Origin of the sequence: Streptomyces sp. ME19-01-6 (assembly GCF_033793745.1) — a bacterium.
Taxonomy (GTDB): Bacteria; Actinomycetota; Actinomycetes; order Streptomycetales; family Streptomycetaceae; genus Streptomyces.
This window is the reverse complement of record NZ_JARAXF010000001.1, coordinates 54,029-514,286: the sequence shown is the minus strand read 5'-3', so window position 1 is coordinate 514,286 and position 460,258 is coordinate 54,029. Positions and strand designations below refer to the sequence as shown.

Sequence of the window (460,258 nt, the reverse complement as noted above, 5' to 3'; positions counted from 1 at the left end):
CGCATGGAGCCGCCCCGGTGCGCGGTGCGCTGCCGGGGCGGCGTGGGGTGCTGAGGTGGCGATCAGTCGGATGGAGGCTTGGCCTCAAGGCGGGCCACGAGGCCACGTATCTCGACGGCATTGGCCGCCTCGGGGTGCCCGGCCTGCCGAAGCCCTATGACGAGGAACATGAGGGCCAACTCGTCAATGTCCATCTCTGCGGTCAGCTTCTCGAAGCTCAAGTGCCGGAGCTCGGTGGGGCGGTGTACATAGCCGACGCGCAGGGTTTGCTCGATTTCCTCGAGCGTGGCTGCTGTCTGTTCTTCAGTGAGATTGAGGAGGGAGGTCCAGGCACTGAGTGTGGTGTCGTCTACCGGGAACTTCACGGTGCAGTTGGCCTTTCAGAGTCGGCTGCCCCGACCCGCGGAGGGCGGTCCGGGTACGGAGGCGGTCAGGAGGGGAAGGGCTTGTCCCGGTAGTCGGGGTGGCAGGCGGCCCACAGCCCGCCGGGCAGCGGCACGGTGATGACGCCCCATCCAGCCCAGCGAAGAACGGCGAGGTAGCCGAGGTGGCCGCCGGCGAAGCCGCTGCGACCTTCGGCGTCTGGGTCCGGCTGGATGAAAACCCAGCCGGACATGTCGCCCCATGCGGGGTCGACCTGGAAGCCGGGCTTGAGTTCGCGGACACCGTCGATGTGGATGGGTGGCAGGTCGGCGGCCATGAGGATGCGGATGGCGTGCTGCACGTACTCGTGGCGGTGGAACTGCGGCGGCGTGCCGATACCTTCGCGAATCAGGGACTGGTGCGCGGTTGCGCCAACACTGGCCCTGTAGACGTCCATAAGCAGGTGGGCGTCTTCGATGCGGCCTGCGAAGCGCATAGCCAGGTTGGCAACGACCGCAACAGCGTGCTGGTCCCGGTTGATGAGGCGCTGGAACTGCTCGTCGGTCAGATGGCTGAAGTGGCTGGGCCGAATCGAGGCGTGGTTCCGCGCGGCGACGCGGAGCGCCCGGGCGACGTGATCGGGCTCGACGCCGATCAGGCCCGAGAGAACTTGCACTCCTCGGCTGTAGGTCATGGTGGTGGTCTCCAAGAGGACGCTTGCGCGTATGAATGCGCCCCCGGCGTTGAGCCGGGGGCGGAGAGTGTGTCCTTTCCGTTTCAGGATTTCGCGAATTCCTTACTTATATTTTAGTGGCAAATACCACTAAAGCAAGTTTCCTCAAATTGAGGCGCCCCTGTTTACGGAAATTCCAATTCCCTAATCCATGACGGCCGAGACGAGACCCTGAAGCGAATTGTGACCCCTGATGAGTTCCGGGGTGCTCAACGCTTGGCCTCCGCCGCAGCGGCAAGGTGCTTGGCGATCAGTCGGTCGGCCTCAACCGTCGCGTCCGCTTTCAGCGCCGCTACCCACTCACCGAAGTAGCTCTCGGCCGGCCCCCACAGGTACCAGCCGCTGTCGGGGCATCCGTCTTTCGGGTTCTTCTTCCGGTAGGCCAGCTCCCACCAGCCGTCGCGCCAGCGCCATAGATGGCGCGGCTTGGCATCGGGTAGCCAACCCGCCCGCTCAAGCAAGTTCTGGAAGCGTGCGAGGTCGACGCGCATCAGGGCGTAGTCACGTAGGACATCGTGACCTCGCAAGGTCACGAGCCCGCTCTGCGCGTCCGGCTGCCCATGTCGAGCACGCAGTTTGCGTTTCAGCTGGGCTACCTCGCCTGCGCGTTCCTCGGCGCGCTCACGCGCCGAGCGCCACGCCAGGAGGAGACGCCGCTTCCCGGTGAGCGCGACAGCAAGCTCCCAGCGCACCTCGTCGCGCTGGCGTGCCACGCGACGTAGGACAGCGGCGGCGCCGGAAGCGGTGTGCTGCTCAAGCCACCGCGCCGTGGCCTCTATCTCGGTTCCCACAGGATCGTTCATCTTGGTTCCTTCGACAGTGCCGCCCCGGCGCGTGCCGGGGCGGCGACGGAGTGCGCGGCGGTTACCGGCGGGGCGCCTTAGGGGCCTTCTGGATGCAATTGCCGGAGGCCGGAAGGTCCCGTTCTCCGGCGACCAATGCCTTGAACCGCGCACCAGCACGGAAGGCCGGCACGCGAGTGGCGGGCACCCGCGCCGGGCCGCCGGTTTGCGGGTTGCGGGCGAGGCGAGCCGGACGAACGACGGGCCTGATGCTGCCGAATCCGGTGATGGAAACAGTGTCTCCGTCGACGACAGCGCGCACCATGGCATCGAATACGGCATCCACTGCAATCGCGGCGTTCTTCTTCCCGCCGGTCTTGTCAGCAATGGCCTCGACGAGCTGAGCCTTGTTCATAGAGTTCCCTTTCGCTTCCTACGTCAGGACTGGGCCGTCTGGCTCGCGCGGATGCCGGGCTGGCGCGCCACGCGGCGGGGAGAGGCATGAGGCCCACACACCGATCGCCGTCAGGCTTGCTGTCGCCGCGCACGTCACGTCCACACCCAGTGGCCACTAGATAGTAATTCATAAATGTCATCTATCTTCAGATGTGCCGCATCACGGGGTCGCGCGTGAGGCGCCCCCCTACCCGGAGAACCACTGCCAGAGGCAGGGCAACACCGGACCGGTCGGCGGAGACCACGATCGGCTCCTCCTCCGGGGCGGGCCAAGCAGCAACCCTCCACGCCATCCCCCACTGATCCACATAGCTGGCCCCAACCTCGTACGGGATGCCCTCGTAGAGGAACCGCCGCGTGCGCAGCGATGTCTGCCAGCCATCCACCACCTCGGCCGGACAACCGAGGTGAGGCAGTTGCAGGCCGATGAAGTCCGGGCCCGCGGTGACGATGAACGCCGCTACTCCGGCGGCGGGCCACACTTCGATGTCCTTGCCTGCGTGCTCCCACAGGGCGAGGTCCCGGGAGCTCATCCGTACGGCCCGGCTCGGAGCGTGGGGCTGGGGAACTTCCGCCAGCAGCACCTCCCGCCAGGGCAGTTCAGCCATGTGGGAGGCCACTGGCACGGTCGCGCGCGCTGCACCTTCGGTGAAGTGCAGCAGAGGGCGGCCGCCGTCCAGGGTGTGCTGGACATGGACCTCGTCGGAGGCAGCCAACCAGGCACGCAGAGCGTCGACGTCGGCGTGGGCGACCGGTGCAGACCAGTGCGTCGTGTTCTCGATACGCGTTCGTGCAACGGCTATGGTCCGCTCTCCGGCCACAACGACATGCAGCCAACCGCGGGTGCAGTCGAGGAGGACCATGTCGACCTGATCCAGGTCGGGCAGGCAGGCGGACAGAGTCGACCGATGGGGGACGACCTTGTCGAGGATGGCGGACAGGGCGTCCGCCTTGACAGTGAACATCTTTCTCCTTGGGGAGGTTGAAGGGGTGCTTACTGGCCGGATGCTCGCTTGCGCTCGCGTCGGCGAGCCTGGGCACGCCGTCCGGCTTCCCGGCACAGAGTGCAGGCCGTCTCCCCGCGCCGGTTGTGGGCGCGGGCTCCGGCCTCGGTGCCGTGGGTGATGGGGGCAGCGCCCTCCTTGAGTTCGTCGCGGTTGGCGCCCTGACAGGTGGCACGGACCTGACCGTTGAACCACAGGCGTCCGCCGCAGATGCCGTCGAACAGGGAGTGGCGCGGCAGTACCAGGGCAATGCACCGTGCTCTGAAGGGGCACGCCCGGCAGACCGTCAGTAGTTTGCGGGTCTGCGGCGTTCTGAGAGAGTCCGCAGTCGCGTTGTCGGGCGAAAAGCGCATGTCCCCGGCGCACGGTGCCTCGCTGACCCATTCAGTGCCGCTCATTCGATGCTTGCGTGGGTGACTACGCGACGGGCGGCAGCCGCATTAGACGCACAAGATGGCCGGGGGTGCTGTCGTAAGGGTGCGTGTAGAGGTCGTCGATCGGCATGAGATGACGCTCGGCCAGGGCCGGTACTGCAAAGATCTGAGCGACCAAGCGCCTTAGGACCTCCTCGCACTCGGGCGTCCAACGGCGTCGCCTGGTGCGGTTCTCGGTGCCATCGTCGGAGATTCCTTCAACGACCTCGAGGATGCGCCCCCCGGCGGGGCGCCCGTCAACAATCAGCGCGGTCGCCTCCGGGTGGTGCTCGCGTACCAGCTGGGCGATGCGCGCGGCGCGGTCGGGCGGGGGTAGCTCCAACAGCCAGCTGTTGCCGTCGCTCACACCGTCGCGGCGCACCATGGCCCAAGCCGGAGAGCGGGTCGGGGCCAGCGCGGTCTCCACGTCCCGTTTGATCTGGTCGGCGAGCTCGGCGAGCGGGTGCCCCTCGTCCCTGCCGCCCCACAGCCAGGGACAGGCGCCGAGCGGGCTGGGCTGTCCCCCGAGCACGCCGAGGAGGTCCAGCGTCCGGCTGTTGCCGTAGTACGCGAAGTTGACGTAGGCGGCCTCCGGGCAAGTGCGGCGAATACTGGCGGCGATGTGGTCGAGGACCGCGAGGCAGTGCGCCCTCTCGATACGTCGGCGCTGAGTGGCCAATTCTTTACGCTGTTGGAAGAGCATCGCCAGGTGGCTGGCCGGGGCAGTGTCCATGGGTTGAGTCCTTTCTTCTTCGGGGTCAGGCCAGGACGGGCTTGAGGCGTTCGCCGACCCATCGCGCAACGTTGACGCTCACGGCGTTGCCCGCCTGATGGGTCTGGGCGGCTTTGGAACCGACAACCTGGTACGTCTCGGGAAACCGCTGTGCCGACAACTGCTCGCGCGGTTGGAGCATGCGGAAGTAGCAGTCCTCGATAGCGGGCGCGGTGCGCACCACGGCCGCCGAGTCGCGGGTGGCGAGAGTGTGCAGGGGTTCGGCCGCGGTCTTGGGCGCGGCCTTGCGGTATGGGATGACGAGCGTGTTGCGGGCCCGGTCGCGGGCCACGCCATCGGGCACCACCAGGCCGTGATGGCGGGCGGTGCTCAGCGTGCTGAGCGGGGTGTCCACTGGCGCGGCGTCGCAGTTGCGGCGGAACTCCACGATGAAGGGCGCCGGATCGACCGTGACAAGAGCTTCGCTTTCACGTGTCGTACGGGTGCGCATGGGCACGTCGACCGAGGCCGGGGTGTCGTTCCATGAACCGCCGACGGGCACCAGCAGGGCTTCGCCAAGCTTCGCGGTGCGCGTAGGTAGCGGCCTCGCGTGCGGGGCGAAGGCTCTGTCTCCGCCGTCCTTGCCATGGGTGAGGGTGACGACGCTGGGCTCGAAGGGGAACTTCTCCAGTCCCGCTTCGATCCGCCGCATCGTGTTCGGTACCAACGGCTTGGTGCGGTCGCCGATGCGTTGGCCGATGTCGCCCCACATGATCACGTCGGATGCTGGGCGCACGTACGGCTCGACCAAGGCATGGCGGCAGCGGGTATTGGGGCAACGGTAGTCGTACTGGGAGCCGTACTTGCCGACGCGGACCTTTGGATTGCGCCAACTCTGCCGAGCCTTCACGTCCTGGCCGCATTCGAAGCAATACGCGAGCGGGCGCGGCGCGAGATCGGGACGGCGGACAGTGGTGAGCGTGAAGACGATGTATACGCGGTCGCGCCATTGCGGCGCGTACAGGTTGGTCTCGGAACCGATGTGGGCAGAGGACACGGAGACGATCTGGGCGCGGTAGCCCAGCTTCTTCATGGCCCGGATCCACTCCGGGAACAAGATCCAGTCGGTGACGAACTCGGTGACGTTCTCGACGACCACACAGGGGAACCGTTTGGCCTCAGCAGCACGGAGCACGCACCATGCGGTGACGCGGGTCAGCTCGAACGCCTCCGGCGGAAGTTCTCTCCACTGCTCCTCTTCCTCGAAGAGGGCTTCCTGCGCCGGGTCGGGCTGGCGCTTCTTCCCGCCGGCGGGGCTGATCTCGGTGCAGATGACGGAGGCCCACAGGATGAGGGCTTGCGGCAGCCAACGCATGGGGTAGTTGCGTATGTCGGCGCAGCGCCCCGTAGCGCCCGGGTGGTTGAGCTCAAAGGTGTCGATCGCTGTTTGCCAGTGGTTGATGCCGAGAATGGGATCGAATCCGGCTTCCTCCAGGCCGGTCGCGTCTCCGCCTGCTCCGCAGAGCAGGGATATCGCGCGGGACAAAGGGATGGTCTCCAAGGGGCGGGGCCGCCCGGCCCGGAGGTTGGGCCGGGCAGCCGTGATCAGGACTGATCGGGGGTGCGTCGCGCGCGACGGTGGCGACTGTCCTCGATCCCCAGGGCGATGAACGCCGCGACACCGAGGAAACAGAGAATCGGCAGCCAGATCACCGGACCACGCCCCTGACAGGGCGCGGCGCGCGGCGCGACGGGTCAGCCATCACTGGGCGTGACGCGGACGGTGGTGATGTGGCCGTCCTTCTCGAAGAGCGCCAGCGGGTAGCCATCCTGTTCAGGCTCTTCCCAGACGCACCGATAGCCCTCGTTGGCGACCATTCGCCGCGACCACTCGAAGTAGCGGGCGATGGCCGTCCCCGCCGCCTCGTAGCCTGCGGTCTGGTTGTGGTTCACGCCGTGAGGCGTTGTGTGCGTGGACGACACGACCAGCTGCCTGGCGGATTTCGGGGCGTCCAACTCATCGATTCGCGCGAACATCGGGATGAGGCTGACTCCGTGGTGCGCCTGTGGGCCATCTGGAGTGGAGTCGTACAGCGCGGTGAGTCGCGCGGGGTCCTCGATGTTCTGCCGCGCTACGTGCCACCCGGTCACCTCGCTGGGATCGACGGGCAGAGCGTGTTCGGCGGCGATGATCAACTCAGTGCCGTCACCGAGGTCGGCGCGGACGTGGAAGTTGCCGCCGCTCAGTTCGACGTCGGTAATCCAGCCGAAGTGGCGCAGCGGTGAAATCACGTGGCGATAGCCATGGAACAGCTTGAGCCACAGCGGGTTGGTCCGGTCTTCGTGGTCGGGCAGTGCCGCGACAGTCATTTCTGTCTCCAAGAGGGGAAGGTGACATTCTTTTCAACAATGTCACCTATATTTAGAGGTGTGTTTAGTTCGTGGCGGGCAGCTCATGGGAGGCGAGAACCTGCACCACCCACATCTGGCCGCCGCGCGTGACGGCGCACCCGACGGGGCGACCCTGGTGCTGGAGGACGAAGGCCGCCCCTTGCCCGCGTTCGCTGATCGAGCGGGAAAGTTCGCGCACTTCGACGGCTGCGCACTCGATGGAGCAGAACAGCCCCTTGCCGAGGATGGGCGTGGCAAGCGGGCCGTGGATAACTTCGGCCACCACAAGGTAGGCGGCGGGGTCGACAGTCGAGGTGGTCATTCATTCTCCAAGGGGATCCGGCTCGAAGTTTGGATTGGCTTATATCTTATTAGCGTTCACGTGGGCGTCAATGTCGGCGATCCATGAACTCGCTTATTTGCTGCCGGAGTTCCTACGGGATGCTCGGCCCATGCGAGCCAGGTCGCGCGTACGCTGCCGCGCCATCTCGAGCGCCTGCGGGTCCGTCTCAGCCACACGGCGCTGCTGCTCGGCAAAGAACCCCCTAAGCCACTCCCGCTGCGAGGCTCGTTCGTTCTCGGCAGCCTTGCGCCGCGCCTGCTCCCGAACGGCACGCGAGTTCGTCCCGCAGCCCCGGCAGTTGCCAGCGGGCCGCGGATGGCGTGGGCAACCACTCGGTGGCTGCCCCTCGGCATCTCCGTCCGACTCCCCCTCTACGTGGGCACCGGGGGTAGGGGGAACAGGAAGGGGTGAGGAAGGAGGGGGAAGAGAAGGGGTTTCCGTAGGGGAACCTACGCGGTTTCCCTGGGGGAACCTGCCGGGTTCCCCCGCGGCAACCCTCTCCCATGCGCCTCCAGGGTTCCCTTCCGGCAACCCACTCTCGAAAGCGACTGCCAGGGCCGCACGGATCTCCTCGCGAGCGACGACGTCGTCCTGGGTACGCGCAGTTGTCGATGGCTTTCGGCGCGTCACCTTCCTGGCCAGCCGCGGATTCTTCGGCGCACGCTGCGCCAAACGGCGCCGCTCGATCAGTTCCTCTGTCGAGGGAATCGGCGGCACCCCATGCGGGAAGACCCGGTACTCGGCGCGGCGTCCGACCCTGCCGATTTCGACTCGCTCGACCAGGCCGAGGCCAACCAGCTCCGTGACGACCGTGATGACCTGCTTGTCGCCCACCCCGGACCAGGCCATCATTCGCTCAAGGCCTGGCCTGGCCAACCGCGTCTGATCGTCGGCAGAGTCCGCGATCTTCATCAGGACGAGCTTCTGCGTCTTGTTGATCACCTCCTTAGGCAGATAGGCCGCCGCCACCATCAGCTGGATGCTCACCGGCACCTCTCCATTACGTCCGGCTCGAGGTGCGCCGAGGTAGGGGCAGGACCAGCAGCGGACCTGCCCCTCCTGGGGGCGCGGGTCAGGGCTTCTTGTGAAGGGTGACGTTGATGCCCACCGAGGTGCGCCGATCATGGTCGAGCCGTGTGGGCACGGGAATGTCCGCCGCCTTGAGCTGTGCCTTCATCACCGCCACATCGGGCGCCATCGGCACCGGCAGTCCAGCCCGCTTGAAGAGGGCAACCATGGCGTCCGCGTCGTCAACCTTGGTCGGGTTGCCGCCGCTCCAGGACAGCACGTTCTCGCCGTACGCACCGGGCTCCGAGCCGTCGAGCTCGGCACGCAACACCTTCATCCGGTCCTTGAGTGGCTTGATCTGCTCGGACAGCTCGACGTACTCGGCCAGTGCCTTCCCCCGCTCGGCATCGTCGTGGATGAGGATGCTCTGCGGGCGCCGGCCGACGACGGTGGGGCCCCAACAGGCCGTCTTGAAGGAGCACTTGTCACAGACAGCGGACAGGCCCGGGCCGGGAAAGGTACGCGGCAGGTCCTCGGGCGTCTCTGCCGCGCGAACCTGTTGGACCCACCAGCGCGCGCCTCGGGCACGCTCGGCGTTGAAGGGCATCTCCTGTACGTGGTCATCGCCCGAGTCACGGTTTATGAACCGGAACCGGATGCGACCGACTGGAAGCGGGCCGATCCGGGCGAGCTGACGCTGTCCGTCGATGTCGGCGAACCCCTCAGTGCGCAACAGGTCCGCGTACAGGAGGGCTTGGCGGATCTCGGCGTCGCTGGCGCCGTATCGTCGGATGGAGTCCCACTGGAAGGTGCTCTTGGTCTTGATGTCCTCCACAGTGGTCACGTCGGCCGGCAGGCTGGGGCGCAACCGCTTCGGCAGGCGGGAGGCCGTGTGGCGGTCGAGCTGGACCGCGTCGATGTGGCCTCGGATGGTGTCGTCCTCGACACGGCGCTCGATGATCCAGCCGTACTCTTCGCGGGCTGCCTCCAGCATCCCGGCGTGCAGGAAGGTGCCGAGGATCGCCTTACGCTTCTCGCCGGTGTCAGTGGGGGTGCGGCCATGCAGGAGGTACCCGGCGCGCCGCGCACATACGGTGTCACTCGCGCCGATCTTGGTTTGCAGGGACCGTGGACGACGTGCGTCGGCCGCGTGGGCTGCGGGCCACAGGCTGACGGGCCGATCGGCCGTGATGGTCATGTGATCTCCAGGAAGGCAGGGTGCTGCCCGGCTCGGCGGGTGGCACCCGAGCGGATGGGAACAGGTCAGGAGGTGGCGCCGCTCTTGGCGGCAGCGGTTCGCTTCCGCGGGGCCGCACGCTTGCGGGCGGGCTGGCCCTCGTCAGCGCCCGCGCCCTGCTCCCGTTCCACTGCCGCCTTGGGCTGGGCGGCCTTCGCGCGTTTCCGCGGCGTCGTCTTGGCATCCTTCCGGGGCTTCCCGTTCTCGGATGCGTCGGCGTTGGCCTCGTCGCCGTCGCCCTCGTCCTGCTCGTGCCCCGTCAGGCCAGCGGCGGCGCGCAGCCGCTGCGTGGCTTCCTCGGCCTCGCCAGCGACCACTTCTGCGTCGGCCTGAGCCATCTCCTCGTCTGCGTACACGCCGGACAGGTCCTGTGGGGCGGCCATCCGCAGGGCACCAGCCTCAGCGCACTTGCGCAGCATGTGGGCAGGCATCTGGCGCCACATCTTGGCGACGACGTACTTGCTCTGCTTGGCGTCCCAGTACTCCGGGGCGAACTCGTCCCAGCGCGCGATGAGGGGGAAACGGCTGGTGCCCCGGAGCACGGTGACCTTGATGGCCGCCGGAGACCCGGGCGCCAGCCAGACCTCGTGCGCTTTGCCCTCAGCGTCGTAGTAGACGGTGTCCTCGTAGGAGATTCGCTCTCCAGTCCGCTCCGCCGCGCGGTGGGCGATCGTGCGGAAGCCGTCGATGCCGGTCTGGATGGTCCAGTTGACCGGGTTCTCGTCGCGGTCCTCGCCCCGGTTCTTGCGCCCGATCATGTAGATCTGGCGGGCAAACGGGTCGAGGCCGGACCTCACGCAGTAGTGGAAGAACACGGCCAACTGCGCGCGTGGCGCCTGCTGGAGGCCAGGGCTGATCAACGCGAGCGCGGCCACCTGGCGTGCGTCGAACTCCACTTGGTCGGCTCGAAGCACAATGGCGCTTTGGGTGACTGTGCGTTCTGGCGGTGTCTCGGCGCTGGCGGGTGCCAGGGCCGCTGATGTGGTGTCGCCGCCCTGTTGCTCGGTCGGTTGGTTCATTGGTCGTTCTCCAAGAGGTTCGGTTCAGTCGGCCCGCAGGGCGCGGACCTTGAACGCGGGCGCCCACTCGGGGTGGCGCTCGATAAGCAGCCGGGCGTACCTGCTGCGGAAGTTGTTGTTTAGCCGGAATTCGTCGCCTTCGGTGGCTGTGGCGTAGCGCCAGCGCAGGACCTCGAAGAGCATCCCGATGCCGACGCGGGTAGCGCCGCGCTTGAGGTAGTCAGCCGTCAGGCTCTCCAAGGCCCGGAGAACCCATGGGTTGAGCTGATGGAACGCCTCGAACTGCGCCTGGATCGTGCCCGCTTCCCCGTCAGGCTGCCGCACGGTGTGGATCACCAGGCCCGGAATCTCGTCCTGGACGTCTTCCATCCTCACCTCCCTGGTGACTGATTCCAAGAATGTCACCTATCTTGAAGGCTTGGCGCGAGCTAATCAACCCCAGCCACGACAGCCCGACTTCACGCCATCGCGATCAGGTCGAGCTCACGCGACCCGGCCGCTCCGCCCACGTACGCTCGACCTCCCCATTGGCACGAGAGACGTCCGCGAGCATCCGGACAGCAAGGTTGTGATCCGGGTTCTCCAGCACGTAGCGCGACAGGACCGACTCCATGAGTGCGATTTCACTTGGCCTCATGACCGCGACGCCGTCACCGGCGGGCGTATGGACGATCTGCATTCATGCCTCCGTTGCGAATCAATGGCATCCAAACGAGCTACTTATATCTTATTAGCATTTCGATTCGATGTACAGTGTTCCCACAGGTCAGAGGCCCTTTGCTACATGCCGTCCTCGCGTCAAAACCTTCGATCCGGGGCCGTCGTACGTACCGTTGCGCAGAGCGGCAATCACGGCCTCGTCGGTCTCCCAAGGCAGGCTGCGGGCACTCTCGCGGAGGGCAGACACCGCATCGAGAACCGTGTCCAGCAGCCAGAGCGGGGACCCGGACAGCAACCAGTCTCGGTGCGGGAAGCGTCCGGTGGCGATTGTCGTGGCGAGGTTGCCCTGCGCCGGCAGGTGGAAGATCTGGATGATCTCCTGCTGGCCCACGATCGGCGGCAACTCGTCGCCAAGGTTCGCCTCCCAGCCCTCGCCTTGCTCGGCGATCAACCGTTCCTTTACGCGCACATTGACCTGCTTGAACCGCGGAGTGGTCGTGCCATAGCGGGCAGCGAACCCCAGGGGCCAGTAGCGCACGCCCGAAACAACGATGGCGGTGGCCGGGTCCAGCGCGCGCCTGCTCGGGCTCAGCCACTGTCCGACCATCCCGGGCTCCACCCCGTACAGAGCAGCGAACTCTTGGTGCCCGACCAGGTACGGCTTGAGCTGGCGCATTGCCCCGTCCTTCGCAGTGTCTCCTCGCGCGTGTCGACGGAAGCGTAGCCGCACCCCTTGGGGGCTGGCGCTGCTATCGTGGACGATGGTCTACTCCAAGAGGACCCGATGGCCTCTGCCACACAGCAGGGGCCATTTTGCTTTCCGCGCGTCCGGGCTCCCCGTCTCTTCGGCAGGCACAGCAGGCCCAATAGAGCTTCGTGAACAACGATCCCAGCCCGGATACGGGCTGTCCGTTGTCATCAAACCCAGTCGCCGTCTCATCGAAGGCAGGCGACTGAAGTGGTCACCAAGGGGTGGATGGCCTGCCATCCGGGTCGAGCCCATACGTCCACAGTCCAACTCCATCCGTCCCACCAATCTTCCGCATATCGGCGAGCCGGGCCAGGGCGTCGGTGTTGCCGGCGTCGGCAGCCTCCCGGGCGATCCGCTCGGCACCCTCACAATCCCCGGCCTTCTCCCACAGTTCGGCGAGTAGGCCCACGGCCTCGGTGTTGCCGACGTCGTCGGCCCGCCGCAGGAGTCGCTCGGCCCCCTCCCGATCTCCGATCTCCTCCCGCATCCTGGCAAGCAGCAACAGGGCGTCGGTGTTGCCGGTCTGGGCGGCTTGCTGGGCGAATTGTTCGGCTCCGCTCCGGTCCCCGGCCATGTTCAGCAGTTCGGCGAGTAAGACCAGGACGAATGTGTTGCCGGCGTCGGCAGCCCGCCGCAGGTGCCCCTCGGCCCCCTCTTCCCGCAGGAGCCGTTCGGCCCCGTCCTTCTCCCCTTCTGTATCCCGAGTCCCCGCCGACATGCGCATATCGGCGAGCCGGGCCAGGGCGTCGGTGTTACCGGCGTCGGCAGCCTCCCGGGCGAGCCGGTCGGCACCTTCCCGGTCTCCCACCCCCTCCCGCAATCCGGCGAGCCGGGCCAGGGCCTCGGTGCTGCCAGCATCGGCGGCCTTTTGCCACAGGTGGTAGGCCCAGTAGGTGCGGTGGCGCGCTTCGGCCGCGTATGCGAGGAGGAAGATGTCTGGCTGGGTGAGGTGGTGGTGCGCGGCTTTCCAGAACGAGGCCGGGGGGCACATAAGTTTCCGGATTTCGCGGCCGTGTTGTTCGAGGTAGTCCGCCAGCCTGTAGGCAGGAGGCACTTGCGCCGTGCTGCCCTGCTGTGTGAGGTGCTGGGTGGGGCGTGGGCGGATGCGGCGCAGGGGGGCAAGGTTTCCGTGGACGGCCTGCGTGGCCTCGGCGAGGGCCTGTTCGCGCCAGTTGTCGTCGAGGGTGTCGTATTCGTCGTCGGTGAGGTAGTCGGTGGCCGCGTGCTCGAGAAAGGTGACGGGCAGGTGGAGGCCGACGCCGAGGCGGCGGGCGTCCATCGCCGCGCGCAGGAGAGCCCGGGCTGGCGGGGATGCGGTTTCGTAGTGGCGCACCAGTTCTGGTGCGCCGGCCAAGAACTGCGCCAATCGCCCGTCACCCATGTGTTCCAGCGCGTGTGCCAGTTGCCGGTCGCCCGCCGAGGCGAGGGCCTTCGCGGCAGCGGTTGCGGCCGTGTCGAAGCTGTCAGGCAGCGGGATCTGCCGGCCAGCCAGCAGTTCCCGCACCCGAGGGTGCGGGTCTTCCCCGCCCGGTCGGGGCATTGCCGTGTAGGCGGTGGCGTACTCGGGCCACAAGGTACCCAGGACTAGTACCGGTCCCCGGGCCGGATCAGTGAGCAGGGCGTGCAAGGCAGCGGCGATGCGTTCGCCCAGTCCGCCACCGGCGCCGAGGTAGTGCTGAGCCTCATTTAGCCACACCACCGTGCGCGGCCCAACGCGCTCGATGTCGGCCAGGGCGGCTTCCGCCCGCGTGGGATCAAACGGATGCCACAACCTCCAGCCGTACTCGGCCAGCGGCTGCACCGCCTCCCAGCAGGCACGGGTCTTGCCCGTCGAGGAGGAGCCGACCAGCACCACCATCCGGCTGCACCCCTGCGTCGCGGCGTCGATGAGGGCGGCCAGTTCCACATCGTGCCCACGGCCCACATATGACGGCAGCAGGCCCCTCCGCCCTTGCCCGATCTCACCGCCCGGCCCGGTGCCGTATCCCGTACGCGCGGGGGCTTCAGCCGCGGGATGGACCTCCAGATCGTGCGGATCCCAGTCCGCGATCGGCTTACCCAGCGCGCCGCCCGAGCTATGAGGTGACCCACTCACAGTGGTCAGCAAGTCCAGTAAGGGGCGGACGTCGAGGCGGAGGGCACGCGCCAACGCGCCCACCGTCTGCGCACTAGGCGCAGGCGCGGCAGTGCTGAGCGCCTGGCTAACCGAGGTACGGCCTAGGCCGGCACGACGGGCGAGTTCAGTCTGGTTCAATCCCAGCGCGACCCGGCCAGCCTCCAGTTGGGCGCGCAGCTCCACCCGCGCGGCCGCAGGGTCCTGGAAATCGTCCGTCCCCACGCTGCCCTCCTCTGTGCCGTGCCGCTGTTCGCCGTCGTTCATCTTCGACCGCGCAAACCACGGCGGACACCCGATCCGCGAAATTCGCCAACACGACAACACCGCCGTGCCGAGAGGGAGTGTCCCCATGTCCGACCGCACCGCCCTGATCCTGCTCGCCTGCGCCTTGACCTTCGTGGTCGCCGCCCTCGCCGGGACTGGCGCTGGCTACCTCGCCCGCCGCGACTACGCCACCTACCCCACTGCGCTGGCCCGCGCCGCCGTAGCCTTTGCCGCGACCCTCACCCTCGCCGCCACCATTACAACAGCCCTGGTCGCACTGGGCCATTACTGACTTCGGCGTTTCGGGGTCTGGATCTCTGTCGGGACCGGTGACGCGGTTCGTCCGAGCTGGTACGCCGGAGGCATGCGGTATCCGGATGGGGGCGGGCTGACCGCCGAGCAGCGCAGGCGCCGGGAAGAGGTACGGATGCGGGCCGTTGACCTCTTCGAGGAGGGTGTGGAAGTCCCGCGCCTCGCCCGGGAGTTACGGGTGAGTGAGAAGTCGGTCTACCAGTGGCGCCGCACCTGGAGAACGGGCGGACGCGAGGCGCTGCGTTCCAGGGGCCCCTCTGGCTACGGCTGCCGGCTCGGCCCTCACCTGCAGGCCAAGCTCGCGATGTGGCTGGAGGAGGGGCCGGCCGCGCACGGCTGGGCGGACGACCAGGTGTGGACCGCGGCAAGGGTGCGCACGCTGATCGGGCGGAAGTTCCACATCTCCTACAGCGTCTCCGGGGTCACCCGGCTGCTGCACCGGATGGGCTACAGCGTGCAGATGCCCGCCCGGCCCGCCGCCGAACGCGACGAGGACGCGATCACCGCATGGCGGGAGGCGAGGTGGCAGGAGGTAAAACCCTCCGGGCGGCGACCGGCGCGTTCGTCTGCTTCGAGGACGAAGCGGGCGTGACCGGTCGGCCGCCCAGGGACCGCACCTGGGGCCGGCGCGGCATCACCCCGAGGGTCAGGGTGTCCGGCCGCAGCCGGGGACGGCTCTCGGTGGCCGGGCTGCTGTGCTTCCGGCCGGGCCTGCCCGCCCGTCTGTGCTACCGGCTGCGTCGGCATACCGGCCGCAAGGGCGAGCGCCGCTCGCTGGGCGAGAGGGACTACATCCGCCTGCTCGATGGCGCCCACCAACTGCTGAAGGCCCCGCTGATCGTGGTGTGGGACCGGCTGAGCACCCACATCTCCAAGACGATGAAGGCACTCGTTGCCGAGCGGGACTGGCTGACAGTAGTCCTGCTGCCCGGGTATGCGCCCGACCTCAACCCGGTGGAGGGCCTGTGGGCGCACATCAAGCGGAGCCTGGCCAACCTGGCCGCCCGCACCCTCAGCGAACTGGAAACTCTGCTCCGCAGGCGGCTCAAGGCGCTGCAGTACCGGCACGGCATCCTCGGCGGATTCCTCGCCGGGACGGGCCTCACTCTCGACAGACCGGACGGACCCTAATACGCCGAAGTCAGTAAGGAGCCCCTGGTGGAAGGGAACGATCCCTCGCCGTCCTACAGCACCCATATTCCGTGACGCCATCGCACACCGATTTGCCCTGCCCGGCCCTTACCAGCACCCGCGCGCCGGGGTGCGGCTGGGCAGGTTTCAGCTCGCTGCTGACGACGCATTCTGGTACCAACAGCAGCGGCACGGTCACAGCGACCTGCACGATCCGTAGGGCAGCACAGCCGAGGTCCACGGGAAGCGCGACTGTGGCGCGCCGCCTTCGGGTGAGTTGAGTGAGACGACGACTGGATTCGCTGAGACGGGACACGGCCGCCCTGGCTTCGTTCACTTTCAGCGGCAGCGTTTGTCTGCCAGTTTGGACAGCACTTAGAGCACGTTAAGTCCGTTTCTAATAGTGGACTGGTCCGGGTTGAGTGAGGAAGCCTCGGCACCCGAGGCGGCTGCGGGTGACGTTCATGTCTTGGCCATCGGTGGGCGGGTCGAGTAGGCGTGCCGTTCGCAGACCCCGAATGCCTGGTCGGGGGTGCTGGTGGTTGAAGGCATGCACGATCTGCTGGTAGGTGGTGCCTTGGTCATGAGGGCCGGACCGGGATCGGATATTCGGTGTTCTGCCCGCCCCATGAGGACACAAGATGGTGCGCATGACTTTGGCCACCCCCGTACTGCACACCGCTCGCCTGCGACTGCGCCCCTTCACCGACGCCGACGCGGACCCCCTCTTCGCGCTGCACAGCAGCGCCTACGTGCTGCGCTATTGGGATTCCCCGCCGTGGACCGAACGGGCCCGCGCCGAGCGGTTCATCACGATGTGCCGGAAGATGGCGGACGAAGGCACCGGGGCGCGGGCGGCCATCGATCGTGCCTCTGACGGGGCCTTCGTCGGCTGGTGCGGTCTGACCAGATGGAACCCGGACTACCGCAGCGCGTCGTTGGGTTACTGCCTCGGCGATGCGATGTGGGGCCACGGCTTCGCAACGGAGGCCGCGCACGCTTTGCTGCAATGGGCGTTCGACACATTGGACCTGAATCGCGTGCAGGCCGGGACCGATACGCGCAACGTGGCATCTGCCCGGGTCCTCGAGAAGATCGGATTCGTGCGTGAAGGAACGTTGCGGGAGGACTGCGTCGTGAATGGCGAGGTTTCCGACTCGTGGGTGTTCGGGTTGATCAAGCGAGAGTGGCGGCCGTCGGTTGTACCGATTCCAGCCCGCGAAGAGCGGCGTTAAGTCTGTTTCTGGTAGAGGCCGCGCCCGGGTTGAGTGAGGAAGCCTCGGACACGATCTTAGACCTGCTTCCGCGCGAAGTTACTGAACCACATCAGTCCGTCTTGGAGCTTTTCAAGATTCTTGAAAGCGCTATAGACTTCTTCTTCGCTAATTCGGACTCCCTCAGGGAGGCTTTGCCATGCTTCGAAAGACTGGCGAAGAAAGGAGATACCGAGCACGACTTCTACCGCTTGGTGAGCAACGTCGTCGGTCCCCAGCAGTTCAACGTCAGTGAAAGACCGCTGCAACGCATGCTCCATGGTGGCAAGCTCGGCGAGCGGTGCACGAAGGGCCAGCGCGTTAGAGCGGGATTGCGCGGTGAAATCCCCAGGAAGCAACTCCTGCATCTTTCTGGCCATTTCATTGCCTTCACGCAGAAAGGACCGGTACGCCTCACGCCGGGCCTGTCGCTTGTTAAGAGTTACCGCTGATCTCGCGGTGACGTACGCGCCCCCTCCGGCGGCGATGGCCCCAACGAGTGCCCCTATTACTGCCGCAAGCCCTTGATCCATCGGCTCCCCTCGGTCGTGACCAGCGTTTTGACGCGATCTTAGGCTGAGATGGTGGAGCTGCGGGATGGCGTACCAGCAGGCGGCTGGGAGCGGGGCCGTAACTCCGCTGGGCGAGGCGATGCTTCGTTCCCACAAGCTGCGACGATGCCGCCGCCATGAGCCTCCGTGGTGGGCTGGGCACGCCCCGGGCGCCCGTTTACCACGTGCCTCCGCCACCATCCTTTGACATCGGAGTAAGTCCGCCCAGGTCAGCTGATTGCGGTGGACTGAGTTGATTGTCAAAGGACAACTCGTGTACAACCGCCTTCCACAGTCCGAAGATAAAGCCAGGCGCCCCGAAGAGCAGCTACCGCCAAGCCTCGACGTAAGTACATCACCTCAGCCTCGGACCGCGCCGAACAGCGTCAGCACCACTGCGGTGACGCTGGCCAGGACAGCGATGGTCGGCAGCGGCCATCTCCCCTTCTCCAAGGACGTCACCCTCGCTTCCAGGTCTTCGATTGCTTTGTCCGTTTGGTCGCTGCGCTGTACGAGCAACGCCAGCTGCCCATCGATACGAGCCAGACCAACTTCCAGGGCATTGCGCAGCTCGGCGAGCGCCAGCGCGATCTCTCCTTCTGGCACGGGTGCCTCCCTATGTCCGGCAGCGGGTCAGTACTTGGGAGTGGCCGGGTCGTGCTTGCTCGGCAGCCAAGACCCGGTGCCCGCGCGTCCGAGCACCGTGCCGAGTGTGGACTTCAGCGCCGACAAGGCTGCGGGTATCGCGGAGACGGCTGCGGCCTGCCACGCGGACAGCGACACCATGTCGGTGGTGCTCGAGGCTGCCATCAGACCCAGAACGGACTGGAAGTAGGTGGCTATGGTGCGTTCGGCGACGTCGGCGAGGGCCTGCGGCATGGAGTCGGATTCCTGTTTCGAGGGCGCCGACGCCGGGTGGGCGGAGCTGGCTGGGTGTGGGACGCGCAGCGCCTTCCAGGTCTCAGGCCCGGGGATACCGTCTGCCGCGGCACCGTGGTGGCCGCGCTTGATCTGGTACGCGGCGTACGAGCGGCGGTGTGCGTCGTTCCACACCGGGCCGGACGGGGTGTCGTAGGAGTCGCAGCCCTCGGCGATCAGCCGTTTCGCCATGGCTTCGATCACCGGCGATGACCGGCCGTCGCGGAAGAAGCCCTTGCTGGGGTACGCGGCGTACTTCGGGACCGGCTTCGGCCTGGGCTTCGGTTTCGGGGTGGGCTTCGGCTTGTCCGGCGTCTTGCCGTCGTATCTAAGGTGGCGGGCCACACGGGCGCGGAAGTCGTCCATGTCGATGCCGCCCGGATCCGGCTTGCTCGGCTTCCACTCCTTGTGGCCGATGACGCTGTACTCATCCCAGCCGTGGGCGCGGCACACCGCCGCGGCTGCGCGGGCCATTGCGTCTAGCTGCGCGGCAGGCCAAGGCTGGCTGCCGGTATTGATGCACTCGAAGCCGTAGAAGTGCCGGTTACCGTCAGTGTCGGCCTCGTTGTCGCGCGGCAGACTTGTCTTCTCCGCGATGACCGCGAGCAGGACGTCGGTGTCCCCCATACCGGCATGGTTGGTCCGGCCGTAACCGATCAGGTGAATCGTTCCGGATCGGTCGATCACACCATGGCACAACGGGCCTGGAAGGTCCTGGTAGCCGACGCGGCACAGCTCCACCATGTCGGCCTCGGACGAGTAGGGGCCAGTGTGGTGGATCATGACGCCGTTCACGGGGCCCCAGTTGCCGTGGGTGTTGCGGTTATGGGTACGCCACTTGCCGTGCTCGACGACGCCGAGGCCCGTGTGCTTCAGCGCGGACAAAAATCTGTCCCCGCTCAACGGTGTTGCCACGCTCGCTTCGCCTTCTCCCCTGCGCCGTATGGCTCGGCCGAGCCCGTGGCTGCGGGCCGGTCCCTCGGGGATGACAGCGGGTGGAGGGTCACCCTGTGGCCATGGTACCCAGGTTGATTGATGCCGAGCGGTCCTACGGCCCGAGACTTCTCCTACCATTTCACCCTGGGTTCTGCTCACGGCCAGCGGGGATCTCCGAGAAGGTAGACCGCATGAGGCGACGCACCGTCATGCTGGTCGGAATTGGGGTTGGGCTGCTTCTGCTATTCGCTGCATCAACCAACTACACGTTGATGAGCCCCGACCGCAGTCGTGAGAACCAGCAGGAGTACATACAGGAGCTTGATAAGGCCCGCAGGCAGCTCTTCCGGGGCCTCCTCACATACAGTGACGTCAAGGCGCTCGGCCTTGTGCCAGGTGAATCCCGTTGGTTCCATGCCCAGGTCAATGGCGATTGGCACCCGACGGGGTCGGGCGATGCGGAGTCGGAGGTCCGTGTAGGTGCCCAGATCGGGCTGAGGCTGCACTGCTCCGGAGCTGGGGTGTCCTGCACACCGGTCTCATCCGAGCGCCAAAATGTGCTGGCGAAACACGATATGGCGACGTGGGCGTGGAACGTGACGGCCAAACGCCCGGGGACAGTCTCCTTAGCCCTCACCATGACTGCCTACTACCGCGACACGGACTCGGTACTGTTCGAGAAGACCACCACATCTCAGGCCACAGTGACTGCAGCGGCCGACGACGCAGGGCCCTTCTCCTGGGTCGGGAGCGCGCTTCTCTGGATAAAGAGCGCCGTCGTGGAACTGGGAGTGATGGCAGGGGCCATTGCCGCCACCTGGGGCCTGTATCTGGCGTGGAGGAATCGACGTGACTCGGTCGGTGAATCCGAGGAAGACTCCGCAGCACAGCCCGTACACGGCAGCGAGCCACGTCGAACCCAAGCGGGCGCGACACAACTCGGACGGTCCGATGGCGCGCAGGCACGAGCGGCATCCCCGGACGACACGTCGCCAAGCTCCTAATCGTCACCGCCGATGCGGCACGAGACGCTGTCGAGACTGAGCCAGGTGGCTCTGGCACTGTCGCCGTCCTGGACTCGCAGGGTCACCCGACCTTCAGGGTCCATGTCGAGGTGGAGTGCACCGCGCGCCGCATCGGACGCGACCGGAACGGTGCGGAGTACGGCAGGCCAGAAGCCCTCCGGCAGGAGCGCGACGACCGCTTCGTCTACGGCTCGGCCGCCCGAGAGTCCAATCCGGCCGCTCAATTCCAGCATGTTCCACGGGTCGGCGCGGACCTGCGGCGGCTGCGTGGTGTCGGGCACCGCCGTGTCACCGGTGAGCGGCAGGTCCCGCCACGGCGGGTACGGCGCGCGTCGGGCCCGCTCCAGGGTGCTGACGCGTCGCTCCAGGCTGGCGATGCGGCGTGCGAGCGCGGCGATCGTGTCCGGCATCTACTGCTCCTCCGTCTCGTCGCCGCTCTCCGCCGGCTTGACCGTGCGTTCCAGCTTCAGTGTCACGCGCTCCGGGGTTTCGCCCTCGCCGGGACGCACGGTCCAGCCGACGATGCGGTTCCATCCGTCGTACTCGGTGTGCGGCTCGTGCAGCCGGACTCGTACGTCGTCACCGACGCGCAGCGCCTCGATCGGGGCCGCAGGGTGATCGGTGATCTCCAGCTCGGTGAGCGTTGGCAGGATCTGCCGGGCCAGCCGTTCGCGGCGGGTGCGCTGCTTGAGTTTGGTCTCGTCCTTCTCGCTGGTCTCCAGCTTGTGTTCCAGACGCAGGCGCCCGTTTCGTACGCCGTCGACCACGACTTTGCGCTTCTTGCCCTCGCCGGCCCCGAGGCCGATGACCCACTGGGCGTAGGTGTCGGCGTCCTTGATGACGTGGGGCTCGCCGACCACGTTGGCGCCCGTGGTGAAGGTCAGGTCTTCGCGGCGTCGGCCCAGCCGGGGGGCGCCTAGAGCGATGCGTCGCTCGGCGCGGCGCCCGCGCCAGGTGACGGTCTCGGTCCATTCCAGGCCGTCGTCGATGTCGGCCATCTCGTCGATGATCTCCCCCAGGTTGCGGGGGTCTGACTTGGGGGTGGTGTAGGGGTCCTTCGCGGTGCCGGCCTTCGCGCTCGACTTCGTGTCGTCCACGACGACCTGTAGGTCCCCGTCCGGCTGCTCTTGGGCGTACGCCCAGACATCGCGGATGACCTGGCAGGGGTCAGCCTCGATGTACGGCCCACGCCCGTCGAGGTTGCCGTGGAGGTCGAAGCGGCGGTGCAGGTAGCTGGTGAACCCGGATGCCTCGACTGGGAGTTTGGGACCCTCTGGTTCGGCCCGCCACAGCAGCCCTCCCCACAACAGCTTCGAGTTCCGCTCGACAAGGATCACCGAGTCGCCGGCTTCGTCGAGCATGTCGCTCATCGTGCGGGTGAACGTGGGGTTCAGGGTCGCGCTGAGCGAGCCCGGGCCGGACGTCTCCGGGCCGAACTCGACTTCGGTCAGCGGCAGGTTCCAGTGCACGACCTCGCCCGTGCCAGCGCGGGCGATGATGTAGCGGTAGTCGGGCATCACACCGGGCTTTCCGTGAACTCGATGTCGGCGGTCACCGTGGTGCCTTGGGCCACGGTCAGGTCGCCATCGCCGTACTTGTCGATCTGGTTGATCTGCACGGCCAAGTGCTGGCGAGTGCCCCGGTAGGCGGGCGGCAGGGTGAAGGTGTCGGCGAGGGTCACGCTGGAGCGGCGGGTGGTGGTGCCGTCGTCGTCGACCACGGTCGGCGGTGCGCTGTGCTCGCCGAGGCGGGTTCGCAGTTCGGCGTAGATGCTGCCGACTTCGGCACGCAGGCCCGAGAGGGTGACCACGATGGTGGCCGTCGTCGCCCACGCCGGGATATCCAGATCCCAGGCGGCTTCCTTGGGCCAGTTCGTCCACTGGCCGTGCTTGGGGGGCACCTTCTCGGTGTCGTGCGGGTGCACGGTGCGCATTGTCCGCTCGCTGCGCGGATTGGCGACCTGTCGCAGGTCGGTGATCATGTCGGTCGTGACCACCGCGGTGTTGCGAGACAGAGTGATGCGGGCCAGGGGTATGGCGGTCATCCCCTGCGGCACGGTGGTCGCATCCTGGTCCACGCCCTGGACGAGGTGGAAGTAGCCGATGTCCTCTCGTCGTGGGTCGCGTTCGCCCTCGTACTCGGGGTCTTCGACGCGCAGGACGAGCAGGTCTGTACGGGCGAACGGGCCGGTCGGCGGAACCTCGACCATTGCGTCGCCGATGTTGCTCTGGGTGTACGCCCCCTGCCAGGCGCGTGCGCCGTGGATCAGAGCGGAGCCGTCGCCAACGCGCACGCCCGGGCCAGGAGTCTCCAGAGGGCGGACCTTGAGATCACCGGCTTCGGCGATGCCCTGACGGCCGCGCGCCAGGTCGCGGATCATCAGGCGCATCGCCCGGGCGGAGTGGTTACCGCCATGCACCATCATCGGGGGCTGGACAAGGGTCACTGGTGCTCCAATCACAAGGCGGTGTACGCCGACCGCCACGACATTTCGAGGCGCCCCGTGCCGGTGGGGTCGTCGCCGCTCCAACCGGTCTCGGAGCGGCCACGCGGAATGGCGAACAGGTCAAGGCGCGACCGCGGGGTGAGGTCGTTGGCGACATTGACCTTCCCGTTGCGCAGGACCCAGCAGGTGCCGGGTCGGGTCTCCATTTCCACCCACTCCCCCGCTCGCAGCGACAGCCCGAGTTCCAGGACACGACCAGTGACGGTGTTCCAGATACGCGGGTTGGCGATCGGGCCGTGGACCCGGATGCTGGGCCAAGTCGACACGTTGCCGTAGTTCGTGATCCATCCGGGCCGGTCGAGTGGATCCGCGGAGTCGCAGCCAGCTGGCGCGCACAGTGCCTGGTCCACCGTGCGGTCGGGGCTCTTGTACTTGGTGGCCTGGTCGAGGCCCAACGTGAGGTGCGACGGCTCGTCGTCGTACCAGCGCGGGTCGGTGCCGATGAATTCGACGTCGAGCGGGATCCACCCGTTGATCGCCGTAGTGGTGCTGGTGGCCTCCGCGCGCCGCAGCCGACCGTACATGCGGCGGGTCCGGTGTCCGGGCCAGCGTCCGCGCAGCACGTGACGGCCCTCGGGCCGGGTGCGGGCGCCCGGGTCGTCGAGGGCCAGCTCCAGGCGGGCAAGCAGGTCGGCGGCCATGGCCGGATCGCCGGGTGTCTTGACGCCAGCCTCGAACCGCAGGGTTCGGATGCCATAGAAGTCCTGGCCGGGAAAGGTGCCGTCCCCGGTCGGGTTGTCGACGTCTTGCGGTCGGCTGGCGGGCGAGCCGAGTCCTTCGATGTTCCCGATCGGGATGTGTGTGCCGTTGCCGAGGACGATGCCGCCGATCTCGAACTGCCACGGGGCCAGTTCGATGCGGGGCTGCTTGGTTGGCGTTGTCATCAGACCCTCCCGCCACGCTGCGCGTTGCGCAGGTTGCGCATCATTTCGTTGCCGATTTGCTCAGGTGTGGCGGAGCTGTCGGTGACCGTGACCGGCATGGTTCCGATCAGCGGTTGCTGCTCGCGCACGACAACAACCTGGACGCGCCCGCCGGCGCGGGCGTCGACCACGCGTGTGCGGGCGCGGTCACTGCCAGTGCGGATGTCGAAGGCGCGCACCACACCCGCCATGACCTCCGTGTTCCGGGGCTGCTTGAACGAGCGGGCCAACATGGGGCTGTAGTCGCGGCCGGTCCGGCTTCGCATGCCGCCGTTGGCAAACCACTCGACCTGGCCGCCGAAGCGGCCGACGACTTCTTCGACCACCGCTTTGCTGCGGGTGCGTTTTTCCATCGCCATCGGCACGTAGGCTTCACCGCCTGTCTCGGGCTCCGCCCAGACTCTCCAAGCGCCTGCGGGGGCGATCTGCGCAATATGCTGCTCACGGCGTTGGGGGCGTCCGACACCGCCGTCAGCGAAGTAGTCGACAACTCCGCCCCGAGCCTGTTTGCGAAGGTTCTCAGCTTGGCGCCGTAGGGCGTCGGCCGTTTGGGAAGGCTGATCGCGGAGCGTGTCGAAGATGGTCACGTGGCGGGTCGTGACGGTCACCGACTTGCCGCGCAGCGCGTCGATCCGCTGTTGGATGGCATCCGCCGCCTTGCGCGGCCCGCCCGTCGGAACGGTGACCCTGACGTTCTTCGAGCCAGGAACCTTCTCGATCCGGAAGCCCAGCGCCTCCAGCTCCTTACGTGCCTTGGCCGTGGGGGCGCGCACGATGACCGACTTCGCTCCAGGGATCGCTCTGATCTTGGCTTGGACGGCCTCCAGGCTCTTGATCGCGGCCGCAGACGGTGCGGAGACACGCACATGCTTCGAGTTCGGCGTCCGGCCGAGTTTGTCAATCAGTCCGTCCAGGTTCTTCCTCGCGGCAGCGGTGGGGGCGGTGATCTTGATTTGCCGGGTGCCTGGCACGGTCTTCACCGTGAAGCCGAGGGAGCGCAGTCTCTGCTGCGCGCCGTCGCTCAGCGAGTCGACCTTGATCGTCTTTCGGTTCGGCAGCCGGTGAAATTCGGCCTGCACCGCGATCAGGTTCGCGAGCGTGCTGTCCATGCCCTTGGTCTGGAGCAGCAGCGAGACCTTCGAGGGCAGCAGGCCGAGACTATCGGCGACGCCCTTTGCCTGGGCATTGGTAAGACCGTAGCTCTGGGCGGCGCTGATCGCCTCGGCGCGCGCCCGGCTCATCTCCCCACGGGCCTTGGCCAGCGCGGTCGGCAGGTCCTCACCATTGCGCCGCGCCAGATCGTAGGTGGCCACCGCGGCGTCCGCCGTCGCATCCGAAAGTGCGGTGAGCTGGGTATACAGCTGCTGGCCGTTCCTCGTGGTGGTATTGAGGGTCTGGTCCTCGTTGACGAGCTGCTTGCCGCCATATCCCTGGTCGCGGCTGACATTCCTGCCACCCTCCTTGAGATCGAGAACGGCCGAGTTGACCTTCGCCCTCGCAGCCTGGAGGGAGATCTGACCGCCGGAGAGCAGGTCAAGAGCGTCCTTGAGTGAGCGCGTGCGCTGGTCGGCGTCGGCTGTCTCGTCCGCCAGTCCGCCCACCGCCATCTTGAGCCGGTCATACGCGGTTGTTCCCTGGCCTGCCCCTCGTTGCGCTGCCGCGAGTTCCTTGGCCGACCTGGTCGCCTTCGCCGCGTCCCCGGACATGCCTTCCAGCGATTTCGCAGCCTCTTGGTACGCCAACGCGCGCATCGCGAGGGCGTCACGGTTGCTGTCACCACGGCTCGTCTTCTCGAAGGCGGCTCGCTGTTCTTTGGCGAGCGAGCGCATCTTCGCCGCGAGCTGGTCCAAGCTCGTGCCCTGGCCAAGGTAGGCATCCGTCACGTCTTTGAGCGAGTAGCCCGACAGCCGCATGACGTCCATGAGGCTGTTGTTCATGTGTTGCAGCCGCTCGGCTTGGATCGTCTGAGCGGCTTGCTGACGTACAGACTCGGTCACGACGCCATTGGACTCGCGCAGGGCATTCGCCAGCCCATCGATATTCGCCTTATGTTGGGCGGCCTTGGCCGCGGCCGTCTGCTGAGCCGAGGCCAGCATGCCCAAGACAACGGTTGCTCCAGCCAGCGCCGCTCCCCACGGTCCTCCCATCGCGCCGACAAGGCCGCTGAATGCGGACCGGAGCCCTGAACCGGCCGCACGGGTGACACCGTTAAGGGTTCCCATGAAGGTGACGCCTGCGCCGTTGGCACTACGGAACGCGGCTGTCATGTTTCCAAGAAATCCAACTCGGGCTTGCAACGCTGCCCAGGCTGCGCCGTAGCGAGTCAGTGATATCCCGGTTGTCGCCGCGAGGTTCCGCTGCAGCTGCATCTGCTGGGCGAAACCCTGGAACGCGCCACGTACTGGCCCGCCGACCGTATTAGCAACGCTCATCAAGCCAGGCTGGAATCGGCGGAACAGTAGGAGCGCCAGGGCCGCCGACTGGATGGGGTCAGGCAGTGCTCCGAAAGCTCTGACCAGCCCGCCCACGGCGTGGCCAATGGGGACCAGGACAGCTGACAGGCCGGACACGGCGTCCATGGCGAGATTCGCGACGGTGACAAGGATGTCCAGGGTGCCCGCGGCAGCGCCGCTACCTTGGCTGATGCCAGATAGTGCGGCGACGACAGGCTCGGCACCTTGTGCGAGATTCTTGATGACCTCGCCGAGTGTCCGGGCGGCATTGATCAGCAGATTCAGCCCAGCGGCCAGGGCGTGTTCGCCCAATGCCTTGAGCGGGCCGACCAACTGGCGTGCTTCGTCGAGCAACCCTCCGAGGCCGGCCCCGGCCTTCGCCTTCAGCTCCGGTCCGTACAGGATGGCCAGGTTCCGTCCGTACTCCAGCACCGTCGTGAGGTACGGAGTGGCACCGGCCATGCCGCGTGTGAGCAGTCGGGTGACGTACTCCAGGCCGGGGGCCATGCCGTTGTACAGCGCCAGTCCGGTCTGCCGAGCCTGGGTGCGCAGCTGCGTCATCGCACCAGCCAGCCCCTGGCCACGGGATGCGGTGATGGACGCGGCGGCGCCGGTCTGCCGCACGGCCATCGACAGGTCGTCGAAGGACTCGGTCCCCTGGTGAGCCAACGCAGCGGCCCCACTGAGTGCGGGTTTCCCGAAGGCCCGCGTAACACCTGCCGCAAAGTCCTTGTCGGACAGATCGTGTTCGGCCTTGGACAAACCGTCGATCACGACCCGCAGCCCACGGAACTTTCCCTGGGCGTCCCAGGCGTCGATCCCCAGGTCCTTGAGCGCACGGCGCATCTGCGGCGTGGGGGCCGCGAGGTTCGCGAAGATCCCTCGCAGCGATGTTCCCGCGGTCTGCCCGAGAATGCCCGCCTTGCCGAGCATGCCGACCGCGGCTGCCGTGTCCTCCAGCGAGACGCCGAGGGCGTTGGCCACCGGCCCGGCGTACCGCATCGAGTAGTAGATGTCGGTGATGGAGCCGGAGGCGCTGTTGGCCGTGGCAGCCAGCGTGTCCGACGCCTTGGCTGCCTGATCAGCGCCGAGGCCGTACTGATCCATGATGTCGCCCAGGTAGCGGGCGCTTGTGGCGGCGTTGACGTCGGCTGCTGCCGCGAGTTGCAGCGAGGCGCGTACTGCGTCGATTGACTGGTCGGCTCGGAAGCCTGCCTTGCTCAGCTCGACCATGCCCTCGGCCGCGTCGGCTGCGGTAGAGCCCGGAAGCCTCAGGTCGTTGCCAAGCTCTTGGGCGACGACGGCGGCACGCTTCATCTGCGCTGCCGTGGCGTCGTTCACCGCGCGGAAGAGGTTCATCTGCCGCTGGTAGCGGTTGCCCTCCTCCACCATCTCGCCAGCGCCGAGGAGCAGGCCGCCACCAGCGAGCAGGTTGGTGGTGGAGATGCCGCGTCTGCCCGCGCCGGCCATGGCGCGCTGGAGTCGGGACATGGAGCGTGCCCCGTCGTCTCCAGCTGCTCGAAGGCTGGCACGGGCGGCCGAGGCGCGGGAAGAGATCCGGTTCAGCTCGCCGACGGCCAAACGCACAGAGCGGTTGAGCGCGGCGAACTGGCTGGCGAGCCGGACCCCGTTCGCGTCCAGGCGGGCGAGGGACCGGTGGGCGGCGTCGGTACGGTCAGCGAGGGTCCGCATCTGGCCGGAGGCAGCGCGAGTTCCCGCGATCAGGTCGCGGACCTCGGCACGCATTGCCACGGTCAGGGTGAACCCGGCCACCGCAGGGACCTCCTTACATAGTCGTGCGGGGTTGATCAGGGTGTTCGCGGTACTGGGCGCGTGGCAGGAGCTGGATCTTCACGCCGTAGCCGGAGCGGTCCTGGGGAACGTGGTCACGCTCCTGCTCGATCAGCTCGCAGCCGGGGCAGCGCAGGGTGTCGGTGACGTAGGCGTGTGGGTCACCGCCGTGCTTGTGGTCCCACTCCTCCAGTCGGGTGTGGCACTCGGGACACACCGACCGTTGCCACTCCGCCCACGCCAACGCCTTGGCCCGGTCCAGCTCCGTCCACCGGCCGTCGTCGCCGAGGAACTGCGAGTGGGGGATCCGGAACCGCTCGCACAGCTCCAGCTCGGAGCGCAGTTGCGGGTCGCGGCTCAGTCTTTTCCCAGCTCCACCCGGCTTTCCTGCTGGACCTGCCAGGCTGCGTCCCACATTGCGTTGGCGTCCGGCGCTGACCAGGTGTTCAGCAGCTCCTCTGCCTCCTCACGGCTCATGCCGTCTACCGAGGCCGCCGCGACCAGCGCCGCCGGGAACGTGTCCGGGTTGAACACCGCGCCGTCCTCGGTCTGCTGCTCAGTTGGCGGATGTTGAGCGATCAGCTCCTCGAGCACCGGGCGCGGCAGGGCGCGGAAAGTAAGGAAGTCCGATGCGGCGTCCAGTGCGGCTTTGGCCTCTTCGTACGCGGCAGCGGCGACATCAGCCTGCTGGGATGCCTGTTCATCACCGGGGTTGGCCTCGGCCACGAACCGGGTGCTCCGGGCGGCCTGCTCGGCCTCCTCGAACCGCTGGCGCAGCTGGTCGTCGTCGCAGATGCGGAGCTTGTTCTGCGGCCGGACGCGGTGGCGCAGGCGGTCCATCTTTGCTGCCCAGTCCCCCTCCGCTGACGAAGCGGCGGAGGCAGACGGCGGGCGCCTGGCCGGAGAGGGGCGCGACATGCTCACTCCTCGTCGCTGTGCTCGCGGACCGTGGCAGCGGCCTTGGTGGTGCTCGTGACGGTGACGTCGAGGTGGTCACCGATGTGATCGTGGTGGCCGTGCTCGTGGTTGTCGTCGCAGTCCTCGTGCGGCGCCGGCTTGGGCAGGGTGTGGAACGCCTCGGGTACCACGGAGTCGAGCGACGGCTCGTCGGTGATCGTGAAGTCGACCTTGAACTTGGCGGCCTCGTTGCCGGTCGAGTAGGTCGCCGCGCGGGTCGCGACCTGGACGGGGAAGACGTCGACGGAGCGCGACCCCGGGATGTCTCCCTTGCGGAGCAGGACGACGTAGCCCTTCGCGCCCTTGGGCAGGTGCTGCTCGATCTCGTCCGAGTGCCGATCCTCGTAGAAAGTCAGGCTGGAGTTCTCGGCCTTGTCGTTGCCGGGGATCGAGCTATTGAAGGTGCTGCCCATGTCGGGGGTCTCGATGGGGTCGTTCTCCAGCGCCCAGCCCTCGATGTCCGAGACGGCGTTGGTCAGGTCGAACCGATTGGGCTCGGAGATCTCCGTGCGGCTCGGCCACATCGGGTCGTTGATCTTCTTGAGCCAGTAGATCTTGGAAATGCCACGCCGGAGGAATCGGGTGTGGGTGGTAGACGACTTCTTCAGGGACACAGGTCCGCTCCCGCTTCTGGGGCAGCGTCCCGTGCCGAGGCTCTGCCCCTTGAGGTTCCAAAGGGGGTTCGCCTGGCCTGGGGCCTAGCGTCCGCGCGGGCCTCCGCGGTGAGGATCAGCAGATGCACTTCTTACGCAGGGGTCACCGTGATCGTGAACCGCTGCACGTAGGACACGATAACGCCTGCCGCCGACACCGATTGATCTCCTGCGGCGTCATAGTCCAACTGTCGGTCAATCACCCGAGCTTCAGGGAGCCGCACGTCGTAGGCCCATCCGTCGTCGGCCCGTCCGACGATTCCGGCCCGTACGCGGTCGGCGAGCCACTGCACTTGGTCGGCACGCTCCCCAACCGAGGTCACCTGGTAGGACCAAGCCGCATCTGCATGCCGGTCCCAGAGGGGCGGGCCGCTGAAGTCGCCGGGCAGCGAGTCGAGGATGGTGTACGGCACAGAGGCGGGCTTCCACTCCCCCGCCTGCCGTCGGACACGGGGAAGTTCGCCAATCCCGCACGGACATCCGGTGATCTTGGCTATGAGGGCGGCAAGCTCACGGGTGACCGGAAGGCGCGCCGTGCTCACGGCAGGACTCCGTCTACAAGAGCCTGAATGAAGGCGGGCTGTGCCTGTCGGAAGGCTGGCTCGACATGCGGGTAGGGCGGTTGCCGATAGTGGCGGCCAAGCGAGTCGACGCCAACGAAGCCGTACTCCAGCCTCCGGGCTTGAGGGGCGTCGGAGAACACCTCCGCGGTCACCTGACCGCCACCGGTGCGCATCCGCACGTCCCAGGAGGCACGGTACTGACCAGTGATTACCCGGGGGCCCGGGCGTCCGGACGCATTGCGCTGGATGCGGACCCGAAGCAGCATCGCGTGGTGCCGTGTGATGGTACGCGTACGAGCTCGCGCCGCTGGCCCCATGCGTGCAAGTGCGGCAGCCAACGCGATCGGATCACGGAACGCAGTCGCGTCTGGGTGTGCGTTCGGGTGCGGGTTCGCCGGGGCCATCAGTCGATCACCTGCACCCGGACGATGCGCACCACGCTGTACGTACCGATGGCCTTGTCAGAGACGCGGAAGCGTCGGCCAACAAGCTGCGGATCTCGGGGACCACTCGGCCGTACCGATCCGGCGACGCGAACCACGTCATCAGGCCGTAGCTCCGGAGCCTGCACGGGAAGCACCGCCTGGTAGTCCGTCGTCGGCGGCTCCTTGGCAACCGCACTGCCGAGCGGCTCAGTGATCGCGGGACGCCCCAGCGGCATCACCGCGCCGAGCCCGTCCCAGATCAGCACCTCGTCCGGTTTCGAGGCCACGAGCTTCCCCGTCCTCTCGTCCAGGCGGTCATCCGCACGCCCCGCACTGTCGCGCCACACTTCCAGCCTGTCGTCGAGGATGCGGCCGACGACGCGCCGCGCCCCATCCACGTCAAACGCCACGAGCCCATTCCCCGAGCTGAGTGAGCATGGCCCTCGTGAGCGAGTGCGGCCCCGTGTCGAGATCGGAGCGGGCGAGCGCGGCGGATTCCAGCTCCTCCGCATCGATGGCATCGAGAAACGCGGCCGCCGCCGGACCAGGGTCCGGCCCACCGGCGACGGAGACACGTGCCATCCCGGACCAACGGCTGCTGCCGCCGTCGGTGACGCGCAGGAGAACGTGTGCGGGCTCGCCCAGGAGCTGGGTGATGGTGTACGCGCCGAGGACACGCGATTCTACTGGTTCGCCATCGATCTCGACGGTGGCTTCGTCGCCGTGGGCGGTGATCCGTACGTGGTGCTTGCCAGAGTCGTGGTGGTCCATTCAGCTGACGCTAGAACCGCTGTCGGACACCTTCCTCTTACCGCTGATCGTCGAAGAGCCAACGGGCGCAACTAGACATCCATCTGATGCACCTGGTGGGGTGTATCCCTCGCGAGCAGCAAGGTCAGGGTCATCACCGAGTGGTCGGTGAGTTTGTCCTGCCGTGGTTGGTGGAGGTACCGACAGGTCTGGACTCGGCCTACGTGGGACGTAGTGACGAAGGCGTGGTCGAAGCGGTAACCGTTGCCGCTGCGGCCGAACCAGCTGTGCTCCGTAATGTGAGGGTGCAGGTGCCGGAAGGCATCAGTAAGGCCGCTCGCGGTAAAGGCACGGTAGAAGTCGTACTCCCAGTCGCCGAAGACGCGATAGTGGGGGACGTGGTCCGGTTCGAGGATGTTCAGGTCCCCCGCGACGATGACTGGTCCGTCGAACTGGTCTAGGAATGCGGGCAGCGTCTTGGCGACTGCCTCCTGGAAGGCGCGTTTGTCTTCGTTCCGGCGCTCCTTGGGCCCTCGGGACGGGACATACAGGCCGAGGAGTCCGATGGTGCATTCGCCGATGCGTACGGCGGCGGCAGGTGCTCGATGGGGTAGAAAGCTGATCCCGCTCTCCACAGGTTCCAGGGCCTGGGTCCGGGAGGCCAGGACGGTGCGATAGTCGGAGGTAGTTGGGGCTGGCGCAAGTACGGAGGCGTAGCCGTTGTCGGCCAGGGCTGTGACAAGGGCGTCTCCTCCGGGGCCCTGGCCGACTTCGCTGATGACGACCAGGTCCGCCGTCTCCTGACTTCCGAGCCATTCCGCTTGCCGGGCCGACCGCCCAGGAGACGCGTGCTGGGCGTTGAGGATGACCAGCCGGGCCTTGGTGGTGGAGGCCGGGTGACGTGGCGGCTGTGAGGAGAGGAGCGACAGTTGGTCGCCGTTGGTGGTCAAGGCTCCTGCTGCTCCTTCTCGTCCAGGAACACTTCTCCGGCCGCGTCCAGGGCGTGCTGGAGTTGGCCCGCGATGGCCCGGATGAAGTCCAGGTCGTCGGCCGTGAGTGGGTCGCCGACCGCGGTCAAGTTCTGCGCGATCTGTTCGGGCGAGGTAAACCCGACCAAGATGGCGGCGTTGTCCGCGTGCTGGAGACAGTAGTGCAACGCGACGCGGACGAGGTCCCGTGAGGTGGAACCGAAGCGGCTGCGGAGGGGTTGAAGCCCATCCTGGATGATCTGCAGGGCCGGAGGGGTGAACCATGCCTTGCGTAGCCGGTGGTCTCCGGGGCCGAAGCTGGGCGGCTGCCTGTGGTCGTACTTTCCGGTGAGTAGTCCTTGGGCGAGTGGCTTGTTCACCAGGACGCTGGCGGCGCGTTCGGCGGCGAAGGCGAAGATGTCCTGCTGTCCGCGGGGCGGGGGCGGGGTGAGGGCGTTGTAGCGGACGGCGAGGTAGTCGGGCCGGCTCCGGTCGAACAGGTACCGGAAGCGGGCGTGCTTGTCCTTGCGCTGTTGTTTGGGGACGTTGACGCGTTCGGTGGCGAAGCGGTGCGTGCCCACGCATGCCAATGGACTTGATCAGGCCCGCGCTCTGGAAGGTGCGCATCATGTCGATCGCGCCGTCCAGGTAACAGTCGTCGTCGCCGAACTCGGCGTTGTGTAGGAAGTACACGTCGAGGTGATCAGTGCGCATGTTCTCCAGCGTCGTTTCGAGCTGGTGACGCATGTGAGTGGGTTCGTAGGCATGGGCGGCGGTTCCGGTGAAGTAGCCGACCTTGGAGGACAGGACCAGGCTGTCGCGCGGTACGGTGGCGACGAGCTGGCCGATGAGGCGTTCGGAATGGCCGTGTCCGTACACGTCGGCTGTGTGGAACAGGTTCGCGCCGAGGCTGTAGGCAGTCTCGAGGCCGCGCAGGGAGGCGGCATCATCGGCGGTGGACCAGCCCATCGGCAGTCCGAGGTTGTTGTCCGGGCCGCCGATCGCCCAGCAGCCGATGCCGACAGGGTGGACCGTGAGCCCGCCCGTCAGAGTGCGGTACTCCAGGCCGTTCACGCTGTCACTCATCCCGCTTCCCTTCTTTGGTGCATTTCCTGCCAAACCCCCACGAAGTGCGAGTGTTGTGGCTACGGTGGCGTGCGTGACGAACCCACACACCGCATTGGACCTGAGCGCCATCACCGCCAAGGAGTGGGCCGACCCGGCCGACTTCCCGGAGGACGAGTTCGCGCGTGCCACCGAGTTCTACGAGGCGATGCGCACCCACGACGACCGCCTGCTCAAGGCCCGCGCCGAGGCATCCGGCCTGATCGAGCAGTGGACTGGCCGGGTGCCGCGAGATGTCGGCTCCTTCGGCACCCGCCTGAACCTGGAGACGTCCGACCTGGATCTGGGCATCGGCTTCCCCGTAGAGCAGCGCGACGAGCTGATGCAGGTCCTGATGGGCGAGGGCCGTGCGACGTTCCTGGGCGAGCGCAAGACGTCGTTCTCCACGACCCGGCTCGTGTTCTCCTTCGAAGTCGCCGGCATTGAGATCGACCTGAGCGCGCTGACCGAGTTGGACTTCGCCGTCGCGTGCCGGATGCTCGACCAGATCGCCGACGAGATGACCCAGCCGGAGCGCATCGCACACACCTGGGTCAAACACCTGCTGCGCGCGAGCGGTCGTCTGGAGGAGTACGCGGCGTGGAAGCTGGTGACGTACGCCCGGTACTGCCCCGAGTTCAACTGGGTGCCCATCCCCGAGAAGACCGGTTTTTGAGGCACGCCCCGAAGGGCTGTCCCCGGCGTGCCATGCCGGGGACAACCCTTCGGGCTTGGGGTCAGGTGCCACAGGGGTCCGCCGCATTGATCAGGCGCCACTCGCCGTTGCGTGCCCATCGGCCGTGCTCGTGCTCCAGGGTGGCTGCGTGCTGCGAGGGCAGGATGCGCGCCACGTCAGTGACCGTCTTGGCCATGCGGTCCCGAAGGCCCTCGATCTCCTCATCCAGCAGGCTGCGAATGCGCATGTCTAACGTCGGCGCGCGGCCAGGCAGGCGGTTGGCGGGTTCCTGCTCAGTCGCCGCGATCATGCCCCCGAGGACGGTGTACGCCGCGTCCTTGAGGACGACGCGCGCGTCGCGCACCTGGGTACGCGGGTGGCCGTCGAGGATCTTCTCCAGCGACTTGAGGGTGTAGTCCAAGGCGAAGTTCCGGTCGACCCACAGCTGAGCCCACTTACTGCACACACCGATGCGCCAGTCGGCGAACTCGGCGTCCTGCCGGCCCATCGCGGGGCGCACCTGTCCGGCCAGCCCGGCGCGCACCACCTGCTTGGTGTATGCCGCACCGATAAGGCACTCCATGGAGACCAGCATGTAGGAGATGCCAGTGTGGAAAGCGCGCCCGGTGCCGTGGGCCTCCACCCACTCCAGGTCGTGGACTCCACTGACGATCTCCTCGACCGGAACGTCAGAGAGAGGACGTATCAGCAGATCGGTGCGGCCCTGGTAGGCGTAGGTGGCCTTCAGCTCCTCGAACGTCATCAGGTGGTCGAAGGTGATGTACGTGAAGCGGGTCGGCATGCCGAGGGCAGATAGGGTGCGGATGGCCAGGGCGTTCTGTCCGCCACCGGTTTCTTTGTTGAACCGACGGAGGATCGAATCGACGCCGGATTCGACGCCGAAAAGGCAGCGTCGCAGACCTCTGTCTACGAGGGCACGCCACATGACGGCACGTTCGATGTGCCAGGAGGTATCACGGTCCGGGTGAGCGACCTGATCGAGGCGGCAGCTCGTCTCCCATGCGAACCCGTCGCCATGTAGGACGTCGGCCATCTGCAAGGCGCGGGCGACGGCGTCAGAGCCGCGGCCGATGAACTCTTCGTCGACGAGGTACAGCGTGCGCGAGATGTCTGGGTATCGGTCAAAGACCGAGCCCATGCTTTCGAGTATCCAGCCGAAGTCATGTGGGGTTCCGCCTGCCCACTGCCCCTTGTGGCCTCTGGGGCAGAAGCTACAGAAGTTCGTGCAGCCGCGGGATGCTTCCAGTTGCGCGACGCAGTGGTGCTCGAAAGTGGCGGGCAGCAGATCCAACTCGGGCAGGAAGTCCGTCTGCGCCCGGCTGACCGGCTTGGCCGTGCGACGTCGCCCGATCGTAGGTACCCCGTCGCCGCGGGCGGCACCGTTGTAGCCGATGCTGTGAACCTGCTCCTTCGCCAGGTCGCCATGCCAGTGCGCGAGCAGATCCTGGATGGCCGGCTCCCCCGCACCGCGGGACGATCAATAAATCCGGGTAGCGGCCCAGCAGCAAGCCCTCGTTACGAGCGGTGAGGCTGCCCCCGGCGACAACGAGTGGCCGTGTCTCCGAGGCATATGCCGCATCCAGGAGTTCGGTTTCATCAGGTCGTGCTGCCCGAACGTGGCGCTGATACCGAGGATGTCCGGGGTGTCGTCGGTGACGCGCTGGATGAGGTCAGGGAGGGTGACGCCGAGCTGCATGTCGGCAAGGGACACCTCGCCCATCAGGGAAGCTCGGGCGGCACGTGCCACGTCGCTGACGCCGAGCGGGAAACGGGGCAGGGGGAAGTGCTCCGGGTGATACAGCGCGGCGAGCAGGACGCGGGGGCGCGACAGTCGTTCAACGGCTTCGGGGCCGATGTCAGCGACGGAAAGCCGCTCACGGGGGGAGTCGAGGCAGAGGTGGTCACGCGCCCAGGTCGGCCACGCGCGTGTGTCGTGCGGCCTCCCGGACAGGTCTGCGACGACCCATCGGCCGTCCGGGCGCTCGACAAGGACCAAGCGCCGGTCCAGAGTTCCCGTGACCCGGATCTGCCCTGCGTACGGGGCACAGTGCATCTCCAGCCAGCCCCGCAGCTGGTTCGGTGTAATGAGCAGCGGTTCCAGGGTCGCCTTGGCGTCGGCGCTGGGCTGGAGCGACGGGTGAACCAGGCGTAAGGCGTCGGCCAGGCGACCGGTGCCTGGCCGGCGCTGGGGCGTTCGTCGTTCATGAGTCTCGCCCTTCGATACCGAGGGTTGGGCCTCCGCGCTCTGTGCGGAGGGTGTCCTGGGTGGTAGCGAGTGTGGGGAGAGGCCAGTGGAGGGACCCTCTCCCCAGACGGCTCGTCCGGCACCGGCCCCTGTTTCAGGCCCGACTGCCGGGTGGTGCAACCCGTCCGTTTCCAGACGGGTCGTCTCATCAGCCCGCGCACAGCGCGTACTAAGCTTGGGTGAGCACGCGCTCCAGACGGGTGCGGTTTGCACGGAAGATGCGGATAGCCACACTCTGATCCAGTACCGAGGGGTCCGCGAGCCGAGCCCGGTGGTATTCGTAGTCGTACGCCTCCTGCGCAGGCAGTGCGGTCACGGTCAACGGGGGTGGAGTGCTGGTCATGGTCGTCATGCAGCGTCCTTGAGGTGCCCCGTTGTGGTCAGGCGCTCAAGCAGCTCGTGGGTGAGCCACTCCAGTCGACGGAGGTGTCCGATGGCCATCCAGGAGGCACAGGGCTTCTCTTCGGAGCGCACGGTGTGGGCCCGCTCGACGAGCACGGCTATCTCGTGATCCTCCTGGTCCGCGTAGCCGGCCAGAGCGATGCTGACAAGTTGCGCCAGGCTGCCGCTAAGTCGACGAGCGAGTTCGCCCGTCTCGCTGTCCTCAGGCGCCCAGCATTCCAGGACGCTGGTCAGGTCCTCCGCCAGGTGCCAGCGTTCGTCTGAGCCGTCAGGACCGCCACCGATGCGCTCGACGTTCCAGGAGACCACACAGAAGGCATGGCCATCAAAGTTGCTCACGAGGTGCCCCTGCTGATGAGTTTGAGTAGTGCATCTCCGTCGATTCGGAGAGATGGCCGTACGGATGCCGATAGACGTTCTCTTGGACGGCGCCCCTGCGCTGGTCACCCCGTGCCGCATCAGTTCCCCCTCGAAGGCCGCCACCTGTTTCGGAGCCACGGCGTCATCGCCCCCTCCTCACCGATGCGGGCGCCGTAAGCGTGCACCAGGTCCTCGTCCCGTCCTCGCTAACGCCCCAGGAGTTCGCGAGGCAAGCGACGAGGAGCATGCCCCGACCGTTCTCCTCGGCAGGTTCCGCCACTCGGACCTCCGGCCAGCCTGGTGAACCGTCATCTACCTCCAGCACGATCAGATCGACACCGATGATGAAGCGGAACACGACCTCCGGGCCCTTGCCGTGTCGCAGGGCGTTGGTGACAAGTTCGCTGATCAACAGCCGTCCGTTCTCGACCAGATCCGGCAGGCCCCAGTAGTTGAGCTTCGCGGCACCGATCCGGCGTAGGACGCCCACCCAGACACCGGCGACCGCTACGGCGTCTATGCCCTCCGGTACGGTTGGGCGTTTGATAGTTAGGGACAAGTCGTCAAGAATGGTCGGCAAGGGGTCCGTCGCACCCTTGGCGCTGGCCTTCGCAAGGATCTCCGCGCTCGTTGCGGTGGTGACAGCCATACCTTGCTCCTCCGCAGGTCAGACGGACAGCGCGACGTGGGGACGCTGGGCCGGAAACCGCGGCACCGTTGCCCACGTTCACGTGGTGGACACGTAGAGCGAACCGCGTCCGGGGCATGCTGGGAACGGGGGCAAGGTCTGCCGAGTGGTCAAAGTGGTCAAAGATCGTTTGCAGCCGCCTCTCGGAAGGGGGTGAGTCTCCGCCGTCTGCCTTCTGGGTACGGGTACTGCGACTACGGTGACCTCCACCAGGTGAGGTCAGAGCCAGAACGGCCCACGTTGGCCAAAGTGGTCAAAGATCGTTTGAGTGCAGGAGTTCCGTCATGGCACGCAGAAGGAACGAACGACTCGCCGAGTTACTAGAAGAGGCTGGCTGGTCACGGGCGCAGGCCGCGAGCGCGTTCAACAGGGTGGCCCAGGAAGGCAAGCTCCTCGACTACGGGAGCATCGGGCGATCGCACGTCAGCATGTGGGTGGGCGGGACGGAACCGTCCGGCGCAGCGCCCGCTATCTTGTGCCAGGCACTGTCGCGGCGATTGAAGCGTGCCATCACGCCAGAAGAGCTCGGGTTCGATAGCCCCCATTCACCATTTCAGGAAACGCTGGATTGGGACATTGACCCTCTCATCGCCCTGACCAACCTGGGGAGAATGGACTTGGACGCGGACCGCCGAAAGCTCATGGGTGGCGCTGTGTATTCGGTGGCTCCTCTCGTACTGCCCAGAGAGCGATGGTGGCAGGCGATGAGCCAGACCTCGCAACGGACATCACCCCGGCAACAGCAGGTGGGGCGCGGGGATGTGACCATGGTCGAGGAGCTGACAGTGGCCTTCTCCCGCATGGACCAGCAGCGCGGTGGCGGCCACGGGCGCAAGGCGGTCGTGCAGTACCTGCACTCTGATGTAACCGACTTCCTCCGGGGCAGGTTCCCCAGCGACCAGGTCAGGCGTGACATGTTCTCGGCAGCCGGCGAGCTGGCCTACCTGTCCGCCTGGATGGCGTTCGACAACGCGGAACATGCCGTCGCGCAGCAGTACTTCGTCGTGGCAACCAAACTAGCAGCGCGGGCGGACAATCCTCCCCTGGTCGGCCACATCCTGCGTGCCATGGCTCATCAAGCTCTTGACCTCGGATTCTTCAAAGAATCCCTGGAGCTGTCCTCAGCCTCCGTTGAAGGCCAGCGGTATGCTGCGGCTACCCCAAGGGAGCGCGCCCTGCTCGGTGTCGTACACGCTCGCGGTCTCGCCGCAAACGGCCAGCATCGGGCGGCAGCACGGGCGCTGCTGAGAGCCGAGGACGACCTTGCCTCGGCTCGGGAAGGCATCCACGAACCGCACCGCACGTTCTTCTTCTCGGGCGCGGCGCTGGCTCACGAGACCGCCTGCACCTTGCGCGACTCCGGCGACCGCAAGGGGGCTATCCGCCAGTTCCGCCAGAGCATCCGCACCAGAGGGGCCACCTTCCGCCGCACGCATGCAGTCACGCTCGGGTACCTGGGGGCTACTCAGATCGCCAACGGAAGCGTAGAAGAGGCTTGCGCCACCTGGAGCAGGCTCCTCGAAGCCATGGAGGAAGGCATCTACTCCGGGCGGGCCAGGCAGGCGGTCCATGACGTCCGCAAGCTGCTCTCGCCATACCGGCATCGTGGAATCCCCGTCGTCGCGGAGCTCGACGCTCGGGCCGCCTCGTACTTGGCCCGAGTAGATTGAGCATCGTCGTGGCCGAAGGATCAAGGAGGAGCGCATGAAGTCGCTGGAGATCAAGCCCATCGGCTCAATCGTCGGCGGACGCACAGAGCCGACCGACGACCTCTGGAGCGGCACTGCGATCATCCGTCTGAACCCGGACTTCCCCGTCGAGGTCGTCCAAGGTCTGGAGGAGTTCTCACACCTCCTCGTGGTCTGGCATTTCCACCTGGCCTCACCGGGTGACGTAGCCCTGCATGCACGGAGCCCCCGGAACGACTCTCGGTGGCCGGCGACCGGCACGTTCGCACACCGTAACCACCGCCGACCGAACCAGCTCGCCCAATCTTTCCCGCGGCTGCTGAAAGTCGATGGTCTTGACCTCCACGTCACGGACTTGGACGCGGTCGACGGAAGCCCGATCTACGACCTGGCCCCGTACTTCAAAGAAATGGGGCCGCGTGGCGACATTCGCCAACCGGCATGGCCCGGGGAAATGCTGTCCAACTACTGGGCAGACTGACTCCCGGAGCCGATGTCCATCGCTCACCTCAGTAAGCACCCTCCACATCTGGACGAGGCCCGAAACTACGCCGACACCGCGGGTGGCCAATAGGCCACTCCGCCGCCTCCTCCACACTGCGCAATGACCCAGCCGCCTTTTCGGGATCCTGGTGCGAGGTCCAGCCGCAGTCGGAACCGTCGAAGATTCCGACCATCGAAACGCCAGTTTGGCGGGACCGGTTGAGGGTGCCAGCGTTGTAGGCGACGGCCGACTTCGCGAGAGTGGCGGCCTCGGCCCAGGCGCGGACCGGGACTCGCGTCCCGTTGCGGTAGATAACGTGGGCCAGCTTGTGCTTCGCGGCGAGTCGATCTGCAAGGTTCTTCGCAGCCTGATTCGCGGTCATGTTGCCCGCCGCGAGTAGCGGCACTTCTCGGCGCGCGGCTTGCCGCGCGGCCCGGTAGAACTGGCTGGCCATCCACTCGGCCTCTTCGGAGCGGCGCAGGAAGTCGGCGTAGGAGTCTGCTGCGAGCGACTGGAGCGCGTCGCGGTGGAACGTGGTCCAGGTGAAGGTCACGCCCAGTGCCTCGGCGGCTGCGCGCCCGCCCTTGATAGCGATTCTTGGAATCGACCAGGGCTACTCCTCACCTCACTTGATCAAGTACTCAAGCGAGTGGGGAGGTTCGGCGAGCGGTAGGCCGTCGACGAGCCGGGGCCGCCCGCTCGTTCAGTGTCCGGGCCGCGCTGGCCCGTCAAGGGCGCCTGCGGCGTCGCTCACGCGATGCGCTGCGCGCACCCTGGACTGGCCACCACGGCCCTGGTGCTGGCTGGCTATCGAGCGGCCCCTCCCTTGTGGAGCCCGTCCGCAGGTCAGCGCGGGTCTGAGTGAGGAATCAAGCCGAGCAACTCTGAGGCGGATCCGATCACGGGGTGGCCGAATTCAAGGAGCCCCATCACCCTCCTCGTACAGGTGAGGGAGCTACCGCTGTACGAGCTGCTGTCCTCTGTCATCCAACCGAGGCGTTTGACAACGAACCGAGCCGCGAGTCAAAGAGGGTAACCATCCTCACTTGCATCGTCCGTTTCAGCCGGCCAACGGGCGGCGCCAAAGTCCTACAGTGATCGAACTCGGCCACTTCCGCGGCTGCCTCCTCGACTAGGCAGGATGACCCAACGCGATGCATGCTTTGTCGGGCCTCGCAGCCGAGGCCCGCAGACAGTCTGAGGGAGACGAGAGTCGGTGCCAGGGATGCAGCCTTGGAAGCGGTATCAATACGACGCTGCCCAGTTGCTGAGTGAACTGGGATTTGCCGTCCAGGTCGAGGACCAGATCACCTCTTCCCGGGGAGCAACCCACGAGGTCGATGTGTCCGCCCGCCGTGCTGTTGCTGGGGTGGAGGTGCTCTGGGTGGTGGAGTGCAAGCTATGGCGCAGTCGGGTAGGCAAGGAGAAAGTCGCCGCCCTCTCCGCCATCTGCGAAGACCTGGGTGCCGATCGCGGCCTATTGATGTCAGAGACCGGTTTCCAGTCCGGTGCTCTCCAGATGGCATCTGGCCGGAACATCACCCTCACCAGCCTGGAAGATCTGCGCGCTACCGCCGCTGTTGACCTGCAGCTTGCCCGACAGCACCAAGCCGACGATCGGCTGCGGGTAGTGGAGATGGCATTGGGAGAGATGCGGGACACAACAGTCGGTGCAGAGTTTGGCGAAATCCTAAAGGTTATCTACCTCTTGGGACTGTCGCGGGAGGAGCACGCACAACGCGCAGAGGAGCCAGAGGCACGTCCCACCGTTCAAGATGTTCTAGCGGTGAAGGACCGCTTCCACCAGCAGCATCCAGACCTCGCTCAGAAAGAGGATGCCGACAGGCGACGCGGGAAAGAATCGCCAGAGCGCGTGGAGCGGATGCTCCAGACGAGCGTTCCAAGGAGGGCTGACCAGGAAGAAGTTGGGGTGTTGGCCAGGGCGGCCGTTAAGTGCCGGACGAGCCTTAACGAAGGCACCCTTGGAAAATGGCCCGTTCTGGCCGAAGACCAAGAGGGGAAACTTCGAACCACTTGGTGTATGCGACAGTTGCTCGATGTGCTTGAAAAATCGATTGGCGATCTGAGCCGAAGGGTCGATATCCAACGCCAGCAAGTAGAGAGAGAACGGACGGAGACGGCGTCATAGGATCTTTTGCCAATCAAGTTAATCGCTGCAGGTCAGCGAATGGGGCACGACTGGCTTCACTGTCAGGGGACAGCTGCCGGGCTTCCTGATCCACACGTTTTCGAAACTCGCGGATCGTCTGTTTGAACTCCTCCAAGGTCGCCAAGGTGTACGGCGTCCGTGGGTTGTCCACGAACTTGGCGATCACCTCACCCTGCTTGCTGGCGAGGCGCTGCCAGGCTTCCTCGAGTACGGCTGCGACGCGGCGCACGATCTCGTCAGGGTCCCCACCAGCGGCGGCCACTGGTACGCCATAGCGGCACGACCGCGGATGCGAAGGCATGGCGGGGCTCGGGCCTGGCCGCGCACTGTTATGGGGTGACCGTGCCCGGTGACAGCACTTACATCAACACCAGCCTGATCGTGCCGCACCGCAAACGGCCGGGACGGCCGCTGTTGAAGGGCGAGGAAGAAGACAACACTGAACACCGCAAGGTCCGCACCCACATGGAACATGTTTTCGACCGAATAAAGAACTACAAGATCCTGCGCGACTGCCGACAGCGCGGCGACGGCATCCATCACGCCGTCCAGGCCGTCACTCGCATGCACAACCTCGCCCTCGCCATGGCTGCGGCGGCTTCTTCCGGCCCCACCGAGGCGACTCCAGCGGGCCCCGGTTTGTGAAGCCCGGTCACAGGCGACCTGAATCGGCCCCGCGCGTGACCGGCCCGGAGGGCCAAGTGAGTCCGCTTCGAACTGCTTTCGCGCCCGGCGATCTTCACAGATCGGGGCCGATTCGACGCCTCGGTGGTCCCCAATGACGCCGCCGTGGCCACCCTCGCCACATGACCAGACGCCCTCACAGCCCCGCTCTGGCTGCCTGACCACGGCATTCTGCAGCACGCTTTAGAAGGCGAGGCGAGGAAGTATCGTCCCCAACTGGCCGCCGCTGCTACCTGTAGCGATGTGTCGGCACCAAGCATGCGGTCATCAGCACATGGCCCTTGCCGTCCTCGTCTTCCGGCTCATCGGGAGCCGGCGCCTGCTGTACAGCTGCGATCTGCCGCTCGATTCCCCGAAGGTTCTCCTGTAGGTCCATGGTCACCACGCCGTCCACGGAGACCTTCAGCGGGTCGGCGAGCAGCTTCGCGCGCCGCTCGCCCAGTACCTCCAGCGCGACCGCGCGTACCGACCGCAGCCGGAAAAACCGGCGCTCCAGGTCCGCAGGATCGGCCTCCGGGCCGAGCTGCGCGAGCAACCACGACCGCTGGAACTCGTCCATCGGATTCACATCCCTCAGCACAAGGCGCGGCCCGGAGCCAGAACGGGGGACTGGCTCCGGGCCGCGCGGGCGAGCGTATTACGAAGCGGACGAGCGTGTCCGCCGCGACGGTGTCTTCTTCGCGCCGACCCCGCCGGCCTCGCCCTGCTCCTGGGCCGCCTCGGCCGTGCCCGCGGTCGGGTCTGGCTCGCCGACAGCGACCGGCCGCGGCTCGGCCGTCGCCACTTCGCCTCGCGGTGTATCCCAGGCATCCGGGTTCGTCACCAGCGCGGCGATCTCCGGGGCCGGGCTCTCGCCGGGCAACAGGATCAGCTCCTCCCGCGTGGACGGGTCCTTCACGTACACGGCAGCGATCAAACGGCGCCCCGGCATCACAGCACCTTCGCCACGATGTGCGCGTCCGGGGTGTGCATGACCGGCATGCCGACCGCGGCGCCCTTGGTCCAGATCTGAACCGGGTCATCCTGCACACCACGGGTGATGATCAGGCCCGGCGCGTCCTCTCTGATGATCTCCGGGTTGGTGCCACGAGAGAGAACCAGCGCCTCGGCCGTCACACCGAGCATGGTCTGCGCCCACTTCTCGCGCTCAGGCGGAACCAGAATCCACAGGTCCTCGGACAGCACCTTGCGGGGCTTGCCGTCGACCCTGACCTGTGCCTTGTAGAAGTGGATCGGCGGGAGGTTGTAGTTGCCCCGCACGACGTTGATCTGCTGCGGGGTCAGCGTGGCCGTCGGCGTCGTCGACGGGTTGACCGACCCGTAGTACGCGGCCCGATAGGCGTTGTTCGCCGCCAGAAAGCTGAACGCCTTCCGACTGGTGACCACCAGTTCCGGTTCCGGAGCGCCGATGTCGTCCAGGTGCTCGATCCACCGCAGCTCATCGGCGATCGGATCGGACGCAGGGTCGGACCACGGGCGGGCGGCGACGGGCATGTTCTCGTCCGGGACGTTCCAGTCCACCTCCAGCGTCAGACCGTTCTCCTGCACCAGCGAGAAGCGGCCGTCCGCCAGGACATCACCGGCGGCCAGCTCCAGCCGGGAGCGGATCGCCTCGACGTGCCTTTCGACGTCGTCATACAGCAGCTCGATCAGCCGGTCCTGATCCGAGCCGCGCGAGGCTTCGAGCAGGATCTGCTCCTGCTCACCCACCACGAGCTTCTGTCCGAGCGCCGGCAGGGCGCCCTCACGGGAGGTCTGCCACGCCTCGCGGGTCGCGAACGGCACGCTCGCGTCGAAACTGCGGTACTTCGCGACGTTCACGTATCGACCGGAGTCCCTAACCCGCCACTTGACCTCCGGCAGTTCCCAGGTCGGGAAGATCGTCTGTGTCAGAAGGAAGTCCTTCGGTGAAGGGATCGCACGCGCGAACGCCGTGAGGTCCGCAACCGAGACATCTTTCAACAGGTCCTGGATCGTCACAGCTCAAGGCCCTGCTTACACGAAGCGGATCTGCGCACCGCGCGGGTGCCAGGCGACCTGCGACACGTCGATGCCGCCCGGAACCTTGGCCGAGCGCACCGACCCATGCCACAGCAGTGCGGCCGGAATGCGGGTCTGTCCCGGAGCGAACGGGACCTCGGCGAACACGAAGCCGCGGAGGACCTGTCGGCCGCAGACCGCGTCCGGGTCGTACGGTCCGTACAGCTTGCTCTCGGTGACCTTCCCTACCGGCACGCCGGAGTACACCCGGCCATAGGGCTCACACCCATCACCACACTGGTAGTGCACTCCCTCGGTGAACAGGCTCAGGTCGAGGGTGATGCTGTCGGTCGAGTCGGTGCCGTGCAGCGCCGCCAGCCACTCACGGTTGGCGATCAAGGTTTCGGAAGTCGTTACGGGCTGAATGGTCATGTCGTCTCCCATGGACGAATGCGGGTTGCTGTCCGCACACCGCCCACGGGGGCAGTGCCGTCCACGGGGTCGTGGGGCGTGGTCCCCAATGCCCGCTGGTCAGCGGGTCGATCCTCTGCTACTCGGCAGCCACAAGGCCTCGTCGCCGGGCCATCTCCAGTCCGGCCGACCCCGGCTGACGTGCCGGGGCCGTGCGCGACGGCCCACGCCCCGCGGGGGCACCGTCCGGCGCCGCCGGCACCGGGGCGCGAACTTCACCGAACAGCTCGGGACGTCGTGCTCGCAGCGCCTCGGCTGCCGCCGTGACCTGCGCCTCGTCGGCCTCGTCGTCGGCTGCTAACAGCCGCTCGGCATCCGTGAGGTCATCGCCCTTGGCGCCCAGCGCCACTAGCACCGCACGTCGCATCGCCGCGCGCTCCCGCTCGGCAGCCGCCTCTTCACGCCGAGCCGCCTGCAGCTCTCGCTCCGCCGCGGCCTGTTCTCGTCGCTCAATTTCCGACAGGGCGGCCTGTTCTGCCTCGCGCTGTGCCGTCACGAACTGGGTGAGGTCCTTCGGCGTGTCGAACCCGAGAGTCGCCAGCAGACGCTTGATCGCGGCCCGCTCGCCCTGCTGCTTCTCCCGAGTCAACAACTTGCCAAGGCGCTCCTGACTTACCGTCACCTGGTGCGGCTGACCGACGCTCTCTTCATCGTCCAGTTGGTCGTTCGTCTCGTCCTCCGACGAGGCGCCGAGAATCGGGTAGATCGCCCGCCCATCGCGGCGGTATCCGACAGGGTGGCGAGTCGGCAGAGGCCGGACCATACAACTCCTCCTGGTGCGCGCCCCCGCGCTGCTGATCAGTGTAACCATCGGCGCGGACAGCGCCACAGATGGCGCTCACTGGCCCTCTCCTTTATGCGCGCCCGCCACCGGCTGAGACAGGCACGGACACCCTCGGCCTCTCTCCCTCAGCCGCTCCCCCTCCCTCAGCAGCCGATTCCTCCCGGCCCTCCGGCTGCTGCTCGTCCGGCTCGCCGCGCCGCGCCGCCATCTCATCCAGCCGCACGGCGGTATCCTGCTCAGCCTTCGTCCGGATACGCGCCACCTCCTGCGACGCGTCGTCGATTGGATAGCCCGCGTCCAAGAGCATCTGCACCGCCGTTTCCAACGAGAGCACTCCCGCCCCATGCGCCTTGACGACTTCTTCCAGCACCGCGGCACGGTCCGTCGGAGTGTGCGGTGCCCACGCCAATCGTGCCGAGAAGGACTCACCGGCCGTCCATCCCTTGGCCTGGCCGGCCTGGTGCAACCGCTGTACGAACTTGAACAACAGCCGGTACTTGTGTTCCCTGGCCAGCCGCATCGCCCCCACCAGCGCGTCCAGAGGAGCCAGCGCCAGCTTGAATGCGTACCCCGAAGGCACCTCCGAGGCATCCAGCGTCCCCAAGCCCGCAGCTGTGATCCGGGAGTTCGAGGCGATCCGGTCCAACAGGTGCTCGACCCGCGCACGCAGCTCCGCCAGCTGCGGCGATGTGTCCAACGCGTCCATGCGCCCGGACTCACCCAGCTGCCACACCGCGCCGGCCTCCACCTTCAGCTTCTCCGGCCTGCCCGTAGCCCGGTCGACCGGCAGCCGCGCCCCAGCGAGCCCGATGATCGGTGTGCCCGTCGTCGCGGACGCGGCCGAGCTGTCCGAGTCGGTGGCGGCCAGCTCGTCTAGGCCCTGGAGCACGCGGGCAATCGCGGACCGACCCCAGTGTTCCCCGCCTTCCGGGATCGTGTTCGTGATGTGAATGACCGGCACGAAGTCGATCAGCAGATCCAGCCGGTTCAGCTCCGTACCGTCCGGCCGCACGCGGAAGCTGGCCTTGTCCATGGGCAGCCGGTCCAGGGTCTCCCCACGCTTCAGGTCCTCCAGCAGCCATTCCGCGTCCGTCAGGTAGCACGTGACGTTCGACGGCCGGCCCGGCTCCCATGGGTACTCGCGCACAACGCTCTCGTCGGCCTCAGAGATCGGCCCAAGCTCGTACGTCACTCGACGCACCCTGGCCTTCAGGCCCGCGTCCGGGTCTTCCGGCAGATCCCACGCCAGATGAACCCTGCTCGGGAAGTCCTGGTCCTGGTCGTCGTCCCACTGCGGGAAGAAGAACCCCGGGTCGTACACCCGTAGCGTCGCCCGTTGCTTCTCCGGATTCCACGCCAGTACGTAAACGCTGTCGCCCAGCAGCACCGCCGCCCGCTCCGCCTGCTGAACCCGGAGCGTCAGCAACTCCTTCTCGCCCCACTTCCGCAGCCGCTCCTGCGCGGCCGCGGCCTCCGTCGCGCCCGGCTCCGGGGCCTCGTCGTCGGCGTGCTCGGCGCCCGTCACGGCAATCTGCTGATCCGAGCCGAGCAGGTAGCCGAGTGCCGTGTCGACCAAGTTCGCCGCGTCACCCAGTTCGCGCCGCTCCAACGCCGCTTCGTCACCGGAGACCGCCGCGAGTTGCCCGGCCTGGTTGTTGTCGTAGCTCGCCAACACCTTGTACGCGGCAAGCCGCCGCATCTCCTGGGGCGGCAGCCAGGCGGCAACCAGTTCGGGAAACAACCGGCTGCCCGTCCGACCGGCATCGTCCATCACCGGCTTGTAGTTCAGCCACGACCACGCATCGATCACGAACTGGCGCAGCCCCACAGTGCCTCCCGGCAGTCAGCCCCACGCCAACGGCAAGCCTATCGACAGCATTTCCCATGCCGACCAAGCCAACTACCGGCCGGAGCCATGGCAAAGAAACCGCACGCGAAGAGCCAGACCCGGCACCCCCATGGACGCCGGGCCCAGCCCTTGGCCTACAACCCCTCTTCAGCGATGGACAGCTCCACTATTTCCTCCCCGGACATACCGAGGTCTTCCTCAACAACCTCCGGAAGCCGACCGTTCATGTCCAAGGTCGTGAGCCAGATGACCCCGCCCCCGCCCTTCAGGGCCATGGGCGCAGAGCCCTCGGTGAAGGTGCCGACCACCCGCACGTCCGGGTTGACGGAGCGCACGCCGCGCCCCTCCCGCTCCGCCTCCAGCTCACTCTGCCTGATGTAGCCGCGCAGGATGTCGATGAGCGCCATGGCATTCTCGAATTCCACGAGAGACCCCCTATTGATTTAGAATTCTTGCCGCTTTCTTTCTAATTTAATCCTAGGGAATTCAGTCAAGGAATTCAATATATAGCCCGAATTAATTCCATTAAATTCACTGCGGAAGAATTCACCCCCTTCACCGTCGACCACCCAGCCGCCAGCCCGCAGCCCATAGCCACCCCCATTGCTGGATTCGCGCCGCGCTACAGAGGGGTGCCGCAGGATTCAGGGAATGAATCCCGCAGACCCACGCCGTCGAGCCCCATAATTCAGGAGAGCCACGCTTCGGTATAGCATGCGGAGTGAGTGCACCCCGCCCTCACTGCCCTTGAGGGCGGGGTGCACCGCTCCGACTCAGATCCGCCGAACCGCGTCACCCCCATCAAAGAGCAACGCCAGACCCGATCCACCGTCCCAGGCAACGTAGAGCTTACGGAGGCGACAGTCATACCGCTTTACCGAGCCAGTGTCACCCGGCCGCAATTCGGTGTACGGGTCCGTGGTGTGCACGAGTTCCACACGTTCACCACGCCGGTAGTTCTCCACCGAGATCCCCTATTCTCTTGAGAATTTCCTACGGGAGTTTTTGTTTTCCCGTTTCTGTAATTTAATCCTAGGGGACCAGAATCCGAAATTCCAGGGATACCTTAAACTAATTCGAATTAAGTTTCCGCCTTGAATTCCCTCAATTTCCGAAAATTGTCAGCCTGCAACCCCTACCGCCGACCACCCAAACGCCGATCCACGCCCTGCCGGGGAGGAGGCATAGTCGGATCCAGAAACAAATCCCATAAAGCCCAGACAGCCGAATCCAGCAAGTCCGGGGAATCCTCCGTCTCGCCCTGGCCGACGAACGTCGTCATCTGCTCCTCGAGCTCCGCAAACACCCGAGCCGCCCCCACGTGATGTATCCGCGCCTGCTCATACAGCTGCGCCGCTGGCGCCGCGCGCGCCCGCTTCCCCCGCGTCGCGTGAACGATCCGCCAGTTAACCGTCGAATCCACCTGCTCCAACAGCGCGGGAAGGTAGTCGCCGCCGTTGTTAGCCTCGATGACCACGCAGTCCGCTCGATGCTCGTGGTAAAGCTTCGCCGCGCGCTTCATCGCCTGCGTCGGCGTATGCCGCTCCTGCTCGCAATGCAGTAGATACCCCCGCGGCCGGTCGTCCCCGAACAGCGACTCCACCGGATACCCCCGCCCCGCCACCGTGAAGGCCGTCATGTCCGCGTTCTCGTGGCTCTTGGTCGCCGGGTCCACCGCCACCACCAGGCGCTGCATGTCCGGCAGATGCTCCGCCTTCGGCCGGAACCCCTCCACCTCCAGCATCCAGCCCTGCCACAACGCGCCCTCCACGTCCTCGAGTAGTTCACCCGACAGCTCCTGCCGTCCCAACCGGGTGCCGGCGTACTCCTCTTCCAGCTCCGCCCGCGCCGCGGCCGACAGGTTCGCGTCGTTCTCCCGCATGTGCCCGCGTGTAAGCACCACCCGTGGTGGCTCCCCACCCTCACGAGCCTTCTTCTCCTGCGCCCGGCCACGCTCGACCAACCGCTTCACGTGTGGCAGCGGCTTCGGCGTCGTAGAGATGACCAGCTGCGGGGCGTCCGCCTCACGCAGGCAGAACCACAGCATGTCGTAGACCTCTTGCGCGGTATGCCGCGACCAAGCTGCGTACTCGTCGCACCACGCCTTGTCGAACGCCCACCCACGCAAGTTGTCCGGCGTCTCCGCACCGAACCCACGGATCAACGTGCCGTTCTTCAACCGGAGCGTCGTCTCGCCCAGCGAGGAGTTGTACTTCGCCATCTCTTCCTGCGGAACCACCGACAGCAGACCGGACTTCGAGGACTCGAAGCAGATGTCACGCACCAGCGTGGCGTTCTTCGCCACCACCGCGATCTGCAACCCCGGTGTCTTCGCCCACTCTCGCACCATCTCGGCCGCCGTCCGAGACTTACCCCAACCGCGCCCGGTGAGCAACATCCACACCGTCCACAGCCACAACGGCTGGCGCTGCGCCGCACGGGCGTGGTGATGCAGCCACCCTTCGTGCGGCAACCCATCGCAGTCCGACACCTCGCACGCCCAGCGCCGCGCCGACAACTCATCGGCCCGTACCAGCTCAGCCACTTCACTCTTCAGCTGCTCCAGGGTCATCATCCTCGGATCGGCGAAGTTCTCGATAAGCCGCCGCTTCGCCCGGCCCCGACTCACTGCCCCTCCTCCGTCAGCCGCCGCTCCAGCTCACGCCGCAGCTGATTCATCCGAGCTCGACGCTCCTCATCCGTCAGAGCAGCTGCATCGGCCCCTTGCCCCTCCATCGCCGCGTCGGCCGCCACCGGGACCTCACCAACCGCTCTCCGCTCGATCTCGGCAGCGACCTGGAAGTAGCGCAGCAGGTCGGACGGGGACAGCTCGCGGGGGTCGAGGGCCTGGAGCCGCGCCACAGCCTTGCCCAGGAACGCCTGCGCCAGCTTGGCGTGCCGACGGGCGATGTCGCGGCGGGCCTGATGCTGTTCAGCAAGGAACACACGGTCCAGTTCACGGTCGTAGGCCGTGGCCCGCATCACCCACGCATACTGGCGCGACCACCGCCCCAGGAGCGTGCGCGATTTATGCAACTCCTGTGCCGCCTTCGTGACACTTCGTACCGGGCCGAGATCGCGATACACGGAGAACGCCTCGAACGCCTGGACCGACTCTGCCGCCTGCCGCTCCCAGGGCTCCACGGTGCCCTCAGTCACCGGTCACCTCCTGGCCGATGGCCGCTCTAGTGGTCCTGAGCAGCGAACACGTCAAGCACCCGCCACGGCTCGTTCTCCGGAACGGCGCCGCCCTGCACCAGCCGGTCGATCGCCGCTCGCACGGCGACCGCCGTCTCCACTGGGATCTCCCGTACGCCGAACACCGTCTCCAGCGGCGCCGTGCCCTTGCGGTTCGGCGTGCCGGAGGCGGTGTCGAACCACCCGTCGGCCAGTTCGCCCAGGTGCCGTTCGAACACCGCGAGAATCACGCCCAGGGCCGTTGCGCTGTTGCCGATCTTGTACGCGGCCCTCGAAGTCTCCAGCGCATCCAGCACCGGCTCGTACTGTTCTAGCCCCGCCAGCCACCGCTGGTCCGCCGAGCCCGTAGCCCGAGCAGCATCGAAGGCCGCTTCCGCACGCTCCAACTCGTCAGGCAGGAACATCATCTGCACACTCGCGAAGTCGAGGTTCGCCTCACCGAGGCTGGAAACATCAACCTTCTCCAGCAGGTCCAGGACCTTGTCGTCCAGGCCCGTGTATTGGCGCCACTCCACCGACTCCAGCTCCTCATACAGCTCCTTGAGGATCGCCGGATCGTCCTGGCCTGCGATGGCGTTGTGCGAGAGCTGGAGCGCAATCTGCCGCTGCCGGGGAAGCGGCTCGTCTATCTGCATCCACCAGATCGACGTCAGGCCGGCCTCGATAGCGGCGAGCGTCCGGTGGTTTCCCGAGAGCACGATCAGCCGCCCGTTCGCAGCGTCGTTCCATACCAGGGGCGTCGAGGTCAGACACCCGTCCCGCTTGATGTTGGTGACCAGTTGCTGGAACTGCTCGTGCGGCAGGAACCTGGCGTTCAGGTCCAGCAGGGTCAACACTCGTGGGTCGCCCTGCACCATCTGGGGCGGGGCAAGCTGCTTCGTGTCCTCCATGCTCAGACTCCCGTCTTCGTCGTCTCTCGGGCACCCCACCGCTTCACCCACTTCTCCAGGGCCTCGGCAAGCGTGTGCTCGCCCATGGACCCCTGGTACTGAAGCTGGTACTGCCAGCCGTCCTCGTTCGACGGGCCGCGCTTCGTCAGCCGGAGCAGCCCGCGGTACTTCATGGACACTGGGTTGTTGCTGAATGCCGTGGTGGACACCGCCCGAATGCGCCGTGAGAAGGCTCTCTGACACAGCAGCCGCGCCTCGCTGGACGTTGCCGCGAGCACGATCAGCTTCGACAACCGCGGGTAGTCCGTCGGCGCCACCGCGAAGTCCGAGAGCAGATAAGCCTCATCCGGCGTGTAGCTGCTGGGCGCCATCGCAAAGACACCCAAAACCCGACCAGTGCCGTCCTTCACCGCGACCGCGAGGTTGGCCGCGCCGGGTGCGATGCGTGGGTTGAGGTACCGGGAGCGCAGCGCATTGAACTGTCCCGGCTTCAGCAGTGCCAGCGTCAGCGGCCCACCCAATTCCTCGCCCCGTCGCAGCCGGGGAGCTTTGACCGGCTCGATCTGCTGGCGGGGCGAGACGATCCGCGTGGGAGCCGCGCTCGCATAGACGTAGAAGGGAGCGGAGCGCGGCGTGGCCTTGATGACACCGCGCAGGTAACGGTTCAGTTCAGGCACATCGTGGTTGGAGGCGGTCAACCAGTAGGGCCGGTCGGTGATCGCGCCGAGGACGTCGACCACGTCAGCGTCCGACAGCGGCTCGTACTCGGGCGCGTCCCAGGCGAAGTGCTCGTTCAGCGGCTCATACAGCTTCTCGTAGCCACCGCCGTAGAAGGGAGGAAAACTGCACACGGGAGCGCCGCGAGGCACCCTCTGGAGCCAGGAGCGCACATCTTCTACCTGGTAGGAGGCCAGCTCCACGTCCGAGTTCAAGAGTCGATCAACAGTCTCGGCGTGCTTGGCCCGCCACTGGTCCCGGTAGGAGCGCACCACCCGCTGATGCCAGAGCCCTTCGCGTCCGACGCTACCGAGGAACCTGGTGCCCAACATCATCGTGGCAACCGTGCCGACGCCGTCATCCAGAGAGTGGGCCAGCCAGTGCAGTTCGTTGCGGCTCTCATCGCGGAGCTGGATGCCGACTGGCTGTCTGGTGAGCCAACGGCCGACGGCACTAGTGTAGATGGACACGTCCGAGGAGCGCAGGTCGAAGCCCATACCGGCCACGCTGCGCTCAATGGTGAAGTTTCCGCAGCACGGAATGTAGACCTCACCGCGCGGCCAACTGCTCGCGGTCTCGCGCACGATGGCGCGCATGGGGCCCGGGATGGTGCCCTGGAACATCTCTCGCCTCCTAGGTGCTGCGTTCACGAGGGACGACGGCGCTCGGCTGCACCATCTTTAAAGAATGTCATCTATATACTCTCACCGCCTCGGAACTGTCACAGGGTGGACACCTCGACCTACCAGGAACGGCATCCGCTCGCAGCTCCATCAGCCCCTGCCAACACCGGTGAGGGCGACACCGCCGCAGATACGGTTCTGTCCACACCACGTCAGTGGGGAGCGCCACGATCGGTCAGGGCGAGGCGGGGCTCGGGCTCTGAGCCAGAGGGCGAACCGGGCCTTGTGAGCCGGCGGTGCACCCCTGGACGGACACGCCTTCAGGTGACAGCAGGCACCACAGCTGTAACCGCCTCCCAGGCTGATGGTTCCGCAGTGGAGTCGGTGTCAATGACCCGTACATACTTACGAATGGAGCATCACGCAGCCTGACCCGCACACCAGGAAGAAATCGCCAACAGACGAGTCGCTAGCCGTGCCGGAGGCGCTGTGGAAGTACATTCCAGGTGGCATCCCGGCGGCCACACCATCGTGCTGCGAACTCCCCTACTTAAAAGGCACGGCGATCAGTTCCACCACGCCACGGCTAGCAGTATGTCGGCCAACCGTAGCGAAGTCACACCAGCCATGTGCGGAGATGGGGCGGCCTCGACGGCCAATCCACATCACAACTGACCGTCCGGTGATACAGGCTGCGGCTGTGCGCTGGCATGAGCCGACGGGGTCAGAATTGGTCAAAACCGCCTTCGAGATACCCGGAGTCCCCTCCCAGAGTCTGGAATAAGGCTCGTTTCCAGTGGTTTTGACCCCCTGCATCCTTGTCTATGAGGATGCTGTGTTCCGCCAGCAGCAGATATTTGCGCCGCCCTGCGGCGTTCATTCCTCTGAGAATTCCGCGGATGTTACTCATCTCGCGAACCGCGTTGGGGCCGTAAAGCTCGGCGAGACGGAACATCTGAAAGTGGCGAATCACACGGGCAGCGAGAACACAGTCCGCGCCCTGCGGGGGGCGTATGAAGTACGTGACCTCGGGTGGGCGGTTATCGATCCACTTCAGGCGGGCATAGAGCCACTGCTGATCTGCCACATCATCGAAGTACGGGTGAAGCGTCTGCTCGCTGGCTGTCTCAGGCACATGTTCGCCCTTGAGCCAGTTGCAAGTGCCGCACGCTGGCACGAGGTTGATCGGCACGACTGCCAGGAGCGGGTACTTCATCTTCGGCAGCTGGTGATCAAGGGTGCTGACATCACGGTGCCCGCACAGTGGGCAGATCTTGTGGGGGACCTTCTTCAGTTTATTGTAGAACGCGCCGCCAGGCGACCTGTCCGGCACGAGCCTATCTGTGTAGGTATTGGTGAGCTGAGTACGGTCAGCCTCATCGGCAGGCTTCTTTGCGAGCTCTTTGAGCGTGTGCAGCGCGGCTGCGCTTGCCGCGGCCTCGAACTCGTCAGAGGCATCGACTACGGCCTGCTCCAACGCTTCCAGCCGTCGCTTGTGCCTGCGGATCGCCGTGCTAATGCAGGCACGGTAGAGGGTCCGAGTAGGCAGGCTCGGCACGGGCAGCGAGCGCATCAGTAGCGTTCCTCCGCAGCCGGGCCGAGGCCTCCTTGTGTGTCGCGTACGGAGATGAGGGCCATGACGATGCCTTTGGCTTCACCACCAAGTTGTCCGTCGAAGCGGCCGAGGATCTCTTCGTACGAGAGGTTGTCGCGGACGAGTCTCTTCAGATAGCGGTGGTAGCCGGAATCTGTGACCTCCAGGCCGAAGACCTCGTGAGTGAGGATGCCTACATTCTCTCCGAACGTTTCGATGACGGGACGCTCGGCGACGAGTTGGTTCCCGTACCGGTTCAGTTTCCACACGCATGAGGCCGGAACCTCTTGGAGGACGACGGGCGAGTGAGTGGCGACGATAGCGAGTCCGTTGCGCTCGGCAAGCAGGTCGGACAGGGCTCGGATGAACGCGGCCAGGAGGGGCGGGTGCAGGTGGGATTCGGGTTCATCGATGACCACAAGCGTCCGCTCAGTGACGTGCTCTACTAGGCGGGTCAGCGTTAACAGGACGACCTTGTGCCCCGAGCTGAGACCCACGAAGAGACGGCGGGCCTTGCGGCGACGGCTGTCTGCGTTCTGTGTGGTGAGAAAGTCCTCGAGCCATTCATCCGTAATGAATCCGCTTCCGGCGTATTGCAGGGTGCGTAGCGCCTTCGCCCACCGCTGGGCGCGTGTACCGGTTAGGCACGCCTCCACGCTCTCGGTGAAGTCGCCCAGGAGCCTATTGGGGGTCTTGATTTTCGGCGTCCGGTTGGAGGTGGAACTCTTCAGCCCAACGTACGCGTAGCGGGCTATACCTATGTCGCCGTCGTTGAGGAGAGGGAAGTCATCGAAGGCGCTGAATGTGACGCTGACCAGGTTAGTGAAGGTGTCGCGGCCACCTCGCCCGTACTCGATGATCCGGCCTACTTGTTCTTCGCTGGCTTCGCTGTCGCCGATGCAGCGGGTGAGTCTGTTGAGGAGGAAGGACTTTCCGACGCTGTTACGGCCGATTAGCACGTGAATGTTCGTCGGTGGCAGCGATCCTGGGACCACAGCGAACGTCAAGACGACAGGGTCTCCTCCGCCGTCTGCGGGGGCCGGCGACTTGTAGCCCACTTGGAAAGCCGTCACCCGCTGGCCCCCCTGGGCGATGCGGCGGAACTGCTCTTCGACCGCGGCGATCTTCACAAATCGCAGGAGCGACTGCTGCGTCACGGGCTCGTCTTTGGCGTGCGCAAAGATTCGCGCGTCGAAGGCCATGTCTCGGAGCGCGGAGAGAACCTGTTCTCGAAACTCGAGCCTCAGGCTTCCCAGATTGGTGTAGTAGCTGTCGTCCTGGCCCAGAGAGAAGAACGTGTCGTCAAGGTGGTCGAAACTCTGCGGAACAGGAGCGGAGGAGCGAGCTGTCATGCCGAACTTGCCGATCTTGACCTCGCCGATGTCCCGCCGAACACCACCCTCGTCATAGACCACGAGGTGGAACATGGTGACGAACCCTTGATCGTTCCATCGGTCCGTGATGAGTAGTGCGTGAGCGCGAAGATCTGTTGGTTCCTCGCTGCCTTCTTCCACCACGGTGAAGCGCATTCGCTCTCCTTCCCCCCTCACCACTCACCGCGCCCAGGCCAGGCCAGGCCACGAGAGGCGGCAGGTGCAAGGGCCAGAGTAATCTGTACAAGCGGTTCGTCGATGAAAATGACTCCGACATGGGTACGCCGCTCTGTGCACGCGGCTCCAGAGCCCCGCCCCGGCCAGGGAACATGGCGCGCAAACCCGGCGCGCATGCCTTGCGACGCCTCGACGTCGTGGCCTGGTGTCGAGCCGAACAGCGATTACGCGACCCGGCATGAATGCTGGGGCCATCCTCTCTCCCGGAACGTGGCCCCAGCGGGCTTAGAAGTCGTCCTCTTCGATTACAACACGTGCGCCGATCTCTTGACCCTTCGAGACGATACGACCCTCATCGCCTTCAGCGGTCGTCAGCGTCACCCTCAAATCAATGAGCTGGTGGTCCCGCTCATTGAAGAATGCCGGGTCCAAGGCCTTGGCCAGTTCCCTCAGTAGTTGCCAGATCTCTTCACGCTTCTCATGGGAGGTGATGCTCCTATTGGCCAATTCAAGCAGATAACGCTTGTACACCTTCGGGCCTTGAGGAGCATTCATATCAGCCGGGTCGGTTTGCTGACTCTCCGAACCGCCCTCATCTGATCCCTGACCTGAGGAACTATCCGAGTGAGTTTCGCTCCCCCCTTCCGCGAAGGAATCCTCCCCCATGCTCGGAGGCTGTGGAGCGGTCTTCGTACGAGGCTGGAGGGTCACGGCGATCGAGTTGATCTGAATCTGGCCCTGCGATTGAACTGAAAGGGCAGCCCCGTTGCTGTCGATGAGTTCCCAGTCATGTTCGATGAGTTCAAAGATTACGCGGCGAATCTCATCAATTGAGGTGACGAGCGGGAAGGCCGGGTTCTTGTAGAATGCTTGTACCACTTCCCGGGGCGTGAGAGCTCGATCAAAGGTTTGCAGCAGGGCCGCGAGGTACTCATGCGCCAGTCCTCCGCGGCGGGTCGCTCGGCCGTTTTCGACGAGCTGGTCCCACACCGCCTGACCGTGAAGGGCGGACTTGCCGTCGTCTTCGAACCGCTTGAACTCAACCACGAGTTCTTCCCCTACACGTAGGAGATACGCGTAGTGCCGGTAAGCTTTGAGGACAGCGTCCTTGAGCTTCGTCTCGGCCGCACTGAGTTTGCTGCGCGTTTGGACGAGATCATCCTCCGCGTCATCGCTGACCTGCTGGAGAACGTGACGCCAGGCCAGAACCTCCCAAGCGCGCTTCCGCGCGTGATCGCGCTGCTGCGTGTTAACACAGGCAACGATGCAGCTAGCCGCATTATCGACAGTGAGCGCCTGGTCCCCGAGACCAAAGAGAGCTGAAATCTCAGTCCGGCTGCTGTTGTCCTTGCCGTTCAGCAGTGTCCAGCGGCGCGGGTCAAGGACAACGAGTCGCGTGGCGTTCGAATCGACATCAGCGAAGATCTCGCTCAGATCAACGTCTTCACCACGCGGCCGGTTGATGGTGATGATTTGCTCGAACGGCCCTTTGGAGTTCTGGGCGATCTGCTGCGCGACGTTCCAAACCAGGGCTTCTTGCTCCGCACGCTGCACAAGAGCTTTGGCAGCCGTGAAGTACATGCGAAGGTTCTGCTTGATCGATAGTGAGTAGCGTGCCGGGGCATTTGTCGGCGTGTCCGTTGAGAGCGCGCCGAGCCCCTCTTCTGCGGTCAGCGCGTTAAAGACCTCCTCTGCAGCGTTGAACTCAGAGGTCCCGAAGAACGACGGTTCAAAGATGCTGGCAAGCAGTTCGGCCTTAGTAGCCCCTCGACGCCCTTGGGCCCGGCCCACAAGCGAGTAGCACATCAATGCCGTGGCCATTCGCACCGCTGGTGCAGGCTGCCGTGACTCCACCCCGTGGTTGCGTAGCTCTTTGTCGATCGCAACCGCTCGGCCGTGGCTCTTGTCGGAGCTGGTGATGTCCGTGCCGGCCACAGCTCGCCAGCCTTGAACTGCACGGTCATTGCCCATGAGCAGCCCAGAGGAGAGCAGCTGCTCAAGTGCGACCGTAAGCGGAATATCGCCTACACCGACCAGCGTCGGAGCCCAACGCCCGGCTTTGCGTTCGTCCACCCAGTGCATCGCGGTACGAGCGAAGATGGCGACTGTGGAACGGACTTCCTGGAAGCCCTGGACGAGGGACCACTCCTCCTGCACGAGCCGCATGAGCTCTGGATGGAATGGATAGCTCTTCCCTACCCTCTCTGGGAACCCTGCTACACCTCGATTGGCTCCGAGCTTGTCGAATACCTTGGTCGTGTACGGACCTGTGGCAGCCTTTATGTAGGATCGCCCCAGGGTGGGGGCCGGCAGAGCGTTCGTTACCGCCTGGAAGAGTCGCCGCCTGATGATCGATGAAAAGTCCTGCGGCTCGTTGACGGGAATCGTGAGGCCGTTACGCACTACGCGGTCAGCAACGAACTGTCGGAAGTCTTGCGCGGCAATGTTGTACCCCCGCTCGTCCCGCTCCGAGCGGATCATGACCAAGACAAACGACACCCGGGGGATGTCGTCACACGCATCCATGAGCGCGCTGAGAAATGCCTGCTCATCCGGCATCGTCTCGACGTAGGCCGGAGCCGAGAGTGGGAGCACATAGTCCATCAACTCGTCCAGGAGCACGAGCACCGGACGGTCCGCATCCGATAGCGCCGTGCGAATGGTGTCCTTGTTCGGCCCCATCCCGACATAGTGCTTATACCGGTCCATGTTGCCATCGACAAGCGACCAGATGAAACGCTCAAAGAGGTTGATCGCTGGACCGAACACCTCCGTGGGGCGCCCTGGAGAGAAATTATCTGCCGTGAGTGTCACCACCTTCGGCGACTTGAGATCGAGACCGACTCCGCCCTGCTCCGCCTCCTCCCGGACTGCCTGTCCCAGTTCGGTAGCAAAGAACTCCGCAGGCGTATTGGCCATGTGATAGAGGCCAACCAAGGCGTGGGACTTACCCCCACCCATACCCTGGTCAAGGTGGAAGAGGGCGGTCCCCATGTCATCGGTCCCAAGCCGCCGCGCCACGCGGGCGAAGAAACCAACCAGATTCGGCGTAGGCTCAGTGATTTCGCCGTAGTAGTTGACCTTGCGGTACGGCACGTCCTTCGTCTGGTAAACAGCCTTGTGCAACGACATCTGGAGTTCACCGACTGAGCCGTCAGATGCGCGAACCTCCGGCCGCAGGGCCAGCACATCTGCCCAGTGGGGTACGGTCTGCTGCGCGCTCATCAGGAGCTCTCCTCAAGCAAATTAGCGAAGGTCAATTGCGTCGAGCTGGGCATAGCTGTATCGGCTGCACGCTGAGCCAGGTTGCTGATAGCGTGCACGTTCCTCTGAATGGCGGTGAGGGCCTTTGCTGCCTTGTCGCTGGGAGGCAGCTGAGTCACCATCTCTCCGACCACGGCCCATAGGTGTGGGTCATTGGGAGCGAACTCTGCAGTGGCGATCACCGAGGCAACGGCTTCTGTGCCGCCTTCATCCCAGGCGCCGGCCATCGCACGCGCGACCTCAATCGTTGACGAATCCGTCGATACGCTTTCCGGAGGGTCGAGGCGGAGCTTGAACCCGCGGTTGCTTTCCTTCAGGAGACGCGCGCGGACGTCATCGAAGCTGAGGCTGTCAGCCTGAGCGAGGAACCTCGACTCCCCCTTGGAAATGGTCGTCAGGCCATTGAGGCGCAGCCAGAAGACCGCGAACCTGGTGCGCTTGTCGAAGGTCTCAAGTGGAAGCTCGTCTAGCTTGAGCGCCATGGCATCACGCACTGCGACGCGGGACAGAGTCAGGTAGCGGTCGAGCTCTGCCTCGGTCCCGTCTGGCTTAAGGATCTTGCTGTATCGGCCGTAGACCTCCATGCCTCGACCGATCGACGCCATCAGCTGGTCCGTGAAGGCAAGGCCGTCCCGCTCCCAATCGTGTACAGCGGACTTCACTGCCTCCGTGACCTCACGATCCACCTGCGCTGCTGTCGCGACGTTGCGCTTCGCGGGGGCCACGCGGCAGCCGATGGTGACCGTGACCTTGATGCTCGCAACACCAGTGTGCGAGTTCTCTGTCCGCGACGGCCATGAACTAGTGATCACGAAGCCCGCATCGTGTAGTGCGGCGAGAAGCCGCTTCCATGCTTCGGGGTCAGAATGCCCGAAGACAACCACGAGGTGGCCGTCACCGCGAAGTACACGCTTTGCCTCCTTGAAGGCTTTGGAGAGAGAGTTTTCGTAGAATTCTCTATCGTGCTTGACGCCACCGTTGTACACGCGGCGCACGATGATCTCATCGTCCTTGTTCTGCAGGTTTGGCCCGACGACTGTTCCGACGTCTTCCCCGAAAAGATCAGGCTGAATCTCCGCCAGGATGCGCCGGATCCACACATAGTAGTAGTCCGACGCGTCGGCATACTCAATCATGTCGTAATAAGGTGGATCGCAAATTACGGCATCAACCGTGCCATCGCGATACGGGATGGCCATTGCATTAGCCCGGCGTAGCTTTGCCGGTTTCCCCGTCAGACCTCGCAGGTGGGTGGCCAGAGGCTTCAGGCCAGTTTCTGCGACACTGCTCCAGGTGCCGGGTCCATCGCCAATCCCGGCCTCGAAATAGTCGAACTGGAATGATAGGCTCGCCTCATTTACGAAAACGTCACCGACCTGTACACGGTTCTGGCCAGTGCCGCCGGAATTTCCGTGAGCACGGAGTCGTGCACCCCTTGTGGCGTAGCGAGTCATGCGCGCGAGAGTCGAAGACGCGTAGCTAATGAGCGCCCGGCTATACTCGGCACTTACGCCAGCCTCAACCATTTCTGCATAGCACTCACGAATTGTCTGAGCAATGGTCCCGAAGTGCAGTGTTTGGCGCGCCACCATGAGCTGGCCATAATTCAGGTAGCCGTACCCACTGGCCTGGACGGTGTGCACATTGTTCGGGGGAATATCCTCATCGGGCACCGGACTCAGTGAGCCGATCTTCGCGAGGTCCCCCCAGTTCACGTCAAGTGCTGCGCTACGCTCATCATCTCGCAGCACTCGGAAGATCTTCTTCGTGTCGTTTTCTTTGTCCGGATTCTCATTGAAATCGGCTACTGCAAGAGGCTCGTCCCGGTACTGTCCGGCGAGTCCCTTTGCCTTGACAGTCTCAAGGCTATGGATGTGCCCGCAGAACAAGCACCGCGCACTCTTACCCTTCTTGCCCGCGGACGTGTACGTGGGCTGGCCAGTGGGAATACCCTCCACCACTTCAGCACACCACTCGTCGCCCGTAACAGTGAGCTGGAGTGACTGACCTGCATCGAACGTCTTCTGGTACGGATGCCGTAGAACAAGCGAGCCGATAAGCGGGAACCTCCGGCGACAGTGGTCGCACGGCATGGACACCGCCCACACGTACCCCCACGGCAATCTTCCGGCAGCATCCCGCGGGTAATGCTTTTCGAGGACCTGGCGGACTCGTTTGCCGATCTCCTCATGAAGGATCCGCGCATCGTCTGCCAGACGGTGTGTTCCCTTTGCCCGGCCATCCGCATCTGCTGAGTCAGCGAACGGCAGCGGCGGTTCACTGTTCCAATCATGCAGCGGCCAATCTGCCAGGAGACGCCCCGCAAGAGTGGCGACCGGGCTGAGGTCTGTGCCCACCGACGTCACCCCGAGGCGCGCGGCTTCCAAAGGGATGATGCCGCGGCCCGAGAACAGGTCAAGGACGACGGGGGCACGGCCGCCATAGTTCTCCCGAACTACCCGCGAGAGGAGCTCCAGTGCGCCTGCGCTGCCACTCCGTACAGCTGCCTCCACGTGCGGGCGCATCGTGTCGTCAGCGGGGAGCAGCGTTGTCAGGACCGCGGCGCGAGCCTGTGCGATCGGCCGCGAGGCGAACCAAGGGAAGATCGCCTTCTCGTTTCGCCCCGAGCCCGCTGGCGTGCTGCACGCTTCGTCAACGACTGAGCACGGAAACCAACTGTCGATAAGCCGTGTTCGGACATCCTCGGCGCCCGTCTTCTGGACATTCCCCGCGTCAGCGGTGTTCACGGCTCATCTCCATCATCTTCATAAGGTCTGTGACCCTGATCTGTACACGTTCGATGCGCCGGACATTGGTCCCCAACTTTCCGGCAGGGTCCTGGGCCCGAATCGTCACCACAGGGCTGGTGGCGCAGCTCGTCACCACATACAGCCAGTAGTCCTGCCCACGTTGTTGGGCCTGTGCCCACTCGTGCTGCTCCAGCCAAACGGGCCGTAGATCGTCGACGAGCCCCTTGACTTCGACCAGCCGTTGCTCGCCGTGGTCGCGGTGTCGGGCAAGGAGGTCATAGCCAACCCCTGCAGTTTGCCTGTCGTCAACGACGTAGCCGAGCCGTTCCAGCTCGGCGAGAACCGTGGCCACGGCGACCTTCTCGCTGTTCGGGTCGTAGCCGAGCTCTGCCTGCTTCGCTCCGCCGGCTACGTTCAGCCAGCCGATCATGCGCTGCGCAGTGGGGTTGACCTTCTCGATCTGGGCAAGCTGCGTCAGGCGATCCTGTTTGTGCTGTGCGAACTGGGCCATGCGCTCCCGCCGTACGGCAGCACTCAGTTCTTCGAGTTCCTCCAGGTACCTGTACTCGACCTGGTCAAGCTGTTCGCGCGCCTTGGCAACCCACGAGCGACGTTGATCTCGGAAGCGGGTGGTTTCTGCTTCCAGAAGTAGCTGCGCTTCGCGTGCTCCCTCGGTCCGCATGGCTGGGCTCAGCCCGCTATGCGGAAGCGGGACGCCATCAGCTGGTGCCTGGAGGTTCATGAGTGATTCCCAGCCCGCTACGAAGGCACCCGCGCCGGAGTACCGCACGAGCATCGGGGCCTTTTCCCTGACACGGCGGACTCCGTCGTGGACTTCGACCTCTGCGTCGTACAGCAGCAGGGTGTAGCCCGTCAGCGAGGCCGTGTCTACGACGTGTGCGCCGCGCACGAGATCGGTTTCGCCAGTGTGCAGAGCAAGCTCGACGAGTTCCCCAAAGGATTCCTCGGTTGGGCCGAGTACCACGACATCATCCAGATCTGTGGCGCCGTCGTTGATCGCTTGACGTACGGAGGCTCCGTCTGCCGCGACGAGTCGTTCGCGCCCACCTCCCAAGGCCTCGGGGAGTGGCCTAGGCGCTGACAGATGCCGCAGCCCTTGGGCTGGTCCTGGTGAGAGGAGCCAGCCTTGGGCCCTGGCCAGTTGGTCCAGGAATGCATCGACGATGACCGGGTTGATTGCTTCAAGGCGGTCGGCGCGGAATCGGTCCATGGCGGCATCGACGTTGGCGGGGCTGACGAGCCGGTCCTCGTCGCGCACGAGTTCCCTGGCGCTGGCGACCAGTGTCCGGGCCTCGGGGATGCGCAGGTCTTGATCCGGGTGCTGTTGAGCCGCGGCCAGTGCCTGTGCGAAGTCGAACCCGGATCGGGCAGTCGCAGCGTCGAGGAGATCGAAAATGCGGCCTCCGAGGGCCTCGCTGGCTGCCTCGATGTTGGCGAGCATCACTTCCTGGACTCGGCCTTCCCGTGTTTCGGGCGCCACCAGGTGATAGATGTGCACGGGGTTGGTTTGGCCGATCCGGTGCAGGCGTCCCATGCGCTGCTCCAGTCTGACCAGGGACCAGGGAATGTCCCAGTTGATCATGACGTGGGCGGACTGAAGGTCGATGCCCTCGCCGCCAGCGTCGGTGGAGACGAGGATCTGAAATGCCCCGCTGAGGAACTGCTGCTGCAGTTTGTCTCGCTCGTGGTGCCCGACGGTGCCGTCAAGAATGTTCACTGAGAAGCCGAGAGTGGCAAACTGCGTGACCAGCCAGCGTGCTGTGTCGGAAAACTCCGTGAAAACAAGAAGCTGGCCGCTTCCCGGCGTAATCGAGTGCTTCTCAAGGACTTCCTGCGCACGGGCCCACTTGGAAGAGGTGCCCGCATTCTCCGCCTGGGAGATCGCTGCGAGTACCGTCTCGATACGGGCAAGCTCTTTCGCCTTGTCCTGAGTTTGCGCTGAGACAATCAGGTCCTCGGCTCGCCCCCAGGCTTCTTCGTCGTCAACTGAGAGCGTCAGCCCACCGTCGGTATCAGTGGTGAATTCTTCGGGGATTGCGCCTGTAGAACGACCACTGGACGGTCCTTTAAGGGCGATTTGACGGCGTTGCACGGTGGCCCGTGCTGCAGTCAGTGACGATGCTGCCCTCTTGCCGTAGATCGAGCGAGCGAGTACCGCAGAGTCGGAATAGAAGTCGTCCACATAATCCATCACCGCCGAGTAAGCGGCGTACTCACGGGCTTCAAGATCTACGGAGATCGTGTCTGCGTATCGAGGGGGGAAGAGGTCGTTGCCTTCCAGATCTTTGAGCTCCTCTTTCATGCGGCGCAGAAACGAGAGGGTGCTGGGGCGTAGGGCCCCTTCGTAGTCGTTGGTACGCGGCTCCCACGGGTACATCGTGGGATCGAGGAGGTTCATCAGGCCACGGAAGAAGTGTTCCTTGCCGCGGTGAGGGGTTGCGGTCAGGAGCAGCAGATGGTGGGTCCGCTCGGCCAGCTCTTGTGCTGCGCCCAGGTATCGGGATGTAGGTGTGAGCCGGTGGGCTTCATCGAATACGGCCAGGGACCAGGATGCGCGCGATCCGGACACCTTGCGAGAGACATCCGGATTGTAGGTGTACAGGTCAACACTGACGACCCAGACGGTTACACGTGGGTCAAGGTCCTTGGGGTCGCGTGCAATCTCCGGTGTGAGGCGACCTGCTTCGATGGCGAAGTACCGGCGGAGGTCGCGCTGCCACTTCGTCACCAGGTGGGCCGGGACCACGATCACCGTGCGGCCGGGAATCAGGCCTCGGCGAGTCCCTTCCGCGATGTACATGCCGGTCATGATCGTCTTACCGGTGCCGGGTTCGTCGGCCAGCAAGAACCGCAACCGCGGCTGCGCCAGCATGTGCGTGAAGACGGCCTCGTCCTGGTGTGCGTATGGCTTCAGAGGTCGTGTCGCAAGGACAGCGGAGCGGATACGCGGGACCGCGTACTGCATCCAGCGCCCCCAGAGGCCTGCGAGAGCACGGTCGGCGTTGCCGCCTGCGTCATTGGCGGGGACCGTAGCTTCGCGTAGTTCGTCGTGAGTCAGGGCAGCGTCTGCGAGTGCCCCGTTTCCGTGGCGGATCACAAGATCGCAGCCGGTAGGCGTGGGGGTAGCCATGACCACGGTGACCAGGTGACCGTCGACGGTGATCTGGCTGCCGGCTTTGGGTAGCGTGCTGGGGTCGTCGGTCACCCAGTACCCCCCTGTGGATCGTTTCCCATGGTCTTGCAGGGTGAAGCCTACTTCTGCTCGTAGGCGCAGATCACACGTTCCGGCCTCTTAAAAGTCCTAACAGAGTGCGAGTTTCTTCAGCCTCGCCAGCAGATGATGCTGCAGGCGAGGCTGAGGGAGGCTTCGTGGATGTCGCCGCGGATCTCCCAGCGGATGCCTAACCGGCGGAACCAGTGCAGGAGCGCGAAGCTCTGTTCGGCGACCCACCGGTGGACGCCCAGCCCTGAGCCGTGTTCAGTGCCGCGACGGGTGATGATGGTGCTCTACTGCAGTTCGCGAACCAGCGAGGTAGCGAGTTCAGCCATGGTGTCGGTGAGCGGCGCCTTCTTTCCTGTCCGGCGGAACGCCCGCTCGACGTTGGCGCACAGCAGCAGGCGGGACAGCTTGCCGCTGCGAGTCGACAAAATGTCGGAGAACATGGCCTGTACTCGTTCTGCAAGCGTCGGCACGGCTAGGGAAGCGGACCACAAACAGGCCGCGTCCCATCCCGCCGGGCCCATGCCCCAGCTCTCCCAGTCGATGATCGACAGGTCAGGACCGCAGAGGTTGGCGTAACCGAGATCGCCGTGGGCGCAGGCCCAGTTGGTGATCGTGGTGTCGATTTCGTTCCCGTAGACCTCGTGGATTCGCCGGGTCAAGTGGGTTTGGCCCATGGACACACGATCTGTGGAGTGCGCCGCGAGGTTGGTGAGTGCGGTCTGCAGGTCGGCCCACCACTGCTCGGGCAGTCCAGGATCTGTGGTGATGTCTCCTGTGGCGGAGAGGGCCCCGTCTTCCACGAGCGTCATCTCGTCCGCACGCCACACCACGCCGCGAGCATGGTCTGTCCAGACGGCTGCTGCCGACCATTCGGGGCGAGGCACGCCTTCGATAGCAGCTGCAGCCTCGTAGCCGGTCCAGGCCTGGGAGTCAATCACCGCAGTACGCCGCCAGGCGATCCGGACCCATGTGGCTTCATCGGTTCGGAATCCGGCGGTGCCGTTGTATTTGCTGAAGTGGCCGTCCTCGCGCTTGAGCTGACGTCCGAGCCGCCGCTCGGCGTCGTCGAGGACGTCGTCGAGCGCAACGGTCGAGAGGTCATCCAAGGTGGCTTGCACTATTGGTCCTTCCTGGACGGAGATCCTGCGCTCAAGGTAGCCCTTTCGCGCAGAAGGGCCCGGTACTCCGTCACCCTTTCGGTGTTGACCTCAAGTCGCGAGCCACCGACCGCTTCGGCGAGGTGCTCCACGTGGGAGGTGCCGACCGCAAGACGGGCCACTTCGGGTATCGCGAACGCTGTGGCGATGCCTGCCTGCAGCGCAGTGCCCTGCTGGCCCGAGACGAGAAACGTGGACATGTCCACGGTCCGCCATATCGAGTCGTCCGCATTACCCGCGAAAGGAGCCATCCCCCACAGTTCGGTGATCTTTGCGCGATCGACGAGTTCGTCCACTGCGTTGAGGATCGCGACGGAGACCGTGAGGCCGGCGCGGACCATCGCCACGTCCGGGCGTGGGATCTCCCAGTCAGCTTCGAGAAGACGCCGCGGGTCCCAGGTGGAGAATCCCCAGTGCTTGAAGAGTCCCGCTTCGCGCATCTCCAGCAGCGCGGCGGAAGCGTCGGTGAAGCCCTCGACCGAGGACTCAGGATTGTGCAGGAGCACTGTGTCCGGACTGCGGCCGAGCTCCTCTACCGACTGCTCAACCGCAGCACGAATCCGTGCTGGGTCGAGGTCGTGGCCGTCGGGGAAGTAGCCGACCTTCGTGGAGATGGTGAAGGCGGGGAGCAGGTCACCGGCGATCGCCGCGAGGGTCCGGTGGGAGTCGAACCGGTGGTAGTTGAACGCAGTGTCGAGATCCGTGACCCCCTGCTCCAGGGCTCCTTCTAGAAGGCGTCGGGTGTGACCAGTCCGGTATAGGCCGAGAGCGATTCGGCGGTCAGCGGTGCGCACAGCCCCTCCTGGATCAGGTGCTCGGCGAGCGTGGTGAGGTCTTGGTCGTCGTCGGTAAGGCGCACCGGGTGCCCGGACAGCAGGCTGCGGAGGCCCGACTCGGCGCGGCCGTGGAAGGTGAGGCGCTTGCCGCCGCCAACCACTCGGACGGTGTCGCCAGAGGGCGTGATGACCGGTTCGAACTCGGTGACGGCAGCGACGTATTCGAGGGGACCGAACGCCGGGATGTGGGGCATGTGCCGAGCGGGCGGGGTGTTGGCGCGCAGGTCGGCGAGGTATCGCTTGGGGCTGTACTCCCGGGCGAGATCGGTTAGCTTCGCGGCGAGCACGTTGCCGTCGCCGGTGCCGTCGCTGCGCTCCAGATCCGTACGGAAGTCCTCGTCCGCGCGCGCGGCGTCGGACAGGAAGTTGGCCCAGGTCACCCCGGTGCGCTTGGTGAGGCCGAAGGTCACGTGGAGAGAGTGGCCGTCGTCGCCGGAGCCGAGCCTCGTTGCGGTGTGCCAGAAGCCGCGGGGTATGTGCATGACGTCGCCGGCCCGCATCGTGCCCTTCCAGAGCACTTCCTCCGAGGGAGTGAGGTTGCGTTCGGCGTCCCGGTACATGGGCGCGAGCCGAGAGGGGCCTCGGACCTCCCAGGACTTCTCACCGGAGAGCTGAACGGCGATCACGTCATGATCGTCCCAGTGCAGGTTGAAGCCATCTGTGTCGCCGACGGCCAGGTAGGCGTTGGCGGAGGTGAGCTCGCCGGACCACCACCCCAGGGCGCGGCAGGCGACTTCCAGTGTCGGGTCGAAGAAGTCGACGTGGTCCAGTACCACGGTCCCGCCACCGTTGAGGATCCGACCGAGGGCCGCCATGTCGGCCTGGCTGACAGCCTGCCTGCGCCGGTTGACGTTGGTGGACAGGAAGAGTGACGGGTGTACCTCGTCTCCCTCGGCGTAGCAGCGCAGCTGAGGGTTGGCGAGGTGGCGGTGCCGGATGGCCTCCAGCAACCGGTTCGGGGTCATCAGCCGTGTGGCCAGGCCCGGGTCGGCGAGGTGCCCGCGAGCGAACGCGGTGCCTACGGGCCCCGGCCCGCCCCAGCCGAGCGCCTTCTCGATACCTGTGACGAGCCGGTGCTCCATGCTTCCTCCTACTCCTTGGGCAGGTTCTGGTCGCGGTTGTCGCCGTCATCACCCGCGCTGTTCTGCGAGCTGGTGATGTCGGACCGCTCCGCCTCACTGCGGTCGTGGGCTATGGCGAGCTGCTCGACAGCGACGAGCAAGCCGACGCTGGTGCCGCCGCCCTCCCTGGGCTTCGTGCCTTGCGTGGTCTTAGCCACTCGGTCTCCTTTCATCCGGGCCGCTCGGCCAGCGAGCGACTTGGGGGATCTGCGGCTGCAAGGGACGCAGCTGCTAAGTGGTGGTGCCATCTGGCGCGGTAGGCGCCAGAAACCGCCCCTGGCGTCCGAGGCGTTTCGGGTGATACAGGGACGGTGCTCATCGGCGGCGCGGTGCGTCGCGGCTGTGCGGCACTGATGTGCTTGCACGGTTGGAGCGATGCCTACGGGGCGTCACTGCTCGTCCGTGGTCATAACCCTGCTTCTGGCGGGGCCACTTCGCATATCACGTCGGTGATATCGCTCGTGTGATCCAGCAACCTCGACGCGCGTGCGGTTCGTCCCCGCTCCCACCGGGCTGTTCCATATCAGTGGTGCCCGGTCGGCTCTCTACAACTGGGGTGTCGCACGGCAGCCTGGTGGGAAGTTCGTCTTGCGGATCTGGAATCTCCAAGGCGGACTCCGCGTTCAAGGGTCTGTCGCGGATGCCGCTGTGACTGCACTCAGACAGTCGCTCCGAGCGACTCCTCCGATCACTATCCGTGACAGGGCGGTTTCGTGATGGCTACGAACACCGGGAAGGCGCGGACAATCTGTCCGTACGTACTTTGCCGCCAGCTCTTGACTATCAAGCAGGGACACCTCCAAGATGAGGCCGCTTTGTAGCCCTTTGGTCGAATTCAATTCGACTTGCCAAAGCCTGCGGCACGCCCCACGTGGGCCCGGGGCGGCTTCAGCTCCCCCTCGCAGGACTGCCAGCTCTGTTAACACTCGGCGACCAGGGTCGCGAGTCATGGCGCATTCCGTACTCTGATCGAAGTGCTCCATCGCGAAGGGACAGATCCACCAATGAGTGAAAACCTGACGCTGGGAGACCGTCTCCGTGTGGCACGCAAGACACGGAACCTGTCGACCGCTCAAATGGCGCAGAAGGTCGCTGTGTCCGCGAGCTATATACAGAAGCTGGAGTCCGGTGCGCGGAAGGCTTCACCGTCGCTGGTGCTGCTGCTCGCCAAGGCTCTGCACTTCGGCCCCGAGGTTCTGACCGGTCAGCCGTACTACGGCGAGCCGGAAGCGGAAGACCGCGTGCACGCGGTCATCCCGGAGCTGCGTCGTCTCCTGCTGTGCTACGACAGCCCCGATGACCTGGACATCGCCCCCCGCGCTCTTCCCGTGCTGGCCTCGGAAGTCGACCAGGTGGCTGCCCTGCGCCGCGATGCCCGCTACGCCCCGATGGGCCCCCTGCTGCCGTCGATCATCACCGAGCTGACACACGTTGCTCTCGGTGGCCGCAACGGGGACCAGGCCAAGGCGTTCTGGCATCTGGCCCGCGCCTACCGTGCGGTGAACTCGCTGGCCCATAAGATGGGCCACCACGACCTGTCGAACACGGCTCTGGAGCGTGTGCGGTGGGCGGCTGACCGTTCCGGTGACCCTCTGATGCAGTTCACGGCTGGCTACCTGGTCGCAGGCGCGATGCTCCGTCAGGGCGCCTACTCGTCCGCACGGCGCAAGCTTGTCGCACTGCGGGCCGAGCTGGGGCGACTCCAGCCGGAACACTCCTTCTCCGACGATGCGCTAGCCGTTGACGGTGCGCTGTTGCTGAAGCTGGCGGTGCTCGAGGCCCGCGAGAACAATGCGGATCGCGCTGACTCCTACCTGCGGGAGGCGGAGCAGGTGGCGCGCATGGCAGGTAACCGCGATTCGTTGGCGTACGAGATGTCGTTTGGTCCGACGAACATTCGCATCCACGAGGTGCACACCTTGATCGATATGGGTGACACCGAGCAGGCGCTCGCCCGTCTCGCCGAGTGGTCCCCCGTCTCGGGTGGTGAGTGGACGCCGCCGGCTACGACCGTGGGCGAGCGATCCAGTCACCACTTCATCGACGTCGCTTCCGCGAAGCTGGCCATGGGGGACCGGGGTGGCGCGTTCACCGATCTCAAGCAGGCACGGAAAGTTGCGCCGAACCACACGCGGTTCCATCCCTCCGTTCGAGAGACGACTGCAGCGTTGCTGAGGATGGATGCTCATCCATCCAACGAGCTCTCGACGTTCAGCAGTTGGACCGGCATTAGCACAACCTGAGTACCTGTCAAGGAGCTTGGGAGGTGAAACCTGCGGACAATCTGTCCGCGCACAGAACTTGCTGAGTGGAATGGTCTCTTCACACGCAGTAGTGAGGAGGCCTTTCCCATGTCCGACGCCAATCGAGCAGCTCGCCCTCTCCCGCCGCGGTGGATGCCCATCGGCGAAGACCCCGAGTTGTGCTCGGCGGGCGAATGGTGGGACGCCGTCCGTGCTGTAGAGGCTGTAGGACGACGCGCGATCGAAATCCTCAACGAGGGCGACGAACCAGTCGGCCCGGTGATCCTGGATCCCGGCGGTCCAGAGCCCCGCTTGTACTTCTTGGTCCCCGTGGGCACCGCGGCCCAATGGGAGGAGCCAGGAACGGTCGCGCTCGGGCAGACATGCCACGTCGTTGTGCCGTCCGCTGACAGCACGGCACCTCCTGGAATGCACTGGCACATTTTCCCCCGCGGACCGCGATCCCTGACCCGCCCTGATGCGCTGCGCCGCGCACTGAGCCAGGCGCGCAGGGAGCGGCGAGGGCCGGCTGAGGAAGCGGTGTCTTGATGCTGGCCTGCGCCTCAAGCTTATCTGGCGTGGATGCCGCCCAGCGGGCCGATCGGCGTGATGCGAAGGCGCGCGCTGATCGGTCGTGGGCCTTGGCGGCTCGATTGCAGACCGCGAGTGCGAGCCACGTCACCAGGCCACGCCACTTGTCGTCTGACCTGTGCTCGTGGGCTTTGACGCCGTGATCGCCAGGCCGGCGCACTCTCGCAACCAGCCCCGCGGGGACGTGCCCTCTCTGGTCGATGGCACACCGCCGACTGACGGTCGAGGACCCAACTTGATCGCCCTCGCCGCCGACAATCCGACCCATCGGACACCTACGCGTGAAGGCAGTGCAACAAGCGAACCCAGGCCTTGGGAGCATACCCACGTACCTAATCGCACCACAGAAACCGATCTAGAGCGCCACGACCGTCGGTGCCAACGATGTCGATGCGTTCTTAGCCGATATAACGCGGGGTCATATTGCAGCGGTTGCTCGCGCAGGGTGCGACATCGGCCTGCACCCGCACCGACTGTGTCCACTGAGGTATGGGCACGTGTTGATGTTCAGGAAGCCCTGTACACCCGCGACTTTGGCAGGTTGTGTCACCTGGTCCGCGTGACAAGCGGTCTACGCCAGAACGACATGGCCGAGCTCACAGGGCTAAGCCAGGCCTTCTTATCCATGTTGGAGTCAGGCGCTCGACGGCTGACCAACATCGACAAGATCGTAGAGCTGCTAGCTGGACTCGATACTCCGGAAGAACTCACGGGCCCCATGCTGCGAATGCCGAGGTTGACGGACGAGGCCAATCAGTGGCATGGCGTGCGCGGGCGTCACAACGCACCATAATCTCCATCTCTAATGATCTCTAGCGGCTGTCGTGCCTGGCAGCGATTCCGCCTCTCGCTACAGAGCTCGAGCCAGCAGGCAGTCGCCGCAGGTTTCCTCCGCTTCGCGGGGGCCACTGACTGCCATGTCCGCATCACTCCGGTGATATCACCCCCGATATGTGCGGTGAGCGAATCCGTCAAGCACTCTGGGCAGGCACTGAAGGCGCGCCGTACGGGGCCTGCCATTTGAAGGACAAATGGACGGCCTTCTACGCGACGACGAGCGAGAACTTGACGACGCGCATCACCGCAGTCAGGCCCGCACTCGCTCCGCATGTCGCACGCGACATGCGCCTCGCGACAGCTTCCAACGAAGTTGAAGCCGCGCTCAACCAAGGGACCACGTCTGGCGAGGGGCAGATGATGACCTTGATGCTCAACACCGGACGGTCAATGAGGCCGCCAGTGCTGCCGTGCGCCTTGGCGGCCGAACCGATCGCCGTCACCAGGGCACGCGGCCTCCTCGCTCGCGGCCATGCCGGCGGTCGGTTGAGTCCGGAAGTCGTCACGAGACTTCGGCCGAGTCCTGACCAAACTCGGCGCCAACGCCATTACGGCCTCGGGGACCGTGCAGCGGATCTCGCAGCCTGGTCATCTGGCGACGAGGGTGTCATTGCTGAAGTGAACTACCAGGTCGGCGATGAAGCTCTGATGAAGGGCGGCAACGAAACCTCCGAGGCCAGCTGGGGCCTGCTATTGGCCGTGGTATGCACCCAGACCCAGTGCTGGTCCCGGGTGGTAAAGCCTTGTGGGCGCTGACCAACACGCAGGCCGACAGCCACGCCGTTACGGAAGCCCACCCATCCGGGCGCTGCTGAGCCTGCTGCACTTCCCGTCACGCGTCGTCGTGTGGCACAGCTATGCCACTTCCATCCCAATTTCGGAGAAAGAGGCGCTATGAGAACCTCCTTATGGAGGCACAGGCCGGACGCGAACCGACCTCCCTTCCGCCGTGCCGTCGTCACCGGCGGCTGTGGGTTCGTCGGCTCGCATCTGTGCGATCTGCTGCTAGACAGCGGTGTCGAGGTGGTGTGCATCGACAACCTCCTTACGGGCACGGCGGACAACGTAGTGCACCGCCAGCCGGACGACCGATTCGAGCTGCTCATCCACGACGTCACGGATCCGATCTCGATACCCAGGGAAGTCGATCTCGTCCTCCACCTCGCCTCGCCGGCCTCTCCTCGGGACTATCTGCAACTCCCTGTCCAGACGCTTCAGGCCGGTTCTCTGGGGACTATCAACGCGCTGGAACTGGCCAGGAAGAAGAAGGCCCGCTTCGTGCTCGCCTCCACCTCCGAGGTGTATGGCGACCCGCTGCAGCACCCGCAGCGGGAGTCATACTGGGGCAACGTCAATCCGGTGGGGCCGCGCAGTGTGTACGACGAGGCGAAGCGGTTCGCGGAGGCGACCACCACGGCCTACCGCAGCAAGCACGGTGTCGACACAGCAATCGTCCGGATCTTCAATACGTTCGGACCGCGGATGCGCGCGGAGGACGGGCGTGCGGTACCGACCTTTATCCGCCAGGCGCTGGCGGATGAGCCGCTGACCGTCACCGGCGACGGTTCGCAGACGCGGTCACTGTGCTACGTCGACGACACCGTCCGAGGCATCCTTGCCGTCGCTGGGGGCAGCCACCCCGGCCCCGTCAACCTGGGCAATCCCGCCGAGACCACGGTCCTGGAACTCGCTCACCTCGTACGGGAACTGAGCCGGTCCGCCGCGCCGATCCAATTCGTCGAGCGCCCAGTCGACGACCCGAGACGCCGCAGGCCCGACATCGCACTCGCCTGGGAGCAGTTCGGCTGGAAGCCGGAGACCGATCCCCGCAAAGGACTGCGCACCACCATCGACTGGTTCGCCACGCAGCTCAACGGCACCGCAGCGAGGGAACGATGACTCGACACGCACCACGACAGCCGGAGACCGTCGAGGCGCCGTTACAGAACCACCGGTACGACGACAGGATGCTCCAAGTCTTCCGAACAGACGGCTACGCCGTCTTGCCCCAGAGGTTCACAGAAGACGCCCTTGAGGACCTCCGGGCCGAGGCCGACCGTCTGATCCGGCGCTTCACCCAGGACGGTTTCCGTTCGGACGACTACTGGCACTTCACGCCGGCGGGCACGAACGCGCCCGTCCTCTACCGCATCCACAACCTGGAGGACCAGGGCTCCCCTGCGGTGACCCGCCTCTACGCCGACGGCGGTCCCCTGCATCCGATGGCCGCTTCCGTTCTGGACGGTCCCGTACGCGCCACAGCCTGCGCCTTGATCGTCAAGCTGCCGAGGGTGGCCGCCCCGGTGCCCTGGCACCGCGACCGGACCAATGTTCCGCCGCACACCGTGTGCAACCTGAGCGTCTTCCTCGACGACTCCGACGCGGATAACGGATGCCTCGAATTCGTCCCCGGCTCACACCTGTCGCCCGACGACGAGGAGGCCGACGAGCTCCAGGTCCGAGGACCGGTCCACGCCCTCCCACTCACAGCCGGTGACACCGCCATACACGACGTGCGCATCGCCCACGCCTCGCGCCGAAACTGCTCGCCGCGAATCCGGCGCAGCATCGTCATCGAGTTCGCCCCCGCCGATCTGGAGCTGCCGTGACCAGCCTCAATGCCACTGGCCATAGCCCCGGAGTGCGGGTTGCGACTATCACGGTGGGCACCAACGAGCGTCGCTGGCTGGAGCCTTGCTTGGCGACACTTCTAAACAGCGACACCCCCGGGATCGACTTAACAGTCTGGTATGTCGACAACGACTCCAACGATGGCAGCACGGCATTCGTCGAGGACCGCTTTCCCGAGGTGCGTGTCATCCAGAATCGGAGCAACGTCGGCTTCGCCCGCGCCAACAACATCGGCATGCGAGCGGCGCTCGACGACGGTGCCGACTACGTGTTCCTCGTCAACCCGGACACCCAGACACCGAAGTCGCTTGTGCGCGGTCTGACCGAGTTCATGGATGCCTGGACCGACTACGGAGTCGTCGGCCCCATGCAGTACGAGTACGACGAGTCGGGCAACACCGCTCTGGGGGCGTACAACGACTGGTCGAGGACAGCTCTACGCTCGGGCGAGCAGCACGCCTTCGCCGGCGACTGGCCGAACCGTCCCTCACCCGCCAGCCCGCCCGAAGGCCGTGCCCCGAATACCCTGGAGCACGCATACGTCCAAGGGGCGGCCTTCTTCGTCCGCGCCGAGCTGCTTCGCACCGTCGGACTCTTCGACGAGGTCTTCCACACGTACTACGAGGAGACCGATCTGTGCCGTCGCGCCCGCTGGGCCGGGGGGCGCGTCGCCCTCCTGCTCAATGTCGGGATACAGCACTTCGGAGGCGGTGGAACCGCAGGTAGCCGCTACCGGCGTATCCAGATGCGCCGCAACCGCTACTACTACCTCCTCACCGACATCGACTGGCGCCCCCTGCCCACGCTGCGGCTGGCGAGCCGGTGGCTGAAGGACGATCTGCGCGGACGTGGCGTGGGTGGCGTGACCACCTGGTGGCGCGGGACATGGGAAACCGCCGAGGCTGTGTGCTGGCTCGTGCGCCGGGCACCGTTGATCCGAGCGCGCCGCCGCGCCCACCGCCGGCTCGGCTGGCAGACGGACGGTCACGGTCGTCCACAGGCGGGGAGCGCACGATGACCACACCCCGGATTCTGTTCGCCGGCGTCTTCCACTGGAACGCGGGCTCGAGCCACATGATCGTCGAGTACGCCCGAGTCGCTTCAGCGGCGGGATGCGAGGTCGGCGTCTCCAGCCAACTGTCTCGCCTCGACGGCACGGTGAACGTCCACCTGCCGCTCGTGGACGACCTCACCTGGGCCACCCACCTCGTCCTGGTCTTCGAGGGCAGGCAATTCCTGTCCGCCCCGCAGCGTGAACTGTGCGACGCTGTGCCCCGTCGGCGGCGCATCATCCTCGACCCCGACGGCCACTGGGGCCCGTACGTCACCGCCGACCTGGACGACAACGCGGGCGCGTACAGCATCGAGTCCTGGCACAAGCTGTATACCGACCTCAGCGATGTGATTCTTCAGCCGCGGCTTGGTAAATCACTCCCAGACGGGGCCGAGTTCTTCAGCTATTTCGGCATGCCGGACATCCACCGAATCGCCACTGACCTCCGCGAACCACAGTCCCTGCCGTACGAGCTGCAGTACGTCGGCGCGAACTGGTGGCGCTGGAAAACGATGACCAGCCTCGTGCGGGCCGCAGTCGCCGCCGAGCCGTCGATCGAGCGCATCCGGGTCTGCGGACGCTGGTGGGCGGGTGACCCGCACCCCGACCACTTGACCGCCACCGCCAACGAGCCCGGCTGGATGCAGGACCACGGTGTCGAGGTGGCGCCGCCCGTTCCGTTCGGGCATGTGGTCTCCGCCATGTCCCAGGCGGCGATCACGCCGGTGCTGGCCCGTCCGCTGCTCGCGCAGATGGAGCTGTTGACCCCCCGCATGTTCGAAACCCTGGCCTCGGGCAGCATCCCCGCGCTCTGGCCGGGCCTGGGCTACCTGTCCGCACTCTACGGCGGCGACGCGGAGCTCTTCCTGCTCGACGACGAGCCGGCCGACACCCTCGCCCGGATGATGCGCGAGCCGGTCCGGTACCGCGAGCGACTGGCGACCATCCAGCGGCGAGTCCACGAGCGCTTCAACTACCGCGCCGTTCTGACCGAACTCCTGCGGTTCACCCGATGACTCCTGCGAGGTCCGCTGTGTCGAACGTCCTGATCACCGGCATCACCAGCTGCGAGAGCCGCGGTGTCGAGGCCCTGGCCCGCACCATCGCCGAGCAACTGATAAACACCGAAGGAGTCAACAAGGTCACCGTCCTCACTCAGACCCCCGCGCTCGACGAGGGAGCCCTCGCCCCCACCGGCGCCCGCTGCGTGGCCGATCCCTTCGTCGTCTCCCGCTCCTGGCAGCAGATGCGTCCACAGGAGAGCCCTGCCGAGCTGACCGCACGCGGCGCACAACTCCTCGCCGAAACCGACTTGGTCGTCGCCACCGGGGGCGACCTGTACACCTCGGACTACGGGGTCTCCAGACCGTACCTGCGGGTCCTGACCGCAGCCCAGCAGCGGGACATCCCGACAGCGATGATCGGCCAGTCCGTCGGCCCCTTCGACGATCCGTCCGACGCCGAGGCATGGATCACGGTCGCCGCCCGGTGCCACCTCCTCACCGTCCGGGAGAGCCTCTCCCACGGCTACCTCGTGGGCAAACTCGGCCTTCCCGAGCACCGTGTGCAACTGTCCTCCGACCCCGCCTTCCTGCTGCCGACAGCCACTGGCGAGCGAACATCGGCCGTGCTCAGACCCCTGGGGCTCACCCCTCAAGACCCTTACATATGTCTCGCCCCCAGCCAGGGCATCACCCGCTTCAGCGCCCTGGAGGAGGCACAACATGCAACGGCAGTGACGCGACTGGCCACCGCCCTCGCACGCACCTGGCGGATACCGGTCGTCCTCGTGCCGCACTGCCACGACTCCCGGCGCCACAACGACGACCGGATCCTCGCCGCCCATATCGCCGAGGCCGCCGGCATGTCCCAGGTCATGACGCTGCCCGGCGCACTGACAGCCTCCGACTACAAGGGCGTGCTCTCCCGCGCCGAACTCGTCATCTCCGAGCGCCTGCACTCCGCGATCGGCGCACTCTCCAGCGGCGTCCCGGCGATCGCCATCGGCCACTCGCACAAGTTCAACGGAGTGCTCGCCGAAACCTACGGCGACACCGTCGACGTCGACGACATCCACGCAGACGTCCGGGCTTTCACCGAGGACATCACCGTCACCGACCGGATTGTCCACGACACCGACGCTGCCGTACTGCGCACCGCCCTGCAGCAGCGGCTCCCGCTGATCACCGACCGCGCCCGCAGTGACTTCGCCCAGATCAACAGTCTTCTCGGAGCCTGAACCTCCCGCTCCACGCGCGGCTCGTCTACACCGCTTACCGCACGACCCGATGCGGCCCGCTCCCGGGCAGCATCGGGGACCGACTCACGGAATGGGAGACACAACAACCATGCCCACGCATCTGGTGACCGGCGGCGTCGGCTTCATCGGGTCCCACCTTGTCGCATCCTTGATCGAGCGCGGCGACGACGTCGTAGTCCTGGACAACCTCGACGGCGGCAAGACCGAGAACGTACCCGACTGCGCGACCCTCATCGTCGGCTCGGTCGCTGACCAGGCCACGGTCGCCGAACTCTTCGCCTCGTACCGCTTCGACGGCGTCTACCACCTGGCCGCCTTCGCCGCCGAAGGCATCAGCCACGCCGTCAAGCACCACAACTACTCCGTCAACCTTCTCGGCAGCATCAACCTGATCAACGCCTCGCTGGCTGCCAAGGTCAGGTTCTTCGGTTTCGCTTCGTCGGTCGCTGTCTACGGCCACGGACACGTCCCCATGCGCGAGCACGAACAGCCCATCCCGGCGGACAGCTACGGCAACGCGAAACTCGCCGTGGAGCGTGAACTCGCCGCCACCATGAAGCTGCAGGGCCTTCCATACTTCGCACTGCGCATGCACAACGTCTACGGCGAGCGGCAGAACATGGGCGACCCCTACCGCAACGCCGTCGCCATCTTCCTCAACCAGATCATGCGCGGCGAGCCGATCAGCGTGTACGGAGACGGAAGCCAGGTCCGTGCCTTCACCTACGCCCCGGACATCGTCGGCACCTTCCTCGCCGCATCCGACCAGCCGGCAGCCTGGGGCCAGGTCTTCAACGTCGGCTCCTCGCACACCACCACCGTGCTGGATATGGCGCATGCCGTATGTACCGCGATGGGTGTTCCCGACCAGCCGATCATGCACCTGGCGGCCCGCAACGAGGTCCACGCCGCGTACACCGACAACGGCCTTGCCCGTAAGGTGCTCGGCGACTGGACCGACACCCCGCTCGCCGACGGACTTCGATGCACCGCGGCCTGGGCCCGCGAGTACGGCCCCGTGGAACCCGCGACCTCCCTCAGCATCGAGAACGACACCGAAGACAAGTCCGAGTGGTTCGCCTGGGCCTCGGGACGGGCGGTCAGGTCATGACGGCCTACACGCTCGCCATCGATGTCGGCGGGGTCATCTACTACGACGAACCCTTCGACCTCGCCTGGCTCCAAGGAGTCTGGGAGCTTGCGCAGCAGGGTGATCCCACCCTCACCATGGACGCCTTCCTCCAGGCCATGCACGACTTCTACCAGGACCGCGCGTCCGGAGCACCCAAGCCCAGCCTTTTCCCGCCCAATGGCACGAAGAGCTGGCAGCGCGTCCGCGAATGCTGGACCTCGCTTGTACAGCCCATACCAGGAGCGGTCGACGCGCTCAGCCAACTGGCCGGGGAGCACGAAGTTTGCATCGTCGCAAACCAGCCCCCGGAATGCCTCACCGCCCTGCGTGCCGTCGGCATCGAGCACCAGGTCCAACTCGTCGCACTCGACTCGCTCGTTGGCTATGCCAAACCCGACCTCCGCCTCTTCAAGTGGGCCCTGGACCGGCTGAGCTGGAAGCCGGAGCACACCGTGGTCGTCGGCGACCGGACAGACCACGACGCCGCTCCGGCACTCGCTCTTGGCTGCTCGGCAGCCATCGTCAACGTCGACAGCGGATGGAACGCGCCTGCTGGCATCGCCCCCGAGATCGTGACCGCGTACCGCGAAGCGAAAGCCCATCGTGGCTACGCAACTGAGGGAAGCGCGAGGCACTGGCCCCTTGGCGCCCTTGGAGACCTGGCCGACGTACTCCGGGCCATCGGCCGCGAAGAGCGCTGCCCATGGCCGAGCCAGGAGGTACGCCCGTGACCCTCGGCGCCGACCTACCCCTCACCATCGCCATCTGCAGCAACCGTCCCGATAGCCTACCGGGAGCCATCGCTCGTACCGCCACGGCGATCGGGCCGCGAGACCGACTGCTGATCATCGCGGATATGCCCGCTCAGCACCTTCCGGCACTGCCCACTACCTCCTCGCTTCCTCTGTCACGCATCCGTGTCATCTGCAACGAGGAAAACCAAGGACTCGCCTACAGCCGCAATAAGGCCATGAAGGAGGCCACGACGCGGCACCTCGTCTTCCTCGACGACGACATAGTCCCCACCGCCGAGGCACTGACGCAGATACGAGCCGTCCTGGCCGCTGGTGCACATGTCACCGGGACGAGGATCACCGCCCATCTTCAAGGGCGCCGTCGCCCGTGGTTCCTCACCTCGGGCCAACTGCACTACCTCGGGTCCCACGCTCCTGCCCGGCCGGCGTCGATCTGGGGCGGCAGCTTCGCCATCGACTCCGAGCACGCTCGCCTGCTCGGAGTCGGCTTCGACGAACGCCTCGGCCGAGTCGGTAGCGCGCTCACCTCCGCCGAGGACACCACTTTCGTACGGGAGATGACCGCGCGCGGCGCCACTGCGACGGTCCTGCACGATGCCGAAGTCCAACACCTGATCCCTCCCCACCGGCTTACCCTGACCTACCTGCTGCGCCGCGCCTTCTGGCAGGGGCGCAGCGAAGCGCGGCGCAACGACGCGCGGCGAGGCATCGGGAAGGAATGGGACCGTAACCGGTCCGGGGACGGAGTCCCTCCAATGCGGACCGCCCTCGCGGTGCTCTACACCGCAAGTGTCCTCCTCGGCGTCTGCTGGGAGGTCATCACACGGCGACGGACCGGCGCCGGCGACACCGAGACCAGGGGTGTCCGATGAAGGTGGCCATGGTCGTTCCGCCGTATCGGTACGGGGCCGATCCCAGGCAGTGGATCACTGTGCCGCCCCAGGGTTACGGCGGCATCCAGTGGGTCGTTGCCACGCTCATGGACGGGCTGCTGGAGGCCGGGTGCGAGATCCTGCTGCTCGGGGCCCCCGGAAGCCCCGTCCAGGAGGGCGTCACGGTGTCCGACGCGGTCGAGACAGTCGACATCCACACCGCCATCGAGGAGTTCGGCCCGGACGTCGTCCACGACCATTCGAACACCGCTGCACTTCCGTCCGGCGAGCTCAGGCCGTCCGTGAGCACGTACCACCTCAACGGCGTGCCGGAGCGTCAGACCAACGGCATCTATCTCTCCTACGCACAGCGCGCCGCCGCGGGGTCGGTATCCGCCCCGGTGATCAGGCTGCCGGTTAACCCCTCGCGATATCCGATCCAGGAGGCGAAGGACGACTACCTCCTCTTCCTGGGCCGGGTCTCCGCGCACAAGGGCGTGCGCGAGTCAGCCGCATTCGCACACGCCGCCGGCCTGCCACTGACGGTCGCCGGACCAGCCTGGGAGAAGGACTACTTGAAGGCTCTGCTGGCGGACTTCCAGCGCACCGTCCGCTACGTGGGCGAGGTCGGCGGCAGCGCCCGTACCCGACTGATCGCACGAGCCCGAGCGCAGCTCGTTCTGTCCCAGCCCTGGGGAGGCCCGTTCGGCGGGCGATGGATCGAACCCGGTGCCACCGTGGTCTCGGAGGCCGCCGCCAGCGGCACCCCGGTGATCGCCAGCGACAACGGGTGCCTGCCCGAGATCGTCCCCGGTGTCGGCACGGTACTGCCGGTCGGACAGGAGATCACGCCCGAAGACGCGAAGCGGGTGATAGCGTCGCTGCCCACGCCCCAGGCCGTACGCGAAACAGCACTGGACCGTTGGGGTCACCACACGATCGCCCGCCAGTACTTGGCGGTTTACAAGAGGGCGGTCAGCGGCGAGGTCTGGACGTGACTTCGGCTGATCACGCCGTGCGCTGCTTCGCGAGACGCTGACGGCGCGCCTCGTAGAGAACGACGGAGGCGGCGTTCGACGCGTTCAGGGAGCTGGCCGAGCCCGTCATCGGAATGCTGACCACGTGGTCGCAGAGCTCACGCCAGGCCGCACTGAGGCCCGCGGTCTCGTTGCCGATGAGCAGCAGGACCGGCTGGGTCAGGTCGAATTCCGAGACGTCGGCGTCGCCGTTCTCGTCCGTGCCGACGACAGCCACCGGTCGCCCCTGGGCGCGCCCCCGCTCCAGCCACTCCATGACCTCGTGGTGAGACTGGCTGCGGACCACGGGCACGGCGAAGAACGACCCCGTTGAGGCACGTACTGACTTGGGGTCGTAAGGGTCAGCAGCGTGCCCCGTCACGATGAGGCCGTCGGCACCGAACGCGTCGGCCGATCGCACGATGCTTCCGATGTTGCCGGGCTGTGTCGGCCGGTCAAAGACCAGGCCGAGGAAGTCGTCGTCGACCTTGATCCGCGACAGACTGTCCGGGGCCATTTCGACTACTGCCAGGACCTCGACAGCTCCGTCGGTCTTCTCGCTGAGCTCGGCGAGCAGTTGCGGCGCCACCGCTACGCGTTCGGCACCGACACGGCGTAGCAGGTCCTCGGCCCATCGGGAGAGCGGGCGGCTGGCGTCGTAGAGCAGGGAGCCAATGGTCCAGCCGTGCTCCACGGCCATCGTGATCGGACGTACGCCCTGGACCAGGAACTCCTTGGCGCGCCCTCGCTTGGTGCGGTTGTTCAGCAGCGTCTGCAGCTGCTGGAAACGGGCATTGCGGGTCGAGATCCGCTGGACTGCCACCCGTCCTCCAAGCCAAAGATGATCATTGCGAACCCGGTATCCCAGGTGGAATAGAGCACCGAGCATCCTGAAGGTTACACGGACCGGATCGTTACCGAACGCGTCCGTCCAGTAGCGTCAGGCGTCTCTGCCCGGGCCCGCGCAGAGAGGGCAGCTGGTCTCGGGCTCGTCAGGCCGAACCCCATTTCGCTTGGTCATCCATTTGTCTCAGCGTCTGAATGCGGTACGACAATTGGTCGGCAGCGGCCGTGTCTCCGCGATCCGCACGCCGAATGAAGGAGCCGAGCGTGTGCAGATCTCGGATGCCGACCAGGACCGAGAGGCCCGGCCACTCCCTGATGTCGTAGCCGTACCGGAGGCTGAAGTCATCCAACTCTGCGGAGGTGCGTCCGAAACGGACCCCTTGGAACGTGTTGGCCAGGTCGATCTCGCGTGGCCCGAGTGCCGCCTCGTCCCAGTCTCCGAGCCTGATGCGCTGAGCGTCCCACAGGGTGTTGCCTGGATATGCGTCGCCGTGGATGTGGCCGTGGCCCAGGGGGAATTCGAGCCCTGCGTAAGCATTGAGGAGTTCCTGCCTGCGCTCCATGAGCCAGGTCTGCGTGTCCGACCCAAGGTACGTGCTGGATTCCACGGCATCCTTGAGTGAGGAAAGGGGCTGGTACTGCGGCAGCGTCACCGGCGGGGCCGGCAGGGAGTGCAGGGCTCGCAGCAGATCGCCCAACCGGCCGGTCGGGGGCCGGCTGTGTGCGGGCTGTGGATAGTGCCGCCAGAACGTAACGGTGTAAGGCTCGTACACCACCGGCTGGGGTACGTCTGCGGGTTCTGTCGCCGGAAAGCCGCTCGCGACAAGCCAGCGCGTGAGTGAAACGGCCGTCGCGAGGTTGTGCTGCTGCGAGATAGGGCTCACGCGTGCCACGACGTCTTCCGCGGTGACGAGGAACACGGAGGTAGCGTGGTGGTGGAGAGGGGCGAGGGATCGGTCTGGCAGACCTGATGCCTGGCAGGCCATGCGGGCGGCGGATTCAGGAGAGACCGTCATTGTCATGAGGTGAGGGCCTTCGCTTTGGTGTCGATCGCCTGATAGCCGCGGGTGGCGTCGGCAAGCTCGCGTACAACGCGACTTCCGGCGAACCGTGGGTCTTCCAGAAGCCTAGCCACTCCTTGCACGGCGTCGCCGAGCTGTCGGATGCGACGGTCCACTGGTAGCTCGAGGATGGGTTGGAGCTGTTCGCCGACCCCCTCGATCTCGCCGACGGCGATACGCGCGGTGACGATGTCCAGGCGAGCCAGGGCCTCGTCGCCGTACGAACGCTGCTCCGCTGGGCCTGTCTCGTATAGCTCGATCGCCGCGGCAGCGTGGTGCTCGGCCAGCCCGTGTTCGCCCAGCAGGGCGTATGTTCCGCCGATGTAGTACTCCTGCTTCGCTTCCGGGAAGGTGAGCAGTCCCCCGAAACGCGTGAGTCCGTCAGGGTCTGTGTGTTGGTCGCGGGCACGTTCGAGTTCCCGGAGTGCCGCCAGTGCGGTGTTCCGGTCGCCGATACGTGCCGCTGCCCTTGCCTCGATGGCTGCTGTCCTGATCCGCGTCTCACCGTCGGGAGCGTGCCGGCTCGCCTGCTGCGTGTACTCCAGGGCTGTGAACCGGTGAGTCGACCATTCCGCGATCAGTGCGGCTGTGCCCTTGACCCATGCCCGGAGATCGTTGTGGTCGGCGTGATCGGCTAACGTCCAGGCCGCCTGGAGCTGTGCGATCGCCGAGTCCTGGTCGCCGAGGTTCTGTGACGCGTGGGCGAGGAGCAGGCAGCTCGTACCGGCGAGAAGATACAGTTCACGAGTTTGTCCTGGGGGCTGGTGACCGCTCAGGAGGGACAAGAGCTTGTCCCGTGTCGACAGCAGGTCGTGGAAGAGCGGGTGCAGAGGAGCGTGAACGTAGTCCGTCGCGATGCGGGTGATCTTGGATTGCAGCCCCTCAAGCTCGACGTCGCTCACGTTGCTCCTCGTGACCTCCTCGGTGAACTGCAGCGACTGCGCCGCGGCCTGTGCCGCGAGCTCATGCAGGTTCCCGGTCCGTTCGCCGGTCGCGACCTGACGTTCCGCTACTGGTTGTCTCCGGTGCGGCAAGGGGACGGGCGTCGAGCTCGCGTGATGCTCGCGGAACGGCGGTGGGAGGAGGACAGCAGGCGTCTCGATGCCCCTGAGGAACCTGGCGACCTTGTCGAGGCTCGACAGGCGACGGGTTCCGGCTTCGAGCATTGACAGGAAGCCCTGGCTCAGCCCAGTCAGATCGGCCATGTCGTCCTGGCGGAGCTTGACTCGCTCCCGAATGAGGCGACTGACGAGGCCGAAGTCCCATTCAGCGATGGCTCTTTGGACTTGCGCATCCTGCCAGACGGTGTCCGGGACCTGGGGTTCAAAGCGGGAGGCAAGACGCCTGTCACGTGCGCATGCGGCGCACCACTCCTCGTCGTTGTACTGGCTCAGCCGGCATCCGCAGTCTGCGCACACGCGAGCGTGCTGTCGCATCGCACCCCCGTCTTCTCGTCAGCGCACGTCAGAGTACGTGGGGTCCGAGTCGGTCGGTATCACTCCCGTAATACGCGCAGTCGCTGCCTGCGGCCGCCCGTCGGCGCCTCAGCTGTCGAGGGTCGTCGCGGTGATCGCGTTCAAGAGCTGCGAGACGTCTTCGAGGCCGTCGAGGACCACGTCGGCCCCGGCTGAGGCCAGTTCGGCGGCGGGTGTCTTGCCGGACGCGACTCCGATCACCGGAGCGCCTCCTTCAAGCCCCGTACGGACGTCCTCGAGGGAGTCCCCGATGATGACGGTGTTGGAGCGGGTGAAAACCGCCCCGTATTTGGCCTGGGCCCGTTTCTGCGCGACGGCGACGAGGGCGGGGCGGTGTTCGTCGTCCGAGGAGTAGCCGCCGATCTCCGTGTCGAGGTACCCGTCGAGGTCGAACGCTTCGAGTTTCAGCAGCGCGTTGGGCTTGAGGTTTCCGGTGACGACAGTGGGCACGAGGTTTGGCCGTGTGTGGACCGCCTGCAGAGCAGCTAGGGCGCCGGGTATGAGGATGCCCTGTTCGCGTAGATCCTTCGAATGTGCCGCAAGATGGTGCGGCAGGACTTCCACCATGCGCGGCACCAGGTGGGGGACATCCGTTTCCTGGACGCCGTTGTCCAGAAGCAGGGACCGGATGGCGAGGGGCATGGTCACGCCGGTTCCTCGTGCCGGCAGGCGTTCCGCTGGGCGCCCAACGATCTCTGCGAAGGCTTCGCGGTAGACCTGCCGGTCGATGTCGCCGACGTACAGCAGCGTGCGGTCGATGTCCCAGAGAACAAGGGACATCGGGATCTTCGTCAACTTTTTCTCCCTGCTCCCGCCGGGCCAGTGGCTCGTTCCAGTACGCCTTGAGCGTACGGGCTGTGGATCACCGGTCGGAGATGGCCGAGCATGACGTCGATGTGGTCGTTCAGGCGCGCGGACTGGAGTTGGTCAGCGAGGTCGAGGGCTTCGTGCGCTGCGACGGATCCGGCTTCGAGATCGCCGTCGGCGAAGTGGGCGGTTGCGGCGCGAGAGAGGAACAGGCCCCTGGTCCGGTGGTCACCGGGGTTGAGGGCTTCCCGCGCTTTGGTGAAGCTGGCGATCGCGCTCCGGGGGGCGCCGAGGTCGAGGTGACAGCTGCCGGTCTGTCCGTGGATCTCGCCTTCATTGATCCAGTACAGCCACTGTGGATCGTGTTCTGAGCGTCCCTGGGCACAAAGTTCGGCTGCTTGCCCGAGTGCGGCGAGTGCCGCTTGCCGCTCGCCGAGTTTCGCGTGCCCACGTGCCTGGCGGGTCAGCAACATAGCCTCGAGAGCTGGTGTGCGCAGTTTTTTGACCTTTTCTCGCGCTCGTTGGGCTGCGGTGACGGCATGGTGCGGTGCTCCGGTGGAGTAGCCGTGGATGGCGATGTAGGACAAGGCACCAGCACCGAGCCGGATATCGCTCGAGGCCTTGGCTGCACGAAGCGCGGCATACAGGTACCCCAGCGTCCGGCCCCGCTGGCCGGAGTCGAAGGCGAACCAGCCCGTCTGAGTAGCAGTGTCCGCAATGATCGCCGCGAGTCGCCGTCCCGTTCTTTCGTTGTACGTCGTGTGTTCCACGAGATGCATGAGGAACTGGAGGTGGTTGTCGCCCAGCGTTGTGAGTGTGCCGCTGCCGTCGCTCGCGTCCATAGTTCGAAGGCCGTCCGTCGTGCGCTGGAGCCCGTCGAGCACACCGGGCGAGAGGCGGCTCCCCTCAGCCGCGCGTTGAAGGGGCTCGGCCTGGGCTGACTCCCACTGGTTCACGAAAGCGGTAAACGCTATGGCGCTTCCGGTGAGGAATTGCCGACGGTCCACCGCGCTACCTCCCACCGCAAAATCCAGTGCTGCCACCATACGGGCCGTTGTCCAGGGCAGGGCGGGATCAGCATCACCGGCAAAGTGCCGCAGAGGCAGTTGCGATGGACTGGATGTGGCCTGTGGGAGAGGGAGCGGAACAAGTTCGGCAGGCACTTCCAAGCCCGTCAGGAACTCGACAATCTTGTCGATGTTGGTGAGGCGACGGCTTCCCGCTTCCAGCATGGAGAGGAATCCCTGGCTCAGCCCTGTGAGTTGTGCCATGTCCTCTTGCCGGAGGGAGCCACGCAGCCGGATCAGGCGGCTCGCTTGGCCGAAGTCCCATGCGCTGAGTGCGGCGCGAACATCTAGGTCGAACCATACATATTCCGGAACAATAGGGGTCGATTGTTCCACTTGCTGGGAGCGAGAGCACGCGAAGCACAGAGCGTCGGTGTTGTAGCTGCTCAATTGACCATCGCACTTGTCGCAGCTCCGCGGCTGCTGCTGATACACGGCATACCTCCCTGTTGAGCGAGCGCACGCAACCTCAATTACTCATAGTGGAACCGCAATCACCCAAGTGATATCACCTTCGGAATGTGTGCGCGGGGCGCTTTGTCGCCAGAGTTGGGGGACCCGCAGCGCGGCGAAGAGGCCCACCGACTGAGCCCCATCGCTCGGTCTACCTGCTGTTCGTCGTGTGGCGGGGAACGCGAAGTTGTCGCTGCTCCTCCATTGGAGTCCACGTTGCTCTCCGCCACACGATCAAGCCTGGGGCCCGCTCCTCCCCACAGCCATCGGTGACTTCGATCCCTGGTCCGGCCGTCGGGGAGCTATCGCGGTTGGGGCTCTCGGTCCCCCCGTACCGAAGCCCTTCATGCACCCCGACGGCTTTTTGTTTCTCCTCCCTCCGTTCCATCGCCGCTCGAGGATCTGATGACCCAGCCCGTAGACGCAGTGTTCTGGTTTCTGCTGCCGGCCTTGGCCGCTGTGGGAGCCGTGGCTCTCCGGTATCGGAGATTGGCCGTGGTGCGGGCCCGGCGGATAAGGGTCCTGGAGCAGGAAGCCGCGGTCCTCGAGCGGGAGCTCTCAGTGCGGAATGCGGAGGCTCGTCATCTGGTGGAGCAGCGTTTGCCTGCCGTAGTGAACCAGTTGTGGAGCAGCCAGTGTGCTGATGTGCCTGCTCTGCTGCACACCGAACTGGCGGGGACACCGTTCGCGGACTCCCAGGATGGCGTGATCCACCTGTTCACGAAGGTGCGTGAGCAGGCTGTGCAGCGGGCGGAAGAGGCTGCACAGGCCGCAGTCAAGGCGGTCACGCGGTCGATGCAGGCCCTGATCAACGAGCAGCAGGGCGCTGTGTCCGCCATGCTCGATCGCCACGCCGACCCGCGGGTCCTGGCGGATGCGAATGCGATCGACCATGCCAGCAGTCAGCTCGGCCGGCGAGCTCAGGTTCTGGGGATGCTGACTGGTTCCTGGCCTGGGCGGCAGCGGGTCACCTCTCCGTTGCTGGATGTTGTGCGAGGTGGGGCCAGCCGTATCCGCGACTACGCCCGCATAGACGTAAACGGCGAGCTGCCGGTCTCGGTGGTGAGCCGGGCGGTCGAGCCGGTGGTGCTGGCTGTTGCCGAGTTGCTGGACAACGCGGCTCGCCACTCCGAGCCGAGTTCAAAGGTGCAGGTGTGGTTCCAGCAGACCCATAACGGTGTGGGCATCGTCATCGACGACTCTGGCGTCGGGCTCAAGCCCGAAGACCAGGACTTGGCAGCAAGGTTGCTTGCCGGCCGCGATCCGGTCCTGCTGACGCGGCTGCGCAGTCCGCTGAAGCTCGGGTTCGCCGCGGTGGGACTGCTGGCTGCCCGCTACGGATTCGCGGCCAGCGTCGATGCGTCCTCGCCTTTCGGCGGCACCCGCGCGGTGGTCTACCTGCCCAAGGACCTGCTCACCACCGCCACTGGACACGTGCAGGGCACGACTTCTGCCACGGTTCCGAGTACGGCACCGGACCCGGCAGTGACAGGACCAGCCGCTCCGACGGTTGCGCCGCGGCCCACGCCGGCGACGGCGCCTGTACCGCAACCGTCTTCGGATTCGGGGCAGCCGTCTCAGCCGAGGCCCGACGGGTTGCCGCAGCGCCGCAGGCGCCAACCGCAGCAGCATTCCGCCGCCGATGGGCCGCGCATGCAGACCCCGACGAACTCCGGCCGCGGCCTCGGTGCACTCATTCGTGGCCGCCGGGCCGCGCAGGACCAGAAGAACACCGGTGAAAGGAACGTCTGATCATGAACACCGTCGCTCGCTCTACTCATCCCAGTCTGGGCTGGATCCTGGACGAGCACATCCTGTCGCTGGCTCACACCACGCGTGCCCTGCTGTTGTCCGCCGACGGCCTGACGGTCGCCAGCTCGCAGGGTGTGGACCGGGACTTGGCCGAGCGGATGGCCGCGGCTGTGTCCGGGTTGCAGTCGTTGAGCCGCGAGGCTGGCGAGTTTGCCGACTGTCAGCAGCAGCCGTGGGAGCTGACCATGATCCAGTATGGGGAGGGCTACGTCTTCCTCATGGCCGCCGCTGAGGGCACATACCTGGCTGTCTCCGCCTCCAAGAAGGCTGACATCGAGGCGATCTCCTACACCATGGAAAGGACCATTGGCCGCCTGGGTCAGGAGATGGGTGTCGGTTCTCGGGACACCTCGGGTATGGGGTCATGACCGCGTCCCGGCGCGGCCGGGATGGCGGGCTGGTGCGGCCCTACGTCGTTACGGGTGGCCGTTCCGCCCCGAGCCGCAACCACTTCGATCACCTCACGCTGGTGATCGTCCGGCCTGAGGTTCCACGCTCTCATCTGACGGCGGAGCGGCGCCAGGTGGTGGAGCTGTGTCTTCCGGGCGCCTTGTCCGTCGCCGAGATCAGCGCCCATCTGGGCCTGCCGGTCAGTGTCTTGTGCTTCCCGCTGGCCGACTTGATGGACAGCGGCCACATCACGACCCGTGCCCCGATTCCCCCCGCCAAGCAGCCCGATCCAGACCTTTTGAAGGCAGTGCTTCATGGACTCCGCGCCCTTTGACCCACCAGCCGACACCGCCTATCTGCGCGGCCACGAGACGGCTGTGAAGATCGTGATCGCGGGGGCTTTTGGTGTCGGCAAGACCACCTTCATCGGCTCCCTGTCCGAGATACGCCCGCTGCGTACCGAGGAAGACATGACCGCGGCCAGTGTCGGGACCGACTGTCTGGAGGGTCTGCCGGGCAAGACCTCCACGACGGTCGCCATGGATTTCGGCCGCCTGTCGCTGAGCGACCAGCTGGTGCTGTACCTGTTCGGCGCCCCCGGGCAGGAACGGTTCCGCCGCTTCCTCGCCGACCTCACACGCGGCGCTCTCGGCGCGCTGATCCTCGTCGACACGCGCCGCCTGGAAGACAGCTACGACATCATCGGCCGGCTGGAGGAGCTCGGCATCTCGTACGCCATCGCCGTCAACACCTTCCCTGACGCGCCGGCCTACAGCCTGGGGCAGTTGCGCGAGGCGATGGACCTTCCCGAGCGCACGCCGCTGGTCATGTGTGATGCCCGCGAGCGTCAGAGCTCCAGGGATGCGCTGATCTGCCTCGTGGAGTATCTGCTCACTCTCCACCCGGAGCCTGCCCGATGACTATGCCTCCCTCTCCTTCCGCCTCAATGTTCGGACGGCCGTCCGGCGGCTGCCCCTACGGCCGTCCTGTTGCCGACAGCTACGCGAGGCCGATCCCGATTTACGGACCGGAGTTCAGCGCCAATCCGCGTGCCACCTATGAGCGGCTGCGCGCTATGGGCCCGATCGCCCCGGTGGAGATCGCCCTCGGCGTGTTCGGGATGATTACCACCACCTACCAGGCCGCCCTCTATCTGCTGCGCAACACCCCGGAGAAGTTCGCCAAGGACCCTGTCCACTGGTCGGCGCTGCAGGCCGGGCAGGTGCCCGCCGACAGCCCGGCGCTGCCGATGATGCAGCGCCGCCCCAACGCGCTGTGGATGGACGGACCGGTCCACGCCCGTCTGCGGCAGTCCATCACCGACAGCCTGAACCTGGTCGACACGCACGCCCTGGCCGCCACGGTCACCCGCATCACCGACACCCTCATCGATGCCATCGCCGCCCGCGGGCAGGCCGATCTGGTCTCCGACCTCGCCGGTCAGCTGCCGACACTGGTCCTGATCGAGATGTTCGGCAGCCCGCCCGACCTCGGCCGGCGCATCGTCCTGGCCGTGGCGAAGCTTTTCGACACCGCCCAGGACGCGGTGCAGGCAAACGCCGACCTGGAGGCCGCCTGCCTGGAGCTGACCCGTCTCAAGCGCCACAGCCCCGGCCAGGACGTCACCTCCTGGCTGCTGGCACACCCCGCCGCGCTGAGTGACCCGGAAATGGTTCAGCAGATCCTCCTCATCTTCGGCGCTGCCAGTCAGCCATGCACCGATCTGATCTGCAACGCCTTGCTGTTGATGATCAACGATGACCGGTTCGCCGGGAACGTGTACGACGGCGTGCAGCCCGTCGGTGACGCTCTCGACGACGTGCTGTGGCAAGACCCACCAGTCGCCAACTACTGCCCGCTCTACCCCCGCAACCCCGGCACGTACGAGAACATCCCGCTCCAACCCGGTGTGCCGATCCTGGTGAGCTTCGCCGCAGCCAACAGCGACCCCCAGCTCACCGCCTACGCCGACCGGCGCGCGGGCAACGCAGCCCACCTCGCCTTCAGCGCGGGAGTGCATGGCTGTGCGGCCCCTGATCTGGCCCGGCTCATCTGCGAGACCGCGGTCGAGCGCGTTCTGGACCGGCTCCCTGACCTCACCCTCGCCTGCCCGCAGGATCAGCTCACCCGCCGACCCGGCACCTTCATGTCCGGCTGGGCCGCCCTCCCCGTCCTATTTCCACCCGCCACCGCCACTCCTGGAGGCCACTCATGGACACCCGTCACACCGCCCCCGCCTCCGGCTGCCCCTTCCGCCTCGACCCCACCGGCAGCGCCCTCCACACCGAATCCGACCATCTCCGCGCCCTAGGCCCCGCCACCCCGGTAGAGCTGCCCGGCCACGTGACCGCCTGGTCCATCACCGATCCGTATCTGGCCATACGGCTCCTCACCGACCCGCGCATCTCCAAGGACGCACACCGCCACTGGCCAGCCTTCATCCGCGGCGACATCCCCCCGGACTGGCCGCTGCAGATCTGGGTCTACGTCCGCAACGCCCTGACCGCCTACGGGCCCGAACACACCCGGCTGCGCCGCCTGCTGCGCCCCGCGTTCACCCCTCGCCGTATCAACGCTCTCGCCCCGAAGATCGAACAGATCACCACCGGCCTCCTCGACGATCTGGACACCAGCGCCCCCGGCGAAGTGATCGATCTGCGAGCGCGCTTCGCGTGGATGCTGCCGCTCCTGGTCGCCAATACCCTCCTGGGCGTCCCGGACGACATGCACGACGCCTTCCGCGACAGGATCGGCTTCATCTTCGCCACCCACCTGTCCGAGGAACAGGCCACCGCGAACAACACCGAGCTGTACCAACTCCTCGTCGACCTCGTCGCCACCAAGCGCACCGCGCTGAAGGACGACGTCACCAGTGCCCTCATCCAGGCACACGATGACGAGACCAGATCCAAACTCACCGAGCAGGAACTCCTCGACAGCCTCCTGCTGCTGATCGGAGCCGGCCACGAGACCACCGTCAATCTCCTCGACCACGGCATCGTCAACCTCCTCACCCACCCCGCCACACTCGCGCTGCTCCGAGGCGGCCACGCCTCATGGCCCGACATGGTCGAGGAAACCCTCCGGCACCAGGCACCGGTCGCCAACATCATCATGCGATTCCCGACCGAAGACATCCACGACCCCGGCACGGGCCTGACGCTGCTCCGAGGCGAGCCGATCCTCATCAACTACGCCGCCATCGGCCGCGACCCCGATCGCCACGGCGAGACGGCCGACCAATTCGACGTCACCCGGCCCACCCGCCGCGAACACCTCGCCTTCGGCCACGGGGCGCACTACTGCCTCGGGGCCGAACTCGCCCGCCTCGAAGCCCGCATCGCGCTCCGCGCCCTGTTCGACCGCTTCCCCCACCTGACCCTTGCCGTCCAGCCAAGCGAGCTACGCCCGCTCGAATCCTTCATCTCCAACGGCCACCAGACCCTCCCCGTGGTGCTACGCCCGAAGACCAATCAGGGGTTCCTGACCACAACTTAGGGCTCAGCCCGGCGGGCGCAGCACCCAATCCGCCACATCCATCAGCAGGCCCCTCATTGCCGTACCCCCCAGCCGAGACAGGCGTGTTCAGCACCGCCCTTGTCTCCTCGCAGCGCCGGACGTCCCCAGCCGGCCTTCCCGGAAAGTGACATGCTGACCACAAAATCCCAGGTGATCGCGGCGGCGCTGCGCCAACAGCTCACAGACGGCGAGCTGCCCCCGGAGGCGCTGTCCCAAAGCGGTCTTCTCGCGCGGCGCTTCAATGTCAGCCCGCCTGTGGTGCGTGCCGCCGTGAAGATCCTGACGGAGGACGGAGTGGTAGCCCAGACTCCGTCGGGCTACAAGATCGTGCCCAACCGCTCTGCCACCTGTACGACCCCGGCTGTAGACCGCGTCCAGCAACACATCCTCGAGAACATAGCCACAGGGCAGTACAAACCTGGTGACCTGGTGCCTACAGGGGCAGCACTTGCGCAGCGTCTCGGCGTGTCCACCAGCACGGCAGCCAATGCGCTGAGCCGCCTCAAAGACATCGGGGTGCTCCACGGCGGCCCGGGAAAGGCAGGAACACGCGTCGCGATCCCCGGACAGAAACGACCACCGACCACCGCTGAGCGCGTCAAACAGCTCGTCGCCATCCTCCAGAAGCAGATCGCAGACGGTACGTATCCGCCCGGCACACTACTGCCTGCCAACCGGACGCTCACCGCCGCACACCGGGTCCCCGAGCATGTGGTGTTCAAGGCCATCAAGATCCTCGTCGCCGAAGGACTCGTGGAATCCCTTGGCTCAATCGGCAAGATCGTCCGAGACCCGAAGAAGGCCGGCGAACGACAACTGCTGAGCAAGCCTGAGCAGCTCATTGCCGCGCTCCGCCGCGACATCCTCAACGGCACCCTGAACCCCGGGGACCCTTTACCGAGCACTCCAGAACTCGCCCGCCGCTATGGCATGAGTCAGACCTCCGCTAGCAAGACGCTGCCGAAACTTCTGTCCGAAAAGATCATCCAACGGGCCCGCCCGGGCAACACCACGACCACCATCCCGTCCGCCAGGCAGACGTCACCGCAGGGAAGGTTCTGGATTACCTCCCCGGACACCTGGCGCCAACCACCCACATCCGCATCGGCCACCCAGGAGTCATCCGATCCTGGGGCCGCTCGCGGCGGCACTCTCCGGCAGCCCCCCACTCACGCCTGACCACACCACCCAACCCGTAAATCCCCCACCATGCTTCACCAGCCTGTCACCGGACACCGTCAAGGAACCGATTCCATGCCTCAGGACACCGCATACATTGCCCCGGCCAGCCGCAGAGTAGGCGGCCTGGCGCTGATCACCGATGAGGCCAACAGAGTGCTGCTCGTCCGGCCCACCTACAACATGAAGGACGACGGCACCAGGGAGGACCGCTTCTATCAGCTTCCCGGCGGGAGCGCACAGCGCGGCGAGACGGACTGGGACGCCTGTCAACGGGAGGTGTGGGAGGAAACGGGGCTCTCGATCACCCCTGGCGCCCTGCTGGTCAAGGACTACATGCCCGTCACCCCCACGGCCGCTGAGGGCTACAACTTCGTCTATGACTGCGGGAAACTCACCGCCCGACAGATCGCGGAAATCAGGCTCCCCGAAGCCGCTCCCGGCGAGCAACCAGAGCTGGACGCCTTCATCCTCCTCGCACCCGAGGACCTCGCCCACCACACCGAGCCCTACCAGCAGCGCCGCATCGAAGCCGCCATGGCCGCCCGCATCGCGCGCATAACGGCGAACCTTTACGCCGGGACCCCGATCCGCAGCGCCGCATAGCCCCAACCCGCTTCCCGCTTCCCCAGCACGGTCAACCTAGAGGCCCAACATGCCCGATCTGTACCCCTTGGCGCGTCGAAACATCATGCTCGTCCGCGTCTCCTGGCACCTGGGAGCTGCGACCGGCGTTGACCGGGCCGTCACGACGCTGGCCTTTGCCCTTGCCCACGCCGGGCATCGTGTCGTCATCGCCACCGCCGCCGAACAGCCCGACGGTGTCGGGCCTCCGGGTGTACTCGTCGAGCAACTCGATCTGCCCATCACCCTGCCCTGCACACCGCAGATCCTGCGCAACGCCCTCGTCACCAGCAGCCACAAGATCCTGAACAGCCTGTGCGACTTGGTCGTTCGGCATCAAAGCGACACCGTGGTGTGCGTGGGCGCGTTGTGGGGGCTGGGCCGCCTGCATACCGATCTGCCGGACGGCGTCCAGCGTGCGCTGATGGTGTCCACGCTCCAGCAGGAACAGGAACTGGACATGCCGTCGGCCCTGGCCTACGCGGACACCATCATCACCTCCTGCGATGCCATCCGGCAGCAGGCCACGACCGTGGCCTGGCCCACCCGCAGGTGGCGCGTGGTCCCGACTCCTCCACTGCATGGCCCCGGCTGCGGACCCTCCGCCGCCCCCGTGGCGCGACAGGCCGAGGGGCCGGTGCGGGTGCTGGCTCCGGCTGGCCCGGATGTGGGTGTCATCGAACTGATTGCAGCCGCCAGAGCGTGGCATCGCACAGTGGAGATCGCTCTGGATCATCCCGGGGGCGACGTACGCGGTACGGGGGTATTGCGGCAGCAGTGCCAGATGCTCGCTGCCAAGGCCCCGAACATCACACTGCAGCCGACGCCTGGCTGGGGAGAGGTATCCGGCTGGCTGGCCGACGCCTCCGCAGTGATCATCCCGTGCCGTCGGCCCCCCAGCAGCCTGACCGCCCTGGAAGCCCTCAGCCAGGGCACACCCGTCATCGCCTACAACACCGGCATCCTGGCCGAACTGCTCCAGCCCCTCCAGCATGGTCCCCGCCGCCTGCTCGCCGACGTCATGCACGGGCCGAACGCCCTGCTCTTCCTCACCGACAGGCTGCTCGCCGACCAGGCTTCCTACCGCACAACCTGCCAGGCCGCCTTCCGCCACGCCCAGGACTTTCAGCCTGCCCGCATCGCGGACCTGTTTTGCTCCGCCGTGCCCGTGAACAACACCAGCTCGATGAACCGCCCCGCCCCATCGCGGATGGATTGATCGATGAACGACCGGATCACTGTCCAGGTGCGCGCTGACGATCCCGTCTCGGAGGCCGGGGTGGCCGGTTTGCTGCGTCCCTTCCCGGAGATACGCCTGCTGCACGACGACCCCGGCGCCGCCGTGACCGTGGTGACCACCGACGCCGTCGACCCAGCAGGCCACCAGTTGCTGCGAACTGTGCAGCAGAGCAAGCCGTCGCGGATAGTCCTACTGGTGCCCCGCCTTCAGGACCACCAGGTGGGGCTGGCCGCCGAATGCGGGATCGCCGGGATCATGTGGCGGGCTGGCGCCACTGCGCCTCGGCTGATGCAGGTAATCCAGGCCGTGGCCAGGGGAGATGGTCACATCCCGCCCGACCTTCAAGAACGGCTGCTCCGCCTGGTTGGCCGACTGTACGGAGGGCAGCACGGACCAGGCAACGCTCGTATGGCCGAACGGGAAATCGCGATCCTCAGGTTGGTCTCAGAGGGATGCGATACCTCGGATATCGCTCACAAGCTGGGCTATTCGGAGCGCACGATCAAAAATGTTCTGCACGACGTGATGAACCGTTACCAGCTGTCCAACCGGGCCCACGCCGTGGCTTACGCCCTGCGCAACGGTTTGATCTGACCCGCCGTCCCACGGTTGGCGCGGGCCCGGCAACGCACCGTCCGCTGCTCGCCCCTCTGCATCGCCACCCCCACCATGAAGACAGGAGACGTCTTGGCTCACGCGAGCTTGTGCACCGACCATCCGGGCTGGACCGAGACCGAGTCCGGCCGCTGGCAGCGGCTCCTGTCCAACGAACGGGGCGCTACCTGGGTGGCTTCCTGGAACGGGCAAGCCCTCGACTTCATGCCCCTGGCTGGAGACGGAAGCCTTCCAGACCTCACCTATACCCATTGCCATCGGCTTCCCCTGGCCGCGCCCCGTCAGCTCACCGGCGCGCTGTCCATCCTGGGAACGATCGTGCGGGTCACGAACCCTTCGCTGTGGGACGCCTTGTGCGTCGCGATCCTGCAGCAGCGGCAGGTCCATCCCGGCACCGGCCGCGACCTCTACCGCCGCTGGTGCACCCTTTACGGGCCCACCCGTGAAGGACCGCACGGACCGCTCCGTCTCCCTCCGACTCCGCAGACCCTGCTCGACCTCCCACACGGCGCCTTCGACAAGGCCAAGACGGCCTTTTTCCGTGCGTCGCTGCGGTCCGCCGCCGCGGCCTACCAGGCCCACGGCCACGCCTGGAGACAGCTCACCGGCACCGAGCTGGTCACCGCGCTGACAAGCATCAACCGGGTCGGCCCCTCGACCGCAGCCGCAGCCGCAGCCGACTACCTGGGCGATTTCACCCTCTATCCCCACCACGACCTCACCGTGCGCACCTTCGCCCACCGCGCGGCTCCCGACGCAGACCTTCCCGTCGAGGAAGAGCCCTTCGCCCGCCAGTGGACGGCCTGGGCCGCCACCCCCGGCCAACTGCGCACCCTGACGCTGGCCACCCTCGCCTTCGGCAACCACGTCCCCGCCTCCACCACCCTGGCCACATGACGAACACGCCCCCGCCCACACGCAGCGAACTCCGGGCTGACGACGAGCCCTGCACACGCGGTCACCTCAGCGAGGACGACGCCTTTCGCGCCGTGCGGTTCTGGGTCATCGACTTCGAGGGCACCACACCACGAGGCCATCGTCCTGAACCGATCGAAGTCGCTGCCCTGGCCGTCCAGCACCGGCCCGGCGTGGGCCCACTACCTACCGGATTTACCTTCTGCTCGTTCATCCAGCCGCCCGGACACGCCCCGCTCACCCCCATGGACACTGCCCAGACCGGCATCCGTCCTCAAGACCTCGCGGACGCCTCACCCGCACCCCTCGTGCTCGCCGAGCTCGAGTCGCAGGTGCCCGAGGGACCTGTGCTGCTGGTCGCCCACCATGCCCCCGTCGAGGCCGGGTTCCTGTATGCCTACCGCGACGCCTGCCCCCGGCTGGCCCGCACCTCCTTGATCGACACTGTGCTCCTGGCCCGCACGGTCCACCCCACTTTGGACTCATACCGGCTGGACGCGCTCATCAGCCACCTCAAACTCCCGCGCCCCGCCCGGCGGCACCGGGCCATGGACGACGTGGAGATCACCGCCCGCGTCTTCCGACAGCTCCTCGGCAACGCCGCGCGCTGCGGACTGCTCACGTCCCTGGCCGACCTGACCCGCATCGCCGGCCGATGCCCGAAAGCCTCCGCGCCCCACCAGCCCGGCCTCTTCTAGTCCCCTGCCTCGCCTTCTGGAGCAGCACTTCATGCCCGAAACCGCCCACGCTCCCTCACCGCCCCTAGTCCACGCCGCCGTACCCGCACCACCGGGCGGCCCGCGTGCGGCGCCGAGGCTGCGGTGGCACGGCGGCCAAGACGTCCCTGACAGCCTGCCGATCGCACGCAGTCAGGCATGGCTGTTCGTGCCCGACGGGCGGATCGTCGTGCTCACTGACGCCAGGGGCACACGGTTCTGGCTTCCCAACGGCCCGCACCCAGATGACGACACTCCTGCCGCCATGGCCGGTGCCGCCAGCCAGCAGGCACAGCTGGACACCAAGGCTCCCCACTACCTCGGGTATCTCGAATACGTCCAGGAAGAAACCAAGCAGGACGAGACCGGAACGAACGTGGAGTATCGGATCTGCGCCGCTGTCAGCCTGGCCGCGGTCATCAGCAACGTCCAGCCCAGTGCTCCAGTTTCCGGTAGCCGTCAGATGTTCAGGCGTCTGTGTGTCGCCCCGCACCAGGCCGTCGCCCTCCTCGGGCTGGGCCCGGCAGGCCACGATCAAGCCCGCACGGCGCTCACCGCCACCAACGCGTTGTGGGACGTGCCCACCATCGCTCCGTCCGCGATCGATGAACTGCCAGCCGAGGGGGGCATCCTGTGACATGGCGCCGCCGATCCGCCACGCCTCCCGCCGAAGGCACTCCGGAGTCCGAACTTCTGCTGTTCGGCGGGCCTCTTCGGTACGACCAGGGCTGGAACGCACACGACGACCAGGTCCTCCAACTCGGTCTGCGGGCGGTGGTGCGGCGGCTGCCACACCTGCTCGCCGTGACCGTGCGCCTGGCCTGGCAAGCCGACAAGCGCGCCCTTCAAACAGTGGCTGTCGCCGAGATCGGCCGCGGTATCGCACAGGCAATCGGCCTGGTCGCGGTCAACCACGTCCTGGCCGCCCTGCTGGCCGACGGCACCATGGCCGGCCGCCTCCGTGACGCCGGCCCCGCGCTCTGGACGGTCACCGTGACCGCGCTTATCGGCGCGCTGCTGACCGCAGCCTCCACCGCCCACACCGGACGCCTGGAGCCAAAGGTCGAGCGCCTGGCCACCGAGCGGTACCTGGACGGCGCCGCCCAGGTCGAGATGGCGGCCGTGGAGGACGATGAATTCCACCGGCTACTCGACAGCGCCCAGCACGGTGCCGGCGCCTCGCGCCGCATGCTCAAATACTGCACCTCCGTCGTCAACGCGCTGCTCTCACTCATCGCCGCAGCCTCCGTCCTGACCGTGCTGCATCCGCTGCTGCTGCCCCTGCTGGTCACCATGACACTGCCCAGGGCCTGGGCCACCTTGGCCATCGCCCGGCGCCACTACGCCTCCTGGCACACCTGGGCACAGCACACCAGGGCCGGACACCTACTGGGCCGGCTGCTGATCTCCACCGACGCAGCAGCCGAGATTCGCGTCCACGGCGTCGGCCCCTTCCTTCTCACCCACTACCGGTCCATGGCCTCGACCGCCGTGAAAGAGCAGACGCGCCTTGCCCGCCTCGCCGCCCGCACCGGACTGGTCGCCGCCTCTCTCACCGGAATCGCCACGGCAGCCGTCTACCTCACTCTGGGCGGCCTGCTGTGGACCGGCGCGATGTCCCTGTCCGTCGCCGGGACGGCGGTGCTCGCCATCCGCACCGGATCGGCCAGCCTGGACAACGTGGTCGTGCAGATCAACTATCTCAACGGGGAGGCTATGTTCGTCGGCGACCTCGAGCGCCTGTCCCTCGAGACCATCCGCCGGGCCATTCCCGCAGGCGGCCTGCCATTGCCTAAACAACCCACCGAGATCCGCTTCGAAGACGTCACCTTCACCTATCCCGGGACGGACAGCGAACCGTCCCTTGAGCGGGTCAGCCTGACCATCCCGACGGGGAAGATCGTCGCCCTGGTCGGCGAGAACGGCTCCGGGAAGAGCACCCTGATCAAACTCCTGTGCGGCCTCTACACCCCCGACACCGGCCACATCCGGTGGGACGACATCGACACCGCTCACGCCGACCGGCACCAGCTGTTCTCCCGCGTCGCCGTCGTCGGTCAGGACTTCTACCGCTGGCCCTTCACCGCCAAAGTCAACATCGCCATCGGTCGATCCGACGCACCCGTCACCGACGAGCAACTCGACGTGGCCACCGCGTACGCCGATGCAAAGGCGGTCATCGAGGGCCTTCCACGCGGCTGGGACACCCTCCTCGCCCGGGGCTACCGCGGTGGCCACCAGCTCAGCGGCGGCCAGTGGCAACGTCTGAGTATCGCCCGAGCCCGCTACCGCGATGCAGATATCCTCATTGTCGACGAACCCACCGCCGCCCTCGACGCCCGCGCCGAGCAGCAGGTCTTCGACCAGATCCAGCAACTGGCCGCCCAAGGCCAGACCATCGTTCTCATCACACACCGCCTCGCGTCCGTCCGCCACGCCGACGTCATCCACGTCCTCAAGGGCGGCCGCCTCGCCGAGACGGGAGACTTCGACTCCCTCATGCACGATGAGACCAAACCAGGGATCTTTCGGAGCCTCTACCGTCTCCAAGCTCGTCAGTACCAGTCTGACAAACCAACGATCCCCTCCCAGTCCGCAGGCAAGCAGACCCGCAATCCCGATGCCCTCAGCAACGGCAACCCCCGATAACCGCATCGTCCGCCAGGAGACTCGGGGTTTCCAGCTCGGTCAGCCCAGGGCAGCCAGCGGTAGCCGGGGAGCATCTCGCTACGCGGTCAGACCACTGCAGCAGCACCCGCCAGACCCTGCGGAGGAGACAAATACGGCATGAAAAGATTCATCCCTCGGTTCCGGGGCGAGCCGTGGCCGAAGGCCACGCGCGTCCTGCAGGTCTACGGCCTGCCGGACCTCGCCCGGCATCCGGCCCTCCAGACGCTGGTCGACGGCTGCCACGCCGTCATGAAGGACTGGCCGGCCCTCCCCGTCCCCCTGCACATCACGCTGGAGATGATCACCGACGCGCGCGCCCAGGACATCAGCGACAGCGAGCGCAAGGAGCTGGTCAGCTCCTTGCACGAACACCTGGCTGACGCCACCCCGTGGACGGGACTTGCCGGACCTCCGATCGCCAACAAGGCCGGAGCCCTTCTCGACCTCCATCCTGACCCGGGCCTGGAAGACCTCCACCGACGCATCCGCGCGGCCGTACACGCGCTACGCGGCCCGCAATCCACCGAGTACGACGTACTGCCCGCTCACCTCAGCATCGGATACGCCCACTCCAGGGCGGACTCCGACACCGTGCAAAGTGCCCTGCGCCGAGTCCGGCCCAGCCACGCCGCCCTCACCATCGACACCGTCGACCTCGTCGAAGTCCACTTCGACCAGGTACCAGTCGCAGAGGACGCACACCGAACCGCCTACGCAATCCACTGGAACTCGATCGCCACCATCACGCTGGGAGACCGCCATGCCTGAGACCCCGACCAACTACAGCCCCGAACCCCAGACTCCCAGCCCTGGCGAACCTGACAGCTGGTTCCGCTTCGGTACGTACAACCTGCTGGATCTGGAGATGCCGCGCACCCCGGCTCAATGGGCCAGGTACGAGCTCATCGTGACGGTCATCACCGAGATCTACCGGGGGCGAGCCGGAGCCCTCGCGGTGCAGGAGATCATCGGCGACACCCGGGCAGAGGCAGGCCGGGTGCTGCGCATGCTGGCCGACGACACCGGCCTGCAATGCAACGCCGTGCCCGCACGACGCTCCAAGCCGGTGGCCGCACTCGCGTCCAGCCAGCCCCGCGGGCGAGGCTCGCTCCGCTACCACGTGGGCATGCTCTGGACACCTGAAATACAGCCCGTACCAGGCGGGATGCGCGCCTACGACGGGGGCCCCGACTTCTGGCACGCCATGCTCACCCTGCGCCTCGACGCCGGCGGCCCCGTCCCTGTCAAATGGGCCGCCTACCACGCTGACCCCTTCCGCCCGCGCAAGAGATTCCACGAAGCCCATCGCGTGCTGTCCGCCTTCCAGGACGAACGCGTGCCCGGAGCGGTCGGGGCCGACTGGAACAACATCTCCGCGGACAGGCGCCCCAACGGCCGCTACTACGACGAAGACCCATACACACACCAGCACCACCGCAAATTGCGGTACCAGATCAAATGGAACCCGGATGACCCGGACGCGAAGACAGCCGACCGGGACTCGACCGAGTTCCTGCGCCGTGAACCCGGTGGCCTGCACGATATCGCCGCGGTCGTGGACGTGCCGTGGACGCCATCGTGCGGCCACTGGGTCGACGAACACAACCGCACCGACGACTTCGGCCTCCGTCGGATCGACACCATCCGTGCCACCGCGGAACTCGCCTGTGTCGCCCGCGCCCACACCACCCACCACAGCCCACACAGCGAAAAAGCGTCCGACCACCTCCCCGTCAGCAGCGACTTCGCTCTCGCCGAGATCGAAATAGCCGCGTGAAGCGGTTCCTGACACCCGCCCGCCTGTGGGGCACCCCGGGCGGGCCGGACGAAGATTGGATCAGGCCCCACGTCCTGTGGCTTCCCCAACACCTGCCACAGGTCCTCGCCTATTTTCACCAACTTCGCCAGATCGTCGATGCCTACCCCGATGTCGTGACACCTGTCGCTGACGAGAACCTCCACTGCACCATCCAGTCGATCAAGAACCAAGCCGCTGACGGGCAGAGCAGCAGCCCCGAGCACCTCAAGACTGCCAGTCGCGCGATCCAGCACCATCTGGCCGATCTTGAGCCTTTCGATATCGAGATCGGTCCCGCCTCGCTCAGCGGTTCCGCCGCCACCGCCGCCATCTGGCCCGAGGACGGTCCCGCAGAACTCAACAAGAGGGTCCGAACAGGACTGCTGGAAGCCGGCCTCGTACTGCCGCCGCCCGAAGAACACTTCTGGCCACACATCTCAGTCGGCTACGGCAACCAGGACTGCCACACACCCCGGCTCGCCACGCGCGCGGACGAGCTCGCTTCCGCCCTAGTCACAGGTATCCGTCCTGGCATCCGTACCACAGCAAACATCCGTTCCGTATGGCTGGTCTGGGAGCGCCAGGACGTTCCGAACAACACCTACACGTTCACGCCCGTCCACGAACTTCACCTCGGGTAGAAGGCATGAACCGCACACCAACGCACCGCTGAGCGAACACCATCCGAACCAACGGCTTACGTCGCCATACGAGCAATCCTGACGTCCTGAACCTGTGCTTCCACCCTTTGGGTTCACTTGGTCGTTCCTCACCGGTACGTCGGAGTCGGCAAGAACCGTAAGGAGATCCGTGAACCTGGGCGCGGCTCTCAGGGCCAGACCAGACAGTCAGTCCTTCGACGCGAGCCCAGGCAGCCGACTTCTGCTGGCCCCGGGCCGAGGAGCCAGAGGCGCTCGACGAGTTGGCGTCGCAGCTGATCCGAGGTGCCGAGACATGCTGCGGCAGATGCTCGCCAGGCTGTGAGGGCGGGCTTGCGCAGTGGCGCCCCAATGTGATGAGAGAGATGATTGCGGAAGTGGTTCAGATTCCATTCGGCCATAGCATGCGGCTGAGAGGTGGGCCGTTACTGTCCTAGAAGAAACCAGCACGCTCCTAAGCTCCATCAGCCGCATGTCCAGTGACTTCTTGGAGCTCGCCGCTGGCGGTGGATAGCTATGCGTAGTAGAAGAGGCAAATTTTCCCGCGCGCCCCATTCCCTACTTCCTGTTCCCAGGGTTTGGGCCTGGCTAATATCTTGCCTACTTATGGCTGGGCTCGTAAGTGCGGCTTTGTGGTGGCTAGTGAATAAAGAACATGGGGCCTGGGTTCCAATACTCTCGTCGGTATTCATGGTTTTGTTTCTCTACCCGTGCTGGCGGGCGACGCGTTCATGGCTCGCATACAAACCCGGAACAGTGGACGTGCTTAGCCTCCAAGACGCCACACCGAAGGGCACAAACCCTCCTGTTGAGGACCTCACCTCCCGTCTACGGGCCCAGTTGTCTGAAAGCAGCATGTACGCTCCTGTTACCGTACCGGCCGAGGCGCCACCAACTAGTTTTCTGGACCTGCTCGGTGATATCCAAATCGAGAAGATCGGAACTGCCTTGCCGCGTCTGCTTAGCAAGCTACGGCCGAAACTCGCATACCGCGTAGGCGGGGTACTTCAAGTACGGGACCACGAGACAGAACGATTCGGCATAACCGTGACTGTCACCGCTTATGTCCTCGCGGGCGCACACGTCACAACTCTTTGGGGAAGAGACTGGGAGCAAGTACTCTGCCGGGCCGCCCGGTGGGTAGTGGCCACCCTGGTTCCGGTGACACGAGCCGGAAAACAGCCACCTTGGCGTCACTGGTGGGGTCGGTGCATGCCATATGAGCTGCTTGCCGCCTATCAAGATGCTAAGTCCGCAAGTAGCAGACAATGCTTCGACCAGGCTTTGTGGCACTATTACCACGCACTGGAATATGATCCACAGAACCCATATTTGCGTGCCGAAGTAGCGGGCGTCCAGGAAAAACTGGGATTGCGACTGGATGCACTCGACACCTGCCAACAGGCGCTAACTCTCGACGGGCAGACCTCAGAGACGTACAACAAACGCCTCTGGACTCAATGGACCCATCACGCCCTCCGTTACCTTTTCAAACCTCGCTGCTATCGCGACACGTTCGGGCTGCGTCACCGAAATGCAGCAATTCTGGGTACATCCGAGTTGACTGTGGCTCAATGGTTCAGGAATGACGGATATTACCGAAAGAATGAACGGCAGCGAATACGCGAAAGATTGCGCCCCACCCTTGTAGACCGGTACTGGCCCGCCGCTATTGATTTCGCATTGCGCGACAGGGGAAATGGGGCAGCGCCACGCAATAAGGACACAATCAGAGAAAAGTCGAGAGAGTGGCTAGGGGATCATCTGACCCTGGACGAAAATGACCAGGAAGCCAGTGAGGCAAAGAAGCGCCTGATCCGAGTGGTTTTTCAGCGAGCTTGCAGCCAAGAGCTATTTCGGCTTGCCCGGGACGACCAATTCGCTCGATTTTCCAGCTTTTCCGGACTGGAATGGATTGGACGCCTCGCTCGCTTGTTGTGTCCCCTTGCTTCTCCTGAGCGTGTCCATCTAAGACGCTCGGCCACGCGGTCTGCGCTCCGGATCAGTCAGAATACCTGGGCGCCGCTCCGTCTATCCTGGGCCTGCGCACTTGCCGAAAAGGCTCATGTAATGCAAAATCTACGTCATCCTCAGGGCGTTCGCAAACCACGTGAGTGGCGCGGACGCGCCTACGACCGAAAAGGGAAGATCTCGTGGGATATGAGTGCACAAAAGCTCCATGGCGAAGTAGAAAAATGTCTCAAATGGCGACCTTGGCGATTTCCGTGGCTTGCTCACGAATGGCAAGATCATTACAACGCGGCATGCGCCTATGCAGTATTGATGCACAGGGGTGATGAGGTAAATGCCCCTTCGGAAAATGAGGATCTGACCAAGCTTGCGATGCGCGAACTGGAGAAGGCGGTCAAGTATTCAGAGAGCGGCTTCATAACTGTCGAACGAGCGTGGATGACTGTCGAGGATCCAGATCTCGCGATACTTCGAAGTCAACCCCGTTTTATGGACTTCCAGCATACTGCCTACCCTCGCTCTGCACCCTCTGGCCCTTATCTCCAAAATTTCCTCGTACCCCTAATGCAAGAATACGAGAAGCGGCTACTTCGAAGTGTTGCAAAGGAAATGGAGAGCGTCTGGCGTCAGCGAGGCGGGAGCCTTACAGAAGACATTCACAAAATATCGGAATGGCTTCAGGGTGAGCATGAAACGTGGGTGCGCCTAGAACGAGTCATTGCTGACCACGGGCGTCACTGGCCAGATCGTATCCAGCTCATTCAGACTGTACAAGAGAACGCCACCATTACCTCGATGTCCATGGAGTTTCCTCCACCAATGTTTCAGATCGATGCTCTTGTAGGTGGCGCGCCCGGGAATGCTGTCGACAAACTAATGGACACTCTGGACAAGGATGTTACTGGACAGCAAGCCATATCCCCAATCGAAGCAAGCCACGAATGGTATAAGGCGTTGAGTGATGCCGATGCCATCGGCATGACAACAATCTATGGGAAAGACTTCCGCTCTCTCTGTTCTCATTTCGCTGCGACTTGGCTCAGGTTCGGTAACTGCATCGAATCTCTGACTGATGAGGGGTCGGTCCGTGAGGCCCTGAAGGACGAGGAGTCTTTCCGTAAAGCCTTGAGGAGCGTTCCATTGCCTGAACGACGTCCTTGGAGGAATTCGGACCAGATTACTCTCTTGGTGCCTTCTGAATGAGCAATTGCTGATCCTTCTGCCATGAGCGGCTGGTAGATACGTGCTCGACAGCCAACGACGCATGCCCGACTCGTCCGTACCATGTCACCGCCGCGTCCTCGGCGACTTCGCGCCAGATTAGCCGCCATGTCAGGAGTGCCGCGCTCTGCCGTGAGGTTGGGGCGCTCAGGGATCCCCTCAGCAGCACACCGCGTACGGTGGTGATGACTTCGAGGACGGGGTACTCCACACCGATCCGGGTCCCCTGGTGATCAGTGGCTACCTCGCCGCTCGTCGGGCTGATGATCTGCGCAAAGCGGCCCATCATGTGGGCAGATTGCGCTCGCTCACACATCACTCTTCGCGTCGCCTTGCAAAGTGCAGAGAAGCACCCGGCACCACCGCAACAGGCCGTAACCGTAGCTCTGGCAGGTCGCCGTACTTGCATCGCCGAGTATCCGGTCCCACAGGTAGACGCTGACCGGCTCGATTTCACGTCCGGCGGCGTCCAAGACCAGCCACGGCAGCGACGGCGTCGTGCCCGCGACCACAGCCCCGACCTAGGGGCAGTCGTATCCGCCCGTCAATCAGATCTCGATGAGGCGAAGGAGTCTTATGCACGACCGCATGATCAGCATTCACGGCCCCCGGGTTGAGCGGGCCCCCGAGTTGGTGCAGTTAACAGACCGGGCGTTGCTCTTCGCATTCGTCGTCGGGCGCTTGTCGGTGCTCGGCGCCGCTATCGCCTCACGATACGTCGGGTGTGTAGGTCTGGTTCACCGGCGCGCGGGCTCAGGTCTTCCCCAAGGTTATGGGGAACCGGCGGCCACGCGGGACGACAGCGTGCAAGGTGCGGGCATGAACCTGAGCTGGGCCGACTGGGGCACGGCCCCGCGTGGATCAGCGCCGTTTGCAGCAGCATCGAGATCGCTCCCGCCTACATCATCCTGTGCGACCGGCACGACAAGCACCGGGCCGAAGATGATCCGCCGGATCGGCATCAAGAGTCTCAAGCCCGGCTACACCGGACAGTTCAAGGACAAGACACCCCCCCTGGCGCCATCGCCACCGTTCTCTCCTCGGGCGCGAGCGCCGAGGGTAGTGCGAGGTCCGCCACCGCCCGCCCGCCGAGGCCCTGGCGCGCCACGGACGGCACATCCGTGCTGAGGGCCGGTCAGCCCTGCTCATACTCCTCGCTGACCAGTTCGTCGCACAGCTCCGTCAGGGCCCACGCCTGTTTCCGGAGGGACTCGACAATCTTCTCCAGCCGTTTCTCGCGCTTTGCGCCGGCAGCAGTGCCGTCCCGGTCGACGACAATCTCGCCGATGAAGTGCGAGAGGTGGTCCAGGACCGGGGCGGTCAGGCGGAGCTGGCTGATCGGATCGAGGTCCGGCGTGGCCACCGGGCCGTTCCTCGTCGGGTAGCCGTCGGGCCGCCGCTCAGTGGTCCGGGTCTGGGCCAGCCGCAGGGATGCGGCCACCAGCCGGGCCATCTGGACGCTCTGCGGTGGCACTACAGGGGTACCGGCGTCGGCCGGGCCCGGCGGGGCGTCGCCGGGGAAGCCCACAACGCCTACCCCGAGCAGTTTGAGGATCTGCTCGGTACACCGCTCGGGCCGGGCGATGCCCCGGTCGTCCAGCGGCAGCACCTCGAATGTGTCGCGCTCGAACGCGCTCATCGTGTACGGGGTGAAGTGCCGCACCACCGTTACCGGCGGGCCGAACTCCCGCACACAGGCTCGCACCAGGCTCTCCGCCGCGTTGATCAGCCCGGCGCCCAGTTCCAGATCCGTGGCGATCGCCAGGTGCCCGCCGTCCTTGGTCGGCCACACCCGCAGCCGGACGTGCGTGCGGTGGCCGCCGATGTCGGGGAAGTGCCAGGCGTGGTCGTCACGGATCGGCGACAGCCGTGTCGGAGCAGGCAGTTCGGGCACCAGCGGTCCTCTCCTCGTACGCAACGCGGACGCCGATCACGCTAACCAGCAGCGCGGACACCCATGTCCGAACGCCGGATTTCGGCCGGATCACTGCCTGCCGGCCGCCCGTAATGGCGCGCTCCTGGCACGATGACAGTCATGCAACCGGTGCCGATTCCCTGCTCTGCCGAGCACATCCCCAATGCCACGGGCCGTGACGCCTTCGACGCCGCCTACCAAGCGGCCAAGACGGCGAACGCCGTGTACGTCGGCATCGAGCGCCGCGGCCAGCGGTGGACGGTCAAGGCCGATACGCTCACCGCTCTGCAGCACACCGTCGGCGACGCCACGCACGACGCCATCCGGGCCGCCGCCATCCGCCTGGCCCGTAGCGGCGAGATCCGCCCCGACTCCGGCCCAGGTCCGGTGCACTACACGCTGTATGGCGTGGCGAGTGAGGAGAGAGCCCGAGAGCTCGCCGCTGCGCTGCACGCCGCCCTGTACGGAGACCTCCAGCCGCTGCTACGCAGCGTTCCGGCACCCTGACGCTGAAAAACCCGACATGGTGTTGAGAGACCAGAGCTGCCCCGGTGGCTAGGAGGAACGCCACCGGGGCAGACGACCAGCGTCGTACGGCCGCGCATCGTGCTCAGCGGCGCTTTCGGCAACCTTGTCTTGATCACTGCCGTGCCTGTCAGCGCTGGCAGGCATACTGCCCGCGCAGTGGACGAAACCATGGGGGAACCCGTGCAGGAGCAAGGGCCCGAGTCCAGGCGCGGCCGAGCGTGAAGCGAGGCGGAGGATGCTCGGCTTGTCGACGGTGTGCGGGAAGGGCTCGATCTGCCGGCGCTCGCTGCACGGCGTGGCCGTTCGATGCGTGGGATCCGCGCACGCCTGGCTCTGTTGGTTCCGCAGACCGACCTGGTCGGCGAGGAGGCCCTTCAGTGGCTGAAAGCACAATTCCCTGGACCCAGCCTATTCGTGGCAAAGCATGCTGGACGAACGCCGCCGTCGCGACCGGCGCGAGCGCCGAGAACATGACCAGCGCATCCCCGCCGCCGACGGGTTAGCGGATGCGGCCAGGGCCGACGAAGTGCTGGCTGAATGGGAACAGGTGACCGGTCATGTCCCTGCGTCTTGAACGCCGTGAAGTCTTCCTCGCGCGACAGGTGGTGCACGACCTAGCGGCTGTGGCCGCGGCCGTGCGGCAATCCGCCGCCCGCCGCCTGTGACACAACGGTGAACGGCTTCGTGGCCGACGACGCCCGGGCGGTGCTGGTGTCGCGACGGCCGGAGGCATGCGAAGAGACCGCGGCACAGCTGCGAGCGTCGGGCGAGGCTAGTCCCCCAAGGCGAGCCCGCTCAGGTACCGCCCCAGGGTCTGGGCGAGCTGCTCCGCCTCTGCGGTCTGCTGCTCGACCGGCTCGGGGACATGGGCCAGATCCCAGTAGTCCAGGTCGGCTGGCTGCTCGCGCTCAGAAGCCCACAGCTGCTCGACCTCTTCGGCGCTCTCGCGAAGGGCAGCGAAGACGCTGGCACAGGCGTCAAAGACCATGCCGAGTGGCGTGATGAAGCCGCCGTGGTCGCACGGGAGGTGGCCATTGGAGATGGCGTGGAGGGTGGAAGCCAGGGCGATCAGGCGGTGGGCCCGCTGCAGCCAAGTGGGGTGATCAGGTTTGGCGGGAGTAGGAGGGTAGTCGTAGGCCGGCGCGATGTTGAGACCGACCCGTGCGGCGGCGGCCAGTTCGGTGGGACCGGCTTGCCAGCGGCCTTCCCGCCGCGCCTGACCGGCTTTTTCGATGGTGCTGTGGGCGAAGCGGACCGCGGTGGGCCAGTCCCCGCGCCCCCAGCCGGGAGTTGCCCGCAACTCGCGCACCCGGTATCCGAGACACCGCTGCGGCCTGATGGAGTGGGGCGTGGCGAGGTCCACGGCGGAGTGCTCGAGCAGGATCGCTTCAAGGCGGCTCTCCCAGCCGGCAGCCGTCCTCGGCGGTAGCGGCGCAGCAGGCGCGGGCAGCGAATCGCGAAACAGGTCAGCCGCTCCGGACGGGGTGCAGTACCGCACTCCATCAGCCGTGATCACTGAGTCCACCAGGGCATCGTGCTCCCAAGCCGTACGCCACAGCACCAGCGCCAGCAGCGTGCGATCAGCGGCCCACTCGCCTTCGGCCTCGGGCTGCTGCACCACGTGGTTGATCATGGTCTGCGCGTCGAGTCCAAGGTCGTGCTCGAGTCGCCACTCGTACAACAGCGACGCCTGCTTCACCGCACGGGCCCAGGAGCCGCAGCTGTACATGCTGACGTGCCGACCCTCCCAAGCTGCTTCGTTCATACGGGCACCGTATCGCCGTTCGCTCTTTCAACGAGGGCGGCGGCGAGCGGCCACGGCTTCGGTCAACTGGAATGCCGCGAAGGCGGCTGTCCTGCGGCACGGGCTGCTCATGGCAGAACGCCCGTCGACCTCCGACACCCAACGAAGCCACCCAACCGTGCGCTCGGGTGCACCCTAGGATCGCGGGATGGACAGCGAGCAGGTGGTGCGTCAGTGGGAGGCGGCCCAGGCCAAGGCCAAGGAGTTTCGCGGACTCTCCTGGAACGAACGCGATTGTCTCGGGCTGATTTACTACCTGATCTGTGCGAATGATCAATCAGAAGCGAGCGACGTCTCACTGCGGGCAGTGCGGTACCGGCTGTGCGACCTGCAACAACTTCGACAGGACTTGTCAGAGCTCCTTCCCGGGCCAAGAACCAACGAGTCGTGGTCTGTGCAGAAGGGACTTGCCGACCTCGCGCGCACACGGTTGTCCGAAGTCGAAGAGGATTACGGTGACTTCACTGGTCCGCCGCCCGTGGCGGGAACGATCTGGAGGCTCTGGAACTCCCTGCAAGCCCCCCACGGCGAACTTCTGGAAGATTCCCTTCCCGCGGAGATGGTTCATGAAGGCGTCTACGGACGCTATCGACCGACCGGCACGACCGTGTTCGAGCATGCAGCGCGTCGACTCGCCTGGCACATCGACATGCTCCTGTTGCCCGCCAGCGGCGCCCCGCGACTGGGATCGCGTCTTGAGGTCACCGGCGGCGCGCACACGGGGCGAACCGGCAACGTAAACGCCGTGACGTGGGGCACTGACGACGAGGAGCGCATCTGCACCGAGACGCCCGTGTCTTTTCAAGTCAGGTTCGACGACGATACGGGCCTGCTCGCCGACGTCCCGTCCGCTGACGTGGAGACGCTGCCCACCTGGGACAACCAGTTCGTGATCGTCTACGCGGGAGAGCGATTCCCCAGCGAGTGGCGTGCTGCGGTGTTGCTCACCGCCTCCGGCTCCACGACCACGTGGCATGACGAGGCGGTGCAACGGCTACAGCAAGGCTGGAGAGACGCTGGACGCCTCGTGGTCCTCATCCCCGAACTTCGCGATGGCACGCCACTGTCCATTGAGCAGACCCAGTGGGTCGAGAAGGCGGTCACCTGGGCTGACGAGATCCTGACCATGGCGCCAGCGCAGACCGATCCGCCGGTCGTGCTCACTCCTTCTGCCCCTGCCAATGCTCGGGATCAGGACGGACGCGTGATCGTCATCAATCCAGAGGCAAACGCGGCCGTCGGGACCACCGCAGCCGGGGCGCAGCTCCAGGGGATCTCAGCCGTTCCTACGGTTGCCGCGGCGGTCGGCGCGGCCTTGACGCGCATCGGGATCGGGCACGCCCGTACCGGTGGGCAGCGGGAGGTGCCGCTGCTGGTGGCCGATTCTCCCGCGTTCTACGAGTGGTCAAGGGATCTACGAGCGGCAGGGAAGTCCTTGGTCGGCGCTCGGGTCGAGTGGGCCCATGGTGAGGACACCCGAGGCCGGGCTATGTGGTGGGCGTTGCGCCCACGGATCCGGCACGCCGATCAGAAGATCACGGAGGAATTCGTCGTCGCCCATACCAGTCTCGTCAGCATCGTTGCATACTTCCCCCAGAACCCGTGGACGGATACGGAAGTCATCCTCGTTCCCACTGGCACCAACCATTCCGCCAGGACGGGGCTTAGCTACCAGACCAAGCAACGATCTCTGCGGCTGCCGACCGCTGTCAGCGCCACGATTGACAACGACAGGGCCCGCAGTCGGGCGGCATTGTCCAGCGAACTCGGTGTACCCGTCGACACCGACCGCCTGCGCTCGTTCGATGCCCGCAGCGATACCTCACTCCTGGAAACCTCGCACGGCCTTGCACATATGGAGCTCACCGAGGAAGAGATCGACGAAGCCCGCACGCGAGCGAGGACAGGTCCAGCCGGAAGTCCAGAAGTGCACCGGGTGGCGGACTTGCTGGCCGATCCCGTATGCGACTGGGCCACCCTGGGCCTGATCACCCGTGCGGTTCTGCCTACCTGGCCTCCCCGGTCCGGCGACTTCACCCCCGACCGACACGAGTGACACCGTCATCTTGGCGGCCGGTACTGATGTCGGCAAAAGCGCCGTCCACGGGGCGGCGGCCGTCAGTATTCCGTGTCCCCTGTCAATGCAGCCGTCATGGTGGACTCCACCGCCCACAAGTAGGACCAGGCCGGCTGCAACTCGTCCCACAGAGCGCGCGGAGCGTGTTCCTCCTCCCAGTGGGCTGCCTGCCAATACCGAAGGTTGGCCTCGCCTTCCTCGGGAGAAATATTTAGTCGCTTGGCCTCGTAGGCGATTTCGTCGGCGGTCAGCGCGGGCAAGATGGCGTCGCGCCAGTTCGCCAGCAGCCGCTCCGCGTGTGGCAGCAGCGGCTGGGCTCCGCGGACGTAATGCTCGACCAACTCGATCATGGGCGAGCCATCAAGCCGGTACTTCCACGCTGGCAGCAGTTCGTCCCGCACCTTCTCGACGGACCGGGCCAGCACGGCGAGGTGCTCCGTGTGCAGACGGTCCGACTGTTTCAGCCCTCTCGGGAAGTCAGGCTGTGGCTCCTCCTCGATCGTCTTGAGGTGTCGGAAGAAGGCGTTGCCGAGCTCGGTTTCCTCGGCGGTGGGCAGCCACTGCAGGCGGTTCAGCGATCGCGCGATCTCGCTCAGCCGGTCCGGCGTCGTGCTCATGATGGACACAGTAACCGCGCCTCGCGAGGCCGCCGCCCGGCAGGACAGGGCCCTCTCGACTGAGGCGCACCATCGCGATCACGCCGGACTGTTATGGCACGTGCTGGCCGACGCCTGCTGCAGTGTCAACGCCTGCTGCACCTCCAGTGAAACCGCTGTCGACCCCGCCCTGACCGTCACCCAGGCCAAGACGGCATCGCGCTACGGCTGCCAGAGCTGAGCCCACGTGAGCAGGGCCGTCGCCCAGGGGCCCTGCTCACGTACGAATACTGCGGCCTTGGAATACGTGTCTGGTACCAGCTATCCGAGCGGAGTTGCATCCGATGCCCCGGTCCCACGCCAAGTAGTCGCGCCGGTCCCGTAGGGCCGACACCGGCCAGTACACCGCCCGCTGCAAGATCCCGTTGGCGATCGCGGGCGGCAGCATCGCACACGCGTTCATAATGCCTGACCTGGGCGGCGGCAGCCGGTATTCACATCAAGGTGCCCTGCTCGTACTGATCGGCCATAGGAGCCAGCTCGCGCACTTCGTCGCCAGTCATCTCTTTCCACCAAGCGGCAAAGATCCGCCGATGGCACCACTGGGCCGGGTCGGACAGGTCCTCGAAGCAGAGCAGGACCAGCCTGTGGTCCTGCTCCGCTTCCGCGATCCCCCGAAGGAGCTCCGCTACCCGCTCGGCACCGAGGCGGTTGAGGTCTGCCCTGTATGCCGCCGTGAACTCCGGAAGTCCTTTGGAAAAGTAGTCTCGGCGCGGCGCCAGCTCCCTCACCGCGTACTTGAGGGAATAGGGGAGCTTGAAGCGGGGAGCGCCCAGCGTGATGCGTACCGCAACGCCTTGCGGAGGTTGGTACGCCTGATAGCGGTTGGTGAACAGGGTTAGCATGCAGCCGTTTCCTTTCATGCTGCCCAGCGATCTGGCCTACCCGTCGGCGCCGCCGTCGGTGGCCCGGATTCCTTCGGTGCTACTCGCTCGGGCCGGAGCAGCCCTGAGCGGCCCCGGGCCCGCACCGAGTGCGCGGGTCCGGCTCGGCATGGCCCGGCCTGACTGGTGACCCAGCCAGACCGGCCAAGGCACCTACTAACAGGGGTACTTGTAGGTCGTGGGAGCCGCCAGGTTCACGACGATGTCGAGGGCAACCCGTTCGCCCCCAATTCCAGCCGCTACCCGGAGGACCCGATTGGTCTCGCTGGAGTACAAGGAGGCCGTAGTCTCCTCGACGTCGACGACCAGCCCTGAAGCCAGTCCCGCTACGAGCTCACTCGCCTCCGCCAGCAGGTATGAGAGATGGCCAACGAGTTGACGGATTCGGTAATCATCCGACTTCAACCCCCAGTCCACATACTCTGACCTGATGTGACCAATTTCCACGGATTCCAGTTCCACCTTTTCCACCATCCCTGACCCTCACCTTAAAGACGCGAACCGGTTTTCGTGCTTTTATCCTAATTGAATTCAGAGACCCAGTAAACATTCCACCGGAATTAATTCCATGGAATTCTGATGGCACGAATTGGGCACCTCGGCACGCCCGAGCTCGCCTCGCCGTGGAAGCCGGACACACAGAGGGCGCGGCCAGGAACCCAGGCCGCGCCCTCTACGCAGAGGAAAGAGGGGAGAGGGAACCCGGGCCATGCCCGGGCCCCACTACCTCACTTCCCCGCTGCAGCCTCCGGCTTCTTAGCCGCATCGACCTTGGGCTCGGGCTTCTTGCGAGCGGGGGCCTTGTCCGCCACGTTCTTGGTCGCAGCCCCGGCCGCCGCACGGGCCCGAGCGCGCGGCGCCGCCGGCTTGGCCGCCGCCTTCTTCACGACCGGCTTCCCTTCACCCTCAGCCTTGGCCGCCGCCACACCCTCAGGCTTCGCCTCCGCCTTCTCCTTGGCCGCTTCCTGCTGGACCTCGGCCACCGTCTTGCTGAACTCTTCCCCCATGGCACGCTGAATGCCCTGGGCCTTGCTGAGCAGGTTGCGGACCAGCTGCACCTGGCTGTAGATCCTGCCGATCAGCTTGATGTGTCGGTTGAGGTCGTCGCCGAGGATGACCGCGAGGTCTTCCGGCTTCTTCTCCGCCAGGTCCTCCAGCAGAGGAAGCAGGACCTCCTCCACCTTCCCCAGCCCGTCCTTGGTCTTGGCCTTGGCCTTCTTGCGCTGCTCCTCCTGCTCGGCGGACGGCGGCTCCTCGTTGGTGAGGGAGGTTTGGTTCTCCATCAGCTTCAAGGCGTTGGCGAAATGCTGCGCCTCGGCCTCCGAGTCGAATTCGCCTCGTACGTACTTCATTGCGGCGACCATCTGGTTGCCGGGGGTGAGCTGAGCGATGTGCCAGGCCAGGTTGTTCTTTATCTGCCCCTTGTCGACCATCTCGGCAACTTCCGGGCGCAGCGTGAGCAGGCCCAGCCGCCACTTGATGTGGGTCTCGGTCTTGCCGAACTGCTTGGCGATCTTCGCCGGGGCCCACCCCGCGGCCCGGAGGTCGGCGTAAGCGCCCGCCTCCTCCATGATGGTCATATCCGCGCGGCCGACGTTCTCGGCAATGCCGAGGACGTACGCCTCCTCCTCGCTGGCGTCCTTGATGATTTTGGCCGGGATGGCCGCCATCTCGGCTGCCTTACAAGCCCGCCACCGGCGCTCGCCCGCGATCAGCATGTAGGGGGCTTCGCCGCCCTCGATCGGGCGGACGACGACCGGCTGGAGGAGGCCGTTCTCTTCGATGCTGCACTTCAACTCGTTGTGCTTAGCTTCGTCGAAGAACTTCCGGGGCTGCTCGGGGTTGGGGGCGATTTGGTCTATACGGAGGTCAGCGAACAATTTCCCGCGCCTTTCACGCTCAAGGGAACCCATTATTTGGGTTTTTCGTTTTGTTCTTACACTTATATCTTAATCGCAAAAACCGCTAATTCAAGTGGGAATTCTTTTTAATTTCGCTGATTCCTTTTTGGATTCGAAAAGCGGGCAAGCACACACCCTCAACAGGGGGCAGCGCCCCACGAACCACAAGGGGCAGGCAGAGCCATGCGAATCTGGGCGCCAATCAAAGGGCCCGCCGCGACCTCACATCGCGACGGGCCCACTCCCACCCACTCCAACGGCCGCTCCGCCGCAGCCAGCTCCCCACGAGCGGGGCGCGGGGGGGTCGGCCACCCGCAGGGAGCGGAGCAGGGACGCCGCTTGATGCGGCGTAGCCAGGCCGGGACCCCTGCATCCGTCGCTCCCAACCTGGCGGCGCCACGAACGTACAACACTCTTTCAAGAATGTCATCTATCTTGGGAGTGCAGGGCGCGCCGCCCCTCAACTCACTCGCGGGCATCACGCGGCTCCGTCGAGGACTCCGACCGCCTATGCATGACTGCTTGACACTCCAGCACCCTGCGGGCCTCCTCGCGAGCCATCGACTCCGACCCTCCACTCTCAAGCACCTGAGCAGGGCCTTCAGCCAAGTCGGCAACGCGCCGCTCATCTAACTCGGACATTGCAGTTCCCCTCACTCACAACAGTCAACACGCTCACCCCCCGACACCGAGGCACCTTCGAGGCGCCCAGCCAACCACAGGGATGTAATCGATCTTCCTGCCGCGCGGGAGCGCAACCTCGACGCCCCGACACACCCCCTCCCCTTTCAAAACCTCCACATCTCAACATCCCCTTCCGGCGACTTGCCCAAATTTTGACCACTATTGCCCATGGACCGCCAGCCTCGTCCGACAATCACGAACCCGCAGGCACGCCCCCAACCATCCACCAGCATTGCCTTGTTGACGCTTCATCAGGATGCATTAAGATGCGACGACGATGCATCATGCTGCACCGAGAGGAGGTGCCAGGTGAGCGACGCTCCATCACCCAAGGAGTTGGCAGGGCGGACCCGCGACCACCGAATCGAGCAGGCCAAGTCGGCTATAGCCAAGCGCCTGCGCCATGTCCGTCAACATCACCCTGAGGGCCCCTTCACCCTCGCCGCGCTCGCGGAACGGGCCGGTGTCTCAAAGCGCACGCTGGCCCAGGCGGAATCAGCCCAAGGCTCCAACCTGACAATCGAAACCCTCGTTAAGGTGGCCTCCGCCTTAGGCATCACACGCGATGCCTATTTCCTCGACGAACAAGTATTCCACGAAGTCAATACTGAACTGGAAACTTTGAAGGAGCTACGCGAGCAGAAGGTTGAAAGCGTCGCCTTGCGAACTTCAACCCCGACCTCCACGCTGCCACCTGGTTCGCTTGAGAAACTAACTGGCCTACTCAAGGGTATCCTCGATTCTGCGACGCGAGCCCAGGACACGCTGCAGGAACTTCCACCCGATTCACCCGGCCCATTAGACGAGAACGCCAGTTAGCGTCGTGATGGTGATGCGTTGGCGACGTAGGGAAACCGGCCAGAACATCAAGGAGCTTCGACACCGTTGCGAGGAACGGGTACGGGCCATTAACCTTCCCGACGATCGCCCCCTGACTGTTCATGATGTTTGTGAATGCCTAGGCCAGTTGTACGGCCGGCCCATTCACGTCGTTTTGCTGACGCTCCCCGTCGGTAGTCCTGACGGCCTCTTGGTGTCGGCTGATGACCGAGACTTCATCGTCGTCGAGGAGCGCCTTGCCCCCATACATCAGCACCAGGTCATGCTCCATGAACTAGGGCACTTTATTTGTGATCACGAGGCCATGCCGGTGATGACTCCCGAGGCGTCGAGATTGCTACTGCCTTCACTCGACCCAGAACTCGTGCACCGCGTTCTCGGCCGCGACCATTCTCATTCAGAGGCCGAACAGGAAGCGGAGTATGTTGGCTCCATCATCGGCAGGCAGATCAGCACCTGGACCACCCAGCGCACCTTAGAAGTTCCACCAGAGGCCCAGGAACTTGTGGCACGGCTGGCTGCGTTAGAAAAACACCCCCCACACTCAAGGTAGTAATGAACAACGTCCTTTACCCCTTATGCGCGTGTGTTGCATTTCTGGGGTTCACCTATAAGCTCAGGGTTCTGCGAACCAATCATTCGCCTGCCCAAATCGCCCTGATCGGCAACTTCTTCTTTCAGGGCGCAACATTTACGGTCTCCTCCCCACCTGTGTGGGTAGCAATCAGCCGCAGCGTAGGTATCGTCAACTTTTCAGGGCTACTCTCGCAGAGTACCGTGATCCTCTTGACTGCGTGTCAGCAGCTGGTGCTGCTGCACCTCACTCACGAGCGGCGCGTGGCATGGAGAAAGGCCAAGCCGCGCCTGATAGCCCTCTTCCTCATTCTTGCGGCAATGGTGACGCTATTCTCCATGGCCACCAGCTCTCACGAAAATCCGAATGACTTCGCAGTATCCAAGGCCCAGTACTATCCCGCATACCTCAGCGTCTACTTGGTCGGCTACACGATCAATCAAGTGGACGTCGGCCTGATGGGTTGGCGCTTCGCCAAGGTGGCACCGTCACCGTGGCTTCGACGCGGATTCATCGTGGTCGCTATATCGATGCCGCTCTCCATGGTTTACGCCGGTTGCCGGGCGGCGGACATCATTGCTGGGCAGTTCGGTGTCAGTGGGCACTCCTGGGAACCAGTCGCCCAAGTCTCGGTTGCCGTGGCGTCAATCGTTCTTGCCATCGGGTGGACGTTGCCGGACTGGGGCCGTCATCTCAGTACAGTCTGGGAGTGGGCCAATTGTCAGTGGGCTTACCGCCAACTCTCGCCATTCCACGCCAGGGTGACATCTCAAGCCGCCGACGTCGTCCTTGATCCTGGACCTACCGACATTCGCACCCGCCTCTACCGCCTCGTGGTGGAACTCCGTGATGCCCAGTGGGCACTGCGCACTTGGATGAGCCCATCCGTCGCTGAGGAGGTTCGACAGAAGGCCGTAGCCGCTGGGCTACAGGGCGATGAACTCGCCGCCACCGTCGAGGCAGCCCGGCTCGCAGCCGCGCTACAAGCCAAGACTTGGGGCATACGGCCAGTCAAGCACTCGGACTCCCCGCTTGAAGCCGAACCACAAGACCTCGCCGCCGAACTCACATTCCAGCGCAAAGTCGCCCGTGCCTTCACCACATCACCCATCGTTTCGGCAGTCCTGATGCCCACCCCTGGCAGCCGTCCTTTTCAGGAGCACGCGTGACACGCCTTTCTCGCGACGAGAAGCTCCCCCAGCCTTTCGACAGCGCATTTCTCGCCGACCCTTATCCGGGGTACGCACAACTACGTGAGTACGGGGCTGCGCACCGAGTCGCCCTACCAGATGGGTCCCCGATCTGGTTCGTTCCTGGGGAAGCCGACGTACGTGACTGGCTCACGGACGTGCGTCTTTCGGTGAACAAGGCTCATTCCGGCATCGGGTACAAAGGCTTCTCGCTTCCGCCAGCCTTGGACGCCAACCTCCTCAACGTCGACCCTGACGATCACCTGCGCCTACGTCGCCTTGTCTCCAAGGCCTTCACGCCGCGCCATATCGAGGACCTTCGCGGCAACGTGCAGGCCGCTGCTGACCGTCTCGCCGACGACCTCGCCGAGCAAGGCACCGGGGACCTCGTGGCTACCTTCGCTCTTCCACTGCCGCTCATGGTCATTGGGGACATGTTCGCGGTACCCGAAACCGATCGCCATGCCTTCGCCAGCTGGGTGAACACCATGCTCATCCCAGAGAACCTCCACCAGGTCACAGAGGCCGTGGATAACATCCATGGCCTTCTCGTCGACCTCGTCGCTACCCGGCGGGCGGCTCCCGGCGCGGACATGCTCTCGACGCTCATCGCGGCCCGTGATGAGGGCGATCGGCTCACCGAGGACGAGCTTGTCTCACTGGCCTTCCTCATCCTCATGGCCGGTAGCGAGAACGTCCAGCACCTCATCAGTGCCGGCATGGTCACCTTGCTACAGCACCCCGAGCAACTCGTTGAGCTGCGTGCAGACCCCAGCCTCCTTGCCTCCGCTGTCGAAGAGCTACTGCGCTACGCGCACCCCAACTTGATGGCCATCCGCCGCTTCCCCACCGAGGCCATCGAGATCGGTGGCACAAGGATCCCACCAGGCGACACCGTGATGTTCTGCCTGGCCTCCGCCAACCGCGACCCAGAGCGTTATGTCTCCCCGGACCGTTTCGACATCTATCGAGCGGACAAGACCCACCTGGCCCTGGGGCACGGAGTTCACTACTGCCTCGGGGCTCCATTAGCTCGCATGGAACTACAGATTGCCTTCGGCACTCTGCTGCGGCGCTTCCCCGATCTGGCTCTCACGGTTCCGGCTTCACAACTCGAGTGGCGCTCCTCGTTCCGCTCGCGTGCTCTCAAGGCACTCCCTGTCGCCACAGGTGCGGACATGCAGCGGCTCAGAAGAAGTTGACTCAGGACCTATTTCGCAGGGAGATTCCACTTCCGCCACGTGAAGGAAACCCGGTCGGCATCGACGGTGCGCGACCCCCGCGATGCGGCCGGGTACACCGCCACTTGCTCAAGCATGAGCGCCAAAAGACCCCTCTTCGACGCGAGGGGCGCGTGCTTCCACCACCGGATGAGGTCTGGAATGTCACCAACCGGTACGTTCTCAACTTGCTCAAAGAACCGTGCTTGAGCGGCCTTCTCCCGAATCCGCTTGGTCAGTTCCTGATCGGCAGCCTTGAACGCGCTCAGGGAGAGGTCCGCCGAAGCGGCGTAGCTTGTGCCCAGTTCCTTCTGCCGCGCCTTGTCATTCTCGACCTGCCGGCGGAGTTCGGCAGCCTTCGCCAGTATCTCTTCACGCGCCTGCCCGATCAGGGCGCTGACTTCCGGCTTGGCCAGCTCCGCCAGGACGTGCTCGGCTACGTAGGTCTCGAACAGGTCTGCGTTAATGCGAACCTTTCCGCATCCGCCGGGGTGTTGTGCTGTGCTCGGTGAACAGCGATACCCGCGGTTTCCGCTATTCGAGGGAGACGCGGTAAATGGACCAGCACACAGACCGCAGACTGAGAGAGTCGCCGGCATCAGGTACTCGCGCTGGTCGGCCCGGCTCGCGTCAGGGTTGTTCGAGGGGCGAAGGGCGCGGATGGCCTTGAACTCCTCGGGAGAGATGATCCGCGGCCCGCCGGTGTCCACGAGGTTGCCGTCCTCGTCCTCGGTGAGGCCAGCGATAGCTGGGTTGTCGAGCAGGCCCGCAAGAGTCGCCGGCCGCCACTTCCCTCCCCGAGTCGTCAGGTGACCCTCGGCGTTCATCCAGTCAGTGATCGCGGGATAGCTCTGTTGTTCGAGGCGGCGGCTGGCAGCTTGCCGAACCACGGCTGCCTCTGGCTCACGCACCCGCCGGTGCGCCATGTCCTCGAACCCGTACAGCCGTGGCATCCCGTGATCTCCTTGCCCCTCTGTCCGACCCCCTTAGAAGCCCAAGCTTAATCCAAGGTAGGTCACACTGTTGTAAGGCAAACGAATCACCTCAAGCCCACACAACAGTCACAACTACATGCTCACTCCCCGCGCTGCCGCACGCCAAGGACCTTCCAAAGCTCCGCAGTCGGCACCCGCACCGTAGCGCCCAGAGGCAGGGTCCGGACTGGAAACTGCCCAGATCGGATCAGCTCATACGCCTTGTCACGGCCGATCCCTAGTGCCCGCCCGGCGGTTGTCACGTTCACTGTGGCGGGGAGGGCAAGCAGCTCTTCCAGACTCATCGCCCCGGCCATGGCGCGTTCGGTGGCTTCCTGAGCAGTCATTTCGTTGGTCGCCTTCTCCCCCGCGCCAACTTGGAAGTGACTTTACAACAGTGTCCGACAGCCCCGGCAAGATGAAGACCGATCTTGTCAGACACGTACGGATGCGTACGGCACATCGCGGCTGACCAGGAGCCAGCCGACAGCAGGGGGTCGGATGAACTCGCCGAACTTCTACCGGCGATGCCAGTGCAAGGGGCCGCTCACGGACAAGGCGGGAAAGCCCGTCCTCAACGGCGACGGCAGTCCGAAGATCGGGGACATCGGGCTGACGTGCCCGAAGCTCCGGCGTAAAGGCCACGGGACGTGGTACTTCGCTCTGGAGCTGGAGCCCGGCGAGAACGGCAAGCGGCGCCGCCCCAAGCGCGGCGGTTTCCCCACCAAGGAGAAGGCCGAGGAGGCAGCCGAGAAGCTCTACAAGGAGGCGGAACGCGGCGCCGACGTCCTGTCCGACGAAACCATGGCCGACTATCTGCGGCGCTGGATCGAGACGAAGAAGAAGCTGGCCCGCACCACCCGGCACGGCTACCAGGAGCACCTGGACAACTACCTGGTCCCTCACCTTGGGCACATCAAGCGCCGCGACCTGCGAGTCCGCCACCTCGACCTCATGTACAACGCCATCGAGCGCGAGAACGCCGAGCGGATACTCCACCGCCTGCGCGTCGAGGAGCTGACCGAGGCCCGCGACGCCGCGCACCGGGCCTGGGTTCGCGCTGCGGGGAAGAAGGAGGAACGGCGCCGCACACGGCGCGCCTACCTCGACGCCAACGCCGCCCTCCGCGAGGGCCGCCGGGGCCTGCGGAAGGTCACGTCCGCCGCAACCATGCATCGCATCAACGACACTCTCAGCTCAGCGATCACTTGGGGGATGAAGCGCGAGGACGCGTTCAGCAGGAACTGGGCGCGCCTTGTCGAGCTGCCGACGGTCACTCGGCCCAAGCCGCTGGTGTGGACACCCGAGCGCGTCGACCACTGGAAGCGGACCGGGGAGAAGCCGGGCCCCGTCATGGTCTGGACGCCTGAGCAGACCGGCGCCTTCCTGGACTTCGCCCGGGACGACTGGCTGTACGACCTGTGGCACTCCTTCATCTTTCTCGGGCCCCGGCGCGGCGAACTGTGCGCCCTGCCGAAGCGGGAGGTCAACCTCGGCGCTCTCTGGCTACGCATCTCGGCCCAGATTGTTGAAGTGGCGTACCGGTTGTACGGCGAAGCTCCGAAGGCCGACAGCCTCCGCACCGTCAGCCTGAGCCACGAGTCAGCCGAGGTCCTGGGACAGGGGCGGGCCAGGCGGGACAAGGCGCGCGAGGAATGGTCCGGTGTAGAAGCCTGGGTCGAGTCAGACCGGTTCTTCACGCACGAGAACGGCGAGCCGCTTCACCCCGACTGGATGAGCCGACGCTTCAAGCGCCTGGTGGAGCTGTCGGGCCTACCCCCGGTCCGGCTCCATGATCTCCGGCACATATCAGCCAGTCTGTCGTTGCTCCAAGGGCATGACATCAAGGTGGTCCAGGAGCGACTTGGGCACAGCTCACGCCAGATCACCTCGGACACCTACACCAGCGTGCTGCCCGAGCTCGCACGGCGCGAGGCCGAGTCCATCTCGTCCGTGATCCCACGCACCGTGCCCTACGACGTGCTGCGGCCGCTCGCCTTTCCTCAGAAGCTGTTCAGCGACGGCATGGCCGTTGTCTATGCCGAGGCTGCCCGCACCCGCGCCGGCGTCTGGACGATCAGCGTAAAGGCTCGGCACGACGGCCGCTCGCTCGGCAAGATCAAGACGGCCGCAACCGGCCAGGAGAACGCGACGCTGGCCGCGGTCCAATGGGTGCGAGACCACTGCCAGCATGCCGAGCTCCGGATCTTGTCGGCGGACAAGATGACCGCGCACGTCTCAGAGCGGGGGCAGCCCGGTCACCTTGCTCGCTTCGTCATCGACGGCGGCATGGGGATGGACCCTGAAGGATGGGCTCCGGTGCCTTTGGGGCCCAGTGACTCCGACACCAGCAAACAAGATCAAGAACCTTCTCAAGGGGCCGTGTAGGCCCTCAGGGACCCGACCGGCGCCCTCCGGGCCCCTGTAGGGCCCCTGGATCTTGATTCAGGGGGTGAGGCGAGGGTCGCCGGGCAGATGCGGCAGCCCTCGTCTCGGCATTTCCGCAGGTCAGAGCGTTTTCATCGAACGCTTCGCCGGTGGGGCGGGTGGGACTCGAACCCACGGCCGACGGATTATGAGTCCGCTGCTCTAACCGGCTGAGCTACCGCCCCGTAACGGCGCGTCGCACACATTCGTGCGCGCCGTCTGCCGCAGCATAGCCGCTCATACGATCTGTTGCTTCGGGGGGCCGGGGATGGGCACCCCCATGCCCGCGTACAGGGGCCGGCCACACTGGCACGTGACAGTGTGGCCGGAAATGAAAAAGGACCCCGTGGGGTCCTCTCCCGCTGCTCCCCCGACTGGACTCGAACCAGTAACCCTCCGGTTAACAGCCGAATGCTCTGCCAATTGAGCTACAGGGGACCGAGCTCCCCCGACTGGACTCGAACCAGTAACCTGCCGGTTAACAGCCGGCTGCTCTGCCAATTGAGCTACAGGGGATTGCTCCGTGTGCACCGACCGCGACCCCGTCCGGGGCTTCCGGACGGCGTGCGCTCGCTGCGACACATACATTAGCGCAAGCAGGGGGGTGCTCCGCCAATCGGTAAACCTCGTGGGTCTCCGCGGCGACCGTGGGTGATCTGCGGCCGGGGCGGGTAGACGCAGCACGACCCCAGGGTTTGACGCGAAGGACAACCAGAAGGGCAGGTCGATGCGCTACCGGCTGACGTTCATGACGGGGCTGGCTTTCGGATACGTGCTCGGCACGCGGGCCGGCCGCGAGCGGTACGAGCAGCTGCGTAAGTGCGCGCAGCAGTTCGTACGGAATCCGGCGGTCAGGAACACCGCCGAGACAGCCGCGCTGGGCGGGCGGCAGGTGGCGGCCAAGGCCTTCGAGAAGGCCAAGCCGCTGCGCGAGCGGATCGGGCACCGGGAGAGGCCCGCCGACGGGGAGGACGACTGGGGGACGAGCAACACCTAGCCCGCCGCGGTGGCATGATCTGGTCCATGGGGATAGTCGCCGGGTTGGACAGTTCGTCCGAGAGCACGCGGATCGTCGTCTGCGATACGGACACGGGAGCCGTACTCAGGCAGGGTTATGCCCCGCACCCCGCGGCCGAGGCCGCGGCCTCCCAGGGGGTCTCCCCCTCGTCGCCGTACGACGTGGACCCCCAGTCCTGGCTGCTGTCGCTCGGCGAGGCCGCCGAGGGCAAGCTGCTGGAGGGGGTGCAGGCCATCGGCGTATCGGCGCAGGGGAACGGGCTGCTCGCGCTGGACGCGGGCGGGGTGCTCGTCAGGCCCGCCCTGGTGGGCAACGACAAGCGCGCCCAGTCCGCGGCCGCCGACCTCACCGAGTCGCTCGGCGGCCGCGCCGCGTGGGCGCAGGCGGTGGGTGCCGTGCCGGCCGCGACGCAGGCCGTGGCGAAGCTGCGGTGGCTGGCCCGCACCGAGCCGGACGCGGCGCGGCGGGTGGCCGAGCTGCTGCAGCCGCACGACTGGCTGGTGTGGCAGCTGCTGGGGCGGCCCGCGCGGCGCACCACCGACCGCGGTACGGCCTCCGGCACCGGCTACTGGTCCGCCGCGACCGGCTCCTGGCGCCCGGACCTCATCGAGCTGGCGCTCGGCCACCAGGTGCGGCTGCCCGAGGTCATCGGCCCGGCCGAGGCCGCGGGCCGCACCCCCGAGGGGCTGTTGATCTCCGCCGGGACCGGCGAGACCATGGCGGCCGCCTTCGGCCTCGGCGTCGGCATCGGCGACGCGGTGATCTCGCTGGGCGCCTCGGGTTCGGTCTTCTCCGTCCACCACGAGGCGCTCGTCGACCCCTCCGGAACCATCACCTCGTACGCGGACGCCACCGGCATGCATCTGCCCGTCGTCCATACGCTCAACGCCGTGCGCGCGCTGCGCGGCACCGCCGAGCTGCTGAGCGTCGACCTGGAGGGGCTCTCCGCGCTCGCGCTGAAGTCCACGCCCGGGTCGTACGGGCTGGTGCTGCTGCCCTACCTCGAGGGCGAGCGCACCCCGCATCTGCCGCACACCGCCGGGACGCTGACGGGCCTGCGGCGCGAGAGCATGAAGCCCGAGCACCTGGCCCGCGCCGCCTTCGAGGGCATGCTGTGCGGGCTCGCGGACGCGCTGGACGTGCTGCGCGGGCGCGGGGTCGCGGTGCGGCGGGTGTTCCTGCTGGGGCCCGCGGCGGACCTTCCCGCGGTGCGCGCCATCGCCCCGGCGCTGCTGGGCGCTCAGGTCGTGGTGCCACAGCCCGCGGACTACGCGGCGCTGGGCGCCGCCCGGCAGGCCGCCTGGGCCCTGGGCGCCGCGCACGGCACCCTCTCACCGCACCAGCCGCCGCTGTGGCCGGCGGCCGCGAGCCAGGTCTTCGAGCCCGGCGAGGAGCTGGCGGTGGGGCAGGCGGTGCGGCAGCAGTACGTCGCGGTCCGCGAGCAGATCCACCCGGGCGCGTTCGAGTCGGGCCTGGCCCTCGGGTAGGCGCGGTCAGTCCAGGTAGCCGCGGAGCTGGTCCGCGAACGCGTGGTCCCGGAGCTTGTTGAGCGTCTTCGACTCGATCTGCCGGATCCGCTCCCGCGTGACCCCGAAGATCCGCCCTATCTCCTCCAGCGTCCGGGGCCGCCCGTCGGCCAGCCCGTACCGCAGCTGCACCACTTTCCGCTCCCGCTCCCCGAGCGTGGAGAGCACGGCCTCCAGATGCTCCCGCAGCAGCAGGAACGCCGCGGACTCGACCGGTGAGGCGGCGTCCCCGTCCTCGATCAGGTCGCCGAGCGCGACATCGTCCTCCTCCCCGACGGGGGCGTGCAGCGACACCGGCTCCTGGGCGAGGCGCAGCACCTCGCTCACCCGCTCCGCGGGGAGGTCGAGGTGGTGGGCGACCTCCTCGGACGTGGGCTCGTAGCCGCGCTCCTGCAGCATCCGGCGCTGCACCCGCACCACCCGGTTGATCAGCTCGACGACATGCACCGGGACCCGGATCGTGCGGGCCTGGTCCGCGAGGGCACGGGACATGGCCTGGCGGATCCACCAGGTCGCGTACGTCGAGAACTTGTACCCGCGGGCGTAGTCGAACTTCTCCACGGCACGGATCAGCCCGAGGTTGCCCTCCTGCACCAGGTCCAGCATGGTCAGGCCTCTGCCGACATAACGCTTGGCGACAGAGACGACGAGGCGGAGGTTGGCCTCGATGAGGCGGCGCTTGGCCATGCGGCCCAGGACGACCAGCCGGTCGAGGTCGAGGGCGAGCTGGGTGTCCAGGTCGGGGGCGTTGCCGAGCTTCTCCTCGGCGAACAGGCCCGCCTCCACCCGGCGCGCGAGATCCACTTCCTCGGCGGCGGACAGCAGCGGGATGCGGCCGATCTCGCGGAGGTATTGGCGGAAGAGGTCGGAGGAGGGGCCGCTGGAGGTCTCGGCGCGTGCGGCCGGCTCGGCGGCTTCGGTGGCCTCGGCAGCCTCGGCGTCTTCGGGCGGTTCCGCGGCCTCGGGAGGTTCCGCGGCTTCCGGGGGCTCCGCTTCCGGGGCGGCGGTTACGGCCGCCAGGGCCTCCACCGCCTCCAGCGCGGCTGGTGCCGAAGCGTCGGGGGACAAGGACTGCGGCGGCGTCGCTGTCGGGGCCGCGTCGGTCAGGGTCTGGGTCTGCACGGGGGCGACCTCCAGGGTGATCGCTGCTGAGGCGGCAGAACGATCGGGTACGGCTGCGGCGGCCACGCCACCATCCGTCCCGTACAACATGAGCGGATCTGCGGGGGAATCCGGCCCTTCCTGGCCAACACCGCCGCGCTCCGAGGACTCAGGCACCGCAACCCAGTGTGGAGTACGACGCACGCCCGCCACGAGGGGCGTGCGAGCACTTTTTGCGCTGCGAGCCGTGACCGGGCGGTTACAGCACAGCGCCGCGGCCCCCTACAGGGCCGTCGCGCCCTTCTCGCGGAGGGACTGTCCGTACTGCTGCAGGACCCACAGCTCGTTCTGCACGGCGGCGAGGTGGGCGGGGTCGGCGCCGGCGCCGAGGCGCTGGAGGGCGCCCCGGACCTCGCCGATCCGCTGGTTCACCGCGGCCAGCCGGACGGCCACCAACTGGACGCCCGCATATGCCTCATCGGGATCGCGGCGGGTGTGCGGCGGCTCGACCGCGAGCTCGGTGACCATCGCGCGCACCGTGTCGTCCGGGGCGGCGTCGCGCACCCGCGCCAGATAGTCGCCGTCGGCGCCGCTCGCCCCGCCCGCGTCCTCGATGGCGCGGCGCACGGCGGCGTACGGCGGGGCGGTGAACTCGTCGATCCCGTAGGCGTCGAAGGTCGGGGAGACCAGCTCCGGGCGCTGCAGGGCGAGCTTCAGCAACTCGCGCTCGACGCGGTGGGCGGGGCTGCGGAGGTTCAGCGCGGGGCCACGCGGGGGCCGCGGGCCGCCGTCGGGGCCGCCCGGGCCCGACGCGCGCCCGGCACCGGGGCCTGGGCCGGCACCGGGGCCGCCATAGCCCCCGCCCGGGCCGCCCGGCCCGTCCGGGCCTCCTGGCCCGCCCGGGCCGCCGCGGCGGGCGCCGCCCTGCTGGGGGCCGCCGCCGCGCTGGCCGCGCTCGCGGGCCCACTGGGCGAGCTGCGAGACCCGGCGGACGACGAACTGGGTGTCGAGGATGCCGAGCAGCCCCGCGAGATGCACCGCGGACTCATGCTGGATCGATCTGTTCTTGATCCCGGCGACGACGGGCGCGGCCTCCTCCAGCGCGGCGGCCCGCCCGACCGCCGTATCCAGGTTGTGCCGGGCGATGATCTGCCGGATCGCGAACTCGAAGAGCTGCGTACGGCTCTCCACCAGCGCCTTGACGGCGTCGTCGCCCTCGGCGAGGCGCAGCTCGCACGGGTCCATCCCGCCGGGCGTGATCGCGATGTAGGTCTCGGCGGCGAACTTCTGGTCGTCCTCGAAGGCCCGCAGCGCCGCCTTCTGGCCGGCCGCGTCGCCGTCGAAGGTGAAGACCACCTCGGCGCTGGAGTTGTCCATCAGAAGCCGCCGGAGGATCTTGATGTGGTCGCCGCCGAAGGCCGTGCCGCAGGTGGCGATGGCGGTGGTCACCCCGGCGAGGTGGCAGGCCATGACGTCCGTGTAGCCCTCGACGACGACGGCCCGGCTGGTCTTGGCGATCTCCTTCTTGGCGAGGTCGATGCCGTACAGCACATGGGACTTCTTGTAGAGCGGCGTCTCGGGGGTGTTCAGATACTTCGGGCCGTTGTCGTCGTCGCGCAGCTTGCGCGCGCCGAAGCCGACGACCTCGCCGGTGATGTCGCGGATGGGCCACATCAGCCGGCCGCGGAAGCGGTCGATGGGGTTACGGCGGCTTTCCTGGGCGAGGCCGGAGAGGATCAGCTCCTTGTCGGTGAAGCCGCGGCCGCGCAGGAAGCGGACGAGGTGGTCCCAGCCGGCCGGACTGTAGCCGACGCCGAAGTGCTGGGCGGCGGCCTGGTCGAAGCCGCGCTCGGCGAGGAATCTGCGGCCGATCTCCGCCTCGGGGCTGTCCAGCTGCTCCACATAGAACTGGGCGGCCGCCTTGTGGGCCTCCACCAGGCGGGTGCGCTCGCCCTGCTGCCGGCCGGGGGTCGCGCTGCCCTGCTCGTAGCGCAGGGTGATGCCGGCCTGGGAGGCGAGCCGCTCGATGGTCTCGGCGAAGGAGAGGTGGTCGATCTTCATGATGAAGTCGACCGTGTCGCCGCCCTCCTGGCAGCCGAAGCAGTAGAAAAGCCCCTTGCTGGGGCTGATCTGGAAGGACGGGGACTTCTCGTCATGGAAGGGGCACAGGCCCTTGAGATTGCCGCCGCCGGCGTTGCGCAGTTGGAGGTACTCGGACACAACGGCGTCGATCGGGACCGCGTCCCGCACCGCCTTCACGTCGTCATCGTTGATCCTGCCTGCCACGCGTGAATTCTACGGCCGGGCTCCGACACCGCCGGAGCCCAGCCGGGCGCGCGCGACCCGCCTTACGGCAGCAGGGACGCCAGCGGGACGGACGGGTTCGCCAGGTCGTCGGGGTCGAGGCGGACGCCGCCGCGGATGAGGCGCTGGATGGGCTCGACGACGTCCCACACATTCACATTCATCCCCGCCAGCAGGCGGCCCTCGCTCAGCCAGAAGGCGATGAACTGCCGCTTGCCGACATCGCCGCGGCACACCACCTGGTCGTATGAGCCGGGGGGCGCGTAGCCGGAGTACTCCAGGCCGACGTCGTACTGGTCGGAGAAGAAGTAGGGCACGCGGTCGTACGTCACGTCCTGCCCGAGCATCGCGCGGGCGGCGACCGGGCCACCGTTCAGCGCGTTGGCCCAGTGCTCGACGCGCACCCGGCCCCCCGGCGGCTCGATGCCACCCGGGAAGGCGAGGGGGGCCGCGGCCACATCGCCCGCCGCGAAGATGTCCGGATCGCTGGTGCGCAGCGATCCGTCGACCACGATGCCGCCGCCCGCCGCGCGGTCCATCACCTCCAGGCCGGAGGCCTCCGCGAGGGCGGTGCGCGGGGCGGCGCCGATGGCGGCCAGGACGTCGTGGGCGGGGTGCTCCTCCCCGTCGTCGGTGCAGGCGGCCAGCACCACGCCGTCCTGCCCGGTGATCCCGGTGAGCCGGGCGCCGAAGTGGAAGCGGACGCCGTGCTCGCGGTGCAGGTCGGCGAAGAGGGTGCCGAGCTCGGGGCCGACGACGCGGTACAGCGGGGTGGGCTCGGGCTCGACGATCGTCACCTCGGCCCCGTAACCGCGCGCGGCGGCCGCGACCTCCAGGCCGATCCAGCCCGCCCCCGCGATGACCAGCTGGCCGTTGTCCCGGCCGAGAGCGGCCAGGACGGACCGCAGCCGCTCGGCGTGGGCGAGGCGGCGCAGGTGGTGGACGCCGACGAGATCGGTGCCGGGGATGTCGAGGCGGCGCGGCTCGGCGCCGGTGGCCAGCAGCAGCCGGTCGTAGTGGATGCGGGTGCGGTCGCCGAGGACGACGGCCTTGGCGGCGCGGTCGAGCTGGACCGCGGTCTGGCCGAGGTGCAGCTCGATGTCGGCCTGGGCGTACCAGGCGGGCTCGTGGACGAAGACGCTGTCGCGCTCCTGGCTGCCGGTGAGATAGCCCTTGGACAGCGGCGGTCGTTCATAGGGGTGGTCGCGCTCGTCACAGATCAGGATCACCCGGCCGGTGAATCCCTCGGCCCGGAGGGTTTCCGCGGCTTTCGCCCCGGCCAGACCCCCTCCGACGATGACGAACGTCTGGTCTGCGTCGACCACTTGTCTCCTCCTCGCTGCCGCGCGATGCCCGTGCGCGGCTACGCCGTGTCAAGGCCGGTCGTGTGAGCCCCGGTCGTGTGAGCCGATGTTCGAGCCTCCCGCACCGCGCGTGCGGCGGGAAGGGGCAGTACGCCGTACGGGCCAGCGGGCCGTGTCGGGTCCGGCCGGGCCTGCGGCGCGGGCGGCCGCTACGCACAAGCCCGCCGCGCAGGCGGGACGGGCCGGTGCCACCCGCCGGGCGGCGGGTGGGGAAGGCCGGTGAGCAGGGCCGGTGGGCAGGGCCGGTGGGGAGGCCACTGATACCTGCCGCACGCGGGCGGGTCCAGCCCGGGCGTGCCGACGTGGGACAGCCCGCGCGCGTGCCCGCGGCGCGCGCGGGCGGGGCAGGCTGTCGAGGCCCGCTGGGCGCGGGCGTGCCGGTGCGCTCATGGCCGGCGGGCCACGCGGGGTGCGGTCAGCCGCGCGTGCAGGGAGCGGGCGGAGGCGTCCGTGAGGGCGGCGATCTGGTCGACGATGGCGCGCAGCCGGCCCGCGTCGTCCCCGGCCGCGTCCGCCTCGTCGAACAGCGCGCGGAACTGCGGGTCCAGGCCGACCGGGGCGCGGGCGATCAGCACCTCGCCGAGCTCGGCGATGATGACCCGCTGGTCGGCGCGGACCGCCTCCTGGTCGGCGCGCTGCATCACATACCGGTCGGCGACCGCCTTCAGCACCGCGCACTCCAGCCGCGCCCCGCGCGGCACCACCAGCTCGGCGCTGTAACGGGTGAACCGGCCGGTGCCGTAGGCGGCGCGGGTGGCCCCCTCCGCGGCGAGGCAGAAGCGGCCGATGAGCTGGCTGGTGGCGTCCTTGAGCCGGGCCTGGGCGACGGAGGACCCGTCGTAGCCGTGTGGCCACCACTCCTGGTCGAGCAGCCGGTCCAGCGCCTCGGCCAGCTCGTCCGGCTCGGCGCCCGGGGCGTAACGGTCGGCGGCGACCGCGAACACCTCGCGCCGCTCGGGCTCGGCGAGCAGCAGGCCGGGGTCGAGATGGCCGGCGTGCAGGCCGTCCTCGACGTCGTGGACCGAGTACGCCACGTCGTCGGACCAGTCCATGACCTGGGCCTCGAAGCAGGTGCGGTGCTCGGGCGCGCCCTGCCGGAACCAGGCGAAGACCGGGATGTCGTCCTCGTAGACCCCGAACTTGCGGGACCCGGGGTCGCTGGGGTGGCCGCCGCGCGGCCAGGGGTATTTGGTGGCGGCGTCGAGCGCGGCGCGGGTGAGGTTGAGCCCCACGCTCACCGGCGCGCCGGTCTCCGGGTCGGCCACGAACCGCTTGGGCTCCAGCCGGGCGAGCAGCCGCAGCGACTGGGCGTTCCCCTCGAAGCCGCCGCAGGCCTCGGCGACCTCGTTGAGCGCCTGCTCGCCGTTGTGCCCGAAGGGCGGGTGGCCGAGGTCGTGGGCCAGGCAGGCCATCTCCACCAGGTCCGGGTCGCAGCCGAGGGCGGCGCCGAGCTCCCGGCCCACCTGGGCGCACTCCAGGGAGTGGGTCAGCCGGGTGCGCGGGGTGGCGTCCCAGGCCGGGGCGCCGGCACCGGGGCCCGGGTCGGCCGCGGGGGCCGCGGGGACGGCGGGGACGACCTGGGTTTTACCGGCCAGCCTGCGCAGCGCGGCCGAGTGCAGCACCCGCGCCCGGTCCCGCTGGAAGGCGGTCCGGCCCGGACGCTTGTCGGGCTCGGCCGCCCATCGATCGAGGTCCGCCGCCTCGTAGCCGGGGCTCGCCGAGGCTGAGGCTGCGGACTCGGTCGGCTGGGAAGTCGGCTGGGGAGTTGGCCTGGGGGTCGGCTGGGCTTGTTCGGCGGACTCAGCTGATGGATCGGATGCCGTGGGTCCAGTGCGGCTCATACACCGACGGTAACCGCCGGGTGTGACATGGGTGCAGAGGCGAGCGCCTGTTCATAGCGGTGAATCACGAGCCGGGCGACGGCGGGATGGTCGCCGAGCGGGCCGGAGGCGATGCCGGGCGCGGCGGCCGCGCACTGGGTCGCGAAGCGACCGGGCGCGGCGAAGTACGAGGCCACCGCGATGCGCCGGCCCCGCCCCAGGTCGGTCAGGGCGCGTGCCGCCTCGGCCACGGTGGGCGCGGCGGCGGAGGCGTAGCCGGGCAGTACGGGCACGCCGCCGAGCCGGGCGCTGAGCAGGGCGGCGGTACGGGCCGTATCGGCGGCCGAGTCCCGGTCGCGGGAGCCCGCCGCCGCCAGGACGACGCCCGCCCCGGACAGCCCGCCGGACGGCCACCCGGCCTCGGTGAGGCGCGCGTGCAGGGCCTCGGCCAGCAGCGGGTGCGGGCCGAGCGGGGCGGCCATGCGGACCGACAGGTGGGGCGCGGCGGCGATGGCGTCGGGCAGGTCCCGTTTGACGTGGTAGCCGCGGCCGAGGAGGAGCGGTACGAGGACGGCCTCGCCGTGCAGCGCGGCGAGCGTGTCGGCGAGCAGCGGATCGTTCAGCTCGACGTGGCCGATCCGTACGGGCAGGTCGGGGCGGAGCGCGCGGACGCGGTCCACGAGCGCGGTGACCGTGCGCAGCGCCTCGGGGTCACGGCTGCCGTGCGCCACGGCGACGAGGGTGGGCGGCCGGCGCGGGGCGGCGGGCCGGGGCCGGCGCCGGGTGCCGCCGAGGGACAGATGGCCGAGTTGCGAGCTGAGCTGTGCGGTGATCCGGGTCATGAGCTGAGCCGTACTGTCGAGGGAGCCGGAAGGGGCTGCGGGGCCGGGGGCGGCCGAGGAGGCCACGGGGGCGGGGGCGGCTGGGGTGCTGGCGGGACCGGGGTGGGGCGACGCCGTCATGACAAGAGCCTCGCAGGGGGACATTGCGCCCCCGTTGCGTGGCCGTCACAGGTGATTGCCATGAGTTCACCGATCCCCGCGGGCCGCGCTGAGGTCCGGTTGCCCGATGCGTAACGCGAGCGGACGTGCCACGTAACACGGCCGTAGCACGCTGACCGCATGCCGCACGCGACCGCCATGACACCCGACCTCGCCGTCGACACCCACTGCCCGTACTGCTCGCTGCAGTGCGGCATGGCGCTGCGCCCCGCGGCGGGGACTGAGGGGGTGGTGGAGGTGGTGGAGCGACCGGCCTTCCCCGTGAACCGCGGCGCGCTGTGCGGCAAGGGCCGTACGGCGCCCGCCCTGCTCTCCTCCCGGGTGCGCCTGACCGAGCCGCTGGTCCGCCGCCCTGACACCGGCCGGCTCGAGCCGGCCACCTGGGAGGAGGCCCTGGACCGGGTCGCCGAGGGGCTGGCGGGCACGGCGGAGGCGCACGGGCGGGACGCGGTGGGGGTCTTCGGCGGGGGCGGGCTGACGAACGAGAAGGCGTACGCGCTGGGGAAGTTCGCGCGGGTCGTGCTCGGCACCTCGCAGATCGACTACAACGGCCGCTTCTGCATGTCCTCGGCGGCCGCCGCGCACAACAAGGCCTTCGGCCTGGACCGCGGGCTGCCGTTCCCGCTGGCGGACGTGGCCCGCACGGGGTGTGTGATCCTCGTCGGCTCGAACCTGGCCGAGACCATGCCGCCCGCGCTGCGCTATCTGACCGAGCTGAAGGAGTCGGGCGGCAAGCTGATCGTGGTCGACCCGCGCCGGACGCGGACGGCCGAGCAGGCGGATCTGCACCTGGCGCCGCGCCCCGGGACGGACCTGGCGCTCGCGCTGGGGCTGCTGCACCTGGTGGTCGCGGAGGGGCGGGTGGACGAGGAGTTCATCGCCGGGCGTACGAGCGGCTGGCCCGAGGCGCGGGCCGCCGCGATGGCGCACTGGCCGGAAATGGTCGAGCGGATCACGGGTGTACCGGTCCCCGAACTCCGCGAAGCGATGCGGATGTTCTGCGATGCGGAAAGCTCCATGGTGCTCACGGCGCGCGGGCCCGAGCAGCAGTCGAAGGGCACGGACACGGTCGGCGCCTGGATCAACCTGTGCCTGGCCACCGGCCGCGCGGGCCGCCCGCTGTCCGGCTACGGCTGCCTCACCGGCCAGGGCAACGGCCAGGGCGGCCGCGAACACGGCCAGAAGGCCGACCAGCTGCCCGGCTACCGCAAGCTCGACGACCCGGCGGCCCGTGCCCATGTGGCGGCCGTGTGGGGCGTCGACCCCGACGCGCTGCCCGGGCCGGGGCGCAGCGCGTACGAACTGCTGGACGCGCTCGGCGGCGATGTACGGGCCCTGCTGCTCATGGGCTCCAACCCGGTGGTCTCCGCTCCCCGCGCGGCCCATATAGAGGCGCGGTTGCGGTCGCTGGACTTCATGGCGGTCGCGGACGTGGTCCTCTCGGAGACCGCAGCGCTCGCGGACGTCGTCCTTCCGGTGACCCAATGGGCGGAGGAGACGGGCACGACGACCAACCTGGAAGGCCGGGTCATCCTGCGCCGCACCGCCGTCACCCCGCCGCCCGGCGTCCGCTCGGACCTGGAGGTGCTGAACGGGCTTGCCGCCCGGCTGGGCTGGGAGAAGGGCTTCCCGGCGGACCCGGAGGAGGTCTTCGACGAGCTGCGCCGCGCGTCGGCGGGCGGGGCGGCGGACTACTCGGGCATCACGTACCGCCGGATCGCGGAGGAGGACGGGGTCTTCTGGCCCTGCCCGGAGGGACGGGAAGGCGCCGGGGCACAGGCAGCCGGGGCAGAGGCTGGTGCGGCAGAGGCTGGTGCCGCACAGGCTGGTGCCGCACAGGCAGCCGGGGCAGAGGCTGGTGCGGCAGAGGCAGCCGGGACCGGGGCGGAGCCCGGCCCGCACCCCGGTACGCCGCGCCTCTTCCTCGAGCGCTTCGCGACCGACGACGGCCGGGCCCGCTTCGTACCGGTGACCCACCGCCCCGCGGCGGAGGAGCCCGACGCGGAGTACCCGCTGTTCCTCACCACCGGCCGGGTGCTCTCCCAGTACCAGTCGGGCGCGCAGACGCGCCGCGTCGAGGAGCTGAACCGGGCCGACCCCGGCCCCTTCGTCCAGCTGCACCCCCTGCTGGCCGAGCGCCTGGGAGCCTCCGAGGGCGCCCCCCTCGCGGTGATCTCCCGCCGCGGGCGGGCCGTCGCCCCGGCCCGCATCAGCCGGGACATCCGGCCGGACACGGTGTTCATGCCCTTCCACTGGGCGGGCGAGGGACGGGCCAACACACTCACGAATCCGGCGCTGGATCCGGTCTCCCGGATGCCGGAGTTCAAGGTGTGCGCGGTGCGGGTGGAACGGGCCGCCGGATAGTCCCCGGCCCGCGCCTCACCCGCCGTGCGCGTCGACTTCCTTCAGGTACGCCGCCCGCACCGCCTCGTCCAGGAAGGACGCGCGGAAGGAGTTCCGCGCGAGCGCCCGCAGCGTGGTGTCGTCCAGGCGCAGCGCGTCCCGCACCGCGTCGAAGTTGTCGCCCGCGTACCCGCCGAAGTACGCCGGGTCGTCGGAGTTCACCGTCACCAGCAGCCCCGCGTCCAGCATCGCCCGCAGCGGGTGGTCCTCGAGCCGGTCGACGACCCGCAGCCGGACGTTGGACAGCGGGCACACGGTCAGCGGGATCTGGTCCGCCACCAGCCGGGCCACCAGGGCCTCGTCCTCCAGGGAGCGCACGCCGTGGTCGACGCGGTCGACGCCGAGGACGTCCAGCGCCTCCCACACATACGCGGGCGGCCCCTCCTCCCCCGCGTGCGCCACGCATTTGAGCCCCGCCTCCCGCGCCCGCGCGTACACCTCGCGGAACATCGACGGCGGATTGCCGACCTCCGCCGAGTCGAGCCCGACGGCCGTGAGGCGGTCCAGGTAGGGGCGGGCCGACTCGAAGGTCTCGAGGGCGGACTCGGCGCTCTCGTCGCGCAGGAAGCACATGATCAGGCGGGTGGTGATGCCGTACGTCTCCTCCGCCGCGTCCAGCGCGCGCGACAGGCCGTCGATGACCGTGCCGATGGCGACGCCGCGCGCGGTGTGGGCCTGCGGGTCGAAGAAGATCTCGGCGTGCCGGACGCCCTGCGCGCGGGCGCGGGCGAGATAGGCGTTGGTCAGGTCGGCGAAGTCGTCCTCGGTGCGCAACACCGCCATCAGCGCGTAGTAGAGGTCCAGGAAGTCCTGGAGGTCGGTGAAGGAGTACGCGGCGCGCAGCTCGTCCTGGGTGGCGTACGGCAGCTCGACGCCGTTGCGCTCGGCGAGCGCGAAGGCCAGCTCGGGTTCGAGGGTGCCCTCGATGTGGAGGTGGAGCTCTGCTTTGGGGAGCGGGGGCACGACGGATCACCTGCTGTTTTCGCTGACGGGGAGGGTCACAAGACTAATGCGGCGGCGTCCGCCGGCCGAACCGATCAAGCAACCGATCGGCCGTGATCAGCGTCAGTCCAGTCGGACAGCGGAGAAAGCGGTGGACGGATGGGTGTCGGAGAGCGGATACGGAGAGCGGCGCGGGCCGGGCGGGCGCGGCTGCGCCTCCCCAGGACCCGGCGCGGGCAGCGCCGCGCCGTCCAGGTGGTGATGGCGCTCAGCGTGGTCGCGCTGCTGCCCGCGACCTGGCTGCGGCTGTCCACCGACGCCCGGGTCCGTACGGTCGCGGATGTCCCCAAGACCCCGGTGGCGGTGGTCTTCGGCGCCGGGCTGTGGAACGGCGAGCCGTCCCCGTACCTGGCGCACCGCCTCGACGCGACCGCCGAGCTGTATGAGCGGGGCAAGGTCCGCGCGATCCTGGTGACCGGCGACAACAGCCGGCACGACTACGACGAGCCGGACGCGATGCGCGCCTATCTCGTCCGGCATGGCGTGCCGGACGAGCGCATCGTCAGCGACTACGCGGGCTTCGATACGTGGGACTCGTGCAGCCGCGCCGAGCGGATCTTCGGCGTGCACCGGGCGGTGCTGGTGAGCCAGGGCTTCCACATCCGCCGGGCGCTGGCGCTGTGCGAGGCGGCGGGCATCGACGCGTACGGGGTCGGGGTCGACGAGCCGCACGATGTGACGTGGTTCTTCGGCGGGGCGCGAGAGGCCGTCGCGGCGAGCAAGGCCGCGCTGGACGCGGCCTTCAAGCCGGACCCGCACTTCCTGGGCCCGCGCGAGCGGGGGATCCAGAAGGCGCTGGCGGGCTCCCGCTGAGCCGCACGTTTCAGCCGTACGTTCAGTCGCGGCTACAGCCTTACGTTTCAGCCGATCGTCGTCTCCTCCACCACCCACGCCAGGTAGTCATCGCTTCCCTGCGTGATCGGCGTCGCGATGATCTCCGGCGTCTCGTAGTCGTGCGCCTCGCGGAGGTGCGCCTCCAGCTCTCCGTACCGCGCCGCGGTGGTCTTGAACAGTACCTGCCACTCGGCGGCCGTCTCGATCTCGCCCTGCCACCGGTACACCGAGGTGACGGGCTGGCTGATCTGCGCGCAGGCCGCCAGCCGCGCGGTCACGGCCCCGCGCGCCAGCGCCTCGGCCTTCTCGGGGGTGTCGGTGGTGGTCAGTACGGTCAGGAAGTCGGCCACGGCTGCGGCACCTCTCTTCTGTGCGACTGGCGCGCCCCACGCTAGCCGGTGAGGATTGAGGGAACCCGGCGACGATCAGACCAGGCCGATCGAGGGACACTCATGGACGACCTCACCACACTCGCACGCCACCACTTGGACCGGGCCAAGACCGACCCCCACGGCCGAAGCTCACATCTGTTCCTGCACGACGGGCCACTGCGGCAGAGCGTGATCGCCATGGTCGCCGGCTGCGAGCTCGACGAGCACAACGCGCCCCCGGCGGCCAGCCTTCAGGTACTGCATGGACATGTCCGGCTCACCACGGGCAAGACCGGACACGGTCGGCTGGATCTCATCGCCGGGCAGGTGCAGCGCCTCCCGCAGGAGCGCCACGGGCTGGTGGCGGTGGAGGACTCGGTGGTGCTGCTGACCGCCGTGACCGCCACAGTGGGCTGCCCCACTCCCACCGAGGAGGCCGCCGCGCACCACCACGTGACGCGCTGACCCGCGCCCGATACGGCGGCGCCCCGATACAGCGGCGCCCCGGCACGGCGGTGTGCCGTGCCGGGACGCGCTCCGTGCCCTCGCTCAGCCCGTCACCGGGGCGAGCTGGACGCGGTCGATGTTCGGGGCGTACGAGCTCGCGTTGGAGAACGTGAGCGTGTTCGCGCCCTTCGTCAGGTCGACCGGGACGCCGAGGCCCCAGTAGTCGTCCCAGGTCCAGGTGTTCTTGAACGCGACGCGCTGGGCCGCGCCGCCCCCGACCGCGATGTCGGCGGTCCGGGAGATGATGTTGGTGTTGTACTGGTGCCCGTCGGCGCGCTGGTTGTTGGCGTAGTGGACGATCAGCATGTAGCGGCCCGCCGAGGGGGCCTGGACGGTCAGCTTGAGGTTGTTGGCCGCGCCGTCGCCGAGGGAGCCGACGTAGGCGCCGCCCGAGGCGTAGTCGCTGGAGGTCTTGGCGGCGGCCCCGCCCAGGGTGCCGCTCTCCGCCTCGTACGAGGCGAGCCCCTTGGTGTCGCCCGCGCCCGTCACCTCGAGGGAGGAGAGCCGGACGGCGGACCCGGTGGCGGAGGTGGCGGTGACGCGGTTGTTGCCCGCGGTGAGGAAGAGCCGCTCGGCCTTCCCCGGGGCGGTGGTCGTGGTGGTGCCGTGCAGGGCCAGCTCGACGGGGGCGCCGGGAGCGCCGGAGCCGCTCGGGGTCACCGTGTAGTAGCCGTCACGCGGGGCGTAGACGTCGAAGACAGCGGAGTCCTGGCCGTCGAGCACCAGGGACCCCGTGCCGACGCCGGCCGCCGAGGAGTAGTCGTAGCGCGGGCTGCCGGAGGGGTCGGCCAGGGTGGCCTCGTAGGAGGCGGCCGGGGTGGTGGCGGCGGTCAGGTCGATCTTGTCGAGGGTGGCCTCACCCTTGTCGTGGGCCAGGGTGAGGGTGTGGCTGCCCGCGCTCAGCCGGACGGTGACGTGCTGGATGCCGCGGTAGGTCCAGTTGAGTGTGGAGGGGTAGGTGACGGTCCGCTCCCCGGACGAAGCCGAGCCGCCGTCCACGGTCAGGGTCTGGGTGGAGGGGGCGCCGGTCTGGTTGCCGTAGAAGATCGCCAGGTCGTAGTCGCCGGCCTTGGGGACGTCGACGTCGAAGGCGACCTTGCTGGAGGACTTGTTGAGGGAGCCGACGTCCTTGGTACCGGAGGCGGCGTAGCCGTTGGCGTTGGAGACGGTGCCCTGGGTGTAGACCTGGCCGTCGGTAATGGTCGCCTTCGCGGGGTCCTCCGCCTCGTATGACGCGCTCCACGGCACGGTGGCCGCGCGCGGGGTGCCGGTGCCGGCCGGGGTGAGCGTGATCCGGTAAGCGGACATCGTCTTCATGCCGGTGAGCGGCACGGTCACCGAGCCGTCCGCGCCGACCTTGACCTCGCTGCGGGACAGCACGCGCGGCGGCGCGGCCGCGCCCTCGTAGCCGGACCATTCGGCCTCGGAGACGGTGGCCACGACCCGCGAGCCGAAGACGCCGCGGTCGACGTGCTGGACGGCCACGTCCGTGTCGCCCGCCGAGCCGCCCACGAGGATCTGCGCCTGCTTGCGGGACGGATCGTACGAGGCCAGGCCCTGCAGGGTGTCGATGGCGTTGGCAGTGGGCGGGGTGACCTTGACGGTCCGGCCGGTCATCCCGGCGTACCAGCGGAAGAACCACCAGCCGCCGTTGGGGATGTTGGACCGTACGACATTGCCGCTGAGGTTGCCGGCGGCGTCCCAGTAGGCCTGGTTGGCGTACACCTTGTTGCGCTCGAACATCGACACCCACTGGACCAGCTGGCCCGGGACGGACAGGTCGCGGCGGTTGGCGTACTCGTCGATGCTGATCGGGCGCGGCGATATCCCGACGCTCTTCTCCAGCGCCCGGTAGTGGTCGTAGTGGCCCTGGAAGTCCTTCAGCGAGCCCGACGACAGCTCATGCCAGGTCATTACGTCCGGCAGCACGTTGTTGGCCTTCGCCCAGGTCAGGAACTCCGGGAGGAAGCGGGTGTCGTAGCCCGCCTCGTTGGGTCCGGCGATCCGGGCGTCGGGGTCGATGGAGCGGATGCGCTGGTGGACCGTCTTCCACTCGGCGAAGAAGCGGTCCCGGCCCTTCTGGTAAGCGGCGGGGTCGGAGGAGTTGAGCTTGTACCAGATCTGGTCGGGCTCGTTGAACGGCACATAGACGAACCGCTCGCTGTGCGGCGCGCCCGCCACGTCCTTGGCCATCTTCTCGACCTTGGGGAGGTAGTCGTCGATCCCCAGGTCCTGGTACGGCCACTGCGTGTACATGTCCTGGAGCAGGATGTAGATGTCGTCCCCACCGTTGCGGAAGAAGGACTTGGAGACCGTCAGCGCGTCCCCGTTGGGGTGTTGCGCCCCGCCCTCCGGCTTCTGCGAGATGGTGGTCAGCTTGAGCGGGGCGAGGGCGGCGTCGCTGGGCACGCCGTCGTCGCTCAGCCCGTACAGCGCCCCATTGGCGCCGTGCAGCACCGGGCCCTCGCTCGCGGCGAGGTCGACGGAGATGCGCTGGGCTGCTGCTTTCGACTTTCCGGGGTTTTGGTTATCCGCGTGCGCGGCGCCGGGCAGCGTGGCGGCGATCAGCGCCGCCGCCCCGGCTATCACGGTGGTGAGGGCTCGTCGCTTTTTCATGGGGACTCTTCTCACAGGACCTCCGGTTACTTGACGGCTCCACTGGTGATTCCGGAAACGATCTTTCGCTGGGCCACCAGGAACACGGCGACCATGGGCAGGCTCATGACCACCACATAGGCGAAGACCAGATGCCAGTTGTTGAGGTAGAGCTGTGCGCTGGCGACCTTGTAGAGGCCCAGCGGCAGCGTCGCCTTGTCCCCTCCGCCCAGGATGAAGAAGGCGTAGAAGATGTCGCTCCAGGCGTAGAGCATCACCATGATCGTCGCGGTGGCGATCACGGGGCGCAGCAGCGGCAGGATGATCCGCGCGAAGATACGCAGCGGCGAGGCGCCGTCCATCCGCGCGGCCTCCTCCAGCTCCAAGGGGATGGTGCGGATGAAGCCGGTCATGAAGAAGATCGACGTGGACAGGTACATCCCGGTGTAGACGGCGATCATGCCGGGGCGGGTGTTGGCCAGGCCCAGCTGCCGCAGCTCCATGACGATGGTGATCACGGCGGGTGGCAGCAGCAGCCCGCTGATGGTGAGGGCGTACGCGGCCGTCACCAGCCGCCCCCGGCGCCGGGCGAAGACCCAGGCGGCGCCCGCGCCCAGCACCAGGACCAGCACCACCGAGGGCGCCACGACCAGCAGGCTGTTGACGAAGCCGCGCACCATCTCGCCCTCGCTGAGGGCCTTGTCGTAGTTGGCGCCGGGCTGCCAGTGGCCGGGCAGGTCGAGGTTGGGCTTGACGGCCTCGACCTGGGACTTGGCCGAGGTGGCCAGGACCAGCCACAGCGGTACGCCGACGGCGAGCGCCGCGATCAGCAGCACGAGGGCGGGGCGTGCGTACCGCCAGACGCGGGCGGCGGGAGAGACCGGCAGGGTGCGCGCGGTACGCGCGGTAATCGCCGTGGTCACAGCATCTGCTCCCTTCGGCGCAGTCCGATCACGAGGGGGATCGCGACGGCCACGACCACCAGGAAGAGCACCAGGCTCATCGCGGACGCCTGCGCGTACAGGCCCTGTCCGAAGACCCGGAACATGTAGATGTTGAAGACCTCGGTGGAGGCCGCCGGGCCGCCGCCGGTGGTCGCCTGCACGATGTCGAAGGTGTTCATCGAACCGATCAGCGCGGTGGTCACGTTGAAGGTGACCGCGGGCGCGAGCATCGGGAAGCGGATCGACCAGAAGGTCCGCCAGGCGCCGGCGCCGTCGACCTTGGCCGCCTCCAGCATGTCGCCGGGGATGCCCTTGAGCCCGGCGAGGTAGATGAGCATGGCCAGCCCCATCCACTTCCACCCGTGGATGGCGCTGACCAGCACCATCGTCCAGGTGGTGGAGCCCAGCCACGGGATGTCCGTGCCCAGGAGCTGGTTGACCGCGCCGTCCTGGTCGAGCAGCGCCTGGAAGACATAGCCGACGGCGAGCGCCGAGATCAGGACGGGCAGGAAGAACACCGCGCGGAAGAACCGGTTGAAGCGGGTGTCCTGCTCCAGCAGCAGGGCCAGCACCAGCCCGAAGACGTTCTGGAAGAGCGCCGCGAGCACCGCGTACACCAAGGTGGTGCGGATGGCGCGGAGCAGCGAGCCGTCGTCGGCGATGGTGGTGAAGTTGTCGAGCCCGGCGAAGGAGATGTCGGGGTGGTACGCCGACCAGTTGGTGAACGGGTAGAAGAAGTTCAGCAGGTTCGGCAGCAGGAAGAAGCCCGCGAAGACCACCACGGCCGGCAGCGCGAACCACCAGGGGTGGTGCACGGCTGCTCTGGGCAGCCGCCCCACGCTCTTCCGTTGCCCGGCCCCTTTGCCTCCGCCCCCGGCGGCCCGGGCGCGTGTTCGTACGGCGGTGTCTGCCACGGCTGGCCCTCCTCGCTCAGAAACCCGGAGCGCCCTGGGCCTTGGCCACCTGGGCGAACTGGTCCTGCACCCACGTGGCGACCTGCTTCGGCGACTTCTTGCCGTAGATCATGTCGGCCAGGGCGAGGTGCAGATCGGGGGCGACGATGGCCTTGGCCTGGAACACGCCGATGGCCTTCGGCAACGCGGCGACCTGGTCCTTGGCGGTCTGCGGCAGCCCGTGGGGGGTCGGTACGGACGGCTCGACGGACGGGATCTTCATCGTCTTGATGTAGTCGGCGTAGTCGGGGCCGAGCCAGAAGGCGAGGAACTGGCGGGCCGCGTTCTGCCGCTTCTCGTCACCGGTCTTGAAGGCGACGACGCCGTTCGTCTGGTCCGGGGAGTACAGGCCGTCGGCGCTGGAGTTGGCGACGGGGAACCAGCCGAGCTTCTTGTCGATCTCGGCGGTGCTGTGCTTGGCCTGGATCTGGGTCTGGAAGGACGTGACGTTGAGGACCATGCCCGCGTCGCCGTTCCAGAGGGCGTCCGCGGAGTCGGTGAAGGTCCCGGTCCGGTAGTTCTTCTGGGCGAGCCCGGCGCCGAGCAGCTTGTCCTTGTAGGTGGTGATGGCCTTGACGACGGTCGGGTCGGTCCACTTGTTCTCGTTCTTGTTCAGCCCTTCCCACCATTGCTTGTCCAGGTCGGTCAGCTGCACCTGGACCTGCCACTGCAGCGGCCACTTGTCGCCGCCCACCTCGTAGAAGGGCGCCGTGCCCGGCACCTTGTCCTTGATGCGGTGGCCGAGGGCGAGCAGTTCCTCGTAGCTCTTGGGGAAGTCCTTCTCGGCGATGCCGGCCTTCTTGAAGACGTCCTTGTTGTAGTAGACGCCGAGCATGGCGGGGCTGGTGACGATGGCGGCGTAGCGCTTGCCGTCGATCACGCCCAGGCTCTTCTCGGTGTCGCCGAGCTTCGACTCCCAGGGCTCTCCGTCCAGGGTGAGCAGATTCCGCTGCGGCTGGATGAAGGGGAGGGTGGAGATGCTGGGCTGCCAGAACATCAGGTCCGGCCGGTCGCCCGCGGCGAGCTTGGTCGGGACGTTCTGCTCGTAGAGGTCGGGGATGGGCTGGACGTCGACCTTGGCGCCGGTGGCCTTCTCGAACGCCTGGATGACCTGCTTGGGGGCGTTGACCGTGTTCTGCGCGGTCCACATCGTCAGCTTGACGCCGTCGAGCCGGGCCGTGGGGTCGACCTTCGTCTTGGCCGCGCCGCCCGTGTCGTCGCCGCCCGCGGAGGTCGCGTCGCTGCAGGCGGTGGCGGTCAGGGCGGTGGCGCATATCAGCGCGAGGGCGGGGAGGACTCTTCTCATCGCGGTTCTCTGCCTCACTGCGTCGTCGGAGTGTGGGGGTGGGGCGGGGCGAGGGGTGTACAGGGAGTGGGGGTTGAGGGCAAGGGAAGGCGTGGCGCTCACGGTGGCGGGCCGGAGCTCTCGCGGACGATCAGCTCGGGTACGGACACGGGGTGCGGGGCGACCGGCTCGGCCTGTTCGACCAGCCCGTACAGCAGCCCGAAGGCGGCCCGGCCCAGCCCCGTGAAGTCCAGCCGGACGGTGGTCAGGGAGGGGGTGAGGTACGCGGAGTGCGGCGCGTCGTCGAATCCGGCCACGCTCACCTCGCCGGGGATCGCCCGGCCCGCCTCGTGCAACGCGCGGATCACGCCGAGCGCCAGGTCGTCGTTGCCGCACAGGATCGCGGTGACCGACGGGTCGCGGGCCAGCTTCCACCCCGCCTGGTAGCCGCTGGCCGGGTCCCAGCTTCCCGCCACCGGCCGCGGTTCCGGCGCTCCGGCCTCGCGCAGCGCGTCCCGCCAGCCCGCGGTGCGCTGGCCGGTGCGGCGGGTGCTGGAGGGGATCGCGACGTAGTGCACGGTCCGGTGGCCGAGGCCCAGCAGATGGCGGGTGGCGGCGCGGGCCGCCTCCCGGTCGTCGGTCCACACCCAGGGGCGGTGCTCGCCGGGCGGGCTCGCGGGGGTCTCCACCACGCCCACCACCGGCAGCTCCTCGGGGATCGCCTCCAGAGCCCGTACGCCCGCGGTGTCGTACGCCATCACGATCAGCCCGCCGCCGGTGTCGGCCGCGCGCTGCACCTCGGCGCGTACGGCCGCCTCGTCGGCGGCCTCCAGGACACCGATCCCGACCGCGTAGGAGGAGGCGCGGGCGGCCTCCTCGATGCCCTGCAGGGTCGCGGCGTAGCCGTAGTGCGTGGTGTTGGCGGTCAGCACGGTGACTGAACGCACCCGCCCGCTGGCCAGCGCGAGGGCGGTGGCGCTGCGGCGGAAACCCAGCTCCTCGATGACGGCGAGCACGCGCTCGCGGGTCGACGGCTTGACGCTCGGATGGTTGTTGATCACCCGGGAGACCGTCTGGTGGGAGACTCCCGCCGCCGTCGCCACATCGCGGATTCCTGGCCGCCTTGTGTGACCGGTCACATTCATGCCAGGATTGTGACCGGTCACATAGGGGTCGTCAAGAGAACGCAACGGGGAATCACAGAACGCACCAGGAGGGCACACCTTGACCGGTACGGCATCCGCAGCAGAAGCAGAAGCGGCGTCAGGCGGCGCCGGACAGGCGTTCGCTTGGGGCCACGCGGGGCTCACCGCCCACTTCGCGACGGACCCCGACGGGGTGGTACGGCTCGTGCGACTGGCGGTTCCCGAAGGCGGCAGGGACGGCAGCGGGGACGCCGCCGCCCCCGCCGGCCGCTCCGCCGACGGTCCCCACACCGCCCCGCTGCCGCTCGTGGAGGTGCTGGCCCTCGGATACGGCAGCGAGTGGTCCGGGCAGCGCGGCATCGAGACCGCGCTGGGCGCCCGGCTGCGCTACCGGGGCCACCGGGCCGTACGGGACGACGAGGACCGGCACCGGCTGACGATCGACCTCCACGACCCCGACTCCGGCCTGACCGCCGAGGTCCGGCTGTCCTCCCCCGACGGGCTGCCGGCGCTGCGCGGCGAGGTCCGGCTCACCAACGAGGGCACCGCTCCGCTGGTCGTCCAGGCCGTCACCAGCCTCACCCTCGGCGGGCTGCCCTCCCCCGACGCGCTCGACGTGCACGTGGCCCGTAACGACTGGCTCGCCGAGTGCCGTTGGACGAGCGAGCCCCTGCGCACCCGGATCGTCGACCTCAACCGGGACGCCCACCAGCACGACAGCCGCGCCGCCCGCACCCTCCACAGCCGCGGCAGCTGGCCGTCCGACGGCCACCTGCCCATGGGCGCGCTGACCGACCGCACCACAGGCGACGCGTGGCTATGGCAGATCGAGTCGCCGACCGGCTGGCGGTGGGAGACCGGAGAACGGGCTCATGGCAGCTACGCCGCGCTCCACGGGCCGACCGACGCCGAACACCAGTGGCGCGAACACCTTGCCCCCGGCGCGTCGTTCACCACCGTCCCCGCCACGCTGGCGCTCGCCCGGGGCGGCGGCCTCGACGAAGCCGTGGCCCACCTCACCGCCTACCGCCGGGCCACCCGGCGCCCGCACCCGGACCACACCACCCTGCCCGTGGTGTTCAACGACTACATGAACACCCTCATGGGCGACCCCACCACCGAGCGCCTGCTGCCGCTGATCGCCGCCGCCGCCGAGGCCGGGGCGGAGTACTTCTGCATCGACTCCGGCTGGTACGACGACGACGCACAGGGCTGGTGGGACAGCGTCGGCGCCTGGCAGCCCTCGACCCGCCGCTTCCCCGGCGGCGGCATCCAGGCCGTACTGGACCACATCCGCTCACACGGCATGGTCCCGGGGCTGTGGCTGGAGCCCGAGGTCGTCGGCGTCCGCAGCCCGGTCGCCGCCGAACTGCCCGACGACGCCTTCTTCCAGCGCGACGGGATCCGCCTCACCGAACACGGCCGCCACCACCTCGATCTGCGCCACCCGGCCGCCCGCGCCCACCTCGACAAGACCATCGACCGCATCGCCGGCGAGTGGGGGGTGGGCTACCTCAAGCTCGACTACAACATCAGCATCGCGCCCGGCACCGACTGGCACCCCGAGACCGGCCGCACCGCCCCCGGCGCGGGTCTCCTCGCCCACGCCCGCGCCTACCAGGACTGGCTGGCCACCGCGCTCGACCGCCACCCCGGGCTCGTCATCGAGAACTGCGCCTCGGGCGGGATGCGCATGGACTGGTCCTCGCTGGCCGTCACCCAGCTGCAGTCCACCAGCGACCAGCAGGACCTCCTCCGCTACCCGCCCATCGCCGCCTCGGCGCCCACGGCGGTGCCACCGGAGCAGGGCGCGGTATGGGCCTACCCGCAGCCCGCATTCACCGACGACGAGATCGACTTCACCCTGGCGGGCGCCCTGCTGGGCCGCGTCCACCTCTCCGGCCACCTCGACCGGATGTCACCGCCACAGCTGGCCCGGGTGCGGGCGGCTGTCGCGGCGTATCGGCGGCTGCGGGGCGATCTGGCCACGGGGGTGCCGTTCTGGCCGCTGGGGCTGCCGGGGTGGGACGACGCCTGGGTGGCGCTGGGGGTACGCGGTGGTGAGGCGACCTATGTGACGGTGTGGCGCCGGGAGGGCGGCCCGGCGGACTGCGTTCTCCCGCTCGGGCACTTGGCAGGCCGTGAGGTGGAGGTCGAGGTGCTGCACCCGGCTGCCGCGTCGGGTGGCGAGGCGCGGTGGGACGCGGGGCGGGGCGAGTTGGCCGTGGCGCTGCCCCGTACGCCGATGGCACTGCTGCTCCGGCTGACGCCCGCCGGCTAGAGGCGCTCCCGGCGGTTCTGACTCCGGTTCCGCCTCGGTTCCGCCTCGGTTCTGACTCCGGTTCCGCCTCGGTTCCGCCTCGGTTCCGCCTCGGTTCCGCCTCCCCGGAAAGTCGCCGAACGTCACCGGACGGGCTGCCTCGCGCCGCCCGTCCGGCGTCGGTTTTCCGCCGGCCCGGCCCCGGCCCTTCCCCTGTTGGGAACGTCGGCTACGTCAGTCGCCGCCGCCTCCACCGCCACAGCCACTCCCGCAGGAGGCATGGCCGGAGCCGGAGTGGGAGCCCCAGTCCGAACCCGAGCCCGAACCCCCATCCGAGCCCGTGTCGTCCTCATCCTCGTACGCCAGCTCGAAGGCCCTGCCCATCTGAAGCAGACTCGGGCTGGAATACGGCACCGCTCTGACAGCGGAGCGCAACCGCCTGTCCGGAAGGGCGGCAGGGCCGTCGAAAACATACGCGGGAAGTGCCCCCTCCTCCTTGGCCGACTCCAACTCCCGTTCACCCGCGGGGGTGAGGCGCCGCCGGGAGCGGCTGAGCAGGCCGTACGAGGCGAGTCGGCGCCCGATCCCCTTGACCTCCGGGCCGGACAGCACCTTGGCTGTCGCGGGCAACGTGTACTTTCCGATCGGGTGACACAGCTCGATGAGCGCGCGCTCAACCGGGTGGTCGGCCGGTTTCCCGGCCCTGAGCGCCCGCACCCGACGACCGGCGAGCTTGATGGCACCGCGCTCGCGCAGCGTGATGAGGGCGGTCTGGACCACGCCTCGCGGACCGCCCGCCAAGTAAGCGATGTCGTAGATGTCCAGTGTCCGCGGCGCCGCCGACTCGCGGCGCCGAAATATCGTCCGCACAGGAATGCCCCCGTCCATCCCACCCATTCCTTTACCGCCAGTATGTCCGGCCGTCGGCCCGTGAATCCGGGCCGACGCCACTCCAGAGGAAGACTTGGCCTGGCGGCGGCGCAGCCAACCGCGCAGGGCCGCATCAGGGCTGCCTGTTCGTTGGGGAGAGGGTGTCCATTCGAGGTAGTTGTGGGGTGGGTTGGTGTAGGTGTGGCCGGTGGGCGCGGTCCATGTGGTGATCCCGGTGTCGGCATCCCGGGTGACCCGCCAACCGGGATGGCGGGTCTTCATCAGGTGATGCCGCCGACACAGCGGGCCCAGGTTCTCGGGAACGGTTTGTCCCCCAGCCTGTGGGGTGTAGCGACTGAAGGGTTGGATGTGGTCGAGGTCGCAGCGGTGGGCGGGCATCTGGCAGCTGGGGAAGGTGCACCGGCCGTCCCGGGCGATCACATGCCGCTCCGTCTCGGCGGTGGGCTTGTACGTCGTCAGATCCGTTTTGACGAGCATCCCGGTCTTGGGCTCGATGATCAGCCGCCGCCAGATCGTCCCCTTGGCGAACGCGATCTCCCGCGCCTGCCCCGCGGTGATCGGCCCGTACCCCTTGAGTCGCGCGGGCTCCTCACTCTCCCCGATCAGGACACGGCACGATGGCGCCCGCCCCTTCCTCCCTGTTGCCGTCCGCTTTGCGCCGCAGGCGCGAGACGGAACCCGCACCCGCCGAAACCGAATGCCGCCCAACGGAGCCCAGGAAGCCCGCAGCACGGCGGAGGGCTCAACGGCTGACGGCAAAGAGCTCAATACCGTGAGGGACGGCGAAGGAGGCTCCGGCTCTCCACCGACCCTCGCACCCGAGAGCAGTTGGAGCCTGCGGGCTATCCCGGTTCGGGTCGGACCCGGACGACATCGCAGACCATCGCCCCGATCGTCGACTTCATGTTGTGGCGCAGCTGGTCCAGCCGCCCCTGAAGGATCGCCGTGGCGTTGGCGGGGTCGGCGCGTACGGCCGCGCGGGCTCCGCTGTCGCCCGGGCCGTGGGTGAACGACTGGCGAACCACTGTCTGTTCGGGCCGCACAGCGGGGCGCAGATCATAGCGCCAGGCGGCGAAGGGTTCATGTGTCTCCGGGTCGCCGCCGTACACGTCCCAGCCGAACGAGTACGGCGGATCGGCGGCGGTGACCACGCACAGCACCTGCGTGACCAGGCCGTTCGGGAACCGGTTGCGGGCCTCGTACCGCGCGCCGACCGCCGGTTCGGTCCAGCCGTCCAGCCAGGCCGCGTAGGTGCACTCCGGGCTCCAGTCGCCGTATCGCGAGAGGTTCGTGATCGCGGACCAGACCTCATCGACAGTCAGGTCGACGAGCAGTTCGACCTCGGTGTGGGCGCCGGTGACGCCCAAGTCTTCATCCATGTGGGTATAGACCGGCCGGGTGCCGGAAACTCATCGCGGCGCGCGGACAGTGCTGGGACAGCACCCGCCGTGGACGGCATCAGAGTTCGACGGGTGAGGCAGCCAGGTCGAGCTCGACCCAGACTTCCTTGCCCACGGTCCGCTCGCGTACGCCCCAGCGGGTGGCCAGCGCGCGGACGATGAGCAGCCCGCGCCCGAATTTGTCGTCGGGGGTGGGGCGGCGCGGCCGGGGGAGGCGTTCGCCCTTGGCGTCGGATGCGGCGATGCGCAGGCGGTCTTTTGGTGAGGGTGAGGGACACGGAAGTTGCGCCCCGGGACGCTGCCGTGCCCTTCCTTGGCTCGCGGGCGCAGCGGTGGAGGTGGTGCGTCGAGGTAGCCACCAACGCGCCCGACACCGTCGCGATACGGGACTCCAAGCACCCGGAAGGACCGATACTCGGCGTGCCGCCCGCCGCGTGGGCGGCCTTCCGGGCCGCCGTCGCCGACGGGCGGCTCGCGTAGCACACGAGCCACGAAGGGCCGCACCGCGCGGGCGAGGGGTCCGTTGTCCCGGGTAAAGTGCCTGAACCCAGGGCCTTTACAAGAGCGAGCCAGCTGGTGGTCTGTTGGCCCTGGACCGTGGTTGGGACCAAACGGGGGTGGCCGTGACACGGAACGCGCAACCGGGCCAGGTGATTGGAGGCCGCTACCGGCTGGTCTCCGACCTTGGCTCAGGAGGATTCGGGCGGGTCTGGAAGGCTCACGACGAGACCCTGCGCATCGACGTGGCGGTCAAGGAGCTGTGGCTGCCCACGTCGGTGTCGGAGGCCGAGCAGGCCGAACGGCTGGCGCGCGCCGAGCGTGAGGCCCGCAACGCCGCCCGGCTGCGCGACCACCCGAACATCGTCGCGGTCCACGATGTCGTCATCGACAACGACCGCCCCTGGATCGTCATGCGACTGGTCGACGGCTGCTCGCTGGAGAAGCGTCTCGCCGAGCACGGACCGCTGTCGGCGGAGGAAGCGGCGAACGTCGCCGAGCGGCTGCTGCTGGCACTCGGCGCGGCACACGACGCGGGAATCGTGCATCGCGACGTCAAACCGGCCAACGTCATGCTCGCCTCGAATGGCGATGTCCTGCTCACCGATTTCGGGATCGCGGTCCACCATTCCGACACCGCCCTGACCGCCACAGGGGCGATCATCGGCTCAGTGGAGTACATGGCCCCCGAACGGGTACGTGGCACCGACGGGCTGGCCTCCAGCGACCTGTTCTCCCTCGGGGTGACGCTGTACCAGGCCGTCGAGGGCGTCTCGCCGTTCCGCCGCGACACCCCCACCGGATCGCTGACCGCCGTCCTGTTCGACCAGGCGCCACCGCCCCGGCGAGCCGGACCGCTCGCACCGCTCATCACGAAGCTCTTGGAGAAGGACCCGGACCTGCGTCCGACCGTCCCGGCGGCCCTGGCCTCGCTCCGTTCGCCGCTGACGGACATGACCACGCAAACCGCTCGCCGCCCGCCCGAGACCGTCACCATCACCTCACAGTCCAGCGCTGTCACTTCACGGCCCCGGCGCAGGGCAGGGGCGCTCGTCGCCGCGGGCGCCTTGGTTTTGGCCTGCGTCGTGACCGGCCTGGTACTGAAGTGGCCGTTCGGGGATTCGGATTCCGATGGCAAGGCCGCCGATAAGAACGTGGGCACCAGTACCCATGGCGGCACGGTCGGCCTGGCGATGCCGACCAAGTCCTCCGAGCGGTGGACAACCGACGGCGAGGCCATGAAGAAGCAGTTCGAGGCCAAGGGCTACAAGGTCGACCTCCAGTACGGCAACGGCGACGTCAGCCGGCAGGTCTCGCAGATCGAGAACATGATCGACAATGGGCACAAGCTGCTGGTGGTCGCCCCGATCGACGGCATCGCCCTGGGCGATGTGCTCGAGCGGGCCAAGAAGGCGGGCATCAAAATCATCGCGTACGACCGGCCGTTGCTGAACACCGACGGGGTCGACTACTACGTCAGCTTCGACAACCGCGAGGCCGGCCGGCTACAGGGCGACTACATCGTCCACAAGCTGGGGCTCGACAGGGGCGAGAAGGGCCCGTTCAACGTCGAGCTGTTCGCCGGTTCCGCCGAAGACCCGAACACGCCGTACTTCTTCGACGGTGCGATGGACGAGCTCAAGCCGTACATCGACAAGCACCAGATCGTGGTCCGCAGCGGCCAGACCGAGCTCAATCAGCTCACCACCCTTCGCTGGGACGGCGCTGCCGCCCAGAAGCGGATGAACGAGCTGCTCAGCGAGTCGTACACCAAGGCCAGGGTCGACGCGGTGCTCTCGCCGTACGACGGCATGTCCCTCGGCATCGTCTCCGCGCTCAGGGGCGCCGGTTACGGCGGCGAGGACCGGCCGTATCCGATCGTCACCGGGCAGGACGCGGAGCTCGCCTCGGTCAAGTCGATCAACAAGGGCGAGCAGGCGCAGACCGTCTACAAGGACAGCCGCAGGCTCGCCAAGGCCGCTGTACGGATGGGCGACGCGATAATGACGGGCGGCAAGCCGAAGGTCAACGACACCACGTCGTACGACAACCACGAGAAGGCGGTCCCGTCCTATCTGCTCCAGCCGGTGAACATCGACAAGTCCAACACCCGGATTCTGGTGGCCGACGGCTACTACACCGCGGCCGAGCTGGAAGAGTAGGCGCCCCCCTGCGCACCGGCCGCCATCACCCGGCCAGCCACTGGTCGTACGCCAGCTTGCAGACCAGCGAGACCACGACGACCACCAGCACCCCCCGTACGAACCCGCTCCCCCGCTTCAGCGCCATCCGCGCGCCCAGCATCCCGCCGCCCAGGTTGAAGAGCGCGAGCAGCGCCGCCATGCGCCACAGGACCGTGCCCTGGACGGCGAAGGTGACCAGCGCGCCGAAGTTGGTGCAGACGTTGACGACCTTGGCCGTGGCGGAGGCGGTGACCAGGGTCATATGGAGGGTGGCGACGAGGGCGATGACGAGGAAGGTGCCGGTGCCGGGGCCGATGAGGCCGTCGTAGAAGCCGATGCCGAGGCCGATGGCGAGGATCGCGGCCAGGACGCGCTGCCGGCTCACGGGGCCCGACGGGGCCGGGGCGGTGCCGAAGGCCGGGCGGAGGAGGACGAACGCGAGGACGGCCAGCAGGACCACCATGATCAGCGGACGCAGCACGGCGCTGTTGATGCCGGAGGCGAGAAAGGCGCCCGCGAGGGAGCCGGCGACGGCGGCGGCGCCTATGCGCGTGGCGAGCCGTATGTCGATCGGGGTGTTGCGGGTGTAGGTGATGGCCGCGCCGGTCGTGCCGACGATGGCGATCGCCTTGTTGGTGCCGAGGATGTAGGTGGGCTGGTAGTGCGGCAGTCCGACCAGCATGGCGGGCAGCAGGAGGAGGCCCCCGCCTCCCACTACGGCGTCGATCCAGCCGGCCCCGGCCGCGGCCAGGCAGAGCAGGAGCAACGTCACCAGCGATATGTCAGGCATGGCCGGCAGCCTAGCCAGTGCGATGCGCCAGAAATCCTGCGGTCCGGCTGCGCTCTGTTGTGTCGGCGCTCGGCCCGGCCTTGGATGGTGGGTGCCGCCCTGCCGGCGCTTACCGACGGTGTACGCCCTTCTCGTGCGGAGCGGGGACGGGGAAGTAGGCGTTGAGGAACGGCCCGAGGAGGGCCTGTTGTGCGTCGATGTCCTGCTCGCCGGAGACGGTGTCGTTGAGGCAGAACACCTGGCGGTCCCGGCGCGCCAGCAATCTGGCGAGTCGTGTCGCGGTGTCCGGGTGGGACAGGTCCAGGTAGGCGTAGCGGAGGCTGCCGGGGACCGCGCGGGCTGTGTGGAAGGCGTAGTAGTGGTGGAGCGAGGAGGCGACGGACAGATCGTCCATGCTGCGGAACGCGTTGCCCGCGGTAGCCCGGTGGCGGTCGGCGTAGACGGTCTCGATCTCTTCCAGGACGCTGCGCCGCAGCGGGTGCGGAGTGTGCTTCATTTTCTGAGTGATCACGGAGCCGAAGCGGGCTTGGAGCACTGCCCGGTTGTTCTTCCCGGCGACCGAGACCGGCACGTCCTGGCTCGACGGCTCGCCGGGCGGGAGCAGCGCGGGGGAGGGGAAGAACTTGGTCAGCCCATTGGCGTGGAAGAAGTCCTGCGGGGTGGTGGGCCGGCCGAGGAAGACATCGTCGTTGAAGTAGAGGAAGTGTTCGGACAGGCCGTCGATGTGGTGCAACTGGCTTTCGATGGCGTGTGAGTTGAAGGTCGGCAGCACGCTCGGATCGGCGAAGATCTCCTTGTGGCTGACCACCTGGAGCCCTGGGGCGTCCGGGTCGAGCCAGGACGGTATCTGGTCGTCGGTCACCAGGTACACGGTGCGGATCCAGGGCGCGTTCTGGTGCAGGGAACGCAGTGAGTATCGCAGCTCGTCGCGGCTGATGAACCGCGCCGCGTTCGCGGCCTCCTCGTGGTACGCCTCCCCTGCTGCCTCGGCCCGGCGGCGCAGCCAGGCCGGGTCCTGGCCGTCGACCCAGGTGTAGACCACGTCGATGGGGAACCGGATGTCGTCCGGCCGGGGCGCGGTGAACTCCCGGCGGGTGCGTACTTCGGGCAGCGGGCGGCCCTCGGTCGGCGCGAGCCGGGTGAACACCGAGTCGGAGATTTGCTGCGGCGCATCGCTACGGGGCACCTGATCGGTCACCCGGTTCGGGCGGGGAGCGAGTAGCCGGTCTTCGTCTGCCGGCCAGAACTCCACGTCGCAGCCGTGTTCGGGGCCCAGCACCAGCCGGCCGGTGGGGTCGCTGTGGTACCAGGTCATGCGGATGACCTCCGCCGTGGCGAGCCTCTGCCAGGAGGCGGGGGCGAAGCCGGGCTCGGAGGTGCGGGGCGTACGGGTCCGCCGGTCCATGGCGGAGACATAGCCGGGCAGGTTCGCACAGAGTTCGGCCAGGGCCTGGTGGACACGGGGACGGTCCTCGGCCGGTGTCGCGACGACGGCGGAGCCGTCCCGGCTGCCGCGCACACAGAAGTAGTCCACGTGCGCCGCGTCCAGGGCCCGGCACACCGCTGCGAGGTTGTCGCCGCGCGCCTGCAGCGGCGAGACGGCCTGGCGGACCAGGGCGACCTTGGGGACGCCGCGCACGCTGTGCAGCGCCCGGTCCGGGCCGGTGAGCAGGTCCTTGAGGCGCCGCAGTTCGCGGGCGGCCCGCACTCGGCCCACGCCGGACGAGGTCGTCGGGAGGGCAGCGAGGCGCCGCTTGACCTGCCTGCGCACCTCGGGGGAGAACCGCTGGGCGAGCGCTCGGCGCGTGCTCACCGGAAGACTCCGCCGGTAGACGCCGACCCACCAGGACGTTTCGGGGTTCCGCTGGACGAGCGCCGCCGCGTGGGCGCTCCACGGCGACTCCTCGGACGGCGCCGCCCCCGGCACAGATTGCTTCTTCACGTGTCCCGACCTTTCGAACCGATGAGCATGTGCTGCCGGATCAGGCGTCGACGTCGACGGAACCGCAGAAGACACAGGTGTGGAAGCCGTCCCCGGAGGCCTCCGACAGCTGTATCCGGCCACAGTCGTCGCAATGGCGGACGGGCCGGTCCGCCGCTTCGTGGAATACGTCGTCGGCCGGCGCGGGGAACCCCGTCCGGACCCGAACCCGGCTGGTCAGACGGGTCAGCGCGGCCATCGGGCAACGGAAGACGAACACCGCGGACACCTCTCGTCGCACAGACCGGTCACCCTTACTGGCCCGATGGGTGGAAAAGCGTTCGCGGGCACCACGGATCACCGCCATCCGGGCACCACCGGACGGACCCAGGCCTGGGACCGCCGGCCATGAGCGGTCCGGCGTGCGGCACACGGCCGCGCGCTACTTCGCCCTCGGGGTCGCCGGGACGGTCTTGGCGCGGCATTCCTTGACCGGGAACTTCTTCCATGCCTGGTCGGTGCCCTTGACCACGAGGACCCGGCACTTGCCCGTCTTGTCCGGGAAGGGCGGGAAGGGCGGGAAGGGGCACATCATCGTGCGGATCGGCCCGTCGGTAACGGTCTCCGCCGCAATCAGCTTGCCGGGCTTGGCCGCCTCGGTGACCTTGGTGGCCTCGGCGTCCCGGACCGCCTCGTCGAGCTCGACGGCCTTGGCGGCCGGAACGGGCCTGCCGTCCGTGACCACGCAGGCTTTGGGCCCCATGGCCGTGATCACCGCGTCGGCCCCCCTTCGAGGCGGTGTGCGACGGGCCGGCGGCCGAGGCTGCGGCCGTGGCCCCCAGCGTCAGGACGCCGACGGCGGCGGCGAGCACGACGCCTCGGCGCCTCGTGGCGGTAGAGCCGCAGCGAGTCACAAGTGTCTCCTTACGCAGGGCGGTGGTGACCGGCGGACGCTCGATCCGTCGGTGCACCCACCGTGGCGTACCGACGCTGAGTCCTCGCTGAAGGCTCTTCAGCGGAGGCTCAGCTTGTGCGTGCCATGCTGCTCCCGTGCGCATTCTCGTGGTGGAAGACGACCTCCGGCTCCGCGAACTCCTCAAGGAAGGCCTGGAGCAGGAGGGTTTCACCGTTGAGACGGCCGGCGACGGGCGCGGTGGCCTGGCGCTCGCTCGGAGCACCGAGTACGCGGCGATCGTGCTGGATGTGATGCTGCCCGGGCTGTCCGGCTATCAGGTCTGCTCCCGGCTGCGGGAGGCCGGCGTCTGGACGCCGATCCTGATGCTGACCGCCAAGGACGGCGAGTACGACGAGGCCGACGGGCTCGATGTCGGCGCGGACGACTACCTGACCAAGCCGTTCTCCTACGTCGTCCTGATCGCGCGAGTGCGGGCCCTGGTGCGGCGCGGCGGCCTGGACCGCCCCGAGGTGCTGGAGCTGGGTGATCTGAGGCTGGAGCCAGCGGCCCTGGCCTGTAGCCGCGGGAACGCGGGCATCACGCTGACGGCCAAGGAGTTCGCCGTACTGGAGTGCCTGGCCCGCCGCGCCGGACAGGTGGTCTCCAAGACCGAGATCGTGCACACCGTCTGGGACACCGCCTACGAGGGCGGGGCCAATCTCGTCGAGGTCTACATCAGAACCCTGCGCCGCAAGATCGACGTGCCGTACGGCAGGCAGGCGATCCGCACGATACGGGGCGCGGGGTATCTGCTGGCCCGCGACGGGGGGTGAGAGCGGCATGAGCCCGCTGACCGGGATGAGTGTCCGCGCCAAGGCCACGTCGGCCGCCGTCGGCACCGTCACCCTCGCCATAGCGTTGTGCATGCTGGCCCTGGTGCTGGTCATGCGGCAGAACCTGCGCGACAGCGCGGAGGCGGACGCCAAGCACACCGCCGTCAGTGTCGCGGCCCAACTGACCAAGTCCGGGAAGATGTGGCAGGCGGACAAGGCGGTGGTCGTCACGCCCCCATCGGTGGTCGCGGCCCAACTGACCAAGTCCGGGAAGATGTGGCAGGCGGACAAGGCGGTGGTCGTCACGCCCCCATCGGTGACCATCAAGGAGGCGACGGGACAGGCGATCGGTCGTCCGGCGAAAGCCCCGTGGCGCGGCACGTTCGACAGCCAGGCACCCACCGTCCTCTCCGTGGGGAACCACACGCCGTACAGCGTGGACGTCGCCCCCTCGACCACCGCCCTCGACAACGCCACCCGGCTGCTGCTGCGCCAGGTCGCCCCTGCGGCCGCCGGGCTCGTGCTGTTCGTGGCGGCCCTCACCTGGCTGCTGGTCGGCCGCGCCCTGCGCCCGGTGGCCGCCATACGAGAGGAGTTCACGGAGATCACCGAACGCGATCTGCACCGCCGCGTCCCGGTGCCCAAGGCGCGCGACGAGATCTCCCGGCTGGCGCGGACCATGAACGCCACACTGGACCGGCTGCACCAGGCCATGACCCGGCAGCGCCAGTTCGTCGCGGACGCCTCCCACGAGCTGCGCAGCCCCATCGCGGCCGTACGGACCCAGCTCGAACTCGCCCTGGCCCGCCCCTCGCGGACGGACTGGCCGACCGCCGCGCACAAGGCCCTCCAGGACACCGAGCGCCTCCAGGCCGTCGCCTCCGACCTGCTGCTGCTCGCCAGACTCGACGCCCAGGAGGCGCCGCCCCGCTCCCCCGTGGACCTCGCGGCGCTGGCGGCGGAGGAGGTACGGCTCCATCCCGGCACGGTGGTGGCCTGCGCGGACGCCTCCGGCGAGGACGCCGGACAGGCTGCCGCCGCCGTCGTGCACGGCAGCCGCGTACAGCTCTCCCGGCTGCTCACCAACCTCACCGACAACGCCCGCAGACACGCGCGCACGACCGTCTCGATCGGTGTCGCGGTCCGCGACGGCAGGGTCGAACTCTCCGTGGACGACGACGGCCCCGGCATCCCCGAACCCGACCGCGAGCGCGTCTTCGAGCGCTTCACCCGGTTGGACGACGCCCGCGCCCGGCAGGACGGCGGCACCGGCCTCGGCCTCGCGATCGCCAAGGACATCGCGCACGCCCACGGCGGCACCCTGACCCTCCACACCAGCCCCCGGGGAGGGGCCCGGGTGCTGCTGAGGCTGCCGTGTCAGATGCGACTTTGACAACAACCGGAACAGACTGATCAGTTGGTCAGTAGTATCTGCCCGTTCTTGGCCGCGTCGCGGGTGGAGGTATACGAAGGTGTTGTCGGGGACGGCGGGAGTCATCGCCGTCGCATCCGCTCTGCTGGTGCTGACGTCGCTGCTGGGCTCGTTATGGGTCGCCAGGCTGCGCAAAGCGGTCGCCGGGGCGCGTACGGCGGCCGAGCGGGAGCGGGCCGCCGCCGCTGAGGCGCGGGCCGAAGCGGAGCGGGAGCGGGCCGCCGCGGAGCGCGAGCGGGCCGCCGCGGCCGAGCGGGGCGAAGAGGTGGCGCGGCTGGCCGCCGTACGGGCCGAGTTGGACGAGGCGGCCCGCCGGGAGCGGAGCCTGCGCGACTCCGTACAGGCGTCGTTCGAGTCCGTGGCCAGGAACGTGCACGCCATGGCGGTGGTGCAGCAGCAGGTGCTCGACGGCCTCGAACAGCGCATCAGCGAGGCGGCGGTGATGGCCGAGGTGATGAAGGCCGACCACGCCGCGGCCCAGATGACCCGCAAGGCGCAGACCCTGATGGTGATGTGCGGGATCTGGCCCGCGCGGCGCGAGACCCGGCCGGTGACGCTCTTCGACTGCGTGCGCGGCGCGCAGTCGCGGATCGTGGAGTTCGGGCGGGTGGATGTGCACGGCGGCCAGACGCTGTACGTGATGGCGCCCGTGGTTGAGGGGCTGATGCACGCGGTCGCCGAACTGCTGGAGAACGCCACGGTCTTCTCCCCCTCGCGCACCCAGGTCGCGGTCTCCATCCGGGAGGTCGCCGCGGGCGCGGTCATCGAGATCGACGACGCGGGGCTCGGTATGCCGCCCGAGGTGCTGGAGCAGGCCGTCGCCCAGCTCCAGGACGGGCTGGACCTGGCGCAGCTGGGGGCGGTGCCGCGGCTGGGCCTCGCGTGTGTCGGGCGGTGGTCGCGGGAGCTGGGCTTCGGCGTGGAGCTGTCGACGGCCTCGGCGTACGGCGGGACGCGGGTGGTGGTCTTCGTACCGCACCGGCTGCTGGGCGGGAGCGCCGAGCCGGTCGTGAACGCGGAGCCGGTCGTCGTCGAGCCCGTGACCGTCCCGGCCGCACCCGCGACCGCACCCGCCGGGACCGAGTCCGGGGCCGGTGTTGATTCCGGCTCCGGGGCCGGGCTGCCGCAGCGGCGCAACCGCCGCCGTACGAACCCGAAGGCGCCCAGAGCCGAGGCGCACGTCCCCGACCCCGGTTCCGCCGCATCCACCGGTGACCCGTGGACCCCCGAGGCCGCTCGCGCCTCCATCGCCAGCATCGTCTCCGGCACCCGTCGCGGGCGCGCGGAGGTGGCTAAGTCCGACCGACAGGACCGAGCAGATCGAGAAGGAGGCCGGTAGTGGCCGGAACCATATCCAGGCTGCCGGACGTTGGATGGATGCTGCGTCCGCTGACGCAGATCCCGGGCGTGCGACACGCCGTCGTCGTCTCGGAGGACGGTCTGCGCATGGGACACGGCTCCGCCGAGGGGCTGACGGGGGACGTGCCCCGGCTGGACGTGGCGGAGGCCGAGTCGCTGGCCGCTGCCTGCGCGGCGCTCACGGTGACCGGCCAGTCCACCGCGGCACTGTTATTCGGGGACGACGCGGGGGTGCGGCAGCTGATGGTCGAGTCCGACAAGGGCTTCGTCCTGTTCACCTCGGCCGGCCAGGGGACGTCCCTGGGCGTGGCCACCGATATGGAAGCGGATGTCGGTCTGGTCGCCCAGCAGATGCAGCTGCTGGTGGCGAAGATCGGCGCCCATCTGAGCAGCCGTCCTCGGGAGCCGATGAACCCGACGTCATGACCGAGCCCCGCGAGGAACGGACCACCCCGGCCGTGCGGCCCTACGTGATCACACGTGGCCGCGCGGGTTCCTCACGGGACGACCTGCCGTGGGAGACGCTGGTCATGGCCTCGGGGAGCGTGCCGCCTCCGGATCTGCAGCCTGAGTACCGGCGGATCGTCGACTTCTGCCAGGGTCTGCTGTCGGTGGCGGAGGCGGCCGCGCACCTCGGCCAGCCGCCGGCCGTGGTGCAGGTGCTGCTGGCAGATCTCATCGAGTGGGGGCACATCGTGGCGCGCCCGCCCGTCCGGGCCGCCGAGCGTGCCGATAGGGACTTGCTGAGGAAGGTGCTCGATGGGCTTGAGAGCAAGCTCTGAGATCTCGGACGGGGCGGACGGGACGGACGGCACGGACGATGCGGACGGCGCCGATGACATGGACGGCGTGCACGGCGTGAACGGCATGGACGACGAAGACGGCGAGGGTGGCGGGGACAACGTGGACGACATGAAGGACGCGGACGACTCGGCCGACGCGGACGATCTGGCCGGGACACCCGTCATGTACGTGCAGTCCAGCGTGTCCGGCGCGGCCAAGATCCTCGTCGTCGGCCCCATGGGCGTCGGCAAGACCACGCTGATCGGCACGGTCTCGGAGATCAAGCCGCTGTCCACCGAGGCGACCATGACCCAGGCGGGCGCCCGGCTCGACACCGCCGTACGGCCGTCCAAGATCACGACCACGGTGGCCCTGGACTTCGGGCGGATCACGCTCGGCGGGGAGTTGGTGCTCTACCTGTTCGGCACGCCGGGTCAGCAGCGTTTCCTCCCCGCGTGGAAGGACCTGGCGCGCGGCGCCCTGGGCGCGCTCGCGCTGGTCGACACCCGCGATCTGGAGGCCTCCTTCGACGCCATCGGGCATCTGGAGGACCTGGACGTCCCCTTCTCCGTCGCGGTCAACGCCTTCCCCGACAGCGTGCTGCACAGCGAGGACGATCTGCGCTCCGCGCTCGACCTGCTCCCCCATACGCCGCTCGTCATCTGCGACGCGCGGGAGCACCAGTCCTCGGTCAAGGCGCTGATCTCGCTGGTCACCCACCTCATAGAGACCGTCTCGGAGGCATCATGACGGCCGGTGGGGCGGACGGTGGGGCGATCGGCGCGCTGCCGGCTCCGGTGCCGCTGTACGGGCCGACGCTGGACGGCGACATGCCCGCGCTGTACGAGCGGATGCGCCGCGAGCACGGCCCGGTCGTGCCCGTCGCCATCACGCCCGGCGTCGAGGCGTGGCTGGTGCTCGGCCATCGCGAACTGCTCCATCTGACCCGCGACGAGCAGTACTTCTCCCACGACCCCAGGCGCTGGACCCCGCTGCGCGACGGCCGGGTGCCACCCGATTCGCCGCTGATCCCGCTGGTCGGCTGGCGCCCGGCGCTTCTGTTCGCCGACGGCCGGCAGCACCGCCGGATGCGCTCGGCGGTCGCCGAGGCGCTGGGCCGGCTCGACGGCCACGAGCTGATCCGCATGGTGCGGTCCACCGCCGAGCGGCTCATCGCCGGGTTCGCGGACCGGCATGAGGCGGATCTGGTGCCGCAGTACGCGCGGATGCTCCCGCTGCAGGTCGTCACCCAGATCCTGGGCCTCGACGAGGAGCGCGGGCCGCGGCTGGTCGAGGCGATCGCCGCCATCGTCAACCCCACTGCCGCCGCCACCGGCGCCAACCGGCGCATGGGCGGCATCCTGCTGGAGCTGATCGAGCAGAAGAAGCGGCGGCCGGGCGCGGATGTGACCTCCTGGCTGCTGGAGCACCCGGTCGGCCTCAGCGACCAGGAAGTCCTGCACAACCTCGTAGTGATCATCGTGGCGGGGAACCAGACGACTGTGAACTGGATCGCCGACACCGTTCGGATCCTCCTCACCGACCCGGGCTTCCGCTCCTCGCTGGCCCGCGGGCACCTCACGGTCGACGACGCGCTGGACCTGGTGCTGTGGCGCTATCCGCCCACCGCCAACTTCCCCGGCCGCTACGCCACCCGCGATCTGCGCTTCGGCGGGCAGCACATCCGCTCCGGGGACATGCTCATCCTGGGCCTGGCGGGGGCGAACGCCGACCCCGAGGTGCTGCCCGAGGACGGCCGGCCGGTCGTCGGCAACCGCTCGCACCTCGCCTTCGGCGCCGGCCCGCACACCTGCCCGGCGCGGGACCCGGCGCGGCTGATCACCCGGACCGCCGTGGACACGCTCAGGCACCGGCTGCCCGACCTCGAACTCGCCGTACCGGAGGACCAACTCGCCTGGATCACCTCGCCCTGGTCCAAGAACCTGGCCGGGCTGCCGGCGCGGTTCACCGCCCCGCAGCTCGCGGCGGGCGCGGCGACGGCCACCCACACGGCAGACCCAGGAGGCTCACGATGACCGACGGCCGACGCCCCGTAACGCACGCCGAGCCCGCCCCTCACCACCCGGCCGCCCCGCACCGGCTGGACCCCACCGGGGCCGGCCAGCACGCGGTCAACGAACGGCTGCGGGAGCGCGGGGCCGCGGTCCCGGTCCTGCTGCCCGGCGACGTCACGGCCTACGCCGTCACCCGGCACGAGGAGCTCAAGGACTTCACCACCCACCCCGAAGTCGCCAAGAACGCCCGGCACTTCGCCGCGCTGCGGGACGGAGAGATCCCGCCCGGCTGGCCGCTGGCGACCTTCGCCACCGTACGGGGCATGACCACCGCCGACGGCGCGGACCACAAGCGGCTGCGCTCCCTGGTCACGCGGGCCTTCACCCCGCGCCGGGTGGAGGCGCTGCGCCCCGCCGTCGAGGAGCTTGCCACCTCCCTCCTGGACCGGCTGGCCGAGGCCGCCGCCGCGGCCCCCGACGGCGTCGTCGACCTGCGCCGCCACTTCGCGCTGCCGCTGCCCATGGGCGTGATCTGCCGGCTGCTCGGCGTCGACCCCGAGCACCAGGAGCGGCTGCACGCCCTCTCGAACGACATCGTCGGCACCAGGACCGCCCCCGAGCGGGCGCTGGCCGCCAACCGCGAGATGCCGGCCATCCTGGCCCAGGTGGTCGCCGCCCGGCTGCGCTCCCCCGGCGACGACCTGACCAGCGCGTTGATAGCCGCGAGGGACGTCCGCGACGGGGAGGAGAACGGCGACCGGCTCAGCGAGGAAGAACTCATCGGCACGCTGCTGCTGATGATCATCGCCGGGCACGAGACCACGCTCAACCTGATCACCAACGCCGTGCGGGCGCTGTGCGCCCACCGCGACCAGCTGGAGCTGGTGCGTTCGGGCAAGGCGTCCTGGGGCGATGTGGTCGAGGAGACCCTGCGCTACGACAGCCCCGTCAGCTTCTTCCCCTTCCGCTACCCGACCCGCGACCTGACCGTCGGCGGCACGGTGATCCCCCGGGGCGCCCCCGTCCTCGTCTCGTACACCTCCGCCGGACGCGACCCCCGCGCCCACGGCGCGGACGCCGACCGCTTCGACATCACCCGCCACACCCGCCCGGACGCCGCCCGCCATCTGTCCTTCGGCCACGGCTCGCACTACTGCGTCGGCGCGCCGCTGGCCCGTATGGAGGCCACGATCGCCCTCGACGCACTGTTCACCCGCTTCCCGGGGCTGGACCTGGCCGTCCCCGACGAGGAGCTCGTCCCGCACCCCAGCTTCGTCGGAAACAGCCCCCAGGAGCTTCCGCTGCGGCTCGGCGGCGTGCGGCCCGCGGCTCACAGCGGCTGAAGGGGCGCGCTGAGGGCAGCGTTGCTTCAGGGAAACGGCGGTGATGCGGTCGGGTAACAGGCACCACGCACGCTTCCTGCATGAGGTCGAACAGGGAACCGGGCAGCGGCCGGCGGGTGGTGATCGTCGGCGGCGGCATGGCCGGAACGCGGCTGGCGCAGCAGCTCGCCGCGATGTCCGCCGAGAGCGCCGAGGGCGCCGACAGTGCCGTCGAGGTGACGGTCATCGGCGAGGAGCCGCACTTGGCGTACAACCGTGTGCTGCTCGCCGAGGTCCTCGCCGGGCGGTACACCCCGGATGTCATCGCCCTCCCGGCCCCCGCCGCGGTCCGCCGGATCAGCGGCGTACGCGTGGTCCGGCTCGACCGTGACCCGGGGGAAGTGGTGTGCGACGACGGACGCCGCGTCCCGTACGACTCGCTGGTGCTGGCCACCGGCTCCAACCCGGTGCTGCCCCCGCTGCGCGGGCTCTTCGAGCCCCACGGCCACGACCTGCCGGACGGTGTCCACGCCTTCCGGACCATGGACGACTGCCTGGCCCTCGCCGCGGCCGTCCGCCCCGGCGTCCGCGCCGTCGTCATCGGCGGCGGCCTGCTCGGCGTCTCCGCGGCGCGGGCCCTGGCCCAGCGCGGCGCGCAGGTCGTCCTCGCCCACCAGGGCGAACACCTCATGGAACGGCAGCTGGACACGGGGGCCGCGCAGATGCTGCGGAGCCATGTGGAGGCGCTGGGCGTGGAGGTCCACACGGAGTGCCGGGTGCGGGGCCTGCGCACGCGGACCTCCAACGGAGGAAAGGCCGACGGCGGCGGGCGCGCCGTGAGCGCCGTGGAACTGGCGGACGGATACGCGCTGGACGCCGACCTCGTCATCCTCGCCTGCGGCGCCCGCCCCCGCGTGGGCCTGGCCCACGCGGCCGGGCTCGACGTGGCGCGCGGCGTCGTCGTGGACGACCAGCTGCGCACCAGCGACCCGCGGATCTTCGCGATCGGCGACTGCGCCGAACACGACGGCGTCCTCTACGGCCTGGCCGGCCCGGCCCAAGACCAGGCGGACACGCTGGCGCACGTTGTGGGCAATCGTGCCGCAGAGGGGGCACCTCCCAGCGGTAGCTGGGGGAAGAACCGGTGGGCACAACCCGGCCACCGGGCCGCACACGGCGGCGATACCCGGCCCCGCTACTCGGGAAGCCGCACCCTCACGCGGCTCACGCTCGCGTCCGCGTCCGCGGCGAACCCGCTCGATCTCGCCTCGTTCGGCGAGACCACCCCCGCCCCCGGCGATGACGTCGTGCATCTGACCGACGCCACGCGGAACGCGTACCGCAAGGTCGTGGTCCGCGGGGACCGCCTGGTCGGGGGCATTCTGCTCGGCGATCTCGGCAGCGTCGGCGCGCTCGCCCGCACCTGGGAGGGTGACGAGCCGCTCCCCTCCGCCCCCTTGCTCCACCTGCTGACCAACGATGGAGGCTCCTGACGATGAGCGCACCGAACCCCGCCACCACCGCCACCGCCCCCACCATCGTGCTCGTCGGGCACGGCATGGTCGGCCAGCGCTTCCTGGAGGCCCTCGTCGAGCGGGGGGTGACCGAGCGCGCCCGGGTCGTCGTGTTGTGCGAGGAGCCGCGCCCGGCCTATGACCGGGTCCAGCTGACCTCGTACTTCTCCGGCCGGACCGCCGAGGATCTGTCCCTCGTGGAGGACGGCTTCATGGCCCGGCACGGCATCGAGCTGTACCTGGGCGACCCGGCCGAACACATCGACCGCGCCGCGCGCACGGTCACCGCGCGCTCCGGGCTGACCGTCGCGTACGACACGCTGGTGCTGGCCACCGGCTCGTACCCGTTCGTGCCGCCGGTGCCCGGGAAGGACAGCCGGGGCTGCTTCGTCTACCGCACCATCGAGGACCTGCTGGAGATCGAGGAGTACGCCAAGAACTGCTCGTCCGGCACCGTGGTCGGCGGCGGGCTGCTGGGTCTGGAGGCGGCGGGCGCGCTGAAGGGGCTCGGGCTCACCACGCACATCGTGGAGTTCAACCCGCGGCTGATGGCGATCCAGGTGGACGAGGGCGGCGGCGCCGCGCTGCGCCGGACCGTGGAGGACATGGGCCTGGTCGTGCACACGGGCGTCGGCGGCAAGGAGATCACGGCGGACGCGGACGGCGCGGTCACCGCGATGGCCCTGTCGGACGGGTCGTCCATCGACACCGACCTGGTCATCTTCTCGGCGGGGGTGCGCCCCCGCGACCAGCTGGCGCGCGAGTGCGGGCTGACGGTCGGGGAGCGCGGCGGGGTCGCGGTGGACGAGCGGTGCCGTACGAGCGACCCGGCGGTGTACGCGATCGGCGAGTGCGCGCTGGCCGCCGACGGCCGGGTGTACGGGCTGGTGGCGCCGGGGTACGAGATGGCGCTGGTGGCCGCCGACGAGATCGCGGAGGCAGCCGGGGCGAGCAGTGAGAGCGGCTTCACCGGCGCCGACACCTCCACCAAGCTCAAGCTGCTGGGTGTGGACGTGGCCTCGTTCGGCGATGCGCACGGCACGGCCGAGGGCTGCCTGGACGTGGTGTACTCCGACTCCCGTGCGGGCGTCTACAAGAAGCTGGTGATCGGCGCCGACGGGGCGCTGCTCGGCGGGGTGCTGGTCGGCGACGCCGAGTCGTACGGCATGCTGCGGCCGCTGACCGGCTCGGTGCCGCCGGTCGCCCCGGAGCAGCTGGTGCTGCCGGCCGGTCTGGGGGCGCCGGTGGCGATCGGCCCGTCCGCGCTGCCGGACGAGGCGGTCATCTGTAACTGCCACAACGTCACCAAGGGCAGCATCCGTTCGGCCGTCACCGACCACCAGTGCACCTCCGTCCCCGAGGTGAAGAAGTGCACCAAGGCGGGCACCGGCTGCGGCAGCTGCCTCAAGGCGCTGACCACGCTGGTCAATGACGAGCTCGAGGCGAGCGGCGTCAGCGTCGACAAGGGGCTGTGCGGCTGCTTCTCCTACACCCGGGCCGAGCTGTACGAGATCGTCCGGACGCTGCGCATCACCTCGTACGCCGCGCTGCTGGACAGCCACGGCCGCGAGGAGGCGCGCAGCGGCAACGGCTGCGAGGTCTGCAAGCCGACCGTGGCGTCGATCATCGCCTCGCTCGCGCCGACGGTGGGCGCCAGCGGCTATGTGCTGGACGGCGAGCAAGCGGCGCTGCAGGACACCAACGACCACTTCCTGGCCAATCTGCAGCGCAACGGGTCGTATTCGATCGTGCCGCGCATCCCCGGCGGGGAGATCACGCCCGAGAAGCTGATCGTCATCGGCGAGGTGGCGCGCGATTTCGGGCTCTACACGAAGATCACCGGCGGGCAGCGGATCGATCTGTTCGGCGCCCGCGTGGACCAGCTGCCGCTGATCTGGTCGCGGCTGGTGGACGCCGGGTTCGAGTCGGGGCACGCGTACGGCAAGGCGCTGCGCACCGTGAAGTCCTGCGTGGGGCAGACCTGGTGCCGCTACGGCGTACAGGACTCGGTCCGGATGGCCATCGACCTGGAGCTGCGTTACCGGGGGCTGCGCTCCCCGCACAAGCTGAAGTCGGCCGTCTCCGGGTGCGCGCGTGAGTGCGCGGAGGCGCGCGGCAAGGACTTCGGGGTGATCGCCACCTCGAACGGCTGGAACCTGTACGTCGGGGGCAACGGCGGCGCGGACCCGCGCCACGCGGACCTGCTCGCCCAGGACCTCGACGACGAGCAGCTGATCCGGCTCATCGACCGGTTCCTGATGTTCTACATCCGCACCGCGGACCGGCTGGAGCGCACCTCCGCCTGGCTGGAGCGGATCGAGGGCGGCCTGGACCACGTACGGGACGTGGTGGTCGACGACTCGCTGGGGCTGTGCGCCGAGCTGGAGGCGCTGATGGCCGACCATGTGGCGGGCTACCGCGACGAGTGGGCCGAGACCCTGGACGACCCGGAGCGGCTGCGGCGCTTCGTGTCCTTCGTCAACGCGCCGGGCGCCCCGGACCCGACGGTGCGGTTCGTGCCCGAGCGCGACCAGGTCAAGCCGGACCTGACGATCCTGTCCGGCCCCAACATCCCCATCCGTACTCTCGAAGGGACCGCAAGCCGATGACCATGACACTCGAGCGGACCGCCGTCCGCGTGGAACTCCTCGTCGACCACGGATGGTTCGCGGTCTGCGAGCTCTCGGACCTGATCCCGGGGCGCGGAGTGGCCGCGCTGCTGCCGGACGGGACCCAGGTCGCGATCTTCCTGGACCGCGCGGGGCAGGCGTACGCGATCGACAACCGCGATCCGTTCACTGGCGCGTATGTGCTCTCGCGGGGTCTGCTGGGCTCCGTGCAGGAACGGCCGTTCGTGGCCTCGCCGCTGCTGAAGCAGCGCTTCGACCTGGAGACGGGGCGGTGCCTGGACGACGAGGGGGTCGCCGTCCAGGCGTATGCGGCCCGTATCGACGACGGGGTGTCAGCCCAGGTCGCGTGAGACCAGCACCCCGCACTGGACGGGGTCGCTCGCGCAGCCGGCCGTCCCCGCGGCGAACACGCCCTTCGTCCCGGGGACGCCCGCGATGCCGAGCACCGTGGACATCTCGCTGTGCCCGGTGACGTCGGCGGGAAGCTCCTCGGTCGCCCACTTCGTGCCGGTCCAGCGGGCCATGACGGAGTGGGGGTTCCCCGGGGTCCAGCCGGCGATCCACAGCCGCCCGGCGCCGTCCGCGCCCGCGGTGTTCGCCTCGTCGACGGGGAGTTCGGCCAGCGACTGCCAGCGGCTGCCGTTCCAGTGGGCGGCCATGGTGGCCGTGGGCGCCTGCGGGTCATTGGTCTTCCCGAGGACGTAGACCGAGTTACGGCCGGTGGCCACGGCGCGGTTGGCCACCCAGCCGGTCGGGTGCTCGGCGGGGACGGGCACCTCGCGGACCGTCCAGCGGCTGCCGTTCCAGTGGTACAGCAGCGGTACGGCCACCTCGCCGGTCACGGCGTCGGCGGTGACCCAGACGTCGTCCGGGCCGGTGCCGGTGATGTCCCAGGGCTGCGCCCGGCCGCCGCCGGGGGCGGCGGGCAGGGACACCTTATGCCACGCGGAGCCGGTCCAGCGCTCCAGGCGGTATTCGGAGGTGTTGCCCGCCGGGTCCCAGTCGAAGCTGGTCAGCCAGGCCGCCTTCGTTCCGAACGTGGCGATGTCGCCGACGAAGCTCAGCGCCCCCTCCGCGGGGGCCGCGTGGTCGACCTTCGTCCACTTCTTGCCGTCCCAGTGCTGCAGCACGATCGGCGTGGAGTCGTTGTCGACCAGCGAGCCGGCCGCCCAGGCGTCGTCGGGCGCCGAGGCCGCGACCTTCTCCAGCTGCGCGGCCTTGCCGCCCGTGGTGGCGGCGGGCACGTCCGTCCACGCGGTGCCGTTCCAGTGTCTGATCAGGGGGGCGGGGCCGGCGGCGCCGTCCGTCCTCCGGCCCACCGCCCAGGCGTCCTTGGCGCCGGTCGCGGCGACGCCCCAGAACTCCCGGGAGGCGGTCTCGCTCATCGGCGTCCGCAGCTTCCACGGGGTGTCGGCGCGGGCCGCTCGGTCGGACGAGGCGCTGGGCGCGGCACCGGTCGCGGCACTCGCCTGCGCCCCGAACGAGCCGAGTGCGATCGCGCACACCGCGACCGCTGTGCGCAGCCGCATCCGGCGTGTCCCGGGTCGCCCTGCGTTCCTGGCCATGCTGCTCCTTCTGCTCGGTGTGGGTTCTCAGAAGGAATGGCCGCTGACCGACGGTTATTACAGCTGACCTTGCCCGGTCACTTGGGGGTCTCCAGCTGCCGGTCCGTCCACTCCGACGTCACCGTGGCGGTGTGGTTCACCACCGTGCCGGCCGTGAGCCCCGCCTCGGCGGCCTTGGCGTTCGGCTTGGTCAGCACCTCCTGGTCGGACAGCAGGGCCCCGGTCGCCGGGTCCACGATCAGCTCCGACCGCGCGGCCCCGTAGTCGGGCCGGTCGGTCGCGGGCAGGGCGAAGCCGGTCCCCTTGCGGCCCAGCGGGTCGGTCACCTCGCCGAGCGACCGGATGCCCGGCAGATCCGCGATGACGCGGTACGCGGCGGCCCGGACCTCGGGCCTGACCGGGAGGTTGATCAGGTTGGCCGCCTGCCGCCACGTCCACTCCGTGCGGCCAAAGATCTCGCTCCCGCGGTCCTCCTCGTACAGGTCCGCCAGCACCTCCTTCAGCTTCGCGCTGTGACCGGGGAGTTCGCGCAGCTCCGCGTAGGTCACATTGCGCGCGCCGAGGGCGGCGATCTTGTCGCCGCTGTTGATCCGGTCCACCGTCGGCCGCTTCCTCGCCCCCATCTCCATCCGCAGACCGAGCTTGCCGCCCGACCCGGATTCGGCGAGGGTCAGGTCCTTCGGCGATCCGGCGGCCCGCCAGCGCGCCGTGTCGCGCTCGGTACGGGGCTCGGTGGTGGCATCGATCCCCGAGACCCACAGGCTCTGTGTTCCGGCCCGTACCCCGAAGGACCACTGCTGCGTCTCGGAGGACACCACCGCGAAGGCCGACCCGGACTCGGCGACGACGCCGATCCAGCCCGACCGCGTGGTCGTCTGCCAGTACGTGCCCTCGTCCGCGGCGCGATCCACCCGGGCGGCCACGTTCAGCAGTGCGAGGCGGCCGTTCTCAGGGGTGTGCCGGGGGCTGTCCGTGGTGGGTCGGGCGGTGGCGCGGGGACCGCGGGCGTCCTGGGTGTCCGAGCCGCCCCGGGGCAGGGTGGCGACCAGCACCCCGGCCACGGCCGCCGTCGCGGCGACGGGCAGCGCCCAGCGCCAGGTGAACGGCCGGGCGGACCGGGACGTTCGGGGCGCCTCCGGGGCGCTGCTCAGGATGGTGATCAGGTCGTGCCGGGCGCGTTCGGAACCGCCAAGGTGCTCCGGGTCGAACTCCGGGGGCCGGGCGTCCGCCAGCGTCTTCATGACATCGGGCCGCTTGCGTGCCATGTCAGTGCTCCTTCACTGTCGCTTTGGGGCGAGGGCCGCGCGGGTCGCGAGAGAGTCCGGCCGCGCCTGTAACCGCGACCCCGGCCGCGTTGACGGCTCGCTCCAGCCGCCGCCTGGCCCGGTGCAGCCGCACCGAGAACGCAGCGGTGGTGCAGCCGAGGACGCGTGCCGCCTGTCTCGGGCCGAGCCCGTGCCAGGCGACCAGCGTCAGCACCTCGCGATCCGTGTCGGACAGCGTGGCCAGCGCCTGGAGCGCCGCCTCGCGCTCGGTCACATCGGCGGCCACGTCCCCGACCTGGGCACCGGAGGTGATGATGCGCTGGGCCTCCGCCACGGCCAGGGCGTACTGCCTGCCGTCGCGGCGGCGCAGCTCGCGGGTCAGATTCCGGGCCACGCCGAGCAGCCACGGCAGCGGCGGCGTGGGGATGTCCCGCATCCGCCGCCAGGCGACCGTGAAGGTCTCGCTGGTGATGTCCTCACCGACCTGCCGGCCCACCAGGCTCGAGGCGTAGGCGAGCACACGGGGATGGCACCCCTCGTACAGGTCACGGAAGCGTTGGGCGTCGGTCACGCACCGTCTCCTCATCTCGGCTCTCTCACCTGGCAGTGGTCGAGAACCGCGATTTCTTACACCGCGAGGAGAAAGTTTTCTTGGTGCCGTCAGGGTTGCTGCGCTGGGGGCAGGGAGAGACAGAGGCGAGTGCCTTGTGGTCGAATAGCCGGCGCGCTCGTAGACGCGGCGGGATCCCTCTCCGGAGTACTCCAGCCAGAGTGATCCGGCTCCCTGGGCGAACATCGCTTCGGTCAGCGCGGCGGATACCGCGGCGGCGATGCCGCGGCCACGGTAGGCGGGGCGAGTGCCGACGCCGGACCATGCGGCGCCGGATGGGGCGCGGTGCCTGGACGGCGGGGCGGGTCACCGCCGTCCAGGCGGATAGGGGGCGCTCAGCCCGTGGTGCAGGTCGCGCCGTTGAGGGTGAAGGCGCTGGGCGGGGTGTTGGTGCCGGACCAGTTGCCGTTGAAGCCGAACGACACCGAGCCGCCGGCGCCGATCGTGGCGTTGTAGCCCGCGTCGGCCGCCGTGACCTGGGAGCCGGTCTGGCTCACGGTGGCGTTCCAGGCGGAGGTGACCTGCTGGCCGGAGGGGTAGGTCCAGGCCACCTTCCAGCCGCTGATGGCGCTGGATCCGGTGTTCTTGACGGTGACGTTGGCCGTGAAGCCGGTGTTCCACTGGTTGGTGACGGAGTAGGTCACCGCGCAGTCCGTGGTGGGCGTCGGGTCCTGACCGCCGTCGCCGCTCCAGCCGAGGGCTTCGGCGATGCCGTAGTACGCCGGTTTGGGCCGGTAGCTCTCGTCGTACGGGGTGGCGGCGCCCTGGCCGTCGAAGACGTCGGGGATCCAGGAGTCGGAGTCGGTGAACCCCCAGACCGTCACCCCCTTGCAGCGGGTGACGGCTACGCAAGCGCTGGTGACGGCCTTGTAGTCGGCCTTCTGCTGCGCGAGCTTGGCGTCGGTGACCGGCAGCTGCATCCGGATGTCCAGCTCGGTGACGGCGACGTCCACACCGAGGTCGGCGAAGCGCTGCAGATTGGCCTGCATCGTGGACGGCACCTGGCCGAGGATGAGATGGCCCTGGAAGCCGACGCCGTCGATCGGGACGCCTTGCGACTTGAGCGACTTGACCAGGTTGTACATGGCGTTGCTCTTGGCGCTCGTGCCGTCGGTGTTGTAGTCGTTGAGGTACAGCTTGGCGTCCGGGTCGGCGGCGCGGGCGGCGCGCAGCGCGTCGGCGATATAGCCCTCGCCGAGCTTGGTGTAGAACAGCGACTGCCGGAAGGTACCGTCCTCGTTGAACGGCTCGTTGACCACGTCCCAGTGCGAGATCTTGCCCTTGTAGCGGCCGACCTCGGTGGTGATGTGGTCGGTCATCAGGGTGCGCAGCTGGTCGGCGGTCCAGGTGCCGGAGGTCAGCCAGCCCGGCAGCTGGCTGTGCCAGACCAGGGTGTGGCCGCGCACCTGCATGGTGTGGGACTGGGCGAAGCTGACGACGGCGTCCGCGCCGGACCAGTTGTACTGGCCGCGGCTCGGCTCGACGGACTCCCACTTCATCTCGTTGCCGGGGGTGATGGAGTCGAACTGGCCGCCGGCGATCGTGGCGTAGGTGCCGTTCAGCTTGGACGCGGTCACGGCGGTGCCGTAGTACTTGCCCTTGGCCTGGGCCAGATCGCGCAGCACCGGGTCGGCCGCGCTGCTGGGGGTGGCCAGGCCCAGCAGGAGTGCTCCGGCGGCGGCCAGGCCGAGGGCGGCTCTGCGTATGCCGCGGCTGCGTATGCCGTGCGGGTGAAGTCTCATCGGTTGCGCCCCCTAGGATCCGGCCAGCCCGTCGCGGAACGCGGTGTAGGCGGGCTTGGGCTGGTAGTTGTTGTCGTACAGGTTGGCCGCGCCCTGGCCGGGGAAGGTGCTGGGGACCCAGGAGTCCCGGTCACCGAAGCCCCATACGGTGATGCCGACGCAGCGGGAGATGGCCAGGCAGGTCTGGGCCACGCTCTTGTAGTTGGCCGCCTGCTGCTGGAGCTTGGTGGAGTCGGCGGGGGTGGCCATGCGGATGTCGAGTTCGGAGACGACGATGTCGAGGCCGAGGTTGGCGAAGCGCTGCAGGTTGGCCTTCATGGTGGAGGGCACCTGGTTCACGATGAGGTGGCTCTGGAAGCCGACGCCGTCGATGGGCACGCCCTGGCTCTTGAGCCGCTGGACCAGGTTGTACAGGCCGTTGCTCTTGGCGCCCGTGCCCTCGGTGTTGTAGTCGTTGATGAAGAGTTTGGCGCTGGGGTCGGCGGCGCGGGCGGCGCGGAAGGCGTCGGCGATGTACGACTCGCCGAGCTGCTGCTGGAACTTGGACTGGCGCAGCGTGCCGTCCTCGTTGAACGCCTCGTTGACCACGTCCCAGCGCTGGACCTTGCCCTTGTAGCGGCTGACCTGGGTGGTGACGTGGTTGGTCATGATGGTGCGCAGCTCGGAGTTGGGATACGAGCCGTTGGCCAGCCAGCCCGGCAGCTGGCTGTGCCAGACCAGCGTGTGGCCGTAGACCTTCTGGTTGTTGCTCTGCGCGAAGGAGACCAGCCGGTCGGCGGCGGCCCAGTTGAACTGGCCGCGGTTCGGCTCGACCGAGCCCCACTTCATGGCGTTCTCGGCGGTGACGCTGGAGAACTCGCTCTTGGCGATGTTGGCGTACGTGGCGTCGCCGAGCCGGCCGTCGTTGATCGCCGTGCCGACGAAGCGGCCGGTGCGGGCGGCGACTTCGCGGAGGGTGGGGTTCGCCTGGACACGGGTGCCGCCACCGGTTCCGGCGGTGGTGGAGGCCGCCTTTCCGGCCGGGTGATCTGCGGCCTGACCAGGGGCGGTGAGGCCGAAGACCAACGTCGCCACGGCGGCCGAGGCCACCAGTGCGCCGCTGCGTAAGCTCATGAGCTTCATGTACGTCCCTCTCTTCTCTTCACGTCTGATCCGGTTTTCCGGAAGACTTCTGCAAGGTTCCGAGGGTGCGCCCGGAAAGCTAGAGGCGGGAGTGACTCTCGTCAACGGAGGAGGCGGAAATGGCTACGGAGAGCGCGGGGTCCGAGGGTGGCGCCCGGCCCAAGGTGACGATCACGGCCATCGCACATGAGGCCGGGGTGTCGGTGCCCACGGTCTCGCGGGTCGTCAACGGACGTTCGGACGTCTCGCCCGAGACCCGGGCCCGGGTGGAGAATCTGCTGCGGCTCCACGGCTACCGCCGCCGCCAGACCGCCCCGGGCGACCGGGCCGCCCTGCTGGACCTGGTCTTCAACGACCTGGACAGCCCCTGGGCGGTGGAGATCATCCGCGGTGTGGAGGAGGTCGCCCACCAGGACGGCGTGGGCACGGTGGTCTCCGCCATACACGGCCGGGCGGGCGCGGCGCGGCAGTGGATGAAGAACCTGCGGGCGCGGGCCTCGGACGGGGTGATCCTGGTGACCTCCGTACTCGAACCGGTGCTGCACGAGGAGTTGCGGCGGCTGAACGTGCCGATCGTGGTGGTCGATCCGGCCGGCGCCCCCGCCCTGGACGCGCCCACCATCGGGGCGACCAACTGGGCCGGCGGGATGGCCGCGACCGAGCATCTGCTGGGCCTGGGCCACCGCCGGATCGGCTTCATCGCCGGCCCGCCACGGCTGCTGTGCAGCCGGGCCCGGCTGGACGGCCACCGGGCCGCTCTGGAGGCGGCGGGTGTGCCGTACGAGCAGGCGCTGGTCGCGCAGGGCGACTTCTACCACGAGTCCGGTTTCGTCGGCTGCGATCAGCTCATGGACGCGGCCACCCCGCCCTCCGCCGTGTTCGCCTCCAGCGACCAGATGGCCCTGGGCGCGATCGAGGCCCTGCGCCGCCGGGGACTGCGGGTTCCGGAGGACGTGAGCGTGGTGGGCTTCGACGACCTTCCGGAGGTCCGCTGGTCGGCCCCGCCGCTGACCACGGTGCGCCAGCCGCTCGCGGAGATGGGCAAGCTGGCGGCCCGTACGGTGCTGCGCCAGGCGCGTGGCGAGGAGATCGAGTCCCCCCGGGTGGAGCTGGCGACGGCGCTGGTCGTCCGCGCCAGTACGGCCCCGCCGAGCGCCCCGTAACCAGCCCGTCCGCCCGGCCGCCCGTTCCCCCCACGTCCCCGTACTCCCCCGTACTGTCCCGGCCCTTTCTCCGCACCAACAACCGTGACCGCGCGATCCCTTGACACCACCTCGGCAGGCTCATACCGTCCACGCAATCAACTTCCGAGAATTATCGGGCTTCTTCCGGAAGGCAAACGCGACGATGACGATGCGTACACCCAGATCACGGTCGATCCTCCGTGCGTCCACCCTCGCTGCCGCACTGCTCCTGGCCACCACCTCCCTCACCGCCTGCGGCAGCTCCGGCCCCGGCGGCTCGGACGACGACTCGCTCGACGTCTGGGTCTACGGGGACGCCTCGACCAAGGTGCAGCGCGCGGTCGTCAAGCGGTTCAACAAGACCTCCGATGTGAAGGTGAATCTCACCGAGGTGGCCGGCGAGGGCTACTCGGACAAGCTACGCACCTCCATGGGCACCCCCAACGCCCCGGACGTCTTCTTCAACTGGGGCGGCGGCAGCATCAGCGACTTCGCCAAGGAGGACATGCTGGTCGACCTCGGCCCGACGCTGGAGAAGGACCCGGAGCTGAAGAAGGCGTTCATCCCCTCCATCCTCAAGGCCGGGGCGGTGAACGACACCTATTACGGCATCCCCATGCGCGGCATGCAGCCGGTGATCCTCTTCTACAACAAGAAGGTGTTCGAGGACGCGGGGGCGCAGCCGCCCAAGTCCTGGGACGACATTCTGGGCCTTGTCGACACCTTCAAGAAGAAGGACGTCACCCCCTTCGCGCTCGCCGGCACGGACCCCTGGACCGAGCTGATGTGGGTGGAGTACCTGGTGGACCGGTTCGGCGGGGCCGGGGTCTTCAAGAAGATCCAGAACGGGGACGCCGCCGGGTGGGACGACCCGGCCGTACTGAAGACCGCCGAGACGATCAAGAGCCTGGTCGACCGGGGCGCCTTCGGCAAGAACTACAAGTCGGTCAACTACACCGCGGACGGGGCCTCCACGCTCTTCGCCAAGGGCAAGGCCGCGATGCATCTGATGGGCTCGTGGGAGTACGCCAACCAGAAGGCGAACCAGCCCGACTTCGCCAAGTCCGGGCTCGGCTGGACCACCTTCCCGGCCGTCCCGGGCGGCAAGGGCGACCCCAAGAACGTGGTCGGCAACCCGACCAACTACTGGTCCGTCAACGCGAAGCTCAAGGGCAAGAAGAAGGACGCGGCGATCGAGTTCGTGAAGTTCGCCGCCAAGCAGGACTACTCCAAGGACCTGATAGCCAACGGCGATGTGCCCGCCACCTCCGACGCCACGTCCCTGCTGAGCAAGCACGAGAACCCGACCTACGCGCAGTTCCAGTACGACATGGTGCGTGAGGCCCCCAGCTTCACCCTCTCCTGGGACCAGGCGCTGTCGGCCAAGAACACCCCCTCGCTGCACACCGACATCCAGAAGCTGTTCAACGGTCAGCTGAGCCCCACCGGGTTCGTCGCGGCGCTGAAGAAGGACATCAAGTAATGGTGACCGCGGACCACAAGGGCGCGCCCGTCAAGGGCGCGCCCCGCCGCGATGTGGGCGGCCGCGGGGTGGGCGGCCGCGGCGCGGGCCGCAACGCGGTGGGCCGTAACGCCGTGGGCCGCCCCAGCGCCGCCTGGGCGCTCCCCGGGGTGCTGTTCTTCGCGTGCTTCGCCGTCCTGCCCATGCTGTTGGTCGGCTATCTGGCCTTCACCGAGTGGGACGGCATCGGCTCCCCCCAGTGGACCGGCACCGACAACTGGTCCCGGCTGTGGCACGACCCCGACATGCGCCAGGCGGTCTGGCTCAGCCTGCTGCTGACCGTCCTGACCTGGCTGGTCCAGACCCCGCTCGCGCTGCTGCTGGGGGTGTGGGCGGCCGGGCGGCAGCGCAACCGCGCCGTGCTGTCGGCGATCTTCTTCCTGCCGCTGCTGGCGTCCTCCGTCGCGCTGGCCCTGGTGTGGAAGCAGCTGCTCGACCCCAACTTCGGCCTCATCGCGGAGATCGGGCCCGCCCTCGGCTTCGAGGACGGCGATCTGCTCGGCGACTCCCAGGGCGCCCTCGGCGCCATCCTCTTCGTCACCGCCTGGCAGTTCATCCCCCTCCACACCCTGATCTACCAGGGCGGCGCCCGGGCGATCCCGCGCTCGCTCTACGACGCCGCGGCCATCGACGGCGCGGGCACCGTCCGCCAGTTCTTCTCGATCACCCTGCCCCAGCTGCGCAACACCGTGGTCACCTCGTCGGTGATCATGGTGGTGGGCGCGCTGACCTTCTTCGACACCGTCCTGATCCTCACCAAGGGCGGCCCGGGCACGGACACCAGCATCGTGCCCTACCTGATGTACAAGAACGGCTTCCAGGCCTTCGACCTCGGCTACGCCAGCGCGGTCGCGGCCCTCCTCGTCGTCGTCGCCACCGCCGTCTCGCTGCTGCTGGTGCGGCTGACGGGCTTCAGCGCGATGCGCAGCACCCGGGAGGGGATTTGAACCCTCCCCCAGCTGAAGGCAGGGGGATTCCTGGCTCACGTCGCCTGCGGCCCTGCGGACCGACGGGTCTTACACGATCAACACCAGCCGGGTTGGAACCAGCCCGGTTCGGTACTGCAAGCAAAGGAGCTGCTGTGCTGGCTTGGTTCTCGCTCAGCACGTCAGAAATCGTACCAGCCGTCTCGTGGGCGGTCTTGCGCCTCGGAGATTCACGGTGACCGACGTGCTGCACCAGCGCCCCGAGGCGGACCGTACGGCCGGCGAGGCGGCCCCGCCGCCGAAACCCCGCCGCCCGGGCCTGCCCCGTCTCCTGAAGAGGAGCGGCCCCCGGAGACCCAACTACCCCGCCGGGCTGGCCTCCCTCATCTGGCTGGTCATCGTCGGCGCCCCGCTGTACGTCCTGGTGGCCACCACCTTCCGCACCCGCGACGGCTATATCGACGACGGCCCGCTCTCGCTGCCCACCCACCCCACCCTCACCAACTACGACCGGGTGCTGAGCAGCCACTTCTTCACCTACCTGGGCAACACCCTGGTCGTCACCGCCGTCTGCGCCGCCATCGTCATCGTGCTGTCGGTGACCGTCGGCTACGCGGTGGTGCGCGCCCGCAGCCGGATGTCCCAGCGCGTCTTCCAGATGTTCCTGCTCGGGCTCGCGATCCCGTCCCAGGCGGTGATCATCCCGATCTATCTGGTGATCACCAAGCTCCAGCTGTACGACACCCTGCTGGCGGTGATCCTGCCGACGGCCGCCTTCTCCCTCCCCGTCAGCGTGCTGATCCTCGCGGGCACCATGCGCGACATCGACGAGGAGCTGTACGAGTCGATGGCGCTGGACGGCGCGGGGCCGACCCGGGTGCTGCTGCGGCTGGTGGTGCCGATGTCGCGGGCGGGGATCTCCACCGTCGGCGTGTACTCGGCGCTGCACGCCTGGAACGGCTTCATGTTCCCGCTGATCCTCACCCAGTCCAGGAGCAACCGGGTGCTGACCCTGGGCCTGTACGACTACGTCGGCGAGTTCCGGGTGGACACCCCGGCGCTGCTCACCGCGGTGGTGCTGTCCATCGTCCCGATCTTCGTCGTCTATCTCTTCGCCCGCCGTCAGTTGATCAACGGCCTGATGGGCGTGGGCGGCAAGTGAGCAGCCCGCCAAGCAGCCCCGAGCAGCCCGAGCAGCTTTGAGACAAGGAGCTTCATGCCTCACCCCTGGCAGGACACCTCCCTTCCCGCCGAAGACCGCGCCGCGGACCTGCTCTCCCGGATGACCCTGGAGGAGAAGCTCGCCCAGCTCGCCGGCGTCTGGCCGGGCTCCGGGTCCGGGGACGACGACGGCGAGGACGTCGCCCCGCTCCAGCACCAGGTCAACGAGGAAGTCGACCTCGACATCCTGCTCCGCCACGGACTCGGCCAGCTGACCCGGCCCTTCGGCACCACCCCCGTCGATCCGAGCGAGGGTGTCGCCGCCCTCGCCCGCGCCCAGGCGCGGGTCGCCGCGGGCAACCGCTTCGGGATCCCGGCCGTCGCCCACGAGGAGTGCCTCACCGGGTTCTTCGCCTGGGGCGCGACCGTCTTCCCCACCCCGCTGGCCTGGGGCGCCACCTTCGACCCGGCGCTGGTGGGCCGGGCCGCCGAGCTGATCGGCGCCTCGATGCGGGCGGTGGGCATCCACCAGGGCCTGTCTCCGCTCCTCGACGTGGTGCGCGACCCGCGCTGGGGCCGTACGGAGGAGTCCATCGGCGAGGACCCGTACCTGGTCGGGACCGTCGGCACCGCGTATGTACGCGGCCTCCAGTCGGCCGGGATCATCGCCACCCTCAAGCACTTCGCGGGCTACTCCGCCTCGCGCGGCGCCCGCAACCACGCCCCGGTCTCCATCGGCCCCCGCGAACTCGCCGACGTCATCCTGCCGCCGTTCGAGATGGCCGTACTGGAGGGCGGGGCGCGCTCGGTCATGCACGCCTACAACGACCTCGACGGCGTCCCGTCGGCCGCGAACCGATGGCTGCTGACAGAACTCCTGCGCGAGCGCTGGGGCTTCACCGGCACCATCGTCTCCGACTACTTCGGCCTCTCCTTCCTGGAGCTGCACCACCGCGTCGCCGACACCCCGGCGCGCGCCGCGGCGCTCGCGCTGGAGGCGGGCGTGGACGTGGAGCTGCCAGCCGTGCGCTGCTTCTCCACGCCGCTCCGGGACGCCGTACGGGCCGGGGAGGTGGACGAGGCGCTGGTGGACGGGGCGGCGCTGCGGGTGCTGCGGCAGAAGTGCGAGCTGGGCCTGCTGGACCCGGACTGGTCGGCCACGCCGCCCGCGCTCCCCCAGGTCGTCGACCTGGACCCGCCGGTGATGCGGGAGGTGGCCCGGCAGCTGGCCGAGGAGTCGGTGGTGCTGCTCGCCAACGACCGCGACGCGCTGCCGCTCGCACCCGACACCCGGATCGCGGTCGTCGGCCCGCTCGCCGATGACCCCGCCGCGATGCTCGGCTGCTACACCTTCCCCCGGCACGTGGGCGTCGAGCACCCCGAGCTGCCGCTCGGCATCGACGTGCCGACGGTGCTCGCCGCGCTGCGCGCCGAACTCCCCGAGGCACGCATCACCCACGCCGAGGGCTGCGCCCCGCCCGGCCCGGCCACGCCCGGCGCCGCGACGGGCGGCTCGACGGGCGGGGCGGCCGCCGTCGCCGCCGAGAGCCGCCTCGCGCGGGCCGCCCGCGCCGCCGCGGACGCCGATGTCTGCGTCGCCGTGCTCGGCGACCGCTCCGGCCTCTTCGGCCGGGGCACCTCGGGCGAGGGCTGCGACGCCGCCGACCTGGAACTCCCCGGGGAGCAGGGCGCCCTGCTCGACACCCTCCTGGCCACCGGCACGCCCGTCGTGCTGGTCCTGCTCACCGGCCGCCCGTACGCGCTCGGCCGCTGGTCGGGCCTGCTCGCCGCCACCGTCCAGGCCTTCTTCCCCGGCGAGGAGGGCGGCCCGGCCGTCGCCGCGGTCCTCTCCGGCCAGGTCAACCCGTCGGGCCGGCTGCCCGTCAGCCTCCCGTACGCGACCGGCGGCCAGCCCTGGACGTACCTGCAGCCGCCGCTGGGCCTGCGGGGCGAGGCCAGCAACGTCGACCCGACCCCGCTGCACCCCTTCGGCCACGGCCTCTCGTACACCTCCTTCGCCTGGGATGCCCCGGAGACGGACGCGACGGACGCGGCCACCCTGGCCACCGACGGCGAGACCACGCTGCGCCTGACCGTCCGCAACACGGGCGAGCGCCCCGGCACCGAGGTGGTCCAGCTCTATCTGCACCAGCCCGTGGCCCGCACCGTCCGCCCGGTCACCCGGCTCATCGGCTACGCCCGCGTCCCCCTCGCGCCCGGCGAGAGCGCCGAGGTCCACTTCACCTTCCACGCCGACCTGGCCTCCTACCCGGGCGCCCCCGACGGGGGCCGGATCGTCGAACCCGGGCCCCTGGAGCTGCGCCTGGCCGCCTCCAGCGCGGACGCCGACATACGGCACACGGTGCCGCTGACGCTGACCGGGCCGGAGCGGACGGTGGACCACCGGCGGCGGCTGGTGTGCGAGGCGGAGGTGAAGTGACCGGGGGCTATATAGAGGGACCGGCTCCGTCCTCGACCAGCGCCCAGGCGTGGGCGAACAGCTCGGGCAGGGTGCGGGTGGGCAGCGGAAGGGGGTTCTCCAGGCGCCCGTTGTAGGAGCGGGGCACCCCGATGAGCTCCGCCTTCCACGCCTCCATGGGCTGGTAGGGCTTCTTGGCGTGGATCCACTCGCCCGGCAGGAAGATCTGACGGCCCGCCCGGGGGCGCTTGTCCCAGGCGACCAGACCCCGCTCGACCAGCACAGCGGCGGCCTTCTGGTGCCGGTCGGCCTTCCACCCGTTCCACCTGCGGACGTTGCGGTCGGTCGGCGCGGGCACGGCCAGCAGCTGCAGGTAGAGCGCCGCCGCGTCCTCGTCGACGCCGAGCCCGCCCGCGGCCCGCGCCACCACATCGGGCGCGGAAGCCGCCGGGTTCGTCTCGTACGCGCCGTCGGGCAGCGATGCGCTCTCGATCCGCTCGATGATGCGCGCGCAGACCGGGCCGCGCAGCCACTCGACGAACCCCAGCTCACGGTCGTAGGGGGAGTCGGCCCTGGCCGCCAACAGCGCCCGGGAGCGCTCGTCGTCGCCGTAGAACGCCGGGCGGAAGTACAGGCGGGTCCGGGTCAGGTCCCCTCTGCGGTCGATGATGCCGTCCGTGACCACGGTGAGCCCGTCGTCGATGGACGCCACGTCCAGCCGCTCCGGCCCGGCATACGGCTGGTACCCGAATCGCTCGTGCACCTCGGCGACCGAGGCCCCCACCTTGTGGTCGAGCCTGCCGGCGTCCAGCAGCAGCCCCGGGTGGTTCAGCCGCTCCTGCAGCACTCGTACCAGGCCGGGCGCCCCGTCGCGGACGAGGTCACCGGCGGGGAGCTCGGCGTAGACCCAGAACAGGTTGGGGACGGTGGAGAGCAGGCGGTCCTCGAACCTCGCGACATCCCACCGGGCGTTGGCGTCGGTGACCATCGAGCCGTGGTCGGTGTTCTTGATCCAGGTGTCGACGGGGGCGCTGAGCCCGGGCTCGGCAGTGGGGTTGGTGAACGCCGCGCAGAACTCGGCCGCTGACAGGCGCAGCAGCTGCAGCTCGACGACGGCGTTGAGCGTACGCTGCGGCACCACGACCCGCCGACCGCGCAGCGCCCGCCATGCCTCGGCCAGCCGCTCCGCCACCCCACGCATCCCGTGCGGCTCCCACAGCTCGGCGGGGTCCTCGGGCAGCACATCCGCCAGCAACTCAAGGCGTTCCAGCGGGGTCAGCCGGGCGTGTTCGGCGGCGCCGTCCTCGGCCTCGGCCACCTTGAGCCGCAGAATGTCCCGCTCATGCGCGTCGAGGAACGGGGTGCGCGCCCGGTCGAGGCCCCCCGCCAGCGCGAGCGACGCGGCCGCGCGCCCCATTCCCGTGCCGTCGCACAGCAAGGCCACGGCCTGCGGATCCCACGGCACCGGCCCGCGCTCCCTGACCAGCCCCATCAGCCGGCGCAGCTGCTCGGCGCTGCCCCATCCTCCGCGCGGCACGTCTGTCACCTCGTCGATGGCGCCCAGGCTCGGCGGATCCGCGTCGCCTGTACGCAGATCGACGAATGCGCGGAGCCCCCCAGGGGCCCAGCCGGTCACGAGGGCCGCTCCTCGCTCGTCCCGCACCGCCGCCGGGTCGCCCTCGGCCACCCTCACCAGACCCGTGCGAAACCGGCCCTCCGGATCGCAGAAGGGGCCGTCCGCCCAGATCTCCAGCAGCGTGAGCAGACGCTGACGGCGCTCCTCACGGGTGGACGGCGCGGCGGCGCGCAGCGCCACGCCGCCGATGCGCCCGATGAACCGCGTCCAGGATCCGTCCGCGGCCCTTCCCGGGCCGCCGTCCGGGGTGGGCGGATCCCAGGTGCCGGCCATATAGCGACCGGTCCGCTCGATACCGGCCAGCGCGCCTTTGTCCGTCCAGCTGTGCGAAGTACCGACGAGCCCGCTCAACGCGTCCCCTGCGACGTAATTGTCCAGGGCCGCCACCTCGGCCCGCGCCGTCACCAGCTCGCCTGCTGTCGTCTCCATGCGGAAATCTTGACTCATGGGTCCGACAGCGGGCCGAGCGGCCTGTCACAGACCAAAAAGGCGGGCCGCGTTGTCATGACAGACCGCGCGCAGCCAGTCGGCACCGAGGCCGAGGTCCCGCAGGGCGCGCAGGGCGTCCACGTACGAGTACGGGATGTTCGGGAAGTCGGTGCCCAGCAGGACCTTCTCCCGCAGGTCCGCGAGCCGGGGCAACTCGACGCGCGGGAAAGGCATATACGCCTCCACAAACGGGGTGAAGGACATGGTCGTGTCAAGCATGACGTGCTTGTACCGCTCGGCCAGATCGAGGAACTCCGCGTACTCCGGCCCGCCGAGATGTGCGACCACCAGCCGCAGCGCGGGGTGGCGGGCCAGCAGCGCCCCGATCGGCCCCGGCCCGGTGTGCCGGCCGGGGATGGGCCCGGAGCCGCAGTGGGTGACCACGGGTATGCCGCGCTCGGCGAGCAGCGCCCAGACCCCGTCCAGCAGCGGGTCGTTGGGGTCGAATCCCCCCACCTGTACGTGACACTTGAAGACCCGCGCGCCCTGGTCGAGGGCGCGGCGCACATCGTCGAGGGCGCAGGGCTCGGCGTAGAAGGTCGCGGTGTGCAGACAGTCCGGCGTACGGGCGGCGAAGTCGGCGGCCCAGTCGTTGAGCCAGCGGGCCATGGCGGGCTTGTGCGGGTAGAGCATCGCGGTGAAGGCGCGCACCCCGAAGCCGCGCAGCACGTCGAGGCGTTCCTGCTCCTCACGCCGGTAGTTGATCGGCCAGACCCTCCCCACGAGGGGGCCCGCCGAGTCGAAGTACGCCCAGACCTTGTCCAGGACGCGCTGCGGCATGAAGTGGGTGTGGACGTCGATGAGGTGGTCGAGGCCCGCCTCGACGCGGAAGGCGGCGACGTCGGCGCGCTCGGTGGTGACGGGATGCGGGTCGGCCATGACCGGCAGCGTAATCGGCGACGGCTTTTCCGTGCTTACGGGGTGAGATGGCGGGCGAGGACCGTGAGGGCGTCGGTCACCTCACGCAGCCGCTGAGGGTCGTCGGTGCCGAGGGCCGTGGCGAGGGCGGCATCGATGGTCGTGGCGCGCACCTGCTCGACACGGGCGGAGGGCTCGGCGGCGGGGCTGATGAGCGCGCGGCGGCGGTCGGCGGGGTCGGGGGCGGTGGTGATGGACCCCGCCTCCTTCAGGCGGGCGACGGCGGTGGAGATCTGGCTCTGCGGCAGTCCGGTCCGGCCCGCGATGTCGCCGACGGTGGTGCCGGGGTGCGCGGCGATGTCGCTGGCGGCGATCAGCACGAGGCGCGTGCTGCCCGCGTGGCGTTCGGCCCCGCCGGGGGGCTCGGGCATGGCGTCCTCACCGATCTTCATGAGCGTACGGCCGAGGAGGAAGAGTTCGACTCCGTTCACACCCCCGAGGGTACATCGAATTAGATACATCTATATTGATGTATCTAATTCGATGGGATAGCTTGAGTCCATGACGAACGAAAGCACCCGCACCGGCACCCTCGACGCGCCCGGCGCCACCCTCCACTACCAGGTGCGCGGGGACGGACCCGTGCTGCTGATCGGCCAGAGCGGCGAAGGAGACGCCGATCGCAGCGTCGACCTCGCCGCGCGTCTCGCCGACACGTACACGGTGGTCACCTACGACCGGCGGGGCCTGTCGCGCAGTCGGCTCCACGACCCGTCACGCGGGGCGACGCTCGCCGAGCACGCGGACGACGCGGCGCGCGTGCTCGCGACGGTGACACCCGACCCGGCGGGGACACCGGCGCCGGCCGCGATGCTCGGCTGCAGCCTCGGCGCCGTCATCGGCCTGCACCTCGCGGTGCGCCACCCGGGCCGGATCCACACCCTGATCGCCCACGAGCCCGTCGCGCCCCGACTGCTTCCCGCCACCGAACGGACCCACCACGAACACGAACTCGCCCATCTGCAGCGGCTCTACGCACGCGACGGCCTCGCCGCCGCCCTCCCGGAGATCGCCCGCGTCCTCGGCATCGACACCAGCGGCCGCGACTCCGAACCCGGCCTGACCCCACAGCCGATCAACGCCCTGCGCCGCGCCAACTTCGACTACTTCATCCGCCACGACTTCACGGCGGTGCTCGACGACACGCTCGACATCTCCGCCCTCGCGAACACACCCACCCGTATCGTCCCGGCCGTCGGCCGCACCACCCCCGACGGCGTCTTCGACCGCCGCTGCGCCTACGCCCTGGCGGACGCGCTCGGCACGGAGGTGATCGAACTGCCCGGCGGCCACAACGGCAACACCAGCCACCCGTCCGGCTACGCGGCGAGTCTGCGCGACCTCCTCCCCGTTCCTGCTCAGCCATGACTGATTCGTTCAAGACCACACCGGCAGCGGTTCCGTACCGTCGGGACCATGGAGAACATGGAGAACATCGCCTCGGAATCGCGCCACGTCAGCACACATATCGCTCGCACCGCCAAGGACGTCTACGACTACGCGTCGACCCCCTCCAACCTTCCCCAGTGGGCTCACGGGCTGGGAAACTCCATCGCCGGGATCGACGGACAGTGGATCGCCGAGTCGTCGCCCATGAGGCCGGTCGTGGTCGCCTTCGCGCCCCAAAACGAGTTCGGCGTCCTCGATCACGATGTCACGCTGCCCTCGGGCGAGACCGTCCACAACCCGGTGCGGGTGATCGTCGACGGCACCGGCTGCGAGGTGGTGTTCACCCTCCGCCGACGGCCGGGCATGAGCGACGAGGACTTCCAACGCGACGCGGACGCGGTGACCGCCGACCTCGCCACACTCAAGCAGGTCATGGAGCGCGCATAGCGACCGGTCGCTCAGCTGACCTGAGCGGCAATGGCCCGCGCGCACTCCAAGGGGCTCGGTGTGTGAGGTGTCCACCTCCAGGTCGTAACTCACGCCCTGGTGCACCACATCCGCCTGCGACTCGGCCATCCCCACCGCCCGATCCCCGCGGGCGGCCTCACGGGCCGCGGCGACCTTGGGCTCACATCTGACGCCCACCCACAACACACCGAGGCCGCGCAGCGCCTTCACCCACCGCTGCTGGGACTCCGCTTGCCCCAAGAACACCTCGTCCGCGATGACCCGAGCCCCGGCCCGGGCCATCGCGGCGATCCCCTCGATCCACGCGGCCTCCAGCGCCCTGAACTCCGACCCGACGCTCACCCCGCCATCCGGGGCGAACTCGATCCCGGATGCCACCCCCGTCATGGACGCGGGCATCGCCTCGATCAGCGTGTCGACGCTGAAGGTCAGCCATGGATCCGGCAGGACCGCTTGCAGAGCCCTGGCCAGGCTGGACTTCCCCGAGCTGGATCCGCCATTGAGCACGATCACCTGTGCAGTCATCGCGCCAGGGTAGACGGAGCGCCGCCAGACCCCTATCCGTCGAGCTCGCCGCCCCGAACGGCGTCCACGAACGCCTGCCAGGCCGATGGCTGGAAGAGCAGAGTGCCTGCTGCGAAGCGGCCGGAGACAGCGCAGCGGCTGTCAGTTCGTCCCAAGCGGTGGCGTAGCGCATCACGTCCTGCCGCTGTTCGAGCAAGCTACCACCCGTGATGTGCTCCAACAGACGATGTCCGCCGGGGGTTCACCCCGCTGACGGTAGATCGTGAACGGCGGGAGCTGATCATGCGGGAGAGCCGCATCGAGTGGCAGGATCTGCACCTTGACGTTGGGCCGTTTCGCCACCTGCTGAAGATGTTCGAGCTGCCCGCGCACCACGTCCGGCGAGCCGCCGATCCGGTGCAGGGCTGGGACGTCGATGACGGCTCGCAGGCAGAAGCCGGCCTGGTGCTCCAGCAGTTCCTTGCGCTTCATGCGCGTCTCCACCAGGATTTCCACGCTCTGAGGCGGGTGCACGGAAAACGTCTGCCATGTATACGCCTCGGTCTGAAGCAGCCCGGGATCACCACGGACTCGTATGTGCGCACCACCTCGGAGTCGGCTTCGAGCGTGAGGCAGTCCTTCAGCGTGTCGCGGAGCATCGGACCCTGGTTGCTCCACCAGTCGACCTTGTGGATCTCCTTCGCCAGCCGCCTGAGGCTCGCGCACTGGCGCTCGTCCTCGATCCCGTACAGCTTGAACAGCACCGTCAGATCCAGCGGCCGGATGCCTCGCTTGCCGTTCTCGATCTGGCGCCGCCCCGGAGATACTGACCCGCCTCCGCCGCGTCATCTGCGCCCACCTGCGGCTCTGGGGCCGCGACGACCTCATCGACGCCGTGGCGCTCTGCGCCACCGAAGTGCTGGCGAACGTCCACAAGCACACCGACAGCGGCCGCGGCATGTTCATCCTCACCAGCACCGCCCACCGCTGGGGCGCCGCGCCCACGCCCACCGGCAAGGACGTGTGGTTCGAGTGCCGGTCCCCACGCCTCGCGCCTTCGTCGGCCTCCCGCCCGGGTCCGACGCGCCACGACGCGTAGGAGGGTTACGCTGTGCGCCATGACTACCGGGACGGCATCGCGCCACACACGGATTGGTGACCCGGTGCTCCGCTGAGCGCCGTACGGGCCAATGCGGGCCCGCTGTTCGATCGAGGATCCGGCGCTGCTGCGCGGGCTCCGCCTCCGTCGTGTTGATCACAGGCTCGACACATCAACCACGACAGGAGAATGCATGCCCACGAAGACGCTGCAGATTCCCACCGCGGACGGCCAGGCCGACGCCTTCGCCGCCTTCCCCGACCATGGCGATCGGCACCCGGGGGTGCTGATGTACGCGGACGGCTTCGGCATCCGGCCCGTGCTGCGGGAGATGGCCCGCGAACTGGCCGGGCACGGGTACTACGTGCTCGTCCCCAACCCCTTCTACCGGCACGGCCCGGCACCGCTGACCGAGCTTCCCGAGCACATCGGAGAAGAGGTCCGGCCTGCGGTCATCGCCCAGGTGATGCCCTTGATCGAGGCGCACACCGCCGAACGTGTCCTGCGCGACGCCGACGCCTACCTCAGGTTCCTCACCACCCAGCCCGAGGTCAGCGCCGGACCGGTCGCGGTGACCGGCTACTGCATAGGCGGCCTCATGGCGGTGCGCACCGCCGCGGCCCACCCCGGCCAGGTGGCAGCCGTCGCCGGATTCCACGGCCCCGTGGGCGCGGACGGGCCGGACGCCCTCGCCAAGATCACCGCCCAAATCCACTTCGGCCACGCCGAAAGCGACCTGACGCCCGAGGAGCTGGGCGAGCTCAACCGGGCCCTGGACGCCGCGAAGGTCGACTACACCTCCGAGATCTACCCCGGCACCGTCCACGGCTTCACCATGTCCGACACCGACGCCTTCAGCGCCTCCGGGCTGAAGCGCCACTGGGACCGACTGCTCTCTCTCCTGGACCGCACCCTGGCCAACAGCTGAGGCTCCCGGCCCGGCGCAGGCCAGGCCGGCGACTTTGCGGTGAGTATCGGACAGCGACACGCCGACACCATGGCGTGTCGCTGTCCGGTACTCACCGCAACTCACGCTTCTTGCAAGGACGTCAGGCCGAGAGATCCCAGACGCGTACGACGCCGCCGCGGCCTGCCGTCAGCACCACGTGGCGGCCGTCCATTGGTGTGATCGCCACGGTCCAGATCTCGCCCTCGTGTCCGGCCAGCGGCGCCCCGATCTGCTGCCCCTCGGCGAGATCCCAGATCCGGGCCGTCCCGTCGTCGCTGCCGGTCACCGCGAGTGTGCGGGCTCCGACCACAGCGGTGGCCAAGGCGCGCGTACGCTCCGTATGACCCGTGGAGAGACGGCCGAACGGCTCGCCACCGACCGCGTCCCAGATCCGCATCTCGCCGGAATCGGTCACCGTCGGCACCACAGGACGGCCACCGACCTCGGACAGGGCAACGGCGTGGACCGAACCGTCGGCAGACCACTTGTGGACCAGCTCTTCAGTCTCAAGATCCGACAGCAGAACGTCGCCGTCACCGCCCGACACCACCACCGGACGCCCGCGCAGCCGCCCCACCACGAGATGATTCATATCGCCGGAATGACCGGGAAGCTCCCGCGGCTCCTGCTCCTCCGCGTCCTCATCAGCCGTCGGGCCCCACGCCTCGATCTCGGGATTTGCCGGATCCCACACCCACACCTCGGGAAGGGACGCACCGGCCACGAGGGTGGTGCGCCCGCCCACTGATGTCAGGGCCAGGGCGTGAACGCAGCTGCGAAACTCCGGTGGGGGATTGAGCAGCTCGCCGCTCATCACGTCCCACAGGCCCGGCCCTTGGTGTTGCCCACCCGCGGCGAACAGCACCCGCTCCTCGACGACGCTCACGTCTACGTGCTGGAAGTCCGGGTAGACGGGTATGCCGTACGACCCGTTGTCGAAATCGGCCAGTGGCCGCTTCAGCCACTCATCGCTGAGCAGGTCCCACGTCCATACATCGCTGCGACTGGCGCACACCGCCAGGGGCCGACCCTTCACATCGACCACGGCGAAGTCGTCGATGTTTCCTTCGGATGGAATCATGCTGCTCTTGATCAACCGGCTCCCCGTCATGCCGGGCATCCTAACCACGCCGTTCGCGACCGGCTCTCACCTCGCACCTTGGCGGACTCGCGCTTAGGCTGTCGCCGGAGGCGAAGGCTACCGGCGCGTAGCACAGACGGCGACAGGCCGCGACCGACCGCGAAGGAGCGCGTGATGAAGGGCTGGACCGCGAGCGACATCCCCGACCAGACCGGCCGCACCGCCGTGGTGACCGGCGCCAACAGCGGCATCGGCTACATCACCGCCCGCGAGCTCGCCCGCCACGGCGCCCAGGTGGTGCTGGCCTGCCGCAGCGAGGCGCGCGGCGCCGGGGCCGCGGAGCGGATCCGGGCGCAGGCGCCGGGCGCGGATGTGCGGGTCGCGCCGCTGGACCTGGCGGACCTGACGTCCGTACGGGCCTTCGCGGCCGAGTACAAGGGCGACCGGCTGGACCTGCTGATCAACAACGCGGGCGTTATGGCCCTCCCCCACCGCAGGACCGTCGACGGCTTCGAGATGCAGTTCGGCGTCAACCACCTGGGCCACTTCGCGCTGACCGGCCTCCTGCTGCCGAAGCTGCTGGAGGCGGGCCCGGGGGCGCGGGTGGTCAGCCTCTCCAGCTTTATGCACATGCTGGGGACGGTCGACCCGCGCGACCTGAACATGGAGCGCAAATACGGGCGTTGGGCCGCCTACGCCCGCTCCAAGACCGCCAACCTCCTCTTCATCCACGAGCTCTCCCGCCGCCTGCGCGCCTGCGACGCCCAACTGACCGCCGCCGCAGCCCACCCCGGCTACGCCTCGACCAACCTCCAGACCGCCGCCCCCAGGATGGAGGGCCGCCGCGGCACCCAGCGCTTCATGGAAATCGGCAACCGCTTCTTCGCCCAAACCCCCGACAACGGCGCCCTCCCCACCCTCTACGCCGCCACCGCCCCTGCCGTGCACCAGGACGACTTCTTCGGCCCGCCCTTCCAGATGTGGCGCGGCACCCCCACCCGCTCGGCCCGCGCGAAGTGGGCGCGGGACGACAAGGCGGGGCGGGGGCTGTGGGCGGCGTCGGAGCGGCTGACGGGCGTACGGTACGACGCGCTCGCGGGCTGACGGCGCGCGTTCACCGTCGGTCGGGGCAGGGGATCTCGGGGCGTAAGCGATGCGGGCTGCACGCCGAGCTGTGGATCAACGACGCCGACAGCATCGCCACCTACATGCGCGCCTGGAACACCCTGCGCGAGTCCGCCGTCTTCAGCGCCGAGGCCCACCGTGTCATCAACCTCCAGGCCCTGCTCGCCGTCAGCCGTTGCTACGACGGCGCTCCTCGATGCGGTTCAGCACGGCGCGCAGCGCCAGTTCGTAGCCGAAGACGCCGTGGCCGCAGAGATAGCCCTGGCTCACCGCCGCCGTCACCGAGGTGTGCCGGAACGGCTCGCGGGCGTGCACATTGGAGATGTGGACCTCGATGCAGGGCACGCCGAAGCCCGCCACGGCGTCCACCGCGTCGCGCAGCGCGTAGCTGTAGTGCGCGTACGCGCCGGGGTTGAAGATGATGCCGTCGTCGTGGCGGGCCTGGTGGACGAGGTCGACGAGCACGCCCTCGCTGTTGCTCTGCGCGCACCGCACCTCGGCGCCCAGCTCCTGCCCCAGCGCAGCCGTACGCTCCTCGATCTGCTCGAGCGTGGTGGACCCGTATGTGCCGGGGTCGCGCTCGCCGAGGAGGTTGAGGTTGGGGCCGTGCAGCAGCAGGACGCGGGGGCGTGCGGTCATCGTCAATCGTGTCCGATTCGTTCGTCGAGGGCACGGCGGGCGTCCTCGAGGGCGGGGGCGGTGGCCCGGCGGGCCTCGGCGATCTCGCTGAGGGTGGCGAGCAGATCGGGGGCGGTGTGGGCGGCGCCGGTGTGCCGGCCGGCGAGGGTGAGCGACTGGTCCGCGGTCACCCACCAGTCGGCCGGGGTGGGGGGCTGTTGAGTCACGGTCACCCGGACATGGTAGCTCCGAGGACCGTTGAACGGATCCGATGGTCCGCTGTGCGGATCACGATCGGCTGCGGCTGCGGCTGCGGCTGCGACTGTGACTGTGCGGCGCCGGGCCCCGCACGGCGCCGCACACACCGGCCTGGGCGGCCCTCCATCACGCCTCGACGCGCTCCACCTTGTCGATGAGCAGCGCGTACGCCAGCAGCCCAACGGCCACCACAATGCCGATGTAGCCGAGCGCCCAGGCGAAGGATCCGGTGCTGTCGACGATGATGCCGATCACCAGCGGGGTGAGCACCCCGCCCGCGTTGGCCATGAAGTTGAACACGCCGCCGCCGGTCCCGGTGAGCCGGCGCGGGACGGCGTCCGAGAACAGCGCCCAGCTGTTCTGCATCAGCCCCTGGGCGAAGAACGCGATCGACATGAAGGTGATCACGAGCGGAACGGAGTCGGTGAAGTTCGCACAGACGATGATCGAAGCCAGCACGAAGCCGATCATCACGGGTGCCTTGCGGGCGAACGTACGGGACTTGCCGCTGTTGAGCATCCGGTCCGACCAGGCGCCGCCGACCAGCGTGCCGATCAGCGCCGCGAGATACGGCGCGGAGGCCCAGAACCCGGCCTTGATGACGCCCATGTCCTTCTCCTCCACCAGATAGCTGGGGAACCAGGTGAGGAAGAAGAACAGCACGGAGGCGCTGGCGAACTGCCCGATGTACATGCCCCACAGCCGCCGGTTGGTGAGCAGCACCCGCAGATCGGCCCAGATGTCCGTGGGCTCGCTCGCCGCGGCCTTCTCGGCGGCGTCGGCCGTCTCCTGCTCGTCCGCCTGCCGGATGTGGGCGAGTTCCTCGGCGCTGACCCGCGGGCTCTGCTCCGGCCGGTCGTACACCCGGCGGAACCAGACGACGGAGAAGAGCAGCCCGACGGCCCCGGTCACCAGGAAGACCGAGTGCCATCCGAAGTGCACGGTGAGCACGGAGAGCACCGGGGCGGCGATCGCCAGTCCGATGTACTCACCGGCGGTGTACGTGGCGGTGGCCCGCCCGCGTTCGCGGCCGGGGAACCAGTTGACGACGAGCCGGTTGTTGGACGGGAAGGCCGGGGCCTCGAAGGCGCCGAGCGCGACGCGCACGCCGATCAGCGAGCCGAAGCCGCGGGTCAGCGCCATGGCCGCGGTGGCCAGCGACCAGCCGATCAGCGCGTATCCGAAGGCCAGCTTGGCGCCGACCTTGTCGATGAGCCGCCCGGTGGGGATCTGCAGCAGCAGATACGCCCAGCCGAAGGAGGAGAGCAGCACGCCCTGTTCGGTGGCGCTGAGGTGGAAGTCGTCCTTGATGTGCGGGAGGGCGACCGACAGGTTCGTACGGTCCAGGTAGTTGATCGCGGTGATGACGAACAGCGACGCGAGCAGGCCGTAGCGGGCGCGGCTGACGGCCGGGCGGGCGCTGTCGGGGAGGAGGGGTGGGGCGGCTGGGGTGTTGTCGGCGGGTGGGTTGGTGCTTGTGGTGCTCATGAAGACTCCTTGTCCCGGCCGGGGGACTCGGCCGAGGGGCAGCAGCGGGAACTCAGGCGGCGGGGGTGGCCACTGCGGCCGTGGCAAGGACGCGACACGTGGTCCGGTAAGCGCGCGCGGCGGTCTCCGCGGGTGCGCGGGCGTCGAGGTCGTCGGAGAGGACCTCGACCGAGACGGGAGCCTGTACGCCGGCTCGGCGCAGCAGACGCAGCAGACCGGTCAGGTCGGCCGCTCCCTCCCCCGGCAGCTGCCGCTGGTGGCGGGCTTCGTGCAGGGTGTCGGACAGCGGGGTGGGCAGCACGTCGTCGAGCTGGACGCTCACCACGGCGCCGGGCGGCAGGGCCGCGATCTCCTCGGGGCGGGTACGGGCCCGGGTGAGGTGCCACGCGTCGAGGATCAGCCCGGGGGAGACGGCGCCGGTCGGGCGCGGAGACCGTACGGCGGCGACGACACGCGCCGCGAGGCCCAGATCGCGGATGCCGGAGAACGGCATGAACTCCAGCCCCAGCACCGCCCCGGCCCGCTCGGCGCGCTCGGCGGCCGCCCGGAGCCCGTCGACGAGGTCCTGGTACGGGTGCTCATCGAACATCCCGGCGTTGACGCGCCGGGCGCCGAAGGTCTCCGCGATGTGGAAGACGGTGTCGTCCTCGCTGCGCCGCCGCTCGTCGTAGCGCCGTGGCCGCGCCCAGTGGCGCAGCAGTTCCACCTCGGTGAGCCGCAGACCGTACTCGGACAGCAGGGCCGCCATCCGGGTGTCGGTCCAGCCCTCCGCGCGGGCCTGCCGGTACTGGTGCACGGCCAGGCCGATGCCGGTGAACCCGGCCCGCGCGGCGGCCCGGACGCGCTCGCCGAAGGTGGCGGTGCGCAGGGTCAGGGCGGACAGGGTGAGCCCGGGGACGTCAGTCGCCGTCATCGAAGCAACCGCCGTCGCCCAGGGAGATCCAGGTCTTGCCGGCCCGCTCACGGGCCCCGGCGAACGCCTCCTGCGCACGCTCCAGCGGGAAGCGGGCACAGGTCGCCGCGCCGGGCCGCACCCCGCCGGAGGTGATGTCGGCCAGCGCGGCCGTGAAGTCACCGGGGTGGTCGTAGATGAGCGAGCCGCGCAGGGTGAGCTGGGAGCGGACCAGCTCGTTGACGCTGAGCGGCAGCCCCGCCGCGCCGAGCCCGACGAGGACGGCGGTGGCGCCGGGGACCGTACGCTCCAGGGCCGCGCCCAGCGCGGCAGCCACCCCGGAGGACTCGAAGACGTAACGGAAGCCACCCTCGCGGTCGGCCGCCGCGCGGGCGCCGAGCGCCTCGGCGTGCGCCAGGCGGCCGGGGTGCGGTTCCACGACGGCCGGGCGGACGCCGATGGCCAGCAGCGCCTGGCACAGCAGCAGGCCCTGCGCGCCCGCGCCGACGACCAGGGTCTTGTCCCCGGCCCCGGCTCCCCCGCGCCGCACGGCGGTACGGGCCACCGTGTACGGCTCGGCGCAGGCGAGGTCGGCGGGGTCGGCGGTGTCGGGGACGGGGTGGGCGAAGGGGGCGGGGACGGCGATCCGTTCGGCGAGGAGACCGGGCGCGTTCATGCCGACGATGGCGCGCTTGGTGCAGGCGGAGGTCAGGCCGCGGTCGCACGCGGGGCAGTCGAGGCAGGCGTAGTTCGGTTCGACGACCACGCGCTGGCCCACAGCACGGTCCACGACCCGCTCGCCGACGGCGACGACCCGGCCGAAGCCCTCGTGGCCGACGACCCACGGCAGCGCCGGGACGGCCCGGTCGCCGTCGAAGACGGCCAGATCGGAACCGCAGACGCCCATGCCTTCGAGGCGGACCAGGACATCGTGGGGGCCACACTCGGGTTCCGGCCAGTCGTCGACTGTCTCAAGGCGGCGGGGAGCGGTGAGGACGGCTGCTTTCACCGTGTCTCCTACGTGGGGAGGGGAGGGCGGACGGGGGAGATGGTCCGCTGAATGGACCTTGGGGTCCGTGTGCCGGTGACGATAGAACGTATGCTGAGCATCGACAAGAGGTTGCGGGCGAGTAACCGCGGTGTAAAACGGAACGACCCGGCCGGAAATCCGGGCCTGACCGGCCAGAAAGCCCTTGCTGACCCCCACCCCGAACCCACCCCGGCCCTGGTCCGCGCAGCGGACCTCGGTCCATACTGAGCGTCCGCATCGGGCCCGGACAGGTCCGCCGAGCGGACTGAACGGCGAGGAGCGGCGGCATGAGCGAGGACAGCACGGGCAGCCCGGGCAGGGACGACAAGGACGGCAAGGAAGTCGGCGAGGCCCGGGGTATGCGGACGGTCCAGCGGACCATAGACATCCTGGAGCTGTTCAACGAGCACCGCCCCGCGCTGTCTCTCCGCGAGATCGTCACCGCCAGCGGCCTGCCCAAGACCACCGTGCTGCGGATCCTGCAGACCCTGCGCCTCAACGGCCTGCTCTGGCTGGACGAACACGGCCGCTACACCGCGGGCCCCGCCTTCCTGCGCTGGGTCCGCATGGCCGACCAGGGCTGGCGGCTGCCCGCCCCCGCCCGCCGGGCGCTGCGCGAACTGGCCGCCGAGCACCGGGAGACGGTGCACCTGTACGTACGGCGCGATGTGCACCGCATCTGCATCGCCCAGGAGGAGGGGCCGCAGGCGCTGCGCCACGTCGTCCAGGTCGGCGACGAACTGCCGCTGTGGGCGGGCGGCCCGTCCAAAGTGCTGCTGCTCGGAGCGGACGACACGCTGCTCGACCGGGTCGCCCGCCGCTCCCCGCACGGCCCGGACCACACCGCGACGCTGCGCCACGGGATGGCCGAGACGCTGCGCAACGGGTACGCGGTCAGCCACGGCGAGCACGAGGAGGGGCTGTCGTCGGTGGCCGTCCCGGTACGGGCGCGGGGCGGCGAGGTGGTCGCGGCGCTGTCCTTCGGCGGCCCGTCGGCCCGCTTCACGGCGGAGCGGCTGCCCCGCTTCGTCACCTCCCTGACGGCGGCGGCCCGCACGGTGGGAGGGAACGGGGGGTTCGGCGGCCTGCGCGGATAGGCGGGGCTGTCGGGGGCGAGCTACGCCCGCAGCTCCTCCGCCGCGTCCGCGACCCGCGCGATCAGCCGCATCAGCGTCTCCCGCTCCCCCTCGTCCAGCGGCGCGAGGAAGACCCTGTTCATCCGCGCCGTACGCGTCACCAGCTTGCGGTGGACGCGGACGCCGTCGTCCGTCAGCTTGAGCACGTTGCGGCGCCCGTCGCGCGGGTCGCGCACCCGCTCGACCAGCCCGCGCCGGTCCAGCCGGGCCACGACATCGGCGATGGTGGAGCGGTCGAGGTGGACATGTTCGCTGAGGGTGCGCTGGTCGATGTCCGGCTTCTCGACGAGCGCGTTGAGCACCGCGAACTGCGGCGAGGTCGTCTCCTCCGAGACCATCGCGCCCCACAGCAGGGAGTGCGCCTGCTGCAGTCGGCGGGCCAGATGCCCGGGGTGAGTGCTCAGATCGACCGCGCCCATACCCCGTCGTCCCTCTTCCCTCGCATTTCATTCGTACACTGAACAATTCTGCCGTGCGGAGGCACGCCTGTCGAGCATGACCTTTCCTTCCCGACCCCCCCTTGACTGAGCCCCCTGGTCGATGACAGCGTGCGAGAAAGACAAAAATAATCAGCACACTGAGCATCTGGTCTCAGATCCCCAGTGTGCGAGCACCGCGGAGTGACGATGGCCGACATCCGAAGCCTGCACGACGCCGTGGCGGACCTTGTCCACGATGGGGACACCCTCGCGATGGAGGGCTTCACCCACCTGATTCCGTACGCCGCCGCGCACGAGATCATCCGTCAGGGCATCACCGACCTCACCCTCGCCCGGATGACCCCCGATGTCATCTACGACCAGCTGATCGGCGCCGGACTGGTGCGCAAGCTGATCTTCTCCTGGGGCGGCAACCCCGGCGTCGGCTCGCTGCACCGCTTCCGCGACGCCGTGGAGAACGGCTGGCCGCGCCCCCTGGAGGTGGATGAGCACAGCCACGCGGGCATGGCCAACCGCTATGTGGCGGGCGCGTCCAAGCTGCCGTTCGCCGTCTTGCGCGGCTACCGGGGAAGCGACATCCCGTCCCGTACGGAGACGGTCGCAACCGTCGTATGCCCCTTCACCGGCGAGGAGCTGGCCGCGGTCGCGGCCCTGAACCCAAACGTCACCGTCATCCACGCCCAGCAGGCCGACCGGAACGGCAACGTCCAGCTGTGGGGCCTGACCGGCGTGCAGAAGGAGGCGGCGCTCGCCGCCGACCGGGTCCTGGTGACCGTGGAGGAGATCGTCGACACGCTCGAACCACGGCCGGGCGGGGTCGTCCTGCCGACCTGGGTCATCGACGCGGTGGCCCAGGTCCCCGGCGGCGCCCACCCCTCGTACGCCACCGGCTACTCCGTCCGGGACAACGCCTTCTACCAGGCCTGGGACCCGATCGCCCGCGACCGCGAGGCGTTCACACGATGGATTGAGGAGAACGTGCGCAGCAGCAACAGCGGCAGCAACGAGAAGGTTGCCGTGTGATGGCCGACAACACCACCAGCGCCGGCTTCACCCGCGACGAGCTGATGGAGGTCAACGCCGCCCGCGCGCTCGCCGGCGCCAGGACCTGCTTCGTCGGCATCGGCCTGCCCAGCACCGCCGCCAACCTCGCCCGCGCCACGGTCAATCCGGACCTGGTCCTGATCTACGAGTCGGGCACCATCGGCTCCAAGCCCACCCGCCTGCCGCTGTCCATCGGCGACGGCGAGCTCGCGGAGACCGCGGACGCCGTGGTGCCGGTGCCGGAGATGTTCAACTACTGGCTGCAGGGCGGCCGGATCGACGTCGGCTTCCTGGGCGCGGCGCAGGTCGACCGCTACGCCAACATCAACACCACCGTCGTGAACCGCGGCCCGGACAAGCCGGAAGGGCGGTTGCCCGGTGCGGGCGGCGCCCCCGAGATCGCCTCGAATTGCGGCAAGGTGCTGATGGTGCTGCGCCACTCCACCCGCAGCTTCGTCCCGAAGCTCGACTTCGTGACCACCCTCGGCCACGGCGGCGGCCCCGGCGACCGCAAGAAGCTCGGCATGCCCGGCGCGGGCCCGGTCGCCGTCATCACCGACCTCGGCGTGCTGCGCCCCGACCCGGCGACCGCGGAGCTGATGCTGACCGAGCTGCACCCGGGGGTGTCTGTCGAGCAGGTACGGGCCGCCACGGGCTGGGAGCTGCGGGTGAGCGACGAACTCGGCGCGACCGAGCCGCCGACGCCGCAGGAGCTGGCCGCCCTCCGCGCGCTCAAGAACGCTGGAAAGAACGCTGGAGAGAACACCCGAAAGGACGCCTCACGGTGATGAGCAACGGCACCCCGCGCGAGGTCTACATCGTCGACGCCGTCCGCACCCCCGTCGGCAAGTACGGCGGCGCACTGGCCGGGGCGCGCCCCGACGACCTGGCCGCCCATGCCGTACGCGCCCTCCTCGCCCGCACCCCCGACCTCGATCCGGCCCGCATCGACGACGTCTACTTCGGCAACGCCAACGGCGCGGGCGAGGAGAACCGCGATGTGGCCCGGATGGCCGTCCTGCTGGCGGGGCTCCCCGTCACCGTGCCCGGCGCGACCGTCAACCGGCTGTGCGCCTCGGGCCTGGAGGCCGTGCTGCAGGCCGCCCGCGCCATCGCCGTCGGCGACGCGCACATCGCGCTGGCCGGGGGCGTGGAGTCGATGAGCCGCGCCCCCTGGGTGCTGCCCAAGCCGGAGCGGGCCTTCCCGGCCGGGCACCAGCAGCTGTACTCCACCACCCTCGGCTGGCGCATGACCAACCCCGACATGCCGCCCGAGTGGACCGTCGCCCTCGGCGAGGGTGCCGAGCTGATCGCCGACAAACACGGCATCACCCGCGAGGCGCAGGACGCGTACGCGCTCGCCAGCCACCAGAAGGCGGTGCGGGCGTGGAAGGACGGTGCCTACGACGCGGAGGTCGTGCCGTACGAGGGCGTGGACCTGCTACGGGACGAGACGATCCGCGACACTGGGTCCAATAGCGGCTCCGCCGCGGGATCCCTCGAATCCCTGGCCAAGCTGAAGCCCGCCTTCCGCAAGGACGGCGGCACGGTCACGGCCGGCAACTCCTCGCCGCTGAACGACGGCGCGGCCGCGCTGCTGCTCGTCGACGAGGAAGGGCTGCGGGCCACCGGGCGCGAGCCGCTGGCCCGTATCGGCGCGTCCGCCGTCACCGGCATCGAGCCGCAGTACTTCGGCCTCGGCCCGGTCGAGGCCGTGAACCGCGCGCTCGCCAATGCCGGCCGTACCTTCGCCGACCTGACCACCCTGGAGCTCAACGAGGCCTTCGCCGCACAGGTGCTCGGCTGCCTCGCCGAGTGGCCGGATCTGGACCCCGCCCTCCTCAACCCGCGCGGCGGCGCCATCGCCATCGGCCACCCCCTCGGCGCCTCCGGCGCCCGGCTCGCCGGAGCCGTCGCCCACCAGCTCGCGGCGGCGGGCTCCGGGGTGGGCCTGGCCACCTTGTGCATCGGCGTCGGGCAGGGCCTCGCCCTCGTACTCGAAAGGTAACGCTGACTCAGATGTCCCAGACGTCCCAGACACCCCCACCCCTCACCCAGTCCGACATCGACGGCGAACTGACGGCGATCCGCGAGGAGTACGACAAGGCCCGCGCCGACGGGGCGCCCGCCGCCCACCATCCGCCGCGCGACTTCCCGCCGTACCGCAGCAGCCTGCTGCGCCACCCCGAGCAGCCGCTCGTCACCGTCCAGGGCGACCCGGAGACCGTCGAGCTGCACACGCCCGTCTTCGGCCACACCGACATCACCGCGACCGACAACGACCTCACCATCCAGCACCAGGGCGAACCCCTCGGCGAGCGCATCACCGTCTCCGGACGGCTTCTCGACAGCCGGGGCCGACCGGTGCGCGGCCAGCTCATCGAGCTGTGGCAGGCCAACGCCTCGGGCCGCTACGCCCATCTGCGCGACCAGCACCCCGCCCCGCTCGACCCCAACTTCACCGGCGTCGGGCGCACCCTCACCGGCGACGACGGCAGCTACAGCTTCACCACGATCAAGCCGGGTGCCTATCCGTGGCGCAACCACGTCAACGCGTGGCGGCCCGCGCACATCCACTTCTCCCTCTTCGGGACGGCGTTCACCCAGCGCCTGGTCACCCAGATGTACTTCCCCGGCGACCCGCTCTTCGCCTACGACCCGATCCTGCAGTCGGTCACCGACGAGCGGGCCCGGCAGCGGCTGGTCGCGACGTACGACCACGCGCTCTCCCAGCCCGAATGGTCACTCGGCTACCGCTGGGACATCGTCCTCGACGGGCCGTCCGCCACCTGGATGGAGGAAGGCCGCTGATGTCCACGCAGCCCGTACCCCCCGCCCCCGCCCCCGGCCTGCCCCCCACCCCCTCGCACACCGTCGGGCCCTTCTACGGCTACGCACTGCCCTTCCCCGGCGGCGGCGACATGGCCCCGGTGGGGCGCGCGGACGCGATCACCCTGCACGGATACGTCTACGACGGCGCGGGCGCACCCGTCCCCGACGCCCTGATCGAACTCTGGCAGGCGGGCCCGGACGGCTCCCTGTCCGGCGCCCCAGGCTCGATGCGGCGCGACCCGGTCACCGGCGGCCACGCGGGCCGCAACGGCGTGGACTTCACCGGCTTCGGCCGGATCCCCACCGACGCCGACGGCCACTGGACCGCCCACACCCTCCCCCCGGGCGCCCCCTCCCCGGCCCCCTACATCAGCGTCTGCGTCCACGCCCGCGGCCTGCTGCACCACCTCTTCACCCGCGTCTACCTCCCCGAAAACGCCGCCGCCAACGCCGCCGACCCATTCCTCGCCTCGCTGCCCCCGGCCCGCCGCGAGACCCTGGTGGCAACGGCCGGGCCGCAGCCCGGGACGTACCGCTTCGACATCCGCCTGCAGGGCGAGGGAGAGACGGTTTTCCTTGAGTTCGTCTAGCCCCGACGACACGCCTGCTTCCGCCGACGACAGCGGTCTGCTGTCGCCGGTGCGGGCCGGGGCGGGCGTCGAGGAGGCCACCGGGGACATCGCCTTCCTGCAGGCCATGCTGGACGCGGAGACCGCGCTCACCCGGGCGCAGGCCGCGCTCGGACAGGCGCCCGGCGCGGCCGCCGGGGCGGTGGCGGGCGTGGCCCGGGCCGAGCTGTACGACGTGCGGGACCTCGCCGTGCGAGCCCGCGCCGGGGGCAATCCGGTCATCCCGCTGGTCGCCGAGATGACGGCGGCGGTGGCCCGTACGGACCCGGAGGCGGCCGCGTACGTCCATCGCGGCGCGACCAGCCAGGACATCCTGGACACCGCCGCGATGCTGGTCGCCGCCCGCGCCCTGCCGCTGATCCTGGCCGACCTCGGCCGTACGGCCACAGCACTCGGCCGACTCGCGACCGCGCACCGGGACACTCCCATGCCCGCCCGCACCCTGACCCAGCACGCCGTGCCCACCACCTTCGGTCTGAAGGCAGCAGGCTGGCGCGCCCTGACCCTGGACGCCCACGACCGCCTCGCCTCATTGCGCCCACCCGCCCAACTGGGCGGCGCGGGAGGCACGTTGGCGGCCTTCGCCGCGCCGGCGGAGGCCCCCGGAGAGTGGTCGGCGACGGGTTCGAACACCGAGCGGGGCGGGGGCACCGCCCCCGTGGCAGCCGCCACCGCGGCGCCGACCCGTACGGACCCGGCCGCCGACGCCGGCGGCCGAACCCCGGGTGAGGTCAGCGGCCCGACGCCGGACGCCCCGGGCACAGCGGGCCCGACGACCCGGGCAGGCGCACCAGCAGCAGCCCCCACGACCGTGACAGGCCCGACCGACGCCGGCACACCGGCCGGGGCGGGGGCCGACCTCGGTGTGCGGCTTGTGGCGCGGTTCGCCGGCGAGTTGGGGCTTGCCGAGCCCGCGCTGCCGTGGCACACGCTGCGTACCCCCGTGGCCGACCTCGGGGCCGCGCTCGCCCTCGCCGTCGGTGCGCTGGGCAAGGTCGCGGCGGATGTCCTGGTGCTCTCCCGGACGGAGATCGGGGAGGTCGCCGAGGGCAGCGGGGGCGGCTCGTCCGCGATGCCGCACAAGAGCAACCCCGTCCGCGCCACGCTCATCGCCGCCGCCGCGCGGCAGGCGCCCGGGCTCGCCGCCACGCTCCTCGGCTCGCTCGCCGCCGAGGACGAGCGGCCCGCCGGGGCGTGGCACGCCGAGTGGCAGCCGCTGCGCGAGCTGCTGCGGCTGGCGGGCGGGGCCGCGCGGGAGGCCGCCGAGCTGGCGGAGGGCCTGCGGGTGTTCCCGCGCCGGATGGGTGAACACCTCGCGCTCACCGACGGCCTCATCGTCAGCGAGCGGATCGCCGCCGCGCTCGCGCCTCTCGTCGGCCGCTCGCGCGCGAAGGAGCTGCTGACGGCGGCGTCCCGGCGGGCGAGGGAGGAGGGCGTCGCACTGGCCGAGGCGCTGGAGGGGGCGCTGGCGGAGGTACCGGGGCTCGCGGGCGTGCTCTTTGAGGCGCGGCTGCGGGAGCTGACGGATCCGGCCCGCTACACCGGCTCCGCCGCCGCGCTCGTCGACCGGGCACTCCGCCGCGCGGCCCTCGACGGCGGTCCCGGCTCCCCGCAACCCGGCGACGCGTAACCCCCGGCCATGTCGACGGTGTTCCGCCGGGCCCGCGACACCCGTACCGCGGCCCCGGCTGCCACCGGGCGCAAGCGCCCCGCGCCAGACGCCGCGGGCCGGTCCGGCGCGGCTTCGCCGGCACGGCCCAGCCCGTCCGGACCCTCACCCCTCACCCTCGACCCCCGCCCGGAGCGCCGACCATGACCGACGATCTGCCCCACCACCTCCTCGACGGCCCCGCCACCGCCCCGCCCCTCATCCTCGGCCCATCCGTCGGCACCTCGCTCGCCGTCTGGGAACCCCAACTGCCCGCCCTCGCCCGCACGCACCGCGTGCTGCGCTGGGATCTGCCCGGCCACGGCCACTCCCCCGCCGGGCTGCTGCCCTCCGACGGCAGCGCCACCGTCGGCGACCTCGCCGCCCTCGTGCTGCGGCTCGCCGACGCGCAGGGGTGGGAGCGGTTCGCGTACGCGGGGATCTCGATCGGCGGGGCGGTCGGTCTGCACCTGGCCGCACACCACCCGGAGCGGATGGAGTCGCTCGCCGTGATCTGTTCCTCGGCCCGCTTCGGCGACCCGTCGGCCTGGCGCGAGCGGGCCGCGCTCGTACGGGCCGAGGGTACGGAGGCGATGGTCGCGAGCCGCCCGGGTACGTGGTTCTCACACCGCTTCGCCGCCACGCCGCGCGCCGTCGCGCTGCTGGAGGACCTGCGGGCCTGTGACCGTGCGGGGTACGCGGCCTGCTGCGACGCCCTCGCCTCGTACGACCTGCGCGCCGCGCTGCCGTCCGTCGCGGGCGTGCCCACGCTCGCCGTCGCGGGCCGCGACGACCCCGCCACCCCGCCCGCGCACGCCCGCGAGATCGCGGACGCGGTGCCGGGGGCGAGCCTGCTGGAGGTGGCGGGGGCGGCGCATCTGGCGGGGGTGGAGCGGCCGGAGCCGGTCACGGCCGCGCTGCTCGCGCACTTCGCCGCAGGGGCGGGTACGGGCACAGAGGCAGACATCAACGCCGACACCAGCACCGGCACCGGCACCGACGCCTCCCGCCGCGCCGCCGGATTCGCCGTCCGCCGCGCCGTCCTCGGCGACGCCCACGTCGACCGCGCGATCGCCCGTACGACGCCCTTCACCGCCCGGTTCCAGGATTTCATCACCCGCTACGCCTGGGGCGAGATCTGGACCGGCGACGCCCTGGACCGCCGCACCCGCAGCTGTATCACCCTCACCGCGCTCATCGCCCACGGCCACGACGCGGAGCTGGCCATGCACATACGGGCCGCCCTCACCAATGGCCTGACCCGCGAGGAGATCGGCGAGGTGTTGCTACAGAGCGCGGTCTACTGCGGCGTCCCGGCGGCCAATTCCGCGTTCGCCACGGCCCAGCGGGTCTTCGACGAGATGGACGGCACCGACGGGTCGTCAAACGTCGGCCGGGGAAGCTGACATACGGCCGCAACAGCGCTGTCGCAATACACCCCCAAGGTTGATCACCGGGTCGGTACCGTGGTTGGTTGCACGATCCGGTCACAGGGAGCGACAGCGCGAGGGGGCGCAGCATGTCCATCAACCGCAGACGACTGCTCAGCACTGGCGGGAGCCTGGCTCTCACGGGGGTTCTGGCCGCCGCGTGCGGCTCCAACACCGGGCGCGAGTCGGAGGACTCGGGCGGCAAGCCGGTCATCAAGCAGTGGTACCACCAGTACGGCGAGGACGGCACCGAGCAGGCGGTGAAGCGGTACGCCGCCGCGTACGGCAAGACCGGCAAGGCCAAGGTCGAGGTGCAGTGGCGGCCGGGGAACTACGACCAGCAGACGGCCGCCGCGCTGCTCACCACGTCCGGCCCGGACGTCTTCGAGGCCAACGGCCCGACGCTGGATCAGATCCAGGGCGGTCAGGTGGAGGATCTGACCGACCTCCTCGACGGCGTCAAGGACGACTTCAACCAGGCGGTCCTGGCGCCCAAGACGTACGACGGCAAGATCTGGGGCATTCCGCAGGTCATCGACATGCAGCTGCTCTACTACCGCAAGAGCCTGCTGAAGGACGCCGGCGTGGAGCCGCCGCGGACGCTGGACGCGCTGGTCGACGCGGCGAAGGAGCTCACGGACAAGAAGACCAAGGGGCTGTTCCTGGGCAATGACGGGGGCGCGGGGGTACTCGGCGGCACCCCGCTGCAGGCCGCGGGGCTGCGGCTGGTCACCGACGACGGCGAGGTCGGCTTCGACGACCCGGCCGCCGCCCGCGCGCTGGAGAAGATCCACCGGCTGTACGCGGACAAGTCGCTGCTGCTCGGCGCGCCCTCGGACTGGTCGGATCCGTCGGCGTTCCTCCAGGGGCTTACGGCCATGCAGTGGTCGGGCCTGTGGGCGTTGCCGCAGGTCAAGAAGGAGCTGGGCGACGACTTCGGGGTGCTGCCGTTCCCGAAGGACGGGTCGGCGGGGCAGCCGTCGGTGCCGGTCGGGGCGTACGGCGCGGCGGTCAGTTCCAAGGCGAAGCACAAGGAGGCGGCGAAGGCCTTCGTGAAGTGGCTGTGGGTGGACAAGACGGAGTATCAGGAGGACTTCGCGCTGTCGTACGGCTTCCACATCCCGGCCCGGATCTCGCTCGCCAAGAAGGCCGAGAAGCTGCGCGAGGGCGCCGCCGGGGACGCGGTGCGCTACGCCACCGACCACGGCTTCGCCGAGCCGCTGCTGTGGACCCCGGCGAGCCGGACCGCCTACCAGGACGCGCTCAGCCGGATCATCAAGGACGGCGCGAGCGCGGACCAGGAGCTGCGGAGCGTGGTGCGCAAGGTGGGCGCGGAGCTGCGGCGCGTGAAGAAGAAGAGCTGACGCCCGCGATGGCGCAGGACACGCTTTCGCACACGCTTGAGGACAGGCAGCCCGCGCCCGCCACGTCTCGCACCCTGCGGCGCAGGCTGCTGGGCAAGCAGAACCGCACGCTGTGGTTCTGGGTGTTCGTCGGCCCGTTCGCGATCGGGCTCAGCCTGTTCACGTACGTACCGCTGGCGTGGAGCGTCTACCTCAGCTTCTTCGACGCGCACAACACGGTCTCGCCCACCGAGTTCGTCGGCCTGGACAACTACACGGCGATGCTGGGGGACGACGCCTTCACCGACAGCCTCGTCACGTTCCTGGTGTTCACGGCCTTCATCGTGCCGGCCACCTACGTCCTCTCGCTCGCGCTCGCGCTGATGGTCAACAGGCTGCGCTGGGCGCAGGCGTTCTTCCGGTCGGTGTTCTTTCTCCCCGTGGCGTGTTCGTACGTCGTGGCGGCGCTGATCTGGAAGATGTCGATCTTCAACGGGGTGCGGTTCGGGCTGGCCAACACCGTGCTCGGCTGGTTCGGCGCGGATCAGATCGCCTGGCTGTCGACGACCGACCCGCCCTGGTACTGGCTGGTCATCGTGACCGTACGGCTGTGGCTGCAGGCGGGCTTCTACATGGTGCTGTTCCTGGCCGGGCTGCAGCGCATTCCGCGCGGCCTGTACGAGGCGGCGGCCGTGGACGGGGCGCGGCCGGGGTGGCAGGTCTTCCGGTACATCACCTTCCCGCAGCTGCGGGCGACGTCGATCGCGGTGACGCTGCTGCTGGTCATCAACGCGTTCCAGGCGTTCGACGAGTTCTACAACCTGCTCTCGGATTCGCGCGGCTATCCGCCGTATGCCCGTCCGCCGCTGGTCTACCTGTACTACACGGCGCTGGGGCAGGGGCAGAACCTGGGGCTCGGCAGCGCGGGCGCGGTGATCCTGGCGCTGATCATCGCGGTGGTGACGGTGGCGCAGGCCCGCTGGTTCGGGCTCGGCCGGAAGGAGGACTGACCGGAATGCGGGAGCCTCACGTACGCGAGCCCCTGACCCGTGACCGTCGAGCACGCGACCCCCTCGTACGCGAACCCCTCGTACGCGTGGGCCGCGCGCTGCGGCTCGTCCTGCTGATCGCGCTGGCGCTGCTCTTCCTGATCCCGTTCTATCTGCTGGTGCGCAACGGGCTGTCGCGCGAGGCGGACATCACCTCCGCCGAGTGGACGTTCTTCCCGAGCGAGCTGCGGTGGTCCAACATCGGCGAGCTGTTCGACGACCCGAATGTGCCGATGGCGCATGCGCTGCTCAACTCCTCGCTGATCGCGGTGGCGACGACGCTGGGCACGCTGCTGCTGGCCTCGCTCGCGGGGTACGGCCTGGCCCGGATCCCGTACCGCTACGCGAACGTGGTCTTCTACTGGATCCTGGGCACGCTCATGGTCCCGGCGGCCGTCACCTTCGTGCCGACCTTCGTCCTGGTGTCCTCGCTGGGCTGGGTGTCCACGCTGCGCGGGCTGGTGGTGCCGACGCTCTTCAGCGCGTTCGCGGCGTTCGTCTTCCGCCAGTACTTCCTGGGGTTTCCCCGGGAGCTGGAGGACGCGGCGCGGGTGGACGGGCTCGGCTACTGGCACACGTACTGGCGGGTCGTGGTGCCCAACTCACGGCCGGTGTTCGCCGCCGTCGGCACGATCGTCTTCATCGGCGCCTGGAATTCCTTCCTGTGGCCGCTGGTCATCGGCCAGGACCGGGAGGCGTGGACCGTCCAGGTCGCCCTGTCGACGTTCACCACCGCCCAGACCGTCAACATCCACGAGCTGTTCGTCGCGGCGGCCGTCTCGATTCTGCCGCTGCTGGTGGTCTTCCTCTTCCTGCAGCGCTACATCGTGGCGGGGGTGGAGCGCTCGGGCATCGACGACTGAGCGGGGGCGCCGCCGCGCAGGAGGGCGGCGCCCAGCGGGGTCAGGGTGTGCAGTACGGCGCTGCCCCGGCGGAGGGTGAGCACCAGGCCGGCGTCGCGCAGCACGCTGGCGTGCTGGCTGGCAGAGGCGATCGACACGCCGACGCGGCGGGCGAGTTCGCTGGTGGTGCAGCCGCCGCCGACCCCCTGCAGCACGGCGGATCGGGTCTGTCCGACGAGTTTGCTCAGCGACTGGGCTGCGCCCGGGGCGGGGGCGGGGCCGGAAATCGGTACGGGCCAGGTGCGGGGGGCCGTGGCGGGACGGGCCGGGGGGCTGGGCGGCACGGGGCGCGGGGCGTGCTCGACCGGGTAGACCAGCACGGGTCTGAGGTCGGGGTCGTAGAGGGTGACCGGGGTTCTTCGACAGAAGAAGGACGGCTGGAGCAGCAGCCCCCGCCCGCCGAGCTCCAGGTCGCGGTCGACGGGGTAGTCGACCTCCAGGACCGGCGGCCGCCAGCGCATCGTGGGTGGCAGGGACGCCAGCAGCCCGTCGGCGCCCCCGTCCAGCAGGGCACGGCCCCGCACGGCGCGGTCGGCCTCGATACGGGCCTGCAGACGCGGCCAGTACGGGGCGATGGCGGCCTGGTGGTAGGAGGTCAGCGCGCTGGTCAGGCGGTCCAGCGACCGCCGCTCACCCTGACCGAGGTCACGTATCCAGCCGGGGAGGCGGGCCGCCGGGAGGCGGGAGATCTCGGTGTGCAGCCGGGCCGGTGAGGTGGCGCGCAGCGACTCCATGCCGCTGTCCCAGCCCATTCCGCCCTCGGCGGGGGTCAGGAAGTCGGGGAAATAGCCGCGTGAGGGAATGAGCGGCGCAAGCAGCCGCGCTTCACCGTTCAACCTATTTCGCGCCAGTGAACGCCATTCTCCGTATACGGTCGCGGCCCGGTGCTCCCGCAGCCGGTGGAAACTCAAAACCGTTTCCCACAGCGCGTCCGGGCGGAGCGCCATCCGCAGCCGGGCCAGATCGAGCTCGCCGAAATGCACACGCAGCACTGGACCCCCACCGAGTGACACCCGTGATCGCCCCCGACCACGGAAAAGTATGCACGGTGCCACCGTCAGTGACCACGCCCTTTTGGCCAGAGTTGAAACGGGGCGCGGTGGGTCGGGCAGGGCCGGAATGCTGTTCCTCGTTGAAAAGCGCGGCCACCGGGAAAGGCCCCCGGAGGGACGTCCGCAATTCAACAGGCGGTGCTCACGACCGGATTTGCTCGTTCCCGTGGGGGGTGACGAGTGTGTTACGGCCGTCTGGGCACTTCTGTTGCCGCCCGAGCCGATGCGAGCGGCAACAGCTCCCGTGGGGGGAGTGAGAGGGGGCGGCGCCCGGCCAGGTGGCCGCCCCCTCGCCCGCCCTGCCAGGTGGCCCATCCAGCACTGCCCGGGCGACGCCTCAGGGCTCTTCGGACAGGTCTTCGGTCGCCGCTCGCCCCGCGGCCTCCGCCCGGTACCGCCCGGGGCTGGTCCCGAACTCCCGGCTGAAGGCGTGGGAGAGGGCGTACGGGGTGGCGTAGCCGACCCGACGGGCGATGGCGGCCAGGGGATCCGGCGTGTCGCGGAGCAGGGTGGCGGCGAGGGTCAGGCGCCACCAGGCGAGGTACGCCATCGGAGGGCGGCCGACCAGGGCGGTGAACCGGCGGGCCAGGGTGGGGCGCGAGACGCCCGCCTCGGTGGCCAGTCGGTCGTTGGTCCACGGGGCGGACGGGTCGGAGTGCAGCGCCCGCAGGGCGGCGGCCAGCACCGGGTCGCCCAGAACCGCCGGCCAGGCTCCGGCCGCGCCCTCGGCCATCCAGGAACGGAGCACGTAGACGAAGAAGAGATCGAGCAGGCTGGGGACCGCCATGCAGGAGCCGGGCCGCTGTCCACCCAGCTCGCGGCCCAGCAGGTCGATGACGGCGCGGAGTTCGGGGTGGCTGCCCACTCGGTTCGGCAGGTGGACGACCTCGGGCAGTTCCGCCATGAGCGGGTGCACGCGACTGTGGTCGAGCCGGTACTTGCCGCACACCATCTCCACCTCGCCCGCCACCTCGCCCCAGCCGGCCGCCGGCCGGCGCGGTCCCGTCCCGTCCAGCCACCGCTCGAACGGCACCGCCCGCTCCACGGCCACCGCGTCGACGGGAGAGTCGGCGATCACATGTCCCGTGCCGTGTGGCAGCAGCACGGCGTCACCCGCACCGAGCGAGACCGGAGCGCCGCCGTCGGGCAGCAGCCAGCAGCCGCCCTCCAGTACGACGTGGAAGCCCGCGCCGTCATACGGGGAGAGCCGCGCGCACCAACTCCCGCTCACGCGCACCCGGCTGGAGGAGGGCCGCCCCAGGCGCACGGTCGAGATCGCGTCGCTCACCACATCCATCGGGCCAGGGTATCGACGGACTCAAGTGTGAGACGGATGCGTATTCAACTGTGCCTTGGTGAGCATTGAGAGGCTCAATTGCTCTTTCTAGGTTTGAGGACATGAAGAGCGAGAGCGTGCAGAGCATCGTGCTGGGCGATGTCGAGGTCATCCGGGTCACCGAGTGGCAGGGGGCGTTCGCACCCGCCCGCGGCCTCGTCCCGGAGTCGGCCGCCGAGGTGTGGAAGGACAACGAGGAGTGGCTGGCGCCGGACCACTGGGATCCGGACAGCGACACGGCGGTGGTCGCGCTGCAGAGCTGGGTGCTGCGCAGCGGCGGGCGGACCGTCCTGATCGACACCTCGGTGGGCAACGGGCGAGAGCGGCCCAGTTCGCCGCGGTTCCACCACTGGCAGGGTGATTTCCTCGGCCGCCTGGCGCGGGCCGGGGTCCGCCCGCAGGACATCGACGTCGTGGTCAACACCCATGTCCACGGCGATCATGTCGGCTGGAACACCATGGGCATCGACGGGGAATGGGTGCCGACCTTTCCCCACGCCCAGTACCTCATCCCGGCGGCCGACGACCACCACTTCGGCCCGGACCACGCGTACGGCGACGGCCTGCGCGAGGACGACCGGCTGATCTACGAGGACAGCATCGCGCCCGTCCACCGGGCCGGTCAGGTCGTGCTGTGGGACGGCTCCTACCGCATCGACCAACACCTCACCCTGGAGTCCGCGCCCGGCCACACACCCGGCTCGTCCGTGCTGCGGCTCGCGTCCGGCAGCGACCGGGCGGTGTTCGTCGGCGATCTGCTGCACAGCCCGGTGCAGATTCTCCATCCCTCCTTCAACAGCTGCTTCTGCCTCGACCCGGAGCAAGCGGTGACCAGCCGCCGCCGGATCCTCGAACGGGCCGCCGCCGAACGGGAGCTGGTCGTCCCCGCGCACTTCGGCGGGGCGGGCGCCGTGGAGGTCCGGCGGGAGGGTGGTGGGTTCGCTCTTGAGCGGTGGGCTGCCTGCGGAACGCGGTAGGACTGGCGGCCGAGGCCCACCGGCATGTGATGGGTGACGTCGGCGCCACAGAGCGGGGCCGGCCGGGTCCGGCGGGCGCCGGGTGAGAAGACGATCACCCCTCGGGAAGGAACAGCACCACGTCGGATGCCGCGCCCCCGAAAGCTGACGGGCCGACCCCGTCACATCTCATGCTGATGCATAGAGATAGTTGTTGCAAGTGACGTGCAATAGAGGCATAGGCTGTTCCCTGGACGATCACCACACGGAGAGGGGACCTGCCTGATGGGCACCTACGCACTTCCCGACCTGCCCTACGACTACTCAGCGCTCGCCCCGGCCATCACGCCGGAAATCCTGGAGCTGCACCACGCCAAGCACCACGCCGCCTACGTCAAGGGAGCCAACGACACCCTGGAGCAGATCGCGGAGGTCCGCGACAAGGACCAGATCACCCCCACCGGCCTCGTCGGCCTGGAGAAGACCTTCGCCTTCAACCTCTCCGGGCACGTCCTGCACTCGATCTTCTGGCAGAACCTCTCCCCGAACGGCGGCGACCGCCCCGACGGAGCGCTGGCCACTGCGATCGACGAGCACTTGGGCGGCTTTGACGCGTTCAAGAAGCAGCTCACCGTGGCCACCACCTCCGTGCAGGGCTCAGGCTGGGGCGTGCTCGCCTGGGAGCCCCTGGGCAAGCGGCTGATCGTCGAGCAGGTCTATGACCACCACGGCAACGTGGGCCAGGGCACTACCCCCCTTCTGGTCTTCGATGCCTGGGAGCACGCCTACTACTTGCAGTACAAGAACGTCCGCCCCGACTACGTCACCAAGCTCTGGGACCTGGTCAGCTAGGAGGATGTCGCCGCCCGCTACACGGCAGCAACCGGCGCCTGACCAGCATCACGGCCGCGCCCGGCGGGCCGGGAAGCCACGGCTTTCCGGGCCGCCGACCGAGTTGACCGCGAGTACCGTTCTGAGTGTCTCTCGGCTGCGGCGTCCCGGGCGAGGGAACTTTCGTCATGCCCGGCGGGATGCCCCTTCCGGCCAGACGACATCCACGGGGACGCCTGCCTCACGGGCTTCGTACACCACGTCGGCGGTGCCACCACCCTTACCTCCCGGTGGCTGCCCGTTCCACACAGCTACCAGACGATCTGCCCTCTCCAGCAGCACGGCGTTCGCCGCTTCGTACGCCTGCCGATTCGCCGTCTCATGGGGCATCACCAGAACCTCGTCCGCTGCCTGCACAAGTCGGTCGAAGGTCTCGGCGTGGTCCGGCTTCACTTTGGCCCGCCGGTAGTCCTGCGACGGAATCACCACGATCAGGCTCCCGCCAGCCGCCAGGACCGCCTCGGCGAACAGACTGTCACTGCCCTTCGCGATGCATGACACACCGACCAGGCTGGCGGAATCGTAGGCGGCGAGGGTCTTGTCCAGCTCGGCGCGCACCAACGGCACCGACTCGTCGGTGAGGTCCATGTGCCCGGTCACAGCGATCGTCGTCATCGGAGCGTTGCCTTCCTGATCATGTGGTCAGCAGCGTGCGGATGCTACCGCGCACGTCGACGACGGCCCGGGGCACACCGTCCCCCACCGTGTACGGGTACAACTGCGCCAGTTGAGCGCGTACACGTCCGGAACGGAGGCCCGACGCGACCTCAACAGCGCGACGGGAGTGATCGACTGCGCCCGTGACATCGCCGAGTAGGAAGGCGCATTCGGCGAGCCCGATCCAGTCCAGCGCGTGGCCGCGGCCGGCCTCCGGTCCCCGATGGTTCAGGGCGGTGCGGATGTGGCCAGCAGCCTGGTCGGCGTAGATCTGAGGGTCTGAACGGGCCATGTCCAGGAGCCTGCCGCCGGTGACTCCTGCAAGCTCGGCATCGTCGAAGTAGCCGATCCAGTACGGCTCGCTGTCCGGTCGGCCGGCGTCAGCGAGCGCATCGGAGGCCTGCCCGGTAGCGCGATGGAATCCGGACGGCCGGCCCATGCGGGCCAAGGCCCATGCCTCCCGCGTGTGAAGCATCGCCCGCAACCTGGGGCCTGCGGCGTGGCGCGCGCCGTCCTGGGCGAGCCGGACGAGTTCGAGGGCGTCATGCGGGCGGTCGTGGTACAGCATTTGCCGGGCCATGCCAGCCAGCACGTTGGCGCCGAATCGAGTGTCGCCGCCTGCGTGGGCCGCGCGGAGGGCAAGACGGTAGTAGTCCTGGGCACGGCGCTGCTGGCCGACGTCCCAGGCCATCGAGGCTGCCGTGCCAGCGAGCTGGGCCATGACTCTGTAGAGGCCCCGTTCGATGGCCGGGGCCTGATGCTCGTCAAGAGCGGAAGCCACCTCGGCGAGCTGCCCGGCGACGGCCTTTCTGCGAAGCCCGCCCCCGCCGGTACGGCCCCACTGGCGGAAGGCACGCGCGGTGGCCTCCAGTTCCTCCACTTCACGCGCGCCCAGGCGGCCGGGGCGGCGCGCTCGGTCATCTGCGTCGGCCAGTGTGCGCCACCCGTCGAGGGCGTCGAGAAGCGGGGCACCGGTGACGGCGGCGCCAGCAAGGGCGCGCGTCGCGGCTCGGCGGTCCATCACGAGATCGCTCCTGGTCAGATCGGCGGCCATGCCTGTGGTGGCGTCCGGCCGCCACGGTACGGCGTCGGTGTCTGCTTGCCCGGTGTCAGGGTTGGGCGTCTGCGGTTCCTGCGGTGCGGTCTTCGGGCTCTCCCATGGGCGGGGCGCGAGGCCGACCAGGTGCCCGGGGATGTGCAGCCCGTCGGAGATCCGGCGGATGACCTCTATGGAAGTGACTCTGCTGGATCCGTTCATGATCGTGGAGACCTTGCCGGGGGTGAGCCGGCAGGCTGCGGCGATCCTGTTCTGAGACAGTCCGCCCCACTTTTTGATCAGCGAGAAGGCTGCGGCGAAGTCGTGCTCTTCCAGGGCTCGCCGGAGGTCGTCCCTGTCGAGGACTTCTGGGGCGAGCGGGCCGGGGGTGGTGGCGTCCATGGACCAGCTCCGGTTGATCGTAGGCGCAAGCAACGTGTCGTACGAGCTGAGAACGAGCGTATTACCGCCTCGGTAACACCCGCCGGTTATCCCGTGATCGCGGTCACACGGCCAGTCTCGAGGTGTCAGTCCTTCACCGATGACGCCGGGGGACCCCGTGCAGACCCAACCCACACCACCCGCGCCATGGACACCGCCACGCGGCATCGACGTAGAGATGGTCGAAGTCGGCCACCACTGGGACGCAGTACGCGCCCCCAAAGCCATCGGCGAACGCGCTCTTGATCTCCTCGGTAACCGGGGCGGCGCCGTCATCGCCGACTACAGCATCATGTACTGGCTCATCCGGCCGGGAAGCGCCGACTACTGGCAGCACATCCGGCAGGTGCAGGTCCTCGCGACGACCACCGCCGAGCTCACATACATGGGCATGCCGCCCGGACACTGGAGGTCGGGGCCCGGGCTGCACTGGCACATCCCGGTGGGCCCCGGCCGGTACCTGACCGGCGCCGAGCAGCTGCGCCAGGCCCTCCTGCTGGCGGCCGTTGTCGAGTTCGGCTCCGACCAGGAGAGCACCCAGTGACGAGCGCCATCCAGGCGAGCGCGCCGCCGGTACCGACGCCTGGATTGATCGCCTCGCTCAACGCCCGCTTATGGCTCGACCACACCCCCGGCGACGAGGTGTTCACCTCACTGCTCCTCAGCTTCCCGGCGCCGCAGTTCGCCGACGTCGACCCGGCCGAGGTTGAGCGGACGATGCGTGGCGTCGGTGCGTCTCTGGGCGTCGCACCCCGGGGCCAGGGGCTGGCGGATGTCGGCGAGCGACTCACCGTGCACGCCGGCGGGGTGATACTGCTGCACTTCGACGGATCTCGGTACGCGATGCGCCTCCCCGCCCATCCGCGATGGGCCAAGGCCATAAGCGGCTTCGGGCGGGTGCTGCTGGCCGTCGGCCTGGATGAGCTGTCACCGGTCGCCTCCCGGGTGGAGATCGACGAGTACATAGAAGCCGGCGGGGAAACGGGCCGACTGCTCGTCGGGCTCGCCATGGTGGCCGACTCGCCACGCACCGCCCGGCGCGCCGGTCGCGACGCACCAGCTGGCGGCCGCCGATGAGCCGTCGCCGGTGGGCCGTTGGCGGTCCGGTCCCCCCGTGTCGGAGAACCCACCCAGCGGCCCGCCTCCCAGCGTCCGCCCGCCTCCGTATCGCCCCGCGGAGCCGGGCGGGCCTGCTTCACCCCGCCTCGGGCGGCGCTGCCAGAGGCGCGGACAACCGATCGGGCGAATCACATTCACCACCTGGAGGCACTGTGAGCGACTACAACGAGTACCAGGACAAGGCCCAGGAGAAGGGTCGCAAGAAACCGGGGCCCGGCGGCGATATGGGCAACGGGCAGACGAGCGGCTGTATGGTCGTGGCGCCGGTGGCCGTCTTACTTCTGGCCACCGCCGTCTTGATCCGCCGGAGGTGGACATGAAGATCAGGACTCACCGGGTCATCCGGGACGGCGATGAGGTGTACCCGGACGGCGAGGGCACTCGCTTCTTTGGCGTTCCCGCGTGGCGGATCTGTCTGGCCGTGTGCGCCGCGATGCCGATAGCGCTGCTCGCGTACACGTACACGACCCGCTGACCCGATCAGCAAAGGAGGGGGCGGCACCTCCGCACAGGTGCCGCCCCCTTCGCGGTCCGGAGTCAGCGGTGGGGCTGAGGGTAGGGACACCCCGGCATGACTCCGGTGGTCGGGTTACCGCCCCATGACCGCCGCACGGCCGGCTTCCAGGCGCGCGACCGGGATGCGGAACGGCGAGCAGGAGACGTAGTCCAGACCCACCTCGTGGAAGAAGTGGACGGACTCCGGGTCGCCGCCGTGCTCTCCGCAGACGCCGAGCTTGAGGTCGGGGCGGGTGGCGCGGCCGGCTTCGGCGGCGCTGCGGACGAGGGAGCCGACGCCGTCCTTGTCGATGGTCTCGAAGGGGCTGACGCCGAAGATGCCCTTCTCCAGGTAGGCGGTGAAGAAGCTGGCCTCGACATCGTCCCGGGAGAAGCCCCAGACGGTCTGGGTGAGGTCGTTGGTGCCGAAGGAGAAGAAGTCGGCGGACTCGGCGATCTGACGGGCGGTCAGCGCGGCGCGCGGCAGCTCGATCATGGTGCCGAGGGACAGCTTGAGGTCCACGCCCCGGGCCCGCTCCACCTCCTCGATGACCTGCTCGGCCTCCTCACGGACGATCTCCAGCTCCTGGACCGTGCCGACCAGCGGGATCATGATCTCGGCGCGCGGGTCGGCCTTGGCGTTGCGGCGCTCGGCGGCGGCCTCCGCGATGGCCCGTACCTGCATGGCGAACAGGCCCGGGATGACGAGGCCGAGGCGCACCCCGCGCAGGCCGAGCATCGGGTTCTGCTCGTGCAGGCGGTGCACGGCCTGCAGCAGTCGCAGGTCGTTCTCGTTGTGGTCCTTGCGGGACTCGGCGAGCGCGACGCGTACGGACAGCTCGGTGATGTCGGGCAGGAACTCGTGGAGCGGCGGGTCGAGCAGCCGTACGGTGACGGGCAGGCCGTCCATCGCCTCGAAGAGCTCGACGAAGTCGTCCTTCTGGAGCGGCAGCAGCGCGCCGAGGGCGGTCTCGCGCTCGTCCTCGGTGTGGGCGAGGATCAGCCGCTCGACCAGCTCGCGCCGCTCGCCAAGGAACATGTGCTCGGTGCGGCACAGGCCGATGCCCTGGGCCCCGAACCGCCGGGCGCGGGAGGCGTCCTCGGCGTTGTCGGCGTTGGCCCGCACCCGCAGCCGGCGCACCCGGTCGGCGTAGGCCATGATCCGGTGGACGGCGCCCACCAGTTCGTCGGCGTCGTCGGCGCCCGCGTGCATCCGGCCCTCGAAGTACTCGACGACCGGGGACGGGACGACCGGCACCTCGCCGAGGTAGACCTTGCCGGTGGAGCCGTCGATGGAGACGACGTCGCCCTCCTCGATCACCAAACCGTCCTTGCCGTCGCGGCCGGGCACCGTCATCCGGCGCCGCTTGGTGTCGACTTCGAGCTCCTCGGCGCCGCAGACACAGGTCTTGCCCATGCCGCGGGCGACCACGGCGGCGTGCGAGGTCTTGCCGCCCCGGGAGGTCAAAATGCCCTCGGCGGCGATCATGCCGTCGAGGTCGTCGGGGTTGGTCTCGCGGCGGATGAGAATGACCTTCTCGCCGGACCGGGACCACTTGACCGCGGTGTACGAGTCGAAGACGGCCTTGCCGACGGCCGCGCCCGGTGAGGCGGCGATGCCCCGGCCGAGCCTGCGTACGGTGCCGCCCTCGGCCGCCTCCTCGTCGAAGCGGGGGAACATCAGCTGGGCGAGCTGTGCGCCGTTGACCCGGCGCAGCGCCTCGGCCTCGTCGATCAGGCCCTGGTCCACCAGCTGGGTGGCGATCCGGAAGGCGGCCCCGGCGGTGCGCTTGCCGACGCGGGTCTGCAGCATCCACAGCTTGCCGCGCTCGATGGTGAACTCGATGTCGCACAGGTCCCGGTAGTGCGTCTCGAGGGTCTCCATGATCCGCATGAGCTCGTCGTACGAGCCCTTGTCGATCTCTTCGAGGTCGGCGAGCGGAACGGTGTTGCGGATGCCGGCGACGACGTCCTCGCCCTGCGCGTTCTGCAGGTAGTCGCCGTAGACGCCCTGCTGGCCGCTGGCCGGGTCGCGGGTGAAGGCGACGCCGGTGCCCGAGTCGGGGCCGAGGTTGCCGAAGACCATGGAGCAGATGTTGACCGCGGTGCCCAGGTCATGAGGGATGCGCTCCTGGCGGCGGTAGAGCTTGGCTCGGTCGCCGTTCCACGAGTCGAAGACCGCCCGCACCGCGAGGTCCATCTGCTCACGCGGCTCCTGCGGGAAGCTGCGGCCGGTCTCCTTGGCGACGATGTCCTTGAACTCGCCGACCAGCCGCTTGAGGTCACCGGCGTCCAGGTCGACGTCGACGGTCACGCCCTTGGCGCGCTTGGCCTCCTCCAGCGCCTCCTCGAAGAGGTCGCCGTCCACGCCGAGCACCGTCTTGCCGAACATCTGGATGAGGCGGCGGTAGGAGTCCCACGCGAACCGCTCGTCGCCCGCCTGGGCGGCCAGTCCCGCGACGGAGTCGTCGGAGAGCCCGATGTTCAGGACGGTGTCCATCATGCCGGGCATCGAGAACTTCGCCCCGGAGCGTACGGAGACCAGCAGCGGATCGTCCGCCTGGCCGAGCTTCTTGCCCATCTTCTGCTCGAGGGCGTCGAGGTGCGCACTCACCTCGTCGCGCAGGGCCGCGGGCTCCTCACCACTGTCGAGGTAGACCTTGCAGGCCTCAGTGGTGATGGTGAAACCCGGTGGCACGGGGAGACCGAGATTGGTCATCTCAGCGAGGTTGGCGCCCTTCCCGCCGAGCAGGTCCTTGAGATCCTTGTTGCCCTCGGTGAAGTCGTAAACGAACTTCTGCTGATCTTGTGTTTCCGGCACGGGACTCGATCTCCTCGGCTCGGCTGCCCTGACGGCGGGGAGCGTACCCAGATCAAAGGCGTCTGAGCATGTGCACTCCCCCGTCATTCGGCCGTAACCACCCGCCTGCCACGAGTTCGAAAGTCACTCGTACGAAAGAGCCCGCCTCTCCGCTCCTTCAAGAATCAAACGCACGCCCACGCTACGCCCATGCCGATGCGCTTGAATATCACTGTACGTAATCCATGGTTCGAGATGGCGAACATCCACAGGGTGGCACGGAGTGCCATGCCTTGGAGAGGTAAGCGCAGCCTCCGGCCACCGGGCCACCCCGAAGTGGATGCTCATGTGAGCGGTGCGGCTATCAGAGTGGCGAGAATCACGCGCTCTGACGGGCCCTCATCTCGCCTTTTGGATACAACGAGAGGGGGTCTGCTCAAACGAGCACACTCAGTCTCTGGGATACCTTCGCCCTAACGACAATGCGAGGCCACGACCCCCTCGGAGTCCTTCGTGGAAAGCGGCGAGCCCTTCCAGCACGCGCCGGTGCGGCTGCTGCGCGGTGCCCGGCGGGTGCTCCTGGAGAACTGGACCGGCGCCTCCACGGTCCCCTCGCGCGGCCTGTACCCGCACCAGTGGAGCTGGGACTCGGCGTTCATCGCCATCGGGCTGCGCCATCAGTCGGCGCGCCGCGCCCAGCGCGAAATGGAGACCCTGCTGGGCGCCCAGTGGGGCGACGGCCGGATCCCGCACATCGTCTTCAACCCGGCGGTGCCGCTGGACGCGTACTTCCCCAGCCCCGACTTCTGGCGCTCCTCCAGCGCGGGCGCGGCGCTCGGCGCCCCCTCGGCCGTCGAGACCTCCGGCATCGTCCAGCCGCCGGTCCACGCGCTCGCCTGCCGGCTGGTGCACCTCGCCGACCCGCGCGCCTCGGCCCGCCACGGCTTCCTGACCCGGGTCTACCCGCGGCTCGCGGCCTGGCACCGCTACCTCACCGAGTCCCGGGACCTCGGCGGCCATGGGCTGGTGTCCGTGGTCCACCCCTGGGAGCCCGGCATGGACAACAGCCCCTGCTGGGACGCCCCGCTGGCGCGGGTCGAGCCCGCCCCGCCCGGCACCTTCCGCCGCGCCGACCTCGACCACGGCGCGGCCTCCGACCGGCCCACCGACCTGGACTACGGCCGCTATGTGCGGCTCGCCGCGGACTACCGGGACCGCGGCTACCGCGACGACGGGCCCCTTCCCGCCTTCGCCGTGGAGGACCCCGGGGTCAACGCTCTGCTGATCGCCTCCGAGCACGCGCTGGCCGAGATCGCCGCCGTCCTCGGCGCCGACCCCGCGCCCCACCGGACGCGGGCCCGGCGGCTGACCGCCGCCCTGGTCGAGCGCCTGTGGGACCCGGCCGCCGGGCTCTTCCTGTGCCGTGACCTACGCGGCGGCGCGGAGGTGGGCGGCGGCGCTGACATACGTGGCCGCGGTGCGCTGATTCCCGAGCGCAGCGCCGCGGGCCTGCTGCCGCTGATCGTGCCCGACCTGCCGCGCGAGATCGCCGCCACCCTGATCCGGACCGCGTCGGGCCCGCACTTCGGCCTGGGCACCTCGGTGCGTCTCGTGCCCAGCTACGACCTGCTGGGGCGCGCCTTCGACCCGGCCCGCTACTGGCGCGGCCCCGCCTGGTGCAACGTCAACTGGCTGATGGAGCGCGGCCTGCGGCAGCACGGCGCGGTGGACCGGGCCGACGCGCTGCGCTCCGCCGTCCTCGACGCGGCCGTCTCCTCCGGCTTCGCCGAGTACGTCGACCCGTACACCGGCGAGGCGCGCGGCACCCGGGACTTCGGCTGGACGGCGGCGCTGGCGCTGGACCTGCTGGTGGCATCGGGCGAGGCGGACGCGGCGCCGGTGCTGGAGGCGGCCGAATCGGAGTGACGGACGGCCACAGGTCCGCCGGCCGCATCCAGGCGGCTCAGCCGCCGGAGGTGTCCAGCTCCGCGTCCGCGCTCACGCCCGCGCGGTCGTACGGGTCGTCCAGCCAGCCGTCCGGCAGCACCACCCGGTTGCGGCCGGAGGTGCGCCCGCGCGGCCCGTCCGCGCCCGCCGGCCACTCCTGGTCCAGGTCCAGCTCGCCGAGCAGCGCGTCCAGCTCGTCCAGGGACGAGGTGATCGCCAGCCGCTTGCGCATCTCGGAGCCCACCGAGAAGCCCTTGGTGTACCAGGCGACGTGCTTGCGGAAGTCGATGACGCCCCGCTCCTCGTCCTCCAGCCACCGCGCCAGCAGCTCGGCGTGGCGCCGCATGACCGCCGCGACCTCCTTGAGGGTCGGCCGGGCCGGCGCGCCGCCGCCCTCGAAGGCCGCCACCAGGTCGCCGAACAGCCATGGCCGCCCCAGGCAGCCGCGCCCCACGACCACGCCGTCGCAGCCCGTCTCGCGCATCATCCGCACCGCGTCGTCCGCCGACCAGATGTCGCCGTTGCCCAGGACCGGGATCTCGGGGACGGCTTCCTTCAGCCGCGCGATGGCGTCCCAGTCGGCGGTGCCGCCGTAGTGCTGCGCCGCCGTACGGCCGTGCAGCGCGATGGCGGTCACGCCCTCCTCGACCGCGATGCGGCCCGCGTCGAGGTAGGTGATGTGGTCGTCGTCGATGCCCTTGCGCATCTTCATCGTCACCGGCAGCGGGCCCGCGCCGGTCACGGCCTCGCGCAGGATCGAGCGCAGCAGGTTCCGCTTGTACGGGAGCGCCGAGCCGCCGCCCTTGCGGGTGACCTTGGGCACCGGGCAGCCGAAGTTCAGGTCGATGTGGTCGGCCAGGTCCTCGTCGACGATCATCCGTACGGCCTTGCCGACGGTCACCGGGTCCACCCCGTACAGCTGGATGGAGCGGGGCTTCTCGGTCCCGTCGAAGTGAATCAGCCGCATGGTCTTGGCGTCACGCTCGACCAGCGCCCGCGTCGTGATCATCTCGCTCACGAACAGCCCCTTGCCACCGGAGAACTCCCGGCACAGGGTGCGGAACGGCGCGTTCGTGATCCCGGCCATGGGCGCGAGCACCACCGGCGGGGTCACGGTGTGCGGTCCGATCTGCAGCTGCGTGGCGGTGGCGGTCATGGAAGGGGCGTCCTCGGGTATGGGGTCAGCAGGGAGGCGAACTCTCATTGTCCCGCACCCGGCGTTCCGCATCCGCCACGGGGGACGCACGGACCCGTTCTCACGACCGAACCCGGATTGTCGATGTAGCGTTCAACCATGTCTGAGCTGAGCCACCGCCGGCGCATGCTCGTGCTGGCGATCTGCTGCATGAGCCTGCTGCTCGTCAGCCTCGACAACACCGTCCTCAATGTCGCCCTGCCCTCGATGCGGCGCGATCTGCACGCCTCCGTCTCCGGGATGCAGTGGACGATCGACGCGTACACCCTGGTGGTCGCCGCGCTGCTGATGCTCGCGGGCTCGACGGCCGACCGGGTCGGGCGCAAGCGCACCTTCCAGACCGGCCTGGTGGTCTTCACCCTCGGCTCGGCGCTGTGCAGCCTCGCGCCGAACCTGGAGGCGCTGGTGGCCTTCCGCATGGTGCAGGCGGTGGGCGGCTCGATGCTCAACCCCGTCGCGATGTCGATCATCACCAACACCTTCACCGAGCCCAGGGAGCGGGCCCGCGCGATCGGGGTGTGGGGCGGGGTGGTCGGCATCAGCATGGCGGCCGGGCCGCTGGTGGGCGGGTTGCTGGTGCAGTCGGTCGGCTGGCGCTCGATCTTCTGGCTCAATCTGCCGGTCGGGGTCGCGGCCCTGGCGCTGACCGCCCGGTACGTGCCCGAGTCGCGCGCCCCGAAGCCGCGGCGGGCCGATCCGGTGGGCCAGCTGCTGGTGATCGCCCTGCTCGGCTCGCTCACGTACGCGATCATCGAGGCGCCCGACCGGGGCTGGGGCTCGCCGCTGATCGCCGTGTGCACCGCGGTCGCGGCCGGCTCGCTGGCCGCGCTCGTGGCGTACGAGCGCCGCCGCGCCGAGCCGCTGATCGAGCTGCGCTTCTTCCACAGCGTGCCCTTCAGCGGGGCCACGGTCATAGCGGTGAGCGCCTTCGCGGCGCTGGGTGGGTTCCTGTTCCTGAACACGCTGTACCTGCAGGACGTCCGCGGGCTCAGCGCGCTGCACGCCGGGCTGTGGATGCTGCCGATGGCGGCCATGTGCTTCGTGTTCGCGCCGCTGTCCGGGCGGCTGGTCGGCAGCCGCGGGCCGCGGCTGTCGCTGCTGCTGGCCGGGGCGGCGATGGGGGCGAGCGGGGTGCTGTTCGCGGCCTTCGACGCCCAGGCCACCGACGCCCTGCTGCTGGCCGGTTATGTGCTGTTCGGCATCGGCTTCGGCCTGGTCAACGCGCCCATCACCAACACCGCGGTGTCCGGCATGCCGCGCGCCCAGGCCGGCGTCGCGGCCGCCGTGGCCTCCACCAGCCGCCAGGTGGGCGCGTCGCTGGGCGTCGCGGTGATCGGCGCGGTGCTGGCCTCGGGCGCGGCGGGCACCGCCGCCTCAGCCGCCCGCTTCACGGACGTGGCCCGCCCCGCGTGGTGGATCATCGCCGGGTGCGGGGCCGCGGTGCTGCTCCTCGGGCTGGTGACGACGGGCAAGTGGGCGGCCGGCACGGCCCGGCGCGCGGCCGCGCTCTTCGACAGCGACGAGCGCGCGCCCGCTCAGACCTCGGCGAGCACCAGCGCGTGAAGTTTTTCCAGGCCCTCGCGGGTCTCGTCGTCCACCGGTGTGTAGGCCACCAGCTTGGGGCCTGATTCCGGGCCGGTCCACAGGCTGGTGGTGCCGAGCCGCAGCGTGCCCACCTCGGCCTGGCGGAAGACCTTGACCCTGTTGCCGGGCCGCAGCACCTCGTGCCGGGCCCAGACCTCGCGGAACTTGGGCGAGGCGTCCTGGCACCGCTTCAGCAGCGCCTTCCACGTCGGCTCGGCCAGATGCTCGGCCATCGACGCCCGGAACTTGGCGACCATTCCCCGGATCGTCTCGTCCCGGTCGGTCATGCTGGCGCGCCACTCCTCATGGGTGAGCGACAGCCACAGGAAGTTGCGGTCCTCCGGGGGCACCGCGTCCAGGTCGCACAGCAGCCGCCCATAGGTGCGGTTGTACGCGAGGATGTCGAGCCGGGCGTTCAGCACACAGGCCGGGAACGGCTCCAGCTGCTCCAGCATCAGCCGCAGTGCCGGGGTCAGGCTGGTGCACTGGCTGCCGGGGCTCGGGTCGACGGCCCCCGAGAGCGCGAACAGGTGCTCGCGCTCGCTGCGGTCGAGCAGCAGCGCGCGGGCGATGGAGTCGAGGACCTGTGCGGAGACATGGATGTCCCGGGCCTGTTCGAGCCACGTGTACCAGGTGACCCCGACCGCGGCGAGCTGGGCGACCTCCTCGCGGCGCAGGCCGGGGGTGCGCCTGCGCCGCCCGCGGGGCAGGCCGACCTGCTCGGGGGTGATCCGCTCGCGCCGGCTGCGCAGAAACGCCGCCAGCTCGCCCCGGCGTACGTCGCCGTCGCGGGCCCGTACGTCGGCGGCCCGTACGCCATTGGTGCTCGGGCCGGCCCCGGTCTCCTGTGCCATGGTGGTCATGGGTTCCAGGGTGCCGGAGGGCTCAGCCGGTTGCCAGGTAGTTCTTGTACCAGGATAAGGACACTCTGGTACCCGTCTGGGCGGGCCGCGATCGTCGTAGTCGTGAGCCAGACAGTCATCCGTATCCAGAACCCCGCCCCAGCGGCCACTGGCACCCCGAGCGGCGGCGGCGCGGCGCTGAGCGCCCTCGGCCTGTTCACCGTGCTGCTCGGCGGTGCCCTCCCCCTCATCGACTTCTTCATCGTCAACGTCGCCCTGCCCGCCATGGACCGCGATCTGAACGCGGGCCCCGCCCTGCTGGAGCTGGTCGTCGCCGGGTACGGCGTCGCGTACGCCGTACTGCTGGTCCTCGGCGGCCGGCTGGGCGACACCTTCGGCCGGCGCAGGCTCTTCCTCGCCGGCATGGCCGCCTTCGGGCTGACGTCCCTGGCCTGCGGCCTCGCACCGAACGCCTGGAGCCTGGTGGCGGGCCGCGTGGCGCAGGGCGCCTCGGCGGCGCTGCTGCTCCCCCAGGTGCTCGCCACCATCCACGCCACCACCTCCGGCCCGCGCCGCGCCCGCGCGGTGAGCCTGTACGGCGCCACGGCCGGTCTCGCCATGGTGGCGGGGCAGATCCTGGGTGGCGTGCTGGTCGCCGCCGACCTCGCGGGCACCGGATGGCGCGCGGTCTTCCTGGTCAATGTGCCGGTCGCGCTGGCCGGGCTGGCTCTCGCGGTCCGCGCGGTGCCGGAGACCCGCTCCGAGCGGCCCGCGCCCGTCGACGTGCCGGGCACCGCGCTGCTGGCCCTCGCCCTGGTGGCGCTGCTGCTGCCGCTGACCGAGGGCCGCGCGGCGGGCTGGCCACTGTGGACCTGGCTGCTGCTCGCCGCCTTCCCCGTCGCGGCCGTCGCCTTCTACACCGTCGAGCGCCGCCTGGAGACCTCCGGCCGCACCCCGCTGCTGCCGCCGAGCCTGTTCGCGCTGCGCGGGCTGCGGCGGGGCCTGTTGATGATGCTGCCGTTCGGCGTGGGCTTCGGCGGCTTCATGTTCGTCATCGCGGTCGCCCTGCAGCAGGGCCTGCGGTACGGGCCCGTCGAGGCCGGTCTGGCGCTGACGCCGATGGCCGTGACCTTCTTCGTGGCGTCGCTGATGGGCCCGCGCCTGGTGAGCCGGTACGGCAACCGGGTGGTGACGGCGGGCGCGGTGATCCAGGCCGTGGGCCTCGCGCTGCTGATCCTGGCCGTCCAGCAGAGCTGGACCGACCTGTCCGTGGCCGACCTGCTGCCCGGCATCGCGGTCGCCGGTTTCGGCCAGGGCCTGCAGCTGCCGGTGCTGATCCGCGGCATCCTCGCCGAGGTCCCCGCGGAGCGGGCCGGGGTGGGCAGCGGGGTCATGGTCACCACCCAGCAGTCCGCCCTCGCCCTGGGCGTGGCCACCCTCGGCACCCTCTTTTTGACCCTGGCGCCGTCCATGGGCATGGGAGACGCGATGGTCAGGACCCTGGCCATCCAGCTGGCGGGCGTCGTGGTGACCGGCCTGCTGAGCCTGCGGCTGCCACGGGTGCTGGGGTAAGTGGCGCCCGGGCACCACACCGGGCCCAGGCACATCACCCCTTCGGGGGCAGGGCATATCGCCCTTCGAGGCCCTGGACGCATGCTCCGGCAGGGCCCGGGGCCCGGGGCCCGGCCCCGGTTCGGGAAAGGGGCGGGCGGGGTGGGGGAAACTCACCCCACGGCGAGGAAGCGCAGCACCGCCAGCACCCGTCGGTGGTCCCCCTCCGCCACCGGCAGGTCGAGCTTCACGAAGATGCTGTTGATGTGCTTGGCCACCGCCGACTCGCTGATCACCAACCCCTCCGCGATCCCCGCGTTCGACCGCCCCTGGGCCATCAGCTCCAGAACCTCCCGCTCGCGCGCGGTGAGCCGGTCGAGCGGGTCGCGGTGGCGGCGGACCAGGAGTTGGGCGACGACCTGGGGGTCGAGGGCGGTGCCGCCGCCCGCGACGCGGTGGAGGGCGGCGATGAAGTCCTCGACGTCCGCGACGCGCTGCTTGAGGAGATAGCCGATCCCGCTGGTGTGCGCGGTCAGCAGGTCGGCGGCGTAGCGCTCCTCCACGTACTGGGACAGCAGCAGTACCGCCGTGCCCGGCCACTGGCGCCGGATCAGCAGCGCGGCCCGTACGCCCTCGTCGGTGAAGCCCGGGGGCATCCGGACGTCGACCACGGCGATGTCCGGGCGGTGTTCCTCGACCGCCGCGAGCAGGCCGTCCGCGTCGTCCGTCTCCGCCACGACCTCGAAGCCCGCGGTCTGCAGGACCTTCACCAGGCCGATCCTCAGCAGGACCGAGTCCTCGGCGATCACAGCACGCACGGCAGCTCCACGGTGATGACGGTCGGGCCCCCGCGGGGGCTGCTGAGGTCGAAGGTCCCGTCCACGGAGCCCACACGCCCCACGAGCCCCGCAAGGCCGCTGCCCCGGGCGGGATCGGCACCGCCGACCCCGTCGTCGGCGATGACCACCCGCAGTATGTCGCCCGTCCTCGCGACCGTGACCTCGGCCCCCGTGGCCCGCGCGTGTTTGGTGATGTTGGCCAGGGACTCGGAGACGACGAAGTAGGCGACGGCCTCGACGGTGGGCGCGGGGCGCTCGGGGATGCCGACGTCCAGCCGCACCGGCAGCGTGGCGCGGGCGGCGAGGCCGGACAGGGCGGCGTCCAGCCCGCGGTCGTCGAGGACGGCCGGGTGCAGCCCGCGCACCAGGTTGTTCAGCTCCTCGATGGCCTCCTTGGCCTCCCGGTGCGCCTCGTCGATGACCTTGCGGGCCTCCTCGGGCAGATCGCTGAGCGTGGCCTTGGCCAGGCCGAGGTTGACCGCCATGGAGACCAGCCGCTGCTGGGCGCCGTCGTGCAGGTCGCGCTCGATGCGGCGGCGTTCGGCGTCGGCCGCGTCGACGGTGCCCGCGCGGCGCTCGGTCAGGTCCTCGACGCGGCGCTCCAGCTCCTTGGCCGGGTCGGGGCCCAGCAGCGCGGTGGCGGCGCGGATGTCGAGTCGTGCGAGGGCGCCGGTGAGCCAGCACGCGAGGGCCAGCAGGGCCAGGCCGAGCGCGGTGACAAACGTGGCCGCCATGGCGGTGGGCAGGAACTTCACCTGCCCTCCCAGCTCGCTCCAGAGGGCGGTCGGGGCCGCCACGCCCACGAAGGCGCAGCTCCAGGCGAGTACCGCGCCGCACGCGACGGCCGGGGCGACCAGCAGGTTGTAGCGCAGCTCCGGGCCCCGGCGCGCCGGCCCGGGGATGTCGATGCCGAGCAGGCCCTTGAAACGGCGCCGCTGCATCCGGGTGAACGCCGGGCCGGCGGCGACCAGGGCGGCGATCGGGAGGGCGACGGCGACCAGGACGCCCAGGAGCGGCATCGCGGTGTCGCTGTAGACCAGCCACGGCACGCTCAACACCAACAGGGCCAGGAACTGCACGGATATGCCGGCGAGCCCGAATACCGCGTCGCGCCGCAGCCGGGTGAGCGCTGCTCGTGGCGCGGTGGGGAGTCTCATGCGCCGACCTTAAACCGCCACCTCGGGCGGGTCGTTCACGCCCGTACCCGGGTCAGGGGTGCAACTAGTGCCACCCCCGTTCGGCACCTCGCGTTACCGACAGGCGCGGTCGCGCCGGGGAGGCTGATGACCGTGCCCGAGGAGCAGCCGAGCCGAGTCGGGCCGGAAGGAGATCAGCCCCGATGAGCGCCCTGTACGCCCCCACGGCTCGCCCTGCACGGACCGCCCGGACCGCCCGCGCGGGCCGCCCCGATGCCGGTTTCAGCCACCGTCGCGACCGCCGGGGCCGCCGGATCCGGGTGGAGTGGGTGCTCCTCGCCAGCGGCGCGGCGCTGGTCCCCTGGCTGGTCGTCCTGGCGACGACGCTGCCGCCCAGCACCCGCGTCGGCCACTGGAACGCGGCATGGGTGGGCCTGGACGCGCTGGAGGCGCTCGGGCTGCTGGCCACCGGCCTGCTGCGGCGGCGGGGCGACGACCGCCACCGGCTCACCGCGGCGGCGACCTGCGCGCTGCTGGTGGTGGACGCCTGGTTCGACAGCGTGACGGCGGCCCCGGGCGCCGAGCTGGCCGCGGCCCTGGCCATGGCGGTGGGCGCGGAGCTGCCGCTGGCGGCGGTGTGCGCGGTACTGGCCCTGAAGAGGACCCCCGGGACGCACCGCACCGGACCCGACGCGCACCTCACAGCTGGGACGTGGCCCACCACAGGATGACCGCGGAGATCAGGAAGCAGGCCGTCATCGCCCACAGCACCTGCCGCCGCGCCCGCGCGTCGGCCGTCATGGTCGGCCTGCCGACCGCGCCGTGCGCCTGGGCGAGGTGATCGAGCCCCTTGTGCCGGGCGCCGCCGTAGGTGATCTGTTCCTCCCAGTCGCAGTGCAGACAGCCGAGCATCCGCCGCTGCCGTGCGCCGTATCCATAGCTCACCTCGAAGACGGTGCCGTCCTCGCGGGTGGCCGTGATGTGATGTGTCACACCTCGCAACACGGTTCCAGAACCCCCGGTTCTCGCGCAGAGCCACAAGGCCGTGCCCTGGCGCCGCGGCAGTCTACCCGCGGCGCCAGGGCCCGTCTCAGTCTGATCGCTCTATGAAAATCCCTGGTCAGCAGCCGATCAGCCGGCCGCCCAGGTAGGACTGGATCTGGTCGAGGGAGACCCGCTCCTGCTTCATCGTGTCGCGCTCACGCACGGTCACCGCGTTGTCCTCGAGGGTGTCGAAGTCGACGGTGACGCAGAAGGGCGTGCCGATCTCGTCCTGGCGGCGGTAGCGGCGGCCGATCGCGCCCGCGTCGTCGAACTCGATGTTCCAGTGCTTGCGCAGGTCCGCCGCGAGCCCCTTGGCCTTCGGCGAGAGCTGCGGGTTGCGGGACAGCGGCAGCACGGCGACCTTGACCGGCGCGAGGCGCGAGTCGAGCCGCAGCACGGTGCGCTTCTCCATCTTGCCCTTGGCGTTGGGCGCCTCGTCCTCGACGTACGCGTCGAGGAGGAAGGCCAGCATGGTGCGGCCCACGCCGGCCGCCGGCTCGATGACGTACGGCGTCCAGCGCTCGCCGGCCTCCTGGTCGAAGTACGACAGGTCCTGGCCGGAGGCCTGGGAGTGGGCCTTCAGGTCGTAGTCGGTGCGGTTGGCCACGCCCTCGAGCTCGCCCCACTCCGAGCCGCCGAAGTTGAAGCGGTACTCGATGTCGGCGGTGCGCTTGGAGTAGTGGGAGAGCTTCTCCTTGGCGTGCTCGTACCAGCGGATGTTGGCCTCCTGGAGGCCGAGGTCGCGGTACCAGTTCCAGCGCTGCTCCATCCAGTACTCGTGCCACTCCTCGTCCTCGCCCGGCTTGACGAAGAACTCCATCTCCATCTGCTCGAATTCACGCGTGCGGAAGATGAAGTTGCCCGGCGTGATCTCGTTACGGAAGGACTTGCCGATCTGGGCGATGCCGAACGGCGGCTTCCGGCGCGAGGTCTGCTGCACGGCGAGGAAGTTGGTGAAGATGCCCTGGGCGGTCTCGGGGCGCAGATAGGCGACCGAGGCGGAGTCCTGGGTGGGGCCGAGGTGCGTGGAGAGCAGGCCGGAGAACTGCTTGGGCTCGGTGAAGCTGCCCTTGGTGCCGCAGTGCGGGCAGTTGACGTCCGTCAGCCCGTTCTCGGGCAGCCGGCCGTGCTTGGCCTCGTACGCCTCCTCCAGGTGGTCCGCGCGGAACCGCTTGTGGCAGGAGGTGCACTCGGTGAGCGGGTCGGTGAAGGTGGCGACGTGGCCGGACGCCTCCCAGACCTCGCGAGCGAGGATCACCGACGAGTCGAGTCCGACCACGTCGTCGCGCGAGGTGACCATCGAGCGCCACCACTGGCGCTTGATGTTCTCCTTCAGCTCAACGCCGAGCGGTCCGTAGTCCCAGGCAGCTCGCTGCCCGCCGTAGATCTCGCTGGACGGGTAGACGAAGCCACGGCGCTTGCTCAGGCTGACGATGGTGTCGATCTTGTCGGCGGCCACGGTGCTCTCTTCATTGATGACGGCTGATGACGACTGATGGATGGGTGACGACTAAGCGAATGCTTCAGATTACCGGCGGCGGCACCCCTCGGATCAAATCGGTAAGCGAAGCGATCAGGAACTAGATCGTTGTTGACAATGGTTTCCATCTTTGTTGAAAATGAGAGTCATGAACATACGCCGCTCCACCCTCCCGGCCGCTGTCGCCGGGGTCGCCGTTCTCGGTCTGGCCACGACGCTCACAGCCTGCTCCGCCGATGCGACAGACGGCCGTACGGACGGCAAACTCGATGTGGTGGCGTCGTTCTACCCGATGCAGTTCCTCGCCGAGCGCATAGGCGGCGGTCACGTCCATGTGTCCAGTCTGACCAAACCCGGCGCGGAACCGCACGACCTGGACATCAGCGCCCGGCAGACCGCGGACCTCAGCAAGGCCGGCCTGGTCGTCTACCTCAAGGGCCTGCAGCCGGCCGTCGACGCCGCCATCGGCCAGGCCGAGCCGAAGCACGTCGCCGACGCTGCCTCGTTCACCACCCTGGAGGACCACGGCACCGAGGTGGAGGGCGACGAGCACGGACACGACGAGCACGAGCACGCCGAGGATGCCGGCTCCGACCCGCACATCTGGCTGGACCCGGTGCGTTACGCCCAGGTCGCCGAGGGTGTCGGCAAGGCGCTGCAGAAGGCCGACCCCGACAACGCGGCCGACTACAAGAAGAACACCGCCGCGCTGGTCAAGCAGCTCGGCGCGCTGAACGACGACTTCAAGACGGGTCTCAAGAGCCGCACCTCGGACACCTTCATCACCACCCACGCCGCCTTCGGCTATCTCGCCGAGCGCTACGGCCTGCGTCAGGAGGCCATCTCCGGCATCGACCCGGAGTCCGAGCCCAGCCCGGCCCGGATGAAGGCGCTGCACGCGGTCGCGAAGAAGGAGAAGGTCGGCACCGTCTTCTTCGAGACGCTGGTGAGCGACAAGACCGCCAAGACCCTGGCGGGCGATCTGCGTCTGCGCACCGATGTGCTCGACCCCATCGAGGGCATCAGCGACAAGTCCAAGGGCGACGACTACTTCGAGGTCATGCACGCGAACCTCAAGGCGCTCGAGACGGCCCTGGGCGCCAAGTGAGGCGCGAAACAACGAGCGGAGGAAGCCGTATGAAGCCGGAACCCGCCACAGCCCCCGCCACAGCCCCTGGAACCGCGCCAACCGCCGAGGCCCGTGCCGAGGCGTCCCCCGAGACCGCTGCCAAGGCCACCGCCAAGGCCGCGACCGGGACCTCCGCCGAGGCCCCGGCGGTCATATCGCTGCGGGGCGCCACCGCCTCGCTCGGCGGCCGCCCCGTGCTGCGCGGCGTCGATCTGACCGTACGGCGCGGCGAGATCGTCGCGCTGCTCGGCGCCAACGGCTCCGGCAAGTCCACGGCGGTGCGCTCCGTCGTCGGCCAGGTGCCGCTGTCCGGCGGCGAGCTGAAGCTGTTCGACACCCCCGGCCGCCGCTTCCGCGACTGGGCCCGCATCGGCTACGTACCGCAGCGCACCACCGCCGCCAGCGGCGTCCCCGCCACCGTCCGCGAGGTCGTCTCCTCCGGGCGGCTGGCCCGCAGGCGGCTGGGTCCGCCGCGCGCGGCGGACCGGGCGGCGGTGCGGCGGGCGCTGGAGCTCGTGGGGATGGCCGACCGCGCCAAGGACTCGGTGAGCGCGCTGTCCGGCGGCCAGCACCAGCGGGTGCTGATCGCCCGCGCGCTGGCCGGCGAGCCCGAACTGCTGATCATGGACGAGCCGATGGCCGGGGTCGACCTGGCCAGCCAGGAGATCCTCGCCGAGACCCTGCGCGAGCAGGTCGCCCAGGGCGCCACCGTGCTGCTGGTGCTCCATGAGCTGGGCCCCCTGGAGCCGCTGATCGACCGCGCGGTGGTGCTGCGCGACGGCTGCGTCGTCCACGACGGCCCGCCGCCCAAGGCCGTCGGCCAGCACGCCCTGCCCGGCCACGACCACGTACACCCGCACGCGGCGCACGACGCCGAACCGATCCGGACGGGATTGCTGACCTGACATGTTGGAGATCCTCGACTACGCGTTCATGCAGCGGGCCCTGATCGCCGCCGTCCTGGTCGGCATCACCGCCCCCGCCGTCGGCATCTACCTCGTCCAGCGCCGCCAGGCGATCATGGGCGACGGCATCGGCCACGTCGCGCTCACCGGCGTCGCGCTCGGCTTCCTGACCGGCACCAACCCGGTGTGGACGGCCGTCGCGGTCTCCGCGCTCGGCGCGATCCTCATGGAGCTGATCCGCTGGTACGGCAAGACGCGCGGCGATCTGGCCCTCGCGATGCTCTTCTACGGCGGCATGGCCGGCGGCGTGCTGCTGATCAACCTCTCGCCGACCGGCTCCAACGCCAACCTCACCACGTATCTCTTCGGCTCGATCACCACCGTCTCGCGCGAGGACGTGACCGCGATCAGCTGCCTCGCGGCCTTCGTCGTGCTGGTCACCCTCGGGCTGCGCCGCCAGCTGTTCGCGGTGTGCCAGGACGAGGAGTTCGCGCGGGTGACCGGCCTGCCGGTGCGCACCCTCAACCTCCTGCTGGCCATCACCGCCGCCGTCACCGTCACCGTCGCCATGCGCGTCGTGGGCCTGCTGCTGGTCAGCGCCCTGATGGTGGTCCCGGTCGCGGCCGCCCAACAGGCCACCCGCGGCTTCGCGATGACGCTCGCGCTCGCCGTCGCCATCGGCGTCGTGGTGACGCTCTCCGGCACGGTCTTCTCCTTCTACGAGGATGTCCCGCCCGGCGCGAGCATCGTCGTACTCGCCATCGCCGTCTTCGCCGCGATCACCGCGCTCGCCGCCCCGTTGGCCAGAAGCCGCGCCCGCAGAGCCGCCGCGGCCGAGGAACGCTGCACCCTCCCGCTCCCCGGCGCCCGCACAGCCTCACCGGGGCCGGGCGAAGCGGACGATGTCCTGGTCTGACCCGCCCGCTCAGCTTTCCCTGGCACAATGGCCACGCGGATGCGCGACGTACGAGCAGGCGACGAGCAGGCGAGGTTGAGGAGGCAGCTGTGGTGACCGCGGGTCCCCCAGTACGCGGCCGGTCCACCAGGCAGCGGGCGGCGGTAGCGGCCGCGCTGGACGAGGTGGACGAGTTCCGCAGTGCGCAGGAGCTCCATGACATGCTCAAGCACCGCGGCGACTCCGTCGGCCTGACCACGGTCTACCGCACGCTCCAGTCCCTCGCCGACGCGGGCGAGGTCGACGTCCTGCGCACCACCGAAGGCGAGGCCGTCTACCGCCGCTGCAGCAGCGGCGAGCACCACCACCACCTGGTCTGCCGCTCCTGCGGCAAGGCGGTCGAGGTGGAGGGCCCGGCCGTGGAGAAGTGGGCCGACGCGATCGCGGCGGAGCACGGCTTCGTGGACGTCGCCCACACGATCGAGATCTTCGGCACCTGCGGGGACTGCGCGGCGGCGCCCAAGGCGTAACGCCCCGCAAGCGCATAAGGCCTCAGCGCTTGAGGTAGGCCAGTACGGCCAGGACGCGGCGGTTGTCGTCGGCGGACGGTTCGATCCGCAGCTTGTCGAAGATGCTCGCGGTGTGCTTGGCGACCGCGCTCTCGCTGAAGTGCAGGGTGTGCGCGATGGCTGCGTTCGACCGGCCCTCGGCCATCAGCTTCAGGACGTCGTGTTCGCGCGGAGTGAGACTGCCGGTGCGCCCCCTGGCGTCGCTGCGGGCCAGCAGCTTGGAGATGACCTGCGGGTCCATGACCGTGCCGCCGGCCGCGACCGTGCGCACCGCGTCGATGAACTGCCCGGTGTGGGTGACCCGGTCCTTGAGGAGATAGCCGATGCCGCCCTCGCCCCCGGCCAGCAGCTCATGGGCGTAGAGCTGATCCACGTACTGGGACAGAACCAGCACCGGCAGCGCGGGGCGGGTGCGGCGGGCTTCGAGGGCGGCCTGTAGTCCCTCGTCGGTGTGGGTCGGCGGCAGGCGGATGTCGACCACGGCGACGTCAAGGTCCTCCTCGCGCAGCGCGCGCAGCAGGGCCGGGCCGTTGTCCACGGAGGCGATCACCTCGCAGCCGTGCTCCCGCAGGGTGCGCATCAGCCCGTCCCTGAGCAGGAAGAGGTCTTCGGCGAGGACGACGCGCACGGGATCTCCAAGGTCACGGTGGTCGGGCCGCCCAGGGGGCTGTGCAGGGCGAGACTGCCGTCGAAGGTACCCAACCGGCGCTGTACGCCGCGCAGTCCGGTCCCCCGTCCCAGGTCCGCGCCGCCGTGGCCGTCGTCGGTGACCGTGACCTGCAGCCGTGCGTCCTCGTGTGTCAGGGTGATGCGCACCTCCTGGGCGCCGGAGTGCTTGGCCGCGTTGGCGAGCGATTCGCTGATCGCGAAGTAGGCGGCGGATTCGACCGGCGCCGGAAGCCGTCCGGGCGGCAGCCGGGCCTCGACATGGACGTCGAGGAAGCTGTCGAGCGCCAACGACCGTACGGCGTCACCGAGCCCCCGGTCGGCGAGCACCGGGGGCTGGATGCCATGGACCAGGTCGCGCAGATCCTGGAGCGCCCGCGCGGAGGTCTCGCGCACATCCCGCAGCAGCGCGCGGGCGGCGTCGAGGTCGGTGTCGTCGATGCCGTTGCCATCCAGCAGCCGGGTGGCCTCGTCCAGCGTCATGCCGAGCGCCACCAGTCTGGCCTGTGCCCCGTCGTGCAGGTCCCGTTCGATACGGCGGAGTTCGGCCGCCTGTGCGTCCAGCGACTCGTCGCGGATGTCGGTGAGCCGTGCGACGCGCCGGGCGAGTTCGGTGCTGCGCGGCGCGGACAGCAGACGTCGGCTCCAGCGGGCGTGCAGCCCGAGCACGACGGGGGCCAGGCGCACCCCTGCCGCGATGAACGCGAGGCCGAGGGCCAGTGCGGCGATCATGGTGGGGGTGGAGCGTACGGGGATGAAGGCGTACCAGTTGCCGTCGTCGATCAGCCGCCAGATGAACGGCTGCACCAGTGCGCCGAACACCCCGTACTCGACGAGGGCGAGCGGGATCGCGAGCAGCAGACCGCCGAACCACGGCTCCAGCCAGGCCCACCGCAGATCGTGCCAGAACCCCTCGTCGCCGAGGACCGCGGATGCCCGCCGACGGGGGCGCTCGGCCCGGCCCGGGGCGAGCGGCTCCGGCGGGCTGATCGCCGTACCCGTCCAGCGGGCGGTCCAGGTCCGGTACCGGTCGGAGAGCCCGCGCAGGGCGGCAGCGGCGGGCGGCAGCAGCCGGAACCCGACCCCGATCGGGAGCAGCAGCAGCGCGCCGATCACCAGCCCGCCGACGGCGACCACCGCCAGGGCCACCAGCCCGAGCAGCTGGCACCTGACAAGGGCGCGCCAGCCGCCGACCCCTGTTCCCCCCATGACCGCCCGTCCGACCGCCGTTGTTCCGTCGAATCAGCGCGCCGAGTGCGCCACCGCCGGGATCCTAGCCGCGGGGGCCCGCCACACCCACGGCACCGCCGCCACCAGGCAGGCGGCCCCGAAGAGCACCATGGGCAGCACCGCGCCGGACTCCTCGTCCATGAACAGCAGCATGCCCAGGTTGATCAGGGTGTGGAAGCCGCCCGCGAGCAGCAGCCGGTTGGCTCGTACGCGCTCCAGACCGAGCCCCAGGACGACCGACATCGCCACCGTGCCCAGCAGAAACCCGGCCGCGTACGCCGGGGCCTGCGCGAACACCTGCACATGCCACACCCCCCACCCCGCGCCGATCGCGGCCGAGGCGGCGAGCGGGCCGAAACGAGTCCGCAGGAGCGGCTGGAGGAAGCAGCGCCAGCCGATCTCCTCGCCACACGCGCCGATCAGCTGCGCCACGACGATCAGCGCGAAGGGGTGGTCGAGTGTGCGCGGGTCGGTGGCGTGGGCGTCACCGGTGGCCAGGGCGTACGTGCCCGCGCTGAGCGCGGTGATCAGCAGCGCGGTGGCGAGCAGCGGCAGGGCGCGGCTCGCTTCTCGCCCCGGCCGACGGCCGGGCCACGCTCCGGCGAGCACGGCCCGCACCCCGGCGGGCCACAGCAGCGCCACCGCCCCCACCCCCAGCGCGGGCCCGAACTGGGTCAGCTGGATGACCTCGGTCGGTATCCCCGTCGCGGGCTGCACCGCGCCCAATATCCCCGCCGTCACAAACGTGACCGCGAGGAACACCCCCGCCTTCGCTTTCCACTTGTGCATGCCGCCAGGCCCCCGATCGGGTCGAACCGGATCTTGTCGCTGTCGACGATGCCGGTCGGGGAGTCCGCTGCCTTTGCACGTAGCTGCCGAGCAGGGGTGTACCTATGTACAGCTCATCGCCTGCCCAGCCGCAGCCAGTCCCGCACCTTGCGGGGCTCAGGCACCTTGCCCGGGGCCGGGATGGGCGCCACAGCCGGGGCCGGGACGGGCGCCGCCGCCGGGACCGGCATGGGCGTGGGCGGCGCGCTGTGCGGCCGCAGCCCCTTCAGCCGCGCCTGCCAGGGACCGTCCGCCATCTCCAGCTGCACGATGACCGGCCCCTCGGGCAGCGGCACGGTCTCCCGCCGCTTGCCGATCTCGTTGACGGCGTTCTCGTACGTGGGCAGGGTCGTGGGGTCGTCGTACCCCGCCAGTTCGTAGAGGTGGACGATGAGGTTGCGGTCGCCTCGGTAGCGGATGGCGAGGTCGGCCGTGCCCGCCGTGTGCAGCAGGACGTCGGGGCCGCCGCACTCCAGCCACTCCTCCGTCAGCCGGCGGCCCGCCGCCAGCGGCAGCACCCGTAGCTGCCAGGGGCCGTCCGCCTGCAACCGCAGGCGCAGGCGTCCGCTCTCGGGGACGACCGTCAGCAGCCGGCCCCGGAAGGCGTGCTCGGTGCTGTTGACGAGGTTGTCCTTCTGCTTGTTCCGCCGGTCGAGGGTCCACAGACCGGTGTATCCCCCGCCCTCGAGGGTGAGTTCGAGGATGACCGGTCCCGGCGGGAGCCCGTCCACGGTGATCACGTCGTTGTCCCGGCCGTGCTGCTCGTACGGCTCGAAGACCGCGCCGAACGACCAGTCCGCGATGGGCTGTGTGACGGCGGGCGGCGGTACGGGGTGCGGCACCGCGACCGTGGGCGCCGGCACCGGTGCGGGCGCCGGTGCCGGGCGCGGGCCGTCATCCGCCGTCACGTCCACACCATGGTCCGCGGCCAGGCCGACGAGCCCGTCCAGATACCCCTGGCCCACCGCGCGGAACTTCCAGCCCCCTGCCCGCCGATACAGCTCGGCCAGCACCATGACCGTCTCGCCGCCGCCGTCGGTCACCTCGTACCGGGCCACCGACGTACCGTCCGGCGCGAGCGCCTCCACCGACAGCCCGGCCACGTCCCGCATCGCGCCGCTCTGCGTCGCCCCGACGACGAGGACACGGACGATCTCCTCCTCGACCGCGGTGAGGCCGGCCTCCAGCCACACCGTGCCGTCCTCGACCCCGGCCAGCCGCACGGCGCCCGACGGATGGGCGGGGGCGCCGTGGAACACGATGTCCCCGTCGCCCCGGACCCGCCCGTCGGCCGTCAGCAGCCACGCCGAGGTGTCCAGCCCGTTCCGCACCGCGATCCGCAGCGGGACGGACGGCACGAAGGCGTTGCCGCCCTTGGCCACTTCCCCCATCGTGACTCCACCTTTTCTTCACACTGTGGTCCTGCGGGCGGATCATGCCACAGGTCGTGGAGAGCACGCCCGGCGCCGTCGTTCCGGGGGCGAACTCACCACACCGGTTCGCCCTGCCTCTCCAGGGCCGAGCGCATGAAGTGGCAGCGGTCGAACGAGCGGCGCCGCATCCACAGGGCCCAGTAGCAGAAGCCGGCCACGAAGACCGCGTAGACCAGCGGGAAGAGCCAGGAACCGGTGGCCACGCCGACAGCGAGGATGCCGACCGCGACCAAGCCCATGAAGCCCAGCCAGTACGGCAGCCACCGGCCTGCCCGCTCCATCCGCCTCAGGTGGTCGGCGACGAGCCGTCGCATGGCCTCCTGCTCCTCGGGATCACTCGGCACCTCACAGTGCCGGATCTTGCGGTTGAGCTCGGCGAGTCCGCGCACGTCGGTGCCGGCCGCACGGCGGCCCCTGCGGCGCTGCGCGGCCACGACCGCGATGCCGATGGCCGCATAGAGCACGCCATGCACCACCCACGACGCCGGATGCTCACCCCGGCGCACCACAGCCGAGATACCCACACCCAGCGCGACGATCAGGGCCGCCTGGGCGGTCAGACTGCGGTCGAGCCAACGCTTTAAGCCGTACACCGCACGTACCTCCTCGGGATCGACGGTTGCCACTGTCGCTTCCCGAGTACCCCGCCAACGCTCGTCGGCACAGGACGACGACGGCCGGTGCCACCGCCCGTTGGGGCGACGGCACCGGCCGTGAGGAGTGTGAGCGTGGTCGGCGTTACTGCGGACCCGGCTCGGAACCGTCTTCCGGCTGAACCTCGTTCGGGATCGCCCCGCCGAAGCGGCGGTCGCGCGAGGCGTACTCCAGGCAGGCCCGCCACAGGTCGCGGCGGTCGAAGTCCGGCCACAGCACGTCCTGGTAGACCATCTCCGCGTAGGCGCTCTGCCAGATCAGATAGTTCGACGTGCGCTGCTCGCCCGAGGGCCGCAGAAAGAGATCCACGTCCGGCATGTCGGGGTAGTAGAGGTACTTCGCGAAGGTCTTCTCGTTCACCTTCGACGGGTCAAGACGACCCGCCCTGACGTCCTCCGCCAGCGCCTTCGCCGCGTCCGCGATCTCGGCCCGGCCGCCGTAGTTCATGCAGAAGTACATGGTCATGGCGTCGTTGTCCTTGGTCTGCTCCTGCGCGACCTGGAGCTCCTGCGCCACGGACTTCCACAGCTTCGGCATCCGCCCCGCCCAGCGGATACGGATGCCCATCTCGTCCATCTCGTCGCGGCGGCGGCGGATGACGTCCCGGTTGAAGTTCATCAGGAAGCGCACCTCGTCGGGCGAGCGCTTCCAGTTCTCGGTGGAGAAGGCGTAGAGGGAGAGGTTCTTGACCCCGATCTCCAGACACCCCTTGAGCACATCGAGGACCACGCCCTCGCCCACCCTGTGCCCCTCGGTGCGCGGCAACCCGCGCTCCTTGGCCCAGCGGCCGTTGCCGTCCATGACGACGGCCACATGCTTGGGCACCAGCTCACCGGGAATCTTCGGCGGACGGGCACCCGAAGGGTGCGGGTCCGGGGCCCGGTACTCGCGCCGCTGTCGGCCCAGAATCCCGCGTCGTGCCATGTCCCTGCCGTCTCCCTGTGCGTGCGTTCTGTGTTTCTACTTCTCTACGTACCGCAGCGACCGGAGCCCCCGCTCCAGGTGCCAGTGCAAATACGCCGCCACGAGCCCACTGCCCTCCCGGGCATGCCGCGCCTCGCACGCGTCCGCCGTCTCCCAGTCCCCGGTCAGCAGCGCGCCCAGCAGCGTCAGCGACTCCGCCGAGGGTACGACGCTTCCGGGCACCCGGCACTCCCCGCAGATCACGCCGCCCGCGCCGACCGAGAAGAACCGGTTGGGACCGGGCATGCCGCACTTCGCGCAGTCGTCGAAACTCGGCGCGTAGCCGTTGACGGCGAGCGAGCGGAGCAGGAAGGCGTCCAGGATGAGATGCGGCTCGTGCTCCCCCGAGGCGAGGGTCCGCAGCGCGCCCACCAGCAGCAGATACTGCTGTACGGCGGGCTCGCCCTCGTGGTCGGTGAACCGCTCGGCGGTCTCCAGCATGGCCGTACCGGCGGTGTAGCGGGCGTAGTCGGTCACGATGGCGCTTCCGTACGGAGCGATGGTCTCACTCTGTGTGCACAGCGGCAGCCCGCGGCCGACCAGCTCGCCGCCCCCGCGCGAGAAGAACTGCACGTCGACATGGCTGAACGGCTCGAGCCGCGCCCCGAACTTCGACTTCGTCCGCCGCACCCCCCGGGCCACGGCCCGTACCCGGCCGTGACCGCGCGTGAGCAGCGTGATGATCCGGTCCGCCTCACCCAGCTTCTGGGTGCGCAGCACGATGCCGTCGTCGCGGAACAGACTCATGGCGCTTATTCTCCATGACGGCGGACACCGCGGAGTACCGAGGAGCCCGCTCAGGCAATGGCGAAGTGGGCGATGAGCGCCGTCGCGATCGGCTCGACCACCTCCGGCGCGATCATGTGGCCCATGTCCTGGACCATCAGCAGCCGGGCCCCGGCGACCGCCTCCGCGATCAGCTGCCCGTGTCCGGGTTTGGCCGGTTCGCAGGTGCCCTCGACGACCAGGGTGGGCGCCTGCACCTTGACCAGCGCGTCGACGGGTTCGACCTCCAGGTCGGCCATTCCGGCGAGCCGGTGGTTGGCCGTGGTGCGCGGGTCGCGGGCGCGGTCGAACAGCAGCTCCTCCAGGCGGCGTTGGGCGTCCTCGTCGAACGGCAGCGCCGTTCCGTTCATCACCCTGGCCGTCGCGATCTGGAAGTCGATGGCCTCGGCGCGGGTGCTGGGCGGCGCGGCCGTCAGGGCGGCCCGGAAGAACTCGACGAACTCCGGCCGCGGCTCCGGCAGGCTGCCCGCCGGCTGCGGTTCGCCGAGCAGGGCACGGGTCAACACCTGGCCCTCGCGGGCACCGAGCGGTGAGGAGCCGATCACCGTGAGGGTGGCCACCCGCTCGGGGTGGTCCGCGGCGATCCACTGGGCGAGCAGGCCGCCCGCGGAGTGGCCGACCAGGTGCGCCCGGTCGATGCCGAGGGCGTCGAGCAGGCCGAACGCGTCGTCCTTGAGCGCCGCCCAGGTGTAGGGGTGGGTCTCGAAGTCCCGGGCCGTGGACCGGCCGACGTCCCGGTGGTCGTAGCGGATGACCCGGTAGCCGGCGGCCGCGAGGCGGCCCACGAACTCGTCGGGCCACAGCAGGCCCTGGGTCATCGAACCCATGATGAGCAGCACCGGCGGATGGGAGGGGTCGCCGAACTCCTCCGTCCACAGCTCGATGTCGCCGACCGTGACCAGCTGTCCTTCTGCCGTCATCTGTATCTCTCTTTCCTCGTTGACGGGGACAACTGTGCCGGGACGGGCCGTCGGTGCCATCCGTAGGACCACTGGTGGCCACTACTGAAGCAGCCGGGTCAGCTCAGCGCGCGAGCTGATGCCCAGCTTCGGATAGACCTTGTACAGGTGGTACTCCACGGTGCGGGGGCTGAGGAACAGCTGGGCCGCCACCTCCCGGTTGGACACGCCCTGGGCCACCAGCCGTGCGATCCGCAACTCCTGCGGCGTGAGCGCGGCGAGCGCGTCCGGTGCCGGGCTGTCGGCGCTCTGCCCCGCGGCCCGCAGCTCGCCCCGCGCGCGCCGCTCCCACGGTTCGGCCGCCAGCCGCTGGAAGGCCTCCATGGCCTGGCGCAGGTGTCCTCTCGCCTCGCCGACCCGGCGGGCGCGGCGTAGCCGTTCGCCCAGCAGCAGCGCGGTACGGGCCTGGTCGTACGCGGCGCCGCTGTCGGCGGCGAGGTGCCCCAGCGCCTCGTACAGCAGCGACACGGCCGTGTCGTCCTCGGCGACCAGCGCGCGGCAGCGGGCCAGCAGCGCCCGGGAGCGCGCCGAGGCCGCGTGCGCCGACCACCGCTCCAGGAAGGCCACGGCGGTGCGGGCGGCGGCTTCGTCCCCTGCGGCCACGGCGGCCTCGACCCGGTCGGCGACCGATCCCCATACGACCACGGGGCTTCCGGCGCCCGGGCCCGTGCCGGCCAGCGCGGTCAGCCGCTCGTGCGCCTGGGCGAACCGGCCGAGGCCGAGGTCGAGGACGCCCAGGGCGTAGGAGGCCACGCCGGCGCGCAATCCGAGCCGGTGCGGAATGGCGATGGCCAGGGCCTGTCGGGCGTACGTCTGGCAGGCGGCCTCCTGGCCGCGCACCGCGGCGCAGACCGCGAGGTTGGCCAGGTGCGCGGCCGCGGAGTTGCTGATGCCCGCTTCCCGGGCGAGCGCCAGCCCTTCCGTGGACAGGGCGGCGCTCAGGGCGAACCGGCTGTTCATCCGCTCGGCGGTGGCGGCGTTCTCCAGGACGACGGGCAGCGTGCCCGCCATTCCGGACACCCGGGCGACCTCACCGGCCCGCGCCCCGTACGCTGCCGCGGCGTCCCCTTCGCCGAGCAGGCTGGCGGCGGCGGCCGCCCACAGCAGGGTGGCGGCCTCGCCCGCGTCGTCCGGGACGGCCGCCAAAGCCCGTCTGAGCAGCGGCACCCCGCGTTCGGGGTCCCCGCCCTGCAGAGCACCGGACCCGGCCAGGACGTCCCGCACGAACGCGTCCGTGGAACCCGGCGGTTGGGGCTCGGACAGGGCCTCGGCGCGGCGGCCGATGCGCACGGTGGCGTCGTTGTCGCCCACGTAGGCGGCGGCCTCGGCGGCGTCCGCGAGCAGTTCGAGCCGGTCGGGCGCCTGGTCCGCCGCGGCGAGGAAGATACGCAGCGCCTCGGCCGCGTCCCCGGAGTTGAGCGCGAAGCGGCCGCGCAGCTGGGCGAGTTCGGCCAGCAGGCCGGGGTCCTCCGCGGTCTCGCCGGCCGCCGCCAGCGCGCTGTGCGCCTGGCCCGGCCGCCCGCCGAGCCAGGCCGCCACGGCCGCGTCGGTCAGTCGGCGGGCCCGGGCGGCGGGGTCGGGCGTCAGCTGCGCGGCGCGGGTCAGGGCGTCGGCGGCGTCCGCGTAGCCGCCCCGGGCGCGGGCCCGGTCGGCCGCGGCTGCCAGGTCCGCGGCGATCTCCTCGTCGGGGCCGATGGCCACGGCGGCCAGGTGCCCCGCCCGGCGGTCCGCGTCGCCCGCCGCCCCGAGGACCGCGGCCAGCGCCTCATGGGCGGCGCGCCGGTCCGCCGGGCTCGCGGCGGCGTGCACCGCCGAGCGGATCAGCGGATGCCGGAAGGTGATCGCGGCGGGCCCGGCCACCACCAGGCCGGCGGCCTCGGCCGGCTCCAGGGCCTGCTCCGGGGCGGGCTCCAAGGCGTGCTCCGCGGCCCCGAGCCGGGCGGCGGCGGCCAGCACCACCCGGGGGTCGCCCCGCCCGTCGAGCGCGGTGACCAGCAACACCCGGCGGGTCCCGGCGGGCAGTGCGGCGAGCCGGCCGCCGTAGCCGGCGGTGACTCCCTCGCCCAGCGGCAGCGGGTCGGGCAGCGGCTCGTGACCCGTCAGCTGGCCGGCCGTCAGCAGTTCGGCGATCTCCTGGAGGGCGAGCGGATTCCCGCCCGTGGCCTCGGCGATCAGCGCCGCGACCCGCGGCGAGGGCTCCACGGCCGCCCAGCCGGCGAGGGCCGCGGCCGCGTCGGCGACGTCCAGCCCGGCCAGTTGTTGTTTTGGCAGGTCGCGCAGCGCGTACCGGGTGTCCGGGGTGTCGCGCGTCGCGATCAGCAGCCCCACGCCGTCGGTGTCCAGGCGGCGCGCGGCGAACAGCAGGGCGTCGGCGGAGGCCCGGTCGACCCAGTGGAAATCGTCGATGACGCACAGCAGCCCGTACGGCCGCCCGGCCTCGGCCAGCAGCGACAGCACCCCCGCGGCCACCAGGAACCGGTCCTGCGCAGCGGGCGGCGCGGCCAGCCCCAACGCCCCGCGCACCGCGTCCCGCTGCGGCCCGGGCAACGCGTCGATGAGCCCGGCGACCGGCCGCAGCAACTGGTGCAGGGCAGCGAAGGCGAGGCCCGTCTCCGGTTCGGCACCGGTGGCGCGCAGGACCTTGGCGGGGGCTGCGTGCTCCGCGGCGTGCCGCAGCAGCGCGGACTTGCCGACGCCGGGCTCGCCGCGCAGCACCAGGACCCGCCCGGCGCCGGACCGGATGCCGTCGAGCAGATCGGCGAGCACCGCGCGTTCGGCCGCACGTCCGGCAAGTCGGCGCCCTGGCATGCGTATCCCCCTGTGCCTGTGCTCGTGAGCGCGGCGGGTCCGACGCCGCGCGCCGGGCCGACTGTACGCGGTCCGCTCCGCGGGGATGCGCGGCCTCACGCCTGGGCCCAATCCTGGCGGCTTAAGCGCTCGGCGTGCGTTTGTGGTGAATAGGAGGTGCGTTTGTGGTGGATATGAGACAGCGACACGCCGTGACGTGGGCATGTCGTTAGGGTGATCGTTTTGCACATCGCTGCCGGGTGTGCAGTGCGAGGGGAGAGGATCGCATGTCGACGTTCGAGGCGGAATGGGCGCAGATGAAGCGCGAGGCATCCGGGGAGACCGGGATGAGCCTCGCGGGTGCCGGTGACAAGCCCGACTGGGAGCAAGAGGGATCGGGCAGCGTGAGGTCCAGCAAGAACGCGTGGACGGAGGCGGGCCAGGGAGTCGGCAAGCTGCGGGGGAACATCAGAACCGCGCTGACAAAGCTGGAGGAGGAGCAGGACGGCCTGGGCGCGGGCAGCGAGACCGGAGGCGGTATCGAGAGCGCAGCGGCCCAGCGGGAGCTCTACCACTCCTGGAAGCGCTATCTGAAAGGTGTGAGCGGCAAGTGCGGCACCTTTCAGGACCGGCTCCAGAAGGCCGGGGATCACCACTACGAGAACGACGCGGCCATCGAGCACGCATTCGATCAGTTGGACGGCCTGTACAAGGACACGAAGTCCGTCGGTGGCGAGAGCCGGGGGCGGTGACGGGGACCAGTGGATTACTCGACTCTCAAGTCCCTCAAGCCGTCTGAGTTCGAGGGCGCGGCGGGCGGCTATCGGACCGTCGGCGACATGGCGAGTCAGGCCAAGGACGACATCGAGCAGCAAGTGACCGCGGGCATGCGGAAGTCACTCAAGGGCAAAGCCGTGGACGAGGCTGTCCGAAAACTTCAGAAGCTGGCCGCGAACTTCCAATACACCCAGGTCGAATGCGGACTCATCACCACCGCTCTCAACTCTCTGGCCTACGAACTGCGGGCAGCCAAGAACAAGCTCGACGCCGCTGTGGAGGATGCCGCTGCCGCGCAGTTCACCGTGCACTCCGACGGCTCGGTCAGCTACCCGCCGGCCGGCGACAAGGTCGATGGCAAGGTGCCCGGGGGCGGTACGGTCAAGGGGGTTGCCTCCGGGGAGACCCGCAACCCGATCGACCCTGCTGGGGACGCGAAGGACACGGCCGAGGCTCTTGAGCGCCAGGCATCGAACCTCCAGGACAACCCGAATTACGACCGCGCGTTGGCCATCGCCAACCGCATTGCGCAAGCCGTCCACCAGGCCACCCGGGCCGACGAAAAGTGGGCCCCTGAGCTGCGCAAGTTGAAGGCTGACGACGATCTGGTCGTCGCCGCCGAGGACTGGGCTGACGCGAAGAGGGACATGGGTGGTGTCCGCCGTGGTGCGAAGAAATACCTGGACGCCATCAAAGCGCCCCTGAAGGACAGCAATCCAGAAGAGAACGCCACGTGGTGGAAGAGCCTGTCGAAGAACGAGCAGGACGCTTGTCTCGCCCTCGATCCAGCAGGGATCGGCAAGCGTGACGGTTTACCCGCAGCCGTGCGCGACGAAGCCAACCGGACTGTGCTTGCCGAAAGCCGCGCGGAACTCAGCCTGAAACTCGACGAGTTCGAGAAGGAACACCCTGAGCCCAGGAAGTACGAGCAAAAGTGGGACAACATAGGCCAGGTTCCCATTCAGGGTGAAAAGCAGTTGACGCCGGCCTGGCAAGCGTGGAACAGGGAAAGATCCAGGTTTTCCGAACCCCTGAAGGGCATAGAGGCCATTCAGCGCCGCTTTGACAAGACCGGAGAGGACGGTCTACCGGAGGCGTATCTGCTGGGATTCAGCCCGGAAGGGCGGGGACGGGCCATCGTCGCCAACGGAAATCCTGATGACGCGGATCACATCGCGGTGTACACACCTGGAACCGGAGCCTCACTCAGCAACAGTAATGGGGACATCAATCGCGGGGTGAACTTGTGGAAAACGTCTCAGCAACTGACCGATCAGGAAGTGTCGACCGTTACTTGGATAGGCTACGATGCGCCGCCGGAAGTCTTCCCGGAGGCCACTCAGGATAAATACGCAGACAATGCCGCAGGTGCGTACGGCCAGTTCATCGATGGCCTGAACGCTGCGAACAAATCTGGTTCCGACGCTCATATCACTGCGATCGCGCATTCGTATGGGACCACGGTCATCGGCGCCGCGGCCAACGAGGGGGACCTCGGTGTCGACGACATCGTGTTCGCCGGCAGCCCTGGCGCCCGGGTGGAAAATGCCGAGGATCTGGACGTGAGCAAGGGGCATGTCTGGAATGAGCACGCCAAGGGTGACGATTTGGTAAACGGCTTTGGCCGCTTCGGCCACGGGGGCGGGGTCTCGGGCGTCGACCCAACTGACCCGGTCTTCGGCGCCAACCAGATGGCCACTGACACCGAGGGGCACAGCGGCTACTGGGACTACGACGACGACAAAAATGCGCCGAGTCTCAGTATCAAGAACCAAGGAAGTGTCATCGTGGGAGAATACGACAAGGTGCAGATGAAGCCACGCGACGATGGATCACTTCTGCCGGTCGACTGGCGTGAGCCGCCGAATTGGGGCATCTGACGTGTGGAAGGCGTGGCGATGTCGACGGGTACTGCTCGCTGCGGCGGTTCTCCTATGTGTCGTGGGGTGCGGATCCATGAGTGACTCGGATGGTGCGGCGACGAAGGAAAAGCATCCGGAACAGGCCAAGGAGCACGTCAGAAAGCTGTCCAGTGATGTGTTCGACATGGTCCAGCTTCAGGGGAAAGTGTCGCCGGCCGGACCTGCGACAATGCGCTCCCGAGAGGGGGAACGGGAGTATTCCGTCCTGCATGCCTGGTCCATCTCTCACCTGTCTGATCGGGAGTTGACGCGCGGCTTCTACCGCTTGCGTGAAGAACTTCCGAAGGAGGGGTGGCGTATCACTGATTTCGGGCACGTAAATTCAACGGATCGCCAGTTGGAGGTAGAGGCCGTACACAAAAAGGACGAGTACTCGTTGTCGGCGGAACTCTGGGTCAGCAACTCCGGAGAAAACGCGCATGCGTCCGCGTCCAAGAAGGGCCGAATCGTGTTCTACGTCGGGTCTCCCACCTACCGATCCCCCAAGGGAGTCGACCCCGACGACTACTGATGACCCATCCTGAAACGCGACTGCCCGCGGGCCCCGCGCGCCCCCGATACTCGGCGCATGGTGGACGTCTCGGACTGGGGTCGTCCACGTTCATCAGCTCCGCTCAGCTCATGGCATCACTCGCGGCTCACACTTCCCCTTCCGGCAGGGTTTTCCTACCTCGTTCGGCACTGGGTCGCTACGTGGGCTGGTACCGGCACATCACTCTGGCCATGCTCGCGCACGCCTTCCTGGCCGCCACGGCGCACCAGGTCCGGGAAAAGGGGGCGGCACCGGTGGGACAGCCGGGGCAATCGAGTTCACGGTCGCGGAAGTTCGGCGACTCCTGGCAGCTTGCCGTCCCCGACCGCCGCACCTCCGTGGCCGCCGAGGACCACACCACGCACTGAGCTGGTCGAACTGGCACCGACGACGCCAAGCAGTCGCTCGCCACTGTCACTACCTGCGGCGCTGTCGCACGATCGAGGGGCGGCCTGCCGAAGGCCACCCCTGACCACACAGCCACCCCACCCCGCCCTTTCCCGGCCCCTGCCGATTTGCGGCTCCGCCGCGTGGCCGCCGGCCCCCTAGTGGGGCAGGTGATCGAACCGCCCGGCCTTCACGGCGCGGGTGAGGGCGCGGAGGGTGGTGGGGGTGGTGGTGATCACGGTGTGCGGTTCGTCGCTCTCGCGGAGGAGGATCGACGCGTCGGGAGCGTGGGCCAGCTCGACGCAGTTGCCCTCATTTTGCTCGGAGTACGAAGCCTTCCGCCACTGTATTTCCGACATCTCCATACCTTCACAGTTGTTGCGCGATCGCGTGAACGAAGTCGCGCGTGTCTTCCGGGCTGAGAGCCAGCCGCTCCATCCGGTCGAGGACCGCCTTGTAGTTGGCAAGATGTGTCTCGGCATCCAGGAACGTCACGCCGAACGGCGCGTCGAATTGCACCGTATCCAGCTGTGGAACCGGCCCCGCGACATAGAGGGTGGAACTACCCGCACTCGGAAACCCTCCGGCCGAGAAGGGAACGACGCGAACGGCCACAGCGTCCCTCTCCGAGGCCTCCAGGACGTGTTCGAGCTGGCTCCGAGCCACCTTCGGGCCACCGAACCCCACCCTCAAGGCTGCCTCGTGGATGATGAAGGTGCACTGCGGCGGGGCGTCCTTGTCGAGCACGTCACGGCGCTTCAGCCGATGAGAGAGCCTGCAGCGAAGTTGCACCGGCGTCGGCTCGGGCACCGCCGTAGCGAAGACCGCTTTCGCATAGTCCTCGGTTTGCAGCAGACCGGGGATGTGCATCGTCTGCACCGACCGCATGCTCACCGCGTGGAATTCCAGTTCGGCCAGATCAAGAGCGCCTGCGGAAAGCCTCTCCCGGTACTCCTCCCACCAGCCGTGAACACGCTCGGTCGCCATGTTCACGAGCGCGTCAACGTAGGCCCGATCTCCGCATGAATAGATCGCGGCCAACGCCCTGACGCGCTCCTCGCTCACCCCGAATCGACCGGCCTCCGTGTTGCTGATGCGAGTCCGATCCACCCCCAACTGCGCGGCAGCGTTCGCCACACTCATCCCGACGTGCTCGCGCATCTTGCGCAACTCCGCCCCAAGACGTCGCTGCCTCGCAGTCGGCGCCGTCCTCGGCATGTAGACCCTCCCCTGCCTCCTGCACACAGTGTCGCGTGCGACGCTCCCACACGTCCACGGATAGCACAACTTCTACGACTCGATAGCACGAGTGCTCACCATGCCTTATGGTCCTGCTAGCACAGCGCACCGAAACCATCACGCACCGCGTTGGGAGACACCGCCATGCCCGAACCCGCCGAAGCCGCCGAACCCGCCTACGCCTACCGGCTCAGCGCCCCCAACTCCTCCAAGAGCCCCAAGGCCTGCCGCGACGCGATCGCCGCCCTCCTCCAGGCCAACGGCCTGGAGGACCTCGCGGACACGGCCCGCCTCCTCGTATCGGAGGCGGTCACCAACGTCCACCAGCACACAACCACCCCCGTCATCCACATCGACGCCCTCCTACGGGACCGCATCGCCACCATCGCCGTACGCGACAGCTCGCCGGACGACCTCCCCCGCCCGCGCAGGGCGGAGGCCGACGAGGAAGGCGGCCGCGGACTCTTCCTCATGAAGCAACTCGCCCACGCATGCGGCGTCACCTGGGAAAGCGGCACGCAACCCACCGGCAAACACATCTGGTTCGAGCTGCGCGAACCGCTCGCCGAATGACGGCAGTGGACCGGGTAGGTTCCCGACATGAGCGATGAGGGCGACTTGGACCCGATTCGCCGAGGAGGCGGATGCAGCCGTGATCGCGCGCATCCATATGACCTCAACGTCGGCAACCATGCCTTATCTGCCCCCGCAGAAGCGCAATCACGAGCAGGTGACCCGATGGGTCCGCGACGCCCTGCTCACGCGATGTCGTACCTGGGTCGCAGTGCGTGATGCGGAGATCATCGGCTGACGGGGTGTCCCTGCACGTCTTACAGCAGAACACCGATGCCCGCGCGTTCCACGAGGGCCACGGTTTCACTGTCATCGACACGAACGACGGTGATCGCAACATGGAGAATCTGCCCGACCTGACGCTTCGCTGGATACCGAACAGCGCGAGGTAAACCGTGCCCCCAGAAGACGCTTACGCCGCGTTGGCGAGGGCGAAGCCCGATTGAGAGGGCCGCGGCGCGATGGGACACCTGGTCGCTGGACGAGCTCCTTGCCGAGGCGCGCAGCGCCTCCGATTCCGACGGTATGGATGAGGACGGCAGGTGATGCTGCGGCCCCGGCCGCCGACGGCCAAGGACTTAGAGGCCATCTCATTTGGCGAGTCTGCGGTAGCAGATGGGGTGCAGGCGGCGATGTTGGTCGCACCCGCTCAGCCGGCCGAAGTGTTCTGTGTCGCCTCGCATGCCTCGGTGAGGGCTCGCTGCCTGAGGTTGCCGCCGAACAACTGAATCGTGGTGGCGGCCAGGATGTCATCCCTGCCGATGGTCCGCCTGTCCCCCCTGCGGGGGGACAGGGCCTGGAGGGAATCCTTGAGGAACGGGGGTGGGTCCGGTTCGCCCGACATCACTAGGGTGACCGTACCGAAACGTTTGACCCCGCCCTCGCGGACGACCATGGCCGCGTCCCGGGCGAGGTCCGTCAGGAACACGCTCGCGATTCCGTCCAGGTCGCGGACCATCGCTGGGACGGCCGTCGCCCCCTGGCTCCACAGCAGCTTCTTGACCCCGGCCTCGAATCTGTGGGCGCCGACCACAGCACTCGGTTTGCGCGACCTGCTGCGCTTACGAGAAGGCACAATGACACCCTCAGCGTCGTACAGGACGCCGGTCAGGCCTTGAAACGTCGGGCTGTGGTCGTACCACTTGTCCCCCACCTCGAGCTCGACGTTCCGGTCGATCGCCGAGAGAAGGTCCCCGGGAATCAGCTTCTTCCGGGCCTCCTCCGCCGCCGCTCTCCTCGCGCCGTCGATGATCTCCGTCAGCACTGTCCGCGTCACCGACGCGGCGGCCCACGCGGCCGACCGGGAGACGTGCATCGAGGTCACGTCCCTGAACACCGCTTTGACGAGTGAAGGCTTGAACGGCGAGACATCCATGACCGAGGCGGTTTCGGGACCGCGGCGCTCGGGGCGTGCGGGCTGTGCGGTCATCGGAAGAAACGCTCCCTGCTGTCGGAGTTATCAGAGGCCCATACGTCACCACGCAGACCCGCTCTCTTCCCCCCATCCTCCGTCGAAGCGGCACCCGGTCAAGGGCCTGCGGGCAGAACCCGACGGCCGGGCCGATGATGAGCCACCTCCCGCACGCCCTCGTACGTTGCACCTGCGTCCCCCGTCCGGCTGTACCTGTTCTCCCTAGCCCCTGCCACCGAGGAGGAGCGGCCGGTGAAGCGCACGCAGGACGACAAGTGGGCGGCCGGCCTGCGGGGAGGCGAAGGCGTTCCACGCCCGTGGGGGGCACTTGAACGTGCCCCGCGGAGCCTGCGGCAGCAGATGAGGGTGCAGGCGATGCTGGTGAAGGCGAGGAAGTGGTCGGCTTCGCGTTCGTAGCGTCGGTGGAGGCGGCGGCAGCCGGCGAGCCAGGCCATGGTGCGCTCTGCGGTCCAACGGTGGGGGCCCAGTCGTTGCGAGGACTCCACTCCCTTGCGGGCGATCCGGTGCGTGATGCCCCGCTCACGTAACCATCGCCGCAGATGGGCGTAGTCGTAGCCCTTGTCGGCATGAAGCTTGGCGGGCTTGCGCCGTCGTCGTCCGCGGCGCGAGCGGATCGGCGGGATGCCCTTCACGAGCGGGATCAGGGCCTGGCTGTCATGCAGATTGGCCCGGAGATCCCGACCGATAGGGGCAGACCCGGCCGTTCCGTCATCAGGTGGATCTTCGAGCCGTACTTGCCCCTGTCGACAGGATTCGGACCTGTCAGGTCCCCCTTCTTTCAGGGCCAGCATGTTCACCGAGTCGATCACGCAACGGGACCAGTCCGACTCGCCGCGTGCGCCCAGCTCGTCGAGGACCAGGCGGTGGAGCTTGGCCCACACCCGGGCCTTCGACCACTCCGTGAAACGGCGGTGGGCCGTCGCCCCCGACGGCCCGAACGACGCCGACGGCACCTGCTGCCAGGTACAACCCCGACGTGGCTACGAACACAATCGCGGCCAGCACCTCCCGGTCACCGTACCGACGCCGGCCACCCCCCTGAGGTCGCGACGGCGCCTCCGGTACCACCCGCTGGAACAACTCCCACAACTTGTCCGGCACCAACCGCTCAATCATCCCCACCATGCCCCACAGAATGCCGAGTCGACCAAATTGAGATGACTTCTTAGAGGTCGTTTTCATCTGTAGTGCGGCGCTATCTCCGGTATTGCGTCCGCTGATGATCTGGTGCGGGTGGGTCAGCCGGGTTGGAGTTGCTTGCAGAGGCGGGTGATGTGACAGCTGGGGCAGAAGCTGCCCACCCCGACCTGCGCAAGGTCTGGGTCGATGGCGGCTACCGCAAGCACTTCGTCGAACATGCCGCCTCCCTCGGCATCGACATGGAAATCACCACTCGCACCCCCGGGACCAGGGGCTTCATCCCGATACCGAAACGGTGGGCGGTCGAGCGGACCTACGGCTGGCTGATGCTCCACCGGCGCCTTGTCCGCGACTACGAAGCCCACCCGCACCGCTCAGAAGCCGTGATCCACCTCGCCATGACCGACCTGATGGCCCGCCGCCTCACCGGCGAGGCCACCATCTCCTGGCGCGACCCGACATCAATGGATCAAAAACATATATCGGGATGAAGTAACGAGAGAAAGCGATCTCTCAGCGACGAGGAACCCTCTTCGCCGAGACCGCCGACCGCCTTCCAGACCTTCCTGGACCAGAAGGAGATCCCCGGTCGAAGTCCTGGCGGACCCCCGGCAGTTGAGCCCGACCATCCAAGATCCCCGACAGAGTCAAGTGAGGAACACAGGAAGCCCCGTCGGGGCAGGGTGACCAATTGGGGCCCCTGCCCCGACGGGGCTCGGTCGGCCGGGCGGCGGGTTACCGGCGCCCGGCAGAGGCCGGTGCCGTGTGCGGTGCTTTGCGGCTCAGCCGAAGTTCACGTCGCTGCACCACATGTAGGCCTGGTCGAGGTGCGAGGCCTGCCAGATCACGAACAGGATGTGGTGTCCGGTGTAGCCGGAGGTCTGGACGGGGAACGTGATGTCCTGTGCCGGGGCGAAGCGGCCGGTCTGCGTGATGAAGTCGAGGTTGCTCCAGCCCAGGGTCTGGGTCTTGGGGTTGAAGCCCTGCTTGCTCACGTAGACCTTGAAGTAGTCGGCACCGTGGGACGCCTGGTCGTACAGGTGGACCGAGAAGTTGTTGCCGATGGTGGTGGTCTTCCACGGTCCGGGCTTGTCCAGGCTGGCGTTCCTCGAGAGGTTGTTGCTGCAGAGTGTCCCGTCGGGGGTCCGTGCCTGGAACTGGCCTCCGAGGCCGTCGCGGAGCGCGCTCATCCAGTTCCACATGGTGTCGGGGTTGGCCTGGAAGGCCTGCCAGCACATGGGGTCTTGGGTCTGCATGGCCGGGTTCGTGTGGTCGTTGCCCCACGTCTTCCAGCACTGGTACGCGCGGGTGGCGGGGCCGACGACGGTGCCGTGAGCCTGGGCGGGGGTCGACCAGGCGAGGGCGCCGACGGCCACGGCGAACAGCATGACGAGCGCCTGGACAGGCCGGCAGAGGGACGCCCGCGAACGCCCGGTTAACGGACTCTTTTTGCGCATGCGGGGGGACTCCTTCCAGTTGCAAGGCTGCTATGGGAGCGCTCCCAAAGGTAGGTCTTCCGGGTGAGATGTCAATGAAGCAGACGGAGTTGATTACAGGGGTGAGTGGCGAGCAGGGGATCTGCCGTGAGCCGCGAGTCAGAATTGTTCGCGGGACCGGAAAACGAGGAGGCGGCCTGGACCGGTGTGCCTGGCCGGCGATGCCACCCTCTCCTGGCGCGACCCGACATCCGGATCAAACACTCATTCCCGAATAAAATATCGGGAGAAAACGACCTCCTAGCGGAGAGCCTCGACGGCCGGCCGGTCGAGGAAGCCGCGGATCAGCGCGACCAGCTCCTCCGGGCGCTCGACGCGGGCGACATGCCCGCACTCCAGCTCTGCGTACTCGCTGCCGGGGACCGCCGCATGGATGCCGCGGGCGTTCTCGACCGGGGCCAGGCTGTCGTCCGCGCAGCCGATGACCAGCGTCGGCGCCTCGATCAGCGGGAGCAGACCGTGGATGTCCACCCGCCGGGCCAGGTCGAACTGGCGGATCCGGTCGGGCGTGGGCGCGAGGCTCCGGGCCAGTTCCTCCACCGCCGGACGTCCGATGCTGTTGAGGTACCGGCGGCTGAACGCGGTGAGCATCGCATACCGCGCGAACGCCTCCGAGCGGTCGGCGAGCGCCAGCAACAACTCCAGGGTGTTCCGCAGATACTCGTCGCCGCAGTGGCTGTACCCCGCCAGCGGGACGAGCCGACGCACCAGATCGGGACGGGTCACCGCCAGGGACAGGGCGGCGACCGCGCCGAGCGAGTGCCCCACCACGTCCACCCGGCCGAGCCCGGTGTCCTCGATGACGGCGGCCAGCTGTTCTGTCAGTGCCTCGACGGTGAGCGGGGCGCCGTCGTCCCGGGCCGGGTCACTGCCCGCGAGGTCGGGCAGGACGACGGTGTACCGGTCGGTGAACCGGTCGAGAAGGCCGTCCCAGGTGACCGACCCGCGGCCGCCGCCATGGACCAGGACGAGGCCCGGCCCAAAGCCGCGGGTGCGGTAGCGGACGGTTGCCTGACCGACTGTCAGCTCGGTGGCCTTCGCTGCGTCGACGGTGTGGTTGGCGAATGTGTGCGGTGAGGTCATGCCGACAACCGTGCCCGTGCCCGGCTTGCCGTGGAATCGGACCGCATTGCCTAGGATCGACAGTCCCAGGCAGGCCGCCGGCCGATGCCCGAGGATGGACGCCATGACCCTGGATCGCCGCGAACTCGCGGACTTCCTGCGCCGCGCCCGCGAACGGCTCACCCCCCGGGAGGTCGGCCTGCCCGACGGCCCGCGCCGCCGCACCCCGGGGCTGCGCCGGCAGGAGGTCGCGCAGCTGGCCGCCATGTCCGCCGACTACCTGATGCGGCTCGAGCAGGCCCGCAGCCCGCAGCCGTCCCCCCAGATGCTCGCCGCCCTCGCCCGCGCCCTGCGACTGACCGCGGACGAACGCGACCACCTCCACCTGCTGGCCGGGCACCGGCCGCCGGCGGGCGAACTGGCGGGCCTCCATGTCCGTCCCGCCCTGATGCACCTGCTCGACCAACTCTCCGGCGTCCCCGCCCAGATCCTCACCGACCTCGGCGATGTGCTGGCCCAGAACGCGCTGGCGGAGGCGCTGTTCGGCTGCGTGTGCACGATCGAGGAGGGCCCGGATCGCAACGTCGCCTGGCGCTGGTTCACCGACCCGTTCGTGCGCGAGGCGTACCCGGTCGAGGAGCACGAGGCGCGCAGCCGGGAGGTGGTGGCCGACCTGCGCGCGGCCGTCGCCCGGCGCGGTACGGACCCGGTGGCGGCCGCCCTGGTGGACCGCCTGCACGCGGCGAGCGAGGAGTTCACCGCGCTGTGGGAGCGGCACGAGGTGGCGGTACGGCGGCGCAGCCGCATGCGGCTGGTGCACCCGGCGGTCGGGCCCATGGAGTTCGACTTCGAGGCACTGCTGGCGCCCGCGGAGGACCAGCGGGTGCGGCTGTTCACGCCCCCTCCGGGGTCGCGGACGGTCGACGCGCTGGAGCTGCTGAAGGTGGTCGGACCGGAGACGGCGCACCGCAGCCACGCCGGGTGACGGAAGTACCCACCCATCACCCGGTCGCGCCCCGTGCCGCCGCACAGGGTGAGGGTGGCCGGAGAGGGCCGGTACGAGACCACTACAGTTCACTGTCATGGATCTTCGCGGCAAGACAGTGCTACTGCACGGTGAGTTCCGGGCCGGCTCTCACGAGGAATTGGGCAGGCGGCTGAGCGCGCTCGGAGTACGGGTCGTGGAAAAGGCGTCCGAGACCACGGGCGTGGTCTTCACCTCCAGGCCGGACGAATTCGCGGAGTACGGCATACCGGTGCTGTCGGAGACCGATCTGTACGAGCTGCTGCTCGGAGGCCGGAGCGAAGCCTCCGGGACCGGGAACGAATCGCTCCTGAACGAGGTGCCGGAGCAGGCCGGCCCCGAGACGTTACTGACCATGTTGCGGGACGCGGACTGGACGGCGTTCGTCCCGGAACGGGACCTGCCACCCCTGCGGGACCGGCTGGCCGCCCTGGAGCGGGGACACGGCGTGACCGAGGCGCACCGGTTCGCCACGGCGCGCCTGCGGGAACGAGGCGCTCGACTGCGCCATCCCTATATCGGGTGGGACAGCGAGTTCCACGACTATGTGCTCAGCCCGTGCGGCCGCTACCTCGCCACCGGGCGGCACGGGCCCGACGACGGCGCGCTGCAGATCTGGGAGATGGCCACCGGCCGCCTGGTCAACAAGCTCGATATGGGCGAGCGCGGGGTGGGCTGGCCGGGGCACCGCGACACCCTCCAGTGGTCGCCGGACGGCACCCGCTTGGCGCTGGCGTTCAACACCAACATGGTGGGCCTCTGGGACCCCTTCGGCGAGCGCCTCAACCCCTATGGCGCCGCGAACGTCACCGATGGCAAGGACTCCCCGCCCGAGTTCGCGCTGGCCCCCGACGGCCGTCGCGCCTACATCTCGACGCGCACCCACCACGAGGTCATGGGTTGCGTCGCGGCGCTGGACGAGGGCCATGTCTTTTACGTCGACAACCCCCGCCATGTGACGGGCCCCGAGCCCGAGACCCTTCCTGAGCCGCTGCCGGAGGAGTTCAGGCGGCGGCTCGACGACGAGTGGTTCTTCCGACGGGTGCGCTGGTCACGGGACGGCACCCGGCTGCTCGGGGACAACGGTGAGTGGGCCTGCGCGGTCGACATGCCGGGGGGCCGGATGCGCTGGTTGACGCTCACAGGCGGCGCCGTGGCGTGGAGTCCGGACGACCGGCGGCTCGCGTCCATCGCGTCGGCCTCCGACAGCTCGGAGGCCGACGACGTCGCGAACGGCCGGTTGACCGTCTTCGACGCCCTGACAGGCAACGCGGTGAGCGAACCGGTTCCGCAGCCGCGGGGCACCGTGCACTGGGGCCTTCGCGGACGCGCCGCGCGGCTGGCGGCCATGACGGAGAACGGCGGTGGCGTCGACATATACGACGAGGACGGCGGTCACCAGTACCACCTCGACATCGACACCACCGAACGGATCGGCCTGTCCTACTGGGACGGCGAGGAGCGGCCCTGGGCGTGGGCGCCGTCGGGGGAATACGGCGCGTGCCTGACGTCCGACGAGCGGATCGAGGTGTGGTCCCTCGGAGACGAGCCGGCGCCGGTCCGGTCGATCGACGTTCCGGAGGACACCGCGGCGGTGGTGTGGGGCGCCGATGACGTGCTGGCCGCGGTCGGCGGATTCTCTTTGCGCTTCGTGCGGGCGCTGACCGGCGACGTCCTGGGCGACTTCGTGGTCGGCCGGGAGGACGAGGAAGGGCTGGCCCCGGTCGAAGCGGAAGAAGAGCTCCACGGCGTCTACCAAGCGGATACCTTCCCGCTCGACGACACCACCTGGTGCGCGCTGGCAAGCCCGGCGGCGGGCCGGGGCGAGGCACTGGTGATCGCCCCCGAGAAGCGACGGGCCGACCTCGACGCCGCGCTCGCCTGGGTCGTGGACCGCCGCTTCGCCTGGCCGGTCCGGTGGAGCGACCTGGACGTGGTCGAGGACGGCGAGGCCGCGGCGGCCGTGCTCCAGTCGGACGAGGCATAGCGTCCTGTGTACGGGCGTCTCTCGATCACCACCGGCGAGCCATGCAGTTCCTTGGGCAATCCACGCTCGAGAACGGCCGCCTCGCCTATCTGTTCAAGAAAACGCGAGCGAGCGAGGAGCGGTATCCAGGAGACGGCTGGGAACTGGTGGTTCAGCTCTCGTCAGAACTGTCGGACTGGCTCCCGCTCGATGGGCTGACGGAAGACAGGGTGACGAAAGACATCGTGCCGTGCTACTACGCCTGGGACCGAAGCGGGTGGGGAACCGCTTGGGCTTTTGTCTCGCCGGACGGCAAGGAGGGCCGCTTCCTGTGCAATTGCGCCTGAGGAGGGTTGACATGCCGTCTACACGCGGCCGGTGTGAGTGGTCGACCAGCGCGCGCCACCGACCATGTGCTCCAGGTAGCTTGGGTCACACACCGTCACGGTGATGTCCGCGCAGGGCTGCTTGTCGAAGGGGAGGGTGTCCAGGAACCTCCACGTCTGCCAGACACGCAGGTCGGCCTCGCCCTCCAGCCCGGCGATGTCGTCGAGGTCACCCTCCTCCCACGGCTCCTCCGGGTGTTCCACGGCCACGACCTCGCTCCACAGTGGGATGTTGCGTACGGGGCCCACCTCGTAGGAGGTCACGATCTCGGCCGCTCTCCGGTAGAACTCCTCGGGGTCGCTCTGAGTCCGCACGTAGCGGGAGATGTGGTCGTGTCCGCCGCCGCTCAGTTGTCGTCCGTACACGGCCTTCGCCGTGCGCCTGGGCGTGAGCACGGTCTTGCCGTCGTCCGCCAGCAGATATCCGTCGTCGGTGACTCGTATCTTCTTGCCGACAATGGCGTCGAAGAGCTCGCCGAACTCATCGTTCAGCCTCCTACCGGCCGCGCTCTCCGCGCCGTGCTCCGGGGGCCATGCTTCCACCAACAGAGCCAGGGGGAAGGCCGCCTCCTTCGGCACGCTGGGGACATCGGGGTTGATGAGGTGCACCCTCCCGCGGAGGGTGCACCCTTCAACGGCGTCGATGGACACGGCGAAGACATCGGTCATAGCGGGTTCCCTCTTTACCAGGGCTCCGTACTCTGCCCCGTCGTGGCGAGCCAGAGCGCGGTGAACGCGGAATGGGGGCGGTCGTTGAAGTCGTCGGCGGAAAGCCGGCCGAGAAGGTCCAGCACCGCGCCTATGTGCCCGCAGCGGGCCGCGCGCTGGATGAGCAGATCGGTGGGCCGCGCCCTGCCGCTGCGCGGGGTACGGAGCAACTCGTCGTACTCGGCGGTGAGTTGGGCGATGTCCGTCTCGGCCAGGGTGACCGGTGTGAGGTGCTCGGCGGCGGGCCGGAGGGACCCGGCCAGTCCGCGAACGTTCTTGGTGGCGACCCGGGCGATCACCGTCCGCAGGTAGTCATCCTGCGCGTCCTCCTCCTCGCCCGGCCCGAGCAACTCGGCCCGCGAACGCGCGTGCCTACGCACGGCCGCGGTCTCCCACGCGGTCAGGAACTCGTCATACAGGGCGTGGCGTCCCGTGCGCGCCAGGTAGAGCAGCCACGGTTCGGCATACGAGTTGCTCGGCTCGGACGCGAACCGCGGCGGCTTGGGCTCCCACGCGTCGGGGCCCCACAGCTCCCGCGCCTCGTCCTCACGTCTGCATTCGGTGAGGGCCCAGATGACCGCGAGACGGTTCTGCCAGGGGTTGGCCTCCGGCTCGATCGCCGCCCGTGCGCGGTCGAACCACGCGTCCGCCCGCGCCGTGTCGCCCAGTGCCTGGTACGCGCCCCCCAGCGCGGCCGAGACACGTGCGGTCTCGTGGGGCTCCCAGGGGTCGGTCCCGGCATCCAGCGCGGCCTTCGTCCCGGCGAGGGCGAAGGCCGCGCGGGCGTCGTCCGGTCGGCCCGCGCGGGCCAGAACCATCGTCACTTCCGCGGACGCGGCCACCCGCTCGCCCAGGCCGGGCACCGCCGCGACCAGCGCGGCGGCCTCGGTGACCGCGCCGCGCCGTGCGCACAGCCGGGCCGCGAGCCTCAGGTTCTCGGAGACGTGCACGCCCCACCGGCTCTCCAGGTCCGCGACCGAGTCGAGCGCCGCCCGGGCCACATCCTCGACGGTCGCGGCGCCATTCGGTGGCCAGGAGGCCTCCTCCTCGGCGGGCTGCGCCTGCTCCGCGTAGGCGCGCACCGCCCAGCCGTCGTCCCGGTCCCCGAGTCGCTCACCCGCGGTCCGCGCGTCCGGTACGACATCGAGCTCGCCCCAGCGCACCGGCCAGGCCAGGCGCTGGCCCACCGTCCAGGCGAGCACATCGTCCAGCGTCCCCCGCCGGCCGTCCGGAGCGATGACGACACCCGACGGGAACGTCGCACACCACGTCTCGTCGTCGAGCGCGAAATGGTGCGCGTCGAACTGGTCGTCGCCCTCCAGCGGCCTGGGGGCCTGGGGTTCGCGGAGGAAGGCGAAGTCACCGAGGACCTCGCCCGATCCGGCCCTCAGGAACCGGAGGGTCGTGTCGCCCACCGCGACCAGGACGTCGTCCGCGCCCCACAGCACCCCGGCGGTGGCCGACGGTGCGTCCAGGGTGCGCAGCCGCCGCGGCTCGTCGTCCGCGAGCGACCACACCTCGACGCGCCCCTCGCCCGTGAGGCAGGCGCCCGCCTCACCGGACGGCGCCCAGGCCCAGGTGTCCACGTCGGTGAGCCCCGTCTCCACAGGCGTGACGTCGAGCCGGAAGCGGTACCGGCCGTCGTCGTAAACGAGGACGCCGGGCTCCGCTCCGGCGTCGTTGTCCTCACGCACCACGGCCGCCAACCGGGGTGTGTCCCCCCTCATGCCCCACAGCAGCGCCGATACCCCCTCGCGCCCCGCGGTGTCCTCGCCGCCGATCGGCAGGCCGGTCGACGCGTCGAGGAACCGCAGCCCGTTGCCGTCGTGTGCGAGGAGACGGTCGTCCGGGGACCATGCGGCGAGCCCGCCGATCTCGGCCAGCCAGCCCAGCTGCCCGGAGCCGACGTCGATCACGAACGCCTGGCCGCCGTCCCCCCAATTCCTGTCCCGCCACGAATTGACCGCCTGCAGCCGCGCGCCGTCCCGCGACCAGCGGACCCAGTCGTAGACCCGGATCGCCTCCTCCTCGTACTCGTCCATCTCCTCGGTCCGCAGATCCTCCCGGACCCGCTCGGCCAGCAGGAACGGATGCGGGGCGGTCGCCTGACCCGACGTCCACATCAGCTCGCCCCACTCCAGGGGGACGACACAGCCGCTCACCTCGCACGGAGACCCGGACGCCACGAAGGCGCGCCGGCCGTCGGGCGCCAGCGCCCAGACCGGCGGACGCGACGCGCCGTCCGTCACCGAGCACTCGGCGACGGGCCGGCCGTAGGTGAGCGGACTGAACGGGTCGAAGACACCGACCATGTTGGTGGAGTACGCAAGACCGATACGCCGGCCGTCAGCCGACCACTGGATGGTGCGCTCGCGGTCCGGCCAGCCGACGCCGCCGTCGATGCGTTCGAGGACATTGACGCAGCGTCCGGCGGCCAACTCCCAGATCTGAAGCGTGCCCCCGGCGTCGAAGTCGTCGCCCACCCAGCTTCCGGTGGCCAGATACCGGCCGCACGGGCTGAGCGCGGACGCCAGGAACTCCGTTTGGTGTCCGTACGGATGCCGCAGCCGTACGCCGTCCATGGCACGGACCTCGCGAGTGGCGGCACGGTGCTCCTCCGTGATTCCCCGCTCTCGCTCCACCTCCAGCAGCCGCGACCGCAGGGCCAACAGATCCGGCTCCCGCCCGGACCTGTCGTCGTCGAAGCCTTCCTGATAGCCGAGCACGCCCCGCAGCGCCCGCTCGTCGAATATCGGAAGGTTCCGCTTCCAGGCTTCCTCGATCTCCCGTCCCTCCGCGCGGTGGGCGAAGACGAAATCCGTCCTGCCGGACACCGCTGCGGACACCCGGGCGCCCAGTTCCTCGAGCCCCCGCTTCGCCTCGCCCTTGCTCAGGCCACCGAAACGGCCGGCGAGCACGATCCTCTTCCCCCGTAGATCCATGAGCCTGACCGTAACTCCTGGGTGAGACAACGGACTTGCCGGGTCCAGGTCGGGAAGTCGCGTCCGCGGCCCCCGCTCTCACCTGGCGTGCCCGTCCCAGGCGGCCGTGCCCAGCAGCACGGTCGCCGTGCCGCCCATCAGCATGAGCGGTGTGGCGATGCCCGCGGTGAGACCCAGCCCGGCAAGCGCCGCGATCGCGAGCAGCCGTGACCGGGATACCTGCCCGAAGACGGCACGGGTGAACAACGGATGCCCGGCGAGGAAGAGCGCCGGGCCGCCCAGGACCGCGCACGCGGTCCCCGCGGTCACCCGGTCGTCAGGGTGCGCGATGGTCGTCTCGACCGCGACGGCGGTGACAATGACGCCCGCGATCATGGGGACGTGCAGACAGGTGTACGCGGAGCGGCCGAGCCGTCCCGGATCACCGGACGCCGCGATCCGTTCACCGGCGGCGCCGGCGACCCGGTGGAAGTAGATCCACCACAACGCGACGGCGACGGTGAAGGCGGACAGGAACGCCGCCACCCGCGCCACCGACAGCTGGGCGCCGCTGAACGTGGCGCCGACGACCAGGAGCGACTCGCCGAGCACGATGAGCATGAACAGCCGACACCGTTCGGCCATGTGCTCGGCGTCGATCGTCCACTCGGAGGTGTGCGAACGTCCGAACAGCGGAGTGGTGTAGCCGTGCCAGGGCGCGGCGTACTCCAGGGCCAGCGCGGCGAGCCACAGGACGGCTCTCGCCGGCCCGTCAGTGAGGCCCCCCGCGATCCAGAGCACGGCGGTGAAGCTGTGCCAGGCCAGGATGCGCCGGAATGTGGGCCCCAGGGGGTGAGACTTCGCGGCTACCGCGACGAAGAGTGACCGGCCCACCTGAATGGCGGCGTAGGCGGCACTTTCGCCTCCCCTCAGGCCGTTGCTGAGATGTAGATCACATATCGGGAGTCGATGTCACACTCGGGGTGCCCGGATCGCTCTCAGAACGCAACTGAGACGAAAGGCCCTACGATGTCCGACCCCGCGACACAGGTGTTCAACGACCACCGTGAGCTGCTGTTCTCCATCGTCTACAACATGCTCGGCAGCGTCGCCGACGCCGAGGACGTGTTGCAGGAGACATGGCTGTCGTGGACGAGCAGGAACCAGGCACCGGGCGCGGAGCGGATCGACCATCCGCGCGCCTACCTGGTGCGGATCGCGGTGAACCGGGCCCTCGCCCACCAGGCCACAATCAGCCGCCGCCGTGAGACCTACGTCGGGCCGTGGCTGCCCGAACCGCTCGTCAGCACCCTCACCGACGCTCCCGTCCCCGACGATGCCGCTGATGCGGCAGTGCGCGCCGAGTCGGTGTCGATGGCGCTGCTGGTGGTCCTGGAAACCCTGACTCCGCTGGAGCGCGGGGTGTTCGTCCTGCACGAGGTGTTCGGCTACGCCCACACCGAGATCGCGGAAATCCTCGGCCGCAGTCCCTCGGCGGTTCGCCAGCTCGCCCATCGCGCCCGCGAGCACGTCCACGCCCGACGCCCCCGCTACGAGCCCGACCCGCACGTCCGGCAGCAGGTGACCGAACGGTTCCTGGCCGCCGCGCTCGGCGGTGACCTGGATGCTCTCCTGCAGCTCCTGGCACCGGAGGTGACCCTGTGGGGTGACGGCGGAGGCAAGGCGGCGGGGGGCCTGCGGCCGCTCCAGGGCCGGGACAAGGTCGCCCGCCTGCTCGCCGCTGTCGCCCCCCACTCCGGCAAGGGCCTCAACATCGCCTACCGCAGGGTCAACGGCGACCCGTCTGCGCTGCTGTTCGCCGGCGACACCCCCTACGCCGTCCTCGTCCTCGACCTCACTCCGGACGGCAACCAGGTGTGCGGGATCTACGCCGTCGCCAATCCCGACAAGCTTTCTCACATCGACTGAGCACCGAGGAATCCACATGATGCGAAACATGGCGTCGTTGCCCAGCGGCAGAGTGGCGAAATGGGTCGTCCTCGCCCTCTGGACGGCCCTGCTCCTGCCGGCCTTCATGCTGGCGGGCAAGCTCGGCGACGTCGAGGAGAACGACAATTCGGCCTGGCTGCCCAGTAACGCGGAGTCGACCAGGGTCGTCGAGCGAGCCGAGAAGTTCCAGCCCGCCGACACTCTGCCCGCGATCGTGATCTACGACCGGCCCGAGGGCATCAGCCCTGCCGACATGACCAAGGCCCGGGCCGACGCCGAAGCCTTCAAGGGCATCACAAACGTCGTGGGGCAGCCACAGGGCCCCGTGAAGTCCCAGGACCGCAAGGCCATCCAGACCGTGGTCCAGATTCAGAAGGACAAGAAGGGCTGGGAAGGGATCGGCAAGGTCGTCGACGCGATGGCCAAGGTCGGCGAAGAGAACGCCGACGGCCTCGGGTTCCACGTCACCGGACCTGCCGGTCACGCATCCGACTCGATCAAGGCCTTCAGCGGAGGGGGCGGCCTGACCACGATCACCGCGTTGGTGGTGGTCGTGATCCTGCTGCTCACCTACCGCAGCCCGGTGCTGCCGCTGCTGCCACTGCTGACCGCGGGCGGCGCCCTGGTCACGTCGGAAGCGGTGATCTACCTGCTGGCGAAGAACGCCGGACTCACCGTCAACAAGCAGACCAGCTTTATCCTGACGGTGCTGGTGTTCGGCGCCGCCACCGACTACGCCCTCCTCCTCACCTCGCGGTACCGGGAGGAGTTGCGGCGGCACGAGGACCGGCACGAGGCGATGGCGGAGGCCCTGCGCCGCTCCGGCCCCGCGATCATCGCCAGCGCCGCGACCGTCGCGGTCAGCTTGATGCTGCTGATGCTGGCCACGCTCAACTCCACCCAAGGGCTCGGGCCGGCCTGTGCCGTCGGCATCCTCGTCGGGCTGCTCGCCATGGTCACCCTGATGCCGGCCCTGCTGGTCATCTGCGGCCGCTGGATCTTCTGGCCGGTGCAGCCCTCGTACGGATCGGCCGGGGCGACCAAGGAGGGCGTCTGGACCCGGGTCGGCACCGCCGTCTCCGGCCGACCGCGGATCGTGTGGATCGGCACCGCGCTCGTCCTCGGTGTCATGGCCATCGGGGTGTTCGGGCTCAAGGCCGATGGGCTGTCCAACAAGGACCAGTTCACCGACAAGCCGCAGATGGCCGTCGGCGAGGAGATCCAGTCCAAGCACTTCCCGGCCGGGTCGGGTGACCCCATCTACGTCGTGGCCGAGGCCGCCTCGGCGGAGCGGGTGAACACCGCGCTGTCCGGCGTCCCAGGAGTCGCTGACGTCTCGACGCCGGTGATCAAGGATGGAGAGGCCATGATGCTCGGGGAGCTCAAGAACGCTCCCAGTGGCGCGGCCGCGATGCGCACCGTCGAGCAGGCCAGAACCGCTGTCCACAAGATCGAGGGTGCGGATGCCCAAGTCGGCGGCAACACGGCGATCATTCTCGACACGCAAGAAGCGGCCACCCGCGACTCCAAGGTGATCATCCCCATCGTGCTGGTCGTGGTGTTCCTCATCCTCGCGCTGCTGCTGCGGGCGATCGTCGCACCACTGCTGCTCATGGCGACGGTGGTGCTGTCGTTCGGAGCGGCCCTCGGGGTGAGCAGTCTGGTGTTCAACCACGTGTTCCACTTCGCCGGGGCGGAAGCCTCCTTCCCGCTCCTGACGTTCGTGTTCCTGGTCGCCCTGGGCATTGACTACAACATCTTCCTGGTCACCCGGGTGCGCGAAGTGGCACTGCTGCACGGCACCCGGCGCGGCGCGCTGATGGGTCTGTCCGCCACCGGGGGTGTGATCACCTCAGCGGGTCTGGTGCTGGCCGGTACCTTCGCGGCGATGGCCTCGCTGCCCCTGGTGTTCGCGGCCGAGCTCGGGTTCGCGGTGGCGTTCGGCGTACTGCTGGACACCATGATCGTCCGCTCGGTGCTGGTCACCGCGCTGACCCTGGACGTGGGCCGATGGATGTGGTGGCCCAGCAAACTGTTCAGGCATCATGAGGACCCCCAACTCCCGGACACATCAGCGGGTGGCGGGGCTGAGATGTCGACCGCGAGGAGTAGCCATGTTCCAGCCGGGCGCCCGCCTGGAATTCGTCTTGGCTGACGGTCCCGTACGTGAGCCGGTCATCAAGGTCGGCGGGCAGCCGGTGTGGCTGGAGGAGCCGCAGTGGCCACTCTCGAGCACCACCGGCGAGCCCATGCAATTCCTGGGTCAATTCACACTCGACGGTGGCCGCCTCGCTTATCTGTTCATGGGCGATGAAGAAGGCGTCGGCGGAACCTATGTCCCCGAGGGTGGCGAAAACGCAGTGGTGATCCAACCGGGCGGCCGCATACCGGGCTTTGTGACCGTGCGGGCGCAGGCCGAGGGGCCATCGGTGTGTGTCGACCATCTGCCACGCTTGGCGGAGAGCGACACGTGGATGTTCCTCGGCGGCCCTGGGGCGGAGCCGGGTTGGATACACGAAGAGCGGTATCCGGGAGAGGGGTGGGAACTAGTGGTTCAGCTCTCGTCGGCACTGTCGGACACGCTCCCGTTCGAGGGGCTGGCGGAGGACGGGGTGACGGAAGACATCGTGCCGTGCTATTACGCCTGGGAGCTAAGCGGGTGGGGAACCGCTTGGGCCTTTGTCTCGCCGGATGGCAAAGAGGGCCGCTTCCTGTGGGATTGCGTCTGAGAAGGCCGCGACGGTGAAATTGCCCGGTGGGCGGAGGTCGTCCGGGCATCACGCGACCACGTCGAAGCCCTGGCTCCCGGACCAGCGATGACAGGGGCCACGGCTGCGGTGTCAGTCTGCTGACGTATCCTTCCCGCCACCGCACACCGACTGGGAGGACCAAGAGAATTGACTGACCTGCCTGCTTTCCCGCTGCCCTTTCATGCTTCCCGTTCCATATCGTTCGCGACACCCCGAACGCTGCGGGAACTCCAGATGATGCAGTGCAGCGCCCACATTCGGGCGAAGCCGGGGTGGTTCGACAAGATGAACGACGCCGACATCGTCGCCAGGTGGACGCAAGAAGCGGTCGCCCAGGGCCTCACCGAAGCGCAGGTTCGTTACGTGCTTGCCGAACTCCAGCATTACGCCGCGCTGCGAGACGGACGAACCGGCGTCGAGGTGTCCGCCGTCGACGGGGTGTGGCAGTCGGACACACTGGTCGACGACAGGCTCAGGTCCCGGCTGCGCGAGGCGGTTCGGGTTCTGGAACAGGTCCCCGAAGCAGAACAGGACTGGCATCCCGGATCCGACGGCCAGGTACTGGATCTGGTTCATCCTTCACTGTTCTGCCTGGTGAGAGAGGTGGGCGGCGCGCCCGAGCGGGCTTGGCAGAACCCGACGGACCGCTACTCGAGGTACGAATTCTCGGAGAAATTCCAGTGGCTGCCCACGGACGTCGACGTCAGTGACGACGGCGATGTCGCCTTCCGTTCGTACGTCAACAACGTCCACCCCGAGACGCATCGCGAACTGGCTTCCGTCCTGCCGGACTTGTTCGCGCGCCTGCGTCCGCTGCTGGAGAACGTGCTCACCGATCTGCACCATCCGCGGCCCCTGCGGATTAAAGCCGATCCTTACGGGTGGTACGACTCGGAGCCGGAGTATCCGGACAAATCCTCCTACAGTGATGATGGGGCCTACGCAGAAGCCGTCCGTGCATGGGAAGAGGCCCAGGACGACTGGTGGGAAAACCGCCGCCCGGCCATCCCGGACGCCCCGGCCTTCACCCCGCCCGCGCTGCCCGACGACTCCGCCCGAGTCGACCTGCGCGGCCGCCGTCTCCAGGTCATCGTCAAGCTCGCCACCATTCATCTCACCCCGGACAAGCCCGAGTACCCCGGCGGCTCCTGGCATGTCGAGGGGATGATGAACGAGCGGATCGTCTCGACCGGCATCTACTACTGGGACAGCGAGAACATCACCGAAAGCCGGCTGAGCTTCCGGGCGGCACTCGACGACCCGCACTACGAACAGAACGACGACAACGGCCTGCGTGAGGTCTATGGCCTGGAGGACGAAGACGCACTGAACCAGATGCTGGGATCGGCATCGACTCCAGCGGGCCGCTGCCTGGCGTTCCCGAACATCCTGCAACACCGCGTCGGCTCATTCCGCCTCACGGACCCCACCCGCCCGGGATATCGCAAAATTCTCGCGTTCTTCCTGGTCGACCCGTCGGAAAAGATCGTCTCGACATCCGATGTGCCACCGCAACAACCATGGTCCGACACCTCGACCATGACGCTTGAACAGGCCAAGAACTACCGCGAACAACTCATGCAGGAACGCAAGTTCTTCGTCAACGAACACAACGAGCAGCTCTACGAACGAGAATTCTCCCTCTGCGAGCACTGAATCCCACGGTGTCCCCCCCTGTTCTGCTGGGCGCGCGAGAGAGGTTCAGTAGGCTCCGGTGTTCATGGACAGCGCAGACCTGGAAGCGGCCCGCCGGGACGCAGGTTCATTCCTGCGGTACTACTGGGAGGCCGCCGAGTTCGACACCGCAGAGGAGCTGGCGGACGACGAAGCGGGGATCCGGGCGGCCTACGACGTCATCCAGGCGGCCGTTCCTGACGACGCCACCAGCTCCACCTGCCTGACACTCTTGGAACTGGGAAAACTGCGGGCACACCTGAACGACGCCTTCGGCACCAGCGAGGACCACTTCGCGTACGAACACAACCCGCCCGCAGGGTTGGCCGAGGACGACCAGCGGGGCCGGGAGCTGGCGGCCGCGGTAGTACGGGCCGCGGAGCGCACACTCGCCCTGCAGGGATCCTCCAACCTGGCAGCCTTCTCACGTGCGTGCGCCCTGCATTGGCTGGGCGAGCGTGACGCCGCGGCGGAGGCCTATCGGGAGGCGCTCCGCCTCGATCCCTACGACGACATCGCGAGGGCCCGCATAGAACAGTTGGAGGACGTCGAGCTCGCCGAGCCGCCGGGCGGGCTCATCACCCACCACCCCCACGGCTTCCATGTGCTGGAGATGACTCATCTCGTCGGGCACAGCGGCAGCACCAAGGGCTGGGTCTGGCTGCTCAGCGATCCGTCCGCTGTACGCGACGCCGCGGACGGATACCTCGACGCGTGGCTGGCCGATCACGGCCACAGCCTGGACGACGAATTCAGCGTGTGGACTCATGTCCCCGGCGCCAAGCGCCAGGGATCCGGACTGTGCGAGGCGCTTCGCCGGACGGCTGAAGGACAGCCGTTCATCGACTGGTCACAGGTGCCCCTGGCTGATCCGGTGCCTGACCCTCTCCCGGTTGGCCAGCCGATCCGATGGCTCGGGCAACTGCACTTTTCCGGCGGAACCGAACACGACGACTAGCCAGTGCACGCAGCTTGCGCCGGGGCCGGCCCCGCTGTGACGCCGCCCACAACGCCCAAGATCGGCGGGGACATGGCGCGCTTCCCCAGCGCCACCCACCTGGTGTCGCGGGCCGGGAGCGAACGCCCGAGGCGGGGCGTACGGGCCCGGCACCCCGCGCCACCCCCACGACCACCAGGAGCGCTACTTGCGTGACTTCTTCGCCGGTCACTTCGCCATACCGGAGGAGGCGATGACCTTCCTCGGCACCGAGCTGGGCAATTCGCGCGTCGATCCTGTGCTCATCGCTCGCCGCGAGGCCCACAATGCGTCCCACGCGGCCGCGCTGGCAGCGGGCCCGTGTGACGTCTGGTCCGCATGCACCGCTACCAGGGCGCCTGCAGCGCCGTACGCGTGCCCTACCGCAGGCGCTGGGAGGAACTCTGCGCAGGTCAGCAGGGTGTCAACCGCTCTTGCCACCACGACGCCCACGACGTGGTGAGCGATAGGCCGACGGTTGATCGGCGGGGCGAAGGTCGGTGATCAGGCGGAACCGTTCCAGAACCGCCAGCGTCGCGTCGTCCACGGTGAACTCGGGGTCCTTCAACGCCGCGCGCATCTCCTCACTGTGCCAGAACCGCTCGTGGCCCGCCCGCCACTCGGCCACGCTGGTGTCCCCCTCCCCCTCGTCCACCACGTGAGCGAGATCCACCTGCGCCAGCGGGACGACACGCACACTGGTCACCTCGATGACCGCGACCGGACGGTCGTCCGAGTCGATGACCACCGAACGGCTCCCGACCTCCGGCAGGGGCTCCCCTTCATGCTCGTAGTCGATCACGAGCCCTGTCGTGGAGGTCTTGGACCCGTTGAGGATCGCTGCGACGAGCTGGTCACGCAGCGGGCCGGGAAAGGCGAACTCGGCCCTGGGCATCGATGCGAGATTCCGAGGTGAGGCGGCGTCAGTCGTCATGCGGTCACAGTAACGACCCATGCCGCGCAAGCCGACGGCAAGAGCGGGCCGTGACGCGTCAGGGGCCGGGCGGGCCGAACGCCGAGGCCAGGAGCGTATGCGCGCGGCTGGTGCCTGACCGGACCACGAGTTGGTGTTCACCGATCAAGTGATCGCCACCTTGGTGATCTTGTCCTTCCAGCTCCCGCACGCCGCCGTGGCCGTGTTCGCACACAAGCCCGGCCGCCGCGCCTTCGTCAAAGTGGCGACCCCTGCAACGCCGGATCGGGCGCCGCGAGTACCACGACGCCTCTTCCCTCGTACGTCCATGGCAGGACCGCAACCGCAGCCGGGGACAACGGGTTCGGCGATGGTCATGCCGTGGCACGCGGGTGAGATGCCGTTCGCCGCACTGGGTAGGCTGTGTATACAGAAGCGTGTGCGAATGGATCGACAAGGAGGGCCACGATGGCCCGGGCGACCGGCAAGAGCGAAGCCGTCTACGAGCGGCTGAAGGGGGACATCGAGTCGCTGCGTTTGAAGCCCGGGGCGAAGCTGAGCGAGGTCCAGCTCGGCGAGGAGCTCGGGGCCTCCCGCACCCCCGTGCGCGAGGCCATCCGCCGCCTGGCCGGCGAGGGGCTCGTGGACTTCGTGCCGGGCGAGGTGGCGCGGGTGGCCGCCATCTCGCTGGGCGGGGTGCGGGCGCTCTTCGAGATCCGGATGTTGCTGGAGCCTCGGGCCGCCGCCCTGGTCGCGACGTCGGGGGCGGCCGACGAGCGCGTACTGGCCCCGTTCCATGAGCTGCTGGCGCGGCTGGACGAGTTCGAGGAGTCCTTCCGCGCCCTGGACTCCGCCGGGCAGTCACGCGAGTACCAGGGTTTTTACGAACTGGCCGAGGGCTACGACCAGGCGGTCATCGCCGCGTGCCGCAACCCGTATCTGGCCCGTACGATCCGCGATCTGCGCAGCCAGACCGTGCGGCTGCGGCATCTGTCGCACAGTGGTCCGCGGCGCATGCTGACGTCGTTGGAAGAGCACCGCGCGATGCTGAAGGCGATCACGCACGGGGACGCCCAGGCGGCTGAGTCGGCCTCCCGCCACCACCTGGCGCAGACCCTCCAGGCGCTGATCGACAGCCTGACCAGCAGCGAGGGCGCCGCGCCCGGCGTGGAGATCCAGCTGGACATCGCCCGCTGAGTCCCACGCCGGCGATCACCTCGACGTGGGCCACTGCTTCCGCGCCCCGACCGCATGACCGGCCCCGTCGGCCGGGGCAGCCACGTGGGTCAGCCGGGTCAGCCGGGCTGAACCGCGAGCGCCTCGTCTTCGGCCGGCTCGTCCTGGGCCATGAGGCCGGCCACCCACAGCGGCATCAGCCAGTGGGACACGAGGGCCGCGATGAGCACGGGCGCCACGTAGGCCTTGGGCGCGTCGCCGCCGGCCGCGCCCGCGATCAGCAGGCCGGCCGCGGCGGTGGCCAGCAGCAGGGTCATCATCCGGTGGGCACGGGCCAGGACCCGGCTGCGCTCGGCCGTCTGCCGCTCGTCCAGGGCGCGTTCGCGCAGTTCCAGCAGGCCGCGGGTGGCGGCGTTGATCGCCCCCGTCGCGACCATCCAGGGCAGCAGCAGGGCCGCCATCACGACGACGACCCACATCGGCTCCGACTCCGCGAGGTAGAAGTGGGTCATCAGCGCCCCGAAGGCCGCGGTGAGCGTGATGTGCGCGGCGACGGCCAGGCGCCGACGTGCGGCCGTGGCGCACAGCGACCGCCCTCGAGGGTCGTTCATCAGCCGCACCATGCGCTGGTCATAGCGGGTCATTCGTGTCGTCGGCATGGCTATTTCCTCCCGTAGACCTCGTCCGTGAGCGGCTTGAACGGCTCGAGGGAGAACAACGCCTCCACCGGCAGCCCGAAGAACTTCGCGATCTTCAGCGCCAGGTCGAGGCTCGGGTTGTACTGCCCTCGCTCGATGTAGCCGATGGTCTGGTAGTGCACCCCAACCGCCTCGGCCAGGCTCTGACGCGACACTTTCCGCTCGGCGCGCACCATCGCCAATCTGTTGTGCACCTGCTCGCTCATGTATAAGAAGTACTACATCTTGAAGTGCGGATGCAACTGGACCGCCGGCGCGGGACCGCCTCCACCCCGACCCCCTCCCCGTGACTTCCTCGCATGCGATCCTGTATACAGGAGTGGATACAGACCGGATACACGTCTGTGTCCGCCCTGACCGACCTGACGCGAGGACAGCCTCATGCCGCATACCGTCGGCGCCGCCGACCTGCTCCGGTTCGCCACCGCCGCCGCCGAAGCCCATGGCGTACCGCCCGGGGACGCCCGCCTCCTCGCGGACACGCTGGTGACCGCGGAGCTATGGGGGCATCCCTCCCACGGGATGCTGCGCCTGCCGTGGTACCTGGACCGCCTCGCGACGGGCGCGACGGCCCCGGTCACCGACCCGCAGATCGTGAGTGACGGAGGGGCGGTGCTCGTGGTGGACGGACAGGACGGGCTGGGGCAGGTGCTCGCCGACCGGGCGGTGGGCTGGGGCGTCGAGCGGGCCGGGGAGCACGGGATCAGCGCGGTGGCCATACGCAACTCCGGTCACTTCGGCACCGCCGCGTACTTCACCCGCAAGGCCGCCGAGCGGGGCTGCGTGGCGGTCCTCGCCACCAACGCCAGCCCGGCGATCGCCCCGTGGGGCGGGCGGGAGAAACGCGTCGGCACCAATCCCTGGTCGATCGCCGCGCCGGGCGGCAGCTACGGCACGGTCGTGATGGACATCGCCAACACGGCCGTGGCGCGCGGCAAGATCTACCACGCCAGGGAGCGCGGGCAGCCGATCCCCGAGGGCTGGGCGGCCGATGCCGACGGCGTGCCGACCACTGATCCGCGCCGGGCCGTCGAAGGGCTGATCCTGCCGATGGCCGGCCACAAGGGGTACGCCATCTCGTTCATGTTCGACGTGCTGGCCGGCGTGCTGACCGGCAGCGCGTTCGGGGCCTCGGTCGTCGGTCCGTACCGGCCGACGGGCCGCAGCGGCGTCGGCCATCTGCTGATCTGCCTCGACATCCGCGCGATGGCCGAACCGGCCGAGTTCGAGCGGCGGATGGAGACGCTGATCGAGGAGACCAAGGCCACGCCCACCGCGCCGGGCGTGGCCGAGGTCTTCGTCCCCGGCGAGCCGGAGACCCGTACCGCCGAGCGGCTACGGACCGAGGGCATCGCGGTCGCCGAGGACACCTGGCGCTCCCTGACCCGCGTCGCCACCGCCACCGGCGCACCGCTGCCCACCCCGATCACCGCCCCGGCCACCACCCCGCCCACCACCTCCGAGGAGTTCCCCACATGATCGCGCTGACCGTATCCCTGCAGGTCGTCCCCGGCTGCCGCGATGACTTCCTGGCCGCCATCGAGGAGAACGCCGAGCGCTCCTTCCACGACGAACCCGGCTGCCGCTCCTTCGACGTCGTCTGCGATCTCGACGACGACCACCACTTCGTCTTCCACGAGATCTACGACGACGAGGCCGCCGTCGAGGCCCACCGCTCCGCCCCGCACTTCGCGGTCTGGCGCGCGGCCGCCGCGAAATACGTGGTGCCCGGGAGCCAGGTCAACACCCTTTCGCGCCGCCTGTTCCACCACTCCTGACCCTCGCCCCTCGCCCCTCGCCCCTTCCCAGAACGGAACCCGACCCTCATGTGCGCCAAGCCCGCCGCACCGAACCTGCTCATCCACCCCGACGAGGTCGAACGTTTCGACCGCGGCGGAGGTGTCGCCACCCTTCCCTACGTCGGCAGGTGGAACTCTCCGACGGCAGTCATCACCACCGGCCAGACCGTGTTCCAGCCGGGTACCGGGCTTCCGCTGCACAGCCACAACGTCGAGGAGTCGGTACTGATCCTCGAGGGCGAGGCGACGGCGGAGATCGACGGCGAGCTCTTCGACCTGGAGGCCGGCCAGGCCACCTGGGTCCCGGCCGACGTTCCGCACCGGTTCTTCAACCGAGGTGAGGGCGTCATGCGGATCTACTGGGTCTACGGCGGGCGGGATGTCACCCGGACCATCACCGCCACCGGCGAGACCTTCGAGCACCTCTCCGAGCACGACAAGGGAGGGGCGCCCACCGCATGAGCGACAACACCTTGACAGTCGTCAATCCCGCTACGGGCCAGGTCATATCGGCCGATACGGGCGGGAGCCGGCGACCGCGGGCATCGTTGAGTTCACCAACACCCGTACGTACTGGGTGGGGCGCTGATCGCCTGTCACCACCCGTGTGACCTGCTGAGTTTCTTCCGGGGTCCCCTCTGCACGGCTGCGCGGACGGGACCCCGGTGGCGCGGGGACACCGCCTCAGATCTTGTCGACAGGGCTCTATACAACTCTCGGGGCAGAGCACCTCATGCCCCCGCTCCCGAAACCAGAGTTGCGCGGCATGTACGAGCTGCTGATGCCGCTCCTGGATCGGCCGGCCTCCTGACTCCGCAGGCGATCGAGTGGGTCCCTCGTCCGGAAGGAACACAGCGTCATGAATGCCTACGCACGTCCGGAATCCAGTAAGTCCGATGCCAGGGGGCTCCGCCTCTGGGTGCCCCGCCTGATGCTCGCTGCCGCCACGGTACACATGGTGGTGGGCGTCGTCGCCGCGTACTCGCACTGGCGCGGCATCGTCTCCGGCGGGCTGTGGAACACGGTCCGCAACGACGACGACGCCCGCATGATGGACCTGTGGTTCATGATCAGCGGGATTGCCTTCTTCGGTCTTGGGCTCCTTGCCAGGAGGTCAGTGATCGCCACGGGCACGATGCCCGCGGAGACGGGATGGATCTTGCTGACACTTGGCATCCCGGTGGCAGTGCTGGAACCGGTCTCGGGCGGATGGTCGCTGATCGCCATCGGTGTGCCGGCCGTTGTGATGTCGCGGCGTGACCGTTTCACATCGGGCTTCGGCCGGTCGGCCGCTCAGCGAGCGGGAGAGACAGTCGTGGCGCCGATGCGTGCGCGAACCGTACAGCGATGGACAGGCCGCCTTCGGGGCGTGCGCTGGTGGTGAGGGTGGCGTGGTGAGCTCGGGTGACGGCGTTGACGATGGCGAGGCCGAGACCGTAGCCGTCGCGGCGGTCGCTGCGATCGGGCGCTAGTTTCTGGAAGGGCTGAAAGAGTCGCTGGATCTGGTCGTTGGGGATGGTCTGCCCGCTGTTGGTGATCGTAAGGGTCACCTGCGTGCCGGAGGTCCGGGTGGTGATCTCTACGTGCCCGTCCGGGTGGTTGTGGCGGATGGCGTTGTCGACGAGGTTGGCGACGAGGCTTTCGATCAGTCTCGGGTCCCCGGCCGTCACTGCGGGCGTGAGGTGTTCGGCGAGGTCAATGCCTCTCTCCGTTGCTTGGTCACGGCGGGAGACGAGCACTCCCTCGACGACTTGGGCGAGGTCGAGGGTGTCCCGGCGAGAGATTCCGCGCTCGCTGGTGGCGAGGACGAGCAGTGCCTTGACGAGCCGTTCCTGGTGTCCGCCGAGGGCGAGGGCTTCTTGGCAGGCCGAGCGCAGCGCGTCGGCGTCGGCGTCGGGGTCGGCGAGGGCGACTTCGAGGAGGGTACGCAGGCCGGCGAGGGGGGTTCGCAGCTCGTGTGAGGCGTTGGCGACGAAGTGGCGTTGGGCGTCGAAGGACGCTTGAAGGCGGGCGAACAGATCGTCGAGGGTGTGGCCGAGCTCGGTCAGCTCGTCCGTGGGCTCGCCGAGGTCGAGGCGCCGGTGGAGGTCGCCGGCGGAGATGATTTTGGCGGTGGCGGTGATGGCGCGCAGCGGGTTCAGGAACCGGCCGGCGACGAACCAGCCGAGAGCCAGGGCGACGGGAATCAGAATGACCAGGGCGACGGCGGATCCGGTGAGGAGTTGGGACAGGCTGATCCCCTTCCCGGTTCCGGTGGTCACGCCCGGTGAGGGGTCGCCTTTGGGTGCGGCCGACTGGACGCTGACGAGCGAGACATCGACGAACACGAGCACGGAGACCCCTGCGGCGTAGATGCCCGCCGCGTAGGCGAGCGCGAGCCGTGTCTGCAAGGACTTTCTGGCGAGTTGCTGGGAGGTCATGACGATCCGATGCGGTAACCGCCTTCGCGGATGGTCTCGATCACGGGCGGGCCGCCGAGCTTGGCCCGCAACCGGTGCATGGTGTGCTTGACGGCGCTGCTGAAGGGGTCGGCGGCCTCGTCCCAGACGCGTTCGAGCAGTTCCTCAGCGGAGATGACCAGGCCGGGTGCGGCGAGCAGGCATTCGAGCAGGGCGAACTCCTTGGGGCTCAGCTCAAGGCGCCGGCCGGCCCGGAATGCGACGCGGCGGGCCGGATCGAGGGTGATGTCCCCGCATGCCAGGGTGGGCGGTAGCGGTGGGGTGGCGCGGCGGGCCAGGGCACGGACCCGGGCGACCAGTTCGGCGAAGGCGAACGGCTTGGGCAGATAGTCGTCGGCGCCGAGGCTGAGCCCATCGACGCGGTCCTCGATCGTGTCGGAGGCGGTGAGCATCAGTACCCGGGTCTCACAGCGGCCGTGCGCGAGTTGCCGGCAGATCACGTCCCCGTGGACGCCGGGCAGGTCGCGGTCGAGGATGACCACGTCGTAGCGGGTGACGGCCAGGCGGTCGAGGGCGGCGGTTCCGTTCAGGACGACGTCGACGGCCATGCCCTCGTGGCGCAGCCCGGTTCCGATGGAGCGGGCGAGGACCTCGAAGTCCTCGACGACGAGGACCCTCACCCCCACTCACCGCCGGTCGTCGTGCGGGCGGGGCGGCCGAACCGGCCCCCGGGTCGAGGTGTCATGCGCCAACGATGTCAGATCCCAGGTCGCAGCCCGGTCGCAGCCGCCGCGACCGGGCTGGAACCGGGTGCCGCGTACAACCGTCGGCATGTATCAGCTTTCGAACCGTGAGCTCGCGCGATGAGCGCCCCGGGGATCGTCGTCGCCGGACTGCGCAAGCGGTATGGGGCGACCCTGGCCCTCGACGGCATGTCCTTTACCGTCCAGCCGGGTGTGGTGACCGGCTTCGTGGGGCCGAACGGGGCCGGGAAGTCGACCACGATGCGGGTGATCCTCGGCCTGGACGCGGTCGATGAGGGCACCGCACTCATCGAGGGCAAGCCGTACCACAGCCTTCGGCATCCGCTGAACCATGTCGGTTCACTGCTGGACGCGGCGGCGCTGCACCCCGGCCGCAGCGGGCGTCACCACCTGCTGTGGCTGGCGCATGCGCAGGGCCTGGCCGCGCGGCGGGTGGACCAGGTGATCGAGCAGGTCGGCCTGGCCCCGGCGGCCCGGCGCAAGGCCGGCGGCTACTCGCTCGGCATGCGGCAGCGGCTCGGGATCGCCGCGGCCCTGCTGGGCGACCCGCCGGTCATCATGCTCGATGAGCCGTTCAACGGCATGGACCCGGAAGGCATCGTCTGGATGCGTGGCTTGCTGCGGTCGCTGGCCGCTCAGGGGCGCGCCGTGCTGGTCTCCAGCCACTTGATGAGTGAGGTGCAGGACATGGCCGATCATCTCGTCGTGGTCGGGCGCGGCAAGGCCATCGCCGACGCCGATGTGGCCGGCCTGATCGCGGCCGCCTCCCAGAACCGGGTGGCCCTGCGGACCACGGCCGGGACGCACGCGATGAGGGTGCTCGCGCATGCCGGCGCGAGCGTGGTTGCCACGGGCCGCGACACCATGACCGTCTCCGGCCTGCCTGCGGATCGGATCGTGACGCTGCTCAGCCAGAGCGCGGTGCCGTTCTCCGAGGTGTCAGCCCACCGCGCCACCCTTGAGGACGTCTACCTGGAGCTGACCCGCGGGGCGGTCGAGTTCCACGCCGCGACGCCCACGGAGGTCTCTCGGTGACCGCCACGCTCACGCCGTCCCGTTCCGGGCGGCGGGCCGGGCGGAACGGCTTTGCCCGAGTAGTGCACGCGGAGTGGACCAAGTTCCGAACCGTCCGCGGCTGGGTGACCGGCATGGTGGCCGCGGCGCTGGTGGTGGTGCTGTTCGCCCTGCTTGTCGGGGTCAGTAGCGATCAGAAGGGCTCGCCGCCCGTTCCGATCGGACCGGGCGGCGAGCCGGTTACCGACAGCTTCTCCTTCGTGCACCAGCCGCTGGCCGGAAACGGCAGCATCACTGTCTCCGTTTCCGCGCTCAACAGCAGCGTCCCCGAGGGCCCTGGGGACCTGCGGCCCGGCGTGGTGCCGTGGGCGAAGGCCGGGCTCATCATCAAGGCGAGCACCCGCCAGGGATCGCCCTACGCGGCGATCATGGCTACCGGCAGCCACGGCGTTCGGATGCAGGACAACTATGTCAACGACACGGCCGGCCTCCCCGGTCCCCTCTCCGCCGCGGCTGTGCGCTGGCTGCGGCTGGACCGATCGGGCGACGCGATCACCGGCTCCGCCTCCGCCGACGGCACGCACTGGACCAAGGTGGGCACCGCGCACGTGAGCGGGCTCGGATCGACCGCGCAGGTCGGGCTGTTCGTCGCATCTCCGCCTGCCGTGGATGGCATGGGCACCCGCGGCAGCGTGTCCACGGCCCACTTCGGGGATCTCCGTGTCCAGGGCGGCTGGGCCAGTGGCAAGTGGACCGGTGGCCAGGTGGGAGCCGAATCCCCCAGCTTCGCCGGTTACCCGGAGAACATGTCGGGTTCCTTCACGGAATCTGACGGCCGGTTCACGGTGACCGGCGCCGGCGACATCGCGCCCGCCGTTCGCGACACCCTGCCGACCGGCGGCACCCTCCGGGAACTCCTCACCGGCACGTTCGCCGCGCTGATCGTGGTGATCGTCGTGGGGGCGCTGTTCATCACCACGGAATACCGGAAGAACCTGATCCACGTCACCCTGGCCGCCGGCCCGGGACGGAGCCGGGTGCTGGTGGCCAAGGCGATGGTACTGGGGGGCGTCACCTTCGTCGCCGGGCTGGCGGGAGCGGTCGTCGCGGGTCCGCTCGGCGAGCGGCTCGCCCGGGCCAACGGCGTGTACATCTTCCCGGTGACGTCTTCCACCGAACTGCGGGTGGCGCTCGGGACCGCGGCGCTGTTCGCGACCGCCTCGGTCCTGGCCCTCTCCGTCGGCACCATGTTCCGGCACAGCGCCGGCGCGGTCACCACCGTCATCGTGGCCATCGTGCTGCCCCACATCCTGACCGCCCTCCCGTTCATGCCCGGGAGCGTGTCGAACTGGCTGACCCGGGTGACACCGGCCGCGGCCTTCGCCGTCCAGCAGACGCTCGTGCGGTATCACCAGGTCACGAGCAATTACACGCCATACAACGGCTATTACCCGCTGGCACCGTGGGCCGGTTTTGCCGTCCTGGCCGGCTACGCGGTGGTGAGCCTGGCCGTAGCCGGCGTCCTGCTCCGCAGGAGGGACGCATGAGACTGGCCCTGCACGCGGAATGGACGAAGATACGGACCGTCACCAGCCCTCTGTGGCTGCTGCTCGGTACCATCACGGCGACCGTGGCCCTGAGCGCCGGGGCGGCTTCGGTGGTGAGCTGCACGTCCACTGGCTGCGGCGGCGACATGACCAAGCTCAGCCTCAGCGGCGTTCAGCTGGGCCAAGCGCCGGCCGTCATCCTGGCCGTACTGGTCATCACAGGCGAGTACAGCACGGGCATGATCCGCACCACCCTGACGGCGGTGCCACTTCGGGCCACCGTCCTCGCGGCCAAAGCCGTCACGCTCACCGGGATCGTGGCCGCGGCCGGGACCCTCGCGGTTCTCGGGTCGCTGGTCGCTGGCCGGCTCCTCCTGCCCCACCATGCCTTCACGACTGCCCGCGGCCACCCGTCCCTGTCCCTGACCGACGGGCCCACGCTGCGCGCGGCCCTCGGATCGATCCTCTACCTGACCCTGATCGCCCTGCTCAGCCTCGGCGTCGCCACCGTCGTGCGGGACTCCGCCACCAGTATCGGGATCGTCCTCGGCCTGCTGTACCTCATCCCCATCCTCTCCCAGATGATCGGCGATCCGCACTGGCAGCGCCTGCTCCAGCAGATCGGGCCGATGAGCGCCGGGCTCGCCATCCAGGCCACCACCGATCTCCATAGCCTGCCCCTCAGCCCCTGGGCCGGCCTCGGCGTGACCGCCGGGTGGGCCGCCGCGGCGCTCTTGGCCGGCGGCCTGCTGCTGCGCATGCGCGACACCTAGCATCTTTACTGCCAGGCCGCGTGGGCTATTGCAGAGCCGCGGCCACCAGCTGGCGGATTTCTGCATCGGACACGCTTCCGCCGTGCACCAAACGGTCGAAAATCAATCCGTCCACGCAGGTCAGCAGCGTGATGGTGCGGTCCCCCGCGTTCGCGACGCGTTGCGTGGCCAGGAAGTCGTGTACGAGCTGTCGCCCGGCGTTCTCGCGGGGCACGAGAATATCCCGCAGCTCGGGGTGGTGAACGCTCTCGATGGCGCACGCGTAGCGGGCGAGGGTACGCCTGCGCCCCTCGCCCGTGAGCCGCCGCTCGGCGAGTGCGGCGATCCCGGTCACCAGGTCCTCGGCATCGCGCGGAACCGGTGTCCGGTCCCCGGTCTCCTGGAGTTCGGCCTGGTCGACCGCGACCAGCCGCCGGACCAGGGCGGTGAGCAGCGCCTGGCGGGTGCGGTAGTAGGCGGAGGTGGTGCCGGGCGGCAGCTGCGCTGCTCGGTCCACCGCGCGATGGGTCAGTCCTCGTATCCCGGTCTCGGCGAGCACGTCGATGGCCGTGTCGGCGAGAAGGGTGCGTCGGTCGGTGGGCACACCCTATTTCTACACCTGTAGAGGGGTCGGGGTACGCTCCTCCCGCATCGGCTTTCTACATCCGTAGAAGACCGCGGGGCGGACCGGAGTGAGGAGCGGGCATGGGCGGCAGAGCTGTGGTGGTCGGGGGAGGCATCGGTGGGCTGGCCGCCGCGATCGGCCTGCGGCTGATCGGCTGGGAGGTGACGGTCGTCGAACGCGCTCGGGTGCTCGCCGATGTGGGCGCGGGCATCTCCCTGCACGCCAACGGCCTCCGCGCCCTGGACGCCCTCGGCGTGGGCGAGGCGGTGCGGGCGGTGGCCCGGCCGCAGTACACCGGAGGCACCCGTACCCCCGACGGCCGCTGGCTGGCCCGGATGGACGGAGCCGCGCTCGAACGCGCGCTGGGCACACCGATCGTCGGCATCCCCCGGGCCGCGCTCCACCGCGTCCTGCGCGCCGCCCTGCCGCCCGAGTGCCTGCTCGTCGGAGCCGAGGTGTCGTCCGTCGACCGCTCCCACCCCACCCGCGTACGGGTGCCCCTCGACGGCGACGCCCTGGACGCGGATCTGGTCGTGGCCGCCGACGGGGTGGGCAGCCGGCTGCGCACCCAGCTGTTCCCCCGGCACCCCGGCCCCGCCTACAGCGGGTCGACCGTCCTGCGCGCCGTCACCGAGCACCCCGTCGCATTGCGCACCGACTTCGAACTGACCTGGGGCAAGGGTGCCGAATTCGGCCACATCGCCTTCGCCGACGGCCGGGCCGAGTGGCACGCGGTGGTCAACTCGCCCGCCGGGGTGCGACCCGCCGACGCCCTCGCCGCGATGCGCCGCCGGTTCGGCGGCTGGCACGCCCCGATCCCCGCGCTGTTGGAGGCCACGCGGCCCGACGCCGTCCTGCACCACGACATCCACGAACTCGCGACACCTCTGCCCGCCTTCACCGCGGGCCGAATCGCCCTGCTCGGTGACGCGGCCCACGCCATGACCCCGAACCTGGGCCAGGGCGCCTGCCAGGCCCTCGAAGACGCGGCCACACTCGCCGCCGCGCTCGCCACCGAGCCCACCGTCCCCGCGGCACTGTCCCGTTACGACACCGAGCGCCGCCCGCGCAGCCAGTCCGTCGCCCGCGCCGCTCGCCGGGCCGGCCGGATGGGGCAGCAGCTGACGCACCCCCTGGCCATCGCCGTGCGCAACACGGCTCTGCGGCTGGCTCCGTCCCGCGCCACCGTCCAGGCCGTCCTCCGACACGGCGACTGGGCACCACCGCGTCTGCCACTCGCTCGCTGATCATGTACGACGATGGGGGCGCACGGGGCACGAGCATGCCGCATCGAGTTCCGAGGCCGCTGGCCTCGGCTGTTCTACGGAGTATTCATGATCACAGTGCTGGGAGCCACCGGCGGACAGGGCGGCGTGGTGACACAGGCGTTGCTGGCGTCGGGGCAAGGCGTTCGGGCTGTGGTCCGTGACCCCGCGCAGCCGCGGGCACGCCGCCTCGCCGAGCAGGGGGTGGACGTGGTCCCCGGCAACCTGTCCGACGCCACGTCGCTGACGGCGGCCTTCGTCGGCTCGTCAGCCGCCTTCGCGGTGACCACGCCGTTCGAGTCGGGCACGGACGCGGAGGTGCGACAGGGCCAGGCGATCATCGAGGCCGCCGGCCGGGCGGGGCTGGCACATCTGGTGCTCGCCTCGGTGGCCTCGGCGGACCGCTCCACCGGCATCCCCCACTTCGAGAGCAAGGCGCGGATCGAGCGGATGCTTGCGGAGACGGACCTGCCGGCGACGGTGATCGCGCCGACGTACTTCTTCGAGAACACGCTGGGCAGCCTGGACGAGATCGCCCAGGGCACGCTGTCGCTCGCGGTGCCCGCTGACACCCCGCTCCAGCAGGTCGCCCGCCGCGACCTGGGCGCGGTGGTGGCCGCTGTGACCGCCGACCCCGGGCGGTGGATCGGACAGCGGGTGGAGGTGGCGGGCGACGCGCCCACGCCCCGGCAGATGGCCCAGGTGATCACCGCGGCGGCCGGCGGCCCGGTCGAGTACCGTCACGTGCCGCTGGACCTGGTCCAGCAGGCGAATCCGGACATGGGGGCCATGTTCACGTTCCTCACCGAGACCGGCTACAGCGTGGACATCGACGCGCTGCGCGCCGACTTCCCGGGCGTCGCCTGGACCTCCTTCGCCGAATGGGCCGCCGAGCAGCGGTGGCCGAAGCCGCGTCCGCTCGGCTGAGCCGCCATCCCCCGGGCCGTCGACGCCCCTGCCGCTGCCGGACTCCTGTGGCGCCTCGGCCCGTTGCGCGAAGCGCTCGCCGCCCGGGCAGTGGTGTGATAACAGGGAGTGTCCATTCCCCGAGCCGAAGGAGCACAGGAGCGGTGGCAACGATGAGACTCGACGTTCCGTTGAAGAAGGCCCTGGTGGTGCGGGGCGGATGGGAGGGACACCAGCCCGTCGAGGCCACGAAGTTGTTCATCCCGTTCCTCGAACGCAGCGGATACGAGGTGCGAGTCGAGGAGTCGACCCAGGTCTACGCCGACGCCACGACCATGTCCGACACCGACCTCGTCGTGCAGTGCGTCACCATGTCGGAGATTTCCGCCGACGAGGTAAAGGGCCTTGCCGGGGCCGTTGCCGCCGGCACGGGCCTCACCGGCTGGCACGGCGGCATCGCCGACTCCTTCCGAGCGTCCTCGGACTATCTCCACCTGGTGGGAGGCCAGTTCGCCGCTCACCCCGGCAAGGATCCTTGCGCGCGCCGGGGCGAGCCGGAGGACAACTACCTGCCGCACACCATCGACATCACGGATCTAGGACGCGACCACCCCATCACCGCGGGCGTCGGCGACTTCGCACTGGACACCGAGCAGTACTGGGTGCTCCACGACGACCTCATCGACGTCCTGGCCACCACCACGCATCCCACCCGCCCGTGGCAACCGTGGCCCCGCCCGGTGGTCTCCCCGGCGGTCTGGACACGGTGCTGGGGCGCGGGCCGCGTCGTCGTCACCACACCTGGACACAGCGTGGACGTACTGGAGAACCTCAACGTTCGCACCATCATCGAAAGGGGCATGCTGTGGGCGACCCGCACCGCGTCGGCATCGTAGGACTCGGCGTCATATCCCGTGCCTACCTGGACACGCTCGCAGGCCGTCCATCGGTGAGGATCACCGCGGTCGCCGACCTCGACGCCACCCGGGCCACCGCGGTCGCCGCCGAGTTCCCCGGGGCGGAAGCGATGACCGTCGAGGGGCTGCTCCGCGACTCCGACGTCCAGACCGTGCTCAACCTCACCACCCCGGCGGCTCACGCCGAGATCGCGCTTGGCGCGATCGCCGGAGGTAGGAACGTGTACAGCGAGAAGCCGCTGGCCACGACCTTTGATGACGGGAAGGCGATCATCGAGGCCGCCGCCGCGGCCGGCGTCGGCGTCGCCTGTGCGCCGGACACCGTCCTGGGCACCGGCACCCAGACGGCGCGCGCGGCGATCGACGCCGGACTCGTCGGACGCCCACTCGCCGCGCTCGCCGTCATGGTCACGCCGGGACATGAGCGCTGGCACCCCAACCCCGACTTCTACTACACAGACGGCGGGGGCCCGCTGCTGGACATGGGGCCGTACTACGTCTCGGCCTTGGTCCACCTGCTCGGGCCGGTCCGCTCGGTGATCGGCGCGTCCAGCCGCCTGCGCGGCGAGCGCGTGATCGGCTCCGGACCCCGTACGGGAGAGAGGATCCCGGTCGAGGTCGACACCCACGTGTCCGCTGTGCTCGAGCACGTCGGGGGTGCGATCTCCACGCTCACGACCAGTTTCGACGGCACGGCCACGACGGCTGCCCCGATCGAGGTGCACGGAGAAACCGGAACGCTCGCGGTACCCGACCCCAACCACTTCGACGGTGAGGTACGGCACTTCGGGCTCGGCGGCACCGATTGGCGACCGCTCGAACCGTCAGCCGGCTACGTCGGTGGCACCCGGGGCATCGGTCTCCTCGACTACCTGGCCGCCGACGCCCGACGCCCGGCGCGCGTCAGCGGCGAGACCGCCCTCCATGTGCTGGAGACACTGAGAGCCGTCCTGCGCTCTTCGGCCGAGGGAAGGCGCATCGAACTGACGACCTCGGTGAACCGGCCCGAACCGGTTCCCCTGATCCCCGCCGACCAGTGGTGATCAGCACCGGACGGCGGTCTCGCCGATCGAGCGGTGACGCAGGTCAACGAAGGCCGTGGCGGTCCGCCCAGGCCGAGATGGCCGCGGCGATCAGTGCCGGCTGGTCCTCCGGCGTGTGATGCCCGGCGACGGCCTCGGAGTGTTCGATCTCCAGCCCGGCGATGTTGTCCGCACACCAGGCGATGAGGCCCTCGTGCATCATGACTCCCGGCCCGGGCGCGAACGTGAGCAGGAGCTTGGGCACATCGGGGCTGGCCGCCAGCCACCGGTCGTACGCCTCGACCCTGGCCACGACGTCGGCGGGCTCGCCGCCCAGCGGCATCGAGCGCGCCCACCGCAGGAGCGGCAGCCTGCTGTCCCGGGTCGGGTACGGCTTGCGGTAGACGTCGGCGTCACCCGGGGCGAGCGGGGTGGTGAGGCTGTCGGACAGGCCCTCGAGGAAGACGGCATCGTCGAGCATCATCTTCTCGCCGATGCCGTCCGTCTTGATCGCCTGGAACAGCTGCCGGCCGCCCTCGGGAAACTCCTCCCAGGTCATCGGCTTGACGATGGTCTCGGTGAACGCGATGCCGCGCACCCGGTGCGGATGGCGCGCGGCCCAGTCGAAGGCCAGGGCTCCGCCCCAGTCGTGCCCGACCAGGATCACGTCCTGAAGGTCGAGCGCGTCGAACCAGGCGTCCAGGTAGCGGGCGTGGTCGGCGAAGGTGTAGTCGATATCGGGCTTGCCCGACTCCCCCATGCCGATCAGGTCGGGGGCGAGCAGACGTCCGCCTCCGACAGCCGTCATGACGTGACGCCAGAGGTACGACGAGGTCGGGTTGCCGTGCAGGAAGACGATCGGCACCCCGGTGCCGGACTCCCGGTAGCGCATGGTCGAGTCGTTGACGTGCTGAACAGGCATGTTCCAGTCCTTTAGCTCAGGTTGAGGTGGGTGATGCGGTCGACCGCGATCTCGATGACCACGCGGCCGGGCGGGGCGGGCGGCGGCGTCCCGTAGCGCGCGGTGTAGCGGCGGGCGCCCTCGGCCACCCGCTCGGCTGCCGTGTGCACGGTGGCGGGGCCTTCGAGCGTCACCCACCGGAACCCCACCGCCTGGCAGAGCGCCGCGCGCCCGCCCGGCCCCGCGCCGAGGTTCCTGGCTTTACGTGTGGTGCCGACGGTCAGGACCCGGGCGAGACCCGCCCGGGCGTCCCAGGTGAAGCGCACCGCGACCACATGGGGCGAGCCGTCGGGGCGCAGGGTGGTCAGGGTGGCCACCCGCGGCTCGGTGAGGAAGGCCTCGGCCGACGCGCTCAGCGGCGCGCTCACCGGAAGGCCGCGACGTTGCGTTCGGCCCAGGCGGCGAAGGTGCCCGGCGCCCGGCCCAGGACGTGCGTGACGTCGGGGCTCACCCGCCGCTCCTCGTCGGTGGGTTCGCCCAGGATGGCCAGAGTGCCCTCGACCACGGGCAGCGGCATGAACCGCGCCATCAGCTCGTGGGCCTCCTCCCGGGTCTGCTCGGTGAAGCGCACCGGTTCGCCCAGCGCGGCCGCGATCGCCGCGGCCCGCTCGCGCGGGGTGGTCGGCGCGGGGCCGGTCAGGGTGTACGTGGCGCCGAGGTGGGCGTCTTGGCGCAGGACGGCGGCGGCGACCGCGGCCACGTCCTCCGGGTCGATGAAGGGCAGGCCGACGTCGCCGAAGGGCGCCGCGGCCTCGCGCCGGGTACGGATCGACTCGGCCCAGGCGAAGGCGTTGCCGGCCATCCCGCCCGACCGCAGGATCGTCCAGTCGAGACCGGACCCCCGTACGGCCGCCTCGAACAGGCCCGGGTGCCGGTAGGCCTTGGGGCGGGTCCCGGCGCCCTGCGAGGACAGCAGCACCACCTTGCGGATCCCGGCGGCCTTCGCCACGCCCAGGACGCCCTGCGGGTCCTCGCCCGCCACCAGCAGGAACAGCGCCTCCGCGCCGTCGAACGCACCCCGCAGACCGTCCGGATCGGCCAGGTCGGCGGCCACCGCCCGCACCCCCGGCGGCACATCGGTGTCGGTGATGTGCCGGGCCACGGCCGTCACCGGTACCTGGGCCTCGGTCAGCGTCCGCACCAGCGCCCGCCCGACGTTCCCGGTCGCACCCGTCACCACGATCATGTCGATCTCCCCGCTCCATAAGTTAGTTAGTCCACTGACTCACTCGGTATGGCGAGACGCTAGCACAGTCCCACCACCGGCTGTCTATAGTGAGTCGGGTGACTGACTCAGAGGATTCGCCGCCCCCTCCGCGCAAGGCCGCCGGCAAGCGGCAGCGGCTGATGGCCGCCGCGGCCCGGGTCTTGCACGAGCAGGGCGTGGAGCGCACGACCATCGCCGACATCGCCCGCGCCGCCGATGTCCCGGCGGGCAACGTGTACTACTACTTCAAGACCAAGGACGACCTGATCGAGGCCGCCCTTTCCGAACACGTCGCCCAGCTGAAGACCCTCACCGACCGGCTCGACGCGCTCCCCGACCCGCGGGAGCGCCTCAAGAGCCTGGTGGCCGCGTGGATCGGCGGACGCGACATGGCGGCCCGTTACGGCTGCCCCACGGGCACCCTCGCCGTCGAACTCGACAAACGCGCCGAGGGCGGCCTCGACCTCGCGGCGGGAAAGGCCATCCGGGGGCTGCTGGACTGGGTGGAAGAGCAGTACCGCCAGATGGGCCTGGCCGACCCGGAGGGCCTCGCACTGACGCTCGTCGGCGCCTACCAGGGCATGTCGCTGCTCTCCAACGCCCTCCGCGACCCGGAGATCATGACCCGCGAGGGGGCCCGCCTCACCCGCTGGCTGGACACCCTGGCCTGAAGCGGCCCGGCCGTCGAGCAGGTGTGATGCCCGTCGCTGCCGGGCGCCGAACTCTGGACTCCGGCGCGTCGGTGTGTCACTGGTTTCTCATGGACCTCAAAATCACCGCGACCTCCCCCGAGCACCCGGCCGCCCTCCTGGATCTCCCGTGGAGCATCCCGCTGGAGCAGTGGCCGGACGAGTATCTGGTCGCGCTGCCGCGTGGTATCTCGCGCCATGTGGTGCGGTTCGCGCGGGCGGGTGGGGAGGTGGTCGCGGTCAAGGAGGTCGGCGAGTGGGCGGCCGTGCGGGAGTACGGGCTGCTGCGGGACCTGGACCGGCTGGCCGTGCCCGCCGTGGACGCGGTCGCGGTGGTCACGGGGCGGACCGATGCGCACGGCGAGCCGCTGGAGCCCACGCTGATCACCCGCCATCTGGTGGGCTCGCTGCCGTACCGGTCGATGTTCGAGACGACGATGCGGCCCGGCACGATCAAGCGGCTGCTCGACGCGCTCGCCGTGCTGCTGGTGCGGCTGCATCTGAGCGGCTTCGCCTGGGGCGACTGTTCGCTGTCCAACACCCTGTTCCGGCGGGACGCGGGCGCGTACGCCGCGTATCTGGTGGACGCGGAGACCGGGCAGCTCCATCCGCGGCTGACGGGCGGGCAGCGCAGCTATGACCTCGAGGTCGCCCGGGTGAACATCGCGGGCGAGCTGATGGACCTGGAGGCGGGCGGGTCGCTGCACCCCTCCGTGGATCCGGTGCTGTTCGGCCGGGAGATCGTCGAGCGGTACGACGAGCTGTGGCATGAGCTGACCCGCGAGTCGGTCTATCCGCTGGCCAAGCGGCACTACATCGACCGGCGGGTGCGGCGGCTGAACGACCTCGGTTTCGATGTCGCGGAAATGCAGATCCAGCGGTCACCCGATGGGGATACTGTCACTTTTCTGCCGAAAGTCGTGGACGCCGGACACCATCAGCGGCAATTGTTGCGGCTGACCGGTCTTGACGCGGAGGAGAATCAGGCGCGCAGTCTCCTCAACGACCTGGATACGTGGATGGTCTCGCAGGACGACTACGCCCCGGGCGACCCGCTCGGCGCGCGCCCGGAAGTGCTCGCGCACCGCTGGGTGCGCGATGTCTTCCGGCCCACCGTGCGGGCCGTGCCCCTGGAGCTGCGGGGTTCCACCGATACCGCGCAGATCTACCACGAACTGCTCGAACACCGCTGGGCGTTGTCCGAGGACGCGGGCCGGGACGTGGGGATCGAGGCGACGGTGGCGGACTATGTGCGGACGGTGCTCGGCCCCCGACAGGCCGAATTCGGAAAATAATCCGCGGATCATTTCCACTGGAATATGGATCAGTAATCGCGTGAACTGCGGTTTTCCGGTAATCCGCACCCCGCTCCGTGCATCAATGGCGCGTGTTTGATAGAAATCCTTCTCGCTGCCGTTCCACATATTCATGTGACCGGTGCGACCATCCCTGCGAGAAGGAGAATTGCGATGTCCCAGCCGCCCCCGCCGCCCGGCCCCGGTTATCCGCCGCCGGGCCCACCGGGACCGCCGGTGCCACCGCACATGCCGCAGCAAGGGCCGCCCCCGGGGCCGCCGCCGGGCGGGGGCAGGGCGAGCCGCCGGCGGCAGTCGAAGTCGCCCGTCGGGGTCATTGTCGGCGCGGTGGTGGCGCTCGCGCTGGTCGCCGGCGGCGTCTGGTTCGTCGTGGGCCAGGACTCGGGCGACGGCGGGGGCGGGAAGGGCGGCGACTCGGCGTCCGGGGCCGTCGACGCGTCGGTGCTGGGTGAGGTCCCGATGCCGAAGGTCGCCGACATGGTCAAGACTCCGGGCATGTGGGTGACCGACAAGAACCTGGTCAAGGCGGACGTCAAGAAGATCGTCGGCTATCCGCTCACCGGCGGCGCCGCCTCGTGGGAGATCCCGCTCGACGGCGAGCTCTGCTGGGCGTCGCCGCAGATCACCGAGGCGGGCCTGACCGCGGTCCTGTTCGAGGACGACTCGCAGGACCCCTCGGTGTGCACCCAGGTCGGCCTGGTCGACCTGAAGAAGGGAAAGCTCGTCTGGACGAAGCAGGGCCGTGAGACGGGTGAGCTGGCGTCCGACAGTCCCATCATGTTCGACGAGGTGACCATAGGCGGCGACACCGTCGCCGCGGGCGGCATCAGCGGCGGCGCGGCCTGGTCGATCGACGGCAAGCCGCAGTGGATGCCGGACTCGGACGAGGACTGCTCGGACAACGGCTACTTCGGCGACGGACCGAAGCTGATCGCGGTGCGCGAGTGCGAGGTGTCGGACACCCCGCAGCTGGAGATCCAGACGGTGGACCCGAAGACCCGGGCGGTGAAGTCCTCGTACAAGGTGACGTCGGGCATCGAATACGCCCATGTGGTGTCCACCGACCCGCTGGTCATCGGCGTCAACGCGGGCAGCTCGCAGGGCTCGGGCGTCTCCGACTTCCTGGCGATCGACGACAGCGCCAAGGAGGGCAAGCTGCTGAGCAAGTTCGGCATGGACGGTGGCAAGTACGAGGCCGACTGCGCGGCGACCAACGTCGGGGGCTGCTCCGAGATCGTCGTCAGCAAGTCGGCGAACGCCCTCTATCTGGCCACCGACTACCGCGCGAGCGCCGCGTCGGGCCCGTCCAACGAGATCGTCGCCATCGACCTGAAGACCGGCAAGGTGACCGCCAAGGCCGACGGCGCCGAGGGCGGCCCGCTGGTGCCGGTCACGCTCGACAAGGACGGCTCCCTCATCGCGTACCAGGAGGCCACGCTCAGCCAGGGCAGCGCGGTCTGGCGTATCGACACCAAGTCGTACGAGAAGAAGAAGCTGATGCAGAACCCGGAGGAGACCGCGTTCGGCGAGAGCACGTCCCTGCACCAGGAGATCGTCTACACCGGCGGGCGGCTCTACATCGGGAAGTCCAGCGCCATGAAACCGTCGACCGAGTCCGGCAAGAAGGTGCCGCTGGTGCTGGTGCTCGGCGCGAAGTAGCCCTCGGTGGCGGCGATGCGCGGCTGCACCGCGCGGCGCGGGCTCCGCCCCCGGACGGGGGTCTGGGGCGGAGCCCCCGCGCGGCCGGCCGCTACTCGCCCGCGGGCAGGTCGAAGGTCAGCCCCTTCAGCCGCTTCTGCTCGTACGCCTCCGCGATCGCCCGCCGCCGCAGCTTGCCGCTGCTGGTGCGCTCCAACTGGCCGGGGCGCACATAGTGCACATCCGTGGCCCGCACCGTCACCCCGACCGTGCGCACCAGATGGTCGATGATCCGCGCCCGGCTGCCCTCGATGTCGTCGCGTGCCGTGCGGTCCACCTCGGTCAGGACGATGATGTCCGCGCCGATCTGCAGCACGGCGGTGCGGCCGTCGCGCACGAAGTCCAGCCGCTCTATCGCCTGCTCGAAGTCGGACGCGAAGTAGCTCTGGCCGCCGACCTTGATCCGGTCGCTGATGCGGCCGGTGATGAACAGCTCGCCGTCGTCGAGGAAGCCGATGTCGCCGGTGGCGTAGTAGCCGTCGTCCCCCGCCAGCGGGGCCTGTTTGTCGAGGTAGGAGGCGGCCAGGCTGCCTCCGGTCAGCTCGATCTCGCCCAGTTGGCCGTCCTCGCACACCCGCCCCTGCTCATCGCGGAGGCGCACGGTGTACTCCGGCATCGGGCGGCCCACCGAGATGGCCGGCACTCCGGAGGGGGTCTCGACGCTCCGGATCTCGCTGTTCACCGGGCGGCTGGAGACCAGCAGCACGGCCTCGGCCATGCCGTAGCAGGGCATGAACACATCGCGCCGCAACCCGGCCGGGGCCATCAGGTCCAGGAAGGCGTTGAGGTTGGGCAGATTGATGGGTTCGCTGCCGAGGTAGATCGACCGCACCCGGGACAGGTCGATCTCGGCGAGCTCCTCGGCGTCGAGATCCTGCATCAGCTTGAGCGAGTAGTCGACCGCGAAGTTCGGGATCACCGTGCCGGCGGCCCCCTCCCGGGCCATGTGCTCCCACCAGCCACGGGCGTCGAACAGGAAGGTCACCGGCTCGGCGAGCAACAGATCGCACCCCGCGGCGAGGCAGGACAGCAGTCCGCCGACCAGCCCCATGTCGTGGTAGAGCGGCAGCCAGCTGCTGACCCGCTCCTCGGGCTGCCGGCCGTCCGTGCGGGTGATCATGATCAGGTTGGCGCGGAGCATGTCGTGCCGGACCGGGATCCCCTTGGGGAAGGACGTCGATCCGGACGAGAACTGTACGAACGCCAGCTCGTCGGCCGCGGGGGTGCGCAGCCGGGCGCCGGGCTTGCGGATTCCGGCCGGCGGCAGCGGCAGGCCGGGGACCGGCAGGTCGAGCGTGGCCAGGGTCGGGGTCTCCAGCGCGCGGGCCGCCTCGTAGTCCCGCGCGACCCGGCCGAGGAAGTCCAGATAGGACTCCCTCGGCGTGTCCAGGACCAGCGGCTTGACCGACAGCGGGACGGCGCCGAGCTCCATGAGGCCCAGGAAGGCGAAGATCACCGCGCTGGAGGTCTCGAACGGGAACAGCACCCGCGTCCCGGGCTCGATGCCCTGGTCGCGGAAGAAGTCGGCGTACGCGGCGACCTGCTCCGGGAAGTCCTGGTAGCTGATGAACTCGGGCGGGTCGATGAACTTGTCGTACAGGTACAGGCCCCGTTCGGGCGGGCACTCCTGGTTGCGCTGAATGTGTTCGAGCACCGCGCCTCTCCTACTCCTTGGTCGTGTCGTCGGTGGCGTCGCCATGGGCGTCGCCGGAGGGAGCAATCCCGCGCGTCCAGGCCACGAGCTTGGGCAGCACCTGCTCCTGGGCGCGGGCGCCGCGGATCACATCGACGTGGCCGGGGTCCCAGCTCAGTCCGGTCTCCCGGCCGAAGAGGGTGAACTCCGCGCCGCCGCCCAGGTGGTCGGCCAGCTTCCGGGCCCGGGCGGGGGACGCGTGGAAGGTGTCGCCCGCGCCGATCCCGACCAGCACCGGCAGCGTCACCTGTGCGAGGGCCTGCCAGTAGTCCGTCTGTCCGTCGGCGCTGCGGAAGGCCCCGGAGGGGGCCCACTGGGCGAACTGCCGCATCAGCCCGGACGGTTCGTCCCACCGGCCCTGCTTCAGCGCCCGCGCCGGGAACCGCCCCACCAGCCGGGAGATCACCGCGGAGAAGGTCACCTGGGCCCGTTTGGACAGTCCGCCGTCGCTGTAGTCGTTGACGGCGGAGGAGACGGTGACCACCCCGGCGAGTCGTTTCTGCAGGCCGGGGTCGACGCCGAGCGCGGCCAGGGCCGCATAGCCGACCATGCTGTGCGCCAGGACGAACAGCGGCCCGTCATGGGTCGCCGACACCGCCCGGATCAGGTCCGGCACGTCATGGCGCACATAGGTGTCGAAATTCCAGTCGTAGGCCCGCCGCTCGGGCCAGCGGCTGGGGCCGTGGCCGCGCAGCGAGGCCACGTACGCGGTGAAGCCCTCGTCCAGGAACGCCTTCGCGGGCCCCTGCCCGGACCTGCCGAGGAAGAACCCCCCGTCCGCGAACAGGCCGGGGAGGAAGAGCACACCGGGCGCTCCCCCGTCGTCGGCCCCCGGCCGCACCTGCCTGAGGTGCAGCTCATGGCCGTCGGATGTCGGCACCCAGCGTTCGGTCTCCGCCGGATCACCTGCCGGATCGTCTGCCGTGCTCATCGCGCTCTCCATCCTTGCTCGTGCAGCCTCGTTCAGGCTCCTTCAGTCCGGGACGGTCGAGGCCGCAAGGAAGTCCTGCATCGAGACCAGGCACCGCTGGGCGGCGTCCAGGAAGGCCACGGTGACCAGGGCGTCCACCGCGGGGCGCGCCGCCTCCGGAAGGTGGAGGCGCTGCCGGAACCGCGCCCGGAAGGTGAGGTCGTCCTCGTCGAACTCCTCGGCGGACGGCGACTCGAGAGATGTACGCACCTCGACCTGGCCACGAGGGATCTCCGCCAGGTAGTCGATCTCGGTACGGGCGACCACCGCGATCATGCGGTCGCCGTGCACCAACCCCTGGCGGCCGAGCCAGTCCCACCGCCCGGCCTCCAGGTATTCGAGCGCGACCGCGTTGTTCACATGCCCCAGGGCATCGAGGTCATTGGGGCGCACCGGCAGGGTCAGCCGGGATTCGCCGAAGAACACGTCGTACCGCCCGATTGGTCGTGTCGAAGAAACGTGTCAGTGCCGAGGTCCCACCGGTCACCATGACCACGGCGGATACGAAGCCGCCGCTGTGCGAGAGGGAAACGCTCACCCGCAGCCGGTGCCGGGCCAGATGGCCCGCCAGCGCTCCGTGGGCCTGGAACCGCGGTGCGCCACGGTGGTCGTGGACCAGCTCGGCATCGGTCCAGAACCAGGTCTCATCCGCCGCCGGAATTGCTTTGAAAAGAGCTTCTTTGGCCGCGAACGCCCCCGCCATGCTCTCCAGGGGGGAGACCTTCGATTCGAAGTGGCGCAGTTCTCCGCGGGTGAAGAAGACATCGGGTTCGCGGAGAGAGGAGGCGACCTCCAGTTCACTGATCAGCTGGAGGTCGTGCCCCAGACCGATCAGCTCCCGACGAGATCCATCCACGTGTCCTCGACCTCTTCACGGGAATGGACCTCGATCCCGGTGATCTTCTTCAGGGCGCCGCAGATGAGCTGCTCCTTCTTCTCCAGCGCCTCGGGACGGAAGTCGCTGTCACCCGTTTCGAGCTGGTCCCACCAGTTCACATGCGAACCGCGCTGCTCCAGCTGCTTCCGGGCGCTGCCGTGGAGCTCACCGTCCTCGCGGAGGAAGAGGTGGGCCACCGCGAACGCGTCCTTGGCCGGGTATTCGCCGCTGTCCACCAGCGCCTTGGCGAAGGAGACGAAGTAGTTGCGGTGCTGAATCTCGTCGGCGGCGACCTGCTTGAAAATGCGGCGCAGCCCCGGATCCTCGATGACGTGCTGGCACTGGCCGTAGTTGACCGCGGCCGTGATCTCGGAGATGGCGAGCAGCACCAGGGTGCGGAGCATGTCGTCGTCGGGGAACACCTGGCGGAACTGGATGAAGGTCTCGTCCGAGATCGGCTCCATCCCGCTGAGATCGGCCAGCCGGTTGAAGACCGTCTCGTGGTGGGCTTCCTCTTCGTTCCAGTAGCGGCTCCAGGTGCCGCACGCCTCCATGATCGAGGCGACCGTGGGGTTCTTCTCCTGCCAGCGCCGGACCTCGGCCTCCGACTGCCGCTCAAGACGGTCCGCGCCAGGCTTGGTGGTCAGCTCGGCCCGGCCCGCGTTCCAGACCAGGTTGCGGTCGAGGGGGGTGAGGCTGTCCAGGTCGACGGCCTCCAGCATCTCCACGACGCTCCACCGCCGGGACTCGTGCAGCCGCTGCTGCTCCCAGGTGACGTCGACCAGGGACATGCCGCGCTTGGTCAGCGCGTCATAGAGGTCGGTGATGATGGCGGGCGGCCCGTCGGCGGCGGCCGGCCGGCGGATGACCGGGGACGAGGCGTGGTCCGTCTCGGCGATGCTCATGCGGCCGCCTCCTTTTGCGCGCGCTCGAATTCCTCGAGGAACGTCTTCAGCACGGTCGTAATCGGCGTATCGAGCGGCAGCGCCGGGAGGCGCACGCGCACACCGTAGTCCTTGCGCAATGCGTTTGCGGTGCGTGCAAACGCTTCCATGAGGTCGATGCTGTTGGTCATTTTCGGGCTGCCGGCGATCACATCGGCCAATGTCGCGTCGGCCGTGAATAGCTGCTCTTCCGTAAGACCTGCGTTCTCTGCGAATTTCTTCCGGATGTAAGGCTCTACCTCGGGTGCGACCATGGTCCAGAAGCCTACTGGCTGTCGGCTCTTTCGGCCAAGTGATAGGAACCACAAGTCAGTTGAAGCGGAGTACGCCGATCCGACTTACCGGGGGCGCGCTGAGTTGCGACGTTATTTCCAATTAGGTGCGGGCGATCGCCCTAACGCGCACCGGCCCCTTCGTCAGCAGCGTGATCCCGGCGCCGAGTGGAATGTCGCCGCCGTCCGATGCGTCTTCGATGTCGTACCCCCGCAGCAGCGTCGCCAGGCTCAGCACCGAATGCAGCGTCGAGAAGTGCTGCCCGATGCAGGCCCTGGGCCCGCCGCCGAACGGGAAGTACGCGTAACGCGGCCGGCCTTCCTCCGCCTGTGGGGTGAAGCGCTCCGGGTCGAAGCGCTCCGGATCCTCCCAGTAGGCGGGGTGGCGGTGGGCGACCCACTGGCTGACGAGAACGGCGGCACCGGCCGGGATCCGGCGGCCGCCGATGACGGTCTCGGCCACGGCGCGGCGGCTGACGGCCGGGGACGGCGGAAACAGCCGCATGGCCTCCTTCAGCACCCTCGTGAGGCGGGGCAGGGCCTCCAGATCCGCCACGGTGGGGGTGCGGCCGTCGGGGAGCACCCGGTCCAGCTCGTCGTGGACCCGCCGCTGCTCGTCCGGGTGGCGGGCCAGGAGGTGGAGGGTGAAGGTGAGCGCGGTGGCGGTGGTGTCGTGTCCGGCGAGGAAGAAGACCAGGACCTGTTCCCGCAGTTCGGCGGGGGTCAGGCTGCCGTCCTCGGCGTTCTGGGCGCGGATGAGGAGGGTGAGCAGATCCTCGGTGCCGTCCTCCGGTCCACCCGCCTGACGGTCGCTCTCCCGGCCGTCTCGCCCAGCCGTGCGCTTGCTGATGATGGCGTCGCACAGCGCGTACAGCCCGGCCTGGGCCCGGGCGGCGCGCCGGTTGGCGGGGGTCGGCCAGTCGCGGGGCAGCTTCACCGGGGACAGGGCGCGGGCCCGCGCGCGCTCGTTGAGCATCGGCAGGCTGTCCCGGACGACCTCGATGGTCTGCTCGACGTCGGAGCCGAACAGGACGCGGCCGACGACGCGCAGCGCGTATCCGCGCATCTCCTCCACCAGCTCGACCGTGCCGTCGGCGCCGCCACCGGGCGTCTTGCGCCAGCGGGCGGCGAGCGCCGCGGCCTCCGAGGTGACGGCGGTGGCGTAGCTCTCGACGCGGCGGCGGGTGAACAGCGGCTGGATGAGCCGGCGCTGACGCCGGTAGTCCTCGTCCTGGCTGGTGAGCAGGCCGTTGCCGAGGGCCTGCCGCAGCTCTTCGTAGATGACGTTGTCCTTGCGGAAGTTCGCCGCCTCCGTGGCCAGGACCTGCTGGACGCCCTCGGCCGAGAACACGGCGTAGATGTCCCGTCGCAGGCCGGGCGGCCCTGCGCGGAACCGGACGACGTCGCCGTGGTCGCGACGGGCCCGTAAGTAGGCCGCCAGAGGGTCGCCCAGGAGGTCGGGCATCGAGCCGAGCAGCGGCGTTCCCGCCGCGCACGGCACTTCGCTCACTTCGGCCCCTCCGGCCGCCGTGGTCGCTGTCGCCTTCGTCGCCATCGTCGCCTCCGGTGTCAGGCCGCCGGGGCCGTGGTGCGGCGTATGGTCATGGCCGCGAGCACCGCCACCCCAAAGGCGAAGCCGATCGAGAGATACCAGGTGTTGCGCGCTCCGCCGAGCGGGTCGCCCGCGGACGAGGTCACGATCGACACCGCGAGCGCCGTGCCGAGGACGGCCCCGAGCTGGCGGAAGGCGGCGTTGGCCGCGCTGGCGGTGGCCAGCCGGCTGGGCTCGACCCCGGCCAGGGCCACCCCTCCCAGCACCGGCCAGACCAGGCCGGCGCCCAGCCCCATGACGGCCGCCCCGGGCAGCCAGTGGGTGAGGAAGTCCGGGTCCTGGCCGCCGCCCCAGAACAGCAGCAGGGTGCCGCAGATGTAGATCAGACAGCCCGCGATGACGACCAGCCGGTCGCCGAACTTCTCGGCGAGGCGGCCGGCCGGCCGGGCCACCAGGGCGGTGGCGAGCGGCGGCGGCGTGGTGGCCAGCCCCGCGGTGAGCAGGGACCAGCGCCAGTGGCCGGTCAGGAAAAGGATGTTGTTCAGGATGACGGCGTAGAAAGTCACCGAGAACAGCATCGAGCCGATGTTGCCGCCCACGGCGTTGCGCGAGCGCAGTAGGTCGAGGGAGACGACCGGGGCCGGGTGGCGTGCGCTGCGGACCACCACCGCCACCGCCAGCACCGCCCCGCCGACCAGGCAGCCGACGGTGCGCGCGCTCGCCCAGTCCCAGTCGGGGGCCTTGACCAGGCCGAGCGCGAGCAGGCCGAGGGAGGCGCCGAGCAGCGCCGAGCCCAGGACGTCGGGGGTGGCGCCGCCGCGTTCGCGCTGCTCGGCGAGGTGCCGGCCGGCCCATACGGCGACGAGCCCGATCGGGATGTTCACCAGGAACACCGCCCGCCAGCTCCAGTGCTCGGCGAGCAGCCCGCCGAGGCCGGGCCCGATCCCGGCGGCCAGCGCCGCGGACGCGCTCCAGATGGTGATCGCCACCAGGCGCTTGGCCATCGGGAACATGGGCAGCAGCAGCGCGAGCGAGGTGGGGACGAGGATCGCGGCGCCGACCGCCTGCACCAGCCGGGCGCCGATGAGGACGGCGGCCGAGCCGGCGATCCCGCAGACCGCGGACGCGACGGTGAACGTGGCGAGACCCACCGCGAAGGACCGCCGGCAGCCGAGCCGGTCGGCCGCCCGGCCGGCGGGCATGAGGAGCGCGGCGATCACCACGTTGTAGCCGTTGAGCACCCAGGACAGGGTGGGCAGGTCGGTGGTGTCGAAGGTCTCGGCGATGTTGGGGAACGCCACGTTCACGATGGTGCTGTCCAGGAACGCCACGAAGGCGCCGAGGCAGCACAGCAGGACCAGCTTGACGGGTGGCTTGGCCGGTGGGTCGGTGGCGGGATCGTTCACCACGGCGTCCCGCGTTCCGTCGGGAGCGACCGGTAAGTCGGTCATGGGTGTCCCCTTCTGGACGGGCACGCGGTTGGTGAGCACCGGTCCTTCACCCTGCTGAGGCTGATCACGATGCTCGTTGTTACCCGTGAGTGTCAATCCCCCCGGCGGCCCTGCGGAACCTACCCCGATTCGCCCAACCCACCGCCCGCATAAGTTCGTTGACCGGCCGTCGACATTGCTGTAACACTTGCTCGCCGTGTCGATCACGGGGGGAGACGGCTCAGTTGGCTGGTCCACATGGGCGCGGGGCTGGAAGCTTCGCGCAGCTGCTGCGTGAGCGGGCGGCGCGCTCGCCCGACGCCCTCGCGTACCGGTTCGTGGCGGACGACGAGTCGGCCGTCCAGATCACCTACGGCGAGCTCGACGCACGCGCACGAGCCGTGGCGGCCGGGCTGTCGGCCGCCACCGACGGGCGGCCCGACCCCGCGCTGCTGCTCTTCGCGCCCGGCCTGGACTACCTCGCGGGGCTGTTCGGCTGCTTCTACGCCGGGGTGCCCGCGGTGCCCGCCTTCCCGCCCGACCCCGCGCGCCTGGCGCGTACGATGCCGCGGCTCGCCGCCATCATCGAGGACACCGGCTCGGACACCGTCCTGACCACCTCGGACCTCGCGCCGCTGCTGGCCGGGTGGCTCGCCACGGCGCTCGCCGGCCGCGCCCCCCGGCTGATCGCGACCGACCTGGCCGACCCGGCCGACGAGGGTGCGTCGCCACAGATCCGGCCGGACGGGCTGGCGCTGCTGCAGTACACCTCGGGCTCGACGTCGCTGCCGCGCGGCGTCATGCTCAGCCACGCCCAGCTGCTCGACAACTCCGCGAAGATCGCCCGCGGGTTCGGGCTGCACCAGGACAGCTCGGGCGGCGTGTGGCTGCCCCCGTACCACGACATGGGGCTGATCGGCGGCATCCTCACCCCGCTCTCCTCCGGCATTCCGGTGACGCTCATGTCGCCGGTGACGTTTTTGCGCCGCCCGCTGTCCTGGCTGCGCATGGTCTCCCGGTACGGCGTGACGGTCACCGGCGGCCCGAACTTCGCGTACGACCTGTGCGTACGGCGCGCGAAGGACGCGGACCTGGAGGAGCTGGACCTGTCGGGCGTCGAGCTCGTCTTCACCGGCGCCGAGCCGGTCCGCGCCGACACGATGGCGCGCTTCGTGACGCGTTTCGCGCCGTGCGGCTTCCGAGCCGAGTCGTTCTATCCGTGTTACGGGCTCGCCGAGGCGACGCTGTTCGTGACCGGCGGCAAGCCGCTGGGCGGCTGGCGCTCGGTGTCCGTCGCGCGCGACGCGCTCGAGGCGCACGGCACGGCCCGCCCGGCCGGGCCGCAGGAGCGCTCCAGGTCGCTGGTGAGCTGCGGCTCCCCCGGACCCGAAACCAGGCTGCTGATCGCCGACCCGGCCACCGGCGAGCCGCTGGGCGAGGGCGCGCTGGGCGAGATCTGGATCGACTCGCCGAGCGTCGCCGACGGCTACTGGCGGCGCCCGAAGGACACCGACGCCACCTTCGGCGCCACGACCACCACCGGCGACGGCCCGTATCTGCGCACCGGCGACCTCGGGTTCGTCCTGGACGGCGAGCTGTTCCCGGCGGGGCGGCTGAAGGACCTGATCGTCGTCAACGGGCGCAACTACCACCCCGTCGACATCGAGCGGGTCTGCGAGGCCGAGGTGGCCACGATCCGCCGCAACTGCGGCGCCGCCTTCGCCGTCGAGGACGACGAGGGCGCGGCGGAGCGGCTGGTGCTGGTCTACGAGGCGGATCCCGCGGAGAACGGGCAGGAGGACGAGCAGTACGCGGCTGCCGTCGAGGGGCTCCGGCGGGCGGTCTCGATGGAGCTGAGCGTCCCGCCGTACACGGTGGTCCTGGTGCGGCCGCGGACCATCCCCAAGACGTCGAGCGGCAAGGTGCAGCGCTGGCTGGCGCGGCGCCAATTCCTCGCCGGCGAACTCGACGAGCTCGCCCGCTGGCAGGCTCCCGCCCGGCCCGCGCGCGACATGACCACACCCACGAGGGGGAACTGACTTGAACCCTCCCCCCACTGAAGCAGGGGGATTCCTGGCTCAGGAAGCCCCGCAGACCAGCGGCCTGAAAGGTCTTGCTCCCTCAACACCAGCCGGGACGGAACCTGCCCTGTTCGTTGAGCAAAGCTCGACTGTGCCGTCTTGGTTCTCGATCGGCACGGTGTGCGCGCTTCCTCCCCCGGCTGGAGCCTGGGGCATCCTCGAAGGAGACTTGGTGATCGTCAAAGTGCGGGGCGTCCTGCTCCGGTTCACCGGCTACGAGAACGAGATCGAGGTCGGCGGCGCCACCGTGCGTGACGGGCTGACCGCGCTGACCGACCGCTACCCCGACCTGGCCGAGGTGCTGATGGACCGCGAGGGAAGCGTACGCGCCACGCATCTGATCGCCCTCAACGGCGAGAAGCTCTCCCTGGACGAGCTGGACCGGGAGGCCACCGAGGACGACCGGGTGGACATCGTCACCGCGATATCCGGAGGCTAGCCGCCGATGCCGCGCAGCTCCACCTACGAGGTCGTGCTCGACGCGAGCCTCTTCACCCCGGCCCAGCTGCAGCCCACCGCCGTCGGGCGGCTCGCGTTCCAGGCCGGCACCCGCTGGCTGCGCGACCATGTGTGCAGCCACCGCACGCTGGTGTCCGAGCACCGGGTGGGATTCGTGCTGTGGGCCTGGCAGTTGGAGTACGAGCAGCCCCTGCGCTTCCTCGACGCCGACGACGCGCTGGTCGAGGTGCGCGCCCGGGTGCGCGGGCCGCGCTCGTCGCAGCTGGAGATGGAGATGACGGTCTCGGGCCCGGCGGGCGTGGCGGTGCGCACCCGCGCCACCTCGGTGCCGCTGGGGCTCAGCGGCGACCGGGCGCTCTCGGGCGCGCCGGCGACGCTGCCGGACGCGTTCGTGGCGGGCTTCCACGACGACGAGGTCGAGCGCTCCCCGTATCTGTCGCCGGTGCGCGGGCTGTTGGGCGCGTACGAGCGGGAGGGCGAGCGGATCGCCTCGCACACCACGACGTTCCGGGTGCACCGCCACCACTGCGAGGTGGCCGACCAGTGGTACTGGGTCGAATCCCTCGGGTTCGCGGGCGGCGCGCGCGAGGAATGTGTGATGCGGCACGGCGGGAAGGTGCCCGAGCTGCGCCGTGCGCTGGCCGAGGGGATCCGCCGGGTCGACGCGACCTGGCTGCGGGCCGGCCAGCTGTGGGATCTGCTGCAAGTGCGCACCACCGTCTACCGCCACGGCGGGCAGCTGGCGTTCGTCCATGAGCTGGGACTCTCCACCGACGACGCCGACGACGGCGGGGGCGGCGACGGCTTCGACGGCGGGCCGTACGCGATCGTGGTGGAGCGCGCATGACCGGGACAGGGGCGCCGTCGCTGTCCATGTTCGCGACGTCTGCGGCGGCGGAGGAGCTGGAGCGGGCGCTGGGCTGCCCGTTCGATCCGGGCACCGGCATGTCGCTGGCGGCCGGTGTGCGGGCGGACGATCTGGAGGCCGAGCCCACCGCGGCGTACGAGGCGGCCTGGGCGGCCGGTCTGCACGAGCACCTGGTACCGGTCGCCGAGGGCGGCCGGCTCGGCTCGTTCGAGTCGCTGCTGGCCGTGGTGCGCGCCGCGTCGCGCCGGGAGCTCGCGGTCTCGGTGGGGTTCGGCTCGACGCTGCTGGCCACCACGCCGGTGTGGATCTGGGGTGACGACGCACAGCGGCGCCGGGTCGCCGAGCTGGCGCTCGGCCGCGCCTGGGGCACCGCCGGCATCAGCGAGGAGGCGGCGGGCAGCGATCTGCTCGCCACCGCCACCCGTGCGGCGCCCACGGGCGACGGGTTTGTGCTGAACGGGAAGAAGTGGCTGGTCGGCAACGGCGGTCGGTCCTCGTTCGCCACCGTACTCGCCGCCTCCGACCCGTCCTTCGGACTGTTCCTGGTGGACTTCGAGGCCGTCGGCGGTGACGGGGTGCGGCGGCTGCCCAAGGTACCCACCCACGGCCTGCGCGGCCACGACCTGAGCGGCTTCGTCCTCAGCGACTGCCGGGTCGGCGCCGACGCCGTGATCGGGCGACCGGGCCGCGGCATCGAAATGGTCACCGGCATGCTCCAGTTCACCCGGACGCTGGTGGGCGGGAGCAGCCTCGGCGCGGCCGACACCGCGCTGCGCATCGCGCTGCGGCACGCGCGCGAACGGATGCTGTACGGCGAGCCGGCGCTGGCACTGGCGCCGGTGCGCTCGCTGCTGGCGCGCGGCTTCGCCGACCTGCTGATCGCGGAGTGCACCGCACTGGCCGCGGCGCGCGCCCTCGATGTGGCACGGCAGCGGATGGCACTGTGGTCCGCGGTGGCGAAGTACGTGGTGCCCGCGCTCTGCGTGGACGCGGTGAACGCGTGCGGCGAGGTGCTGAGCGCACGGGCCTATCTGCGCGAGGGGGTCGCGGACGGGGCGTTCCAGAAGCTGGTGCGCGATGTGGCGATCACCCCGGTGTTCGAGGGCACGCAGCTGGTGCAGCTGGACACGGTCCGCGCCCAGCTGGTCAGCGGGGAGCGGCGGCGGGCCGCAGGGCGGGCCGAGGTGCCCCTGCCGCTGCTGTTCGGGTTCGGCGAGCCGGTGACGCCGGTGGCGCCCCGGGACCAGCGCCCGTCGCTCACCTACGGGGCCGCCGACGAGGTGGTCGACCTCCTCGACGAGGCGGTGGCGGCGCTGGAGGACGACCAGGAGCTGGCCGCGCTCGGACACACACTGCTGAAGGTGCGCGACGAGACGCGGGAGACGCTGCGCGGGCTCGGCACGGCGCGCACCGGTGAGGCGTACGAGGCGGCCCGCCGGCACTGTCTGGTGCACGCGGGCGCCTGCTGTCTGCACACCTGGCTGTGGCGCCGGGAGGCGCTCGGCGGCCTGGCCGCCGACCGGGCCTGGCTCTCGGCCGCGCTGCGCCGCGTGGTGGAGCGGCTGGGGTTCCCGGTCGGGCCGGACCGGGAGGCCGAGGACCGGCTTGTGCGCCGGCTCGAAGACCTTGACGACGGCGATCGGGCGTTCTCCCTCGTACCGCTGCGGCTCGCCCCGCAGTACCGGGGGTCCGCGCCGGGCCGCATTGAGGCCACAATGAGGAGTACGCCATGACCACCGAACACCGCGACGCCGCCGCCGAGTCCGCCGGCGCCTGGCTGCCCTCGCTGATCGGAGAGCAGCTCGGCCTCGACGGGCAGCGGCTGCCCGTCGACCGGCCGCTGGGCGAGATCGGCATCGACTCGCTCACCGCGGCCCAGCTCTCCGTCGAGGTCGAGGAGCGCACCGGCGCCACCATCCCGCTGGAGCGGTTCCTCGGCGAGGAGACGCTGCAGGACCTGGTGCTCGAGCTGGACCGCGCCGAGCAGGGGGCCGGGGCATGACGGGCCGGGCGCACGCCGCCGATGTGATGAACCGGGGGGACCTGTCCCCAAGGAGCGGACACGGCACCCTCGACGCCGAGATCGAGCGGATCCGCCGCGAGGCCCGGCGCCGGTTCGGGAGCTTCGTCCTGGATGTGGCCAACCCCGGCTCGCACTTCCGCAACAAGGAGTGCCGGCCGCTCGACAACCGCGTCTTCGAGCAGGCCGGCGAGCTGGGGCTGATGGGGTTCTCGCTGCCGACCGAAATCGGCGGCGAGGGGCGGGACAAGCTGGCGTGGGGTGTGGTGGTCGAGGAGATCGCCCGCCTCTCGCGCGACCCCGGCTTCGCCGTCCTGCTCGACATCAGCGTCGAGATCACCGAACTGATCCTCTCCAGCGGCACACCTGAGCTGATCGAGGCCTACGTTCCGGACCTGGTGGCCGGCCGGCGCTTCGGGGTGCAGGGCGCGTACGAGAGCCGGGACCCGTACGACTACCACTCCACGGCGCGGCTGGACGGCGACGTCTGGGTGCTGAACGGCGCCAAGCGGTTCCTCGCCGGGGCGCGCTTCGCCGACCTCTTCGTGCTGTTCCTGCGCGACGAGGCGTCCAACGACATGCTGGCGTTCCTCGTCGAGAAGGACGACCCGGGCGTCACGCCCGTGCACATGGACACCATGGGCATGCACACCATGGGCCTGGGCCAGGTGATCCTGCACGAGGTCCGGCTGCCCCAGGCACGGCTTCTGTGGCGGGTCGACGCGCTCAGCGAGCTGAACACCTACGCGCGCATCCGCCGGACGATGAGCGCGTGCGGGGTGCTGGGCGCGCTGGACGGGGTGATCGAGAACTGTGTGGAGGCGCTGAACTCCCGCAGGCGCGGCGGACGCCGGGTGCTCGACCACGCCAACGTCGAGCGGTCGGTCGGTGAACTGCGCATGCTGCTGCAGTCGGCCCGCGCGAGCGTCTACCGGGCGCTGGACGGCACCCGGTCCCCGGACCGCGACCCGTACTTCGACGAGTTCGCCACCGTCGCCAAGCACCACGCGTCGGAGTGCGCGCTGCGCGTCGGCCAGTTGGTGATGGGCCTGCAGGGCGGCGAGGCGTACATGTCCGCGTTCCCGTGGGAGCGGTTCATGCGCGACATCCTGGGCCTGATCTCCGGTCAGGGCTCCCAGGAGATGCTGCTGCTGCAGCTGGGCCAGCGCACGATCGTCGGACTGGAGGGCAAGCGGGTGCGGGAGGAGGCCGCCGAGCGCACTGTGTCCAAGCTGGCGGACGGGTGGTGGGCGCTGCACGCCGCCGCGGACGGGGGCGGCGGGGAGTCCGCCGACGCGGTGGCGGCGGTGACCTCGGCCGCCGGGCTCGACGCTCCCGAGGTCCTCGACGCGGATCGGCGCGGATCGGCGGCCGCGCTGCTCGGGCGGGCCCACGCCCTGGTGGCCGCCGTACGGGCGGGGCGGGCGCCCGAGGCGCTGCCGCAGGGGCCGGCGGGCCTGTTCCAGGGGCGGCTCGCGGACCTGGCGGCGGGGGCGTGGGGCCTGCTGGCGAGCGCGGTGGCGAGCGAGACCGGGCTGCTGGCCCGGCTGCTGCAGCCGTGCACGGTGCGGGAGGCGGCCGAGGACCTGCTGCCGCCCGGCCTCGCCGAGGGGCTGCTGGAGGCCCTGGTGGCCGCCTCGGTGGTGCGCCGGGACGGCGAGGGCCGCTACGCCGCCGATGAGGGCCTGGAGCGGGTGCTGATCGGCGGCCCGCGCGCCTCGGCGTTCGCGGCGCGGCTGCGGCGTGCGCTGGACGGCGGGGCCCGGCTGCGCGACGGAAAGCCGGTCGCGGGGCGGGAGTCGCTGACCGGGTGCGGAGGCGAGGCGGCGGCGCTGGCGGATGTGCTGGTCAACTCCCTGCTGGGAAGGCTGGAGGGGCTGCCGGAGCTGCTGGACCGGCCCGGGGCGCAGGTGGGCTGCGCGGCCGGGGACGGCGGCCGGTCCGCCGTCGAGCTGGCGCGTCACATCCCGTTCGTACCGGTGCTCGCGCTGGAGCCGGAGCCGGTGGCCGTGAGAACGGTCGGGGGTGACGGTGAGATCCGGGTCCGGGTCGGCGACGGCGCGGGAAGCCCGGCAGGGAGCTTCACGGAGGGCGACCGGCTCGCGCTGGCCTGGCTGCCCGCCACCGGGCTGCCGGGCCCCGAGCCTCTGCGGGCGGCCGTCGCCGCGGCCAGGGAGGCGCTGCTGCCCGGCGGCTGGGTCGTCCTGCCGTGCCCGCTGCCGCCCAAGCGCCCGCTGGGGGCCGCGGCGGCCCGTCTGGACCTCGCGCTCGCGGGCGGGCGCACACCGACGGACGGCGAGGTCGAGGCCGCGCTGACGGCGGCGGGTCTTGGCCATGTGCGGACCGCGTGGGACGACGCCGCGCTCGGCGTCCGGCTGATCGCGGCGCGGCGCCCCGCCTGACGTACGACCGGTGCGGGGAAGGCGGCCGTGCCCGCGGGGCCCGCACCGGCCGCGGGGAAGGCGGCTCAGTAGTCGGCGCGCAGATGGATCAGGGCCTGGTTGCGACCCTCGGCGTGCTTGGTCTGGCCGATGCCGACGAGGTCCTTGGTGTAGTCGCTGTCCTTGGCGTGGCCGTGGGTCTCCGCCCAGTTGGCAACCATGGAGTCGACCTCCTTCTGGCCCGCCGTGAACTGCTTGGCGTTCGCCACGCTCGCGTCCAGGTTGGCCTCCTTGATGCGATCCCACATGATGCCGTGGGATTCGGAGCGGATGATCCGGTAGAGGATCTCCGAGCCGAACGCGGCGGCGTTGTTGGACACGAACTTCGGGCCGATGCTGGTGACGCTGGTGAGGGCGTTGTTGAAGTCCCGTTCCCACTGGATCTTCTTGTCGCGGTTGTCGAAGAGGACGTCCGCACGCACCCCGTCGTACATGCCGAGGACCGAGGACGCCTCCTGGATCGGCACCCGGGTGTGCTCGGAGACTTTCTCCGGCATGCCGGCGAAGGTCCCCGCCGCGTAGTGCCGCTGGGCGTTGTAGAGATCCGCGAACGCGTTCGGGTCGTTGGCGACCCCGCGCATGACCTTGACGAGGTGTTCCTCGGGGACGGAGACCCTGAGTTCGCCGTTCTCGTTCCAGAGTCCGTTGTGCTCGCGGTAGAGGGTGTTGTCGCGGGCGAGGGTCTGGTGCAGGTCGGGGGTGTAGTCAGCGAGGATGTTCGCCATCGGCTGGCGCAGCATGGGGTCCAGGTTCTCGGCCGCGCCAGCCTTGTTGAGCGATTCGATGGCCTGGTACATCACCCGGGCCTGGTCCTCGGTGTGCTTCCCCAGGGGGTAGTCGGTGCCCGGGACATGACCGGTAGCGGCCGATTCGAGCGCGGCGCCGAAGCCCATCTTGCCGAACATGTCGTCCATCGACTGGGGCGGGCCGACGCTGTTGAGAACGTTCTTCGGCCAGTCGCGCTGTTCGATGAGATAGGTGAGGTGATCGTTCTTCAGCGACCCCTTGCCCTCGGGGTCGAGGAACGCGGTGGCGGTGTCGGGGTCCTTGCTCATGAGGCCCAGGACGGTGTCGAGCGGATCGTTGACGAATTTGGGGTCCGCGCCGGTCCACTCGTCCCACACACCCGTGGGCTTTCCCTTCTCCGCTTTGATGATGTCGTCGCCCAGTGTGTAAAGGTACTGGTCGTCGAACTTGTCGTAGTTCCGGAGCATGGTCAGATACGACTGGTAGCCGTACCGCGGCACCTGCTTGCTGCCGTACTTCTCGAAGCCGACCTGCCGGATGCCCTCCGTCCACTCACGGAAGAACTTCCCGTCCGGGCTGTTCAGCCAGGCGTTGAACTGCGGTGAGCCGGGCGGGCGCTCCTTGAGGGTTCCCGGCACCGTGGTGGCCGTGGCCACCGAATGGGCCAGCCCCTGCTCCACGGAGAGATATTCGGTGTTGCTGACCGAGCCATCGCGGTTGTACGAGAGCCCGACGAGCTTGTCACTCAGCTTGATGGCGTCCCCGGGGCCCAGGCCGCTGAGGAACGTCTGGCTGAAGGGCTTGCTGTGCGCGTTGTTGCGCATCAGTATCTGCATTTCCTTCAGCTCCGCCGGGGACAGCTTCCCGTCGATGAGCTTCTCCCCGAGGTCCGTGGCCCGCCGCCCCTCGTACACCTCGACATCGCCCTGCGCGGCCCCGTTGAAGCCGTTCAGGTCGCCCTTGCCGTCCGTGTCCTTCACGGCCTCCCGCAGCGCGAGCTTGACGCCGAAGTCGGCGTCGTCGACGGCCTGGACGGCCTGCGCGATCATTCGGGTCCAGGAGCGCTCGGTCTCCGGGAGGTTGGGGTCGTGTTGGGCGTCGTAGGCCTCCTTCTTGGTGGCCTTGGCGTAGTCGTAGGTGCACCGGCCGTCGGCGTCGACCTTCATCCCGGCCTGCTGGGCCTGCTTGACCGCGTCCTTGACCGCGGCCACCAGCCGCACGAACTGCCCGTGGGCATCGCGCAGCAGATCCGCGACGGCCCGCGCCTCCACCTGGGCCGCGTCGAACTCATGGCGGGTCTGAGCGGCCACGTTGAAGTGGGAATTGGCGCTGACGCCCTTCCATGACGTACCGGAGCTGATCTTCTGGACCTTGGTCTGGTACGTCGTCTCCAGCTTCTGGAGCTGGTCGGCCATGTCGTCCCACGCCTGGGCGGCGTCGGTCAGCTTGGCGAGGTCGGTGTCCATGACCTGGCGGTAGGTGACCATCTGGTTCCCTCTCAGGGGTGCGAGGAGGTGAGGGGGAGGGGCAGCGAAGGCTGCGAACCGCCGTTGGCAGAGGTGCCGTTGGTCTGGGGACCGAAGATGCCGCAGAAGCTCGATCCCGTGTGCAGGTCCGTGCCCGTGAAGAGGGTGTTGGTGCCGCGCAGGGCCTCCTTCTCCCCGCCGATCCGCTTCGTCAGGGCCTTCACCTGCGTCTGCCACTCGGTCAGGACATGCTTGAGCCCCGCCGCCGTGTCCCAGCCATGGAACTCGCTGATCGCGGTGTTGGACTTGGTGTCCGCGTCGTCGCCCGCCTTGGTCAGGCCCGGCTCCAGCTCGTCCTCGATGACCCCGGCCGCCGTCTTCTTCTGCGCCGGAGACGTGCACAGCCCGCCGTACGGGGTGACCAGACCACCGCCGCCGCCACCGTCGAGCTGGTTGAGCCGCATACCGCTGGACCGCCCCGCCGCCGAGTGCTCCTCCTGCGCGGCAGCCTTGAGCTGGGCCCATTCCTCGTCGAAGGACATCTTGCGTTTTCCCCCGTCCCTACACACGGCGTGGTGCCGTCGACCATCCCCTGGGGATAGTTCGGGACGACGGAATACGGATCTTTACGGGGATGGAAACAAAACCCCTACACCAGCTGTAGATCGTGGACTTCGCCGCAGGTCAGAGCCCCATTCGCAGGGAGGTCAAAAACTCCCCGACGGCCGGGTCCACCGCCTCGGCGAGGTCGGCGGCGGTGCGCAGGTCCGGCGAGATGCCCACCGGCGCGAGCCGGCCGCGGGGCGTGATCTCGACGGCGCGCGCCGCCAACCCGGTCGGGTGCCGCGCGTCGGCGCCCGGCACGACCAGGGTGGGCGCCCGCACCGCGGCCACTCGGCGACGTCGCGGAGGGCCCGGCCGCGGCTGTCGGTGTTCGCCGTCCGGCGCGCGGGCCGGCGGCCGTCCGCCCTGCACCGCAGGCTGATCGCCGCGATCCACAGCGGTCTGGGCGACGGCCCGGACGGTGCCGGGGCGACGGAGAGCCCTAGCCCGCCTCGGCCCGGCGGGCGGAGAGGGCCCGTTCGACCTGGACGTACGTGACTCCGTGGTCGGCGAGCACATGGGCGGCGACGCCCGGGCGGGCGGTCAGGGCGAGCAGCAGGTGCTCATCGCCGATGTGCTTGTCGCCGCGGCCCAGGGAGATCCGCAGCGACCGTTCCAGGACCGACTTGGCCTCCCGGGCGAAGGGTCGCCGGAGCGGGCGGTCGCGCCGACGGGGGGCCTTCGCGGGCTCGGCGAGGGCGCCCCGGCGGTGGACCCGCTCGACCCGCGCGACGACCTCCTCGACGTCGATGCCCAGCCCGGCCAGGGCCTTGGCGCCTCGGCCGAGATGCCGCCGCGGCGGCGCACCGCGGCCAGGTCGCGCTCGATCGCCGCGCGGCGGCCGGCCGCGCCGAGTGCGGTGAGGACGTCGGCGGCGGGGGTGCCCGTACGAAATTGGTTCGACGGGCGATCCGGCATCCGGCAGCCTCTCGTCATGGCACTCCATTACTGGCCGCCCTCCGGGCTCCGGCTCACCACACCGCGCCTGGAACTGCGCCTTCCGGACCTGGAACTCCTCGACGAGATGGCCGCACTCGCGGTGGCGGGTGTGCACGACCCCGCCGAGATGCCGTTCGCCATCCCCTGGACCGACAACCCCCCGGAGCAGGTGGGGCGCAGCAGCTTCCAGCACCTCCTGGGCACCATCGCGCAGTGGAGCCCGCAGAAGTGGACCATGAGCTTCGCGGTGCTGCACGAGGGCAAGGTGGTGGGCCGCCAGGACCTGTTGGCGACCGACTTCGCGGTGACACGGCAGGCGGAGACCGGCTCCTGGCTGGGCCTGGCCCATCAAGGCCAGGGCATCGGCACGGAGATGCGGGCGGCAGTGGCACACCTGGCCTTCGAGGGGCTGGGAGCGCGCAGCGTGATCTCGGCCGCCATGCTGGAGAACGCGCGCTCGCTGGGCGTCTCGCGACGGGTCGGCTACCGTCCGGACGGGCTTGAGGTGATGTCCGTACGCGGACAGTCCCGCACCCTCCAGCGGCTGCGCCTGGAGCGCGCCGACTGGGAGGCGCGGCGCACCGTCCCGGTGCGGGTGACGGGCCTCGAGCCGTGCCTGGAGCTGTTCGGGGCCGCGGAGCGGGAACAAGACAGCGTGGACAGCAAGGACGGCGCGGGAGACACTCCGCGGTAGCGGCCGCTCAGGGGCCGAACCAGCCGGCCACATCCAGGCGGAAGCCGCTGGGCGGCACCATGACGCGCAGATCGTCCTCCAGACTGCGCAGCCGCTCAGGGCCGAGCGCCGCGGCCCACTGGGCGCGCAGCTCCTCGAAGACGGCGGCCGATGTGGCCAGCGAGTCCAGGCCGCGCGGGGTCAGCCGGATCACCTTGCGCCGGGCGTCCGCCGGATCGTCGGCCCGGACGGCGTAGCCCAGCGCCTCCAGGCGGTCGGCCGTCTTGCCCGCGGCCTGTTTGGAGACGCCGAGCCGTCGGCCGAGCTCGCTGGCGGTGGCCCCGTCGCGGCCGATGGCCTGCATGGCGAAACCGTAGGCGGGGCGGCCGTCCGGGTGGCCCCGGCGGGCCAGCTCGGCGTGCAACTGGTCGATGAGGGACCGGAATCCGGCGAACAGCAGCAGAGGCAGCTCGTATCCCGGCCGGTCCTGGGCGGGCGACAGGCCCTGGGTGTCATCAGTCATTGCGCAACTCGACAACCTGGTTTACGTTTTCGACAACCACATTGTCCATTCTAGGTCAGAGGGGATCTCCCGTCATGCCCACACACCCACCCACCCCGTTCGTCGATCACACCCTGGAATCCGCACCGGCCGCCTCGCGCGGACTCATGGAGGCCATGGCCCGCCGCCTGGGTTACCTCCCGGCGCCCGTCGGACGGCTGGCCGCCGCACCACAGCTGCTGGACGGCTTCCTCAAGCTCAGCGGACTGTTCGAGACGACGACCCTGGACCCGCTGGCGCGCGAAGTGGTCATCCTCACCGTCGCGACCCGCAACGCCTGCCACGTCTGCGTCGCCATGCACACCGGCAAGCTCGCCGCGCTCGACGCGGACGCCGAACTCACCTCGGCCCTGCGGGAGCGACGGCCCCTGGCCGACGAACGGCTCGAAGCGGTACGGCTCTTCACCGTCGAGGTCCTGGAGCGCGCGGGAGCGGTCGGCCCCGAGGCCCTCGACACCTTCCTGGCCCACGGCTACACCCCGCGCAACGCCCTCGAAGTGGTGCTGGGCATCGGCGCCTACACCATGTCGACCCTGGCCAACCGGCTGACCGACGCCCCGCTGGACGAGCAGCTCGCCCCCTTCGCCTGGCACGAGCACGCGGCCTGAAGCCAGAGCGCCCACTGCTCGTCCGACCGTCAGGGCGCCTCAGAGCGGGCCGGGGTGACCAGGCCGCACTCGTAGGCCGTGATGACCAGTTGCGCCCGGTCGCGGGCGCCCAGCTTGCCCATGATGCGGCTGACATGGGTCTTGGCGGTCAGCGGCGACAGCCCGAGCGCCTCGGCGATCTCCGCATTGTTCAGACCGCGGGCGACGAGGGTGAGGACCTGGCGCTCCCGTTCCGACAGAGCGCCCAGGCCGGCGGGGGCCAGGTCGGCCGGGGCCGGGGCGGCCGGAAGGCGCAGCACGCGGGCGATGAGGCGGGCGGTCGGTCCGGGGGACAGCAGGGACTCGCCGGCCGCCACGGTCCGTATCCCGTCCAGCAGTTCGGCGGGGCGGGTGTCCTTCACCAGGAACCCGGAGGCGCCCGCGCGCAGCGCCTCGACGATGTGCTCATCGGTGTCGTACGTGGTCAGGACGAGGATCCGCACCCCGGCGAGATCGTCGTCGGCGGCGATGCAGCGGGTCGCCTCGATACCGTCGAGATCGGGCATGCGGATGTCCATGACCACCAGGTCGGCGCGCGCGGTGCGGGCCAGCTCGACGGCCTCCCGGCCGGTGCCCGCCTGTCCGACGACCTCCATGTCGGGGGCCGACTCGATCAGCATGGCGAAGGCCGCGCGCACCAGCGTCTGGTCGTCGGCGAGCAGCACCCTGACACTCATACGGTTCCCTCTGTCGGTGGTGTGTGGATCGGTGAGGGGCCGCGCCCGGGCGGGGGCAGTGCGGCGCGCTTCCGGGCGGCCCGGCCGTACGGGAGGACGGCTGCCACGGCGAAGCCGGGGCCGTCCCCGCGCGGCCCGGCGCTCAGGGTCCCCGCCACGCTGCGGGCGCGTTCGCGCATGCCGATGAGGCCGTAGCCCTGCGGGCGGTCGGGGTCCTCGGCCGCGGACGGGGTCGGACCCTCACCCGACGGATTCGACTGCCCGGACTGGCCCGACGGACCCGACTGGTCTGCCGGGCCGTCGTCCACGGCCGCGACGCGCAGCCCGCCCGCCCCGTCCCCCGCCACGGTGAGCCGCACCAGGGTGCCGGGCGCATGGCGGACGGCGTTGGTCAGGGCCTCCTGCACGATGCGGTACGTGGCCGCGCCCACGGCCGGCGACAGATCCGACCCGTCCACGTCGACCGTCAGCCGCACCCGTACGCCCGCCGCCTCCGCGGCCGCCGCCAGGTCGGTCAGACCGGCGAGCCCGGGCGGCGGCCCCGTACCGGCCCCGTCGGCTCCGTCCGCCTCGCCGTCCTCCCTCGCCCTCAGCACCTGCAAGGTGGCCCGCAGTTCGGCGCGTGCGTCACGGCAGGTGTCGGAGATGGCGTCGAGCGCCTTGGCCAGCGTGACGCGGTCGAGCCGTTCGGGGTCGGCGATCAGGACGTGGGCGGCGACCGAGGTCTGGACGCCGATCAGCGTGATGCTGTGCGCCAGCAGGTCGTGCAGATCGCGGGCGATCCGCAGCCGCTCCTCGGCGACGCGCCGGGCCGCCTCCTCCTCGCGGCTCCGCTCGGCGCGCTCGGCCCGTTCGACGATCGCCGCGATGTACGCGCGGCGGATCCGCACCGCCTCGCCGATCACCACGACCGACAGCACCCAGCCGGAGCTGCGCAGCATCTCCAGCGCGCTGTGGGGCCGGCCGCCCCACGACATGATCGTCACGATCAGCCCGATCGCGAAGGTGACGGTGAGCAGGGACCGCAGGGGCGGGCCGAGGACCGCGAGGGTGTAGAAGGCGGTGAGCCCGGCGGGGACGGCGGCGAGGTGCGCGTAGTTCAGCGCGTGGTACGGGCCGACCATGAGAACGACCGCCACGGTGACGAGCATCGGGCTGTGCCGGCGCCCGATCAGCACCACGGCGCTGCCCGCGAGCAGCGTCCACCCGAGCGCGTCGAGCCCACGGTCGCCGTCCACGTGCGCGAACAGCGCCAGCGCGCACTGCACGGCGAGCACGACCGCCGCGAGCCCGGCGTCGGCCCGCCACCGGGACGCGGCCCCGGCCGGGGTCTCGGCTGCGGCCGCCTCGGGGCGGCGGCGGAAGGCGCGCAGCACACGCGCCACCGGCAGTCGGCGTCGTCCCTGGCCTGGCGTGGCGGGCTCCGTCCGCCGCTCGGGCTCGGTGCGGGTCAGTGGGGGCACAGGTCCATCCTGACGGGTCGACTTGAGGAAGTCCTGGCCCGAGCCGGGCGAACCGGCCCGAGCCAGGGGATCTCACCGCTCATCCCCCGTCCGCGGGCACCGCCCGCTGGGCATCGGCCCCGGACTCAGGGGCAGCCGGGCGGCGGGAGAGCGCTCCCGGCCACCACACCCGGCGCCCCAGCAGCAGGCTCGCCGAGGTCACCAGATACGTCCGGACCAGGAAGGTGTCCAGCAGCACCCCGACCGCGACGACGAACCCCATCTCGGCCAGCATCACCAGCGGCAGCGACCCGAGCACCGCGAAGGTCGCCGCGAGCACCAGGCCGGCCGAGGCGATCACGCCGCCCGTGGTGCGCAGGGCGGTGAGCGCGGCCTCCGGGGTGTCCGCGCCGCGCAGCGACTCCTCCCGCATGCGGTGCATCAGGAAGATGCCGTAATCGACCCCGAGGGCGACCAGGAAGACGAACGACAGCAGCGGCAGTCCGGGGTCGGTTCCCGCGAAGCCGAAGACCGGCTCGAAGAAGAGGCCGCCGAGGCCCATCGCCGCACCCCAGACGGCGATCACGGCGACGACCAGGACGAGCGGCGCGATCAGGCTGCGCAGCAGGACGGCGAGGATCAACAGGACGGCGAGGAGGACCAGCGGGATGACCAGCGCCCGGTCGCGGGAGTCGGTGTCCTTCTGGTCGAGTTCCTGGGCGCTCGCCCCGCCGACATGGGCGTCGGCGCCCTGGATTCGGTGGAGTCCGTCGCGCAGGGCCTGGATGGTGTGCCGCTCCCTCGCGGACTGCGGGGGCGCCTTGGCGTAGACGTCGATCTCGGTCCACCCGCCGCTGCTGCGCCCGCGCTCGGCCCGCGCGACGCCCTCCGTACGGCCCGCACGGTCGAGCACGTCACCGGCCCGCTCACTGCGCGCGAAGACGCTGATCGGCTGACTGCTGCGCTCGGGGTAGGCGTCGGCCAGGGCCTTCATGGCGACGACGGACTCGGGCCGCTCGGTGAAGGTGTCTTCCTGCTTGAGGTCGCCGGGCAGGGCGAGGACGCCGAGCGCGAGGGCGCCCAGCAGCGCACCGCCCGCGAGCAGCACGGTGCCGGGCCTGCGGGCCGCCGAGCCGCCCATGGCGGCGAACAGGCCGCGCCGGGCGCGTGGCTGACTGCCGTACGCGGGGATCAGCGGCCAGAACACCCGGCGGCCGAGCAGTACCAGCACCGCGGGCAGCAGCGTCAGCATGGCGGCGAGCGCGCACACCACGCCGACCGCGCCGACGGGCCCCAGGCCGCTGCTGCTGTTGAGATCGGCGGCGAGCAGGCACAGCAGCCCGGCGGCGACGGTGCCGCAGGAGGCGAGCACCGCCGGGCCGCAGCCGCGCACGGCGGCGCGCATCGCGTCGTACGGGAGTTGGTGGCGGCGCAGCTCCTCGCGGTAGCGGGAGACCAGCAACAGTGCGTAGTCGGTGCCCGCGCCGAACACCAGGACGGTCATGATCGACGAGCTCTTGCTGGTGACAACGAGGTCGAAGCCCTGGACGAGCCCGTAGACGACGGCCATCGCTGCCACCGCCGCCGCGCCGACGACCACCAGCGGCACCAGCCACAGCAGTGGGCTGCGGTAGGTGAGGATCAGCAGCAGGGCGACGACCCCGGCGGTGGCGAACATCAGGGTGCCGTCGGTCGACTCGAAGACCTTCTGCGAGTCGGCGCTCAGCGCGCCGTCGCCGCCGAGCAGGGCGCTCAGGCCCTCGGGGTGGCGGGCCAGCTCGGCGCGTACGTCCTTTACGGCCTCGGTGCGAGCCGTGTCGTCCTTCAGACCAGTCAGCGCCATCGGGTACATGACGGTGGTGCCGTCCCGGGACGGGATGGCACGCGGGGGCTGGTCCGCGACCGTGTCATGGCGGCCTGCGACCCGGGCGACCTGCGCGTCGGCCGCCTCGCGGTCGGTGGCGGTCAGCCCGCCGTCCCGCCGGTAGACGAGGACGAGGTCGGTGGTGTCGCCGCCGGGCAGCGCCGCCTGGAGCTTGGCGACCTGAGTGGAGTCGGCGCTCGCGGGCAGATAGTCGACCGCCGTGTCGCGCTTGACGTCGCCGAGCTTGCCCGCGAAGGGCACGGCGGCCAGGAGCACCAGGACCCATGCGGCGATGACCGTCAACGGCAGCGTGCGGCGGCGGCCCGCGGCGCGGTCCGGCTTGCTCCGCTCCGGTGACGGTTTGCGTGACGGTTTTCGGGGCGCGGTCGGGTGCGTTGGCTGCGTGGTCTGCATAGCGTCCAGGCTCCCGGCGCCGGGCGGGCGAATCGTCGCGCCGACGAGGGAGATGGCGGCTACTGCGCCGGGTGCGAAGCGGGCCCGATTACTCCCGGGGAAGTAACGCCGCCGCGGAAAGCGACGTCGTACGCCCCCTCGGAAACGGGCCCGGACGGATCAGAGGAGACGGATCAGAGGAGACGGATCAGAAAGGCGCGCGGATCGCGGCCATCAGCCGGGCCGTGTCGTCGGGACAGATCATCAGCGCCCGGCCCACGGTCTCCAGCACGGCGCGCTCCGCCGGCCGGTACGGGCCGTCGGCCACCGCGATCCGGGCGCCCTGCAGCAGGATCGACTCCCGCCCCGTCGGCGCCAGGTGCGGTGCCAGCGGCTCCAGGGCCTCGTGGAGCTCGATGGCCAGCGCGGTACCGCACGGGTCGAGGCCGTCCCGCCCGATGTCCCGGCCGCCCTGTCCGGCGGTGCCCGCGGCCGCGGCGGTCGCGGCGTCGTACGCGGCGGCGCCGGGGAGCCGCCCGGTGTCGGCGGCGAGCGCCTCGATCAGCTCCAGCAGCTGCTCCTCGCCGCAGTCGGTGAACCCCGCGGCCCGCACCGCGCCGACCGCGGCCTGCCGCACCGCGGGCGAGTCGGTGCCGCCCGCGGCGAGCACCGCGAGGGCCACGGTGTGCACGGCGTCGCGCAGCATCGCGGAGAAGCGGGTGGTGGTGGGGTGGTCCAGCACCTCGGTGCCGAAGCGGCCGCCGCAGGCGGCGCACTCGACTACCGGGGCGACCGCCCCGCGCGGCAGGACCGGCAGGCCGAGGACGACGATACGGCGGCGGCCGGTGCGGCGGCGATAGTTCCGGTCGCCTCCGCAGTCGGGGCAGAAGAACTCGCCGTCGCCTACGGTCCGCCACAGAGTGCGGACGCCTATCACACACAGATCCCGGTCGCGTCGGGCTTGCGCGTGCGCCACGTCACACCTCCATAACGCTTCGGCCACGTTGCCGCGCTGACGTGATGCTAGCCACATCTATGATGCGGCGTCAGTACCCCGAACGGAGACAACAGGCCAAAGACAGGGCCCCGCCCGCCGTGACATCCGGGTACACGGCGGGCGGGGCCCGTGTGAGTGAAGCCGCCGCGCGGCACCTCACGCGGTTGACGCGGTCGGCGCCGGGTCTCAGCGGGCGGCGCGGTTGACCGCGGAGACGACGGCCTTCAGGGAGGCCCGCACGATGTTGGCGTCGACGCCGACGCCCCACAGCACCTTGCCGTCGATCGCGCACTCGATGTACGCGGCGGCCTGCGCGCCCGCGCCCTCGCTGAGGGTGTGCTCGGAGTAGTCCAGCAGCCGTACGTCCAGGTCAATGGCGGCCAGCGCGTCGAAGAACGCGGCCAGCGGGCCGTTGCCGGAGCCGGTCAGCACGGTCTCGGCGCCGTCCACGACGGCCTCGACGGTGAGCGCGTCGGTGCCCTCGCTCGTCGTCGAGGTCTGCGCGGAGCGCAGCGCGATCCGGCCCCACCGGTTGTCCTCGGTGGGCAGGTACTCGTCCTGGAAGACCGACCAGATCTGGGCCGGGGTGACCTCGCCGCCCTCGGCGTCGGTCTTGGCCTGAATAATCTTCGAGAACTCGATCTGCATCCGGCGCGGCAGGTCCAGCTTGTGGTCGTTCTTCAGGACATAGGCGATGCCGCCCTTGCCGGACTGGGAGTTGACGCGGATGACCGCCTCGTACGAGCGGCCGACGTCCTTGGGGTCGATCGGCAGGTACGGGACCGCCCACTCGATCTCGTCGACCGTCTTGCCCTGCTCGGCCGCGCTCGTCTCCATCGCCTCGAACCCCTTCTTGATGGCGTCCTGGTGGGAGCCGGAGAAGGCGGTGTAGACCAGATCGCCCGCGTACGGGTGGCGCGGGTGGATCTCCATCTGGTTGCAGTACTCGGCGGTGCGACGGATCTCGTCGATCTGCGAGAAGTCGATCTGCGGGTCGATGCCCTGGGAGAAGAGGTTCATGCCCAGCGTCACCAGGTCGACGTTGCCGGTGCGCTCGCCCTGCCCGAACAGACAGCCCTCGATGCGGTCCGCGCCCGCCATGATCGCCAGCTCGGCGGCGGCGACGGCGGTGCCGCGGTCGTTGTGCGGGTGGACCGACAGGCAGACGTGCTCGCGCCGGGACAGATGGCGCGACATCCACTCGAAGCGGTCCGCGTGCGTGGAGGGGGTGGAGCGCTCGACGGTGGCGGGCAGATTGAGGATGATCTCGCGGCCGTCCTCGGGCTGCCAGACGTCCATGACGCCCTCGCAGACCTCCAGCGCGAAGTCCAGCTCAGTGTCGGTGAAGATCTCGGGGCTGTACTGGTAGCCGAAGACCGTCTCAGCGCCCAGGATCTTGTCGGCGTACTCCACCACCAGCCGGGTGCCGTCCACCGCGATCTGCTTGACCTGCTCGCGCGAGCCCCGGAAGACCACCCGGCGGAAGACGGGGGCGGTGGCGTTGTACAGGTGGACGGTCGCCCTGTGGGCCCCGCGCAGGGACTCCACGGTGCGCTCGATCAGCTCCTCGCGGGCCTGGGTGAGGACGGAGATCGTCACGTCCTCGGGGATCGCGCCCTCTTCGATGATCGACCGTACGAAGTCGAAGTCGGTCTGTCCGGACGAGGGGAAGCCGACCTCGATCTCCTTGTAGCCCATGCGCACCAGCAGGTCGAACATCTCGCGCTTGCGGGCCGGGGACATCGGGTCGATCAGGGCCTGGTTGCCGTCGCGCAGGTCCGTGGACAGCCAGCGGGGGGCGGCGGTGATGCGCTTGTCCGGCCAGGTGCGGTCGGGGATGTCCACGGCCTCGTACTGGCCGTACTTGTGGATCGGCATCCCGGACGGGCGCTGGGTGACGGTCGCGGCGGTGATCGGCGTACGACGCCCGATGGGGCTCTGGGCGCTCGCGGAATGATCAGACGTGCTCATGATGCGTGGGGCTCCTCGTATGTCCGCTGGGCGGCCGACGGGGCGTATGCACCGCAACACCGAACTCCGCGGGGAGGGGGTCGGCCTACGACTACAGGCCCTCGCCGCGGCAGCTAAGAAGAAGCAGCCCGAAACGCATGATGTCTAGAAGCGTAACCGAGACCCGCGGGGCCGGCGGACCCGTATCACCATGCGGGATGACGTATGCGTCACATTCTTCCCGGCCGAATAGCCATCAACCACTCGATTTCAGGAATCGTGACGTCAAGGCGTGACAACCGATGCACAGACTGCCACATTGCCTCGCATGGACGCCAACGCGAACAACCACCCCGTTTTCTGCACCATCGTGCCGCCGCATGTCCTCGACAAACTGGCCCAGGCGGAGGACCCCCGGCTGGCCGAGCCCGCCCGTCGCACCCTGGAGCGCGACGCCCTGGAGCGCACCCGCCGCCGCATCACCACCGTCCGCGGCGTCGCCGCCCCCGCCGGAGCGCCCTCCGACAAGCCCAAGCGCACCATCTTCGACGCCGGGCACAGGGAGACCCTGCCGGGTAGGAAGGCGCGCGCCGAGGGCGGCCAGGCCACCGGCGACGGCACGGTGAACCGCGCGTACGACGGCCTCGGCGCGACCTTCGAGATGTTCCTCAAGGCATACGGCAGGCGCTCTATCGACGACTCCGGGCTGCCGCTGAACGCCACCGTCCACTACGGCCAGGAGTACGGCAACGCCTTCTGGAACGGCGAACAGATGGTCTTCGGCGACGGCGACGGCGAGATCTTCAAGGACTTCACCATCCCGGTCGACGTGACGGCCCACGAGCTCACCCACGGCGTCACCCAGTACACGTCCAACCTGGAGTACTTCGGCCAGTCCGGCGCGCTCAACGAGTCCATGTCGGATGTCTTCGGCTCCCTCACCAAGCAGCACCAGCTCGGCCAGACGGCCGACGAGGCCGACTGGCTGATCGGCGCCGGGCTGCTCGCGGAGGGCGTCACCGGCGTCGCGCTGCGCTCGATGAAAGCCCCCGGCACGGCGTACGACGACGACGTCCTCGGCAAGGACCCGCAGCCGGCGACGATGGAGCACTATGTGCGCACCTCGCGTGACAACGGCGGAGTGCACATCAACTCCGGCATCCCCAACCACGCCTTCTACCTCGTCGCCAAGGCCCTCGGCGGCCACGCCTGGGAGCGCGCCGGACAGATCTGGTACGACACCCTGACCGGCGGCGACCTGGCCTACGACGCGGATTTCGCCGACTTCGCCCAGCTGACGGTGGCGGCCGCGCAGTCGCGGTACGGGGAGGGCGAGGAGCAGCGGGCGGTGCTGAACGCCTGGGCCGAGGTGGGCATCTCCGACCTGCGGGCGCGGGCGGGGGCGCGCTGAGCCCCACGGCGCGCCGGGGGCCGTACGGACGGATCTTCGGCGGATCTCCGCGCCTGCGGCGGGCCGCGGCCCGTACCGGGTACTGATGGATCCATGCGCATTTCCGTCACCCGCACCGGCGGGTTCGCCGGTATCGAGCGCCGGGCCGAGCTGGACACCTCCGGCCGGCCCGACGCCAAGCACCTGGAAGCCCTGGCCCACCAGGCCGTCGAGACCGGACACATCACGCCCTCGCGCGGCGTCCCGGACGGCTTCCACTACGAGATCACGGTGGACGGGCGGACCGTCCACGCCGCCGACCCGCACCTGAGCGACGCCCAGCGGGAGCTGGTGCGCACCGTCCTCAAGGAGGGCGCGTAAAGCTCGCCTCCCCCTCACGCGTGCCCCGCACCCGTACGGCCCCACCCGCGCAGCCTCACTCGTACGGGTGAGTTTTGCTGCTGAACGGTTTGACTTTCCGTCATCGGTGAAGCGGCATGCGCATGCTTACTCCTCGCGCATTACTGTCCCGCCGCCGCGCGCTGAAAGCCGCGGCCGTCGCCGGGTCGCTGGCCGTCCCGCCCGTGCTCGGCGGCCTGCCCACCGCCGCGGCGGCCGGGCCCGAGCCGCCCGAGCTGCCCGCCGGGCTCACCGCCCACCGCTCCCCCTATCTGAACTGGTCCGGCGAGATCGGCCACCACGGGCTGTGGGCCTGCGCCCCGCGCACCCCCGAAGACGTCGTGGCGCTGGCGAACTGGGCGCACAAGGCGGGCTGGCGGCTGCGGCCCCGCGGCAAGGCGCACAACTGGTCCCCACTGACCATCACCCCCACCACCGCGGATGACGCGAAGGTGCTGCTGCTGGACACCACCGAGCGCCTGACCGCGATCCGCCTGGAGAGCCCGGCCCCGCACGGTGTCGTCCGGGCCCAGACCGGGGCGACCGTCGAGCAGCTGCTGGAGTTCCTCGGCGGCCACGGCCTCGGGGTGACCAACACCCCGGCCCCCGGCGAGCTGACGCTCGGCGGGGTGCTCGCCATCGACGGGCACGGCACCAGCGTCCCGGCCGACGGCGAGACGCCGCTCCCCGGCCACACCTACGGCACGCTCAGCAACCTCATCCTGCGGCTCACCGCCGTGGTCTGGGACCCGGACGAGGACGCGTACGTCCTGCGGACCTTCGACCGCGCCACCGACCGGGACGCCGACGCGCTCCTGACCCACCTCGGCCGCGCCTTCATCACCGAGGCCGTGCTGCAGGCGGGCCCCGACACCCAGCTGCGCTGCCAGAGCCGGATCGATCTCACCGTCGACGAGCTGTTCGCCGCGCCGGGCAGCCCTCTGGCCCGCCGGGGGCGCACCTTCGCCGACTTCATGGCCGAGTCGGGCCGGGTGGAGGCCATCTGGTTCGCGTACACGGACAAGCCGTGGCTGAAGGTGTGGAGCGTCAGCCCGCGGCGCCCGGCCGCGTCCCGCCCGACCACCGGCCCGTACAACTATCCGTTCTCCGACGCGCTGCCGACGCCCGTCTCCCGGCTCGCCGGTCGCCTGGTCGGCGAGGGCGCCTGGTATCTGGCCCCCGAGCTGGGCGCCGCGCAGTACACGGTCGCCGCGACCGGGCTCACCGCCACCGTCTCGGCCGACCTGTGGGGCCCGTCCCGGGACCTGCTGATGTATCTGCGGCCGACGACCCTGCGCGAGACGGCGAACGGCTACGCCATCGTGACCGCACGCTCCCAGGTGCAGCGGGTGATCTCGGAGTTCACCGGCTTCTACCGGGAGCGGCTGAAGGCATGGGCCCACGAGGGCCGGTTCCCGGTCAACGGGCAGGTCGAGATCCGGGTCAGCGGCCTGGACCAGCCGCGCGACGTACGCGCCGAGGGCGCCCGGCCGCCGCTGCTGTCCGTACTGCGGCCGCGCGGGGACCGGCCCGAGTGGGACGTGGCGGTGTGGGTGGATGTGCTCACCCAGCCGACGACGCCGGGGGCGATGGAGTTCTACCGCGAGCTGGAGGAATTCTGCCTGCGGACCTTCGACGGCGGATACGCGGAGACGCGGGTCGAGTGGTCCAAGGGCTGGGGCTACACCGACACGGCCGCCTGGGACGCGGAGGAGATCATCTCCGGCACGGTCCCCAGGACGTACCGGGCGGGCCCCGACCCCTCCTGGGACCGGGCGGTGCGCACCCTGGACCGGCTGGATCCGCACCGCGTCTTCGGCAACCCGTTCCTGGACCGGTTGCTGAAGCGTTGACTGCCGCCGCGGTCAGAACCCCAGCTTCCGCAGCTGCCTCGGGACCCCCTCCGCCTGCCGCCCTCGCACCACTCGGCCCCAGAGGGCCTCCCGGGCTTCGGACCGCTGCGCCGGCCTCCGACCGGCGGTGCCGTGTGCGCTCAGAACCCCAGCTTCCGCAGCTGCCTCGGGACCCCCTCCGCCTGCCGCCCTCGCACCACTCGGCCCCAGAGGGCCTCCCGGGCTTCGGACCGCTGCGCCGGCCTCCGACCGGCGGTGCCGTGTGCGCTCAGAACCCCAGCTTCCGCAGCTGCCTCGGGTCGCGCTGCCAGTCCTTCGCGACCTTCACATGCAGGTCGAGGAAGACGGGCGTGCCCAGCAGCGCCTCGATGTGCTTGCGGGACTTCGTCCCGACCTCCTTCAGGCGCTTGCCCTTGGGGCCGATGATGATGCCCTTCTGGCTGGGGCGCTCGATGTAGAGGTTGGCGTGGATGTCGAGGAGGGGCTTGTCCGCGGGGCGGTCCTCGCGGGGCAGCATCTCCTCGACCACCACGGCGATGGAGTGCGGCAGCTCGTCCCGGACGCCCTCCAGGGCCGCCTCGCGGATCAGCTCGGCGACCATGACCTGCTCGGGCTCGTCGGTGAGATCGCCCTCGGGGTAGAGCGCCGGGCCCTCCGGGAGCAGCGGCGCGAGCAGGTCCGCGAGCAGCGCCACCCGGTCGCCGCCGGTGGCGGAGACGGGGACGATCTCGGCCCACTCGAAGCCCAGCTCCTTGCCGAGCCGGTCGACGGCGATCAGCTGCTCGGCGAGCTGCTGGGAGTCGACCAGGTCGGTCTTGGTGACGATGGCGATCTTGGGGGTCTTCTTGATCCCGGCCAGCTCGCCCGCGATGAAGCGGTCCCCGGGGCCGAGCTTCTGGTCGGCGGGCAGACAGAAGCCGATGACGTCGACCTCGGCCCAGGTGGTCCGTACGACGTCGTTCAGGCGCTCGCCGAGCAGGGTGCGCGGCTTGTGCAGGCCCGGGGTGTCGACCAGCACCAGCTGGGCGTCGGGGCGGTGCACGATGCCGCGGACGGTGTGGCGGGTGGTCTGCGGGCGGTTGGAGGTGATCGCGACCTTCGTCCCCACCAGTGCGTTGGTCAGGGTCGACTTGCCCGCGTTGGGGCGGCCGACGAAGCAGGCGAAGCCCGCGCGGTGCGGGGTCGCCTGGGGCTCGGGCTGGGAGGGGGACGTAGCGGCACTCATGGCGCCCATTGTCCCCGATACCGCGGCCCTGGCCGACCAGCCGGCCGCGGTCAGCCGAGGAGGGCGCTGGTGCCCTCGGGGGCGAAGGTGGCCAGGGTCTCGGCGATCCGGGCGAGGGTCTCGGCGGTGAGTTCGGTGCGGGCCGCGGCGAGGTTCTCCGCGATGTGGGCCGGGGTGCGGCTGCCGGGGATCGGGACGACGTGCTCGTACTGGTGGAGCAGCCAGGCCAGTGCCAGCTGCCCCGGGGTCAGGCCGAGGTCGGCGGCGATGGCGCGCAGCGGCGCGAAGCGGTCGTTGTTCGCCTGCAGGTTGCCGTCGTGGAAGCGGGGGATGAAGCGGCGGAAGTCCTCGGCGCTGACGTCCTGGACCGTGCCGGTCAGGAAGCCGCTGCCGAGCGGGGACCAGGCCACGACGCCCACGCCCAGCTCGCGGGCGGCGGCGAACAGCTCGGCGTCCACGGGGGTCCACATCGACCACTGGGCCTGCACGGCCGCGACCGGGTGGACGGCGTGGGCGCGGCGCAGCTGCTCGGCGGTGACGTTGGACAGCCCGAGGTGCCGGACCAGGCCGTCAAAGATCAGCTCGGCGACCGCTCCGACGGTGTCCTCGATCGGGACGGTGGGGTCCGGGAAGTGCGGGTAGTAGAGGTCGATCCGGTCGGTGCCGAGGGTGCGCAGGGAGGTCTCGGCGTAGGAGCGGATGTGGCGGGGCTCGGCGTTCACGGCCAGCTCGCCGTAGGTGTAGTTGACGGGGAAGGGGTGGCCCTCGACGCCCTCGGGGCGGCGGAAGCCGAACTTGGTGGCGATGGTGACCTCGTCGCGGCGGCCCCGTACGGCCTGGCCGACGATGCGCTCGTTGTGGCCGTCCTCCCCGTAGCCGTCGGAGGTGTCGATGTGCGTGGCGCCCTCGTCGACGGCGGAGCGCAGGGCGGTCAGGGCGCGGTCGTCGTCGATCTCCCCGTACACGCCGGGGGACAGCACCATCGCGCCGTAGCCGATCGCGGAGGTCTTCAGGTCGCCGAGGGTGCGGGTGGGAAGGGCGGTCATGAGGTGGTGGCTCCTGGGTGCGGAGGGGGGTGGCCGGGGCGTTCCCCCGGCCTGCCCTCAGCTTTCCGCCCGGGCCCGGCGAGCGTCCAAGATCTGTTGTCATAGCCGACGGCTATGACCACCTGACCTGCGCATACGCCCGCAGGCCCGCGGCGCTCAGGCCTGGACGGTGGTGCGCAGGCCGCCGTCCGGGCCCGCCAGCAGGACCGGGGTGCCTTCACCGCCGAGCTCCCGTACGGCCGCGCGGTCCTCCTCCGGGACAGTCTCCGCGTCGGTCACGACGGCCGCGGCCTCCAGGGACTTCGCGCCGCTGGCGACCGCCATGGCGACGGCGGTCCGCACCGCGCTCAGCTGCAGGGAGGGGAGGGAGACCGTGCCCGCCACATAGGTGCGGCCGGTCTCGTCGCGTACGGCGGCGCCCTCCGCGACGCCGTTGCGGGCTCGTGCGGAGCGGGCAAGGGTGATGATCTTGCGGTCTTCGGGGTCCAGGGGTGCGGCTTCGCTCATGCGGATGAGCATAGGCGGGGCGGTACGCGAGGGGGCGGTCGCCCGCCGGGCATCGGGCTGTGCGGCCAGGTCCGACGGGCGCGGCCACGGTGCAGGGGCCGCCTGGCCCCCCTGCCTACTGCGGCGGCTGGGGGAAGCCCTCCGGCCAGACCATCTTCGAACCGGCGAGTGCGCCGCCGTCCACCGGGACCGAGGCGCCCGTCATGAAGGCGAACTGGTCGGAGGCGAGGGCCAGCACGGAATCGGCGATCTCCTCGGCGGTGGCCATCCGCTGCAGGCCGGGCACGTTCAGCGAGCCCCACGCCTTCTTGTACGCCGCCCAGTCGGCGTCGGACACGCCCTTGGGGCGCACCAGCGGGGTGTCGGTCGTGCCGGGCAGGATCGCGTTGACGCGGATCCCCTTGGAGCCGTAGTCGAGGGCGGCGGACCGCACGATGCCCTCCACGCCGCGCTTGCTCGCCGTGTATCCGGCGTGGCCCGGCCGGGCCCGCTCCGCCCCGGCGGAGGAGGTGCAGACGATCACGCCGCCGCCCCGCTGGAGCAGGTGCGGGATCTCGTACTTGATCGCCAGGAAGACCCCGCGCTCGTTGGTGCCGATGATGTCGTCCCACTCGGCGACGCCGGTCTCGTGCAGCGGCTTGGAGAACTCGACGCCCGCGTTGTTGAACGCCACGTCCAGACCGCCGTAACGGCTCGCCACCTTGTCCACGAAGGTCTTGACCTGGTCCGCGTCCCGGACGTCCGCCCGGATGTAGACGGCCTCCCCGCCCGCCTTCCGGATCTCCCGCTCGACCTTTGCGCCGAGGTTCTCCCGGCGCCCGCAGAACCCCACCTTGGCGCCCTCGGCGGCGAACGCCTTGGCCGTCGCCCGGCCGATGCCCGATGTCGCGCCGGTGATGACCACCACCTTCCCGGCGAAGCACGCCTTGCCCGCCGCGCTCGCCTCGCCCTTCCGCGCGGCGGCCTGCGCCCCCTGTGTCCCGGCGGCCGCCGCGGCGAGCCCGGCGGCCCCGGCCAGGGCCCCCGAGATGGCTCTGCGGCGGTTGAAGGGTGTCTCGGACACGATCCGGCTCCTCGCTCTGCGTGGGTGATGTGCTGCCGTACGGCCTGCCGTACGGATCGAGCTTCCGCCGGGGACCAGGGCGCGGGCATCTGTCACATCGACTGGTCCCGATACGCTCGGCGCATGGGACCTCTGCACGGGCGGGACGGCGAACGGGCCGCCGTCCGCGCCCTCGTCGCCGACGCGGTCGCCGGGCGGGGCCGGGCCCTGCTGGTGCGCGGGGAGGCGGGGATCGGCAAGTCGGCCCTGCTGAGCGACGCCCTCTCGTACGCGGCGCGGGAGCACCCCGGTGTCGTGGTGCTGCGCTGCGCCGGCCTGGAGTCCGAGGTCGCGCTCGGCTTCGGCGGGCTCCAGCAGCTGTTGTCGCCCGTGCTGTCCCTGGCCGAGGACCTGCCGGACGCGCAACGGGCCGCCCTGCACGCCGCGTTGGGGATGACGGGCGGTACGGCCACGGACCTGATGGTGTGCACGGCCGCGCTGGCGCTGCTGCGGCGGGCGGCCGAACGCGCTCCCCTGCTGCTGGCCGTCGACGACCTGCAGTGGCTGGACCGGGCGACCCTCACGGCGGTCCTCTTCGCGGCCCGCCGGCTGGGCGGGCTGCGGACCTCGGTCCTGCTCGCCGTCCGCGACGACGCGGAGGACATGCCCGTACGCGCCGGTGACCTGCCGGGCCTGCGGCTGCGCGGGCTCGGCCCGCGGGAGGCCGGGGCCCTGCTGGCCGGGCGGGGCCGCGGCATCAACGGCCCGGAACTCGCCGCGCTGGTCGCCGAGACGGGCGGCAACCCCCTGGCGCTGATCGAGCTGACCGCGACCGGAGCCGCGGCGGAGGGGAACCGGCCGCTGCACCACGGCCCGCAGCCCCTCGGCCCGCTCCCCCACGGTCCACTGCCGCTGACCGCGCGCCTGCGCGAGGCGTTCGCGCTCCGGGTACGTGCGCTCCCCGCGGCCGAACGCACCCTGCTGCTCGTCGCGGCGGCCGAGGACCGGGGCCGCACCGACGTCGTGCTGGCGGCGGCCGCCCGGCTGGGCGTCACCGCCGCCGCGCTCACCGCGGCCGAACGCGCCGGTCTGCTCCGGGTGTCGGGCCCCGACCTCCGCTTCCGCCACCCGCTGGTCCGCTCCGCGGTCTACGCCGACGCCCCGTTCCTGGAGCGCCGCGCCGCCCACCTGGCCCTCGCGGCCGAACTGGCCGACACCGGTTTGACCACCGCCGCCGCCTGGCACCGCGCCCTCGCGGCCACCGGCCCCGACGAGGCCGTGGCGGCCGCTCTGGAAGGCGGTGCGGACGAGATCGCCGACCGCGGCGGGCTCTCCGCCGTCGCGTCCGTCCTCAGCCGCGCCGCCGACCTCAGCCCGACCGCCGCGGCCCGCGCCCGCCGCCTGGCGGCCGCCGCCCACGCCGCGTGGAAGTCCGGCCACCGAGACACGGCCCACCGCCTGGCCGCCCGAGCCGGCGCGGGCCGGGGCACCCGGATCGCGCTGGCCCGCCTGCGCGGGCTCATGGGGCATTCGGGCGGGCATCAGGACGCCGCGCTGCGGGAGCTGGTCCGCAGCGCCGACGCGCTCGTCCCGCACTCCCCCGAGGCGGCGGCCGCGCTGCTGTTCATGGCGTGCGACGCGGCCGACCACGCCGACCGGGGCGACCGGCTGCGCGAGGCCGCGCTGCTCATCGCCGGGCTGGAACTCGACCCTCGCTACCGGCAGTACGGGCGGCTGCTCGCGGCCGCCTTCGACGGGGAGCCGTCCGCGCACGGCGCCGACCCGTGGCGGATTCTGCGCGAGGGCCCCGACGAGCTCGGAACCAGCGGGGTGCACCGCTGGCTGTGGCCGCTGGTGATCACCCGCGACGGTCCGGCACCGCGCCGCGCCAGAGACTTCGCCCTGGCCGCGTGCGAGAACATCCGCTCCTCCGGCACGCTCGCCCTGCTCGCCCCGCCGATGATCTGGCTCGCCGGACTGGAGTGCGAGCTGGGCCTGGTGCGGGCCGCCGGGGAGCACGCCGAGGAGGCGCTGCGGCTGACCCGGGACATGGACCAGCCGGTGCGGGCCGCCGACGCGCTGGCCGTGCTGGCCCGGCTGGCCGCGCTGCGCGGCGACGAGGCCGCGTGCCGTGCGCACGCCGAGGCGGCGCTGGCCGGCGCGCTCCCCCTCGGCAACCGCTCGGCCGCCGCCGAGGCCACCTGGGCGACGGCGCTGCTGGCCCTGGCCCGCGGCGAACACGACGAGGCCCGCGAGCGGCTGACGGCGGTGCACAGGCCCGGCTCGCCGTACGCGCACGGGCGGATCGCCCGCCGGTCCGCGGCCGATCTGGTCGAGGCGCACCGGGCGGCGGGCGACGCGACGGGCGCCCGGGCGACGGCGGAGAGGTTCGGGGCGTGGGCGGTCGGCAGCGGTCTGCCGTGGGCCCGCGCGCAGTGGCACCGCAGCCGGGCGCTGATGGCCGACGGGGAGGACGCGGACGCCGCCTTCCGGGCGGCCCACCGCGCCACCCCCGATACGAACGCGGACACCCGCCCCAACAGCCCTGAAGCCGACGCGGACGGCCTTCACGACCACCCCTTCGCCCGTGCCCGCTCCGCCCTGCTGCACGGCGAATGGCTGCGCCGCGAGCGGCGGCCGGGCGAGGCGCGGGCGCACCTGCGGCTCGCCGCCGACCTGTTCGAGGGGCTCGGTGCGCCCGTATGGCGGGACCGGGCGCGCGGCGAGCTGCGGGCGGCCGGTGGTTCGGCACGGCGCGGCGGCGAGGACCCGGCGGCCCGGCTCACCGCGCAGGAGCTGCAGGTGGCGCGGCTGGCGGCGGGCGGCCTCACCAACCGCGAGATCGGTACCCGGCTGGGGGTGAGCCCGCGCACCGTCGGCTACCACCTGTACAAGATCTTCCCGAAGCTGGGCATCACCGCGCGGGGCGAGCTGCGCGCCCTCGCACTGAGCGAGGACGCCCACCGGGCGTAGGCCTGCCGCCTCGCCGATCCGCCTGCCGCCTCGCCGATCCGCGGGGCCCACCCCTCGGGCTCACGCCTCGGGCCCGGTCCTCGGGCTCAGTCCTCGGGGTCGGTCTCCGCCGTCGCGCGGACCGGCTCGACCAGGACCGTGACGATGCGGTTGCGGCGGCCGGCCGTGGACTCGGCGGTCAGCCGCAGGGACTTGAGGTCGGAGTCCGGGCCGCCGTCCTCGACCTCGACCTCCGCCGTGGCGCCCGCGATCGGCACCCGCCCCAGCGACTTGGCCAGCAGCCCGCCGACCGTCTCGACGTCCTCGTCGTCCAGGTCCGTCCCGTACAGCTCGCCGAGGTCGTCCAGGCCGAGCCGGGCGGTGACCCGGTGGGTGCCGTCGCCCAGGTCCTGGATCGGCGGCAGCTCGCGGTCGTACTCGTCGGTGATCTCGCCGACGATCTCCTCCAGGATGTCCTCGATGGTGACGATCCCGGCCGTGCCGCCGTATTCGTCGACGACGACCGCGACGTGGTTGCGCTCCTGCTGCATCTCGCGCAGCAGGTCCCCCGCGTTCTTGGTGTCCGGCACGAAGGCGGCGGGCCGCATGGCGGTGGAGACCAGCTCGGACTCGGCCTCGCGGTTGATATGCGTCTTACGGGCCAGGTCCTTGAGGTAGACGATGCCGACGATGTCGTCCTCGTTCTCACCGGTGACCGGGATCCGGGAGAACCCGGAGCGCAGCGCGAGGGTCAGGGCCTGCCGGATGGTCTTGAAGCGCTCGATGGCGACGAGGTCGGTGCGCGGCACCATCACCTCACGCACCAGCGTGTCGCCGAGCTCGAAGACGGAGTGCACCATGCGCCGCTCCTCGTCCTCGATCAGCGACTCCTTCTCCGCCAGGTCCACCAGGGCGCGCAGCTCGGCCTCGGAGGCGAAGGGGCCCTTACGGAAGCCCTTGCCGGGGGTCAGCGCGTTACCGATGAGGATCAGCAGCGGCGGGATGGGGCCCATGACGCGGGCCAGGGGCAGCAGGACATACGCGGCGGCGGTCGCGGTGTTCAGCGGGTGCTGGGCGCCGATGGTGCGCGGCGAGACACCGACGGCCACATACGAGACGAGGACCATCACGCCGATCGCGATGGTCAGCGCCTTCCATGTCTCGTCGAACTCGCGCAGACACGCGTAGGTGACGACCGCGCCGGCCGCCACCTCGCAGGCGACCCGCACCAGCAGTGCGACGTTCAGATAGCGGGTGGGGTCCGCGGCGACCTGCATCAGCCTGGCGCTGCCGCGCCGCCCGGCCCGGACGGCCTCCTCGGCGCGGAAGCGGGTGGTGCGGGCCAGACCGGCCTCGGCGCAGGCCGCGAGCCAGGCGACCACCACCAGCAGGACGGCGGCGACGATCAGTCGGCCGGTCATCGGGTCGTGGGGGCCGGGGAGGGGCCGGTCATGCCGCGCTCGGCCCGCCAGCCGTCGACGATGGCGGCCTGGAGGCCGAACATCTCGGCCCGCTCGTCCGGCTCCTCGTGGTCGTAGCCGAGGAGGTGGAGGACGCCGTGGACGGTCAGGAGCTGCAGCTCCTCGTCCATGGAGTGTCCGGTCGGCGCCTCCTCCCCCTGCTTCTTGGCCACCTCGGGGCAGAGCACGATGTCCCCGAGGAGGCCCTGCGGGGGCTCCTCGTCGTCCTTCGCGGGCGGGCGCAGCTCGTCCATCGGGAAGGACATGACGTCGGTGGGCCCCGGCAGGTCCATCCACTGGATGTGGAGCTGCTCCATGGCGTCGGCGTCGACGACGATCACCGAGAGCTCGGAGAGCGGGTGGATACGCATCCGGGCCAAGGCGTAGCGGGCGACATCCAGCACCGCCCGCTCATCGATCTCCGTGCCGGATTCATTGTTGACGTCGATCGCCATGAGAATGTTGTTTTACTTTCCGTTCCGGCTGTCGTACAGCTCGTACGCGTCGACAATGCGGCCGACCAGCTTGTGGCGGACCACATCGATGCTGGTGAGCCGGGAGAAGTGCACGTCCTCGACGCCCTCCAGGATCTCCTGCACCTGACGCAGACCGCTCTTGGTCCCGCCGGGGAGGTCGACCTGGGTGATGTCACCCGTGATCACGATCTTGGAGTCGAAACCGAGCCGGGTGAGGAACATCTTCATCTGCTCGGGGTTCGTGTTCTGCGCCTCGTCGAGGATGATGAACGCGTCGTTGAGCGTGCGGCCGCGCATATACGCCAGCGGCGCGACCTCGATCGTCCCCGCGGCCATCAGGCGCGGGATCGAGTCGGGGTCGAGCATGTCGTGCAGCGCGTCGTACAGCGGACGCAGATACGGGTCGATCTTCTCGTAGAGCGTGCCGGGCAGGAAGCCGAGCCGCTCGCCCGCCTCGACCGCCGGCCGGGTCAGGATGATCCTGGTGACCTGCTTGGACTGCAGGGCCTGGACCGCCTTGGCCATGGCCAGATAGGTCTTGCCGGTACCGGCCGGGCCGATGCCGAAGACGACGGTGTGCTTGTCGATGGCGTCGACGTAGCGCTTCTGGTTGAGGGTCTTGGGGCGGATGGTGCGGCCGCGGTTGGAGAGGATGTTCTGGGTGAGCACCTCGGCGGGGGTCTCCACCCCTATCTCGCCGTCCTCCGCCGTGCGCAGCATGGCGATCGAGCGCTCCACCGCGTCCTCTGTCATCGGTTGACCGGTGCGGAGCACCAGCATCATCTCGTCGAACAGGCGCTGGATGAGGGCGACTTCCCGGGGATCACCGGTCGCGCTGACCTCATTGCCCCGCACATGGATGTCGGTCGCGGGGAATGCCTTTTCGATGACGCGCAGCAGCGAATCGCCCGATCCCAGCACCATGACCATCGGGTGCTTGTTCGGAACCGTGAACTGCGCATGCGCCTGGCGTGCTGTGGTTGGTTGCGTCATGGGCCGGCTCTTGGGCCTGCTCCTACCTCCTCTTGCGGGGTTCTCGTTGCTCGACAACCTCGAGTACAAGGGTACGACGGAGCACTGACAAGACCCGAGTGCTTTTACTCCAACCAGGATCCGCCCCGCCGCTCCCGCTTCACGCCTGCCGGAAGCCGATCGTGGGCACGGCCCGGCGCAGCGGCCAGGGGCGGGCGGCCGCCGGGAGGATCCTGTCCAAGAAGGCGTAGCGGCGCAGCGCCGAGGGGTCCTGGTCGTCGTACGACTTCGCGTGCTGCCACCAGGCGGCGATCTCCACCCAGCCGGGCGCCGACAGCGAGCCGCCGAACTCCTGCACGGACAGCGCGGCGCTCAGGCCCGCGAAGGCCAGCCGGTCGGCGAGCGGCCACTGGGCGAGGGTGCCGGTGACGAAGCCCGCGACGAACACATCGCCCGCGCCGGTCGGGTCCAGGGCCTCCACGGCGATCGCGGGCACCTCGGCGGTCTCCCCGGTGCGCCCGTCCACCGCGTACGCCCCCTCGGCGCCCAGGGTGACCACCGCGAGCGGCACCTTGTCGGCGAGCGCGCGGGCGGCGGCGCGCGGGCAGTCGGTACGGGTGTACCGCATCGCCTCGGCCGCGTTGGGCAAGAACGCCTCGCAGTGCTCGAGATCGGCGAGGTCGGCCGGGTCCCAGCGGCCGGTGTCGTCCCAGCCGACGTCCGCGAAGACCATGCTGCCGTGGCCGGCGGCCTGGGCGACCCACTCCTCGCGGTTCCCCGGGACCAGCGAGGCGATGGCCGCGCGGGCCGGGGGCGGGCAGCTGGGGGCGGGCTCCTCGGGCGGCGGCGCCTCGTGGCCGTGGGAGACCATCGTGCGCTCGCCCTCGTAGGCCATGGACACGGTCACCGGGGAGTGCCAGCCGCGCACCGTACGGGACAGCGACAGGTCGATGCCCTCGCCGCGGTCCAGGGCATCGCGGCAGTAGTCCCCGTACATGTCGTCGCCGAAGGCGGCGGCGAGGGAGGTGCGCAGGCCCAGGCGGGCCAGGGCGGTGGCCATGTTGGCCACCCCGCCGGGGCTGGAGCCCATGCCGCGCGCCCAGGACTCGGTGCCGCGCACGGGGGCGGAGTCCAGGCCGGTGAAGATGATGTCCAGAAAGACCGTGCCGGTGAGATAGACGTCACAGGCCGGGTCGCCGGATCTGCGGACGGCCGCGAGCGGGTCGAGCAGGGGGTACTCCGGGTACTCCGCCGCGAGCGGCTGGCCGTGGTCTGTGGTCACCGTGCGCTCCCAGATCGGACCGGCCTCGTCGCCGGCCCCGTTCAGCGAATCTTTTTCAGTGCGTGTTCTTCAGTGCGTGTTCTTCAGTGCGTGTTCTTCAGTGCGGGTTCTGCGGTGCATGTCACCGCATGGTGCTGTGCATACGGATCGATGCGGCTGCGGCCAGTGTGCACGAGGGCACCGACATCGGCGCCGGGCTTGCGAGCGGTCAGCGCCGCTTGGGAACCGCCACGCTCATCAGGTCCTGCGCCACCGTGAGCTCCCCCTCGAAACCCGCCGCCCGTGCCTGCCGCTCGAAGGCGGAGGGGTCGCCGTACCGCTGCGAGAAGTGGGTCAGCACCAGGTGCCGCACCCCCGCCTCCGCGGCCAGCCGCGCGGCCTGTCCGGCCGTGAGATGCCCGTACTCGACCGCCAGCGGCTCGTCCTCGTCCAGGAAGGTGGACTCGATCACCAGCAGGTCACAGCCCTGCGCGAGGTCATAGGCACCCTCGCACAGCCGCGTGTCCATGACGAAGGCGAAGCGCTGCCCGCGCCGCACCTCGCTGACCTCCTCCAGCGTGACCGTATGCCCCTCCCGCTCCAGCTCGCCCTCCCGCTGCAGCCGGCCGACCTCCGGCCCGCGGATGCCGTGCGCCGCGAGCCGCTCGGGCAGCATGCGGCGGCCGTCGGGCTCGGTCAGCCGGTAGCCGTAGGACTCGACCGGGTGGGAGAGCCTGCGCGCCTCCAGGGTGTATCCGGCGGTCCGCGCCAGGACCCCGCCCTCGCCGGCCACCGGCGCCTCGGCGAGCGGCACGGTCTCGCGGTACGCGGTCGCGTACCGCAGCCGCTCGAAGAAGCGCTGTCCGCTCGCCGGGTAGTGCGCGGTCACCGGGTGCGGCACCCGGTCCAGGTTGATCCGCTGGACGACTCCGGCCAGACCCAGCGAGTGGTCCCCGTGGAAGTGCGTGACACAGATCCGGTTGACGTCATGGGCGGCGACCCCCGCCCGCAACATCTGCCGCTGGGTGCCCTCGCCGGGGTCGAAGAGGATGCCCTCACTGTCCCAGCGCAGCAGATAGCCGTTGTGGTTGCGATGCCGGGTCGGCACCTGGCTCGCGGTGCCCAGGACGACCAGTTCACGTACGGACAAGGGGATTACCCGGGGGGCCAGTTGAAGCCGCGACCGCCCAGGACGTGGGCGTGCGCGTGGAAGACGGTCTGGCCCGCGCCCGAGCCCGTGTTGAAGATCACGCGGAAGCCGGCGGCGTCGATCTCCTCGTCGGCGGCGACCGCGCCCGCCTCGCGCAGTATGTCGGCGGCGATCTGCGGCTCCGCGCCCGCGAGGGAGGCGGCGTCCGGGTAGTGGACCTTGGGGATCACCAGGACGTGGGTCGGCGCCTGAGGGTTGATGTCCCGGAAGGCGACGGTCGTCTCGGTCTCGCGGACGACGGTCGCCGGCACCTCCTTCGAGACGATTTTGCAGAACAGGCAGTCGGCCTGCGGTTCTCCCGCCACCGTGGCTCCTTACGCATCATCGGCTGGTACAAAACCGGATGCTACCGGGAGCGTGCGGCCATCGGCCGCCGCTTACTTCTCGTTGCCCTTGTCACTGCCCGCCGTGGTCCGCCGGTCCCACGGGTGGGTGGTGTTCCGCGACGGCTTGGGATGCCCCGTCTTCCGCGCGTTGCAGTCGCCGACCACATTCGCGTGGAAGACTTGGTGACCGTCCACCTTGGCGGTCAGATCGCCCCGCACGCAGATGTTCTCGCGCTCGTAGGTGACGGTGCCGCTGACCTTGATGGTGCGGTCGTCCTTGGTCTCGCCCCGGCAGTGGACGGAGGCCTTCGCGTCCTGCGACGGGCCGGACGTGTGCTTGCCCTTCACATCCGCGTTGCAGGTCATCCAGCGCACGTCGATGCCGCCCTTTTCGAGCGCGCGCGTGCTGACCCGGTCCGTGGTGACCGCCACCCCGATGGCGTGGAGCCCGGTGTCGTCCCTCGGCTCGCACGCCGCCACCGCGACGATCGTCAAGGCCGCCGCCATGACCGCGAAGAGCACGTTCCTTTGATGCCTCATTGCCCCCATAGAGAGAGGTTCCCACCGGAGCGGGTGGATCCGGAAGAGCACACTCGGCCACATGATCCGCCGGGCGGCCGGGGTGGCGAGAAGCGCCGGAGGACGGGTGCGTCAGCCCCAGCGGCCCGTACGGCCCAACAGCAGCGCGGCCGCCGCCGTTCCGGCCGTGGAGGTACGCAGCACGGTCGGGCCCAGGCGGTACGGGCGCGCCCCCGCCTCGGCGAAGACCGTCAACTCCTCGGGTGATACGCCCCCTTCCGGGCCGACCACCAGCACGACGCTCCCCTCGGCGGGCAGCGGCACGGTCGCGAGCGGCTCGCCGCCCTCCTCGTGCAGCACGGCCGCGAAGTCGGATTCGACCAGAAGCCGAGCAACCTGGCGGGTCGTCATCGCGTCCGTCACCTCGGGAAAGATGAGCCGACGCGACTGCTTGCCCGCCTCCCGGGCCGTCGACCGCCACTTGCCCAGCGCCTTCAGCCCGCGCTCGCCCTTCCACTGGGTGACACAACGCGCCGCCGCCCAGGGCACGATGGCGTCCACGCCGGTCTCCGTCATGGTCTCCACGGCCAGTTCGCCGCGGTCCCCCTTCGGCAGCGCCTGGACCACGGTGATCCGCGGGCTCGGCGGCGCCTCATGGCGCACCTCGGCCACCTCGACCAGCAGCCGGTCCTTGCCCTCGACGGCCGCCACGGCGCCGAAGGCGCCCGTACCGGCCCCGTCCGTCAGGACCACCGGCTCGCCCACACGCAGCCGGCGCACCGACACGGCATGCCGCCCTTCCGGCCCCTCGATCGCCAGCCGCGCCCCCACGGCCGCCCCCGCCAGGGAGTCGGCCAGGAAGACGGGGGCGGTCACGACACCGCCCCTCTGTCCCGCATGACGCCCAAACCCTCACGCGCCGCGTCCAGTTCGGCCACCAGCACCTCCACCAGCCGCCCGGCGGGCAGCTCCCGCGCCAGTTGGTGCCCCTGCCCCGCCCACAGCGCCATGCCCTGCGGATCGCCGGCCTTCGCCGCAGCCTTCCGCAGCCCGGAGGTGAGGTGGTGCAGCTGGGGGTAGGCGGCCGGGGCGTACCGGCCGTGGTCGCGCATGAAGCGGTTGACCAGCCCGCGCGCGGGGCGCCCGGAGAAGGCGCGGGTCAGCTCCGTACGGCCGAACACCGGGTCCGTCATGGCCCGCTTGTGCAGGGCGTTGGCCCCCGACTCGGAGCAGACCAGAAACGCGGTCCCCAGCTGGGCCGCGACCGCGCCCGCCGCCAGCACCCCCGCGATCTGCGAGCCGCGCATCAGCCCGCCCGCCGCGATGACCGGGATCTGCACGACCTCCCGGACCAGCGCGAGCAACGACAGCAGGCCGAAGCCGGCGCTCGTCCCGTCGGCGCGCGGGTCGTCGCGGTGGGTGCCCTGGTGGCCGCCCGCCTCGATGCCCTGTACGCACACGGCGTCGGCGCCCGCCCACTGGGCGGCCTGCGCCTCGGCGGGCGAGGTCACGGTCACCACCGTCCGCGTCCCGACCCTGCCGAAGGCGTCGAGGACGGCGCGGGTGGGGCAGCCGAAGGTGAACGAGACGACCGGGACCGGGTCGTCGAAGAGGATCGCCAGCTTGGCGTCGTACGCGTCGTCGGAGCCCGCGTCGGGGTCGCCCAGCGGGGTGCCGTACCAGGCCGCCTCCCCGGCGAGCTGCTCGCGGTAGACCTCCACGGCGGCGGGGTCGGCGGTGAGCGGCTGCGGCATGAACAGGTTCACGCCGAAGGGCCGGGCGGTCTCCCCCCGCAGCTGCTTGATCTCCTCGTACATCGCCTCCGGCGTCTTGTAGCCGGCGGCGAGGAACCCGAGGCCTCCGGCCTCGGAGACGGTGGCGGCCAACTGCGGGCAGGAGGCCCCGCCCGCCATCGGGGCCTGCACGATCGGGTACCGAAAGAGATCGGTCAGTGCGGAGGACATGGCGACATCGTGTCATGTCCTCCGCGCCGCTCAGTACTCGGCTCAGGGCCTGTCGGCGAGACGCCGACAGGCCCTGGACGCGCGCTGCGGGGGCGGGTGAGCCGCCTACCGTCCGTTGAACGCATCCTTCAAACGCGAGAACAAACCCTGCTGCCCTGGCTTACTGCATCCCCCCGGGGGACAACCCCCGGACCCCCGGCCGGGCGCCTACCGTCCGTTGAACGCATCCTTCAAACGCGAGAACAAACCCTGCTGCCCTGGCTTGAATTCGCCCATCGGCCGCTCCTCGCCCCGCAGCTTGGCCAGCCGCCGCAGCAGCTCCTCCTGCTCCGGGTCGAGCTTGGCCGGGGTCGTCACCTCGACGTGGACGATCAGGTCGCCGCGGCCGCCGCCGCGCAGGTGGGTGACGCCGCGCTGGTGGAGCGGGATCGACTGGCCGGACTGGGTGCCGGGCCGGATGTCGACCTCCTCCAGGCCGTCGAGCGTCTCCAGGGGCACCTTCGTGCCCAGGGCCGCCGCCGTCATGGGAATGGTCACCGTGCAGTGCAGATCGTCGCCCCGGCGCTGGAAGACCGGGTGCGGCACCTCGTGGATCTCCACGTACAGATCGCCTGCCGGGCCGCCGCCCGGGCCGACCTCGCCCTCGCCGGCGAGCTGGATCCGGGTGCCGTTGTCCACACCGGCCGGGATCTTCACGGTCAGCGTCCGGCGCGAGCGGATCCGCCCGTCGCCCGCGCACTCCGGGCACGGGGTCGGCACCACGGTGCCGAAGCCCTGGCACTGCGGGCACGGCCGGGAGGTCATGACCTGGCCGAGGAAGGACCGCGTCACCTGGGACACCTCGCCCCGGCCCCGGCACATGTCACAGGTCTGCGCCGTGGTGCCGGGCGCCGCGCCCTCGCCGCTGCACGTCGTACAGACGACCGCGGTGTCGACCTGGATGTCCTTGGTGGTCCCGAAGGCCGCCTCGCTCAGCTCCACATCGAGGCGGATCATGGCGTCCTGGCCGCGCCGGGTCCTGGACCGCGGGCCGCGCTGCGACGCCGTGCCGAAGAAGGCGTCCATGATGTCGGAGAAGTTGCCGAAGCCCGCGCCGAAGCCGCCCGCGCCGCCCCCTGCGCCGCCCGCGGCGGACAGCGGGTCCCCGCCCAGGTCGTAGACCTGCTTCTTCTGGGGATCGGACAAGACCTCATAGGCGGCGTTGATCTCCTTGAACCGCTCTTGGGTCTTGGGATCCGGATTCACGTCCGGGTGCAGCTCGCGCGCGAGCCGGCGGAATGCCTTCTTGATCTCGTCCTGCGAGGCATCACGCCGCACGCCCAGGACTGCGTAGTAGTCCGTCGCCACTTACGACTCCGCCAGGATCTGTCCGACGTAACGTGCCACTGCGCGTACCGCTCCCATCGTTCCGGGGTAGTCCATGCGGGTCGGTCCGACCACGCCGAGTTTGGCGACCGCCTCGTCGCCCGAACCGTAGCCGACCGCCACGACCGAAGTGGAATTCAGGCCCTCATGAGCATTCTCATGCCCGATCCGTACGGTCATGCCCGAGTCCTTCGCCTCGCCGAGCAGCTTGAGCAGAACGACCTGCTCCTCCAGCGCTTCCAGTACGGGCCGGATCGTCAGGGGGAAATCATGCCCGAAGCGGGTCAGATTGGCGGTGCCGCCGATCATCAGCCGCTCCTCGGTCTCTTCGACCAGCGTCTCCAGCAGCGTGGCCAGGACCGTTGAGACGGTCCCCCGGTCCTCCTGTTCGAAGGACTCGGGCAGGTCCTGCACCAGCTGCGGCACATCCGCGAACCGCCGGCCCACGACCCGGCTGTTCAGCCGGGCCCGCAGATCCGCGAGAGACTCCTCGCTCACCGGCGCCGGGCAGTCCACCATGCGCTGCTCGACCCGCCCGGTATCCGTGATCAGCACCAGCATCACCCGCGCCGGGCTCAGCGCCAGCAGCTCCACATGGCGGACCGTCGAGCGGGTCAGCGAGGGGTACTGCACCACCGCGACCTGCCGGGTCAGCTGCGCGAGCAGCCGGACCGTGCGGCCCACCACGTCGTCGAGGTCCACGGCGCCGTCCAGGAAGTTCTGGATGGCCCGCCGCTCCGGTGTGGACAGGGGCTTCACTCCGGCCAGCTTGTCGACGAACAGCCGGTAACCCTTGTCCGTGGGGATGCGCCCGGCGCTGGTGTGCGGCTGGGCGATATAACCCTCGTCCTCCAGGGCAGCCATGTCGTTGCGCACCGTGGCCGGGGAGACGCCCAGCCGGTGCCGCTCGGTGAGCGCCTTGGAGCCGACCGGCTCCTCCGTGCCCACATAGTCCTGGACGATCGCACGCAGTACCTCGAGTCTGCGTTCGCTGAGCACCGCGCACCTCCAGTCCAGCCGTCTCATCAGGTCTTCCCCCTGGCACTCAATGGTCACGAGTGCCAGAACCCCTCAGCCAGTGTACGGCGGGGTGCCGTGGCCGGGGCAAGAGCCGCCGCTTTGCCACCGCTGGAGCTAGCGTCTCCATATGGACACCCGTTGGGAAGAGGCGCGCTGGGAACATCTCACGCCATCCGTCGTCCGGTGCCGCCTCCCCGGCTGGGACGCGACCGTCGGCGCGATCGCCGGCCGGAGCGGCGTCCTGGTCGTCGACACCGGCGCCGACCTGGCCGAGGGCGCCTGGGTACGCCGCGAGATCACCCGGCTCTTCGGCCGCCGGCCCACCCACATCGCCCTCACCCACCCCCACTTCGACCATGTCTTCGGCACCGCCGCCTTCGCGGGCTGCGAGGTGTACGGGGCCGCCGGGCTCGACGAGCTGCTGCGCCGCGAGCGGGACGCGCTGCGAGACGACGCGGCGCGCCACGGCGCGGACCCCGGCGCCGCCGCCGAGGCCGCCGACCATCTCGTACGCCCGCACCACCTGGTGTGCGGCGAGCTCACCCTGGACCTGGGCGACCGGCCCGTGCTGCTGGCGAACGTGGGCCCCGGCCACACCGCCCACGACCTGGCCGTCCTCGTCCCCGGCCGGGCCCCGGGCGAGCCCGAGGTGGTCTTCTGCGGCGATCTGGTCGAGGAGTCGGGGCCGCCCCAGGCGGGCGCCGACGCGATCCCCGGCCAGTGGCCCGCCGCCCTGGACCGGTTGCTCGCCCTCGGCGGCGAGGACGCGCTGTACGTCCCCGGGCACGGCGCCACCGTGGACGCCCGTTTCGTCCGGGCGCAGCGCGATGAACTCGCGGCTCGTTTCGGCGTGTCCTCCTGACGCCGGCGCTAGGGTCACACGGATGCGACAGTACGACCCGGACCTGACCCCGCCCTGGAAGCGCCAGGCGCCCGCGCCCGAGGTGCCCGCCGAGCCCGACCTGGTCGTCGAGGAGGTCACCACCGGGTTCTGCGGCGCCGTGATCCACTGCGAGAAGACCGCGCAGGGCCCCACGGTGACCCTGGAGGACCGCTTCGGCAAGCGCCGGGTCTTCCCCATGGAACCGCGCGGCTTCCTCCTGGAGGGCCGCGTCGTCACCCTGGTGCGCCCCCGCGCCGCCGCCCTTACGGGCCCGCGCCGCACGGCCTCCGGCTCCCTCGCCCTCCCCCAGGCCCGCGCGCGCGTCGCCCGCGCGGGGCGCATCTATGTGGAGGGGCGCCACGACGCGGAGCTCGTCGAGCGGGTGTGGGGGGACGACCTGCGCATCGAGGGCGTGGTCGTGGAGTACCTGGAGGGAATCGACGACCTGCCCGCGATCGTCCGCGACTTCTCCCCCGGCCCCGACGCCCGCCTCGGCGTGCTGGTCGACCACCTGGTCCCGGGCACGAAGGAGTCCCGGATCGCGGCCGAGGTCACCGGCGAGCACGTGCTGGTCGTCGGGCACCCCTACATCGACATATGGGAGGCCGTGAAGCCCTCCTCGGTCGGCATTCCCGCCTGGCCGACGGTGCCGCACGGCCAGGACTGGAAGACGGGCGTCTGCCGGGCGCTGGGATGGCCCGAGAACACGGGGGCGGCCTGGCAGAGGATCCTGTCCTCGGTCCGCTCGTACAAGGACCTGGAGCCGGCCCTGCTGGGGCGGGTGGAGGAGCTGATCGACCACGTGACCGTGGGCGGACCTGACGGGCCGTAGTGGGGGCTGTCACGGCGCCTGGCCAACCGGGCGTCGGGGCTGCCCGGGCGCCTGGCATGCCCGGGCGCCCGGGCAGGCGAGGTACGTCACGTCATCCGGGCGGCGGCCAGGCGGGCGCGGGGGTATCCGGGCACGCTCAGGCGGGCGCCAGACCGAGCGGGGCGTCAAGGCAGGCAGGCGCCAGGCCAGGCGGGCGCCAAGCCGGGCAAGCGGGCGCCAGGGCAAGCGGGCGCCAGGCCGGGCGGGCACCAAGCCGGACGAGCGCCAAGCCGGACGAGCGCCAGGCCAGGCGGGCGCCAAGCCGGGCAAGCGGGCGCCAGGCCGGGCGTCAGTCCACTAGATCGCGCACCACCGCGTCGGCCAGCAGCCGCCCCCGCAGGGTGAGCACCGCCCGGCCCGCGCCGTACGGCTCCGGCTCCAGCAGGCCGTCCGCCACGGCCCGGGCCGCCGCGGCGGCGCCGGCCGGGGCCAGCAGGTCCAGCGGGCAGCCCTCCGCGAGCCGCAGCTCCAGCAGGATCCGCTCCACCCGGCGCTCCTCGTCGGCCAGCACCTCGCGGCCCGCCCCCGGGGACCGGCCCTCGCTCAGGGCCTGCGCGTACACGCCGGGGTGCTTCACGTTCCACCAGCGCACGCCGCCCACATGGCTGTGCGCGCCGGGACCGGCGCCCCACCAGTCGGCGCCGCGCCAGTAGAGCTCGTTGTGGCGGCATCGGCCGGCGTCCGACGTGGCCCAGTTCGACACCTCGTACCAGCGGAACCCGGCCGCCGACAGCGTCTCCTCCGCGATGAGATACCGATCGGCGTGCACATCGTCGTCGGTCATCGGGACCTCGCCGCGCCGGATCCGCCGGGCGAGCTGGGTGCCCTCCTCGACGATCAGCGCGTACGCCGACACATGGTCGGGCCCGGCGCCCAGCGCGGCCTCCAGCGAGGCGCGCCAGTCCTCGTCGCTCTCCCCCGGCGTGCCGTAGATCAGGTCCAGGTTCACATGGTCGAACCCGGCCGCCCTCGCCTCGGCCACGCACGCCTCCGGGCGGCCCGGGGTGTGGGTGCGGTCCAGGACTCGCAGCACATGCTGCCGGGCGCTCTGCATCCCGAACGAGACCCGGTTGAACCCGGCCTCCCGCAGCTGCTCCAGATACCGCGGGTCGACCGACTCCGGGTTGGCCTCGGTGGTGACCTCGGCCCCCTCAGCCAGCCCGAACTCGTCCCGGATGGCGCCGAGCATCCGCCCGAGGTCAGCGGCCGCGAGCAGGGTCGGGGTGCCGCCCCCGACGAACACCGTCTCGACCGGCCGGGTGTCGTCCCCCAGCACCTTGCGGGCGAGGCGGACCTCCTCGGCGACCATCTCGGCGTAATTGTCGCGCGAGGCGAGCACGCCGCCGGAACCACGCAGCTCAGTGGCGGTGTAGGTGTTGAAGTCGCAGTACCCGCAGCGCGTCGCGCAGTAGGGCACATGCAGATAGATCCCGAGCGGCCGGTCTGCCGCCCCGGCCACGGCGCTCGCGGGCAGCGCGCCGTCCTCGGGCATGGGCTCGCCATCGGGCAGTACGGAAGGCATGCCCCCCATTGTCCGCCATCGAGGCAGCACCCCGAACGCCTCGCGGCCCGGGACGGCCCGCCCCAGGCCCTGGCGACCGGATCCCGCACCCCCGCGGCGGCCACGCGGCGGAGCCCCGGGGTCGGGTAGGGGCGGGTGGGTGGGGGAGGATCCGTCCGGACGCCGCCCCCTACCGCGCCCGCAGGACCAGCATCGCCAGATCGTCGTCCGGCGGCTCGACCGCGAACGCGTGCACCGCCTGACGGATCCGCTCCGCCACATCTCCCGCGTCCAGTCCCACGCAGTCGCCGAGCAGCGACGCCAGCCCGTCCCCGTCGTCGAACTGCCGGGACCCCGACCTGTGCTCCGTCACCCCGTCCGTCACACACACCAGCGTCTCCCCGGGCGCCAGCTCGAAGGTCTCGCTCTCGTACGCGACGCCGTCCACGACGCCCAGCAGGATCTGCGGCTCGGCGACGGTGCGCACCGACCCGTCGGGCCGGAGCACCAGGGGCAGTGGATGCCCGGCGCTGGCGAGCGTGCAGCGGATGCCGCCCTCGCCGTCCTCGCCCAGCGGCACCAGCTCCCCGTACAGCAGCGACAGGAACCGCGAGACCCCGCCGCCCACCGGGAGGCCCACGCCCGCCGCCACGGCCTCCGCCGCGCCCTCGACCGCGGCCTCGACGGCCTCCTCCCCGAGCATCCGGTTGAGCCGTTCCAGGACCGCCCCGACGCCGTACCCTTCGCGGGCCAGCAGCCGCAGCCAGGGCCGTACGAGCCCGGTCACCACGGCCGCCTCGGGGCCGTTCCCGCACACGTCGCCCAGGACGAAGACCCAACGGCCGTTCCCCGCCGGGAATATGTCGTAGAAGTCGCCGCCGGCCGAGGTGCCGCCGGTCGGCTCGTACACCACGGCCGACTCCACGCCCGGGATCCGCGCGATACGGGACGGCAGCAGCCCGCGCTGCAGCACCCGGCTGATCGTCGCCTGCCTCGTGTACTGCCGGGCGGAGGCCAGGGCCAGCGCGACCCGGCGGGCGAAGTCCTCGACCAGGCCGGCCACCTCACCCGGCACCCGCATCAGCCCGGCCCGGCCGAGCAACAGCGTGCCGACGGTGCGTCCGCCCGCGATCAGGCGGCAGGCCAGGGCCGCGCCACCGGGCCCGTACGCGGAGGGGTCGCTGGGCCACGGCCAGGGCACGGCCCGGCCGCGCGCGGTGACGGGCAGTTCCGGTGGCTCCTTCTCGAGCACCTGGCGGAGGGTCTCGATCCGGCTCTCGCTCGCGTGCCACACCTGGGCGAGCCGCGGCGGACCGCCTTCCGTGTCGAGCCACACCGCGCTCCAGTCGGCGAACCGCGGCACGAGCAGCTGGGCGGCCAGCGAGGTCACCATGTCCTCGTCGAACTGACCGGCCAGCAGCTCCGACGCCTCGGCGAGGAAGGACAGCGCGCCCTCCCGGACCCTGTCGGCGTCGGTGTGGCGGACACCGACGCGCCGGGGGGCGGGGGCCAGGAGTTCAACGGCGTACGCGTCGCGGCTCGGCGAGTCGCCGTCCAACGAGGTGCCGGAGCCGCCGCAGCCGCCGCTCGACGGGTCGTCCTTCAGGGACTCCTCGTTGAGAGAGCCGTCCTTCAGGGAGCCGCCCGAGTCGGCGGGCAGGCCTGTGGTCAGTGAGCCACCCGGAAGGGGTTCACCCGGAAGCGCGACGGCCTCGGCCGCGGTGACGGGTAGTTGGAACCACACCGTCTTGCTGTCCCGGCGATAGGCCGTGCCCCAGCATTCGGCGAGCTCGGCGACCAGCCGCAGCCCGTGTCCGCCGCGCCCCGGGTCCTCGCCCCCTTCGGGCGGCTCGCCGCGCAGGAAACGGGTGGGGTGATGGTCGGTCACCTCGACGACCACGGAGGCCACTTCCCCGTTTCCGGTTAAGACGTCCAGCGCACAGCTCACCTCGACCGCTGTCCCGGCGTGCACCACGGCGTTGGTGACCAGCTCGCTCATCAGCAGCACGACCTCGTCCGCGACCTGGTCGGGGATCCGGCCGACGGCGGGGAAGTCGAGTGAGGTCCAGTCCGCGAGGGCCGTGCGTGCGAACCGGCGCGCGGCGGAGGCCGCCAGCGGATTGCCGGGCAGGCTGGTGCGTGCGGCGGCGATCCGAGCGGCCGGTACGGCCCCGGGCACGGCCACGAGTGCCGGCCCTGGCCCGGATCCGGCCCGGGGGCGGGGCACTACGCCCGGCACCGCCCCCGGCGCCGGATCAGATGTGACAGAAGCAGGTGTGGCAGAAGAAGGCGTCCCCACTGTGCGGCTCCTGAGCAGTCCCGGCGTAACGCCGTAGTCCGACACCGACAGAGTGGCAGACATGCCGCCCTCATATGCACCGAGTTACGCAAGTGGGCCGCGATGAGGGGAAAAATCAGGTGAACAGCGTGTCGGAGCAGCGGCGCTTGTGCGGATGGTACGGCTCATGAGCCCCACCGGCACCCTTGTCCGGGGCCGCCCGGCACGCCCTTGCCCGAGGCCGCCCGGCGCCCAGGAACCTTAGGGCTCCCGAGCACTCAGGCTTCCCGCGAGCCCGCGTACATATCCTCCAGCAGGTCCTTGTATTCCCGCTCGACTACCGGTCGCTTCAGCTTCAAGCTCGGTGTGAGCTCACCGTGCTCGACGTCCAGGTCGCGCGGCAGCAGCCGGAACTTCTTGATCGTCTGCCAGCGCTGCAGCCCCTCGTTGAGCCGCCGCACATAGCCGTCGATCAGCTCCCGCACCTCTTCCGTGGCCACCACCTCGGCGTACGGCTTCCCCTGCAGGCCGTGCTCCTGCGCCCAGCCCATGATCGACGGCTCGTCGAGGGAGATCAGCGCGGTGCAGAAGTTACGGTCCGCGCCGTGCACGAGCATGTTGGAGACGAACGGGCACACCGCCTTGAACTTGCCCTCGATCTCGGCCGGCGCGACGTACTTCCCGCCCGAGGTCTTGATCAGGTCCTTCTTCCGGTCGGTGATGGTGAGATAGCCGTCGGGGGACAGCTCGCCGATGTCGCCGGTGTGGAACCAGCCGTCGGACTCCAGCACCTGTGTGGTCAGCTCCTGCAGCCCGTGGTAGCCCTGCATGATGGAGGGGCCGCGCATGAGGATTTCTCCGTCCTCGGCCACCCGCACCTCAAGGCCCGCGAACGCCTTCCCCACCGTGCCGGTGCGGTAGTCCACCGGGTTCAGGAAGCCCGGGCCACTGGTCTCGGTGAGCCCGTAGCCCTCCAGGATGTTGATGCCGGCGCCGGCGAAGAAGTAGCCGATCTCGGGCGCGAGCGAGGCCGCACCGGACACCGCGGCCCGCAGCCGGCCGCCGAAGGCCTCGCGCAGCTTGGCGTAGACGAGCTTGTCGGCGACCGCGTGCTTGGTCTTGAGGCCGAGGGGCACGGAGGCGGTGCCCGTGCGGAGGAAGTTGTCCTGGGAGGTCTTGGCGTACTCGCGGGCGACCTCGGCCGCCCACTGGAAGATCTTGTACTTGGCGGCGCCGCCCTCGCGCGCCCGCTGGGCCACGCCGTTGTAGACCTTCTCGAAGATCCGCGGTACGGCACACATGTACGTGGGCCTGACCACCGGCAGATTTTCGATGATCTTGTCCACCCGGCCGTCCACGGCCGTCGTATGCCCGATGTAGACCTGCCCCGCCGTCAGCACCTTGCCGAAGACATGCGACAGCGGCAGCCACAGGTACTGCACATCGTCGGCAAAGAGGATCCCGTCGAGATTGCCGATCACGATGGCCATGTACGACCAGGTGTCATGCGCCAGGCGTACGCCCTTGGGGCGCCCGGTGGTGCCGGAGGTGTAGATGAGCGTGGCCAACTGGTCGGCGCGGAGCGCGTCCATGCACTCGCGCACCGCGTCCGGGTGGTCGTCGAGGTAGGCCGTGCCGCGCTTCTCCAGCTCGGCGAGCGAGAGCACCCAGCCCTCGGGGTCGCCCTCGGCGGGGATCGCGTCCTCGGTCTCGATCACCACGACATGGGCCAGCTCGGGGAGGTCCTCGCGCTGCTCCCGCACCTTGGCCAGCTGCGCCGCGTCCTCGGCGATCAGCACCCGGCTGCCGGAGTCGGAGAGGATGAAGGCGGTCTCCTCCGGGCTGGTGCTCGGGTAGACCGTGGTGGTCGCCGCGCCCGCGCACAGCACCCCGAGGTCGGTGAGGATCCACTCGATGCGGGTGGAGCAGGCCAGCGCCACCCGCTCCTCGGGGCGGATGCCGAGGCCGATCAGGCCGGCGGCGATGGCGAAGACCCGGTCCGCGGTCTCGCGCCAGGTCAGGGGCCGCCAGTCGTCGGGGCCCTCGCCCGAGGCGGGCGGGACCGGATAGCGGTAGGCCTCGGTGTCCGGCGTCGCCTCGACGCGCTGGAGGAAGTGCGTCGCCAGGGACGGCGGGCGGTTCTCGAGCAAAGTCTGTGTGTCGGTCACGGCATCCTCCGGAGCCCGCCTCAGTGTTTGCCTTGGTGCTTGCCTCGTGTCACTGCTCGCCTCGTACTTATTGACTCACGAGTAACCTTCGGGCAGTGATCAGGGTAAGGGCCGGAACCGTACCGCGTAAGGGGGCTTCGGCCACGTAGTTGAAACAATGAAAGCGGTCAGCGGGCCCGGCGCCGCGCGCCGGACCCGCTGACCCGGTGATGACCCGGGGGCTACTTCTTCGCCTTCGCGTCGCCCTCGGAGTCGGAGGACAGCACGGCGATGAAGGCCTCCTGCGGGACCTCCACGCTGCCGACCATCTTCATCCGCTTCTTGCCTTCCTTCTGCTTCTCCAGCAGCTTCCGCTTCCGGGAGATGTCACCGCCGTAGCACTTGGCCAGGACGTCCTTGCGGATGGCGCGGACCGTCTCGCGGGCGATCACCCGGCTGCCGATGGCGGCCTGGATCGGCACCTCGAAGTTCTGCCGCGGGATGAGCTCGCGCAGCTTGGCGACCAGCCGGACGCCGTACGCGTACGCCTTGTCCTTGTGGGTGATCGCGGAGAAGGCGTCGACCTTGTCGCCGTGCAGCAGGATGTCGACCTTGACCAGGTCGGAGGCCTGCTCGCCGGTGGGCTCGTAGTCGAGCGAGGCATAGCCGCGGGTCTTGGACTTCAGCTGGTCGAAGAAGTCGAAGACCACCTCGGCGAGCGGAAGGGTGTAGCGGATCTCGACCCGGTCCTCGGAGAGGTAGTCCATGCCGAGCATCACCCCGCGGCGGTTCTGGCAGAGCTCCATGATCGCGCCGATGAACTCGCTCGGGGACAGGATCGTGGCCCGGACGACCGGCTCGTGCACCTTGTCGATCTTGCCCACGGGGAACTCGCTGGGGTTGGTGACCGTGTGCGTGGAGCCGTCCTCCATGTCCACGCGGTAGATCACGTTGGGCGCGGTGGCGATCAGATCGAGGCCGAATTCGCGCTCCAGCCGCTCACGGATGACCTCCAGGTGCAGCAGGCCGAGGAAGCCGACGCGGAAGCCGAAGCCGAGGGCGGCCGAGGTCTCCGGCTCGTAGACCAGCGCCGCGTCGTTGAGCTGGAGCTTGTCCAGGGCCTCGCGCAGCTCCGGATAGTCCGAGCCGTCCAGCGGATACAGCCCGGAGAAGACCATGGGCTTGGGATCCTTGTAGCCGCCGAGCGCCTCGGTCGCCCCGCGGGTGAACTGGGTGATCGTGTCGCCGACCTTGGACTGGCGGACGTCCTTCACCCCGGTGATCAGATAGCCCACCTCACCGACGGACAGCCCGTCGGCGGGGGTCATCTCGGGCGAGTTGGTGCCGATCTCGAGCAGCTCGTGGGCGGCCCCGGTGGACATCATCTTGATGCGCTCGCGCTTGCCCAGCGTGCCGTCGACGACCTTGACGTAGGTCACGACGCCCCGGTATGCGTCATAGACCGAGTCGAAGATCATCGCCCGGGCGGGGGCGTCCTTGACGCCCACCGGGGCCGGGATCAGCCTGACGGCCTCGTCCAGCAGCTCGGCCACGCCCTCACCGGTCTTGGCGGAGACCTTGAGCACATCGGAGGGGTCGCAGCCGATGATGTGGGCCAGCTCGGCGGCGTACTTCTCGGGCTGGGCGGCCGGAAGGTCGATCTTGTTGAGAACCGGGATGATCGTGAGGTCGTTCTCCAGGGCCAGGTAAAGGTTGGCGAGGGTCTGCGCCTCGATGCCCTGGGCGGCGTCGACCAGCAGGATGCAGCCCTCGCAGGCCGCGAGGGAGCGTGAGACCTCGTAGGTGAAGTCCACGTGGCCCGGGGTGTCGATCATGTTGAGGATGTGGGTGGTGCCCGCATCCCCGCCCTGGGTGGGTGCCCAGGGCAGCCGGACCGCCTGGGACTTGATGGTGATGCCGCGCTCGCGCTCGATGTCCATGCGGTCGAGGTACTGCGCGCGCATCTGCCGCTGCTCGACCACACCGGTCAGCTGGAGCATCCGGTCGGCGAGCGTCGACTTGCCGTGGTCGATGTGCGCGATGATGCAGAAGTTACGGATGAGAGCCGGGTCGGTACGGCTCGGCTCCGGCACATTGGTAGGGGTCGCGGGCACGCAGGGTCCTGTGTCTAGGCGGGACTCGGTGTTGTCAGTCAGTCCATGGTCCCATGACTGGCGACCGCGCCCGGGTTCGGTGCGGATCGGTTCTTGGTTTGGGAGGCTGTGAAGCCTGCTGGTACCCTGGCCGACTGTGTCTCGTGCCCCTCTCGCGCGCGACACCGGATGCTCAACGAAACAGCGAAATCCAACGAACCTGCGAAGGCTCTTTACGTGGCGAACATCAAGTCCCAGATCAAGCGGAACAAGACGAACGAGAAGGCGCGCCTGCGCAACAAGTCCGTCAAGTCCGAGCTGAAGACCGCGATCCGTCGGACCCGCGAGGCCGTCGCCGCCGGTGACGCCGAGAAGGCCACCGCCGCCGCCCGCGTCGCGTCCCGGAAGCTGGACAAGGCCGTCAGCAAGGGCGTCATCCACAAGAACGCCGCTGCCAACAAGAAGTCGGCCCTGGCCACCCAGGTCGCCGGCCTCCAGGGCTGATCCCTGGGGCTACCGCGCTGGCCCCAGGGGCTACCGCGCTGACTCAGGGGCTACCGCCTCACCTTGCCGGTACGGACCCAAGCGGTCCCTCTCATCCGCTCCGCCCCGGCAGCCGACAGCAACGACTTCGGCACCGCGCCGCACGCGGCCTGCGTTCGCACGCCGCGGCGACTGTCACCCACCGTGGTGCACATTCGAGCCCTCTACCTCGAATCGCGGACAGACTTCGTAGTACGCCACGCTACGTTCAATGCCCCCGGGCCCACTCCGGGGGCATTGCTGTTCATCAGCGCGCCCACCTGCGGGGCACAGGATTCAGCGGCCCGTCCTTTCCGCCAGGGGCAGCGTGGGGCTTTGGGCCGTTAATCGGGTATGTTCACGTCATGTCGATACCGGGGGAGTCTCCCAACCCTTACGGGCCGCCCCAGCAGCCCCAGCCCGGCGCGCCGGCCCCGCAGCCGAACCCCTACGCGCAGGGCCCGCAGCAGGGACAGTCGCCCCAGCAGCAGTCGCCGTATCCGTACGCGCAGCCGACGATGCCCGCCATGCCCGCGGTCACCGGGATGCCCCCCGGTCCCCCTGGGCCTCCCGGGCCTCCCGGGCCTCCTCCCGGGGCCGGTGGCTGGTCCACCCCCGAGACGGCGGGCGGGGGCGGATACGGCCCGATGGGCGCCCAACCCCCGATGCCGCCGGGCGGCCCCGCCGGCCAGGGCGGCCGTGGCAAGGGCTGGCTGTGGGCCCTGGGCGGGGCGGTCGTCGCCTCGGCCGTGTGGGCCGGGGTCGTGTTCTCGACCGGCGGCTTCGGGAGCGCCGAGAAGAAGGCCGACCTGGGGAGCTACCAGTACGCCGGCAACCTGTGCACCTCCAGCGACTTCGCCCCCATCGAGGACGCCTCCTTCAAGGAGAAGGAGTCGAGCAGCGGGACCAATCCGCAGCACAGCAGCTCGGAGGACCCGGCCATGGACTCGATGACGTGCAACGTCGACTACGAGCCCAGCTCCTCCTCCAGCGGCGACTACTCCTCCGCCTGGCTCTACACGACGGCGTATCTGCACCGGAAGACGGACCCGGCGCCCGAGTTCAAGGCGACCTACATGTCGTACAAGAACCAGAAGACCTCCTCGACCCACTACAAGGTGTCCAAGGTCAGCGGCGTCGGCGACGAGGCGTATGTGGTGGCCCAGGAGTACGACAGCACCAGCAACACCAGCGCCTACGTGATCCTCGGGGTGCGCGACGGCTGGATGACGTATCAGACGACGTGGTCGCAGTACGCGTCGAGCTCGTCGGACCACCCGGTCAAGAGCAACTCCGAGATCACCGAGATGCTCAAGGAGAGCGCGAAGGGGACGCTGGAGAAGCTCCAGAAGTAGTGGCGCCGAGCGGCGCCTGCGCGGGGGCCGTTGGCCCCGTCAGCTCGCCCCCCGGGCGGATCTAACGTCCCGCGCGGGCGGCACGGGCGATGGTGACCACCGCCTTCTCCAGGGCGTACTCCGGGTCGTCACCGCCGCCCTTGACCCCCGCGTCGGCCTCGGCCACCGCGCGCAGCGCCACCGCAACGCCGTCCGCCGACCAGCCGCGCATCTGCTGCCGCACCCGGTCGATCTTCCACGGCGGCATGCCGAGCTCACGCGCCAGGTCGCCGGGGCGCGCCCCGCGCGGCGCTGACGCGAGCTTGCCGATGGCGCGCACGCCCTGGGCGAGGGCACTGGTGATCAGCACCGGCGCCACTCCCGTGGCCATGGCCCAGCGCAACGCCTCCAGGGCCTCGGCGGTGCGCCCTTCGACCGCGCGGTCGGCGACGGTGAAGCTGGACGCCTCGGCGCGGCCCGTGTAGTAGCGGGCGACGACTGCCTCGTCGATCGTGCCCTCCACATCGGCGACGAGCTGCGCACAGGCGCTCGCCAGCTCGCGCAGATCGCTTCCGATGGCGTCGACCAGCGCCTGGCACGCCTCCGGCGTCGCGGACCGCCCGGTGGCCCGGAACTCCGCCCGCACAAAGGCGAGCCGGTCGGCCGGCTTGGTCATCTTCGGGCACGCGACCTCGCGCGCGCCCGCCTTGCGGGCGGCGTCGAGCAGTCCCTTGCCCTTGGCGCCGCCGGCGTGCAGCAGGACGAGGGTGATCTCCTCGGCGGGGGCGCTCAGATACCCCTTCACATCCTTGATCGTGTCCGCCGACAGATCCTGGGCGCTGCGCACCACCACGACCTTGCGCTCGGCGAACAAGGAGGGGCTCGTCAGCTCGGCGAGCGTGCCGGGCTGCAGCGCGTCCGGCGCGAGGTCGCGCACATCGGTGTCCGGGTCAGCGGCCCGGGCTGCCGCCACGACCTGCTGCACGGCACGGTCGAGCAGCAGGTCCTCCTGGCCCACGGCGAGCGTCACGGGGGCGAGCGGATCGTCGGTCGTCGTCTTCCTGGCCATCGCCGTCCAGCATCCCATGGACCGCCGACAGCCCCGCTTCCCGGATGCCCGACAATGACCCGGTGACCGATGCACGACTCGACCCCATACGACATGTCCTCGTGCTGCCCGACCGCGACGCGGCCGAGGAAGTGGCCGAGGGCCTGGCCGACCGCTTCGGCGTCGCCGAGGAACTCCATCTGGTCCGGGACGCGCTGGCGGGCGAGGACGACGCGGAGGACGCGCAGTGGCTGGTGGTCGTGGAGGACCCGGCCGAGGCGCTGGACCCGGGGGCGCTGGACGCGTTCGCGGCCGAGTACGAGGGGTGGCTGGAGGCCGAGTAGTCCCGGCTCCCGTCCAGGTCCGGCGCGGTACTGCTCCGGTCCGGTGTCCACCGGGGCTGTGGTCCTAAGCCTCGCGCCGGAAGCACTCCATGCCGTCCCGCCGATACCGTGCGCTGATTCGTCGGCGTGGGATCGGCGTGGCATCGGCGCGAGAGGGGACACACGGATGGGAACAGCAGTCGTGCGCGGAGCGGAACAGCGCAAACGCGATGCGCTGGAGCGGCTGGAGCGGGAGGTGGACGTCTGGGTCGCTTCGGCCGACCCGGCCGGGGCGCCGTGTCTGGTGCCGTTGTCCTTTCTGTGGGACGGCGACGCGGTGTGGCTGTCCACTCGCGAGAAGAACCCGACGGGGCGCAATCTGCGGGACGTCGGCCGGGCCCGGCTGTCCCTGGCGGATACGCGCGATGTGGTGCTCGTCGAGGGTGTGGTGGAGACCTTCGCGCGGAACGAGGTGCCCGTGGCGGTGGCCGACGCCTTCGCGGCGAAGTGCGAGTGGGATCCGCGCGCCTCCAAGGACGACTCGTATGTGTACTTCAAGGTATCGCCGACCGAGGTGCAGGTATGGCACGAGGAGCGCGAGAGCCGCGGACGGCATCTGATGCGGGACGGGAAGTGGGTCATCTGACCGCCGCCCGCAGATCCGGGCCGGTGATCGCGATCGGGCCGGCGGAGTCGGTGCGCAGGACGGCAGCGCCCCGGGCACGGAGGGCGGTGACGGTCCGGGGTGACGGGTGGCCGTACGGGTTGTCCGCGCCGCAGCTGATCAGCGCGAGGCGCGGGCTCGCTCGGCGGAGCAAGCCCGGGTCCTGGTAGGCGGAGCCGTGGTGGGCGACCTTGAGGACGTCCACCTCGGGCAGCGCGGGGTGGGCGGCCAACAGGGCGCTCTGCGCGGGCGGTTCGAGATCGCCCAGAAGGAGGAAGGTCAGGCCCGCCGTGTGGACCAGGAGGGTGACGCTCGCGTCATTCGGCCCCTCCACGGGCGGCGCGACCGTGTCGGGCCCCTCCGCGGTCGACACGGCCGTGGGTGGCGGCCACAGCACCTCCCAGGACAGGGGTCCGACCCGGCGGCGCTCCCCCGGTCCGGCGGTGATCATCGGGACATGCGCCGCCCCGGCCCGGCGGCGCACGGACTCGGCCTGGTCCGGCGGGTCCCGCAGGGGCGTCGTCTCGATCGCGCCCACCGCCCTGCCGCGCAGCACGCCGCTCAGCCCGGCCACATGGTCGGCGTGGAAATGAGTGAGAACGAGCAGCGGAATACGGACCACGCCCAGCGTCCTCAGGCAGCGGTCGACGGCGCGCGGCTCGGGACCGGTGTCCACGACGACGGCCGTGCCCGGACCGGCGGAGAGAACCAGCGCGTCGCCTTGGCCGACATCGCAGACCACCAGGCGCCAACCGGGAGGCGGCCAGCCGGTGATGACCCGGGCCAGCGGGGCCGGGCGGATCAGCGCCAGCAGCAGGAGCAGCGCGCAGAGCGCGCACAGCAGCCGGTGCCTCAGCAGGCGGCGGCCGGTGAGAGCGGCGACCGCGGTGACGGCGGCCAGCAGCAGCCCGCCGGTCCAGCCGCCCGGCCAGGCCGTCTCCGCCCCGGGCAGCCCCGCGCCCGTGCGGGCCACGGAGGCGATCCACCCGGCCGGCCAACCGGCCAGCCAGGCCAGGCACTCAGCGGCCGGGAACGCGAGCGGGGCCGCCGCGAGGGCGGCGAAGCCGAGGATCGTGGCAGGGGCGACCGCGAGCTCGGCGAACAGATTGCAGGGGATCGCCACCAGGCTCACCCGCCCGGCCAGGACCACGACGACCGGCGCGCACACCGCCTGGGCCGCGACGGCCGCGGCCAGCATCTCGGCGGGCCGTGGCGGCAGCCCGCGCCGCCGCAGGGCGGCGCCGAGGCCCGGCGCGAGGGTGAGCAGCGCGGCCGTGGCCAGCACGGAGAGGAGAAAACCGTAACTCCGCGCCAACCAGGGGTCGTAGAGGACCAACGCCAGGACGGCGGCGGCCAGGGCGGGCAGCAGGGACCGGCGGCGGCCGGTGGCGATGGCCAGCAACGTGATCAGCCCGCACGCGGCGGCGCGCAGCACGCTGGGGTCGGGTCTGCAGACGATGACGAAGCCGAGCGTGAGCCCGCCGCCGAGCAGCGCGGTCATCCGCAGCGGGATGCCCAGCCGGGCGGCGAGACCGCGCCGCTCGGCCCGGGCGGCGAGGTGCGGCGGGCCGATGAGCAGCGCGAGGATCACCGACAGGTTGCTTCCGCTGACCGCCAGCAGATGCGTCATGTCCGCGGCCCGGAACGCCTCGTCGAGGTCCGGCGGCACCCGTGAGGTGTCCCCCACGACAAGCCCCGGGAGCAGCGCCCGCGCGTCCGGGTCCAGCCCGTCGGTCGCGGCGCGCAGACCGGCCCGCAGCCGCCCGGCCACGCGCTGGGCCGCGGTGGGCCCCGCGACGATCCGCGGCGAGCCGCCGCCGTCGACGCGCACCACAGCGGCGATCCGGTCGCCGCCGTGTGCCGGCGGGGCCAGGCGGCCGTGGACGCGCAGGCGCGTGGAGGGCAGCAGCCGGAGCCAGGCGGACTGCTCCTGGGGCCGTGGGTGGGCGATCACGAGGACGGGGGCGCGGGTGGTGGCCGCCGAGCCGCCGTGGTCGGCGGTGACACGGGTGGCCTCCGCCTCCAGCACCACGGACGCAGGCGCGGGCGCGGCTCCCCGCACCCGGGGCCGGGTGAGGCGCGGGTCACCCGTGACGGTCACCTCGACGGTGGCCCCGGCATACGCCCGGGCCAGCGACGGCACCGGCCCCCGCCGCACGTCCGCCCCGTGCGCCCAGGCGACAGCAGCCGCCGCGGCCCCGCACACCAGCACCGCGGCCACGCTCCCCACAACCCCACGCCGCCGCGCCCCGGCTACGGAGACGGCCCCGGCCGCCGGGGTGGCCCCAGCGCTCGGGACGACCCCCGTCTCCGAGGCGGCCCCACTCTCCGAGGCGGCCCCGGCTCCCGAAGTGGCCCTGACTGCCGAGGTAGCACCAACTCCCGGAGTGGCGCCAGCCCCCGAGGCGGCCGCAACTCCCGAAGCCGCCCCAGCCCCCGGGGCGGTCCCGGCTTCCGCTTCCTCGGGGCCTGCCGGTCCCGTTCGCGGGGCTGTGCCCGCGTTGCTGGGCGAGATTGGAGGTGAGACGGCGGCGCTCCGAGAGCGGTGGGCGGCGCAGACGAGGGCCGTTGCCGCGAGGCATGCTCCCACGCAGGCCAGGGCGACCGTGCGGCCGGGCGCTCCGAGGGCGAGGGCCGCCGCGAGCCAGGCCGCGAGGGCGGGCGGTACGAGGCGTAGGTCGGCCGGACCCTCCTGGCGCGGGGCGGAGGCTCCGCGTGGGGAGGCGGCCTCGGCGTGCACCGGGGCGCGGGGGCGCGGGGCCTGCCGGGGCGTCATGGGCGGACCAGCGGGCGGAGGTCGGAGAACCGGCGGTCGCCGATCCCGTTGACCTCGCGAAGTTCGTCGACAGAGCGGAAACCGCCGTGCTGGGTGCGGTAGTCGAGGATGTGCCGGGCCAGCACGGGGCCCACCCCGGGGAGGGTGTCCAACTGGTCGGCGGTGGCGGAGTTCAGGCTGACCGGTGCGGCGGACGCGGGCCCCGCGCCGCCCGCTGCGCCACCCGGCTCCGCCGTGGCTGCGGCGCCGCTGCCGGTGGGGGTCGGCGCGGGGGGCGCGCCGACCACGATCTGCTCACCGTCCGTCAGGACACGGGCCCGGTTCAGCCCGCTGAGGTCCGCGCCCGGCCGGGCCCCTCCGGCCGCCTTCAGCGCGTCGGCGACCCTCGACCCCGAGCGCAGCCGGTGCACCCCCGGGTCGCGGACCTTGCCCGACACATCGATCACGACCGAGCCCGCAGCGCCGGGGGCCGGCCCTGCCGAGGCCGTGGGCCCCGCCCCGGGCGACGGAGCCGAGGCCTGTTCCGAGGCCACCGGGCGAGGGGGCTCCGGAACCGGCGCCGCGACGGTCTGCGGTCGGCCGGTCAGGAAGTGGTACGCCGCGAAGGCCGCCGCGACGAGCAGCGCGACGGTCAGTGCGGCCAAGGTGCGCAGCTCGATGCCGCAGCGGAGCTGGAGCCACAGCGGCAGCCGCTCCTTCAGCGCGAGCCGCAGGCGGTCGCGGCGCGGCATGCCCGGGCTGTCGCTGTCGGCTTCCGCGTCGGCTGTCCTGGCTGTCTTGGGTTGCTCTGTGTCCGGCACCGTCTCCCGCTCCGCGCGCCGGGCATCCCGGCTCCCGGGGGCATCGGCGGCCGCCGGGGGCGGCTGGGGGGTGGCGGCGGTGAGTCGTGGTGCAGTGGGGAAGAGCGCGGTCGCGCGCGCGTGACGGTGGTATGCGGCCGCGGCCGGGCGTGCCCCGGCGCCGGGGCGGCGACGGAGCAGGTGGTGGCCCGGGCCGGAGGGCGGGCGACGGTCGTGGCGGCGGGCGGGGCCCGGCCTGGTGGTTACTGTGCGTGAGTGTGCTCCCATGCGCCTGACGGTAGGCGGCCTCGGCCGATCCCGCCGACGCACCTCAATTTCCGGGGATAACCCACGAGTTGTGGATAACTCCGTCACCCGGACGAGCGCATCTGGCCCCGCCCCTGCCCCGCTAGCGCGGCGAGACCACCGCGCCCAGCAGACCGGGGCCGGTGTGAGCGCCGATCACCGCGCCGACCTCGCTCACGTACAGCTCCTCGAGCCCGGGCACCCGCTCGCGCAGCCGGTCCGCGAGGGCCGACGCCCGCTCGCCCGCGGCCAGGTGATGCACCGCGATGTCGACAGGGCTCCGGCCGGCCCGCTCCACCGCGATCTCCTCCAGCCGGGCGATGGCCTTGGACGCGGTGCGGACCTTCTCCCGCAGCTCGATCCGGCCCCCGTCCAGCTGCAGCAGCGGCTTGACCGCGAGGGCCGAGCCGAGCAGCGCCTGGGCAGCCCCGATGCGCCCGCCGCGGCGCAGATAGTCGAGGGTGTCGACGTAGAAGTAGGCGGCCGTGCCCTCGGCCCGCTTCTCGGCGGCCGCGACCGCCTCGTCCAGCGTGCCGCCGCTCTCCGCGGTCTCGGCCGCCGACAGGGCGCAGAAGCCGAGTGCCATGGCCACCATCCCGCTGTCCACCACCCGCACCGGCACGGGCGCGTCCTGGGCCGCGAGCAGGGCCGCGTCATAGGTGCCGGAGAACTCGGCAGACAGATGGAGGGAGACGATGCCCGTCGCGCCCGCCTCGGCGGCCGCGCGGTAGGCGGCCGCGAACATTCCCGGGCTGGGCCGGGACGTGGTCACCGGTCTGCGCTTCTGCAACGCCTGCGCGAGGGACCGGGCCGAGATCTCGGTCCCCTCCTCCAGTGCCCGGTCTCCGAGCACTACCGTCAGCGGCACCGAGACGATGTGGTGCCGCTCCATGGCCTCCTTCGGAAGGTACGCCGTGGAATCGGTCACGATCGCGACATGGCGGGACATGACTGGGAGGTTATCGGGGGATGGCCTGGGCGGACAGCGCGACCCCGCCGGATGATCAGGTCCTGTTCTCTCGGCGCGCGCCCGAGGCGTCAGCCGCTGAGGTCCCCGCGGCGCCAGCCGCTGATGTCGCTGCCTGCCACCAGCGGTCCGCCGCGGCCGTGGAGCTGGGGCCGGTGACGGACCGGGGTGCCTCGTCGGCCGTCGGGCGATCCGCCGGGGACGGCTCGGGCCCCTGTGTCCAGTGCCGCAGCGCGCTCGCCTCGACCTCGATCTCGCGGTCCAGCGCGTCCAGGTCGTCCCGGGCGAACCGCTGCGCCCGGTCCTGCGCCGCCCAGCGCAGCGAGTCCGCGGAGCGGGTGATCCGTTCCGTACGCTCCCGGAGCTCGGGCAGCTGGGACTCCAGGCGGCCTTTGGCGGGCTCCTGCTCCAGCCGCTTCAGCTCCTCGTCCAGCTCCCGCCCGTGGGCGCTGAGCCGCTCGAACAGGCCCAAGGCCTCGGACAGAGACCGATCTTGGGGCGCGCCCGCCCGCAGCGCCTCGTGGGTCGCCCGCATCGAGGTGCGCAGCGACAGACGCAGCTCGGCGAGCTCTCCCGCCGGGCCGGGCTGTACGAACTGCTTGGCCCTCAGCCTGGTGTCCTCCATCGTGCGGCGGGCCTGGCTGACCGTGCGGTCGATGCCGCGCTTGGCCGCCTTGACCGCCCGCACGCTCGCGTAGACCCCCGCCGAGACGCAGAGCAGGAAGACAAGCAGCAGGATCCAGACAACGGCTTCCATGCGCGCTCCTTCGGGGCGGCGGGCCGGGTGGCACCGGCCGGCAGCATCGGTCGTCCTTCCACCGTAAACGCAACGGGCGGGTCAGGGGTTCCCGGCGAACCTCCGACCCGCCCGTACGCGGGATCCCTGCGCCCTGCCCCGAAGCGGCCCGAAGCGGCCCGAAGCGGGAGGCCCCGACCCCGAAGCGATCAGCAAGCAATCAGCGAGCGGTCAGCAAGCGGTCACGCGGGGACGATGTTCACCAGCTTCGGTGCCCGCACGATCACCTTCCGGATCCCCGCGCCGTTCAGCGCGGCCACCACCGCCGGGTCGCCCAGCGCCAGCTTCTCCAGCTCCTCCTCGGAGACCGAGGGCGAGACCTCCAGTCGTGCCTTGACCTTGCCCTTGACCTGCACCACACAGGTCACGGTCTCGTCGACGACGTACGCCGGGTCGGCGACCGGGAAGGGCTCGTGGACGACCGTCGTGTCGTGGCCCAGCGTGCGCCACAGCTCCTCGGCGATGTGCGGGGCCAGCGGCGCGATCAGCAGCACCAGGGCATCGGCGACCTGGCGCGGCACCTCGCGGGCCTTGGTGACGTGATTGTTCAGCTCGGTGATCTTGGCGATGGCGGTGTTGAACCGCAGGTTCACCATGTCCTGCCGCACGCCGTCGATCGCCTTGTGCAGGGCGCGCAGCGTCGCCTCGTCCGGCTCTGCGTCCACGACGCTGACCTCGCCGGTGGCCTCGTCCACCACATTGCGCCACAGGCGCTGCAGCAGCCGGTACTGGCCGACCACCGCGCGGGTGTCCCAGGGCCGCGACACGTCCAGCGGCCCCATGGCCATCTCGTACAGGCGCAGCGTGTCGGCCCCGTACTCGTCGCAGATCTCGTCCGGGGTGACGGCGTTCTTCAGGGACTTGCCCATCTTGCCCAGCAGGCGGGTGACCTTCTCGCCCTGGTAGTAGTACGCGCCGTCCCGCTCCTCGACCTCCGCCGCCGGGACCGCGATGCCGCGGCTGTCCCGGTAGACATAGGCCTGGATCATGCCCTGGTTGTACAGCTTGTGGAACGGCTCGGCCGAGGAGATGTGGCCCAGGTCGTACAGCACCTTGGACCAGAAGCGCGCGTACAGCAGGTGCAGCACGGCGTGCTCGGCGCCGCCGACGTACAGGTCGACGCCGCCGGTCGGCTGCCCCTCGCGCGGCCCCATCCAGTACCGCTCGATGTCCGGGTCGACCAGCCGCTCGGCGTTGCGCGGGTCCAGGTAGCGCAGCTCGTACCAGCAGGAGCCGGCCCAGTTGGGCATGGTGTTGGTCTCGCGGCGATACCGCTTGGGCCCGGCGCCGTCGCCCAGGTCCAGCACCACGTTGACCCAGTCCTCGTTCCGGGACAGCGGGGTCTCCGGGGAGGTGTCGGCGTCGTCGGGGTCGAAGGTGCGCGGCGAGTAGTCCTCGACCTCCGGCAGCTCCAGCGGCAGCATCGACTCGGGCAGCGGGTGGGCCACGCCGTCCTCGTCGTAGACGATCGGGAAGGGCTCGCCCCAGTAGCGCTGGCGGCTGAACAGCCAGTCACGCAGCCGGAAGTTGACGGTGCCCTCGCCGATGCCGCGAGCGGCCAGCCACTCGGCCATCCGGGCCTTGGCCGCAATGACGCCCAGACCGTCCAGCGAGATGTCCTCGCCCGCCGAGTTGACGATCTTCGCGTCGTACGAGCTGAAGGCGTCGTCCCAGGTGGACGGGTCGGTGTCGCGGCCCGCTCCGGAGGAGCTGTCGGACGCCGTCGAGGGGTCGACGACACAGCGCATCGGCAGTTCGAAGGCGCGGGCGAAGGCGAAGTCGCGGGTGTCGTGCGCGGGGACGGCCATGATCGCGCCAGTGCCGTAGCCCATCAGCACATAGTCGGCGATGAAGACCGGCACCCGCTCGCCGCTGACCGGGTTGACCGCGAAGGCGCCCGTGAAGACACCGGACTTGTCCTTGGCCTCGACCTGCCGCTCGACGTCGGACTTGGCGGCGGCGTGCTTGCGGTACGCGGCGACGGCCTCGGCCGGGGTGGCGTGGCCGCCGGTCCACACGTCGTGCGTGCCCTCGGGCCAGGCGGCCGGGACGATGGCGTCCACCAGGCCGTGCTCGGGGGCCAGCACCATATAGGTCGCGCCGAACAGGGTGTCCTGGCGGGTGGTGAAGACCGTGATCTTGGCGTCGGGGTGGTCCGCCACGGGGAAGTCCACCCGGGCGCCCTCGCTCCGTCCGATCCAGTTGCGCTGCTGCAGCTTGATGGCCTCCGGCCAGTCCAGCGCCTCCAGGTCCTCCAGCAGCCGGTCCGCGTAGGCGGTGATCCGCATGTTCCACTGACGCAGGTTGGCCTTGAAGACCGGGAAGTTGCCGCGCTCGGAGCGGCCCTCGGCGGTGACCTCCTCGTTGGCCAGCACGGTGCCCAGGCCCGGACACCAGTTGACGGGCGCGTCGGAGGCGTACGCCAGGCGGTAGCCGCTCAGGACATCCGCGCGCTCGGCGGCGGTCAGCTCCTCCCAGGGGCGCCCGTCGGGGGTCGCCCGCTCACCGGAGGCGAACTGCTCGACCAGGGTGGCGATCGGGCGCGCCTTGTTGGCCTTCTCGTCGTACCAGGAGTTGAAGATCTGCAGGAAGATCCACTGGGTCCACTTGTAGTAGTCCGGGTCGATCGTCGCGAAGGAGCGGCGCGGGTCGTGGCCCAGGCCCAGGCGGCGCAGCTGGCGCCGCATGTTCTCGATGTTGGCCTCGGTGCTCACCCGGGGGTGGGTGCCGGTCTGCACGGCGTACTGCTCGGCGGGCAGGCCGAAGGCGTCGAAGCCCAGGGTGTGCAGGACGTTGTGGCCCGTCATGCGGTGGAAGCGGGCGTAGACGTCGGTGGCGATGTAGCCCAGGGGGTGGCCGACGTGCAGGCCAGCACCCGAGGGGTACGGGAACATGTCCATGATGAACTTCTTGGGCCGCGCCACGGCCTCCGGGTCCCCGGCCAGCTCACCGCTCGGGTTGGAGGCGTCGTAGGTGCCGTTCGCGTCCCAGAAGTCCTGCCAGCGGATCTCGATGTCGGCGGCCAGCGCGGCGGTGTAGCGGTGCGGCGCGGCGGCCTCGGCGGCATTGGTCTCGCTCATGGTCCTCAAAGCTCCATCGGTCGTCTCTGCCTGCGGTACCGGGCGACTCTTCGTCGCAGTCGCATCTGAAACAAAAAGACCCCTCGCACAGGAGGGGACGCCGCGCCGATTCCGACCAGGTGGATCACCGGTCGGGACTGATCAGCGCGGCCCGCTAAGCAGAAGGCGTACGGCACGCATGGGGTCAGGTTACCGCAGGGCACCAATGGCGCGCACAGAGGTTGCCGCCGGAGCGGCGCGGGGCCTACGACAAGGGGCGGGCCGTCCTCGCCGGACGGCCCGCCCACTCACACTGTGGAGCTAAGGAGAATTGAACTCCTGACCTCCTGCATGCCATGCAGGCGCTCTACCAACTGAGCTATAGCCCCAGGTCTTGCTCCGCCCGGTCCCCCGCGGCGGCATCGCCTACATTACACGGACCCCACGGCCGTCTGCCAAATCGGTTTCCGCCAGGCTTCCCGGGGCCCCCGAGCGCGCCCCTTATGCCGTCGCGAAGGAGTAGAAGCGCTTCAGGGTGCAGTGCTCGTCGAGGAGTCGTCCGTAGATCGGCTCCCCTTCGAGCTCCCGGTATGTCTCGATCGGGTCGCCCTTGATGATCAGCGCCCGGGCGCACTCCACACACCAGTACTGGTAGTCGGGGTTGAGCGGCTCCATGTCGCGCACGATCGGCGTCCCGCTGCCACACCAGTCGCACTTCCGGCTGTGTGCTCCCAATCTCACTCAGCTCCAGCTGTGGCCGCAGGCCGTACACACGTAGGAAACACCGCCGTTGTCACCGAGGACCTGGGCCACCTCACCGGAGCCGCAGGACGGGCACCGCAGAATGCTGCTCGGCATCCCACTGTCCCTCCCCTTCGGACTCGTCGCCCCATCCCCCTCCGGCCGCCGATTCTGCCACGGGAAGGCGCCCAGGTCAGCGGAGATACCTCACACGTATCACCAGACCAACAATCGCTCCGCACAGCGCCGCGCCCGCCAGCGCCAGGCAGGTCACCCACAGGGCGTCCGCGGAGGCGTCCGCGCCCGGCCCGTGGCCCAGGAAGACCGCGCCGAAGACGGCGACCCCGGTCAGCAGGCCGAGTTGCGTCGATGTCACCAGCACCCCGCTGGCGTCCGCCGCGTCCTGCGGCCTGACGGTCGCCAACGTCCGGGTCAGCACGGGGCTGTAGGCGAAGGAGAGCCCCGTCCCGACGCCCACCAGCGCGACGAACAGCCAGGCGCCGCCGTCCGATCCGCCGCGCAGCGCCAGCCCGACCCCGGTGAACGAGGCCGCCGCCAGCACGAATCCGGCCGGCACGGTGACGGAATGCCAGCGGGTCGGAATGCGCTGCCAGTTGAGGCCGACCAGGCCGAACGCCACGGCCGTGGGTGCGAAGGTCAAGCCGGCCCGCAGGGCGCTGTAGCCGAGCGCGCCCTGCACATGCAGCGTCATCACGAACAGAAAGCCCCCGTTGGCCGCCATCCCCAGGACGATCCGCGCGACCGCCAGCGGCATGCCCGGCGCCCCCACCACCCGCGGCGAGACCAGCGGCGCTCCGCCACGCCCGGCCAGCCGGGCCTCGTACGCCGCGAAGACCGCCGCCAGGACCGCGCTCAGGCCCAGCATGACCCAGCCCCACAGCGGCCAGCCCCGCTCCTGGCCCAGCACCATCGGCACGGTGAACAGCAGCACCGCCGCCGCGAGCAGCAGCAGACCGGCCAGGTCCAGGGCCCCGGACCGCCCCGCCGCGCCGCCGCCCGCGCCCGCCGCGCCCGGACGCTCCTCGGCGCCGCGCAGCGCGCGCGGCCCCAGGGCCAGCAGCACAAGACCGATCGGCACATTCACCAGGAAGACGGGACGCCAGCCGGTCCCGAACAGATCCGCCTGCACCAGCGCCCCGCCCAGAATCTGCCCGAGGGCCGCGCCGGAGGCCAGCACCGCGGAGTAGGCGCCGAGCGCGCGGCCCCGCGAAGCGCCCGTGAAGGTGCGCTGGATGAGGCTGAGCACCTGCGGCAGCATCACCGCCGCGCCCGCGCCCTGGATGAACCGGAAGGCGATCAGCGCCCCGGTCCCGGGGGCCAGCCCGCAGGCCAGCGAGGCGGCGGTGAAGACCGTGAGCCCGGCGAGGAACGCCTGCCGGTGGCCGATCAGGGCGCCCAGCCGCGCCCCTGTGATCAGCAGCACGGCGTAGGAGATCGTGTAGCCCGCGACGATCAGCTGCAGCCCGGAGCCCGAGGCGTGCAGATCGGCGCGGAGGGTCGGGGCGGCGACATTGACGATGAAGACGTCGAGGACCGCCATGAGCTGCCCGGTCAGGACGATCGTGAGCAGTCGGCCGGGGCCCGGCGCCCGGCGCCGGGGCCGGTTGTCAGTGGCATCGCCTTTACTGGATCCACCGGCGTCGTCGAACGCGCCGGGCTCCACCGAGGTGGTCGGGGTGGTGTGTGTCATGGAGCGAGCCTGGAGCCGGGCCGGTACGGGTAACGAGAGCCCGCCGATGCTGGTACTGGCGGCACCTGGCAAGCATCCGCCGCGGCAGAGAGCATGGGACGGACGCAGATCGGGGGACGACGATGGCAGTGAGCACCCAGCGCCGGCGGCCGGAGCTGGCCGCCTTCCTGCGCACCCGCCGCGCCCGTGTGACGCCCGCCGACGTGGGCATGGCCCCGGGGCTGCGCCGCCGCACGCCGGGGCTGCGCCGGGAGGAGGTCGCCCAGCTCTCCGGGGTCGGCGTGACCTGGTACACCTGGCTGGAGCAGGGCCGCCCGATCAACGCCAGCGCGCAGGTGCTGGACGCGGTGGCCCGCACCCTGCGCCTGGACCAGGCCGAGCGCGAGCACCTCTACCACCTCGCCGAGGTGCCGTACGCCCCCGGCCCGGCGGACGAGGCGCAGACGATCAGCCCGGAGGTGCAGGGCATCATCGACGCGGTGGACCCGCTCCCGGCGGTGGTCTACAACGCGCGGTACGACATGCTGGCGCAGAACGCCGCCTACAAGGTCCTCTTCCCGTCGCTCGCGATAGCACCCCGCGCCGAGCGGAACGCGCTGTGGCAGCTGTTCTCCCATCCCGACTGCTGTTCCATGTTCATCAACCGAGCCAATGAACTGCCGCTCATGGTGGCGACGCTGCGTGGCGGATACGGCCGCCATGTGGGCGAGCCCGCCTGGGAGGGCTTCATCAACCGCCTGCTGGGCCTCAGCGAGGAGTTCACCAGGATGTGGCGCAGCGGGGATGTCGCCCCGCCCGGCTCCCGGATCAAACTCGTGCGGCATGCCTCGGTCGGCGAGCTGCGGCTGATCTCGACCTCCCTGGTGATTCAGGGGGCTCCGGAGAGCCGCGTCGTGGTCTACACCCCGAGCGACGAGCAGAGCCGGGCGCTCCTGGATCGGCTGCGCACGATGGACGACCTGCTCATCGGCTGCTCCCGGCACGCCCGGCGCGTCTCCGAGATCCTGGCGGAGCAAGCGGCCACGGAGGCGGAAAAGAAAGATCCCGCCTCCCTCTGAGGGAAGCGGGATCACCGCGGTCCAAATCCTGTGGAGCTAAGGAGAATTGAACTCCTGACCTCCTGCATGCCATGCAGGCGCTCTACCAACTGAGCTATAGCCCCGCTCTCCGTCGCGCCGGAGCGCTTCGAACGAGATGAAGCTTAGCCGGTGACCTGCCGGAAAAGAAATCCGGTCAGCGACGCCGCAGCGCCGCCGTCTCAGTCGTCGTCGCCGAGCACCGGCTCCGGCAGCGACCCGGCGTTGTGCTCCAGGAGCCGCCAGCCGCGCGCGCCCTCGCCCAGCACCGACCAGGAACAGTTGGACAGTCCGCCGAGCGCCTCCCAGGCGTTCGGCTCGAGGCCGAGCAGCCGCCCGATGGTGGTGCGGATCGTGCCGCCATGGCTGACCACGACGAGCGTGCCGCCGTCCGGCAGCTTGTCCGCGGCCTCCGCCACGACCGGCGCGGCCCGGTCGGCCACCTCGGTCTCCAGCTCGCCGCCGCCGCGCCGCACCGGCTCGCCGCGCTTCCACGCCGCGTACTGCTCGCCGAACCGCGCCGTGATCTCTTCATGGGTGAGCCCCTGCCACTGCCCGGCGTAGCTCTCCCGCAGCCCCGCGTCGTAGTTGACGTGCAGGCCCGTGACGGTGGCCAGCTCGGCAGCCGTCGCCTTGGCGCGGCTGAGGTCGGAGGCCAGGATCGCGTGGGGCTTCAGCGCGGCCAGCAGCCGAGCCGAGCGGCGCGCCTGCACGACGCCCGTCTCGGTCAGCTCGATGTCCGTGGTCCCCTGGAAGCGGCGCTCGAGATTCCAGGCCGTCTGGCCGTGGCGCCACAGGACTATGCGGCGGCCGCGGCCGCCCTGGGAGCCGTTCAGCGCAGCTCACCGTCCAGCCCGCCGTCGGGGCCCTGCGCCCGCGCGTACTCCTCCGCCTTGCCACGGGTGGCCTCGGCGTCGGCGGGCAGCTCCAGCTGCGGGCAGTCCTTCCACAGCCGCTCCAGGGCGTAGAAGACGCGCTCCTCGCTGTGCTGGACGTGCACCACGATGTCCACGTAGTCCAGCAGCACCCAGCGGGCCTCGCGGTCGCCCTCGCGGCGGACCGGCTTGGCGCCCAGCTCCTTGTTCAGCCGCTCCTCGATCTCGTCGACGATCGACTTGACCTGGCGGTCGTTGGGAGCCGAGGCGAGCAGGAAGGCGTCGGTGATCGAGAGCACATCGCTGACGTCGTACGCGATGATGTCGTGCGCGAGCTTGTCGGCGGCGGCCTGGGCGGCGGCGTTGATGAGCTCGATGGAGCGGTCCGTGGCGGTCACAGGCGAGGCTTTCGGTCGGTGGGACGTGATACCCCAAGCGTCTCACGCCCCACCGTCACCCCGTCCGGCCGCTCGCCGCCCGGTCAGCTCTTCGGCTTGTAGTCCGGGCCGAGGAGCACCGTGATGTCCGCGTTCGAGGCGACCTTGCCCTTCTTCGCGGCGCCGGAGCCCAGCCCGAGCGTCTTGGCGACCTCCTTGGCCTGGGCGGCCTGCTTCGCGTCCGCGTACAGCACCTGCGAGGCCGCCTGCGGCGTGCCGCCCTGCTCGGTGGCGCCGACGACCGTAAAGCCGCCGTTGACCAGGGCGACCTGCGCCTCGTTCGCCGCGCCCCGCACCGAGCCCGCGTTCTTCACGCTGACCCGCGGGGCCGCGTCCTGGTCGGCGTTCTTGACCGCGCCGCCGAGGATGGTCTTGACCTGGTCGGTGGTCCGCTCGCTGAGCGTCCCGTCCGGCTGGACGGGCAGCATGGTGGTGTCGTACGAACCGCCCTTGGCCTGCTCGGCCAGCCGGGCCAGCGACGCGCCGAGCTCCTTCTCGCTCAGCGACGGGTCCGGGATCTGGGCGAGCGACTCCACGGTGGTGGTGGCGCCGGACGGGTCGCTGGAGATCTTCTTCAGCGCCGCGTGCATGACCTGCCCGAAGCGGGCGAGCTGCTTGGTCTGCGCCTCGCCCTGCCCGCGGTAGGTGGCGTACGCGACGGCGGCCTCGCCGCTCAGATCGCGCTGCTTGCCGCGCTGGACCAGCGGGTCGTCGCCCTTCGCGGCGCCCGGGACGGTGGTGTCGGCGTCGACGGTGATGCCGCCGACCATCTCGACCAGGTTCTCCAGATACGGGGTGTCCAGCCGCCAGGTGCCCTGGATCTTCGAGCCGAGCAGCGTGCTCAGGGAGTCACGGGTGGCGTCGGAGCCCTCGTCGACCACCGACTTGCCGAGCGTGGTCGAGCCGCCGTCCTCGGTGGACAGGGCGAGGGAGTTGGGCAGCAGGACGGTGGTGCCCTTCTTGGTGGTCTCGTTGTCCACCAGCAGGGCGGTGGAGGTGCGCCCGCCCTTGGTCTCGCGCAGGTTGACCACGATCACATCGCGCTTCTGCGGCCCCCCGGCGGCGGCCGGGCCCTGCTCGTCGTCGGACAGGCCCGGCAGCTTGCCCGCGTACCAGAGGTAGCCGACCCCGCCCACCGCGGCCAGGACCATGACCACCACGAGCGCCACCACGCGGTTGCGGCCCTTGCGCTTGCGCTCGTCGCGCCGCTCGGTGCGGGTCTCGGCGAACTTGAGCCAGTCGATGACGTCTTCGGAGTCCTCGTCCGGCTCCTCGACGAAGGAGAACTGCTCGGTGTGGTACGGCTCGCCGTCGGACTGGTCGGCGGGCTGCCTGCCGGCCTGACTGCCGGTGCGGGCGTCGGCCCCGGAGGGCGTCTCGTAGGGGGCCGCGCCGTAGGAGGGGTCCTGCTCCGAGCCGGGGGCCGAGCCGGGCGGCGGGCCCTGCGGGCTGTCGTACGGGGCGTAGGGGGCACCGCCCAGCGGTGACTGGGGGACGTAGCCCTGCTGCGGCTGGTGCGGGTCGTGCTGGTGCGGGTACTGCTGCTGCCCGGCGTACGGGTCGTCGTACTGGGGCTGCGGCTGCGCCTGCCCGTACTGCTGCTGCGTCTGCTGCTGCGCGTACGGGTCGTAGCCGTAACCTTCCTGCGGCTGCTCTTGCGCGTACGGGTCGTAGCCCTGCTGCGCGTCCTGCGGCTGGTACACCGGCCGGCCATAGGCGTCGTAGCCGTAGATCTGCGGGTCCTGGGGATAGGAATCCCGCGCGTACGGGTCGTACGGGTCCTGTCGGTCGTTCACCGGTGCCCCTTCAGCAGTCGTGCCGGTACAGCTCACGCTTGTCGATGTAGCGCACCACGCCGTCCGGCACCAGATACCAGACCGGCTCGCCGTGTGCGACCCGCGCGCGGCAGTCCGAGGAGGAGATCGCCAGCGCGGGCACCTCGACCAGCGACACCCCGCCCTCCGGCAACCCCGGGTCGGCCAGTATGTGGCCGGGTCTGGTCACCCCGATGAAGTGCGCGAGCGAGAACAGCTCCTCGGCGTCCCGCCAGGTGAGGATCTGGGCCAGCGCATCCGCGCCGGTGATGAAGAACAAGTCCGCGTCACTGTTCAACGCGCGCAGATCGCGCAGCGTGTCCGTGGTGTACGTGGGGCCACCCCGGTCGATGTCGATGCGGCTGACCGAGAACTGCGGGTTCGAGGCCGTCGCGATCACCGTCATCAGATAGCGGTCCTCGGCCGGGGACACCTTCTTGTGGCTCTTCTGCCACGGCTGCCCGGTCGGTACGAACACCACTTCGTCGAGGTGGAACTGTGAGGCGACCTCGCTGGCGGCGACCAGGTGGCCGTGGTGGATCGGGTCGAACGTCCCGCCCATCACCCCGAGTCGCCGCTTGACGTGGCCCATCTGCTCTCCCATGCGAGCAGACCCTACTGGGCCCGGCCCGGCGCCGGGACCCATGGGGACTGTGACCTCGGTCAGCGATCCCGGTTGAAGCGCGTGGTGACCCACAGCAGCAGAAGGAGGATCAACAGGGCCCCGCCACCGGTCATGTAGGGGCTGATGCTCGGATGGTTGTCGACGTGCTCGCCCTCGGAGGCGAGGGTGGTCAGGGCGGCGTGCGCGGTGCTGAAAGCGGTCATCGCAGGCAGAACCAATCCGGATCGAGGCGGGCAGGTGCGTCCGCCACATCGTATGCGAGCCGGATCTCAGTCCTGCTTGTACCCACGCAACAGGAACCACGCCAGCAGCACGGCGCCCACGATGCCCACCACCAGGACGATGCGCAGCAGCGCGCCCGGCCCTCCGCCGTGCTTGGAGGTGGCGGCGAGCACTTCTGTCAGATCAGTCATGTCGGGCATGCCTCCACGCTAACCCGCCCCCGGTCGAAGGCCGTCACCAGCCCTGCCCGTGTCCGCCGCGAGCCACGGCCGAGGCCCTAGGCTGGTGACGGCACCGACCAAGCAGTCCAGCGAGGGGGCCGGATGAGCGACAGCAACACGCCCGGGGGCGAGTACGGCGCGGGCGGCGGACAGGAGCGGGTGCCGGGGCGTGACCGGCGGCGGTTCCCGGGCATCTCCTCGCGCGCGTACGAACACCCGGCGGACCGGTCAGCGCTGGTCGCGCTGCGCAAGCTGACCGGCTTCGACACGATCTTCAAGGCACTGAGCGGGCTGCTGCCCGAGCGGAGCCTGCGGCTGCTGTACCTGTCCGACTCGGTGCGGGTGAGCGACCGGCAGTTCGCGCACCTCCACGACATGCTCCGGGACGCCTGCTACATCCTGGACCTGGAGAAGGTCCCCGCGATGTACGTCACACAGGACCCGCGGCCGAACGCGATGTGCATCGGCATGGAAGAGCCGCTCATCGTGATGACCACCGGCCTGGTCGAGCTGCTCGATGAGGAGGAGATGCGGGCGGTCATCGGCCACGAGGTGGGTCACGCGCTGTCCGGGCACTCGGTCTACCGCACGATCCTGCTGTTTCTGACCAACCTGGCGCTGAAGGTCGCCTGGATCCCGCTCGGCAATGTCGCGGTGATGGCCGTGGTGACGGCGCTGCGCGAGTGGTTCCGCAAGTCGGAGCTGTCGGCGGACCGCGCCGGGCTGCTGGTGGGGCAGGACCTGAGGGCGTCGATGCGCGGGCTGATGAAGCTCGCGGGCGGCCACCATCTGCACGAGATGAACGTGGACGCCTTCCTTGAGCAGGCCGAGGAGTACGAGGCCGGGGGCGATCTGCGGGACTCCGTGCTGAAGATCCTGAACATGCTGCCGCGCAGCCACCCCTTCACCACCGTGCGCGCCGCCGAGCTGAAGAAGTGGGCCGCCGGCCGCGACTACCAGCGAATCATGGACGGTCACTACGCGCGGCGCGACGAGGACAAGGACACCTCGGTCAGTGACTCCTTCAAGGAGTCGGCGAACCACTACGCGGAGTCGGTGCGCGGCAGCAAGGACCCGCTGATGGCGTTCGTGCGGGATGTGGCGGGCGGCGCGGGGGACCTCGGCAGCAAGCTGCGCGAGAAATTCGCCGGCGGCGCCCCGTCTGCCAAGGAATCGCCCAAGGACGGTCCGGGCGGTCCGGGCGGCGACACCCCGCCCAAGGACGGTCCCGAGCCGGACCTCCCGTAACCCCTCGGGAGGCGTCAGGAGCGTCGGCAGGCGCCGTGAGGCGTCAGGAGGCGGAGCCCGGCAGGTGCGGCAGGGCCCCGGGGGACAGGACGCCGCACAGGGAGGCCGTGGAGCGGCCGGAGCTGTACGGGTCCGTGCCGGGCGGTGCGTCGCCCTTGGCGCTCTGCCCGGCCAGCAGCGGCCGCAGATACCCGGCGGCGTTCGCGGCGCACGTCTGCGGGCCCGCCAGCACGGAGCTCTGCACCACCTCCAGGTGGTGGTCGCGCAGATCATCCCGGTCGAAGCGGAACCGCGTCTCGCGCCGCACGGTGAACAGCGAGGCGTGGTCGGTGCCGCCCTCATGGGGTCGCCGCACGGCGTAGACGAAGGTGTGGTCGGCGGTGACCTCCAGCGTCGAGGTGCTCCGCTCGGTGGCCGTCAGAGTGCCGTGGACCCGTACCGCCGGTGCGGCCAGCGCCACCTCGGCCGGGTTGAAGCGGTTCAGCCAGCCGGTGGCCGCGTACCGCCCGTCGTCGACCGGGTGTTCGAAGCTGCGGTCGAACTGGTCGAGCTGGTCCGGGTCGAGAAGCAGCCGTACGGACCGCACTTCGCCGCCGGTGAGTACATCCGGGTCGATCGCCGACTTGACGAGGTATTCCTTGGCGGTGGTGAGCGCCGTCATCACCTGGCTCTCGGAGAAGCTGTGGGTGCGCCGCACACCGGGCAGGGTGACGCCCGCGGCGCCGCTGGCGAACGCGTCGGCCGGGCTGTTCTCGAACAGGGCCGCGGGCTCCCCGCCGGGCACCTGGCCGCGCGGCGCGAGCGGCACCACGCTGCTGCGCAGCGGCTCGACGGCCTGCGGCTGGGGGCTCTGGTAGGGGTGACGCACACCCATATAGACGGCGGCCGCGAAGGCGAAGGCGATCAGCAGCACCAGGATGACGGCCTGGCGCGAGGCGCCCGCCCGCGCCCAGGCGTGCCGACTGCGCACCGCTCTGGCGTGGTCGCCCATGCGCTCCTGGGCCGAGAATTCCTGGAGCCGGGCAGCACGGACGAACGACTCGTCGAAAACGACGGAGCGGTATTCGTCGTCACCGCCTCCCGGGATGCCCTCGGGGGTCCCCTCAGGAGGGTTTCCACGCCCGGTCATACCTCAAGAGTAGGTCGCGAGGGCCGCCGGTAAACGCGGTGATACTCCACAACTTCCGCTTACGGCGAGTGCGGCACGGCCGTGGCCGTAGCGGTCGGCTTGTCCGCGTCGGCAGACCCGGGCGGCGTGGAGGACACCGACGGCGTGGCTGACACCGACGGTGTGGTCGGCACCGACGGCTCCGACGGCACGGCGCCCGGGCGGTCGGCGGGCGTGGCGTCGACGCCGCTGGTGGCGGGCGGTGGGGTCGGGTTCTGGCGGTTGCCGGAGGCGCCGCGGTAGACGGCCGTGAAGGCCAGAGCGACCACCCCTATGCCCATCAGAACGGCCAGCAGCCAGGCCACCGGGCGGTGCCAGCGGGCATGGCCGCGGTAGGGGCGCCCGGCGCTGCCGTACCGGCCGTACGGGCCATAGGGTCCGTCGGCGTCCCGGCCATGGCCGAATCCGTCGGGGTCGAGGTCGCTGTCTGTGCCGGTTTCATCGTATGGGCCATATCCGAACTCTGCGTCGCCGTCGGGGCCGTAACCGTCCTCGTAGAGCTCGTCCTCGGAGGAGACTGCGGCCGTGCGGCGGCGGGACGCCTCGGCGTCGGCGCGGGCCTGGGCGGCGGCCAGCATCCGCTCGATGGCAGTGGGTTCGTGGATCGCGGCAGACCGTACGAAGTCCTCGTCGAAGACCACGGTGGCGAACTCGTCGTTCGCTTCCCCGTGGCTGCGGTCGTCGGGCTCGTCACCGTCCGGGAACGGCTTGCCTCCCACGTCGTCCGGCACCCATTCAGAGTAGACCGGACGGGTCAATTTGGGCAGGGTGAAATGGTATTCGGGGGAACGCGGCCCGGGAGGGGGACGCGTAAGTTCACCCGACCGGCGTACCCCCTGAGGGGCCGCGGCGTCCCCCGATCGGGGGACGCCATACGGGGGGCGCCTGACGGGGGATCTGGCGGAGGGAAGCCCGCTCAGCGGGTGTGGCCGTCGCCGGTGACGATGTACTTGGTCGAGGTCAGCTCGGGCAGGCCCATCGGGCCGCGGGCGTGCAGCTTCTGCGTGGAGATGCCGATCTCGGCGCCGAAGCCGAACTGGCCGCCGTCCGTGAACCGGGTGGAGGCGTTCACCGCGACCGTCGTCGAGTCCACCAGTTGGGTGAAGCGGCGGGCGGCCGTCTGGGAGGTGGTGACGATCGCCTCGGTGTGGCCGGAGGACCACAACCGGATATGGGCCACCGCGGCGTCCAGGGAGTCCACGACCGCCGCCGCGATGTCGTACGAGAGGTACTCGGTCTCCCAGTCGTCCATCACCGCCGGGACGACCGTGGCCTTGGAGCCTTCGGAGAAGGCCAGCACCCGCTCGTCGGCGTGCACCGTCACCCCGGCCTCGGCCAGCGCGTCCAGCGCGCGCGGCAGGAACGCGGGCGCGATGTCCTGGTGGACCAGCAGCGTCTCGGCGGCGTTGCACACGCTGGGCCGCTGCGCCTTGGAGTTCACCAGGATCTCGATCGCCATGTCGAGATCCGCCTGGGCGTCCACGTACACATGGCAGTTGCCGGTGCCGGTCTCGATGACGGGGACCGTCGACTCCTCGACGACCGTACGGATCAGCGACGCGCCACCGCGCGGGATCAGCACGTCCACCAGGCCGCGGGCGCGCATCAGCTCGGCCACCGACTCCCGGCTCTCGCCCGGCACCAACTGCACGGCGTCCGCGGGCAGTCCGGCCCCGCCGACCGCGTCGCGCAGGACCTTCACCAGCGCGGCGTTGGACTGGTACGCGGACGACGAGCCGCGCAGCAGCACGGCGTTGCCGGACTTCAGGCACAGCGCGGCCGCGTCCACCGTGACGTTGGGCCGGGCCTCGTAGATGATTCCGACCACGCCGAGCGGCACCCGCACCTGACGCAGGTCGATCCCGTTGGGCAGGGTCGAGCCGCGCACGACTTCGCCGACCGGATCGGGCAGCGCCACCACGTCCCGCACGTCCGAGGCGATGGCCCGCACCCGCTCGGGGGTGAGGGTGAGCCGGTCGACGATCGCCTCGCTGGTGCCCGCCTCGCGCGCCCGCTCCACGTCCGCCGCGTTGGCCTCGACGATCTCCTTGGTGCGCACCTCGAGCGCGTCGGCCATCGCGAGCAGCGCGTCGTCCTTGGCCGCGCGCGGCAGCGGGGCGAGGTCGGTGGCCGCGACCCGGGCCCGGTAGGCGGCCTGGAGGACCGGGGACTTCGGCCAGGGGTCGGTGAGGGGCGAGGTGGGTGCGCTGGTCATGGAGTGAAGCCTACTGAGCGCCCGGCCGTATGCCCTCCGCCGTTCCGCTTTTCGAGACGGAATTCTCACGATGGGAACGACCGCGCCATAAGAGCACGCCATCACACGACAAACACTCGCCTCAAGGGCGCGCGAAACGGCCGCGCCCTCCCAGCGCCCATCAGCCCACCGGCCCCACCGGCCCCACCGGCCCCATCAGCCCATCAGCCCATCAGTACGGGTGCACCCCCACCGGCGCGGCCGGCGGCGGGCCGTACCCCTCCGCGACGCGCTGGTGGTACGTATCGCGGTCGATGACCTCGAGGCCGACGATCTCCCAGGGGGGCAGCTTGGCCGTGGACCGGTGCTCGCCCCACAGCCGCAGGGCGACCGCCGCCGCGTCGTGCAGGTCCCGGGCCTCTTCCCAGTAGCGGATCTCGGCGTGATCGTTGGCATAGCGGCTGGTCAGCAGGAACGGATGGTCGTGGGCCAGCCGCTCGAGCGCCTGCCGGACGTCCCGCAGAGGGGCCTCCGCGCCCGACAGGCTGAGGGTGACGTGCCACATGCGCGTGGCCTCGCCGGGCGCGCCCACCGCGTCCGCCGCGCCCACCGCGTCCGGCGCCTCGCCCGCCCCGACACCAATGGTCCCGACACTGGTCAGGGTGCGCCCCACCGCTCCTTTGGGCAGCGCCCCCGAGCGCCCTCGTCTCACCGGCGGCCTCCTGTTGCTCGCTGCTCCGCTCACGCGCCGGGCGGAGCCAGTGTTGTGCTGCGGTTACCCGCGGTTCGATGTACGGGCCCACTGCCGGTGCGGCCCCGTGCAACAAAGTTGACCAGCCCGCGGGAGGCCGCGTGGCGATTTTCCGGAAGCTCTCCGTTGAATGAACGGACTTGTCGGATTTTCTCTCCCCCGAGTGACGTCCGTCACGTGTGCAACACGACCAGGTCGTCCCGGTGTACGACCTCGCGCTCATACGCGGGGCCCAGCTCCCGGGCCAGCTCGCGCGTGGACCGCCCGATCAGCCGGGGGATCTCCTTGGCGTCGAAGTTGACCAGCCCGCGGGCGACGGCCCGCCCCTGGGTGTCGCGCAGCTCGACCGGGTCCCCCGCGGTGAACTCGCCCTCCACGGCGGCGATGCCGGCCGGCAGCAGCGAGGTGCGGCGCTCCACCACGGCCCGCACCGCCCCGTCGTCCAGGGTGAGCGCCCCACGCGGAGCGGAGGCGTGCGCCAGCCACAGCAGCCGGTCGGCGGAGCGGCGGCCGGTGCGGTGGAAGAACGTGCCGGTGGTGCGGCCCAGCAGGGCGTCACCGGCCCGGCTGGCGGAGGTGAGCACCACCGGGACACCGGCCGCGGCCGCGATACGGGCCGCCTCGACCTTGGTGACCATGCCGCCGGTGCCCACCCCGGAGCGGCCCGCGCTGCCGATCGAGACGCCGTCCAGGTCCTTGGGACCGGTGACCTCGGCGATCCGGGAGGCGCCGGGGGTCCGGGGATCCCCGTCGTAGAGGCCGTCCACGTCGGAGAGCAGCACCAGCAGGTCGGCCCGCACCAGATGGGCGACCAGGGCCGCGAGCCGGTCGTTGTCGCCGAAGCGGATCTCGTCCGTGGCCACCGTGTCGTTCTCGTTGACGACCGGCACGGCGCCCATGGCCAGCAGCTGGTCCAGGGTGCGGGTGGCGTTGCGGTAGTGGGCGCGGCGGCTGGTGTCGTCGGTGGTGAGCAGCACCTGGCCGACCCGGCGCCCGTAGCGCGCGAAGGAGGCGGTGTAGCGGGCCACCAGCAAACCCTGGCCGACGCTGGCGGCGGCCTGCTGGCGGGCGAGGTCGCGCGGGCGCCGCTCAAGGCCCAGCGGCGCCAGGCCCGCGGCGATGGCACCGGAGGAGACCAGGACTATCTCCTTGCCGTCCGCGTCACCCGGGCCCTCCAGGAACCTGGCGAGCACGTCCACCAGCGCGTCGACCCGGTCGGCGTCCAGGCCTCCCGCCGCGGTGGTGAGGGAGGACGAGCCGACCTTGACCACGATCCTGCGGGCCGCGGCCACCTCGTCCCGTACCGCCGCCGACCCGTCCTGCTCGCTCACGCCGCTCCCCTGCTCGTCCCCTGGTCGTGCACGCCCTGAAGAGCGCTCCTTCTCCACACTCATCATGACAAGCGGGCAATGTACGTCAGTCACGGCACGGAGCGCCCGCGCATTTCAGCCCCTGGACGCGCCGCCCCGCCGAGCGGTCTCCCGACCGTCCGCGCGAGCCGTCCGCAGGCCGCCCGACAGTCGTCCGCCGGTCGCCCGGCAGTCTCCTCGACGTCGCCCGGTGGTCGCCCGACCGGCCTCGGGCGGCTCCTTTGGACCCGATTCGAGACGGTTGGCGCGGGCGCGGATTGTCACCGGGCCTGGCGGCGTCATACGGTCAGGGGTCCCCCCATACAGTTCCTTCGTTCTCCTGTTCCTTCGTTCTCCTGCCAGGAGCTCAACCCGTGCCCTCTGCCGGAATCGCCCCCCGCCGGGCCGTACAGCTGGCTGCGCTGCTCGCGATGCTGGTGTTCTTCACCACACAGCTCGTCGGCGCCGTACTCCCGAACGTGCCCCTCCTGATCGCCGCCTCGGCGGGTGGCCTCGCGCTCGATCTCTACCTGCAGCACAAGCAACCCGGGCTGCTGTCACTCCTGGGCAAGGTCCGCTTCGACGTCACGGTGCGGCAGCTGTTCCGGGACATGCTCATCGTGGTGGGACTGCTGCGCATAGAGGGCATCGACCCGCTGCACGAGCAGGCGCCGCTCACCGCCGGGTTGCTGCTGTTCTATGTGACGCACTTCGCCTGCCAGGCCGTGGCCATACTGGTCCGCCGCACCCGCCAGCTGCCGTTCGTCACCCGCAACATCGACGCGTCGGCGCTGCGGCTGAGCGAGGCCCCGCCGAGGCTGTTCGCCCGCCAGCACGGCCGCCGGCTGATGCGCCTGTCCATCCCGGTCACCGCGGGTCTGCTGGTCACCGCGGGCACCGAGAACGCCCTGTGGGGCGCGATCGGCGTGGCCGTCGGCCTGCTGATCTCGGTCGCCGGCACCGTCCACCTGGGCACCTGGCTGCTGCCGCGCAAGCGCGTGGCCGGCGAGGCCAAGGCGCTGGCGTGGCTGGACCAGTGGCTGGCCGAGTACCAGCCGACCGTGGGGATGTACTTCTCCGGCGGCACCACCTCGGCGTACCAGGCGAACATGTGGCTCTCCACGCTCGCCGCGCTCGACGGCAACCCGATCATCGTGCTCCGCGAGCGCTTCATGGTGCAGAAGATCGACGCGACGGACGTGCCGATCGTGTGCCTGCCCAAGGTCGCGCACCTGATGCGGCTGGAGCACTCCACGCTCAAGGTGCTGCTGCACCCGGCGAACTCCGGCAAGACCTCGCAGGTCCTGCGCATCCCGTCGATCAAGCACGCCTTCACCAACCACGGCGAGAGCGACAAGCTCTCCAGCTGCAACCCGTACGCCAAGGCGTACGACGAGGTGTGGGTCGCGGGCCCGGCGGCGCGTGAGCGCTACCAGCTCGCCGACATCGGCGTCGAGGACAAGGACGTGGTCGAGGTCGGCCGCCCGCAGCTGGCCCCGATCCGCCCCTATGCGGCCGCGGCCACCGGCGCGCTCGGCGGCGCCGGCGGCGAGCACTTCACCACCGTGCTGTACGCGCCGACCTGGGAGGGCTGGGACGGAAACCCGGGCAACACCTCGGTCATCCTGGCGGGCGAGAACATCGTCCGCGAGCTGCTCACCGACCCCAGGGTGCGCCTCCTGTACAAGCCGCACCCGATGACCGGCTCGGTCGACCCGCGCGCGGGCCGCGCCAACGAGCGCATCATGGCGATGATCTCCGAGGCGAACACCAAGCGGAGCGGCGCCCGGCCCGGCCCGGAGGCCGCCGCCGAGCTGGCCCGCCGCACCGACGAGCTCAACCGCCTCACCAGCACCTCCTTCCGCCCCAGCGCGGACGAGATCGAGCGGATGAAGCTCCAGGGCGCCCCGGACAAGGACCGCGCCGCGGTCGTCACGGCGGCCACCACGGCCTGGGAGAACGCCTACTGGGCGTCCATGCCGGTGTGGGAGCACCAGATCATCACCGGCCCCCGGCCGGCCATCTTCACCTGCTTCAACCAGTCGGACCTGCTGATCAGCGACGTCTCGAGCGTGGTCTCGGACTACCTGACGAGTGAGAAGCCCTACGCGGTGGCGAACACCAGCGGGCTGTCCGAGGCCGAATTCAAGTCGGGCTTCCCGACGGTGCGCGCCGCGACCATCCTCACGCCGGACGCGAAGGGCGTGCCCGCGCTCCTCGAAGCGGTTCGCGACCCGGAGAAGGACACCAACGTGGCCGCACGCGCGGAGCTGAAGGTGCACCTGCTGGGCCCGTCCGACCCGCCGTCGCTGGTGCGCTTCAACGAGGCCGCCCAGGCCCTGGGCGCCAAGGCCGACGCCCGCCGCGCCCGGATGGCCACCCGCCTGGCGGACGAGATCCCCGCGCAGCGCGAGGCCAGGGACGCCGCGGAGGAGGCGGAGCTGGAGCCGGGCTCGCCCGAAGCGGAGGAGACGGCGGCGGTCTGACCGGACCGCGTGCCCCCGGACGCGTCCGGGCAGCACATCACGGCGAAGGGCCCCAGGAGAACGCTTGGTTCTCCCGGGGCCCTTCGCCGTACGAGCCGCCGTACGAGCCGCCGTACGAGCCGCCGTACGAGCCGCCGTACGGGCCCTTCGGCACCCGGACGACGTCCGGGGCACCCCGAGGGGTCAGGCCCTCGGCCGAAGGCCCTCAGGCACCGCTAGAAGGGCTTGAACGCGTCGTACTCGTGGTCCGCCTCGTCCCGCTCCGCGTCGCGCTCGCGGCGGCGCTGGGCGGCCGGGCGGGGGGCTTCGAAGCGGTGGTCCTCGCCACGGCGGCCGAGCATCTCCGCACCGGCCGTGATGGTCGGCTCCCAGTCGAAGACGACGGCGTCGTCCATGGCGCCGATGACGACCTCGTCGCCCGTCCGCGCCCCGGCCTTCACCAGCTCCTCCTCGACGCCCAGGCGGGCCAGCCGGTCGGCGAGATAGCCGACGGCCTCGTCGTTGTTGAAGTCGGTCTGGCGGACCCAGCGCTCGGGCTTCTCGCCCAGCACCCGATAGAAGCCGTCCTCGGCGACGACCGTGAAGCCCGCGTCGTCCACGGCCTTCGGGCGGATGACGATACGGGTCGCCTCCTCCTTGGGCTTGGCGGCGCGCGCGTCCCCGACGATCTTCGCCAGGGCGAACGAGAGCTCCTTCAGGCCGTGCCGGGAGACCGCCGACACCTCGAAGACCTGGTAGCCGCGGGCCTCCAGGTCCGGCCTGATGATGTCGGCGAGGTCCTGACCGTCGGGGACGTCGACCTTGTTGAGGGCGACCAGCCGCGGCCGGTTGTCGAGGCCGCCGTACTCCCTCAGCTCCGCCTCGATGACGTCGAGGTCGGTCAGCGGGTCGCGCTCGGACTCCAGCGCCGCCGTGTCCAGGACGTGGACGAGCACCGAGCAGCGCTCGACATGGCGCAGGAACTCCAGGCCCAGGCCCTTGCCCTGGCTGGCGCCGGGGATCAGGCCCGGCACATCGGCGATGGTGTAGACGGTCGAGCCCGCCGTCACCACGCCGAGGTTGGGCACCAGGGTGGTGAAGGGATAGTCGGCGATCTTCGGCTTGGCGGCCGAGAGCACCGAGATCAGCGAGGACTTGCCGGCGCTCGGGTAGCCGACCAGGGCCACGTCCGCGACCGTCTTGAGCTCCAGGACCACATCCCCCGCCCGGCCCGGCTCCCCCAGCAGCGCGAAGCCGGGCGCCTTGCGGCGGGCCGAGGCCAGGGCGGCGTTGCCCAGGCCCCCGCGGCCGCCCTGGGCGGCGACGTAGGTGGTGCCCTCCCCGACCAGGTCGGCCAGGATGTTGCCCCCCTTGTCGAGGACGACGGTGCCGTCCGGGACGGGGAGGACCAGGTCCGTGCCGTCCTTGCCGGAGCGGTTGCCGCCCTCGCCCGGCTTGCCGTTGGTGGCCTTGCGGTGCGGGCTGTGGTGGTAGTCGAGCAGCGTGGTGACCGACTGGTCGACGACCAGGATCACATCGCCGCCACGGCCGCCGTTGCCGCCGTCCGGGCCGCCGAGCGGCTTGAACTTCTCGCGGTGCACGGAGGCGCAGCCGTGGCCTCCGTTACCCGCGGCGACGTGCAGCTCGACGCGGTCCACGAAGGTGGTCATGACGCTGTGCCTCCAAAGTAGCTACGTACGGAATGTCTTAGGCGTAACGCACCGAGGGCGGACCCGCTTCCCCGTCACGGGAAAGAGCGGTCCGCCCTCGGAAAGGTGTGTGGTGTCGCCCCGGGCTGATTACTCAGCGACCGGAACGATGTTCACGACCTTGCGGCCACGGGAGGTGCCGAACTGCACCGCACCGGCGGCCAGCGCGAACAGCGTGTCGTCGCCGCCACGGCCGACGCCCGTGCCCGGGTGGAAGTGCGTGCCGCGCTGGCGGATCAGGATCTCGCCCGCGTTGACGACCTGGCCGCCGAAGCGCTTGACGCCGAGCCGCTGGGCGTTGGAGTCGCGACCGTTCCGGGTGGACGATGCGCCCTTCTTGTGTGCCATCTCTCCTCAGTCCCTTACTTCGCAGCCGCGTCGATGCTGGTGATCTTCAGCGCGGTGTGCAGCTGACGGTGGCCGATCCGCTTGCGGTAGCCGGTCTTGTTCTTGTACTTCAGGATGTCGATCTTGGCGCCCTTGTGGTGGTCCACGACCTCGGCGTGCACCTTCACGCCGCCCAGGACCCACGGGTCGCTGGTCACGGCGTCGCCGTCGACAACGAGCAGAGTCGAGAGCTCGACAGTGTCGCCGACCTTACTGCTGGACAAACGGTCGACCTCGATGACGTCGCCCACGGACACCTTCTGCTGGCGGCCGCCGGTGCGCACGATTGCGTACACGCGGTTCTCACTCTCTCGCTAGTAATCGGGACCTCTGATGCCAGCCGCTCCCCACCGACCCGCACGGTCCGTGGTTCACCGATCGCCTCGTATCGCCTCATGAGAGTGATGTGGCATCGGCGAGCGGCCTCTCCCGACAGAGCGGGAGGGATTTGCTCAGGGGGTTGGCGTACAAACGCCGACGGTCAAGGTTACGGGGCCGGAACCAAGGGGTCAAACCGGGGCCGGGGCGGGGGTGGGGGGTGTCCATAGTCAGTCGGTGGAACACCCCGGGCGCCCCGGCCCCGGTCCGGCGTGGTCAGTCGTCGGTGGAGGCCGAGACCGAGGACGGCGTCTGCTGCTCCGCCGCCGCGGTCTTCTTGGCCGCCGACTTCTTGGCCGTCGTCTTCTTCGCGGCGGTCTTCTTGGCGGTCGTCTTCTTCGCCGCCGCCGTCTTCTTCGCCGCCGTCTTCTTCGCCGGCGCCTTCTTGGCGGCCTTGCGGGCCGTCTTCTTCGCCGGCGCCGGGGCGGCCGCCTCCTCCGGCTCCACCGCGGCCTCGGAAGCAGCCTCGGGGGCCTCGGCCGCCGTCTCGGGCTCGCTCACGGCCACCGGCTCCGGCGCCGACTCCGGCGCCGCGTCCTGGGCGGACGCGCTGACGACCACCACGGCCGCCTCCTCGGAGCCCGACGGCGGGCCCGCGGGAGCGGTCACCTTACGGGTCACCCGGCGGCGCGCACGAGGCGCGGACACCGGCTCCGGCGCCGAGACCGGCTCGGCCGCCGCCTCGGCCTCCGGCTCCTTGGCCGGGGCCTCCTTCGGCTCCTCGGCCGGCAGGACGACCACGGCCGCCTCCGGCCGCTCCGCGGCCTTCGGGGCGCCCGCGGGGGCGGTCACCTTGCGGGACGCCCGGCGGCGCGTACGGCCACGCGTGGCGGCCGCCTCGGCCTCCGCGGCGCTGCTGTACAGCTCCTCGTCGGCGGCGAAGGTCACCGGCTCCGGCACGGTCTTGTGCTCCGCGGCCTCGGCTGCGGCCTCGGCCACCGTCTCCGGCTCCGCCTCGACCACGGCCGCCGCGGCGGCCTCCACGACCTCGGCGACCTCAGCGGCCTCCGGCACCTGCTCGGGCTCGGTCGGCTGGCCCGCGGCCGCCGCGGCCTTCTTCTTCTTGCGCTTGCCGCCACCGCCGCCGACCGCCGTCGGCTGGTCCATGTGGACGATCAGACCGCGGCCGTTGCAGTGCACGCAGGGTTCGGAGAAGGACTCCAGCAGGCCCTGGCCGACCCGCTTACGGGTCATCTGGACCAGACCCAGCGAGGTGACCTCCGCCACCTGGTGCTTCGTACGGTCCCGGCCCAGGCACTCCAGGAGGCGCCGCAGCACCAGGTCCCGGTTGGACTCCAGCACCATGTCGATGAAGTCGATCACGATGATGCCGCCGAGGTCGCGCAGCCGCAGCTGGCGCACGATCTCCTCGGCCGCCTCCAGGTTGTTCCTGGTGACCGTCTCCTCCAGGTTGCCGCCCTGGCCGGTGAACTTGCCGGTGTTGACGTCGACCACGACCATCGCCTCGGTCCGGTCGATCACCAGGGAGCCGCCGCTGGGCAGCCACACCTTGCGGTCCAGCGCCTTCATCAGCTGCTCGTCGATCCGGTACGTGGCGAACACGTCGACGTCCGACGTCCACTTCTGCAGCCGGTCCGCGAGGTCCGGCGCGACATGCGAGACGTATCCGTGGATCGTGTCCCAGGCGCCGTCGCCGCTCACGATGACCTTGGAGAAGTCCTCGTTGAAGATGTCACGGACGACACGGACGGTCATGTCCGGCTCGCCGTACAGCAGCGTGGGGGCGCTGCCGCTCTTCGCCTTCTTCTGGATCTCCTCCCACTGCGCCTGCAGCCGCTTGACGTCGCGGGACAGCTCATCCTCGCTCGCGCCCTCGGCCGCGGTGCGGACGATGACGCCCGCGTCCTCGGGGACGATCTTCTTGAGGATCTGCTTCAGGCGCGCGCGCTCGGTGTCCGGCAGCTTGCGGCTGATACCGGTCATCGAGCCCTCGGGCACATACACCAGGTAGCGGCCGGGGAGGGAGACCTGGCTGGTCAGCCGGGCGCCCTTGTGTCCGATCGGGTCCTTGGTGACCTGGACCAGGACGGACTGGCCGGACTTGAGGGCGGTCTCGATGCGGCGCGGGCCGTTGGCCAGCCCCAGCGCCTCGAAGTTGACCTCGCCCGCGTAGAGGACGGCGTTGCGGCCCTTGCCGATGTCGACGAAGGCGGCCTCCATCGACGGCAGGACGTTCTGCACCTTGCCCAGGTAGACGTTGCCGACGTAGCTGTTCGACTGTTCCTTGTTGACGAAGTGCTCGACGAGGACGTTGTCCTCCATCACGCCGATCTGGGTGCGCTCGCCGTTCTGCCGGACGACCATCACCCGCTCGACCGCCTCGCGGCGGGCCAGGAACTCGGCCTCCGTGATGATCGGCACCCGCCGGCGGCCCTGCTCGCGGCCCTCGCGGCGGCGCTGCTTCTTCGCCTCGAGCCGCGTCGACCCCTTGATCGGCTGCACCTCGTCGGCGCCGGACTCGGCTTCCTTGCCCCCGCGCCGCTCCCGCGGCTCGCGGATCTTGACGACCGTGCGCTCCGGGTCGTCGCCCGATTCGCCCTCGGCGGCGTCCCCGCTGCGCCGACGGCGGCGCCGACGGCGACGGCTGCTGCTGCTGCCGGCGCCGACCGTCTCGTCGGCCTCGTCGGCCTCCTCGCCCTCGGCCTCGCCGGTCCCCTGCTCCTCCGCGCCCTCGCCCGGGTGCTCGTCCTCGTAGCGCTCGTCGGTCTCGCCCTCGGCGCTCTCGACGTCCGCGGCCTCGCCCCGGCGGCGGCGCCGACCGCCACGGCGACGGCGGCGGGCCGGGCGCTCGCCCGACTCCTCGTCGCCGTGCTCGCCCTCCGCGAGCTCGGCCTCCTCGGCGGCCTCGGCCGTCTCCTCGGCCTCGGCCTGCGCGGCCGGTGCGGCCTGCTCGTCGGATGGCTCACCGCGGCGACGGCGACGGCGGCGCGCGCCGCCGGTGGGCGCCGCCGGCTCGGCGATCCCGAACGTCCCGGTGTCTTCCGTCTCGCCCGTCTCGCCCGTGTCGTCCGCCTCCTCGGCGGCCGCGGCGGCGGCCAGGGCGGCGCTCTCCGGCGTCTGGAACACCGGCTCGGTGAACACCGGCGCCTGGAACACGGCCCTCGGCGGCCGTCCGGCCCCGCGCCGCGCCCTGGCCGGAGCCTCCGGCTCGGCCTCGTCAGCGGCCTGCGGGGCTTCGGCCTGCGCGCTCGGGGCGCCCTCGGCCTGCTCGTCGGCGGCGGCAGCGGCCGCTGCGCGGGTCGCCCGACGGCGGGTACGGGTGCGCGGCGCGGCCTCGGCGGGCTGCTCCGCGGCGCCGCCCGCTTCGGCCGGCGCGGAAGCCTCGTCCGCGGCCGTGGCCGCAGTGTCCTCGTCGCCGCTGCTCGCGGCGGCCACGGCCTCGGCCTCCGGCGGGCCCGCCGGGACAGTCGCCTTCCGGGTCGCCCGGCGGCGCGTACGCCGAACCGGCTGCGCGTCCTCCTCCGCCGCCTCGGCGGCGTCAGCGGTCTCGGCGGCATCATCGGCCCCGCCCACGGCCAGGTCCGCCGGGGCGGCCTCCTGGGTCTCCTCACCGGCAGAGCGCGGGGAGCCCGCCGGGGCGGTCGCCTTGCGCGTCACACGACGACGCTTGCGGACGGGGGCCTCGGCCGCCTCATCGGCCTCCACGGCCTCGGGGGTCTCGTCAGCCGCCTCGTCGGGGTCCACGACGGCGACAACGGTCTCAGCCACCTCAGGCGCGCCCGTCGGAGCGGACGTCTGACGGGTCGCGCGACGGCGCTTGCGCGTCGGCGCCTCGGCCTCGGCCGCCTCATCGGCGTCAGCGCCACTGGCCACGGCCTCGTCGGCCTCGTCAGCGGCCTCCGCCGGAGCGGACGCGCTACGCGTCGCCCGGCGACGCTTGCGCGCCGGGGGCGCGGTCTCCTCCTCGGCGTCGGCGTCCTCAGCCGTCTCCGGCTGGACAGGCTCCTCGGCGGCGGCCTCGGCAGCCGCCTCCGGCGCGCCCGCCGGAGCGGTCGCCTTGCGCGTCGCACGACGACGCGTACGCGGCGCGGGCACCGGCTCATCAGCCGACGCGGCCGACTGGGCCTCCACGGCGAAGTCCTCGGCGGCGGGAGCGGACTCCGCCGCGGCGACCACCGTCTCGGCGGTCTCCGGCGCGCCCGCCGGGGCCGTCGCCTTGCGCGTCGCACGACGACGCGTACGCGGCGCGGGCACCGGCTCATCAGCCGACGCGGCAGAGGCCTCGGCCGGGGTCGCGAGGTCGGTGGGCTGGGCGACCGGTATGGCCGGAGCGGCGGCCTGGGCCGCCTCGTCGCTCAGCGCCCCCGCGGGCGGACCGGCCGGGCGGGAGGCCGCTCGGCGGCGGCGCGGCGGCAGAGTGTCGCTGGGCGTGTTCTCGGTGGTGTCCCTGGGTGCGACAGCACGCTGAGCGGGCTGTCCCAGAGGCTGGATAGGTTCGATCGGCTCAATAGGCTCGAGCATGCGGGCGTTTCTCCCGTCACGCTCCCGGGCGCCGCGTCTGCGTCCGGCGGCAATCCGCGCTCTGCGCGATTGCCGCCGCCCGCGGCGCGGGCGCCGCACGGGAGCTGTCGTCTCACTCGCCGGGGCCGGAAATGCCGGGACCGGCGAAAGTCTCCTGGTCAGTGCGCCTGCCGGACCCGGGTGGCTCCCTGGTCCATCGGCGGCGCGTCGACGGCGGTCCTACGCGGAACCTTCCGGCGCCATCGCGGCGGTCAGCCCGGCGGCCGTGGGTGGGGCGGCCAAGACTGCCTCGCGATCGGGCGCGAGCGGGTCGGTCACCGTGCCGGACTCCTCATCGAGCAGCCCCTGCGCCAGCCTGGTCACCGCTGCGGGGACCGGCGGCGCCAGGTCGGCCGTAGCGCGGAGACCGGACAGGACGTCGTCGGGTCGCACGGCAGGTGTCAGATGCCGTACCACCAGCCGCAGTATCGCACAGGCAGGGTCCCCCGGCCTATCGACCGGGGCCGTGAGGGCCTCGAGCCGGGCCACCGCGCCACGCGCGTCGAAGGACCGCAACCCATTTTTTGTCCGGCGCTCGACCTCGACCGTTCCGGCCGCGAGGAAGGCGGCGACGGCACGCTCGGCCTCGTCCGGGGCGACTCCGTCGAGCCGGATCTCCCAGACGGAGGCCTGCAGCCGCTCGGCCAGATTCGGCGTACGGGCCTCGACGGCGTCGATGACGTCGAGGCCGTCGGGCAGCGACTCGTCGAGGAGCTCACGCAGCCTTTCGGGGTCGCGCTCCTCGGTGAGCTGGATCTCCAGGTACTCGGCCTCACTGCCCGTGCCGGTGGGTGCGGCATTGGCGTACGACACCTTGGGATGCGGGGTGAACCCCGCCGAGTACGCCATGGGCACCTCGGCGCGGCGCAGCGCCCGCTCGAAGGCGCGCTGGAAGTCGCGGTGGCTGGTGAACCGGAGGCGGCCGCGCTTGGTGTAGCGCAAACGGATGCGCTGCACCGCGGGTGCGGGCGGCGGGCCTTCGGGCTGTCGCTTGCCCAGGGTCCTTCTCCTTGCTGTCTGACGGCTGTCTGACGCCGGTGGCCGGGCCGCTCACCCGAGCGGGTGCCGCGGCCCTTGCCTCTTCCAGCGTACTTGTCGGGCCGTGGGTTACTTGACGACCGACAGCGGCAGCAGCTTCCTGCCCGTCGGTCCGATCTGGATCTGGGTATCCATCTGCGGACAGACGCCGCAGTCGAAACACGGGGTCCAGCGGCAGTCGTCGACCTCGGTCTCGTCGAGCGAGTCCTGCCAGTCCTCCCAGAGCCAGTCCTTGTCGAGGCCGGAGTCCAGGTGGTCCCAGGGCAGGACCTCTTCGTAGGCGCGCTCGCGGGTGGTGTACCAGTCGACGTCCACGCCGAACTCGGGCAGCGTCCGCTCGGCGCACTCCATCCAGCGGTCGTAGCTGAAGTGCTCGCGCCAGCCGTCGAAGCGGCCGCCGTCCTCGTAGACGGCGCGGATGACCGCGCCCACCCGGCGGTCGCCGCGGGAGAGCAGGCCCTCGACGATGCCGGGCTTGCCGTCGTGGTAGCGGAAGCCGATGGAGCGGCCGTACTTCTTGTCGCCGCGGATCTTCTCGCGCAGCTTCTCCAGGCGCGCGTCCGTCTCCTCGGCGCCGAGCTGCGGCGCCCACTGGAAGGGGGTGTGCGGCTTGGGGACGAAGCCGCCGATCGAGACGGTGCAACGGATGTCGTTCTTGCCGGAGACCTCGCGGCCCTTGGCGATGACCTTCGTCGCCATGTCGGCGATCTGCAGCACGTCCTCGTCGGTCTCGGTCGGCAGGCCGCACATGAAGTAGAGCTTCACCTGCCGCCAGCCGTTGCCGTACGCGGTGGCGACGGTCCTGATCAGGTCCTCTTCCGAGACCATCTTGTTGATGACCTTGCGGATCCGCTCGCTGCCGCCCTCGGGGGCGAAGGTGAGGCCGGAGCGGCGGCCGTTGCGGGTGAGCTCGTTGGCGAGGTCGATGTTGAACGCGTCCACCCGGGTCGACGGGAGCGACAGGCCGATCTTGTCTTCCTGGTAGCGGTCGGCGAGTCCCTTGGCGATGTCGCCGATCTCGGTGTGGTCCGCCGAGGACAGGGACAGCAGGCCGACCTCCTCGAAGCCGGTGGCCTTGAGACCCTTGTCCACCATCTCGCCGATGCCGGTGATGGAGCGCTCGCGCACCGGGCGGGTGATCATGCCCGCCTGGCAGAAGCGACAGCCGCGCGTGCAGCCGCGGAAGATCTCGACGGACATCCGCTCATGGACCGTCTCGGCGAGCGGAACGAGCGGCTGCTTCGGATAAGGCCACTCGTCCAGGTCCATCACGGTGTGCTTGGACACCCGCCACGGCACGCCGGAGCGGTTCGGCACGACGCGGGAGATCCGGCCGTCGGGCAGGTACTCGACGTCGTAAAACCCCGGTACGTAGACCCCGCCGGTGCGGGCGAGGCGGAACAGCAGCTCGTCCCGGCCACCGGGGCGGCCCTCGGCCTTCCAGGCCCGGATGATCTCGGTCATCTCCAGGACGGCCTGCTCGCCGTCGCCGATCACCGCGCAGTCGATGAAGTCCGCGATCGGCTCGGGGTTGAACGCGGCGTGGCCACCCGCGACCACGATGGGGTGATCGTCGCCGCGGTCCTTGGCCTCGATCGGGATCCCGGCCAGATCGAGCGCGGTGAGCATGTTGGTGTAGCCGAGCTCGGTGGAGAAGGAGAGCCCGAAGACGTCGAAGGCCGCGACCGGGCGGTGCGAGTCGACGGTGAACTGCGGCACCTTGTGCTCACGCATCAGCGCTTCAAGGTCCGGCCAGACACTGTACGTGCGCTCGGCGAGCACGCCCTCGCGCTCGTTCAACACCTCGTAAAGGATCATGACGCCCTGGTTGGGCAGACCGACCTCGTACGCGTCCGGGTACATGAGCGCCCAGCGGACGTCGCAGCTGTCCCAGCCTTTGACGGTGGAGTTCAGCTCCCCGCCTACGTACTGGATCGGCTTCTGCACATGCGGGAGCAGGGCCTCGAGCTGCGGAAAGACCGACTCGACAGACATCCGGGAGACCTTCGTGAGCTGACAAGGGTGACCCTCAAGCCTAACCCGCCCGGCGGACACCCTTGACGCCGCTCATGCCGTCCCCTCTCCCGCCTTTCTCCCGCCTTCACTGCCTTTCTCCTGATCTTTCTCCTGCCTTTGTCCTGCCGTCCCCGTGCCTCACGGTCGCAGCGCCGCCCGGTGCTCCTCGCGCGAGACCTCGGCCCACAGCGCGGGCAGCTCGCGCTCGCGGGCGGCGGCCCGCGCCTCCTCGCGGCCGTAGAGCAACCCGAAGGTGAAGGCGCTCTCCCCCGCCCCGTGGGCCTGGACGGCCAGCTCGCGCAGTGCCTCCCGGGCGACCACGCTGTCCTGGTGGTCGCCGAGCAGTTCCTGCAGCTCGGTCATACGGCCCGCGAACGCCTTCGCGGGCTTGCCCAGCGCGGAGCGGGCGGCCTCGGCGGCGTAGCGGACACGCTTGGCCTTCTTTCGCGCCTCGTGCACGGCGACGTCCCGGTCGCGCCCGGGGGGAGCGGCGAGGGCGGCGGCCACAAGGGCGGCGAGCCGTTCGTCGTCGCGCAGCACGGCCGCGAGGATCACCTCCTCGGCCGGCCGGGCGGCGGCGGGCCGCAGCGGCGGGTCGGCCGACAGCGCGTCGAGGGAGGCGAGCAGGGCGAGATGGCGCTCGCCGTCGAGCACTCCGATCAGCCGCTCGCGCGAGCCACGGCGGCTCGCCTGCGACCAGATGCGCAGCCGGGCGGCCACGGGGCCGAGCCGCAACTCGACAGGGACCTCGCCGAGCCGCTCCTCGAGCCGGGCGGTGAGCACTTCCCGGTCACGGTCGATGCCGAGCTCGCCGGCCAGCCACTTCAGCTCGTCCCCGATGGGGTCGGTGACGGCCCGGTCCAGGACCTTGCGGTAGGAGCGGAAGGCGCTGCGCAGGCGGCGGGTGGCGACGCGCATGCGGTGCACGGAGTCGGGCACGTCCAGGCGTACGGCGGGGTCGAGCGAGACGATGGCGGCGATCTGGGTGCGGACGTAGTCGAGGACTATGTCACCCGCCGTGGACTCGGCGGCCTTCGCCCGCTTGCCGGCCTTCTTACCCGCCTTGCTTTCCCTGTCCGCCTTCGCCTGCTTGTTCTGCTTATCCGGCTTATCCGGCTCGGCGCTCTTCGTGTCGTGTGCCACGCCCGTCTCGGCCAGCGCCCTGGCCAGCTTGGACGCGGCGGCCGACCGGCGCATCCCCCTCCCCGTCAGATGGGACTCCAGCGCGTCGAGGAGCGCCGGGTCGCCGCCCGGAGCGAGCTCCACCTCGACCTCCGTCCACCCCACCGGCTCGCCCGGCTCCGGGGTCAGACGGCGCGCCGTGACGCGGTCGGCGGACAGCTCGGCGAGCAGGGCGCCTTCGGCGTCCACGAGGTGTCTGACGCTCCGTTCGGACACCAGGCGGACCAGGGGGACGAGTGCCCGGTCGCGGACGCGGGAGCGCACGAGGGCCGCGAGTTCGGCGGGCAGCGTGTCCGACAGCGGGGCGCGGATCTCGTCCCGGGCGTCCGGTCCGGCCGGCAGCTTGAGGTGCCACCCCGCATCGCTGCCGCCCGTGCGGCGCCGCAGCGTGATGCCGTCCGCCGCGAGCCGCTGGTCGACGGTGTCGTGGTACGTGGCGTCCAGAGTGGCCACGCCCTTGTCCACGACCTCCGCGACGCCGGCGACCCCGGTCAGCTCCGGGAGCCGGCCGTCGTCAGGAGCCTCGTACTTACGCTCGATCTCACGCACCGTGTCCGCCATGACGTGAATGTACTGCCCTGTGGCGTTTGAGGGCAGCCCCCGGACGTCAGACCGACCGGACGTCAGGCCGATACGGGACGCTGCACCCGGATCGACTGCAGCAGGCCCACCGCTATCCAGACGGCGAACATCGACGACCCGCCGTACGAGACGAAGGGCAGTGGCAGACCGGCCACCGGCATGATGCCCAGCGTCATACCGATGTTCTCGAACGCCTGGAAGGCGAACCAGGCGGTGATCCCGGCGGCGACGACCGTGCCGTACAGCTCGGTGGTGTCCCGCGCGATGCGGCAGGCGCGCCACAGCACGACGCCGAGCAACACGATGATCAGGCCCGCACCGAGGAAGCCCAACTCCTCCCCGGCGACCGTGAAGACGAAGTCGGTCTGCTGCTCGGGCACGAACTGGCCGGTGGTCTGGGTGCCGTGGAACAGCCCCTTGCCGGTGAGGCCGCCCGAGCCGATCGCGATCCGCGCCTGGTTGGTGTTGTAGCCGACGCCCGCCGGGTCGAGGGCCGGATTGGCGAAGGCGGCGAAGCGGTCGATCTGGTACTGGTCGAGCACACCCAGCTGCCAGATGAGGACCGCGCCGATGACGGCCGTGCCGATGAGCCCCACGATCCAGCGGTTGGAGGCGCCCGAGGAGAGCAGCACGGCGAGCACGATGACCGCCATGACCATCACCGAGCCGAGGTCCGGCATGAGCAGCACGATCGCGATGGGCAGCGCGGCGAGCCCGAGGGCCTGGACGACGGTGCGGTGGTCCGGGTGGACGCGGTCCCCCGCGTCCACGCGCGCGGCCAGCAGCATCGCCATGCCCAGGATGATGGTGATCTTGGCGAACTCGGAGGGCTGGAGGGAGAAGCCGCCGCCGATCACGATCCAGGCGTGCGCGCCGTTGATGGTGGAGCCGAGCGGGGTGAGGACGGCGAGGACGAGGATCACGGACAGCGCGTACAGCACGGGCACGGCCCCGCGCAGCGTGCGGTGGCCGAGCCAGATCGTGGCGATCGCGAGGACCAGCCCGATGCCGGTGTTCATGGCGTGCCGGATCAGGAAGTAGTACGGGTCGCCCTGGTTGAGCTCGGTGCGGTTGCGGGTGGCGGAGTAGACGAGGACGGTACCGATGGCGGACAGGGCGAGCGCGGCGAACAGCAGTATCCAGTCCAGGCGGCGCACGATCGAGTCGCGCGCCATGAGCTTGCCCAAGGTGCCGCGCTCAGGGGTGAAGCGGCGCGCGGTGTAGGTGTGGGTCGAGGCACTCATTGCTGCAGGTCCCGCCTTCCGACCACCTTGATCGGCGGGCCCAGCGGCTGGGCCTCGATGGTGCCATCGGAATCGATCTTGGGGAGGTTCGCCTGGGGCCTGGGCAGCAGCGCCTTCTTGTTGTCGATGTGGCCCTTGGCGTCCACCCCGTAGAGCGCGTTGTAGATGTTGCGCACGGCGGGGCCGGAGGCGCCGGAGCCGGTGCCGCCCTGGGAGATCGTCATGACGATCGCGTAGTCCTTGGTGTACGTCGCGAACCACGAGGTCGTCTGCTTGCCGTAGACCTCGGCCGTACCCGTCTTGGCGTGCATCGGGATCTTGTTCTGCGGCCAGCCGCCGAATCGCCAGGCGGCGGTGCCGCGGGTCGCGACTCCCGCGAGGGCACTGTCTATCTTGTGGCGCGTCTGCTGGGTCATCGGCAGCTTGCCGTGCGACTTCGGCTTGATCTGCTGGATCTTCTTGCCGTCGGGGCTGATGATCGCCTTGCCGATGGTCGGGTCGTAGAGCGTGCCGCCGTTGCTGATCGCGGCGTAGATGGCGGCCATCTGGATCGGGGTGACGAGCGTGTCGCCCTGGCCGATGGAGTAGTTCACGGAGTCACCGGCGCGCATCTTCATGCCTTCGAGGCAGTTCTCGTAGGCGATCCGCTGGCCGTAGTTCCCGTCCTTCTTGCCGTACTTGCACCAGGCGTTCTTGTTGGCCTTCCAGTAGTCCTTCTTCCACTGGCGGTCCGGGATCCGGCCGGTGACCTCGTTGGGGAGGTCGATGCCGGTCTCCTTGCCGAGGCCGAACTGGTGGGCGGTCTTGTAGAACCAGTCCGCCGGGTGCTTCTTGGGCTTGTTGCCGCCGTCCTTCTGCCACTGCTTGTACGCGAGGTCGTAGAAGACGGTGTCGCAGGAGACCTCCAGCGCCCGGCCGAGGCTGATCGGGCCGTAGCCCCTGGACTCGAAGTTCTTGAAGACCTGCGAGCCGATGTTGAAGGAGCTGCTGCAGTTGTAGTGACCGTCGAACGGGTAGCCGGCGTTGACCGCGGCCGTGGTCGGGACCACCTTGAAGATCGAGCCGGGGGCAGCCTGGCCCTGGATCGCCCGGTTCAGCAGCGGGTAGTTGGAGTTCTTGCCGGTGAGCCTCTTGTAGTCCTTGCCGGAGATGCCGCCGACCCAGGCGTTCGGGTCGTACGTCGGGTTGGAGGCCATCGCGACCACGCGGCCCGTCTTCGCCTCCATGACCACGACCGCGCCCGCGTCCGCCTCGTACTTGCGGCCGGTGTTCCGGTCCATCTCCTTGCGGGCGTCCTTCATCGCCTGGTCCAGCTCCTTCTCGGCCACGGCCTGCACCCGGGCGTCGATGCTGGTGACGACGTTGGCGCCGGGCTGGGCCTTCTGGCTCTCGGCCTGGCCGATGACCCGGCCGAGGTTGTCGACCTCGTAGCGGGTCACCCCGGCCTTGCCGCGCAGCTCGTCGTCGTACTCGCGCTCCAGGCCGTTACGGCCGATCTGGTCGGAGCGGAGCAGCGGCGACCGGCTGTCCTCGGCCTTCTTGATCTCCTCGTCGGTGACCGGGGAGAGATAGCCGAGCACCTGGGCGGCGTTGGAGTCGCCGGGAGCGGCGTAGCGGCGCACGGCGGTGGGCTCCGCGCTTATCCCGGGGAAGTCCTCTTCGCGCTCGCGGATCTGCAGCGCCTGCTTGGGGCTGGCCTCGTCGGTGATGGGGATGGGCTGGTACGGCGAGCCGTTCCAGCAGGGCTGGGGCGTCTTGGCGTCACACAGCCGGACCTTGTCCATGACGTCCTTGGGCTTTATGTCCAGGACGCCCGCGAGGCGGGTGAGAACGGCCTTCCCGTCGTCCTTCATCTTCATCAGCTCGGTGCGGCTGGCGGAGACGACCAGACGGGTCTCGTTGTCGGCGAGCGGCACGCCGCGGGCGTCCAGTATCGAGCCGCGCACGGCGGGGTGGACGACCTGCTGGACGTGGTTGTTGGCGGCTTCGGCGGTGTATTCGTCGCCGTTGCGGATCTGGAGATACCAGAGGCGGCCACCGAGGGTGAGCAGCAGCGAGAAGACGAGGATCTGGATGGCGACGAGCCGGATGGTGACGCGCGGCGTCCGCCCGGTCTCGGGGATGTTACTCACAGCGGCCCCCACTGGTTGTCAGGCCGGGGGTACGGGGGTTGCCCCCGGAAGAACACAGCCTCACAGCGGCCCCCACTGGTTGTCAGGCCGGGGGTACGGCCTGCGGCACAGCCGCTGTCGGTCGCAGTGCCCCCGGAAGAACGCGGCCTCACAGGCGCTTGACCCCCTTGAGGCGTCCCGACCCCCGGTTGGCGGCCTTCATCAGGAGACCGCCGCGCTGGCTGCCGATGCGGGAGCCGCCGGAGTTGTCGGCCATCGGGTCGTTCTCGCTCTTTCTGGCCATCCCCATGATCAGCGGCACCGTGAAGGGCGCCAGCAGCAGGTCGTACAGCGCCGCGGTGAACAGCAGCTGGCCCAGGCCCGCGTGGCGGGCCGCGTCGTCGCCGACGAGCTGGCCGACGCCCGCGTACAGCAGCGTGCTGCCGATGGCCGCCGCGACGACCACGAGCATCGGCCCGGTGGCCGACCGGAGCCGGCCGGTCTCGGGCTTGGCGAGGCCCGCCAGATAGCCCATGACGCACAGCACCAGGGCGTAGCGCCCGGCGGCGTGGTCGGCGGGCGGGGCGAGGTCGGCGAGCAGGCCCGCGCCGAAGCCGATGAGCGCGCCACCGGTGTGGCCGTAGACGAGCGCGAGGCCGAGGACGACGAGCAGCAGCAGATCGGGGACCGCGCCGGGCAGCTGCAGCCGGGCGAGCACGCAGACCTGGACGACGAGGGCGATGACCACGAGAAGGGTCGACAGCAGGACCCGGTTCAGACGCAGCATCGGTCAGCTCCTGTTGGCGGAGGCGCTCGGGGACGAGGACGGCTTGACCGTCACGGTGACCGTGGGCGCCGGCTTGGGCTTGGCGGGCTTGGGCGGCAGCACGGTGTCCCGCGGGTTCTCGCGCGGCGGCTCGACGACGACGCCCACGATGTCGAGCTTGGTGAAGCCCACGTACGGGCGTACCAGCAGGGTGCGGGTCAGATCGCCGCCCGAGGGGTCGACGCGGATCACCTCGCCGACCGGAACGCCGGGCACGAACGGCTTGTTGGCACGGGAGCCGAAGGTGACGAGCCGGTCGCCCTTCTTGATCTTGGCCTTGCCGTTGAGGAGCTGGACACGCAGCGAGCGGTCGCCCTGGCCGTTGGCGAAGCCGAGCTCGCCGGACTTCTCCATGCGGGTGCCGACAGTGAAGTCCGGGTCGATGGCCAGCACCACGGTGGCGGTCGACGGGCCGACGGTGGTGACCCGGCCGACCAGGCCGTCGCCGTTGATGACGGTCATGTCGCGGCGGATGCCGTCCTTGCTGCCCACGTCGATGGTGACGGTCCAGGAGAAGCCCTGGGCCGCTCCTATGGCGATGACCTGGGCGCCCTTGACGCCGTACTGGCCGGCGCCCGCGGTCTTGCGCAGCTTGTCCAGCTCGACGACACGGGCTCGGTTGCGGACGTCGCTGCCGAGCCGCTGCTTGAGCTCGGCGTTCTCCCGCTCCAGGGCGCTGATCCGGTCGTGCCGCTCGTCGGAGTCCCGGACGGCCGCCACGGCGTTGCCGACCGGGTCGACCGCGCGGGCGACCCCGTCCTCGACGGGGCCGAAGACGGACGCGGCGGCCTGTCGGGCGCCGTCGAGGGGCGAATCCTCGCCGCCGCGGATATCCACCGTGATCAGTGCGAACGCGATGGCGACCAGCAGCACCAGGAGCAGCCGGCTCTCTCGTGTGTCCCTCACGTGCGGCGACGTGCCTTCCTCGTCGGAGTCGGACCGGCTACGCGCGTGTCGGGTGTTTTCTTACGCGATACCGGTCATGGGGAGCCAAATGCCTGTATATCAGTGAACCGCCGCTCCGCCGTACGGGAAGTCGGCCCCCCATACGGCGGATTCACCGGATCGTCATCTGCGGGGCTGGGCGTCCAGCACCTGCTGGAGCGCCTCGAACTCCTCGACGCACTTGCCGGAGCCGAGCGCGACCGAGTCCAGCGGGTCCTCGGCGATATGGATCGGCATGCCGGTCTCACGGCGCAGCCGCTCGTCGAGGCCGCGCAGCAGGGCGCCGCCGCCGGTGAGCACGATGCCGCGGTCCATGACGTCGCCGGACAGCTCGGGCGGGCACTTGTCGAGGGTGGTCTTGACCGCGTCGACGATGGCGTTGACCGGCTCCTCCATGGCCTTGCGGACCTCGGCGGCGGAGATCACGACGGTCTTGGGGAGGCCGCTGACCAGGTCGCGGCCGCGGATCTCGGTGTGCTCCTCCTCCTTGCCCTCGAAGGCGGAGCCGATCGTGATCTTGATGTTCTCGGCGGTGCGCTCGCCGAGCAGAAGGCTGTACTCCTTCTTGATGTGCTGGATGATCGCGTTGTCCAGCTCGTCGCCCGCCACCCGAATGGACTGTGCGGTGACGATTCCGCCGAGCGAGATGACCGCGACCTCGGTGGTGCCGCCGCCGATGTCCACGACCATGTTGCCGGTGGCCTCGTGGACGGGCAGGCCGGAGCCGATGGCGGCGGCCATGGGCTCCTCGATGATGTGCACCTGGCGGGCGCCCGCCTGGGTGGAGGCCTCGATGACGGCGCGGCGCTCGACGCCGGTGATGCCGGAGGGCACGCAGACCACGACGCGGGGACGGGCGAGGTAGCGGCGCTTGTGGATCTTCAGGATGAAGTAGCGCAGCATACGCTCGGTGATCTCGAAGTCGGCGATCACGCCGTCCTTGAGCGGGCGCACGGCCACGATGTTGCCAGGGGTGCGGCCGATCATCTTCTTCGCCTCGGCGCCCACCGCGAGAATTCCGCCGGTGTTGGTGTTGATGGCGACGACGGACGGCTCGTTGAGGACGATCCCGCGGCCCCTGACGTACACCAGCGTGTTGGCGGTCCCGAGGTCGACAGCCATGTCACGGCCGATGAACGACATGTTGTTCCCCATGAGGATGCGTCAGGCCTTCCCACTTGAGCGTTTGCTTTTGAGGTCGGCAGGATGTGGTGCGCTGCGAGGCGCGGAAGCTCTCATCGTAGTCACGCCCGCTCGAACACGCTGCGGGGGTCCTCCGCCATTGTCAGCAGAACACGGGCCCGCCCCCTGCTAATGGTGACGTCGTGTCGCGGGGATGCGTTCCCCCGATCGGCCCGCATATGCCAAAGGGCGGCCGAACAATAGCGGCCGCCCCAGGCCAGAAGGGGTGACGATGTGATGAACGGTCAGCGGTGAGGGTCAGGCGAGCCCGGGGAAGAAAATCTTGATTTCCCGCTGGGCGGACTCTTCAGAATCGGAGGCGTGAATCAGGTTTTCCCGCACGATCGTGCCGAAGTCGCCGCGGATGGAGCCCGGTGCCGCGGCGATCGGGTCGGTCGGCCCCGCCAGCGTCCGTACGCCCTCGATGACGCGCTCACCCTCGACGACCAGCGCCACGACCGGGCCGGAGGCCATGAACTCCACCAGCGGCTCGTAGAACGGCTTGCCCACATGCTCGGCGTAGTGCTGCTCCAGAACGTCCCGGCCGAGTTCGCGCAGCTCCAGCGCGCTGATCGTCCAGCCCGCCTTCTTCTCGATGCGGCTCAGGATCTCGCCGATCAGTCCGCGTCGTACGGCGTCGGGCTTGAGAAGGACGAGCGTGCGCTGGGTCACTGCGAGAACTCCTTATGGAACGTGGCATGCGGGTGATGCTGTGCCGCTGAGGCTACATGGGTGAACGACGGCCACGTTACGCAGTGTCAGCAGGCATGGCGGCGAAGCGCGCCTTCGCCTCGTCGACCTTGCGGCCGAAGTGGACCGAGGCCCACCACAGCGCCGCGAAGGCCGCGCCCAGGACGTACATGGTGGTGACGATCGTGCCGCTCAGCACCAGGCCGATCTGCAGGGCCCAGCCGATGTGCACCGCGCCGGGGCGGCCGAGCATCCCGCACAGCAGGACACACAGCGCCATGGCGATGCCGCAGACCGTCCACACCGTGGCCACGGACAGGCCGGAGGTCTTCATGGCCACCAGCCCGGCGAAGCCGATCACAAAGAATTCACCGATCAGGGTGGACGCGCACAGCGTTCGCATGTCAGCCCTTTCCCAGAAGCAGCCGGGCCTCGCCGACCGTTATCACCGACCCGGTCACCAGCACGCCCGCGCCGGCGTACTCGCTCTCTTCCTCCGCCAGCGTGATCGCCGCCTCCAGGGCGTCGTCCAGCCGCGGCTCGACCTGCACCCGCTCGGCGCCGAATACCTCCACGGCGACGGCGGCCAACTCGTCCGCGTCCATCGCGCGCTGGGTGGAGTTGCGGGTGACCACCACCTCGGCGAAGATCGGCTCGAAGGCCTCCAGGAGGCCGCGCACGTCCTTGTCGCCGCTCGCGCCGACCACGCCGATCAGCCTGCTGAAGCCGAAGGCCTCGGTGACCGCCTCGGCCGCCGCCCGCGCGCCGGCCGGGTTGTGCGCGGCGTCCAGGACCACGGTCGGGCTGCGGCGCACGACCTCGAGACGGCCCGGGGAGGTGACGGAGGCGAAGGCGGTCCGGACGGTCTCGACATCAAGGGTGCGGGCGTGCTCCGAGCCGACGCCGAAGAACGCCTCCACCGCGGCCAGCGCCACCGCCGCGTTATGCGCCTGGTGGGCCCCGTACAGCGGGAGGAAGATCTCCGGGTACTCACCGCCGAGGCCGCGCAGGGTCAGCAGCTGACCGCCGACCGCCACCTCGCGGGAGAGCACGCCGAACTCCATGCCCTCACGGGCGACCGTGGCGTCCACCTCGACCGCGCGCTTGAGAACCACGGACGCGGCCTCCACGGGCTGCTGCGCCAGCACCACCGTGGCGTCCTGCTTGACTATCCCGGACTTCTCGGTGGCGATCTGCTCCGGTGTGGTGCCCAGCCGGTCGGTGTGATCCAGCGAGATCGGCATGATCACCGCGACCCCGGCGTCGATCACATTGGTGGCGTCCCAAACGCCGCCCATGCCGACCTCGACGACCGCGATGTCGACCGGCGCGTCCGCGAACGCCGCGTACGCCATGCCGGTGAGCACCTCGAAGAACGAGAGCCGGTGCTCCTGCGAGGCGTCGACCATGTCGATGTACGGCTTGATGTCCCGGTACGTCTCGATGAACCGCTCGGCGGAGATCGGCGCCCCGTCCAGGCTGATCCGCTCGGTGATCGACTGCACATGCGGGCTGGTGTAGCGGCCGGTGCGCAGCTCGAAGCCGCCCAGCAGCGACTCGATCATGCGGGCGGTGCTGGTCTTGCCGTTCGTCCCGGTGATGTGGATCGAGGGGTACGCGCGCTGTGGGGAGCCGAGGATGTCCATCAGCGCCTCGACGCGCGCCAGCGAGGGGTCCAGCTTGGTCTCCGGCCAGCGCCCCGCGAGCTCCGTCTCCACCTCCCGCAGCGCCCGGTCCAGCTCCGGGTCGGCCGGGCGGGAGGGCACACCGTCCCCCTGCGGCTGCCCGGCCTGGGTCCGCAGCGTCCGGCTCCCGGCCTCGATCACAGCGAGATCGGGGTCGCGGTCGGTCTCGGCTCCGACGATCTCGTCGAACTCGTCGGGTTCGTTCTGGGGGCTCTCGCTCACGGCACCAGTCTACGAGGGGCCCCTGACACCACCCGCGCCCCCGGTGACCCAAGCCTCATCCCAGCGCCGCCTTCATGACCGACTTCGCGATCGGCGCCGCCAGGCCGCCGCCGGAGATGTCGGCCCGGGCCGCGCCGCTGTCCTCGACCACCACCGCGACCGCGACCTGGTGGCCCTGCCCGTCAACCGCGTAACTCACGAACCACGCGTACGGATTGCCGCTGTTGTTCGTGCCGTGTTGCGCGGTGCCCGTCTTGCCGCCGACCGTCATCCCGGGGATCTTCGCGCTGGTGCCGGTACCCCGGTCCACCACCGTCCGCATCGCGGACCGCAGTTGCGCGGCGGTGTCCGGCGACATGGCGCGGCTGTACCGCGCGGGCTCCGTCCGGTCCAGGGTGCCGCCGCTTCCGTCGGTGGTCTGGTCGACCAGGTAGGGCTTCATCAGCGCGCCGCCGTCCGCGATGGCCGCGGAGACCATGGCCATCTGCAGCGGGGTCGCGGTGACGTCGAACTGGCCCATGCCGCTCAGGGCGGTCTGCGAGGCGTTCATCCCGCTGGGGTAGACGCTCTTGGCCGCGCGCACCGGGATGTCAAGACCCGAGTCGTCGAACCCCAGCTTCTTCGCCTGCGCCGCCACCTTGGCCTGCCCCAGGTCGACGGCCATCTTCGCGAAGACCGTGTTGCACGAGTACTGGAGCGCGGTGCGTATCGTCGCGTTCTCACAGGGGGCCGACGCGCTCTCGTTGGTCATGTCGGTGACCGTGCCGGGCAGCCGGTACGGGTCGGGGCTCCTGGTCGGCTCGTCGACGGAGTCGTAGAGCCCGTCCTCCAGCGCCGCCGCGGCGACGACCAGCTTGAAAGCCGAGCCCGGCGGATACGTCTGGCGCAGCGCGCGGTTCAGCATCGGCTGCTTCTTGTCCTTCTGCAGCACCTCCCACGCCTTCTGGTCGGCGGCGGAGGAGCCCGCGAAGGTGGAGGGGTCGTACGAGGGGGTGGACGCCAGGGCGAGGACCTTGCCCGTCTTCGGGTCCATCGCCACGACCGCGCCGGTCTTGCCGCCGAGCCCCTCGAACGCGGCCTTCTGCACGGCGGGGTCGATGGTGGTGACCACCTCGCCTGCCTTGGCCCGCTGCCGGGTCAGCAGCTGGTCCGGGCCGGCCAGCCGGGAGTCCGAGCCGTCGAGGACGCCCCGCTCCAGCGCCTCCAGCTGGGTGGTGCCGTATGTCTGCGAGGCGTAGCCGGTGACCGGCGCGTAGAGCTCGCCGTCGGTGTAGGTCCGCTTGTACTCCAGGTCGCCGCTGGTGGTGGTGGAGCCGGTGACGGGCTTTCCGCCGACGAGGATGTCGCCGAGGGGCTGGGCGTACTCCCTGATGGCCGTACGCCTGTTGTGCGCGTTGTCGTCCAGGCTGTGCGCCTTCGCCACCTGGATCCAGGTGGCCCACAGGAGCAGGGCCAGCACGAGCAGCAGGCTGAACACCGAGGCGCGTCGCAGCGACTTGTTCATGGGGGCGGTGCTCCTTCCAGGACGTACGAGCCGATAACTCCCGGAACGAAGCGTTTGGTTCCTGGTTGTCCCGGCTGTGACCCCGCACACGCGAAGCGCCCCCGCGGGCCCTCGGGCGAGGGGCGGGGGCGCTTCGTCACCGGTCAGGTGGTCAGCCCTGGGGCAGGGCCGCCAACTGTGCGGTGATCCGCACGATGTCGGCATCGGCGGTGGACTGCCGCTGCCGGATCTTCTCCACGACGTGGTCGGGCGCCTTGGCCAGGAAGGCCTCGTTGTTCAGCTTCGCCGTGGTCTGCGCCTTGTCCTTCTCGGCGGCCGCGAGGTCCTTGGCCAGCCGCTTGCGCTCGGCCTCGACGTCGATGGCACCGGACAGGTCCAGGGCCACGGTCGCACCCGCGACCGGCAGCGAGGCGGTGGCGTTGAAGTCCTCACCGGCCGGCTGCAGCCGCAGCAGCGAGCGCATGGCGTCCTCATGGGCCGCCAGCGGGGTGCCGGACAGGTCGAGCCGCGCCGGGACCTTCTGGCCGGGCTGCAGGCCCTGGTCGGCACGGAACCTGCGGACCTCGGTGACCACCTGCTGGAGAGTGGTGATCTCCCGCTCGGCGGCGGCGTCGCGGAAGCCGCTGTCACCCGGCCAGTCGGCGATGACGACCGACTCCCGGCCGGTGAGCGAGGTCCACAGCTTCTCGGTGACGAACGGGACGACCGGGTGCAGCAGCCGCAGCATCACATCCAGGACCTCGCCGAGCACCCGCCGGGAGGCGTTGGCCGCCTCGCCGCCCTGGGCGAAGGTGGTCTTGGACAGCTCGACGTACCAGTCGAAGACCTCGTCCCACGCGAAGTGGTAGAGGCTGTCCGACAACTTGGCGAACTGGTAGTCCTCGTAGTACGCGTCGACCTCGGCGACCACCGAGTGCAGCCGGGACAGGATCCAGCGGTCGGCCGCCGACAGCCGCTCGGGGGCGGGCAGTTCGCCCTCGACCGTCGCGCCGTTCATCAGCGCGAAGCGCGTGGCGTTCCAGATCTTGTTGGCGAAGTTGCGGGACGCCTGGACCCAGTCCTCGCCGATCGGCACGTCCACGCCGGGGTTGGCGCCCCGGGCGAGGGTGAAGCGGACCGCGTCCGAGCCGTACTGGTCCATCCAGTCCAGCGGGTCGACCGCGTTCCCGAAGGACTTGGACATCTTCTTGCCGAACTGGTCGCGCACCATGCCGTGCAGCGCGATGGTGTGGAACGGCGGGGTGCCGTCCATCGCGTACAGGCCGAACATCATCATCCGGGCGACCCAGAAGAACAGGATGTCGTAGCCGGTGACCAGGACCGAGTTCGGGTAGAACTTCCGCAGGCTCGCGGTGTCCTCCGGCCAGCCGAGCGTGGAGAACGGCCACAGGCCCGAGGAGAACCAGGTGTCCAGGACGTCGCTGTCCTGGCGCCAGCCCTCGCCGGACGGCGGCTGCTCGTCCGGTCCGACGCACACGACCTCGCCGTTCGGCCCGTACCAGACCGGGATCCGGTGGCCCCACCACAGCTGGCGCGAGATGCACCAGTCGTGGAGGTTGTCGACCCAGTCGAAGTAGCGCTTGGCCATGTCCTCCGGGTGGATCTTCACCCGGCCGTCGCGGACCGCGTCGCCCGCGGCCTTGGCCAGCGGGCCGACCTTGACCCACCACTGCATGGACAGCCGCGGCTCGATGGTCGTCTTGCAGCGCGAGCAGTGGCCGACGGAGTGGACGTACGGCCGCTTCTCGGCGACGATCCGGCCCTCGGCGCGCAGCGCTCCGACGATGGCGCTGCGGGCCTCCAGCCGGTCCAGGCCCTGGAAGGGGCCGTGGGCGGTGATGACCGCGTGCTCGTCCATGACGGTGAGGTTCGGCAGGCCGTGGCGCCGGCCGATCTCGAAGTCGTTCGGGTCGTGGGCCGGGGTGACCTTGACCGCTCCGGTGCCGAACTCGGGGTCGACGTGCTCGTCGGCGACGACCGGGATACGGCGGCCGGTGAGCGGCAGCTCGATCTCGGTGCCGACCAGGTGGCGGTAGCGCTCGTCGTCGGGGTGGACGGCGACCGCGGTGTCGCCCAGCATCGTCTCGGCGCGGGTCGTGGCGACGACGATCGAGGCGTCGCCCTCGCCATAGCGGATCGAGACCAGCTCGCCGTCGTCGTTGTCGTACTCCACCTCGATGTCGGAGATGGCCGTCAGACAGCGGGGACACCAGTTGATGATCCGCTCGGCGCGGTAGATCAGCTCGTCGTCGTAGAGCTTCTTGAAGATGGTCTGGACGGCCTTGGACAACCCCTCGTCCATCGTGAAGCGCTCACGGTTCCAGGCGACGCCGTCGCCCAGGCGCCTCATCTGGCCGGAGATCTGCCCGCCCGAGGTGGCCTTCCACTGCCACACCCGCTCGACGAACGCCTCGCGGCCCAGGTCGTGGCGGGAGACGCCCTCCTTGGCGAGCTCGCGCTCCACCCGGTTCTGCGTGGCGATGCCGGCGTGGTCCATGCCGGGCTGCCACAGCGTCTCGTAGCCCTGCATGCGCTTGCGTCGAGTGAGCGCATCGATGATGGTGTGCTCGAAGGCATGGCCGAGGTGCAGGGAGCCGGTGACGTTGGGCGGGGGGATGACGATGGTGTAGGGCTCTTTGCCGCTGTTCTCGTCCGCCTCGAAGTAACCGCGCTCTACCCAGCGCTCGTACAGCTGCCCCTCTACATCGGCCGGCGCGTACTGGGTCGGCAGTTCGGGGTGGCTGTTGGGCCCGCTGTCGGGGCGCTGCTGAGAGTTCTCGGTCACGACCGCAGTCTAAAGGGCCGCGGCACTCCGTTACGAACCCGTTGTGGCCCCGCCGCAAAGGGAGGGCAACGCGTCAGGAAGGATGTTGCGCACCTGTCATGCGCATCGAGGAGAGGGCACGATGAGCTACCACCAGCCGCCGCCGCAGCCCGGCCCCTACGGGGCGCAGCCGGGTCCGTACGGCGCCGGTCAGCCGCCCGTGCCCAATAATCCCTACACCCAGGAGCCGGGCTATGGCTATCCGCCCCAGGGCGGGCAGCCGGGCGGTTACGGCTCCGGTACGTACGGCGGCTACGGCCGGCCGAGCCCATATGGCCAGCCGAATCCGTACGCCCAGCCACCACAGCAGCAGGCTCCGCCGCAGCAGCAGATACCGGGCGCCGGCTACGGCTATCCGCAGCCGCCCGCGCCGGGCGGCCGCCGCCGGGGCAGAGCCGTGGGCATCGCGGTGGGCGTGGTCGTGGCACTGGGGGCCGCGGCCGGCGGGGCCTACTTCATGCTGGGCGGGGGCGACGACGGCCCGTACAAGCTGACCACCCCGAAGACGGTCGCCGGCGACTACCAGCGCCAGGGGGCCGGCACGGACGAGAACGACCTGTCCGAGTCGGGCAAGAAGGACCTGCAGCAGGTGCCGGTTGTCAAGGACCCGCATCTGGTGGCGGCCGACTACCAGTCCTCGGGGAAGAACATGATGAAGTTCACCGGGGTCTGGGGCGATGTGACCGACCCGAAGCGGGGCGCGGACCTGTCCTTGGCGGTCATCGTCAAGGCGCTGCAGGACAACGGCACGGCGCAGGCTCAGGGCGGCGCCCAGGAGTTCTCCCCCGACGGCTTCGACGGGGACGTTCTGAAGTGCCAGGCGTTGAAGTTCACGTCGGATCAGGGATCCGTGGAGGCGCCCGCGTGCGTCTGGGGCGACAAGGACACCTTGGGCGTCACCGTGATGGTGGACCCGGCGGCCGCGGTCCTGGGCGGCGGGGGCATGTCACTGCGAGATGCCGCGGAGCTCACCGTCAAGGTGCGCGAGGACGCGCGCGTCCAAATAGACAGCTAGCAACAACCGGCAACAAAGCGAAGGACAGACATGAGCTACAACCAGCCGGGCCCGTACGGCCAGCAGCCCCAGCAGCCGGGCCCCTACGGGCAGGGCGGCGCGGCCGGACAGCCCGGCTACGGCTACCCGCAGCAGGGCGGCGGCGGCTACGGCCAGCCGAACCCGTACGGCCAGCCCCAGCAGCCGCCGCAGCCCCAGGCCGGGTACGGCTACCCGCAGCAGCCGCCGGCCGACCCGTACGGCCAGCAGCCGTACGGGCAGCAGCCGTACGGCCAGCCCGGCGTGCCCGGGCCGTACCAGCCGACGCCCCCGCCGAGCGGTGGCAACAAGAAGGGCCTGGCGATAGCCATCGGCGCGGTGGTCGTGGTGGCCGCGGTGGTCGGCGGGTTCCTGCTGTTCAACAACAAGGACGACGACAAGGGCGGCAGCGGCGGGAACGGGGGCGGCGGCGGCAAGAACGTCGTCGCCGACGAGGGCAAGCGCTACAAGCTCACCACGCCCGAGACGGTGGCGACGGAGTACACCAAGGACCCCTCCTCCGGTGGCGATGAAATGTCCGAGTCGGACGCGAAGGACTTCGAGGAGTTCGGCGTCACGAACGCGAAGCCAGTGAGCGGGAAATACAAGTCCGGCGAAGGCGTGAGCCAAAAGCAGCTGCAGCTGAACGGCGTCTGGGGCGAGGTGAAGGACCCCGAAGCGGTCGTCGACGGCGCCTTCGCGAAGATCTCGCAGGAGGCCGAGAAGGACTCCAGCGTCGGGGGAGGCGGCACCGCCAAGCTCGAGGGCAGCCCGCAGCAGGTCACCCCGGCCGGCTTGGACGATGCCGTGATGAAGTGCCAGAACGTGAAGTTCTCCGGCGTCACTTCGTCCACCAAGAGCTTCACCATCCCGCTGTGCATGTGGGCCGACCACAGCACCGTCGGCTATGTGGTGGTCTCCGACGTCTCGTCCGCGCTCTCTGGTGGGGGCATGTCGATCGACACCGCCGCCGAGACCACCGCGAAGGTCCGCAAGGACGCCCGCGTGGAGATCAAGTAGCCGCCCGCTCAGCGAAGTTCACAGGCCGCAGCCCGGAGGGGATACCCCACACCATGAGCTACAACCAGCCGCCGCCGCAGCCCGGCCCCTACGGCGGAGGCCAGCCGGGCCCCAACCCGTACGGGGGCGGTCAGCCCAACCCGTACGGCGGGGCGCAGCAACCGTCCTCGGAGCCCAATCCGTACACGCAGCAGCAGCCGGGCTACGGCTACCCCCAACAGCAGCCGCAGCAGCCGGGCTACGGCTATCCGCAACAGCCGAACCCCTACGGACAGCCCCAGCCCCAGCCGCCCTTCCCCGGGCCCGGCGCGCCCGGCGGGGGCCGGAACAAGACCAAGATCATCGCAATCACGGCGGCCGGTCTCGTGGTGGCCGGCGCGATCGCCACCGGCGCCGTGGTGCTCAGCCAGGGCGACGACAAGCCCCAGGCGATGAAGCTGGTCGTCCCCAAGACGCTGGACGACGGCACGTACAAGCTGGACAAGGGCACCAAGGACCTGGAGAACGAGGGCACCAGCGTGCAGGACCGGATGCCCGAGGGCGCCACCTCGGTCCTGGCCCAGTACACCCGCGCCGAGGACTCGAACTCGGGGCTGGCCTTCTCCGGCGTGTACGGGGAGTTCAGCGACCCCGACAAGGTCCGGGACGAGATGTTCAAGGGCTTTTCGGGCGGCGACGCCTCCCCGACCGTCGAGGAGAAGCGCAAGAAGTTCCAGCCCGAGGGCGCCGACGGGCCGAGCATCGAGTGCGAGGTCGTGAAGATGTACGACCGGATCTACGCCCCCGCGTGCGCCTGGGCGGAGAAGACGGACGCGGCCATGGTGCTGGACGTCAACGCGGAGAACACGAGCGTGGACGATGCCGACATGGAGGCGTTCGCGAAGGTGACCGCGGGCATCTACAAGGACACCCGTAAACCGGCCTGAGAGACGCGCTGAGGCCGTACGACGCGAGGAGGGCCCTCGGGGAAACCCAGGGCCCTCCTCGCGTCCTGTGGTTGCCGCCATGCCGCGGGCCGAGGCGGCGGTGCTCGGGCCGGTGGCCCCTGCCCCGGCCGTCCAACTTCCCCCTCCGGGGCTTCAACAGGCGATCCGCCCATGCGAGCGTGCTGTGATGCGCGTCTACATGGACCTGCTGAAGTACGGGACAGCTCGCCGACTGATCGCTGCCACCGCCGCCGGCAAACTCGGCTTCGCGATCTTCCCGCTGGCCACCGTGCTGCTCGGCCACGACTCCTCCGGGTCCTTCCTGGACGCCGGTGCTGTCGCCGGGGCGTGGAGCATGGGCGGCACCGTGACGGGACCGCTGCGCGGACACCTGGTCGACCGCTATGGCCACCGCGTGCCGCTGGCCGCCTTGGCCCTGCTCACCGCCGTTGCCGCCACCGGCCTGGCCACCGCCCCGGGAACCACGCAGCTGATCTGCTTCGGCGCGCTCGCCGGCGCCGCCGCCCCGTTCATCGTGGCCAGCATCCGGCTCTTGTGGACCCAGGCGGTCTCGCGGGATCTGGTACGCAGCGCCTACGCCCTGGACGCGGTCCTGACCGAAGCGACCAAGATCTGCGGACCGCTCCTCGCGGCCGCAGCGGCCGCATACTCCCCACAACTGGGCGTGGTCACCGCCGGGACCCTCCTGGTGACCGGCACCTGCCCGGTGGCCCTCCACCCACCGACCGGTCACTCTTCTCTCGCATCAGGTACCGGCTGGGGCGTCCTGGCCTCCCCCGCGCTGCGGCTTCTTTGTGCCGCCAACGCCTGCGGGGGCCTGTGCCTCGGAGCGCTGACGGTCGCCCTCCCCGCCCAGGCCGCCGAGCAGGGCTCAGCCTCAGACGCCGGATGGATGTTCGCCTGCCTGGCCGCGGGCAGCGCACTGGTCGGCACGGCCATGGGGACCCGCCATCGCTCGACCTCGCCGAATACCGGCTATCTGACCGCCTTCACCTGGCTCGCTCTTGCCTTGACTCCCCTGACCATCGCCTCGACATCCCCGCTTTTGGGTGGTGCTTCTGGTCAGTGCCGGCGCCGCGTTCGCGCCTATGACGATCTGCTTGTTCGAGCTGCTGGACGCCCATGCCCCGCGACACACAGCCGTCGCAGCCATGATGTGGATGGTCGCGGCGGAAGAGCTTGGGATCGCCGCCGGGACGGTCACCGCAGGGGCAACCGCTCAACACGCGGGTGCCTGGTTGGCTCTCTTCACGGCGGCAGCCGGCGGTGGGCTCGGCGCCCTTGTCGTCGTCACCTACAAGGCGCGCCCCCAGTGAGGGGGCGCGGCGGTTTGTGGTGGATATAGGACGGCGACACGCCGTCGCGTCGGCGTGTCGCCGTCTCAAACTCACCACAAAGTCAGGCAGCGATTCCGAAGGCACCGGGGGCTGGGGTCAGCTCAAACCAGAGGAGCTTTCCGCTGGTGCCGGAGTGGTGGTCGGTGAGCGGGTAGCCGCCCCAGTTGTCGGCGCACAGGCGAATGAGGAGGAGGCCGCGTCCGTGGGTGGCGTGGGCGGTGGCGGCGCGCGAAAGCAGAGGCTTGGAGCCGAACTGCGCAAGCTGCGCGAGGGCGCGGGGATGTCGTCAACGGCGGCTGCCGGCCTGCTCGGCGGGAACCAAGCGCGGATCAGCAACATCGAGGCCGGTCGCTACGCGGTGAGCGCCGAGCGGGTCCGGACTCTGGCCCAGAACTACCGCTGCGCTGACTCGGCCCTCGTCGAGGCACTGGCCGGAATGACAGGGGATCGCAAACGGCGCTGGTGGGAAGAGTACCGCGAGACGGTTGCCGTCGGCCTGCTGGACTTGGCAGAACTGGAGCACCACGCCGTCTCGGCGCGCGTCGCGCAAGTGATCACAATCCCGGGTCTGCTGCAAACGCCCGAACATGCCCGAGCGATCTTCCGGGGTGTGGTCCCGCCGCTCATGCCGCCGGACATCGAGTACCGCGTCTCGTACCGGATCAAGCGGCAGGCCGTCCTGTTCCGGGATCAGGCGCTGCCGTACACCGCGATCATCCACGAAGCCGCGCTTCGGATGGGATTCGGCGGGCCCGAAACGGCCAGGGCCCAGCTTGAGCACGTCATCGCGATGAGCGAGCGGGACAACGTCACCGTTGTCGTGATCCCGTTCGGCAGCCAGTCCTTCCCCATCTCGGCCCAGGGGGTCGACTACTTCTGCGGCCCCGTCACCCAGCTCGACACCGTGCAGCTGGACACCGCGCACGGCGTCGAGCTGATCGATGATGCCGCTCAGCTGGAGAAATACCGGCTGGTGCTGGACCGTATGGAGGAGGCCGCTCTTGGGGCGGCGGAATCACGGGACTTCATTCGGCGCATCGCACGGGAGATCTGAAGGGGAGATGGCGTTGTCCACGCTCGGCTGGCGGAAGTCCACCTACAGCGAAGAAGCTTCGTCCTGCGTCTACGTCGCCGCTGCGGGCGACGACGGGGTCATGCTCCGCGAGAGCGACGACCCCGATGTCGTCCTGGTGACGACACGGCGCACGCTGCGGGCGTTCATATCGAGGGTCAAGACGGGCGCGCTCGACGACATGGGATGACGGCGTCAGCCCGCCTGAGCGGCGCGCTGCGGCCCGCACGACGCGAGGAGGGTCCCGGGGGATTCCCGGGACCCTCCTCGCGTCTCACGGCGCCTCGCGGCGGCCTTACGCGCTCTTCTCGTGGCGCTCGCCCGGCTCGCTGCCGCGGGTGCGCGGCACGAGCGTCGGGTTGACGTTGGAGTGGACGACGTCCTCGGTGATGACGACGCGGGCGACGTCCTTGCGGGACGGCACCTCGTACATCGCCGACATCAGGACCTCTTCGATGATGGCGCGCAGGCCGCGCGCGCCGGTGCCGCGCAGGATCGCCTGGTCGGCGATGGCCTCCAGGGCCGGGCGGTCGAAGTGGAGCTCCACACCGTCGAGTTCGAAAAGCCGCTGGTACTGCTTGACCAGCGCGTTCCGCGGCTCGACGAGGATCTGCAGCAGCGCCTCGCGGTCCAAGTTGTGGACGGAGGTGATGACCGGGAGGCGGCCGATGAACTCCGGGATCATCCCGAACTTCACCAGGTCCTCCGGCATGACCTCCTGGAACTGGTCGCTCGCCTCGATCTCGCGCTTGGAGCGGATCGTGGCGCCGAAGCCGATGCCCTTGGCACCGGCGCGCGACTCGATGAGCTTCTCCAGACCGGCGAAGGCACCGCCCACGATGAACAGCACGTTCGTCGTGTCGATCTGGATGAATTCCTGGTGCGGGTGTTTGCGGCCGCCCTGCGGCGGCACCGAGGCCGTGGTGCCCTCCAGGATCTTCAGCAGCGCCTGCTGGACGCCCTCGCCGGAGACATCACGGGTGATCGAGGGGTTCTCGCTCTTGCGGGCCACCTTGTCGATCTCGTCGATGTAGATGATGCCCGTCTCGGCCTTCTTGACGTCGTAGTCGGAGGCCTGGATCAGCTTCAGGAGGATGTTCTCCACGTCCTCGCCGACATAGCCCGCCTCGGTCAGGGCGGTCGCGTCGGCGATGGCGAAGGGGACGTTGAGCATCCGGGCGAGGGTCTGCGCCAGCAGGGTCTTGCCGGAGCCGGTCGGGCCGAGAAGCAGGATGTTGGACTTCGCCAACTCGATGCCGTCGTCGCGGTTGTGGGCGCTGTTCTCGCCCGCCTGGACCCGCTTGTAGTGGTTGTAGACGGCGACGGAAAGCGCCTTTTTCGCGGCCTCCTGGCCGACGACATAGCCCTCGAGGAACTCGTAGATCTCGCGGGGCTTGGGGAGTTCCTCCCAGCGCACCTCGGAGGTCTCGGCGAGCTCTTCCTCGATGATCTCGTTGCAGAGATCGATGCACTCATCGCAGATGTACACACCCGGGCCCGCGATGAGCTTCTTCACCTGCTTCTGGCTCTTCCCGCAGAACGAGCACTTGAGCAGGTCGCCGCCGTCACCGATGCGTGCCACGAGGTGATTCCCCTTCGCCTTGGATCCGCTCAGTTCCGCGAATCCGGGTGCTTGCGCTGCGCTTTCTGCTTCTGTTACCGGGGGGCAGACCCCAGCCCCCTATGACGGTACCTTGCCCAGGGCCCGGTTCGGGCCCCCCTTGGCCCTACTCGGTGCAAGGGGGGCGCCGATACCGGAGTTCAGCCCAGGCCCACCGAGGTCTTGCGGGTCGAGACGATCTGGTCGATCAGACCGTACGACAGCGATTCCTCGGCCGTGAGGATCTTGTCCCGCTCGATGTCGTCGCGGATCTTCTCGATCGGCGTCGTGGAGTGCTTGGCCAGCATTTCCTCAAGCTGCGAACGCATCCGCAGAATCTCGTTGGCCGCGATCTCCAGGTCGGAGACCTGACCGCGCCCGGTCTCGCTGTACGGCTGGTGGATCAGCACGCGGGCGTTCGGCAGCGCCATCCGCTTGCCCGGCGTGCCGGCGGAGAGCAGCACGGCCGCGGCGGACGCCGCCTGGCCCATGCAGACCGTCTGGATGTCGGGCTTGACGAACTGCATCGTGTCGTAGATGGCGGTCAGCGCGGTGAACGAGCCGCCGGGCGAGTTGATGTAGATCGAGATGTCGCGGTCCGGGTCCATCGACTCCAGGCACAGCAGCTGCGCCATGACGTCGTTGGCGGAGGCGTCGTCGATCTGCACGCCGAGGAAGATCACGCGCTCCTCGAAGAGCTTCGCGTACGGGTCGTACTCCCGGATGCCCTGGGAGGTCCGCTCGACGAAGCGCGGGACCACATAGCGGGCCTCGGCCTGCGGGCCGGCGTAGCGGGCGTCCAGTCCGCTGCCGGGGAAGTTCTGGGTGTTCACATGCACCGTCCTGATGATGAGCAGTGGTCTTGGTCGACTGGGGGCGGACGGGCGGCTCAGGCCCCGGTGCCGCCGCCTCCCGGGATGTGTGCGGCGGAGGCGATGACCTCGTCGACCAGGCCGTAGTCCTTCGCCTCCTCGGCCGAGAACCAGCGGTCGCGGTCGGAGTCACGGGTGATCTGCTCAACGGTCTGGCCGGTGTGGAAGGCGGTGAGGTCGGCCATCTTCTTCTTCGTACGCAGCAGCTGCTCGGCGTGGATCTTGATGTCCGACGCGGAGCCCGCGAGGCCCGCGGACGGCTGGTGGATCAGGATCTCGGCGTTCGGCAGCGCGAAGCGCTTGCCGGGGGTGCCCGCGCTCAGCAGGAACTGGCCCATTGAGGCGGCAAGGCCCATGGCGATGGTGATCACGTCGTTCTTGATGTATTGCATGGTGTCGTAGATCGCCATGCCGGCCGTGATCGAGCCGCCCGGAGAGTTGATGTAGAGGTTGATGTCCTTGTCCGGCTCCGCTGCGAGCAGAAGCAGCTGCGCGGTGATCTTGTTGGCGATTTCGTCGTCGACCGGCTGGCCGAGGAAGATGATCCGCTCACCGAGCAGCCGGTTGTAGACCTGGTCGCCGAGGCCTCCGAAGGTCGGCTCGCCGGCGGCGGAAGGCATCGTATTCGTCACGTATCCACCTGCTCGTCTCTGACGGCGACTGGCCGTCTCAGCGTCTTCTTCTGGGACGCGGGGGCGTAACCGCCGGTACGCTCCGGCGGGCTCGTGGGACTCCCCTGCCCTCGTATCTACGGACCCTAACGCGCTGGTCGGCGGCCGCCATCCCGCATCAGGAACTGTTCGCTCTGAGCGCAGGTTCCGGCCGGTGGCGGGGCTGGGCGGGGTCCGGGCGCGGGGTACGGGGCGGGGGCCGCCCAGGGTGCCCCTCAGAGGCCGCCACAAGGCCCGTGGAACCGCGAACGGGCCCGGACGCGCAAGGACGTTCGGGCCCGTTCGGATGCGGGCTGCGGAGGGCGGCCGGGCGATCAGCCCTCGGCCTTGTCCCCGCCCTTGTCGGCCTCGTCGGCCTTCTCAGCCGTGCCCTCGGATTCCTCGGCAGAGGCCTCGGCAACCTCGGCGGCCTCGACGATCTCGCCGGCCTCGGCAGCCTCGGCAGCCTCGTCCTCATCGTCCAGGTCGACGGTCTCACCCTTGTCGTCGACCACCTTGGCGGCCTCGACCACGACCGCGAGGGCCTTGCCCCGGGCGACCTCGCCCACGAGCATCGGCACCTGGCCGCCCTCGACGACGGCCTGGGCGAACTGGTCCGGGCTCATGCCGGAGGACTGCGCACGGCGCATCAGGTGCTCGGTGAGCTCCTCCTGGCCGACGGACAGCTTCTCCTTGTTGACCAGCTCGTCGAGCACGAACTGGGTCTTGATGCCCTTCTCGGCCTGCTCCTTGAGCTCGGCGTCGAACTCCTCGGCGGTCTTCTCCTGCATCTGCAGGTAGGAGTCCAGGGTCAGACCCATCTGGCCGAGCTGGTGGTGCTCCAGGTTGTGCTTGCGGGTCTGGATCTCGTCCTCGAGGAGCTTCTCGGGGATCGGGACCTCGACCAGCTCCAGCAGGGCGTCCAGCACCTTCTCCTGGGCCTGGGTGGCCTGGTCGAACTTCTTCGACCGCTCCAGGCGCCGACGGGTGTCCCCGCGCAGCTCCTCGAGGGTGTCGAACTCACTGGCCAGCTGGGCGAAGTCGTCGTCCAGCTCGGGCAGCTCGCGGGCCTTGACCTCGGAGACCTTGACCGAGACCTCGGCCTCCTTGCCCTGGGCGGAGCCGCCCTTGAGCTCGGAGGTGAAGGTGGCGGAGCCGCCGGCCTCCAGGCCGGTGACCGCCTCGTCGATGCCCTCGAGCAGCTCGCCGGAGCCGATCGTGTAGTTGACGCCACTGGCGACGCCGTCATCGAGGACCTCGCCCTCCACCTTGGCCTCGAGGTCGACGACCACGATGTCGCCCTCGGCTGCGGCGCGCTCGACCGCGGTGGTGGTGGCGAAGCGGTCGCGCAGCTGTTCGACGGCCTTGTCGATGTCCTCGTCCGAGACCTCGACGGAGTCGACGGTGACCTCGATGCCGGAGTAGTCCGGGATCTCGATCGCCGGGCGTACATCCACCTCGGCGGTGAAGGCCAGCAGCTCGTTGTCCTTGAGCTCGGTGATGTCGACCTCGGGCTGGCCGAGCGGGTTCAGCTCCCCCTCGTTGACCGCGTCGGAGTAAAACTTCGGGAGCGCGTCATTGACGGCCTCCTCCAGCACCGCACCGCGGCCGAACCGCTGGTCGATGACGCGGGCCGGGATCTTGCCCTTGCGGAAGCCGGGCACCGTGACCTGCTGGTTGATCTTCTTGTACGCCGCGTCGAGGCTGGGCTTGAGCTCCTCGAAGGGCACCTCGACAGTGAGCCGAACCCGAGTCGGGTTCAGGGTCTCCACGGCGCTCTTCACGGTTCGGTCTCCTTGGGGCTGACTTCTTGGTGTTCTGCTGCGTTGCTGTCGTGCGTTTCAGCGGATCGCGCCCGGTAGAGAAAGTCACAGACGCGCAGCTTGCATAGTAACCGCACGCATGACGCGGCCCACAATGCGATCTTGCGCTCATGACGAACGTGATGGTGGTCGGGGTGGCCGGATTCGAACCGACGACCTTCCGCTCCCAAAGCGGACGCGCTACCAAGCTGCGCCACACCCCGCCGGTGCGACACGTAGGGTACATGCCCGCGCAGGCCACGGCTGCCGCTTTTCCGACTGGTGGGCAAGGGTGTGCGGGATGTGGTGCGGACCCGCTACGATGCTTCCCGTGCCGCGGATCGAGCGATCACGCTCGACGACCGCGCCCGGTCATCCGGCGAGGCGGCGGCACAGGCGGGCGTAGCTCAATGGTAGAGCCCCAGTCTTCCAAACTGGCTACGCGGGTTCGATTCCCGTCGCCCGCTCCATGGCTCACGGCCCGGTTCCGGGGATTCTCCCGGCGCCGGGCCGTACACGTTTCCCGGTGATCCTCCGGGTCAGATGTCGATTTCGCTGATCGAGTGCGAGACCGAGTCGAGGAAGTCCTGGATGTTCGGTGCCAGGTCGGACGAGGCGAGCAGGAACCCGAAGAGCGCCGCCACGAGGGCCGGCCCCCAGGTGATCTTGCCGTTGCGCACCATCAACACAAGGATGATGCCCACCAGCACCACCAAAGACACAGATATGACCACGACTGATCACGCACCCTCGGTCGCTACGCATCTCACCGGCCCGGAAGCACGCGACCTCGCACACCCCCGCGACACCATCGTGCCATCAACTCCCGCCCCGCTGGAGCAGCGTGACGGAACCGCCGCCCCTTCGCCCCGCACGTCATCTACCCAACGAACCACCCGTCGAAGCAGCCCCGGACGAGCCCGGCCTGAGTGACGCCGCCCACAATTCGAGGGCCTGCCCGAAGATCGGAATTGGACTTGATCACATAGTCCGGCGGGAATTCCGAATTAACGGCGAACCTGTTTCCGCGAGTCGGAGCGTAACGACAAAGCACCAATGAATCAGACATTCCGCCAGAGCCGGTTGCGGGGCATATGTCACCATTTAAGTGGGATGAAATGCGACAGTTCGGGCACCCTTGGACCGCCACACCGCACACTTGGATCACTTTGTCGACTTACCCGCCGCAGATGCTTGCGCCCGCCATATATGGGATAGGCAACAAAGCACTGAACGAGGTTTTACGCAATACAGGTTTCGGGGCTATCGTGCCTCAGATGTTCCACACTGCCATCACTCCCCGGCGCGCAGTGTGGTCCCGGGTCCTCTCCCCCAGTTCCTGGTGGGAGGGCCTGTGACCAACTCCCTGCGCCCGCACGGTTATCAGCGGACCCCGCTCCCCCCGGCCCGGGAGGCGGAGCCCACTCCCCCCACACCGCACAGCGACACAGCAGGGCATCAGACGGGTCCACCGGCCGCCCCCGACAGGCCCAAGCCCAAACAGCGGGACGCGTTCTTCGACAACGCCAAGTACCTCGCGATCGTCCTGGTCGCCATGGGCCACGCGTGGGAGCCGCTGACGGACCACAGCCGGACCGCCGAAGCGCTCTACATGACGCTCTACACGTTCCACATGCCGGCGTTCATCCTCATTTCCGGCTACTTCTCGCGCAGCTTCGACATGCGGCCCGACCGGCTCAAGCGGCTCATCACCGGAATCGCCGTGCCGTATCTGATCTTCGAGATCGCGTACACCTTCTTCAAGCGCTGGGCGGACGACGACCCCACGTACGACTTCAGTCTGCTGGACCCCTGGTACCTCACCTGGTTCCTGATCGCACTGTTCGTCTGGCGGGTGACCACCCCGATCTGGAAGATCATCCGCTGGCCCGTCCCGCTCTCACTGGCCATCGCGACGCTCGCCTCGGTCTCCCCCGACATCGGTGACGACCTCGATCTGCAGCGGGTGCTGCAGTTCCTGCCGTTCTTCGTGATCGGGCTGCACATGAAGCCGGAGCACTTCCAGAAGATGCGCGGGCCCCGGATGCGGATGCTGGCCCTGCCGGTGTTCGCCTGCGCGTTCGTGTTCGCCTACTGGGCGGGCCCCCGGATGAACTCGGCGTGGTTCTACCGCCGCGACAGCGTCCAGGAGCTGGCCGCGGCGCCGTGGACCGGGCCCGTGATGACCCTCGCGCTCTTCGGCTGCTCGATGGTGCTGGTCACCTGCTTCTTCGCCTGGGTGCCGCGGCGCCGGATGTGGTTCACCGCCCTGGGCGCCGGGACCCTGTACGGGTATCTGCTGCACGGCTTCCTCGCCAAGGGCTCCCGCTTCTGGGGCTGGTACGACGAGAACCCGTGGCTGCACGAGCCGCTGGGCGAGATCGTGGTCACCATCATCGCCGCCACAGTGATCACCCTGCTGTGCACACCACCGGTGCAGCGCGTCTTCCGCTTCGCGATGGAGCCGAAGATGGCCTGGGCCTTCCGGAAGGACCCGGCCGAGCAGGCCCGTCAGCGCACCACCACGGCGGCCTGACCGCCCGACCCGAGCCCGACAGAAGACCGCGCCGGGGCCGTCGTACACGGCCCCGGTGCGTTCTTCGCCGTTCCCGGCCTCAGCCGGTCCGGCCGCGGCGGAGCACCGCCCGGGCGGGCAGCCCCGTCGCGAGCAGGCCGAGCGCCACCGCGGCGCCCGCGAACCCCGCGTACGTCAACGGCGGGAGGTACGGGCCCTCGCCGGTCATGCCGCGCGTCATCGGCGCGAGCGTCGCCAGGGCGATCGCCGTGCCGAGCGCGACCCCCGCGATGACCACCAGCAGCGCCTCCCAGCGCACCATCCCCAGGACCTGCCGCCGCGTCGACCCGATCAGCCGCAGCATGCCCAGCTCCCGGCGGCGGTCCAGGACGGTCATCACCAGCGTGTTGGCGGCGGCGACGGCCGCGAAACCGCCGAGGACCGCGGCCATGACGGTGTTGGCCCAGACGTTGAGCTCGGCCTCCTCGTCCCGGGCGGCCGCGTAGCCTCCGGGTCCGGTGACCTCGCCGAGGGGGCCGAGGGCGGCCGCGACGGCCGCCGGGTCGGCGCCCTTGTCGTCCCGTACCAGCACATGGCTGTCGAAGGCCGAGGTCACATGGGAGGCCAGCGCCGCGCGGGCCAGCGTGACCTGGGCGAGGCCCAGCCCCCGCCCGTACGTCGCGACGACCTTCGGCGCGACCGCCGTGCCGTCCGGAAGGCGCAGCCGGAGCCGGTCGCCGACCTTCACATGCGCCGAGGACGCGAGGCCGGCGTCCACGGCCACCGCGCCGCGGTCCAGCGCGTCCAGGCTGCCGGTGCGGATGTCGAGGTCCTGCACGGCCGCCAGGTCGCGGCCGGCCCCCGAGACGCCCTGTGCCGACGCGCTCTCCAGCCACGCGCCGTCGCCCGAGCCCCGGGTCACCAGCACGCCGGTGCGCAGCACCCCGACCGCCGCCGCCACTCCCCGGGCCGAGCCGACCCGGGCCGTGGCGTCGGCGGGCAGGCCGCCGGGCGCGGAGAGGACGTGGTCGGCGACGATGCCCGCGCGCCGCTGCCCGGCCGTCGCGTGGTCCTCACTGGTGTGCATGAAGACCAGCGTCGAGGCGAAGGCCATCGCGAGCACGAGCGGGGTGATCGCCGAGGCCAGGCGGCGGGCGTTGGCCCCGGCGTTGGCCGCGGCCAGGGCGGCCGGGGCCCGGCCCGCCCGCAGCGGCAGGCCGCCCAGCCAGGCGCAGCCGCGGGCGACGAACGGACCGAGCAGGCCGACGGCCAGCATGAACAGCATCACCACGCCCAGCGCGGCGTTGACCGCGTCGTCCCCCGTCGCCGCGGCCGCCACGCCCGCCAGGACACCACCGCCGGCCAGGGCCGCGAGGCCCAGCAGCGTCCGGATCACCCCGGGGCGGAACGGCTCCGCGGCCGCCTCGCCGAGCGCCTGGCCCGGCTTGATCCGCGCCGGCCTGCGGGCGGCCGCCAGGCCTGCCAGCAGCGCGGCGACCAGCCCCGCGCCGACCGCGCTGACCAGCGGGATCCAGGAGACCGCGAGCTCCACCCCGGCCGGGATCGCGCCCCTGTCCCGAAGCTGCCCGAACCACCAGTGCGCCAGCGCGATGCCGGGCAGCGTGCCGATCGCCCCCGCGAGCGGGGCGACCAGCAGCGCCTCCGTGGCGATGGACCGGCGGATCTGGCGCGGGGTGGCGCCGACCGCGCGCAGCAGTGCGATCTCGCGGCCGCGCTGGCCGACGGAGAGCGCGACGGTACCGACGGTGGTGAAGATCGCGACCATGGTGGCGATCCCGCCGAAGGAGCCGCCGATCCCCTCCAGCAGCTCCTTCGCCCCGGCGAGCCCGGGCTCCCGGGCGGCGCCGCGCCCCTCGCCGGTGTGCACGCGTGCGGCGGGCACCGCCTTGAGGGCGCGCTCGAGGCCGGCCGCCAGGTCACCGGGGGTGGTGCCGGGGGCGGGGCGGACGAGGACAGCGTCGACGCTGCCGGGGTGGCCGGACAGGGCCCGCGCCTGGGGGTCGGTGAACCAGACGACGGGCCCGGAGTCCTGAGCCGCACCCGTACGGGTGATACCGGACACCCGGAAGCGGTGGCCGCCGTCGGCCGCGGTCAGGGTGATGCGGCCGCCCACGCCGGTGCGCGCCGCGCGGGCGGCGGCCGGGTCCAGCACGACCTCGCCCTTCCGCGGGGCCGTGCCGGAGCCGAGCGCGATCCCGGTGAAGGGGGCCGAGCCCCAGCCGTGGGCGGTCAGGGCGGCGTCGCCGCCCCGGACGGGGAAGGTCAGGTCGGGCGCGGCGGCCGCGGCTCCCGGGGTGCGGGCGGCCGTGGCGACGAGCGAGGCGTCGAGCCGGACGCGGTCGGGCGCGGGTTCCGACTCCTCCCGGTTCCCCACGCGCTGCTCCGCGGCGACCACGACCGGGACGCTCGCGTAGCGCCCGGGCGGCACCGTGGCCCGCAGCCCGGACTCCAGCAGGATCCCGCAGGCCGACACGATCGCGGCGGCCAGCATCAGGGCGATGAACGTGCCCGCGAAGGCGGCGGGCTTGAAGCGGACGGCGGCGCGGGCCAGCCCGTTGCCGAAGATCTTCATCGGACGGTCTCCCCTGGCGAGGGTGCCACGGTGGGCGCACCGGTCGGCATGCTCGGCGTACGGATCGGCATGCCGGGCGCGCCGGCGGCCGCGCGGGCGGTGAGCCGGGCCATGCGGGCGGCGACCTCCTGGGCGGGGGCGCGCGTCATGCTGTCGGCGATCGAGCCGTCGGCGAGGAACAGCACGCGGTCGGCGTAGCTCGCGGCCACGGGGTCGTGCGTGACCATGACGACGGTCGCGCCGAGCGCGTCCACGGCCTGCCGCAGCAGTCCGAGCACCTCGGCGGCGGTGCCGGTGTCGAGGGCACCGGTCGGCTCGTCGGCGAAGACGACGTCGGGGCTGGTGACGAGCGCGCGGGCGATCGCCACCCGCTGCTGCTGGCCGCCGGAGAGCCGGCCCGGGCGGCGCCCGGCGTGCTCGTGCAGCCCCACCTGGGCGAGCACGGCCCGGGCCCGGCCCCGGTCGGGGCGCGCCCCCGCCAGCCGCATCGGCAGCACCACATTCTGCTCGACGGTGAGGGAGGGGAGGAGGTTGAAGGACTGGAAGACGAAGCCGAGGCGGGTGCGGCGCAGCGCGGTGAGCTTGTTCTCGCTCATGCCGGTGATCTCAGTGCCGCCGAGCCGGACCGAGCCCGCGGTCGGCCGGTCGAGGCCGGCGGCGCACTGCAGGAATGTGGACTTGCCGGAGCCCGAGGGGCCCATCACGGCGGTGAAGCTTCCCCGGGGGAGGATGAGGTCGATGCCGCGCAGGGCGTGCACGGCGCGCGAGCCGCGCCCGTACTGGCGCCGCACGCCCTGCAGTTCGATGGCAGCGCCCCCCGCGCCGCTCACCGCCTCGCGCCAGTCCTCCCGGCGCTCTGTCCGCCGCTCAGCCCGTCGCTCTTCGCGCCGCCTCCGCAGCCGCATGGTCTCCGCCCTTCCGAGGTTCGTTGTCGATGCCTCGAACGTACGGATCTCGGGGGTTTCACAGCCATGACGGCTGCCGCCGTTTCCGGGGTAGGGCTACCCCCCGCCCCGTCGGTGCCGGGCAGGCCGGGGAAGGCCCCCTCGCGGCCCTGTGAGGGCCCTCAGAGCCCCTGGGAGGGGCCGGAGGCGGCGAGGGACCCGGAAGGACCCGGATGGGGGCGGAAGCGCCGCGCTACTGGCGGCAGATCAGGAGCAGCGCCCGGTCGTCGTTGACGTCCTTGGCGACCGTCTCGATCAGGTGCCACGCCGCGCCGTGGAAGTTGGAGGCGACATAGCGGTCGGCCTCGCCGGTCAGGCGGTCGATGCCTTCGCTGATGTCGCGGTCGGCGGTCTCGACGAGGCCGTCGGTGAAGAGCATCAGGACGTCGCCGGGGCGCAGCGTGCCTTTCGTGGGGTCGAACTGGGCGCCGTCGTAGACGCCGAGCAGGGGGCCGTCGGCGGTCTTCTCCTCCCATTTGCCGGTACCCGCGCTCAGCTGCAGCGCGGGCAGATGTCCGGCCGAAAAGAGCTCGAAATCGCCGCTGTCGAGGTCGAGTACGAGGTGGATGGAGGTCGCGAAGCCCTCGTCCCAGTCCTGGCGCAGCAGGTAGCCGTTGGCGGCCGGGAGGAAGCCGTGGGGCGGCAGGGAGCCGAGGAGGCCGCCGAAGGCGCCGGACAGCAGGAGGGCGCGGGAGGCCGCGTCCATGCCCTTGCCGGAGACGTCGGTGAGGACGACTTCGAGGGTGCGGCCGCCGTTCGTACGGGCCGCGACGACGAAGTCGCCGGAGAAGGACTGCCCGCCGGCCGGGCGCAGCGCCATCTCGCGGTGCCACCCGCTGGGCAGGCCGGGCAGCTTGCTCTGCACCCGGATGCGTTCGCGCAGGTCGAAGAGCATGGTGCCGCCGCGCCGCCAGGGCACCCCGACACGGCTGCGGAACTGGGCGATGAGCAGACCGAAGAAGCCGACGGCCGCGACGACCAGGATGGTGCCGGGGGTGACCCGGGCGGAGGTGTCCCCCTCGGTATAGGGGCCGAGGATGGCGGATTCGACGATGAGGGCGGTGGCCGCCGCCCCGTAGAGCGCGAGGAGGCTGGCGGGGCGCAGCACCAGGCCGCCCGCGACGATGGGCAGCACCAGGGCGGCGGGGGCGCACCAGCTGGGCATGGCGATGGTGCCGAAGGCGATGGTCGGGACGGAGAGCAGCAGCAAGGTGAGGGCGAGCCGGTCCGAGCCGCCACCGCGGAAGTAGTCGACTCCGGCCTTGCGCACGCCAGTGCGAGCCCGGTGCAGTGCTTTGCGCATCCGGGCTGTTGGAGTGTCTACGCCGCCAGTCATCGCATCGGGACCCTACCCACCCGTTCGGACGCGCGTCGATTCGTGGCGCGTCGAACCACCCACCGGAGTGGGCAATCGTAAGCGAAATTCGCTCACCTGTACCGGAAATCCCTGCTAGGGATGGGAATATGACGATAGCGCCGCGGGTGCTCGACTCGTCCCACTGGGACGAGTGGTTCGGGACATTGGAGCTCGCGTTCGGCGGGGTCCAGGAGCCGCCGCAGGAGCGCGCCCTGGACCACGCCCTGACCGAGTGTGAGCGGGAGTTGGGCGCGGCGTATCTTGGCGGAATTTCGCTGTCCGAGGCGTCGGCCGCCTTCCTCAGCGACCCGGCGCCCTGGCTCCCGCACAGCTTCTGACCGCGCTCGGCCAGGGCCTGTGGGCCCTAACGGCGCTGACAGTTCGGGCACCAGAACAAATTGCGGTTGGCGAGGTCCGCGGTGCGCACCTCGCCGCCGCAGATGTGGCAGGGCTGTCGGTCCCGGCGGTAGACGTAGACCTCGCCGCCGTGGTCGTCGACGCGCGGCGGGCGGCCCATCGCCTCGGGGGTGTGCTCGGGGCGGACCGTGTCGATCCGGTTGTTCCGCACGCCCTCGCGCATCAGCGCCACGAGGTCCGCCCAGATCGCGTCCCACTCGGCGCGGCTCAGGTCGCGGCCCGCGCGGTACGGGTCGATGCCGTGCCGGAAGAGGACCTCGGCGCGGTAGACGTTGCCGACCCCCGCGACCACCTTCTGGTCGAGCAGCAGCGCGGCGACACTGGTACGGCTGCGGGAGACCCGGGCCCAGGCGCGGCCCCCGTCGTCCGAGGGGCGCAGCGGGTCCGGGCCGAGCCGGTCGTGTACCGCCCGCTTCTCGTCGTCGGTGATCAGCGCGCAGGCGGTCGGGCCGCGCAGGTCCGCGTACGCCGTCTTGGTGGCCAGCCGCAGCCGTACGGTGTCGGTGGGCGGCGGGGCGGGGGCCGGGCCGAGACCCACCTTGCCGAACAGGCCGAGGTGGACATGGACCCAGCCGGTCGCCGGGAAGCCCAGGAAGAGGTGCTTGCCGTGGGCCTCGGCGTGCTCCAGCACCTGCCCGTCGATCAGCGCCGCGCCGTCGGTGAACTTGCCCTGCGGGCTGCTGGCGCGTACGGGCCGGCCGCCGAACAGCTCACTGTGGTCGGCGGCCAGCCGGTGGATGGTGTGCCCTTCGGGCATCAGGCCATCAGTCCTGCTGCGGGTGGTGGGCAGGGATGGACGGCAGCTCGCCGGTGGTCTCGTAGGCCGAGAGCATCTCGATGCGCCGGGTGTGGCGCTCCTCACCCGAGTACGGGGTGTTCAGGAAGATCTCGACAAACTTGGTCGCCTCTTCCTGCGTGTGCATCCGGCCACCGACGCTGATCACATTGGCGTTGTTGTGCTCACGACCGAGCGCGGCGGTCTGCTCGCTCCAGGCCAGCGCGGCGCGCACGCCCTTGACCTTGTTGGCGGCGATCTGCTCACCGTTGCCGGAGCCGCCGATCACGATGCCGAGGCTGTCGGCGTCGGCCGCGGTCCGCTCGGCGGCCCGCAGGCAGAACGGCGGGTAGTCGTCCTGGGCGTCGTAGATGTGGGGCCCGCAGTCGACGGGCTCATGGCCGGCCGCCCGGAGCCACTCAACTAGATGGTTCTTGAGTTCGAAACCGGCATGGTCGGAGCCGAGGTACACGCGCATGCCCCGAGTGTGACACGGCCGTGTCGCCCCCACGGCCCGGGGTAGGAGTTGCCGCAGGTCTCAGTAATGCCAACGAAACCCACGACAATCCCAGGTAACGATCCGGAATCAAAGGTTCAGTTGATCGTCCCCCTGAGTTTCACTGGCGACGCTCGTCACCCAAGAGCAAAGGATCGAGCATGAGCGCACAACCCGCGGCCAACTCGGCCGAAGCGGCGACCGGCTCCCCCGGCCCCGACGCCCCGTCCGACGGACTCAAGGCCGGCCTCAAGAATCGCCATCTGTCGATGATCGCGATCGGCGGGGTGATCGGCGCCGGCCTGTTTGTCGGATCCGGCGCCGGCATCGCCAAGGCCGGGCCCGGCATCCTCGTCTCCTACGCGCTGGTCGGCCTCATGGTCGTCCTGGTCATGCGGATGCTCGGCGAGATGGCTGCCGCCAACCCGACCTCGGGGTCGTTCTCCGCCTACGCAGACCGGGCGCTGGGCCGCTGGGCCGGGTTCTCGATCGGCTGGCTCTACTGGTTCTTCTGGGTGGTGGTGCTGGCGGTCGAGGCGACCGCGGGCGCCGAGATCCTCGAAGGCTGGATGCCGAAGGTGCCGCAGTGGGGCTGGGCGCTGATCGTGATGGTGGTGCTCACCGCGGCCAACCTGGCCTCGGTCTCCTCCTACGGCGAGTTCGAGTTCTGGTTCGCCGGGATCAAGGTCGTCGCGATCGCCGCGTTCATCGTGGTGGGCGGGCTGGCCGTCTTCGGGCTGCTGCCCGGCTCGGACAACGAGGGGGCGGGCCTCGCACACCTCACCGACCACGGCGGGTTCCTGCCGCACGGCCCGGGCGCGATCCTCACCGGGGTGCTGCTGGTCGTCTTCTCCTTCATGGGCAGCGAGATTGTCACCCTCGCCGCCGGTGAGTCCGCCGACCCGCAGCGGGCGGTGACCAAGGCGACCAACAGCGTGATCTGGCGTGTCGCGGTGTTCTACCTGGGCTCGATCTTCGTCGTGGTGACGCTGCTGCCGTGGGACAACCCGGGGATCGCGGACAAGTCGAAGGGCAGTTACGTGGCCGCGCTCGACTCGATCGGCATCCCGCACGCGGGCCAGGTCATGAATGTGATCGTACTGACGGCCGTGCTGTCCTGCCTGAACTCCGGCCTCTACACCGCCTCCCGGATGGCCTTCTCGCTGGGCCGGCGCGGGGACGCGCCGGCCGCCTTCGCGAAGACCACCTCGCGCGGGGTGCCGCAGACCGCGATCCTCGGGTCGGTCGTCTTCGGCTTCGTCGCGGTCTGGTTCAACTACCAGTGGCCGGACACGGTCTTCCAGTTCCTGCTGAACTCCTCGGGCGCGGTCGCGCTGTTCGTCTGGCTGGTGATCTGTTTCACCCAGCTGAGGATGCGCGGGATCATCCTGCGCGAGAACCCGGACAAGCTGGTCGTCCGGATGTGGCTGTTCCCGTATCTGACCTGGGCGACGATCGCGATGATCTCGTTCGTGCTGGTCTACATGCTCACCGACAAGGACGGGCGGGACCAGGTGCTGCTGTCCACGGCGGTGGCCGTGGTGGTCGTGGCCTTGGCGCTGGTCCGCGAACGGCTCCCCGGGGCCCGGCGCGCTGCCGCCACCGAGGGCGCCGGCAGCGAGCCCAAGGAGTCGGTGCTCCCTTAAGAGGGTGTCCGATGGGGCTCCGCGACCGCCAAGGCCGTCCGCCCCGCTCCCGTACCGGCATGCGGGAGCGGGGCGGGCGGCCGCGCGGAACGCGTCAGCCGCGGCGGCCGATCAGCTTCCAGGCGGTGGGCAGCGCGCCCATCGCCAGCGCGGCCTTCAGCGCGTCGCCGATCAGGAACGGCGTGAGGCCCGCGGTGACGGCCTGGCTGAGGGAGATGTCCGCGGCCAGCGCGAGATAGGGGACGCCGACGGCGTAGATGATCGCCGAGCCGAGCGCCATGGTGCCCGCCGTACGCAGCACCCCGCGGTCCCCGCCGCGCCGCGCCAGCGCGCCCACCGCAGCCGCGGCGAGCAGCATGCCCAGCACATAGCCGAAGGACGGCATCGCCGCGCCCGAGTGGCCCTCGGCGAACCACGGCAGGCCCGCCATGCCGAGGAGGGTGTACAGGGCGAGGGAGAGGAAGCCGCGGCGGGCGCCGAGCGAGGTGCCGACCAGCAGCGCGGCGAAGGTCTGGCCGGTCACCGGGACCGGGGAGCCGGGGACGGGCACGGAGATCTGCGCGGCGAGGCCGGTGAGCGCGGCGCCTCCGACGACCAGGGCGGCGTCCCGGGCCAGGACACGCCTGGCGGAAGCGGCGGCCAACCGGGCCCGGCGGGCCGGGAAGATCACGTCCGCGAGGACCGTACCCGGGTGGACGGTGGCGGCAGAAGCGGTGCTCATCGGCGGTTCTCCGAGGTGAGAGGCGGTGTGGGACACGGTGACGGTAACCCGGGGGCCGGGCCGCGATCACGGTCGACGAGCGACAAAGCCGCACCGGCCCGCTTGGAGACTTCCGGCAGCCGTCGGCCGGGCAATGGGGCGGGTACGCAGCGTCACACGAGGGTCCGATATGCAGACATCCTGGTCCCGAATGTTGTCCTGAGCGGACAAGTCCCTCACACTGAGGGCGTTTTGCGCCAGGTACCACCTCATGCAATGGACACAACAAACCCATGAAACGGACACCCGCGTCCTCCGCTCAGGCACGCGACGCCGAGGCGGTCGGCACCGGCCAGGTCGGCGGCGCGCCGCTGTCCCAGGGCCTCAAGCAGCGCCATCTGTCGATGATCGCCCTCGGGGGTGTGATCGGCGCGGGCCTGTTCGTCAGCTCCGGCGCCGGCATCGCGGCCGCCGGGCCGTCGATCGTGGTCGCGTATGTGCTGTCCGGCCTGCTCGTGATGCTCGTGATGCGCATGCTCGGCGAGATGTCGGCGGCCAACCCGGCCTCCGGCTCCTTCTCCGTGCACGCCGAGCGGGCGATCGGGCCGTGGGCGGGGTTCACCGTGGGCTGGATGTTCTGGGGGCTGCTGTGCGTGGGCATCGCGGCCGAGGCGATCGGCGCGGCGGGGATCATGGTCCGCTGGCTGCCGGACACCGAGTCCTGGATGTGGGTCGCGCTGTTCATGGTGATCTTCTGTGGGACGAACCTGGCGGCCGTCGGCAACTTCGGCGAGTTCGAGTTCTGGTTCGCCGCCCTGAAGATCACCGCGATCTCGCTCTTCCTGGTCCTGGGTGTGCTGGCCATCCTCGGCCTGCTCCCGGGCACCGACGCCCCGGGCGCCGCCAACCTCACCGGGACCCATGGCTTCCTGCCCAACGGCCTCGACGGCCTCGTCGTGGGCCTGCCGGCCACCGTGTTCGCCTACGGCGGACTGGAGACGGTCACCATCGCGGCGGCGGAGTCCGAGCACCCGGTCCAGGGGGTCGCGAGCGCCGTGCGCACCGCGATGTGGCGCATCGCCCTGTTCTACGTCGGCTCGATGCTGGTCGCCGTCACCCTGATCCCGTGGAACGACCCGTCGGTGGTCGTCGAGGGCCCGTACGTGGCCGTGCTCAAGCACCTCGGCATCCCGGCGGCCGGGCAGCTCATGAACGTCATCGTGCTGGTGGCCCTGCTCTCCGCGATGAACGCCAACATCTACGGCGCCTCCCGTATGGCGTACTCGCTCGCCAGGCGCGGCGAGGGGCCGGCGATCCTCGGCAAGGTCAGCGGCGGGGTGCCCCGGGTGACCGTGCTCGCCTCCTCCGCCTTCGGCTTCTTCGCGGTGGTGCTGAGCTACTTGTGGCCGGACACCGTCTTCAAATGGCTGCTGAACATGGTCGGCGGGGCCGTGCTGATCGTGTGGGGCTTCATCGCGGTCTCGCAGCTGAGGATGCGCCGGCGGGTGGAGCGCGAGGCGCCCGAGAAGCTCGTGGTGAAGATGTGGCTGTTCCCGTATCTGACGTGGGTGGCGCTGGCCGGGACGGTCGCCGTCCTGGTGCTGATGACCCGCGAGGCCGACACCCGCACCCAGCTCTACTTCTCGGCCGGGCTGACGGTGACGCTCGCGGCGGTCGGATACGTGCGGCAGCGGTTGGCGGCGGCGCGGAGCTGACCGCCCTCCCCCGGCCCGGCCCGAAGGCCCCCGCGCGACCGTCCCGCGTAAGGGCCTTCGCCGTTCGCCCTGCCGGGTGTGCCGTCTGTCGGGTGTGCCTCAGTCGAAGATCGGGCCCACGGTGCGGGTGCGCTTGATCTCGTAGAAGCCCGGGATCGAGGCGACGAGCAGCGTGCCGTCCCACAGCTTGGCGGCGGCCTCGCCCTTGGGCGCGGGGGTGACGACCGGGCCGAAGAAGGCGATCTGGTCGCCGTCGGCGCCGGGGACCGCGATGACCGGGGTGCCCACGTCCTGGCCGACCAGGTCGATGCCCTCCTTGTGAGAGGCGCGCAGCTCGGTGTCGTACTCGTCGGAATCGGCGGCGTCCGCGAGCTCGGCGGGCAGGCCGGCCTCCTCGAGGGCGGCGACGATCGTCTCGCGGTTCTTCTCCAGGCCCTGGTTGTGGAAGCGGGTGCCGAGGGCGGTGTAGAGCGGGCCAAGGACCTCGCTGCCGTGCTTCTGCTCGGCGGCTATGCAGACCCGGACCGGGCCCCAGGCTGTCTCGAGCAGTTCGCGGTACTCCTCGGGCAGTTCGTCGAGCTTGGGCTCGTTGAGCACGGCCAGACTCATCACATGCCAACGCACCTCGACCGGGCGGACCTTCTCCACCTCCAGCATCCAGCGGGAGGTCACCCAGGCCCAGGGACACAGCGGGTCGAACCAGAAATCGGCAGGAGTATTGGCGGTTTCGGTCACGATCTCTCTCCTCGAACGGGCAGGCACGGAAAAGCGATATGTGTCCCACAGAACACGGCCGGGCGCGGCGGCCATTCCCCGATTCCCGTTGTCAGTGGTGCGTGACATGATTTCGGGTATCCGAGTGTCCCGATATTCGAGACGATGACGAGGGAGCCGCGTCTTGCCCGGCGAGAACCTGACCCGTGACGAGGCCCGCGAGCGCGCGCGGCTGCTGGCCGTGGACTCGTACGATGTGGCGCTCGATCTGAGGTCCGCGGTGGGGGAGCACACCGGCACCGGGCCGCGTACCTTCCGCTCGAGCACCACGGTGCGCTTCCGCAGTGCCGAGCCGGGGGCGGCGTCGTTCATCGATCTGCTCGCGCCGCGGGTCACCGCCGTGCGGCTGAACGGCCGGGAGCTCGACCCGGAGGCCGTCTTCGACGGCGCGCGGATCGCCCTCGACTCCCTCGCCGCGGAGAACGAGCTGGTGGTGGACGCACAGTGCGCCTACAGCAGGACCGGCGAGGGGCTGCACCGCTTTGTGGACCCCGAGGACGGCCAGGTCTATCTGTACACGCAGTACGAGCCGGCCGACGCGCGCCGCGTCTTCGCGAATTTCGAGCAGCCCGACCTCAAGGCCCGCTTCGCCTTCTCGGTGACCGCCCCGCGGGGCTGGACGGTGCTCGGCAACGGCGCGGTGACCGAGGTCGAGCCGTGGGGCGCCGACGACGGGTTCGCCACCACCCGCTTCGCGCCGACCGAGCCGATCTCCACATACATCACGGCGGTCGTCGCCGGCCCGTACCACTACGAGCGGGACCACTACAGCCGCACCTTTCCGGACGGCTCCGCCCTGGAGATCCCGCTGGGCGCGCTGTGCCGCGCCTCGCTCGCCAAGCACTTCGACGCGGACGACATCTTCACCGTCACCAAGCAGGGCCTGGACTTCTTCCATGACCACTTCGACTACCCGTACCCCTTCGGGAAGTACGACCAGGCGTTCGTGCCCGAGTACAACCTCGGCGCGATGGAGAACCCGGGCTGTGTGACCTTCCGCGAGGAGTTCGTCTTCCGCGGCAAGGTCACCCAGGCCTCGTACGAGCACCGGGCCAATGTGATCCTCCATGAGATGGCCCATATGTGGTTCGGCGACCTGGTCACCATGGAGTGGTGGGACGACCTGTGGCTCAAGGAGTCCTTCGCGGACTTCATGGGCGCCTTCTCGCTCGTCGAGTCGACCCGCTTCACCGACGGCTGGATCACCTTCGCCAACCGCCGCAAGGCCTGGGCGTACCGTGCCGACCAGCTGCCGTCCACCCACCCGGTCACGGCCGACATCCGCGACCTGGAGGACGCCAAGCTCAACTTCGACGGGATCACCTACGCCAAGGGCGCCTCCGTCCTCAAGCAGTTGGTGGCCTACGCCGGGCGGGACGCCTTCCTGGAGGGCGCGCGCCGCTACTTCAAGCGCCACGCGTTCGGCAATACGCGCCTGGCCGACCTGCTGTCGGTGCTGACCGAGACCTCCGGCCGGGACATGGCCGCCTGGTCCCGGGCCTGGCTGGAGACGGCCGGGGTCAATGTGCTCACCCCGCAGGCCACCTATGACGCGGCCGGCCACATCACCGAGCTGTCGATCGTCCAGGAGGCCGCCTCCGCCGAGCATCCGACGCTGCGCCCGCACCGGGTCGCCGTCGGCCTCTACCGTCGGGACGGCGCCGGGGCGGGCGAGCCCAGCGCGTTGGTGCGCTACGCCCGGGCCGAGATCGACGTGGACGGCCCCCGTACGGTGGTGACCGAGCTGACCGGGGCCGAGCGGCCCGATCTGATCCTGGTCAACGACGACGACCTCACCTACTGCAAGATCCGCTTCGACGAGGTCTCGCTGGAGACCCTGCGCGCTCACCTGGGCGAGCTGGCCGACCCCCTCGCGCGGGCGCTGTGCTGGTCCGCCCTGTGGAATCTGACGCGGGACGCGCTGATGCCCGCCCGAGACTTCCTGGACCTGGTGGAGCGCTTCGGCGGGGCGGAGACCGACATCGGCGTGGTGCAGATGGTCCAGGCGTGGGCCCAGTCCGCGCTTCAGTACTACGCGGCGCCCGACTGGCGCGAGGAGGGTGGCCTGCGGGTCGCCGAGGGCGGGCTGCGCGAGCTGCGCCTGGCCACGCCGGGCAGCGGCCATCAGCTGGCCTGGGCGCGGTTCTTCTCCCAGACCGCCGCCACCGATCTGGACCAGCGGCTGCTGCGCGGGCTGCTGGACGGCACGGCCCGGATCGACGGGCTGGATGTCGACCAGGAGCTGCGCTGGACGTTCCTGGCCTCGCTGGCCGCCCAGGGAGCGGCCGACGAGGCGCTGATCGCGGCGGAGCTGGCCCGCGACGACACCGCCTCCGGCAAACGCCACCAGGTGCGCTGCCTGACCGCCCGGCCGTCGGCCGAGGTCAAGGCGGAGGCGTGGGCGTCGGTCGTGGAGTCCGACGCGCTGTCCAACGCCCTGGTGGAGGCCACCATCGCGGGCTTCGCCCAGCCCTCGCAGACGGAGCTGCTCACGCCGTACGAGGACCGGTACTTCACCATGATCGAGGGGGTGTGGCGGGAGCGGTCGATCGAGATCGCGATGTCGATCGTCCGCGGCCTGTTCCCCGCGCAGGGCGACACCACGACACTGGAGGCGGCCGACGCCTGGCTGACCGGCCACCCGAACGCGGCGCCCGCGCTGCGCCGGCTGGTCCTGGAGGCCCGGGACGACCTCGCCCGGGCGCTGCGCGGACAGGAGTGCGACGCGCGCTCGGCCGTCTGAGGGGTCGTTGTCGGCAGGCCCGGTGTTTTCCGGCGGACCAGGTGTTTTCGGCAATCGAACGCCCGTACTTTAGGGCGGTGTTGTCCGCATTTGTCGACGGGTGTGTAACAGCGGTTAGCGAGCCGGGCGGGCCCGGGAATGGCGGGGTCATGAACTCCGACACCCCGCTCTCGCCCCGCCCGCTGCACCACCTCCCGGACGGCGGGCGCAGCGTCCTGACGAGTCGTCAGCTCCGTGAGCACGGCGTGACGGCGGCCGAGGCCGCCGAGCGCTGCCGCCCCGGCGGCCCCTGGCAGCGGATCCTGCCGGGCGTCCATCTGCTCCACCCCGGCCCCGCCACCGGCGAGGAGCGGCTGCACGCGGCGCTCCTGTACGCGGCGAGCCGCGTGCGCCCGGGCGGCCCGGAAGGCGCCCTCCCGGCGCCCGGGGCGGGCGGGCCGTACGGCGAGGCCATGATCACCGGACCGGCCGCGCTGGCCCTGCACCGCTTCTCCGCCACCCCCTCGCTGCGCGCCCTGGACCGCGTCGATGTGCTCGTACCGCGCGCGCGGCGGCTGCGCTCGACCGGCTATGTGCGCTTCGTCCGCGCCGCCGCCCTGCCCTGCCCCCGGGAGATCACCGGCCTGCCGACCGCCCCCGCTGCCCGCGCCCTCGCCGACGCGGTGGCCCAGCTGTCCGACGCCTCGGCCGTCCGCCGGCTGCTCGTCGAGGCCGTGCGCCAGGGACACTGCGAGGCGTCGTCCGTCGTAGGGGAGCTGAGCCGGGCCCGGCTGCTGTCCCGGCCGCATGTCGTCGACGCCGTCGACGCGCTGCTGGCCGAGGGGCGGGCGATGGCCGAGGCCCTGCTGTACGACATGGTGCGCGGATGCTCCCTGCCCGAGCCGCTGTGGAACGTCGAGCTGCGGCTGCCCGGCGGCTCCCTGCTGGCCGGGGTGGACGCGTACTGGCCGCTGCAGGCCGTGGCGCTGGAGATCGACGCGCGCACGCCCCGACAGGACGGCGCGCACGATCCGCTGGGCGGCTTCACGCCCGGGGGCGAGCACATGGAACGGATGGGCATCACGGTCGTGCGCGTCACCCCGAAGAAGCTCCGCGAGTGCCTGGAGGCGCAGGCCGCGGTGGTCCGCACCGCGCTGATCGCGTCGGTCGACCGCGCGCCCGCGCCCTACGTCGTGATCCGGCCCAGGTGATCCGGCCGGACCGCGGCGCGTCATGTCACGGCTTGCGCAGCAGCAACTCGGTGTTGCGGTCGCCCGCGGCGCCCGCGAGGGCCTGGCTGCGCCCCGGAGCGTTGTAGGACAGCTCCCGGTAGAGCGCGGCGAGGCCGGTCTGGGACAGGTCGGAGTGGTCCGTGCGGCGCGGCGCGGCCGACTCGACGAGGGTGGTGAACAGCGACAGCGTGCCGTCGTGGTTGTCCACGACCTCGATCACCCGGGCCATCTGGGGGAAGTCCACGTGCGAGGCGGTGGTGATCTCCCAGAAGGTGCCGCGCGGGATGATCTCGTTCTTGTGGCTGTGACCGTTGATCCACGCCAGCACCTGGGGGTGGCGCTTGAAGAGGGCCACGATCTCGTCGCCGCCGTGCCGGGCCTCGCCCGGGCGGGCCGGGTCGCGGTTCAGGTTGTCCATGCTGCGGCTGTAGTGGTGGCTGAAGACCAGGATCCGGTCGTCCTTGTGGGCCTTCAGGGTCCGCTCCAGCCAGCGCAGCTGGGCGGTGCCCAGGGAACCGGTGTAGTGGCCGCCCGGGTCGGTGGTGTCCAGGCTGATGCCGAGGACGCCGTCGGAGATCCGGAACGAGTAGTAGCAGGTGCCCTCGTCCAGGTTGGCCTTGGTGTAGCCGTGGCCGACCGGGCCGGGCCCGGTGTGGGCGGGGTCCAGGTGCGCGGCGAGGAAGTCACGCTGGGAGAAGGGCGCGCGGCGCTCGTCGGGGGTGACGGTGCGCATGTCCTTCGCATGCGCCCGCAGCAGCTCCTTCATGACCTTGCCCGTGGGGTCGCCGCCCTTGCGCTCGTCCTTGAAGCGCTCCTCCGCCTCGGCGGCCGGGATGATCTGGAGCTTGCGGCTGCCGGTGGCGAGGTCCGCGAAGTAGTTCCCGCCGAAGGAGTAGACGCCGCCGGACAGGTCGTCGTGGTTGCCGATGGTCGAGTACCACGGCAGCCGCAGCCCGGGGCTGTTGACGGCGCGCAGCGCGGCCTCGAGGAAGCCGTCGATGCGCGGGAAGCCGAGCTGCTTGTCGGCGTCGCGCAGCGCGCTCTCCGGGTGCCAGAACGCCTTGAGCCCGCTGTTCTGCACGCCCTCGTATTGGCGCGGGTCGCCGGAGTTGGGGATGATCCGGCCGCCGTTCATCACGCCCAGGAACCAGTCCAGCTCGATCCGCGCGTTGTTGTCGGTGTTGTCGCCGGTGGTCATGACGAAGGAGAGCGGGGAGCCGGTGGCGGGCCCGCCGCGCAGGCCGTTGACCCGCTCGATGAGGGACGCGGCGCCGACGACGGTCAGCGCCTCGTGGGGCCGCCAGGCGCCCGGGCGCCCGGAGCGCAGGAACTCGTAGCGCAGCGGGTGCTGCACATCGGTGAGGTGCAGATCGGTGAGTTGCACGAAGGAGGCGAGGGTGGTGCGCCGGTTCTCCCGGCCGCCCTTGGCCCCGGCGAGCTCGGTGCGTACGGTACGGGTCCAGGCCGGGCCGTCGCCGAGCCGACGGTAGGCGCCGCTGCCGCGCGGGGCGGAGAAGGTCTCCAGCGTCGTGCCGGCCTTCGAGGGCAGCGCGGGGGCGGTGACGACCCTGCGGCCGGCGGCGCGCACCTGGGCCGGCTGCGAGGCGGTCGCCGAGCCGCTGCCGGGCCCGAAGGCGAGCCCGATGCCGGTCGCGGCGGTGGCGGAGGCGGCGGCGACCAGGAGGGTGCGGCGGTCGAGGGCGGTGGAGGTGGCGGACCGTATGCGGGACATGCGGGGTCTCCCCGAGTGCGGACGCGGAAGCGGTCGGGCAGCGGTCTGCCCTGTCACTTCGGATCGTTGGCAGCGGGGATGACCTGTGAGTTAACGATGCGGCAACGCCCGCCGCCGAAATACGCACGTGGATCTTGGCGAGAGCGAACGGTCATCCCGCACTCCGCCGCCGGAATCCCGCCGCTCACTTGGAGTTCACCGGGGCTGGGAACCCCGACAGAGCTCTGGGCGCGGGGTGTGCGCGGCGCGGACCGTCCCAGGCATCCGGCAATAGACCGGACAATGGATTGGACAAGGTCGCCGGGGCCACCCGCATGATGGGACGGCACGCCAGGCACCCAGCAGCAGGCACAGAACGTGAAGGAGCGCGTCGTGAGGATCGGAATCGTCGGAGCCACCGGCCAGGTCGGCGGGGTCATGCGGAAGATCCTCGCGGAGCGGGACTTCCCGGTCGAGGAGCTGCGCCTGTTCGCCTCGGCCCGCTCCGCCGGGCGCACGCTCCCCTGGCGTGACACCGAGATCGCCGTCGAGGACGCGGCCACCGCCGACTACTCCCGGCTGGACATCGCGCTGTTCTCCGCGGGCGGGGCCACCTCCCGGGCGCTGGCGCCCAAGGTGGCCGCGGCCGGCGCCGTGGTGATCGACAACTCCTCCGCCTGGCGGATGGACCCCGAGGTGCCGCTGGTGGTCTCCGAGGTCAACCCGGACGCCGTCGCGCACCGCCCCAAGGGCATCATCGCCAACCCGAACTGCACCACCATGGCCGCCATGCCGGTGCTGCGCCCGCTGCACGAGGAGGCGGGTCTCACCGCCCTGGTCGCCACCACCTACCAGGCCGTGTCCGGCTCCGGCCTCTCCGGTGTGGAGGAGCTGGACGGCCAGGTCCGCAAGGCCGTGGACGGCGCGACCGCGCTGACCCACGACGGGGCCGCCGTGGAGTTCCCCGAGCCCGCCGTCTACAAGCGCCCCATCGCCTTCAATGTGCTGCCGTTCGCGGGCAACCTCGTCGACGACGGCCGCTTCGAGACGGATGAGGAGCAGAAGCTCCGTAACGAGTCCCGCAAGATCCTCGGGATCCCCGAGCTGAAGGTCTCCGGCACCTGCGTCCGCGTCCCCGTCTTCACCGGCCACTCGCTGCAGGTCAACGCCCGCTTCGCCAATCCGCTGAGCGTGGAGCGCGCTTACGAGCTGCTGGCGAAGGCGCCGGGCGTCGAGCTCTCGGAGATCCCGACCCCGCTCCAGGCGGCGGGCAAGGACGCCAGCTATGTGGGCCGCATCCGCGTGGACGAGACGGTCGACAACGGCCTCGCGCTCTTCCTGTCCAACGACAACCTCCGCAAGGGGGCGGCGCTCAACGCGATCCAGATCGCGGAGCTGGTGGCGGCCGAGCTCAGCTGAGCCTCGCCGCTCGGAGCAGCCCCGTTCCGGGCACCTGACAGGCGCTCCCGCGGGCGCGGGCGCATTATCGCGGGCGACGGACCGGCCTTGCGTGGAAGGATGGCCGAAACGTCGCAGTCGAAGGAGATGCCCAGGTGCCTGGAACGAACCTGACCCGCGAAGAGGCGCAGCGGCGGGCGCGCCTGCTGACCGTCGACTCGTACGAGATCGAGCTCGATCTCTCCGGAGCGCAGGAGGGCGGCACCTTCCGGTCGATCACCTCGGTGCGCTTCGACGCGGCCGAGGCGGGCGATTCCTTCATCGACCTGGTGGCGCCCACCGTGCACGAGGTGGTGCTCAACGGGTACGAGCTGGACCCGGCCGAGGTCTTCGCGGACTCCCGGATCGCGCTGGGCGGCCTGCAGGAGGGGCACAACGAGCTGAGGGTCGTCGCGGACTGCGCGTACACCAACACCGGCGAGGGCCTGCACCGCTTTGTGGACCCGGTCGACCAGCAGGCCTACCTCTACACGCAGTTCGAGGTGCCGGACGCGCGCCGGGTCTTCGCGAGCTTCGAGCAGCCGGACCTGAAGGCCACGTTCCAGTTCACCGTGACGGCGCCCGAGGGGTGGACGGTGATCTCCAACTCGCCGACGCCCCAGCCCAAGGACAACGTCTGGCGCTTCGATCCGACGCCGCGCATCTCGACGTACATCACCGCGCTGATCGTGGGGCCGTACCACAGCGTGCACAGCAGCTGGGAGGGCGAGGGGCGGTCGGTGCCGCTGGGCATCTACTGCCGCCCCTCGCTCGCCGAGTTCCTGGACTCGGACGCGATCTTCGAGGTGACCCGGCAGGGCTTCGACTGGTTCCAGGAGAAGTTCGACTACGCCTACCCCTTCGCCAAGTACGACCAGCTGTTCGTGCCGGAGTTCAACGCGGGCGCGATGGAGAACGCGGGCGCGGTCACCATCCGCGACCAGTACGTCTTCCGCTCCAAGGTCACGGACGCGGCCTATGAGACGCGCGCCGAGACCATCCTCCACGAGCTGGCCCACATGTGGTTCGGCGACCTGGTGACCATGGAGTGGTGGAACGACCTGTGGCTGAACGAGTCGTTCGCCACCTTCACCTCCATCGCCTGCCAGGCCTCCGCGCCGGGCAGCAGGTGGCCGCACGCCTGGACCACCTTCGCCAACTCGATGAAGACCTGGGCCTACCGCCAGGACCAGCTGCCGTCCACCCACCCGATCATGGCCGAGATCCGCGACCTGGACGACGTCATGGTCAACTTCGACGGCATCACCTACGCGAAGGGCGCCTCCGTCCTCAAGCAGCTGGTCGCCTACGTCGGCGAGGAGGAGTTCTTCAAGGGCGTGCAGGCGTACTTCAAGCGCCATGCCTACAAGAACACCCGGCTGTCCGACCTGCTCGGCGCGCTCGAGGAGACCAGCGGCCGGGACCTGAAGACCTGGTCGAAGGCGTGGCTGGAGACGGCGGGGATCAACGTCCTGCGCCCGGAGATCGCGACCGACGCCTCCGGCACCATCACCTCCTTCGCGGTGCGGCAGGAGGCCCCGGCGCTGCCGCCCGGCGCCAAGGGCGAGCCTTTGCTGCGCCCGCACCGCATCGCGATCGGCCTGTACGACCTCGACGCCACCGGCAAGCTGGTGCGCAGCGACCGGATCGAGGTCGACGTGGACGGCGAGCTGACCCCCGTGTCCGCCGTCGCCGGACGCAAGCGCCCGGCCGTGATCCTGCTCAACGACGACGACCTGTCGTACGCGAAGGTGCGTCTCGACACCGACTCGCTGGCCGTGGTCACCGAGCATCTGGGCGACTTCGAGGCCTCCCTGCCGCGCGCCCTGTGCTGGGCCTCGGCCTGGGACATGACCCGCGACGGCGAGCTGGCCACCCGCGACTACCTCTCCCTGGTGCTGTCCGGCATCGCCAAGGAGTCGGACATCGGCGTCGTCCAGTCGCTGCAGCGCCAGGCCAAGCTGGCCCTCGACCTGTACGCGGCCCCCGAGTGGCGCGCGACGGGCCTGGCGAAGTGGACCGAGGCCACCGCGGACCACCTGCGGGCCGCCGCGCCCCGCAGCGACCACCAGCTGGCCTGGGCGCGGGCGTTCGCCGACACCGCCCGCACCGACGAACAGCTCGACCTGCTCTCGGGGCTGCTGGCGGGCACCGAGACCATCGAGGGTCTGGCCGTCGACACCGAACTGCGCTGGGCGTTCCTGGAGCGGCTCGCCGCGACCGGCCGGGCCGACGGGGCGTCGATCGACACGGAGCTGGAGCGGGACCGCACCTCGGCGGGCGAGCGCCACGCGGCCACCGCGCGCGCCGCGCGGCCGACGCCGGAGGCGAAGGCCGAGGCGTGGGCGTCGGTCGTGGAGGCCGACAAGCTGCCGAACGCGGTGCAGGAGGCGGTGATCCGCGGCTTCGTCCAGACCGACCAGCGGGAGCTGCTGGCCCCGTACACCGAGAAGTACTTCGCCGCGGTCAAGGGCGCCTGGGACAGCCGCAGCCACGAGATGGCGCAGCAGATCGCGATCGGCCTCTACCCGACCGTGCAGATCTCGCAGGCGACGCTGGACGCGACCGACGCCTGGCTGGCCTCCGCCGAGCCCAGCGCGGCGCTGCGCCGCCTGGTCACCGAGTGCCGCGCGGGCGTCGAGCGCGCGCTCAGGGCGCAGGCGGTGGACGCGGCCGCCGCGGGCTGACGGCACGCGGGCGGGCTGACGGCACGTACGAGGGCGCCCCGGACCGGCCCGGTCCGGGGCGCCCCCGCGTCTGGCCCCGCGCGTCAGACGCGCTCGGCGCGGGCCGCGCGGCGGGCGAGCAGCGCCTCGCGCCGCTCGTCGAACTTGGTGGCCTGGGCGTCCAGGCCCCCCATGTACAGCCCCAGCTCCTCCTGCGCCTTGAGCCCCTCGCCCGTGAGCCCGGAGATCTCCAGCACCTTGAGGAAGCGCAGCACGGGCTGCAGCACGTCGTCGTGGTGGATGCGCAGGTTGTAGATGCCGCCGATGGCCATCTGCGCGGCGGCCCGCTCGAACCCGGGGATGCCGTGTCCGGGCATGCGGAAACCGACTACCACGTCACGGACGGCGCACATGGTCTGGTCGGGCGCCAGTTCAAACGCCTTCGCCAGCAGATTCCGGTAGAAGACCATGTGCAGGTTCTCGTCGGTCGCGATGCGGACGAGCATCCGGTCGCAGACCGGGTCGCCGGAGTGGTGGCCGGTGTTGCGGTGAGATATACGGGTGGCGAGCTCCTGGAAGGCCACGTACGCGATGGAGTGCAGCATGCTGTGGCTGTTGTCCGACTGGAACCCCTCGCCCATGTGCGTCATCCGGAACCGCTCCAGCTCGACCGGGTCGACCGCGCGGCTGGTCAGCAGGTAGTCACGCATGACGATGCCGTGCCGGCCCTCCTCCGCCGTCCACCGGTGCACCCAGGTGCCCCACGCGCCGTCGCGGCCGAAGACCGTGGCGATCTCGTGGTGGTAGCTGGGCAGGTTGTCCTCGGTGAGCAGATTGACCACGAGCGCGATCCGGCCCACGTCGCTGACCTTGGACTGCTCGGGCGCCCACGCCTCGCCGCCCATCACGCCGTCGAAGTTGCGGCCGTCGCTCCACGGCACGTACTCGTGCGGCATCCACTCCTTGGCGGCCTTCAGATGCCGGTTGAGCTCCACCTCGACGACCTCTTCGAGCGCGAACAGCAGACGGCTGTCGCTCCATACGGCCTGACCATGACGGAGGGTTGGGGCGAGGGTCACAGTGGCTCCTGGGGGACGTCGTGCGTTGCTCAGCCTACGGCGCCGTAGGTTTGACTTACGGCTCCGTAGGTTACGACACCGTAGGTTAAAGCGAAAATAAATGGGTGGGTACGCGCCGGTAAAACGCGACGAGGGCGCCCTCCGGCATCCAGCCGGGGGCGCCCTCGTCACGGCGTCCTCTGTGTCAGATCGTGTCAGGTCATGTCAGTCACTGCGCTTGCGCGTCTTGTCGCCGAGCATCACCAGACCGGCGATCACGACGAAAAGCACGAGGGGAGCGACGACGTAGAGGCCCAGCGTCTCGGCGACGCTCAGGCCCGGACCCGGGTCGTCACCGTCGTCGCGGTACGCGAACGCGGGGGACGACACCATCAGCATCGCCGTCGTCGCGGCGATGACGGCACCGGCGCGAACGGCGTTCTTTTTGACCTTGTTGCTCACGGACTCACGGTATCGGACGCCCTCGCGCCCCGCGTGCCCGGGGTGGGCTTGCCCCGTCCCCCGGCCACGCCCCCGTGCCGCGCCACCCGCGTCACCCGCGCCACCTCGCCCATCAGGGCATGCAGCCGCGGCGAGGCGACCAGGTCCTCCAGCGATACGGGGCGGCCGGTCGCGTCCGCGATGGGCAGCCGCCAGTTCGGGTACTCGACCCAGGTTCCGGGGAGGTTCTGCGGACGCCGGTCCCCCACCGTGTCCGGCAGCCATACGCCGACCAGCCTCGCCGGGGTGCGCAGCAGAAAGCGGTGGACCGCCTTGACGGCCGCCTCCTCGTCGCCCGGCCCCTCCGGCAGCAGCCCCAGCCGCCCCAGCAGCGCCAACCACTCCGCGACCTCCACCGCGTCCTTGGCCCGCTCGCGCTCCAGCGGGCGGGTGAGCAGGCCGAGCCGGTGCCGCAGCTCGACATGGCCGCCGGTGAGCCGGGCGGCGGTGCTCGGCAGGTCGTGGGTGGTGACGGTGGCCAGGCAGTCGGCGCGCCACTCCTCGGGCGCCAGCGGACGGGCGCGGGCGGACGCGGCGCCCCCGGGCTGCTCGCTCACGCCGCCCCCGCTGTCCCCGTGGCCCCCGCTGTCCCCGCTGTCTCCGCCGTTGCCGCCGCCTTCGCCGTTGTAGTGCCGCTCGAACCACAGCACCGACGTACCCAGCACCCCCCGCCCGGCCAGCGCCTCCCGCACCCCTGGCTCCACCGTGCCCAGGTCCTCGCCGATGACCGCCGCCCCGGCGCGGTGCGCCTCCAGCGCGAGCACGCCGAGCATGGCCTCCGCGTCGTAGCGGACGTAACAGCCCTCGGTCGGCTCCCGCCCCTCCGGCACCCACCACAGCCGGAACAGGCCCATCACATGGTCGATGCGCAGCGCGCCCGCGTGCCGCAGCAGCCCGCGCAGCAGGTCGCGGTAGACGGCGTAGCCCGTGGCGGCCAGGGCGTCCGGCCGCCACGGCGGCAGCCCCCAGTCCTGGCCGCGGGAGTTGAACGCGTCCGGCGGCGCGCCGATCGACATCCCGGACGCGAAGACGTCCCGCAGCGCCCACGCGTCGGCGCCCGACGGGTGCACCCCGACCGCCAGGTCGTGCACCAGGCCGATGGCCATCCCGGCGTCGAGCGCGGCGCGCTGGGCGGCGGCCAGCTGCCCGTCCGTCAGCCAGGCGAGCCAGCAGTGGAAGTCGGCCCGGTCCAGGTGCTCGCCCCGGGCGCGGGCGACCGCGGCGGACCGGGGGTCGGTCAGGCCGTTTGGCCAGGCGCGCCAGGTGGGGCCGTGGATCTCGGCGAGCGCGCTCCAGATGGCGTGGTCCTCGAGAGCCTGGCCCGCCTCGGCCAGGAAGTCGCAGTAGGCGGCCCGGCGGCCGGGGCTGAGCGGCACGGTCCGCACCAGTTCCAGGGCCTCCCGCTTGAGCGTCCACACCGCGTCCCGGTCGATCAGCGCGCCCTCGTGGAGCACGGCGGTGCGCAGCGCGGCGGCCCGCTCCAGCAGCTGGTCGACGCGCTCGCGGGCGGGGCCGCGCAGCTGGGCGTACTCGGGGACCGCCTCGACCCGCAGATGGACCGGGTCGGGGAAGCGGCGCGAGGAGGGGCGGTACGGGGAGGGGTCGGTGGGCTCGGCGGGCGTGCCGGGCACGGCCGCGTGCAGCGGGTTGAGCTGGACGAACCCGGCGCCCAGCGCCCGGCCCGACCAGGCGGCGAGGTCGGCCAGGTCGCCGAGGTCGCCCATCCCCCAGGAGCGGGCGGACAGCAGCGAGTACAGCTGGACGAGGAAGCCGTGGCTGCGCGCCGGGGGGACCGGCATCCGGTCGGGGGTGACGATCAGGGTGGCGGTGGCCGAGCCGCCGTCGGGGGCGTGGGCGTGCACGGTGTGGCTGCCCAGGGGGAGCGCGGAGGCCGCCGAGCCGTCGGCACCGGGCAGCCAGTCGAGCGCCACGCCGTCCTCGGTCACCACCCGCAGCGCGGTGCCCTCGGGCAGCCGCAGCCGTGGCGGCCGGCCGGGGCGCACCACCACGCAGGGCGGCAGCAGACGGGCACGCTCCTCGCGCTCGTGCCGCTCCAGGGCGGCCTGCACGGAGTCAGGGGTCGAGGCGTCCACGCCGAGCGCGGCGAGCACCGCGACGACGGTGTCGTCGGGCACTCGCACGGCGCGGCCGGGGGCGGGCTCGTACGAGGTGGCGACGCCGTGCAGCTCGGCGAGGAGCGCTCTGCCCATCAGGACTCCATTCAGAACTCCATCGGCCCCATGCCCGCCCCGGCGCCGAACCCGGCGGTGGTCGGCTCACTCGTCAGCGGAGGTTCGGCGGCGAGCGGGGGCTCGCTGGTCAGGGGGGCGATGTCGGCGGGCGCGGGCTCGCTGGTCAGCGGCACCTCCGCGTGCAGACCGGAGCCGGATCCCTCCAGGCCGCACAGGCCGCAGTCGGGGTGGGAGACGCCGGCGAACGGGTCGGGCTCCCCCGGTCCGGAAACGGTTTCGGTCACAGGTTTGGAGAGAGCGGAGAGCAGAAGCTGAGCTGACGCGGCCACACGGGCCTCCGTGGGGTGTCGGCAGTGGGACAGGGCTGGCCTACCCACTGGAGGCGATCGCAGACGTAACCGGCCCCCTGACGTGCCTCAGGTCACATTCCCCTGAAGCAGGCGATTTGACGGCCGTAAGGGGTCCGAGGCACATAGCTTACTGACCAACCCGACATTCTGGCGTCAGACTTTCGACGGTCACGGCCCACGCCCCGGCCACCACCGGGGCCGCCCCTACCCCAGCGCTCATCTCGTCACACCACACACCATGGCATTACCGGCACTTCGGTCACCGCCGTTGACACCCTCACACGCGCGATGGTGGGCTCGGCGCCTGTCAGGGCTGCACCTAGGCGAACCACCAGTCCGTATCGAGGAGAAGCCCGTGCAGTTACGGGGAAGCCGAGGACGAACATCGAGGGCGGCCGGCGCCACGGCCATGGCCGCCGCCGTCATCGGCGGGCTGCTGGGCGGCGCGCCGGGCGCGGCCGCCGCACCCGGGGATCACGGCACCCCCGGCACCTCGACGACGGACCGCGACAGCGACAGCGGCGTGCCGCCCGTATGGCCGCGCCCACAGTCGCTGCGCGCCCAGGGATCCAACGTGAGCGTGGGCAAGGAGGTCACGCTCGTAGCCGACGCCGACTCCGACCCGTACGCGCTGGACGCGCTGCGCGCCCTGCTGCACGACGCCGGGGCGCGCGTCGTCAACGAGGCCACCGAGCCCCTGCCCAAGGGGATGCCGCTGGCGGGCGGGCTGGTGGTGCGCGTCGGCGGGCGGGGCGCGCAGAGCGCGCTGCGCGCCCTTGGCGCGCCCGAGCGCGGTGACCTGCCCTCCGGCGGCTACCGCCTGGCGGCCGGCCAGGCGGCCGGGGCGCCGACGGTCGCGCTGTCCGGCGTCGGCCCGGACGGCCTCTTCCACGCCGTCCAGACGCTGCGCCAACTCCTGGTCCGGCCCGCGCACGGCGCGGGCGGCTTCCCGGGGGTGACCGTGCGCGACTGGCCCGCGGCCGCGGTGCGCGGCACCACCGAGGGCTTCTACGGCGAGCCCTGGTCCCACCAGGACCGGCTCGCCCAGCTCGACTTCATGGGCCGTACGAAGCAGAACCGCTACCTCTACGCCCCCGGCGACGACCCCTACCGCCAGGCCCGCTGGCGCGACCCGTACCCCGCCGAGCGGCGCGAGGAGTTCCGGGAGCTGACCGACCGGGCCCGCCGCAACCACGTCACCCTCGGCTGGGCGGTCTCCCCCGGCCAGGAGCTGTGTTTCTCCTCGGCCGACGACCGCAGGGCGCTGCTGCGCAAGGTGGACGCCATGTGGGCGCTCGGGGTGCGCGCCTTCCAACTCCAGTTCCAGGACGTCAGCTACAGCGAGTGGCACTGCGGGGCGGACGCCGACACCTTCGGCTCCGGCCCCGAGGCGGCGGCGAAGGCGCAGGCCGAGGTCGCAGGCGTGGTCGCCCGGCATCTGGCCGCGCGCCATCCGGACGCGGCCCCGCTCTCCTTGCTGCCGACCGAGTACTACCAGGACGGCGACACCGACTTCCGGCGCGCGCTGGCCGACCGGGTCGACCCCGGCGTGGAGATCGCCTGGACCGGCGTCGGGGTGGTGCCCAAGACCATCACCGGCAGCGAACTGGCCGGCGCCCGGGCCGCGTTCGGCCACGCGCTGGTCACCATGGACAACTACCCGGTCAACGACTACGCCCAGGACCGGGTCTTCCTCGGCCCGTACACCGGGCGCGACCCGGCCGTCGCCACCCAGTCCGCGGGGCTGCTCGCCAACGCCATGGAGCAGCCGGCCGCCTCCCGTATCGCGCTGTTCACCGCCGCCGACTTCGCCTGGAACCCGCGCGGCTACCGCCCCCGGGAATCCTGGCGGGCGGCCGTCGACGACCTGGCCGGACCCGACCCCCGCACCCGCGCGGCCCTGCGCGCGCTCGCCGGAAACGACGCGTCCTCGGTCCTCGGCGGCGAGGAGTCCGCGTATCTGCGCCCACTGATCGAGGCGTTCTGGACGGCGCTGTCCAAGGGCGAGGGGCAGCAGCTCGACCGGGCCGCGGACCGACTGCGCTCGGCCTTCACCACGATGCGGGACGCCCCCGACCGGCTCGACGCGACCCTGGGCCGCGAACTGGGCCCCTGGCTCGACCAATTGGGGCACTACGGCGACGCCGGGGTGCGGGCCGTGGACATGCTCACCGCGCAGGCGCGCGGCGACGGAGCGGCGAGCTGGTCGGCCCGTACCGCGGTGCAGGAGCTGCGCGAGGAGATCGCGGAGAGCCGGGTGACCGTGGGCAAGGGCGTCCTGGGCCCCTTCCTGAAGGAGGCCCTCGCCCGGGCCGACACCTGGGCGGGCCTGGACGGCGCGGGCCGGGAGTCGCTGCACACCTCCAAGGCCCAGCGCGCCGCCGCCGACGGCGACGCGGCGACCTCGCTGGCCCCGGCCGGCCCGGTCACGGTGCGCTTCGACCACGCCCGCCCGCTCACCGCCGTCTCCGCCCTCACCGGCCGCGCGGCCGCCTCGCCCGGCACTGTCTGGGCGCATGTCCCGGGCGAGGGCTGGCGGCGGCTCGGCGCGGTCTCCGGCAGCGGCTGGACCCAGCTCCCGGGCCGTGGCATACGGGCCGACGCGGTGCGGCTGGCCTGGGAGGCGGGCGCGACACCGCCCGACGTGCACGAGATCACCCCTTGGTTCGCCGACACCCCGGCCGCCGAACTGCGGCTGTCCCGGGGCGTCGTCGACGCGGAGACCGGCGGCCGGGCAGTCGTCGTCGAGGCCCGCGTCACCCCCCGCCGCCCCGAGGACATCCACGGCAAGTTGACCGTCCACGCGCCGCGCGGCATCCGTGTCAAGGCCGACAAGGCGGTGACCGCCCCGCGCGGAAGCACCGCGACCGCCCGGATCGAGGTTTCGGTCCCGGCCGGAACCAAAGCGGGGACGTTCACCGTCCCGGTGCGCTTCGGCTCGCAGGAGAGCGTGCTGACCGTACGGGCCTTCCCGCCCGCCGGCGGCCCGGACCTGGCCCGCGCGGACGGTACGAAGGCGACGTCGTCGGCCGATGAGACCGCCGACTTCCCGGCCTCGGCCGCGATCGACGGCGACCCCGCCACCCGCTGGTCCTCCCCCGCCGACGACGGCGCCTGGCTGCAGCTGGAGCTCGCCCGCCCGGCCCGGGTCGGCCGGCTCGATCTGCACTGGCAGGACGCCTACGCCACCCGCTACCGCGTCCAGGTCTCGGCCGACGGCCGCACCTGGCGCACGGCGGCGACCGTCTCCGACGGCCGTGGCGGGCACGAGAGCGTCCGGATGGACGCCCCCGGCACCCGCTTCATCCGCATCCAGGGCGCCGAGCGCGCCACCCGCTTCGGCTACTCCCTGTGGTCGGTGGCGGCGTACGCGGTGACACAGGCTGACACGGGCTGACACGCGCTGACACGGGCCCGCCCGCGGCGCGGGCCGTATGACGTGGGCCCTATCCGGCGCAGAGCCGCGCGTGGCCCCCGCTCCGCCGCGGGGGCCACTGTCCGCGGACCGCTGCGCTCACACCGCGCAGACACACAGACATGACGATGGCCCGGGTCTCAGGCAGATTTGCCGTCGATCCGGGCCATGGCGTCCTCCGCGCCGTACGGCTGCAGGTATGGCAGCCAGCGCGGGTCCCTATGCCCTGTGCCGATGATCCGCCAGGCGAGGCCCGACGGCGGCGCCGGCTGATGGCGCAGCCGCCAGCCGATCTCCGCGACATGGCGGTCGGCTTTGACATGGTTGCAGCGACGACACGCGGCGACCACGTTCTCCCACGTGTGCTGGCCGCCGCGACTGCGGGGGATGACGTGGTCGACGCTGGTCGCCACGCCACCGCAGTACGCACATCGCCCGCCATCGCGGGCGAACAGGGCACGGCGGGTGAGGGGGACGGGGCCCCGGTAGGGCACCCGGACGAATCGCTTCAGGCGGACCACGCTGGGTGCGGGTATGACATGAGTCGCGCTGTGCATCAGGGCGCCTGAGTCCTCAAGGCTGACGGCCTTGTCATTGAGGACGAGTACGAGCGCGCGGCGGAGCGGTACGACGCCGAGCGGCTCGTACGACGCGTTGAGGACCAGGACATGCGGCACGGATGCCTCCTTGTACGCCGGCGGCGCGTGGCTCGCGCCGGGACGATCTCCCCCAGTTTCCCCTGAACCCTGGCTGGAACGCCACCATCACCGGGTTAACGGTTGAGAGGCATTTCCGCGTACCGCGCGCATACCGCCGGAAGAGCGGAATCCGGCGGCCGTCCGGGCCCGCGGACACTCCTGGAAGTGGCGAGAATCACGGGCCGCCCGGGCCTCGCGGCGGAAACCGCTGCGCTGACGCCCTCACCCCGCTCTTGTACGCCCCCTCGACGCCCTCACGCGCTCTCGAACACAGGAACGGCACATTCCTGGGCCCGGCTACTGTGTGAGGGGTTGCCCGCGCGGTCCTCCGTGCGGGCATGTCGCACATGAAGGGTTTCCCTGTGTTCTGGTCCGCTGCTCCGGCCGCAGACGCCACGCCTCCTCCCACCACGCTGAAGGACGCGCAGCAGAGCGCCACCAACGCCGCGGGCTGGGTGGAGGAGAACTGGTCCACCTGGCTCAGCATCGGGCTGCGCATCGCCCTGATCCTGGTGATCGCGTTTGTGCTGCGGTCCGTCGTGCGACGCGCGATCACCAAGCTGATAGAGCGCATGAACCGCACCGCCCAGGCCGTGGACGGCACCGCGCTGGCCGGCCTGCTGGTCAACGCCGAACGGCGGCGCCAGCGGTCCGCGGCGATCGGCTCGGTGCTGCGCTCCGTCGCTTCGTTCCTGATCCTGGGCACCGCGGCGCTGATGATCCTTGCGACGCTGGAGATCAACCTGGCGCCGCTGCTGGCCAGCGCCGGTGTCGCGGGTGTGGCCATCGGTTTCGGCGCCCGCAACCTGGTCACCGACTTTCTGTCCGGCGTGTTCATGATCCTGGAGGACCAGTACGGGGTCGGCGACTCGATCGACGCCGGGGTGGCCTCCGGCGAGGTGATCGAGGTCGGGCTGCGCGTCACCAAGCTGCGCGGCGACAACGGCGAGATCTGGTACGTACGCAACGGCGAGGTCAAGCGGATCGGCAACCTCAGCCAGGGCTGGGCCACGGCCGGCGTGGAGGTCCAGATCCGCGCGGACGAGGACTTGGACGAGGTCCGCGCACTGATCACGCAGGTCGGCGTGGACATGGCGAAGGAAGAGCCCTGGAACGAGCGGCTGTGGGAGCCGGTCGAGGTGCTCGGGCTGGACGCCGTCTACCTGGACTCCATGGTCGTGAAGGTGTCGGCCCGGACCATGCCGGGCAAGGCGCTCGGCGTCGAGCGCGAGCTGCGGTGGCGGATCAAGAAGGCGCTGGACGAGGCGGGGGTCCGCATGGTCGGCCGCCCCCTGGACCCGGATCTGCAGCCCGAGGATGCCGCCATCGCCGGGGCGGCCGTCGCGCCACCGTCGGTCCTGTCCAACCCGGACTCCCCGCAGTCCCTGGCCACCACCCCGATCCCGCCGCCGGCCACCCCGCCCGTTCAGAAGTAGCCGAGAAGCGGCCACACGCACAGCCGCGGTGGTCGCGCGGCTGTGCGTGCGGAGTCTCTCTGTGGGTGGCTCGGGCTTGTGCAGCGCCTCAGGCCGTGACGGTCAGCGTGTTGCTCCAGACCAGACGGCCGTTCTCATAGCGCTCGTCGTGGGCGCTGAAGTGGACGAGTTCGCCCGGATAGGCCCCGTAGAGGTAGACGATCGGGTTCGGACAGACCAGCAGCGGCGGCAGCGTGGCCTTGGGGTCCACCGGGACGGAGATGTTCCCGGACGGGTCGGAGGTGGTCTGCAGCAGCGTGGGGCTGGTGCGGAGGTCGGAGAGGGTGACGGTGCCGCAGGTCGGCACCGAACCCGAGACGGCGGTCCTGACCCACACCCGGTGGCTGGGCAGGAAGCCGCTGCCGGTGAGGGTCTTGGACTGGATGTCGTAGCTGATCAGCGTGGGCCCGGCGGCCGCCCGCACGGCGGCCGCGGGCGCCGCCGCGGCCTGGGTGGCGGGGACGAGGAGGGTGGTGGAGACCGCGAGGGCCGTGCCCACCGCGAGCGCGGCGCGGACGGCGAGTGTCTTCAGGGTCCTGGGAGCCCGCATGATGGTTCCTCGATTCCGGTGTGGAGGACGTCAGCCGTGGGTCAGCTGTCGGCGACCCGGTAGTAGAAGTCCCTGAACTCGGTGTTGACGTAGGGGCTCTGGAGCCAGCCGCTGGGCTGGTGGATGCTCGTCACGCCGTTGACGTGGCCGAGGGTGGTGTCGGGGTCGACGTCCATCAGCCAGCGGCCGCCGCGGGAGAGTCCGCCGTCCGACGGGGCGCAGGGCAGCTCGATGCCCCCGAAGGAGGCTGGGCGGGTGTAGCCGCCGCACCCGGAGGGGATCTGCCCGTTGACGGAGTATCCGTTGGCGCTCACGAACTCTTCCCTGGGCTGGTTCCAGGCGAACCCGTCGCCGCCGACCCTGTCGACGAGCCGTTGGCCGGACTCGTTGGGGTGGGTGGTGGCCAGCCCGAAGTCATAGTTCATATCGCCGTCGTTGATCCACGCGTTGAACGTGTATCCCCAGTCGCCGACGAACTTGCCGTAGGGCGCGCTCCCCCTGAAGTAGCCGGGAATGAAGACCCAGTTGTTCATCCAGGCGTGCGCGGCCCGGCTGTACACACAGCTGCCGGAGGTGACCACCAGTCGGCGCGAGCCGCTGTTCAGCGCGTTGCCGTCACAGGCCTTGTCCTTGCCGTCGAACGGATCGACGTACAGGATCCGCCCGACGCGGATCGGGATCTCGGCGTCGGCGGCGGGCGCCCCCGGGCTGCTCGCCGCGGCCGGGGGTACGGAGCCGGGCTCGACAGTGGGCTCGGTGGCGGGAGCCGCGAGCTGCCGCTGGGCGTGCTCCGTGGCGCCCCGGGTCAGGCCGCCGCCCTGGTATGCGGCGTGCCGCATCCGCTCCGGCGTCCAGTAGGCCCGTACCGCTTCGGCGGCCTCGGCCCGGGCTGCGTCCCGGCCGCCCCCGGCCTGTGTGAGCGCCGCCGACGCCGCGCCCGCGCCGCCCGCCCCACCCGGAGCGTCCGCCCTGCCCGCGCCGCCCGACGCGGCCCTCGCGCCGCCCGCCCCGGCGGCGACCGCGAGCAGCACGGCGACGAGCACCACGAGCGGCCCTCGTGGGGTTGTTTTCATGGCTCCCCGTTCTCTCGATTGCCCGCGACCGTGACACGCCCCACTGGACCACCGGTGGAGGAACCCTCGGCTCCGGCCTCGGCCCGGCCGCACCCATTGACGCCTCGCGACCCCGCCCTTTACCTTGCTGTTCATCAATAGGAAGGTTTCTTAACAGAGACGCTCGAGCGATACGGGGGCACCCACCATGGCGGCATCAGGCACTCCGGGGACGCCGCGCGTGCTGCGCGCCATGAACGACCGGGCCGCGCTGGAACTGCTGGTCGCACACGGGCCGCTGACCAGGACCCGGCTCGGTGAGCTGACCGGGCTCTCCAAGCCCACCGCCTCCCAGCTACTGACCCGCCTGGAGGCCGCGGGACTGGTCCGGACGACCGGGAACGTCACCGGCCGACCGGGGCCCAACGCCCAGCTGTACGAGATCGACCCGGCCGCCGCCCATGTCGCGGCGCTCGCCGTCGACCAGGAGGGCATCACCGCCGCCGTCGCCGACATCACCGGCCGGATCCTCGGCGAGCACCGGGTGAACGCCGAGGCGACCGCCGAGTCGGTGCGCAACCGCACCGGCGAGCTCGTCGCCGAGGCCGTGGACGGCGCGCTGGCCGCCGCCGGGCTCACCCGGGGCGAGCTGCGGCAGACGGTGATCGGCACCCCCGGCGCGCTCGACCCGCACACCGGGGTGCTGCGTTACGCACCCCACCTGCCGGGCTGGCAGTCCCGCACCATGCGGGACGAGCTGGCCGAGGTGCTGGGCACGCCCCTGGTGATCGAGAACGACGTCAACCTCGCGGCCGTCGCCGAGCAGCACCATGGCACCGCGCAGGACTTCGACGACTTCGCGCTGGTCTGGGCCGACGAGGGTGTCGGTGCGGCCATCGTGCTCGGCGGCACCCTGCTGCGCGGGGCGACCGGCGGCGCCGGGGAGATCGGCTATATGCCGCTGCCGGGGGCTCCGCTCGCGCGCGGCGGGGACGACAGCGCCGCCCGGCCGGACGCGGGCGGGGGCTTTCAGAAGCTGGTCGGCTCCCCCGCCGTGGTCGAACTGGCCCGGGAGCACGGCATCGAGGCGCCCACCGCCACCAAGGCGCTCGCCGCCGCGCTGCGCACGCCCGGCGCGGGCGACGCCGTCCTCACCGAGCTGGCCCGCCGGCTGGCCACCGGGCTCGCCTCGGTCGTGGCGGTGGTCGACCCGGAGCTGGTGGTCCTCTCCGGGCAGGTCGCCCAGGCCGGCGGGGAGCGGCTGCGCGAACTGGTCGAGGCCGAGATGACCGGACTCGCGCTGCCCCGGCCGCGCTTGCGGATCAGCTCCATCGAGGGGGATCCGATTCTCATCGGCGCGCTGCAGACGGCGCTCGCCGATGCCCGTCACACCGTCTTCGACACCGCCTGACGTCCCGACACGCCGCCGGTCCGCGCGGCGTGCCTCGTAGACGTCACATCGACAGGAGAAGCTCCTCATTGGGACACGATCGAGCGGGGCCCGACGATGGTGTGCACTTTCCCGCGCCGCCTGGACGGACTGTGCCGCTGCGAGAGGACGTTGCAAGACAGGCTTACTGGCGGTGGCTGGTGAAGGTCACCCGTATCGCCTACTCGCAGAACCTGGCTCATCTGCCGGTGCGGAGAGCGAACTATCCGACACATGCTCAGCTCGAGCAATGACAAGGAAGCAGTCAAGGGTTGAAGCTCTCAGTGGTGGGTGGCGGTTCCACCTACACCCCCGAACTCGTCGACGGATTCGCCCGCTTGCGGGATGTGCTGCCGATGGAGGAGCTGGTCCTGGTCGACCCGGCCGCCGACCGGCTGGAGCTGGTCGGCGGGCTGGCGCGGAGGATCTTCGCCAAGCAGGGCCACCCCGGCCGGATCTCCTGGACCGACGACCTGGACGCGGGCGTGGACGGCGCGGACGCGGTCCTGCTGCAGCTGCGCGTCGGCGGGCAGGCCACCCGCGACCAGGACGAGACCTGGCCGTTGGAGTGCGGCTGCGTCGGGCAGGAGACCACCGGCGCGGGCGGGCTCGCCAAGGCGCTGCGCACGGTCCCGGTGGTGCTGGACATCGCCGAGCGGGTGCGCCGCCGCAACCCCGACGCGTGGATCGTTGACTTCACCAACCCCGTCGGCATCGTGACCCGCGCGCTGCTGACGGCAGGGCACCGGGCGGTCGGGCTGTGCAATGTCGCGATCGGCTTCCAGCGGAGGTTCGCGAAGCTGCTGGGCGTGGCCCCGGACGAGGTGTCGCTGGACCACGTGGGCCTCAACCACCTCACCTGGGAGCGCGCGGTGCGGCTCGGCGGCCCGGACGGCGCGGACGTGCTGCCCAGGCTGCTGGCCGAGCACGGCGACGCGATCGCTGAGCATCTGCGGATGCCGCGCGCGCTGCTCGACCGCCTCGGCGTGGTCCCCTCGTACTATCTGCGCTACTTCTACCAGCACGACGCGGTCGTACGGGAGCTGCTGCCCATTTCGGGAGAAGGGGCCAAGCCCTCGCGGGCGGCCGAGGTCGCGGCGATCGAACGGCGGTTGCTGCAGATGTACGCCGACCCGGCGCTCGACGAGAAACCCGAGTTGCTGGGCAAGCGCGGCGGCGCCTTCTACTCGGAGGCGGCGGTCGATCTGACCTCGTCCCTGCTGCGGGACACTGGCGAGGTGCGCATCGTCAACACCTTCAACCAGGGCACGTTGCCCTTCCTGCCGGACGACGCGGTGATCGAGGTCCCCGCGGCCGTGGACGCGCGCGGCGCGAGCCCGCTGCCGGTGAGCCCCCTGGAACCCCTTTACGCGGGGCTGGTCGCCCATGTCACCGCGTACGAGAAACTGGCGCTGGAGGCGGCGTTGAAGGGCGGCCGCGAGCGGGTCTTCGACGCCCTGCTGGCCCACCCCCTGATCGGCCAGATCGAATACGCCGACAAGCTGACCGACACCCTCATCGCACACAACCGGGAGCACCTGGCGTGGGCCTGAAGCAGTCCCAGGAGTCGACAGCCCACCCACCGCGCGCGTCCGTCCTGGCGGTCGACGCGGGCAACAGCAAGACCGACGTGGCCCTGGTCGGCCCGGACGGGGCGGTCCTCGGCACCGCGCGCGGCGGCGGCTTCCAGCCGCCCGTCGTGGGCGCCGAGGCCGCCGTGGCCTCGCTCGCCCCGCTGGTGACACGGGCGGCGCGGGCCGCGGGGTTCGACGGGCCGCCGCGGGCCGAGCATGTCGCGGCCTGCCTGGCCAATGTGGATCTCCCGGCCGAGGAGGAGCAGGTGACGCCGCTGCTGGCGGCCCAGGGCTGGGGGGCGACCGTCACGGTCGCCAACGACACCTTCGGGCTGCTGCGGGCCGGGGTCGCGGACGACGGCGCGCCGACCGGCGTCGCCGTCGTCTGCGGCGCGGGCATCAACTGCGCGGGCCTGGGCCACGGCGGCCGCACCGCGCGGTTCCCCGCCATCGGCCGGATCTCCGGTGACTGGGGCGGCGGCGGCGATCTGTCGAAGGAGGCGATGTGGTGGGCGGCGCGCGCGGAGGACGGCCGCGGCGCGCCGACCGCTCTGGCCCGCGCCCTGCCCGAGCACTTCGGCCTGGCCACCATGTACGACCTGATCGAGGCGCTCCACCTGGGGCGGATCGCCCCGGCGCGGCGCCATGAGCTGGCCCCGCGGCTCTTCGCGGTGGCCGACTCGGGCGATGAGATCGCGCGCGCCATCGTCGCCCGGCAGGCGGAGGAGGTGGTCACCATGGCCACGGTCGCCCTGACCCGTCTCGAACTGCTCGGTGAACAGACGCCGGTGGTCCTCGGCGGCGGCGTGCTCGCGGCGCGCCACCCGCTGCTGGACGACCGGGTCCGCGAGCTGCTCGCCGAGCGCGCGCCCAAGGCCGAGCCGAGGGTGATCACCGCGCCGCCCGTGCTCGGAGCCGCCCTGCTGGGTCTGGACCGCATGGGCGCGCCCGCGGCCGCGTACGCCAGGCTGCGCGCGCACTACGCCCGGGGCTGAAGTCCCCGACTTTCCAGGTCGCGGCGGGTTATTGGGAACCGAAACGCGCCGAGAAGCGTATGAGAAGTTGGGAGAAGGAGGACGACGCGGACACCCCCGGGGCCGACGGCCCAGAGGCGAAGATCGCGATCGGGCCAAGATCCGGGCACGACCGGTGTGCTCGTCAGCGGCTGCGTCCATACTGCTGCCCGGATACCTGTCCCCCGCCGCACCGGGCGACGGGCCGTCGACAGTGTTTTAAGGGGTCAGGACCGAGGGGGAGGTCTCGTGGCATACCCGCCGACCACCGGCGCGGCCGGAGCAGCGGCCGCGTCCGCGTCGTCGGGGCGGCGGCGGGCCGCGTGGCGGGAAGGCGCCGAGCGGGCTAGGGCCGCGGCGACGACCGAGCCGGGGCGGCTGCACGTCATCGGAGCCGTGCTCGCGGCGCTGGTGGTGGCGTTCGGCGCGGTGACGGCCTGGCAGGTCTCCGACCGGCAGACCGCGGCGGACGCGGTGGTCGAGCACAGCCAGCCGCTGAGCGCCGACGCGGCGAGCATCTATCGCTCCCTCGCCGACGCCGACACCACCGCGGCGAGCGCGTTCCTGGCCGGCGGGCAGGAGCCGACCGAGGTGCGCAGGCGGTACGAGGCGGACATCGACCGGGCCTCCAAGCTGCTGGTGCGGGCCGCGGCCAACACCGACGGCTCGGCCACCGCCCGCGAGGAGATACGCCGGATCAACGAACTCCTGCCGGTCTACACGGGCCTGGTCGAGTCCGCGCGCGCCAACAACCGCCAGGGGCTGCCGCTGGGCGGCGCCTATCTGCGGTATGCCAACGACACCATGCGGCAGCGGCTGCTGCCCGCCGCCGGGCGGCTGTACCAGGCCGAGACCGCGCGGCTCGGCGCGGACTACGAGGAGGCGACGTCCTGGCCATGGGCGGCGATCGGCATCGGCGTCGCCGCGCTGGCCGCCCTGGGCTGGGCCCAGCGCCGCGACTTTCTGCGCACCAACCGGGTGTTCAACCGCGGGCTGCTCGCCTCGGCGGCCGCCTCGGCGGTGGCGCTGGTGTGGCTGGCGGTCGGCCACGGCCTCGCCCGCTCCGCGCTGAACGACTCCAATGACCACGGGGCCAAGTCCCTGCATGTGCTCAACGAGGCCCGGATCGACTCGCTGCGCGCCCGTGGCGACGAGAACCTGACGCTGGTCGCGCGCGGCGCGGTCGTCGTCGACAAGGAAGGCAAGGACAAGGACAAGGACGCCTACGAGGTGGGCTATGCCGAGCAGATGTCCGGCCTCATAGGCGACGACGGCACCGACGCCGGAAGCATCGCGGGCGGCGACAAGGCCCGGGCCGCCCCCGGCAGCCTGCTGGCCCGGGCGCGGGACCTCGCGGACGACGACGAGGGCCGAGCCCCGGTGGACGAGGCCATCACGCACGTACGGGAGTGGCAAGTGCGCCACAAGGCCGCCCGCGCCGCCGACGACGCGGGCAACTACAAGGACGCGCGGGCGAAGGTCATCGGCGGCGAGGGCAGTACCAGTACGGGCGAGTCCTTCGACAAGGTCGACGAGCTGCTGGCGAAGGCCCTGGCCCACGAGCAGCGGGAGTTCAAGCGGGCGGCGGACGACGGGCGCGGCGCGCTGACCGGGCTGGCGCTCGGGGCCGGGGTGCTGGCCGCGCTGGGCGCGGCGGCCGCGCTGCTGGGCATAGGCCGCCGGCTGTCGGAGTACCGGTGAGTGCGATGGGGGGCCTGAGGATGCGAGCGGTGCGATCGGGTGCTGCGGCGGCCGTCTGCGCCCTGGGAGCGGCCACGGCGATCTTCGTGCCCGCGGCGCTGGACGACCAGGGCGACGGGACCGGAAGCGGGCGCGGCGGCGGGACCGGGGTGCACCCGCGGGCCGCGCGGACCACAGCGGCCACCACCGCGGAGAAGTGCGTCCGGCCGGAGGCCAGCCTGCGGCCGTCGAGCGCGAGCGGCCCGGCCATACAGCGCATCAAGAACCGCGAGGTCGACGGCCACAAGCTGGGCAAGCTGATCGCCGGGGTGGACCAGAACAGCTACCGCTGGGGCTACCGCGACCCGGCCACCGGCGACCTCACCGGCTTCGACATCGATCTGGTGCGCGCCATCGCCAAGGACATCTTCGGCGACCCGGACGCGGTCATCTACCGCGCCATCCCCACCAGCCAGCGGATCAAGGCCTTGCAGCAGGGCAAGGTGGACATCGTCGTCCGCACCATGACCATCAACTGCGACCGCCTCAAGGACGTCGCCTTCTCCACCGCCTACTTCAAGGCCGGCCAGCAGGTGCTGGTCCCCGAGGGCTCCTCCGTCACCGGGTACAACACCTCGCTGCGCGGCAAGAGGGTCTGCACGGCGAAGGGTTCCACCGCCGAAGCCGAGCTGGACAAGGAGAAGGGCGGCGCCAAGGACCTGGGCGCGATCAAGGTCGACCCGGTGCCCAACCAGCTCGACTGCCTGGTCAGACTGCAGCTCGGCCAGGTCGACGCCGTGATCACGGACAACGCCCTGGCGGCCGGGCAGGCGGCCCAGGACCCGTCCGTCAAGCTCGTCGGCAAGCCGTTCACCGAGGAGTTCTACGGCGTGGCGATGAACAAGAACGACAAGGACCTGGTACGCCGGGTCAACAAGGTGCTGGAGGGATACCGCTCCGGCGGTGACAACAGCCCCTGGATGCGGGCCTACCGCAAGTGGCTCGCCGAAGATCTCGGCAGGACGGAGGAGAATCCGGCGGCACCGGCTCCCACATACAAGGAGTAGCCAAGGATGAGCGGCCGAGGATGAGCGGCTGAGGATTAGCGCCTGGCCGGCGCGCGTAGGGATGCACGCAGCACGTGCACGCAGTAGGGATGAGCGAATACGGATCACGCAGGTCACACGGCACGGACACGGAGAGGTGATCGATGGGGGGCACGGGACCCGTCCCCAGTTCCGCGGGGGAGCCCGACAAGCCGGTCATGGGCCGCGAGGAGGTGGACCGCATGCTGGCGAAGCTCGGCGCCGAACACGAGGCGATCGAGTCCTCGCTGCTCGCCCTCCAGGACCACGCCGGCCGCAGACTCCTCGAAGGCGCCGAGCTGACCGGCGTCACCAAGGACCGGTGGGCCACCACCGAGCAGGCCATCTCCTTGCTGTGGACGTACTTCGACGCCTACACGGACGCGCTGCGGTCCGCCCGTGAGGTGCGCTCCCGCCACCGCTGGTCCACGCCCGGCGAACTGGCCGAGCTCGCCGAGGTGCTGCGCGGCCCCGGCATCACGCTGCCCAGCAGCGCCTCGCTCACCGGCTCGCCGCTGCTCAGCGAGCAGCTGACGCTGGACGCGCTGGTCGACCGGATGAACCGCTGGTACGCCGAGGCCCTCGATGTCATCGTCACGGCCGACGCCGTATGGTCCGCGCTGCCCGCCCGTATCGACATGCTCTCCGCCGAGCTGCGCCGCACCCGCTCCCTCGCCCACTCCGTCGGGGTGCGCCCCGGCGAGCACCCCTCCGGGGACGACCTGGAGCGGATCACCGCGGAGCTGACCTCGCTGCGCGCCGAGGTCGTCTCCGACCCGCTCGCCTTCTGGTCCGGCGCCTCGCCGAGCTCCGCGCCCGGCGGCGGCCGCCCCGACACCACCCGCTACGACGCCGCGGCCCGCGCCCTGGAGGACGTACGGCGCGAGATCGAGGCGGTCCTCGACGTGCGGCAGGACGCGGAGCGGCGGCTGATGCGACTGCGCGACGTCCTCTCCCGCGCGGACCGCACCCTCGCCGAGGCGCGGCAGGCGCGCGGCGAGGTGCTGGCCAAGATCGCGGCATCCGAGGTGCCGGCGGTCAGCGGCCCGCCGACCGTGCTGCAGGAGCAGCTGGTGACTGCGGCCGAATACCGCAGGCGCGCCCAGTGGCACCGGCTCTCCCCGCTGCTGGAGTCCCTGGAGGAGCGCGCCGACGACGAGCTGCTGCGGGCCCGGGAATCGCTGACCGCGGTGACCGCGCCGCTGGCGGTGCGCGCCGAGCTGCGCGGCCGTCTGGACGCGTACAAGGCGAAGGTCGCGCGCCACGGCATGGCCGAGGACCCGCTGCTGATGGAGCGGTACGACACGGCGCGCCGGATGCTGTGGAGCGCGCCCTGCGACCTGCGCGCCGCCGAAGCGGCGGTGCTGCGCTACCAGCAGGCCGCGGCCGAGGTCCTGGTCCCGCGCCAGAAGGGGCCGCGGGAGCCGCAGGACCGCAGAACGGGGGAGGCACTGTGAGCGTCGCACGCGCGGCCGCCGGGCCGCACACGACCGCGATGCGCCTGCTGTCGCCGCGCGGGCGACAGTCACATGAGCCGCTGCCGCGGCGGGGCGAACAAAAAAGCACCGCGAGCGTCGCACGCGCGACCGCCGGGCCGCACACGACCGCGATGCGCCTGCTGTCGCCGCGCGGGCGACAGTCACATGAGCCGCTGCCGCGGCGGGGCGAACAAAAAAGCACCGCGAGCGT

Annotated in this window: 411 protein-coding genes, 7 tRNA genes and 12 pseudogenes; 181 read left to right on the top strand and 249 right to left on the bottom strand. The window is 69.9% G+C overall.

Translation table 11 applies throughout. From position 1 onward, the window contains the following. Window positions 1-62 precede the first annotated feature (62 nt). The 17 genes and pseudogenes from PV419_RS02375 to PV419_RS02295 form a co-directional block, all read right to left on the bottom strand. The gene (locus tag PV419_RS02375; protein ID WP_319685929.1) at window positions 63-365 is read right to left on the bottom strand and encodes a hypothetical protein; all 303 of its coding nucleotides are present in this window, start codon (window positions 363-365) and stop codon (window positions 63-65) included. A 65-nt stretch (window positions 366-430) separates the two neighbouring features. Continuing rightward, complete coding sequence (locus tag PV419_RS02370; protein ID WP_319685928.1) at window positions 431-1,057, bottom strand: hypothetical protein; 627 nt, start codon at window positions 1,055-1,057, stop codon at window positions 431-433. A 248-nt stretch (window positions 1,058-1,305) separates the two neighbouring features. Further along, entirely contained in the window at window positions 1,306-1,899 is a 594-nt protein-coding gene (locus PV419_RS02365) for a hypothetical protein (protein ID WP_319685927.1), read from the bottom strand. A gap of 76 nt (window positions 1,900-1,975) precedes the next feature. After that, window positions 1,976-2,293: pseudogene (locus PV419_RS02360) on the bottom strand (HU family DNA-binding protein); the annotation flags it as partial. A 187-nt stretch (window positions 2,294-2,480) separates the two neighbouring features. Beyond that, window positions 2,481-3,299, bottom strand: coding sequence for a hypothetical protein (locus tag PV419_RS02355; RefSeq protein ID WP_319685926.1), 819 nt, complete (start codon window positions 3,297-3,299; stop codon window positions 2,481-2,483). A gap of 29 nt (window positions 3,300-3,328) precedes the next feature. Further along, window positions 3,329-3,736, bottom strand: a complete 408-nt coding sequence (locus PV419_RS02350) for a hypothetical protein (RefSeq protein WP_319685925.1) — start codon at window positions 3,734-3,736, stop codon at window positions 3,329-3,331. 19 nt (window positions 3,737-3,755) lie between these two features. Then, window positions 3,756-4,484 (bottom strand): hypothetical protein, encoded by a 729-nt coding sequence (locus PV419_RS02345; RefSeq protein ID WP_319685924.1) that lies wholly within the window; start codon window positions 4,482-4,484, stop codon window positions 3,756-3,758. A gap of 25 nt (window positions 4,485-4,509) precedes the next feature. Next, the gene (locus PV419_RS02340; RefSeq protein WP_319685923.1) at window positions 4,510-6,009 is read right to left on the bottom strand and encodes a DNA cytosine methyltransferase; all 1,500 of its coding nucleotides are present in this window, start codon (window positions 6,007-6,009) and stop codon (window positions 4,510-4,512) included. Window positions 6,010-6,218: 209 nt separating this feature from the next. Beyond that, window positions 6,219-6,833 (bottom strand): hypothetical protein, encoded by a 615-nt coding sequence (locus tag PV419_RS02335; RefSeq protein WP_319685922.1) that lies wholly within the window; start codon window positions 6,831-6,833, stop codon window positions 6,219-6,221. A 64-nt stretch (window positions 6,834-6,897) separates the two neighbouring features. Next, window positions 6,898-7,176, bottom strand: coding sequence for a hypothetical protein (locus PV419_RS02330; protein WP_319685921.1), 279 nt, complete (start codon window positions 7,174-7,176; stop codon window positions 6,898-6,900). 93 nt (window positions 7,177-7,269) lie between these two features. Further along, complete coding sequence (locus tag PV419_RS02325) at window positions 7,270-8,184, bottom strand: helix-turn-helix domain-containing protein (RefSeq protein WP_319685920.1); 915 nt, start codon at window positions 8,182-8,184, stop codon at window positions 7,270-7,272. Between the two features lie 85 nt (window positions 8,185-8,269). Continuing rightward, window positions 8,270-9,403 (bottom strand): hypothetical protein, encoded by a 1,134-nt coding sequence (locus PV419_RS02320; RefSeq protein ID WP_319685919.1) that lies wholly within the window; start codon window positions 9,401-9,403, stop codon window positions 8,270-8,272. Between the two features lie 65 nt (window positions 9,404-9,468). Next, on the bottom strand, window positions 9,469-10,461 hold the full coding sequence (gene bet / locus PV419_RS02315) for a phage recombination protein Bet (RefSeq protein WP_319685918.1): 993 nt from the start codon (window positions 10,459-10,461) through the stop codon (window positions 9,469-9,471). A gap of 24 nt (window positions 10,462-10,485) precedes the next feature. Then, window positions 10,486-10,830, bottom strand: coding sequence for a hypothetical protein (locus PV419_RS02310; RefSeq protein WP_319685917.1), 345 nt, complete (start codon window positions 10,828-10,830; stop codon window positions 10,486-10,488). A gap of 103 nt (window positions 10,831-10,933) precedes the next feature. After that, entirely contained in the window at window positions 10,934-11,140 is a 207-nt protein-coding gene (locus PV419_RS02305; protein WP_319685916.1) for a hypothetical protein, read from the bottom strand. Window positions 11,141-11,227: 87 nt separating this feature from the next. Further along, complete coding sequence (locus tag PV419_RS02300) at window positions 11,228-11,797, bottom strand: hypothetical protein (RefSeq protein ID WP_319685915.1); 570 nt, start codon at window positions 11,795-11,797, stop codon at window positions 11,228-11,230. Between the two features lie 286 nt (window positions 11,798-12,083). Then, window positions 12,084-14,210 carry a helix-turn-helix domain-containing protein gene (locus tag PV419_RS02295; RefSeq protein WP_319685914.1) on the bottom strand — a complete coding sequence of 709 codons (2,127 nt, stop codon included), beginning with the start codon at window positions 14,208-14,210 and terminating at the stop codon, window positions 12,084-12,086. Between the two features lie 127 nt (window positions 14,211-14,337). On the opposite strand from PV419_RS02295, the gene PV419_RS02290 reads away from it, so the two are divergent. The 4 genes from PV419_RS02290 (at window position 14,338) to PV419_RS02275 (ending at window position 16,930) form a co-directional block, all read left to right on the top strand. Beyond that, window positions 14,338-14,544: a hypothetical protein gene (locus PV419_RS02290; protein ID WP_319685913.1), complete on the top strand. Its 207-nt coding sequence runs from the start codon at window positions 14,338-14,340 to the stop codon at window positions 14,542-14,544. A gap of 72 nt (window positions 14,545-14,616) precedes the next feature. Beyond that, on the top strand, window positions 14,617-15,156 hold the full coding sequence (locus PV419_RS02285; protein ID WP_319685912.1) for a winged helix-turn-helix domain-containing protein: 540 nt from the start codon (window positions 14,617-14,619) through the stop codon (window positions 15,154-15,156). Then, window positions 15,087-15,695 carry a transposase gene (locus PV419_RS02280; RefSeq protein WP_319685911.1) on the top strand — a complete coding sequence of 203 codons (609 nt, stop codon included), beginning with the start codon at window positions 15,087-15,089 and terminating at the stop codon, window positions 15,693-15,695. Before PV419_RS02285 ends, PV419_RS02280 begins: the two co-directional genes overlap by 70 nt. Before the next feature lie 650 nt (window positions 15,696-16,345). Then, window positions 16,346-16,930: a GNAT family protein gene (locus tag PV419_RS02275; RefSeq protein ID WP_319685910.1), complete on the top strand. Its 585-nt coding sequence runs from the start codon at window positions 16,346-16,348 to the stop codon at window positions 16,928-16,930. Between the two features lie 56 nt (window positions 16,931-16,986). Here PV419_RS02275 and PV419_RS02270 read toward each other — a convergent pair whose 3' ends face one another. The 3 genes and pseudogenes from PV419_RS02270 to PV419_RS02260 all read right to left on the bottom strand — a co-directional run. Further along, window positions 16,987-17,481, bottom strand: coding sequence for a hypothetical protein (locus tag PV419_RS02270; RefSeq protein WP_319685909.1), 495 nt, complete (start codon window positions 17,479-17,481; stop codon window positions 16,987-16,989). Between the two features lie 378 nt (window positions 17,482-17,859). After that, entirely contained in the window at window positions 17,860-18,105 is a 246-nt protein-coding gene (locus tag PV419_RS02265; protein ID WP_319685908.1) for a hypothetical protein, read from the bottom strand. A gap of 324 nt (window positions 18,106-18,429) precedes the next feature. Continuing rightward, window positions 18,430-19,332 (bottom strand): annotated as a pseudogene (locus PV419_RS02260) (peptidoglycan-binding protein); the annotation flags it as partial. 212 nt (window positions 19,333-19,544) lie between these two features. Here PV419_RS02260 and PV419_RS02255 point away from each other — a divergent pair. Beyond that, window positions 19,545-20,357, top strand: coding sequence for a hypothetical protein (locus PV419_RS02255; protein WP_319685907.1), 813 nt, complete (start codon window positions 19,545-19,547; stop codon window positions 20,355-20,357). Here the strand turns inward: PV419_RS02255 and PV419_RS02250 are convergent. The 15 genes and pseudogenes from PV419_RS02250 to PV419_RS53105 form a co-directional block, all read right to left on the bottom strand. Further along, window positions 20,354-20,788: a hypothetical protein gene (locus tag PV419_RS02250; protein ID WP_319685906.1), complete on the bottom strand. Its 435-nt coding sequence runs from the start codon at window positions 20,786-20,788 to the stop codon at window positions 20,354-20,356. The genes PV419_RS02255 and PV419_RS02250 overlap by 4 nt on opposite strands. After that, a complete protein-coding gene (locus PV419_RS02245; protein ID WP_319685905.1) occupies window positions 20,789-21,895 on the bottom strand; it encodes a hypothetical protein in 1,107 nt (368 codons plus the stop codon). Beyond that, on the bottom strand, window positions 21,895-22,824 hold the full coding sequence (locus tag PV419_RS02240; protein WP_319685904.1) for a hypothetical protein: 930 nt from the start codon (window positions 22,822-22,824) through the stop codon (window positions 21,895-21,897). Before PV419_RS02240 ends, PV419_RS02245 begins: the two co-directional genes overlap by 1 nt. Before the next feature lie 11 nt (window positions 22,825-22,835). After that, window positions 22,836-23,768, bottom strand: a complete 933-nt coding sequence (locus PV419_RS02235) for a hypothetical protein (RefSeq protein ID WP_319685903.1) — start codon at window positions 23,766-23,768, stop codon at window positions 22,836-22,838. Continuing rightward, a complete protein-coding gene (locus PV419_RS02230) occupies window positions 23,768-28,033 on the bottom strand; it encodes a phage tail tape measure protein (RefSeq protein WP_319685902.1) in 4,266 nt (1,421 codons plus the stop codon). Before PV419_RS02230 ends, PV419_RS02235 begins: the two co-directional genes overlap by 1 nt. Window positions 28,034-28,046: 13 nt before the next feature. Further along, window positions 28,047-28,466 carry a hypothetical protein gene (locus PV419_RS02225; protein ID WP_319685901.1) on the bottom strand — a complete coding sequence of 140 codons (420 nt, stop codon included), beginning with the start codon at window positions 28,464-28,466 and terminating at the stop codon, window positions 28,047-28,049. Beyond that, complete coding sequence (locus PV419_RS02220; RefSeq protein ID WP_319685900.1) at window positions 28,409-28,891, bottom strand: hypothetical protein; 483 nt, start codon at window positions 28,889-28,891, stop codon at window positions 28,409-28,411. The genes PV419_RS02225 and PV419_RS02220 overlap by 58 nt, the downstream gene beginning before the upstream one ends. An 80-nt stretch (window positions 28,892-28,971) precedes the next feature. Then, entirely contained in the window at window positions 28,972-29,622 is a 651-nt protein-coding gene (locus PV419_RS02215; RefSeq protein ID WP_319685899.1) for a hypothetical protein, read from the bottom strand. Between the two features lie 131 nt (window positions 29,623-29,753). After that, window positions 29,754-30,203, bottom strand: coding sequence for a hypothetical protein (locus PV419_RS02210; RefSeq protein ID WP_319685898.1), 450 nt, complete (start codon window positions 30,201-30,203; stop codon window positions 29,754-29,756). After that, entirely contained in the window at window positions 30,200-30,628 is a 429-nt protein-coding gene (locus PV419_RS53110) for an HK97 gp10 family phage protein (protein WP_415925207.1), read from the bottom strand. The genes PV419_RS02210 and PV419_RS53110 overlap by 4 nt, the downstream gene beginning before the upstream one ends. Beyond that, on the bottom strand, window positions 30,628-31,059 hold the full coding sequence (locus PV419_RS02205; RefSeq protein ID WP_319685897.1) for a DUF6093 family protein: 432 nt from the start codon (window positions 31,057-31,059) through the stop codon (window positions 30,628-30,630). Before PV419_RS02205 ends, PV419_RS53110 begins: the two co-directional genes overlap by 1 nt. Continuing rightward, entirely contained in the window at window positions 31,049-31,420 is a 372-nt protein-coding gene (locus tag PV419_RS02200) for a hypothetical protein (protein WP_319685896.1), read from the bottom strand. Before PV419_RS02200 ends, PV419_RS02205 begins: the two co-directional genes overlap by 11 nt. Window positions 31,421-31,491: 71 nt before the next feature. Continuing rightward, on the bottom strand, window positions 31,492-32,349 hold the full coding sequence (locus PV419_RS02195) for an endonuclease/exonuclease/phosphatase family protein (RefSeq protein ID WP_319685895.1): 858 nt from the start codon (window positions 32,347-32,349) through the stop codon (window positions 31,492-31,494). Continuing rightward, window positions 32,346-32,948, bottom strand: a complete 603-nt coding sequence (locus tag PV419_RS02190; protein ID WP_319685894.1) for an aldo/keto reductase — start codon at window positions 32,946-32,948, stop codon at window positions 32,346-32,348. The genes PV419_RS02195 and PV419_RS02190 overlap by 4 nt, the downstream gene beginning before the upstream one ends. A gap of 52 nt (window positions 32,949-33,000) precedes the next feature. After that, window positions 33,001-33,336, bottom strand: a pseudogene (locus PV419_RS53105) (aldo/keto reductase); the annotation flags it as partial. A 190-nt stretch (window positions 33,337-33,526) separates the two neighbouring features. On the opposite strand from PV419_RS53105, the gene PV419_RS02185 reads away from it, so the two are divergent. After that, entirely contained in the window at window positions 33,527-34,147 is a 621-nt protein-coding gene (locus tag PV419_RS02185; protein ID WP_319685893.1) for a hypothetical protein, read from the top strand. Window positions 34,148-34,208: 61 nt separating this feature from the next. On the opposite strand, the gene PV419_RS02180 is transcribed toward PV419_RS02185, so the two are convergent. Next, entirely contained in the window at window positions 34,209-35,306 is a 1,098-nt protein-coding gene (locus PV419_RS02180) for a hypothetical protein (RefSeq protein WP_319685892.1), read from the bottom strand. Window positions 35,307-35,771: 465 nt separating this feature from the next. Here PV419_RS02180 and PV419_RS02175 point away from each other — a divergent pair, with 465 nt between their 5' ends. Beyond that, window positions 35,772-36,320 (top strand): hypothetical protein, encoded by a 549-nt coding sequence (locus tag PV419_RS02175; protein WP_319685891.1) that lies wholly within the window; start codon window positions 35,772-35,774, stop codon window positions 36,318-36,320. A gap of 262 nt (window positions 36,321-36,582) precedes the next feature. Here PV419_RS02175 and PV419_RS02170 read toward each other — a convergent pair whose 3' ends face one another. The 3 genes from PV419_RS02170 to PV419_RS02160 all read right to left on the bottom strand — a co-directional run bounded on the left by PV419_RS02170 (window position 36,583) and on the right by PV419_RS02160 (window position 37,824). Further along, window positions 36,583-36,765 carry a DUF6302 family protein gene (locus PV419_RS02170; protein ID WP_319685890.1) on the bottom strand — a complete coding sequence of 61 codons (183 nt, stop codon included), beginning with the start codon at window positions 36,763-36,765 and terminating at the stop codon, window positions 36,583-36,585. Then, complete coding sequence (locus PV419_RS02165) at window positions 36,762-37,154, bottom strand: DUF6415 family natural product biosynthesis protein (RefSeq protein WP_319685889.1); 393 nt, start codon at window positions 37,152-37,154, stop codon at window positions 36,762-36,764. The genes PV419_RS02170 and PV419_RS02165 overlap by 4 nt, the downstream gene beginning before the upstream one ends. Before the next feature lie 163 nt (window positions 37,155-37,317). Then, window positions 37,318-37,824, bottom strand: coding sequence for an ATP-binding protein (locus PV419_RS02160; RefSeq protein ID WP_319685888.1), 507 nt, complete (start codon window positions 37,822-37,824; stop codon window positions 37,318-37,320). A gap of 323 nt (window positions 37,825-38,147) precedes the next feature. Between PV419_RS02160 and PV419_RS02155 the strand changes: the two genes are divergently transcribed. Both PV419_RS02155 and PV419_RS02150 read left to right on the top strand, forming a co-directional pair. Continuing rightward, on the top strand, window positions 38,148-39,533 hold the full coding sequence (locus tag PV419_RS02155) for a Tat pathway signal protein (protein WP_319685887.1): 1,386 nt from the start codon (window positions 38,148-38,150) through the stop codon (window positions 39,531-39,533). A gap of 34 nt (window positions 39,534-39,567) precedes the next feature. Then, the gene (locus tag PV419_RS02150) at window positions 39,568-40,032 is read left to right on the top strand and encodes an SAM-dependent methyltransferase (RefSeq protein ID WP_319685886.1); all 465 of its coding nucleotides are present in this window, start codon (window positions 39,568-39,570) and stop codon (window positions 40,030-40,032) included. 28 nt (window positions 40,033-40,060) lie between these two features. Here the strand turns inward: PV419_RS02150 and PV419_RS02145 are convergent, their stop codons facing one another. Further along, window positions 40,061-40,588, bottom strand: a complete 528-nt coding sequence (locus tag PV419_RS02145) for a hypothetical protein (RefSeq protein ID WP_319685885.1) — start codon at window positions 40,586-40,588, stop codon at window positions 40,061-40,063. Window positions 40,589-41,260: 672 nt separating this feature from the next. Between PV419_RS02145 and PV419_RS02140 the strand changes: the two genes are divergently transcribed. Further along, window positions 41,261-42,184 (top strand): restriction endonuclease, encoded by a 924-nt coding sequence (locus tag PV419_RS02140; RefSeq protein ID WP_319686199.1) that lies wholly within the window; start codon window positions 41,261-41,263, stop codon window positions 42,182-42,184. Window positions 42,185-42,197: 13 nt separating this feature from the next. Here PV419_RS02140 and PV419_RS02135 read toward each other — a convergent pair whose 3' ends face one another. Then, window positions 42,198-42,467, bottom strand: a complete 270-nt coding sequence (locus tag PV419_RS02135) for a hypothetical protein (protein ID WP_319686217.1) — start codon at window positions 42,465-42,467, stop codon at window positions 42,198-42,200. A gap of 14 nt (window positions 42,468-42,481) precedes the next feature. On the opposite strand from PV419_RS02135, the pseudogene PV419_RS02130 reads away from it, so the two are divergent. Then, window positions 42,482-42,850, top strand: a pseudogene (locus PV419_RS02130) (transposase family protein); the annotation flags it as partial. A gap of 268 nt (window positions 42,851-43,118) precedes the next feature. Here the strand turns inward: PV419_RS02130 and PV419_RS02125 are convergent. From PV419_RS02125 to PV419_RS02020, 21 genes are all read right to left on the bottom strand, one after another. Next, the gene (locus tag PV419_RS02125; RefSeq protein WP_319685884.1) at window positions 43,119-43,448 is read right to left on the bottom strand and encodes a hypothetical protein; all 330 of its coding nucleotides are present in this window, start codon (window positions 43,446-43,448) and stop codon (window positions 43,119-43,121) included. A gap of 78 nt (window positions 43,449-43,526) precedes the next feature. After that, window positions 43,527-43,820, bottom strand: coding sequence for a hypothetical protein (locus PV419_RS02120; protein ID WP_319685883.1), 294 nt, complete (start codon window positions 43,818-43,820; stop codon window positions 43,527-43,529). Then, window positions 43,820-44,869, bottom strand: a complete 1,050-nt coding sequence (locus tag PV419_RS02115; protein ID WP_319685882.1) for a major capsid protein — start codon at window positions 44,867-44,869, stop codon at window positions 43,820-43,822. Before PV419_RS02115 ends, PV419_RS02120 begins: the two co-directional genes overlap by 1 nt. Window positions 44,870-44,884: 15 nt before the next feature. Then, entirely contained in the window at window positions 44,885-45,301 is a 417-nt protein-coding gene (locus tag PV419_RS02110) for a head decoration protein (RefSeq protein ID WP_319685881.1), read from the bottom strand. Window positions 45,302-45,419: 118 nt separating this feature from the next. Beyond that, the gene (locus PV419_RS02105; RefSeq protein ID WP_319685880.1) at window positions 45,420-46,103 is read right to left on the bottom strand and encodes a hypothetical protein; all 684 of its coding nucleotides are present in this window, start codon (window positions 46,101-46,103) and stop codon (window positions 45,420-45,422) included. Between the two features lie 91 nt (window positions 46,104-46,194). Further along, window positions 46,195-47,952, bottom strand: a complete 1,758-nt coding sequence (locus PV419_RS02100) for a hypothetical protein (protein WP_319685879.1) — start codon at window positions 47,950-47,952, stop codon at window positions 46,195-46,197. 155 nt (window positions 47,953-48,107) lie between these two features. Further along, window positions 48,108-48,398 carry a hypothetical protein gene (locus PV419_RS02095; protein ID WP_319685878.1) on the bottom strand — a complete coding sequence of 97 codons (291 nt, stop codon included), beginning with the start codon at window positions 48,396-48,398 and terminating at the stop codon, window positions 48,108-48,110. Window positions 48,399-48,746: 348 nt separating this feature from the next. Further along, complete coding sequence (locus PV419_RS02090; protein ID WP_319685877.1) at window positions 48,747-48,938, bottom strand: DUF4314 domain-containing protein; 192 nt, start codon at window positions 48,936-48,938, stop codon at window positions 48,747-48,749. Window positions 48,939-49,108: 170 nt separating this feature from the next. Beyond that, window positions 49,109-50,602 (bottom strand): terminase large subunit domain-containing protein, encoded by a 1,494-nt coding sequence (locus PV419_RS02085; RefSeq protein WP_319685876.1) that lies wholly within the window; start codon window positions 50,600-50,602, stop codon window positions 49,109-49,111. After that, window positions 50,599-51,132, bottom strand: a complete 534-nt coding sequence (locus PV419_RS02080) for a hypothetical protein (protein WP_319685875.1) — start codon at window positions 51,130-51,132, stop codon at window positions 50,599-50,601. The genes PV419_RS02085 and PV419_RS02080 overlap by 4 nt, the downstream gene beginning before the upstream one ends. A gap of 26 nt (window positions 51,133-51,158) precedes the next feature. After that, complete coding sequence (locus tag PV419_RS02075) at window positions 51,159-52,061, bottom strand: ParB/Srx family N-terminal domain-containing protein (RefSeq protein ID WP_319685874.1); 903 nt, start codon at window positions 52,059-52,061, stop codon at window positions 51,159-51,161. A 2-nt stretch (window positions 52,062-52,063) separates the two neighbouring features. Next, a complete protein-coding gene (locus PV419_RS02070) occupies window positions 52,064-53,401 on the bottom strand; it encodes a hypothetical protein (RefSeq protein ID WP_319685873.1) in 1,338 nt (445 codons plus the stop codon). 724 nt (window positions 53,402-54,125) lie between these two features. Next, complete coding sequence (locus PV419_RS02065; protein ID WP_319685872.1) at window positions 54,126-54,974, bottom strand: hypothetical protein; 849 nt, start codon at window positions 54,972-54,974, stop codon at window positions 54,126-54,128. Then, window positions 54,974-56,524: an AAA family ATPase gene (locus PV419_RS02060; RefSeq protein ID WP_319685871.1), complete on the bottom strand. Its 1,551-nt coding sequence runs from the start codon at window positions 56,522-56,524 to the stop codon at window positions 54,974-54,976. The genes PV419_RS02065 and PV419_RS02060 overlap by 1 nt, the downstream gene beginning before the upstream one ends. A 306-nt stretch (window positions 56,525-56,830) precedes the next feature. Next, window positions 56,831-59,770, bottom strand: coding sequence for a DUF499 domain-containing protein (locus PV419_RS02055; protein WP_319685870.1), 2,940 nt, complete (start codon window positions 59,768-59,770; stop codon window positions 56,831-56,833). Beyond that, window positions 59,770-62,556: a hypothetical protein gene (locus tag PV419_RS02050; RefSeq protein ID WP_319685869.1), complete on the bottom strand. Its 2,787-nt coding sequence runs from the start codon at window positions 62,554-62,556 to the stop codon at window positions 59,770-59,772. Before PV419_RS02050 ends, PV419_RS02055 begins: the two co-directional genes overlap by 1 nt. Beyond that, on the bottom strand, window positions 62,543-65,785 hold the full coding sequence (locus tag PV419_RS02045; RefSeq protein WP_319685868.1) for a helicase-related protein: 3,243 nt from the start codon (window positions 65,783-65,785) through the stop codon (window positions 62,543-62,545). The genes PV419_RS02050 and PV419_RS02045 overlap by 14 nt, the downstream gene beginning before the upstream one ends. Window positions 65,786-66,087: 302 nt before the next feature. After that, window positions 66,088-66,921 (bottom strand): aminoglycoside phosphotransferase, encoded by an 834-nt coding sequence (locus tag PV419_RS02035; RefSeq protein ID WP_319685867.1) that lies wholly within the window; start codon window positions 66,919-66,921, stop codon window positions 66,088-66,090. Continuing rightward, the gene (locus PV419_RS02030) at window positions 66,921-67,754 is read right to left on the bottom strand and encodes an aldo/keto reductase (protein WP_319685866.1); all 834 of its coding nucleotides are present in this window, start codon (window positions 67,752-67,754) and stop codon (window positions 66,921-66,923) included. The genes PV419_RS02035 and PV419_RS02030 overlap by 1 nt, the downstream gene beginning before the upstream one ends. Continuing rightward, window positions 67,688-68,878 carry a JmjC domain-containing protein gene (locus tag PV419_RS02025; protein ID WP_319685865.1) on the bottom strand — a complete coding sequence of 397 codons (1,191 nt, stop codon included), beginning with the start codon at window positions 68,876-68,878 and terminating at the stop codon, window positions 67,688-67,690. The genes PV419_RS02030 and PV419_RS02025 overlap by 67 nt, the downstream gene beginning before the upstream one ends. Before the next feature lie 8 nt (window positions 68,879-68,886). Then, window positions 68,887-69,075, bottom strand: coding sequence for a hypothetical protein (locus tag PV419_RS02020; protein ID WP_319685864.1), 189 nt, complete (start codon window positions 69,073-69,075; stop codon window positions 68,887-68,889). A 328-nt stretch (window positions 69,076-69,403) separates the two neighbouring features. On the opposite strand from PV419_RS02020, the gene PV419_RS53075 reads away from it, so the two are divergent. The 13 genes from PV419_RS53075 (at window position 69,404) to PV419_RS01955 (ending at window position 82,290) form a co-directional block, all read left to right on the top strand. Further along, the gene (locus tag PV419_RS53075) at window positions 69,404-69,634 is read left to right on the top strand and encodes a glutamate--tRNA ligase family protein (protein ID WP_322111715.1); all 231 of its coding nucleotides are present in this window, start codon (window positions 69,404-69,406) and stop codon (window positions 69,632-69,634) included. Between the two features lie 287 nt (window positions 69,635-69,921). Then, window positions 69,922-71,160, top strand: coding sequence for a helix-turn-helix transcriptional regulator (locus PV419_RS02010; protein WP_319685863.1), 1,239 nt, complete (start codon window positions 69,922-69,924; stop codon window positions 71,158-71,160). 709 nt (window positions 71,161-71,869) lie between these two features. Continuing rightward, window positions 71,870-72,544, top strand: a complete 675-nt coding sequence (locus PV419_RS02005; protein WP_319685862.1) for a helix-turn-helix transcriptional regulator — start codon at window positions 71,870-71,872, stop codon at window positions 72,542-72,544. Between the two features lie 227 nt (window positions 72,545-72,771). Next, window positions 72,772-73,344: a hypothetical protein gene (locus PV419_RS02000; protein ID WP_319685861.1), complete on the top strand. Its 573-nt coding sequence runs from the start codon at window positions 72,772-72,774 to the stop codon at window positions 73,342-73,344. A gap of 138 nt (window positions 73,345-73,482) precedes the next feature. Continuing rightward, complete coding sequence (locus PV419_RS01995; protein WP_319685860.1) at window positions 73,483-74,487, top strand: NAD-dependent epimerase/dehydratase family protein; 1,005 nt, start codon at window positions 73,483-73,485, stop codon at window positions 74,485-74,487. Between the two features lie 68 nt (window positions 74,488-74,555). Beyond that, window positions 74,556-75,197, top strand: a complete 642-nt coding sequence (locus PV419_RS01990) for a phytanoyl-CoA dioxygenase family protein (protein ID WP_319685859.1) — start codon at window positions 74,556-74,558, stop codon at window positions 75,195-75,197. Further along, window positions 75,194-76,237 (top strand): glycosyltransferase family 2 protein, encoded by a 1,044-nt coding sequence (locus PV419_RS01985; protein WP_319685858.1) that lies wholly within the window; start codon window positions 75,194-75,196, stop codon window positions 76,235-76,237. The genes PV419_RS01990 and PV419_RS01985 overlap by 4 nt, the downstream gene beginning before the upstream one ends. Continuing rightward, window positions 76,234-77,289, top strand: a complete 1,056-nt coding sequence (locus PV419_RS01980) for a glycosyltransferase (protein ID WP_319685857.1) — start codon at window positions 76,234-76,236, stop codon at window positions 77,287-77,289. Before PV419_RS01985 ends, PV419_RS01980 begins: the two co-directional genes overlap by 4 nt. Then, entirely contained in the window at window positions 77,286-78,512 is a 1,227-nt protein-coding gene (locus PV419_RS01975; RefSeq protein ID WP_319685856.1) for a polysaccharide pyruvyl transferase family protein, read from the top strand. Before PV419_RS01980 ends, PV419_RS01975 begins: the two co-directional genes overlap by 4 nt. A 109-nt stretch (window positions 78,513-78,621) precedes the next feature. Further along, complete coding sequence (locus PV419_RS01970) at window positions 78,622-79,644, top strand: NAD-dependent epimerase/dehydratase family protein (protein ID WP_319685855.1); 1,023 nt, start codon at window positions 78,622-78,624, stop codon at window positions 79,642-79,644. Continuing rightward, complete coding sequence (locus PV419_RS01965; protein ID WP_319685854.1) at window positions 79,641-80,396, top strand: HAD family hydrolase; 756 nt, start codon at window positions 79,641-79,643, stop codon at window positions 80,394-80,396. Before PV419_RS01970 ends, PV419_RS01965 begins: the two co-directional genes overlap by 4 nt. Next, entirely contained in the window at window positions 80,369-81,292 is a 924-nt protein-coding gene (locus tag PV419_RS01960; RefSeq protein WP_319685853.1) for a glycosyltransferase family 2 protein, read from the top strand. The genes PV419_RS01965 and PV419_RS01960 overlap by 28 nt, the downstream gene beginning before the upstream one ends. After that, the gene (locus PV419_RS01955; protein WP_319685852.1) at window positions 81,289-82,290 is read left to right on the top strand and encodes a glycosyltransferase; all 1,002 of its coding nucleotides are present in this window, start codon (window positions 81,289-81,291) and stop codon (window positions 82,288-82,290) included. The genes PV419_RS01960 and PV419_RS01955 overlap by 4 nt, the downstream gene beginning before the upstream one ends. 10 nt (window positions 82,291-82,300) lie before the next feature. Here the strand turns inward: PV419_RS01955 and PV419_RS01950 are convergent, their stop codons facing one another. The 5 genes from PV419_RS01950 to PV419_RS01930 all read right to left on the bottom strand — a co-directional run bounded on the left by PV419_RS01950 (window position 82,301) and on the right by PV419_RS01930 (window position 87,999). After that, the gene (locus tag PV419_RS01950) at window positions 82,301-83,131 is read right to left on the bottom strand and encodes an RNA methyltransferase (protein ID WP_319685851.1); all 831 of its coding nucleotides are present in this window, start codon (window positions 83,129-83,131) and stop codon (window positions 82,301-82,303) included. Window positions 83,132-83,300: 169 nt separating this feature from the next. After that, window positions 83,301-84,074 (bottom strand): phosphotransferase family protein, encoded by a 774-nt coding sequence (locus PV419_RS01945; protein ID WP_319685850.1) that lies wholly within the window; start codon window positions 84,072-84,074, stop codon window positions 83,301-83,303. Window positions 84,075-84,172: 98 nt separating this feature from the next. Further along, on the bottom strand, window positions 84,173-85,420 hold the full coding sequence (locus PV419_RS01940) for an XRE family transcriptional regulator (RefSeq protein ID WP_319685849.1): 1,248 nt from the start codon (window positions 85,418-85,420) through the stop codon (window positions 84,173-84,175). Window positions 85,421-85,759: 339 nt separating this feature from the next. After that, a complete protein-coding gene (locus PV419_RS01935) occupies window positions 85,760-86,470 on the bottom strand; it encodes an HAD family hydrolase (protein ID WP_319686198.1) in 711 nt (236 codons plus the stop codon). An 11-nt stretch (window positions 86,471-86,481) separates the two neighbouring features. Beyond that, window positions 86,482-87,999 carry a helix-turn-helix transcriptional regulator gene (locus PV419_RS01930; RefSeq protein WP_319685848.1) on the bottom strand — a complete coding sequence of 506 codons (1,518 nt, stop codon included), beginning with the start codon at window positions 87,997-87,999 and terminating at the stop codon, window positions 86,482-86,484. 423 nt (window positions 88,000-88,422) lie between these two features. Here PV419_RS01930 and PV419_RS01925 point away from each other — a divergent pair, with 423 nt between their 5' ends. The 18 genes from PV419_RS01925 (at window position 88,423) to PV419_RS01840 (ending at window position 107,328) form a co-directional block, all read left to right on the top strand. Continuing rightward, window positions 88,423-89,769 carry an ATP-binding protein gene (locus PV419_RS01925; RefSeq protein WP_319685847.1) on the top strand — a complete coding sequence of 449 codons (1,347 nt, stop codon included), beginning with the start codon at window positions 88,423-88,425 and terminating at the stop codon, window positions 89,767-89,769. Window positions 89,770-89,771: 2 nt separating this feature from the next. Next, window positions 89,772-90,197, top strand: a complete 426-nt coding sequence (locus tag PV419_RS01920; RefSeq protein ID WP_319685846.1) for a roadblock/LC7 domain-containing protein — start codon at window positions 89,772-89,774, stop codon at window positions 90,195-90,197. Next, window positions 90,194-90,553, top strand: coding sequence for a DUF742 domain-containing protein (locus PV419_RS01915; RefSeq protein WP_319685845.1), 360 nt, complete (start codon window positions 90,194-90,196; stop codon window positions 90,551-90,553). Before PV419_RS01920 ends, PV419_RS01915 begins: the two co-directional genes overlap by 4 nt. Continuing rightward, window positions 90,534-91,139 carry a GTP-binding protein gene (locus PV419_RS01910; protein ID WP_319685844.1) on the top strand — a complete coding sequence of 202 codons (606 nt, stop codon included), beginning with the start codon at window positions 90,534-90,536 and terminating at the stop codon, window positions 91,137-91,139. The genes PV419_RS01915 and PV419_RS01910 overlap by 20 nt, the downstream gene beginning before the upstream one ends. 155 nt (window positions 91,140-91,294) lie before the next feature. Continuing rightward, window positions 91,295-92,530 carry a cytochrome P450 gene (locus PV419_RS01905; RefSeq protein WP_319685843.1) on the top strand — a complete coding sequence of 412 codons (1,236 nt, stop codon included), beginning with the start codon at window positions 91,295-91,297 and terminating at the stop codon, window positions 92,528-92,530. Continuing rightward, window positions 92,431-93,717: a cytochrome P450 gene (locus tag PV419_RS01900; RefSeq protein WP_319685842.1), complete on the top strand. Its 1,287-nt coding sequence runs from the start codon at window positions 92,431-92,433 to the stop codon at window positions 93,715-93,717. Before PV419_RS01905 ends, PV419_RS01900 begins: the two co-directional genes overlap by 100 nt. A gap of 150 nt (window positions 93,718-93,867) precedes the next feature. Beyond that, window positions 93,868-94,917, top strand: coding sequence for a GntR family transcriptional regulator (locus tag PV419_RS01895; RefSeq protein WP_319685841.1), 1,050 nt, complete (start codon window positions 93,868-93,870; stop codon window positions 94,915-94,917). Between the two features lie 75 nt (window positions 94,918-94,992). Then, window positions 94,993-95,523 carry an NUDIX hydrolase gene (locus tag PV419_RS01890; protein ID WP_319685840.1) on the top strand — a complete coding sequence of 177 codons (531 nt, stop codon included), beginning with the start codon at window positions 94,993-94,995 and terminating at the stop codon, window positions 95,521-95,523. Between the two features lie 49 nt (window positions 95,524-95,572). Continuing rightward, the gene (locus PV419_RS01885) at window positions 95,573-96,760 is read left to right on the top strand and encodes a glycosyltransferase (protein ID WP_319685839.1); all 1,188 of its coding nucleotides are present in this window, start codon (window positions 95,573-95,575) and stop codon (window positions 96,758-96,760) included. A 3-nt stretch (window positions 96,761-96,763) separates the two neighbouring features. Then, window positions 96,764-97,375 (top strand): response regulator transcription factor, encoded by a 612-nt coding sequence (locus PV419_RS01880; protein ID WP_319685838.1) that lies wholly within the window; start codon window positions 96,764-96,766, stop codon window positions 97,373-97,375. A gap of 93 nt (window positions 97,376-97,468) precedes the next feature. Next, a complete protein-coding gene (locus tag PV419_RS01875; protein ID WP_319685837.1) occupies window positions 97,469-98,293 on the top strand; it encodes a hypothetical protein in 825 nt (274 codons plus the stop codon). Continuing rightward, a complete protein-coding gene (locus PV419_RS01870; protein ID WP_319685836.1) occupies window positions 98,290-99,009 on the top strand; it encodes a 3'-5' exonuclease in 720 nt (239 codons plus the stop codon). The genes PV419_RS01875 and PV419_RS01870 overlap by 4 nt, the downstream gene beginning before the upstream one ends. 31 nt (window positions 99,010-99,040) lie before the next feature. Next, window positions 99,041-99,664 carry a hypothetical protein gene (locus PV419_RS01865; RefSeq protein ID WP_319685835.1) on the top strand — a complete coding sequence of 208 codons (624 nt, stop codon included), beginning with the start codon at window positions 99,041-99,043 and terminating at the stop codon, window positions 99,662-99,664. Then, window positions 99,661-101,676 (top strand): ABC transporter ATP-binding protein, encoded by a 2,016-nt coding sequence (locus PV419_RS01860; protein WP_319685834.1) that lies wholly within the window; start codon window positions 99,661-99,663, stop codon window positions 101,674-101,676. The genes PV419_RS01865 and PV419_RS01860 overlap by 4 nt, the downstream gene beginning before the upstream one ends. A 138-nt stretch (window positions 101,677-101,814) precedes the next feature. Further along, window positions 101,815-102,465: a 2'-5' RNA ligase family protein gene (locus PV419_RS01855; RefSeq protein WP_319685833.1), complete on the top strand. Its 651-nt coding sequence runs from the start codon at window positions 101,815-101,817 to the stop codon at window positions 102,463-102,465. After that, window positions 102,458-103,474 (top strand): hypothetical protein, encoded by a 1,017-nt coding sequence (locus PV419_RS01850; RefSeq protein ID WP_319685832.1) that lies wholly within the window; start codon window positions 102,458-102,460, stop codon window positions 103,472-103,474. The genes PV419_RS01855 and PV419_RS01850 overlap by 8 nt, the downstream gene beginning before the upstream one ends. Continuing rightward, on the top strand, window positions 103,471-104,136 hold the full coding sequence (locus PV419_RS01845) for a 2'-5' RNA ligase family protein (protein ID WP_319685831.1): 666 nt from the start codon (window positions 103,471-103,473) through the stop codon (window positions 104,134-104,136). Before PV419_RS01850 ends, PV419_RS01845 begins: the two co-directional genes overlap by 4 nt. A 1,230-nt stretch (window positions 104,137-105,366) precedes the next feature. After that, window positions 105,367-107,328, top strand: a complete 1,962-nt coding sequence (locus PV419_RS01840) for a hypothetical protein (RefSeq protein WP_319685830.1) — start codon at window positions 105,367-105,369, stop codon at window positions 107,326-107,328. Window positions 107,329-107,654: 326 nt separating this feature from the next. Here PV419_RS01840 and PV419_RS01835 read toward each other — a convergent pair whose 3' ends face one another. Both PV419_RS01835 and PV419_RS01830 read right to left on the bottom strand, forming a co-directional pair. After that, the gene (locus tag PV419_RS01835; protein WP_319685829.1) at window positions 107,655-107,858 is read right to left on the bottom strand and encodes a hypothetical protein; all 204 of its coding nucleotides are present in this window, start codon (window positions 107,856-107,858) and stop codon (window positions 107,655-107,657) included. A 623-nt stretch (window positions 107,859-108,481) separates the two neighbouring features. After that, window positions 108,482-109,240 carry a hypothetical protein gene (locus tag PV419_RS01830; RefSeq protein WP_319685828.1) on the bottom strand — a complete coding sequence of 253 codons (759 nt, stop codon included), beginning with the start codon at window positions 109,238-109,240 and terminating at the stop codon, window positions 108,482-108,484. 141 nt (window positions 109,241-109,381) lie between these two features. Between PV419_RS01830 and PV419_RS01825 the strand changes: the two genes are divergently transcribed. Next, window positions 109,382-109,768 (top strand): hypothetical protein, encoded by a 387-nt coding sequence (locus PV419_RS01825; RefSeq protein ID WP_319685827.1) that lies wholly within the window; start codon window positions 109,382-109,384, stop codon window positions 109,766-109,768. A 793-nt stretch (window positions 109,769-110,561) separates the two neighbouring features. Here PV419_RS01825 and PV419_RS01820 read toward each other — a convergent pair. Further along, the gene (locus PV419_RS01820; RefSeq protein WP_319685826.1) at window positions 110,562-111,554 is read right to left on the bottom strand and encodes a hypothetical protein; all 993 of its coding nucleotides are present in this window, start codon (window positions 111,552-111,554) and stop codon (window positions 110,562-110,564) included. Window positions 111,555-111,741: 187 nt separating this feature from the next. On the opposite strand from PV419_RS01820, the gene PV419_RS01815 reads away from it, so the two are divergent. Then, entirely contained in the window at window positions 111,742-113,649 is a 1,908-nt protein-coding gene (locus tag PV419_RS01815) for a hypothetical protein (protein WP_319685825.1), read from the top strand. A 62-nt stretch (window positions 113,650-113,711) separates the two neighbouring features. Here the strand turns inward: PV419_RS01815 and PV419_RS01810 are convergent, their stop codons facing one another. Beyond that, on the bottom strand, window positions 113,712-114,287 hold the full coding sequence (locus tag PV419_RS01810) for a hypothetical protein (protein ID WP_319685824.1): 576 nt from the start codon (window positions 114,285-114,287) through the stop codon (window positions 113,712-113,714). Here PV419_RS01810 and PV419_RS01805 point away from each other — a divergent pair. Further along, a complete protein-coding gene (locus PV419_RS01805; protein ID WP_319685823.1) occupies window positions 114,286-114,507 on the top strand; it encodes a hypothetical protein in 222 nt (73 codons plus the stop codon). The two genes, PV419_RS01810 and PV419_RS01805, sit on opposite strands and share 2 nt — an antisense overlap. 253 nt (window positions 114,508-114,760) lie before the next feature. On the opposite strand, the gene PV419_RS01800 is transcribed toward PV419_RS01805, so the two are convergent. The 3 genes from PV419_RS01800 to PV419_RS01790 form a co-directional block, all read right to left on the bottom strand. After that, entirely contained in the window at window positions 114,761-115,171 is a 411-nt protein-coding gene (locus PV419_RS01800; RefSeq protein ID WP_319685822.1) for a DUF488 family protein, read from the bottom strand. A gap of 195 nt (window positions 115,172-115,366) precedes the next feature. Further along, entirely contained in the window at window positions 115,367-115,684 is a 318-nt protein-coding gene (locus PV419_RS01795; RefSeq protein ID WP_319685821.1) for a hypothetical protein, read from the bottom strand. 254 nt (window positions 115,685-115,938) lie between these two features. After that, a complete protein-coding gene (locus PV419_RS01790; RefSeq protein WP_319685820.1) occupies window positions 115,939-117,090 on the bottom strand; it encodes a ParB/RepB/Spo0J family partition protein in 1,152 nt (383 codons plus the stop codon). Window positions 117,091-118,104: 1,014 nt separating this feature from the next. On the opposite strand from PV419_RS01790, the gene PV419_RS01785 reads away from it, so the two are divergent. The 4 genes from PV419_RS01785 to PV419_RS01770 are packed head-to-tail and all read left to right on the top strand — an operon-like array spanning window position 118,105 to window position 121,601. Beyond that, the gene (locus PV419_RS01785; RefSeq protein ID WP_319685819.1) at window positions 118,105-118,614 is read left to right on the top strand and encodes a helix-turn-helix transcriptional regulator; all 510 of its coding nucleotides are present in this window, start codon (window positions 118,105-118,107) and stop codon (window positions 118,612-118,614) included. Window positions 118,615-118,621: 7 nt separating this feature from the next. Continuing rightward, window positions 118,622-119,188, top strand: coding sequence for an ImmA/IrrE family metallo-endopeptidase (locus PV419_RS53100; RefSeq protein ID WP_415925220.1), 567 nt, complete (start codon window positions 118,622-118,624; stop codon window positions 119,186-119,188). A 2-nt stretch (window positions 119,189-119,190) separates the two neighbouring features. Then, complete coding sequence (locus PV419_RS01775) at window positions 119,191-120,378, top strand: MAB_1171c family putative transporter (RefSeq protein ID WP_319685817.1); 1,188 nt, start codon at window positions 119,191-119,193, stop codon at window positions 120,376-120,378. Continuing rightward, on the top strand, window positions 120,375-121,601 hold the full coding sequence (locus tag PV419_RS01770; RefSeq protein WP_319685816.1) for a cytochrome P450: 1,227 nt from the start codon (window positions 120,375-120,377) through the stop codon (window positions 121,599-121,601). Before PV419_RS01775 ends, PV419_RS01770 begins: the two co-directional genes overlap by 4 nt. A gap of 8 nt (window positions 121,602-121,609) precedes the next feature. On the opposite strand, the gene PV419_RS01765 is transcribed toward PV419_RS01770, so the two are convergent. After that, window positions 121,610-122,572 carry a recombinase family protein gene (locus PV419_RS01765; protein WP_319685815.1) on the bottom strand — a complete coding sequence of 321 codons (963 nt, stop codon included), beginning with the start codon at window positions 122,570-122,572 and terminating at the stop codon, window positions 121,610-121,612. 522 nt (window positions 122,573-123,094) lie between these two features. On the opposite strand from PV419_RS01765, the gene PV419_RS01760 reads away from it, so the two are divergent. Continuing rightward, complete coding sequence (locus PV419_RS01760) at window positions 123,095-124,981, top strand: tyrosine-type recombinase/integrase (RefSeq protein ID WP_319685814.1); 1,887 nt, start codon at window positions 123,095-123,097, stop codon at window positions 124,979-124,981. A gap of 150 nt (window positions 124,982-125,131) precedes the next feature. Here PV419_RS01760 and PV419_RS01755 read toward each other — a convergent pair. The 3 genes from PV419_RS01755 to PV419_RS01745 all read right to left on the bottom strand — a co-directional run bounded on the left by PV419_RS01755 (window position 125,132) and on the right by PV419_RS01745 (window position 125,536). Next, window positions 125,132-125,205 (bottom strand) — tRNA-Ile (locus PV419_RS01755). A gap of 180 nt (window positions 125,206-125,385) precedes the next feature. Beyond that, a tRNA-Asn gene (locus tag PV419_RS01750) sits at window positions 125,386-125,458 on the bottom strand. Window positions 125,459-125,463: 5 nt separating this feature from the next. Continuing rightward, window positions 125,464-125,536 (bottom strand) — tRNA-Asn (locus PV419_RS01745). Between the two features lie 211 nt (window positions 125,537-125,747). Between PV419_RS01745 and PV419_RS01740 the strand changes: the two genes are divergently transcribed. Both PV419_RS01740 and PV419_RS01735 read left to right on the top strand, forming a co-directional pair. Beyond that, window positions 125,748-126,017, top strand: a complete 270-nt coding sequence (locus tag PV419_RS01740) for a YtxH domain-containing protein (RefSeq protein WP_319685813.1) — start codon at window positions 125,748-125,750, stop codon at window positions 126,015-126,017. Between the two features lie 26 nt (window positions 126,018-126,043). Continuing rightward, the gene (locus tag PV419_RS01735) at window positions 126,044-127,525 is read left to right on the top strand and encodes an FGGY family carbohydrate kinase (RefSeq protein ID WP_319685812.1); all 1,482 of its coding nucleotides are present in this window, start codon (window positions 126,044-126,046) and stop codon (window positions 127,523-127,525) included. 6 nt (window positions 127,526-127,531) lie between these two features. Here PV419_RS01735 and PV419_RS01730 read toward each other — a convergent pair whose 3' ends face one another. From PV419_RS01730 to PV419_RS01710, 5 genes are all read right to left on the bottom strand, one after another. Further along, the gene (locus PV419_RS01730) at window positions 127,532-128,842 is read right to left on the bottom strand and encodes an RNA polymerase sigma factor (RefSeq protein ID WP_319685811.1); all 1,311 of its coding nucleotides are present in this window, start codon (window positions 128,840-128,842) and stop codon (window positions 127,532-127,534) included. A 105-nt stretch (window positions 128,843-128,947) separates the two neighbouring features. Then, entirely contained in the window at window positions 128,948-130,951 is a 2,004-nt protein-coding gene (dnaG, locus tag PV419_RS01725) for a DNA primase (protein WP_319685810.1), read from the bottom strand. Between the two features lie 62 nt (window positions 130,952-131,013). After that, complete coding sequence (locus PV419_RS01720) at window positions 131,014-132,294, bottom strand: NAD(P)/FAD-dependent oxidoreductase (RefSeq protein ID WP_319685809.1); 1,281 nt, start codon at window positions 132,292-132,294, stop codon at window positions 131,014-131,016. 425 nt (window positions 132,295-132,719) lie between these two features. Then, window positions 132,720-134,174, bottom strand: a complete 1,455-nt coding sequence (locus PV419_RS01715; protein WP_319685808.1) for a deoxyguanosinetriphosphate triphosphohydrolase — start codon at window positions 134,172-134,174, stop codon at window positions 132,720-132,722. Next, window positions 134,171-134,995 carry a sirohydrochlorin chelatase gene (locus tag PV419_RS01710; RefSeq protein ID WP_319685807.1) on the bottom strand — a complete coding sequence of 275 codons (825 nt, stop codon included), beginning with the start codon at window positions 134,993-134,995 and terminating at the stop codon, window positions 134,171-134,173. The genes PV419_RS01715 and PV419_RS01710 overlap by 4 nt, the downstream gene beginning before the upstream one ends. A gap of 279 nt (window positions 134,996-135,274) precedes the next feature. Here PV419_RS01710 and PV419_RS01705 point away from each other — a divergent pair, with 279 nt between their 5' ends. Continuing rightward, the gene (locus PV419_RS01705; protein WP_319685806.1) at window positions 135,275-137,518 is read left to right on the top strand and encodes a molybdopterin oxidoreductase family protein; all 2,244 of its coding nucleotides are present in this window, start codon (window positions 135,275-135,277) and stop codon (window positions 137,516-137,518) included. Window positions 137,519-137,533: 15 nt separating this feature from the next. Here PV419_RS01705 and PV419_RS01700 read toward each other — a convergent pair whose 3' ends face one another. Beyond that, complete coding sequence (locus tag PV419_RS01700; RefSeq protein ID WP_319685805.1) at window positions 137,534-138,520, bottom strand: adenosine deaminase; 987 nt, start codon at window positions 138,518-138,520, stop codon at window positions 137,534-137,536. Window positions 138,521-138,658: 138 nt separating this feature from the next. On the opposite strand from PV419_RS01700, the gene PV419_RS01695 reads away from it, so the two are divergent. After that, complete coding sequence (locus tag PV419_RS01695; RefSeq protein WP_319685804.1) at window positions 138,659-139,372, top strand: vancomycin high temperature exclusion protein; 714 nt, start codon at window positions 138,659-138,661, stop codon at window positions 139,370-139,372. 47 nt (window positions 139,373-139,419) lie between these two features. On the opposite strand, the gene cutA is transcribed toward PV419_RS01695, so the two are convergent. Beyond that, window positions 139,420-139,743: a divalent-cation tolerance protein CutA gene (cutA, locus tag PV419_RS01690; RefSeq protein ID WP_319685803.1), complete on the bottom strand. Its 324-nt coding sequence runs from the start codon at window positions 139,741-139,743 to the stop codon at window positions 139,420-139,422. A gap of 102 nt (window positions 139,744-139,845) precedes the next feature. On the opposite strand from cutA, the gene PV419_RS01685 reads away from it, so the two are divergent. Then, entirely contained in the window at window positions 139,846-140,229 is a 384-nt protein-coding gene (locus tag PV419_RS01685) for a cupin (protein WP_319685802.1), read from the top strand. A gap of 84 nt (window positions 140,230-140,313) precedes the next feature. On the opposite strand, the gene PV419_RS01680 is transcribed toward PV419_RS01685, so the two are convergent. From PV419_RS01680 to PV419_RS01660, 5 genes are all read right to left on the bottom strand, one after another. Then, window positions 140,314-142,887 carry a CBM35 domain-containing protein gene (locus PV419_RS01680; protein WP_319685801.1) on the bottom strand — a complete coding sequence of 858 codons (2,574 nt, stop codon included), beginning with the start codon at window positions 142,885-142,887 and terminating at the stop codon, window positions 140,314-140,316. A 26-nt stretch (window positions 142,888-142,913) separates the two neighbouring features. Then, entirely contained in the window at window positions 142,914-143,789 is an 876-nt protein-coding gene (locus PV419_RS01675; RefSeq protein WP_415925206.1) for a carbohydrate ABC transporter permease, read from the bottom strand. Continuing rightward, the gene (locus PV419_RS01670; protein WP_415925205.1) at window positions 143,786-144,724 is read right to left on the bottom strand and encodes a carbohydrate ABC transporter permease; all 939 of its coding nucleotides are present in this window, start codon (window positions 144,722-144,724) and stop codon (window positions 143,786-143,788) included. The genes PV419_RS01675 and PV419_RS01670 overlap by 4 nt, the downstream gene beginning before the upstream one ends. A gap of 16 nt (window positions 144,725-144,740) precedes the next feature. Then, on the bottom strand, window positions 144,741-146,069 hold the full coding sequence (locus PV419_RS01665) for an ABC transporter substrate-binding protein (RefSeq protein ID WP_319685800.1): 1,329 nt from the start codon (window positions 146,067-146,069) through the stop codon (window positions 144,741-144,743). Between the two features lie 98 nt (window positions 146,070-146,167). After that, window positions 146,168-147,193: a LacI family DNA-binding transcriptional regulator gene (locus PV419_RS01660; protein WP_319685799.1), complete on the bottom strand. Its 1,026-nt coding sequence runs from the start codon at window positions 147,191-147,193 to the stop codon at window positions 146,168-146,170. 79 nt (window positions 147,194-147,272) lie between these two features. Here PV419_RS01660 and PV419_RS01655 point away from each other — a divergent pair, with 79 nt between their 5' ends. Continuing rightward, window positions 147,273-149,474, top strand: coding sequence for an alpha-galactosidase (locus PV419_RS01655; RefSeq protein WP_319685798.1), 2,202 nt, complete (start codon window positions 147,273-147,275; stop codon window positions 149,472-149,474). A gap of 213 nt (window positions 149,475-149,687) precedes the next feature. On the opposite strand, the gene PV419_RS01650 is transcribed toward PV419_RS01655, so the two are convergent. Next, window positions 149,688-151,028: a TIGR04222 domain-containing membrane protein gene (locus PV419_RS01650; protein WP_319685797.1), complete on the bottom strand. Its 1,341-nt coding sequence runs from the start codon at window positions 151,026-151,028 to the stop codon at window positions 149,688-149,690. Window positions 151,029-151,186: 158 nt separating this feature from the next. Further along, complete coding sequence (locus tag PV419_RS01645; protein WP_319685796.1) at window positions 151,187-151,723, bottom strand: SRPBCC family protein; 537 nt, start codon at window positions 151,721-151,723, stop codon at window positions 151,187-151,189. Between the two features lie 324 nt (window positions 151,724-152,047). Between PV419_RS01645 and PV419_RS01640 the strand changes: the two genes are divergently transcribed. From PV419_RS01640 to chvE, 3 genes and pseudogenes are all read left to right on the top strand, one after another. Next, window positions 152,048-152,224: a DUF397 domain-containing protein gene (locus PV419_RS01640; protein ID WP_319685795.1), complete on the top strand. Its 177-nt coding sequence runs from the start codon at window positions 152,048-152,050 to the stop codon at window positions 152,222-152,224. Between the two features lie 137 nt (window positions 152,225-152,361). Then, a pseudogene (locus PV419_RS01635) lies at window positions 152,362-153,159 on the top strand (serine/threonine-protein kinase); the annotation flags it as partial. A gap of 78 nt (window positions 153,160-153,237) precedes the next feature. Beyond that, complete coding sequence (chvE, locus tag PV419_RS01630; RefSeq protein ID WP_415925219.1) at window positions 153,238-154,404, top strand: multiple monosaccharide ABC transporter substrate-binding protein; 1,167 nt, start codon at window positions 153,238-153,240, stop codon at window positions 154,402-154,404. Window positions 154,405-154,429: 25 nt separating this feature from the next. Here chvE and PV419_RS01625 read toward each other — a convergent pair whose 3' ends face one another. The 4 genes from PV419_RS01625 to PV419_RS01610 all read right to left on the bottom strand — a co-directional run bounded on the left by PV419_RS01625 (window position 154,430) and on the right by PV419_RS01610 (window position 157,911). After that, window positions 154,430-155,215, bottom strand: a complete 786-nt coding sequence (locus tag PV419_RS01625) for a sulfite exporter TauE/SafE family protein (RefSeq protein ID WP_319685794.1) — start codon at window positions 155,213-155,215, stop codon at window positions 154,430-154,432. A 109-nt stretch (window positions 155,216-155,324) separates the two neighbouring features. Further along, window positions 155,325-157,157 (bottom strand): stealth family protein, encoded by a 1,833-nt coding sequence (locus tag PV419_RS01620; RefSeq protein WP_319685793.1) that lies wholly within the window; start codon window positions 157,155-157,157, stop codon window positions 155,325-155,327. A gap of 40 nt (window positions 157,158-157,197) precedes the next feature. Beyond that, window positions 157,198-157,395: a hypothetical protein gene (locus tag PV419_RS01615; protein ID WP_319685792.1), complete on the bottom strand. Its 198-nt coding sequence runs from the start codon at window positions 157,393-157,395 to the stop codon at window positions 157,198-157,200. 183 nt (window positions 157,396-157,578) lie between these two features. Next, the gene (locus PV419_RS01610) at window positions 157,579-157,911 is read right to left on the bottom strand and encodes a hypothetical protein (RefSeq protein WP_319685791.1); all 333 of its coding nucleotides are present in this window, start codon (window positions 157,909-157,911) and stop codon (window positions 157,579-157,581) included. Window positions 157,912-158,186: 275 nt separating this feature from the next. On the opposite strand from PV419_RS01610, the gene PV419_RS01605 reads away from it, so the two are divergent. The 11 genes from PV419_RS01605 (at window position 158,187) to nirD (ending at window position 170,269) form a co-directional block, all read left to right on the top strand. Further along, complete coding sequence (locus tag PV419_RS01605; RefSeq protein WP_319685790.1) at window positions 158,187-158,864, top strand: response regulator transcription factor; 678 nt, start codon at window positions 158,187-158,189, stop codon at window positions 158,862-158,864. Between the two features lie 7 nt (window positions 158,865-158,871). After that, window positions 158,872-160,257 (top strand): HAMP domain-containing sensor histidine kinase, encoded by a 1,386-nt coding sequence (locus PV419_RS01600; protein WP_319685789.1) that lies wholly within the window; start codon window positions 158,872-158,874, stop codon window positions 160,255-160,257. A gap of 79 nt (window positions 160,258-160,336) precedes the next feature. Beyond that, entirely contained in the window at window positions 160,337-161,635 is a 1,299-nt protein-coding gene (locus PV419_RS01595; protein ID WP_319685788.1) for an ATP-binding protein, read from the top strand. Beyond that, the gene (locus PV419_RS01590; RefSeq protein ID WP_319685787.1) at window positions 161,635-162,081 is read left to right on the top strand and encodes a roadblock/LC7 domain-containing protein; all 447 of its coding nucleotides are present in this window, start codon (window positions 161,635-161,637) and stop codon (window positions 162,079-162,081) included. Before PV419_RS01595 ends, PV419_RS01590 begins: the two co-directional genes overlap by 1 nt. Continuing rightward, window positions 162,078-162,437: a DUF742 domain-containing protein gene (locus PV419_RS01585; RefSeq protein ID WP_319685786.1), complete on the top strand. Its 360-nt coding sequence runs from the start codon at window positions 162,078-162,080 to the stop codon at window positions 162,435-162,437. The genes PV419_RS01590 and PV419_RS01585 overlap by 4 nt, the downstream gene beginning before the upstream one ends. A 130-nt stretch (window positions 162,438-162,567) precedes the next feature. Beyond that, the gene (locus PV419_RS01580) at window positions 162,568-163,188 is read left to right on the top strand and encodes a GTP-binding protein (RefSeq protein ID WP_319686194.1); all 621 of its coding nucleotides are present in this window, start codon (window positions 162,568-162,570) and stop codon (window positions 163,186-163,188) included. Continuing rightward, window positions 163,185-164,474: a cytochrome P450 gene (locus tag PV419_RS01575; protein WP_319685785.1), complete on the top strand. Its 1,290-nt coding sequence runs from the start codon at window positions 163,185-163,187 to the stop codon at window positions 164,472-164,474. The genes PV419_RS01580 and PV419_RS01575 overlap by 4 nt, the downstream gene beginning before the upstream one ends. Continuing rightward, the gene (locus tag PV419_RS01570; RefSeq protein WP_319685784.1) at window positions 164,471-165,796 is read left to right on the top strand and encodes a cytochrome P450; all 1,326 of its coding nucleotides are present in this window, start codon (window positions 164,471-164,473) and stop codon (window positions 165,794-165,796) included. The genes PV419_RS01575 and PV419_RS01570 overlap by 4 nt, the downstream gene beginning before the upstream one ends. A gap of 80 nt (window positions 165,797-165,876) precedes the next feature. Continuing rightward, window positions 165,877-167,268 carry an NAD(P)/FAD-dependent oxidoreductase gene (locus tag PV419_RS01565; protein WP_319685783.1) on the top strand — a complete coding sequence of 464 codons (1,392 nt, stop codon included), beginning with the start codon at window positions 165,877-165,879 and terminating at the stop codon, window positions 167,266-167,268. Window positions 167,269-167,270: 2 nt separating this feature from the next. Continuing rightward, window positions 167,271-169,898 carry a nitrite reductase large subunit NirB gene (gene nirB / locus PV419_RS01560; RefSeq protein ID WP_319685782.1) on the top strand — a complete coding sequence of 876 codons (2,628 nt, stop codon included), beginning with the start codon at window positions 167,271-167,273 and terminating at the stop codon, window positions 169,896-169,898. Then, window positions 169,895-170,269 carry a nitrite reductase small subunit NirD gene (gene nirD / locus PV419_RS01555; RefSeq protein WP_319685781.1) on the top strand — a complete coding sequence of 125 codons (375 nt, stop codon included), beginning with the start codon at window positions 169,895-169,897 and terminating at the stop codon, window positions 170,267-170,269. The genes nirB and nirD overlap by 4 nt, the downstream gene beginning before the upstream one ends. Here the strand turns inward: nirD and PV419_RS01550 are convergent. The 6 genes and pseudogenes from PV419_RS01550 to PV419_RS01525 all read right to left on the bottom strand — a co-directional run bounded on the left by PV419_RS01550 (window position 170,252) and on the right by PV419_RS01525 (window position 176,214). Continuing rightward, entirely contained in the window at window positions 170,252-171,484 is a 1,233-nt protein-coding gene (locus tag PV419_RS01550) for a hypothetical protein (protein ID WP_319685780.1), read from the bottom strand. The two genes, nirD and PV419_RS01550, sit on opposite strands and share 18 nt — an antisense overlap. A 77-nt stretch (window positions 171,485-171,561) precedes the next feature. Further along, complete coding sequence (locus tag PV419_RS01545) at window positions 171,562-172,749, bottom strand: CU044_5270 family protein (protein WP_319685779.1); 1,188 nt, start codon at window positions 172,747-172,749, stop codon at window positions 171,562-171,564. A 1-nt stretch (window position 172,750) separates the two neighbouring features. Continuing rightward, entirely contained in the window at window positions 172,751-173,320 is a 570-nt protein-coding gene (locus PV419_RS01540) for a sigma-70 family RNA polymerase sigma factor (protein WP_319685778.1), read from the bottom strand. 192 nt (window positions 173,321-173,512) lie between these two features. Continuing rightward, a pseudogene (locus PV419_RS01535) lies at window positions 173,513-173,581 on the bottom strand (hypothetical protein); the annotation flags it as partial. A 113-nt stretch (window positions 173,582-173,694) separates the two neighbouring features. Next, on the bottom strand, window positions 173,695-175,101 hold the full coding sequence (locus PV419_RS01530) for an endo-1,4-beta-xylanase (RefSeq protein WP_319685777.1): 1,407 nt from the start codon (window positions 175,099-175,101) through the stop codon (window positions 173,695-173,697). A gap of 12 nt (window positions 175,102-175,113) precedes the next feature. Further along, a complete protein-coding gene (locus tag PV419_RS01525) occupies window positions 175,114-176,214 on the bottom strand; it encodes an endo-1,4-beta-xylanase (RefSeq protein ID WP_319685776.1) in 1,101 nt (366 codons plus the stop codon). Between the two features lie 128 nt (window positions 176,215-176,342). On the opposite strand from PV419_RS01525, the gene PV419_RS01520 reads away from it, so the two are divergent. From PV419_RS01520 to PV419_RS01500, 5 genes are all read left to right on the top strand, one after another. After that, complete coding sequence (locus PV419_RS01520) at window positions 176,343-177,386, top strand: LacI family DNA-binding transcriptional regulator (protein ID WP_319685775.1); 1,044 nt, start codon at window positions 176,343-176,345, stop codon at window positions 177,384-177,386. Between the two features lie 184 nt (window positions 177,387-177,570). Continuing rightward, entirely contained in the window at window positions 177,571-178,890 is a 1,320-nt protein-coding gene (locus tag PV419_RS01515; RefSeq protein WP_319685774.1) for an ABC transporter substrate-binding protein, read from the top strand. Continuing rightward, window positions 178,890-179,876 carry a sugar ABC transporter permease gene (locus tag PV419_RS01510; RefSeq protein ID WP_319685773.1) on the top strand — a complete coding sequence of 329 codons (987 nt, stop codon included), beginning with the start codon at window positions 178,890-178,892 and terminating at the stop codon, window positions 179,874-179,876. Before PV419_RS01515 ends, PV419_RS01510 begins: the two co-directional genes overlap by 1 nt. A gap of 214 nt (window positions 179,877-180,090) precedes the next feature. Then, window positions 180,091-181,017 carry a carbohydrate ABC transporter permease gene (locus PV419_RS01505; protein WP_415925204.1) on the top strand — a complete coding sequence of 309 codons (927 nt, stop codon included), beginning with the start codon at window positions 180,091-180,093 and terminating at the stop codon, window positions 181,015-181,017. 54 nt (window positions 181,018-181,071) lie between these two features. Further along, complete coding sequence (locus PV419_RS01500) at window positions 181,072-183,456, top strand: beta-glucosidase family protein (RefSeq protein WP_319685772.1); 2,385 nt, start codon at window positions 181,072-181,074, stop codon at window positions 183,454-183,456. Window positions 183,457-183,463: 7 nt separating this feature from the next. Here PV419_RS01500 and PV419_RS01495 read toward each other — a convergent pair whose 3' ends face one another. The 3 genes from PV419_RS01495 to PV419_RS01485 are packed head-to-tail and all read right to left on the bottom strand — an operon-like array spanning window position 183,464 to window position 186,909. Further along, window positions 183,464-185,500, bottom strand: coding sequence for a hypothetical protein (locus PV419_RS01495; RefSeq protein ID WP_319685771.1), 2,037 nt, complete (start codon window positions 185,498-185,500; stop codon window positions 183,464-183,466). A gap of 45 nt (window positions 185,501-185,545) precedes the next feature. Further along, window positions 185,546-186,439, bottom strand: coding sequence for an amidohydrolase family protein (locus PV419_RS01490; RefSeq protein WP_319685770.1), 894 nt, complete (start codon window positions 186,437-186,439; stop codon window positions 185,546-185,548). Window positions 186,440-186,474: 35 nt separating this feature from the next. Next, entirely contained in the window at window positions 186,475-186,909 is a 435-nt protein-coding gene (locus PV419_RS01485; RefSeq protein WP_319685769.1) for a helix-turn-helix domain-containing protein, read from the bottom strand. 70 nt (window positions 186,910-186,979) lie between these two features. Between PV419_RS01485 and PV419_RS01480 the strand changes: the two genes are divergently transcribed. After that, window positions 186,980-187,846, top strand: a complete 867-nt coding sequence (locus tag PV419_RS01480) for an alpha/beta hydrolase (RefSeq protein WP_319685768.1) — start codon at window positions 186,980-186,982, stop codon at window positions 187,844-187,846. Between the two features lie 57 nt (window positions 187,847-187,903). Then, window positions 187,904-188,314 carry an SRPBCC family protein gene (locus PV419_RS01475; RefSeq protein ID WP_319686192.1) on the top strand — a complete coding sequence of 137 codons (411 nt, stop codon included), beginning with the start codon at window positions 187,904-187,906 and terminating at the stop codon, window positions 188,312-188,314. A gap of 11 nt (window positions 188,315-188,325) precedes the next feature. On the opposite strand, the pseudogene cpt reads toward PV419_RS01475, so the two are convergent. The 3 genes and pseudogenes from cpt to PV419_RS01460 form a co-directional block, all read right to left on the bottom strand. Further along, a pseudogene (gene cpt / locus PV419_RS01470) lies at window positions 188,326-188,860 on the bottom strand (chloramphenicol phosphotransferase CPT). Window positions 188,861-189,031: 171 nt separating this feature from the next. Then, the gene (locus PV419_RS01465) at window positions 189,032-189,373 is read right to left on the bottom strand and encodes a Scr1 family TA system antitoxin-like transcriptional regulator (RefSeq protein ID WP_319685767.1); all 342 of its coding nucleotides are present in this window, start codon (window positions 189,371-189,373) and stop codon (window positions 189,032-189,034) included. Further along, on the bottom strand, window positions 189,328-189,603 hold the full coding sequence (locus PV419_RS01460; RefSeq protein ID WP_319686216.1) for a hypothetical protein: 276 nt from the start codon (window positions 189,601-189,603) through the stop codon (window positions 189,328-189,330). The genes PV419_RS01465 and PV419_RS01460 overlap by 46 nt, the downstream gene beginning before the upstream one ends. A gap of 131 nt (window positions 189,604-189,734) precedes the next feature. Between PV419_RS01460 and PV419_RS01455 the strand changes: the two genes are divergently transcribed. Both PV419_RS01455 and PV419_RS01450 read left to right on the top strand, forming a co-directional pair. Then, complete coding sequence (locus tag PV419_RS01455; RefSeq protein ID WP_319685766.1) at window positions 189,735-189,938, top strand: hypothetical protein; 204 nt, start codon at window positions 189,735-189,737, stop codon at window positions 189,936-189,938. A gap of 193 nt (window positions 189,939-190,131) precedes the next feature. Beyond that, window positions 190,132-190,866: a dienelactone hydrolase family protein gene (locus PV419_RS01450; RefSeq protein WP_319685765.1), complete on the top strand. Its 735-nt coding sequence runs from the start codon at window positions 190,132-190,134 to the stop codon at window positions 190,864-190,866. Window positions 190,867-190,987: 121 nt separating this feature from the next. Here PV419_RS01450 and PV419_RS01445 read toward each other — a convergent pair whose 3' ends face one another. After that, the gene (locus PV419_RS01445) at window positions 190,988-191,968 is read right to left on the bottom strand and encodes a hypothetical protein (protein ID WP_319685764.1); all 981 of its coding nucleotides are present in this window, start codon (window positions 191,966-191,968) and stop codon (window positions 190,988-190,990) included. Between the two features lie 174 nt (window positions 191,969-192,142). Between PV419_RS01445 and PV419_RS01440 the strand changes: the two genes are divergently transcribed. Both PV419_RS01440 and PV419_RS53095 read left to right on the top strand, forming a co-directional pair. After that, window positions 192,143-193,072, top strand: coding sequence for an oxidoreductase (locus tag PV419_RS01440; protein WP_319685763.1), 930 nt, complete (start codon window positions 192,143-192,145; stop codon window positions 193,070-193,072). Window positions 193,073-193,131: 59 nt separating this feature from the next. Beyond that, window positions 193,132-193,242: pseudogene (locus tag PV419_RS53095) on the top strand (transcriptional regulator); the annotation flags it as partial. A gap of 19 nt (window positions 193,243-193,261) precedes the next feature. Here the strand turns inward: PV419_RS53095 and aroQ are convergent. From aroQ to PV419_RS01415, 5 genes are all read right to left on the bottom strand, one after another. Beyond that, window positions 193,262-193,732 (bottom strand): type II 3-dehydroquinate dehydratase, encoded by a 471-nt coding sequence (gene aroQ / locus PV419_RS01435; RefSeq protein ID WP_319685762.1) that lies wholly within the window; start codon window positions 193,730-193,732, stop codon window positions 193,262-193,264. Window positions 193,733-193,734: 2 nt separating this feature from the next. After that, window positions 193,735-193,944, bottom strand: coding sequence for a hypothetical protein (locus PV419_RS01430; RefSeq protein ID WP_319685761.1), 210 nt, complete (start codon window positions 193,942-193,944; stop codon window positions 193,735-193,737). A 151-nt stretch (window positions 193,945-194,095) separates the two neighbouring features. After that, window positions 194,096-195,457, bottom strand: coding sequence for an MFS transporter (locus PV419_RS01425; protein ID WP_319685760.1), 1,362 nt, complete (start codon window positions 195,455-195,457; stop codon window positions 194,096-194,098). 52 nt (window positions 195,458-195,509) lie between these two features. Then, the gene (locus PV419_RS01420) at window positions 195,510-196,370 is read right to left on the bottom strand and encodes a sugar phosphate isomerase/epimerase family protein (RefSeq protein ID WP_319685759.1); all 861 of its coding nucleotides are present in this window, start codon (window positions 196,368-196,370) and stop codon (window positions 195,510-195,512) included. Then, window positions 196,357-197,358 (bottom strand): zinc-dependent alcohol dehydrogenase, encoded by a 1,002-nt coding sequence (locus PV419_RS01415; protein ID WP_319685758.1) that lies wholly within the window; start codon window positions 197,356-197,358, stop codon window positions 196,357-196,359. Before PV419_RS01415 ends, PV419_RS01420 begins: the two co-directional genes overlap by 14 nt. A gap of 308 nt (window positions 197,359-197,666) precedes the next feature. Between PV419_RS01415 and PV419_RS01410 the strand changes: the two genes are divergently transcribed. Then, complete coding sequence (locus PV419_RS01410; RefSeq protein ID WP_319685757.1) at window positions 197,667-198,476, top strand: IclR family transcriptional regulator; 810 nt, start codon at window positions 197,667-197,669, stop codon at window positions 198,474-198,476. Between the two features lie 20 nt (window positions 198,477-198,496). Here the strand turns inward: PV419_RS01410 and PV419_RS01405 are convergent, their stop codons facing one another. Beyond that, a complete protein-coding gene (locus PV419_RS01405) occupies window positions 198,497-198,934 on the bottom strand; it encodes a MarR family winged helix-turn-helix transcriptional regulator (RefSeq protein WP_319685756.1) in 438 nt (145 codons plus the stop codon). A 207-nt stretch (window positions 198,935-199,141) separates the two neighbouring features. Between PV419_RS01405 and PV419_RS01400 the strand changes: the two genes are divergently transcribed. The 10 genes from PV419_RS01400 (at window position 199,142) to PV419_RS01355 (ending at window position 209,793) form a co-directional block, all read left to right on the top strand. Beyond that, on the top strand, window positions 199,142-199,978 hold the full coding sequence (locus PV419_RS01400) for a CoA transferase subunit A (RefSeq protein ID WP_319685755.1): 837 nt from the start codon (window positions 199,142-199,144) through the stop codon (window positions 199,976-199,978). Beyond that, complete coding sequence (locus tag PV419_RS01395) at window positions 199,978-200,787, top strand: CoA-transferase subunit beta (protein WP_319685754.1); 810 nt, start codon at window positions 199,978-199,980, stop codon at window positions 200,785-200,787. The genes PV419_RS01400 and PV419_RS01395 overlap by 1 nt, the downstream gene beginning before the upstream one ends. Further along, window positions 200,787-202,007 (top strand): thiolase family protein, encoded by a 1,221-nt coding sequence (locus PV419_RS01390; protein WP_319685753.1) that lies wholly within the window; start codon window positions 200,787-200,789, stop codon window positions 202,005-202,007. The genes PV419_RS01395 and PV419_RS01390 overlap by 1 nt, the downstream gene beginning before the upstream one ends. Window positions 202,008-202,018: 11 nt before the next feature. Then, on the top strand, window positions 202,019-202,810 hold the full coding sequence (gene pcaH / locus PV419_RS01385; protein WP_319685752.1) for a protocatechuate 3,4-dioxygenase subunit beta: 792 nt from the start codon (window positions 202,019-202,021) through the stop codon (window positions 202,808-202,810). Further along, on the top strand, window positions 202,810-203,421 hold the full coding sequence (gene pcaG / locus PV419_RS01380; protein WP_319685751.1) for a protocatechuate 3,4-dioxygenase subunit alpha: 612 nt from the start codon (window positions 202,810-202,812) through the stop codon (window positions 203,419-203,421). The genes pcaH and pcaG overlap by 1 nt, the downstream gene beginning before the upstream one ends. Window positions 203,422-203,527: 106 nt before the next feature. Continuing rightward, window positions 203,528-205,090, top strand: a complete 1,563-nt coding sequence (locus PV419_RS01375) for a lyase family protein (RefSeq protein ID WP_319686191.1) — start codon at window positions 203,528-203,530, stop codon at window positions 205,088-205,090. Window positions 205,091-205,272: 182 nt separating this feature from the next. Then, the gene (pcaC, locus tag PV419_RS01370; RefSeq protein ID WP_319685750.1) at window positions 205,273-206,514 is read left to right on the top strand and encodes a 4-carboxymuconolactone decarboxylase; all 1,242 of its coding nucleotides are present in this window, start codon (window positions 205,273-205,275) and stop codon (window positions 206,512-206,514) included. 113 nt (window positions 206,515-206,627) lie between these two features. Then, window positions 206,628-207,902, top strand: coding sequence for a sugar ABC transporter substrate-binding protein (locus tag PV419_RS01365; RefSeq protein ID WP_319685749.1), 1,275 nt, complete (start codon window positions 206,628-206,630; stop codon window positions 207,900-207,902). 8 nt (window positions 207,903-207,910) lie between these two features. Beyond that, entirely contained in the window at window positions 207,911-208,891 is a 981-nt protein-coding gene (locus PV419_RS01360; protein ID WP_319685748.1) for a sugar ABC transporter permease, read from the top strand. A 5-nt stretch (window positions 208,892-208,896) separates the two neighbouring features. Further along, window positions 208,897-209,793 (top strand): carbohydrate ABC transporter permease, encoded by an 897-nt coding sequence (locus PV419_RS01355; RefSeq protein ID WP_319685747.1) that lies wholly within the window; start codon window positions 208,897-208,899, stop codon window positions 209,791-209,793. Here PV419_RS01355 and PV419_RS01350 read toward each other — a convergent pair. Together PV419_RS01350 and PV419_RS01345 are read right to left on the bottom strand one after the other, a co-directional pair. Further along, complete coding sequence (locus PV419_RS01350) at window positions 209,751-210,824, bottom strand: helix-turn-helix domain-containing protein (protein ID WP_319685746.1); 1,074 nt, start codon at window positions 210,822-210,824, stop codon at window positions 209,751-209,753. The two genes, PV419_RS01355 and PV419_RS01350, sit on opposite strands and share 43 nt — an antisense overlap. Window positions 210,825-211,221: 397 nt before the next feature. Next, on the bottom strand, window positions 211,222-212,181 hold the full coding sequence (locus PV419_RS01345) for an AraC family transcriptional regulator (RefSeq protein WP_319685745.1): 960 nt from the start codon (window positions 212,179-212,181) through the stop codon (window positions 211,222-211,224). A 101-nt stretch (window positions 212,182-212,282) separates the two neighbouring features. Here PV419_RS01345 and PV419_RS01340 point away from each other — a divergent pair, with 101 nt between their 5' ends. Both PV419_RS01340 and PV419_RS01335 read left to right on the top strand, forming a co-directional pair. Beyond that, the gene (locus tag PV419_RS01340; protein WP_319685744.1) at window positions 212,283-213,197 is read left to right on the top strand and encodes an MBL fold metallo-hydrolase; all 915 of its coding nucleotides are present in this window, start codon (window positions 212,283-212,285) and stop codon (window positions 213,195-213,197) included. A 264-nt stretch (window positions 213,198-213,461) separates the two neighbouring features. Further along, the gene (locus PV419_RS01335) at window positions 213,462-214,028 is read left to right on the top strand and encodes a superoxide dismutase (protein WP_319685743.1); all 567 of its coding nucleotides are present in this window, start codon (window positions 213,462-213,464) and stop codon (window positions 214,026-214,028) included. Between the two features lie 165 nt (window positions 214,029-214,193). On the opposite strand, the gene PV419_RS01330 is transcribed toward PV419_RS01335, so the two are convergent. Continuing rightward, complete coding sequence (locus PV419_RS01330) at window positions 214,194-214,682, bottom strand: hypothetical protein (RefSeq protein ID WP_319685742.1); 489 nt, start codon at window positions 214,680-214,682, stop codon at window positions 214,194-214,196. A 19-nt stretch (window positions 214,683-214,701) separates the two neighbouring features. Further along, window positions 214,702-216,162 (bottom strand): helix-turn-helix domain-containing protein, encoded by a 1,461-nt coding sequence (locus tag PV419_RS01325; RefSeq protein WP_319685741.1) that lies wholly within the window; start codon window positions 216,160-216,162, stop codon window positions 214,702-214,704. A gap of 217 nt (window positions 216,163-216,379) precedes the next feature. Between PV419_RS01325 and PV419_RS01320 the strand changes: the two genes are divergently transcribed. From PV419_RS01320 to PV419_RS01305, 4 genes are all read left to right on the top strand, one after another. Then, window positions 216,380-216,745 (top strand): hypothetical protein, encoded by a 366-nt coding sequence (locus PV419_RS01320; protein WP_319685740.1) that lies wholly within the window; start codon window positions 216,380-216,382, stop codon window positions 216,743-216,745. Next, window positions 216,742-217,278: a hypothetical protein gene (locus PV419_RS01315; protein WP_319685739.1), complete on the top strand. Its 537-nt coding sequence runs from the start codon at window positions 216,742-216,744 to the stop codon at window positions 217,276-217,278. The genes PV419_RS01320 and PV419_RS01315 overlap by 4 nt, the downstream gene beginning before the upstream one ends. Before the next feature lie 194 nt (window positions 217,279-217,472). Then, a complete protein-coding gene (locus tag PV419_RS01310) occupies window positions 217,473-217,640 on the top strand; it encodes a hypothetical protein (RefSeq protein WP_319685738.1) in 168 nt (55 codons plus the stop codon). After that, window positions 217,637-217,795 (top strand): hypothetical protein, encoded by a 159-nt coding sequence (locus PV419_RS01305; protein ID WP_319685737.1) that lies wholly within the window; start codon window positions 217,637-217,639, stop codon window positions 217,793-217,795. Before PV419_RS01310 ends, PV419_RS01305 begins: the two co-directional genes overlap by 4 nt. Window positions 217,796-217,909: 114 nt before the next feature. Here the strand turns inward: PV419_RS01305 and ppdK are convergent, their stop codons facing one another. Then, the gene (ppdK, locus tag PV419_RS01300) at window positions 217,910-220,636 is read right to left on the bottom strand and encodes a pyruvate, phosphate dikinase (RefSeq protein WP_319685736.1); all 2,727 of its coding nucleotides are present in this window, start codon (window positions 220,634-220,636) and stop codon (window positions 217,910-217,912) included. A gap of 492 nt (window positions 220,637-221,128) precedes the next feature. On the opposite strand from ppdK, the gene PV419_RS01295 reads away from it, so the two are divergent. Beyond that, window positions 221,129-222,541 (top strand): MGH1-like glycoside hydrolase domain-containing protein, encoded by a 1,413-nt coding sequence (locus PV419_RS01295; RefSeq protein ID WP_319685735.1) that lies wholly within the window; start codon window positions 221,129-221,131, stop codon window positions 222,539-222,541. Window positions 222,542-222,578: 37 nt separating this feature from the next. On the opposite strand, the gene dusB is transcribed toward PV419_RS01295, so the two are convergent. Further along, window positions 222,579-223,718, bottom strand: coding sequence for a tRNA dihydrouridine synthase DusB (gene dusB / locus PV419_RS01290; RefSeq protein ID WP_319685734.1), 1,140 nt, complete (start codon window positions 223,716-223,718; stop codon window positions 222,579-222,581). A 138-nt stretch (window positions 223,719-223,856) separates the two neighbouring features. Between dusB and PV419_RS01285 the strand changes: the two genes are divergently transcribed. Further along, on the top strand, window positions 223,857-225,320 hold the full coding sequence (locus tag PV419_RS01285; RefSeq protein ID WP_319685733.1) for an MFS transporter: 1,464 nt from the start codon (window positions 223,857-223,859) through the stop codon (window positions 225,318-225,320). Here the strand turns inward: PV419_RS01285 and PV419_RS01280 are convergent. Further along, window positions 225,293-226,204 carry a helix-turn-helix transcriptional regulator gene (locus tag PV419_RS01280; protein WP_319685732.1) on the bottom strand — a complete coding sequence of 304 codons (912 nt, stop codon included), beginning with the start codon at window positions 226,202-226,204 and terminating at the stop codon, window positions 225,293-225,295. The two genes, PV419_RS01285 and PV419_RS01280, sit on opposite strands and share 28 nt — an antisense overlap. 102 nt (window positions 226,205-226,306) lie before the next feature. Here PV419_RS01280 and PV419_RS01275 point away from each other — a divergent pair, with 102 nt between their 5' ends. Further along, window positions 226,307-227,755, top strand: a complete 1,449-nt coding sequence (locus tag PV419_RS01275; protein WP_415925203.1) for an MFS transporter — start codon at window positions 226,307-226,309, stop codon at window positions 227,753-227,755. 152 nt (window positions 227,756-227,907) lie between these two features. Here the strand turns inward: PV419_RS01275 and PV419_RS01270 are convergent, their stop codons facing one another. Beyond that, window positions 227,908-228,552 carry a response regulator transcription factor gene (locus PV419_RS01270; RefSeq protein WP_319685731.1) on the bottom strand — a complete coding sequence of 215 codons (645 nt, stop codon included), beginning with the start codon at window positions 228,550-228,552 and terminating at the stop codon, window positions 227,908-227,910. Continuing rightward, complete coding sequence (locus PV419_RS01265; RefSeq protein ID WP_319685730.1) at window positions 228,540-229,730, bottom strand: sensor histidine kinase; 1,191 nt, start codon at window positions 229,728-229,730, stop codon at window positions 228,540-228,542. Before PV419_RS01265 ends, PV419_RS01270 begins: the two co-directional genes overlap by 13 nt. A gap of 182 nt (window positions 229,731-229,912) precedes the next feature. Here PV419_RS01265 and PV419_RS01260 point away from each other — a divergent pair, with 182 nt between their 5' ends. Continuing rightward, on the top strand, window positions 229,913-230,440 hold the full coding sequence (locus PV419_RS01260; RefSeq protein WP_319685729.1) for a hypothetical protein: 528 nt from the start codon (window positions 229,913-229,915) through the stop codon (window positions 230,438-230,440). On the opposite strand, the gene PV419_RS01255 is transcribed toward PV419_RS01260, so the two are convergent. Together PV419_RS01255 and PV419_RS01250 are read right to left on the bottom strand one after the other, a co-directional pair. Beyond that, complete coding sequence (locus PV419_RS01255; RefSeq protein ID WP_319685728.1) at window positions 230,409-230,702, bottom strand: hypothetical protein; 294 nt, start codon at window positions 230,700-230,702, stop codon at window positions 230,409-230,411. The two genes, PV419_RS01260 and PV419_RS01255, sit on opposite strands and share 32 nt — an antisense overlap. A gap of 127 nt (window positions 230,703-230,829) precedes the next feature. Continuing rightward, window positions 230,830-232,212 carry a glycine--tRNA ligase gene (locus PV419_RS01250; RefSeq protein WP_319685727.1) on the bottom strand — a complete coding sequence of 461 codons (1,383 nt, stop codon included), beginning with the start codon at window positions 232,210-232,212 and terminating at the stop codon, window positions 230,830-230,832. Window positions 232,213-232,381: 169 nt separating this feature from the next. On the opposite strand from PV419_RS01250, the gene PV419_RS01245 reads away from it, so the two are divergent. The 4 genes from PV419_RS01245 (at window position 232,382) to PV419_RS01230 (ending at window position 235,692) form a co-directional block, all read left to right on the top strand. Beyond that, a complete protein-coding gene (locus PV419_RS01245) occupies window positions 232,382-233,341 on the top strand; it encodes a metal ABC transporter substrate-binding protein (protein WP_319685726.1) in 960 nt (319 codons plus the stop codon). Window positions 233,342-233,370: 29 nt separating this feature from the next. Continuing rightward, window positions 233,371-234,267, top strand: a complete 897-nt coding sequence (locus PV419_RS01240) for a metal ABC transporter ATP-binding protein (protein ID WP_319685725.1) — start codon at window positions 233,371-233,373, stop codon at window positions 234,265-234,267. Between the two features lies 1 nt (window position 234,268). Next, window positions 234,269-235,183: a metal ABC transporter permease gene (locus PV419_RS01235; RefSeq protein WP_319685724.1), complete on the top strand. Its 915-nt coding sequence runs from the start codon at window positions 234,269-234,271 to the stop codon at window positions 235,181-235,183. Window positions 235,184-235,272: 89 nt separating this feature from the next. After that, complete coding sequence (locus PV419_RS01230; RefSeq protein WP_319685723.1) at window positions 235,273-235,692, top strand: Fur family transcriptional regulator; 420 nt, start codon at window positions 235,273-235,275, stop codon at window positions 235,690-235,692. A 22-nt stretch (window positions 235,693-235,714) separates the two neighbouring features. On the opposite strand, the gene PV419_RS01225 is transcribed toward PV419_RS01230, so the two are convergent. The 9 genes from PV419_RS01225 to PV419_RS01185 all read right to left on the bottom strand — a co-directional run bounded on the left by PV419_RS01225 (window position 235,715) and on the right by PV419_RS01185 (window position 246,058). Then, the gene (locus tag PV419_RS01225; protein WP_319685722.1) at window positions 235,715-236,359 is read right to left on the bottom strand and encodes a response regulator transcription factor; all 645 of its coding nucleotides are present in this window, start codon (window positions 236,357-236,359) and stop codon (window positions 235,715-235,717) included. After that, window positions 236,311-237,606: a sensor histidine kinase gene (locus tag PV419_RS01220; RefSeq protein WP_319685721.1), complete on the bottom strand. Its 1,296-nt coding sequence runs from the start codon at window positions 237,604-237,606 to the stop codon at window positions 236,311-236,313. Before PV419_RS01220 ends, PV419_RS01225 begins: the two co-directional genes overlap by 49 nt. Window positions 237,607-237,639: 33 nt before the next feature. Continuing rightward, the gene (locus PV419_RS01215; protein ID WP_319685720.1) at window positions 237,640-238,416 is read right to left on the bottom strand and encodes a type II CAAX endopeptidase family protein; all 777 of its coding nucleotides are present in this window, start codon (window positions 238,414-238,416) and stop codon (window positions 237,640-237,642) included. 113 nt (window positions 238,417-238,529) lie between these two features. Continuing rightward, entirely contained in the window at window positions 238,530-239,846 is a 1,317-nt protein-coding gene (locus tag PV419_RS01210; RefSeq protein ID WP_319685719.1) for a TerD family protein, read from the bottom strand. 95 nt (window positions 239,847-239,941) lie between these two features. Further along, complete coding sequence (locus tag PV419_RS01205; protein ID WP_319685718.1) at window positions 239,942-240,481, bottom strand: hypothetical protein; 540 nt, start codon at window positions 240,479-240,481, stop codon at window positions 239,942-239,944. Window positions 240,482-240,626: 145 nt separating this feature from the next. After that, window positions 240,627-241,466, bottom strand: coding sequence for an isoprenyl transferase (locus tag PV419_RS01200; RefSeq protein ID WP_319685717.1), 840 nt, complete (start codon window positions 241,464-241,466; stop codon window positions 240,627-240,629). A 36-nt stretch (window positions 241,467-241,502) separates the two neighbouring features. Further along, complete coding sequence (gene recO / locus PV419_RS01195; RefSeq protein WP_319685716.1) at window positions 241,503-242,252, bottom strand: DNA repair protein RecO; 750 nt, start codon at window positions 242,250-242,252, stop codon at window positions 241,503-241,505. 50 nt (window positions 242,253-242,302) lie between these two features. After that, window positions 242,303-243,211, bottom strand: coding sequence for an alpha/beta fold hydrolase (locus PV419_RS01190; protein ID WP_319685715.1), 909 nt, complete (start codon window positions 243,209-243,211; stop codon window positions 242,303-242,305). A gap of 81 nt (window positions 243,212-243,292) precedes the next feature. Next, complete coding sequence (locus tag PV419_RS01185) at window positions 243,293-246,058, bottom strand: helix-turn-helix transcriptional regulator (RefSeq protein WP_319685714.1); 2,766 nt, start codon at window positions 246,056-246,058, stop codon at window positions 243,293-243,295. Between the two features lie 266 nt (window positions 246,059-246,324). On the opposite strand from PV419_RS01185, the gene PV419_RS01180 reads away from it, so the two are divergent. The 4 genes from PV419_RS01180 to PV419_RS01165 all read left to right on the top strand — a co-directional run bounded on the left by PV419_RS01180 (window position 246,325) and on the right by PV419_RS01165 (window position 249,636). Next, the gene (locus PV419_RS01180; protein WP_319685713.1) at window positions 246,325-246,789 is read left to right on the top strand and encodes a hypothetical protein; all 465 of its coding nucleotides are present in this window, start codon (window positions 246,325-246,327) and stop codon (window positions 246,787-246,789) included. A 9-nt stretch (window positions 246,790-246,798) separates the two neighbouring features. Next, complete coding sequence (locus PV419_RS01175; RefSeq protein WP_319685712.1) at window positions 246,799-248,694, top strand: alpha/beta hydrolase; 1,896 nt, start codon at window positions 246,799-246,801, stop codon at window positions 248,692-248,694. Window positions 248,695-248,770: 76 nt separating this feature from the next. Further along, the gene (locus tag PV419_RS01170) at window positions 248,771-249,247 is read left to right on the top strand and encodes a hypothetical protein (RefSeq protein ID WP_319685711.1); all 477 of its coding nucleotides are present in this window, start codon (window positions 248,771-248,773) and stop codon (window positions 249,245-249,247) included. 212 nt (window positions 249,248-249,459) lie between these two features. Continuing rightward, entirely contained in the window at window positions 249,460-249,636 is a 177-nt protein-coding gene (locus PV419_RS01165; protein WP_319685710.1) for a hypothetical protein, read from the top strand. Between the two features lie 177 nt (window positions 249,637-249,813). Here PV419_RS01165 and PV419_RS01160 read toward each other — a convergent pair whose 3' ends face one another. Then, the gene (locus PV419_RS01160; RefSeq protein WP_319685709.1) at window positions 249,814-250,014 is read right to left on the bottom strand and encodes a DUF397 domain-containing protein; all 201 of its coding nucleotides are present in this window, start codon (window positions 250,012-250,014) and stop codon (window positions 249,814-249,816) included. A 10-nt stretch (window positions 250,015-250,024) separates the two neighbouring features. After that, window positions 250,025-250,873 carry a helix-turn-helix transcriptional regulator gene (locus tag PV419_RS01155; protein ID WP_319685708.1) on the bottom strand — a complete coding sequence of 283 codons (849 nt, stop codon included), beginning with the start codon at window positions 250,871-250,873 and terminating at the stop codon, window positions 250,025-250,027. Window positions 250,874-251,038: 165 nt separating this feature from the next. On the opposite strand from PV419_RS01155, the gene PV419_RS01150 reads away from it, so the two are divergent. Both PV419_RS01150 and PV419_RS01145 read left to right on the top strand, forming a co-directional pair. After that, window positions 251,039-251,467 (top strand): ATP-binding protein, encoded by a 429-nt coding sequence (locus tag PV419_RS01150; protein ID WP_319685707.1) that lies wholly within the window; start codon window positions 251,039-251,041, stop codon window positions 251,465-251,467. 79 nt (window positions 251,468-251,546) lie between these two features. After that, window positions 251,547-251,705 carry a hypothetical protein gene (locus PV419_RS01145; protein WP_319685706.1) on the top strand — a complete coding sequence of 53 codons (159 nt, stop codon included), beginning with the start codon at window positions 251,547-251,549 and terminating at the stop codon, window positions 251,703-251,705. Window positions 251,706-252,116: 411 nt separating this feature from the next. On the opposite strand, the gene PV419_RS01140 is transcribed toward PV419_RS01145, so the two are convergent. After that, window positions 252,117-252,896 (bottom strand): hypothetical protein, encoded by a 780-nt coding sequence (locus tag PV419_RS01140; protein ID WP_319685705.1) that lies wholly within the window; start codon window positions 252,894-252,896, stop codon window positions 252,117-252,119. A 326-nt stretch (window positions 252,897-253,222) separates the two neighbouring features. Continuing rightward, window positions 253,223-254,015, bottom strand: a pseudogene (locus PV419_RS01135) (IS5 family transposase); the annotation flags it as partial. A 143-nt stretch (window positions 254,016-254,158) separates the two neighbouring features. Here PV419_RS01135 and PV419_RS01130 point away from each other — a divergent pair. Then, window positions 254,159-254,530, top strand: a pseudogene (locus PV419_RS01130) (transposase); the annotation flags it as partial. Between the two features lie 291 nt (window positions 254,531-254,821). Here the strand turns inward: PV419_RS01130 and PV419_RS01125 are convergent. Together PV419_RS01125 and PV419_RS01120 are read right to left on the bottom strand one after the other, a co-directional pair. Beyond that, a complete protein-coding gene (locus PV419_RS01125) occupies window positions 254,822-255,427 on the bottom strand; it encodes a lytic polysaccharide monooxygenase (protein ID WP_319685704.1) in 606 nt (201 codons plus the stop codon). A gap of 348 nt (window positions 255,428-255,775) precedes the next feature. Beyond that, on the bottom strand, window positions 255,776-256,618 hold the full coding sequence (locus PV419_RS01120; RefSeq protein ID WP_319685703.1) for an alpha/beta hydrolase: 843 nt from the start codon (window positions 256,616-256,618) through the stop codon (window positions 255,776-255,778). A 103-nt stretch (window positions 256,619-256,721) separates the two neighbouring features. Here PV419_RS01120 and PV419_RS01115 point away from each other — a divergent pair, with 103 nt between their 5' ends. The 3 genes from PV419_RS01115 (at window position 256,722) to PV419_RS01105 (ending at window position 259,934) form a co-directional block, all read left to right on the top strand. Beyond that, window positions 256,722-257,582: a helix-turn-helix transcriptional regulator gene (locus tag PV419_RS01115; protein ID WP_319685702.1), complete on the top strand. Its 861-nt coding sequence runs from the start codon at window positions 256,722-256,724 to the stop codon at window positions 257,580-257,582. A gap of 97 nt (window positions 257,583-257,679) precedes the next feature. Continuing rightward, the gene (locus tag PV419_RS01110; protein WP_319685701.1) at window positions 257,680-259,608 is read left to right on the top strand and encodes a hypothetical protein; all 1,929 of its coding nucleotides are present in this window, start codon (window positions 257,680-257,682) and stop codon (window positions 259,606-259,608) included. A gap of 41 nt (window positions 259,609-259,649) precedes the next feature. Next, complete coding sequence (locus tag PV419_RS01105; RefSeq protein ID WP_319685700.1) at window positions 259,650-259,934, top strand: hypothetical protein; 285 nt, start codon at window positions 259,650-259,652, stop codon at window positions 259,932-259,934. A gap of 18 nt (window positions 259,935-259,952) precedes the next feature. Here the strand turns inward: PV419_RS01105 and PV419_RS01100 are convergent, their stop codons facing one another. The 3 genes from PV419_RS01100 to PV419_RS01090 all read right to left on the bottom strand — a co-directional run bounded on the left by PV419_RS01100 (window position 259,953) and on the right by PV419_RS01090 (window position 264,535). Beyond that, window positions 259,953-260,642, bottom strand: coding sequence for a hypothetical protein (locus PV419_RS01100; RefSeq protein ID WP_319685699.1), 690 nt, complete (start codon window positions 260,640-260,642; stop codon window positions 259,953-259,955). A gap of 14 nt (window positions 260,643-260,656) precedes the next feature. Then, entirely contained in the window at window positions 260,657-263,623 is a 2,967-nt protein-coding gene (locus tag PV419_RS01095; RefSeq protein WP_319685698.1) for a hypothetical protein, read from the bottom strand. Between the two features lie 78 nt (window positions 263,624-263,701). Next, on the bottom strand, window positions 263,702-264,535 hold the full coding sequence (locus PV419_RS01090; RefSeq protein ID WP_319686189.1) for a low temperature requirement protein A: 834 nt from the start codon (window positions 264,533-264,535) through the stop codon (window positions 263,702-263,704). Between the two features lie 96 nt (window positions 264,536-264,631). On the opposite strand from PV419_RS01090, the gene sigJ reads away from it, so the two are divergent. From sigJ to PV419_RS01065, 5 genes are all read left to right on the top strand, one after another. Then, window positions 264,632-265,531 (top strand): RNA polymerase sigma factor SigJ, encoded by a 900-nt coding sequence (sigJ, locus tag PV419_RS01085; protein ID WP_319685697.1) that lies wholly within the window; start codon window positions 264,632-264,634, stop codon window positions 265,529-265,531. Window positions 265,532-265,547: 16 nt separating this feature from the next. Continuing rightward, on the top strand, window positions 265,548-267,707 hold the full coding sequence (locus tag PV419_RS01080; protein ID WP_319685696.1) for an MMPL family transporter: 2,160 nt from the start codon (window positions 265,548-265,550) through the stop codon (window positions 267,705-267,707). Further along, window positions 267,667-268,281 carry a hypothetical protein gene (locus PV419_RS01075; protein ID WP_319685695.1) on the top strand — a complete coding sequence of 205 codons (615 nt, stop codon included), beginning with the start codon at window positions 267,667-267,669 and terminating at the stop codon, window positions 268,279-268,281. Before PV419_RS01080 ends, PV419_RS01075 begins: the two co-directional genes overlap by 41 nt. Window positions 268,282-268,449: 168 nt before the next feature. Then, the gene (locus tag PV419_RS01070) at window positions 268,450-269,958 is read left to right on the top strand and encodes a DUF4246 domain-containing protein (protein ID WP_319685694.1); all 1,509 of its coding nucleotides are present in this window, start codon (window positions 268,450-268,452) and stop codon (window positions 269,956-269,958) included. Between the two features lie 64 nt (window positions 269,959-270,022). Further along, entirely contained in the window at window positions 270,023-270,934 is a 912-nt protein-coding gene (locus tag PV419_RS01065; RefSeq protein WP_319685693.1) for a tetratricopeptide repeat protein, read from the top strand. Window positions 270,935-271,376: 442 nt separating this feature from the next. Here PV419_RS01065 and PV419_RS01055 read toward each other — a convergent pair whose 3' ends face one another. After that, on the bottom strand, window positions 271,377-271,886 hold the full coding sequence (locus tag PV419_RS01055) for an ASCH domain-containing protein (protein WP_319685692.1): 510 nt from the start codon (window positions 271,884-271,886) through the stop codon (window positions 271,377-271,379). Between the two features lie 447 nt (window positions 271,887-272,333). On the opposite strand from PV419_RS01055, the gene PV419_RS01050 reads away from it, so the two are divergent. Then, window positions 272,334-273,062, top strand: a complete 729-nt coding sequence (locus tag PV419_RS01050) for a GntR family transcriptional regulator (RefSeq protein ID WP_319685691.1) — start codon at window positions 272,334-272,336, stop codon at window positions 273,060-273,062. A 98-nt stretch (window positions 273,063-273,160) separates the two neighbouring features. On the opposite strand, the gene PV419_RS01045 is transcribed toward PV419_RS01050, so the two are convergent. Further along, window positions 273,161-273,700 carry a hypothetical protein gene (locus PV419_RS01045; RefSeq protein ID WP_319685690.1) on the bottom strand — a complete coding sequence of 180 codons (540 nt, stop codon included), beginning with the start codon at window positions 273,698-273,700 and terminating at the stop codon, window positions 273,161-273,163. A 2-nt stretch (window positions 273,701-273,702) separates the two neighbouring features. After that, window positions 273,703-273,945 (bottom strand): helix-turn-helix transcriptional regulator, encoded by a 243-nt coding sequence (locus tag PV419_RS01040; RefSeq protein WP_319685689.1) that lies wholly within the window; start codon window positions 273,943-273,945, stop codon window positions 273,703-273,705. Window positions 273,946-274,120: 175 nt separating this feature from the next. Here PV419_RS01040 and PV419_RS01035 point away from each other — a divergent pair, with 175 nt between their 5' ends. The 4 genes from PV419_RS01035 (at window position 274,121) to PV419_RS01020 (ending at window position 276,922) form a co-directional block, all read left to right on the top strand. After that, on the top strand, window positions 274,121-275,218 hold the full coding sequence (locus PV419_RS01035) for an Ldh family oxidoreductase (protein ID WP_319685688.1): 1,098 nt from the start codon (window positions 274,121-274,123) through the stop codon (window positions 275,216-275,218). Beyond that, window positions 275,215-275,517 carry a putative quinol monooxygenase gene (locus tag PV419_RS01030; RefSeq protein WP_319685687.1) on the top strand — a complete coding sequence of 101 codons (303 nt, stop codon included), beginning with the start codon at window positions 275,215-275,217 and terminating at the stop codon, window positions 275,515-275,517. The genes PV419_RS01035 and PV419_RS01030 overlap by 4 nt, the downstream gene beginning before the upstream one ends. Before the next feature lie 48 nt (window positions 275,518-275,565). Next, window positions 275,566-276,000, top strand: coding sequence for a cupin domain-containing protein (locus tag PV419_RS01025; RefSeq protein ID WP_319685686.1), 435 nt, complete (start codon window positions 275,566-275,568; stop codon window positions 275,998-276,000). A 397-nt stretch (window positions 276,001-276,397) separates the two neighbouring features. After that, window positions 276,398-276,922: a DUF6463 family protein gene (locus PV419_RS01020; RefSeq protein WP_319685685.1), complete on the top strand. Its 525-nt coding sequence runs from the start codon at window positions 276,398-276,400 to the stop codon at window positions 276,920-276,922. On the opposite strand, the gene PV419_RS01015 is transcribed toward PV419_RS01020, so the two are convergent. Next, a complete protein-coding gene (locus PV419_RS01015) occupies window positions 276,804-277,958 on the bottom strand; it encodes a HAMP domain-containing sensor histidine kinase (protein ID WP_319685684.1) in 1,155 nt (384 codons plus the stop codon). The genes PV419_RS01020 and PV419_RS01015 overlap by 119 nt on opposite strands. Beyond that, entirely contained in the window at window positions 277,955-278,617 is a 663-nt protein-coding gene (locus PV419_RS01010; protein WP_319685683.1) for a response regulator transcription factor, read from the bottom strand. Before PV419_RS01010 ends, PV419_RS01015 begins: the two co-directional genes overlap by 4 nt. A gap of 183 nt (window positions 278,618-278,800) precedes the next feature. Between PV419_RS01010 and PV419_RS01005 the strand changes: the two genes are divergently transcribed. The 3 genes from PV419_RS01005 to PV419_RS00995 are packed head-to-tail and all read left to right on the top strand — an operon-like array spanning window position 278,801 to window position 282,035. Next, window positions 278,801-279,736 (top strand): ABC transporter ATP-binding protein, encoded by a 936-nt coding sequence (locus PV419_RS01005; RefSeq protein ID WP_319685682.1) that lies wholly within the window; start codon window positions 278,801-278,803, stop codon window positions 279,734-279,736. Beyond that, a complete protein-coding gene (locus tag PV419_RS01000; protein ID WP_319685681.1) occupies window positions 279,733-281,262 on the top strand; it encodes an ABC transporter permease subunit in 1,530 nt (509 codons plus the stop codon). The genes PV419_RS01005 and PV419_RS01000 overlap by 4 nt, the downstream gene beginning before the upstream one ends. Further along, entirely contained in the window at window positions 281,259-282,035 is a 777-nt protein-coding gene (locus PV419_RS00995) for an ABC transporter permease (protein ID WP_319685680.1), read from the top strand. The genes PV419_RS01000 and PV419_RS00995 overlap by 4 nt, the downstream gene beginning before the upstream one ends. 25 nt (window positions 282,036-282,060) lie before the next feature. Here the strand turns inward: PV419_RS00995 and PV419_RS00990 are convergent, their stop codons facing one another. Then, the gene (locus PV419_RS00990) at window positions 282,061-282,618 is read right to left on the bottom strand and encodes a TetR family transcriptional regulator (RefSeq protein WP_319685679.1); all 558 of its coding nucleotides are present in this window, start codon (window positions 282,616-282,618) and stop codon (window positions 282,061-282,063) included. 101 nt (window positions 282,619-282,719) lie between these two features. On the opposite strand from PV419_RS00990, the gene PV419_RS00985 reads away from it, so the two are divergent. The 4 genes from PV419_RS00985 to PV419_RS00970 all read left to right on the top strand — a co-directional run bounded on the left by PV419_RS00985 (window position 282,720) and on the right by PV419_RS00970 (window position 286,770). Next, window positions 282,720-283,886, top strand: a complete 1,167-nt coding sequence (locus PV419_RS00985; RefSeq protein ID WP_319685678.1) for an FAD-dependent monooxygenase — start codon at window positions 282,720-282,722, stop codon at window positions 283,884-283,886. An 87-nt stretch (window positions 283,887-283,973) separates the two neighbouring features. Further along, the gene (locus PV419_RS00980) at window positions 283,974-284,831 is read left to right on the top strand and encodes an NmrA/HSCARG family protein (protein ID WP_319685677.1); all 858 of its coding nucleotides are present in this window, start codon (window positions 283,974-283,976) and stop codon (window positions 284,829-284,831) included. Window positions 284,832-284,983: 152 nt separating this feature from the next. After that, window positions 284,984-285,706, top strand: a complete 723-nt coding sequence (locus PV419_RS00975; protein ID WP_319686188.1) for a ThuA domain-containing protein — start codon at window positions 284,984-284,986, stop codon at window positions 285,704-285,706. Beyond that, a complete protein-coding gene (locus PV419_RS00970; RefSeq protein WP_319685676.1) occupies window positions 285,676-286,770 on the top strand; it encodes a Gfo/Idh/MocA family oxidoreductase in 1,095 nt (364 codons plus the stop codon). The genes PV419_RS00975 and PV419_RS00970 overlap by 31 nt, the downstream gene beginning before the upstream one ends. 43 nt (window positions 286,771-286,813) lie before the next feature. Here the strand turns inward: PV419_RS00970 and PV419_RS00965 are convergent, their stop codons facing one another. The 3 genes from PV419_RS00965 to PV419_RS00955 are packed head-to-tail and all read right to left on the bottom strand — an operon-like array spanning window position 286,814 to window position 288,896. Continuing rightward, window positions 286,814-287,671 (bottom strand): haloalkane dehalogenase, encoded by an 858-nt coding sequence (locus tag PV419_RS00965; RefSeq protein WP_319685675.1) that lies wholly within the window; start codon window positions 287,669-287,671, stop codon window positions 286,814-286,816. 11 nt (window positions 287,672-287,682) lie between these two features. After that, entirely contained in the window at window positions 287,683-288,078 is a 396-nt protein-coding gene (locus tag PV419_RS00960; protein ID WP_319685674.1) for a pyridoxamine 5'-phosphate oxidase family protein, read from the bottom strand. Beyond that, window positions 288,075-288,896 (bottom strand): SDR family oxidoreductase, encoded by an 822-nt coding sequence (locus tag PV419_RS00955; RefSeq protein WP_319685673.1) that lies wholly within the window; start codon window positions 288,894-288,896, stop codon window positions 288,075-288,077. Before PV419_RS00955 ends, PV419_RS00960 begins: the two co-directional genes overlap by 4 nt. Before the next feature lie 98 nt (window positions 288,897-288,994). Between PV419_RS00955 and PV419_RS00950 the strand changes: the two genes are divergently transcribed. The 3 genes from PV419_RS00950 to PV419_RS00940 all read left to right on the top strand — a co-directional run bounded on the left by PV419_RS00950 (window position 288,995) and on the right by PV419_RS00940 (window position 292,581). After that, on the top strand, window positions 288,995-289,588 hold the full coding sequence (locus PV419_RS00950; protein WP_319685672.1) for a TetR/AcrR family transcriptional regulator: 594 nt from the start codon (window positions 288,995-288,997) through the stop codon (window positions 289,586-289,588). 89 nt (window positions 289,589-289,677) lie between these two features. Further along, window positions 289,678-290,901 (top strand): DUF4032 domain-containing protein, encoded by a 1,224-nt coding sequence (locus tag PV419_RS00945; RefSeq protein ID WP_319685671.1) that lies wholly within the window; start codon window positions 289,678-289,680, stop codon window positions 290,899-290,901. Window positions 290,902-291,075: 174 nt separating this feature from the next. Beyond that, window positions 291,076-292,581 (top strand): hypothetical protein, encoded by a 1,506-nt coding sequence (locus PV419_RS00940; RefSeq protein WP_319685670.1) that lies wholly within the window; start codon window positions 291,076-291,078, stop codon window positions 292,579-292,581. Window positions 292,582-292,672: 91 nt separating this feature from the next. Here the strand turns inward: PV419_RS00940 and PV419_RS00935 are convergent, their stop codons facing one another. The 8 genes from PV419_RS00935 to PV419_RS00900 form a co-directional block, all read right to left on the bottom strand. Next, window positions 292,673-294,274 (bottom strand): AMP-binding protein, encoded by a 1,602-nt coding sequence (locus PV419_RS00935; RefSeq protein ID WP_319685669.1) that lies wholly within the window; start codon window positions 294,272-294,274, stop codon window positions 292,673-292,675. Between the two features lie 10 nt (window positions 294,275-294,284). Beyond that, complete coding sequence (locus tag PV419_RS00930) at window positions 294,285-295,244, bottom strand: alpha/beta fold hydrolase (protein ID WP_319685668.1); 960 nt, start codon at window positions 295,242-295,244, stop codon at window positions 294,285-294,287. A 42-nt stretch (window positions 295,245-295,286) separates the two neighbouring features. Next, on the bottom strand, window positions 295,287-295,709 hold the full coding sequence (locus PV419_RS00925; RefSeq protein ID WP_319685667.1) for an acyl-CoA thioesterase: 423 nt from the start codon (window positions 295,707-295,709) through the stop codon (window positions 295,287-295,289). After that, the gene (locus PV419_RS00920) at window positions 295,663-296,139 is read right to left on the bottom strand and encodes a holo-ACP synthase (RefSeq protein ID WP_319685666.1); all 477 of its coding nucleotides are present in this window, start codon (window positions 296,137-296,139) and stop codon (window positions 295,663-295,665) included. The genes PV419_RS00925 and PV419_RS00920 overlap by 47 nt, the downstream gene beginning before the upstream one ends. Beyond that, window positions 296,115-297,065 carry an acyl-ACP desaturase gene (locus PV419_RS00915; RefSeq protein ID WP_319685665.1) on the bottom strand — a complete coding sequence of 317 codons (951 nt, stop codon included), beginning with the start codon at window positions 297,063-297,065 and terminating at the stop codon, window positions 296,115-296,117. Before PV419_RS00915 ends, PV419_RS00920 begins: the two co-directional genes overlap by 25 nt. Then, a complete protein-coding gene (locus PV419_RS00910) occupies window positions 297,062-297,358 on the bottom strand; it encodes a hypothetical protein (RefSeq protein WP_319685664.1) in 297 nt (98 codons plus the stop codon). Before PV419_RS00910 ends, PV419_RS00915 begins: the two co-directional genes overlap by 4 nt. Window positions 297,359-297,479: 121 nt before the next feature. Next, on the bottom strand, window positions 297,480-298,931 hold the full coding sequence (locus PV419_RS00905; protein ID WP_319685663.1) for a cytochrome P450: 1,452 nt from the start codon (window positions 298,929-298,931) through the stop codon (window positions 297,480-297,482). A 14-nt stretch (window positions 298,932-298,945) separates the two neighbouring features. After that, a complete protein-coding gene (locus tag PV419_RS00900; protein ID WP_319685662.1) occupies window positions 298,946-300,379 on the bottom strand; it encodes an MFS transporter in 1,434 nt (477 codons plus the stop codon). A 224-nt stretch (window positions 300,380-300,603) separates the two neighbouring features. Between PV419_RS00900 and PV419_RS00895 the strand changes: the two genes are divergently transcribed. The 6 genes from PV419_RS00895 to PV419_RS00870 all read left to right on the top strand — a co-directional run bounded on the left by PV419_RS00895 (window position 300,604) and on the right by PV419_RS00870 (window position 308,188). Further along, window positions 300,604-302,397: a fatty acyl-AMP ligase gene (locus tag PV419_RS00895; RefSeq protein WP_319685661.1), complete on the top strand. Its 1,794-nt coding sequence runs from the start codon at window positions 300,604-300,606 to the stop codon at window positions 302,395-302,397. A 214-nt stretch (window positions 302,398-302,611) separates the two neighbouring features. Further along, window positions 302,612-302,878 carry a MoaD/ThiS family protein gene (locus PV419_RS00890; protein ID WP_319685660.1) on the top strand — a complete coding sequence of 89 codons (267 nt, stop codon included), beginning with the start codon at window positions 302,612-302,614 and terminating at the stop codon, window positions 302,876-302,878. 6 nt (window positions 302,879-302,884) lie between these two features. Then, window positions 302,885-303,745, top strand: a complete 861-nt coding sequence (locus tag PV419_RS00885) for an acyl-CoA thioesterase (RefSeq protein ID WP_319685659.1) — start codon at window positions 302,885-302,887, stop codon at window positions 303,743-303,745. Continuing rightward, on the top strand, window positions 303,742-305,499 hold the full coding sequence (locus PV419_RS00880) for an acyl-CoA dehydrogenase (protein ID WP_319685658.1): 1,758 nt from the start codon (window positions 303,742-303,744) through the stop codon (window positions 305,497-305,499). Before PV419_RS00885 ends, PV419_RS00880 begins: the two co-directional genes overlap by 4 nt. After that, window positions 305,496-305,768 (top strand): acyl carrier protein, encoded by a 273-nt coding sequence (locus PV419_RS00875; RefSeq protein ID WP_319685657.1) that lies wholly within the window; start codon window positions 305,496-305,498, stop codon window positions 305,766-305,768. Before PV419_RS00880 ends, PV419_RS00875 begins: the two co-directional genes overlap by 4 nt. After that, complete coding sequence (locus PV419_RS00870; protein WP_319685656.1) at window positions 305,765-308,188, top strand: acyl-CoA dehydrogenase family protein; 2,424 nt, start codon at window positions 305,765-305,767, stop codon at window positions 308,186-308,188. Before PV419_RS00875 ends, PV419_RS00870 begins: the two co-directional genes overlap by 4 nt. A 65-nt stretch (window positions 308,189-308,253) precedes the next feature. On the opposite strand, the gene PV419_RS00865 is transcribed toward PV419_RS00870, so the two are convergent. The 4 genes and pseudogenes from PV419_RS00865 to PV419_RS00850 all read right to left on the bottom strand — a co-directional run. Further along, window positions 308,254-310,461, bottom strand: coding sequence for a DUF6571 family protein (locus PV419_RS00865; protein WP_319685655.1), 2,208 nt, complete (start codon window positions 310,459-310,461; stop codon window positions 308,254-308,256). Between the two features lie 11 nt (window positions 310,462-310,472). Next, a complete protein-coding gene (locus tag PV419_RS00860; RefSeq protein ID WP_319685654.1) occupies window positions 310,473-310,982 on the bottom strand; it encodes a hypothetical protein in 510 nt (169 codons plus the stop codon). Window positions 310,983-311,124: 142 nt separating this feature from the next. Further along, window positions 311,125-311,325 carry a hypothetical protein gene (locus PV419_RS00855; RefSeq protein ID WP_319685653.1) on the bottom strand — a complete coding sequence of 67 codons (201 nt, stop codon included), beginning with the start codon at window positions 311,323-311,325 and terminating at the stop codon, window positions 311,125-311,127. Between the two features lie 160 nt (window positions 311,326-311,485). Continuing rightward, a pseudogene (locus PV419_RS00850) lies at window positions 311,486-311,934 on the bottom strand (Clp protease N-terminal domain-containing protein); the annotation flags it as partial. A 43-nt stretch (window positions 311,935-311,977) separates the two neighbouring features. On the opposite strand from PV419_RS00850, the gene PV419_RS00845 reads away from it, so the two are divergent. Continuing rightward, window positions 311,978-312,676, top strand: a complete 699-nt coding sequence (locus PV419_RS00845) for a GNAT family protein (protein ID WP_319685652.1) — start codon at window positions 311,978-311,980, stop codon at window positions 312,674-312,676. 7 nt (window positions 312,677-312,683) lie between these two features. On the opposite strand, the gene PV419_RS00840 is transcribed toward PV419_RS00845, so the two are convergent. After that, complete coding sequence (locus tag PV419_RS00840) at window positions 312,684-313,178, bottom strand: MarR family winged helix-turn-helix transcriptional regulator (RefSeq protein WP_319685651.1); 495 nt, start codon at window positions 313,176-313,178, stop codon at window positions 312,684-312,686. 74 nt (window positions 313,179-313,252) lie between these two features. Between PV419_RS00840 and PV419_RS00835 the strand changes: the two genes are divergently transcribed. Continuing rightward, the gene (locus PV419_RS00835; RefSeq protein ID WP_319685650.1) at window positions 313,253-313,825 is read left to right on the top strand and encodes a carboxymuconolactone decarboxylase family protein; all 573 of its coding nucleotides are present in this window, start codon (window positions 313,253-313,255) and stop codon (window positions 313,823-313,825) included. Window positions 313,826-313,854: 29 nt separating this feature from the next. Here the strand turns inward: PV419_RS00835 and PV419_RS00830 are convergent, their stop codons facing one another. The 5 genes from PV419_RS00830 to leuA form a co-directional block, all read right to left on the bottom strand. After that, the gene (locus PV419_RS00830) at window positions 313,855-314,541 is read right to left on the bottom strand and encodes a response regulator transcription factor (protein WP_319685649.1); all 687 of its coding nucleotides are present in this window, start codon (window positions 314,539-314,541) and stop codon (window positions 313,855-313,857) included. After that, window positions 314,538-316,004 carry a sensor histidine kinase gene (locus tag PV419_RS00825; protein WP_319685648.1) on the bottom strand — a complete coding sequence of 489 codons (1,467 nt, stop codon included), beginning with the start codon at window positions 316,002-316,004 and terminating at the stop codon, window positions 314,538-314,540. The genes PV419_RS00830 and PV419_RS00825 overlap by 4 nt, the downstream gene beginning before the upstream one ends. A gap of 79 nt (window positions 316,005-316,083) precedes the next feature. Next, the gene (locus tag PV419_RS00820; RefSeq protein WP_319685647.1) at window positions 316,084-318,261 is read right to left on the bottom strand and encodes an MMPL family transporter; all 2,178 of its coding nucleotides are present in this window, start codon (window positions 318,259-318,261) and stop codon (window positions 316,084-316,086) included. Between the two features lie 187 nt (window positions 318,262-318,448). Then, on the bottom strand, window positions 318,449-319,216 hold the full coding sequence (locus tag PV419_RS00815) for a TerB family tellurite resistance protein (RefSeq protein WP_319685646.1): 768 nt from the start codon (window positions 319,214-319,216) through the stop codon (window positions 318,449-318,451). 207 nt (window positions 319,217-319,423) lie between these two features. Then, window positions 319,424-321,208 (bottom strand): 2-isopropylmalate synthase, encoded by a 1,785-nt coding sequence (leuA, locus tag PV419_RS00810; RefSeq protein WP_319685645.1) that lies wholly within the window; start codon window positions 321,206-321,208, stop codon window positions 319,424-319,426. 307 nt (window positions 321,209-321,515) lie between these two features. On the opposite strand from leuA, the gene PV419_RS00805 reads away from it, so the two are divergent. The 3 genes from PV419_RS00805 to PV419_RS00795 all read left to right on the top strand — a co-directional run bounded on the left by PV419_RS00805 (window position 321,516) and on the right by PV419_RS00795 (window position 324,829). Further along, window positions 321,516-322,598 (top strand): M4 family metallopeptidase, encoded by a 1,083-nt coding sequence (locus tag PV419_RS00805; protein ID WP_319685644.1) that lies wholly within the window; start codon window positions 321,516-321,518, stop codon window positions 322,596-322,598. A 93-nt stretch (window positions 322,599-322,691) separates the two neighbouring features. Continuing rightward, complete coding sequence (locus PV419_RS00800; protein ID WP_319685643.1) at window positions 322,692-322,958, top strand: protealysin inhibitor emfourin; 267 nt, start codon at window positions 322,692-322,694, stop codon at window positions 322,956-322,958. Window positions 322,959-323,080: 122 nt separating this feature from the next. Further along, the gene (locus PV419_RS00795) at window positions 323,081-324,829 is read left to right on the top strand and encodes a cholesterol oxidase substrate-binding domain-containing protein (protein ID WP_319685642.1); all 1,749 of its coding nucleotides are present in this window, start codon (window positions 323,081-323,083) and stop codon (window positions 324,827-324,829) included. 268 nt (window positions 324,830-325,097) lie between these two features. On the opposite strand, the gene era is transcribed toward PV419_RS00795, so the two are convergent. From era to PV419_RS00775, 4 genes are all read right to left on the bottom strand, one after another. Then, complete coding sequence (era, locus tag PV419_RS00790; RefSeq protein ID WP_415925202.1) at window positions 325,098-326,063, bottom strand: GTPase Era; 966 nt, start codon at window positions 326,061-326,063, stop codon at window positions 325,098-325,100. A 41-nt stretch (window positions 326,064-326,104) separates the two neighbouring features. Continuing rightward, the gene (locus PV419_RS00785; protein ID WP_319685640.1) at window positions 326,105-327,100 is read right to left on the bottom strand and encodes an aldo/keto reductase; all 996 of its coding nucleotides are present in this window, start codon (window positions 327,098-327,100) and stop codon (window positions 326,105-326,107) included. A 156-nt stretch (window positions 327,101-327,256) separates the two neighbouring features. Beyond that, window positions 327,257-327,619 carry a cytidine deaminase gene (locus tag PV419_RS00780; RefSeq protein WP_319685639.1) on the bottom strand — a complete coding sequence of 121 codons (363 nt, stop codon included), beginning with the start codon at window positions 327,617-327,619 and terminating at the stop codon, window positions 327,257-327,259. 103 nt (window positions 327,620-327,722) lie between these two features. Further along, window positions 327,723-328,670, bottom strand: a complete 948-nt coding sequence (locus PV419_RS00775) for an SDR family NAD(P)-dependent oxidoreductase (protein WP_319685638.1) — start codon at window positions 328,668-328,670, stop codon at window positions 327,723-327,725. Between the two features lie 123 nt (window positions 328,671-328,793). Between PV419_RS00775 and PV419_RS00770 the strand changes: the two genes are divergently transcribed. Beyond that, entirely contained in the window at window positions 328,794-331,622 is a 2,829-nt protein-coding gene (locus tag PV419_RS00770; protein WP_319685637.1) for an AAA family ATPase, read from the top strand. Window positions 331,623-331,708: 86 nt separating this feature from the next. On the opposite strand, the gene PV419_RS00765 is transcribed toward PV419_RS00770, so the two are convergent. The 11 genes from PV419_RS00765 to hrcA all read right to left on the bottom strand — a co-directional run bounded on the left by PV419_RS00765 (window position 331,709) and on the right by hrcA (window position 342,153). Further along, window positions 331,709-333,022, bottom strand: coding sequence for a hemolysin family protein (locus tag PV419_RS00765; protein WP_319685636.1), 1,314 nt, complete (start codon window positions 333,020-333,022; stop codon window positions 331,709-331,711). After that, complete coding sequence (gene ybeY, locus PV419_RS00760; RefSeq protein WP_311722500.1) at window positions 333,019-333,516, bottom strand: rRNA maturation RNase YbeY; 498 nt, start codon at window positions 333,514-333,516, stop codon at window positions 333,019-333,021. Before ybeY ends, PV419_RS00765 begins: the two co-directional genes overlap by 4 nt. Before the next feature lie 12 nt (window positions 333,517-333,528). After that, complete coding sequence (locus PV419_RS00755) at window positions 333,529-334,530, bottom strand: PhoH family protein (protein ID WP_319685635.1); 1,002 nt, start codon at window positions 334,528-334,530, stop codon at window positions 333,529-333,531. A gap of 139 nt (window positions 334,531-334,669) precedes the next feature. Beyond that, the gene (locus PV419_RS00750; protein WP_319685634.1) at window positions 334,670-335,791 is read right to left on the bottom strand and encodes a carbohydrate kinase family protein; all 1,122 of its coding nucleotides are present in this window, start codon (window positions 335,789-335,791) and stop codon (window positions 334,670-334,672) included. A 208-nt stretch (window positions 335,792-335,999) separates the two neighbouring features. After that, window positions 336,000-336,920, bottom strand: coding sequence for a ribonuclease Z (locus PV419_RS00745; protein WP_319685633.1), 921 nt, complete (start codon window positions 336,918-336,920; stop codon window positions 336,000-336,002). 5 nt (window positions 336,921-336,925) lie between these two features. After that, window positions 336,926-337,285, bottom strand: a complete 360-nt coding sequence (locus PV419_RS00740) for a histidine triad nucleotide-binding protein (protein ID WP_319685632.1) — start codon at window positions 337,283-337,285, stop codon at window positions 336,926-336,928. 72 nt (window positions 337,286-337,357) lie between these two features. Further along, entirely contained in the window at window positions 337,358-337,828 is a 471-nt protein-coding gene (locus PV419_RS00735; protein ID WP_319685631.1) for a hypothetical protein, read from the bottom strand. 129 nt (window positions 337,829-337,957) lie between these two features. Next, window positions 337,958-338,701: a 16S rRNA (uracil(1498)-N(3))-methyltransferase gene (locus PV419_RS00730; protein WP_319685630.1), complete on the bottom strand. Its 744-nt coding sequence runs from the start codon at window positions 338,699-338,701 to the stop codon at window positions 337,958-337,960. Then, window positions 338,698-339,789 carry a nitronate monooxygenase gene (locus tag PV419_RS00725; RefSeq protein ID WP_319685629.1) on the bottom strand — a complete coding sequence of 364 codons (1,092 nt, stop codon included), beginning with the start codon at window positions 339,787-339,789 and terminating at the stop codon, window positions 338,698-338,700. Before PV419_RS00725 ends, PV419_RS00730 begins: the two co-directional genes overlap by 4 nt. A 207-nt stretch (window positions 339,790-339,996) precedes the next feature. Next, on the bottom strand, window positions 339,997-341,136 hold the full coding sequence (gene dnaJ / locus PV419_RS00720) for a molecular chaperone DnaJ (RefSeq protein WP_319685628.1): 1,140 nt from the start codon (window positions 341,134-341,136) through the stop codon (window positions 339,997-339,999). Continuing rightward, window positions 341,137-342,153 carry a heat-inducible transcriptional repressor HrcA gene (hrcA, locus tag PV419_RS00715; RefSeq protein WP_319686187.1) on the bottom strand — a complete coding sequence of 339 codons (1,017 nt, stop codon included), beginning with the start codon at window positions 342,151-342,153 and terminating at the stop codon, window positions 341,137-341,139. Window positions 342,154-342,301: 148 nt separating this feature from the next. Between hrcA and PV419_RS00710 the strand changes: the two genes are divergently transcribed. Beyond that, window positions 342,302-343,036: an MBL fold metallo-hydrolase gene (locus PV419_RS00710; protein WP_319685627.1), complete on the top strand. Its 735-nt coding sequence runs from the start codon at window positions 342,302-342,304 to the stop codon at window positions 343,034-343,036. 22 nt (window positions 343,037-343,058) lie between these two features. Beyond that, window positions 343,059-343,889: a DUF3097 domain-containing protein gene (locus PV419_RS00705; protein ID WP_319685626.1), complete on the top strand. Its 831-nt coding sequence runs from the start codon at window positions 343,059-343,061 to the stop codon at window positions 343,887-343,889. Between the two features lie 328 nt (window positions 343,890-344,217). Here the strand turns inward: PV419_RS00705 and hemW are convergent, their stop codons facing one another. From hemW to lepA, 4 genes are all read right to left on the bottom strand, one after another. Further along, complete coding sequence (hemW, locus tag PV419_RS00700) at window positions 344,218-345,450, bottom strand: radical SAM family heme chaperone HemW (RefSeq protein WP_319685625.1); 1,233 nt, start codon at window positions 345,448-345,450, stop codon at window positions 344,218-344,220. Window positions 345,451-345,619: 169 nt separating this feature from the next. After that, the gene (locus PV419_RS00695) at window positions 345,620-347,614 is read right to left on the bottom strand and encodes an ATP-binding SpoIIE family protein phosphatase (protein WP_319685624.1); all 1,995 of its coding nucleotides are present in this window, start codon (window positions 347,612-347,614) and stop codon (window positions 345,620-345,622) included. Between the two features lie 371 nt (window positions 347,615-347,985). After that, complete coding sequence (locus PV419_RS00690; RefSeq protein WP_319685623.1) at window positions 347,986-349,875, bottom strand: AMP-dependent synthetase/ligase; 1,890 nt, start codon at window positions 349,873-349,875, stop codon at window positions 347,986-347,988. 221 nt (window positions 349,876-350,096) lie between these two features. Next, the gene (lepA, locus tag PV419_RS00685; RefSeq protein WP_319685622.1) at window positions 350,097-351,968 is read right to left on the bottom strand and encodes a translation elongation factor 4; all 1,872 of its coding nucleotides are present in this window, start codon (window positions 351,966-351,968) and stop codon (window positions 350,097-350,099) included. A 216-nt stretch (window positions 351,969-352,184) separates the two neighbouring features. Here lepA and rpsT point away from each other — a divergent pair, with 216 nt between their 5' ends. Beyond that, window positions 352,185-352,451, top strand: a complete 267-nt coding sequence (rpsT, locus tag PV419_RS00680) for a 30S ribosomal protein S20 (RefSeq protein WP_319685621.1) — start codon at window positions 352,185-352,187, stop codon at window positions 352,449-352,451. Between the two features lie 383 nt (window positions 352,452-352,834). Next, the gene (locus PV419_RS00675) at window positions 352,835-353,824 is read left to right on the top strand and encodes a hypothetical protein (protein ID WP_319685620.1); all 990 of its coding nucleotides are present in this window, start codon (window positions 352,835-352,837) and stop codon (window positions 353,822-353,824) included. Window positions 353,825-353,885: 61 nt separating this feature from the next. Here the strand turns inward: PV419_RS00675 and holA are convergent, their stop codons facing one another. Then, window positions 353,886-354,872 (bottom strand): DNA polymerase III subunit delta, encoded by a 987-nt coding sequence (holA, locus tag PV419_RS00670; RefSeq protein ID WP_319685619.1) that lies wholly within the window; start codon window positions 354,870-354,872, stop codon window positions 353,886-353,888. Between the two features lie 44 nt (window positions 354,873-354,916). On the opposite strand from holA, the gene PV419_RS00665 reads away from it, so the two are divergent. After that, a complete protein-coding gene (locus PV419_RS00665; RefSeq protein ID WP_319685618.1) occupies window positions 354,917-355,195 on the top strand; it encodes a hypothetical protein in 279 nt (92 codons plus the stop codon). A gap of 166 nt (window positions 355,196-355,361) precedes the next feature. After that, the gene (locus tag PV419_RS00660) at window positions 355,362-355,820 is read left to right on the top strand and encodes a pyridoxamine 5'-phosphate oxidase family protein (protein ID WP_319685617.1); all 459 of its coding nucleotides are present in this window, start codon (window positions 355,362-355,364) and stop codon (window positions 355,818-355,820) included. Here PV419_RS00660 and PV419_RS00655 read toward each other — a convergent pair. The 8 genes from PV419_RS00655 to PV419_RS00620 all read right to left on the bottom strand — a co-directional run bounded on the left by PV419_RS00655 (window position 355,813) and on the right by PV419_RS00620 (window position 366,973). Next, window positions 355,813-358,578 (bottom strand): ComEC/Rec2 family competence protein, encoded by a 2,766-nt coding sequence (locus tag PV419_RS00655; protein WP_415925218.1) that lies wholly within the window; start codon window positions 358,576-358,578, stop codon window positions 355,813-355,815. The two genes, PV419_RS00660 and PV419_RS00655, sit on opposite strands and share 8 nt — an antisense overlap. A 32-nt stretch (window positions 358,579-358,610) precedes the next feature. Next, the gene (locus PV419_RS00650) at window positions 358,611-359,681 is read right to left on the bottom strand and encodes a ComEA family DNA-binding protein (RefSeq protein ID WP_319685616.1); all 1,071 of its coding nucleotides are present in this window, start codon (window positions 359,679-359,681) and stop codon (window positions 358,611-358,613) included. Between the two features lie 121 nt (window positions 359,682-359,802). Continuing rightward, window positions 359,803-360,648, bottom strand: a complete 846-nt coding sequence (locus PV419_RS00645; protein WP_319685615.1) for a DegV family protein — start codon at window positions 360,646-360,648, stop codon at window positions 359,803-359,805. A gap of 55 nt (window positions 360,649-360,703) precedes the next feature. Next, on the bottom strand, window positions 360,704-361,423 hold the full coding sequence (locus PV419_RS00640) for a hypothetical protein (protein ID WP_319685614.1): 720 nt from the start codon (window positions 361,421-361,423) through the stop codon (window positions 360,704-360,706). 221 nt (window positions 361,424-361,644) lie between these two features. Beyond that, on the bottom strand, window positions 361,645-364,542 hold the full coding sequence (leuS, locus tag PV419_RS00635) for a leucine--tRNA ligase (RefSeq protein ID WP_319685613.1): 2,898 nt from the start codon (window positions 364,540-364,542) through the stop codon (window positions 361,645-361,647). 295 nt (window positions 364,543-364,837) lie between these two features. Next, window positions 364,838-364,910 (bottom strand) — tRNA-Ala (locus PV419_RS00630). Between the two features lie 112 nt (window positions 364,911-365,022). Next, a complete protein-coding gene (locus tag PV419_RS00625) occupies window positions 365,023-365,256 on the bottom strand; it encodes a hypothetical protein (RefSeq protein WP_065959277.1) in 234 nt (77 codons plus the stop codon). A 199-nt stretch (window positions 365,257-365,455) separates the two neighbouring features. Next, the gene (locus PV419_RS00620) at window positions 365,456-366,973 is read right to left on the bottom strand and encodes an MFS transporter (protein WP_319685612.1); all 1,518 of its coding nucleotides are present in this window, start codon (window positions 366,971-366,973) and stop codon (window positions 365,456-365,458) included. Between the two features lie 122 nt (window positions 366,974-367,095). Between PV419_RS00620 and PV419_RS00615 the strand changes: the two genes are divergently transcribed. After that, window positions 367,096-368,031, top strand: a complete 936-nt coding sequence (locus PV419_RS00615) for a helix-turn-helix transcriptional regulator (RefSeq protein ID WP_319685611.1) — start codon at window positions 367,096-367,098, stop codon at window positions 368,029-368,031. 31 nt (window positions 368,032-368,062) lie between these two features. Here the strand turns inward: PV419_RS00615 and PV419_RS00610 are convergent. The 7 genes from PV419_RS00610 to PV419_RS00580 all read right to left on the bottom strand — a co-directional run bounded on the left by PV419_RS00610 (window position 368,063) and on the right by PV419_RS00580 (window position 372,213). Then, window positions 368,063-368,135 (bottom strand) — tRNA-Ala (locus PV419_RS00610). 96 nt (window positions 368,136-368,231) lie between these two features. Next, window positions 368,232-368,885: a histidine phosphatase family protein gene (locus tag PV419_RS00605; RefSeq protein ID WP_319686185.1), complete on the bottom strand. Its 654-nt coding sequence runs from the start codon at window positions 368,883-368,885 to the stop codon at window positions 368,232-368,234. Further along, the gene (gene rsfS / locus PV419_RS00600; protein WP_319685610.1) at window positions 368,882-369,322 is read right to left on the bottom strand and encodes a ribosome silencing factor; all 441 of its coding nucleotides are present in this window, start codon (window positions 369,320-369,322) and stop codon (window positions 368,882-368,884) included. Before rsfS ends, PV419_RS00605 begins: the two co-directional genes overlap by 4 nt. 83 nt (window positions 369,323-369,405) lie before the next feature. Next, window positions 369,406-371,157, bottom strand: a complete 1,752-nt coding sequence (locus PV419_RS00595; protein ID WP_319685609.1) for an LCP family protein — start codon at window positions 371,155-371,157, stop codon at window positions 369,406-369,408. Window positions 371,158-371,167: 10 nt separating this feature from the next. Then, entirely contained in the window at window positions 371,168-371,821 is a 654-nt protein-coding gene (nadD, locus tag PV419_RS00590) for a nicotinate-nucleotide adenylyltransferase (RefSeq protein ID WP_415925201.1), read from the bottom strand. Between the two features lie 17 nt (window positions 371,822-371,838). Beyond that, on the bottom strand, window positions 371,839-372,003 hold the full coding sequence (locus PV419_RS00585; RefSeq protein ID WP_319685607.1) for a hypothetical protein: 165 nt from the start codon (window positions 372,001-372,003) through the stop codon (window positions 371,839-371,841). Window positions 372,004-372,069: 66 nt separating this feature from the next. Next, window positions 372,070-372,213 (bottom strand): hypothetical protein, encoded by a 144-nt coding sequence (locus PV419_RS00580; RefSeq protein WP_319685606.1) that lies wholly within the window; start codon window positions 372,211-372,213, stop codon window positions 372,070-372,072. A gap of 132 nt (window positions 372,214-372,345) precedes the next feature. Between PV419_RS00580 and PV419_RS00575 the strand changes: the two genes are divergently transcribed. Further along, window positions 372,346-373,491 (top strand): M48 family metallopeptidase, encoded by a 1,146-nt coding sequence (locus PV419_RS00575; protein ID WP_319685605.1) that lies wholly within the window; start codon window positions 372,346-372,348, stop codon window positions 373,489-373,491. A gap of 43 nt (window positions 373,492-373,534) precedes the next feature. On the opposite strand, the gene PV419_RS00570 is transcribed toward PV419_RS00575, so the two are convergent. The 5 genes from PV419_RS00570 to proB all read right to left on the bottom strand — a co-directional run bounded on the left by PV419_RS00570 (window position 373,535) and on the right by proB (window position 378,896). Continuing rightward, the gene (locus PV419_RS00570) at window positions 373,535-374,620 is read right to left on the bottom strand and encodes a hypothetical protein (RefSeq protein ID WP_319685604.1); all 1,086 of its coding nucleotides are present in this window, start codon (window positions 374,618-374,620) and stop codon (window positions 373,535-373,537) included. A gap of 59 nt (window positions 374,621-374,679) precedes the next feature. Then, on the bottom strand, window positions 374,680-375,390 hold the full coding sequence (locus tag PV419_RS00565) for a hypothetical protein (protein WP_319685603.1): 711 nt from the start codon (window positions 375,388-375,390) through the stop codon (window positions 374,680-374,682). A 185-nt stretch (window positions 375,391-375,575) separates the two neighbouring features. Beyond that, entirely contained in the window at window positions 375,576-376,874 is a 1,299-nt protein-coding gene (locus tag PV419_RS00560; RefSeq protein WP_319685602.1) for a glutamate-5-semialdehyde dehydrogenase, read from the bottom strand. Between the two features lie 211 nt (window positions 376,875-377,085). Continuing rightward, on the bottom strand, window positions 377,086-377,565 hold the full coding sequence (locus tag PV419_RS00555) for a hypothetical protein (RefSeq protein WP_319685601.1): 480 nt from the start codon (window positions 377,563-377,565) through the stop codon (window positions 377,086-377,088). Window positions 377,566-377,777: 212 nt separating this feature from the next. Next, window positions 377,778-378,896: a glutamate 5-kinase gene (gene proB / locus PV419_RS00550; protein WP_319686184.1), complete on the bottom strand. Its 1,119-nt coding sequence runs from the start codon at window positions 378,894-378,896 to the stop codon at window positions 377,778-377,780. 431 nt (window positions 378,897-379,327) lie between these two features. Here proB and PV419_RS00545 point away from each other — a divergent pair, with 431 nt between their 5' ends. Beyond that, window positions 379,328-381,439, top strand: coding sequence for a hypothetical protein (locus tag PV419_RS00545; RefSeq protein WP_319685600.1), 2,112 nt, complete (start codon window positions 379,328-379,330; stop codon window positions 381,437-381,439). Window positions 381,440-381,654: 215 nt separating this feature from the next. On the opposite strand, the gene obgE is transcribed toward PV419_RS00545, so the two are convergent. The 17 genes from obgE to PV419_RS00460 form a co-directional block, all read right to left on the bottom strand. Next, window positions 381,655-383,088 carry a GTPase ObgE gene (gene obgE / locus PV419_RS00540; RefSeq protein ID WP_319685599.1) on the bottom strand — a complete coding sequence of 478 codons (1,434 nt, stop codon included), beginning with the start codon at window positions 383,086-383,088 and terminating at the stop codon, window positions 381,655-381,657. 129 nt (window positions 383,089-383,217) lie between these two features. Next, window positions 383,218-383,475, bottom strand: coding sequence for a 50S ribosomal protein L27 (gene rpmA / locus PV419_RS00535; protein ID WP_319685598.1), 258 nt, complete (start codon window positions 383,473-383,475; stop codon window positions 383,218-383,220). 14 nt (window positions 383,476-383,489) lie between these two features. After that, window positions 383,490-383,810: a 50S ribosomal protein L21 gene (gene rplU / locus PV419_RS00530; protein ID WP_319685597.1), complete on the bottom strand. Its 321-nt coding sequence runs from the start codon at window positions 383,808-383,810 to the stop codon at window positions 383,490-383,492. Window positions 383,811-384,108: 298 nt separating this feature from the next. Beyond that, on the bottom strand, window positions 384,109-388,374 hold the full coding sequence (locus PV419_RS00525) for an Rne/Rng family ribonuclease (RefSeq protein ID WP_319685596.1): 4,266 nt from the start codon (window positions 388,372-388,374) through the stop codon (window positions 384,109-384,111). A gap of 219 nt (window positions 388,375-388,593) precedes the next feature. Further along, window positions 388,594-389,370 carry a TIGR03936 family radical SAM-associated protein gene (locus PV419_RS00520; protein ID WP_319685595.1) on the bottom strand — a complete coding sequence of 259 codons (777 nt, stop codon included), beginning with the start codon at window positions 389,368-389,370 and terminating at the stop codon, window positions 388,594-388,596. A gap of 150 nt (window positions 389,371-389,520) precedes the next feature. Beyond that, entirely contained in the window at window positions 389,521-391,446 is a 1,926-nt protein-coding gene (locus PV419_RS00515; protein WP_319685594.1) for a TIGR03960 family B12-binding radical SAM protein, read from the bottom strand. Between the two features lie 159 nt (window positions 391,447-391,605). Beyond that, complete coding sequence (locus tag PV419_RS00510) at window positions 391,606-393,210, bottom strand: CYTH and CHAD domain-containing protein (protein ID WP_319685593.1); 1,605 nt, start codon at window positions 393,208-393,210, stop codon at window positions 391,606-391,608. A 62-nt stretch (window positions 393,211-393,272) separates the two neighbouring features. Further along, the gene (gene rodA, locus PV419_RS00505; RefSeq protein ID WP_415925217.1) at window positions 393,273-394,406 is read right to left on the bottom strand and encodes a rod shape-determining protein RodA; all 1,134 of its coding nucleotides are present in this window, start codon (window positions 394,404-394,406) and stop codon (window positions 393,273-393,275) included. A 65-nt stretch (window positions 394,407-394,471) separates the two neighbouring features. After that, on the bottom strand, window positions 394,472-396,607 hold the full coding sequence (gene mrdA / locus PV419_RS00500; RefSeq protein ID WP_319685591.1) for a penicillin-binding protein 2: 2,136 nt from the start codon (window positions 396,605-396,607) through the stop codon (window positions 394,472-394,474). A gap of 148 nt (window positions 396,608-396,755) precedes the next feature. Then, entirely contained in the window at window positions 396,756-397,370 is a 615-nt protein-coding gene (mreD, locus tag PV419_RS00495; protein WP_319686183.1) for a rod shape-determining protein MreD, read from the bottom strand. Between the two features lie 6 nt (window positions 397,371-397,376). Then, the gene (gene mreC, locus PV419_RS00490) at window positions 397,377-398,318 is read right to left on the bottom strand and encodes a rod shape-determining protein MreC (RefSeq protein WP_319685590.1); all 942 of its coding nucleotides are present in this window, start codon (window positions 398,316-398,318) and stop codon (window positions 397,377-397,379) included. Window positions 398,319-398,480: 162 nt separating this feature from the next. Beyond that, the gene (locus PV419_RS00485) at window positions 398,481-399,500 is read right to left on the bottom strand and encodes a rod shape-determining protein (RefSeq protein WP_319686182.1); all 1,020 of its coding nucleotides are present in this window, start codon (window positions 399,498-399,500) and stop codon (window positions 398,481-398,483) included. A 297-nt stretch (window positions 399,501-399,797) separates the two neighbouring features. Then, window positions 399,798-400,211: a nucleoside-diphosphate kinase gene (gene ndk / locus PV419_RS00480; RefSeq protein ID WP_319685589.1), complete on the bottom strand. Its 414-nt coding sequence runs from the start codon at window positions 400,209-400,211 to the stop codon at window positions 399,798-399,800. A gap of 76 nt (window positions 400,212-400,287) precedes the next feature. Further along, on the bottom strand, window positions 400,288-400,632 hold the full coding sequence (locus PV419_RS00475; protein WP_319685588.1) for a DUF4233 domain-containing protein: 345 nt from the start codon (window positions 400,630-400,632) through the stop codon (window positions 400,288-400,290). Window position 400,633: 1 nt separating this feature from the next. Continuing rightward, on the bottom strand, window positions 400,634-402,136 hold the full coding sequence (gene folC, locus PV419_RS00470; RefSeq protein WP_319685587.1) for a bifunctional tetrahydrofolate synthase/dihydrofolate synthase: 1,503 nt from the start codon (window positions 402,134-402,136) through the stop codon (window positions 400,634-400,636). A 55-nt stretch (window positions 402,137-402,191) separates the two neighbouring features. Next, the gene (locus tag PV419_RS00465) at window positions 402,192-403,640 is read right to left on the bottom strand and encodes a penicillin-binding protein 2 (protein WP_319685586.1); all 1,449 of its coding nucleotides are present in this window, start codon (window positions 403,638-403,640) and stop codon (window positions 402,192-402,194) included. A 151-nt stretch (window positions 403,641-403,791) separates the two neighbouring features. After that, on the bottom strand, window positions 403,792-406,425 hold the full coding sequence (locus PV419_RS00460; RefSeq protein ID WP_319685585.1) for a valine--tRNA ligase: 2,634 nt from the start codon (window positions 406,423-406,425) through the stop codon (window positions 403,792-403,794). 121 nt (window positions 406,426-406,546) lie between these two features. On the opposite strand from PV419_RS00460, the gene PV419_RS00455 reads away from it, so the two are divergent. The 6 genes from PV419_RS00455 to PV419_RS00430 all read left to right on the top strand — a co-directional run bounded on the left by PV419_RS00455 (window position 406,547) and on the right by PV419_RS00430 (window position 412,063). After that, the gene (locus PV419_RS00455) at window positions 406,547-407,479 is read left to right on the top strand and encodes a hypothetical protein (protein WP_319685584.1); all 933 of its coding nucleotides are present in this window, start codon (window positions 406,547-406,549) and stop codon (window positions 407,477-407,479) included. Between the two features lie 30 nt (window positions 407,480-407,509). Next, window positions 407,510-408,517: a hypothetical protein gene (locus tag PV419_RS00450; RefSeq protein WP_319685583.1), complete on the top strand. Its 1,008-nt coding sequence runs from the start codon at window positions 407,510-407,512 to the stop codon at window positions 408,515-408,517. A gap of 53 nt (window positions 408,518-408,570) precedes the next feature. After that, window positions 408,571-409,443, top strand: coding sequence for a hypothetical protein (locus tag PV419_RS00445; protein ID WP_319685582.1), 873 nt, complete (start codon window positions 408,571-408,573; stop codon window positions 409,441-409,443). A 187-nt stretch (window positions 409,444-409,630) separates the two neighbouring features. Then, window positions 409,631-410,809, top strand: coding sequence for an MFS transporter (locus PV419_RS00440; RefSeq protein WP_319685581.1), 1,179 nt, complete (start codon window positions 409,631-409,633; stop codon window positions 410,807-410,809). Window positions 410,810-411,003: 194 nt separating this feature from the next. Beyond that, entirely contained in the window at window positions 411,004-411,855 is an 852-nt protein-coding gene (locus PV419_RS00435) for a helix-turn-helix transcriptional regulator (RefSeq protein WP_319685580.1), read from the top strand. A gap of 7 nt (window positions 411,856-411,862) precedes the next feature. Continuing rightward, window positions 411,863-412,063 carry a DUF397 domain-containing protein gene (locus tag PV419_RS00430; RefSeq protein ID WP_319685579.1) on the top strand — a complete coding sequence of 67 codons (201 nt, stop codon included), beginning with the start codon at window positions 411,863-411,865 and terminating at the stop codon, window positions 412,061-412,063. Window positions 412,064-412,168: 105 nt separating this feature from the next. On the opposite strand, the gene clpX is transcribed toward PV419_RS00430, so the two are convergent. The 5 genes from clpX to PV419_RS00405 all read right to left on the bottom strand — a co-directional run bounded on the left by clpX (window position 412,169) and on the right by PV419_RS00405 (window position 417,021). Continuing rightward, complete coding sequence (clpX, locus tag PV419_RS00425) at window positions 412,169-413,455, bottom strand: ATP-dependent Clp protease ATP-binding subunit ClpX (RefSeq protein ID WP_319685578.1); 1,287 nt, start codon at window positions 413,453-413,455, stop codon at window positions 412,169-412,171. A 179-nt stretch (window positions 413,456-413,634) separates the two neighbouring features. Then, window positions 413,635-414,306 (bottom strand): ATP-dependent Clp protease proteolytic subunit, encoded by a 672-nt coding sequence (locus PV419_RS00420; RefSeq protein ID WP_319686181.1) that lies wholly within the window; start codon window positions 414,304-414,306, stop codon window positions 413,635-413,637. Window positions 414,307-414,362: 56 nt separating this feature from the next. Continuing rightward, entirely contained in the window at window positions 414,363-414,977 is a 615-nt protein-coding gene (locus PV419_RS00415) for an ATP-dependent Clp protease proteolytic subunit (protein WP_319685577.1), read from the bottom strand. Between the two features lie 353 nt (window positions 414,978-415,330). Beyond that, complete coding sequence (gene tig / locus PV419_RS00410; protein ID WP_319685576.1) at window positions 415,331-416,779, bottom strand: trigger factor; 1,449 nt, start codon at window positions 416,777-416,779, stop codon at window positions 415,331-415,333. A 165-nt stretch (window positions 416,780-416,944) separates the two neighbouring features. Next, window positions 416,945-417,021 (bottom strand) — tRNA-Pro (locus PV419_RS00405). 172 nt (window positions 417,022-417,193) lie between these two features. On the opposite strand from PV419_RS00405, the gene PV419_RS00400 reads away from it, so the two are divergent. Next, window positions 417,194-417,267: transfer RNA gene (locus tag PV419_RS00400), tRNA-Gly, on the top strand. Between the two features lie 69 nt (window positions 417,268-417,336). Here PV419_RS00400 and PV419_RS00395 read toward each other — a convergent pair. Beyond that, complete coding sequence (locus tag PV419_RS00395) at window positions 417,337-417,531, bottom strand: hypothetical protein (RefSeq protein ID WP_055414018.1); 195 nt, start codon at window positions 417,529-417,531, stop codon at window positions 417,337-417,339. A gap of 620 nt (window positions 417,532-418,151) precedes the next feature. Between PV419_RS00395 and PV419_RS00390 the strand changes: the two genes are divergently transcribed. Beyond that, window positions 418,152-419,333, top strand: a complete 1,182-nt coding sequence (locus PV419_RS00390) for an acyltransferase family protein (RefSeq protein ID WP_319685575.1) — start codon at window positions 418,152-418,154, stop codon at window positions 419,331-419,333. A 79-nt stretch (window positions 419,334-419,412) separates the two neighbouring features. Here PV419_RS00390 and PV419_RS00385 read toward each other — a convergent pair whose 3' ends face one another. From PV419_RS00385 to PV419_RS00375, 3 genes are all read right to left on the bottom strand, one after another. Further along, window positions 419,413-421,905, bottom strand: a complete 2,493-nt coding sequence (locus PV419_RS00385) for an ABC transporter permease (RefSeq protein ID WP_319685574.1) — start codon at window positions 421,903-421,905, stop codon at window positions 419,413-419,415. Then, window positions 421,902-422,810, bottom strand: a complete 909-nt coding sequence (locus tag PV419_RS00380; protein ID WP_319685573.1) for an ABC transporter ATP-binding protein — start codon at window positions 422,808-422,810, stop codon at window positions 421,902-421,904. Before PV419_RS00380 ends, PV419_RS00385 begins: the two co-directional genes overlap by 4 nt. A 232-nt stretch (window positions 422,811-423,042) precedes the next feature. After that, the gene (locus PV419_RS00375) at window positions 423,043-424,152 is read right to left on the bottom strand and encodes a PP2C family protein-serine/threonine phosphatase (protein WP_415925200.1); all 1,110 of its coding nucleotides are present in this window, start codon (window positions 424,150-424,152) and stop codon (window positions 423,043-423,045) included. A gap of 257 nt (window positions 424,153-424,409) precedes the next feature. On the opposite strand from PV419_RS00375, the pseudogene PV419_RS53090 reads away from it, so the two are divergent. Continuing rightward, a pseudogene (locus PV419_RS53090) lies at window positions 424,410-424,544 on the top strand (GNAT family N-acetyltransferase); the annotation flags it as partial. Between the two features lie 26 nt (window positions 424,545-424,570). On the opposite strand, the gene PV419_RS00365 reads toward PV419_RS53090, so the two are convergent. Both PV419_RS00365 and PV419_RS00360 read right to left on the bottom strand, forming a co-directional pair. Next, complete coding sequence (locus tag PV419_RS00365; protein ID WP_319685570.1) at window positions 424,571-425,380, bottom strand: Fpg/Nei family DNA glycosylase; 810 nt, start codon at window positions 425,378-425,380, stop codon at window positions 424,571-424,573. A 7-nt stretch (window positions 425,381-425,387) separates the two neighbouring features. Further along, window positions 425,388-425,876, bottom strand: a complete 489-nt coding sequence (locus PV419_RS00360; protein ID WP_319685569.1) for a ribose-5-phosphate isomerase — start codon at window positions 425,874-425,876, stop codon at window positions 425,388-425,390. Window positions 425,877-426,055: 179 nt separating this feature from the next. On the opposite strand from PV419_RS00360, the gene PV419_RS00355 reads away from it, so the two are divergent. Beyond that, window positions 426,056-427,540 carry an amino acid permease gene (locus PV419_RS00355; protein WP_319685568.1) on the top strand — a complete coding sequence of 495 codons (1,485 nt, stop codon included), beginning with the start codon at window positions 426,056-426,058 and terminating at the stop codon, window positions 427,538-427,540. Window positions 427,541-427,634: 94 nt separating this feature from the next. Here PV419_RS00355 and PV419_RS00350 read toward each other — a convergent pair whose 3' ends face one another. Then, window positions 427,635-428,261: a biotin transporter BioY gene (locus PV419_RS00350; RefSeq protein WP_319685567.1), complete on the bottom strand. Its 627-nt coding sequence runs from the start codon at window positions 428,259-428,261 to the stop codon at window positions 427,635-427,637. A 272-nt stretch (window positions 428,262-428,533) separates the two neighbouring features. Here PV419_RS00350 and PV419_RS00345 point away from each other — a divergent pair, with 272 nt between their 5' ends. Further along, the gene (locus PV419_RS00345) at window positions 428,534-429,955 is read left to right on the top strand and encodes an amino acid permease (RefSeq protein WP_319685566.1); all 1,422 of its coding nucleotides are present in this window, start codon (window positions 428,534-428,536) and stop codon (window positions 429,953-429,955) included. A 99-nt stretch (window positions 429,956-430,054) separates the two neighbouring features. On the opposite strand, the gene PV419_RS00340 is transcribed toward PV419_RS00345, so the two are convergent. After that, entirely contained in the window at window positions 430,055-430,690 is a 636-nt protein-coding gene (locus PV419_RS00340) for a DsbA family protein (protein ID WP_319685565.1), read from the bottom strand. Between the two features lie 163 nt (window positions 430,691-430,853). Here PV419_RS00340 and pepN (PV419_RS00335) point away from each other — a divergent pair, with 163 nt between their 5' ends. Further along, on the top strand, window positions 430,854-433,472 hold the full coding sequence (pepN, locus tag PV419_RS00335; protein WP_319685564.1) for an aminopeptidase N: 2,619 nt from the start codon (window positions 430,854-430,856) through the stop codon (window positions 433,470-433,472). Between the two features lie 149 nt (window positions 433,473-433,621). Further along, window positions 433,622-434,662, top strand: coding sequence for a hypothetical protein (locus PV419_RS00330; protein WP_319685563.1), 1,041 nt, complete (start codon window positions 433,622-433,624; stop codon window positions 434,660-434,662). Between the two features lie 25 nt (window positions 434,663-434,687). Here the strand turns inward: PV419_RS00330 and PV419_RS00325 are convergent, their stop codons facing one another. After that, window positions 434,688-436,415: a TIGR03767 family metallophosphoesterase gene (locus PV419_RS00325; protein WP_319685562.1), complete on the bottom strand. Its 1,728-nt coding sequence runs from the start codon at window positions 436,413-436,415 to the stop codon at window positions 434,688-434,690. A 372-nt stretch (window positions 436,416-436,787) separates the two neighbouring features. On the opposite strand from PV419_RS00325, the gene PV419_RS00320 reads away from it, so the two are divergent. After that, window positions 436,788-437,813, top strand: coding sequence for an aspartate-semialdehyde dehydrogenase (locus tag PV419_RS00320; protein ID WP_319685561.1), 1,026 nt, complete (start codon window positions 436,788-436,790; stop codon window positions 437,811-437,813). Between the two features lie 134 nt (window positions 437,814-437,947). Then, complete coding sequence (gene pepN, locus PV419_RS00315; protein WP_319685560.1) at window positions 437,948-440,518, top strand: aminopeptidase N; 2,571 nt, start codon at window positions 437,948-437,950, stop codon at window positions 440,516-440,518. 83 nt (window positions 440,519-440,601) lie between these two features. Here the strand turns inward: pepN (PV419_RS00315) and PV419_RS00310 are convergent, their stop codons facing one another. The 4 genes from PV419_RS00310 to PV419_RS00295 all read right to left on the bottom strand — a co-directional run bounded on the left by PV419_RS00310 (window position 440,602) and on the right by PV419_RS00295 (window position 444,577). Next, window positions 440,602-441,576: an acyl-ACP desaturase gene (locus PV419_RS00310; RefSeq protein ID WP_319685559.1), complete on the bottom strand. Its 975-nt coding sequence runs from the start codon at window positions 441,574-441,576 to the stop codon at window positions 440,602-440,604. 204 nt (window positions 441,577-441,780) lie between these two features. Next, window positions 441,781-442,017 carry a hypothetical protein gene (locus PV419_RS00305; RefSeq protein WP_319685558.1) on the bottom strand — a complete coding sequence of 79 codons (237 nt, stop codon included), beginning with the start codon at window positions 442,015-442,017 and terminating at the stop codon, window positions 441,781-441,783. After that, entirely contained in the window at window positions 442,014-444,266 is a 2,253-nt protein-coding gene (gene malQ / locus PV419_RS00300; RefSeq protein WP_319685557.1) for a 4-alpha-glucanotransferase, read from the bottom strand. Before malQ ends, PV419_RS00305 begins: the two co-directional genes overlap by 4 nt. Before the next feature lie 11 nt (window positions 444,267-444,277). After that, a complete protein-coding gene (locus tag PV419_RS00295) occupies window positions 444,278-444,577 on the bottom strand; it encodes a hypothetical protein (protein ID WP_319685556.1) in 300 nt (99 codons plus the stop codon). 430 nt (window positions 444,578-445,007) lie between these two features. Here PV419_RS00295 and PV419_RS00290 point away from each other — a divergent pair, with 430 nt between their 5' ends. Further along, window positions 445,008-447,995 (top strand): beta-N-acetylglucosaminidase domain-containing protein, encoded by a 2,988-nt coding sequence (locus tag PV419_RS00290; RefSeq protein WP_319686180.1) that lies wholly within the window; start codon window positions 445,008-445,010, stop codon window positions 447,993-447,995. Between the two features lie 158 nt (window positions 447,996-448,153). On the opposite strand, the gene PV419_RS00285 is transcribed toward PV419_RS00290, so the two are convergent. Next, entirely contained in the window at window positions 448,154-448,690 is a 537-nt protein-coding gene (locus tag PV419_RS00285) for an HNH endonuclease (protein WP_319685555.1), read from the bottom strand. Between the two features lie 359 nt (window positions 448,691-449,049). Between PV419_RS00285 and PV419_RS00280 the strand changes: the two genes are divergently transcribed. Next, window positions 449,050-450,147 (top strand): mechanosensitive ion channel family protein, encoded by a 1,098-nt coding sequence (locus PV419_RS00280; RefSeq protein ID WP_319685554.1) that lies wholly within the window; start codon window positions 449,050-449,052, stop codon window positions 450,145-450,147. A gap of 88 nt (window positions 450,148-450,235) precedes the next feature. Here the strand turns inward: PV419_RS00280 and PV419_RS00275 are convergent, their stop codons facing one another. Next, the gene (locus PV419_RS00275) at window positions 450,236-450,736 is read right to left on the bottom strand and encodes a hypothetical protein (RefSeq protein ID WP_319685553.1); all 501 of its coding nucleotides are present in this window, start codon (window positions 450,734-450,736) and stop codon (window positions 450,236-450,238) included. Window positions 450,737-450,777: 41 nt separating this feature from the next. After that, window positions 450,778-451,809 carry a hypothetical protein gene (locus PV419_RS00270; RefSeq protein ID WP_319685552.1) on the bottom strand — a complete coding sequence of 344 codons (1,032 nt, stop codon included), beginning with the start codon at window positions 451,807-451,809 and terminating at the stop codon, window positions 450,778-450,780. Window positions 451,810-451,996: 187 nt separating this feature from the next. On the opposite strand from PV419_RS00270, the gene PV419_RS00265 reads away from it, so the two are divergent. From PV419_RS00265 to PV419_RS00235, 7 genes are all read left to right on the top strand, one after another. After that, complete coding sequence (locus PV419_RS00265; RefSeq protein WP_319685551.1) at window positions 451,997-453,199, top strand: ROK family transcriptional regulator; 1,203 nt, start codon at window positions 451,997-451,999, stop codon at window positions 453,197-453,199. A gap of 290 nt (window positions 453,200-453,489) precedes the next feature. After that, complete coding sequence (locus PV419_RS00260; RefSeq protein ID WP_319685550.1) at window positions 453,490-454,770, top strand: 6-phospho-beta-glucosidase; 1,281 nt, start codon at window positions 453,490-453,492, stop codon at window positions 454,768-454,770. Then, window positions 454,761-455,786 (top strand): N-acetylglucosamine kinase, encoded by a 1,026-nt coding sequence (locus tag PV419_RS00255; RefSeq protein WP_319685549.1) that lies wholly within the window; start codon window positions 454,761-454,763, stop codon window positions 455,784-455,786. The genes PV419_RS00260 and PV419_RS00255 overlap by 10 nt, the downstream gene beginning before the upstream one ends. A 267-nt stretch (window positions 455,787-456,053) precedes the next feature. Further along, window positions 456,054-457,505, top strand: coding sequence for a hypothetical protein (locus PV419_RS00250; RefSeq protein ID WP_319685548.1), 1,452 nt, complete (start codon window positions 456,054-456,056; stop codon window positions 457,503-457,505). Between the two features lie 20 nt (window positions 457,506-457,525). Further along, window positions 457,526-458,551, top strand: coding sequence for a glutamate ABC transporter substrate-binding protein (locus PV419_RS00245; RefSeq protein ID WP_415925199.1), 1,026 nt, complete (start codon window positions 457,526-457,528; stop codon window positions 458,549-458,551). Between the two features lie 143 nt (window positions 458,552-458,694). Continuing rightward, window positions 458,695-460,026 (top strand): hypothetical protein, encoded by a 1,332-nt coding sequence (locus PV419_RS00240; RefSeq protein ID WP_319685547.1) that lies wholly within the window; start codon window positions 458,695-458,697, stop codon window positions 460,024-460,026. Beyond that, on the top strand, window positions 460,023-460,258 hold a 236-nt coding region (locus PV419_RS00235), incomplete at its 3' end, for a hypothetical protein (RefSeq protein WP_319685546.1). The genes PV419_RS00240 and PV419_RS00235, both read left to right, overlap by 4 nt.

Coding starts and splice junctions, on each gene's coding strand:
- PV419_RS01775 (WP_319685817.1), top strand. CDS start 119,191: ATGAACAACGTCCTTTACCCCTTATGCGCGTGTGTTGCATTTCTGGGG.
- PV419_RS01025 (WP_319685686.1), top strand. CDS start 275,566: ATGTGCGCCAAGCCCGCCGCACCGAACCTGCTCATCCACCCCGACGAG.
- PV419_RS01155 (WP_319685708.1), bottom strand. CDS start 250,873: ATGCCGAGGACGGCGCCGACTGCGAGGCAGCGACGTCTTGGGGCGGAG.
- PV419_RS00455 (WP_319685584.1), top strand. CDS start 406,547: ATGAGCTACCACCAGCCGCCGCCGCAGCCCGGCCCCTACGGGGCGCAG.
- PV419_RS00580 (WP_319685606.1), bottom strand. CDS start 372,213: ATGACTGATCTGACAGAAGTGCTCGCCGCCACCTCCAAGCACGGCGGA.
- PV419_RS00710 (WP_319685627.1), top strand. CDS start 342,302: ATGGACACCCGTTGGGAAGAGGCGCGCTGGGAACATCTCACGCCATCC.
- PV419_RS01800 (WP_319685822.1), bottom strand. CDS start 115,171: ATGCTAACCCTGTTCACCAACCGCTATCAGGCGTACCAACCTCCGCAA.
- PV419_RS00290 (WP_319686180.1), top strand. CDS start 445,008: ATGGCCGCCGCCGTCATCGGCGGGCTGCTGGGCGGCGCGCCGGGCGCG.
- nadD (WP_415925201.1), bottom strand. CDS start 371,821: ATGGGTCCCGGCGCCGGGCCGGGCCCAGTAGGGTCTGCTCGCATGGGA.
- PV419_RS02105 (WP_319685880.1), bottom strand. CDS start 46,103: ATGGTCCGGCCTCTGCCGACTCGCCACCCTGTCGGATACCGCCGCGAT.
- PV419_RS01160 (WP_319685709.1), bottom strand. CDS start 250,014: ATGTCGGAAATACAGTGGCGGAAGGCTTCGTACTCCGAGCAAAATGAG.
- PV419_RS01100 (WP_319685699.1), bottom strand. CDS start 260,642: ATGACCGATGTCTTCGCCGTGTCCATCGACGCCGTTGAAGGGTGCACC.
- PV419_RS01520 (WP_319685775.1), top strand. CDS start 176,343: ATGGCTACGGAGAGCGCGGGGTCCGAGGGTGGCGCCCGGCCCAAGGTG.
- PV419_RS00820 (WP_319685647.1), bottom strand. CDS start 318,261: ATGCAGACCACGCAGCCAACGCACCCGACCGCGCCCCGAAAACCGTCA.
- PV419_RS00275 (WP_319685553.1), bottom strand. CDS start 450,736: ATGCGGGCTCCCAGGACCCTGAAGACACTCGCCGTCCGCGCCGCGCTC.
- PV419_RS02170 (WP_319685890.1), bottom strand. CDS start 36,765: ATGACGACCATGACCAGCACTCCACCCCCGTTGACCGTGACCGCACTG.
- PV419_RS01740 (WP_319685813.1), top strand. CDS start 125,748: ATGCGCTACCGGCTGACGTTCATGACGGGGCTGGCTTTCGGATACGTG.
- PV419_RS00765 (WP_319685636.1), bottom strand. CDS start 333,022: ATGACCGGCCGACTGATCGTCGCCGCCGTCCTGCTGGTGGTGGTCGCC.
- PV419_RS02255 (WP_319685907.1), top strand. CDS start 19,545: ATGAGGCGACGCACCGTCATGCTGGTCGGAATTGGGGTTGGGCTGCTT.
- PV419_RS02235 (WP_319685903.1), bottom strand. CDS start 23,768: ATGACAACGCCAACCAAGCAGCCCCGCATCGAACTGGCCCCGTGGCAG.
- PV419_RS00245 (WP_415925199.1), top strand. CDS start 457,526: ATGCGAGCGGTGCGATCGGGTGCTGCGGCGGCCGTCTGCGCCCTGGGA.
- PV419_RS00240 (WP_319685547.1), top strand. CDS start 458,695: ATGGGGGGCACGGGACCCGTCCCCAGTTCCGCGGGGGAGCCCGACAAG.
- PV419_RS02370 (WP_319685928.1), bottom strand. CDS start 1,057: ATGACCTACAGCCGAGGAGTGCAAGTTCTCTCGGGCCTGATCGGCGTC.
- PV419_RS01110 (WP_319685701.1), top strand. CDS start 257,680: ATGGATCTTCGCGGCAAGACAGTGCTACTGCACGGTGAGTTCCGGGCC.
- PV419_RS00350 (WP_319685567.1), bottom strand. CDS start 428,261: ATGAGCACCGCTTCTGCCGCCACCGTCCACCCGGGTACGGTCCTCGCG.
- PV419_RS01035 (WP_319685688.1), top strand. CDS start 274,121: ATGCCGCATACCGTCGGCGCCGCCGACCTGCTCCGGTTCGCCACCGCC.
- PV419_RS01075 (WP_319685695.1), top strand. CDS start 267,667: ATGTTCCAGCCGGGCGCCCGCCTGGAATTCGTCTTGGCTGACGGTCCC.
- PV419_RS00615 (WP_319685611.1), top strand. CDS start 367,096: ATGGCAGTGAGCACCCAGCGCCGGCGGCCGGAGCTGGCCGCCTTCCTG.
- PV419_RS01495 (WP_319685771.1), bottom strand. CDS start 185,500: ATGGAGACGACAGCAGGCGAGCTGGTGACGGCGCGGGCCGAGGTGGCG.
- nirD (WP_319685781.1), top strand. CDS start 169,895: ATGACCATGACACTCGAGCGGACCGCCGTCCGCGTGGAACTCCTCGTC.
- PV419_RS01915 (WP_319685845.1), top strand. CDS start 90,194: ATGACCGCGTCCCGGCGCGGCCGGGATGGCGGGCTGGTGCGGCCCTAC.
- PV419_RS02345 (WP_319685924.1), bottom strand. CDS start 4,484: ATGGACACTGCCCCGGCCAGCCACCTGGCGATGCTCTTCCAACAGCGT.
- PV419_RS02275 (WP_319685910.1), top strand. CDS start 16,346: ATGACTTTGGCCACCCCCGTACTGCACACCGCTCGCCTGCGACTGCGC.
- PV419_RS02200 (WP_319685896.1), bottom strand. CDS start 31,420: ATGGACCACCACGACTCTGGCAAGCACCACGTACGGATCACCGCCCAC.
- PV419_RS01680 (WP_319685801.1), bottom strand. CDS start 142,887: ATGAAAAAGCGACGAGCCCTCACCACCGTGATAGCCGGGGCGGCGGCG.
- PV419_RS01180 (WP_319685713.1), top strand. CDS start 246,325: ATGTCGACGTTCGAGGCGGAATGGGCGCAGATGAAGCGCGAGGCATCC.
- PV419_RS01710 (WP_319685807.1), bottom strand. CDS start 134,995: ATGACCCGGATCACCGCACAGCTCAGCTCGCAACTCGGCCATCTGTCC.
- PV419_RS02060 (WP_319685871.1), bottom strand. CDS start 56,524: ATGCGCTTCACCGTGGTGGAAGAAGGCAGCGAGGAACCAACAGATCTT.
- PV419_RS00525 (WP_319685596.1), bottom strand. CDS start 388,374: ATGCTCGAGCCTATTGAGCCGATCGAACCTATCCAGCCTCTGGGACAG.
- PV419_RS01375 (WP_319686191.1), top strand. CDS start 203,528: ATGCTGGACGCGGAGACCGCGCTCACCCGGGCGCAGGCCGCGCTCGGA.
- PV419_RS01020 (WP_319685685.1), top strand. CDS start 276,398: ATGAATGCCTACGCACGTCCGGAATCCAGTAAGTCCGATGCCAGGGGG.
- PV419_RS01600 (WP_319685789.1), top strand. CDS start 158,872: ATGAGCCCGCTGACCGGGATGAGTGTCCGCGCCAAGGCCACGTCGGCC.
- PV419_RS00640 (WP_319685614.1), bottom strand. CDS start 361,423: ATGGAAGCCGTTGTCTGGATCCTGCTGCTTGTCTTCCTGCTCTGCGTC.
- PV419_RS01840 (WP_319685830.1), top strand. CDS start 105,367: ATGCCATATGAGCTGCTTGCCGCCTATCAAGATGCTAAGTCCGCAAGT.
- PV419_RS00870 (WP_319685656.1), top strand. CDS start 305,765: ATGACGGGCCGGGCGCACGCCGCCGATGTGATGAACCGGGGGGACCTG.
- PV419_RS00485 (WP_319686182.1), bottom strand. CDS start 399,500: ATGTCGTTCATCGGCCGTGACATGGCTGTCGACCTCGGGACCGCCAAC.
- PV419_RS00660 (WP_319685617.1), top strand. CDS start 355,362: ATGGGAACAGCAGTCGTGCGCGGAGCGGAACAGCGCAAACGCGATGCG.
- PV419_RS00940 (WP_319685670.1), top strand. CDS start 291,076: ATGTCCCAGCCGCCCCCGCCGCCCGGCCCCGGTTATCCGCCGCCGGGC.
- PV419_RS01500 (WP_319685772.1), top strand. CDS start 181,072: ATGCCTCACCCCTGGCAGGACACCTCCCTTCCCGCCGAAGACCGCGCC.
- PV419_RS00280 (WP_319685554.1), top strand. CDS start 449,050: ATGTCGCACATGAAGGGTTTCCCTGTGTTCTGGTCCGCTGCTCCGGCC.
- PV419_RS01885 (WP_319685839.1), top strand. CDS start 95,573: ATGCCCGATCTGTACCCCTTGGCGCGTCGAAACATCATGCTCGTCCGC.
- PV419_RS01215 (WP_319685720.1), bottom strand. CDS start 238,416: ATGCACAAGTGGAAAGCGAAGGCGGGGGTGTTCCTCGCGGTCACGTTT.
- PV419_RS01030 (WP_319685687.1), top strand. CDS start 275,215: ATGATCGCGCTGACCGTATCCCTGCAGGTCGTCCCCGGCTGCCGCGAT.
- PV419_RS01360 (WP_319685748.1), top strand. CDS start 207,911: ATGGCGCAGGACACGCTTTCGCACACGCTTGAGGACAGGCAGCCCGCG.
- PV419_RS02055 (WP_319685870.1), bottom strand. CDS start 59,770: ATGAGCGCGCAGCAGACCGTACCCCACTGGGCAGATGTGCTGGCCCTG.
- PV419_RS01905 (WP_319685843.1), top strand. CDS start 91,295: ATGGGCCCGATCGCCCCGGTGGAGATCGCCCTCGGCGTGTTCGGGATG.
- leuA (WP_319685645.1), bottom strand. CDS start 321,208: ATGAGCACGTCTGATCATTCCGCGAGCGCCCAGAGCCCCATCGGGCGT.
- rodA (WP_415925217.1), bottom strand. CDS start 394,406: ATGGCGCGCGACTCGATCGTGCGCCGCCTGGACTGGATACTGCTGTTC.
- PV419_RS00355 (WP_319685568.1), top strand. CDS start 426,056: ATGAGCGCACAACCCGCGGCCAACTCGGCCGAAGCGGCGACCGGCTCC.
- PV419_RS02180 (WP_319685892.1), bottom strand. CDS start 35,306: ATGGGCTCGGTCTTTGACCGATACCCAGACATCTCGCGCACGCTGTAC.
- PV419_RS00330 (WP_319685563.1), top strand. CDS start 433,622: ATGAACTCCGACACCCCGCTCTCGCCCCGCCCGCTGCACCACCTCCCG.
- PV419_RS01450 (WP_319685765.1), top strand. CDS start 190,132: ATGCCCACGAAGACGCTGCAGATTCCCACCGCGGACGGCCAGGCCGAC.
- PV419_RS01440 (WP_319685763.1), top strand. CDS start 192,143: ATGAAGGGCTGGACCGCGAGCGACATCCCCGACCAGACCGGCCGCACC.
- PV419_RS01995 (WP_319685860.1), top strand. CDS start 73,483: ATGAGAACCTCCTTATGGAGGCACAGGCCGGACGCGAACCGACCTCCC.
- PV419_RS01120 (WP_319685703.1), bottom strand. CDS start 256,618: ATGACCTCACCGCACACATTCGCCAACCACACCGTCGACGCAGCGAAG.
- PV419_RS01045 (WP_319685690.1), bottom strand. CDS start 273,700: ATGCCGACGACACGAATGACCCGCTATGACCAGCGCATGGTGCGGCTG.
- PV419_RS01820 (WP_319685826.1), bottom strand. CDS start 111,554: ATGAACGAAGCAGCTTGGGAGGGTCGGCACGTCAGCATGTACAGCTGC.
- PV419_RS01340 (WP_319685744.1), top strand. CDS start 212,283: ATGAAGAGCGAGAGCGTGCAGAGCATCGTGCTGGGCGATGTCGAGGTC.
- PV419_RS01900 (WP_319685842.1), top strand. CDS start 92,431: ATGGACACCCGTCACACCGCCCCCGCCTCCGGCTGCCCCTTCCGCCTC.
- aroQ (WP_319685762.1), bottom strand. CDS start 193,732: ATGACCGCACGCCCCCGCGTCCTGCTGCTGCACGGCCCCAACCTCAAC.
- PV419_RS02305 (WP_319685916.1), bottom strand. CDS start 11,140: ATGCAGATCGTCCATACGCCCGCCGGTGACGGCGTCGCGGTCATGAGG.
- PV419_RS01735 (WP_319685812.1), top strand. CDS start 126,044: ATGGGGATAGTCGCCGGGTTGGACAGTTCGTCCGAGAGCACGCGGATC.
- PV419_RS01115 (WP_319685702.1), top strand. CDS start 256,722: ATGACCCTGGATCGCCGCGAACTCGCGGACTTCCTGCGCCGCGCCCGC.
- PV419_RS00575 (WP_319685605.1), top strand. CDS start 372,346: ATGAGCGACAGCAACACGCCCGGGGGCGAGTACGGCGCGGGCGGCGGA.
- PV419_RS01685 (WP_319685802.1), top strand. CDS start 139,846: ATGGACGACCTCACCACACTCGCACGCCACCACTTGGACCGGGCCAAG.
- dusB (WP_319685734.1), bottom strand. CDS start 223,718: ATGACCGCCACCGCCACGCAGCTGCAGATCGGACCGCACACCGTGACC.
- PV419_RS00675 (WP_319685620.1), top strand. CDS start 352,835: ATGTCGATACCGGGGGAGTCTCCCAACCCTTACGGGCCGCCCCAGCAG.
- PV419_RS00345 (WP_319685566.1), top strand. CDS start 428,534: ATGAAACGGACACCCGCGTCCTCCGCTCAGGCACGCGACGCCGAGGCG.
- PV419_RS01890 (WP_319685840.1), top strand. CDS start 94,993: ATGCCTCAGGACACCGCATACATTGCCCCGGCCAGCCGCAGAGTAGGC.
- PV419_RS00725 (WP_319685629.1), bottom strand. CDS start 339,789: ATGTCCTCCGCACTGACCGATCTCTTTCGGTACCCGATCGTGCAGGCC.
- PV419_RS00560 (WP_319685602.1), bottom strand. CDS start 376,874: ATGACCAGCGCACCCACCTCGCCCCTCACCGACCCCTGGCCGAAGTCC.
- PV419_RS01760 (WP_319685814.1), top strand. CDS start 123,095: ATGAACTCGCCGAACTTCTACCGGCGATGCCAGTGCAAGGGGCCGCTC.
- PV419_RS01940 (WP_319685849.1), bottom strand. CDS start 85,420: ATGGCCGATCTGACTGGGCTGAGCCAGGGCTTCCTGTCAATGCTCGAA.
- recO (WP_319685716.1), bottom strand. CDS start 242,252: ATGAGTCTGTTCCGCGACGACGGCATCGTGCTGCGCACCCAGAAGCTG.
- PV419_RS53100 (WP_415925220.1), top strand. CDS start 118,622: ATGGTGATGCGTTGGCGACGTAGGGAAACCGGCCAGAACATCAAGGAG.
- PV419_RS01220 (WP_319685721.1), bottom strand. CDS start 237,606: ATGGGGGGAACAGGGGTCGGCGGCTGGCGCGCCCTTGTCAGGTGCCAG.
- PV419_RS00380 (WP_319685573.1), bottom strand. CDS start 422,810: ATGCGGCTGCGGAGGCGGCGCGAAGAGCGACGGGCTGAGCGGCGGACA.
- PV419_RS01960 (WP_319685853.1), top strand. CDS start 80,369: ATGGCCGAGCCAGGAGGTACGCCCGTGACCCTCGGCGCCGACCTACCC.
- PV419_RS01850 (WP_319685832.1), top strand. CDS start 102,458: ATGCCTGAGACCCCGACCAACTACAGCCCCGAACCCCAGACTCCCAGC.
- PV419_RS01965 (WP_319685854.1), top strand. CDS start 79,641: ATGACGGCCTACACGCTCGCCATCGATGTCGGCGGGGTCATCTACTAC.
- PV419_RS01550 (WP_319685780.1), bottom strand. CDS start 171,484: ATGGCCAGGAACGCAGGGCGACCCGGGACACGCCGGATGCGGCTGCGC.
- PV419_RS00430 (WP_319685579.1), top strand. CDS start 411,863: ATGGCGTTGTCCACGCTCGGCTGGCGGAAGTCCACCTACAGCGAAGAA.
- PV419_RS01015 (WP_319685684.1), bottom strand. CDS start 277,958: ATGACCTCCCAGCAACTCGCCAGAAAGTCCTTGCAGACACGGCTCGCG.
- leuS (WP_319685613.1), bottom strand. CDS start 364,542: ATGAGCGAGACCAATGCCGCCGAGGCCGCCGCGCCGCACCGCTACACC.
- PV419_RS01625 (WP_319685794.1), bottom strand. CDS start 155,215: ATGCCTGACATATCGCTGGTGACGTTGCTCCTGCTCTGCCTGGCCGCG.
- PV419_RS01125 (WP_319685704.1), bottom strand. CDS start 255,427: ATGCTGTTCGCCGTGGCCGTCGGCGCCCTCGCCTGGTCGACCCCCGCC.
- PV419_RS01265 (WP_319685730.1), bottom strand. CDS start 229,730: ATGAGACTCCCCACCGCGCCACGAGCAGCGCTCACCCGGCTGCGGCGC.
- PV419_RS00585 (WP_319685607.1), bottom strand. CDS start 372,003: ATGACCGCTTTCAGCACCGCGCACGCCGCCCTGACCACCCTCGCCTCC.
- PV419_RS02250 (WP_319685906.1), bottom strand. CDS start 20,788: ATGCCGGACACGATCGCCGCGCTCGCACGCCGCATCGCCAGCCTGGAG.
- PV419_RS02310 (WP_319685917.1), bottom strand. CDS start 10,830: ATGGAAGACGTCCAGGACGAGATTCCGGGCCTGGTGATCCACACCGTG.
- PV419_RS01765 (WP_319685815.1), bottom strand. CDS start 122,572: ATGCCACGGCTGTACGGGTTCGAGGACATGGCGCACCGGCGGGTGCGT.
- PV419_RS02300 (WP_319685915.1), bottom strand. CDS start 11,797: ATGCGCCAGCTCAAGCCGTACCTGGTCGGGCACCAAGAGTTCGCTGCT.
- PV419_RS00800 (WP_319685643.1), top strand. CDS start 322,692: ATGCGCATTTCCGTCACCCGCACCGGCGGGTTCGCCGGTATCGAGCGC.
- PV419_RS01200 (WP_319685717.1), bottom strand. CDS start 241,466: ATGGCACGACGCGGGATTCTGGGCCGACAGCGGCGCGAGTACCGGGCC.
- PV419_RS01320 (WP_319685740.1), top strand. CDS start 216,380: ATGGTCGAAGTCGGCCACCACTGGGACGCAGTACGCGCCCCCAAAGCC.
- holA (WP_319685619.1), bottom strand. CDS start 354,872: ATGGCCAGGAAGACGACGACCGACGATCCGCTCGCCCCCGTGACGCTC.
- PV419_RS01245 (WP_319685726.1), top strand. CDS start 232,382: ATGAACATACGCCGCTCCACCCTCCCGGCCGCTGTCGCCGGGGTCGCC.
- PV419_RS01565 (WP_319685783.1), top strand. CDS start 165,877: ATGAGGTCGAACAGGGAACCGGGCAGCGGCCGGCGGGTGGTGATCGTC.
- PV419_RS01150 (WP_319685707.1), top strand. CDS start 251,039: ATGCCCGAACCCGCCGAAGCCGCCGAACCCGCCTACGCCTACCGGCTC.
- PV419_RS01260 (WP_319685729.1), top strand. CDS start 229,913: ATGAGCGCCCTGTACGCCCCCACGGCTCGCCCTGCACGGACCGCCCGG.
- PV419_RS01585 (WP_319685786.1), top strand. CDS start 162,078: ATGACCGAGCCCCGCGAGGAACGGACCACCCCGGCCGTGCGGCCCTAC.
- PV419_RS02245 (WP_319685905.1), bottom strand. CDS start 21,895: ATGCCCGACTACCGCTACATCATCGCCCGCGCTGGCACGGGCGAGGTC.
- PV419_RS02075 (WP_319685874.1), bottom strand. CDS start 52,061: ATGGAGGACACGAAGCAGCTTGCCCCGCCCCAGATGGTGCAGGGCGAC.
- PV419_RS01795 (WP_319685821.1), bottom strand. CDS start 115,684: ATGGTGGAAAAGGTGGAACTGGAATCCGTGGAAATTGGTCACATCAGG.
- PV419_RS00705 (WP_319685626.1), top strand. CDS start 343,059: ATGCGACAGTACGACCCGGACCTGACCCCGCCCTGGAAGCGCCAGGCG.
- PV419_RS00805 (WP_319685644.1), top strand. CDS start 321,516: ATGGACGCCAACGCGAACAACCACCCCGTTTTCTGCACCATCGTGCCG.
- PV419_RS00785 (WP_319685640.1), bottom strand. CDS start 327,100: ATGACCGCCCTTCCCACCCGCACCCTCGGCGACCTGAAGACCTCCGCG.
- PV419_RS01410 (WP_319685757.1), top strand. CDS start 197,667: ATGAGCGAGGACAGCACGGGCAGCCCGGGCAGGGACGACAAGGACGGC.
- PV419_RS01190 (WP_319685715.1), bottom strand. CDS start 243,211: ATGACGGCAGAAGGACAGCTGGTCACGGTCGGCGACATCGAGCTGTGG.
- PV419_RS00965 (WP_319685675.1), bottom strand. CDS start 287,671: ATGCCTGTTCAGCACGTCAACGACTCGACCATGCGCTACCGGGAGTCC.
- PV419_RS00620 (WP_319685612.1), bottom strand. CDS start 366,973: ATGACACACACCACCCCGACCACCTCGGTGGAGCCCGGCGCGTTCGAC.
- PV419_RS00270 (WP_319685552.1), bottom strand. CDS start 451,809: ATGAAAACAACCCCACGAGGGCCGCTCGTGGTGCTCGTCGCCGTGCTG.
- PV419_RS00375 (WP_415925200.1), bottom strand. CDS start 424,152: ATGCGCAAAGCACTGCACCGGGCTCGCACTGGCGTGCGCAAGGCCGGA.
- PV419_RS02120 (WP_319685883.1), bottom strand. CDS start 43,820: ATGCCGGGGCGCCGTTTGATCGCTGCCGTGTACGTGAAGGACCCGTCC.
- PV419_RS00980 (WP_319685677.1), top strand. CDS start 283,974: ATGATCACAGTGCTGGGAGCCACCGGCGGACAGGGCGGCGTGGTGACA.
- PV419_RS02070 (WP_319685873.1), bottom strand. CDS start 53,401: ATGTTCCAGGGCACCATCCCGGGCCCCATGCGCGCCATCGTGCGCGAG.
- PV419_RS01990 (WP_319685859.1), top strand. CDS start 74,556: ATGCTCCAAGTCTTCCGAACAGACGGCTACGCCGTCTTGCCCCAGAGG.
- era (WP_415925202.1), bottom strand. CDS start 326,063: ATGGGCGCCATGAGTGCCGCTACGTCCCCCTCCCAGCCCGAGCCCCAG.
- PV419_RS00385 (WP_319685574.1), bottom strand. CDS start 421,905: ATGAAGATCTTCGGCAACGGGCTGGCCCGCGCCGCCGTCCGCTTCAAG.
- PV419_RS01955 (WP_319685852.1), top strand. CDS start 81,289: ATGAAGGTGGCCATGGTCGTTCCGCCGTATCGGTACGGGGCCGATCCC.
- ybeY (WP_311722500.1), bottom strand. CDS start 333,516: ATGGCGATCGACGTCAACAATGAATCCGGCACGGAGATCGATGAGCGG.
- PV419_RS01825 (WP_319685827.1), top strand. CDS start 109,382: ATGCAACCGGTGCCGATTCCCTGCTCTGCCGAGCACATCCCCAATGCC.
- PV419_RS02155 (WP_319685887.1), top strand. CDS start 38,148: ATGGCACGCAGAAGGAACGAACGACTCGCCGAGTTACTAGAAGAGGCT.
- PV419_RS01330 (WP_319685742.1), bottom strand. CDS start 214,682: ATGACGACGATCGCTGTGACCGGGCACATGGACCTCACCGACGAGTCG.
- PV419_RS01920 (WP_319685846.1), top strand. CDS start 89,772: ATGAACACCGTCGCTCGCTCTACTCATCCCAGTCTGGGCTGGATCCTG.
- PV419_RS01815 (WP_319685825.1), top strand. CDS start 111,742: ATGGACAGCGAGCAGGTGGTGCGTCAGTGGGAGGCGGCCCAGGCCAAG.
- PV419_RS00475 (WP_319685588.1), bottom strand. CDS start 400,632: ATGCGAACGCTGTGCGCGTCCACCCTGATCGGTGAATTCTTTGTGATC.
- PV419_RS02365 (WP_319685927.1), bottom strand. CDS start 1,899: ATGAACGATCCTGTGGGAACCGAGATAGAGGCCACGGCGCGGTGGCTT.
- PV419_RS01400 (WP_319685755.1), top strand. CDS start 199,142: ATGGCCGACATCCGAAGCCTGCACGACGCCGTGGCGGACCTTGTCCAC.
- PV419_RS02220 (WP_319685900.1), bottom strand. CDS start 28,891: ATGGACCGCCTGCGCCACCGCGTCCGGCCGCAGAACAAGCTCCGCATC.
- PV419_RS01865 (WP_319685835.1), top strand. CDS start 99,041: ATGCCCGAAACCGCCCACGCTCCCTCACCGCCCCTAGTCCACGCCGCC.
- PV419_RS01570 (WP_319685784.1), top strand. CDS start 164,471: ATGACCGACGGCCGACGCCCCGTAACGCACGCCGAGCCCGCCCCTCAC.
- pcaC (WP_319685750.1), top strand. CDS start 205,273: ATGACCGACGATCTGCCCCACCACCTCCTCGACGGCCCCGCCACCGCC.
- PV419_RS01810 (WP_319685824.1), bottom strand. CDS start 114,287: ATGAGCACGACGCCGGACCGGCTGAGCGAGATCGCGCGATCGCTGAAC.
- PV419_RS01080 (WP_319685696.1), top strand. CDS start 265,548: ATGATGCGAAACATGGCGTCGTTGCCCAGCGGCAGAGTGGCGAAATGG.
- PV419_RS01695 (WP_319685804.1), top strand. CDS start 138,659: ATGGGTGTCGGAGAGCGGATACGGAGAGCGGCGCGGGCCGGGCGGGCG.
- PV419_RS01510 (WP_319685773.1), top strand. CDS start 178,890: ATGGTGACCGCGGACCACAAGGGCGCGCCCGTCAAGGGCGCGCCCCGC.
- PV419_RS01065 (WP_319685693.1), top strand. CDS start 270,023: ATGGACAGCGCAGACCTGGAAGCGGCCCGCCGGGACGCAGGTTCATTC.
- PV419_RS02270 (WP_319685909.1), bottom strand. CDS start 17,481: ATGGATCAAGGGCTTGCGGCAGTAATAGGGGCACTCGTTGGGGCCATC.
- PV419_RS00880 (WP_319685658.1), top strand. CDS start 303,742: ATGACCGGGACAGGGGCGCCGTCGCTGTCCATGTTCGCGACGTCTGCG.
- PV419_RS00975 (WP_319686188.1), top strand. CDS start 284,984: ATGAGACTCGACGTTCCGTTGAAGAAGGCCCTGGTGGTGCGGGGCGGA.
- PV419_RS01805 (WP_319685823.1), top strand. CDS start 114,286: ATGATGGACACAGTAACCGCGCCTCGCGAGGCCGCCGCCCGGCAGGAC.
- PV419_RS02110 (WP_319685881.1), bottom strand. CDS start 45,301: ATGACCATTCAGCCCGTAACGACTTCCGAAACCTTGATCGCCAACCGT.
- PV419_RS00570 (WP_319685604.1), bottom strand. CDS start 374,620: ATGACCGGGCGTGGAAACCCTCCTGAGGGGACCCCCGAGGGCATCCCG.
- PV419_RS00985 (WP_319685678.1), top strand. CDS start 282,720: ATGGGCGGCAGAGCTGTGGTGGTCGGGGGAGGCATCGGTGGGCTGGCC.
- PV419_RS01040 (WP_319685689.1), bottom strand. CDS start 273,945: ATGAGCGAGCAGGTGCACAACAGATTGGCGATGGTGCGCGCCGAGCGG.
- PV419_RS00995 (WP_319685680.1), top strand. CDS start 281,259: ATGAGACTGGCCCTGCACGCGGAATGGACGAAGATACGGACCGTCACC.
- PV419_RS00900 (WP_319685662.1), bottom strand. CDS start 300,379: ATGACCGACTTACCGGTCGCTCCCGACGGAACGCGGGACGCCGTGGTG.
- PV419_RS01545 (WP_319685779.1), bottom strand. CDS start 172,749: ATGGCACGCAAGCGGCCCGATGTCATGAAGACGCTGGCGGACGCCCGG.
- PV419_RS01095 (WP_319685698.1), bottom strand. CDS start 263,623: ATGGATCTACGGGGGAAGAGGATCGTGCTCGCCGGCCGTTTCGGTGGC.
- PV419_RS01855 (WP_319685833.1), top strand. CDS start 101,815: ATGAAAAGATTCATCCCTCGGTTCCGGGGCGAGCCGTGGCCGAAGGCC.
- PV419_RS01140 (WP_319685705.1), bottom strand. CDS start 252,896: ATGACCGCACAGCCCGCACGCCCCGAGCGCCGCGGTCCCGAAACCGCC.
- PV419_RS02125 (WP_319685884.1), bottom strand. CDS start 43,448: ATGGACGAGTTCCAGCGGTCGTGGTTGCTCGCGCAGCTCGGCCCGGAG.
- PV419_RS01870 (WP_319685836.1), top strand. CDS start 98,290: ATGACGAACACGCCCCCGCCCACACGCAGCGAACTCCGGGCTGACGAC.
- PV419_RS01240 (WP_319685725.1), top strand. CDS start 233,371: ATGAAGCCGGAACCCGCCACAGCCCCCGCCACAGCCCCTGGAACCGCG.
- PV419_RS01405 (WP_319685756.1), bottom strand. CDS start 198,934: ATGGGCGCGGTCGATCTGAGCACTCACCCCGGGCATCTGGCCCGCCGA.
- PV419_RS00770 (WP_319685637.1), top strand. CDS start 328,794: ATGGGACCTCTGCACGGGCGGGACGGCGAACGGGCCGCCGTCCGCGCC.
- PV419_RS00465 (WP_319685586.1), bottom strand. CDS start 403,640: ATGAACAAGTCGCTGCGACGCGCCTCGGTGTTCAGCCTGCTGCTCGTG.
- PV419_RS02330 (WP_319685921.1), bottom strand. CDS start 7,176: ATGACCACCTCGACTGTCGACCCCGCCGCCTACCTTGTGGTGGCCGAA.
- PV419_RS01715 (WP_319685808.1), bottom strand. CDS start 134,174: ATGAGCCGCACTGGACCCACGGCATCCGATCCATCAGCTGAGTCCGCC.
- PV419_RS00905 (WP_319685663.1), bottom strand. CDS start 298,931: ATGGCGACGAAGGCGACAGCGACCACGGCGGCCGGAGGGGCCGAAGTG.
- PV419_RS53110 (WP_415925207.1), bottom strand. CDS start 30,628: ATGGCCCCGGCGAACCCGCACCCGAACGCACACCCAGACGCGACTGCG.
- PV419_RS01420 (WP_319685759.1), bottom strand. CDS start 196,370: ATGACGGCGACTGACGTCCCCGGGCTCACCCTGTCCGCCCTGACCCTG.
- PV419_RS02150 (WP_319685886.1), top strand. CDS start 39,568: ATGAAGTCGCTGGAGATCAAGCCCATCGGCTCAATCGTCGGCGGACGC.
- PV419_RS00325 (WP_319685562.1), bottom strand. CDS start 436,415: ATGTCCCGCATACGGTCCGCCACCTCCACCGCCCTCGACCGCCGCACC.
- PV419_RS01280 (WP_319685732.1), bottom strand. CDS start 226,204: ATGACCACCATGGCACAGGAGACCGGGGCCGGCCCGAGCACCAATGGC.
- PV419_RS00795 (WP_319685642.1), top strand. CDS start 323,081: ATGCTTACTCCTCGCGCATTACTGTCCCGCCGCCGCGCGCTGAAAGCC.
- PV419_RS02335 (WP_319685922.1), bottom strand. CDS start 6,833: ATGACTGTCGCGGCACTGCCCGACCACGAAGACCGGACCAACCCGCTG.
- PV419_RS01055 (WP_319685692.1), bottom strand. CDS start 271,886: ATGACGACTGACGCCGCCTCACCTCGGAATCTCGCATCGATGCCCAGG.
- PV419_RS01165 (WP_319685710.1), top strand. CDS start 249,460: ATGCTCGCGCACGCCTTCCTGGCCGCCACGGCGCACCAGGTCCGGGAA.
- PV419_RS00365 (WP_319685570.1), bottom strand. CDS start 425,380: ATGCCCGAAGGGCACACCATCCACCGGCTGGCCGCCGACCACAGTGAG.
- PV419_RS00360 (WP_319685569.1), bottom strand. CDS start 425,876: ATGCGCGTGTACCTCGGCTCCGACCATGCCGGTTTCGAACTCAAGAAC.
- PV419_RS01235 (WP_319685724.1), top strand. CDS start 234,269: ATGTTGGAGATCCTCGACTACGCGTTCATGCAGCGGGCCCTGATCGCC.
- PV419_RS01425 (WP_319685760.1), bottom strand. CDS start 195,457: ATGAGCACCACAAGCACCAACCCACCCGCCGACAACACCCCAGCCGCC.
- PV419_RS00955 (WP_319685673.1), bottom strand. CDS start 288,896: ATGATCGTGGTGACGGGTGCGACCGGGAACGTCGGGCGGGCGCTGGTG.
- PV419_RS00265 (WP_319685551.1), top strand. CDS start 451,997: ATGGCGGCATCAGGCACTCCGGGGACGCCGCGCGTGCTGCGCGCCATG.
- PV419_RS00835 (WP_319685650.1), top strand. CDS start 313,253: ATGCCCACACACCCACCCACCCCGTTCGTCGATCACACCCTGGAATCC.
- PV419_RS00450 (WP_319685583.1), top strand. CDS start 407,510: ATGAGCTACAACCAGCCGGGCCCGTACGGCCAGCAGCCCCAGCAGCCG.
- PV419_RS01925 (WP_319685847.1), top strand. CDS start 88,423: ATGACCCAGCCCGTAGACGCAGTGTTCTGGTTTCTGCTGCCGGCCTTG.
- PV419_RS00910 (WP_319685664.1), bottom strand. CDS start 297,358: ATGGTCGCACCCGAGGTAGAGCCTTACATCCGGAAGAAATTCGCAGAG.
- hemW (WP_319685625.1), bottom strand. CDS start 345,450: ATGCCTTCCGTACTGCCCGATGGCGAGCCCATGCCCGAGGACGGCGCG.
- PV419_RS01575 (WP_319685785.1), top strand. CDS start 163,185: ATGACGGCCGGTGGGGCGGACGGTGGGGCGATCGGCGCGCTGCCGGCT.
- PV419_RS01480 (WP_319685768.1), top strand. CDS start 186,980: ATGACGAACGAAAGCACCCGCACCGGCACCCTCGACGCGCCCGGCGCC.
- PV419_RS01660 (WP_319685799.1), bottom strand. CDS start 147,193: ATGAATGTGACCGGTCACACAAGGCGGCCAGGAATCCGCGATGTGGCG.
- PV419_RS01880 (WP_319685838.1), top strand. CDS start 96,764: ATGAACGACCGGATCACTGTCCAGGTGCGCGCTGACGATCCCGTCTCG.
- PV419_RS00440 (WP_319685581.1), top strand. CDS start 409,631: ATGCGCGTCTACATGGACCTGCTGAAGTACGGGACAGCTCGCCGACTG.
- sigJ (WP_319685697.1), top strand. CDS start 264,632: ATGTCCGACCCCGCGACACAGGTGTTCAACGACCACCGTGAGCTGCTG.
- PV419_RS00650 (WP_319685616.1), bottom strand. CDS start 359,681: ATGGGAGCACACTCACGCACAGTAACCACCAGGCCGGGCCCCGCCCGC.
- PV419_RS01980 (WP_319685857.1), top strand. CDS start 76,234: ATGACCACACCCCGGATTCTGTTCGCCGGCGTCTTCCACTGGAACGCG.
- PV419_RS01325 (WP_319685741.1), bottom strand. CDS start 216,162: ATGGACGCCACCACCCCCGGCCCGCTCGCCCCAGAAGTCCTCGACAGG.
- PV419_RS00780 (WP_319685639.1), bottom strand. CDS start 327,619: ATGCTCATCCGCATGAGCGAAGCCGCACCCCTGGACCCCGAAGACCGC.
- PV419_RS01305 (WP_319685737.1), top strand. CDS start 217,637: ATGAAGATCAGGACTCACCGGGTCATCCGGGACGGCGATGAGGTGTAC.
- rpmA (WP_319685598.1), bottom strand. CDS start 383,475: ATGGCACACAAGAAGGGCGCATCGTCCACCCGGAACGGTCGCGACTCC.
- PV419_RS01975 (WP_319685856.1), top strand. CDS start 77,286: ATGACTCCTGCGAGGTCCGCTGTGTCGAACGTCCTGATCACCGGCATC.
- PV419_RS01935 (WP_319686198.1), bottom strand. CDS start 86,470: ATGTCCCTTGTTCTCTGGGACATCGACCGCACGCTGCTGTACGTCGGC.
- PV419_RS01645 (WP_319685796.1), bottom strand. CDS start 151,723: ATGGATGAAGACTTGGGCGTCACCGGCGCCCACACCGAGGTCGAACTG.
- PV419_RS02140 (WP_319686199.1), top strand. CDS start 41,261: ATGCAGCCTTGGAAGCGGTATCAATACGACGCTGCCCAGTTGCTGAGT.
- PV419_RS01365 (WP_319685749.1), top strand. CDS start 206,628: ATGTCCATCAACCGCAGACGACTGCTCAGCACTGGCGGGAGCCTGGCT.
- PV419_RS00885 (WP_319685659.1), top strand. CDS start 302,885: ATGCCGCGCAGCTCCACCTACGAGGTCGTGCTCGACGCGAGCCTCTTC.
- PV419_RS00755 (WP_319685635.1), bottom strand. CDS start 334,530: ATGACGCAACCAACCACAGCACGCCAGGCGCATGCGCAGTTCACGGTT.
- PV419_RS02350 (WP_319685925.1), bottom strand. CDS start 3,736: ATGAGCGGCACTGAATGGGTCAGCGAGGCACCGTGCGCCGGGGACATG.
- pcaG (WP_319685751.1), top strand. CDS start 202,810: ATGTCCACGCAGCCCGTACCCCCCGCCCCCGCCCCCGGCCTGCCCCCC.
- obgE (WP_319685599.1), bottom strand. CDS start 383,088: ATGACCACCTTCGTGGACCGCGTCGAGCTGCACGTCGCCGCGGGTAAC.
- PV419_RS00945 (WP_319685671.1), top strand. CDS start 289,678: ATGGACCTCAAAATCACCGCGACCTCCCCCGAGCACCCGGCCGCCCTC.
- PV419_RS02320 (WP_319685919.1), bottom strand. CDS start 9,403: ATGACCATCACGGCCGATCGGCCCGTCAGCCTGTGGCCCGCAGCCCAC.
- PV419_RS01390 (WP_319685753.1), top strand. CDS start 200,787: ATGAGCAACGGCACCCCGCGCGAGGTCTACATCGTCGACGCCGTCCGC.
- PV419_RS01705 (WP_319685806.1), top strand. CDS start 135,275: ATGCCGCACGCGACCGCCATGACACCCGACCTCGCCGTCGACACCCAC.
- PV419_RS01210 (WP_319685719.1), bottom strand. CDS start 239,846: ATGGGGGAAGTGGCCAAGGGCGGCAACGCCTTCGTGCCGTCCGTCCCG.
- PV419_RS02025 (WP_319685865.1), bottom strand. CDS start 68,878: ATGGAGCACCGGCTCGTCACAGGTATCGAGAAGGCGCTCGGCTGGGGC.
- PV419_RS00860 (WP_319685654.1), bottom strand. CDS start 310,982: ATGTCCTTCGACGAGGAATGGGCCCAGCTCAAGGCTGCCGCGCAGGAG.
- PV419_RS01285 (WP_319685733.1), top strand. CDS start 223,857: ATGTCTGAGCTGAGCCACCGCCGGCGCATGCTCGTGCTGGCGATCTGC.
- PV419_RS02355 (WP_319685926.1), bottom strand. CDS start 3,299: ATGTTCACTGTCAAGGCGGACGCCCTGTCCGCCATCCTCGACAAGGTC.
- PV419_RS02290 (WP_319685913.1), top strand. CDS start 14,338: ATGTCCGACCGCACCGCCCTGATCCTGCTCGCCTGCGCCTTGACCTTC.
- PV419_RS01170 (WP_319685711.1), top strand. CDS start 248,771: ATGAGTGACTCGGATGGTGCGGCGACGAAGGAAAAGCATCCGGAACAG.
- malQ (WP_319685557.1), bottom strand. CDS start 444,266: ATGGGCAGAGCGCTCCTCGCCGAGCTGCACGGCGTCGCCACCTCGTAC.
- PV419_RS00930 (WP_319685668.1), bottom strand. CDS start 295,244: ATGAGCACGGCAGACGATCCGGCAGGTGATCCGGCGGAGACCGAACGC.
- nirB (WP_319685782.1), top strand. CDS start 167,271: ATGAGCGCACCGAACCCCGCCACCACCGCCACCGCCCCCACCATCGTG.
- PV419_RS01475 (WP_319686192.1), top strand. CDS start 187,904: ATGGAGAACATCGCCTCGGAATCGCGCCACGTCAGCACACATATCGCT.
- PV419_RS01185 (WP_319685714.1), bottom strand. CDS start 246,058: ATGCCAGGGCGCCGACTTGCCGGACGTGCGGCCGAACGCGCGGTGCTC.
- PV419_RS01490 (WP_319685770.1), bottom strand. CDS start 186,439: ATGGCCGACCCGCATCCCGTCACCACCGAGCGCGCCGACGTCGCCGCC.
- PV419_RS00645 (WP_319685615.1), bottom strand. CDS start 360,648: ATGTCCCGCCATGTCGCGATCGTGACCGATTCCACGGCGTACCTTCCG.
- PV419_RS02160 (WP_319685888.1), bottom strand. CDS start 37,824: ATGGCTGTCACCACCGCAACGAGCGCGGAGATCCTTGCGAAGGCCAGC.
- PV419_RS02010 (WP_319685863.1), top strand. CDS start 69,922: ATGAGTGAAAACCTGACGCTGGGAGACCGTCTCCGTGTGGCACGCAAG.
- PV419_RS01335 (WP_319685743.1), top strand. CDS start 213,462: ATGGGCACCTACGCACTTCCCGACCTGCCCTACGACTACTCAGCGCTC.
- PV419_RS00830 (WP_319685649.1), bottom strand. CDS start 314,541: ATGAGTGTCAGGGTGCTGCTCGCCGACGACCAGACGCTGGTGCGCGCG.
- PV419_RS00915 (WP_319685665.1), bottom strand. CDS start 297,065: ATGAGCATCGCCGAGACGGACCACGCCTCGTCCCCGGTCATCCGCCGG.
- PV419_RS00515 (WP_319685594.1), bottom strand. CDS start 391,446: ATGTCTGTCGAGTCGGTCTTTCCGCAGCTCGAGGCCCTGCTCCCGCAT.
- PV419_RS01005 (WP_319685682.1), top strand. CDS start 278,801: ATGAGCGCCCCGGGGATCGTCGTCGCCGGACTGCGCAAGCGGTATGGG.
- PV419_RS01910 (WP_319685844.1), top strand. CDS start 90,534: ATGGACTCCGCGCCCTTTGACCCACCAGCCGACACCGCCTATCTGCGC.
- PV419_RS00865 (WP_319685655.1), bottom strand. CDS start 310,461: ATGGTCACCTACCGCCAGGTCATGGACACCGACCTCGCCAAGCTGACC.
- PV419_RS00445 (WP_319685582.1), top strand. CDS start 408,571: ATGAGCTACAACCAGCCGCCGCCGCAGCCCGGCCCCTACGGCGGAGGC.
- PV419_RS01345 (WP_319685745.1), bottom strand. CDS start 212,181: ATGGATGTGGTGAGCGACGCGATCTCGACCGTGCGCCTGGGGCGGCCC.
- PV419_RS01615 (WP_319685792.1), bottom strand. CDS start 157,395: ATGGCCGCGCTGACCCGTCTGACCAGCCGGGTTCGGGTCCGGACGGGG.
- PV419_RS01530 (WP_319685777.1), bottom strand. CDS start 175,101: ATGAGACTTCACCCGCACGGCATACGCAGCCGCGGCATACGCAGAGCC.
- PV419_RS01105 (WP_319685700.1), top strand. CDS start 259,650: ATGCAGTTCCTTGGGCAATCCACGCTCGAGAACGGCCGCCTCGCCTAT.
- PV419_RS01445 (WP_319685764.1), bottom strand. CDS start 191,968: ATGATTCCATCCGAAGGAAACATCGACGACTTCGCCGTGGTCGATGTG.
- PV419_RS02065 (WP_319685872.1), bottom strand. CDS start 54,974: ATGCGCTCGCTGCCCGTGCCGAGCCTGCCTACTCGGACCCTCTACCGT.
- PV419_RS00840 (WP_319685651.1), bottom strand. CDS start 313,178: ATGACTGATGACACCCAGGGCCTGTCGCCCGCCCAGGACCGGCCGGGA.
- PV419_RS02285 (WP_319685912.1), top strand. CDS start 14,617: ATGCGGTATCCGGATGGGGGCGGGCTGACCGCCGAGCAGCGCAGGCGC.
- PV419_RS01515 (WP_319685774.1), top strand. CDS start 177,571: ATGACGATGCGTACACCCAGATCACGGTCGATCCTCCGTGCGTCCACC.
- PV419_RS00665 (WP_319685618.1), top strand. CDS start 354,917: ATGCCCGACAATGACCCGGTGACCGATGCACGACTCGACCCCATACGA.
- PV419_RS01970 (WP_319685855.1), top strand. CDS start 78,622: ATGCCCACGCATCTGGTGACCGGCGGCGTCGGCTTCATCGGGTCCCAC.
- pcaH (WP_319685752.1), top strand. CDS start 202,019: ATGTCCCAGACGTCCCAGACACCCCCACCCCTCACCCAGTCCGACATC.
- PV419_RS01580 (WP_319686194.1), top strand. CDS start 162,568: ATGAAGGACGCGGACGACTCGGCCGACGCGGACGATCTGGCCGGGACA.
- PV419_RS01355 (WP_319685747.1), top strand. CDS start 208,897: ATGCGGGAGCCTCACGTACGCGAGCCCCTGACCCGTGACCGTCGAGCA.
- PV419_RS01525 (WP_319685776.1), bottom strand. CDS start 176,214: ATGAGCTTACGCAGCGGCGCACTGGTGGCCTCGGCCGCCGTGGCGACG.
- PV419_RS01895 (WP_319685841.1), top strand. CDS start 93,868: ATGCTGACCACAAAATCCCAGGTGATCGCGGCGGCGCTGCGCCAACAG.
- PV419_RS01665 (WP_319685800.1), bottom strand. CDS start 146,069: ATGAGAAGAGTCCTCCCCGCCCTCGCGCTGATATGCGCCACCGCCCTG.
- PV419_RS01395 (WP_319685754.1), top strand. CDS start 199,978: ATGGCCGACAACACCACCAGCGCCGGCTTCACCCGCGACGAGCTGATG.
- PV419_RS00845 (WP_319685652.1), top strand. CDS start 311,978: ATGGCACTCCATTACTGGCCGCCCTCCGGGCTCCGGCTCACCACACCG.
- PV419_RS01050 (WP_319685691.1), top strand. CDS start 272,334: ATGGCCCGGGCGACCGGCAAGAGCGAAGCCGTCTACGAGCGGCTGAAG.
- PV419_RS00510 (WP_319685593.1), bottom strand. CDS start 393,210: ATGGCGGACACGGTGCGTGAGATCGAGCGTAAGTACGAGGCTCCTGAC.
- bet (WP_319685918.1), bottom strand. CDS start 10,461: ATGAACCAACCGACCGAGCAACAGGGCGGCGACACCACATCAGCGGCC.
- PV419_RS00875 (WP_319685657.1), top strand. CDS start 305,496: ATGACCACCGAACACCGCGACGCCGCCGCCGAGTCCGCCGGCGCCTGG.